Here is a 461373-nt window from a genome sequence, read left to right as displayed (position 1 = left end):
CTATCTGAAACTGCACCCGGAGGTGACGGACGTGCTGATCACGGGCGGCGACCCGATGATCATGAACACGCGGCAACTGGCCGCCTACCTGGAGCCGCTGCTGGCGCCGGGTCTGGAACACATCCAGAACATTCGCATCGGCACCAAGGCGGTGGCGTATTGGCCGCAGCGCTTCGTGTCCGACCGCGATGCGGACGACTTGATGCGCCTGTTCGAGCGCGTCGTCAAGGCGGGCAAGAACCTGGCCGTGATGGGCCATTACAGCCACGCCGTTGAGTTGCGCCAGGACATCGCCCAGCAAGCCGTGAAACGCATCGTCTCCACGGGCGCCACCTTGCGCATGCAGGGGCCGCTGATCCGCCACATCAATGAAGATCCGGCAAGCTGGGCCGAGTTGTGGCAGACGGGCACGCGCCTGGGGGCGATTCCGTATTACATGTTCGTCGAACGTGACACGGGGCCGCGCGGCTATTTCGAGTTGCCCTTGGCAAAGGCGCACGAGGTTTTCCAGGCCGCCTACCAGATGGTGTCGGGCCTGTCGCGCACGGTGCGCGGACCGTCCATGAGTGCATTCCCTGGCAAGATCGTCATCGACGGCATAGTCACCATCAATGGCGAAAAACTGTTTGCCCTGCAATTTTTGCAGGCGCGCAATCCGGACTGGGTGCGGCGGCCGTTTTATGCGAAATTCGATGCGGAAGCGACGTGGATGGATGATTTGAAGCCGGCCTTTGGCCACGACAAGTTTTTCTTTGAAACGGATGAGCCTGTGCCGCACGTGCCGCATAAAGTCATCCGTCTGGCAAAGGCCGCCTGAGCATGCACGGCGCCGGCGCTTTTTCCCGCTCCGGCGTGGCCGTGTTTTGCCTCGTGTTCCTGCCGTTCGCGCTCGGGCATTACCTGTCGTGCCTGCTGCGCGGCGTGAATGCCGTGCTGACGGCCGAGTTGCTGGGCGCCATCGCCCTGACGCCAGCCCAGCTGGGCCTGCTGACCAGCGCTTTTTTTCTCGCCTTTGCGCTGGTGCAATTGCCGGTTGGCATGGCGCTGGATCGCTACGGCCCCCGCACGGTGCAACTGTGGCTGCTGGCGCTGGCAGCGCTGGGAGTGTGGCTGTTCAGCCGGGGCCACAGCTTTGCCGAACTGATGTGGGCGCGCGCCTTGATGGGGGCGGGCCTGGGCGGCTGTTTCATGGCCGCCGTGAAAGCGATTTCGTGCGCCATCGCCCCAGCCCGCCTGCCGTCCGTGCATGGCTATCTGATCGCCGTGGGCGGACTGGGCGCGGCCACGGCTACCATGCCCGTCAAGCTGGCCCTGCACTATACGGACTGGCGCGGCGTCTTCCTGGGCCTGGCGCTGGCGGCGCTGGCCATCGGCTTGCTGATCCGCCTGCTGTCGCCGGCCATGTTCGCGCCTGCCGTAACCATGAGCAAGGTCAGCGTGTGGAGTGTCTATCGTGACCCGGCCTTTCGCCGCACCATCGCGCTGATCCTGCTGCCGCACACGGTGTTCTTTGGCGTGCAGGGTTTATGGATAGGCCGCTGGCTGGCCGATGTGGGCGGCTTGTCCGATGACAACGTGGCGTATCTGCTGTACCTGGGCATGGCGGCCGTCATCTTCGGCGCCATCGGCATGGGCATGCTGACGGAATGGGCCGGGAGGCGCGCGATTGAACCCATGCAAGTGGCGGGCGCCGGCATCGTCCTGTTTGTCGCCGTGCAAGTGGCGATGGCATGCAATGTGGTGCCCAGCCTGTCGTTGCTGTCCGTGCTGTTTACCTTGCTGGGCACGGTGACGGGCCTCGAATATGCGATCGTCGCGCAAAGCATGCCGGCCAGCTTGACGGGCAGGGCGGCCACCTGCCTCAATCTGCTCATTTTCACGGGCGCTTTCCTGGTGCAGGCGGGCTTTGGCCTGATCCTCGGCTGTTGGCCCCTGAACAGCCAGCAGCAGTATCCGCCGCAGGCCTACCAGGTCGCGTTTGGCGTGCTGGCGGCCTTGCAACTGCCGGGACTTGCGATGTTTTTCATTCACCGCTGCAGGCGTGCCGGACCATCCGGTAAAATGGCAGCCTGCACAGCGGCAATGATCAACTCCAAGGAAGACTATGAAACTCGTTCGTTATGGACGTCCAGGCAAGGAAAAACCGGGCCTGATCGATGAAGAAGGCAAACTGCGCGACCTGTCCGGCGTGATTGCCGATATTGACGGCGCACAACTGTCCGACAAAGCCCTGCGCAAGCTGGCCAAGCTCGACGAAAAGACCTTGCCTTTGGTGCGCGGCAATCCACGCTTCGGCGTGCCGCTGGCGAAAGTCGGCAAGTTCATCGGCATTGGCCTGAACTACGCGGACCACGCGGCCGAATCCGGCATGGCTATCCCGGCCGAACCCATCGTCTTCATGAAGGCCATTACTTGCCTGAATGGCCCGGACGACAATGTCGTGTTGCCAAAAGGCTCGAAAAAGACGGATTGGGAAGTGGAACTGGGCGTGATCATCGGCACGCGCGCGCAATACGTGAGCGAAGAAGACGCCCTGAAATACGTGGCTGGCTATTGCGTCGTCAACGATATCTCCGAGCGCTCGTTCCAGCTGGAACGGGGCGGCCAATGGGATAAAGGCAAGGGCTGCGACACCTTCGGCCCCATCGGCCCGTGGCTGGTGACGCGCGATGAAATCATCGACGAGCAAGACCTGGACCTGTACCTGGAAGTCAACGGCAAGCGCATGCAGACTGGCAATACGCAAACCATGATCTTCACGGTGGCGCAGATCGTCAGCTACCTGTCGCAATTCATGACACTGGAACCGGGCGACGTCATCGCCACGGGCACGCCGCCGGGTGTGGGCCAGGGCCGCAAGCCGCAGCGTTTTCTCAAAAAAGGCGACAGCATGCGCCTGGGCATCCCCGGCCTGGGCGAACAGCAGCAGGACGTGGTCGCCTGGACTGCCTGATGGCCGGTAGCGATATCGACCGCTTGCCGCCGTTGCCGCTGGACCAGCTTGACCAGCAGCAGCGCGCGGCCGCGCAAGCCATCATCGATGGCCCGCGCGGGGCGCTGTACGGCCCCTTCGTGCCGCTGATCCGCAGCCCCGAGCTGATGGAAACGGCGCAGCGCATGGGCGAGTATTTGCGCTACCGCAGCGCCATCGGCACGCGGCTGTCGGAACTGGCGATCCTCGTGACGGCGCGCCAGTGGGACCAGCAAGTCGAGTGGGCCATACACGCGCCCCTGGCCGTGCAGAACGGCATCGCGCAAGCGGCCGTGGACGCCATTGCTGAACGGCGCGTGCCGCTTGCCTTGAAAGAAGATGAGCAAGCCGTGCACGACTTTTGCATCGAGTTGCAGCAGAACAAGCGGGTCAGCGACGCCACGTATGCGCGGGCGCTGGCGCTGTTTGGCGAGCACGGCGTGGTCGACTTGATGGGCATCAATGGCTATTACACCTTCCTGGCCATGGTGATGAATGGCGCACAGACGGCCGTGCCGGCCTTGGGCGTGACGCCCTTGCCCGCATGACGAGAGGAGTTTAGAGGACTTCTTCGGCAAAGATGGACAAAGTGTAATGAAGTTGAAATTATTCAATATATAATTTTACTTCCCTTCCATTGCCAACAAGCTCAATGAAAACTCGTCCGTGCTTCACCCTGATGGGCCGTATCTTGCTGATACTGGCCCTTGGCCCCTTGATGACGGTGCGTGCGCTGGCCGCCGAGACGGCCGCCAGCGCCAGTGCTTCCGCCCTGGAAAACTCCGTCGTCAAGGTGTTTTCCACCCTGCGCGGGCCGGACCCCTATAAACCCTGGAGCAAGGCCGCGCCGCAAGAGGTGACGGGTTCCGGCGTCGTCATCGAAGGCCGCCGCATCCTCACCAATGCGCACGTGGTCGGCTATGCCAGCCAGGTGCAGATCCAGGCCAATGGCGCCGGCGACAAGATCCCTGCGACCGTGCTGGCCATCTCGCGTGGCATGGACCTGGCCTTGCTGAAAATCGACGACGACAGTTTTTTTTCCAGCCACAAAGCCGTGCCGCGCGCGAATGTCTTGCCGGACGTGCGCGATGCCGTGCTGGCATATGGCTATCCGACGGGCGGCACCTCATTGTCGATCACCAAGGGCATCGTCTCGCGCATCGAATTCGTGCGCTACAACTTTCCCGTCTCTGGCCTGCGCATCCAGATCGATGCGGCCATCAATCCGGGCAATAGCGGCGGCCCCGTGATTGCCGGCGACAAGATGATCGGCTTGGCCTTTGCCGGCATGCTCAATGCGCAAAATATCGGCTATATCATCCCCAACGAGGAAATCGAGCTGTTCCTGCGCGATCAGGAAAGTGGCGCGCCCAAGGGCAAGCCGGCCATGCGCGACGTGACGCAAACACTGGAAAACCCCGCGCTGCGCACCTATCTGAAGCTGGCCAAGGGCGTCGAGGGCGCCGTCGTGATGTCGCCGGCCAGCAAGGATGCGGCTTATCCGCTCAAGGAGTGGGATGTCATCACGCATATCGGCGACTTTCCCATCGATAACCAGGGCATGGTCAAGCTGAATGCCAACAGCCGCGTGCGCTTCCAGTACCGGGTGCAGCAGCTGGCGAAAGACGGCGAATTGCCGCTGACGGTGGTGCGCCAGGGTGCGCCCCTGAAAATCAAGGTGCCCGTCTCGGCCGCGCATCCGATGCTGATCGCCGGCCTGCAGGGCAATTACCCATCCTATTTCATCTTCGGCCCGATGGTGTTTTCACGCGCCACGACGGAATTCATGGCCGCGCCCAATGGCAACCCGGCAATCCTGGGCGGCATGGCGTTTGCCGGCAATCCGCTGGCCACGCGGCGCGGCGATGCGCCCGATAGCGAGCGCGACGAACTGGTGGTGATCGCCGCGCCCTTCTTCCCGCACAAGCTGATGAATGGCTACAGTACGCGTTTCTTCTCAGTCGTCGATTCCGTCAATGGCGTACGCGTGCGCAGCCTGGCGCACCTGGTGGCCTTGCTGCGCGACCAGACGGATGAGCTGCTGACGTTCCGCTTCCAGCAGCGCGATGCGGAAATGGTCGTCGTGCCGCGCAAGGACATGCTGGCGGCGACGGAATCGATACTGACGGACAATGGCATCCGTTCGGAAGCATCGCCCGACATGCTGAAAATCTGGAATGAAAAAACGCCGGCGAACTGATCGTTCCCGGCGTTTCGCAAGACAACAGGCGCGGCGCACACCGCCCCTGTTTTATTTTATGCCAGCACTTTTTTCAGCCACGCGCCGATGGCGTCGATCTCTTCCTGGCACAGCGAGTGCTGCATCATGTACTCGTGCCATTCCACCTTGTAACCCATGCCGGTGAGCAAGTCGCGCGACTGCTGTGCGCGGCCGACCGGTACCACGGGGTCGGCCGTGCCGTGTGCCATGAAGATCGGCGTTTCCAGGCTTGCCGGGGTGCGTTCGGCCGCCGTCTTGTCGGCCAGGGGCAGATAGCCGGACAGGCACATCAGGCCAGCCAGCGGTTCCGCGTGGCGCAAGCCCGTTTGCAAGGTCATGGCGCAGCCTTGCGAGAAACCGGCCAGGATGATGCGGCTGGCAGGAATGCCGCGCGCCTTTTCGCGCGCGATCAGCGCTTCAATTTGGGCTTGCGAGGCGCGCAGTCCACCCTCATCTTCGCGGCGCACCAGGTCGTTTTCGCGGATGTCGTACCAGGCGCGCATCACGTAGCCGTTGTTGATGGTGACGGGCATGGTGCCCGCGCTGGGGAAAATGAAGCGGATGGCGGGACAGCCGCGCAAATCGAGTTCTTTCACCAGGGGAACGAAGTCGTTGCCGTCGGCGCCCAGGCCGTGCATCCAGATGATGGAGACGGTGGGATTCGGTGCGCTGTCGAGTTCTATGGTTTCCAGCAAGGTGCTCATGTGTTTTCCTCAGGTAAAGGTTGCGCCGGACGCAGCGCCGATTTGGGACGGAAGGCCTTGCAGATGGCCGGGTCGGTTTCCATGTAGGGACCGCCGATGAGGTCGATGCAATACGGCACGGCGGCAAAGATGCCGTTGACCAGTTGCACGCCGTCGGCATCTTTCAAGCCTTCCAAGGTTTCCTTGATGGCTTTCGGCTGGCCCGGCAAGTTCATGATCAGGGCGGCGCGCTCGGGCGTCTCGCGGATCACGGCTACCTGGCGCGACAGGATTGCCGTTGGCACGAATTGCAGGCTGATCTGCCGCATCTGTTCGCCGAAACCGGGCATTTCCTTGGTCCCGACGGACAAGGTGGCGTCTGGCGTCACATCGCGCCGCGCCGGTCCCGTGCCGCCCGTCGTCAGTATCAAATGGCAGTGGCTCAGGTCGACCATGTCGATCAGGGTGTTTTCGATCTGCGAGCGCTCGTCCGGGATCAAACGCTTTTCCAGGCGGAATGGCGTGCGGATGGCGGCGGACAGCCAGCTTTCCAGGGCCGGGATGCCCAGGTCTTCATACACGCCGCCGCTGGCGCGGTCCGAGATCGACACGAGGCCGATAATCAATTCGTCTTCTATTGTGGTCATGGGGCACCTGTTTATGTCGTAAAAAAACCGGGCTGATCCCGGTTTTTAGCTACTTTCGGGGTCAGACCCGCCGGGTCTGACCCCAGTTTTTTTACTCGTCGTCTTCGCCTTCAACGTCATCTTCGTCGGCATCTTTCTTGCCGCCGTTGTTCTTCTTGGCGATCTCTTTCAAGATCTGGAAGATTTCGCGGTAGGCCTTGGGCGGCTTGTTTTCGGCCTGCTCCTTGCGGGCATTGCGGATCAGGGTGCGCAGGTGCTGCACGTCCAGTTCCGGGTTTTCCGACAGCAAGACGGTCAACGCCTTGTCATCCGTCAAGAGCTTGTCGCGGCGGCGTTCCATCGCGTGCATATTGGCCGTGTCGGCTTTCGACAAGCCTTTCCAGCTATCGATGGTACGTTGGATGGCGGCAACTTCTTCCTCATCCAGGGTGCGCATCTTCTTGCCCACGTATTGCAACTGGCGGCGGCGGCCTTCGTGATCCTTGATTTGCTGGCATTCGAGAATGGCGTCGCGCACGTCTTCCGGCATCGGGACGCGCTTGACGCGGTCACGTGCCTCATTGACGAGTTCTTCGCCCAGCTTTTGCAGGACGGTCATCTGGCGTTTGAGTTCCGACTTCGAAGGACGTTCATATTCCTGTTCGAATTCGGTCGATTGGAAGCCGCAAGCTCCCCGGTTTGGATTTGGCATGATAAGGCGGGATTGGCCGCGTAGGCCGCACCTGTAAACTGTAAACGACTGCTATGATAACCTTTTTAGCGGCTTTCCGAAGAAAACAGCGCATGAACGACTCCGTATTTACCCATAGTCAAGAGCAATTGCAGCAACTGGCCCGTGATGTGTTGTCTTTTGCGCGGGAAGCGGGCGGCACCGACGCTGCCGTCGAAGTCAGCGAAGGCGGTGGCCTGTCCGTTTCTGTACGAAAAGGCAAGATCGAGACGATCGAGCAAAACAAGGACAAGGGCATGGGCGTGACCGTCTTTGTCGGCAAGAAGCGCGGCAATGCCAGCACCTCCGATTTCTCTCCTGCCGCCCTGCGCGCCACGGTGGACGCCGCCTACAACATCGCCCGCTTCACGGCCGAGGATGATTGCGCCGGCCTGGCCGACGCCGACATGCTGGAAATGTCTCCCCGCGACTTGCAACTGTTTTATCCATGGCGCATTTCCACCGAGGAAGCCGTCGTGCTGGCCCAGCGGGCCGAAGCGGCCGCGTTTGCCGTCGACCCGCGCATCACGAATAGCGAGGGCGCCAGCGTGCACGTGCAGCAATCGCACTTTGTGTCCGCCAATTCGCGCGGCTTCATCGGCGGCTATCCATTCTCTCGCCACACCCTGTCCGTGGCGCCCATCGCCGGCAAGGGCGCCAAGATGCAGCGCGACGACTGGTATTCGTCCGTGCGCGACGCCGCCAAAATGGCTAGCCCGGAAGCCATCGGCCGCTACGCCGCCGAACGCGCCCTGTCGCGCCTGAACGCGCGCAAACTGGGCACGCGTACTTGCCCCGTGCTGTTCGAAGCGCCGCTGGCGGCCGGTTTGCTCGGTACTTATGTGCAAGCGACTTCGGGCGGCGCCCTGTACCGCAAGTCCACGTTCCTGAACGATTCCCTGGGCACGCAAGTGCTGCCCTCGCACGTGCAGATATTTGAGGACCCGCATGTGATCGGCGGCGTCGGTTCCGCGCCGTTCGACGAAGAGGGCGTCAAGACCGTCAGCCGCGACGTCGTCAAGGATGGCGTGGTGCAAGGCTATTTCCTGTCGACTTACACGGCCCGCAAGCTGGGCATGCAGACGACGGGCAACGCGGGCGGTTCGCACAATCTGTACCTGACCTCGAAGCTGACGGCCGCCAGCGACGATTTTAGCGCCATGCTGATAAAGCTGGGCACGGGCTTGCTGGTGACGGAATTGATGGGACAAGGAACGAACTACGTGACGGGCGACTATTCGCGCGGCGCCTCCGGTTTCTGGGTGGAAAATGGCGTCATCCAATACCCGGTGGAAGAAATCACCATCGCCGGCAACATGAAGGACATGCTGCGCAACATCGTGGCCGTGGGTGCCGACGCTTTGCGCCGCGGCACCAAAGAGACGGGTTCCATCCTCATCGAGAGCATGGTGGTGGCGGGCGGCTGAGGCGCAAGCTGTTCGATGCCTGGCGGCAGGTGCTGCCTCGGCACGCTTCCCAAACGCTGGCCGCGCGGGCAAAAAAATGCCCCGGTGAGCGGGGCATGGGATCAAGCGGGCCGGTTCGGCCCTGGCGCTCAGGCGCGCAAGGTGGACAGAATCGGTTGCAGCACGGCCGCACCCAGGGCGGCGCTGCGGGCGCCGCTCCAGCCCGTTTGCGGGTCGGGATCGTTGGCATTGTCCTTGAACGGCAATTCCAGGGTCAGCGACAGGCAGCCGAAGGCGTGCGTGATGTGGGGCGAACCCATGGTCAGCACTTCCGGCGTGAACGGGCCGTCTTCGTAGCCGTGCTCATCCTGGAAGTCGGGGCTGGCCACCTTGAAGTCGGCGATGAAGCGGTCTTGCTCGGCTTTTTGTGCTGGCGTGAAATTTTCCAGCGCATCGCTGCCAGCCACGAATACATATGGCAGACCTTCGTCGCCATGCACGTCGAGGAACAGGTCGCAGCCGATTTCATGCATCTTCTGTTTCACCAGGAATACTTCCGGGCTGCGCTCCATCGTTGGCGTCATCCATTCGCGGTTCAGGTTGGCGCCGGCCGCGTTGGTACGCAGGTTGCCGTGCACGGAACCGTCCGGGTTCATGTTCGGCACCACGTAGAAGACGGCGTCCTGCAGGCACTGGCGGGCAAACGGATTGGCCTGGTCCAGCAAGGCTTCGAGCATGCCTTCGACAAACCATTCGGCCATCGTCTCGCCTGGATGCTGGCGCGCGATGACCCAGACTTTTTTCTCGGCATCGGCGTCGCCGACCACCAGCAGATTCATGTCGCGGCCCTCAACCGTGCTGCCCAGGTCGATCAGGCGCACCAGCGGCGACGCTTGCGCGCTGTCGATCAGGGCCAGGTGGCGGTCCCATGGATACGGTTCGAAGTAGGCGTAGTACACGCTTTCTTCTTCCGGCGTATGTTCGATGGTCATCACGGTGCCGTCAAAGCTGGTCGGCACGCGGAACCAGGTTTCGCGGTCGTAGCTGGCGACGGCCTGGTAATCTTTCCAGCCGTCCGGGTAGGCCGACTTGCCGGCGTTCATGAAGCGGATCGTGCACGCTTCGCCTTGCGCGCCTTGCAGGCGGAAGTAAAACCACTGCGTGATGTCGGCGTGGGAATCCTTGCGGATGTTCAGCTCGATGGAGTGGGCATCGTCGGCGCGCAGCACCTCGATCGCGCCGGCGTCGAATTGCTGGCTGATTTTAATGGTCATGTGTGTTCCTGATAAAAACGTATGGGTTTTGCATCGTGTGCAATGGCGCGATGATACCCGTTTTAGCGGCGCCTTTGTGCTGGCGCAAACGACGGCGGACATGCTTTGCTAACGTGATAGCTCCAACATGAGGAGAGCATCATGGATGACAACGGCAAACACATACGCGAACTGGAAAAGAAAGTCAGCGCCCTCAGCGACGCCCTGGCGCACCTGGGCAAGGGCACGACCTTACAGGAATTGCTGCGCATCATACGTTTCCCCGGCTATACGACGCCGGCCGAATACACGTTCAACGTCGCCATACTCGACACCATGCTGGTGCAGGCCAATGCGCTGGAAAAGCTGGGGCAGGATTTGCTGGCGGGAGCGAAGCAAGTAGTGGTGAAACAGTGAGCAGACAGTAACTTATTCCTGAACGCCTGAAAAATGTTCAGGGCAAGGCGCAGGGTCGCAGGCAGTACGAACGTACGCCCAGGCCCTGCAACGCCGCCATGGACGTTTTGTCAGGTGTTCAGACCGCCAAATCGTTCGTAGAACCACGGCTCGACATTCGGCGCCTGCTCATCCTCGCGCCGCAGGGTAGCCAGGATATGTTCCTCGGCGGCCGCATACGTGATGCGGTACAGGTCGCGCGCCAATGCGTAGGCTTGCGTGCCGGGCCACGGTTCGGGCAGCAGCTCGACGGGCAGTTGCGGGTCGTGCAGTTGCACGCGGCGGTAGGCGTGCGTCAGCAGGGAGCGGATGACGAACGCCTGCTCCGCATCGAACACGGGTTCTTCCTGCAGCAGGGTCAGCAGGGGCTGGAAGCTGGCGATGAATTTTTCGTAGCCGGCCATCACTTCCGACAAGTCCCAGCAGTCGCCCACCATGTCGCGCAGCGGGCGCGTGCTGACGCCCGGCAATTCCGTGGTGTGGCAAACATACAGCTTGCCCTGCACCTCATTGCGCACGAGGATATCTTCCAGCGCCTCCGCATTGCTGGCCGGGTGGCCAAAGATGCCGGGAGAAATCAAACCATATCCGGCCCACAATAATTCCTTGCGCAGCGCCCCCCGCTCGGCGGCGCCGATGCTGCCGGCCGGCCCGATCACCAGGGTCCAGCTGCCATCCCAGTGCACGACCAGCGGCGCATAGATGCGGCGGTAGGCGCGTTCGAAGCGGGCCAGCGCCTCCGGGCGTATCGTATAGGCGCTGCGGCGGCCGTCGCGCTGCGAGCTGAGCCAGCCTTCCTGCGCCAGGCGGAATACGCTGGTGCGCAATAACCGGTCATTGACGCCGAATGGCGCCAGCAGTTCGATCAGGCTGCCCAGCCAGATGGCGCCGCCGCGCGGCACGATGGCGTCGCCAAAGATGGTCATCACCAGGGACTTCGAGCGCGGTGGGTCGCTTTCCAGGAAATCGGCTATCCATGCTGTGCAGCGGGTGTTCTTCATGTGGTTCCGGTCTGGCCGTGTTGCGGTCGAATCAATAAAAGCAGCAGTTTACTTGGCTGCGCGGGTAGCGCGGCAATAATTTGCCGGAAGCGCGGGTGGCGCTTCGTAGTGTTTTCTCATAAGCAATATCATACGCACAAAAAACCCGCACAAGATACGAAATTTTAAAATGATTCATATCAAGTGTATGCAAATCGTTTTTTGTATCGTATTATCTGTTCATCGCACCGCGTTGCTGCGCAAAATCAAAGACATGGGAGACAGATCATGTACGCACAAATGGTTGAAACCGGCCTCAAGAACGTCCGTTCCCTCGACGACATGGGCCAGGAAGAGCGCGCTTTCCAGGCGCGCATCGACGAAGGCATCAAGATCGAGGCCAAGGACTGGATGCCGGACGCCTACCGCAAAACCCTGATCCGCCAGATTTCGCAGCACGCGCACTCGGAAATCGTCGGCCAATTGCCCGAAGGTAACTGGGTCACACGCGCGCCGACCTTGAAGCGCAAGTCGATCCTTCTGGCGAAGATCCAGGACGAAGCGGGTCACGGCCTGTACCTGTACAGCGCCGCGGAAACGTTAGGCGTGTCGCGCGACGACTTGTTGGCAGCCTTGCACTCGGGCAAAGCCAAGTATTCCAGCATCTTTAATTATCCGACCCTGTCGTGGGCCGACATGGGCGCCATCGGCTGGCTGGTCGACGGTTCCGCCATCATCAACCAGATTCCCCTGTGCCGCTGCTCTTACGGTCCGTATGCGCGCGCCATGATCCGCGTGTGCAAGGAAGAATCGTTCCATGCGCGCCAGGGCTACGACATCATGATGTCGCTGTGCAAGGGCACGCCCGAGCAGAAAGCCATGGCGCAGGATGCCTTGAACCGCTGGTGGTGGCCTTCGTTGATGATGTTCGGCCCGTCCGACGCCGCCTCCGTCAACAGCGCCCAGTCGGCGCAATGGCGCATCAAGCTGTTCTCGAACGACGAATTGCGCCAGCGCATGGTCGACCAGACCGTGCCGCAAATCGAATACCTGGGCTTGACCGTGCCCGATCCCGACCTGAAATTCAATGCGGAAACGGGCCATTATGAATTCGGCGAGATCGACTGGTCCGAGTTCAACAACGTCCTGAAGGGCAATGGCCCGTGCAACCGCGAACGCCTGCAAACGCGCGTCAAAGCGTACGAAGACGGCGCATGGTTCCGCGATGCCTTGGTCGCGTATGCAGACAAGCAAGCTGCTAGCAAAGCGGCAGCGTAAATACATAAGACAGATAGGGGATAGCAACATGAGCAAAGAATGGCCATTGTGGGAAGTTTTCATCCGCAGCCAGCACGGCCTGGCGCACAAGCATGTGGGCAGCCTGCACGCTTCCGACGCCACCATGGCGGTCAACCATGCGCGCGATGTCTATACGCGCCGCAATGAAGGCGTGAGCATCTGGGTGGTGCGCGCGGCCGATATCGTTGCCAGCAGCCCCGGCGACAAGGGCGCCCTGTTCGAACCGTCGAACAGCAAGGTGTACCGCCATCCCACCTTCTTCCCGATGCCGGAAGAAGTCAAGAACCTGTGATGGGAGCGCCTGTAATGGATGACAAGGTCAATTACCTCTTGCGCCTGGGCGACAACGCCCTGATCCTCAGCCAGCAGTTGTCGCAGCTGTGCGGCAAGGGGCCGGCGCTGGAAGAAGACATGGCGCTGACCAACGTGGCGCTGGACTTGCTGGGTCAGACGCGTTTGTGGTTCAGCTATGCGGCCGAACTGGAAAACGCGGGCCGCGACGAGGACGACATCGCCTTTTTGCGCGACGCCCACGACTTCAAGAACTGCCTGCTGGTCGAGCAGCCGAACGGCAATTACGCCGACACGATGATGCGCCAGTTCTTCTTCGACAGCTGGCACTATTTCCAGCTGCTGGAACTGACGAAATCGGCGGATGCGCGCATCGTCGAGGTGGCGCAAAAGTCGATCAAGGAAGTGACCTATCACTTGCGCCGCAGCGGCGACCTGATCGTGCGCCTCGGCGACGGCACGGCGGACAGCCACGCGAAAACGCAGGCCGCCGCCGACCAGCTGTGGATGTACACGGGCGAGATGTTCACGTATGACGCCGTCGACCAGGCCATGGTTGCCGCCGGCATCGCGCCGCCATCGGACGTGCTGCGCCGCGCTTTCCTCGAACACGTGGCCGAGATATTCGCCGAAGCCACCTTGACCATGCCGGCGCCCGACGCCTGGATGCAAAAGGGCGGCAAGCAGGGCACGCACACGGAGCACCTGGGTTTTATTCTGGCCGAGATGCAGTTCCTGCAGCGCGCCTATCCCGGGGCGGAGTGGTAATGAACACGGTCGCTGGCGCCGCGGCGCTGGACGCCGCCCAGGTCTGGGCCTGGCTCGGTGACGTGCCGGACCCGGAAATCCCCGTCATTTCGGTGGTGGACCTGGGCATCGTGCGCGCCGTCGACGTGGTCAGCAGCGAAGAGTGCATCGTGACGATCACGCCCACGTATTCGGGCTGCCCGGCCATGCAGGTGATCGCCGATGCCGTCACGGAAGCCTTGCGCAGCCACGGTGTGGCCAAGGTGACCCTGGTGAATCAGCTGGCGCCCGCGTGGACCACGGACTGGATGAGCGAAGCGGGCAAGGCCAAGCTGAAAGGCTATGGCATCGCCCCGCCGCAGCAGCAGGTGATCGACATCAGCGGCCTTGGTAGAGGAACAGCGGGTGGCGTCAAGCGTCAGCCCATGCCGAAGCTGGACGTGATCTGCCCGAACTGCGGCTCGACGCATACGCAGCTGACCAGCCAGTTCGGCTCCACGCCGTGCAAGGCCCTGTACAAATGCATCGATTGCCGCGAACCGTTTGACTACTTCAAGTGCCACTAAAAAAATCAGGCACACGTTCCGAAGAAACTGGAGATGAAGCATGAGTAAATTTTATCCGCTGTGCGTGGCCAACGTGCGCAACGAAACGCGCGACACCATCGCCGTCACGTTCGACGTGCCAGCTGAATTGCAGCAGCAGTTCCGCTTCCAGCAGGGCCAGCACCTGACCCTGCGCGCCAATATCAATGCGGAAGACGTGCGCCGCTCGTATTCCATCTGTTCCGCGGTGCAGGACGGCACACTGCGCGTGGCCATCAAGCGCACGCCGGGCGGCGCATTTTCGACCTGGGCGAACGACACCCTGAAGGCCGGCGCCACCATCGACGTGATGCCACCCATGGGCCATTTCAACGTGCCGCTCGACTGCGTCAACCGCAAGCACTACCTGGCCTTCGCGGCCGGCAGCGGCATCACGCCCATCCTCTCCATCATCAAGACGACCTTGCTGACGGAACCCCTGAGCCGCTTCACCCTGTTCTACGGTAACCGCGCCTCGTCGTCCGTCATCTTCAAGGAAGAATTGACGGATCTGAAGGATGTGTACCTGGAGCGTTTGAACCTCGTGTACGTGATGAGCCGCGAGCAGCAGGACATCGAACTGTTCAACGGCCGCATCACGCAGGAAAAATGCGAGCAATTTCTGCAGCACTGGATCAAGGTCGAAGACTACGACAACGCCTTCATCTGCGGCCCGGAAGACATGATGCTCGGTGTCTCCGCCGCCCTGCAGGCAGCCGGCATGCCCAAGCAGAATATCAAGATCGAACTGTTCGCCGCCAGCATCCCGAAAAATGCCCACAAGCCGCGCGCCCAGCTGGCCGCCGACGCCGTGCAGGAAACGGAAGTGACCGTCATCATGGATGGCAACCACACCACCTTCACGATGGACAAGGACAAGGAATCGATCCTCGACGCGGGCCTGCGCGCCGGGCTGGACATGCGCTACTCGTGCAAGGGTGGCGTGTGCTCGACCTGCCGCTGCAAGATCCTCGACGGCAAAGTCGAAATGGACGTCAACTACGCGCTGGAAGACTATGAAGTGGCGCGCGGCTTCGTCCTCAGTTGCCAGAGTTTCCCTCTCACAGACAAGGTCGTGGTCGACTTCGACCAGGCTGAATAACATCAGACCCCAAGCGAAGACTGGGGTCGGACCCGCCGGGGTCATTCGTCCCAGTGGGGCGAATGACGATTCCGCAGGAACTGACCTTCCTTGCGCTTGGGTTGACAACTAAAAATACGAGACACGCCATGACCTACCAAAACATCCTCTTCACCATCGAGCAGGGTATCGCGACGCTCACCCTGAACCGTCCCGACAAGCTCAATAGCTTCACGCAAGCCATGCACGAGGAAGTGCGCGATGCGCTTGCGAAAGTCAACGCCGACAGCGCCGTGCGCGTCTTCGTATTGACGGGCGCGGGCCGCGGCTTTTGCGCGGGCCAGGACCTGTCCGACCGCGCCGTCGAACCGGGTTCGAAAAGCGTGGACCTGGGCGAGTCGGTGGAAAAGAACTACGCGCCGCTGGTGCTGGCCCTGAAAGCCTTGCCGATGCCCGTGATTTGCGCCGTCAATGGCGTGGCCGCCGGCGCGGGCGCCAATCTGGCGCTGGCCTGCGACATCGTCATCGCCGGCAAGTCGGCCAGCTTCGTCGAAGTGTTCTGCAAGCTGGGCCTGATCCCGGACACGGGCGGCACCTTCTTCTTGCCGCGCTTGATCGGATCGGCGCGCGCCATGGGCCTGGCCATGCTCGGCGAAAAACTGACGGCCGAAAAAGCCGAAGACTGGGGCTTGATCTGGAAATGCGTCGAGGATGCCCAATTGGCGGAAGAAACGCGCAAGCTGGCCGTGCATTTTGCCAGCGCGCCGACCAGGGGCCTGGCGTACACCAAGCAGGCGCTGGCCGCCAGTGGCGCCAATACCTTGCCGCAGCAGCTGGCGCTGGAAGCGCGCATGATGAGCGATCTCGGTCAGAGCGACGATTACCGCGAAGGCGTGGCCGCCTTCATGGAAAAGCGCGCACCGCAATTCAAGGGACACTGACATGACCGCATTGGCACACAACAGTATCGTCGCCGTCATCGGCAGCGGCGCCATGGGCGCCGGTATCGCACAGGTGGCCGCGGCCGCCGGCTACAGAGTCAAACTGTACGATACGCGCTTTGACGCCGTCAGCAAGGCGCTGGCCGACATCGGCAAGATGTATGCGAAGCTGGCCGAAAAGGGCCGCATGACGGTTGACGAAGCGGCTGCCGCCACGTCGCGCCTGCAGGCGGCCGGCAGCCTGGCCGACGTGAGCGATTGCGCCCTGGTGGTGGAAGCCATCGTGGAAAACCTCGACGTCAAGCGCAGCCTGTTCGCCGAACTCGAAGCGCTGGTCAGCGACGACTGCATCCTGGCGACGAACACGTCGTCGATTTCCGTGACGGCCATCGCCGCCAAGCTGCGCCGCCCTGAACGCCTGGTCGGCATGCACTTCTTTAATCCTGTGCCCCTGATGGCGCTGGTCGAAGTGATCAGTGGCCTGGCCACCAGCGAGCAAGTCGCCGCCGCCGTGTATGACACGTCGATCGCCTGGGGCAAGAACCCCGTGCATGCGAAATCGACGCCCGGCTTCATCGTCAACCGTGTCGCCCGTCCGTTTTACGCGGAAGGCTGGCGCTTGCTGAACGAACAGGCGGGCGACCCTGCCACCATCGACGCCGTCCTGCGCGAAGCGGGCGGTTTCCGCATGGGCCCATTCGAGTTGATGGACCTGATCGGCCACGACGTGAATTTCTCCGTCACCCAATCCGTGTTCGGCGCCTACTTCAACGACCCCCGTTTCACGCCGTCCGTGCTGCAGCAGGAAATGGTCAACGCCGGTTTCCTCGGCCGCAAATCGGGCCGTGGCTTTTATCTGTACGGCGAAGGCGCGCCGGCCCCCGTGGCGCAGGCGGAAAGCGCGCAAGCGACCCCGGAATTCGTCGCCCTGTCGGCCGCCATCGGTGGCGATGGCCGTGGCCACAGTGGCGTCATTCGCAGCCTGGTGCAGCGCCTGGAGCAGGCCGGCATCACCGTTAGCCGCCGCGTTACGCAGGAAGGCCAGGCTCACGACGAAGCGCCGGCCCTGCATTGCAACGGCGCCGCGATTTATCTCACGGACGGACGCAGCGCCACCCAGCGCGCGCACGACAACCAGCATCCGGACACGGTGCTGTTCGACCTGGCGCTCGATTACGCCGGTGCCAAGCGCATTGCCGTGGCGCGTGCCGACCAGTGCAGCGATGCCGCCTACGCAGCTACCGTCGGCCTGTTCCAGGCGGCCGGTTTCATCGTCACGCGCCTGGACGACGTGCCTGGCCTGGCCGTCATGCGCACGGTCGTCATGCTGGCCAACGAGGCGGCCGACGCCGTCAACCAGGGTGTGTGCACGGTGGCTGCCGTCGATATCGCCATGCAGAAGGGCGTCAACTATCCGCGCGGACCGCTGGCATGGGCCGATGCGGTGGGCGTCCGGCAGATCGTGACCGTGCTGCACCACCTGGCACAAGGCTATGGCGAAGACCGCTACCGTGTCTCGCCGCTGCTGCGCCGCAAACTTGCCACTGGAGCGACGTTTCATGCCGAATGATATGTCAAATAAGGACCACAACATGACCGCACAAGCCCTGGCCGAAGCGGCCGCCGCCTCGATGCTGTCGCGCGATAACGCCACCGCCGCCATGGGCATCGCCCTGGCTGACGTGGGCCCCGGCCATGCGCGCATGACGATGACGGTGCGCGCCGACATGCTCAACGGCCACCAGACCTGCCACGGCGGCTTTATCTTTGCCCTGGCCGACAGCGCCTTTGCGTTTGCCTGCAACAGCTACAACATGAATACCGTGGGCGCCGGCTGCAGCATCGATTATCTGGCGCCGGGACGCGAAGGCGACGTGCTCACAGCGCATGCCGTCGAACAGGCGCTGGCCGGCAAGAGCGGCGTCTACGACGTCAAGGTCAGCAACCAGGATGGCCGCGCCATCGCGCTCTTTCGCGGCAAGTCGATCCGCGTGGCGGGCGAAGTCATTAGTGATTGAAGGTACAAGAGCAGGCTTGAACTGCCGCTGCAGCTTTAAATAGTTAAAGAACCAATTAGGAGACAATGATGGTCCAACGAATTCCCGCCCCGAATGACCTCGAGCCGATCGAGCGCGCCAGCAAGGATGAACTGCAGGCGCTGCAGCTCGAACGCATGAAATGGACGCTCAAGCACGCGTATGACAACGTGCCACATTACCGCGCCGCTTTTGACGCAGCGGGCGTGCATCCGGACGACCTGAAGTCGCTGTCCGACTTGTCGAAATTTCCGTTCACGGACAAGAAGGTCTTGCGCGACAATTATCCGTTCGGCCTGTTCGCCGTGCCGCGCGAGCAAGTGGTGCGCATCCACGCGTCGAGCGGCACCACGGGCAAGGCCACGGTAGTTGGCTACACGCAGAACGACATCGATACCTGGGCCAACGTGGTGGCGCGCTCGATCCGCGCCGGCGGTGGCCGCGCGGGCGACATGGTGCATATCTCCTACGGCTACGGCCTGTTCACGGGCGGCCTGGGCGCGCATTACGGCGCTGAACGCCTGGGCTGCACCGTCATCCCGATGTCGGGCGGCCAGACGGAAAAGCAGGTGCAATTGATTCAGGATTTCAAGCCATCGATCATCATGGTCACGCCGTCGTACATGCTCAACATCATCGAGGAATTCACGCGTCAGGGTCTCGATCCGGCCGAATCGTCGCTGAAGGTGGGCATCTTCGGCGCCGAGCCGTGGACGGACGCCATGCGTGCGGAAATCGAAGCGCGCGCCGGCATCGACGCCGTCGACATCTATGGCCTGTCCGAAGTAATGGGGCCTGGCGTGGCGTCGGAATGCATCGAAAGCAAGGACGGTCCCGTCATCTGGGAAGATCATTTCTACCCCGAGATCATCGATCCGGAAACGGGCGAAGTGCTGCCGGATGGCGAGGAGGGTGAACTGGTCTTCACCTCGCTGTCGAAGGAGGCGCTGCCTGTCATCCGCTACCGCACGCGCGACCTGACCCGCTTGCTGCCGCCCACCTCGCGCTCGATGCGCCGCATCGGCAAGATCACGGGCCGCTCGGACGACATGCTGATCATCCGCGGCGTGAACGTCTTCCCCACCCAGATCGAAGAGCTGATTTTGAAGATGCCGAAGCTGGCGCCGCAATACCAGCTGGTGGTCACGCGCGACGGCCACCTCGACAAGCTCGAAGTGATCGCCGAGCTGCGTATCGATCTCACCGCCACCATCTCGGCCAGCGAGACCGATGGCCTGGCGCGCGAGCTGGAACACCGCATCAAGACGCATGTGGGCGTGAGCACGCGCGTGCGCCTGGTGGCCGCCGCCGGCATCGAACGCACCCTGACGGGCAAGGCCCGCCGCGTGGTCGACCAGCGCCCGAAGCTTTTCCCCTGATAGCCCGAACAAGGAAGCAAACATGAACGAAGCCTTTATCTGTGATGCCGTGCGCACTCCCTTTGGCCGCTATGGCGGTGCACTCTCCAGCGTGCGCGCCGACGACCTGGGCGCGCTGCCGATTGCCGCGCTGATCGCCCGCAATCCTTCCATCGACTGGGCCGCCATCGACGACGTGTTCTACGGCTGCGCCAACCAGGCGGGCGAAGACAACCGCAACGTGGGCCGCATGGCTGCGCTGCTGGCCGGTTTGCCGGCAGCCGTACCGGCCAATACCATCAACCGTCTGTGCGGCTCCAGCCTGGACGCCGTCGGCATGGCGGCCCGCTCCATCAAGGCGGGCGAGGCGGAGCTGATCATTGCCGGTGGCGTGGAAAGCATGACACGCGCGCCTTTCGTGATGGGCAAGGCTGACAGCGCATTCTCGCGCGCGGCGAAAATTGAAGACACGACCCTGGGCTGGCGCTTCGTCAATAGCAAGATGAAAACCCAGTACGGCATCGACACCATGCCGGAAACGGCGGAAAACGTGGCCGTGGAATTTGGCATCAGCCGCGCCGATCAGGATGCGCTGGCCTTGCGCAGCCAGCAGCGCTGGGCGGCCGCTAACGCGGCTGGCGTCTTCGATCGCGAAATCGTGCCTGTTGCCGTGCCGCAGAAAAAAGGCGAGCCGAAGATGGTGGCGATGGATGAACATCCGCGTCCCGATACTTCGCTGGACATGCTGGCAAAGCTCAAGGGCGTGGTCAAGCCGGATGGCACGGTCACGGCTGGCAATGCCTCTGGCTTGAACGATGGCGCCTGCGCGATTTTGCTGGCGTCCGCCGCCGCCGTGGATAAATACAAATTGACGCCGCGCGCAAAAGTGCTGGGCATGGCCACGGCTGGTCTGGCGCCGCGCATCATGGGTTTTGGCCCGTCGCCCGCCTCGCGCAAGGTGCTGGCGCAGACAGGACTCACCATCGGGCAGATGGATGTCATCGAGCTCAATGAAGCGTTTGCGGCGCAGGCGCTGGCCGTCACGCGCGACCTGGGCCTGGCGGACGATGCGGCCCACGTGAACCCGAATGGCGGCGCGATTGCCATCGGCCATCCGCTGGGCGCATCGGGTGCGCGCCTGGTGATGGCGGCCCTGAACCAGCTGGAACGCACTGGCGGGCGCTATGCGTTGTGCACCATGTGCATCGGCGTGGGGCAGGGTATTGCTGTGGTAATTGAACGCGTATAAAAAAGTAAAAAAGGCGCAGGCTGGTAAAAAAGCGCCAACCATACATTGACCGTAGTGCCAACCTGGTGGAGACCATAATGATTGCCAATATCTTCAAGAAAACCCTGATCGCCGGCGTACTGGCCATGTCCGCTGCGGGCGCGTATGCGGCCGAGAACATCAAGATCGGTTCCGTGCTGTCCGTCACGGGACCTGCCGCCTTCCTGGGCGACCCTGAATTGAAAACCCTGCAGCTGTATATCGAGAAAATCAATGCGGCCGGCGGCGTGCTGGGGCGCAAGCTGGAGCTGGTGCACTACGACGATGGCAGCGATGCGGCCAAGGCCAACGGTTTTACCAAGCGTTTGATCGAGTCGGACAAGGTCGATGTACTGATCGGCGGCACCACCACCGGTGCGACGATGGCGATGGCGCCGCTGGTGGAGCGCGCCAGCATGCCGTTCATTTCGCTGGCAGGCGCCGTGGTGATCATCGATCCGGTCAAGAAATGGGTGTTCAAGACGCCGCATACGGACCGCATGGCGGCCGAGAAGGTGTTCGAGGACATGAAGAAGCGCGGCATCAGCAAGGTGGGCCTGCTGTCGGAAACGAGCGGCTTCGGCGCCTCGGGCCGCAAGGAATCGCAGATCGTCGCCTCCAAATATGGCATCACCCTGGTGGCCGATGAAACCTACGGCCCGAAAGACACGGACATCACGGCGCAGCTGACGCGCATCAAGAATACCGCTGGCGTGCAAGCCGTATTCGTCTTCGGCCTGGGCCAGGGTCCGGCCGTGGTGACCAAAAACTACGGCCAGCTGGGCATGTCCGCGCTGCCGCTGTACCAGTCGCATGGCGTCGCGTCGGACGAGTATCTGAAGCTGTCGGGCAAGGCCGCCGAAGGCGTGCGCCTGCCAACGCCAGCGCTCTTGATCGGCGCCATGCTGCCGGACAGCGACGCGCAGAAGGCCATCGTGGTCGGCTATGACAAGACGTATAAAGAGCGCTACAAGATCGATCCGTCGACCTTTGGCGGCTATGCACTCGATGCCCTGAACCTGTCGGTCGACGCCATCAAGCGCGCCGGGGGGACGGACCGCGAAAAAGTGCGCACGGCGCTGGAAACGACCAAGGGTTTTGTCGGCACCACCGGTGTCTTCAACATGTCGGCCAAAGACCACATGGGCCTGGACCTGTCGGCGTTCCGCATGGTTGAAGTGAAGAACGGCGAATGGCAATTGTCGAAGTAATGTTCGAGAATGTAAGCCAGAAGTACCTGCGCGGGCTGCCCTCGAAGGCGGTCCGCGCGCAGCCGAACATAATGGAGACACCATGGAAGTCGCTCAATTTCTACAATTTCTGTATTCCGGGATGACGGTCGGTTCCGCCTACGCACTGGCGGCGCTGGGCTTTACCATCATCTACAACACCAGCGGCGTGATCAACTTCGCCCAGGGCGAATTCATCATGCTGGGCGGGATGCTGGCCGCCGTGATGTCGGCCGCCGGCGTGCCGCTGCCGCTGGCCATCATCCTGGCCGTTATCGCCACGGGCCTGGTGGGCTTGCTGATGGAAAAAACCGTGATCGAACCGGCGCAAAATGCGCAGGTCATTACCCTCTTGATCATCACCATCGGCGCCTCGCTGGTGCTGCGTGGCCTGGTGCAAATCTGGCTGGGCAAGGATACGCATACACTGCCAGCGTTTTCCGGCGACGCGCCGATCGAATTTCTGGGCGCCAGCCTGCTGCCGCAAAGCCTGTGGGTGCTGGGCGTGACGGTCGTCATCGTACTGGTGCTGGGCTGGTTCTTCGGCCGCACCCTGATGGGCAAGGCCATGCTGGCCACCTCGCACAACAAGCTGGCCGCGCAACTGGTGGGCATCAACACGCGCAAGGTACTGCTGTTTTCGTTCGGCCTGTCGGCCCTGCTGGGCGCGGCGGGCGGCATTCTCGTCGCGCCGATTACGTACACGTCGTATGACGCCGGCATCATGCTGGGCCTGAAAGGCTTCGTCGCCGCCGTACTCGGTGGCCTGGGCGGTGGCGCCGGTGCGATTGCCGGTGGCCTGATCCTCGGGATTGCCGAAGCCATGACGGCCGGCTATATCTCCTCGGCCTATAAAGACGCGGTCCCCTTCGTGCTGATCCTGTTGATCCTGTTCTTCCTGCCGCAAGGCTTGTTCGGCGCTAAAAATTCGGAGCGTGTATGAAGAATTTCTTTACCCGCTCGCGCCACGGTGGACTGCTGGTACTGGCCCTGGTGCTGGCCATCCTGCCGCTGTTCCTCAGCAATGCGTTCTACTATGATGTGGCGATCCGCATTGCCCTGAACGCCATCGTCGTCATCGGCCTGAACCTGCTGATGGGCTACACGGGCCAGATCAGCCTGGGCCACGCCGGTTTCTACGGCCTGGGCGCCTATGCGTCGGCCGTGCTGACCACGCACTACGGCTGGCCGCCGCTCGCTGCGCTGGCCGCCGGCGCCGTCGCCACGGGTCTGCTGGCGCTGCTGCTGGCCCGCCCCGTGTTGAAACTCAAGGGCCATACCCTGGCCATGGCCACCCTGGGCCTGGGCATCATCATTTCCATCGTCATCAACAACGAAACGCAGTGGACGGGCGGCCCCGATGGCATCGGCGTGTCCGCCTTCAGTGTCGCCGGACTGGAAATCACCGGTGAAAAATCGTGGTATCTGGTGTGCGCCGTGCTGCTGTTGCTCGTCACCTGGCTGGCGCTGAACTTGATCGATTCGCCCGTCGGCCGCGCGCTGCAGGCCATCCACGGTTCGGAAGTGGCGGCCCGCGTGGTCGGCGTCGATACGACCCGCTTCAAGGTGCGCGTGTTCGTGCTGTCGGCCGTCATTGCCAGTATCGCGGGCAGCATCAGCGCCCACTACATCGGTTTTATCACCCCCAACCTGGCCGGCTTCTTCCACTCGATCGAGCTGGTGACGATGGTGGTGGTGGGCGGCATGGCATCGATCTTCGGCTCCATCATCGGTGCGGCCCTGCTGACGATCCTGCCGCAGCTGCTGTCCAGTTTTGAAGGCTGGGAAACGGTGGTGTTTGGCGTGATCCTGATGGCCACCATGATCTTCATGCCGAAAGGCCTCGTGCCGAGCCTGGCCAGCCGTTCGCGCAAGCGTTCCGCTACGCCAAAGGCACCGCCTCAATCTGCGCAGGAGGTGTGAGATGCTGACGATTAACAATCTGAGCAAGAGCTTCGGCGGCGTGCATGCGGTGCAGGATGTCAGTTTTACCGTCAAGGAAGGCAATATCCATTCCGTGATCGGACCGAACGGCGCCGGCAAGACGACCCTGTTCAACCTGATCACCGGCGTGTACACGCCGAGCAAGGGCGAGATCCTGCTCAATGGCGAGAACGTGGCCGCCATGTCGCCCGATGCGTTGGCGCGGCGCGGCATGAGCCGCACCTTCCAGAATCTGCAAGTGTGCATGAACATGACGGCCATCGATAACGTGATGGTGGGCGCCCATCTGCGCCTGAACCAGAACCTGTTCGCCTCCATGCTGCGCTTGCCGTCCGTGCGCCGCGCGGATGCGGCCTGCCGCGACGAGGCGGCGGGCCTGATGGAGTTTGTCGGCGTGGGCCGGCATATCGATGACGAGGCGGGGCAGATGTCGTATGGCGCCTTGAAACGCCTGGAAATCGCCCGCGCGCTGGCGGCCAAGCCGAAAGTGCTGCTGCTCGATGAACCGGCGGCGGGCTTGAACCACACGGAGACAGGCGAGATCGAAACCTTGATCCGCAAGGTGGCGCAATCGGGCGTGACGGTGGTGCTGGTCGAGCATGACATGAAGCTGGTGATGAATCTGTCGGACCATATCCTGGTGCTCGACTATGGCAAGAAGCTGGCCGAAGGGACCGCCGCCGAAGTGCGCGCGAACCCTGACGTGGTGGCGGCGTATCTGGGAGTGGCGGCATGATGAAGATGGACAAACCTCAGACACCGCTGGTGCTCGACATCCAGGGATTGACCAGCCATTACGGCCGCATCCAGGCCCTGCACGGCATCGACTTGCAGGTGCGCCAGGGCCAGCTGGTGGCGCTGGTGGGCGCGAATGGCGCCGGCAAGACGACCCTGCTGCGCGCCATCTCCGGCGTGCAGCCGATCAGCGCCGGCAGCATTGCCTTCGCCGGCCAGGACGTCAGCCGCATGAGCGCCGACAAGCGCGTGCGCAGCGGCATTTGCCAGGTGCCGGAAGGGCGGCAAGTGTTCGGCCCCATGACGGTAGAAGACAATCTGCGCCTGGGCGCGTTTACACGTCCCGCACAGGACGTGGCGGGCGACATGGAGCGCATGTACGGCCTGTTCCCGATCCTGAAGGAAAAGCGCTTGCTGCTGGCCGGGACCTTATCTGGCGGACAGCAGCAGATGCTTGCCATGGCGCGCGCGCTGATGGGCCGTCCGCAACTGCTGCTGCTTGATGAACCGAGCATGGGCCTGGCGCCCTTGCTGATCGCGGAGATCTTCCGCATCGTGGCCGACCTGCGCGACCAGGGCATCACCATCTTCCTCGTCGAACAGAACGCGCATGCGGCCCTGTCGATTGCCGATGTCGGTTACGTGATCGAGACGGGTGCGATCACCTTGTCCGGTCCGGGTCCCGAATTGCTGCATAACGAGCAGGTACAGAGCGCGTATTTGGGGATGTAAAGGCGGCAGCGGAGGGCCGGGGTCAGACCCGCCGGGTCTGACCCCAGTTTTCCGCTGCGTCTAGTAATAGCGTGCATGGCGCGCAGATGAATAGGAGTTTTTATGGTCAAAGTCTACGAAATCAACGGCGTCACCCCCGTCGTCCACCCCAGCGCCTATGTGCACCCGTCGGCAGTGCTGATTGGCGACGTGATCGTCGGCCCGCGCTGCTATATCGGTCCGCTGGCCTCGATCCGCGGCGACTTCGGCCGATTGATCCTGGAAGAGGGCGCCAACCTGCAGGATACCTGCGTCATGCACGGCTTCCCCGGCTGCGACACGGTGGTCGAAGTCGACGGCCATATCGGCCATGGCGCCGTGCTGCACGGCTGCCGCATCGGCCGTAATGCGCTCGTCGGCATGAATGCCGTGGTGATGGATAACGCCGTCATCGGCGAGGAATCCATCGTCGCGGCCATGAGTTTCGTCAAGGCGGGCATGATCGTCGCGCCGCGCAGCATGGTGGTGGGCACGCCCGCCAAGATCATCCGCGCGCTGACCGACGATGAAATCAAATGGAAAAGCTCGGGCACGGGCCAGTACCACGAACTGGCCGTGCGCTCGATGCAGACGATGCGCGAAGTGGAAGCCCTGACGGAAGTCGAGGCGAACCGCCAGCGCCTGAATTTCGAATCGGCCTTGCCGCTGCATTTGCACAAGAACGCCGCCGCGCAATAAGCAATATGGGCGTAGGTCGGATTAGCGGGGCCAAGCCCCGCGTAATCCGACGCCACCGCCAACATCATTTATGGAGAAAAAAATGGCTCAAATATCCACCCTGCAAAGCCTGATCGCCGGCCGCTGGCTGGGCGAAAGCGCCGCCGTGCCCCTGCACAGCGCCTTGAACAACCGCGTCATCTATCACACGCATGCGGAAAAGATCGACTTCGACGAAGCCGTCACGTATGCGCGCAATACGGGCGTGCCGGGCCTGATGGAGCTCGATTTCCAGCAGCGCGCCGCGCGCCTGAAGGCGCTGGCCTTGTACCTGGTCGAGCGCAAGGAAGAGCTGTATGCGATTTCGCATTTGTCGGGCGCCACGCGCGCCGACAGCTGGGTCGACATCGAAGGCGGCACGGGCACCCTGTTCGCCTACGCCAGCATGGGCAGCAACGAGCTGCCATCGTCGAACGTGCTGCACGAAGGCCCGGCCATCGCGCTCGGTAAAAAAGGCGGCTTCGCCGGCACGCACATCCTGGTGCCGCGCGGCGGCCTGGCCGTGCACATCAATGCCTTTAACTTTCCCATCTGGGGCTTGCTGGAAAAATTCGCGCCCAGCTTCCTGGCAGCCATGCCCTGCATCGCCAAGCCGGCCACGGCGACGAGCTACCTGACGCAAGCCGTCGTGCGCATGATGCATGAATCGGGTTTGCTGCCGGCCGGCAGCTTGCAGCTGGTGATCGGTTCCACGGGCGACTTGCTGGACCGCCTGAATGGCCAGGATTTCGTCACCTTCACGGGATCGGCCGCCACGGCCGCCAAGCTGCGCACGAACCCGAACCTGATTGCCCAGTCCGTGCCCTTCAACGGCGAAGCCGATTCCCTCAACTGCGCCATCCTGGCGCCGGACGTCACGCCGGACGACGTGGAATTCGACCTCTTCGTCAAGGAAGTCGTGCGCGAGATGACGGGCAAGTCGGGCCAGAAGTGCACGGCGATTCGCCGCATCATCGTGCCCGAGCACCTGATGGACGCCGTCGGCACGCGCCTGCGCGAGCGCCTGGCCAAGGTGGTGGTGGGCGACCCGTCCATCGAAGGCGTGCGCATGGGCGCGCTGGCATCGAAAGAGCAGCAGAACGACGTGGCGGAACGTGTCGCCACCCTGTCGCAGGGTAACGAGGTAGTGTTCGGCGCGGCCGACGGTTTTAGTCCCCTCGGTGATGGCGCCCTGGATGGCAGCTTCTTCTCGCCGACCTTGCTGCTGTGCCGCGACGCCTTCGGCAATGACGCCGTGCATGACGTGGAAGCGTTTGGCCCCGTCAGCACCATGATGGGCTACCACGATATCGATGAAGCGCTGGCCCTGGCCGCGCGCGGCAAGGGTAGCTTGGTGAGCACCCTGGTGACGCGCGATCCGAAGATCGCCGCGCGCGTGGTGCCGCAAGTGGCGGCCACGCATGGCCGCGTGCACGTGCTCGAGCGCGTCGCGTCCGTCGATTCGACGGGCCATGGCTCGCCGTTGCCGCAGCTGAAGCACGGCGGCCCTGGCCGCGCGGGCGGCGGCGAAGAGCTGGGCGGCGTGCGCGCCGTGCGCCATTACCTGCAACGGGCGGCCGTGCAAGGCTCGCCGACCATGCTGGCGGCCATCACCGGCGAATACGTGCGCGGCGCGGACGTCAATGAAAGCCCGATCCACCCGTTCCGTAAGCACTTCGAGGATTTGAAGACGGGCGACTCGCTGCTGACGCACCGCCGCACCGTCAGCGAGGCGGACATCGTCGCCTTCGGCGGCATCTCGGGCGACTTCTTCTACATGCACTTCGACGAAATCGCGGCCAAGGAATCGCAGTTCGGCAAGCGTATCGCCCACGGCTACTTCGTGCTGTCGGCCGCCGCCGGCCTGTTCGTCTCGCCCGGCGTCGGTCCCGTGCTGGCCAACTATGGCCTGGACAACCTGCGCTTCGTCGCCCCCGTTGCCATCGGCGACACCATCCGTGCGCGCCTGACGTGCAAGCGCAAGGTCGACCGCAACCGCAAGGACGTGTTTGGCGTGGGCCAGGGCGTGGTCGCGTGGGACGTGCAGGTGACGAATCAGAACGAGGAACTGGTGGCCAGCTACGACATCCTGACCCTGGTGTCGAAGCGCGAATAAGCATTGCTGTAGCACCGCATCGGCCGGCGCCGCCCGCGATCTTCGCGCGGGCGGCGCTTTTTTTATTCGATTTCTTTTCGTCTTGAATTATCCATAAGTGTATGAAAAATATAGCGAAAGTGTGGTTTTGCACGGCGTGCTATTTAGATAAACCCCTCTAGAACGCGTGCTTTTTTCGTGAAAAGGGGCGAATTCACTCATTGCCTCAAGAAAACTTTCCAACGTAAAACCTTTTCTCTGTAGCATGGTTTTACTCACTGGTCACGCCGTCATGCACGCTCCTCGACGCGATGGCGGCGCGAAAAAAACGGACCCGGCCCTTTACGGCCGGTGAGCCATCGACCGCGAGTCCCATTCCACGTTCACCGCTACGGGTATTTAATTACTATGAATAAACACGTCCTGATTTTCCTGCTGGCCATGCCCCTGGCCATCAGCCATGCCTACGCCGAAGAGGCCATTGGCCCCGCCGTCAAGATCAGCGGTTACGGCACGGCCGCCCTGACCATGGCCGATACCGACAACGCCCAGTTCGCGCGCCCGAACCAGGCGGCTGGCGCCAGCAAGACAGCCCGCACGGGTGTCGATTCCAACCTGGGACTGCAAGCCAATGTCACCGTCAATCCGTGGCTGTCGGCCACCGTGCAGGGCCTGGCGCGCAAGGATGGCGAGGACGATTTCGGCGCCGAACTGGCGTGGGCCTTCGCCAAGGCCAAGGTATCGGACAGCTTCAGCGTGCGCGTTGGCCGCATGGGCCTGCCCGTCTTCATGATTTCCGATTACCGCAACGTCGGCTATGCCAACACCATGCTGCGCCCGCCCGGCGAAATGTATTCGCAGGTTCCCCTCAACAGCATCGACGGCATCGACGGCACTTACCAGTTCAGCGCGGGCGACACCAGCATCACCACGCAGCTGGCACTGGGACGCACCAAGGCCACCCTGGCCACGGGTCCCGCTTCGACCGTGCAGGTGGAAGGCAAGTCCATCGTCGCCCTCAACGTGGTGGCCGAGCATGGCCCCGTCACCGTGCGCTTCGGCCGTGCCGAGACCAGGCTGACGATCAACGATTCGCCCAGCCTGAATACCTTGATGGGCAGCTTGCGCGCGGCCGGCAGCGGCTACAGGATCGCCCAGCTGGGCGCTCTGGCCGATGCGCTGGAAGTCAAGGACAAGAAGGCGTCGTTCACGTCCGTGGGCCTGGGCCTGGACTGGAACAATGTGCTGCTGCAGTCGGAATATGCGAAGCGCAAGACGGACAGCTATGTCAGCGACAGCACATCGTGGTACATGATGGGCGGCTACCGCATCGGCGCCTTTTTGCCGTACTACAGCCACGCCAGCCTGAAGGCCGATGGCCGCGTGAACAACACGGTGCCTGCATCCTGCCCGGCCGGCTATCCGGCCGCCTGCACGCCGACCCTGCGCGCCCTGTCGGCGGGCGTCGACACGCTCGCTTATGCGCGCAACCAGCTCGAGCAATCGACGGACAGCATCGGCGTGCGCTGGGACTTCCACCGTTCGGCCGCGCTGAAAGTGCAGATCGACCGCATCAAGCCGAAGAACGGCCCTGGCCTGTTCGTGCAAGCCAAGCCGGGTTTCCATGGCCCCGTCACGGTGGCTGCCGCCGCCATCGATTTCGTTTTCTAAGGAGCGCCGCATGAAACCATTGATTTTGAATGTGGCTGCCTTGCTGGCCTTGTCGACCGCTGTTCCCACCATGGCCGAAGTGGTCGTGGTGGTCAATCCGAAGAGCGCCGCCGGCGCCATGACGAATGAACAGGTGGCGCAGTTTTTCCTCGGTAAATCGACGGCCATGACGCCGATCGACCAGCCGGAAAGCGCTCCCGTGCGCGCCGAGTTCTACAAGAAGGTGACGGACAAGGAGCCGTCGCAGGCGAAGGCCCTGTGGTCCAAACTGGTCTTCACGGGCAAGGCGACCTTGCCGAAGGAAGTGGCCAATAGCGCCGACGTGAAGAAGGCCGTGGCCGCCGATCCGAAAGCCATCGGCTATATCGAAAAAAGTGCCGTCGACGCCAGCGTCAAAGTGGTGCTGACGGCGCCATAAAGCCGGCCCGGGCCGCGCGCCATGCGACGGCCCGGTACACATACATCAGGAGACAGCAATGAGCATCAAACGCAAGATATGGGCGCTGCCTGTCGTCTCGGCCGTGATTTTCGGGCTGGGGCTTGCCGTCAGCGCCTATCTGTCCACGGCCACGCTCAATTCCATCCACGCGACGGAAAGCGCCGACTATCCCGTGCTCGACATGGCCAAGTCGCTGACCCTGGACGTGGCGGCCGTCGGCGACGCCCTGCGCGACGCCGTCAGCGAAGGCGACAAGGAGCGCATTGCGCAAGTTGGCGGCCAGGCAGTCAAGCTGCGCGAAAAACTGACCGCCTTCGCGGCGATCCCCGGCCAGCGCGAGCAGGGCCAGCGGCTGGCCAGGGAATTCGATGCCTACTATGCGCCGGCCCTGAGCGCGGCGCGCATCATGCTGGAAATGGAAGAGGGCGACCCGCAAGCGACCGTGGCGCGCATGCAGGGCGCGCTGGCGGTGCTCAACACGGACCTGGCCAAGACCAACGAACAGGCGCAATTGCAGTTCAAGCAGGGTATCGAACGCAGCGCGGCCAATGTGCGCAATGCGCTCAATACCAGCATCGCCGTGGCGCTGGCCGTCATCGTCTGCCTGGTGGCCGTGTCGCATTTCGTCGTGCGCGCCATCTGGCAGCAGCTCGGTGGCGAACCCGAATACGCGCGCCAGATCGCGCGCGCCGTGGCCGATGGCGACCTCTCGATGGAGATCGCCACCGAGGCGGGCGACCAGGCCAGCCTGCTGGCGGCATTGAAAGAGATGCGCGGCCGGCTGGCCGGCATGGTGTCCGGAATCAAGGCGTCGGCTGAAACCATCCAGGTGGCCAGCGCCGAAATCGCCCAGGGCAATGCGGACCTGGCCGCGCGCACGGAATCGCAGGCGGGCAGCCTGGATCAGACGGCGCGCAGCATGGACAGCCTGACCTCCACCGTGCGCGACAACGCCGCCAACGCGGGCCAGGCGCACGAACTGGTGGTGTCGGCATCGTCGGTTGCCGTGAAGGGCGGGCAAGTGGTCAGCCAGGTGGTTACCACCATGGGCGAGATCAACGATTCATCAAAACGCATCGTCGACATCATCGGCGTCATCGACGGCATCGCCTTCCAGACGAATATCCTGGCCTTGAATGCGGCCGTGGAAGCGGCTCGCGCCGGTGAACAGGGACGGGGCTTTGCCGTGGTGGCGTCCGAAGTGCGCAACCTGGCGCAGCGCAGCGCGGCTGCGGCGCGCGAAATCAAGCAATTGATCGGCGATTCGGTGGCCAAGGTCAACGTGGGTTCGAAGCTGGTCGACGAGGCGGGGCTGACCATGGGCCAGATCGTCGACTCCGTGAAAAAGGTGGCCGACATCATGGCCGAGATCAGCGCGGCGAGCCAGGCGCAAAGTGCCGGCATCGGCGATATCGGCGTGGCCATCGGCAGCATGGACCAGATGACGCAGCAAAATTCCGCGCTGGTGGAAGAAGCGTCGGCGGCCGCCGAATCGCTGCAGGAGCAAGCCGTGCAACTGGGCACGGCGCTGGCCGTGTTCAAGCTGGCGCAGGGCGCTCCTGCGGCTTACCTGGCGTTGCGGTGATGTCGGATTACGCGCAAGGCGCTAATCCGACCTACCTGACATTGGTGTGTGCGTAGGTTGGATTAGCGCAGCGTAATCCAACACAAGGGCGTCACGCTACGCCCGCAGCCCGAACGGATCGTCGATGCTGTGCGCCGGCTGCGTGAACCAGCGCGGACCGTCTGCCGTCATGTAAAAATGGTCTTCGTGGCGGATGCCGAATTCGCCGGGGATGCAGATCATCGGCTCGTTCGAGAAGCACATGCCCACGTCGAGCGGCGTCGTGTCATTGCCCACCAGGTAAGGCCACTCGTGGATATCGAGACCGATGCCGTGGCCCGTGCGGTGCGGCAGGCCTGGTAATTTGTAGCCGGGGCCAAAGCCGTCGGCTTCCAGCGAGACGCGCGCGGCACGGTCCACGTCGCCGCAGGGCACGCCCAGCTGCGCGGCCGCGAACGCGGCGGCCTGCGCAGCCTTTTCGCTGTTCCACACGCTGCGCTGGCGTTCGCTGATGGCGCCAAACACATAGGTGCGCGTGATGTCGGAGATGTAGTTCATCACCTGGCAACCCGTGTCGATCAGCACCGTGTCGCCCGCCTTCAGGGTTTGCACGTAATTGACGCCATGCGGATAGGCCGTCGCCTCGCCGAACAGCACGATGCAGAAATACGAGCGGGGCGCCCCTACCTTGCGGTGCGCGCGCTGAATGAATTCTTCCACTTCCACCGTCGTGATGCCTTCGACCAGCATGCTGGCCGTGGCCACGTGCACGGCCAGTGTCATGTCCATCACGCGCTGCATCAGGGCGATTTCCGCCTGCGACTTGCGGCTGCGGCAGTACGCGGTGACGGCGCGCGCGTTTTCCAGCGCATAACCGGGGGCCAGCGGTTTGATGCCGTCGTAGATGAAGTAGGCGGCGCTTTCGCAGATGCCCACGCGCGGCGGCGCAGCCGCATCCTGGGCGATCCCCATGCGCGCCAGCACGTCGACGAACAGCTGGTACGGGCTTTCATGCTCTTCCCAGCAATTGACCTTGCCTTCGATGAGCATGAAGCCTTGCAAGGTGCTTTCCTCGAACGCGGGGGCGATGTATTCGATCTCGCCATTGGCCGGCAGGATGGCGCCCACCATGCGTTCGCTGGCATACCATTTGGTGCCCGTGAAATAGGTGAGGTTGGCGCCCGCGTTCAGGTAGATGGCGGCGATGCCCTGCTGGCGCATGAACGCTTGCGCCCTGGCGATCCGTTGCGCATGTTCGTCCTTGCCGATGGCGACCATGCCGCCCGTCATGTCCGACAGCGATGCCAATGCCTGTTCGATGGAAGTGCCACCTATGCTCATGCCTGCTCCTTTGTTCGATGCTGAATATGGAATGCGGGCATGATATCAGTTCGCGCCTTTCGGCTTGAGCCCGGGCGCGCCGCCGGCCGCGTCGGGCGGGGCCAGCACCAGATCGTGCGGATAGGTGAAGTGCCAGTCCGCATAGCGCTGCTTGCGGCGCAGGCTGGCGTCTTCATCGAGAAAATTGTCCTGCTTGATGGGCAGCTGCGGCGACAGCGAATGGATGCCGACGATGCGTCCCTCCTGACGCAGCACCCCCCATTCCGCCTTGCCCGTGACGGGATCCGCATACAGGCGGCGCAAGTGCCGCCGGGCGTTGGCGAAACGCGGGTCGCGCAGCAATTCCTGCAGGGTCAATGGATAGCGGGGCCGCCCGTCGCCCGGCGTGCTGTCGTAGTAGCGGCCCAGCGCATTGCGAAATTCATGGCCGATGAACAGCAGCTCGCGCTCCTTGTCGCGCCGCGCGGCCGTGGCATGCAATTCGCTGGCCAGCACCAGGCCCACGCCCATGAAGGCGACCAGCATCAGGGTCCAGATATACGCGAAGCCCCGTGCGCGGCGTCGAAAATCAGAGCTGCTCAAAGGGGATGCCCTCGCGCGTCTTGCCCTTGGCGCCGCTGCGCACGTCGGCCACGCCGCCGATCTCGCCATTCGGCGAAGGGATCAGCTGCCAGGTGGCGGCGGACTCGGTGACGGGGTCCAGCGGCACGCTGCGGAAATAATGGTGGGTCACCAGGTCGGACAGCGCGGCCGGATACTCGCCCTTGTCGGCATAGTATTTATCGAGGCCGCTCCTGAGCACCTGCAGGTTTTCCTTCAGGGCGACTTCCTTCGATTTTTCCACCGAGCCGAAATAGCGGGGAATGGCGATCGTCAGCAGCAGCGAGATGATCGCCAGCACCACCAGCAGTTCGACCAGGGTAAAGCCGCGGCGAGGAGAAGAGGCTGGCATCGGGTTCACCATTGATTGAGCGGCACGCCGTTCAGGCCCACCTTGGTCGAGCGCGAGGCGACATCGAACACGTCCTCGCCTTCGCTGGGATTGTCGGGCGGCGAGGCATAGGCGCGCTTGCTCCAGCTGTCGGCGGCGCTGCCTTCTTCCCTGGGCTGGAACGGGTCGCGCGGCAGGCGGCGAAGGAAATAGATGTTTTGCTTGGACGGGCTGCGCTGGTCGGGCACGCCCTCGACCAGTTCCTCGAGTTTTTTCGGATAGCCGGATGCGCCCAGCGACAGCTTGATGCGGCCATTGTCCGAAGCGCGCTTGTAGGCGTCGATCGCTTCGCGCATTTCGATCAGGGCGCTGCGCAATTGCTGTTCCTTGGACCGTTGCAAGGCCACCTGCGCCATCGGCACGGCCACCGTGGCCAGGGTCGCCATGATGGCCAGGGTGATCATCAGCTCGATGAAGGTAAATCCCCTTGGTTTCACTGGCCACCTCACTGGCCACCCTTGCCTGATTTTTCGCCGGCGGCGGGTGCTTCGTCGCCGCCCGTCATGGGCGAGCCGCTGCGCGGCGCGGATTGCTCCGGCGCGGCGATGACCTCGGGGGAGCCGCCCACGCTGGCGCGGCCACCCACGGAGGCCTCGGTGCCCGAGTTGAATTCGGCTGTCGTCAGGTCCGGACGGCGGATGCTGCGCAGCAGGCGCGGTGTGATCGACAGCACGATCTCGCTGCGCATGGCGTCGTCCTTCTGGCTGCCGAACAAACGGTTCAGCACGGGCAGTTCGCCCACGCCCGGCACCTTGTTGGCCGTGCCCCGGTCTTCGTCGCTGATCAGGCCAGCCAGCACCTGCGTCTCGCCATCCTTCAGGCGCAGGACCGTCGAGGCGCTGCGCGTGCCGATCTGGTAAGCCTGCGTGCCCGTCTTGCTGATCACTTCCTTGACGACGTTTGACACTTCCAGGTTGATCTTGATGGCCACTTCGTCGTCCAGGTAGACGTTCGGTTCCACGTCGAGTTTCAGGCCCACGTCGATGTAGTTGACGCTGTCGGAACTGACGCCGTTATTCGTCGTGACGGTGATGACGGGCACGCGGTCGCCGATGAGGATCTTGGCTTTTTCCTTGTTGCGCACGCGGATGCGCGGATTGGCCAGGATATTGCTGTCGCTGTCCGTCTTGTTGGCGTTCAGGGTGACGCCGCCGATACCCAGGTTGATATTGTCGCCATTGATGCGGTGCAGGTCCGCCACCTTCAGGCCGCCAAGGCCGCCCGTAATACCTGCAGCACCGGCCAGTGTCAGGCTGGCCTGGTCCGGCCAGCGCACGCCCAGCTCCATCAGGCGCGTGCGCTTGACTTCCAGCACCTCGACTTCCAGCATCACTTCCGGATCGGCCAGGTCTTGCACGTTGATGATGCGCTCGGCCATGCGCACCATTTCCGGCGTATCGCGCAGCATGATGATGCCCAGGCGTTCATCCGTGACGACGTCCTTGGCCTTGAGCAGGGTCTTGATGGAAAACGCCACCGTCTTGACGTCGGCATTGGCCAGAAAAAAAGTGCGCACGACGAGCTGCTGGTAATCCTTCACCTTTTGCGGTGTGTTCGGATAGATCGTGATCGATTTGTCGCTGGTGACGCTTTGCTCCAGCTGGTTGGCGCCCAGCAGCATGGCGATCGCCTCTTCGATGCTGGTGTCGCGCACGGAGATCGTGGCGCGCAGCGCGGGATCGACTTCCTTGTCGAAGACGAAGTTCAGGCCCGAGACCTTGCTGATGAAGTCGAACACGGAACGCAGCGGCGCGTCGCGAAATTCGAGGGTCACGGGTTTGCGGTAGGCGGCCGCCAGCTTGCCGCCGGCCGGCAGGCTTTTCGATTGCGTTTCGCCGATGCGGCTTTTCAGGGCCAGCGCCTCGCGCTGTGCGGGGCGCTCCTGCAGCACCTGGCGCAAGGCTTCCTGCGCTTGCGCGATATTCGCCTCGCCGCCGCGCTGGTAGCTGGCCTGCGCTTCCTGCACCAGCTTGCGGTGCCGTTCATCCTGCGCCACGCCGGCCATGCCCCGCTGCGCCACGTCGTTGCTGGTGTCCAGCGCCAAGGCCTGCTGGTACAGCGCCTGCGCTTCGGGCAGCTTGCCCTGCTGGCGCAGCGCTTCCGCAGCGCCATTCAGCTTGTTCAGCGCGCGCATCCTGCCATTCGTGACGGCGATGCGGTACTTGGCGTTGGTCGGCTCGGCTTGCGCCGCCTGTTCCAGCAGGGCCAGGCCCTGTTCCGTGCGGCCCGCGCCCAGCATGGCCTGGCCATCGTTGTAGGCCTGGTTGCCGGCGCAGGCGGCCAGCAGGGACAGCACAGGCAGCAGGGTGATGAGATTACGAGACATACGTGCGGCGCATCGTTTCAATTGAGATCCCCTACGGCGAGTGTCTGTTTCAGGTTGAGCGGCAGATAGGTAAATTGCAGAGAACCCTGCACCACGCCGTCGAAGCGGTAGCGCTCTTCGAGCGTGTCGCCTGGGCGCGCCACCACGTTGCGTTCACCCGCCTGCAGGAAGTAGGCCGCCTTGCCTTCGTCGACGAAGCGGCCGAGGAATTGAAAGGGCAGCGGTGGCGGCGCGTTCGCATCCACGCGGGCTGCGGGCAGCGCGGCCTGCGCCGCCTGCTGGTCGAGCATGATTTTTTTCGGCGTCTCCGGTTGCCAGCTTTGCTTGGCGAACAGGGTGGCCGCTTCCTCGTCTTCCAGCGCCCGGCGCGGTTCGATGGCCAGCGCGCGATGGGTTGGCGGCGCGGCGACTGCAGCGAGCGGCGCGACCGCCACCCGCTCCACCTGGCGCGTGGTGGCCGTTGCCGGTCCCACGATGCTGCCTTCATCCTCGGGGGCGAACAGGGCGGCCAGCAAGGTCGCCACGGCGGCGCCTGCCAATACGGCTTTTTTCATCGGCGCACCTCCGCTTTTTTCACCAGCAGGATGAACTGGATGCGCGCGTCGATCTCGCCCGCCTCGATTTGCTCGCGCTTGAAGAGCACGGAGTCCAGGGTCAGGGTGGGCAGCGCCTGCAGGGCGTCGACGATAAAGGTTTGCAGCTGCGCGTATTCGGCTTTCACGGGCAGGGTGATCTGGTAGCGCAGGAAGGCCGTATTGCCGTCTTCCTGCGGCTTGTAGTCGGCCTTGGCCAGGGTGACGCCGCTCTTTTGCGCCACTTCCAGCAAAGCTTTCAACTGGTCGGGAATGCTGTCATGCGCGGGCAGGTAGGCGTGAAAGGCGGCCAGGCTGTCGGCATCCGCATCGAGCGTGATTGTTGCCTGCGGCAGTGCCGATTGTCTGGCCGCCGAGGCCAGTTGCGCCGCCAGTTGCCGCTGGCGTTCTGCCAGCGCATCGCCCTGCTGCATGGCGAAAGCGGCCAGCGCCAGGCAGGCCGCGCCGAGGGTACAAGGCCAGCCCAGGGTGCGCCCCAGCCGCTGCGCTTCCCACGCCAGGCGCGGCGGCATGCGCAGCTGCAGGCGTGGACGGGCCACGGGCGTGCCGGCTTTGAATACGGGTTTTATTGCCGCCATTGCGCCTCCAGCTGAAAACGGTAAGGGTGTTCGGGAGTGTTCGCGTTCATCTCGTGCTTGAGCAAGTACACGGAGCTGAACATCGGTTGCTGGTTCAGGAAGGCCAGGTAATTGAGCATGTCCTGCGGCGTTTCCGCTTCGGCGGCGATCTTCAGGACGCTGGCGCCATCCTGTCCCTGCTGCGCGTTCAGGTCCAGCCCCAGCAGGGCCACGCGCACGTCGCGCGGCGCCTGCACCGTCCTGACCAGGCGCGTGACGGGCAGGTTAAGCTGGCGCACGGCGGCAGCCACCTGTTTCAGTTCGAGGTCGCGTTCGCGCTGCTGGCTCGCCGAGAGGGGCGCGCGCTCGGGACGCGCGGGCTGCAGCTGTGCCAGTTGCGCTTCCAGGCGCCGCGTTTCCTGCGTCTGCACCAGCCAGTACACGGCGGCCGGCAGCAGCATCAAGCCGCCCGCCAGGCACAGGGCCAGGCGCCAGCCCTTGAAGGGTTGCGCCGCTCCAGGCGGCAGGAACTCCAGGCGGCTCAGGCCCATGCGGCCTCCCGCATCAGGTGGGCGCCGCTGGCCACGGCGACGGGCACGAAGCGTTCCGGCACGTTCGTTTGCGGCACGCCGCTCAAGTCGATCAGCGCCACCTGGTCGATGGCGTCCAGCTGTGGCGCACGCAAGTTCCAGCGCTGCCAAGCCCGGTCCAGTTCATCGCCCCAGTCCGTGGTGCAGGACTGGCTGTGCAGGGCCGTGATGCGCCCGCCGCTCGCCGTTGCCAGCAGCAGCCGTCCCGCTTCCAGCAGGGCGAAGGCGGCAGGTTTGCCGCCGGCGATGCTGCGCCAGGCCGGTCCGACAATGGGTTCGATGGACAGGCAGCGCCGGCCATGCGCGGCCGCCGCATCCTGCACGCCTTGCAGCATGGCCGCATCGATGCCGCAGGCCAGGCGCGGCTTGCCATAGGGCACGTCGTCGGCGGCCAGGCGCCAGGCGCGCGCGCCATCGCCGTAGACGGCGGCGAACTGGCTGTGCAGGAAGCGCTGGGCGCTGGCCGCATCGAGCAGGGCGCCGCTCCACGGCACCATCAGCATGGCGCACCAGCGGCTGGCCAGGCTGACGGCCAGCGGCAGTTTTTTGCCGCCATCCTGTTCGAGCCAGCCGCGCAGGGCGGCCAGCGCCACTTCCCAACTGGCGTCGGGGTTCGCAATGGGCAGGTGGAAGGCGCTGTCGGGCACGGGACGGCCGGCGCGGCGCAGCACGCCGTGCAATCCGTGCGGCGCCAGGTGCAGGCAGACGGTGGTGCGGGTAAGGCGTTCAATAAGTGACACGATTGAGCTCCGCTAAAGTGGTTTCGCCGCGCCGCACCAGGTCCAGGCCAGCTTCGCGCGCCAGGCGGAAACCGTTGCGCGCCGCTTCTTCCTTCATCTGGCTCAGGGGCGCGCGCGTGCAGATCATTTCGCGCATCGCGTCGCTGAGCATCAGCACTTCGGCGACGGCCTTGCGGCCCTTGTAGCCGGTGCCGCGGCAATGGCCGCAGCCCTTGCCGGCCATGAATTGCCAGTCCTGCACCTGGTGCAGGGCCAGGCCGCTGTCGCGCAATTGCTGCGCATCGGCCAGCACCTCGGCGCTGGCGTCGATGGCGCAGTGGGCGCAATTGAGGCGCAGCAGGCGCTGCGCCACGATGCCGTTCAGGGCCGCCGCAAAGCTGTAGGCGTCGACGCCCATGTGCAGGAAGCGCCCGACCACGTCGAAGACGTTATTCGCGTGCACGGTGGTAAACACCAGGTGGCCCGTGAGCGCGGCCTGCACGGCGATCTGCGCCGTTTCATCGTCGCGGATTTCGCCGATCATGATTTTGTCGGGATCGTGGCGCAGGATGGAGCGCAGGCCGCGCGCGAACGTCAGTCCCTTCTTTTCGTTGACGGGGATCTGCAGCACGCGCGGCAAGCGGTATTCGACAGGGTCTTCGATGGTGACGATCTTGTCGCGCCCCGTATTGATTTCCGTGATGGCCGCGTACAGGGTGGTGGTCTTGCCGGAACCCGTGGGCCCCGTCACCAGCAGCATGCCGTGTGGCTTGGCGGCCAGGCGTCGGATCTGCTCAATGGCGTCCTCGTTCAGGCCCAGGCTTTCCAGGCGCAGCGCCTGCGCCGCCTCCGTCAGCGCGCGCCGGTCCAGCAGGCGCAGCACGGCATCTTCGCCAAAGATATTGGGCATGATGGAGACACGGAAATCGATCTCCGCCCCTTTCACGCGCACCTTGAAACGGCCATCCTGCGGGATGCGGCGCTCGGCGATGTCGAGATCGGCCATCACCTTGATGCGCGAGATGATCTGTTCGGCCATTTGTAATCCCTGCACCTGGCCCGCCTGTACCAGCACGCCGTCGACGCGGTATTTGATGACCAGGCTGGCCACGTCGCATTCGAGGTGAATGTCGCTGGCCTGGAATTTCAGGGCGTCGTAGATGGTGGAGTTCACCAGTTTCACCACCGGGCTGCTGTCCTCGCTGATGCGGATCAGCGAGATATCCTCGATGCTTTGGTCCAGGCCCGGTACATCATCACCATGCTGCATTTCCTGCATCGCCTGCTGCACGCTTTCCTGCTGCAGCAGATAGGCGGCAAGGTCGTCCGGGTGCGCCAGCGCCACCGTGAAGGGCGTGGACAAGGCGAAGTCGGCCCACTGCAGCAAGTCTTCGGCAAACGGGTTGCCGATGACGAGCACGGGCGGCGCGCCGGGAACGCCAGGTTGCAGCAGCATGCAGTCGCGCTGGGCGCAATCCGTGTAGGGCAGCAGGCCGAAGGCGGGCAAGGCCGCCTGCAGTTCGGCCATCGTCCAGGCCGGGTAGCGGAACAGGGCGGCCAGCTGGCGCAAAAAGACTTCAGGCGGCAGGGCCGCCGTTTCCTGCAGCACGGTCATTTGCGGGCGGCCCTGTTCCAGTGCGCTGGCGTGGGCCCGGCGCAGCATGGCCGCATCGAGCACGGCCCGTTCTTCGTCGCGCGCGTTCATGTCATGCACCACATGGTAAAAACCGTCACGATAAGCTCCCCGCCAGTTCAAAGATCGGCATGTACATCAGCACCACCACGCCGCCGATGACGACGCCGATGATGGTCATCAACAGCGGTTCGAGCAGGCGCGATGCCCAGTCCACCCAGCGGGCGAATTCCTCGTCGTGGAACTTGGCCGAGCGTTCCAGCATGTCGCCCAGGCGGCCCGTGTTCTCGCCCACTTTCAGCAGCGATTGCGCCACCGGCGTGGCCATGCCGGCGTGTTCCAGCGCGGTGGAAAACGGCATGCCTTCCTGCACCGCGCGACGCGCCTGCGCCAGCTGCTCCTGCTGCGCCGGCAGCAGCATGGGCGCCACCATGGCCAGCGCCTTGTGCAGGGGGATGCCGGCGTGCAGCAGCAGGCTGAGGGCACGGTAGAAGCGCGCCAGGCGAAATTCCGCCGCCTTCGCGGCCAGCACGGGCAGGCGCAGGAGGCGCAGCACCAGCGCCATGCGCATGCTGCGGTTGGCGATGCCGAACACCACGGCGGCCACCACGGCGGCCAGCGCGCCGGCGCACAGCAGTGGATGCGCGGCCAGGGTCTGGCCAAAGCCGAGCAGCATTTGCGACATCCACGGAATCTCGCGGCCCGAACTTTCGTAGACGACGCTGAATTTTGGCACCACGTAGCCGAGCAGGAACAGGGTCACCAGGCCGCCGACGACGAGCAGCATGCACGGGTAGATGGCGGCGGAAATGAGTTTTTTGCGGATGGCGTCGAACTGCAGCTGGTAGGCGACGAAGCGGGCCAGCGCCTCGGGCAGGTTGCCCGAGCGTTCGGCCGCATGCACGGTGGCGATGTAAATGTCGGGGAAGATGTCGGGAAAATCGGCCAGGGTGTCGGAAAAGCTTTGCCCTTGCTGCAGGGTCAGCACGATGGCGGCCAGCGTGGCCCTGGCGCCCGCGCGCGTTTCCTTGTTGTGCAGGGTGGCCATGGCCTCACCCAGGTTCAGGCCCGCTTCGAGCAGGGCCAGCAGCTCCTGGCTGAATTGCAGCAGGGGCAGGCCCTGTTTGCCGGGACGCAGCGCGGCGCCCGCGTCCAGCGCGGTGCCGGCGTCGACGGCCAGCACGCGCCAGCCGCCGCGCACGGCCGCGCGGATCGCCTCGGCCTCGCTGGCGGCGTCGATGGCCAGCGCCTGGCTGCCCGCCGGGCCCTGCACCTGGAGGTGGAACTGCATCGTCGGCTCAGGCGAGCATGGCGAGGGCCTGGGGCGTGAAAATGGGGTGATGTGAAAAGGGGAAAGCGCGTGCGGACAAGGTCGAAGTAGGCATCGGTCAGGAACAATCCAAAAAAAGTTCAATTCGTCGCGGGTACCGGCAGCAGGCAAGAGGCAATCACTGCCTCAGGGTAGACTGGAATTGCCAGGAAATCAATCGTGCCGTGCGGGCAAGCCTTGTATCGATGGCTTGCCCGCATGTTCAGCCCTCAGCCGCTTACTGGGTAACCAGGCTGACCTTGTCGATCACGAACGAGGTTTGCAGCGATGCGTCCTCGGTGGCGGCAAACGAGATCTGCACGGTCTGGCCCTTGTAGGCGATCAGGTCGAAGGTGCGGATCTGGTAGCCGGCCGCCTTGTTCACGTTCGAGTACGAAGCCAGGGTGCCCAGCACCGTGCCGGCGCTGTTCTTCACGGTGACGACCAGCTTGTCGTACACGGTATTGCCTGTTTCAGCCGTGTCGATATGCAGCGCGAAGCTCAAGCTGGCCGAGGTGGCCGCGGCCGGAATGGCCACGCTTTGCGTCAGCGATTCGCTGGCCGTGGCGCCATTGCCGCCCAGCCAGGCGTACTTCGTGCCTTCGTACGCGGTTTGGCCCGTGAAGGTGCCGATGGCGCCCGTGGTGCCGCTCCAGCCCGTGGCGCCGGACTCGAATCCGCCGTTCGTCACGCGCTCGGTAGCGCTGCTCGTACCCACCGTCAGCGTGGCGTTGTTCGACGTGGCCGTCACGGCAGGCGAGGACGAATCCGTCACCGTTGCCTTGAACACGGCGCCGCTGTCGGCCGCCACGGCCGTGAAGCTGTAGGCTGGCGACGTGGCGCCGCTGATCACGGCGCCGTTGCGGAACCACTTGTAGGTGTACGGTGCCGTGCCGCCGCCCGCGCCCACGGCGAACGAGGCGGTGGCGCCCGGTGCGACGGTGATGCTGGCTGGCTGGCTGGTGATCGTCACCGCGCCGCCCGTCGTCGATTCATCGACGTCGGCGCCCACGTTGATGGCCGCATACGCGCGCTTGACGGCGATCGATTCGGCGCTGCCCACGCCATACAGTTCCTCGGCTGCCTGCAGCACTTTGTTGCGCGCGTCGGCGTAGTTGGTCGACGAGGTGAACTTGGTGGTGGCGGCCTTGAACCAGATGCGGTAAGCCTTGTCGCTGCCGATACCGGTCATGGCCAGCGGGCTTTTGTTCAGGTAGGAGCTGTAGTAGTCGCTGCTGGACGTGGAGTTCGAACCTTGCGACAGGAAGTAGAACATGCGGTTGTTCGGGCCGCTGCTGTAGTGGACGTCGAGGTTCTTGATGGTGCTGCTCCACGCATTCGGGCTGCTGCCATCCTTGCTTGGCTTGTACAGCCAGCGCAGCGGCTGGCCATTCTTGGCGATTTCCTTGCCCGTCATCCAATCGTTGCCCGTGTTGGGGATGGTCGTGCCCGTGCCGCCGGCGCGCGCATACGCTTCCACCATTTCACCGGCGATGTCCGAGCTCGATTCGTTCAAGCCGCCCGATTCTTGCGAGTAGATCAGGCCCGAGGTGGCGTCCGTGATGCCGTGGCCCATTTCGTGGCCGATCACGTCGATGGAGCCGAGGTTGTTGAACGAGCTGCCGCCGTCGCCGATGTACATGCACTTGCAGCTGCTGTCGTAATAGGCGTTGTCGTAGGCCGTGTTGACGTGGGCGGCGATGTGGGTGGCCGTGTTGTTGCCATCCAGGCTGGACCAGCCCAGCACGTTCTTGTGCGTGTCGTAGGTGTTCATCAGGCCCCACATCGCGTTCACGGCCGCCGTCTGGCCGTTGGCGTTGGTGGTGCTGCCGCCGTTGATGTATTGCTGGCCGTCGCCCCAGGTGTTGCTGGTGCTGCTGTACACGCTGCCCGAGGTGGTGCCGTGGTTGGCGTTCGTGATGGCCATGCCGCCGAAGCTGCCGCCCGTGCCGCGGCTCGGGTCCTTCATGGTGTAGGTGCTGCCCGTGAGCGTGGTGTTGAGCGGTACCTGGCCGTTGTACTGGCTGTTGCCGATGCCGGCCACGGTTTTCAGGGCTTTCCATTGACGCAGGATGCGGCCATCCCTGGCGCTGACGACGGTGTCGTAGTAGACCGGTTTGCTACCGCTGATCATGCGCGTTTGCACCAGGTAGGCCAGCTCGTAGTGGTCGACCACGTCCTGCACGTCGAGGGCGTTCAGCGCGGCTTCCGACTTGTTCTCGGCGCCGGCTACGCGCACGGTTTTCATGACGGGGTAGATCAGCAGCTGCGCATGCGGCGGCACGTGGTCGACGGCCTGCACGCCGATGCTTTTCACGGCGGCGGCGATGGCGGCGGCGGCGCTGACGGCCGGCGTGGTGTCGATATCGGTGGTGGCGCTGCGGGTGACGGAATTGACGCCGCCGCTACCGAGGCCGGAAGCGCGGTCCGACACGGATTCGCTGACGATGTCGCCGGCGTTGTTGCTGACGACGACCGTCTCGGAGCCGAAGACGGGCAAGCCCTTGTAGGTGTGCTGCACGCGGCTCACGCGCGTGCCGCTGACGCCCGGATGCTGGGCGCCGACGGCAAAGCCATGCTCGGTATTCAAGCCGCGGCTGCGTGCCTGCGCGGCCAGCTTGTTGACCAGGCCGGCGTTCTCTTGTGGAGAGGCCAGGGTCACCGGGGCAGCCATCAGGGTCTGTGGCAGCGGCGTGGCGGCGTCCGCCGTGGTGGCCATCAGCGGCAGGGCGGCGATGGATGCGGCAACTATCGTCAAACGTAAATTCATTTCTGCTCCATGGTATCGGTTAAGGAAATGGTGAATGAGCTGGCCGCGATGCCTGATGGCCACCCCGGCGTGCCTGGCAGGCGGATAGCCTGCCGTTTTGTGGTGGCGTGACGCCGGGTAGGGGGACACTAAACTTGTCGAGATCGCCATGTCAAAAAATTCAAGAAATGGGTCATCAGGCGAATTTTTGTTAAGAATTGAACATTTATCGACGCTGCATCATCGGAAAGTTTGATCTACCACAAGCTGTAACTTTTGTTTTGGACTACTTCCCCTAATGGCGCGCTCTGTTGGAAAAACACTGTTGCATTTTCTAAATGTTGCGATCTACACTAGCTCTTCGCATTGTCCCCAGTGGACCAGGCGACGACAAAAAAAGCGCACGCGGCAATGACCGCGTCCAGATACAGCGCATCGGGAAAAAAATCGGGAGTTTCACATGACGTCAGTTCTGTTTTCTGCTGTTGGTTTCAGCCATTTCCCCTCTGGAGCGGCATTCATGCTGCATCCGCCTTCCTAGCCGCCGCCAGCCGGCTCTTCCCCCGCGAGGGGGGCTTTTCAGTGAGTCCGACCGCGCCGCCCGGCGTGGCCGCTGGCGCAGTGCATCTTTTTTTCAGGAAGGGTTGCCGGCTCCTGGTGCGTGCACCGGAATCACCGGCCTGACGAACTATGCTTTCGATAGCGACCAAAGTGGAACAGATCGTGATGGAATCGGCCTTTCTCAGCGAGGGATTGGGCCGCGGCTTGCTGAACCTGTCGGAACTGGCGCGCCAGCTGCAGCCGCAATTGCAGAGCGACTTATGGAAACCGGTGGGGCAGGCCGCCGTGGTGATGGCGCTGCGCCGCCTGGCCGAACGGATGCCGCAGCAGAAAAGCGGCGAGATCGTACTGGCGCACCGCGCGGGAGAACTGTCCACGCGCAGTGAGTTGATGATTTTTACCTACCGCTATTCCGACCAGACCTATGATTGCCAGCGCCAGTTGCTGGCGCTGGCCGCACCCCAGCGCGGCACTTTCATTACCGTCACGCGCGGCGTCAACGAGGTGATGGTGATCTGCAGCCGCAGTTTGCATGCGCTGGTGGACGAGGTCTTTGGCGGCGAGCAGGAACTGGCGCGCCTGGAACGGGTGACGGCCGTGACCCTGCACCTGGCGCCCGAAACCTGCTATACGCCGGGCGTGTATCACGCCATCCTCAAGCGCCTGGCCTGGGAGCGCATCAACCTGATCAACATCATCTGCACCTATACGGAGCTGACCTTGCTGCTGGAGGCGTCGCAGACGGGGGCCGCCTTTTCCGTCCTGTCGAAAATCGTCGCGCAATGAGAAAGGCTCTGTCCCCGCTAAGTAGGGGAAGTCCCAGGAATCTTCCTGTGCCCCTGCTGTCTGACTGTACATCGCAGACAAACGGGAGCCTTCCATGCAGCCAAGCCAGTGGAAAACCTTTATCGCCCAGTTCGCCGCCCTGAACCGCCGCCAGCGACAGGCAGGCATTGCCCTGCTGCGGGGCAGCGCGCTACACGACGCGACCGTCGCGCTGCTGGAAAATGTGGCCCAGCCGCGATTGGCCTGCCCCGCCTGCAACAGCAATCATGCGCACCGGCACGGTCATGCACACGGACTGCAGCGTTATCGTTGTGTGCCATGTGGCCGCACCTTCAATGCGCTCACCGGTACGCCGCTGGCCCGATTGCGGCATAAATCGTTGTGGCTCGACTACGCCGATTGCCTTCTGGCATCCGATTCTGTGCGCAAGGCGGCGTTACAGCTGGGCGTACACCGCAACACCACGTTCCGCTGGCGTCACCGTTTTTTATCGCTGGCAAAGACAGACCGGCCCCATTGCCTGCATGGTATTGCCGAAGCGGACGAATTGTATGTGCTGGAATCGGAAAAGGGATCGCGGCATCTGACGCGTCCGGCCCGCTGCCGGGGCGGCCATGCCCACGAGCGCGGCATTTCCAATGAACAGGTTTGCATCCTGGTAGCGCGCGACCGCACAGGACAAACCCTCGATTTCGTTACGGGTAAAGGAGCGTTGACGAAAGCGCAGCTGCATCATTGCCTGTTGCCCGTCATCGACAAGGACATCTTGCTGGTCACCGACGGCCATGCCGCCTACCGGGCCTTCGCTCGAGAATCGGGCATCAGTCATCAGGCCGTTAACTTGCGCGCTGGCATCCGCGTGCAGGGTGCCGCCCATGTGCAGAACGTCAACGCCTATCACAGCCGACTGCGGCAATGGCTGGGTCCCTTTCACGGCGTCGCGACGCGCTACCTGCCGAACTACCTGGGCTGGCGCTGGATACTAGATGCCGGGCGCATCCGTTCGCCAGAAACATTATTGAAGGCAACGCTGGGAGCGTTTCCACACCTGACGGTGACATAGCCATGAAAAACGCCCCGCCACATTGCTGCGGCGGGGCGTCAGGCAGAGTAGTCGCTGCTTATTTTTCCAGCTGTGTACGCACGCGGGCGATCGCGGCGCGGACCTGGCGTGGCGCCGTGCCGCCCACGTGGTCGCGCGCGGCCACGGAGCCTTCCAGGGTCAGCACGGCAAACACGTCGTCGTCCGTCAACGGGGAAAACGCGCGCAACTGCTCCAGCGACAGGTCGGCCAGGTCGCAGCCGGCGTCGACGCAGGCGCGCACGGCCAGGGCCACGGCTTCATGGGCGTCGCGGAACGGCAAGCCCTTTTTGACCAGGTAGTCGGCCAGGTCGGTCGCCGTGGCGTAGCCCTGCAGGGCCGCCGCGCGCATCGCTTCCGGTTTCACCGTGATGCCGCCAGCCATGTCGGCGAAGATGCGCAGGGTGTCGATGACGGTGTCGACGGTGTCGAACAGCGGTTCCTTGTCTTCCTGGTTGTCCTTGTTGTAGGCCAGCGGCTGGCCTTTCATCAGGGTCAACAGGCCAGTCAGGTGGCCGTAGACGCGGCCCGTCTTGCCACGCGCCAGTTCCGGCACGTCCGGGTTTTTCTTTTGCGGCATGATCGACGAGCCGGTGCAGAAGCGGTCGGCGATGTCGATGAAGCCGATGCGTGGGCTCATCCAGATCACCAGTTCTTCGGCCATGCGCGACACGTGCATCATCAGCACGGCGGAGGCGGCGCAAAATTCGATGGCGAAATCGCGGTCCGAGACGGCGTCGAGCGAGTTGTGGCAGACGTCGTCAAAGCCCAGCGTTTTTGCCACGCGCAGGCGGTCGATGGGGAAGGTGGTGCCGGCCAGCGCGGCGGCGCCCAGCGGCAGGCGGTTGACGCGCTTGCGGCAGTCGGCCATGCGCTCGGCGTCGCGGCCGAACATTTCGACATACGCCAGCATGTGGTGGCCGAAGGTGATCGGCTGGGCCACCTGCATGTGGGTAAAGCCCGGCATGATGGTGTCGGCATGCTGCTCGGCCAGGTCCGTCAGCGCGCTGCGGAAGGTGGTCAGCAGGGCGGTGATGTCGTCGATGGCGGAGCGCACATACAGGCGGATGTCAGTCGCCACCTGGTCGTTGCGCGAACGGCCCGTGTGCAGGCGCTTGCCCGCATCGCCGACCAGTTCGGTCAGGCGTTTTTCAATATTCAGGTGGACATCTTCCAGGTCCAGCAGCCATTCGAACTGGCCTGCGGCGATTTCCTGCGAGATTTGCGCCATGCCGCGCTGGATTTCCGCGTAGTCGGCCGGGCTGATGATGGCTTGCGCATGCAGCATTTCCGCATGGGCCAGCGAACCTTCGATGTCGAACAGCGCCAGGCGCTTGTCAAAAAATACAGAAGCTGTGTAGCGCTTGACGAGGTCCGAGACCGGTTCGGAAAACCGGGCCGACCAGGCTTCGCCCTTTTTGGAGAATTGATCAGTCATGAAAGAAGTCCTTTAGTGTAGGGCGATTATAAACAAGGTTGGCCGGCGGTAGGGCTTTTAGGGGCTTGCAGGGCGCTGAAATGGCCAGGAATGGGGCTGGCAAGCGTCAAATGCCACGGCGCGGGCACGTTGTCCGTTCCATCCGCGCTGTTTGTATTCTGTCCCGCGAATCGTGCGTTTGGTCGCAATCCGATGGCGGTTCAGGGGGGATCGGCCTACAGTTCAATCATCGCAGCACACAACCCGCCACTCAAAGGACATCATCATGAACATCGCTAAAAACATGGAAGCCATCTTCGTCGCCATCATCGCCATCATCGCCATCGCCGCCGCCACCAGCCTGGCCACCGCCGCCGTGCCGAAGTTCCGCGCCGCGCCGGCAGCTTCCGCCACCTTCGCCGCCAGCGCCGGGCAAGTCACCATGCACACCGTGTACGTCAGCGCCAAGCGCCTGAGCGCGGAAGAAAAAGCCGCCCTGTAAGCGCGGCAATGCCATGCAGGCAGTATCAGTAACAGCAGTAGCCGCACCGCATCTTGCAGCACCTTGCAGTATCCCATCATGGGCAATCGGAACGGGCGGCGCCCCCGGTTCTCTCCAACCCAGATGACAGCAGCAATACCCAACACACAGTAGCCGCAGGCAGAACGCGCGCTTCCAGCCAGGCAGCCTATTTTCACCAGACAGCCCTCAGTGATCATCGGCATCGCGCCGGCGGCAGTGGACAGCCACGCCCTGGCGCATTTCGTTCAATGCCCAGCGCAGCGGCAGCCTCGGCGCGCACCGAGGCGTCGTGATCGGCCAGCAGCGCCGCCGCGGCGGGAGCCATTTCGGGAAAACGCATTTCACTGAAGGCCCAGACGGCAAGCTGGCGCACGACAGGCTGCGGGTCGAGCAAGGCCAGCAGCAGCGCGGCCAGCGCGGCTTCCTGCCTTTCATCGGGTCACTTGGTATTCTGTCCCTTCTTTTGGGCGGTTTGTCGCAATCCGGTGGAGATGGTGGGCCGATGCGCCTACAGTTCCATCATCGCAGCAGACAACCAGCCATCCAAAGGACACCATCATGAACATCGCTAAAAACATGGAAGCCATCTTCGTCGCCGTCATCGCCATCGCCGCTGCCACCAGCCTGGCTACCGCCGCCGTGCCGAAGTTCCGCGCCGCGCCAGCCGCTTCCGCCGCCCTCGTTGCCAGCGCCGATCAAGCCACCATGCATACCGTGTATGTCAGCGCCAAGCGTCTGAACGCCGAAGAAAAAGCCGCGCTGTAAGCATGGCGGCAGCGTGCCAGTTGCAGCTACGGCAGCAGCAGGCAGAGTACCCCCGTCATCAGCAGTCAGAAGGGGAGGCAGCCGGATTCTTTCCTGCCCAGGTGACAGCAGCGCGCAAATCGCCGATGATCAGTTTTTCCCACGACAGGCGGACAGCGTGATGCCACACTTGAAGATCAGTAGCGACAAGGCGGAACTTGACGTTCCGGCCATTCACCATTTTCTCAGTACGCAATCGACATGGGCCATCGGCATCGCGCAGGCCACCGTACAGCGTGCCATTGACCATTCGCTATGCTTCGGCGGCACGCTGGACGGCCGTCAAGTGGCGTTCGCCCGCGTGGTCAGCGACTACGCCACGTTTGCCTATCTGGTCGACGTGTATGTGCTGGAAGAGTGCCGCGGCCGCGGCTACAGCAAGCGCCTGATGGAGGCCGTGATGGCGCATCCCGACTTGCAGGGTTTGCGCCGTTTCATGCTGGCCACCAGCACGGCGCATGGCTTGTATGCGCGTCACGGCTTTACGGCGCCACTCAGGCCGGAGACGCTGATGGAGCGGTATTTTCCCGATATTTATCGGCGTTGAACAGCTGACGTGGTTTGTGCGCGCCCCCAGTCTTGGCCTGATATCGCCATTTTCCTGATCAACAACGCGACAGCTCCCTATCGGATCCTGACTCCATGACTTCTTATTTTCTCTGGCCTCTCCTTGTCGCATCGCTCACGGCGACTGCCGCGCCGATGCCGGAGGCATTCAGTCCGGCGCCTTGCGAGACGGGTATTTTTCGCCAGGACCAGACGGGCTTCGTCGCCCTCACCCAAGGGGGAAAAGGGTACGCCTATACTTTCAGCGACGGGACCGTCGGCAACACGCAGGATGCCGGCGCCTTGCTCGCGTGCGGAAAGGACGCCGTGCTTGTCAACGGCAAGGAACGCTGGCCGAAAGTGGCATTGGCCAAAGCGGATACGCGTTTTGAATCGCATGGCATCATGCTCGCGGGCCGTTTGCTGGAAGCGCCGGGCGCCGGCAAGGATACGCCGCTGGTCGTGTATGCCCATGGTTCCGAAAGCAGCGGCTGGATAGACCGCGCGCGCGACCCTTACCAGATGGTTGGACGGGGCGTGTCCGTTTTCGTGTATGACAAGCGCGGCACGGGGCTGTCCGAAGGCGAATATACGCAGAATTTCCCACGCCTCGCCGATGACCTGGTGGCTGCGTCGCGTGAAGCAAAACGGCTGGCGCAAGGGCGCTACGGCCGCTTCGGCTTGATGGGCGTGAGCCAGGGTGGCTGGATCGCCCCGCTGGCGCAGGCGCGCGCCAAGGCGCAATTTCTCGGCATTGGCTATGGCCTGGCAGTCGATATCACGGAACAGGATGCGGCGCAGGTCGCCAGGGAATTGCAGGATAAGGGCTATGGCGACGACGTCATCGCCAAGGCCAGGACGGTGACGGATATCACGGCCAGAATCGTCAAATCCAGCTACCAGGATGGACTGGACGACCTGTCGGCATTCCAGCAGCAGTTTGGCAAGGAAGCGTGGTTTGGCCTCATCAAGGGAGGCTACACGGGGGTGTTGCTGGGCATGCCGGCCGAGGAGTTGCGAAAGCATGGCATACCGCGGTTCGACAAGCTCGATATCGACTGGTCGCTCGATCCCGTGCAGGTTGTCAGTCAAGTCACGGCGCCGCAGTTATGGGCCCTGGCGGAGGACGACCGCCAGGCACCGCCGGCTGTCACCGTGGAGCGCCTGACGGCGTTACGTGGCCAGGGCCAGGCCATCTCTGTCTACGTTTTCCCGCAGGCCGATCACGGCATGCGCGGCTACGTTCAGGCGCCGGATGGAACGCGCAAGTCCACCGTCATCACGCCCGGGTTTTACGACCTGATGGCCGACTGGGCAAAGGGCTGCATCCATGGCGCCTACGGACAGGCGTACCGCAAATAAGAAAGCCACGGCGATGGTGCCGCCGTGCTTACTGCCACTGCATCAGGCACGGCGGAATCAATAGCAGAAGCGCCAGCACCAGGTAAATCAGCTGCAGCGGAATCATCCACTTGGCCCACGTAATCCAGGGCACGCGCGCCAGCGCCAGCACGCCGACGGTGATGCCGGACGTGGGGATCATCGGCGTGGTGAATTCGCCGAACTGGAAGGCCAGGATGGCGGTCTGGCGCGTCACGCCCACCAGGTCGGCCAGCGGCGCCATGATCGGCATGGTCAGCGCCGCCTGGCCGCTGCCGGAATGGATGAAGAAGTTGATCACCGACTGCATGAAGAACATCTTTTGCGCGGCGAAGACGGGGCTCGACGACGCCACCAGGGGCGTCAATGCATGCAGCATGGTGTCGATGATCTGCGCGTCGCGCGCCAGGATCATGGTGCCGCGCGCCAGCGCGATGACGAGCGCCACGCTGACCATGTCGCGCGCGCCCTGCACGAACGACGCCACCAGGCTGTCCATGTCGAGCCGGCCGACCAGGCCGACGACGATGGCCATCACCAGGAACAGGGCGGCGATTTCATCGATGAACCAGTCGTACTTGACGACGCCGACGACCATCGTCAGCAGGGTCGCCATGAAAATCCACAGCACCGCGCGATGCGTGCGCGTCATGCCGGCAAAGCTGCTCAGGTCCAGTGTGTGCTCGCTGCGCTTTTCGATGTCGAGCAGGTAGGTCGGGCTTTTTTCCGGATGGCGCTTGATGCGCGCCGCGTACCACATCAAGAACACGATGCTGACCGCCGTGGCGATGGCCCACACGATCAGGCGGTAGCCGATGCCGGAAAAGATCGGCACGCCGGCGATACCCTGAGCGATGCCGACGTTGAACGGGTTCAAAAAGGCGGCGGAAAAGCCCACTTGCGAGCCGATGAAGGGAATCGACACGCCCGTGATGGTGTCATAGCCCAGGGCCAGGGCCAGCGGCACGAAGATCAGGATGAAGGGAATCGCTTCCTCGTTCATGCCGAAGGTGGCGCCGCCCAGCGAAAACATGGTGAAGAAGACGGGGATGATGGCGGCGCGCACGAAGCGCGAACTGGTGTGCGCCTTGGCGATGGCCTTGATCAGCGAATCGAAGGCTTCCGTTTTTTGCAGCACGGCGAAGGCGCCGCCGACGATCAGCACGAAGCCGATGATCAGGCTGGCGTCGACGAAGCCCTTGATGGGCGCCATCATCAGTGCGGCGAGTCCCTGCGGCTTGTTGTCGACGTAATGAAACGTGCCGGGGATGATCAGCTGTTTGCCGTTGACCAGTTGGGTGTCGAATTTCCCGCCTGGCACCAGCCACGTCGCCAGGGCGATCATGGCCAGAATGCCGCACAGCAGGACGAAGGTATTGGGGAGCTTGAATTTTCTCATGGGTGTCACTTATTGGCTCAGCAGGCTGCCGCCGCGGAAGGCGACGGCGCCTGCGACCTTGCCGACGTTCATGCCGCGCAAAACGTGGCGGTGGGCGCTGCGCGCAAAAAAGACGCCGGCGACCGTGCAGCGCAAGGTCGTCGTCTCACCGCTGACGGGGTCGATCAGGTCGGCCACGGCGTCGCCGGCGGCCAGCACCTCGCCCATTTCGCGCAGGTAGACCAGCACGCCGTGATGCGGCGCGAGGATCGGTTCCACGCCGGCCAGCGGCGTGGGCTCGCATTGCGGTGCGGGCAGGTCGTCGCCGGCGCCGGCTATCTCCAGCACGCCCTCGATGGCGAGAAAACGCAGCAGGGCGGCAGCGTCGCGTTCGGCCAGGGCGTAGCTCACTTCCACTTCGCCGCGCAATTCGACGGTGGTCGACAGGCAGGCGGCGGGAATCGGATAGCGTCCGCCGAAGTGCGCGTCGAGATCCCACCACAAGCGGCTGCAGGCTTCGTCGAACGGCTCTTCGCCGGCCGCCAGTTCCAGCAGCACGGCGCGCGCGCCCAGCAGCGCGGAAAGGGGCGCGATCTGCGCCGCCAACGGCGTGCCCGTGTAGATGTGCAGGGCCGCCTCGTTATCGCAATGCAGATCGAGCACGATGTCGGCGTCGATGGCCATGCCCAGCAGGGTTTTCTTCAAGGTCTCCGCATCCGTGCCCGGCCGCCAGGCGGCGACGGCGGCGCGCGCATGCTCGCGTATCAGGGCCACGTTGGCTTGCGCATCCTGTCCCAGCAGGCCAGCCAGCGTGTTTTTCAGTTCATCGGCCACGTGGCGGTAGGCGCGGTTGAAGTTGATGCCGGTGGTCAGGTCGAAGCGGCCGAACGGCGCGCCATGGATGGCTTGCGCCAGGCCGATCGGGTTGGCGGCCGGCACCAGGATGATTTCGCCGTGGATCTTGCCGGCCGCTTCCAGCGCCAGCAGTTCACGGCGCAAAAATTGCGACACCAGCATGCCCGGCACCTCGTCCGCGTGCAGCGCCGCCTGGATGTACACCTTTTTGCCGCTGCGGCTGGTGGCTGCCACGGCGCCGAAGTGGAAACTGCTCAATTGGCACGCTACGCTGGCGTGCGCGGTGGAGATGGGATGCTGGTGTACTTGCATGGTGGGTGCCCCGAAAAGGTGCATGGTTGATGGATTCCGGTCGATTATGTAGCAATATTTTCACGAAGTAAATCAATGAAAATCCTTTTACAAATATTTGTTGAGTTTTCTTTTTGATATGAGTACAGTAAGTTCCAGCGACCCGATTTCGCCTTCCGCCAGTGATCCGCAGTCCCCAAGAATACAGGCCGCCAGTGATATGAGAGCATCCGCCAGTCCTGCCAGAAGCAGCGCCCCCAAGCCACTTGCCACCGCGCTGGCGTCGCCCGATGCCGCCTTCGCGCAATCGCCGCTCGGGCAGGCGCTGATGCACGTGCTGGCCGGCGGCTCGGCTTCGCAGCGGCAGATCGCCGACTACCTGCTGCGCAACCAGATGCGGGTGACGGCGCTGGGCATCGAGGAACTGGCCGACAGCTGCCAGGTATCGACAGCCACCATCAGCCGCTTCGCGCGCGACATCGGCCAGAAGAATTATTCGGCCATGCGCGGCGCCATGGCCGAAACCCTGCAATCGCTGTTGCAGCCGGTCGACAAACTGCGCCGCACGATAGAGCGGCGCGCGCGCGCCACCTCGCCTGTCACGCAAAGCCTGGAATATGCGGCCGCGAACATCGCCGCCACGTCCGATGCCCTGTCGCCGCAGGCCATGCAGGCCGTGGTGCGCCGCCTGACGCGCGCCAGGGTCGTGTATGTGATGGGTTTCGGCCTGTCGGCCAACCTGGCCGGCATGCTGGTGCAGCACCTGCAGCCGTTTTGCCCGCATGTGGTGGAAGTGGTGGGCATCGGCGGCTCGGAAGTGGCGGCCGGCCATCTGGTCAACCTGACGGCGCACGACGTGCTGGTGGTGATCTCGTTCCCCCGCTACACGCTCGACTGCATCGGCCTGGCCAGCTTCGCGCGCGACCGCGGCGCCTGCATCGTGGCGCTCACCGATTCTCCCGCCTCACCGCTGGCCGAACTGGCCGACCACGCGCTGTATGCGCAAAGCACGCATCCCGTCCTGCCCAGCAGCGCCAGCACGGCGCTGGCCATGATCGAGGCGCTGGCCGTGGCACTGATGGTATCGAACAAAAAGAACGTTGAAAAAGCGGCCCGCCTGAGCGACGTCATCGCCGCCTATCTGTACGGCGGCGAGCATGGTGTGCAGGGCTCCCGGAAAACAGCTTCAAAGCAACGCAAGGCAGTCGCAAAATCATTATAAAAATCAGGCATCATTATTGGGGAGAGTGGCAATGCAGATGAAAAGACAGGACGGTGGCTCCTTGCCGCGCGAGTCGGCGCTGGCGCAAGGCGTGCGCCTCGCGCTGGGCGCCCTGAGCGTGTCGGCGGCGCTGGGCATGCTGGCTGGCGGCGCGCAGGCGCAAGAGCAGAAACAGGAGCCGGTGCGGGATGAAGAGCCTGCGCCGAAAAAAATGCAGCGCGTGGAGATCACGGGGTCGGCCATCAAGCGGCTGGAGTCGGAGACGGCGCTGCCGGTGCAGGTCATCACGCGCGCCGAGATCGAGAAGGCGGGCGTGACGACGGCGGCCGAGCTGATGGCGCGCGTGTCGGCCAACGTGGGTGGCCTGACCGATGGCGCCAGCATCAATATCGGCGGCGACCAGCGCGGCTTCAACAGCGCCAACCTGCGCGGCGTGGGCACGTCGTCGACCCTGGTGCTGCTCAATGGCCGGCGCATGGCCAACTTTGCCTCGCCCGGCGACGATGCGGGCGTGGACCTGAATAACATTCCCGCCGCCGCGCTGCAGCGCGTGGAAGTGCTGCTCGACGGCGCCTCGGCCCTGTACGGCACGGACGCCATCGGCGGCGTCATCAATTTCATCACGCGCAAGGATTACCAGGGCGTGGAGCTGAACGTCTACGGCAGCCGGACCGATGAAGGCGGCGCGGGCAAGCGCACGGCCAGCATCACGGCCGGCACGGGCGACCTGGCGGCGGATGGCTACAATGTCTTCGCCGTGGTCGACCTGCAAAAAACCGACCGCCTCAGTTCCTCGCAGCGCAAGTTCATTCCAAACCTGCAGGTGCCGCAGCGCCTCGGGCATTTGCTGTCGAGTTTTACCAGCCCGGCGAATATCCGCCTGTCGGGGGAGCAGCGCGACTATTTGCAGGAGAATGGCTTCCTGCTCAATGGCCAGCCGATTACCAACCGCCAGATCAACCCGTCGATCCCGAACTGTTCGCCGCCGGCCAACCTGTACTTGCCGGCGGGAACGGGTGGTGTCGATGCCTGTACCTACGATTACATGGGCGACACGGAGCTGTATCCGAAGACGGACAAGCAGAACCTGCTCGCGCGCGGTGTACTGAAGCTCAATAACGACCACCAGCTGTACGCGGAAGTGGCGCTGAGCCGCTCGCGCAGTTATTACGTGGGCTCGTCGGCGCGCGTGATCGGCTATCTCGATTACAGCAAGGTGCCGCAGCTGGCCAATACCGGCCTCGATAGCATCGTCGACGAAGACGGCAATCCGACTGCGCGCGAACTGGAACTGCGCATGCGGCTGAACGAGGCGGGCATGCGCACCAGCCAGTTGACCAGCGAGAGCCAGCGCTTCGTGGTGGGCGCCAGCGGCACGCTCGCCGGCTGGGATTACGACGTGGGCTTCAATCACAGCGTCAATGTCGTGAAGGACCGCGATACGCATGGCTATGTCCTGTACGACAAGCTGTTGGAAGGCATCGCCTCCGGCGACATCAACCCGTTTGGCCCATCGAGCGCGAAGGGCAAGGCGCTGCTCGACAGCATCCAGGTCAATGACGAAGTACGGCATGCGCGCGGCACCATGGATGCGCTGGACTTCAAGGCATCGCGCGCGCTGATGGCCTTGGGGGGCGGCGACATGGCACTGGCCGTGGGTGGCGAAGTGCGCCGCGAGCGCACCGAATTCCGTCCTTCGGCGTTGCTGATGAGCGATAACATCAACAACGACGCGGCGCCTGAAGGCGGCGTGGCCACCAGCGACAGCCGCAAGGTGCAAGCCATCTACAGCGAATTGCTGCTGCCGTTTACCAAGCAGTGGCAGGCGCAGTTGTCTGGCCGTTACGACCATTACCAGCAGGTGGGCGGCGCCCTCAGTCCGAAGATCGGCCTGACCTACATGCCCAGCAAGCAGGTGCTGTTGCGCGCTTCGGCCGGCAAGGGCTTCCGCGCACCATCGATGTCCGACCTGCACCGGCCCACTGCCTACAGCAGTACGGCGACCCTGCCCGATCCCGTGTATTGCGCGAGCGAGAACAATGATTATTCCGTCTGCGCGGATAATTGGGATACGCGCCGCTACAGCAACGACAAGCTGAAACCGGAGCGCAGCCGCCAGTTCACGGCCGGCCTGGTGCTCGAACCGAGCCAGCACTGGACCTTCAGTGCCGACTATTGGAACATCAAGCGCACGGACCTGATCAGCGAAATCGGCGACGACATCATCCTGGGCAACCTGGCCAAGTACGGCGACCTGGTGCACCGCGATGAAGACGGCTTGATCGACTACATCGAGCTGCGCAAGGAAAACCGCGGTGCGCAAAAGGCGGCGGGTATCGATATCACGGCCGACCTGCATGGCGTGAAAACGGCGTGGGGACGCTTTGGCGCGCACCTGAGCGGCACATATGTGCTCGATTCAAAAATCCAGACCAGCCCTGGCGAGGTCTTTATCAGCAACCTCAATAAATTCGTCACGGAAGGCGTGGTGCAGCGCTGGCGCCATACGATCACGCTCGATTGGGACAACGGTCCGTACTCGGCCAGCCTGTCGAACACGTATTCGAGCGGCTACGATGACCAGAATTCGGCCATCAACACGGACGATGGCAGCGTCGTCAAGCCGAACCGGGTCAAGGCCTACACCTTTTGGGACATGTCGGGCGCGTACGCCGTCAGCAAGCAGTTCAAGCTGCGCGCGGGCATACAGAATCTGTTCAATACCAGCCCGCCGTATTCGAACCAGGCCTATTTTTTCCTGTCCGGCTATGACCCGAGCTACACGGATCCGCGCGGCCGGCGCTTTTATGCGAGCGCCAATTACAGCTTCAAGTAAGCAGTTTTACATAGAAACCCGGAGATACCGCAACAGCGCTGTCATATGCAGCAAGTAGTATTGCAGTTTGATGCATTTGGGTTGCAAGCAGCAGTATTGGCAGCAAGGGCGCGTGCCTGTATCAACCAGTGCGCGCCACTTTCCTTGTATTCGAAAGGCACCATGAAATCATCCGCAAGCCTGTATCACACCTTCCGCGCCGCGCTGCTGTTTGCGCTGGCATTGTGCAGCGTCCATGCCGTGGCGGCGCCGGGCGGCAGCGCCATCGGCAGCGCGCCGCAGGGCACGCTCGTCATCATCGGCGGCGGCCTGCGCGCCGACAATGCCGAAGTCTGGCAGCGCATCGTCAAGTTGTCGGGCGGGCCAGGCGCGCGCATCGCCGTGCTGGCCTCGGCCGCGATGAACCCGGAAAAATCGGGCGAAAGCATCATCAAAAAGCTGAACCAGTATGGCGCCGACGCCTTTTTCGTGCCGCTGGCCGTCAAGCTGCCGAACAGAGATTACCGCAAGGCCGCCGAAGACCCGGCCATCGTCACGCAGATCAAGTCGGCCAGCGGCATTTATTTTGCCGGCGGCGACCAGGGACGCATCACGCAAGCCTTGCTGCGCCCGGACGGTAGCCGCACGGCCGCGCTGGAAGCCATCTGGTCGGTCTACCGCAACGGCGGCGTGATCGCCGGTTCCAGCGCCGGCGCGGCCATCATGAGCACCACCATGTTTTACGACGCCAAGCCCGTGCTCGACATGCTCAAGATGGGCGTGACGGACGGCCGCGAGATCGCGCCTGGCCTGGGTTTCATCGGCAGCGATGTCTTCGTGGACCAGCATTTGCTGGTGCGCGGGCGCTTTGCGCGCATGATCCCCGTGATGCTGAAAAAAGGCTATCACCTGGGACTGGGCATCGATGAAAACAGCGCCATGGTGGTCGACGCCATGCGCGACGTGGAAGTCATTGGCTACAGCGGCGCCTTGCTGATCGACCTGTCGGGCGCCATCAGCGACCGTGGCGTGAAAAATTTCAATATCAGCAATGCCGCCATCAGCTACCTGGACCGGGGCGATAAATTCAACCTCGTCACGCGCGTGTTTACGCCGTCGCCGGACAAGGCCGACAACAAGCTCGATCCGAACCAGCCCGACATGCGCGAGCCCGTGTTTACCAACGATATCCTCGGCAACAACGCCGTGCTCGACTTGATGGGCAATTTGATCGACAACGCGCAGCAGGAAGCCATCGGCATCGCCTTCGGCAACCCGCGCGACCCGTATCCGGACCTGGGCTTCGAGTTCCGCTTCAGTAAAACGGTCAACAGCGTCGGCTACAGCTCGACCGAGGCGGAAGCGTATTCGGTGCTGAAGCTGCGCCTCGACATCCGCCCGATCCAGCTGCGCCAGCCGCTGTACCGCTACAAGTAAGTGGCGTGCTGGCGCCGCCAGCGCGGCCACGCGGCGACCGTCAGGGCCCGCAGCAGCCACTCGACGGGGCCATACGCATGGCCGCGCAGCCACCAGCGGCTCAATGGCAGCTGCGCGCAAAAGATGATGATGGCCAGCGCCAGCGCACCCAGCGGCGACACACTGCCCATCAGCCGGGCGCCATACGCGAGGAACAGCACGGCGCAGATGGCCGATTGCAGCAGGTAGTTCGACAGGGCCATGCGGCCCGTGTCGGCCAGCAGCGCAAACAGCGTGCCGTCGCGCAGGCGCTCGAACAGCGATAGCGCCAATGCCAGGTAGGCGCCCGCCAGCAACGGCGCGGTGGCCAGGCCCACGGCCAGTCCCGCCACCTGCCATGCCTGGCTGTCGCCATACACGGACGTCCACGCATAGAAGGCGGCGCCGGGCAGCCCCGCCAGCACGCCCGCCCACAGCAGGCGGCGGCGCAGCGGCAGATAATCGCTGGCGTGCAGCAGCATCTCGCGCTTGCCGGCGGCCAGGCCGCACAGGAACATGGCCAGCGCACACGGCGCCTGCACCAGCAGCAGGACGAGCCAGATGTCATTCAATTCGCGCAGGTGCTGATGGATGACGGCGGCCGGCGTGGCGCGATAGGCGGCCAGCGCGCTTGCCGCCTTTTGCGCCATCGCCACGGCGTTGTCGGCGGTGTCGCCCGCTGGCTGCAGGCTTTGCAGCCAGGCCATGCCCGCCCAGAATGCCACGCAGACGGCGACGAGCGTCAACGCCAGGGACAATGCCTGGCGTTCGCCGCAACGGTGCAGCGCCAGCAGCACGATGCCCAGCAGGGCGTAGGTCGTGAGTATGTCGCCATGGAACAGGAACACGGCATGCAGGGCGCCGATCAGCCACAGGCCCGCTTGGCGGCGCAGCATGCGTGGCACGAACGGCGCCTCGGCGCGCGCGGCCGCCTGCATCTGCAAGGTGAAGCTGTAGCCGAACAGGAAGGAAAACAGCAGGTAGAACTTGGTCTCGAACAGCAGCGCGACGAGGAAGTGGGTGGCGCGGTCCACGCCGCCGTGAAAGGCGGGATCGGTCAAGCCCAGGCCGAACCACGGCGTGGCGAAGGCGCCGATATTGACGACCAAAATGCCGAACAGGGCGCAGCCGCGCAGGGCGTCGACGTCGGCGATGCGCGCGGGCCGGGTTTGCATGACGGCGCTCATGCCAGGGCAGGGCGCAGGAAGCGCGCCAGCAGCAGGTGCAGGCTGGCGCGTTGCGCCAACGGTGCATAATCGGGATCGACGGCGACCCGGTTGAAGATGCCGTCGATTAGCGCGGCGATCCAGCTGGCCGTTTGCGCCGCGTCCAGCGCGGCGTCGACCTGGCCTCCTGCGGCTGCCTCTTCCAGCAAGGCTTGCAGGCCGCCGCGCAGGCTGGCGTCGTTGCGCGCCACCCTGGCCGCGATATCCGTGTCGCGCATCGCTTCGGCGGCAATGTCCAGCGCCAGTCCCGCAAAGTCCGCGTCGGCCGCCAGCGCCAGCACCAGGTCCATGAAGTCGAGCAGGGCGCCGTAGGCATCGGCGCTGCCTTGCACGCCGGCGAAATAGGCGGCCGTCTCGCTGCCTTCCTGGTCGACGATGGCGGCGATGATGGCTTGTTTGGTGGGGAAGTAATGAAACAGGTTGCCGGGACTCATGCCCGCTTGCGCGCAGATGGTGGCGGTGCTGGTCTGGTGAAAGCCCTTGCGCGCAAAGCAGTGGCGCGCGGCGGCGAGAATGGCGTCGCGGCGGGCCGCGTGTTTATCGGGATCGATGGTGCGCATGGACTTGCCTTTAATTAATCGACTGGTCAGTCTAATATAGGCCGATTGGCTCGCGTGGTCAAGCGAACCGTCTGAAAAGGGCGCTTTGCACGCTTGCTTCCTGTCGCTACAATGTGCCGCAGCGGTTTTTCCCGCGCCTGCCGGCAGGCCCGCCGATTGTTTGGAAAACCGTTCCCTTCACCTGTTTTTCTACCGTTTTAGGAATGACATGCAGCAGACTCCGATTCGATCCTTCCTCTGCGCGCTGGCGCTGGCCGCCGGCATCGTCCCTGCCGCGCACGCTGCCAGTGCCGCCCAGCCGGCCACCATGCGTCTCGATTACCAGCACAGCGGCAATGCGCTGGGCGAGCATTACGCGGTCGAGCGCGTGCTGGTCGAACCCCTGCCATGGCCGGGCAATTTGGCGCGTCCCCTCGACGACAGCAACCGCGGCAACAACCTGCTGGAAGTGGTCGACATCAAGTCGGGCAAGGTGCTGTACTCGCGCGGTTTTTCCACCATCTTTGGCGAATGGGCCAGCACCGATGAAGCGAAAACCACGACGCGCGCCTTCCAGGAATCCGTGCGCTTCCCGCAGCCAGAGCACCCGGTGCGCGTGCGCATTCTCAAGCGCGACGAGCGCGGCCTGTTTTCCGTGGTGTGGAGCACCGATGTTGATCCGGCCGCGCAGGACGTGATCCGCAAGCAGCCGCCGGCGCCCGTCAAGCCGATCCCGATCCGCATCAGTGGTCCATCGAGCGACAAGGTCGACCTCTTGATCATGGGCGATGGCTACACGGCGGCCGAAATGGGCAAGTTCGAAGCGACGGCGCGCAAGCTGGCCGACCATCTTTTCACCGTCTCGCCATTTCGCGAGCGGGCCAAGGACTTCAATGTGTGGGCCATGGCCGTGCCGACGCAGGAATCGGGCGTATCGCGTCCCTCGACGGGCGTGCATCACGCGTCACCCTTGGGCACGCGCTACGACATCTTCGGCAGCGAGCGTTATGTGCTGACGACGGACAACCGCGCCCTGCGCGACCTGGCGCAGTACGCGCCGTATGAGTTCATTGAAATCCTCGTCAATAACGATACCTATGGCGGCGGCGGCATCTTCGGGCAGTTCAGCACGGCGGCGGCGAACAACGACTGGGCCAACTACCTGTTCGTGCACGAATTCGGCCACCATTTCGCCGGCCTGGCCGACGAGTACTACACCTCGCCCGTGGCCTATCAGTCGAATGGCGAACGCCAGGAACCGTGGGAGCCGAACGCCACGGCGCTGCGCGATCCAGCCAGGCTGAAATGGAAGAACCACGTGAAGGCGGGCACGCCGCTGCCCACGCCGTGGCCGAAGGAAGCGTACGACAGCCATGCGCGCGAATACCAGAAGCAGCGCGCCGCCCTGCGCGCGGCCAACCGTCCCGAAAGCGAGATGAGCGACCTATTCAAGGCCGACCTGGCGTACACGCAGCAGCTGTTCTCGAAGGCGCCGCAGCGCCATGCGGTCGGCGCCTTTGAAGGCGCGAACTACGAGTCGTCCGGTTACTACCGTCCCGAGATGCAGTGCATCATGTTCGACCGCAGCGAGACGTTCTGCTCCGTGTGCCAGGATGGCATCAGCACCATCATCGACCTGTATTCGCGTCCCGCCCCGGTATCGGGCAAATAAGACCGCTTCTGTCATTCCCATAAGCAGTGAGGCAAGGCGGGCCATGTTGCAACGCAATAGCATGGCCCCCATTTTTTACCATTTTCCGCCTGGCGCCTCGCGCCATGGCGCAGCACAGCTTGTTTTCCAGGCAATCTCCCCTTCCTTTGCGCGGCCGCTTTTACGCACGCCAGCCCCATGTTGTTATCAAATAAGCACTGCGATTCGCTTGCTTGTCAATTAGTTCATTTAAATAATATTGATGTAGAATTTGATGTATATCAATGTTGCATTGCCGCAATCGCACTTATAGTTGACCTAGCTCAAAAGCGTTATGCATGCGGACCGGCCTCATCGCGAATCACGTATCTAAATGCTGTAGAGTAATTTTCGCCCCGCACCAGTTCCCCGAAAATGCACTGGTGCGTGCCTCGAATTTCAGTGACGGAAGCCGATTCATGAAGATGCAGACCCCCGCGCCTGACGCGTGCAGTACCTTACACCCCCACTCTCCGATTGCCTTGCCGTATGCGCGCGCCGGCGGCGTGACCCTGGCCACGTGCGCCGCCGCCATGCATGCCGGCGCCGTGCGCTGCGTGCAGGCGGCCACGCCGTGGCCCGCCCTGCGTCCACTTCAGGCATGACGGCCCCCTTGCGGCACCTGCCTTTGCAGGGCAAGCGGGGCCTGGTGGTGGGCATCGCCAACACGCAAAGCATCGCCTGGGGCTGCGCCAGCGCCCTGCGCGCGGCCGGCGCCGAACTGGCCGTGACCTGGCTCAATGACAAGGCCAGGCCGCACGTCGAGCCGCTGGCGCAGCAAGTGCAGGCGGCCATCATGGCGCCGCTCGACGTGGCCGTGCCGGGCCAATTGGAGGCGCTGTTCGCGCAGATCGAACGGCAGTGGGGACGGCTCGATTTCGTCGTCCACTCCATCGCCTATGCGCCGAAGCAGGATCTGCATGGCCGCGTGACGGACAGTTCCGCCGACGGCTTTGCGCAGGCGATGGATGTCTCCTGCCACTCCTTCATGCGCATGGCGAAACTGGCCGAACCGTTGATGCCGGACGGCGGCAGCTTGACCACCATGAGTTACCTGGGTGCCGAGGAAGTCATCGCCGACTATGGCCTGATGGGTCCTGTAAAAGCGGCGCTGGAAGCGTCGGTGCGCTACCTGGCGGCGGAACTGGGCCCGCAAGGCATCCGCGTGAACGCCATTTCGCCCGGTCCCCTGGAGACGCGGGCCGCTTCCGGCATCGCCCATTTCGACCGCCTGATGGCCGACGCCATCGAACGCTCGCCCATGCGGCGTCTGGCCACCATCGAGGACGTGGGCGCGCTGTGCGCCTTCCTCGCCGGCGACGGCGCGCGCGCCATCACGGGCGGCACTCTGTATGTCGATGGCGGCTACAACATTCTGAATTGACTGGAAGATGATGACCAAGGCTGTTTTTACTTTGCCACACCGCGCCAGGATGGCCGCGCTGGCCACCACGCTGGCCCTGGCCGGCTGCGCCTCGATGGCGCCGCCGTATGCGCCACCGCCGCTGCCCGTGGCGGCGCAGTACCCGGAAACCGATACGGCCGGCGCAAGCGCGCCCGACGTCGCCTGGCAAGCCTACTTTGCCGACCCGCGCCTGCAGGCGATGATTGCGCAGGCGCTGGCCAGCAACCGCGACATCCGCATCGCCGCCCTGCGCGTGGAGGAGGCGCGTGCCGCGTATGGCATCGTGCGCGCGGAACAATTCCCCACCATCGCGCTGGGCGCCTCCGGCAGCCGCGCGCGCGCGCCGGCCGACCTGAGTCCGACGGGCCGCGCCATGACGAGCGCGCAGTACCAAACGGGCTTGAACGTGGGCGCCTGGGAGCTCGATTTCTGGGGCCGGGTGCGCAGCCTGAAGGATAGCGCGCTGCAAACCCTGCTGGCCAGCGACGAGGCGCGCCGCGCCGTCGGCGTGGCCCTGGTGGCGCAGGTGGCCAATGGCTACCTGGGCTTGCGCGAACTCGATGAAAGGGTGGAACTGGCGCGCGCCACGGTCGACAGCCGCGCCGAATCGCTGCGCATCTTCACGCGCCGTTTTGAAGTCGGGTCGATTTCCAAGCTGGACCTGACGCAGGTGGAAACCCTGCTCAGCCAGGCCCTCTCGCTGTCGGCCCAGCTGGAGCAGGCGCGCGCCGTGCAGGCGCATGCGCTGGCGCAGTTGGTGGGCGGCCCCGTCGACCTGACGCCGGTGGCTGGTGAGGTGAGTCGCTTCGACGACGCCAGCGTGCTGCAGCCGCTGCATGCGGGCCTGCCCTCAGCTTTGCTCACGCAGCGCCCCGACCTGATCGCGGCCGAACACCAGCTGCGCGCCGCGCAAGCCAATATCGGCGCCGCGCGCGCCGCCTTCTTCCCGACCATTTCGCTGACGGCTGCCTACGGCACGGCCAGCGCGGAATTGAACGGCCTGTTCGATTCGGGCAGCGGCGCCTGGAATCTCGCGCCGCGCCTGGTGCTGCCGATCTTTGATGCGGGCCGCCTGCGCGCGAATATGGACCTGGCCGAAGTGCGCCGCGACGTGGCCGTGGCCAATTATGAAAAGAGCGTGCAGGGCGCCTTCCGCGAAGTGGCCGATGCGCTGTCGAACCGGCGCTGGCTGGCGCTGCAGGTCGACATCGGCAAGACGACCCTGGCCGCGCAGAGCGAACGGGCGCGCCTGGCCAAGCTACGCTACGACAATGGCGCCGCGCCCTACCTGGAAGTGCTCGATGCGCAGCGCGACCTGCTGACGGTCGAGCAGCAGCTGGTGCAGACGCGCCGCGCGCTGCTCTCGAGCCAGGTCAGCCTGTATGCCGCCCTGGGCGGCGGCGCACCCTCCGCCGCCGCTTCCACCCACTAATTTGATCGCCTCGATACCATGAATGCTCAATTGAAGAAAAAACTCATCCCCGCGGCGCTGGTCGTGGCCGTTCTCGTGCTGGGCTATGTGGCATGGCAAAAAATGCGTCTTACGGGCCCTGGCGAAGGTTTTGTCAGCGGCAATGGCCGCATCGAAGCGACGGAAGTCGACGTCGCCACCAAGCTGGCGGGCCGGGTCAAGGAGATCCTCGTGCGCGAGGGCGACTTCGTCAAGGCTGGCCAGCCGCTGGCCAGCATGCAGGTCGATTCGCTGACGGCCCAGCGCGACGAGGCGCGCGCGCGCCAGCAGCAGGCGCTGGACGCCGTGGTCGGCGTGCAGGCGCAGGTGGCCGTGCGCGAAAGCGACAAGGCGGCCGCGCTGGCCATGGTGGCGCAGCGCGAAAGCGAACTCGATGCGGCCAAACGCCGCCTGGCCCGCTCCGAAACCCTGTCGAAAGAGGGCGCTTCCTCGGTGCAGGAACTCGACGACGACCGCGCCCGCGTGCGCAGCGTGGCCGCCGCCCTGAATGCGGCCAAGGCGCAAGTGACGGCGGCGCAAGCGGCCATCGACGCGGCAAAAGCGCAGGTGGTCGGCTCGCGCTCCGCCGTCGTCGCAGCCGAGGCTACCACGGCGCGCATCGATGCCGACCTGGCCGACGGCCAGCTGGCGGCGCCGCGCGACGGCCGCGTGCAATACCTGGTGGCGCAGCAGGGCGAAGTGCTGGCCGGCGGCGGCAAGGTGCTCAACCTGGTCGACCTGTCGGACGTTTATATGACCTTCTTCCTGCCCGAGACGGCGGCCGGCAAGGTGGCGCTGGGTGGCGAAGTGCGCATCATCCTCGACGCGGCGCCGAACTATGTGATTCCCGCGACGATCTCGTTTGTCGCCGCCAGCGCGCAGTTCACGCCGAAGACGGTGGAAACGGCCAGCGAACGCCAGAAACTGATGTTCCGCGTGAAAGCGCAGATCAGCCGCGAGCTGCTGCAAAAGCATCTGGCGCTGGTGAAGGTGGGCTTGCCCGGCGTGGCCTGGGTGCGTCTCGATGCGAAGCAGCCATGGCCCGCTGAATTGACGGCCAAGGTTCCGCAGTGACTGTGGCTTCCACTTCCCCAGTCGTCAGCATCAAAGGCGTCAGCCAGCATTACGGCAAGACGGTGGCGCTGGACGGCATCGACCTCGACGTGCCGGCCGGCCGCATGGTGGGTTTGATCGGTCCCGATGGCGTGGGCAAATCGAGCCTGCTGTCGCTGGTGGCCGGCGCGCGCGCCGTGCAGCAGGGCACAGTGATGGCGCTGGGCGGAGACATGCGCGATGCGCGCCACCGCGACGACGTTTGCCCCCGCATCGCCTACATGCCGCAGGGCCTGGGCAAGAATCTGTATCCGACCCTGTCGGTCGAGGAAAACCTGCAGTTTTTCGCGCGCCTGTTCGGCCACGACGCGGCCGAACGCCGCCGCCGCATCGACCAGCTGACCCGCAGCACGGGCTTGCAGTCCTTCCTTGCGCGTCCGGCCGGCAAGCTGTCAGGCGGCATGAAGCAGAAGCTGGGCCTGTGCTGCGCGCTGATTCACGATCCCGACCTGCTGATTCTCGATGAACCGACCACCGGCGTCGATCCGCTGGCGCGCGCGCAGTTCTGGGACCTGATCGCTGGCATCCGCGTGCAGCGCCCGCAAATGAGCGTGATGGTGGCCACCGCCTACATGGACGAGGCGCAGCGCTTCGATTGGCTCGTGGCCATGGACGACGGCAAGGTGCTCGATACGGGCACGCCGGCCGAACTGCTGGCGCGCACGCAAAGCGATACCCTGGAAGCGGCCTTCATCAAGCTGCTGCCCGAAGCCAAGCGCGCGGGCCACCAGCCCGTCGTCATCACGCCGCTGGACGCCGCCAGCGCGCAGGACGTCGCCATCGAGGCGCAGAACCTGACCATGCGCTTCGGCGATTTCACGGCCGTCGACCATGTGAATTTCCGCATCGGCCGCGGCGAGATCTTCGGCTTTCTCGGTTCGAACGGCTGCGGCAAGTCGACCACCATGAAGATGCTCACGGGCCTGCTGCCGGCCACGGAAGGCAAGGCCTGGCTGTTCGGCAAGGAGGTCGACTCCAGCGATATCGACACGCGCCGCCGGGTCGGCTACATGTCGCAGGCCTTTTCTCTGTACAGCGAGCTGACGGTGCGCCAGAACCTGGTGCTGCACGCGCGCCTGTTCCACGTGCCAGAGGGCGAAATAGGGGCGCGCATCGACGAGATGGCGCAGCGCTTCGATTTGCGCGCGGTGATGGACGACTTGCCTGACAGCCTGCCGCTGGGCATCCGCCAGCGGCTGTCCTTGGCCGTGGCCATGGTGCACAAGCCGGAAATGCTGATCCTCGACGAGCCGACGTCCGGCGTCGACCCCATCGCGCGCGACAATTTCTGGCGCCTGATGATCGAGCTGGCGCGGCGCGACCACGTCACCATTTTCATTTCCACCCACTTCATGAACGAGGCCGAGCGCTGCGACCGCATCTCGCTGATGCATGCGGGGAAAGTGCTGGTCAGCGATGTGCCGGCCGAACTGGTGCGCAAGAAGGGTGCGCCCTCGCTGGAAGCGGCCTTCATCGCCTACCTGGAAGAGGCGGGCGGCGGCACGGCAGCGGCGACGCAGGAAAGCGAGGCGCCCGTGCAGAAGGCTGAAGCGGCCGCACCACAGCAGAAGCAGCAGCGCAGCCGCTTCAGCCTGGGCCGCATGCTCAGCTACATGTGGCGAGAGACGCTGGAGCTGCGCCGCGATCCCGTGCGCCTGACCCTGGCGCTGGGCGGCTCCGTGCTGCTGCTGTTCGTCATCGGCTTCGGCATCAGCCTCGACGTCGAGGACTTGAGCTACGCGGTGCTCGACCACGACCAGACGACGTTGAGCCAGAATTACACGAATAACCTGGCCGGCTCGCGCTACTTCGTCGAGCGTCCGCCCCTGCGCGACTATGCCGATATCGACAAGCGCATGCGCAGCGGCGAACTGTCGCTGGCCATCGAGATTCCGCCCGGCTTTGCGCGCGACGTGCAGCGCGGCGCGCCGGCGCAGGTGGGCGCGTGGATCGATGGCGCCATGCCGATGCGCGCGGAAACCGTGCAAGGCTACGTGCAGGGCATGCACCAGCTGTGGCTGGCCGACCAGGCCTTGCACCGTTACGGCATCAAGATGAACAACCCCGTCGCCATCCAGACCCGCTACCGCTACAACCCCGACGTGAAAAGCCTGCCGGCCATGGTGCCGGCCGTGATTCCCTTGCTGCTGCTGATGCTGCCGGCCATGCTGGCGGCGCTGTCCGTGGTGCGCGAAAAGGAACTCGGTTCCATCATCAACCTGTACGTGACGCCCGTCACGCGCCTGGAATTCTTGCTTGGCAAGCAGGTGCCATATGTGGCGCTGGCCATGTTCAACTTCCTCCTCATGGCGCTGCTGGCGGTCACCGCCTTCGGCGTGCCGATCAAGGGCAGCTTGCTGACCTTGATCGGCGCCACTTTCATCTTCAATATCTGCGCCACCGGCATTGGCCTGTTCGCCTCGACCTTTACGCGCAGCCAGATCGCGGCCCTGTTCGTGACGATGATCGGCACCATGATCCCGGCCATCCAGTTTTCCGGCCTGCTCAATCCCGTTTCCTCGATGGAAGGCGTGGGCAAGGCCATCGGCCTGATGTACCCGGCCACGCACATGCTCAATATCAGCCGGGGCGTGTTCAACAAGGCGCTGGGATTCGGCGACCTGCACGCCTCGTTCTGGCCATTGATCATCGCCATCCCCGTGATCCTCGGCGTGACCGTGGCGCTGCTGAAGAAACAGGAGAGCTGATATGCGGCACCTTGAAAACATCTACCGCCTGGGCGTGAAGGAAATCTGGAGCCTGATCCGCGATCCGATGATGCTGATCCTGATCCTCTACACGTTTACTTTGGCGATCTACGTGGCCGCCACTGCCAAGCCGGAAACCCTGCACATGGCCTCGATCGCCATCGTCGACGAGGATGGCTCGCCGCTGTCCGGGCGCATCGCCTCGGCCTTCTTCCCGCCGCAGTTCACGCCGCCGGCCATGATCAACCAGAGCCAGGTCGATGCGGGCCTGGACGCGGGCCAGTACACCTTCGTGCTGACGATACCGCCCAAGCTGCAGGCGGACGTACTGGGCGGACGCCACGCGGAGCTGCAGCTGAACGTGGACGCCACGCGCATGAGCCAGGCTTTCAGCGGCAGCGGCTACATCCAGCAGATCGTCGCCGGTGAAGTATCCGAATTCGCCAAACGTTATCGCGGTGCGACCGTCTCGCCCGTGGAACTGGTGATGCGCGCGCGCTTCAACCCGTCGCTGAGCCAGGCGTGGTTTGGCTCGCTGATGGAGCTCATCAACCAGGTGACGATGCTGTCGATCATCCTCACCGGGGCGGCGCTGATACGCGAGCGCGAACACGGCACCATCGAGCACTTGCTGGTGATGCCCGTGACGCCGGCCGAAATCATGCTGGGCAAGGTATGGTCGATGGGCCTGGTGGTGCTGCTGGCCGCCGCCCTGTCGCTGAACCTGGTGGTGCGCGGCATGCTGCACGTGCCCATCGAAGGCTCGATCGCGCTGTTCCTGTGCGGCGCGGCCCTGCACTTGTTTGCCACCACGTCGATGGGCATTTTCCTCGCCACCGTGGCGCGCAGCATGCCGCAATTCGGCATGCTGTTGATCCTCGTGCTGCTGCCGCTGCAGATGCTGTCGGGCGGCAGCACGCCGCGCGAAAGCATGCCCGAACTGGTGCAGAACATCATGCTGATCGCGCCGACCACGCATTTCGTCGAATTGAGCCAGGCGATTCTGTACCGGGGCGCCGGCATCGACGTGGTGTGGAAGCCGTTCCTGGCCCTGCTGGCCATCGGCACGGCCCTGTTCACGTTTGCCCTTGCCCGTTTTCGCAAGACCATCAGCCAGATGGCATAGCTCCCGCGCCGGAATGGTCCGGCGTTTTTTGCATGAAAAGGATAGCCATGAAGATCGAAGCTGCACCATTTTTCTCCACCGGCGGCTTGCCGTCGCTGGGCGTGCTGGGCGACTATGCGCGCGATTCGTGGCAGCGCATCGTGCTGTATGCGGACGTGATGCGCCGGCGCGGCAACCAGTACCAGGAGCACATGGCCGAGGAAGTGCCGAACGTGCTGGACTTCCCCGCCGAACTGGTGCTGTCGGGCCTGGAGCTGGCGCGTCCCGTCAACTACGGCCTGGCGCGCATCCTGACGCCCGATGCGCCCGAACCTGATCCATCGAAGCGGCCCTTCGTCGTCGTCGATCCGCGCGCGGGACACGGTCCCGGCATCGGCGGCTTCAAGGCGGAAAGCGAGATCGGCGTGGCCCTGCGCGCCGGCCACCCGTGCTACTTCATCGGCTTCCTGCCCGATCCCGTGCCGGGACAGACGGTGGAAGACGTGATGCACGCCGAGGCGGCCTTCCTGGAAAAAGTCATCGCCCTGCATCCGCTCAGCGAGGGTAAACCCGTCGTCATCGGCAATTGCCAGGCGGGCTGGCAAATCCTCATGACGGCGGCCATGCGCCCGGAATTGTTCGGCCCCATCATCGTGGCTGGCGCGCCCGTGTCGTACTGGGCCGGCTGGCATGGCCGCAATCCGATGCGCTACGCGGGTGGCCTGATGGGCGGCAGCTGGGCCACGGCGCTGGCGGGCGACCTGGGCAAGGGCCGCTTCGACGGCGCCAGCCTGGTGCAGAATTTCGAAAAGCTCAATCCGGCCAATACCCTGTGGAGCAAGCAGTACAACCTGTACGCGAACATCGACACGGAAGCGCCACGCTACCTGGAATTTGAAAAATACTGGGGCGGCCACGTCTTCCTGAACGACGTCGAGATGCAGTACATCGTCGACAATCTGTTCATCGGCAACCGCCTGGCCACGGCCGAATTGATCACCTCCGACGGCGTGCGCCTGGACTTGCGCAACATCCGCTCGCCCATCGTCGTGTTTTGCTCGAATGGCGACAACATCACGCCGCCGCCGCAGGCCCTGGGCTGGATCACGGACCTGTACCGCGACGACAAGGACGTGCTGCTGCACGACCAGACCATCGTCTACGCCGTGCATGACAGCATCGGCCACCTGGGCATTTTTGTGTCGGCCAAGGTGGGGCACAAGGAACACCAGAAATTCGCCAGCAATATCGACCTGATCAACCTGCTGCCGGCCGGCATCTACGAAGCGCGGATCGTCGACAAGACGCCCGATACGCCGAACGCGGACCTGGCCAGCGGCGACTATGTGCTGCAGGTCGAGCACCGCGGCATCGACGACGTGCGCGCCATCGTGCAGCCGAGCGTGGAAAACGACCGCAAGTTCGCCGCCGCCGCGCGCGTGTCCGAAGTGAACCTGGCCCTGTACCGCACGTTTGCGCAGCCGTGGGTGCGCGCCATGGTCACGCCGCAATCGGCGCGCTTTTTGCAGCTCGCGCATCCGCTGCGCGTGTCGTACGAGCGCTGGACGGACCACAATCCGCTCGCCAGGCTGGTGGCCAAAGAGGCCGACAAAGTGCGCGCCCAGCGCCAGCCGGTAGCGCCCGATAACCCGCTGCTGGCCATGCAGGAAGCCATTTCCGGCGCCATCACGGCTGGCTTGAACGGCTGGCGCGACTGGCGCGATACGGTGCAGGAAACCACCTTCGACCTGGTGTACGGTTCACCCCTGGTGCAGGCGCTGACGGGACAAGCCATCGGCGACACGACGCCGCCGCGCCCGCATCCCGGCATCTCGCCCGAGCATGGTGAATACGTGCGCTGCGAAACGCGCAAGATGGACGAGGACATGCAGCGCGGCGGCCTGGTGGAAGCGGCCGTGCGCGCGCTGTTCTACATCTACCGCTTCCGCATGATCGCCGACGAGCGCAGGGTCAACCTGGCCCTCAAACTGATCAAGCCGCAATACCGGCAGGATGTCAACATGGAGGAATTCCGCGGTATCGTGCGCCAGCAGGCGCGCTTGATGCTGCATGATTTCGATACCGCCATCGCCGCCTTGCCGGCCTTGCTGTCGCGCGCCGACCCGGACGACATCGGCGCGCTGGCCGAATGGCTGCAGCAAGTGCTGCAAGTGCCCGAGGCGCCGACGCCGGACGAGGAAGCGAGCCTGCAGCAGATGCTGGACGTCTTTGACCGGGCGGTCAAGGAGCAGCAATCGGTTGTGCGCACATCCAGGACTGAACCGAAAGCCAAACCGGCCAAACACATTACCCCTGCCTAGAAGACCACGATGACTACTACCCAAGACGATGATCTGAATATCGTACGCAACCGCACCTTCGACCAGATCGCCATCGGCGACACCGCCAGCATCACGCGCACCCTGAGCATGGACGATATCGCCCTGTTCGCGGTGATGTCGGGCGACGACAATCCGCAGCACCTCGATACGGAATTTGCCGCCGCCACCCGTTACGAGGGCGTGATCGCCCACGGCATGTGGGGCGCGGCCCTCATTTCCGCCGTGCTGGGCACGCGCCTGCCCGGCGCCGGCACCGTCTACACGGGCCAGACCCTGCGCTTTTTGCAGCCCGTGCGCGTGGGCGATACCCTGGCCATCAGCGTCACCGTCACGGCGCGCGAACCGCGCAACCGCCACGTGACCCTGGCCTGCCGCTGCGTCAACCAGCATGGCGCCGTGGTGCTCGACGGCGAAGCGCAGGTGATCGCGCCTGCCGAACAGATCGAACGCAAGCGCGCCACCTTGCCCGAAGTACGCCTGCATAACGGCGACGGCACGCGCCGCCTGCTGGAGCAGGCGCGCACCTTGGGACCGATCCGGGTGGCCGTGATCCACCCGTGCGATGAACTGAGCCTGGCGGGCGCGCTGGACGCCTATGCGGCTGGCCTGATCACGCCCGTGCTGGTGGCGCCGCGCGCGCGCCTGGAAGCCGTGGCGTTGGAGGCTGGCCTGAGCCTGGACGGCATCGCCATCGAGGACGTCGAGCATAGCCATGCCGCCGCCGCGCGCGGCGCCGAACTGGCGGGCAAGGGCGAAGTGGAAGCCTTGATGAAGGGCAGCCTGCACACGGATGAACTGATGTCGGCCGTACTGTCGGCCAGCGCCGGCCTGCGCACCAAGCGCCGCATCAGCCACTGCTTCCTGATGCAGACACCCGCGTATCCGCGCCCCTTCATCATCACGGACGCGGCCATCAATATCGCGCCCAACCTGGCCATGAAGGCCGACATCGTGCGCAACGCCATCGACCTGGCGCACGTGATCGGCGTAGCCTGCCCGCGCGTGGCCATTCTGGCCGCCGTGGAGACGGTGAATGCGGACATGCCGGCGACCCTGGACGCGGCCGCCCTGTGCAAGATGGCCGACCGTGGCCAGATCATGGGCGCCATCCTCGATGGCCCGCTGGCTTTTGACAACGCCGTGTCGATCGCCGCCGCCTCCGTCAAGGGCATCGTCTCGGAAGTGGCGGGCCGCGCCGACATCTTGCTGGTGCCCGACCTGGAAAGCGGCAACATGCTGGCCAAGCAGCTCGAATACATGGGTGACGCGGACAGCGCCGGCATCGTGCTGGGCGCGAAAATCCCCGTCATCCTCACCAGCCGCGCCGATTCGCGCGCCAGCCGCATTGCCTCGTGCGCCATCGCCGTGATGCTGGCCAACCATTACCGGAGCACGCCGCCATGAACGCAGCAGTCCAACATGCCGATGGCACCCTGATCCTGGTGCTCAATTGCGGCTCGTCGAGCATCAAGTTCGCCCTGTTCGAGCAGGCGGGCGGCGTGCTGCCGCAGCAGGCGCAATGGAGCGGCAAGGTCGAAGGCATCGGCCGTGAAAACGCCACCTACCGCGCCGGCGGTTTGCCGGCAGTCGCCTTGCAACTCGATCCGGCGCAGCCGCATCATGCGGCGCTCGAATACATCCGCGCGCAAGTGGTGGCGCAGCTGGACGGGCGCCCCTTGCGCGCCGTGGCGCACCGCGTGGTGCATGGCGGCAGCAAGTATTTCGCCCCCGTGCGCATCGATTTCAAGGTGCTGGCCGACCTGAAAAGTTATGTGCCGCTGGCGCCCCTGCACCAGCCGTTTGCGCTCGAAGCGATCGAGGTGCTGCTCGAATCGCGGCCCGACATCGCCCAGGTGGCGTGCTTCGACACGGCTTTCCACCACACGGTGCCGCAGGTCGAGCAAATGCTGGCCCTGCCGTACGATGCGTGGGAGCGGGGCTTGCGCCGCTACGGCTTCCACGGCCTGTCGTATGAATACCAGTCGCTGGTGCTGGAGCAGCGTTTTGGCGCCGTCGCGCGCGGCAAGGTCATCGTGGCCCACCTGGGCAGCGGCGCCAGCCTGTGCGCCATGGAGAACTTGCACAGCGTGGCCACCACCATGGGCTTTTCCGCGCTCGATGGCCTGATGATGGGCACGCGCTGCGGCTCGCTCGATCCGGGCGCCGTGATCTACCTGATGGAAATCGAAAAGCTGTCGCTGGAAAAAGTGGCGCATGTGCTGTACCACGAGTCGGGCTTGCTGGGCGTGTCGGGCGTGTCGGCCGACCCACCGGTCTTGCTGGCGCAGCAGGACCGGCAGGATGCCACGGGCGAGCGTATCCGCGCCGCGCTGGCTTTATATATCCGCCGCATCGTGCGCGAGATCGGCGCCCTGACGGCCGTGCTGGGTGGACTGGACATGCTGGTGTTTACGGCCGGTATCGGCGAGCACAGCGCCGAGCTGCGCCAGCGCATCTGCGACGAGCTGGGGTTTATCGGCCCCGTGCTTGACGGGGAGGCGAATGCGCGCAACGCCAGCCGTATTTCCACCGATGCCAGCCGCATCGTGGTGGGCGTGGAGCCGGCCAACGAGGAGTGGGTGGCTGCCCGCCATGCGGCGCTGGCCGTGAGCGCATGAGGTCCTGACGCTTACGGCAGCGCTCGATGGGAAGTTTGCCGAAATGCATATATTTCCCGTTGAGTGCGCTAACGCACTGTGTGGTTTGCCCGTTATCTTTACTATGAAGTCATGCCATTGCGCTACATCAAGAAACAGCGCGATGCCTGGCAAATTTTGAACATTTTGCCCGCCTTTAGTAAGAATAAAATTAAACCATATTGAAAGGTCTCATCATGAACAAATTACTCGCCACCCTGATCGCTACCCTGTTTGCCACCGCTGCCATCGCGCAAACGCCAGTTACCCCAGCCGTTGCCAGCGCCCAGGCGTCTGCGCAGCATGACATCAACAAGGCTGCCAACAAGGAAGCCAAAATCGATGCCAAGGCTGACGCCAACGTCGCCAAGGCTGAAATGAAGGCTGACGAAAAGAAAGCCGACGCCCAGCACAAGGCCAACAAAACCAAGGCCAAGGCCCACGACAAAGTAGTCGATGCCGATCCGGAAGACAAGATGAAGGCACAAGCCAAGGCTGACAAGGCCGCCGCCAAGGCCGATGCGAAAGCGGGCAAAACCGCCGTGAAAGCGGACGCCAAGGTCGCCAAGGAAAAAGTGGAAGCGAACGCCGATAAAGCCATCGCCGCCACCAAGACGGAAGAAGTCAAGGCCAAGGCAGACGCTGAAGTCAAGGCCGCCGCCGCCAAGTAATTCCCTGTTTGCGGGCCACGGCCTGCAAGCCCAAAAGACAGCTTCGGCTGTCTTTTTTTTTCGTCCAGCACTTTTCCTTGCTTGCGCTTGCCAGTCTTGATCTGGCGCAAATGCTCCGCTTTTCGCCGTGCCATAGTGAACTGGCAAACAGACGAAGGAGACATCATGAGCACCGCTAAAACGAAAAAATCACCGGCCACCGGGTCGGCGGAAGGCGCGCCAGCCATGTCCGCCACGCAGTCCATGCCGGTCGAGGGCGACATGCAGGCTGGCGCCGATGCGGCGGGCGGCGACGCCATGCCGGGGCTGCGCCTGGGCGTGTCATATGCCGACCAGGCGGCGCTCACCCAGGGGGCGTCCGCTGCGGATGCCTACGCCATGCCGGGCGGCGGCATGCAGCAGGCGCCGCAGGGCATGGCGGGCGCCAGTTGCATGCAGGTCGGCGGTGGCGGCATGGGCGGCGATGGTGGCGATAGCGGAGGCAATGGCGGTGATGGGGGGCAGGGCGGCGGCACGCCGCAGACGCGCACCTGCGCCACGATGGACGTGCATCGGCGCCTGCTGACCGAAGACCCATCGTATGCGAACGTGCGCGCCGATATCGAAAACCTGGCCGGATTGTACGAGGGCGACGCCAGCATTGCGGGGCGTGCCGGCGTGACGCACATCCCGGTGGTCGTGCACGTGGTGTGGAATACGGCCGCGCAGAATATTTCGGATGCGCAGATCGCCAGCCAGATCGATGTGCTGAACCGTGATTTCCGCCGCGTCAACCCGGACGTCAACAGCACGCCGGCGCCATTCCTGCCGCTGACGGCCGATGCGCGCGTGGAGTTCGCGCTGGCCACGACCGATCCGCATGGTGCGGCCACCAGCGGCATCGAGCGGCGCCAGACGACGGTGGCCTCGTTTGGCGCGGACGATGCCGTCAAGTCGCAGGCGACGGGCGGCATGGATGCCTGGCCGGCCGACAGCTACCTGAATATCTGGGTTTGCCAGCTCGGCGGCGGCTTGCTCGGCTATGCGCAGTTTCCCGGCGGTCCGGCCGCGACCGACGGCGTGGTGATCCTGCAATCGGCCTTTGGCACGACGGGCACGGCGGCGCCGCCGTTCCACCTGGGGCGCACGGCCACGCATGAAATCGGCCACTGGCTGAATCTGAACCATATCTGGGGCGACGACGGCACCGGTTGCTCGGGCACGGACAACGTGGCCGACACGCCGAACCAGGGCGGGCCGAACACGGGCCAGCCCTCGTTTCCCCAGGTGTCGTGCAATAACGGGCCGAATGGCGACATGTTCATGAACTACATGGATTACGTCGACGATCCCGCCATGTTCATGTTCACGGCCGGCCAGGTGGCGCGCATGCAGGCTTGCCTCGATGGCCCGCGCGCCAGCATCGGCACGGGAGGGACGGGCGCAGGCGCCACGCCGCGCCAGAGTTCTTCACCCGTCGTCGCCTGGGGCGCGAACCGCCTCGACGTCTTCGTGGTGGGCACGGATCGCGCGCTGTACCACAAGGCCTGGAACGGCACGGCCTGGGCGCCGTCCGTCACCGGCTATGAAGGACAGGGCGGCATTTGTACCAGTGCGCCGCAGGTGGTGTCGTGGGCGTCGAACCGGCTCGACGTATTCGTCACGGGCACCGACAGCGGTTTGTTCCACAAATGGTGGAACGGCACGGCCTGGGGACCGTCGCTGACTGGCTATGAAGCGATGGGCGGCTTGTGCGTGGGCGACCCGCGTGCCGTGGCCTGGGGACCGAACCGCCTCGACGTGTTTGTCGTCGGCACGGACCGCGGCCTGTATCACAAGTGGTGGAACGGGTCCGCCTGGGGACCATCCTTGACGGGGTACGAAGCCATGGGCGGCGTCTGCCTGGGCCAGCCGGAAGCCGTGGCGTGGGGGCCGAACCGCCTCGATGTCTTCGTCGTCGGCACGGACCGGGCCCTGTACCACAAGTGGTGGAACGGCACGGCCTGGGGACCGTCGCTGACGGGCTACGAGCGCCTGGGCGGCATCTGCACCTCGTCGCCGAAAGCCGTGGCGTGGGGACCGAACCGCCTCGACGTTTTCGTCACGGGTACCGACGGCGCCCTGTATCACAAATGGTGGGATGGCGCGCAATGGGGGCCTTCCAACGATGGTTTCGAGCGCCTGGGCGGCGTTTGCGTGGGCGAGGTGGAAGCCGTGTCGTGGGGACCGAACCGGCTCGACCTGTTCGTCATCGGCACGGACAGCGCCCTGTACCACAAGGCCTGGAATGGATCCGCCTGGTCTCCCTCCGTGACGGGTTTTGACAACCTGGGCGGCGTGTGCACCTCGCGGCCGCGCGCCACGGCCTGGGCGCCGAACCGCCTCGACGTGTTTGTCACGGGCACGAACGGCGCCCTGTTCCACAAGGCGTGGAACGGCGCGGCCTGGTCGCCGTCCGTGAGCGGTTATGAAAGCCTGGGCGGCGTGGTATCGTGTTTCTGAGGGAGGAATCGCCATGCACGGCATGACAACGCCACTGCCCAGCGGCAGCTGGACGCACTCGTTCGAGGAGGATGCGGACGGTATCGAGGTGTACCGGCCCACGGCCACGTTTGCCTTTCCGCCCAGCCGCAAGGGGCGCAAGGTGCTGGAGTTCGGCGCGCCAGCCGGCGCCATGGCGCAAGGGGCGGCAACCTTGACGTCCATGGCGCCCGGCCCCGACGACCGACCCCGCGCCGGCCCCGTGACCCGGCTGGTGCCCCTGGGCATGGGCCGCTATGCGCTCGGTGATGGCGCAGGCGCGCAGGACGTGATCGACATCGTCGAAGCGACACCCGACGTGCTGCGCCTGGCGCGGCGCTAAGGCTGGCCGCGCAGCTTGTGCGCGAGCGCCGTGCGGTTGCCCACGCCCAGTTTCTGGTAAATCGCATGCAGCTGGTTGCGCACGGTGGCTGGCGACTTGCCCAGTTCCCTGGCGATGCTTTTATACGGCAATCCTTCGGCCGCCATGGCCGCCACCAGCCGCTCGGCCGGGGTCAAACGCTGCATGGCAGCCTGCCTGAAACCTTGTTTCTCATCCTTGTTCTCCTGTCAGTTGGCGGCATGCCGGTGGCATGCCTGCAGGGATAACGGGGACGCGGCGCGTATCTGCAAAACTATCTGTAAAACGATGTTGTCCATTGCGCCAGGCGAAAAAAAAGACAGGCGAACCTGTCTTTTCGTGTGGCGCGATGCCGGTCAGCCGATGGCCGCCATCGACACCGGTTTCAGCTTGGCCGCCAGCGCCTTGCCCTTTTTCGCGCGCTTGCCGAAATGCTCGGCCAGGGCCGTGGCGCCCAGCGACGCATCCTGCGGTTTCGAGGCCCGGCCGATGCCCGAGACCACCACGCCGCGCTGCGTGATCGGCTGCACGGCCAGCAGCTTGTCTTTCGCATCGAGGTCGATCAGCTTGACGCCGGTGCCGCCCTTGGACAGGGTTTTCATTTCATCGAGGCCGAACACCAGCAGGCGCGCGCCTTCCGTCAGGCAGGCCAGGGCGCTGGCCGCCTCGGGGATGACTTTCGGTTCGAGCGGCAGGTCGCCGTCGTCCAGGGTGATGAAGGCCTTGCCGCCTTTCAAGCGGCTCGTCATGTCGCCCGCCTTGGCGATGAAGCCGTAGCCTGCGCTCGACGCCAGCAGCAAATTGGTGGCGCCATTGCCCGCGAAGTAGTGCAGGATGCGCACGGCGTTGCCGGGCGTGCCGCCGCTCAGGTCGCACAAGGTCGTGATCGGCACACCGTCGCCGCGTGCATTGGGCAGCGCGGAGACGGGAACCGAGTAAATCTTGCCGTTGTTGCCAAAGCCCAGCAGGGTGTCGACCGTGCGGCACTCGAAGGCGCCATGCAGGCTGTCGCCCGCCTTGAACGTGAACTGCGCCGCATCATGGCCGATGCCGGTGCGCGCGCGCACCCAGCCTTTTTCCGAAATGATGACGGTGACCGGTTCATCGACCACCTTTTGTTCCGCCACGGCTTTCTGCGCTTCCTCGATCAGGGTGCGGCGCGCGTCGCCGAACTGCTTGGCGTCCGTTTCGATTTCGCGGATGACGGCGCGCTTCATCGAGCCCGGGTTGTCGAGCAGGTCTTGCAAGGACTTTTCTTCCTTGCGCAGCTCGGCCAGCTCCTGCTGGATCTTGATCGTTTCCAGGCGCGCCAGCTGACGCAAGCGGATTTCCAGGATGTCGTCGGCCTGGCGTTCGGACAGTTTGAACGCTTCGATCAGGGCCGCCTTCGGCTCATCCGAATTGCGGATGATCTGGATCACCTTGTCGATATTGAGCAGGATCGCTTCGCGCCCTTCCAGGATATGGATGCGGTCCTTGACCTTGCCCAGTTTGTAGCCGGTGCGGCGCGTGACGGTTTCGAAGCGGAAATCGATCCACTCGCGCAGGATGTCGCCCAGCCCTTTTTGGCGCGGACGGCCATCGCCACCGATCATCACCAGGTTGATCGAGGTCGACGATTCCAGCGACGTATGCGCCAGCAGCATCAGCATGAATTCCGTCTGGTCCTGGTTCTTCGACTTCGGCTCGAACACGAGGCGCACGGGGGCGGCGCGGCCCGATTCGTCGCGGATGGTGTCGAGCGAATTGAGGATCAGCGCCTTCAGGGCCACCTGGTCCGGCGACAACGCCTTCTTGCCCAGCTTGATCTTCGGATTCGTCAGTTCCTCGATTTCTTCCAGTACCTTTTGCGACGAGGTGCCCGGCGGCAGTTCCGTCACGACGGCTTGCCACTGGCCGCGCGCCAGCTCTTCGATTTTCCAGCGCGCGCGCACCTTCATGCTGCCACGGCCGCTCGCGTACATGTCCTGGATTTGCGAGGGCGGCGTGATGATCTGGCCGCCGCCGGGGAAGTCGGGGCCGGGAATGATGGCCATCAGCTCGGCATGCGTCATCTTCGGATCGCGGATCATGGCGACGGCCGCCTTGGCCACTTCGGCCAGGTTGTGCGACGGGATTTCCGTCGCCAGGCCCACGGCGATGCCGGAGGCGCCGTTCAGCAGCACCATCGGCAGGCGCGCCGGCAGCAGCTTCGGTTCTTCGGTCGAACCGTCGTAGTTGGGCTGGAAGTCCACCGTGCCCATGCCGATTTCATCCATCAGCAGCTTGGCGATCGGCGTCAGACGCGCTTCCGTATAACGCATGGCCGCCGCGCCATCGCCGTCGCGCGAGCCGAAGTTGCCCTGGCCGTCGATCAGCGGGTAGCGCAAGGAAAAATCCTGCGCCATGCGCACCAGCGCGTCGTACACGGACTGGTCGCCGTGCGGATGCAATTTACCGAGCACGTCGCCGACCACGGCCGCCGATTTGCGGGGCTTCGCCGTGGAGTTCAGGCCCAGCTCATTCATCGCATACAGGATGCGGCGCTGCACCGGCTTCTGTCCATCGCACACGTCGGGCAGGGCGCGGCCCTTGACGACGGAGATGGCGTAATCGAGATAGGCGCGCTCGGCAAAGGTGGACAGGGTCAGCGCTTCGCCGTCGAATACCGGTTCATCCGGCTCGATCGGCTCAGGCTGGGCATCGTCAAATAAATTGGTTTGTGTGGACATGGCGCTTGTTTCGGTGTTAAGTGGTTGCGGTTGAATTCGTGGGGCTGATTATGACAGCCCGGGTTTTGTGACAGATGTGCGGTACGACAGATAGATATAGCGCAGGGTCAGATACAGCACGGCCAGGGCCAGCTCGACGCTGTGATGCATCATCGGCATGGCGCGGATGGCCGGGGCGTGGCCGGCCAGCACGACACTGGCGAGTGACGGCACCAGCACCACCGGCCAGATCGTCTTCCATTTGAAATCGGTGGGGGAAAACAGCAAGCCGGCGCACGACCAGGCATACAGCGCGGCGCCGACCAAGGCGGCCGGCAGCTGCTGCACATACAGTAGCGACAGCAAGCCCGCGCAGCCGATCAGCCATGCCGCGCGCAGGCGGGGCAAGAGCGCCTCGGGGAAGCCGCAATCGCCATACAGGCCGGTGGCGCAGCGCAGGGCCAGCGCCGCCAGGCAAAATATCAATGGCATGGCCTCGCCGATGGCCAGCGCCGACGGGCCTTTGCCGCTCATGAACATGGCCGCGAACAGCGACAGGCCCAGACACAGGAGCAGCAGCATGCCATGCAGCAGCTGGCGGTTCATCGCATACGCGAGCAGGGCCGACGCGCACAAGCCGGCCGCGGTGACGAGGCGCATGCTGTCGCTGCGCTCGGGCAGGAACAGCAGCAGTGCCAGCACGAGGTAGGGCGCGATCCAGCCCAGTTGCCGCAAGCCGGGCCGCTGCCACAGCACGGGCAGGCGGTCCTGTAGCGCTTCTTGCAGCGCTTCCAGGCGCGCGAACAGCGGCGTTGGCCAGCGCAAGGCATGCATGGCCAGCAGGGAAAAGGCCAGCGCCTGGAAGCCCAGCAGGCTGGCATAGGCGGCCGTGTCAGCGAGCTTGAAGCCGGCAGCATCGAGCACGCCCGCGAGCATAAAGTGCAGCACGAAACCGAGGCCGCCCGAGGCCAGCGCCGTTTGCTTGAAGTAGCGCTTGGCATGGACGGCCTGTTCCCATTGCTCGAACAAATCCGTATCGAGCTTCCAGGCCAGCATCTCGGCGTGCTGCCAGCGTATCGCGTGCAGCAGCTCGCGCAACTGCAGCGTGAATTTTTGGTCGAACAACTGGCGCGCGTAGGCGCTTGGCGATTGCTGCGACATAATGCAATCGAGTCCAGGGTAGCTGTCGCGGTTGTCGCTGAAATGGGCGAACGAGCGGTCGGCCCGGTAGCGCTGCACGGCAGCGCGCACCAGGTCCCCATGGCTGCGCGCCAGGTAGGAAAAATCGCGGTCCCAGCCCAGCTGCTCGAACAGGGCCTGGCGCAGCGACAGGTCATAGCCGGCGCTGGCGCAGTAGCGCAGCGCGCACAGGTCGAATTCCTCGCGCACGTCGAGGTTCAGCATGGCGTCGTCCTGCAGGATGCCGGCCAGTACCTCGCCGGCATCGGCGTGCCGCGAATGATCGAGGAATGCCTGCCACAGGCTGGCCGCTTCCTGCGCCGGATCGATGGCGACCACGCCCCACAATTCGGATGGCGGTGCGGGTTCCTGGGCAATGAAGCCCCACAGTTCCGCAGGCGGTTCCTGCGGTTCCTGCGCTTCCCGCGCGGGTTCGTCGATGACGCCCCACAGTTCGGCGGCTTCCATGACCGGCGTTTCTACCGCTGCCGCTTGCGGTTCCGGGAATTCCTCGGCAAACAGGTGCGCATGGCGCAGCGCGTACTCATACGCTTCGCGCAGCTCCTGGAAGGCGGCCGGATCGTCTTCGGGACGCGTCACCTTCAGGCGCTTCGCATACGCGCGCTTGAGGGCGCGCTCGTCGCCCGTCGGCTCCGTGCCCAGGATTGCCCACAGGCTGCGCTGTCCGTTGTCCATGCCGCCGTCCATCTACAGGAAGCTCTCGCTCTCGACCTGGCGCAGCACGTCATCCAATGCCTGGCGCGCCTTGCGGATGGTGTTCGGGTCCTGCGTTTCCAGCGCGGCCTGGAAATTGGCCGTGTGCGCCGCCAGGTACTGGCGCACGTCGCCCAGCGACTGTTCGTACAGGCGGTCGGCGCGCGTGACCAGGGTACGGTTTTCCATCTGCTCGCGCGGGTGGATCTTCAGGTCGGCCAGTTCCGCAAAACGCTGCTCGATCTGTTCCGGCGTCATCACGCCCGCGTTGTCGCTGATGATCATCTTGTGGCGTTCCTGCGTGGCCAGCACCGTCACTTCCGCTTCCAGCACGCCGCTGACGTCATAGGTGAAGCGCACGTCGATGCCGATCTCGCCCGCCTTTTTCGCGGGGATCGGGAAGCTGATCTTGCCAAGGAAAACATTGTCGGCCACCAGGCGCGACTCGCCCTGGAAGATCGCCACGTTGATTTCCTTCTGGTTGTCGTGGATGGTGGTGATGTTTTCCGTGCGCGAGACGGGCACCACGGAGTTGCGCTCGATGATGGGCAGGTAATGCCCGCCTTCATACTGGTTCACGCCGACCTGGCGCGAAATCGAAATGCCGAGTGAATACGGCGCCACGTCCGTCATGACCACTTCGTCGAGGGCCGCGTCGCGCATTTTCAGGCCTGCCTGCACGGCGGCGCCCAGCGCCACGGCTTCGTCCGGATCCAGGTGGATGGCAGGGAAGCGGCCGAACATGCGCGAGACGAGTTTGCGCACCAGCGGCATGCGCGTGGCGCCGCCGGCCAGCACCACTTCATTCAATTCCGCGGCGCGGATGGTGGCGTCGCGCAGCGCCCGTTCCACGGGCAGGCGCAAGCGGGCCAGCAGGGGCTCGCACAGCTGCGCCAGTTTGTCTTCGCCGATTTCCCAGCTGTATTCCTTGTCCTGGTAGCGCGTGGCCATGCGCGCGGACGGCTGGTCTGACAGCAGGCGCTTGACGCGCTCGGCTTCATCGCGCAGCAGTTGTTGCTGGCGCGGGTCGAGCAGGCGGCTGCCGACGGCGTCGCGCAAGCCGCTGCCTTCCATGAAAGCGTCGACCAGCACGGTGACGAAGTCTTCGCCGCCCAGAAAATTGTCGCCGGCCGAGGCGCGCACTTCCATCACGCCTTCGAACAGTTCCAGGATCGACACGTCGAAGGTGCCGCCGCCCAGGTCGAAGACGAGAAATTTGCTTTCCTGTTCCTTGTCGCGGATGCCGTAGGCCAGCGCGGCGGCCGTCGGCTCGTTCAGCAGGCGCTCGACGCGCAAGCCCGCCAGCTGGCCGGCGATGCGCGTGGCCTTGCGCTGCGCATCGCTGAAATACGCGGGCACGGTGATGATGGCTTCCTCGACCTTGTGGCCGAGGAAGGCTTCGGCATCTTCCTTCAGCGCGCGCAGCACCATCGACGACAGTTCTTCCGGACGGAATTGCTGCGTGCCGAGGGTGATCTTCTTTTCACTGCCCATGTAGCGCTTGAAGACGGCCGCCGTCAGCTGCGGGTGCGTCTGCAGGCGCTCGCGCGCGGCGCGGCCCACCAGCACGGTGCCGTCGTCATCGATGCTCACGCACGACGGCGTCAGGTGCTCGCCGAGCGCATTCGGGATGATGGAAGCCTTGCCGTCGCGCCAGATGGCGACCAGGCTGTTGGTGGTGCCCAGGTCGATGCCGATGATCATCAGATATCTGCCTCCGCCTCATTGCCGTGTTCTTCGATCCAGGCGCGGCGCCCGGCCGCTTCGCCCTTGCCCATCAACATATTGAAGCGCGAGGCCGAGGCCATGTGGTCGACTTCACCCAAGGTCACGGGCAGCAAACGGCGCGTGTCCGGGTTCATCGTCGTTTCCCACAGCTGCTCGGCGTTCATTTCGCCCAGGCCCTTGAAGCGCGAGATCGACCAGGCGCCCTGTTTCACGCCTTCCTTGCGCAGCTTGTCTTCGATGGCGACCAGTTCGCCGTCGTCGAGCGCATAGATCTTCTGCATCGGCTTCTTGCCGCGCGCTGGCGCGTCCACGCGGTACAAAGGCGGGCGGGCGATGCAGATGTGGCCCTTGTTGATCAGGACGGGGAAGTGCTTGAAGAATAGGGTCAGCAGCAGTACCTGGATGTGTGAGCCGTCCACGTCCGCGTCGGACAGGATGCAGATCTTGCCGTAGCGCAGGCCGGACAGGTCGGGCGAGTCGCCCACGCTGTGCGGATCGACGCCGATGGCGACCGCAATATCGTGGATTTCGTTATTGGCGAACAGGCGGTCGCGGTCCGTTTCCCACGAATTCAAGACCTTGCCGCGCAGGGGCAGGATCGCCTGGAATTCCTTGTCGCGGCCCATCTTGGCCGAACCGCCCGCCGAGTCGCCCTCGACGAGGAACAGTTCATTGCGCGCGATGTCCGACGATTCGCAGTCGGTCAGCTTGCCGGGAAGGACGGCGACGCCCGAGGATTTTTTCTTTTCCACTTTTTGCAGCGAGCGCTGGCGCGACTGCGCCTGCTTGATCACGAGATCGGCCAGCTTCTTGCCGTAATCGACGTGCTGGTTCAGCCACAGTTCCAGCGGCGGCTTGGTGAAGGTCGAGACGAGGCGCACGGCGTCGCGCGAATTCAGGCGCTCCTTGATCTGGCCCTGGAATTGCGGGTCCAGCACCTTGGCCGACAACACGAACGAGGCGCGCGCAAATACGTCTTCCGGCAGCAGCTTCACGCCTTTCGGCAGCAGCGAGTGCATTTCGACGAAGTTTTTCACGGCGCCGAACAGGCCGTCGCGCAAGCCCGATTCGTGCGTGCCGCCATTCGAGGTGGGGATCAGGTTGACGTACGATTCGCGCACGATGGCGCCTTCTTCCGTCCATGCCACCACCCAGGCCGCGCCTTCGCCTTCGGCAAAGCCTTCCGAATCCGGGCCCGCGTACTGCGCGCCTTCGAACAGGGGAATCAGGGTTTCGCCATTCGATACCTGCGCCAGCGTTTCAGTCAGGTAGCCGCGCAAGCCTTCCGCGTACTGCCATGTTTGCGTGTCGCCCGTTTTCGCGTTGGTGAGCGTGACGGTGACGCCTGGCAGCAGCACGGCTTTCGAGCGCAGCAGGCGTTGCAGCTCCGTTTGCGAGATGTTCGGCGAATCAAAGTATTTCGCATCGGGCCAGGCGGTGACGCGCGTACCGGATTTTTTGCCGTCGCGCGGGGCGGGGCGGGAAGTCAAGGGCTCGATCACGTCGCCATTCGCGAACACCATGTGGTGCAGGCCGTTGCCGTCGCTTTCCTTGCGCCAGACGGTGATTTCCAGGCGCGTCGACAGCGCATTGGTGACGGATACGCCGACGCCGTGCAAGCCGCCCGAGAACGCGTAGGCGCCGCCCGAACCCTTGTCGAACTTGCCGCCCGCGTGCAACCGCGTAAACACGATTTCCACCGTCGGCACGCCTTCTTCCGGGTGCAGGCCGACGGGAATGCCGCGGCCATTGTCTTCGACGGTGATGCTGCCGTCCGTGTTTTGCGTGACGGCGATATGCGTGCAATGACCGCCCAGCGCCTCGTCGGAGGCATTGTCGATCACTTCCTGAATGATGTGCAGCGGATTTTCAGTGCGGGTGTACATCCCCGGGCGCTGCTTGACGGGTTCCAGTCCTTTCAGGACACGGATGGATGATTCGCTGTAGTCGGATGCTGGTTTTTTAGTGGCCATACGTGTTCAAGCTAAGTAAAGACAGTGGTTGGAACGCCAGACCAGGGCACTGCGGGCGCAATGACAGCGGCGGCGATAACTGTATGAATATACAGTATATCCCGTCCAGCGTCACTGGGGGAGGGCAGTGCGGCAGGCTTGGCGTCCTTGTGCGGACGCTCGCGCATTCTATCTTGTCCCGCGAGCAATAGCGCTACTCCAAGGCAACAACAGTGCGCCGCGCGCGTGGTTTTACGCCAATTGTGATGGATTTTATGCGGTAAAGCTTCCGTTTTTACATCTTGTTTACATGCAGCTCCCCAGTCTTTACGAATTTTTTAGACCCTTTTGGCTAATCTGCTCACTATCAAAACAAACCTGTGTGAGGGTGGGAATGGATCTCGTGTATCTCGGCTTGATTGCCGTGTTTTTCGTCGTGGCGGCCGGCTTTGCCGTCGCCTGCGACAAATTAGGGAGCGTCAAATGAACGCGTTTTATGTGCTGGGCGCCGTCGTCTCGGCTGGCCTGCTCGTGTACCTGCTGGTAGCGCTGCTGAAGGCGGAGGAACTGTGATGACGACGCAATCGATACTGTTATTGGTAGCTTTCCTGGCCGTGCTGCTGGCCGCTGGCTATCCGCTGGGCCTGTACATGGCCAAGGTGGCGGGCGATGCCCCCGTGCGCGGCCTGGGCTGGCTGCAAAAGCTGGAAAACCTGCTGTACCGCTGGTCCGGCCTGCCCGCCGACAAGGCCATGGGCTGGAAAAGCTATGCCATCGCCCTGATCGTCTTCAATACCGTGGGCGCCGTCTTCGTCTACGGCCTGCAGCGCCTGCAGGGCTTCCTGCCACTCAATCCACAGGGCCTGGGCGCCGTCAGCCCCGATTCCTCGTTCAATACCACCGTCAGCTTCGTCGCCAATACCAACTGGCAGGGCTATGGCGGCGAACAGACCATGAGCTATCTGACCCAGATGCTGGGCATGGCGTGCCAGAACTTCTTCTCGGCGGCCACCGGCATCGCCGTGATCTTCGCGCTGGTGCGCGGCTTCGCTTCGCGTTCGGGCAAATCGATCGGCAATTTCTGGGTCGACCTGGTGCGTTCCACCCTGTACATCCTGTTGCCGCTGTCCCTGGCCCTGTCCGTCGTCTTCATGGGCGAAGGCATGATCCAGAATTTTTCCGCCTACAAGGAAGTGACCCTGCTCGACCAGGTTTCGTATGAAACGCCGAAAGTGACGGCCGACGGCCAGCCCGTGCTCGATACGGCCGGCAAACCCGTGATGGAAGCGCAAGTGGCGGCGACGCAGACGATCGCCATGGGCCCCGTCGCGTCGCAGGAATCGATCAAGCTGCTGGGCACGAATGGCGGCGGCTTCTTTAATGCCAATTCCTCGCACCCGTATGAAAACCCGACCGCGCTGTCGAACTTCCTGCAGATGCTGGCCATCTTCATCATTCCCGCCGGCCTGTGCTTCACCTTCGGCCGCATGGTGGGCGACCTGCGCCAGGGCTGGGCCGTGCTGGCCGCCATGAGCCTGATCTTTGTCGTCATGACGGCCGGCGTGATGAGCGCCGAGCAGCAAGCCAATCCCGCCTTGCAAGCGCTGGGCGTGGATCAGCAGGCCAGCAGCCTGCAATCGGGCGGCAATATGGAAGGCAAGGAAACGCGCTTCGGCATCAGCTCCTCGACCCTGTTCGCGGCGGTGACGACGGCGGCATCGTGCGGGGCCGTCAATTCCATGCACGACTCCTACATGCCTTTGGGCGGCATGGTGCCGCTGTTGCTGATGCAGTTCGGCGAAGTGATCTTCGGCGGCGTGGGCACGGGCTTGTACGGCATGCTGATGTTCGCCATCCTGGCCGTCTTCATCGCCGGCCTGATGATCGGCCGCACACCCGAATACTTGGGCAAGAAAATCCAGGCGTATGAAATGAAGATGGTCTCGCTGGCCATCCTGATCACGCCAGCCCTGGTCTTGACGGGCACGGCGATCGCCGTGATGGTCGAACCGGGCAAGATCGGCGTGGCCAATCCGGGCGCGCATGGCTTCTCGGAAATCCTGTACGCCTTCACGTCGGCAGCCAACAACAACGGCAGCGCGTTTGCCGGCCTGTCCGCCAACACGCCGTTCTACAACGTGATGCTGGCGATCGCCATGTGGTTCGGCCGCTTCGGCGTGATCGTACCCGTGCTGGCGGTGGCCGGTTCGCTGGCGGCCAAGCAGCGCCTGTCGGCCAATGCCGGCACCATGCCTACGCACGGCCCCATGTTCATCGGCCTGCTGATCGGCGTCGTCGTCCTCGTCGGTGTATTGAATTACGTTCCCGCGCTGGCCCTGGGCCCGATCGTCGAACACCTGCAACTTTTCATCAAATAAGAGGCTACCATGTCACGCACAAGCCTGACTTTGTTCGATTCCGCACTGATCGGCCCCGCCGTCGTCGATGCGTTCAAAAAACTCGACCCCCGCACGCAGTGGCGCAGCCCTGTGATGTTCGTCGTCTACGTGGGCAGCATCATCACGACCTTGCTGGCCATCCAGGCCCTGAATGGCGAGGGTGAAGCGCCATTCGGCTTCATCGCCGCCGTCGCCGTGTGGCTGTGGTTTACCGTGCTGTTCGCGAATTTCGCCGAAGCGCTGGCCGAAGGCCGTAGCAAGGCGCAGGCGGCCTCGCTGCGCGCCCTCAAGCAGACGGTGATGGCAAAGAAAATGCAGACGCCGAAATACGGCACTTCCTGGCTGCCCACGCCGGCCACCGACCTGCGCAAGGGCATGACGGTGCTGGTCGAGGCGGGCGACGTGATTCCCGCCGACGGCGAAGTGACGGCCGGCGTGGCCTCCGTCGATGAAAGCGCCATCACGGGCGAATCGGCGCCCGTCATCCGCGAATCGGGTGGCGACTTTTCCGCCGTCACGGGCGGCACCCGCGTGCTGTCGGACTGGCTGCTGGTGCGCGTCTCCGTCAACCCCGGTGAAGCGTTCATCGACCGCATGATCGCCATGGTCGAAGGCGCCAAGCGCCAGAAGACGCCAAATGAAATCGCCCTGACGATTTTACTGGTGGCCCTGTCGATCGTGTTCCTGATCGTCACCGTGACCCTGCTGCCGTATTCGCTGTTTTCCGTGGCGGCGGCCGGCAGTGGCACGCCGGTGACGATCACGGTGCTGATCGCGCTGCTCGTGTGCCTGATTCCGACCACCATCGGCGGTTTGTTGTCCGCCATCGGCGTGGCCGGCATGAGCCGCATGATGCAGGCCAATGTGATCGCCACGTCGGGCCGCGCCGTGGAAGCGGCAGGCGATGTGGACGTGCTGCTGCTCGATAAAACGGGCACCATCACCCTGGGCAACCGCCAGGCGTCAAGCTTCGTGCCCGCCCCCGGCGTGACGGAGCAGCAGCTGGCCGATGCGGCGCAACTGGCGTCCCTGGCCGATGAAACGCCGGAAGGGCGCAGCATCGTCGTGCTGGCCAAGCAAAAGTTCAATATCCGCGAACGCGAGATGGCCAGCCTGCACGCCACCTTCGTGCCCTTCACGGCGCAAACACGCATGAGCGGTGTGGATATCCCGGGCGAGCAGCAGGTGCGCCAGCTGCGCAAGGGCGCGGCCGATTCCATGAAAAAGTATGTGGAAGCGCTGGGCCAGCCGTATCCGGCAGAGGTGGCGCGCGCCGTCGACGACATCGCGCGCCGTGGCAGCACGCCGCTGGTGGTGGTCGACGATGGCCGTGTCATGGGCGCCGTGGAGCTGAAGGATATCGTCAAGGGCGGCATCAAGGAGCGCTTCGCGGAATTGCGCCGCATGGGCATCAAGACCGTCATGATCACGGGCGACAACAAGCTGACGGCGGCGGCCATTGCGGCCGAAGCGGGCGTGGACGATTTCCTCGCCGAGGCGACGCCGGAAGACAAACTGAAACTGATCCGCAGCTACCAAGCCGAAGGCCGGCTGGTGGCGATGACGGGCGACGGCACCAACGACGCTCCGGCGCTGGCGCAGGCCGATGTGGCCGTGGCCATGAACTCGGGCACGCAGGCGGCGAAAGAGGCGGGCAATATGGTCGACCTGGATTCGAACCCGACCAAGCTGCTGGAGATCGTTGAAATCGGCAAGCAGATGCTGATGACGCGCGGCTCGCTGACGACGTTCTCGATTTCGAACGACATCGCCAAGTACTTCGCCATCATCCCGGCCGCCTTCGTGGGCACCTATCCGCAACTGAAGGCGCTGGACATCATGCATTTGGCCAGCCCCGCCTCGGCCATCATGTCGGCCGTGATCTTCAATGCCCTGATCATCGTCGTGCTGATTCCGCTGGCGCTCAAAGGCGTGCAATACCGGGCCATCGGCGCGGCCAGCCTGTTGCGCCGCAATCTGCTGATCTACGGCCTGGGCGGCATCGTCCTGCCCTTCATCGGCATCAAGCTGATCGACATGCTGCTGTCCGCACTCAATTTAGTCTAAAGGAACCATCATGAGCACCATCGTACGTCCCGCCCTGGTCCTGTTTGCCGCGCTGACCGTGATCTGCGGCGTCGTCTATCCGTTTGCCACGGCCGGCATCGGCCAGCTGGTTTTCAGCGATGAAGTTAACGGCAGCATCGTCGAGCGTGGCGGAAAACCCGTCGGCTCGACCCTGATCGGCCAGTCCTTCACCTCGCCCAAGTATTTCTGGGGCCGTCCATCGGCCACCGCGCCGATGGCCAATAACGGCGCCGGTTCGGGCGGCTCGAACCAGGGACCGAGCAATCCGGCCCTGGTGGACGCCGTCAAGGCGCGCATCGCCGCCCTGAAGGAGGCTGACCCGGGCAATACGCGCGCCATCCCCGTCGACCTGGTGACGGCGTCGGGCAGCGGCCTGGATCCGGAAATCAGCCTGGCGGGCGCCCTGTACCAGGCGCCGCGCGTGGCCCGCGTGCGCGCCGTGCCGCTGGCGCAGGTGGAAAACGCCATCGCCAAGGTGCAGAAAACTGCGTATATCGGCTTTTTCGGCGAACCACGCGTGAATGTGCTGGAACTGAATCTGGCGCTCGATGCCATGGCAAAGTAAGCTGGCGACGGCGCGTAGGTCGGCGTAGGTCGGCTTAGCGCAGCGTAAGCCGACATCACCACTGGTGCGTCCAACGACGTTGTCGGATTACGCGCTAGCGCGCTAATCCGACCTACGAATGCAATAAGGCGGCAATGATGCGTAGGTCGGCTTAGCGTAGCGTAAGCCGACACCACCACCAGCCAGGCCAACAATGTCGTCGGATTACGCGCTTGCGCTCCTCGGCGGCCCCGCTAATCCGACCTACGTGCTTACGCCACCGATTGGCGCCACGGCAAAATAACAAGATAGCATTACGCAAGAAGATTAAAATACAACATGCTCCCCAACGACAGCCAACGCCCCGACCCTGACACCCTGCTGGCGCAAGTGCAGGCGCAGGAAAAGAAAGCCGCGCGCGGCCGGCTGCGTATTTACTTTGGCGCCTCGGCCGGCGTCGGCAAGACTTATGCGATGCTGGCCGCCGCGCGCAAGCTGCTGGCCGATGGCCAGGATTTGCTGGTGGGCGTGGTGGAGACGCATGGGCGCCAGGATACGGCGGCCCAGCTGGACGGCTTGCCCGTGCTTCCGCTAAAAGCGATCGAGTATCGGGGCAAGACCCTGTTCGAGTTCGACCTTGACGAAGCGCTGCGGCGCGCGCCGCCGCTGATATTGATGGATGAACTGGCCCACTCGAACGTGGCCGGTTCGCGCCATCCGAAGCGCTGGCAGGATGTCGAGGAATTGCTGGCGGCCGGCATCGACGTGCTCTCCACCGTCAACGTGCAGCACCTGGAAAGCCTCAACGACGTGGTGGGGGGGATTACAGGCGTGCGCGTGGCCGAAACTCTGCCCGATACGGTGTTCGACCGCGCCGATGAAGTGGTGCTGGTCGATATTCCCGCCGATGAACTGCTGCGCCGCCTGAAGCAGGGCAAGGTGTATCAGCCGCTGCAGGCCGAGCGGGCGTCCCAGCATTTTTTCCGCAAGGGTAATTTGATCGCCCTGCGCGAACTGGCCTTGCGCCGCACGGCGGACCGGGTGCAGGATGACGTGCAGGCTTACCGCGTCGAGAAGTCCATCAATCCTGTGTGGAAGACGGGCGCCGCGCTGCTGGCCTGCGTGGGGCCGCATGCGGGTGGCGAACACGTGATCCGCAGCACGGCGCGCCTGGCCAGCCAGCTGAATGCGGAATGGCATGCGCTGTACGTGGAAACGCCGCGTTTGCAGCGCCTGCCGGCGAGCCAGCGCGAGCGCATTTTGAAAACCCTGAAACTGGCGCAGGACCTGGGCGCGCGCACGGCTGTTATGCCGTCCGCCGACATCGCCGGCGCCGTGGTCGAGTATGCGCGCAGCGCGAATATCTCGAAAGTCATCGTCGGCCGTGGTCGCGCCAATGCGCTGGCGCGCCTGTGGCAGGCACCGCCGGCGGCGCGCCTGGCCAGCGTGGCGCCCGATATCGATTTGATCGAGGTGGGCTTGCCGCCAGCCGATGCGGCGCCGCGGCGCGCAGTCGGCGACGATGCGGAGGTGCCGCGCCGGACCTCGCGCCACTGGCGTTACATCCTGGCTGCCGGCGCCAGCCTGGCCACGGCCCTCGCCTCGGTACCGCTGCAGCCTTATCTTGACCTGGCCAATATCGCCATGCTGTCCTTGCTGACGGTGGTGCTGGTGGCCGTGCGCCTGGGACGCGGACCGGCGGCGCTGGCCAGCCTGGTGGGCGTGGCTTGTTTTGATTTCGTCTTCGTGCCACCGCGCTTTTCGTTTGCCGTGGGCGATTTCCAGTATGTGATTACCTTTGGCGTGATGCTGGCCGTGGGTCTGATCACGGGCCACCTGACGGCCGGCCTGCGTTTCCAGGCGCGCGTGGCCTCGCACCGCGAAGCGCGCGCCCGCGCCCTGTATGAATTCTCGCGCGAGCTGTCCGGCGTGCTGCAGACGGAGCAGATTTTCGACATCACGAAAAGCGCCATCGAACGGGCTTTCCGCGCGCGCGCCACCCTGCTGCTGCCCGATGACGAGGGCAGCTTGCAGGCCCCGAATGGCGGCGAGCCGCTCGATATCGGCATCGCACAGTGGGCCTTCGACCATGCGCAGGCGGCGGGAACGGGCACCGACACCTTGCCGGCGTCGCCCATTTTCTACCTGCCGCTGATCGCGCCGATGCGCACGCGCGGCGTGCTGGCGCTGCTGCCGCTCGAGGGCGCGCAGCGGGGGCGCTGGCTGCTGGTGCCGGAACAGCGCCAGCACCTCGATACCTTTGCCGCGCTGGCGGCCATCGCCCTCGAACGCGTGCATTACATCGACGTGGCCCAGGGCGCGCTGCTGCAGATGGAGTCCGAACGGCTGCGCAATTCGCTGCTGGCGGCCCTGTCGCACGACTTGCGCACGCCCTTGACGTCGCTGGTGGGCCTGGCCGAATCGCTGGCCTTGTCCCGGCCTGCGCTGTCGCCCGCGCAGCTGGATATGGCGCGCTCGCTGCAGTCCGAAACCGTGCGTATGAGCGCCCTGGTGGCGAACTTGCTGGACATGGCGCGCATTGAAAGCGGCCAGGTGCGGCTGAACCTGCAATGGCAGGCGCTGGAAGAGGTGGTGGGCAGCGCGCTGCGCGCCAGCGGCCCGCAATTGCAGCAGCATGCCGTGCAGACGCAGCTGGCGCCGGACTTGCCGCTGGTGCGCTACGACGCCGTGCTGATCGAGCGGGTGCTGTGCAACCTGCTGGAAAACGCGGCCAAGTACACGCCGGCCGGCAGCACCATCACGGTCGCGGCCGGGGTGCACGGCCAGTTCCTGCAGGTGACGGTGTTTGATGATGGCCCAGGCTTGCCGCCCGGCCGCGAAGAAGCCATCTTTGAAAAATTCACGCGCGGCGAGCGCGAATCGAACAAGCCGGGCGTCGGACTGGGGCTGGCCATTTGCCGCGCCATCGTCGAAGCCCACGGCGGCACCATCCACGCACAGCCGCACGCGCCGGGACAGGGCGCGGCCATCGTCTTCAGCCTGCCGCTGGGCACGCCCCCGGCGCCGCCGGAGCTCGAGCCCGACGACGCCAATGATCATGAAACAGGAAAACCAACATGAACGAACCTTCCGCCACCGCCTTGCTGGTCGAGGATGAACCGCAAATCCGCCGCTTCGTGCGCGCCGCGCTGGAAGACGAGGGCTGGCAGATTTTCGAGTCGGCCACCATGCAGCGGGGCCTGATCGATGCGGGCACGCGCCGGCCCGACCTGATCGTGCTGGATCTGGGCCTGCCCGACGGCGACGGCATCGACTTCATCGCCGACATCCGCAAATGGTCGGCCGTTCCCATCATTGTGCTGTCGGCGCGGGTCGACGAGCAGGACAAGATCCGCGCGCTCGACGCGGGCGCGGACGACTATCTGACCAAGCCGTTTGGCGTGGGCGAATTGCTGGCCCGCGTGCGCGCCACCCTGCGCCGCCAGCGCCAGCCCGCCGCCAGCGATGACGGCGTTGTACAGTTTGGCGACGTGCGGGTTGACCTGAAGGACCGGCTGGTCACGCGCAACAAGCAGCTGGTGCACATGACGCCGACGGAATTCCGTTTGTTGTCCGTGCTCGTGAAAAACGCGGGCAGGGTGGTCACCAATCCGCAGCTGCTGCGCGAAGTGTGGGGGCCGTCGAACAGCGAAAACGGCCATTACCTGCGCATCTACATGGGCCATCTGCGCCAGAAGCTGGAAGCCGATCCGGCCCAGCCGCAGTACCTGCTGACGGAAACGGCCGTCGGCTACCGCTTGCTGCTGCCGCTCTAAACCGATTCTTTTCCCCCGTTTGAAACAGGCGCTGCGCGCGCCAGGGGGACGCTTTACTTAAAATTTTTGCAGCGATTTTTTGCAGCGGCGGGCCAGCTGCGCCATGTTGGCAAAGGCCCATACCACCCATGAAGAAGAATAACCATGAATAAAATGCTACTTGCACTTGCCGTCGCGACCGCCTTTACGGGCAGCCTGGCCCACGCGGAAGAGGCCAAGCCCGACAATGAAGTGAGTTTCAACGTGGCCGGCGTGTCCGACTACCGCTACCGCGGCATCTCGCAGACGCGCTTGAAACCGGCGCTGCAGGGCGGCGCCGACTACGTCAACAACCCGACGGGCCTGTACGCGGGTGCCTGGGCGTCGACCATCAAGTGGACCAAGGATGCGGGCGGCAGCGGCGACGTGGAAGTGGACCTGTATGCGGGCAAGCGCGGTCAGTTGAACGACGCCATTGGCTATGACGTGGGCGTGCTCGCGTATGTGTATGCGGACAACGGCTTGAATCACGTCGCCGGCCTGGCCAACGCGGACACGCAGGAAGTCTACGGCCAGCTGTCGTACGGCCCCGCCTACATCAAGTATTCGCACGCCGTCTCGAACCTGTTCGGCATCGTCAACAGCAAGAACAGCGGCTACCTCGATATCGGCGCGTCGATCGACTTGACGAACGGCTGGACCGGCAACCTGCATGCGGGTCACCAGAAGGTCAACAACAATGATGCGGCCAGCTACACGGACTGGAAAGTGGGCGTTACGCGCGACTTCGGCATGGTGACGGGCGCGCTGGCCGTGATCGGCACGAACGCGGGCAAGTCGGCCTATGCCTCGCCCGTGAATGGCAAATTCATGGGCAAGACGGCGCTGCAGCTGACGGTCAGCAAGACGTTTTAATTAACGGAGATGAGAGAAGAGGCGGCGCATGCGCCGCCTTTTTAGCGTTTAAGAGCGCAGGTTGAAAACGGCGCAATACAGCTGTCCCAGGCTGACCACGCGGGCGGCCGGAATCTGCGCGGCCAGGGCATGGGCGGGCGCCGCCTGGGTATCCATTGCCAGCAGCACGCGCAGCTCGGGATTGACGCTGCGCGCGTGCGCGATGCGGCGCGCCAGGCCTGATTGCGCAGTGGCGTCGACGACACCGTCGAGCGGCACCACCAGTACGCGCGCGGCGATCAGGGCCGAACGGCTGCCCATGGAGTCGCGGCCTTCGCTGTCGATGACGATGTCGTGGTAGCAGTGCACCAGGTGCTCGAGCTCCGGTTGCAAGCCCTTGGCGCTGATGGCGCGCGCCATCAGGCGCGGCCGCGTCAGGCTGCCGTGCATGGCGCCGTCGTGCATGTTCCTGGCCTGCGCCATGGCGCCCTGGCGCGGATCGGCATCGAGCAGCAATACTTTGCGTCCGGCCAGCGCGCGCGAAGCGGCCAGCCGCCCGGCCAGGATGGATTTCTCCATTCCCCCGCGTTCATCCGTGATGGCGATGATCATCTTGGCGTACGGCTGGCATGATGTTGGCAGAGGAGACCAGCTGCAGCAGACAGCCTTCGCGCGGCACATCCCTGTCGCTGGCTGTCCATGCGGGCAGTGCCAGCAGGGGCTCGAGCGTCGCGGCCAGGGCGGCCTGGCCGGCGGCCGACATCGGTGTCATCGGCAGGCGCAAGGCGTTGCGCAGCTTGCCCTGCATGGCCAGCGCCGCCTTCACGGGGCCAGGATTGGGTTCGGCAAACAGCAGGCGGATGACGGGCAGCATGACCTTGAACAGGGCGCCGGCGGCGCCGTGGCGGCCCTGTTTGACCAGGTGGTACAGCTGCGCATACAGGTCCGGGCGTATCTGGGCGGCGGCCGACATGGCGCCGTGGCCGCCCATGGACAGGCTGGCCAGCAGCAGCGCATCGTCGCCGCACAAGACGTCCAGGTGCGTGTCGAGCAGCAGTTCGCCCAGCTGCTGCAGCTTGCCGCCCGCTTCCTTGATGGCGACGAAGTGCGAGTCGCGCGCCAGCAGCGCCGCCGTCTGCGGTTCGATATTGACGCCCGTGCGCGCCGGCACGTTGTACAGCACGATGGACTGGTCGGTGGCGGCGGCGATGGCCTGGAAGTGGCGCACGATGCCGTCCTGCGAAGGGCGCACATAGGCGGGAGCGGAGACCAGCAGGCCGGCCAGCGGGTGGTCGTTGTAGCGCTGCACCGTGGCGACGACCTGGCGCGTATCGCTGCCGCCGATTCCCATCACGACGGGGAAGCGGGGACCGATGGCTTCGAGCACGCTATCTAACAGCATGGTGTGTTCGGCGGCGCTCAGCATGGCCGCTTCGCCCGTGGTGCCGCACACCACCAGGCCATCGATGCCGCTGGCGGCCAGCTCGCACGCGAGCTGCTGGGCCGCGTCGAAGTCGATGTCGCCATCGCCATCATGGAAGGGCGTGACCATCGGCACCCAGATGCCCTGGAAGTGCGCGGTGATGCGCATCGACGACATCGCGTGGTCGCAGGCATACTGATTCATAGCGATTTCCCCTGGCTGATGCGGCCAAATTCCGCCGCTGGCAGCAGGCGCATGACGGCGTCCATGGTCAAGCGCAGGGCAGGTTCCGTCACGCACAGCCAGACTTTCATGCGTTCGGCATGGTCGACCGCCTCGACGCGCATGAACGACAGCATGCCGCCGCACGTCCTGACGACCAGCTGGCGCAGCTCGGCCAGGCAGGCTTTATCGACCGTGATGTGCATGAGGAAGGTGGGCAGGCGGGGATGGCGGTGGGGCAGTGCGTGATGTGCAGGAAGGCGTGAATGGGGTTCCATGGTGGCTTTGCAGCGGTGGTTGAGGTACGTTCAAGATTAGCAGCGGGGGCGTAAAGATTCTCTAAAAAGCGGGGCCGCCAGCGTAAACGGGGCGTATGCGTTTGCCGACGGCGTGTTGCGCGGATGCCCCGCGGGTATGCTTTTGTTACAAAATTGAATCGTGCTTTCGGAGGCAGGGGGTTATATTGAAACCGTTCTCCGCTTTCAGTCAGCCCCGCCATGTCAGACGAAAAAGATCCCCAGCTTCCCCCTTCCACCGATCCCGCAGCGCCAGAGCCAGCGCCATCACGGCCCGACCGCGTGGGTCGCCGGGCACCCGATGACGAGCACCGCGCGCGCGATGCGGCCCCCCGCTACCTGAAGGATAACGACACGCCGCTGGCGCTGGCCTGGCGGGTGATTTCGTCGCGCTACCGCTCCATGCGCGACAAGGCCAGCCGCGATTTCATGCGGCGTACCCTGCGCATCGGCATCTCGGCGCGTATTTTCCACCCCGAGCCGGGCGCCACTGGCTTGCGCAGCAAGAACCTGCAATACCTGGAAGAGTCGATCGCCCAGTGGGTCATGTCGCGCGACGTGCTGGTGTTCATGATCCCGACGGTCAATACCAGCGGCCAGCTACACCCGAGCAACATCACCCTGCGCCACTATGCGCGCCATCTGGACGGCCTGGTGCTGCAGGGCGGCGCCGACGTCTCGCCGCAGACGTATTCCGAGGCGGCCACGCGGCCGGAATGGAACGGCGACCGCGCGCGCGACCTGTACGAACTGGAACTGCTGCACGAATTCGTCGATGCGGGCAAGCCCGTGCTGGGCATATGCCGCGGCTGCCAACTCATCAACGTGGGCTTTGGCGGCACCCTGTACCAGGACATCGCCTCGGACGTGGAAGGGGCCACCTCGCACGTCAACGACCTGTATGACCGCCACCGCCACACCATCGTCTTCCCGAAAGGCTCGTCCTTGGCGGGCATGTTTCCTAAAACGGGCGAGGCGCTCGTCAATTCCATCCACCACCAGTCGGTCAAGGATTTGGGACGCGACGTCACCGTGGAAGCGTATTCGCAAGGGGACAATATCGTCGAAGCCATCCGCTATCAGCGGGCGCGTTTCGTCATGGGCTTGCAGTGGCATCCGGAATTCCATTCGGCGGGCGGCGTCGAACTGCTCGATTGCACGCCCATCCTCGATAATTTCTTGCGCGCGGCGCGGGAGACGCGGTTTTGAGTACGCATCTGATCCGCCGGCGCACGCTGCTGGCTGGCCTGCTGGCGCTGCCCCTGACGGGCTTGCGCGCGGCGCCGCGCCCGCACGACGGGGCGCTGGCGTTTGCGCTGACGTCTGCCGCACGCGCCCGCACGCTCAAGGCGCGCGTGGCGCCGGCCATTGCGGAACAGGTGCTCAAGGCGGCACGCAAGGATGCGACGCGGCCCGTGCACTTGATGGCCGAAGTGCGCACGGGCGGCTTGCTGAAGGGAGAGGGCGGGCGCGAGACCAGCCAGCAGGCGCAGGAAGACTGGCGCCAGGCGCGCTTGCAGGCGCTGGCCTGGCGGCTGTCGGGCGAGCTGGCGCATTTCGAGGCGGCGCGCCAGCTGCTGCTGGCCTGGAGCGGCAGCTATGCACCCTCGTTCAGTCCCGTCGACGAGACGGAGCTGGCCAGCCTGCTGATGGGTTTTGACCTGGTACAGGAGCGCTTGAACGGCGTCGAGCGCGAGCAGGTGCAGGCGTTTTGCCGCACCCTGGCACAAGGGTATCTGAGTGACCCCATCAAGGTCGGCGGCCCGTCCACGGCGCGCAACAACTGGCACAGCCACCGCATCAAGATCGGCACGGCCGCCGCGTATGTGACGGGCGACGCCTTGCTGATCGCGCGCGCGAAAGAGCGCTTCCTGGCGCACGTGCCGCGCAATATCGGTGCCGGCGGCGTGCCCTTCGACTTCGAACAGCGCGACGCCCTGCATTACACCACCTACAGCCTGGAGCCGCTGCTGACGACGGCCCTGATGGCGCAGGCGCATGGCGACGACTGGTACGGCGCGCCGGAAGCGCGGCGCCTGGCCGAGGCGCTGGCCTGGCTGGCGCCGTATGCGCAGGGCAAAAAGACGCACGAGGAATTCGCCAAAAGCGCCGTGCCCTTCGACCGCAAGCGCGTGGCGGCCGGCGAAAAGGGCTTTACGGGGAATTGGGAGCCGAAGGGCGCCGCCAATGTGTACCTGCTGGCGGCGCGCTTCGATCCCGCTTACCTGTCGCTGGTCCTGGACTTGCGCCCGCCAGCCTGGGCGCTGGCGCTGTATGGCGCTTAGTGAGAACTGCGCGTTAAAACTTCGTGCGCACGGTGAACATCACATTACGCGGTTCGCCATAAAAACCTGTTCCGAACAGGCCCAGACCCGTCAGGTATTTTTTGTTCATCAGGTTGTTGACGTTCAGGCTGGCCGTGACGTTCTTGCTGATGTCATAGCGGCCCAGCAGGTTGACCAGTGCATAGCTGCCCTGCTTCAGGCGCGCATTGTCGTTGACGGCAGGATTCCAGACCTCGCCGTGGAAACTGCTTTGCCAGGTCAGGCCGCCGCCCACCGTCACTTTGTCCAGGCTGGCTGGCAGGCGCCAGCTGCCTTGCACTCTTGCCAGGTGGGCCGGCTGCGTGGTTTTCATCGTTTCTGCGAACACTGTCTTGCCATCCTTGTCGCGCACATGTGCATACGTGTAGCCGGCGCTCAGTTTCACATCCTTCAGCACCTCGCCCGTCACTTCCATTTCCACGCCGCGGCTGGTGACGCCATCGATGGCTGTATACGCTACTTCGCCGTTGACTTCACCCACGGAACTGGCCACATTGCTTTGACGGATATGGAACAGGGACGCGCTGGCATTGACCTTGCCATCGAGATACTCCGCCTTCACACCCGCTTCCGCACCCTTGCCGCGCACGGGTGCGAGGAAGTTGCGCTTCACGTCGCGGCTGCTTTGCGGCGCAAAGATGGTCGTGTAGCTGCCGAACACGGAATAGGTCCTGTCGAGGTCATACACGACGCCCGCATACGGCGTGATGACGTCGCTTTCGTCCATGCGCGTATGGCTGGGCGTGGCATTGTCGAATAAGCTGCGCTTCTGGTCCATCTTGTAGTTGCTGATCCGCGTGCCGACGATTACCGATAGTGCATCGCTCGGGCGCAGGCGCACGGCGCCATACAGGCCGCTCTGGCGCGTGTTGTCGTTGTCGTGGCCCTGGTGTTCGAACGCCGGCTCCGCATACTGGCCACGCCAGTCGAAGTAGCTGCCGTCCAGGGGCGGATAGACCGATTTGTAGACGGGGCCGTCCTGCTTGGCCGTCGATGAAGAATAGCCCAGCATGGCTTCATGCTGGCGACCGAACAGGGTAAACGGGCCGCTGGCGTCCACGTTGAAGGTGGTCTGGCGGCGCTCGCCCGCGTATTTGCCCATGTAGAAACTGGCGCCTTCCCCTGTGACGGGGTCAGGATAGCCGCCGCTGACCGAGCTCAACACGCTGTCATGCTTGCTGCGCAGCTGGTTGGCGCTCAATGTCAGCTTCCACTCGTTGGCGAACGTATGTTCCAGCGACGTGAACAGGGTGGTGTTCTGCATGTCGCGGCGGCTCCAGTCGGTGGCCGGATTCCACGAAGTGGGGAAATCCGTGCGGGTGCCGTCGGACAGCAGCACGGGGAAACCCGTCCAGGTGGAGCCGCGCGGCTTGTAATCCTGGTGCGTGAAGCCGGCCGTCAGCAGGGTGACTTGGGTCAGGTCCGCCTCGATGATGCCGTAGGCGACGGACTTCTGCTGCGTGTAGCGGTCCAGGTAGGAGTGCTTGTCCTGATAGGCACCCACCAGGCGGCCGCGCACCGTGCGGCTGTCGTTCAGGGGGCCGGAGACATCGGCTTCGCCCCGGTAGTTGTCCCACGATCCCGCGCCCAGGGTGGCCGAGCCTTCGAAGTGGGCGGTGGGGCGCTTGCGCACCATGTTGACGGTGGCCGACGGATCGCCCGAGCCGCTCATCAAACCCGTCGCGCCCTTCAGCACCTCGATGCGGTCATAGATGGCCATATCGCTGTTGGTCGTGCCCCAGTCGTAGACACCGTCATAGATGGCCGACACACCGTCGTACTGGAAATTGGTGACGGCAAAGCCGCGCGCCTGGAAGCTCCAGCGGTCGCTGTCGTAGTTTTGCACGCTCACGCCATTGACGTTTTTCATGACGTCGGAGACGGCGTTGCTGTTCTGGTCATCCATCTGCTGGCGCGTGACGATGGTCAGCGACTGCGGCGTTTCGCGCTGCGTCAAGGCCAGGCCCGTGGCGCCGCTGGCGGGGCCGCCCGTGTAGCTGCCCGTGCCGCTGGTGGCGGCATTGCGCTCGGCCGCCGCCACCACGGTGACGCCACTCATGACGGCCACACTGCGGCTGTCCGCCGTAGGGGCGCCAGCGCTGGCGGGAACCTTTTGCAGCAGGTAGCCGCCATTCGCCTGCGGCACGGCCTGCAGGCCGCTGCCGGCCAGCAGCACGCGGAAGCCGTCCTGCACGCCATAGTTGCCTTGCAGGCCGGCGCTGCGCAAGCCTTGCGTGGCATCGCTGGAAAACGACAGCAGGATGGCGCTGTCGCTGCCGAAGCGCGTCAGCACGTCACCCAGCGCGCCGGCCGGAATGCTGTAGACGCGTACTTGCTGGCTTTGCGCCTGAGCGAATGCCGGCAGGGCCAGGGCCATGCCGATCTGCGACAGGGCGCAGGCCAGGACGGTGCGGGTAAGGAGGGAACGCGAAGCGTGGTGCATGGAATAAAACCTTTCGTGGATGCGCAAGATGGAGACTGTCTATCTTCCAAGTCACGCGAGCACGCCGAAACAGCTCACTTTGCAGAAAATATTTTTCAGCGGGCCGCCAGTTCGATGCGCACCACCTGATGGCCCCAGAAGCGCGTGACGGTATTGCGCCGCAGTTGCAGGCTGGCGCTGACGGCGTCGAGGATGGCGCCCACATCGGCCAGCGGGTAGGAGCCGGAGACGCGCAGGCCGGCGACGGCGGGCGCGCAGGCCAGCGGATGGTCGCTGTAGCGCGACAGATCGGCGAGGAAATCGGCCAGGCGCATGTCGCGCGCCACCAGCATGCCATTGAGCCACCCGCCGCCATATGGCGCCAGCGCCTGGCGGTGTGCACCCGTGCCGTCGAAATGCGCGCCTTCGCCGGGACGCAGCACCAGGCGCTGGGCGCCATCATCGGCCAGCACGGCGACGGCCCCTTCGAGCACGCCGGCGCTGGCATAGCCTTCGTGCAGGCGCACGGTGAAGCGCGTGCCCAGCGCCTGCAGACTGCCGTGCGGCGTGCCGACGAAGAAGGGGCGCTGCTCACCATCCTTGCCGGTGGCGATGAAGATTTCCCCGGCCAACAGTTCGATGCGGCGCTGCGCGCCGTCGTAAACGATATTCACGGCGCTGCTGGTGTTGAGCGTGAGTTGCGTGCCATCGGCCAGGGTGACCACGCGGCGCTGGTTGACAGCCGTGCGATAGTCGGCCATCCAGCCGCGCCATGGGCTGCGGCGCTCAAACGCATACAGCGAGGCGCCGCAGGCCAGCAGCAGGACCAGCGTCTTGACGGCGTGGCGGCGCGGCGCATTCGCTTGCACGCAGGCGCGCAGCAGGGTCGCGTGCAGGGCGGGCGGCAAATTATCGTGCTGCGTTTGCAGCTGCTGCCACGCCTGCGTGGCGCTGCCTGCCCGCTGCAGATGGCGTTTGACCGTCGCCAGCGAGATGCCGAGCTGGCGCGCGATGTCTTCCTGCGGCAGTTCGTCGAGCTGGCGTAGCAAAAAAGCCCGTTTCACGGCAGGCGGCAAGCCGTCGAGCATGCGATCCAGTTCAAACACGGTGGCCAGCAGCAGCGCCCGGTCTTCGGGCGACGGTGTGTGCAGGGGCGGCAGTTGCGCCAGCACGTCGAGGTAAGCCTGTTCCAGCTTCTGGCGGCGGTAGTGGTTGAACAGCACGCGCTGCGCGACGGTGGCGAGCAAGGCGCGCGGCTCGCGCGCGGCGACGGCGTCTTCGCGGTCAAGCAGGCGCACGAAGGTATCCTGCGCCACATCGGCGGCGCATGCCGTGCTGCCCAGCTTCTTGCGCAACCACCCCTGCAGCCAGCCGTGGTGGTCGGCATACAGTGTCGCGATGTCCTGGCGTTGTAGCGGCTCTGCCAGCGGCATCGCGTTCCCCTTGCATGGCCGGCCCGGGTGGGCTGGTGTTTTTAAACAATAATAAGAATCATTCTCACTTATTGTAACAAGCGGGGGTGGGGGCTGTAAATGACGGGCAGGCGCGGTGTGGTTTTTTGGGTTGAGGGGCGGGTAGGTCGGATTAGCGCGCAAGCGCGTAATCCGACGCCACCACCGGCGCTAATGATGTTGTCGGATTACGCGCCGCGGCGCGCCGCTAATCCGACCTACGTTACCAGGCAGAGCAACGTCAGTAGTTCATCGGCTCGCCGCGAAAACATCGAATCGCCGAATCGACCATGCCCTCCGCGCTGCCCTGCACATTGCGCTGCTTGCGCAGGTATTGCGCATCGCTCCACTGCTTGGCCACGTCCGACAGGTGTTTCAGGGCTGGCGTGCTGCCCAGCGCCTCGGCGTGCGGTTCCATCTTGCGCAGGGTGGTCATGATGTCTTCGCGCAGCGACATCGTTTCGTAGGTTTTCGGATGCGTGATGGCGCCATCGAGGCCGAAGCGGCAAGCCTGGAAGCGGTTGTAGTTATATACGAGGTAATCGTCTTCCACCGGCGGCACCTCCTTGCGTTCGAGCAGGTAGCGGCACAGCGCCTGCAGGTAAGCGGCCAGCGCGGCGGCCCGCTCCACCGTCAGCGGCGTGTCGCACACGCGCAGTTCGATGGTGCCGAATTCCGGCTTGGGACGGATATCCCAGTAAAAATCCTTCATGCTCTTGATGATGCCCGTGTTCTCCATCTTGGCGAAGTACTCGTTGGAGAACTGCTCCCAGCTCAAGGTGAACGGCGCGCGCCCGCTCATGGGAAACGCGAACACGGAGTTCAGGCGGGCCGAATCGAACAGGGTATCGCGCCCCTGCACGTAGGGCGAGGAAGCCGACAGGGCGATGAAATGGGGGATGTAGCGGTTCAGCGAATGCAGCAGGAACATGGCGTCGTCGCCCGAGGCGCAGCCGATGTGCACGTGCTGGCCGAAGATGGTGAACTGCTTGGCCAGGTAGCCGTACAGTTCCGAAATCTCCTGGAAGCGGGGCTTGGAAAAGATCTTTTGCGACGACCATTGCTGGAACGGGTGCGTGCCACCGCCCGCGATGCCGATATTGAGCTTGTCGCCGGCCGTGATCAGGGTGTCGCGGATCTCCTGCAACTGCTCAAGCAGGGGGCCGTGATGCGTGTGCACGCTCGAGTTAATCTCGATCATGCTCTCGGTGATTTCCGGCGTGACGTTGCCAGGGAACGGTTTTTTGTTCAGCAGATGCAGCAGGTCGGGGCTGGCGGCCGTCAAGTCGTAGTCCGACAGGTTCACCAGTTGCAGTTCGAGTTCGACGCCGAAGGTCAGCGCGGCCGATTGGCCAAAGGGTTCCAGCGGCATTTAGCGCTCCTTGATTTCGTGGGTTTCTTTGGCCAGCATCAGCACGCGCTGTACCAGCACGGGGCCGACCAGTTCCAGGCCCAGGGTGATGGCGGCCAGGGCGTTCAATTCGTCGCCGAAGTTCACGCCGTGCTGGCGCGCGTGCTCCAGCAGCAGGATGATGAAGACGGAAACGGGCGTCAGTGCCACGCCCGTCAGCACACCCTTGCGCCAGGAAATGCCGCTGACGTGCGAAAACGCGGCCACGCCAACGACCTTCGTCAGCAAGCGTCCGCCGACGACGGCCAGGGCCAGGCCCGCGCCGGCCGTCACGCTGGCCCATTCCAGGGTCGAGGCGGCATATACGAACAGCAGCACCGTCAGCAGCTCGCCCATGGCGCCGAAATTGCGCTGCGCCTGACTGAAGGCGACACGGCGGTGGCGCGCCACCAGGCCGAAGGTGAGCGTGGCCAGCAGCGGCGACAGGCTGGTGGTGTAGGTCAGGGCGACGAGCAGCATCACCGACAGCGCGAACGCCACGGTGGCGTCCTGCGCCATGTTGCCCAGGCGGCGCAGCATGGCCGGCACAACGATGCCGAAGACGGTGCCGGCGGCCACCGAGGCGGCCAGCACGGCGGCGCTGCTGCTGCTGGCCTCGATCAGGTCGGTGGAGCTCTGGAACATCCAGAAGCCGACGATGATGTTGAACGTGAAGACGGCCAGTACGCAATTCAAGGCCGTGAGGTGGACGATGCGTTCCGTGACCTGGCCCGAGCTGCGTTCCTCGTTGATGACGCGCATGATGGTGGCCGGCGAGGTGGACATGGCGAGCGATGCCAGCAGCAGCGCCGTCATCGAGGTGCTGCCGAATTCGATGCCGATGAAGTAGACGACGGCAAAGGTCAGCAAGGATTCGACCAGGCCCGTGACGGCGATCCACGGATTGTTCTTCAGCCAGCGCAGGTTGATGCGGTAGCCGACTTCGAACAGGATCAGGCCGAAGGCCACGTCGGCCAGCACCAGCATGGGGCCGGCGTCCGTCTGCGGCAGGATGCCCACCTGCGTCTGGGCGAGGACGAAACCGATCACGCCGTAAAAACTGATGCGCGGCAGGCCAGTCCAGCGGTGGCCGAATTCGCCCACCACCCAGGCCAGGGTGATGGCGAACGGCCAGGACAGGTCGGCGGCGATCGAGATCAGACTTTGCATGCTCATTCCTTTGAAAATGGCGCTGGCACCGGCCGGCAGCACGGGGGCTGGCGCGGCAATGTCGTGGTGCAGCGGTGGTGCATGGTTTGCGCAGAGCGATGCGCCGATTCTACCGGAGCAGAAGGCGCGCACGATGTGCGCAATCGAACAGTGTCGCGGCCATGGCGGCCGCGCACAGGATGCAGCAGGTTGGGCAGGGCTGGTATCAGCGTATGGTACCCGCCCGCAGCGGAGATGCTCCGCACGGTAGTGCCGTGTCGCAGTGTACGGCATGGCGGCCCCCTGCCGCCATGGACTTTTTGTTATGCTTTTTTATTTACTGAGCAGGCGCATGCCCCGCTCCAGCCCGTCGATCGACAGGGGGAACATGCGGTTGTTCATCAACTGCCGCATTACGCCGATCGACTGGCGGTACTGCCACAAGCCTTCCGATTCGGGATTGAGCCAGATGAATTTCGGGAACGCCTGGGTAAAGCGCGCCAGCCACGTCGATCCCGCTTCCTCGTTGTTGTATTCGACACTGCCGCCCGGCTGCAGGATTTCATAGGGGCTCATGGTGGCGTCGCCGACGAAAATCAGCTTGGTGTCGGGCGGGTATTTGCGCAGCACGTCCCAGGTGGGAAAACGCTCGGCGTTGCGGCGCCGGTTGTTCTTCCACAAATAGTCGTAGACACAGTTATGGAAGTAAAAGAACTCCATGTTCTTGAATTCCGTCTTCGCCGCCGAAAACAGTTCCTCGGTGCGCTCGATATGGTCGTCCATGCTGCCGCCCACATCCAACAGCATCAGCACCTTGATGCGGTTCTTGCGCTCGGGCCGCATCCTGATGTCGAGGTAGCCCGCGTTGTTCGCCGTGGCGGCGATGGTGGCGTCCAGCGCCAGTTCGTCTTCCGCGCCTTCGCGCGCGAACTTGCGCAGGCGGCGCAAGGCGACCTTGATGTTGCGCGTGCCCAGTTCGCGCTCGCCGTCGTAATCCTTGTAGCTGCGCGCTTCCCATACCTTGACGGCCGTGCGGTTGCCGCCCTTGCCGCCGATGCGGATGCCTTCAGGGTTCGTGCCGCCATTGCCGAACGGTGAAGTGCCGCCCGTGCCGATCCACTTGCTGCCGCCTTCGTGGCGCTCCTTCTGCTCCTTCAGCAGTTCATTGAGGCGGTCCATCAGCTTGTCGTAGCCGAATTTTTCCAGCTGCGCCTTCTGTTCTTCGGACAGCTCGCGCTGCATGCGTTTCAGCAGCCAGTCGAGGGGAATCGCCGCGTTCGTGTCGAAGGCCGCGTTGACGCCCTTGAAGTACTGCGCAAACGCGCGGTCGAACTTGTCGAAATGGGCTTCATCCTTGACCAGGGTCAGGCGCGCCAGATAGTAAAAATCGTCCATCGAGGCGCCGATGACGTTCTTTTGCAGCGCTTCAAGCAAGGTCAGAAATTCCTTGATCGAGACGGGAATCTTCGCATCCTTGAGCGTGAAGAAGAAGTCGATCAGCATGGCGCGGACTCCCCCGTGCGGGGCAGTGCGGCGATGGGGCGCTGCGCCAGCTTGTAGCGCAGGTGGGCGGCAATCTCGGGCCACTCGCCGCGCGTGATGCTGTACATGACCGTGTCTCGCACGGTGCCGTCGCGGCGCAGCGCATGGTGACGCAGCACGCCGTCCTTTTTCGCGCCCAGGCGTTCGATGGCCGCCTGCGAGGCGTGGTTGAAATTATCGGTGCGCAGGCCCACCAGCGCATAGCCCAGCGTGTCGAAGGCGTGCGTCAGCAGCAGCAATTTGCAGGTGGTGTTGACGTGGCTGCGCTGGCAGCGCTTCGCATACCAGGTGTAGCCGATTTCCAGGCGTTTTACCTCTGGCACCACGTCGTGGTAGCTGGTGGTGCCCAGCACCTCGCCACTGGCCACATCGATGACGGCAAAGGCGAAGCGCGAAGGGCGCATCTCGATGCCCTTGAAAATGTACTGGTCCACCTGGTCCGGCTCGGGCACGGAGGTGACGCGCAAGTTCCACAGTTCGCCATCCATGGCCGCCGCGCGCAAGCCGGCCGCATGGTGCGGCGCCAGCGCTTCGAGGCGGATGCCGTGCAGTTCCAGAGGGACGAAGACCTTGTCGGGGCTGATGTCGTTCACCGGCGCTCCTTAGCGATTGGTGCGCGACATGAACATCAGGCGCTCGAACAGGTGCACGTCCTGCTCGTTTTTCAGCAGCGCGCCGTGCAGCGGCGGCACGACGGCCTTGTTGTCCTTGCTGCGCAGCGCTTCGAGCGGGATGTCTTCGGCCAGCAGGAGCTTGAGCCAGTCGAGGAATTCCGACGTCGACGGTTTCTTCTTCAGGCCCGGCACGTCGCGTACTTCATAGAAGGTTTGCAGCGCCTGCGCCAGCAATTCCTGTTTCAGGTGCGGGTAGTGGACGGCGACGATCTGCTCCATCGTGTCCTTGTCCGGGAATTTGATGTAATGGAAGAAGCAGCGGCGCAAAAAGGCGTCCGGCAATTCCTTCTCGTTGTTCGAGGTGATGATGACGAGCGGACGATGGCGCGCCGTGACCATTTCGCGCGTCTCGTAGACATAGAACTCCATGCGGTCCAGTTCGCGCAGCAGGTCGTTCGGGAATTCGATGTCGGCCTTGTCGATTTCATCGATCAGCAGCACCACCGGTTCGGGCGCCGTGAAGGCCTGCCACAGCACGCCCTTGACGATGTAGTTCTGGATGTCGCGCACGCGCTCGTCGCCCAGCTGCGAATCGCGCAGGCGCGACACGGCATCATATTCGTACAGGCCCTGCTGCGCCTTGGTGGTCGATTTGATATGCCATTGCATCAGCGGCATGTTCAGCGCGGCGGCCACTTCCTCGGCCAGCATGGTCTTGCCCGTGCCCGGTTCGCCCTTGATCAGCAGCGGGCGTTGCAGGGTCAGCGCCGCATTCACGGCCAGTTTCAGGTCGGCGGTGGCGACATAGCTGTCGGAACCTTCGAAGCGTTGGCCTTGCTGGGTGTGCTGTGCTTGCATGAGCGGTCTGCCAAAGTGGGGAAATGGTGAGTATAAACAGAACTGTGGCGCACTGCCACGCGGGCGGCCTGTGCCTGCCTGCCTACAATGCGGGTTTTATAGGTGGACTTGCAAGAATATCTTGGCTAGAATCGGCAAGCAGCAGATTAATTGGCAACCTTAATTGTCAATACATAAAATCAATAAAAACCAGCTCTGGCGTTTCTCCGATTACCTTTGTTCACATTGCCACTATGAAAAAAATATTTGCACTTCTCGTGCTTGCCGGCATAGCAAATGCCGTCACAGCGGCTGACATTGTAGGAAACGCCAAGGCAGCCCCTGCCAAGGTGGAAATGTGTATCGGCTGCCACGGCATTCCCGGTTACAAGGCAACCTTCCCTGAAGTATTCCAGGTGCCGATGATCGGCGGCCAGCCGGCAAAATATATCGAGAATGCGCTGCAAGCCTACAAGAAGGGCGACCGCAAGCACCCCAGCATGAAGGGCATCGCCAGCAGCCTGTCGGACCAGGATATCGCCGATGTCGCCGCGTATTATGCGCAACAAGCCAAGACGAACTGAGGACCAGCCCGATGAAAAAATTACTCGCCGCCCTCGTTTGTGCCACCGTCTCGTTTGGCGCCAGCGCCGCAGGCAATATCAATACCGGTAAAGCCCTGGCCGAAAAATACAGCTGCGCCACCTGCCACGGCAAGGATTACGGCTCACCCATCGACCCGTCGTACCCGAAACTGGCGGGCCAGCACAAGGATTACCTGGAACACGCGCTGACCGCGTATAAACGGGGCGACAAGGCCAACGGCCGCAACAACGCCATCATGACGGGCCAGGTAAAACCGCTGAGCAACCAGGACATCAAGGACCTGGCCGCGTATCTGCACAGCTTGCCGAGCAGCCTGGTGACTCACCGCTGAGCGGTATCGCCGGCTCAGGCTTTCAGCCCCACCCGGCGCGCCAGCTTGTGCAGGTTGCTGGCGTCGAGTCCCAATTGCCGCGCGGCGGCGGCCCAGTTATCCTGATGCAGCACCAGCGCTTGCCGGATGGCCTGGCGCTGGCTCGCTTCCACGATCTGATGCATCGATAGCGGAGATGCCGCCGGCGTGCCGCACGCTGGCGCCAGCGGTAGCGCGTCCGTGCCGGCCGGCGCTTCCAGCGCATCGAGGTCGAGCATATCCGTTTCCAGCGTTACTATCTCTTTGCGGTCCGCGCCGCGGATCACGGCTTTCAGCGCGGCCCGGCTGATCACATGTTCCAATTCGCGCACGTTGCCCGGCCAGCGGTAATGGCACAAGGCGTTTTCCGCCGCGGCGGACAGGCGCAGGCTGCGCAAGCCCAGGCGCGCGCGGTTCAGTTCCAGGAATCCCCCGGCCAGCAGCAGCACGTCATTGCCCCGCTCGCGCAGCGGCGGAATCGGCACGGGATACACGGATAAACGGTGATACAGGTCGGCGCGGAACGAGCCGTCGCGCACATGTTCGCGCAGGCTGCGGTTGGTGGCGGCGATCACGCGCACGTTGACCCGGCGCGGCCGGTCCGCGCCCAGGCGCTGGATTTCGCCATTTTGCAAGGTGCGCAGCAGCTTGGCCTGTATCGACAATGGCAATTCCCCCACTTCATCGAGAAACAGGGTACCCCCTTCGGCCGCCTCGAAGCGCCCGGGCCGGTCGCTGACGGCGCCGGAAAACGCGCCGCGCACATGGCCGAACAATTCGCTTTCGGCCAGGGACTCGGGCAAGGCCGCGCAATTGACGTGGATCAGGGGCTTGCCCGCGCGGCGCGACAGGCGGTGCAGGCGGTGCGCGCACAGCTCCTTGCCCACGCCCGTTTCCCCCAGCAGCAGCACGGGCAGTTCGGAATCGGCCACCACCTGCAATTCGTGCAGCAAATGCGTGATGGCGCTGCTTTGTCCCACGAAATCGTGTTCCTCGCGCGGCGCCTGCGCATCGGCCAGCATGGCGCCGCCCGACAGGCGCAGGGCGCGGATTTCCGTCTCCAGGCGCGTCACGCGCACTGCCGCCTCGATGGCGCAGGCCAGTTCGCCCAGGTCGCGCTGCGCCTGCGTATCGAAAGTGCCGACCTGCAGCGCGTCGAGCGTGATCACGCCCCAGCGTTCGCCTTCCAGGTCCAGCGCCATGCCCATGCAGTCGTGCACGGGCAGCGGTTCGCCGGCACGCTCGGCGATCAGGCCATCGTAGGGATCGGGCAGCGAGCTGTCGTGATGGAAGCACAGCACGCCGCGCCGCTGCAGGATGGCGGCCAGGCGCGGATGGTCGGCGACGGCAAAGCGGCGTCCCAGCGCGTCGCTGGCCAGGCCGGCCATCGCCACGGGGCGTAAATGCTCGCCATCGAGTTTGAGCAAGGCCACGGCCTCGCAGCCGAAGTGCGCGCGCAGGCTGCCGACGAGGCGCTGCAGGCGCACGGCCACGGGCAGGTCGGCGACCAGGTCGGTCAGTAACAGCAGGTGGATGGCGGTGGTGGTCATAAGTACCATGCAGGGTACAACGGACCACGTCCAAAGAGGGTCATACCGACCCTGCATTTTTCAAATCGTTGATTTAAAACAAGTTTTTCCTGGCACACGGATTGCCTAGGTAAGGGTGCCGAACCGGCATACAAGACCAAGGAAAGCTTGATGAAAACGACTCCCTCCCTCCGCGCCATCGCCGCCGCCGTCTGCGTACTGGCCATGCCCCTGTCCGTGCAAGCCCAGGCGAGCCTCCCGGCCAGCGCTGCCGCCACCGCCGCCAAACCTGTAGCTGCAACGCTCAAGCGCTATGAACTGCAAACCAATATCGTCGATGGCAAGATGGTGTTCATCGACGCCAAGGGCCAGGTCAACCCCGTGCTGGCGGCCAAGGTGGGCGACACGGTGGAACTGGTGCTGAAAAGCGGTGAAGGCGCCGAGCACGATCTGCTGATCCCGGAACTGAACGTGGCATCCGCCAAGTTCAGCGCCAACAGCGGCAGCACCACCGTGCGCTTCAAGGTCACGCGCGCCGGCACGTTCACCTATTACTGCTCGATTCCCGGCCACCGCCAGATCGGCATGGAAGGCAAGCTGGAAGTAAGCGGCACCTCGCTGGCCGAGACGGCGGCACCGAAGGCTGCCAGCGAATCGAGCCAGGCCGCCGCGCTGGCCCTGTACACGCCCGCACCGTCGCCGATGCGCGGTCCCGATCCTTCGGCCGTCAACGTGGCGGCCAATCCGGCCTCCGTACCGTCCGCCATCGGCGCGCGCGCGCCGCAAACCCTGAAATACCGGATGGAGACGGTGGAGTTGCCGGGCAAGCTCGATGACGGTACCAGTTTTACGTACTGGACTTTCAATCGCCAGGTGCCCGGCCCCATGCTGCGCGCGAAGGTGGGTGACACGGTGGAACTGACCCTGTTCAACGCCAAGGACAGCAAGATGATCCACTCGATCGACCTGCATGCGGTGACGGGCGGCCATGGCGGCGGACAGCACACGCAGGTGGCGCCGGGGCAGGAAAAAACCGTCACCTTCAAGGCGCTCAATCCGGGCCTGTTCGTGTACCACTGCGCCACGCCGCTGGTGCCGCAGCATATCGCGGCCGGCATGTACGGCATGATCCTGGTCGAACCGGAAGGCGGCCTGTCGAAAGTCGACCGCGAGTACTACGTGATGCAGGGCGAGATGTACACGGGCCGTCCGCACGGCGCCCCCGTGCACCAGGAGCCGAACCTGGAAAAAATGGCGAATGAGCTGCCCGACTACTACGTCTTCAATGGCGAAGTGGGCGCCCTGAGCAAGACGCACAAACTGCAGGCGAAAGTCGGCGAGACGGTGCGCATCTATTTCGGCGTCGGCGGCCCGAACAAGATTTCATCGTTCCACATCATCGGCGAGATCTTCGACAAGGTGTACAGCGAAGGCTCGATCAGCAGCCCGAAACACGACGTGCAAACGACGCTCGTGGCGCCGGGCGGCGCGACCATCGTCGAACTCAAGGTACAGCACCCTGGCAGCTATCTGCTGGTCGACCATGCGCTGTCGCGCGCAGGCAAGGGCGCCGTGGGCGTGCTGGAAGTGACTGGCGAAGCCGTGCCCGGCGTCTACCACGCGGGCGCCGTTCAATAACACCACCACATTCATCATCAAGGAGTATCTATGGAACTGATCGAACAATCCCTGGGCCAGCTGGCCCGCCGCATCCCCGGCGCCACGCGCCTGTTCGATGCGCACCGCCTGGATTTCTGCTGCGGCGGCAACAAGACATTGCGCGCGGCGGCCGAAGCGGCCGGCGTGGACACGGCGCCCATCGTCGAGGAACTGAAACTGCTGGCAGGACGGACTGACGCCAGCGGCGAGCTTGACTGGCAGGAGGCCTCGGCCACCGAACTGGTGGAGCACATCCTGGCGCGCTACCACGCCGTGCACCGCGAGCAGCTGCCCGAGCTGATACGCCTGGCACGCAAGGTCGAGCAGGTGCATGGCGACCGCGCCGACTGTCCGCACGGGTTGGCGGAACACCTGTCGGCCATGGCGCAGGAGCTGGAAAGCCACATGCGCAAGGAAGAAGACGTGCTGTTTCCGATGATCGTGCGCGGCCAGGGGCCCCGGGCCGGCGCACCGATCAACGTGATGCGCATGGAGCATGACGACCATGGCGTGGCCTTGCGCGCCATGGAGGCAATGACGAACGATATCACCGCGCCGGCCGGCGCCTGCACCACCTGGCGCGCGCTGTACACGGGCTTGCGCACCTTCCGTGCAGACCTGATGGCGCACATCCATACCGAAAACAATATCCTGTTCGAGCGCTTTGCGCCGGCCGTGGTGCACTGACAAAGGAAAGACCCATGGGTCCCTACAAAAAACTCTGGTTCACCCTGATCGGTGTGCTGATCGTGACGTTTTCGCTGCTCGGCTACTACGGCACGGAAGTCTACCGGCAGGCGCCGCCCATTCCCGCGCAAGTGCTGGCGCAGGATGGCCGGCAGCTGTTCGACCGCGAGGGCATCCTCGATGGCCAGACGGCCTGGCAATCGGTGGGCGGCATGCAGCTCGGTTCCATCTGGGGCCACGGCGCCTACCAGGCGCCCGACTGGACGGCCGACTGGCTGCACCGCGAATTGACGGCCTGGCTGGAACTGGCCGCGCAAGAACAGCATGGCAAGGCGTACGCGGCGCTCGACGGCCCCGCGCAGGCGGCGCTACGCGAAGCGCTCAAGCTCGAATACCGCGGCAACCGCACCGATGATGCGCAAGTGCTGCGCCTGTCGCCGCGCCGCGTGCAAGCGATCGCCAACACGGCGCACTACTACGACCAGCTATTCTCCGACGCGCCGGCGCTGCACGCCAGCCGCGAGCATTTCGCCATGAAGGAAAACACCCTGCCCAGCGCCGAGCGGCGCGCGCAGATGACGCAGTTCTTCTTCTGGACGGCGTGGGCCGCCGCCACCGAGCGTCCTGGCCAGAAAGTAACCTACACGAACAACTGGCCGCATGAACCGCTGATCGGCAACCAGCCCAGCGGCGAAAACCTCGTCTGGTCCGTTGCCAGCGTGGTGGTGCTGCTGGCCGGCGTGGGCTTCCTCGTCTGGGGCTGGGCTTTCTTGCGCGACCACGATGAAGCGCTGCCGGCCGCCGGCCCGCGCGATCCGCTCACCACGTTCGCGCTGACGCCTTCGCAGCGTGGACTGGGAAAATATCTGTTCCTGGTGGTGGCGCTGTTTACCTTCCAGGTCTTCATCGGCGGCTTTACGGCGCACTACACGGTGGAAGGGCAGCAGTTCTACGGCGTCGACGTGTCGCGCTGGTTCCCGTATGCGCTCACGCGCACCTGGCATATCCAGGCCGCGCTGTTCTGGATCGCCACGGGCTTCCTGGCCGCCGGCCTGTTCCTCGCGCCCCTGATCAATGGCGGCAAGGATCCCAAGTGGCAGCGCCTGGGTGTCGACGTGCTGTTCTGGGCCCTCGTCGCGGTCGTCGTCGGTTCGTTCATCGGCAACTACCTGGCCATCGCGCAAGTGATGCCACCCGAGTGGAATTTCTGGCTGGGGCACCAGGGTTATGAATATGTGGACCTGGGACGCTTGTGGCAGATCGGTAAATATATCGGCATCCTGCTGTGGCTCGTGCTGATGCTGCGCGGCGTCGTGCCGGCCCTGCGCCAGCCGGGTGGCGACAAGAACCTGCTGGCGCTCCTGACCGCATCCGTCGGCGCCATCGGCCTGTTTTACGGCGCCGGCCTGTTCTACGGCGAACGCACGCACCTGTCGGTGATGGAATACTGGCGCTGGTGGGTCGTACACCTGTGGGTGGAAGGCTTCTTTGAAGTGTTCGCCACGACTGCGCTGGCCTTCATCTTCTCGACTCTGGGCCTGGTGTCGGTGCGCATGGCCACGACGGCCAGCCTGGCGTCGGCCTCGCTGTTCATGCTGGGCGGGATACCCGGCACTTTCCACCACCTGTACTTCGCCGGCACCACCACGCCCGTGATGGCCATCGGCGCGAGCTTCAGCGCGCTGGAAGTGGTGCCGCTGATCGTGCTGGGGCATGAAGCGTGGGAAAACTGGCGCTTGAAGGAGCGCGCGCCGTGGATGGAGCAGTTGCGCTGGCCCATGATGTGCTTTGTCGCCGTCGCCTTCTGGAACATGCTGGGCGCCGGCGTGCTGGGCTTCATGATCAACCCGCCCGTGGCCTTGTACTATATCCAGGGCCTGAACACGACCCCCGTGCATGCGCATGCGGCGCTGTTCGGCGTGTACGGCTTCCTGGCGCTGGGCTTTACCTTGCTGGTGCTGCGCTATCTGCGTCCCGACTACCGTTTCAGCCCTGCCTTGATGAAGACGGCGTTCTGGGGCTTGAATGCGGGACTGGTGCTGATGATCTTTACCAGCTTGCTGCCGATTGGCATCATCCAGTTCCACGCCAGCGTGACGGAAGGCCTGTGGTATGCGCGCAGCGAGGCATTCATGCAGCAGCCGCTGTTGCAGAACCTGCGCTGGATACGCACCTTCGGCGACGTGGTCTTCATCGTCGGCGCGGTGGCCATGGCGCTGCAGGTGGTGCTGGGGTTGATGGGCAAGGCGCCGAAAGCGCCTGTACTGCAGCCGCAGGCGGTGCAGCCCGGTTAACGCCTGCGGACGCAGTCGATGTAGGCTTCAGTATCCGGCGGCAATCCCGAGCGCTGCGAAGCCCAGATCATCTGGCCCAGGCATTCCATCACTTCGTGCTGGGCTGCATGGGCCGAATCGAGGCGCTGGGTCAGCTGCTGGACGGCCGGGCGGATACCGCGCGGCTGGTCCACCTGCACTTGTTCCGTGATCGACAGATGCATGGACAGGTGCAGGAAAGGATTGGCTTGTCCGCCTTCGACGGAGTAATCGCGCGCCAGCGCCGCTTCGACGTCGGATAGCTCGTTTTCATACTCGGGATGTTCGAGGATCCAGTCGAGTGCGATGGCTTCCATCGGCGTGAGGATGTCATGGGCGCGGTGCTTGCGCAAGGTGTCGCAAAAGAAGCGGCGCACATCGTCGGAAGAAGGGTTGAACATGGCTGAAGGACTGTGGCTAAAGGGCAGCCGGCATTGTACCGCGTACATAAATAAAGGGCATCGAGGATGCCCTTTTTGCCGTCTGGCGTCCGCTTTCGTGACCCGATAGTCACCTCAATTTAATACCCTGCAGTAAGTATTATCCACTACCGCCACGGCCCGGCGGCGCCAAATAACGGTGATAAAATCGCCGCTCTTGATATTTGCACTGGACATGACGGCGATTTTATTGCCATTCCCCTGTTTTCATTGCCCGCACCTTTGCCACCAGATATTGCTCCAGGTATATCCCGGAGCGCGGCAGCATGCCTATCACCATCGACCTTGACCTGTCCGGCCGCCCTGGCGTTCCGGCTGGCTGGCTGTTTGCATTCCATACAGCGATGGTGCCGCCACGGTGGCGCGCAAGAATCATCCTTCAGTATTCATAAACGGAGTTACGTATGCGTAAATCGCTATTACTTTTGATGTCGTGCCTGATCCTGGCGGCATGTAACAAGACCCCTCCGGCCTCGTCCGAAAAACCGGTCGACGTGCTGTTGATCGGCGCCGGCACCATGAGCGCCACCCTGGGCAGCATGCTCAAGGAACTCGACCCGTCGCTGACGATGGAAATGGTCGAGCGCCTCGATTCCGTGGCCGCCGAAAGTTCGGACGCGATGAACAATGCGGGCACGGGCCACTCGGCATTCGCCGAGCTGAACTACACGCCGGAAGCGGCCGATGGCAGCATCGAGACCAAGAAAGCCGTTGCCATCAACGAGCAATTCGAAATTTCCAAGCAATTCTGGGCTTATCAGGTCGCTAACAAGCACCTGGGCGCGCCGCAGACCTTCATCAACAACGTGCCGCACATGGCCTTTGTATGGGGCGACGACAATATTGCCTTTTTGAAGAAGCGCTATGCTGCGCTGCAAAAGGAAAACTTGTTCAAGGGCATGCTGTTCTCGGAAGACCAGGCGCAGATCGAACAATGGGCGCCGCTCGTCATGCAAGGCCGCGACAAGGGCCAGAAAGTGGCCGCGACGCGCATGGAAATCGGTACCGACGTCAATTTCGGCAACCTCACGCGCGGTCTCGTGAAATACCTGACGGACAGCCACGGCATGGTCCTGCACCTGCGCCACCAGGTGGAAGACATCCAGCGCGGCGCCGATGGCGTGTGGAACGTCACGGTGAAAGACCTGGCCGCAGGCAAGGAAAAGACCATGCGCGCCAAGTTCGTCTTCATCGGCGCCGGCGGCGGTTCGCTGCCGCTGCTGGAAAAATCGGGCATTCCTGAAGCCAAGGGCTACGGCGGCGTGCCGGTCGGCGGCCAATGGCTGGTGACCACGAATCCGGAACTGGTGGCGGCGCATGCGGCCAAGGTCTACGGCAAGGCGTCCGTCGGTTCGCCGCCGATGTCCGTACCGCATCTCGATACGCGCATCATCGACGGCAAGAAAGCCCTGCTGTTTGGCCCGTTTGCCACCTTCTCGACCAAGTTCCTGAAAAACGGTTCGTGGATCGACTTGCCTGCCTCGATCGGCACGGGCAATGTGAAACCGATGCTGCAAGCCGGTTACGACAATATTCCGCTGACGAAATACCTGGTGGAACAGGTCATGAACTCGCCGGAAGACCGTTTGAACACCCTGCGCGAGTACTTGCCGAACGCCAAGATGGAAGACTGGACCTTGCAAAACGCCGGCCAGCGCGTGCAGATCGTCAAGGATGACCCTGTCAAAGGCGGCTTGCTGCAGTTCGGCACAGAAGTCGTCGGCGCCGCCGATGGCAGCATCGTTGCCCTGCTGGGCGCATCGCCAGGCGCTTCGACCGCGCCGCCGATCATGATCAAGGTGCTGCAAACGGCATTCAAGAGCCGTCTGGCCACCCCGGAGTGGCAAGCCAAGATGGTGGAAATGGTGCCGTCGTATGGCCAAAAGCTGAACAACGATCCGGCCCTGGCCAACAAGATCCGCCATTACAGCAGCAATATCCTGGGCTTGAAAGCGATCACCCTGGATGTGGCACCAGCGCCAGCACCGGCGCCTGCGGCAAACTAAGTCAGCCTGAGCGGCAGGGGAGTTTCCTGCCGACATGAAAAAAGGGGCAGCCTGTTCAGGCTGCCCCTTTTGCGTGGGAGAGTGCGTTCATGGTGCGGCGGACTACTCCTTGCCTGGCAGAATCAGCTCCGGCGTACACCCTTCGGCGGCGATGCCGTCGCAAGGCTTGGCCAGTGCCGTGCCATCCTGCGCCCGTGGCGCATGGGGCTGGCGCAGGTAGCGCGACGTGTGGCGGTGCGCTTGCTGTGCGTTGCCATGCACGGGCCAGGTCAGGAAGCGGGACAGCTCCTGCAAGGCGCGCTGGTAAACATCGCGTTTAAATTCAATGACGACATCGAGCGGGACCCAGTATTCATGCCAGCGCCAGGCGTCGAACTCGGGATGGTCGGTCAGGCGCAGATTGACGTCGTTATCGCGCGCGCACATTCTCAGCAGAAACCAAATCTGCTTCTGGCCACGGTAATGGCCGCGAATCTCGCGCTTGATGAAGTGGTCTGGCACTTCATAGCGCAGCCAGTCGCGGGTGCGGCCGACAATTTTGACGTGTTCCTGTCTGAGTCCGATTTCCTCTTCAAGTTCGCGAAACATGGCTTGTTCCGGTGTTTCGCCATATTTGATACCGCCTTGCGGAAACTGCCATGAGTGCTCGCGCACCCGCTTGCCCCACCACACCTCGTTCTGGGCGTTTAGCAGGATGATGCCGACGTTGGGCCGAAACCCTTCACGGTCGAGCATAATGCACCTCAAACTTTCTGCGACAGTGCGTCTTTTTTTACATAATTACCCACAACTTCGCAAGCCGGTGACCTTTTCGGGGTGCGAAAAGCGCCGGAATCGCACCAATTGAGCGCATTTGTGTAAAGTATGGACGCATCAGCCAGCTAATCCTTTAAAATTAGGTTGATTATAACCCTCTCTTTTTAAAAAGAATTCACCGTTATGCGCGCCTCCCGTTTTTTTATTTCCACACTTAAAGATGCACCTTCTGACGCGGAAATCGTCAGCCACCAATTGATGATGCGTGCAGGCATGATCAAACGCCTCGGTTCCGGCATCTATACCTACATGCCGATGGGCTTGCGCGTGATCCGCAAGGTGGAAGCCATCATCCGTGACGAGATGAACAAAGCCGCCGGTATCGAACTGCTGATGCCGCTCGTGCAGCCAGCCGAACTGTGGCAAGAGACGGGCCGCTGGACCAAGATGGGCGACGAACTGATGCGCGTGAAAGACCGCCACGGCCGCGAATACGCGATCCAGCCGACGTCGGAAGAAGTCATCACCGACGTCGTGCGCACGGAAATCAAGTCCTACCGCCAGCTGCCGTTGAATTTTTATCACATCCAGACCAAGTTCCGCGACGAGCGCCGCCCACGCTTCGGCCTGATGCGCGGCCGCGAATTCACGATGAAGGACGCCTACTCGTTCGACCGCGACCTGGCCGGCATGCAAGCGTCGTACAAGGTCATGTTTGACGCCTACACGCGCATCTTCACGCGCTTTGGCCTGAAATTCCGCGCCGTGGCAGCCGACAACGGCGCCATCGGCGGTTCCGGTTCGCATGAATTTCACGTCATCGCCCACACGGGTGAAGACGCGCTCGTGTACTGCCCGACCTCCGATTACGCCGCCAACATGGAAGCGGCCGAAGCGCTGCCGCCAGCCGGTGAGCGCCCAGCCGCCGCCCAGGCACTGACGAAAACGGCCACGCCGGACACCGTCAAGTGCGAAACCGTGGCCGCCTTGCTAGGCCTGGAACTGTCGCGCACCGTGAAAACCATCGCCCTGACGGTGGAAACGACGGGCAAGGACGAGAAAGTCACGAAACAGCACTTCATGCTGCTGCTGCGCGGCGACCATGAATTGAACGAGATCAAGGTGGGCAAGGTTGCCGGCCTGGCCGGTCACCGTTTCTCGACGGAAGCGGAAATCCTGGAAGTCTACGGCACGATTCCTGGCTACCTGGGCCCGATCGGCACGCAAGCCCCCGTCACCGTGGTGGCGGACCGCACGGTCGCCCACATGAGCGACTTCGTCTGCGGCGCGAATGAGGCCGGTTTCCACTACACGGGCGCCAACTGGGGCCGTGACGTGGCCGAGCCTGCCATCGTGGCTGATTTGCGCAATGTCGTCGCCGGCGACGCTTCGCCGGACGGCCAGGGCGCACTCGCCATCGAGCGCGGCATCGAAGTGGGCCACGTGTTCCAGCTGGGTACGGCGTACTCGGAAAGCATGAAAGCCACCTTCCTCGACGAAAACGGCAAGCCTGCGCCGCTGCAGATGGGTTGCTACGGCATCGGCGTGACGCGCATCCTGGGCGCCGCCATCGAACAGAACTTCGACGACAAGGGCATCATCTGGCCAGCATCGATCGCGCCATTCGAGGTCGTGCTGTGCCCGATGGGCATGGACCGCAGCGAACTGGTCAAGGAAGAGACGGAGAAGCTGTACGCGGCCCTGCAAGGCGCTGGCGTGGACGTCATCGTCGACGACCGCGGCTTGCGCCCTGGCGCCATGTTCGCCGACTGGGAACTGATTGGCGTGCCGCACCGCATCGTCATCGGCGAGCGCGGCCTGAAAGAAGGCAAGCTGGAATACCAGGGCCGCCGCGATACGGAAGCTTCCGGCGTGGCACCGGACGAGATCGTCGCCTTCATCCAGGGCAAAATGGCGCAGTGAAGCGTTTATCTGTAAGCAAGACGGCTGGCGCGCTCGCGCTGGCCGCCGGCCTGGCCTGCGTCTCTCCGGCGCAGGCCGGCAACCAGAAGGAGGAGGCGCTGGCCGACTCCGTCCGTCTGGCCCTGTCGCACGCGATCCGCGACGAACGCCCGCCGCAGCCCAAATTTGCCACGCCCGCCGACTTGCAGCGCTACCAGCAATGGCTGGCGCAGATGTCGTCGCGCCTGCAGCGCAAGCTGCCGGACGCCCAGCTGCGCACGGAATTTCTGGAAACCGTCTGGTATGAAGCGCGCCGCGCGGGCCTGGAACCGGCCCTCGTGCTGGGCCTGATCCAGGTGGAATCGGCCTACCGCAAATATGCCGTCTCGCTGGCCGGCGCGCGCGGCTACATGCAGGTGATGCCGTTCTGGACGGGTGTCATCGGCGACCATGACCGCAGCAAGCTGTTTCACATGCAGACGAATCTGCGCTACGGCTGCGCGATCTTGCGCATGTACCTGGATATGGAACGAGGGGATTTGTATCTGGCGCTGGGGCGGTATAACGGCAGCCGGGGCAGGGCCGAGTATCCGAATGCGGTCAGGGCGGCGTGGCGGCAGTGGGAATTCAAGCCGGCCGGGTGATGGGTTGGGGTCGGACCCTGCGGGACTCGGCGTCCCCGTCCGACCCCAGTATTTGCCGGGTTTCATGTTTTTTAAACCCCGCAACGGCCGGGGTCAGACCCGACAGGGTCTGACCCCAAAAAAAATGCCCCGCTCGCGGATGCGGCGGGGCACTCACACGGCGTAGACGCCCTGTGCGTATCTGATTATTTCAAATGATCGGAGATCAGTTTGGTCATTTCAAACATGGAGACTTGGGCTTTGCCGCCGAAAACTGCTTTCAGCTTGTCGTCCGCATTGATCATGCGGCGGTTGGCCGGATCTTGCAGATCGAGTTTTTTGATGTAATCCCATACCTTTTTGGTCACTTCCGTGCGCGGCAGTGGTGCTGCGCCAACAACGGCGGCCAGCTCTTTCGATGGCGTCATTGCTTTCATGAATGCTGCGTTTGGCTTGCGTGGTGTTGCCGGTGCTGCCGCTTTCTTCGCCGCTGCTGGTTTAGCTGCTGCTTTGGCTGCGGGTGCTGCTTTCTTGGCGGCTGCAGGCTTGGCTGCTGCTGCTTTGGCTGGCGCTGCTACTGGGGTTTTTTTGGCTGTTGCCATCTTCGAGCCTCCTTAACAAACACATGGGAAATTGCGCAATTAATCGCACGGCTAATATTGGTGTGGATTTACCTTGTATGCAAGTGTTTTTCACGTTTTCACGAGGAAAAAGCAGGGAAATGGCAATGCTGTCGCCCGGGCGCACCGCTTGGGAGCGCAGAACGGCGTTTTTGCCCGTAAATGGCATGGTTGCTGGCTATGCGGGAAGGGGCGCTGCCGGGGGAGGGAAGAGTGATGCCGGACACATGAAAATGCAATCCGGCATTATTTAGAACGGTGTTTTTAGGGTTTCAAACGAAGATGCCGCGGCATCTCGAAGGCGATCAGAATCCCCGTGAGCGGGGATTCTGACTCCTTACCTCATTCCCGGCATCATGCCTTTCATACTGCGCATCATCTTCATCATGCCGCCGCCCGACAATTTCTTCATCATCGTCTGCATTTGCTCGAATTGCGTCAGCATGCGGTTCACTTCCTGCACCTGCACGCCGGCGCCGGCGGCGATGCGGCGCTTGCGCGTGGCCTTGATCAGTTCAGGCTTGGCGCGTTCCTGCGGCGTCATCGAATCGATGATGCCGCACATGCGGCGCACCTGCTTGTCGGCTTGATCCATGTTCTTGCCGCCTGCCGCCTGCTGGAACTGGGCCGGCAGCTTGTCCATCAGGTTGGCCATGCCGCCCATTTTCTTCATCTGGCCCAGTTGCGCCTTGAAGTCGTTCATGTCGAACTTGCCGCCGACCTTGATTTTTTGCGCCAGGTCGGCCGCCGCCTTGCTGTCGACGCCCTTGCGCGCTTCTTCCACCAGGGCGAGGATGTCGCCCATGCCCAGGATGCGGTTGGCCATGCGGGTCGGGTCGAACGCTTCCAGGCCGTCGAGTTTTTCCGAGACGCCGGCAAACTTGATCGGTTTGCCCGTGATGTGGCGCACGGACAGGGCCGCACCGCCGCGCGCGTCACCGTCAAGCTTGGTCAGCACGATACCGGTCAGCGGCAGCGCATCATTGAAGGCCTTGGCCGTGTTGATGGCGTCCTGGCCCAGCATGGCGTCGACGACAAACAGGGTTTCGATCGGTTTCACGGCGCCGTGGACGGCGGCGATTTCGCGCATCATCTCTTCGTCGATACCGAGACGGCCCGCCGTATCGATGATCAGCACGTCGTGGTAATGCTTTTTCGCCCAGTCCAGCGCGGCCAGGGCGATATCGACCGGCTTGTCCGTGCTGGTGGACGGGAAGAAGTCGGCGCCTACCTGGGCGGTGACCGATTGCAGCTGGGCGATCGCGGCTGGGCGATACACGTCGGCCGAGACGGTCAGCACTTTCTTCTTCTTTTCTTCCTTCAGATACTTCGCCAGCTTGCCGACGGTGGTGGTTTTACCCACACCCTGCAAACCGGCCATCAGGATGATGGCGGGCGGCTGCTGCGCAAAGCTGATCTGCGACGCTTCCGGTCCCAGGTCGGCGCCCATCAGGGCGGCCAGCTCGCGCTGCACCACGCCCACCAGGGCCTGGCCTGGCGTGAGCGAGGAAATGACATCCTCGCCCATGGCTTTTTCTTTGACTTTGGCGATGAATTCGCGCACGGCGGGCAGGGCGACGTCGGCTTCGAGCAGCGCCAGGCGCACTTCGCGCAGCATGTCGGCGGTGTTCGCTTCGGTCAGGCGCGCCTCGCCGCGCATGGTCTTGACGACTTTGGCAAGCCGTTGGGTGAGATTATCTAGCATGATGAACCTGCAATGAAAAGCTTGGGGGTGGGCGGCGCAAGCCGGACGATGGGCGCCATTTTACCCCATCGCGGGTGGCTGGCGGTCCCGCGCTGCGCCGCCTGGCGGTTGGCCTGCTTTTGAATTACTTGGTATTTCTGGCAATGCCGCGATTGCATGAATGGCAGGAACGCGGTTAGAATGAGAATAATTCTTATTTACATTCTCGGGCGCCGCACGCCCGGGCGGAAAGGGATGCCATGTCGGCCGCCGATTTTGCACAGCAACAAGACCTGCACGCGCTCTACAGCAGCCATCACGGCTGGCTGCAGGGCTGGCTGCGGCATAAGCTGGGCAATGCAGGCGACGCGGCGGACCTGGCGCAAGATACCTTCATCAGCGTGCTGACGGCCGATGCCGCGCCGCAGATCCGCGAAGCGCGGCCTTTCCTGGCCACCATCGCGCGCCGCCTGGTGGCGCACCGCCACCGCCGGCAAGTGCTGGAAGATGCGTATCTGGAGGCGTTGGCCTGTTTGCCGCCCGAGCTGGCGCCCGCGCCCGAGGAACGGTTGCTGGCGCTGGAAGCCTTGCAGGAAATCGACCAGGCCCTCGACGGCTTGCCGGCGCCCGTGCGCACGGCGTTCCTGCTGGCGCAACTGGAGGGCCTCAGCTATGCCGAGATCGCCGCGCGCCTGAACGTGTCGGCCAGCTCGGTCAAGCAATACCTGACGCGCGCCAATCGCCAGGTGTTTTTCTCGCTGCCGGCATGAGCACGGTGGGGAATGCTGCGGCCCCGGCGGCCATCCGCGAGGATGTGCAGCAGCAGGCGGCCGAGTGGCTGACCATGCTGATGTCGGGCGAGATGGACGCGGCGCAGCACGCCGCATGGCAGCGCTGGCGCGAGGCCGACCCTGAACATGAACGGGCCTGGCGGCATATCGAAGCCGTATCGCAGCGCTTCAACGGCTTGCACCGCGGTGCGGCCGCGCAGGCGCTGGCCGGCACGCAGCAGCAAGCCGTCAACGGCAAGCGGCGCCAGTTGCTGGCGTGGCTGGGCGTGGCGGCCGGCGGCGGCATGCTGGCCGCGCAGACGGATGCCTGGGATGGCGTGCGCGCCCTGCGCGCCGACTACCGCACGGCCACGGGCGAGCGGCGCGAGGTGGTGCTGGACGATGGCAGTGTGCTCAGTCTGAATACGGCTTCGGCCGTGAACGTGCGTTTCGACGCCAGCCGGCGCCTGATCGAGCTGCTGGCTGGCGAGATCCTCGTCACCAGCGGCCATGGCGCCGGCAGCGGCGCGCCTTTGGTGGTGGCCACGCGCGAAGGCATGGTGCGCGCGCTGGGCACGCGCTTTGCCGTTCGCCAGCAGGATGACTACAGCACCGTGGACGTGTTGGAAAGCGCCGTTGAAATCCTGCCCCGCGATGGCAGCGGCGCGCCCTTGCTGCTGGCGGCCGGCCACGGCGTGGCGTTTTCCCGCCAGGCGCCAGACGCGCCGCACGCCATCGATGCGTATGCGCACGCCTGGTCGCGTGGGCAACTGATCGTCGACGACGTGACCCTCGGCGATTTCCTGGCCGACCTGGCCCGCTACCGCCCCGGCGTGATCGATTGCGCGCCGGAGGTGGCCCAGCTGCGCCTGTCGGGCGTGTTCCCGCTGGCCGACACCCAGCGCATCCTGAACATGCTGCCCAATTCGCTGCCGGTGCAGGTGCGCAGCCGCACGCGGTATTGGGTCAGCGTCGAACCGGCGCCGTAGTACCCCACAAAAAATATTTGCAGCCGGACTGCCCGTTTTTCGTTTTCGCGGCACCTACAGAGTAGGGCGCCTGTTTTTCACCGTCTGATGACGCCACTACTATCAGGAACTTGCATGTTTCACGCTTTGAATTTTGTCAGTTTGCCATCTCATCACTGCGCATTGCGTCCGCTGGCGCAAGCGGCTGCCGCCCTGTGCCTGGCCGCCAGCCTGCCGGCGCTGGCGCAGCAGGCCACGCCTGCCATCCCTGCTGCCGAACAGACCATGCTCGGCGTGTCCGTCACGGCAGGGCGCGATGCGACAACAGAAGGCAGCGGCTCCTACACGACAGGCGTGAGCAATACGGCCACCAAGCTGAACCTGTCGCTGCGCGAGACGCCGCAGTCGGTCAGCGTGCTGACGCGCCAGCAGATCGATGACCTGGGCATCACGACCCTGGACGATGCGGTACAGTCGATCACGGGATTGGTCATGCAAAAGGGCAACTTTACGGGTGATTCGGGCAGTTTCAGCGCGCGCGGTTTCCCCGTCGAGAACATCCTGTTCGACGGCTTGCCTACCAGCCTGGGCGCGAACGGCACCTTCAATGGCGACAATGACGATCTGGCCATCTACGACCGCATCGAGGTGGTGCGCGGCGCCACGGGCTTGATGACGGGCAGCGGCACGCCCAGCGCGGCCATCAACATGGTGCGCAAGCGCCCGACGGCCATGCCGCGAGCGTCATTCTCGGCCAGCGTGGGCAGCTGGAGCAACTACCGCCTGGAAGCCGATGCGGCCAACGCGCTCAACGAAGCGAAGACCCTGCGCGGGCGCATCGTCGCGACGGTGCAGGACAAGAAGGATTTTGTCGACGTGCTGCATGGCCGCAATCACCAGCTGTACGGCATCATCGAGGCGGATCTGCGCCCCGACACCACCTTGACCGTGGGCGCGCATTACCGCAAGACGGATAACGACGGCGTCGCGACGGGCGTGGTGACGGCCGCCGACGGCAGCTTCTTGAATTTGCCCCGCTCGACTTACCTGGGCACCGACTTCGATGGCTGGCGCCAGACGGATAAAACCATCTTCGCGGAACTGGAACACCGCTTCGGCAATGGCTGGAAGGCCAAGCTGGCCGCCACGCACAAGACGCCCGAGATCGACACGACGTTTTCCGGCATCAACCGCCGCGGCGACACCCTGCGCTTCAATTCGCAAAGCTACCGCGCCGAACTGGCCAATACCAGCTATGACGCGTATGCCAGCGGCAGCTACAGCCTGTTCGGCCGCGAGCATGAGCTGACGGTCGGCGCCAGCCACCGCCGTTCGTCGAAAAACAGCTATGGCGGCTGGGCGGCGTACACCCGGCAAGCGAGCGCGCCGGTGATCGACCCCTACCACTGGGATGCGGGCGGCGTGGCGCGCCCCGTCATCAATTACGCGCAGTGGGGCACGGCCAGCATCACCGAGCAAAGCGGCGTGTATGCGGGCACGCGCATGCGCCTGGCCGAGCCGCTGTCGCTGGTGCTGGGCGGGCGCGTGAGCTGGTACAAGGACGATGCCGGCTACTCGGTGGCGCGCGAATTCACGCCGTACGCCGGCGTCGTGTATGACCTCGACAAGCAGCATTCCGTGTACGCCAGCTGGACCGAAATCTTCCAGCCGCAAGCGGCCACCGACGCCCATGCGCAGCCATTGAAGCCGATCAGCGGCACCAACTATGAAGCGGGCGTGAAGGGCGAATACTTCGGCGGCGCCCTCAATGCCAGCGCGGCCGTGTTCCAGATCCGCCAGCAAAACCGCGGCGTGGACGACCTGGCCGGCCCGGATCCCTGCCCCGGCAGCACCTGGGGCTATTGCCAGCGCGCGTCGGGCGAAGTGCGCAGCGAAGGCGTGGAGCTGGACGTGGCGGGCGCGCTGACGCCCGACTGGCAGCTGTCGGCCGGTTTTACGTATGTGAAGGCGCAATTTACGCGCGACAGCGATCCGGCCAATATCGGCAAGGACTTCAACAGCCGCTATCCGCGCCAGCAGCTCAAGCTGGCCACCAGCTACCGCCTGTCCGGCGCTGCGCAGGGCTGGCGCATCGGCGCTTCGGTGTACGGGCAGGGCGCGACCGAGTCGAAGGAAGGCGCCTACCATCTGCGCCAGGGCCGCTACGCGATCGTGGGTCTGAACGCCGCGTGGCAGATCGACAGCCGCGCCGAGCTGCGCCTGAACGTGAACAATGCGCTCGACAGGCGCTACTACCAGAGCATCTACTCCGATGTGGTAGGCAACCTGGTAGGCACGCCGCGCAACCTGATGCTGACCTTGAACTACACACTGTAAATAATCGCTTTTGAATGATCTATCTTGATGAAGGATGCATGGCTTATGGAAGTGCAGTTGAATCTGGCCCGCGATGGCGCGCGCCAGCGTATGCCGCAGGGAGCGCCGCGATGATGAAATCGGCCCACATGATGTTGTTCTCGCGCGTGCTGGCCGCCGTCTTTGGCGGCTATGCACTGACGTCCGGCGTGGCCGTGCTGCTGGCCGCCGTGCTGCCGCTGTCGCGCGCCGAAGCCGTGCTGACGGCCACCCTGAGCGCCTTCGTCGTCTACACCTGCGCCGTGATCTGGGTCTTTGCCGTGCAGGATCTGCGCCGCGCCTGGCTGGGCATGCTGCTGCCGGCGATTCTATGCGGCGGCCTTGGCCTGCTGCTGTCGCGAGGTGCAGCATGAACGCCGTCAAGGTAGATAAAGTGGTGAAAACGCCGCAGCAGGGCGGCTTGCGCCAGGCCATGGCCTGGCTGCATACGTGGAGCGGCCTGTGGATTTCCTGGCTGCTGTTCGCCATTTTCCTGACCGGCACCCTGGCCGTCTTCGACGACCCGATCGGCCACTGGATGACGCCCGAACACGCGCTCGAAGAGGCGGCGCATGCGAACGATCCGCCGCTGCCGAAGGTCACGGACCGTGGGCACCGCCTGGAACTGGCGCTCGACTTCATGGCCAAGGAACATCCGAAGGCGGACATGTGGGAAATCTGGCCCGTGCAGCGTCCCGGCCACGGCTTGTCCGCCTATTGGTTCCAGCCCGCCGGCGGCTACGGCTCGGCGGACCTCGATCCGCTGACGGGCGCCGTCATCGAACATGCGCGCGAGGAAAATGCGCGCGAGACCATCGGCGGCCACCATTTCGTCGATTTTCACTACGAGCTGCACGCGGGACGCATCGGCGTATGGATCGTCGCCATCACCACCATGATCATGCTGGTGGCGCTGGTGAGCGGCGTCATCACGCACAAGCGCATCTTCAAGGATTTCTTCACCTTCCGCCCGGCCAAGGGCCAGCGCTCGTGGCTCGACGCGCACAACGCGGTGGCCGTGCTGACCTTGCCGTTCCAGTTCATGATCGCCTACACGGGCCTGGCCTTCTTCAGCGATGACTATGTGCCGGCCCCCGTGGTGGCGCAATACGGCATGGACAATGCCAAGAAAGCCTTTTTGGCCGACTGGAACGATGTGGGTAAACCCGTGAAAACGGGCCAGCCGCTGGCCATTCCCGCGCTGGAATCGTTCGCGCTGCGCGCCGAACAGGCCATCGGCCAGGAAATCCGCGCCGTGGTGCTGGACAACCCGAACGACGCGTCCATGCGCGTGTGCATGTACGGCTGGAATGAAGAGACGGACACGATGGAACGCCTCAGCGCCAACACGGGCCGGGCCTGCTATGCGCTGGCCACGGGCGAACAGGTCGCCTTGCGCCTGCCCGGCGAGTCGGATACGGGTGGCGCGGGCCTGACGCGCTCCGTCATGTCGAACCTGCACATGGTGGGCTTCGGCGGCACGCCGATGCGCTGGCTGTACTTTTTCTGCGGCCTGGCCGGTACGGCCATGATGGGCACGGGGGCGATCCTGTTCATGGTCAAGCGTCGCCAGAAGTCGGGCGGCGAGTTCGGCGCCTACACACAGCGCGTGTACCGCGTCATCGCCTGCCTGAACGTGGCGGCGATCGCCGGCCTGTCCATCGCCTGCGTGGGCTTCCTGTGGGCCAACCGTTTGATCCCCGTCGGCATCGAGCACCGCGCCGGCTGGGAATTGCGGGCCTTCTTCGGCGTGTGGTTTGTGATGCTGGTGCACGCCTGCCTGCGCGCGGAAAAGCGCGCGTGGATCGAGCAACTGGGCTTGCTGGCCGCCCTGTGCCTGCTGCTGCCCGTCTTGAATGTATTGAGCACGGGCGACAATCTGGCGGCGCAAATCGCGCGCGGCGACTGGGAAAGCGCCGGCGTGGAGCTGGGCAGCATGGCCTTCGGTCTGCTGGCCGCCTGGGGCGCGTGGAAAGTCCACAAGCGCAAGGAAAAACCACTGAAAAAGGCCGCGGCCAGGGAAAACGCTGCGCCCACGGCCAGCCTGCACGTCACTACGGAAGGACAGTCATGATCAATACCATCCTGTGCGCGCTGGGCCTGTCGTATGCGGGCATGGCCAGCCTCTCGCTGGCGATGGACCGTCACCATGGCCAGGTCTGGGGCAGGGACGCGGCGCCAAACGTGCGGCGCGCGCTGCAGCTGGCCGGCACCGTCCTGCTGGCGCTGGCCATCTGGCCCTGCGTGGCCGGCTGGAGCGCCACCGTCGGCGTGGTCGCCTGGCTGGGGTTCATCGGGGCGGGCGCGCTGCTGGTGGCCCTGCTGCTGCCGTATGCGCCCCGCTTGCTGTTTCGTAGTTCCCTGCTGGCAGCCGTCGCCGCGCTGGCAGGTCTTGTGACGTTCCTGCGGTGATGTTTACCGCCATTTTCAAGGATAGACTGATGCACTTTTCACGCCTGGCGACACCGATTGATGTGTTGAATGTATTGAAAGTGGCTGCCTGATGGCGGCCCGCCTGCCTACCCGCCGCGCCCGCATCCTGGGCGGCGTGGTCTTGCTGGCGCTGTTCGGCGCCGGCGCACTGTGGGCCACGCGCGGCCCGAAAACCGTGTTCGACACGGCGCCCGTCAAGCGCGGCAACATTGAGGCCAGCGTCACGGCCATCGGCACCCTGCAGCCGCAAACCTATGTCGACGTGGGCGCGCAGGTGTCGGGCCAGATCACGCGTTTGCACGTACAGCCGGGCAGCGCCGTGGAAAAAGGCCAGTTGCTGGCCGAGATCGACCCCAGCGTGCAGCAAGCCACGGTCGACGCGGGCCGCGCCGCGCTGGCGGGCTTGCGCGCGCAGCTGGCCGACCAGCAGGCGCAGCACCGCCTGGCGGGCCAGCAGCATGGCCGCCAGAAGCAGATGGCCAAGTTCGACTCCACGCCCTTGGCCGACCTGGAAACGGCCGAAGCCACGCTGGCCTCGGCCGGCGCCAAGATCGATCACCTGAAGGCGCAGATAGCCCAGACCCAGGCCAGCCTGAAGGCGGACGAGGCGCGCCTCGGCTACACGCGCATCTACGCGCCCATGGCCGGCAAGGTGGTGGGCCTGGATGCAAAAGAGGGGCAAACCCTGAACGCCACGTACCAGACGCCGAACATCCTGCGCATCGCCGACCTGTCGGCCATGACGGTATGGACGGAAGTGTCGGAAGCGGACGTGCGCCGCGTGCGCCCGGACATGCCCGTGTATTTCACCACCCTGGGCGGCGACCAGCGGCGCTGGAGCGGCAAGGTGCGCCAGGTGCTGCCGGCCCCGCCGGTGCCCGGTGGTTCCGCCGCCGGCACGGCCCTGGCGCCGTCGACCAGCAAGGTGATCTTGTATACAGTGCTGTTCGACGTGGATAACGCCGACGGCGAACTGATGCCGCAGATGACGGCGCAGGTGGTATTCGTCACGGCCGCGGCGAACAATGTGCTGGCCGTGCCCTTGCCGGCCCTGAAACCATCGACGGAAGAAGGCGCCAAGCCGGGGCAGTTCACAGCCCGCGTGATGGATGTGGACGGCAAGGTCGATACGCGCGCCGTCACCGTCGGCGTGCGCAACCGCCTCAGCGCGGAAGTGCTGCAAGGCTTGCGCGAAGGTGAATTGCTGGTCACGGGCGAACAGCCGGCCGGCAGCGGCAGCAGCAGGTTCCAGCTGTGAGCGCGATGAGCGAGGCCGCGTCGCTGGGGCAAGCCGTAGAAGCTGGCCAGCCGGTTCCTTTGATTGAACTTGCCGGCATCCGCAAGCGCTACGGCGGCCATGACGGCGCGCCGGCCGTGGAAGTACTGCGCGGCCTGACCTTGTCGATTGGCGCCGGCGAATTCGTCGCCATCGTCGGCGCGTCCGGTTCCGGCAAGTCGACCCTGATGCATTTGCTCGGATGCCTGGACCGTCCCAGCGACGGCACGTACCGCTTCGCCGGCCAGGACGTGGCCAGCCTGAACCCCGATGAACTGGCGTGGCTGCGGCGCGAAGCGTTCGGCTTCGTCTTCCAGGGTTATCACCTGATCGCCACGGAATCGGCGCGCGAAAACGTGGAAGTGCCGGCCCTGTACGCGGGCATGCCGGCCGCCGCCCGCCATGCGCGTTCCGCAGCGCTGCTCAAGCGCCTGGGACTGGGAGAACGGCTCGATCACCGGCCGAACCAGTTGTCGGGCGGGCAGCAGCAGCGCGTGTCGATCGCGCGCGCGCTGATGAATGGCGGGCGCATCATCCTCGCCGATGAACCGACGGGGGCGTTAGATAGCAGCAGCGGCGCCGAAGTCATGGCCCTGCTGGGCGAACTGGCCGACGCGGGCCACACCATCATCCTCATCACGCATGACCGCAAGGTGGCGGCCCAAGCGCGCCGCGTGATCGAGATCAGTGATGGCGAAATCGTCGAAGACTCGGGCGCCATCGCCATTCCCGCCACGTCGACGGCCTTGCCGCCGCTGGACATGTCGCGCGCCGCGCATGACACGGGGGCCTCGCTGGGCACGGAATTGCTCGACGCGGCGCGCGCGGCATGGCGTGTGCTGTGGATCAACCGCTTCCGCACAGGCTTGACCTTGCTCGGCATCGTCATCGGCGTCGCCTCGGTCATCGTCATGCTGGCCATCGGCCTGGGCACACGCCAGCAGGTGATGGCCCAATTGGGCGCCTTCGGTTCAAACTTGCTGTACATGGCGTCGCGCGGCGAAAGCTCGCGCATTCCGGGACGCAGCATCACCCTGGCCGACCTCGATGCGCTCAAGGACGTGCCGGGCATCACCCACGTGCTGCCGAATGTCACGGGCAACAAGGTGATACGCCACGGTAACCTCGACGTGCAGACCTATGTGCGCGGCACGGGGCCGGCCCTGCCGCAGATCCAGACCTGGCCCGTGGCCAAGGGCGGCTTCTTTACCGAGGAAGACGAGCGCGAGATGGCCACCGTGGCCGTGCTGGGCGCGCACCTGGCGGAAAAACTGATGCCCGACGTGGCCAATCCCGTGGGGCAGAATATCCTGATCGGCAATGTGCCTTTCCAGGTGATCGGGGTGATGAGCGCGAAGGGTGCGCTGACGGGCGAGAAGGATGAAGACGACGTGCTGCTGCTGCCGTTTTCCACGGCCGGCATCCGCGTCTTCGGCCAGCGCGAGCCGACGTACACCGTCATGGCGGTGGCTGATGTGAAGCGCGTGACGGAGGTGGAGGCGGCGGTCGACGCCACCATGTTCGAGCGCCACCGCATCCGCGACTACGGCATCAGCAACGCGGCCGCCTCGATCGCCGCCGAAGCGAAGACGCAGGACAACATGACCATGATGCTCAGCCTGATCGCGGCCGTCTCGCTGGTGGTGGGCGGCATCGGCGTCATGAACGTGATGCTGATGACGGTGCGTGAGCGCACGCGCGAAATCGGCATCCGCATGGCGACGGGCGCGCGCCGGCGCGACATCCTGCGCCAGTTCCTCACGGAAGCCGTGCTGGTGTCGGTGGTGGGCGGCGTGGCCGGCATCGTGGTCGGCGTGACGGTGGCCGGTTTGCTGCTGGTATGGGACGTGCCGGTGATTTTTTCCCTGAGCGCCATCGCCGGCGCATTCGCCTGCGCCGTGGTGACGGGGCTGGTGTTTGGCTTCATGCCGGCGCGCAAGGCGTCGGGACTCGACCCGGTCGTGGCGCTGGCTGGCCAGTAAGGCCGGCTGTTGTAAAAACGCCGGTGCAATGCCTGCCATCGCGGCCAGGCATGGCGCCGGCGTTGTTGTTTCGGCTAAAATGAGAATAATTCTTATTTGCATTGGTGCCAGGCGCCTGACAGGAAAGGATGCCCATGTCGGCCGCCGACTTCGCCCTACAGCAAGACCACTCTTCTCCCACGCATGCCGCCGGGGCGCTGTACCAGCAGCACCACGGCTGGCTGCATGGCTGGTTGCGCTACAAGCTGGGCAATGCCGCCGACGCGGCCGACCTGGCGCACGACACCTTCATCCGCATCCTGGCGCGGCGCGATCTCGGCGCCATCAGCCAGCCGCGCGCCTACCTGACGACGGTGGCGCGCGGCATCCTGATCAACTGGTACCAGCGCCAGGCGCTCGAACGCGCCTATCTTGACGCCATCGCCCTGCTGCCCGAAGCGCAAGCGCCTTCATGCGAAGACCAATTGCTGATCCTGGAAACCCTGCACCAGGTCGACGCCATGCTCGATTCCCTGCCGGCCGCCGTGCGGCGCGCCTTTCTGCTGTCGCAGCTGGAAGGGTTGACGTATGACGCCATCGCCGCGCGGCTGGACGTGTCGCTGGCCAGCGTGAAGCGCTATATGAAGCAGGCGTTCCTGGCGTGCCTGCGGCTCGATGGCGACTAGCTTGGGCGCCCGCGTTCCCATCGATCCGCGCGTGCTCGAACAGGCGGCTGACTGGCTGATGCAACTGCACTCGGGCGCGGCCAGCGCGCAGCAGCGGCGCGAATGCGAACGCTGGCGCGCGAGCGACCCGGAACATGCGCGCGCCTGGCAGCGTGCCGAGGCGCTGCTGGGCAAGCTGGGTGGCCTGCCGCCGGAGCTGGCCATGCCGGCGCTGGACCGGTCCCGCGCATCGAGAACCTTGGCGCGCCGCGCCGCGCTGCTGAAACTGGCGGCCTTGCTGGCCGTGGTGCCCGGCGCCTGGCTGCTGATGGAGCAGCAGGGCTGGCGCCATGACTACCAGACGACGACGGGCGAGCGGCGCGACATCGTGCTGGCTGATGGCAGCCGCATCAGCCTCAACACGGCCACCACTCTGGACGTGCAATTCGATGGCGCGCAGCGCCTGCTGACCCTGCGGCGCGGTGAAATCGCCGTGCACACCGCGCCCGATGCGCAGCGCCGCCCCTTCTTCGTCGCCACTGCCGAAGGCCGCCTCGAAGCGCTGGGCACGGTGTTTTCCGTGCGCCAGGAAGACGGCCAGACGGCGCTGGCCGTGCGGGAAAGCCGCGTGCGCGTGCAGGCGCGCAGCGGTGCGCAGCACATCATTGCGGAGGGTTCGCAGGTGGACTTCACGGCGGCGGCCATCGGCGAACCGCGAGCGCTGGACGGCGGCGCGCTGGCGTGGCAGCGCGGCATGCTGCTGGCCGACGCCATGCGCCTGCACGACTTCGCGCTGGAACTGGGCCGCTACCGGCCCGGCATCGTGCGCTGCGATCCCCGCGTGGCCAATGTGCGCGTCTCGGGCGCCTTCCCCATCACGGATACGGATGCGGCGCTGGTGATGCTGGTGTCGACCTATCCCGTGGCGGCGCGCACGCGTCTTGGCGGCTACTGGGTCACCCTGGATGCGCCAGAATAAATAGTTGAAGAAACCTGACACTTTTTTCGCGCCGGGCTGGCAAGGGGAGGAAGATCCCATTGCCATGTAAAGGAAACGTCATGCCCGCCGCCCCCCTCCGTTCCATCGTTTTTCTCTCCGTCCACCTTGCCATGCTGGCCATGGCGGCACCGGCCCATGCGGTGTCGCTCGACGCGCCCGCCGCGCGCAGCATTGAACTGCCGGCCGGCCCCCTGGGCCGCAATCTCTCCACCGTGGCTGTCGAAGCGGGCATCGCCCTGTCCTTCGATCCAGCCCTGACGGCGGGGCTGAGCAGTCCCGCGCTGAGCGGCAGCTATACCCCGCGCGCAGCGCTTGCGCACCTGCTGGCCGGCAGCGGCCTGGAAATCACCGGCCGCAGCGACGGCAGCTACACCTTGCAAAAAGCGCTGCCCGCCACCTCTGCCACCTCTGCCACCGCTGCCAGCGCCGCCGGCGAACAAACCCTGGCCGCGATCCGCGTGCGCGCGCGCCGCGCCGCCGATGGCAGCACGGAAGGAACGGCTTCCTACACGAGCCGCGTCACCAGCATCGCGTCGAAGACGGACCAGTCATTTCGCGAGATTCCCCAGTCGGTGTCGGTGGTGACGCGCCAGCAGCTCGATGACCAGGACGTCAAGGATATCGGTGGCGCCATGGCGCTGACGCCGGGCATCACTTTGCAGCGCGTAAACGGCCACGCCTATAATTTCTACTCACGGGGCTTCCAGATCGACAGCATGCAGATCGATGGCGGCGCGCCCTTCAATATCGGCAGCTACACCGCGACGGCAATCCAGGACATGGCGATGTACGACCGGGTCGAGGTGATGCGCGGCGCGTCCGGCCTGCTGGCCGGTGCCGGCGATCCCGGCGGCATCATCAACCTGGCGCGCAAGAAACCGCTCGAGCACCGGCAGCTGACGGCCGGCTTGTCGGCGGGCAGCTGGAGCAATTATCGCGCCGACATCGACGCCACGGGCCCACTCACTGACGACGGGCGGCTGCGCGGGCGGGTGGTGGCCATGTATGAAAATGATGGCTCCTTCATGCGCCACTTTCGCACGGAAAAGGCACTCGTGTATGGTGTGCTGGAAGCGGACCTGCCCACGGGATCGCTATTGACCGTGGGCGGTTCGCATGGCAAGCGCGATACGACTGGCAGTGGTTCCGGCTTGCCCCGTTATGCGGACGGCGCAGATGTGCACTTGCCGCGCTCGACCAACCTGAGCCAGCCCTGGGGCTACGTCGACAACGAGGTCACGGAACTATTTGCCCAGCTTGAACACCGTTTTTCCACTGGCTGGAAGCTGAAATTGAATGTCAGCCATGTCGAGCAGAGCGCCAAGGGGCGCGGCACGTTTACCACGGGCGCCGTGCAGCCCGGCGGCAGTGACGGCGTCGTGTGGGCCGGTACGCGCAACAATGCCTGGAATCACCAGAATGTGCTGGATCTGAATCTGACGGGCAATTTCAAGCTGCTGGGACGCACGCATGAGTTGCTGCTGGGGGCCGACCGGCAGAAGGTCACGAGCTACTGGGATTCGGCCCGGCAGACGGGGGCGGGCATCACGCCGGCCAATCCCTTCGATCCCGATGCCACGCCCTGGGCGGGTGGCGATAATGGCCCTGTCTGGTACCGTTTCCATCCATGGGAGCAGGAACAGTATGGCGCTTACGGCACCGTGCGCCTGCATCCCAGCGACCAGCTGCACGTGGTGCTGGGTGCGCGCCTGGCTCGCTACAAGTTCAAGCAATACGTGGCATCCCTGGACGGCGACACGGGAAGCTGGTCGCCCGATTCGGACAGCCGCTTCAGCGAGCCGACCAAGCTGACGCCGTATGGCGGCATCATTTACGACCTCAATCCACAGTGGTCGGCGTATGCCAGCTATTCCGCCATCTTCAAGCCGCAGGCGCTGTACAAGGCGGGGCCAGTGCCGGGCACCTCGCTCAAGCCCATCACGGGCAAGAGCTATGAAGGCGGCCTCAAGGGCGAATTGCTTGAGGGCCGCCTGAATGCCACCTTCAGCCTGTTCCATGTCGAACGCAGTGGCGAGGCCGTGCTTGACCCTGGCTATCCGGAAGAAACCGACCTGTATGCTGGCAATTGCTGCTATTTGCCGCAGGGCAAGGTGACCAGCCGCGGCGTGGATATGGAAGTGGGCGGCGAACTCTTGCCCGGCTTGCAGGCCGCCGCCGGCTATACTTTTAACCACAGCAAGAATGACAGCACGGGCTTGCCTTTCAGCAGCATCACGCCCAAGCATCTGTTCAAGCTGTCGACGGCGTACACCTTGCCTGGCGCCTGGTCGGCCTGGAAGGTGGGCGGCAATGTCGCCATCCAGAGCGCCAACTACACGAGCGGCACGGTGGTCACGCGCGATGGCGGCGAGCAGGACTTCCAGTTTACGCAGGGCGGCTATGCCGTCTGGAGCGCGCTGGCGCAGTACCGCATCGATCCCCGCTGGTCGCTGGCCCTGAACGTCAATAACGTCTTCGACAAGCGCTACTATGAAAAGACGGGCTACACGGGGGGCGGCAACTGGTATGGCGCGCCACGCAATGCGAGCCTGACCCTGCGCGCCACGTTTTAAGCAGGATGGGCTGGCCAGGGCAAAAAAATGTTGCCCTGGCTCCAACACGCGGTACTATCTCCTGATAATAAAAGCAGTGATTCGCGTGCCCTTGCGGGCACACACCAACCACCACAGGAGAACCCGATGCAGAAAAAATCAACCTTGAACAAAGTGAGCTTGAAGAGCGGTATCGCCGCCGCCCTCGTGCTGGCCTTCGGCATGGGCGCCGTGCAGGCGCAGGCGCAGGAAGTCGTGCGCCTGGGTAATCTGAAATTCGCCCATTACGGCGCCGTGTCGTACATCAAGGAAATCGCGCCCAAGTGCGGCATCAAGGTTGAAGAGCATATCTTCGCCAAGGGCCTTGACGTGATGCAGGCGATTATCGCGGGCGAGCTGGACGTGGGCGCGACGGCGTCCGAAGCGGCCATTTCCGGCCGCGCCGGCGGTGCCCCGATCTACGTGGTAGCCGGTTTTGCCAAGGGCGGCGCGCGCCTGGTGGCGGGTGCGGGGCAAAAAATTACCAGCGTCAAGGAACTCAAGGGTAAGCGCGTGGGCGTGACGCGCGGCGGCATCCAGGAAGTGCTGCTGCTGGCCGAGCTGTCGCAGGCGGGCCTGACGTATTCCGAAACCAAGGGCAAGGATGTGCAACTGGTGTTCCTCGCCTACGCCGACTTGAACCAGGCGCTGATGGGCAAGAATATCGACGCCATGATGCAGTCGGAACCGCAGTCGTCGCAGGCCATCAACAAGGGCTTCGGCACCGAAGTCATCAAGCCGTACGACACGCCGATCGGCGAACCCGTGCGGACCATGGTGATGACGGAAAAGTTTTACAAGGAACGCCGTCCCGTGGCGGAAAAATTCATGCGCTGCTTCGTCGAAGCCACCAAGACCTTTATCGACAACAAGGCGACGGCGGAAAAGTATGTGCGTGAAGTGGTGTTCCGCGGCCAGATCACGAAGGATGACTTCGACGACGCGATCAGCAATTCGCCGTATTCATATGACATCTCGCCCGAGCATATCCAGATCACCACCGACGTGATGGTGAAAACGGGCGTGGGCCGCATGACGAAACCGCCCGTGGCCAAGGACTGGGTCAAGACGGACTTGCTGGAGCAGGCGAAAAAGAGCCTGAACGTGAAGTAAATCAGGCAGCCATGAAAAAAACCTCCGCACCAGCGATTGAACTGAACCCCGAAAGTTGGACACCAACTTTCGGGGTTTTTCTATGGCTAAGCATAGTACGCAGTTCAAGCTGGATGTGGTTCAGCAATGCATGCGGGGTGAGGCAGGAGTCCAAACAATCGCCCGGCAACATGGTCTGGATCATGCCATGGTTCGGCAATGGCTTCATTTATTTAACCTGCACGGACAGGCTGGCTTAAGCAAAAAGTTTAGCCACTGCCCGGCCGAGCGACGGTTGCAGGTGCTCGAGCACATGTGGGCCAACCAGCTCTCCTATCGTCAGACCGCGGCGGTATTCAATATCCGTAGTCCCTCTTGCATCCCTGCCTGGGAGCGCTGCTATCATAGCGGTGGTATTGTAGTGGTTTAATGTACCCGGACACCAATTTAGGCGAGAATGCTCGCCATGGAGAGGTGTTTGATGAGCAAGCAAAGACGTACATTTTCCCCTGAGTTCAAGCAGCAGGCAGCATGCTTGGTATTGGATCAGGGATACAGCCACGTGGAGGCCAGCCGGTCGATTGGCGTCGGAGAATCGCTAATGCGCCGCTGGGTTCAGGAGCTTCAATTGGAGCGACAAGGCGTCACGCCACAGGGCAAGGCGATCACGCCGGATCAGCAGCGAATACAGGAACTAGAGGCGCGCATTGAACGTCTTGAGCGGGAGAAATCCATTTTAAAAAAGGCTACCGCGCTCTTGATGTCGGAAGGGATAGAACGTACCAGGTAATCGATCAGATTTGTGGTGACGAATCAATCGAGTTGATTTGCGCGGTGTTCGATGTCGCGCGGTCATGCCTGTATGCACATCGGGAGCGCGTGCGACACATTGATGTTGAGCGCATGGCATTACGTAGCCGCGTGCACGAACTGTTCGTTGAGAGCCGAAGTTCAGCGGGGAGCCGTAGTATCATGGACATGATGCGCGAGGAAGGCACGGCCATTGGCCGCTTCAAAGTTAGTCGCCTGATGGAGGAGTTGGGGCTGGTCTGCAAGCAACCTGGCAAGCACGCCTACAAGCAGGCCACGGTGGAGCGTGTCGACATTCCGAATCATCTCAACCGAGAGTTCACGGTGGAGGCGCCAAATCAGGTCTGGTGCGGCGATATCACCTATGTTTGGGCGCAGGGGCGATGGTATTACTTGGCTGTGGTGTTGGATCTGTTCGCTCGCCGAGCCGTGGGCTGGGCATTCTCACTACGGCCCGACGCCGACCTTGTTGTGCAAGCGCTGGAAATGGCCTACGAGCAGCGTGGTCGACCGCAGGGACTGCTGTTCCATTCGGATCAGGGCAGTCAGTACGCCAGCCGAAAATTCCGTCAGCGCTTGTGGCGCTACCGGATACGGCAGAGTATGAGCCGTCGGGGAAATTGTTGGGATAACTCACCTATGGAACGACTGTTCCGTAGCTTCAAAACGGAATGGCTGCCGTCAACAGGTTACATGACGGCACAAGAAGCACAACGGGACATCAGCCATTACCTGATGCACCGGTATAACTGGATACGGCCGCATCAGTTCAACCAGGGACTGGCACCGGCCGTCGTCGAAGAAAAACTTAACATAGTGTCCGGGATGGGTTGACCACTACACCAGAAAATGCTGCGCGATAAGGGTGTGGAGCAAAGCATGTCCCGTAAGGGAAACTGCCTCGACAACGCAGCCATGGAAAGCTTCTTTGCCGTGCTCAAGACGGAGTTCTTCTACCTGAACAAGTTCAGCAGTGTCGATGAATTGCAGCGTGGCATCAAACAGTACATCCACTACTATAATCACGAGCGTATCAAGCTCAAATTAAAAGGGCTGAGTCCTGTGCAATACAGAACTCAGCCCTTGTCCACCTAGTAAATAAACTAAACCGTCCAACTATTTGGGGTCAGTTCAGATGGCGCGGAGGTTTTTTTATGGAAGGGTGGCCTTAGCGGGCGTTAAAACCCATCCAGCCCTTCTCCGTCTGGCGGAAGCTCAGCGTGTAGATGCGGGTCAGCTCATCGCCTTTCTTCAGCTGGCGGTTGATGATGGCGCCGTAATTGTCTTGCACGATCTGGTCAGACCACTGCAGCAGGTTCTCGAAACGCTCGGCCGTCATCGCCGCCTGGCGGGCCAGCAGGGGCGCGGGGATCGCTTTCTTTTCCTGCTGCTGTACCCAGAATTCGCGGAAAACCTTGTTTTCGCCGCCCATGCTGCGCGCCATCAGGCCCAGGCCCATGGTCATGCCCACGGAGCCATCCGTCTTCGCCTCCGCCTCGAGCTTGTTGGCCACGTCGGCCAGCAATTCCAGGTAGCCCACCTTGGCGCGCAGGACGGCCGAGCCCTTGATTTCGTACTGTTCGTTTTCTTTCCAGCCATTCAGCTTTTCCAGTTTCGCGATGTCGAAGTATTCCTTGTACAGGTCATAGCTCTGGATGGACGTACGGAAGTATTCCTCGTACGTGGATTGGGAAGGCGCGTCTTTCATGCAGCCGCTTAATAGAGTGCAGGCGGCCAGCAGGAGGCAGGTCCAGGACAATTTTCGAAAAGACATGGCGAGAGGACGTGGCGTAAGGGTGGATAAATATTGCTATGTGGACATAATTATAGGACTGGCTCATCGGGATGGCAACGTGGCTGCGGCGCGGCGACCGTGCGCCGCAGGAAAGATTGCCGAAATCTTGAGGGTGCGCCACCCCGTCATGCCTCAGGCGCGATATCATGGCAGGCTTGCGGCATTGGATGGCGGCGTCGTGCCTGTCACCCGGGCTGTCGCCTGAATCGCGCTTGCCGGCTATGGTGTAAACTTAAACTATGCAGATCTATTTCTTTTTCATCGCCGCCCTGTTGTACGCGGCGTGCGCGGTGCTTCCTTCGTCCCGTGCCCGGCTCATTGCCGGCCTGACCGGCGTCGCCTGGCTGGCGCACGCCGCCACCCTGTGGTTCGACCTGATGGCGCCGGGCACCTTGCGCTTCGGTTTTTCCGCCATGCTGTCGGCCGCGCTGTGGGTGTCGGTGGGCGCCTACTGGATAGAGAACCGCAATTTCAGTCTGGACGGACTGCGCCGCATGGTCATGCCCAGCGCCGTCCTCGCCATCGGCCTGGCCTGGGCCTTTCCTGGCAGCCAGGTCAACATGGAAGGCAAGTCGGCCGTCTTCGGCTGGCATATTGCCGTCGCCGTGCTCGCCTACAGCACCCTGACGATTGCCGCCTTTCACGCCGTGCTGATGGCGCTGCAGGAATCGCGCTTGCATACGCGCAGCGAAAGCCGCGGCTTCATCGGCACGGCGCTGGACCAGCTGCCGGCCCTGCTGACGATGGAAAAGCTGCTGTTCCGCATGATCGGCCTGGGTTTTATTTTGCTCAGCCTGACCGTGCTGTCGGGCATCGTATTTTCTGAACAACTGTTTGGCAAGGCCCTGAACTGGGATCACAAATCCGTGTTTACCATGCTGTCGTGGCTGCTGTTTGCCTCGCTGCTGGCAGGCCGGCGCTTTCGCGGCTGGCGCGGCAAGACGGCCCTGAGCTTTACCCTGGCCGGTTTCGCCACCTTGTTGCTGGCCTATGTCGGCAGCCGTTTTGTACTGGAAGTGGTTTTACACCGAGGATTCGCATGACACGTGTTTTATTCTGGCTGGCGCTGGTGTTCCTGGTGCTGTTTGCTATCCGCAGCAAGATCCGTGGCATGCAGCAGCGGGCCCGCGCGCAGCAGCAACAGCAGCCCAATCCGTATGCGTCGCCCGCGCGGCCGCAGGAATTGCCGGATGCCGAGCTGATGCTGTGCTGCGCCCATTGCGGCGTGTATTACCCGGCCTCGGAAAACGTGCAGGCCAAGGGCCACGACTACTGCAGCCACGCGCACGCCACGGTGTAAGGGCCGGTCGGCAGGGTCGCGCGCGTTGCTCAGCCGTATCGTAACGTCGTCCGGCATCCGTCCGGCGTAGCATCTGCATGAGGCGGTTCGTCGCCGCCATTGCGGAAAGGCGCGCTCCCCATGTCAAGTCCAAGCCCCCGTCCCAGTCCCAGCCAGCTTCCTGTCGCCGGCATGCCGCCGGCGCCTCAACTGAGCGGCAACTCGCTGCCCATGCAGGCGCTGCGCGCGCAGATCGGCCGCATCGCCCGCTGCGGCGCGCCGGTGGCCATCCGTGGCGAATCGGGCACGGGCAAGGAACTGGCGGCGCGCGCCATTCATGCGCAGGGCACGCGTGCCAGCTTCCCGTTTATCGCCGTCAACTGCGGCGCCATTCCCGAAGCGCTGATGGAAGCGGAATTCTTCGGCTGCCGCCCGGGCGCCTATACGGGCGCGCTGCACGAGCGCCAGGGTTTGTTCCAGGCGGCCCACGGCGGCAGCCTGCTGCTTGACGAAGTCGACGACCTGCCGCTGGCCATGCAGGTCAAGCTGCTGCGCGTGCTGCAGGAGCGCCGCGTGCGCAAGCTGGGCGGCAGCAGCGATGAGGCCATCGACGTGCGCATCCTGTGCGCCAGCCAGCATGGCCTGGCGCGCGGCGTGGCCGCCGGCACGTTTCGCCAGGATCTGTTTTACCGTCTGCATGTGATCGAGCTGGCGCTGCCGCCGCTGCGCGAGCGGCGCGGCGATCTGCAGGTATTATGTGAGGTGATCCTCGCGCGCCTGTCGCCACGCCGGACAGTGAGCCTGGCGCCGCCGGTGCTGGCGGCCTTGGCCGCGTATGCGTTTCCCGGCAATGTGCGCGAACTGGAAAACGTGCTGGAGCGGGCACTGGCCTTTGCCGACGGCGGCGTGATCGCGCTTGACGGACTGGCCTTGCCGTCCGTTGCTGGCAGCATGCCCTTGCAGGCGGCGCCGGCACTGCCGGCCTTGCCGGAACGGCAACTGTGCCTGCCCGGCATGGCGGCGCATGGCGTGGCCCCCGTCCTGCCGCTGGACGTGTATTTGCGCCAGGCCGAGCGCGACATGATCATGCTGGCGCTGGTGCAGGCGCGCTACCACCGCGCACGGGCGGCGCGCCAGCTGGGCCTGAGCGTGCGCCAGTTGCGTTACCGCATGCAGAAATTGACGATACAGGAAAGCCTACTTGATGCGCGCATGGACGATAGATGAAGACGGCTGGTGCGACGGCGCGCTGCGCTACGACTCGCCGCACCACGACGCGCGCCCGGACGGGGTGCAAGTCGACTTGCTGGTGATCCATAACATCAGCTTGCCGGGCGGCCACTTCGGCGGGCCGCATGTGTCGGACTTGTTTACGGGCCGGGTAGATTATAATGCCGATCCTTCTTTCGCCGACCTGCGTGGCTTGCAGGTGTCGGCGCACTTTTTTGTGCGGCGCGATGGTGCGCTGCTGCAATATGTTTCTGCTGATCAACGTGCCTGGCATGCGGGCGCGTCCACCTTCGAAGGACGCCCGCAGTGCAATGGCTATTCCATCGGTATCGAAATGGAAGGCGCGGACGATGTACCCTTCCAGCGGCGGCAATACCATGTGCTGGCGGCGTTGACGGCGGCGCTGGTGGCGCGCTACGGCTTGTCGCAGGTGCGCGGCCACGAGCATATCGCGCCGGGAAGGAAGACGGATCCGGGGCCATTTTTCGACTGGTCTTTTTACCAAGAGTGCTGGTTGGAAACCTTGCGCGGGCAGCCTGCGTTAGCGCTTACTTCGCGGGGATTGGGCTTTCCATCCATACCCTGAAAAGTCAACCGAAATCGTATATGAAAATACAAAAAATTACGCCGACGGATGCCGGAAAACTATTGCATCGCCCTTCGATGGGCACTACAATTAGTGCAGAAGTTGGACGTAAAGACTATATGTAGTGCCATCACAGACGTTTTCAGAATTATTGTCAAAGCTACCCGGATTGCTGATAAAGCACTGGAACTGGCGGTTCACCACCCTTGATCGTGTTTCGCGCCAGCCGGGCAGTGCGGTGTGGCGAGATGGATTCTGACACTGTTTTATGCATTATTAATTTACTATTTAGCAACAAATACCTGAAGAAACCCTGACCATCGGGCGTTCTATTCAACAACACACGCGGCAGCAAAACTGCAGGCTGACTTTAGCTGACAACGGGAGCTTCAATGCAATCACCACAAGATATTTCCATCCATCCAACGCCAGTATCGCCAGCGCCAGGCGCGGCCAACAGCGTGGCGAGCACGGGCGCGGCATTGGGCGACTATCGCATCATCCGCCGCAACGGCGCGGTGGTGGCATTTGAGCCTTCGAAGATCGCCATCGCCATGACCAAGGCGTTTTTGGCCGTTAACGGCGGCCAGGGCGCAGCCTCGGCACGCATCCGCGAACTGGTGGAACAGCTGACCGACGGCGTCGTCGCCGCGCTGGTGCGCCGCCATCCGGGCGGCGGCACCTTCCATATCGAAGACGTGCAAGACCAGGTGGAACTGTCGCTGATGCGTTCGGGCGAGCACGACGTGGCGCGTGCCTACGTGCTGTACCGCGCCAAGCACATGGAAGAGCGCCGCCTGCAGAAGGAAGCGCTGGGCGCTTCCGCGCAAGTGACCGCGCCCCAGCTGAACGTCACCGACAACGGCGTGCGCCGCCTGCTGGACATGCAGGAAGTACGCGACCTGATCAACGCCGCCTGCGCCGGCCTGGAAAAGCACGTCGATGCCGACGCCATCCTGGCTGAAACGGTGAAAAACCTGTACGACGGCGTGCCTGTCGAAGAGCTGCACAAGTCGGCCATCCTGGCGGCGCGCGCGCTGATGGAAAAAGACCCGGCCTACAGCCAGGTCACGGCCCGCATCCTGCTGCACACGGTGCGCAAGGAAGTGTTCGGCAAGGAAGTGCCGCAAGCGGCCGCTGCCGCCGAATACCTGACATATTTCCCGCAATACATCGCCAAGGGTATCGCCGCCGAGCTGCTGAACCCGGTACTTGCCAGTTTCGACCTGGAGCGCCTGGCCAAAGCCATCGTCGCCGACCGCGACTTGCAGTTCGGCTACATCGGCCTGCAAACCCTGTACGACCGCTACTTCCTGCACATCCAGGACGTGCGCATCGAAATGCCGCAAGCGTTCTACATGCGCGTGGCCATGGGCCTGGCGCTGAACGAAGCGGACCGCGAAGCGCGCGCCATCGAGTTCTACAGCCTGCTGTCCTCGTTCGACTTCATGAGCTCGACCCCGACCCTGTTCAACTCGGGCACCCTGCGCTCGCAGCTGTCGTCGTGCTACCTGAGCACCGTCTCGGATGACCTGGAAGGCATCTACGACGCCATCAAGGACAACGCATTGCTGGCCAAGTTCGCCGGCGGCCTGGGCAACGACTGGACGCCAGTGCGCGCCCTGGGCGCCCACATCAAGGGCACCAACGGCAAGTCGCAAGGCGTGGTGCCGTTCCTGAAAGTGGTCAATGACACGGCCGTGGCAGTCAACCAGGGCGGCAAGCGCAAGGGCGCCGTCTGCGCCTACCTGGAAACCTGGCACATGGACATCGAGGAATTCCTCGACCTGCGCAAGAACACGGGCGACGACCGCCGCCGCACGCACGACATGAACACGGCGAACTGGATTCCCGACATGTTCATGAAGCGCGTCATGGAAAAAGGCGACTGGACCCTGTTCTCGCCATCGGACACGCCAGACCTGCACGACAAGGTCGGCAAGGCCTTTGAGCAGGCTTACCTGGGCTACGAAGCCAAGGCCGCCGCCGGCGAAATCCGCGTCTTCAAGAAGATCGCCGCGCTGGACCTGTGGCGCAAGATGCTGTCGATGCTGTTTGAAACGGGCCACCCATGGATCACGTTCAAGGATCCTTGCAACATCCGCAGCCCGCAGTCGCACGTCGGCGTCGTCCACAGCTCGAACCTGTGCACGGAAATCACGCTGAACACGGGCCCTGACGAAATCGCCGTCTGCAACCTCGGTTCCGTCAACATGCCGGCGCACATGAAGGAAGGCAAGCTCGATCACGTCAAGCTGGCCAAGACCGTGCGCACCGCCATGCGCATGCTCGACAACGTCATCGACATCAATTACTACGCCGTCGAGAAGGCGCGCAATTCGAACATGCGCCACCGTCCGGTCGGCATGGGCGTGATGGGCTTCCAGGACTGCCTGCACATGATGCGCATCCCGTTCGCCTCGGACGCCGCCGTGTCGTTCGCCGACACCTCGATGGAAGCCGTCTGCTACTACGCCTACCTGGCGTCGACGGAACTGGCCGAAGAGCGTGGCCGCTATGAATCGTATGCCGGTTCGCTGTGGGACCGCGGCATCCTGCCGCAGGACTCGGTCAAACTGCTGGCCGAAGAGCGCGGCGGCTACCTGGAAGTCGATTCCTCGTCGGCCATGGACTGGACCCCGGTGCGCGAACGCATCGCCAAGTTCGGCATGCGCAACTCGAACTGCGTGGCGATCGCCCCGACGGCGACGATTTCGAACATCATCGGCGTGTCGGCCTGTATCGAGCCGACGTTCCAGAACCTGTACGTGAAATCGAACCTGTCGGGCGAATTCACCGAGATCAACGGCTACCTGGTGCGCGACCTGAAGGCGCGCGACCTGTGGGATGAAGTCATGATCTCCGACCTGAAGTACTTCGACGGCTCGCTGGTGAAGATCGACCGCATCCCGCAAGACCTGCGCGACATCTACGCTACCGCCTTCGAAGTGTCGCCAAGCTGGCTGGTGGAAGCGGCTTCGCGTCGCCAGAAGTGGATCGACCAGGCCCAGTCGCTGAACATCTACATGGCTGGCGCCTCGGGCAAGAAACTCGACGAGACCTACAAGCTGGCATGGCTGCGTGGCCTGAAAACCACCTACTACCTGCGTACCATCGCCGCTACCCACATGGAGAAATCGACCTCCAAGACGGGCGCCCTGAACGCCGTGGCAGTCGATGGCGGCATGTCGGCCAGCGCCCAAAGTGCACAAACCAGCGCCCAGGCAGCCGTCGTGGCGGCAGCAGCGGTGGCCGTGGCGCCAGTGGCGGCAGCGGCAGCGGACGACGCTGATGGCGAAGCCTGCTACCTGCGTCCGGGTGATGACGGCTTTGAAGAATGCGAAGCCTGCCAGTAAGATTTTAGTTGTCAGCCCAGTACTTCTGGGCTGATTCAATGTTGTCAATGTCCGTATTGTCCGATTCAACGGGCCTGTTGCGGATCGCCGGCTCGCCGGCATGGAAAGGAAGAAGAATATGTCGTTGTCATGGGATGATGAAACCACGTCTGCAGCTGTGCCGCGTCCGGCGCAGCAAGCGCCACTGGGTAATACCGAATTGAACCTGCCGGCAGGTGCCGAGCCGTCCGAAGCGAACGCCGAGCAAGTGGCGCGCCGCGTGAATGCCGACGACAAGCGCATCATCAACGGCAAGACGGACGTCAACCAGCTGGTGCCGTTCAAGTACAAATGGGCGTGGGACAAATACCTGGCCGGTTGCGCCAACCACTGGATGCCGCAGGAAGTGAACATGCAGCGCGATATCGAGCTGTGGAAAAACCCGAACGGCCTGACGGACGACGAGCGCCGCCTGGTCAAGCGCAACCTGGGCTTCTTCGTGACGGCCGACTCGCTGGCCGCCAACAACATCGTGCTGGGCACCTACCGCCACATCACGGCGCCGGAATGCCGCCAGTACCTGCTGCGCCAGGCGTTCGAGGAAGCGATCCACACGCACGCCTATCAGTACATCGTCGAATCGCTGGGCCTGGACGAAGGCGAGATATTCAACGCCTACAACGAAGTCAAGTCGATCCGCGACAAGGATGAATTCCTGATCCCGTTCATCAACACGCTGACCGACCCGGCGTTCGTCACCGGCACGGTGGAAAACGACCAGAAGCTGTTGAAATCCCTGATCGTGTTTGCCTGTCTGATGGAAGGCCTGTTCTTCTACGTCGGCTTCACGCAGATCCTGGCGCTGGGCCGCCAGAACAAGATGATGGGCGCGGCCGAGCAGTACCAGTACATCCTGCGCGACGAATCGATGCACTGCAACTTCGGCATCGACTTGATCAACACGATCAAGATGGAAAACCCGCAGCTGTGGACGGCCGAATTCCGCGAAGAGATTAAAGTGTTGTTCATGCAGGCCGTGGAACTGGAATACGCATACGCGGAAGACACCATGCCGCGCGGCGTGCTGGGTCTGAATGCGCCGATGTTCAAGGGCTATTTGCGCTTCATCGCCAACCGCCGCGCGCAGCAGATCGGCATCGAGCCGCTGTTCGCCCAGGAAGAAAATCCATTCCCGTGGATGAGCGAAATGATCGACATGAAGAAGGAACGTAACTTCTTCGAGACGCGCGTGACCGAGTACCAAACGGGTGGTGCGCTGAACTGGGAGTAATCCTTTTTCAGTCAACGACAAGAAGCGCCGTCATCGTGACGGCGCTTTTTTTTTGCGTGCATGGCGGCAGAAAAATGCGTCCATCATCGGGTCATGCGGCGACGCTTGCGCCACGATTTTCGGCTGCCGCGAATGGCCGTATCACGAACCCAAAAAATCATTTCCGGAGACGCTGGCGGCGGCATTTGCCGCGCGATTGTGCGATAGCACGCGTATCGTGCAAAAAAGCGGGCGAAAACGTGTCGTGCCGGTTGCGCATTGACAAGGTTTTCGTGTACTTTATGAGATTGCAAATGCGAGCGTTAGAATGCGGGGTTTTTTAACCAGCGCGGTAGCGAAAAAACCTCGCAAAACAGGGATACAGATTTACACGGATATGCACAAAACCACACCGTTTTCGTCTGCCGCCGTGCCCGAATTTTTTCAGGCATGGCGGTTTTTTATTTGACGCAACGGTGTTGTGGCGAGCGCGATGCGAGGAGCGAAAAAACGCACGGCATCGAAAACGAATGACCGAATTCAGACTTTGCCACCAGCTGCGAGATAAAGCAGGGTGGCACCGACGATGGCTGAAGTGCTGCAAACGTGAGGAGTTGCAGCAGTTCAGCTGGTGCCGAATTCATTAGCGCAAACGACCGTTTGTGCCGATGAATAATTCGCCTGGCCTATCCCTGTGGTGGGTCGGACGGGTTTAAATCTTGTAGCTTAAATTTCTCATCTCAGATGAAGGAGAGACAAATGGCAACAGCCGCTAAGAAATCAGAAGTAAAGAAACCAGCCGCCAAGGCTGCTCCTGCCGCGAAGAAGCCGGCAGCCGCAGCGAAGACGGTTGCCGCTAAACCAGTCGCTAAACCAGCTGCCAAGGCCGCAGCGAAACCAGCAGCAAAACCAGCCGCCAAAGCAGCAGCCAAGCCTGCGGCAAAAGTGGCTGCCAAGCCAGTAGCGAAAGCCGCAGCGAAACCAGCGGCCAAGGCAGCAGCGAAACCGGCAGCCAAGCCAGCAGCGAAAGCCGCAGCGAAACCTGCCGCCAAGGCAGCAGCCAAGCCTGTCGCGAAAAAAGCCGCAGCCAAACCGGCCGCCAAGCCAGCAGCAAAAGCCGCAGCAAAACCAGCCGCCAAAGCAGCAGCGAAGCCAGCAGCAAAAGCTGCAGCCAAGCCAGCAGTGAAAAAAGCCGCAGCGAAACCTGCAGCCAAGGCAGCAGCCAAACCGGCCGCCAAGGCAGCAGTCAAGCCAGCAGCGAAAAAAGCCGCAGCAAAGCCAGCAGCCAAGCCGGCCGCCAAAGCAGCAGCCAAGCCAGCAGCTAAGCCAGCAGCAAAAGCTGCAGCCAAGCCAGCAGTGAAAAAAGCCGCAGCGAAACCTGCCGCCAAAGCAGCTGCCAAGCCAGCAGCGAAAAAAGTCGTCGCCAAGCCAGCAGCAAAAGCTGCAGCGAAGCCAGCCGCCAAGGCAGCAGCGAAGCCAGCCGCAAAAGCGGCAGCCAAGCCAGCCGCCAAGGTAGCAGCGAAGCCAGCAGCAAAAGCGGCAGCCAAGCCAGCCACCAAGGTAGCAGCGAAGCCAGCCGCAAAAGCAGCAGCCAAGCCAGCCGCCAAGGTAGCAGCGAAGCCAGCCGCCAAGGTAGCAGCGAAGCCGGCAGCAAAGGCAGCAGCCAAGCCGGCAGCCAAGGCAGCAGCGAAGCCAGCAGCCAAGCCGGCAGCCAAAGCAGCAGCGAAACCTGCCGCCAAGGTTGCAGCAAAACCTGCAGCCAAGCCAGCGGCCAAGGTAGCAGCCAAGCCAGCAGCAAAAGCTGCAGCCAAGCCAGCAGCGAAAGCAGCAGCGAAACCTGCCGCCAAGCCAGCCGCAGCGCCAGTCGTGGCAGCCGCACCAGCAGCAGCGCCGGCAGCAGCTCCAGCGGCACCAGCCGCCGTGGCAGCCAAGCCAGCCGCCAAGAAGGCCGCGCCTAAAAAGGCCGCACCGAAGAAGGCAGCTCCTGTCGCCAAGCCATCGGCGCCTATCGCACCTGTAGCAAAAACCGTGTTGGCACCGGCTGCAGCCTGGCCATTCCCAACCAGCACCCGCCCATCGTAATTCCTGCGATACGGGTGCCTGGATGAGGCAACACGCCGCTGTGTGACTCAATCACACAGCGGTTTTTTTTTGGAGAATTAGTCGTGCTGATCGTTATCCTTACATTGATCGTTGATACCATCGCCACCTTGCTGGGCGGCGTGTTGCTGCTGCGCTTCTGGATGCAGGCGGTGCGCGTGCGGCCGCCCTCGTCGGTGGCACAATTCACGTTTCAATTGTCCGACTGGCTGGTGCGCCCCCTGCGCCGCGTAGTGCCGGGCGTGGGCGGGTATGACTGGGCCAGCCTGATCGGCGCCTTCCTGATCGTTCTGCTGGCCAGCTCGGTGCTGTTTATTACCGGCGCTCCCGTCGAAGTGGTGCTGCTCAAGTCGCTGCAACGCTTCCTGCAATGGATACTCTACGGTTTCATGGCCTTGCTGATCATCGAAGCCATCTTCAGCTGGGTCAACCCGCATGCGCCGCTGGCGCCGTTTGTACGCGCCCTGAACGAGCCGCTGCTGCGTCCGATACGCAAGGTGGTGCCGCTGGTCGGTAGCCTGGATTTGTCGCTGCTGGTGGCTTTGATCCTGCTGCAGATCGCGCAGGTGCTGGTGGGGATGATTATTGTACTGAGGTAAAGCGAGAAGGTCGGCTTGGCGCTTGGGCGCAAGCCGACCGGGTTACATATTAATAGCGGTAACCAAACGCCGCTTCGAACTGATCGGCGATGCTCTCTGGCGTAAACACATGGTTTTGCGCGCCCTGGGTGGCGATCTTGATGGCGCCCAGCAGGCTGGCCAGGCGGCCGCTGGTTTCCCAGCCCAGGTCGTTGGTGATGCCGAACAGCAAGCCGGCACGGTAGGCGTCGCCGCAACCGGTCGGGTCCAGCACTTCCTTGGCGGTCACGACAGGAATGTCGATGCGCTTGCCGTCCGTATAGATTTCCGATCCTTTTTCGCCACGCGTGACGATCAGCGCTTCCAGGCGGCTGGCGATGTCCGGCAGGGTCAATCCCGTGCGTTCCATCAACATTTCCATTTCATAATCGTTGGCCGATACGTAAGTCGCTTTGTTGATGAAGTCGATCAACTGTTCGCCATTGAAACGTGGCAACTGCTGGCCCGGATCGAACATGAAGGGGATGCCCAGTTCGGCCAGGTCGGCGGCGTGCTTGAGCATGCCCTGATCGCCGTCCGGCGAAATGATGGCGACCTTGGCCGGGCCCGCATTGGCGATCGGGTTTTCATGCGCAAACGACATGGCGCCCGGGTGGAAGGCATTGATCTGGTTATTGTCCGCGTCGGCCGTGACGAAGCACTGCGCGTTGTAGCTGTCGGCCTTGATCAGGATGTTGGCGGTGGAAATGCCCAGCTTCTGCAGGCGTTCCAGGTAGGCAGCGCTATCCTGGCCCATGACGCCGACGATGCGCGGGTCGCCGCCCAGCATTTTCAGGCTGTAGGCGATGTTGCCCGAGCAGCCGCCGAACTCCGTGCGCATGGTAGGCACGAGGAAGGAGACGTTCACCTTGTGCAACTGGTCGGCCAGCAGGGATTCGCCGAAGCGGCCAGGGAATTGCATGATGGTGTCGGTGGCAAGCGAGCCGCAGATCAGCGATGTTTTGGTCATGATAGTGTCGGTTAAGGGTAAAAGATGGCGATATGGTAGCCAGACGCCGTGAGCTGGTCTAATGCAAAGTACAGTTTGATGGTTTGTTCCGAGCGCGGCGCAAAGCCCTTGCTCACGTCGACCGTGGCCGGCAGATAGTCGCGCGGCGCGATCACGCGGCGCAAGACGGGCTTGTCGTTGGCGTCGTTGAGGATCAGTTCGATGCTGGGCCAGGCTTGCACGCTGCGGCTCTGGTTGCGCAGCAGCGAGACATAGGAAAAGGTGTGCTCCTTGATGGTCTGCAACTCGCCTTGCTCGATGGCCAGCGCCTCGATCTGCGCCGGCAAGTCGACCTGGCAGCCACTGAGCTTGCACAGCGTGACCAGGGTCGGCTTCCACTGCGGAAATTGCGCCGCCAGCGGATTGCGGAAGGTGGTCATTACTTGCAGGAACAACAAAAGCAGCAGCACCACGGAGCCGGCGGCCATGGCGACGCGCAAGGCCTTGCCGCTCTGTTCGCGGCGCCGGCCCAGGGTCACAAAGGCCGGCTCGTCGTCGGCTGGCGACTGGACGGGGACTTGCTGCTCTTCGGCTGCTTCCGGCGCGATGGGTGCGGCGGGTAGCGGCGTGAAGGAATGGTCGGCCAGCGTCGGCTCCCGGCGCGCGGGCGCGGGCTTGTCCAGGCTGACTTTTTCGGCCGCGGGCAGCACCGGTGCGGCGCCAGTTTCCAGATTCGGTTCGCGGCGGCTGTCGCGCAGATACGTGGCGAAGGCGGGCGCGTCATCGACCTGGCGGCGCTTGAAGGGCGCCATCGGCTGCGGCAACGGTGGTTCGGGCAGTGCTTCCGGTGCTTTTACCAGTGTTGCATCAGGTTCAGGTATGTCGAGCGGTATGTCGAGTGGTTCGGCGGCAGGCGCCTCTTCGGGCAGGACCACGTCGAGGTCCAGCTCGATGTGCTCGCCATCGTCTTCATCGTCCTTGAGCTGCGCCGTTTCCGGCAGGATGCCGAACGGGTCGAACGAGGTGTCGAAGTCGAGGGAATAAATGGGTTCGTCGTCCGTGGCGGACGGCAGGCTGGCGTCAAGCGGATAATCGGTCGGCAGCGGGGCGGCAGTGCCGGGGGCGGAGGTTAAAAACGGCGATGCCGCGGCTGGATCGACCAGCGCGGCATTGCCGTCAAACACTTCCCTGCACGTGCCACAGCGCACGATGCCCCCACGTAACTTCAACTGGTCAGCAGCGACCCGAAATATCGTGTTGCAATGGGGGCATTTGGTGGCGAGGGCCATTGCTGTGCTTATGCACCTTCCGCGCGGGGCGCAGGCGCTTGCGTGCTGCCCAGGCGGCCATGCAGGGCCACCCAGCCGTCTTGCTCGGCCCACACACCCAGTTGGATGAACGGGGCGTAGGCAGCGGCCACTTCTTCCGCCTGGCGTGCCAGCACGCCGGACAGGATCAGCGCGCCGCCGTCGGCGACACGGCCCGACAGCATCGGCGCCATCAGCTTCAATGGGCTCGACAGGATGTTGGCGACGACGATGTCAAACTTGGCCGTGGCGTGTGCCGAGGTGGCAAACGTGTCTGGCAAGAAATATTCGATGTCGCACTGGTTGCGTTCGGCATTGTCGCGCGCCGATTCGATCGCCTGCGGGTCGATGTCGACGCCGGCCACCGTTTGCGCGCCGAGCTTCTTGGCCACCATGGCCAGGATGCCGGAACCGCAACCGTAGTCGAGTACGGTCTTGCCTGGAGCGGGGTTCGCTTCCAGCCATTCCATGCACAAACGCGTGGTCGGATGGCTGCCCGTGCCGAAGGCCAGGCCAGGGTCCAGTTCCAGGATCAGGCCGTCAGGATCCGGCGCCTCGTGCCAGCTGGGCACGACCCAGATATTCTTGCCGATGTGAATCGGCGCGAATTGCGATTGTGTCAGGCGCACCCAGTCCTGCTCTTCCACGGGGCGCATGGTGAAGGCAGGTACTTCCGCCATGCCGACCGCCTGGGCGGCGGCGGCCACGATGGCGGCCTGGTCGGCGTCGACGTCCGTCAGCGCCACCACGCGGCTGCGTTCCCACGCCGCTTCCTTCGGTTCCATGCCGGGCTCGCCAAACAGGGGCTGCTCGGCATCCGTGCCTTCATCGGCGTCTTCCACTGACACCGACAGGGCGCCCGCTTCCATCAACGCGTCGGACATGGCCTCGGCGTTGTCACGGGCGATTTCGATGACGATTTCCGTCCAGCTCATGCGCCCGCCTTGATTTCGGATTTCTTGGCAATGCTTGGGCTGCCGCCATTCAGGTTCTTGCCCAGGTCCGGCATGTCGGCCAGTTTCTGTTCCAGATAGTGAATGTTGGTGCCGCCTTCGATGAAGCGCGCGTCGATCATCAGTTCGCGGTGCAGGGCGATATTCGTGTTGATGCCTTCGACCACCATTTCGGACAGGGCGATCTGCATGCGGCGGATCGCTTGCTCGCGCGTGGCGCCGTAAGCGATCACTTTGCCGATCATCGAGTCGTAGTGCGGCGGCACGTAGTAGCCGGCGTAAGCGTGCGAATCGACGCGGATGCCTGGGCCGCCCGGTGCATGCCACGACACGATCTTGCCTGGCGATGGCGTGAACTTGAACGGGTCTTCGGCGTTGATGCGGCACTCGATGGCGTGGCCCGACAGCAAGACGTCGCGCTGGCGGAAACGCAGTTTTTCGCCGGCGGCGATGCGGATCTGCTCTTGCACGATGTCGATGCCGGTGATCATCTCGGTGACGGGATGCTCCACTTGCACGCGGGTATTCATTTCAATGAAATAGAACTCGCCGTTTTCGTACAGGAATTCAAACGTGCCGGCGCCGCGGTAGCCGATCTTGCGGCAAGCTTCGGCGCAACGGTCGCCAATTTTCTCGATGAGCTTGCGCGGGATGCCCGGCGCTGGTGCTTCTTCGATCACTTTCTGGTGGCGGCGCTGCATGGAGCAGTCGCGCTCGCCCAGCCAGACGGCGTTCTTGTGTTCGTCGGCGAGGATCTGGATTTCCACGTGGCGCGGATTTTCCAGGTATTTCTCCATATACACTTCAGGGTTGCCGAAGGCCGTGCCGGCTTCCGTCTTGGTCATCGCCACGGCGTTGATCAGGGCTGCTTCCGTGTGCACCACGCGCATGCCGCGTCCGCCACCGCCACCGGCGGCCTTGATGATGACCGGGTAGCCGATCTTGCGGGCAATTTGCACGATCGCTTTCGGATCGTCCGGCAACGCACCTTCCGAGCCGGGTACGCACGGTACGCCAGCCTTGATCATGGTTTGCTTGGCCGACACTTTGTCGCCCATCAAACGGATCGATTCGGAGCGGGGGCCGATGAAGACGAAGCCCGATTTCTCGACGCGTTCGGCAAAGTCGGCATTTTCCGACAGGAAGCCATAGCCTGGGTGAATCGCTTGCGCATCCGTTACTTCAGCGGCGCTGATGATGGCGGGCATGTTCAGGTAGCTCAGGGACGACTGTGCCGGGCCGATACAAACGGATTCGTCGGCCAGCTTGACGTATTTCGCGTCCTTGTCGGCTTCGGAGTGGACTACAACCGTTTTAATGCCCATTTCGCGGCAGGCGCGCTGAATACGGAGGGCAATTTCACCACGGTTGGCAATCAGGATTTTTTCAAACATGGTAGGTTCGCGTATGTCTGTGAGAGCCGGCGAGCCGGCGAAACAACAAGTGTGAGGGGCTAAAACTGCAAACGGCCGTTGCCGGCCGTGTGGACTGGGTTTTAGCCGATCACAAACAAGGGTTGACCGAATTCGACCGGTTGGCCGTTTTCGACCAGAATCTGGGTCACGACACCGGCTTTATCGGAGTCGATTTCATTCAGGAGCTTCATCGCTTCGATGATGCACAGGGTATCACCTTCCTTGACAGTCGAGCCCACTTCAACATAGGCGGCGGTGCCAGGAGCGGAGGAGCGGTAGAAGGTACCGACCATCGGCGACTTGACCACATAGCCCGTTGGCTCGGCGGCGACCACGACGGCGGCTGCCGCAGCGGGGGCGGCGGCTGGCGCGGCTGGCTGGTACTGGGCTTGCATGCCTTGCGGCTGCATCATGACCATCTGGTTTTGCGGCATGGCCGACGATTTGACGATGCGAACCTTGCTTTCGCCTTCGGTAACTTCCAGCTCTGCGATATCCGATTCGGCGACCAGGTCGATCAAGGTCTTGAGTTTTCGTAGATCCATGTAAAACCCCTAGGAATGTAGTTTGTTTTATGAGTGATGCGGTGATGTCCAAGAACCTATCGCCGCGCTAAATGCGTGCAGATCGCGTAGATTAACGTTTTTTAAGCGCAAAGTCGATGGCAAACCGATATCCATCGATACCCAGGCCGCAGATCGTCCCCTGCGCGATCGCGCTGAGAAATGAGTGATGTCGAAACGTTTCGCGTTGATAAATATTCGAGATATGGACTTCCACGAACGGGATGGCGACCCCGGCCAGCGCATCGCGCAAGGCAACGCTGGTATGGGTCAGGCCGCCCGGATTGATGACGATGGCATCGATCCCTTCCGCTCGCGCGGCATGGATGCGGTCGATCAGCGCGCCTTCATGGTTGCTTTGAAAGCAGACCAGGTCGGCACCGGCCGCCATGGCTTGCGCCATTGCTGCCTGCTCGATATCGGCCAAGGTGCTGGCGCCGTAGACCTCAGGCTCGCGCGTTCCCAGCAAATTCAGGTTGGGACCGTTGAGCAGAAGGAGGTTTTTTGCCATGTATGGAAGACCGTTTTAGCGAAAGTTCCGCATTTTGCCGCCAAAGATACGCATTGGCAAGAGAAAAAAGCACGCTCCGAATTTACAATTTATCCAGATCGGCGCGCAACTGATCAAATTTCAAGCGGCCCAGATAGGTCTTTTTGACTTCGCCATCGGCGCCGATCAGCACCGTAAAGGGCAAACCGCCCGTGGCATTGCCAAAATGACGCGACAGGTCGGTGCCGCTCATGCCGGAGACATACACGGGATAGGCGATCTTGACCTTGCTGGCAAAAGTGGCAATATTGCTGGCTGAATCGATGCCGATACCGATCACCTGCAGGTTTTTCCCCGCATAGTGGCCTTGCACTTCGGATAACTCCGGCATTTCTTCAACGCACGGCGGGCACCACGGCGCCCAGAAATTCACCAGCACATTCTTGCCTTTCCATTGCGACAAGGCTTGCGTGGCGCCCGCCGCGTCCGGCAGGGACAGCGCATACAGTTCGTTGACGGGGCCCGTCGCGCCTGGTGCGATGGCGGTCGTCTGCGGTCCCGCTTCTTTCGCCGCTTCTTTCGCTTTTTCCTTGCTCAAACCGACGTAAGCGCCCATGCCGCCAAACATCAGCGCCACGATGGCGCAGGCGATCCAATTCTTTTTTGTCATAACTTTATCTATATCAATGTTAGTCGGCAGCCGGCACGCCATCGGCGAGGCTGGCGGCCAGCAGGCTGCGCAGCCCGGCGATGTCGGTGCGCAGCACCTTGCCGTCCGCCTTGGCTTTCAACGCGCCGCGCATATCGTCGAGCTCATACATGGCCGCGTGCACGCCTTCGTTTTTCCACAAGAAACTGGCTGTCTCGACCGCATCATAACGCGCTCCCTTGAAATGCGGGCTTTCCGACATATCGAGCACGACATTTTTATTCAGCAGGAAGATGTGGATATCCTTGGCGCTCTCGGCAAACAGCTGCAGATAGATCTCGTCGTGGGGGCCGGCCGTGCCATTGAGCACGGGGCCGCTGAGCAGAGGATGAAATTGTTGCAACGCTTCCATCACCTGCAGCGCGATCGTGCGCAGCTGGAACAGCCGGGCCGGTTGGCTGTCGGCCAGGAACAGGGCATTGTATTGCCGCACCTGCTCTTCGATCATGTCGTTGTCGGGAAGTATATTGGGCCGGTTCGGCGCGTCGCCGAGGACTTGCCGCGCCGCCTTGCGCTTGGCGCTGCCATAGTCGGCGCCATCCTGCGCCACGAGGCGCGCGGCAGCGGCGGCGATTTCCAGGCGCAACTGCGCGCTATCGTCAAATGCATCGTTCGTCATGAGCGAGATGATACTCCGAAGCGGAAAAAGTCATGGCGTCAGGTAAAATCCTGCACTTGCTGTTTTTTATCTCACCGTCTTACTTACTTAAGCGTGCGCCTTTCGCACTGATCACATGCATATTCATATTCTCGGCATTTGCGGTACCTTCATGGGCGGCCTGGCTGTCCTGGCCAAGGAAGCCGGCCATAAAGTCACCGGTTGCGATGCCAACGTATATCCGCCGATGAGCACCCAGCTGGAATCGCAGGGAATCGAACTGATCCAGGGTTTCGATCCGGAACAGACCAAGCTGAACCCGGATTTGTATGTGATTGGCAATGTGGTCTCGCGCGGCAACCCGCTGGTGGAAGAGATCCTCAACCGCAGCTTGCCATACGTGTCCGGCCCGCAATGGATCGGGGAACACATCTTGCGCAATCGGTGGGTACTGGCCGTGGCCGGCACGCATGGCAAGACGACAACATCAGCCATGCTGGCCTGGATACTCGAAGACGCGGGCTACGCGCCGGGCTTCCTGATCGGCGGCGTGCCGATGAACTTTGGCATTTCCGCCCGCCTGTCCGGCAAGATCGACGGCAAGAGTGCCGAGTCGGACTTCTTCGTCATCGAAGCCGATGAGTACGACACGGCCTTCTTCGACAAGCGCAGCAAGTTCGTGCATTACCACGCGAAGACGGCCATCATGAATAACCTGGAATATGATCACGCCGACATCTTCCCCGATCTGCACGCGATCGAGACGCAATTCCACCATCTGGTGCGCACGGTGCCCGGCATTGGCCGTCTCGTCTTCAACGGCGACGAAGCGTCGCTGCAGCGCGTGCTGGCGCGCGGTTGCTGGAGTGAAAAGGAAAGTTTTGGTCAAGATGCTAACTGGCAACTGCAAGAGCAGGCCGATGGCAGCTTCGACGTGTTCTTCAATAGCCAGCAGGAAGGCCACGTGGCGTGGGCGCTCACGGGCAAGCACAACCGCAGCAATGCGCTGGCGGCCATCGCCGCCGCGCGCCACGTGGGCGTGCCGATTGCCCAGGCGTGCGCTTCGCTGGCCAGCTTCGAGAGCGTCAAGCGCCGCATGGAAGTGCGCGGCGTGGTCAACGCCATCACCGTGTACGACGATTTCGCCCACCACCCGACGGCCATTGCCACCACCGTGGGCGGCCTGCGCCAGAAGATAGGCGGCAGCGGCCGCATCCTGGCCGTGCTGGAACCGCGTTCGAACACCATGAAACTGGGCGCCATGAAAGATGCGCTGCCAGGCAGCCTCAAGGATGCCGACCTGGTCTTCGGTTTCGGCAGCCATGCCGCGCTGGGCTGGAGCCTGGGCGACGCGCTGGCGCCGCTGGGCAAGATTGCCAGCGCCTACGAAGACATCGACACCCTGGTGGCGGCCGTGGCTGCCAGCGCCCGTCCCGGCGACCAGATCGTGGTCATGAGCAACGGCGGCTTTGGCGGCGTGCACCAGAAATTGCTGGAGGCCCTGGGCCGATGATTCTGTACCTGCATGGATTTCGCTCGTCGCCCCTGTCGATGAAGTCGCGCCTGCTGGCCGCGCAGATGCAGGCGCTGGGCCGTGAAGCACAGTGGCTGTGCCCGCAATTGCCGGCCTCGCCCAAGCTGGCCATAGCACTGGCCTTGTCGCTGGTCAAGGACGTGGCGCCGGCTGAGCTGACGATAATCGGCTCCTCGTTGGGTGGCTATTACGCCACCTGGCTGGCCGAGCAACTCGGTTGCCGCGCCGTCTTGCTCAACCCCGCCATCGTGCCCTTGATCGACCTGGAACAGCATGTGGGCGTGACGACTGAGTTCCATTCGGACAAGCCATTCGAGTTCAAGCGCGAGTACATTGATGAGCTGCGCGCGTTTGCCGTAGAGACAATTACTGAGCCGCAACGCTATTTCCTGATTGCCGCCACGGGCGATGAAGTGCTCGACTACCGCGACATGGTGGCGCATTATCAGGGGGCGCGGCAGTTGGTCATCGATGGCAGCGACCATGGCATCAGCGAATTTGCCGATTATCTGGCGCCCGTGCTGGCCTTTTGCGGCATCGATGCGGATGCCGCCAAGTGAGGCCGGGTTCGCTGCGGCAGGCGCAATGGCATGCGCACGTGAATGCCGTCAATGCGCCGGCGGCCTTGCGCCATTGGCTCACGGGTGGCGGGTCGCTGACGGCCAAGCTGAAAGCGCATAGCCAGGCATTTCGCGTGCAATGTTTGCATCAGGAAACGGCACGTTGCTTGAGCGACGAGGCTGCCATCATCGGTTTGCACCGCGCGGGCAGGGTGTGGGAACGCGAAGTGCTGTTGCGTTGTGATGACAAGCCGGCCGTGTTTGGCCATACCGTCGTGCCCATGCAGGCGACGGCCACGGACTGGCCATTGTTTTCCGCGCTGGGCGAACGTTCGCTGGGCACGACCCTGTTTGGCGACCGCATGGTACGCCGCGGTGCACTGGAATTTGCCCGCTTGCGCGCCGGGCACCCGCTGGTACAGCGGGCGCAGGCGGCGCTGGCATGGGAAGGGCGGCGCGCCGACGAGCAGGCGCTGTTTTTTGCCCGCCGCTGCCTGTATCAGCGTCACCAGGGCTTGCTGCTGGTAACCGAAGTATTTTTGCCGGCGGTGCTGGAGTTGACGTCCGTCACTCGCACCGTTGCAACCGACACATTAATAAACAAAGCATAACAATGAATCTATTTTTTGAAGAATCCGGCGATTTCAAGGTCGGCACGGTCCTGTCGCAAGCGGGTGAAGCCTACCAGGTCGAAATGGCCAGCGGCAAGCGCACCAAGGTCAAGGTCAAGGATGTGCTGCTGCAGTACGAAAAGCCGGCCCCGGCCGAGTTGCTCGAGCAAGCCAAGGCCGTTGCCGCCGAGATCGACCTCGATTTCCTGTGGGAAGTGGCGGGCGAAGACGAGTTCGGCTTTGCCGAGCTGGGCGCCGAGTATTTCGGCCATGCACCGTTGCCGTCGGAAGCGGCCGGCCTGATCCTGGCCCTGCATTCGGCGCCCGTGTATTTTTACAAGAAGGGCCGTGGCCGCTACAAGGCGGCGCCGGAAGCCTCGCTGAAGGCGGCCCTGGCCGGCATCGAAAAGAAAAAGCAGCAGGCGCTGGTGCAGGCAGGCTATGTGGAAGAGCTGAAGCAGAACCGCTTGCCCGCCTCGATGCAGCCCATGGTGCTGCAACTGCTGTTCAAGCCGGACAAGAACACGATCGAATACAAGGCGCTGGAAGCGGCGTGCACGGAATTGCACACGACGCCGCCGCGCCTGATGCTGGCCGTCGGCGGTATTGCTTCGCCGAAAGACTTGCACCTGTCGAAGTTCCTGTTTGAAAACTTCCCGAAAGGCGCCGGTTTCCCGAACGTGCCCGTGCCTTCCGTGACGGCCAAGCTGCCGCTGGCCGATGTGGCCGCCTTCTCGATCGACGACGTGACGACGACCGAGATCGACGATGCCTTCTCCGTGCAGCCCTTGCCCGATGGCACCGTGAAAGTGGGCATCCACATCGCCGCGCCGGGCCTGGGCATCCGTCCGGAAGACGTGATCGACAAGATGGCGCGCCAGCGCATGTCGACCGTCTACATGCCGGGCGACAAGATCACCATGCTGCCCGACGAAATCGTCAACGCGTTTACCCTGGCGGAAGGCACGACGTGCCCGGCCCTGTCGCTGTACGCGACCCTCGACCCGAAAGCCGACTGGGCCGTGGTCAGCACGCAGACGCGCGCCGAGCTGGTGCCGATTGCCAGCAATTTGCGCCATAACCAGTTAGACGATCTGGTCAACGAGGAAACCCTGGCCAGCGGTGAGGGCGAGTATCCGCACAAGGCCGATTTTGCCGTGCTGTGGCAATGGGCGCAGCAACTGGAACAAGGCCGCATGAAGAAACGCGAAGCGTTTGGCCTGAAGCCGGAACAGAATAACCGTGTCGATTTCAATTTCTATGTGGAAAACGACATCGTCACCGTGGCGCGCCGCAAGCGTGGCGCGCCGCTCGACAAGATCGTCGCCGAACTGATGATTTTTGCCAACAGCACCTGGGGCAAGATGCTGCACGACCATGGCGTGCCGGGCATCTACCGCAGCCAGGGCGGCGGCAGCGGCAATAGCTGGGCGGCAAAGATGCAGGTGCGCATGGTTACCCATGCGGCGCCGCACCAGGGCCTGGGCGTGGATCAATACGCGTGGAGCACTTCGCCTTTGCGCCGCTACACGGACTTGGTCAACCAGTGGCAAATCATCGCCTGCGCCGAACACGGCGTGACGGCGCCGCTGGTGGCCCCGTTCAAGCCGCGCGACGCGAATCTGTTCGCCATCGTCTCGGCGTTCGACGCCGCGTATGCCGCGTATGGCGATTTCCAGTCGAACATGGAACGCTATTGGTGCTTGCGCTGGCTGCACCAGGAAAACGCGCGCCAGGTCGACGCCGTCGTGTTGAAAGACGAGATCTTGCGCCTGGTCGACATTCCGCTGGTCATCAAGCTGCCGGGCATGCCATCGGTGGCGCGCGGTGCCCAGGTGAAACTGGACTTGCTGCGCTGGGATGAAGTCGACCTGAGCATCGAAGCGCGCCTGCTGGAAATCGCCGCCGTGCCCGATGCGGCGGCCGATGCCGAGCTGGACTACGAAGAAGAAGCGGGCGACGCAGGCGACGACGAGGGCGACGTGGCGCCGGAAGCGGCCAACCAGGTCGGCGACGCCGAGGCGGAAGTGGCGGAACTGGCCAGCGAAGACGTGGTCAGCGAGCCCGAGGTCAAGTAAGGCATTCCTCACGCCATCAAGGCGGTGCTGAAAACTGTTGCCGGCACCGCCCTTTGACGTAGAATTCAGCCATCTTGTATGGTGTGCTTGTTGCGAACTGGGTTGCGCGTGAAGTCTTTCCGAGAGAATCGTTTCCTGATGATAGCCGTGGCGGTATCGCTGCTGGCCCACGGCGCCTTGCTGGCGATGCATTTTGTCGCCCCGGCCCCGCAGCGGGCCGTCGCCACCGATCCTGGCCTGGAAGTGATCCTGGTCAACGCCAAGCATGCGAACAAGCCGTTGAAGGCCGATGCCCTGGCGCAAGCCAACCTCGATGGCGGTGGACAGGCCGACAAGGGTCGCGCCAAGTCGCCCTTGCCCGACATGCGCAAGGTGGAAGAGGGCGACAGCGTCAAGGCCAGCGCCCGGCGTATTGCCGAGCTGGAGCAGAAGCAGCAGGAACTGCTGACGCAGGCGGCCAGGCCGACGCCTTACAGCGCCGCGCCCGTCACGGAAAAGGACAAGCCCAATCCGCTGGCCACCGGCTCGGACTTGATGGAAAGCAGCAAGGCCATCGCCCGCATGGCGGCCGAAATCAGCCAGACCGTGGAAGATCAAAATAAACGTCCGCGCAAGACGTTCATTACGCCCAGCACGCAGGAGGTCGGCTATGCCATGTATTACAAGACCCTGCAAAAGCGCATCGAGGAAATCGGTACCCTGAATTTCCCGCAAAAGAATGGCCGCAAGATGTATGGCGAACTGGTCGTCTATATTCCCATCTTCCAGGACGGCACGATTTACCAGAAAGAGGGCGGCGCCCGCGTGGAAAAAAGCTCGGGCAATCCGGCACTCGATGCGGCGGCCCTGGCCATCGTGCGCCGCGCGGCGCCGTTTGGCCGTTTCCCACCGAATATGTTGTCGAGCGATAAGGATGACTTGTGGGTCGTCATCACCCGCTTCAAATTTACGCGCGAAGAAAAAATGGAAGCTAACCTGACTGGCGGCAGCAATTGAACAAGCAAGCAATGAATTACGATCAATATTGCGTCTTCGGCAACCCCATCGCCCACAGCAAGTCCCCATTGATCCACGCCGCGTTTGCCCTGCAGACAGGGCAAGCGTTGGTCTATGAGCGCCGGCTGGCGCCGCTCGATGGCTTTGCCCTGGCGGCCCGCACGTTTGCCGCCGAGGGTGGCAAGGGCGCGAACGTGACCGTGCCCTTCAAACTGGACGCGTGCGCGCTGGCCACCGAGCTGACGCCGCGGGCTAAGGCCGCCGGCGCCGTCAATACCCTGCGTTTCGATGGTGACACCATTCTTGGCGACAATACCGATGGCACGGGCCTGGTGGCGGACATCGTGCGCAACGCGGGCGTGAAGGTCGCCGGCAAGCGCGTCCTGCTGCTGGGAGCGGGCGGCGCCGCGCGTGGCGTCGTGCTGCCCTTGCTGGAACAGGGACCGCAGGAAATCTTCATTGCCAACCGCACCGTGACCACGGCCGAGGCGCTGGTAGCGCAGTTTGCCGACGCGCTGGCGCACCCCGGCCAGCTGCGCGCCGGCGGTTTCGCGCAGCCCGATGGCGTCTTCGATATCGTCATCAACGCCACCTCGGCCAGCCTGGCGGGCGACTTGCCGCCCGTGCCGCCTGGAATTTTCGGCAGCCATACGCTGGCGCTGGACATGATGTACGGCGCCCAGCCCACCGTCTTCATGGACTTTGCCGCGCAGCATGGCGCGCGGGTGCGCGACGGCTTGGGCATGCTGGTGGAGCAGGCGGCTGAAGCGTTTTACGTGTGGCGCGGCGTGCGTCCGCAGACGCAGGACTTGCTGGCGCAGCTGCGCAGTGCCCTGTGAGCGCCGGCAAGAAGGGCGCCCGCAAAAGCGGCAACCGCTACGGCTGGATCAAGTGGCTGTTCATCGTCCCCGTGCTGGCCTTTATCGTCGTGCAACTGTATTTCTTCCTGCAAATCTGGTGGTGGGTCGACCATAACCCGTCCAGCACGGCTTTCATGCGGGAACAGTTGTCGGTCTTGCAGGACAAGAATCCCAAGGCCACCATCAAGCAGACGTGGGTGCCGTACAACCGCATCTCGAACAATTTGAAACGCGCCATCATCGCTTCGGAAGACGCGAATTTCTCCGAGCACGAAGGCGTGGACTGGGAAGCCTTGCAAAAGGCATATGAAAAAAACAGCAAGAAGCAGAAGGTCGTGGCGGGCGGCTCCACCATCACGCAGCAGTTGGCGAAGAATCTGTTCCTGTCCGGTTCGCGCAGCTATGTGCGCAAGGGCCAGGAACTGATCATCACGTACATGCTGGAAAACCTGATGGAAAAGCAGCGCATTTTCGAGATTTATCTGAACGTGGTGGAGTTTGGCACGGGCACCTTTGGCGCCGAAGCGGCCGCGCGCCACTATTACCGGGTCAGCGCGGCGGGCCTGAGCGCGGGACAGGCGGCGAAACTGGCCGTGATGCTGCCGAATCCCCGTTTTTATGACCGTCACCGCGATACGGGTTACCTGAACCGGCGCACGGGCGTGATCCTGCGCCGCATGGGGGCGGCGGAATTGCCTTGAGGGCAGCTGGCTTTCTTTGCATAAAATTAAAGCTGCCTGATTGGCACTATTGCGACGCAGCATCTTAATCGGCCCCGCTTGGTGCAACGCCGCACTTTTTCCGTGAAAAAGCGGTGCCGGGGGTGGTCGTGAAAAGGCCTTTGCGGGTACACTTGCGCTGTTTTCATTTTTGGCGCCAGCGCCAGCACATCACGATAACCCCACATCCGGCTGAGAGCGCGCATGATCAATGTCTTTGTATTACAGAATGGCCGGCTCAACCAGGTGCCGATCGACAGCCGCGCAGACCTCGAAAATGCCGAACCGGTGTGGGTCGACCTGACCGACCCCACCGATGATGAACGGGCCTGGGTCAAGGCCATCTACAACGTCACCCTGCCGGGCGAAGACGAAGTCAAGGATATTGAAGCGTCGGCCCGCTATTACGAAGCGGAAAACGGCGACTTGCACCTGCGCACGGATTTCCTGCGTGAAGAGGACGACGGCCCGTCGCGCGTCATCACCGTGGCCTTCATCCTGGCCCGCAAGATTTTGTTTTCCATGCATACGGACGACTTGCCCGTGTTCCGCCTGGTGCGCATGCGCGCCCGCTCGCGGCCCGGCTCGATTGCCGACTACATGGACGTGCTGCTCGACCTGTACGCCACCGATGCCGAGTATTCGGCCGACGTGCTCGAAGGCATCTACCAGAACCTGGAAGAAGTCAGCACGCGCGTGCTGCAAAAGGAATTTACCGATGCGCACGCGGCCGAAGCGCTGAATGCCATTGCCCACGAGGAAGATTTGAATGGCCGTATCCGCCGCAACATGATGGATACGCGCCGCGCCGTGAGCTTCCTGATGCGCGGCAGGTTGCTCAATTCCGAGCAGTTCGAGGAAGCGCGGCAGATTTTGCGCGACATCGAATCGCTGGACGGTCACACCTCTTTCCTGTTCGACAAGATCAACTTCCTGATGGATGCCACCGTCGGTTTCATCAACATCAACCAGAACAAGATCATCAAGATCTTCTCGGTGGCCAGTGTGGCCTTCCTGCCGCCGACCCTGATCGCCAGTGTGTACGGCATGAACTTCAAGCTGATGCCGGAACTGGAATGGTCGTTCGGCTATCCATGGGCCTGGGGCTTGATGATCACCAGCGCCATCGCGCCCTTCCTGTATTTCCGCCACCGTGGCTGGCTGAAATAAGCCGCAGCGCAGCATCGCCGGGGCGCTTCCGCGTCCCGGTTTCAAGACGAACGCAGCAATTTCAAAAATCAGCGATAATCACTGGTATTGCGTGGTATTGAATTGGTATTTGTTCGTCGCCGCCTGCCTGGCGCCCGATTCTTTCCCCCGCTGGCTGCCTGTGGCAGAAAAGTATCGTCATTCAGACGTTTTCTGCGTGGTAGCGTCCGCCTGTTCCACCTATGATCGTTGCGATGCCAGCCTTGGCTGGCTGGCCGCCGCATTTCCCGTCACTGTTGCCTTCTGGAGAGTCCATGCCTGATACCGCCACTACCCCACCGCGCTTCACCCACCTGATCAGCGACTGCGATGGCGTGCTGATCGATAGCGAAGCCGTGGCCCTGCAAGCGCTGCTGGAATTGCTGGGGCCGCGCCTGCAGAACCTGCCCGAGGGCATCACCCTGCAAGGTTTGATCGAGCCGCGCCTGGGTCAGCGCCTGGTGCCGCTGATGCAGGATATCTACAAGGAGCTGGGCTTGCCGCAATTGCCGGCCGATGACATCATGGCCATCGGCAACGCGGTCGATGCGGCCTGCGACGCGCAGCTGCGCGCCGTGCCCGGCGTGGCGCAAGCGCTGGCCGCCATTCCCCTGCCGAAGGCCGTCGCCTCGAACAGCGTCAGCGCGCGCGTGCTGTCGGCGCTCGAGCGCACTGGCATGGCGCCGCTGTTCGACAAGCGCGTATTTACGCCCGACCTGGTGGGCCATGCCAAGCCGCATCCGGGCGTCTACCTGGCGGCGGCGGCCGCTTTCGGCGTGCCACCGGGCCAGTGCCTGGTGCTGGAAGACAGCGTCACGGGCGTGACGGCTGCCGTGGCGGCAGGCATGACGGTCTTGGGCTTTATCGGCGGCGGGCATATTGCCGCCGGCCAGGAAGCGCGCCTGAAGGCGGCCGGCGCGCTTCTTGTGTTCAATGACATGGCCAGGCTGCCGGCGCTGGTGGCCGCGGTGATGGACACCGCGGCCGTGTAAAACGCTTAGGCCAGTTTGGCAAACACCTTGCGCGCGGCGGCGATGGTGGCGTCGATGACGGCGTCATCGTGCTGCGCCGAGACGAAGCCCGCTTCGAAGGCGGCGGGCGCGAAGTATACGCCTTCGTCCAGCATGGCGTGGAAGAAGGCGTTGAACTTGCTGCGGTCGCCCGCCATCATTTCCGCGTAGCTGGTCGGCGGCGTGGCGCTGAAATAGATGCCGAACATGCCGCCGATGTAGTCGGCGCAGAAGACCACGCCGGCCTCTTTGGCGGCGGCGGTCAGGCCTTCGGCCAGGCGCTTGGCCGTGGCGCCCAGCTGCTCGTAGAAGCCCGGCTGCTGGATCAGTTTCAAGGTGGCCATGCCGGCCGCCACGGCGACCGGGTTGCCCGACAGGGTGCCGGCCTGGTAGACGGCGCCCAGCGGCGCCATGTTGTGCATCAGCGCCGCGCTGCCGCCGAAGGCCGCCACCGGCATGCCGCCGCCGATCACCTTGCCCAGGGCCGTCAGGTCCGGCTTGATGCCGTACAGCGCCTGCGCGCCGCCCAGAGCCACGCGCAAGCCGCACATGACTTCATCGAAAATGAGCAGGGCGCCGTGCTGCGTGCACAGCTCGCGCATCGCCTGCAGGAACTCCGGCGTGGCTTTCACCAGGTTCATGTTGCCGGCCACCGGTTCGACGATGACGCAGGCGATGTCCGCGCCGAAGCTGTCGAAGGCGTCTTTCAGCTGCTCCACGTTGTTATAGTCGAGCACCAGAGTGTGTTTCACAAAATCTTCCGGCACGCCGGCCGATGTCGGGTTGCCGAAGGTGAGCAAGCCGCTGCCCGCTTTCACCAGCAGCGAATCGGCGTGGCCGTGGTAGCAGCCTTCGAACTTGACGATCTTGTCGCGTCCCGTGGCGCCGCGCGCGAGGCGCAGGGCGCTCATGGTCGCTTCCGTGCCCGACGACACCAGGCGCACCTGCTCGATCGACGGCACCAGGCGCGTGATTTCCTCGGCCATCAGCACTTCGCCTTCCGTCGGCGCGCCGAACGACAGGCCAAGCGCGGCCGCATCCTGCACCGCTTTCACCACTTCCGGGTGGGCGTGGCCGACGATGGCCGGGCCCCAGGAACCGATGTAGTCGATATAGCGCTTGCCATCCGCGTCCCAGAAGTAGGGGCCTTCGGCGCGCGTGATGAAGCGCGGCGTGCCGCCGACGGAGCGGAAGGCGCGCACGGGCGAATTGACGCCGCCTGGCGTGGTTTTTTGTGCGCGGGCAAACAGGATGTCGTTCTGTGAAGTCGTCGTCATGATAATCGTGCCTTGAAAGTGGATCGTTGTCTGTGTCGTCTGTCTGGTCTGCTACAGAATTATTGGGCGCCGCGCTGGCGCTGCTGCCGGAACAGCCGGTTCGGCACCAGCTTGCCCATGCCGTGGCGCTGCGCGTGGGCCAGCGCGCCGGCCGTGAATTCCTGCGCCGCCACGACCACCTGCGGCACGTCGTCTTCGTTTTCCGCCAGGGCCAGCAGGGCGGTAGCCGCCGCCGACAGGGTGCTGCCGGCGCCGTTGAAGATGCCGGGCAGGTGCTGCCATTCGTCGTGGCGCACCACGCCGTCCTCGCCGAACAGGGTATTGGCGCGCAGCTTGCCTTCGCCCGTGCCGGACTTGCTGGCGTCGGCCGGCATGCCGGTGACGAGCACGTATTCGCAGCCCAGCGCCACCAGGTAGTCGACGTCGTTTTGCAGGGTGTCGTCCGGATCGGCGTCGCGCCAGGTCTCGGCCAGGCGCTCCAGTTCCACCGGCGAGAGCACCAGCAGGGTCGTTTGCGGGATCAGCAGCTGGCGCACGGCCGTGAGAATATCTTCATCGTCCATGCCCTGTTCCGGCAGCGCCGAAATGAAGGGATCGAGGATCAGCGGCACGTTCGGATAGTCGGAGACGATTTCGGCGATGGCCGTGACGTTTTCCACGCTGCCCAGCGCGCCGATCTTGATGGCGGCCACGGACATGTCTTCCAGCAGCACGCGCGCCTGGTCGGAAACCCAGTCCGGGTCGACCGCCTGCACGTCTTCCACGCGCGCCGTATCGCTGATCAAGAGGCCCGTGGTGACGGACAGGCCATGGCAGCCGAAGGCTGAAAAGGTGGCCAGATCGGCCTGGATGCCGATCGCGCCGACCGGATCGGACACGCCGAAGCTTAATATGAGGGGAGAAGTTTGGTTTTGCACGGCGGGTAGATTAAGATACCTAATTCAGCATTTTACTTGATTGAAGGGTGGCAGAACGTGAGTAGCAACGAAACAACGCAGCAATTCCAAACGTGGATGTGTCTTATTTGCGGCTGGGTTTATGATGAAGCGGCCGGTCTGCCCGACGAAGACATCGCTCCCGGCACGCGTTGGGCCGATGTTCCGATGAACTGGACCTGCCCTGAATGCGGTGCGCGCAAGGATGATTTCGAGATGGTGGCGCTGTAATCAATCAGTTCCACGGGATGCCGCTGCCGCACGCAGGTATCGCGGCTGCCTGTGCTATCGTATGAAAGATTGTCGAATAATCACATGACGCGTCCTTTTTTGCCCGCGGCGCCGTCCGATGCCGTGGGTGCCAGCGCCACGATCCTCGTCATCGACGACAGCGCGACGATACGCAGCGCGGCCGCGAAGATCCTCGGCGAGGCCGGTTATCGCGTGGTGGTGGCGGAAAACGGCTTTGCGGCCCTGGCCAAGATCGCCGACTGCCAGCCGGCCCTGATCGTGTGCGACATCGTGATGCCGCGCCTGGACGGCTACCGCACCTGTGCGCTGATCAAGGCCAGTGCGGCTTTCCACGCTACGCCGGTGCTGATGCTGTCGTCGAAGGAAGGCTTGTTCGACCGCGCGCGCGGCGCCATGGCGGGCGCCAGCGCCTGCCTGGCCAAGCCGCTGGCGCGCGAGGCGCTGCTGGAGGCCGTGCGGCAGCACCTGGCCGGGCATTTTGAGTAGTGATTTATTGATTGACAACGCAGCAAGGAAGCAGATGGCCATACACACAATTCTGATCGTCGATGACTCGCCGACAGAGCGCTACTACCTGAGCGAGATGCTGGTGCGTGCCGGTTATGCCGTGTTGACGGCGCAGGACGGCGCCGACGCGCTGGCGCAACTGAAGCAGGCCAGGCCCGACCTGATCCTGATGGACGTGGTGATGCCCGGTGCGAATGGCTTCCAGATCACGCGCGCCATCGCCCGTGATCCTGAACTGCAGGACGTGCCGGTGATTATCTGCTCCAGCAAGAGCCAGGAAACGGACCGCATCTGGGGCTTGCGCCAGGGCGCGCGCGATTACCTGGTCAAGCCGGTGGTCGAAGCCGATCTGCTGGCCAAGATCGCCGCGATTTCCTGAGCATGCACACGATGCCAGGTCACGGCGTGTCCACCGCGGCTTTTCCGCATGCCGCTGCCGCCATGCCCGTCTTCGAGGCGGGTGCGCGGCAGGGGCGCTTGCGCCAGTATCAGCTGCAATTGATCGAGCGGATACAGGCTGCGCGCAGCGGCGCGCTGGCGGCGCGCAAGGAACTGGGCGTGATGCTCGGTGGCCGGCCTTGCCTGCTCGACCTGACGCAGCTCGGTGAAATCGTCATCGCCACCGGTGTGCAGATCCAGGGCGTGCCGCTGGCGCAGGACTGGTACCTGGGCCTGGCGGCCATGCGCGGTCGCCTGACGGGTGTCGTCGACCTGGCCCGCTACATGGGCGAACCGGCTTGCGCGCCGGGCAATCACTGCCGCATCATCACCTTTTCTCCCCGCCTGGGCCTCAATTGCGCATTGCTGGTCGAACGCGTGCTGGGTTTGCGCCAGTTGCGCGCCATGCGATCGGTGCCCGTTCACGATGCGGCGCACGGTGTGCTGCCATCGTGGGCGGCGCAGGCGCTGCGCGACAGCGAAGGGCAAGAGTGGCTGCGCCTGGACCTGGCGCAGCTGGCGCAATCGGCACGCTTCCTCGATGCCGGCTTTGGCGGCTTCCCCGAACACAAGGATCTTTGCTGATGGGCGCCCATTCTCCCATTCTGGCGGCCGGCATGCCCGAAGCGCAGCATGCGCCGGACGCGCCGGCATCGGCGGCCGACTTGCCGCTGCGCCTGCGCGACGCGCTGGGACGGCGCAAGTCGCTGGCCAGCGCGCCGGCCGGGGACTGGAAGCTGCCGCTGATCGGCCATTTTCCGCTGCAAAAGCAGCTGAGCATCCTGTCGACGCTGATGGCCCTGAGCCTGGCCGCCAGCCTGCTGTTCGTCGGACTGAACACGCGCAGCAGCAATATCGCCTCGGCGCAGACGCAACTGGCCAGCGATGCGCTGATGCATTCGCAGCGCATCGGCAAGGCCGCGCCGAACGCCGTGCAAGGCAATCCGGAAGCCTTCCGCCAGCTCGAGGAAAGCCGCAATGAACTGAGCCAGGATTTCCGCCTGATGCTGCGCGGCGGGACGTATCACGGCCGCGATATCGGCGAGTCGCGTTCCGCCCTGCTGGCGGCGGTGGCCGACGCGCGCAAGAAGTGGGCCAGCAGCGACCGCGCGGCCAGCACCATCCTGCGCCTGAAGCCGGAGCTGGGCGAATTCGACAAGACCTTGCAGCAATTGAACGCGCTGTCGCCGGCGCTGCTGGCGCAGACCGAGGAAATTGCGGCCTTGAAGGTGCAGCGCGGCGGCAATGCGCGCGACCTGGCCGTCATCGGCCGGCTGATGATGCTGAGCCAGCGCATGAGCCGCAGCGCCAGCGAATTCCTGTCGTCGGGCAGCATCAGTTCGGAAACGGCGTTTTCGCTGGGGCGCGACACGACGTATTTCCGCGCCGCCGTCGAAGGCCTGCTCAATGGCAGCGTGACGCTGCAACTGGCGCCCACGCGCGACGCCGAATTGCGCGACCGGCTGGTGGCGCTGAAAGCCAGTTTTGACAATTACCAGAAGCTGGTGTCGTCGATACTCGACCGGCTCGATAAATTCAGTGCGGCGAAAAGCGCAGAGCAGCTGATCTTCAACGAGAACGAAGACCTGCGCCAGCGCTTGACCCTGCTGCAGCAGATGTACCACGTGAACCAGGAAACCCTGGGCATCGCCTTCTGGATGATGGTCGGCGGCGTGTTGCTGACCCTGATCGCGGCGGCCGGCATCGGCAGGGTGCTGCTGCAGGACTCCATCAACCGCACGCGCGACGCCGAGCGGCGGCGCCAGGAAGCGGAAATCCGGCGCCTGCAGTCGCAGGAAAAAGAGGAAGAGGCGAAGGCCAGGAATGAGCAGAACCAGGCGGCCATCCTGCGCCTGATGAACGAATTGCAGAAGGTGGCCGACGGCGACCTGACGGTGCAGGCCACCGTATCGGAAGACATCACGGGCGCCATCGCCGATTCCGTCAACTACACGGTCGAGGAATTGCGCGGCCTGGTGGGCAGGGTGACGGCGACGGCGGAACAGGTGAACCGCGCCTCGACGCAGGCGCAAAGCATTTCCAGCAAGCTGTTGATCGCATCGCAGCAGCAGTCGCGCGAAATCCAGGGCGTCAGCGCCACCGTGGTCAAGATGGCCAATGCGATTACCGATGTGTCGAAGTCGGCCAGCGTTTCTGCCGACGTGGCGCGCCAGTCGGTGGCAGCGGCGCAGCAGGGTTCGACGGCGGTGGAAAACGCCATCAAGGGCATGCATGAAATCCGCGAACAGATCCAGGATACCTCCAAGCGCATCAAGCGCCTGGGTGAATCGTCGCAGGAAATCGGCGAGATCACCGAGCTCATTTCCGACATCACCGAGCAGACGAATGTGCTGGCGCTGAACGCCGCCATCCAGGCCGCATCGGCCGGCGAGGCGGGACGCGGCTTTTCCGTCGTGGCCGAGGAAGTGCAGCGCCTGGCCGAACGCTCGGCCGCCGCCGCCAAGCAGATCGGCGCGCTGGTACGCACCATCCAGGCCGATACCCAGGACGCGACACGGGCGATGGAAACGTCCACGCAGGGCGTGGTCGAGGGCGCGCGTTTGTCCGATGCGGCCGGCGCGGCCTTGAACGACATCAGCCAAGTATCGAAACACCTGGCCGAACTGATCCAGGGCATCTCGTTCGCCACCGGCACGCAGGCCGGTTCGGCCAGCGGCGTGGCCTTGAATATCCAGCATATCCTGAGCGTGACGGAGCAGACCCAGGATGGCACGCAGCAAACGGCGCAATCGATCCATAAACTGTCGATGCTGGCGCAGGAACTGAAAAATTCGGTGTCGCGCTTCCGCGTCGCCGCCTGAACGCCGCGCCAGTCCAGGCGATTTCCTTACCGAGGCATGCATGAGCACACCAGATAGTCCACAGCAGTCCAAGCCGTTCGACAGCGAGCCTTTGTCGTGGGTGATGGTGGAAATCCGCGAAGCGCTGGGCCGCTCGAAAACGGCCCTGTTCGAGGCGGGTGGCCGCGAGCGCGAGGAACGCGCCACGGCCCTGCAGCATGCGCGCTCGCATCTGCACCAGGCGCATGGCGCGCTGGTGATGGTGGACGTGGCCGGCGCCAGCCTGCTGACGGATGGCGCGGAACAGGCGCTGGCGCGTTTTCGCGACGGCAGCCTCGAATACACGCTGGACCATGCGCAAGTCGTCGCCGAACTGTATCAGGCCTTGAGCGAATACCTGGAAGACCTGGTGGCCGGCACGCCGCCGCAGCCGGCGCGTTTGTTCCCCTATTACCGCGACCTGCAAAGCATGCTGGGCGCCGAGCGCATCCACCCGGCCGACCTGTTTTTCCCGCCAGCGTCGACGCTGGAAGGGCATGCCATCGCGCTGGCGGAGGCACCCCCTGCGGCCGATTATCCGGCCTGGCGCGGACGCTTTGAAAAGTCTTTGCTGCCCTTCCTGAAGGCACAGGATGACGCAACGCGGCGCCAGCATGCGGGCGATTTGCACGCCACCTTGACCCTGGTGGCCGATGCGCAGCAGGAAGCGCCTGCGCGCACCTTCTGGTTCGCCATGCAGGCGTTTGCCGGGCTGGCGGCCAGCGGCGAGGGCATGGGCACGCGCAACGTCAAGCAGCTGTTTGGGCTGATCAATCTGCAGTTGCGCCGCCTGGCCCAAGGCACGGCCAGCCTGCCCGAGGCCATGCTGCGCGACGCCCTGTTCTTCATTGCTGCCGCCGTCGAGCCGACGCCGGAGGCACGCCAGCTGCGCGCCGCTTTCGCGCTGGAAGGCATGCTGCCCGCCGACGTGGAAACGCGGCGCTACGGCCAGGTCGACCAGGCAGCCTTGCAAGGCGCCCGCACGGCCCTGGCGCAGGCGCGCGCCAGCTGGAGCCGCCTGGCGCAAGCCGACCTTGATCCCGCACTGGGCACGGAGTTTGAAGCGTCGCTGCAAGAAGTGGCGGCACATGCGGAGTCCCTGAAGCAGCCGGCCCTGGCCAGCCTGCTGCGCGAATGCGCGGCCGTGGCGCGGCAAGCCGTGGCCAGCGGACGCAGCGCGGCCCTGGAAAATGAAATCGGCATGGCGCTGCTGTTTGCCGACACGGGACTGGAGCAGCTGCGCCGTCTGCCCGACGATTTCGCCGGCAATGCGGAAACCATCGCCGCGCGCCTGCAGGCGCTGCTGGCTGGCGAAGCGCCGCCGCCCGTCACGGCGGGCGAGCTGTCGCGCCAGATTGAACAGGGTCAGACGGTGGCCGCGCTGGCCGAGGACATGAAGACGGGCTTGCGCCAGGTGGAAAAGGTGCTCAATGCGTATTACGCGGATGCGGATGCGGATGCGGCGGGGGCGGGGGCGGGGGCGGCAACCCTCGACGGCGTCGCGCCCGTGCTGGAGCAGTTGCAGCAGCAGCTGGCCGGGCTGGGACAGGAAGACGCGCGCGCCGCCGTGCTGCACGTCGATGCGGCCGTGCGGCAACTGGCCGGCGGCGACGCCAAGGCGGAAGCCCGTGCCGAGGCGCTCGACGAGATCGCGCAAAATGTCAGCGCGCTGGGCTTTTTTGTCGATATGCTGGGCCGCAACGCGCAGGCGGCCAGCGGGCGTTTCCATTTCGACGCGGCCGCCGGCACTTTCCGCGCCCTGCCATTTGAAAAAGTCGCCGCCGCCGGCGCCGTGCCCGTGCCCTTGCTCGACCAGGCCCTGGCGCCCGCCGCGCCAGCCGGCATGGATGCCGCGCCGGCCGTGATCGATGTTGATGCGGAGATGCTCGACATTTTCATTGCCGAAGCGCGCGAAGTGCTGGCCTTTATCGACACCACCCTGGCCCTGCCGCGCGAGCAGGCCGCCAGCGGCGACCACCTGGCCATGCTGCGCCGCTCGTTCCACACCCTGAAAGGCAGCAGCCGCATGATCGGCCTGGCGCAGTTTGCCGAAGCGGCCGGCGCCATCGAACGCGTCATGAATACCTGGCTGGCCGAATCGCGCCCCGTCAGCGACGACTTGTTTACCTTGCTCAATTACGGCTGGTACCAGCTCAGCGAATGGGTGGCCGAACTGGAAGGCGGCGCGGGGCGCCAGCGCGAGGCCGGCATGCTGCTGATGGCGGCCGAGCGCGTGCGCGAAGGCGGGCCGTTCGAACTGCGCAAGCCTCGCTCGGCATCGGCATCGGCATCGGCCACGCCCGTGGCCAGCAATGGCAATGTGATCGGACTGCCCCTGGCCACGGCGCCCACGCTGCACGAAGCGCCGGACGATCACCTCAAGCACGTGGGCGAACTGCGCATCAGCCTTCCCTTGTACAACATCTACCTGGCCGAGACGGATGAATTGCTGCGCGTGCTCACGCGCGACTTCGGCGAATGGCGCCATGAGGAGCGCGCCGTCAGCGCGGAGGCGCTGCAAGCCGTGCATACCCTGGCGGGGACGTCGGGCACGGTCGGTTTTCAGTCGCTGCGCGACCTGGCGCATGCGCTCGAAACGGTGATTGAAACGGTGGTGCCGCCGCTGGCCGGCCTGCGCGCCGAGCAGCACGACGTGCTGGAGCAAGCCACGCAGCGCATCGGGCAAATGCTGCAGGCGTTCGCGCTGGGCGACCTGGCGCCCACGCAGCCGGACATGATCGAAGCGCTCAATACTCTGTGGCGCGCCTTGACGGCGCCGCCCGGCGAGAGCCAGGAAGAGCGGCTCGACGCCCTGTTTGCGGAAGCTTACGCCAGCATCGTCGGCGCGCCGGCGCAGCCGGCCGAGCCAGTCGCCGAAGTCCCGCTGCCGCAGCTCGAGACCCTGTTCGAAGCGACGTACGCGAGCATCGTCGCCGACGCGCTGCAGCCGGAGGCCGCCGCGGCGCCGGCACCGGACACCGGCATTGGCGACGATCTGTTCGACGCCGGTTTTGAACACGCGCCGCCGTTGGAGCATGCGGCGCCGGAAGCGCCGGCGCCCGCCATCATGCCGGCCGATGCGGCCGCGCTGCTGGCGGCGAGTGCCGGCATCAGCGATGAACTCGATCTCGATTTATTGTCCGTCTTTCTGGAAGAGGGTGCCGACCTGCTGCCGCGGATCGGCGAGGCGCTGCGCAGCTGGCAGCAGCAGCCGCACGACAGCGGCCAGGCGCAGATGCTGTTGCGCACCCTGCATACGGTCAAGGGCAGCGCGCGCATGGCCGGCGCCATGCGCCTGGGCCAGCATGCGCATGAAATCGAGACGCATATCGAAAACATGCTGCACGCGGGCACCGCCACGCCGCAGGCCTTCGAGGAATTGCTGGCCCATTACGATCATGCGCTGCACCTGTTCGAGCAGCTGCAGCAACCGTTGCTGCCCTTGCCGGGCATGGAAGACACGCCGGCCGCCGAACCGAAGGCGGCCCTGGTGCGCGTGCGCGCCGATATCCTCGACCGCCTGGTGAACCAGGCCGGCGAAGTGTCGATCACGCGCTCCAAAATGGAAAATGAAGTCGGCGTGCTCGGTGCTTCGCTATCCGAATTTTCCGACAACCTGGCCCGCTTGCGGCGCCAGCTGCGCGAAGTGGAAATGCAGGCCGAATCGCAGATCGCCTCGCGTATGGCCGTCGGCAGCGAGCGCGATTTCGATCCGCTCGAATTCGACCGTTTTACGCGCCTGCAGGAACTCACGCGCATGATGGCCGAAAGCGTCAACGACGTGGCCTCGTTCCATGAAAACCTCAGTCACAGCGTTGATGCGGTAACGGACGACCTGGTGCTGCAGGCGCGGCTGACGCGCGAGCTGCAGCGCGACCTGATGCAGATCCGCATGGTGCCGTTTGCCAGCATCGCCGAACGCCTGTTCCGCGTGGCGCGGCAAAGCGCCAAGGAAGTCGACAAGCGCGTCAACCTCGACATCCGCGGCGGCGGCGTGGAAATCGACCGCAGCGTGCTCGAACGCATGGCCGCGCCGTTCGAGCACCTGCTGCGCAACGCCATCGTGCACGGCGTGGAGCCGCGCGACGCGCGCCTGTCCGCGGGCAAGAGCGAGACGGGCGAGCTGCTGGTGCAGGTCAGCCAGCAGGGCAATGAAGTGGCGATCGCCTTTTCCGACGATGGCGCAGGGCTGGACCTGGAACGCATCCGCGCCAAGGCGCACGGCGCCGGCCTGGTGGCGACGGATGCGCCATTGACGGACGCGCAGGCGGCCGAGCTGATTTTCACGCCGGGCTTTTCCACCGCCGACAGCCTGACGGAACTGGCCGGGCGCGGTTTCGGCATGGACATCGTGCGCTCCGAAGCGCTGGCCCTGGGCGGAAGAGTGGAAACGCAGACGCAGGCAGGCCTGGGCATGCGCTTCACCATCCACTTGCCGCTGACCCTGGCCGTCACGCAGGTGGTGCTGCTGGCGGCCAGCGGCAAGACGTATGCCTTGCCCTCGGTGCTGGTGGAGCAGGTGCTGCACCTGAAAGGCGAGCAGCTGGAGCAGGTGCGGGCGGCCGGGCGCATCGAGTCGCACGGACAGTCGCTGGCGCTGCACCACCTGTCGGCCATGCTGGGCGAGACACCGGCGGCGCAGGCCACGCAGCGCTATGCGCCCGTGCTCCTGCTACGCAATGGCAATGACAGGCTGGCCTTGCAGGTCGATGACGTGGTGGGCAACCGCGAAGTCGTGGTCAAGCACGTGGGCCCGCAACTGGCGCGCATGCCGGGCATCGCCGGCGCCACGGTGCTGGGCACGGGCGACATCGTGCTGATTCTGAATCCGGTGGCGCTGGCGCAGCACCTGGAGCATCATCCGGAACTGCTGTCGCAGTATGCGCTGGCCAGCAGCGCGCAGCATGCCGCTTCCAGCGCGCTGGAAGCGCCTGCCGTGCGCGTGATGGTGGTCGACGATTCGCTGACGGTGCGCCGCGTGATGCAGCGCCTGTTCGAGCGCGAAGGCTACCAGGTGCTGCTGGCCAAGGATGGCGTCGATGCGCTGGAGCAGTTGCATGCGCTGGAGCCGGCCGCCATGCCGGCCCTGCTGCTGGTCGACGTGGAAATGCCGCGCATGGATGGCTTTGATTTGACGCGCAATGTGCGCAGCGATGACAAGACGCGCGCCATCCCCGTCATCATGATCACCTCGCGCAGCGCCGACAAACACCGCGCGCATGCCTTCGAGCTGGGCGTGAATGCGTATTTCGGCAAGCCGTTCCAGGAGGACGAATTGCTGGCGGAGGTGCGGCGCTTGCAAACGCGTGACGGTTCCGAAACATCTCGGCTACCATAACAGGCCGACATCGCCAAACCAGGAAAATAATGAGCCTTCACGTCAAACTGAAAAAACTCGAAGACAAAGCCATCGTCAATGGTGAGCATGCGGTCGCCGCGGCCGCAGCCCATCTGTTGCAGGATGTCGACGCCATCGACAGGCAAATCAACCTTGTCGGGGCGCTGCACGAGGTGGGCTATCTCCAGAACTCGCTGAAGCCCTACTGGAATGCGTTCAGGGCCGATGAGCCGGCATGGATAGAACGCTGCCTGGCCAGGCTGCTCATTGCCGACCATGACTATTGGGCACTCGCCGCGCTGCTGGGATGCGATGGCCCGGCCACCATTGCCATCGCCACGGGCAAGGGTTTCAAATCCGCCGCGACAAGGCAGTACGAACGATTCGACAAGCCCGATGTCCATGTCGATACCTTGTATCTGACCGGTATGGGCAAGGTGCTGCACCCGATATTGGAAATCGGCTATGACACCAAGGACATGATCAATGTCGACGTGGGAAGGGCGCGGGCACTGAGTTTGGAAAACCAGCAATGGCAGCCCGGTGAGCCGCTGGGGACGGGTGCACTATCCCTTTCCATGCAGGCGAAACTGCCGCACGGCGCCTGGCGGTCGGTCTGGACGCTGTTCACCACACCGGAAGCCGGCGGCCCTACTTGAGCACTTTGACCACTGCATAACGTTCCAGGGTCTCCTTGCGCGCCTCGTCGTGCTGCACCAGCGGTTCCGGATAATCGCGTCCCAGCACGATGTTTTTTTGTTCGAGCAGCATGCGTGGCACCAGCCAGGGCGCGTGGATTTCCTTGTCGCCCAGCGCCTTCAGCTGCGGCAGATAGCGGCGGATGAAGCGCCCGCTGGCATCGAATTTTTCCGACTGCGTGATGGGATTGAAGATGCGGAAGTAGGGCTGCGCGTCGCAGCCGGAGGACGATGCCCATTGCCAGCCGCCGTTGTTCGACGCCAGGTCGAAGTCATTGAGGTGCAGCGCGAAATACGCTTCGCCGCGGCGCCAGTCGATACCCAGGTCCTTGATCAGAAAGCAGGCCGTGACCATGCGCAGGCGGTTGTGCATATAGCCCGTCTGGTTCAGCTGCGCCATGGCCGCGTCCACCAGCGGATAGCCGGTGCGCCCCTCGCACCAGGCGGCAAAGGCGGCATCGGCGTCAGGCCCCGTTTCCCAGGCGATGGCGTCGTAGGCCGGTTTGAAGGCGCCGCCTTCCACGTGCGGGTTCTGGTACAAAATCATGGCGTAGAAATCGCGCCAGATCAGTTCCGCCAGCCACACGGGCGCGCCATCGCCGCCACCGCCCCGGTCCATCAGGTCGACGATGGTGCGCACCAGGTAGCGCAGCGAGACGGTGCCGAAGCGCAGATGCATGGACAGGTACGATGGTCCCTTCAGGGCGGGGAAATCGCGCGCCACGTCATAGCGGGCCACGCGCGGCAAAAAATCCTCGAACAGCTTGCTGGCGCCCGACATGCCGGTGGGGATGGCCAGTTCGGCCAGGTTGCTGGCCTCGAAACCCAGCTCGCCCAAAGTGGGCAGGGGCGCCGGCGTGCCAGTGCGCGGCGGCGCCAGGCTGGCCGCATGCGGTTCGATGTCGAACGGCGCCAGGCAGCCGGGTTCGGCGCGCATTTTCTTCAGCCAGGCATTTTTATACGGCGTGTAGACGGTATACGGCTTGGCCGACAGCGTCAGCACCTCATCCTTTTCAAAGATCACCTGGTCCTTGAAGCTGAACCACAGGCGCGCGTCGCGCGTGAGCGCGGCGGCCACCGTGGCGTCGCGCGTGATCGCTTGCGGCTCGTAGTCGTGGTTGGCAAAGACGGCGTCGGCATTCAATTCGGTGGCCAGGCGCGGGATGGCCTCGGCCGCGTCCGCGTGCAGCACGATCAGGTCGCCGCCCAGCTGGCGCAGCTCACTGGCGAGCTCGGCCACGCTGGCATGGATGAAGTCGACGCGCCGGTCGCGGCGCGGCAGGGTTGCCAGGATGGCCGTGTCGTAGACGAAGACGCAATGCACGGCCTGGCTCTGGCGCAGGGCGTGATGCAGTGCAGCATGATCAAACGCGCGCAGATCGCGCCGGAACCACACCAGGGAAGTCTTGATTGTCATTATTTCGCGTGTTCAGGGTCAAAGATAGGCGATTTTTTGCCGCCAACAGGGATTTATGGCCGCTCGCGTCGCGCCTTTGGCGTCGCTGCGGCGGCAATTCAGTGTAAACTACCGGGTATGTTCATGGTGCTTTATGTGCGACAGCGATTTTGCAATCAATTTTACAATTGGCATTGAAATCCGTCTGCAAGAATGACAAATTGATCACTAATTTATAACATAACAAGAATAACGCCTGGCACCACGGTGCGCGCCGCCCAAGATTTGCGGCAGCTTGTGCCAGGCGTACGATAGCGGGGTAAGCGAGACTTGCCAGCAAGCCCACAGAGAGAGCATCGCGTATGAAAAAGAGTAAAATTGACCAGACTCTACCAGGACATCGTTTGATGCAGGGTGTGGGAGAACCGGCCGCGACCGGTTCCTCCACCCTGAATCTGGCCAACCATTTCCTCATTGCGATGCCGGCCATGCAAGACCCGATCTTCGGCGGCACGGTCGTCTACGTGTGCGAACACAATGAAAACGGCGTGCTCGGCGTCGTCATCAACAAGCCCACCGACATGACCATGGAAGTGCTGTTCGACCGCATCGACCTGAAACTGGCGGCCGGCAGCGACACGCCCATCATCAATGAACCGATCATGTTCGGCGGCCCCGTGCAGGACGACCGCGGCTTCGTGCTGCATACGCCGGGCGCCCGCTATTCCTCGTCGCTGACCGTGACCGATGAAATCGCGTTTACCACGTCGATCGACGTGCTCGAAGCCGTCGCCAAGGGCGATGGCCCCGAGCGCATGCTGGTTTCGATCGGCTATTCGGGCTGGAGCCCAGGCCAGCTGGAAGACGAGATCGGCCGCAACGGCTGGCTGACGGTGGGCGCCTCGGCCGACATCCTGTTCGATTTCCCCATCGAGCAGCGCTACGTGGCGGCCATCAAGCTGCTCGGTATCGACCCTCTCATGCTCGCCAGCGAGGCTGGCCACGCATGAGCGGTGACGCCATCGACACCATCCTCGCCTTCGATTTCGGCTTGAAACGCATTGGCGTGGCCATCGGCAATACCATGATTTGCCAGGCCAAGCCGCTCAGCGTGATCACGGCCACGGCGAACGAGCCGAAGTTTGCCGCCATCGATAGCCTGATCAAGGAGTGGGGCGCGAGCCGCATCGTGGTAGGCTTGCCCAGCCATCCCGATGGCACGGAACACGAGATGAGCGCGCGCTGCCGCCGTTTCGCCAACCAGGTGCATGGCCGCTTCAACCTGCCCGTGGAACTGGTCGACGAGCGCTATTCCTCGGCCGTCATCGCCGCCAGGCGCGGTGAAGTCATCGACGACCGCGCCGCCGCCATCATCCTGCAACAGTATTTTGACGCGAATTATTAATCTGACCTTTTGGCCCATTCCTGAATGATCAAGAACTCCATGCCGCATCCTACGAATCCATCCCAACTCGACGCCGAGGCCCTGTACGCGGTCTTGCTGCAGCAAGTGCAGAGCGGCCTGGCGGGCATCCCCAACGTGGCCATCGTCGGCATCCATTCGGGCGGCGCCTGGCTGGCCGAACGCCTGGCGCGCGACCTGAACCTGCCTGGCCGCCTGGGCGTGCTCGACGTCTCGTTCTACCGCGACGACTTCGCCCAGAAGGGCCTGCATGCGGACGTCAAGCCGACGCAAATCAGCTTTGACGTGGCCGGCGCCACCATCCTGCTGGTCGACGACGTGCTGTACACGGGCCGCACCACGCGCGCGGCCATCAACGAATTGTTCGACTATGGCCGTCCGGCCAAGATCATGCTGGCCGCCCTGGTCGACCGCGGCGAACGCCAACTGCCGGTGGCCGCCGATTTCGTGGCCGCCTTCACAGCCGTGCCGCCGGGCCAGGCCCTGGTCCTGAAGCAAGCCGACGATGGAAAATTCACGCTCACCATAGATACCCACCATGCTTAATCCGCAACTGAATAAACACGGCGAACTGCAACATCTGCTGACGATTGAAGGCTTGCCGAAGTCTATCGTCAACCACATTCTCGATACGGCTTCCTCGTTCGTCGGCATCTCCGACCGCGATGTGAAAAAGGTCCCGCTGATGCGCGGCAAAAGCGTTTTCAACCTGTTCTTTGAAAACTCCACGCGCACCCGCACCACCTTCGAGATCGCGTCAAAAAGGCTGTCGGCCGACGTCATCAACCTGAACATCCAGGCCTCGTCGGCCAGCAAGGGCGAGTCTCTGCTCGACACCATCGATAACCTGTCGGCCATGCATGCCGACATGTTCGTCGTGCGCCACGCGCAGTCGGGCGCGCCCTACCTGATCGCCAAGCACCTGATCGATACCAAGCAGCCGCACGTCCACGTCGTCAACGCGGGCGATGGACGCCACGCGCACCCGACCCAGGGCTTGCTCGACATGTACACGATCCGTCACTACAAGAAGGATTTCACCAATCTGACGGTGGCCATCGTGGGCGACATTCTGCACAGCCGCGTGGCCCGTTCCGACATCCACGCGCTGACCACCCTGGGCGTGCCGGAAGTGCGCGCCATCGGCCCGCACACCCTGTTGCCGGGCGGCCTGGAGCAGATGGGCGTGCGCACCTTCACCAACATGGATGAAGGCTTGAAAGGCGTGGACGTGATCATCATGCTGCGCCTGCAAAATGAACGCATGAGCGGCGCGCTGCTGCCGTCGGCGCAGGAATATTTCAAGAGCTACGGCTTGACGCCCGAGCGCCTGGCGCTGGCGAAACCGGACGCCATCGTCATGCATCCGGGCCCGATGAACCGCGGCGTGGAAATCGATTCGGCCGTGGCCGACGGTCCGCAGGCGGTGATCCTGCCGCAGGTGACCTTCGGTATCGCCGTGCGCATGGCGGTGATGAGTATTTTGGCTGGTAATCAGGGCTGATAGCCCAAGGACGAGTAAGCGAGCATGACGACACTACATATCAAGAACGGCCACCTGATCGACCCTGCCAACGGCATCGATGGCTTGCAAGACCTGTTTATCGCCGACGGCAAGGTGCTGGCCGTGGGCAGCGCCCCGGCCGGCTTCACCGCCGACACCACGTTTGACGCAGCCGGCCTGGTGGTTTCCCCCGGCCTGGTCGACCTGTCCGCGCGCCTGCGCGAGCCGGGTTACGAATACAAGGCGACCCTGGAATCGGAATTGCAGGCGGCACTGCAAGGCGGCGTGACAAGCCTGGTGTGCCCGCCCGACACCGCCCCCGTGCTGGACGAGCCGGGCCTGGTGGAAATGCTGAAATACCGCGCCAAGACGCAGAACAAGGCCCACGTGCATCCGCTGGGCGCACTGACCATGGGTTTGAAAGGCAAGTCGCTGACGGAAATGGCGGAACTGACGGAAGCGGGCTGCATCGGCTTCGCGCAGGCGGAAGAGCCGATTGAAGACACCACCGTGCTGCTGCGCGCCATGCAGTACGCGAACACCTTCGGCTACACCGTCTGGCTGCGCCCGCAAGACCCGCACATCGGCCGTGGCGGCATCGCCCACAGCGGCCCGCTGGCCTCGCGCCTGGGCTTGTCCGGCGTGCCCGTGATGTCCGAAACCATCGCCCTGCACACGATTTTCGAATTGATGCGCGCCAGCCGCGCGCGCGTGCACCTGTGCCGCATTTCGTCGGCGGCCGGCCTGGAACTGATCCGCGCGGCCAAGGCCGAAGGCTTGCCCGTCACCTGCGACGTGGGCGTGCACCATGTGCACCTGACGGATGCCGACATCGGCTTTTTCGACCCGAACGCACGCGTGACGCCGCCGTTCCGCAGCCAGCGTGACCGCGATGCGATCCGAGCCGGCCTGTTGGACGGCACGGTCGACGCCATGTGCTCGGACCATACGCCGGTCGACGATGATGAAAAACTGCTGCCGTTCGGCGAAGCGTCGCCCGGCGCCACTGGCCTGGAACTGCTGCTGTCCTTGGCCCTGAAATGGGCCGACGACTACGCGCTGGGCCAGCCGCAGGCGGGCGCACGTCCGCTGGCGCGCGCCGTGGCCAAGGTCACGTCCGACGCGGCCCGTGTCGCCGGTATCCCGGCCGGCAGCCTGGCCGTGGGCGAAGCGGCCGACATTTGCGTCTTCGATCCGGCCGCGCGCTGGACCGTGTCGTCGGCCTCGCTGGCCAGCCAGGGCAAGCACACGCCTTTCCTCGGCTATGAGCTGAGCGGCATCGTCAAGGCGACCATCGTTGCCGGACGGGTGGCGTTTCAGCGTTAAAAATCAGATCCATGGACCGGGGGCATGCTGCCCCGGCACCCCTTGTCTGCTCCCGGATTTCGGTTCTGGTTTATTTGTTGGTGTGATTTGAAACTTCTGCTTACCTACCGCCTCGCGCGCATCGCCATTCACCTGGGCTGCGGCATGGCCAAGAGCGCCGTGCTCTTTCCCTGGCTGGACCTGGAGGGGCGCAACCGGCGCATCCGCCGCTGGTCGACGCAGCTGCTCGACATCTGCGGCGTGCACGTGGCGCAGCCGGCAGACAGCGTGCCGGCGCTCGAGCATGCGATGGTGGTGGCGAACCACGTTTCGTGGCTCGACATCTTCGTCATCAATGCCGTCCACCCCTGCCGTTTCGTCGCCAAGGCGGAAATCCGCACCTGGCCCATCCTGGGCTGGCTGGCGGGGCGCGCCGGCACCATCTTCATCTCACGCGGCAGCAAGCGCGATCTGCGCCTGATTTTCCAGGGGCTGGTGGATAAATTGACGGCGGGCGAGCGCATCGCGTTTTTCCCCGAAGGCACGACCGCCGCGCAGGGGCAAATCCTGCCGTTTCACGCCAATCTGTTCGAGGCGGCCATCGACGCGCAAGTGCCGGTGCAGCCGTTCGCGCTCGTGTATGTGGATGACAAGGGGGCCTTGCACCACGCCGTCGACTTCATCGGCGACATGAGTTTTGCGCAAAGCATGGTGGCGATTCTGAGCGGTCCGCCGATTACGGCGCGGCTGACCTGTTTAGAGCCGGTGGCGACGCTGGACGCGCACCGGCGCGAGCTGGCAGCGGCAACGCAGGCGACTATCGCCGCTACGCTGCCGCTGGAGAAGGCAGCTTAATTCTTCACGTGCAGCCAGCGCGCATGCGCGGCGCGGGCCAGGTAGTCGAGGATAAAGCCTAAAATTCCGATCAGCACGATGGCGGCCATCAGCTCCGAATACGCGAGGCGGTCGCGCGTGTCCAGGATGAAGTAGCCGAGACCCGCCGACACGCCCAGCATTTCCGCCGGCACCAGCACGATCCAGATGATGCCGATGGCCAGGCGCACGCCCGTCAGAATGTCGGCCGTAATGCCTGGCAAAATCACCTTGAAGACGATCTCGCTGCGCGTGGCCGACAGGCTGCGGGCCAGCAGCAGCCAGTTCGGATCGAGCCGCGCCACGCCGGCCGCCGTATTGAGCAAAATCGGCCAGACGGCCGCAAACGCCAGCAGGAAGTACACGGGCGCGTCACCGACACCGAGCACCATCACGGCGATCGGCATCCACGACAGCGGCGAAATCATGCGCAGCAGCTGGAACAGCGGCATGGCGGCGCCGGAAAAGCTTTTCGACATGGCCACCAGCACACCGAGCGGCACGCCGATGACGATGGCCAGTCCCAAGCCCACGGCCACCCTTTGCAGGCTCAATACCACGTGCAGCCAGATATCCGCACCGCCCACCATCTCCTGGAACGCCAGCGCCGTTGGCAGCGGCGCAAAGGCGGTGGCAATCGGCGTGGATTTCTCCAGCGCCGTCACGCCCATGGACCACAGCAGCAAGGCACAGGCCAGCCCCACCAGGGGCAGGCCGAACTTCGTGAACAACTTGCTCGCCATCGTCAGACCGCCACGGTTTCGCTGCGCAGCAGGTTGGCCGGCAAGCCGAAGGCAGCCGGGCCGCCGACTGCCGTGATGGCCTTGCGCACGAAGCGGTCATCGACCAGGTCGCGCGCGGCGAACTTCGGATCGAGGTTGGCCAGGAAGCGCGTGTCGCCCTCGACCTTGGTGCGGCCGATGGCGCGCACCAGTTCTTCCGTGTACGAAGCAAATGGATACGGCTGGAAGTCGATGCGGCGCTGCTGCCAGTTCTTGTGCACGATCAGGCCCTGCTTTTCGTAGCCGGCGTAATCGGTGGTGGCCAGCACCTTGGTCAGCACTTGCAGCGGATGCGGCGTGTAGCGGTGCTCGCCCACGTTCGACAGCAGCTTGGCCGTGTCGACCTGGTTCGAGCGCGTCCACAGCTGCGCCTTGACGATGGCGTTGGTGACCTTTTGCGCCCATTCTGGACGCGTGTTGATGTCGCGCTCTGACAGGAAGGTGACGCAGCACGCATGGTTTTTCCACACGTCGCCCGAGAAGCGCAGGATCTTGCCGATGCCGGCGTTTTCCGCCGCCGCATTGAAGGGTTCGGCCACGATGTAGCCGGCAATCGATTTGCTGGCCAGGGCCGAGACCATTTCGGCCGGCGCCAGCACGATCAGGTTGACTTCATTCGGTTTGATGGCCGCGTTGCGCGCGCGCGTGACCGGGGTCAAGCCGTTCGAGGACAGGATTTGCTGCAGCAGGATGTTGTGGATCGAGTACCAGAAGGGAATCGCCACCGTGCGTCCGCCCAGGTCGGAAACCTTGTTGATCTCGTTGGCCACCGTCAGCGCGGAGCCGTTGACGTGGTTCCAGGCGACGACTTTCGCGGGGAACTTGGCGCCGTAGCGCACCCACAAGGTGGCCGGCGACAGCAAATGGATGACGTTGACCTGGCCGGCGACGAACGCTTCGATGATCTGCGCCCAGCTGCGGAACAGGCGCGGCGTTTCCGCCTGCAAGCCTTCCGCTTCGAACAGTTTGCGGGCGTGGGCGACGAGCAGCGGGGTGGCGTCGGTGATCGGCAGGTAGCCGATCTTGACGGGCTGGTCGTCGCCTTTCGGGCCTTGCTGGGCCATGGCGTCGCCGGCGAACAGCAGGGGCGAGGCGACGCTGGCCGTGGCCAGGGCCGACATGCGCAGGAAGTCGCGCCGCGTCAGGCCGCAGTCGCAATCGGACGAGGCGCAGATATGCAGGGGTTTGTTGTGGTCTTCGAATGTCATGGGAAAGTTCCGGTCGATTAATGGGGAGCGAAGGCAGGTGCTTGATCCTGCTTTTGCAGCGCCTGCAGGGCGTCGAGGATGTCCATCTTGAGGGCGATGACGTCGGCACTGTGGCCAATGCGTGGCTGGTCGATGGCGACGGGCCATTCGCGCACGATGTTGCCCGGCTTGCCGCCCATCAGCAAGATGCGGTCGGCCACGAGAATCGCTTCATCGATGTCGTGCGTGACCAGCAGCACGGCCGTATGCCAGCGGTGCACCACGTCGACCAGCAAGGATTGCATCTCGGCGCGCGTGATGGCGTCGAGGGCGGAAAACGGTTCGTCGGCGAACAGCAGTTCCGGTTCGCGCGCCAGCGCGCGGGCCAGGGCCACGCGCTGCGCCATGCCGCCCGACAGCGCGGACGGATACAGCTTTTCGCGGCCCTTCAAGCCCACCGCTTCGATGGCTTGCGCCACGCGTGCCTCGTGCGCTGCGCGCGTCAGCTGCGGCTGGTGCTTGAAGTCCAGGCCGAAGCCTGCGTTGCCCGTGACGTTCAGCCAGGGGAGCAAACTGGCTTGCTGGAAGACGAGGGCGCTGCGCGGATCCGGTTCGCGCATGGGCGCGTCGAGGAACTGGATCTCGCCCGTGGACGGCGGCTGCAAGCCGGCCAGCACGCGCAGCAGGCTCGATTTGCCGCAACCGCTGCCGCCCAGCAGACAGACGATTTCGCGCTTGCGCACGCCCAGCGAGACGTGCTGGAACACGGGCGCCGTGCCCGGATAGGCGTAGCTCAGGTCCTGTGCCTGCAGCGCCCAATCAGTCGCGCTCATGCCGACGCTCCCGCCTTGGCCGCCTGCTGGCTGTCGAACAGCTGCAAGGCCGCCTGCAATTGCGTCAGGCTGGGAGTGACGATGGGGATGAATGACGATTCGCGCCAGCGGCGGGCAAAGCCCTGCTGCTCGGCGTTCAAATAGGCGCGGCCACCCATGGCTTGCAGTTCCAGCATCAGCGCCTGCTGCAGCACGTCGGCCAGCTGTATGCGCAGGCGGAACATGGCCGGTGCCTGCGTCCTGAAGCGGCCATCGTGCACGCCGGCCAGCAGGGTCGCGACGGCGCCTTCCAGGGGCGCTTGCAGCGCTTCGATGCGGGGCGTGAGCTGGTTGCGCGAACCGGCGGAAATCTGCGCCGCTTTGGCCAGGCTGGCGCGCGCCAGGCCGATCGACAGGCCGCACTGCATGCCGAGGAACGACGGGCGCACTTGCGGCAGCCAGGCCGGCGCATTGTCGCTGATGATGTCCGCGGCGGGGATGTGCACCTGCGCCAGCTTGACGGAAGCCGTATTGCTGCCGCGCAGGGCGATCAGGTCCAGGTCGTCGCTGCGTTTGACGCCTGCCGTGCCGCTGTCGAAGGCGACGATGACGGGTGGCGCGCCGTCGTCCGGCGCCACGGCGGCCGCCGCGACGAAGCCCGCCTTGCGCAAGTTCGTCACCCAGGCCAGGCCGCCGTCGACGAGCAGGCCGTCATCGTGGCGCGCGCCCGTGATTTGCAGCTGCTCGATGCCGGACAAGAATTTCATGGCGTTCGACAAACCGCTGGCGCCTGCCTGCGTGCCTGCCAGCAGGCCGGGCAAGCGGCGCTCGGCCAGCGCGCGGTTCTCGCTTTGCAGCAGGAATTCGATGAAGCAGCGCTGGCCCCAGAAAACAAAGGCCGCAGTCACCGATTGCTCGGCTACTTTGGCGATGGCGTCGATGGCGTCGCGCACGTCGCCGCCCGCGCCGCCGTGTTCCCGCGGCACGCCGATGGCCAGCAACTGGTCGCCAGCGAGTGCCGGCAAAACGGCTTCAGCCAGTTCCGACGATTGGTCGAGCTGGTCGGCATGCGTGTGCAGCCAGTGATTGAGCTGGCCCATGTCAGACGGCGCCAGGCAGGTAGGGCGTCAATTGCGGATTGACGGGCGTGCCGGCCAGGCTGTTGGAGAAATTGCACAGGGTGGCCAGGCTGATGCCCAGCACCACTTCCAGTGCCTGCTGTTCGTTGTAGCCGGCGGCCAGGAAGGCTTGATATTCGGCATCGCTGACGGCGCCGCGCGTGGCGATGATGGCCGTGGCGAAGGCGGCGACGGCGTCGAGTTTGGCGTCGTTCGTCGGCTGGCCGTGCTGCAGGGCGCGCACCGTGTCCGGCGTCTGGCCCGCTTTTTTCAGCGAGATGGCGCTATGGCCGGCGATGCAGAAATCGCAGCCGTGGATGCGCGCGGCCGTGATCTGCACCACTTCGCGTTCCATCAGGCTCAAGCTGGCGCGCCCGTTGATGCCGGAGACGGTCAGATAGGTTTCCAGGGCCAGCGGGGCATTGGCCAGCACGCCGATCAGGTTGGGCAGGAAGCCATTGTTGGCGATGGCTTTTTCCACGAAGGGGCGGCTATCGGCCGGGGCGGTATCGAGAGTGTGCAGCGTCAGACGGGACATGGGGTACCTTGCTAAGTTGGTAAGTCACCCGGCCATTATATCGGCCATGCCGTGCACGCAACAGGCGTCAGCGTCGTCCTTTTGTGCTCGTTCGTCTTTGATTTCGCAAACCTTGATCTCAGTTTGCCAGCTGGCGCAATCGCTGGTCGCGCCGGTAGGCGCCCGGCTGCTCGCCCGTGACCCGCTTGAAGGCGCGCGTAAAGGCGGCGTGCGAGCGGTAGCCCACCAGTTCGGCCGCGCGTTCGACGGAAACGCCGTCGTGCAGGCGCCGCGCGGCGATCTTCATGCGCAGCAGGAGCAGGAACTGGGCTGGCGAATGGCCGCTGGCGCTGGCGAAATGCTTGCAGAAGCTGGCGCGCGACATGCAGGCCGCCTTGGCCATGTTCTCGATCGACCAGTCGTCGGCGGGTGCATCGAGCATGCGTTCGAGCAGCGGTGAGAATGCGGGCTGGTGCAGCAGCGACAGCAAGCCGGCCGCCACCTGCTCGCCCTGCGCCACATGGCGGATCAGGTAAAAGAACAGCAGTTCGACCAGGCGCGAGGTCAAAGGCGACGGCTGTTCCGGATCGCCGCCCGCTTCCGCCAGGATCAGGTCGAACAGCGCGGCGGCGGCGCTGAAGGCGGGCGCATCGCCGCGTATCAGCAGATACGGCGGAAACGAGTCGACGATCAGCGCGGAGAGGGCGCCGCGAAATTGAAAGAAGCCGCAGGCCAGCGCCGTCGCCGGCTGCTCCGTGGACGCTTGCAGCGGCAGCATCGCTTGCGCGCTCACCGCCTGCAGCGGGTCGCTGTGGGGGCTGAGGAAGTGCGGCAAGTCGCGCATCAGGAAGACGCCGTCGCGCGGGCCGAGCGCAATCGGCGCCGCGCCATCGAGGTGCAGATAGCAGTGGCCATCGAGCACCAGGTGAAAGCTGCCCAGTTCCCGGCCCGCCGTGGAAGCGCGCCAGCGGCCGCAGTACTGGCCCACATGCAGGACGGCGGTGTCGAGTTCCAGGCTGCCGAGCAGCCAGCGCGCCAGTCTGTCGGTATCAGGATGCATGGGATCGCACAGGCAAAAGCGCCATCATACGGGCTGCACGCGGCAAGGCCAACGACCGATTTCGACTAAGCATATGCGCGCCATGCTTGCCATTTAGCGCTTGCCGCTGTGCTGCTGGAAGGCGGGGCAATCGACTTGCAGCAAGGAGCGGTCTTCCAGGCACACGGCTGACAGTTTTCCACCCCACACGCAGCCGCTGTCAAGGCCGATCAGGTGCTCCCGCAACTGCAGTCCCAGCGCCGACCAGTGGCCGAAGACGATGGTGTCGCCGGCGCTGCGCCGTCCCGGCACGTCGAACCACGGCAGCAGGCCGGAGCCCGGTGGCGGGCTGCCGCTCTCCTTCATCTTGAAGTCCATCACGCCGTCCGGCGTGCAAAAACGCAGCCGCGTCATGGCGTTGACGATGCAGCGCAGCCGGTCGGCGCCCTGCAGGTCGTCGCGCCAGGCGGCCGGCTCGTTGCCGTACATGGTGCGCAGGAAGGCCACCCAGCCGTCGCTGCGCAGCATGGCGGACACTTCCCCGCTCAGGGACAGGGCCTGGGCCGCGCTCCATTGCGGCAGCAAGCCCGCATGCACGAGCACGTGGCCATCGTGTTCCAGCGCCAATGGCCGCTGGCGCAGCCAGGCGAGCAACTCCTCGCGGTCGGGCGCGTCGAGGATCTCGGTCAGCGTATCGGACGCATGCTCGGGGCGGATGCCGTTGGCCACGGCCAGCAGGTGCAAGTCATGGTTGCCCAGGACGCTGTCGGCCAGGCCCTGCCGCGCCAGCGCGTAAACGTGGCGCAGGGTGGCCAGCGAGGCTGGGCCGCGATTGATCAAGTCGCCCGCGAACAGCAGGCGGTAGGGGCCATCGGCTGCCGCCTGGATCCGTTCGATCAGTTCGACGGTTTGTGCATGGCAGCCTTGCAGATCGCCGATAAAGTAAGTTTTCATATGTGCCGGGTGAAGTGAACTACGCGCCTGCATTATAAGCATGCCGGCCCATTGGCGTCGGCTGTATTGCCGGCGGTTTCCCGATTGCGAGTCTGGCCGGCGGAAGAAAATACGGGCGCCGATTATGGCCGCAGGGGGATTTAATTGGGCGGAACTTTCCGCTGTCATATATCGGTCATTATCTTGCGGCACGCCGCTCAGGCATGCCGGAATGCCATTTCATCCATGTTTATTTACCTCCACGCACGCTTCCTGCATATTCTTCATTTAATCTTAATGTTGGGCCGCCAAATAAATCGGGAGTCGTGATTCAATTGGCGATGGATTATGCAATGGTGCGCAGGTATTTATGCAATGTAGTATATTCCACGTGATTTTATTATTTAAATTAATATAAAGGATGTACCAATGGATCTGTCGACGCTGACGATGCTGGAATTGCGCAAACTGGAAGATAATGTGAAGCAGGAATTGAATGGCCGCGAGCGCGAAGACTTGAACAAGGCGCGCGAACAGATCATGGCCATCGCGCAGCAGGCGGGCATTCCGTTGAAACAGCTGATACTCGACGGTTTGCACCCGCGCACGGGCAAAGTCGCCGTGCGTTACCGCCATCCTGACAATGCGGCCGAGCAATGGACTGGCCGTGGCCGCCAGCCGCTGTGGGTCAGGCAGTGGGTGGAATCGGGCAAGTCGATCGATCTGCTGCGCGTATAATTCGGTATACTCCTGGCGCAGTGGCACGGCTGTCAGCCGCGCGCCGCGCCTTGCCAGGCTTCCCTATTTGACCCTCTTATACCGCCCACACCATGCTTCCATTGTCCAGAACGATCTTCAAGGCCTACGATATTCGCGGCATCATCGCTAAAACCCTCGATGCCAGCGTGGCTTACAAGATCGGCCAGGCCTTTGGCCAGGCCGCCCTGGCCAAGGGCGAGCAGCGGGTCGTGATCGGCCGCGATGGCCGTTTGTCGGGACCGGAATTGACGGCGGCGCTGGCGCATGGCTTGCAAGCGGCCGGCGTCGACGTGATCGACCTGGGCGTGGTGGCCACGCCGATGGTGTACTTCGGCACGAACGTGCTCGATACGCGCTCCGGCATCATGGTCACGGGCAGCCACAATCCGCCCGATTACAACGGCTTCAAGATGGTGCTGGCCGGTGAAGCGATCCACGGCGAAGCGATCCAGGCCCTGTACCACAGCATCGTCGCGCACGACGGCAGCGCCAGCGCCAAGGACGTTGCCAAACCGGGAACCTATGCCACGCACGATATCCGCGCCGCCTACCTGCAGCGCATCCTGGGCGACGTCAAGCTGGCGCGCCCGATCAAGATCGCCGTCGACTGCGGCAATGGCGTGGCCGGCGCGTTCGCGGGCGACCTGTTCCGCGGCATGGGTTGCGACGTCATCGAACTGTTCTGCGAAGTCGATGGCAATTTCCCGAACCACCACCCGGACCCGGCGCATCCGGAAAACCTGCAAGACCTGATCCGCTGCCTGGCCGAGACGGATGCGGAAATCGGCATCGCCTTCGATGGCGACGGCGACCGCCTGGGTGTGGTCACCAAGGATGGCCAGATCATCTACCCCGACCGCCAGATGATGCTGTTTGCCGCCGACGTGCTGACCCGCCACCCTGGCGCGCAGATTTTGTACGACGTGAAATGCACGCGCCACCTGGCGCCGTGGATCAGCAAGCATGGCGGCGTGCCGCTGATGTACAAGACGGGCCACTCGCTGGTGAAAGCCAAGTTGCGCGAAACGGGTGCGCCGCTGGGCGGTGAAATGAGCGGCCATATCTTCTTCAAGGACCGCTGGTACGGTTTCGACGACGGCCTGTATTCGGCCGCGCGCCTGCTGGAAATCCTCACGCGCGAAGCCGACCCTTCGGCCCTGCTGAACTCCCTGCCGCAGTCCGACAGCACGCCGGAACTGCACCTGGAACTGAAGGAAGGCGAGAACGTCGCGCTGATGGACATGCTGCGCCGCGACGCCGTCTTCCCCGGCAATGAACAGATCATCACCATCGACGGCTTGCGCGTGGAATACGCGGACGGCTTCGGCCTGGCCCGTTCGTCGAACACCACGCCGGTGATCGTCATGCGCTTCGAAGCGGAAACGCCGGCAGCCCTGGCGCGCATCCAGGGACAGTTCAAGAGCGTGATCCTGGCCGCCAAGCCAGACGCCGAACTGCCGTTCTGACAGCATGGCGGCTCAACCTGGCGCACAGGCGCCCTTGAAAATCCTGCTGGTGCGGGTGTCCTCGCTGGGCGACGTGCTGCATAACCTGCCGATGGTGGCGGACCTCGCCCGCCATTTCCCGAACGCGACCATCGACTGGGTGGTCGAAGAGGGCTACACGAGTCTGGTGCGCCTGAACCCGCGCGTGAATACCATCTTCCCGTTCGCGCTGCGGCGCTGGCGCAAGAGCCTGGGCAAGAAGGAGACGCGCGCGGAAATCGCCGCCTTCTTCCGCAGCCTGCGCCAGACGCATTACGATTATGTGTTCGATACCCAGGGCTTGCTCAAGACGGGCATCATCATGGGTGCCGCGCGCCTGGCGCCGGGCGGACAGAAGGTCGGCCTGGCCAATGGCAGCGAAGGCTCCGGCTATGAAGGCATCTCGCGCCTGTTCCATACCAAAAGCATTCCGCTTGACCCGCGTACGCATGCGGTGGCGCGCGGCCGACTGGTGGCCGGCGCGGCACTCGGCTACGCGGTCGACACCCCGGCCGATTTCGGCTTGCCGGAAGTATCGAACAGCGAGCCGCGCCCGAACTGGATGGGCGACGCACCCTACTGCGTGTATTTCCACGGCACGGCGCGCGACGCCAAGAAATGGGCGCCGGAATACTGGATATCTCTAGGCCAGGCGCTGGCGCCCATGCCGATTTTGCTGCCCTGGGGTTCGCCCAAGGAAAAGGCGGAAGCGGAAGTGCTGGCGGCCGGCCTGCCCAACGCGCGCGTGCTGCCGAAACTGTCGATGGGCGACGCCACCCTGCTGGCGCGCCACGCGGCGCTGGTGGTCGGCGTTGACACGGGCCTGACGCATATCGCCGCCGCCTTCGTGCGTCCTACGGTGGAAATCTATGCCGATTCGCCGCTGTGGAAAACGGAAGGCAACTGGTCGCCGAAAATCATCAACCTGGGCGACAAAGGCGCGCCGCCCGGCGTGCCGGAAGTGCTGGCCGCGGCGCGGCGCCTGCTGGCCGACTATCCTCCCGCCTGACTTTAACATTCAATAAACATGCGACTTCTTTATACCCTCGCCTGGTGGCTGGCCTTGCCCCTGGTGCTGGCGCGGCTGTGGCTGCGCGGACGCCAGGAACCCGGCTACCGCCAGCACTGGGGCGAGCGCCTGGGCTGTTACGGCCGCCAGCCGGCACCTCTTCCTGACACCATCTGGCTGCACGCCGTCTCCGTCGGCGAGACGCGTGCGGCCGAGCCGCTGATCGATGCGCTGCTGGCCGCCTGGCCCGCGTGCCGCATCGTCCTCACGCACATGACGCCGACGGGGCGCGCCACGGGCAAATCCCTGTTCGCCAAACACGGCGCGCGCCTCGTGCAAAGCTATCTGCCGTATGACACGGGCGCCATGCCGGCCCGTTTCATCCGCCATTTCGCACCGCGCATCTGCATCCTGATGGAGACGGAAGTGTGGCCGAATCTGATCCACCAATGCAATCGCTACAAAGTGCCCGTGGTGCTGGCCAATGCGCGCCTGTCGCAGCGCTCGCTGGGCAAGGCGCAGCGACTGGGCAAACTCATTGCCGATGCGGCGCGCGGCATCACCCTGGTGGCGGCGCAGACGCAGGACGACGCCGATCGCGTGCGCCAGCTGGGCGTGCGGGAAGTCGTCGTCACGGGCAGCATCAAGTTCGACGTCGTCGTGCCCGAGGCGGCGCTGGCGACGGGGGCATGGCTGCGCGGCGCCATCGATGCATCGTCCCACCCGCGCCCCGTGCTGCTATGCGCCAGCACGCGCGAAGGGGAAGAGCAGCTGATTCTCGATGCCTATACCCGTGCCAGCTTGCCTGCGAATGCGTTGCTGCTGATCGTGCCGCGCCATCCGCAGCGTTTCGACGAGGTGGAAAAATTGATATCGGCGCAGGGCCTGGCCGTGCAGCGCAGGTCCGGCCTGGCGCAGGGCGATGCCGTCGCTGCGGGCACGCAGGTGCTGCTGGGCGATTCAATGGGCGAGATGTTTGCGTATTACGCGGCCTGCGATTGCGCTTTTGTGGGCGGCAGCCTGCTACCGCTGGGCGGACAAAACCTGATCGAGCCGGCGGCCCTGGGCAAGCCTGTGCTGATCGGCCCGCACACCTTCAATTTCGCGCTGGTCACCGAGCAGGCGATCGCCGCCGGCGGCGCCGCGCTGGTGGCGGATGCCGATGCGCTGATGGCGCAGGCGTCGGCTTTGCTGCAGGATCCGGCGCGCTTGGCGTCGATGGGCCAAAAGGCGCTGGCGTTTGCGGCGCAGCACCGGGGCGCCACGCCGCGCACTATCGCTGCCGTCCAACCTTTGCTGCGATAGTTTAGTGCTGCGGGGTCTTGGCAGGAGTCAACTGATGCAGTGCCAGTTCATGCGTGAGCAACGTGCTGTATTGCTCGTCGTGCACTGTCAACAGCGCGCGCAGCGCTGCTTGTGCGTACTCTTGTGACAGAAGGTCATGCTGTTGACCATTCGGCTCACCGGTAATGCGGTGAGCATCCCTGATCCAACGCAGCAGTTCATGGTCCAGGTACGTCTGGGGTGGCCCGTGTGGTGCGTGCGCCAGGGCCAGGTGCGCGATGGTCGCGAGCCATTGCCACTTGTTGCCGGAAGCGTAGCGTAGTAGCAGATAATGCTCACCCCTCGCTTCCAGCAAGGGGCGCAGTGTGGCGAAGGGAATGAACGCACCCTGACGCGATACCATTTGGCAGGCAAATTTCTGCATGCCTGGCGCTACGTCGCCTGCAGCTTGCAGGGCGATCTCGTCTTTATCGGATGGCGCCGCCTTGAACCAGGCGTTGTAGGCCGCCAGGCGCACGGATGGCGGCGTTGACTGCGTAAAGGCACGAATCAGCTCAAGATCTTCTGGCGCGCGCAGGCTGCCCAGCGACAGCAGGCTGACACGAATGGCCTGCGTGTTCGATGCCGGATTGGCCAGAATGGCGCGGTAGCTGATGCGTGCATCCTCTCCCATTGTTTGAAGGCAGGCGACGGCCAGGTAGCGTACCGACGCTTGGGCATCCAACAGGCTTGTCAACGCCAGCGCGCGCATATCCTGGCCGCCAGGCGCTTGCGTCAGCGACAATAACGCACTGGTACGTATCCGGCCGAAAGGCGACGACATCGCTTTGAGGTATAGCGCCGTTTGTACGTCGGGTGCGGTGCTGGCGCACAGCCGTAGCGCTTGCGTTGCCAGTACCGTATCTCCGCGCGTGGCGAGCGCCATACCGATGTATTGTGCTCGATCGCCCAGACCGTACTGGTGCAGCATGTAGAAGCAGCTCCTGGCGACATGGACGTTCTTGCCACAGACGCCATCGAGCAAGTCTTGCACGCTCAGCAGTTCAAGTACGGTGCGTTCAAAGTGCTGCAGCCAGTCCGCATGGTCGCTCCTGCTCATTTCACGCAGGCGCAGAACGTTCGGTAGTATCTGCAATAACTGGGGGACTGGCGCCAGTGGCAATAGGTGCTGCATGGTGACACGCGCTGCATCGCGCACGGCAGGCACCCAGTCATTGAGGCGCACGATGACCAAGGGCAGTAGGTCTGTCCTGTCCAGAGCGGCACAGCGTTCCAGCGCGGCCTGTCGTTCATAGCCGGAATAATGGTTCAGTTCATCTTCCAGCGAGGGCTGGTCACTGGGCGCTGCAGGCAGTGGTTGGCTTGCTGGCGCGGCGGCAGCCTTGGCGCCAAACAGCATCTTGAAAATATTCATGGACGAAATGGGCAGGATGGAACATCCAGTATCCCATGCCTACGGCGCAGGCGGTAGTGCCGTCTCATTGGAACAAAACGGGCAGCTCCTGCGAGCGTTTTCTAAGCGCCTGCTTGGCGCCATCGTAATCGGGATAAATCGACTCCACGGTGGCCCAGAAGCGGGGGCTGTGGTTCATTTCCAGCAGGTGCGACAGTTCATGCGCCACCACGTAGTCGATCAGCGGCAGGGCGAAGTGGATCAAACGCCAGTTCAGGCGGATCTTGCGCTCGATGGTGCAGCTGCCCCAGCGCGTGCCGGCCGACGATAGCGACAGTGAATCGTAGCGCACGCCCAGCTTGTCCGCATACACGTCCAGGCGCGCCTCGAACAGCTGGCGCGCTTCATGCTGGAACCAGCCCTTCACTTTTTCCTTCAATTGCTGCTCGCTGCCCGTGGGCGTGACCCATACGTGCAGCTCATTCGTCTCGCGCTGGAAGCTGGCGCGGTGGCGCGGTGCCTGGTGCAATCGCAAGGTGATCTCGCCACCGAGGTAAGGCAGGACGGCGCCGTCGACCCAGGCCACGGGCGGGCGCTGCTGGCGCTGCACTTTGCGCTCGCCCCGCTCCAGCAGTTTCGAGACGATCCAGCTCTGCTTGGCGCGGATGGCGTTGTCGATTTCGGCCAGGGTGACGCGCTTGGGCGCCGTCACGCGCAAGCCGTTATCGTCGATCATGAAGCCGATGGAACGGCGCGTGGAACGGCGCAGGGCGAATTCGACGAGGTGGCTGCCCAGCTGCAGCTGGCGCAATGGCGGGCCATCAGCGGTACGTGGCGGGGAGGGAAGGACAGGGCGCGCGGGAGGCGTGACAAGCGCCGGTGGCGGCGCCAGGTGAACTACAGGCTTGGCCTCCACGGGCGGCGCTGGCGGTGCCGTGGGGCGCACCGCCGGGGGAGTGCTGGTCGAGACGTCATGCGCGAACAAATCCAGTTGCTGGTCGCCGACCTTGATGGTCTTCATCTGCTGGCGCAGTGTCGGCTCCTGGATGACCGCGCTGATGCCGTCTAGCCAGCGTTGTAGGCGTGAGGCGAAATGACGCGCATTTCTGATTCTATCCAATTTTCCACCTGTTGCATCATGCTGTCCGGGGTTTGCCCTTCCGGCGAAATCGGTTTGCCTATCGAGACGGTGATCAGTCCCGGGCGTTTGAGGAATGACTGCTTGGGCCAGCACTCGCCTGAATTGTGCGCAATCGGCACCACCACGGCGCCCGTGGCAATCGCCAGACGCGTGCCGCCGCTTTTGTACTTGCCCGCCTGGCCGACGGGAATGCGGGTCCCTTCAGGGAACATGATAATCCATTGGCCATCGGCCAGGCGTCGTTTGCCATGCGCGACGACGCTCTTGAACGCATGTTTGCCCTGCTTGCGGTCGATGGGGATCATGCGCAGCAGCGCCATGGCCCAGCCGAAGAAGGGGATGTACAAAATCTCCTTCTTGAACACATACACGAGCGGGCGTGGCAGGCTGGGAAGCAAGAAGATGGTTTCCCAGGCCGACTGGTGTTTCGACAGCACGATGGCTGGCGCATCGGGGAAGTTCTCGGCGCCCTTGACTTCATAGCGGATGCCGCAAATGACCTTGGCACACCACAGGATAAACACGTTCCAGCGCGAGGTGACCCAATAGCGCTTGTTGTAGCTCAATGGCGCGGCAAAAAAGCACACGCAGGCCCAGACGATGGTGGCCACGATCATGATGATCATGAACAGCAGGGATCGCAGGAACAGGGAAATATTACGCAATGCGGTTCTCCGAAGATTAGATGCTCAATGCCACGGCGGGCGCCGATGCCGCGGGCGCCTTGAGCAGGTGGCTGACGACGGCGGCCAGGTCGGCGAAGACCTGGGTGCCAGGCGGCAGGCCACCCGTTTCGTTGGTTTTTTCGCCCTTGCCCGTCAATACCAGGTAGGGCACGCAGCCGCTGATGAAACCGGCCTGCAGGTCGCGCAGCGAATCGCCGACCGTGGGCACGCCTTTCAGGCTGGTGTTGTAGCGCTGCGAAATTTCATGGAACATGCCCGGTTTCGGCTTGCGGCAGTCGCAATTGTCCGCGCCCGCGTGCGGGCAAAAGAAGATGGCGTCGATATCGGCGCCCACCTGCTGCGCCAGGGTGTGCATCTTCTGGTGGATCGCGTTGAGCACCGTCATGTCGAAATATTCGCGCGCGATGCCCGACTGGTTCGAGGCGATGACCACGCGATAGCCAGCCTGGTTCAGGCGGGCGATCGCTTCGAGCGAACCGGGTATCGGCAGCCATTCGGCAGGCGACTTGATGAAGTCCGGCGAGTCATGATTAATGACACCATCGCGGTCGAGAATAATCAGTTTCAGCGCCGGCGTGCCCATTATGCCGCCAGCTTCGAAATGTCGGCCACGCGGTTCATCATGCCATGCAGCGACGACAGCAAGGCCAGGCGGTTGTTGCGCAGGGCGACATCCTCGGCCATCACCATCACGTCATTGAAGAAGCCATCGACATCGTCGCGCAGCTGCGCCAGGGTTTGCAGGGTGCTGGTGAAGTCGCCCTTGGCGAAGGCCGCGTCGACTTCCGGCTGCACGCGCGAGACGGCGGCGGCGAGTTTTTTCTCCGCTTCGTCCTGCAGCAGCGCCACGTTGACGCCGCCGGCGGCGACCTGGCTCACTGCTTCCTCGTTCTTTTTCAGGATGTTCGTGATGCGCTTGTTGGCCGCTGCCAGCGAGGCGCTTTCCGGCAGGGCGGCAAACGCCTGCACGGCCTCCAGGCGCTGCACGATGTCGTCCAGGCGGTCCGGGTTTTGCGCCACGACGGCTTCGATTTCATTCGGCGAGAAGCCGCGCTCGCGCAGGATGCCGCGCAGGCGGTCCAGCATGAAGGTGGTGACATCCGCGACGGGGTCCTTGAATCCGGGAACGGCTGCGAACTGCGCGGCCGCATCCGCCAGCAAGCCCTGGATCGACAAAGGCAAGCGTTTTTCCAGCAGCATGCGCAGCACTCCCAGCGCATGGCGGCGCAGCGCGAACGGGTCCTTGTCGCCTGTCGGAGCCAGGCCGATGGACCAGATGCCGACCAGGGTTTCGAGCTTGTCGGCCAGGGCCACGGCGGTGCCGGTGCCGGTGGTTGGCAGGCTGTCGCCGGCAAAGCGCGGCTGGTAATGTTCGGAGGCGGCCAGCGCCACTTCTTCCGGCTCGCCGTCATGGCGCGCGTAGTAGGTGCCCATGATGCCTTGCAGCTCGGGGAATTCGCCCACCATGTCGGTCAGCAGATCGGCCTTGGCCAGCAGGGCGCCGCGTTCGGCCAGGGCCACGTCGTAGTCCAACTTGGCGGCGATGGCGCCGGCCAGCGACTTGACGCGCTCTGTGCGGGCCGCTTGCGTGCCCAGCTTGTTGTGGTAGACGACGTTGGCCAGCAGCGGCAAACGCGATGCCAGGGTCTTCTTCTTGTCTTGCTCGAAGAAGAACTTGGCGTCGGACAGGCGCGGGCGCACGACGCGCTCGTTGCCGCCGATGATGTGCTCGGGCGTGTCCGTCTCGATGTTCGAGACGATCAAAAAGCGCGAGCGCAGCTTGCCTTCGCTGTCCGTCAGCGCGAAATACTTCTGGTTCGTCTGCATGGTGAGGATCAGGCATTCCTGCGGCACGGCCAGGAATTCTTCCTCGAAGTGGCACTCATACACGACCGGCCATTCGACCAGGGCCGTGACTTCGTCGAGCAGCGCTTCGGGCATCAGCACCTGGTCGGCGCCGGCCTTGTCCAGCAGCTGGGCGCGGATGCGTTCCTTGCGTTCCTCGTTGCTGGCGATGACGCTGGCGTTGAGGATCAGCGATGGCGCGTAGTTTTCCGCGTGCGCGATGGTGATCGGCTCGCCGTCGGTCAGGAAGCGGTGGCCCAGGGTGGTGCGGCCGGCCGTGAGGCCCAGCAGGGTCAGGGGCAGGATATTGATGCCGTGCAGGGCGATCAGGCTGTGGGCAGGGCGCACGAATTGCACGGTGGTGCCGTCCGGGCGCTGATAGCTCATCAGCTTTGGAATCGGCAGCTTGGCGCAAGATTCCGTCAATGCCGCCTGCGCGCCGGTGGCGAGCTGGCTGCCTGGCGCCGTGTACGTGTAGAAGAAGCTTTCAGCCTTGCCGTCGGCGGCGCGTTCCAGCTCGGCTACCGTCAGGTCGGGGAAGCCCAGCGCGGCCAGTTTCTTGGCCAGCGGCGGCGTGCCGTTGCCGTTCGCGTCCAGCGCCACGGAGACGGGCAGGACTTTTTCGCGGATCGATTTGTCGGGCGAGACTTCGCGCACGTTGGTGATGGAGACGGCCAGGCGGCGCGGCGAGGCGTAGCTGGTGGCGACGCTGTCGGCTTCGAGGAAGTCGCGCGCCTTCAGGCCGTTGACGATGCCGGCCGTGAAGGCGGCGCCCAGTTTGGCCAGCGCTTTCGGCGGCAGTTCTTCGGTCAGCAGTTCGATGAGCAGTGTTTGGTTCATGGTGTTCTTGTCTGGTACGGCGGTGTATGAGCTAGGCGATCAAGCGGCGGCGGGTTGGTCTGCGGCGGGCAGCATCGGGAAACCGAGGCGCTCGCGCGAGTCGTAATACGCTTGTGCCACCAGGCGCGACAGGGTGCGCACGCGGCCGATGTAGGCGGCGCGTTCCGTCACCGAGATGGCGCCACGCGCATCTAACATATTGAAGCTGTGCGAAGCCTTCATGATTTTCTCGTAGGCGGGCAGGGTCAGTTGCAGCTCGATCAAACGCTTCGCTTCCGCTTCGTAGTTGCCGAACTGTTCGAACAGCAGGTCCGTATTCGCGTGCTCGAAGTTGTAGGTCGATTGCTCCACCTCGTTCTGGTGGAAGACGTCGCCGTAGGTCAGCTTCTTGGTAACCCCGTTCTCTTCCCACTCGGTCCACACCAGGTCATACACGTTTTCCACGCCTTGCAAGTACATGGCCAGGCGTTCGATGCCATAGGTGATCTCGCCCAGCACGGGCTTGCAATCGAGGCCGCCCACTTGCTGGAAGTAGGTAAATTGCGTCACTTCCATGCCGTTCAGCCAGACTTCCCAGCCCAGGCCCCAGGCGCCCAGGGTTGGGCTTTCCCAGTCGTCTTCGACGAAGCGCACGTCATTCTGCTTCAAGTCCAGGCCCAGCGCGGCGAGTGAACCCAGATACAGGTCGAGGATGTTTTCCGGCGCGGGCTTGAGTACCACCTGGTACTGGTAGTAATGCTGCATGCGGTTCGGGTTTTCGCCATAGCGGCCATCTTTCGGGCGGCGCGACGGCTGCACATACGCGGCGCGCCACGGTTCCGGGCCGATCGCGCGCAGGAAGGTGCCGGTGTGGAAGGTGCCGGCGCCGACTTCCATGTCGTAAGGCTGGAGCAGGGCGCAACCTTGCTTGTCCCAATAGGTTTGCAAGGTCAGGATAATTTGTTGAAATGTGAGCATCGTATGAGTTCGCCGCGCGGGAGGCTGCGCTTTGTTAAGGTTTGCTTGAAGCCCGGACGCATGCTTGGCAGCGCGTCCGGGCCGGGGTTTTGCTAATTTTAGCGGTTTTTACGGGCCCACTGTGACTCTTCGGGCAATATCGGCCGCTTATTGCTGCGCGGCGCGGCCACGGCGGGCGGCGCGCGACAGCAGGAAGGCCGTCAGCAGGGCCAGCGCAGTCAGGGCCAGCACCAGTTTATTGCCGTACAGAATGTATGGCGTCATGCCGCCCATGCCTTGCACCTTGGCCGCCAGGGTGGCTTGCTGCTCCGGCGGCAGCAGGCTTTGCACCACGCCCTTGCCGTCGATGACGGCCGTGGCGCCCGTGTTCGTCGAGCGCAGCATCGGGCGGCCCGTTTCCAGGCTGCGCATCTGCGAAATCTGCAGATGCTGCGGGATGGCGATCGAATCGCCAAACCAGGCCAGGTTCGAGATATTGAGCAGCACGGACGCCGACTGCTTGCCATGGCGGTGGGCGCTGGCCAGCTGGCCCGCGATTTCCTCGCCAAACAAGTCTTCGTAGCAGATATTCGGCAGCACCAGCTGGTCGCGCACGGGCAAAGGCGCCTGGACTTCCGCGCCGCGGCCCATGTCGCCCAGCGGGATGGCCATCATGGCGACAAACCAGTGCAGGCCGGGCGGCACGAATTCGCCGAACGGCACCAGGTGGTGCTTGCGGTACTGGTAGTAGGGGCCTGGCGTGCCGTTGGGCGTGATCCCCACGGCCGCATTGTAGAAGCGCTGCTGCTCGTCGAGCACGGGCATGCCGAGCAAAATCGTGCTGCCCGTCTGCTGCGAATACGTCGCCAGGCTATCCAGATAGCCGGGCGGCAGCTGGTGCGGCAGCACGGTAACGGCCGTTTCCGGCGTGGCGATCAGGTCGGCCGGCGCGCTGGTGATGGCGCTCTGGTACATCTGCAGGGCGCCCAGCACGAAGCCGGGGTCGAATTTCTGCTGCTGCGGCACGTTGCCCTGCAACAGACGCACCGTGATCGGGCGTCCGACCGGGTGCGTCCAGGCCACGTACTGCAGGCCGATGCCGGCCGCGTACAGCGCGATGACGCCGCCCAGCGCAAACCAGCGCGTGCGGTGTGTGAGCAGCAGCAGAGCGCCGGCCGACAGCGCCGCCAGCCAGCCCAGGCCATACGCGCCGACGATGGGGGCAAAGCCGGCCAGCGGGCTGGCATTGTGGGCGTAACCGGTGGCCAGCCACGGGAAACCCGTAAACAGCCAGCCGCGCGTCCATTCGAACAGGGTCCAGGTGGCGGGCAATACCAGCAAGGTCATGGCGGGCAGGGACAGCACCCAGCGCTGGCGCAGCCAGGCGGCCGCGCCCATGGCCAGGGCCACGTAAATGGCCATCAGGAGGGCCAGCAGGGCCACGGCGATGGCGGCGATCGGCGCGGCCATGTCGCCATAGCGGTGCATGGAGATATACAGCCAGTGCGTGCCGGCCGCGCACCAGCCAAAGCCATAGGCCCAGCCGATCAGCGCGCCGGCCTTGACGTTCGATGCGCGCAGCACCTGGTAGAACAGCACGCTCAGGCTGAGGATTTGCAGCGGCCAGTAGCCGAAAGGGGCGAACGCCAGCACCGCGACGGCGCCAGCGATGGCGGCAGTCAGCATGCGCGCCCACGTGCTGCGGGGCGGTTTGGCGGGGGCGTTGGGATCGACGCGTCTGAAACGCATTTACAGCACGCGCATGTCAGAGTTCCAGTTCCGGCACGTTGGGCAGGCGCTCGACCAGCAGCACGTGCACCTGGCGCGCATCGGCGCGCAGCACCTCGAAGCGCAGATTGCCCAGGTCGAAAATATCGCCCTTGTGCGCCATGCGGCCCAGGTACTTCGAGACGAGGCCGCCGATGGTGTCGACGTCGTCGTCGACCAGGTGGCTGCCCACTTCCTCGTTGAACTGTTCGATCTCGGTCAGCGCCTTGACACGCCAGCGGGGACCGAACTGGCCTTCCTTGAGCGAGAGGATATTGTCCTCGGCTTCGTCGAAGTCGTATTCGTCCTCGATGTCGCCGACGATCTGTTCCAGCACGTCTTCGATGGTGATCAGGCCGGCGACGCCGCTGTATTCATCGACGACGATGGCCATGTGATTGTGGTTGGCGCGGAAATCGCGCAGCAGCACATTCAGGCGTTTCGATTCGGGGATGAAGATGGCGGGGCGCAGCATGTCGCGCACGTCGAAAGTTTCTTCTGCGTAATAACGCAGCAAGTCTTTCGCCAGCAGGATGCCGATGACCTTGTCGCGCTCGCCTTCGATCGCGGGGAAGCGCGAGTGGGCGGTCGACAGGACTTCCGGCATCCATTCCTCGATCGGCTTGCTGATGTCGATGACATCCATTTGCGAACGGGGAATCATGATGTCGCGCGCGCAGAGATCCGATACCTGGAACACGCCTTCGATCATCGACAGGGCGTCGGCGTCGATCAGCTTGCGTTCATGCGCATCGTGTAGAACTTCGAGCAATTCTGCACGGTTCTCTGGCTCGGGGGAAATGAGTGCGGTCAGGCGTTCAAACAGTGACCGGTGGGGCTTGACGTCAGTTCTGACGCCACTAGGGTGCTCGGGCATAGGAGGCGTGAGCCGTTGTTGCGAAGGGATATAGGATACACCAAAAGTGGGGCCATACCGGATTTCCCCGCTTTTGATGCAAATTTAATACGTTGAAGTGCGCCGTTGCGCGATCTTTCAGGCCGCTTCCTGGCCCAGCACGCGCGTGCGCAAGGCCGCCACGTCGGCCTGCCAGTCGGCGAAATGCTCGCTGTCCTGCCACAGCTGGCGCAGTTCCGACGATTCGGCCGTGATGCGCTCGAAGGCCAGGCGCGCTTTTTCCAGCAGCGGCGGCGTGACTTTCTTCTTGCAGGCGGCCACCCATTCGTCTACTTCCGCGGTGGCCGGATCGTCCTCGCCCTCGCCAGGCTGGCCCTGCAGGCGCGCGATCACTTCCAGCGCGGCCAGCGCCTCGGCGGCGAACGGCGCCTCGAGTTCCGCTTCCTGGCTGTCGATGACGTTGTCGAGCGTCGTCTCGACCAGTTCCAGGGTTTTATATTCGTGCAAATCCTGCGCCCAATCCATGGCGTAGTCGTTGCCGAAGGCGTCGGTGGCCCAGGTTCCCATTGTGTGTCCTTGTTGCGTGTGTGGTTGATGGCGCTATTGTGGCATGTGCACCGGATGGGCGTAGCTCAGACGTAGGTCAGATTAGCGCAGCGTAATCTGACGCTGTGCCGCTGGCATCACGGTGACGCAAGCATGTGTCGGGTTACGGCGTACCGCCTAACCCGACCTACGCGGGTTATTTTTGCTCGGCGTAGGGATCGGCAATCCCCAACCTGGCGAGGATTTCCGTTTCCAGGCCCTCCATCTCGGTCGCTTCCTCGTCATCCATGTGGTCGTAGCCCTGCGCATGCAGCACGCCGTGCACGATCAAATGGGCCGTGTGCTCTTCCACGCTTTTCTTTTGTTCTTGCGCTTCCTTTTCCAGCACGTCCGTGCACAGGATGATGTCGGCGCGCGTCGGCTCATCCTCTGCCAGTTCTTCGCCTTCGTTGTAGGCGAAGGTCAGCACATTGGTGGCGTAGTCCTTTTCGCGGTAGTCGCGGTTCAGGGTGCGGCCTTCTTCCGCGTCGACGAAGCGGATCGTGAATTCGGCGGGCGCGAACAGGGCCGCCTTGACCCAGCGGCGCACTTTCGGGCGCGTGATGACGGTTTCCAGGCGGGTGTCCGGGTATTGCACGGACAAGGACAGTTTATTTTTTTCGGACATTTTTGGCGGCAGCTGGTTTCAATAAGGAGGGCAAGTGGGCGGCGTCGGCGTTGGCCGCCTGCGCCGTTTCATACGCGTCGACGATGCGCGCGACGAGCGGGTGGCGCACCACGTCGGTGCTGTTAAATTGCGTGAAGCCGATGCCGCGCACATCTTTCAGCACATGCACGGCGTCGATCAGGCCGCTCGTCTGGCTCTTGTGCAGGTCGACTTGCGTCACGTCGCCCGTCACCACGGCCTTGCTGCCAAAGCCGATGCGCGTCAAGAACATCTTCATCTGTTCGACGGTGGTGTTTTGCGCCTCATCGAGGATGACGAAGGCGTGGTTCAGGGTGCGCCCGCGCATGTAGGCCAGCGGGGCGATCTCGATCACCTGTTTTTCAAACAGCTTTTGCGTGCGGTCAAAGCCCAGCAGATCGTACAGCGCGTCGTACAGGGGACGCAGATACGGGTCGACCTTTTGCGCCAGGTCGCCCGGCAGGAAGCCCAGGCGCTCGCCCGCTTCGACGGCGGGGCGCGTCAGGATGATGCGCTTGACGGCGTCGCGCTCGAGCGCATCGACGGCGCAGGCGACGGCCAGATAGGTTTTACCCGTGCCGGCCGGACCGACGCCGAAGCTGATGTCGTGTTCGAGGATGTCGCGCAAATACGCGATCTGGTGCGGCGTGCGCCCGCGCAGGTCGGAGCGCCGCGTTTTCAGCACGGGGCTGGCGATGTCCGGCTCGACGAAGGTGCTGGCGGGTGCGTTGGCGTGGTGTTCCGAGGCGGCGGACAGGCCCGCGCGCTGCTCCACCAGGGCCAGTTGCACTTCTTCCAGCGGCACGACCTTGTTGGCGATGGCGTAGAACTGTTCCAGGATTTCCACGGCGCGTTCGGCATTGCTGCCGCCGACGATGAATTTCTCGCCGCGGCGGAAAATCGTCACGTCGAGGGCGGCGGAAATCTGGCGCAGGTTTTCATCGAGGGGGCCGCACAGGTGCGCCAGGCGCGTGTTGTCGAGCGGCTCGGGGATGAAGTAATGCGGCTGTATCGGGGCTTTGGTTTTCAACTGGCTCTTTTCAATGCGGGTGCGCTGGCGACGAGTTCGCCGCGCAGGGTGTAGGAATGGCTTTCGGTGATGCGCACGTCGACCAGCTGGCCGATCAATTGCAAACCGTCGGGGCCGGCGTCGAAGTTGACCACGCGGTTGTTTTCCGTGCGGCCTTGCAGTTCACTGTCATTGGTGTCCTTCTTCGAGCGGCCTTCGACGAGGATGGTTTGCACGGTGCCCACCATGGCCAGGCTGTACTTGCGCGTGTTGGCGTCGATGGCGGCTTGCAGCTGCTGCAAGCGCGCCAGCTTGACTTCATGCGGCGTATCGTCTTCCAGGCTGGCGGCCGGCGTGCCGGGGCGTTTGCTGAAGATGAAGCTGTAGCTGTTGTCAAAGCCCACGTCCGCGATCAGCTTCATCATGGCATCGAAGTCGGCCTGCGTCTCGCCGGGGAAACCCACGATGAAGTCCGACGAAATGGCCATGTTCGGGCGCACGGCGCGGATGCGGCGGATGATGGACTTGTATTCGAGGCCCGTGTAGCCGCGCTTCATGGCGCCGAGGATCTTGTCGGAACCGTGCTGCGCCGGCAGATATAAATGGTCGACCAGTTGCGGGATCTTCGCGTAGGCGTCGATCAGGCGCTGCGTGAATTCCTTCGGGTGGCTGGTGACGAAGCGCATGCGCTCGATGCCGGGAATGTCGGCCACGTATTCGAGCAGCAGGGCGAAGTCGGCGATGTCTCCGCCTTCCATCGCGCCCCGGTAGGCGTTCACGTTTTGCCCCAGCAGCGTGATTTCCTTGACGCCCTGGGCGGCCAGGCCAGCCACTTCCGTCAGCACGTCCTCGAAGCGGCGCGACACTTCCTCGCCGCGCGTGTAGGGCACGACGCAGTAGCTGCAATATTTGCTGCAGCCTTCCATGATGGAGACGAACGCCGAAGCGCCTTCCACCTTGGCCGGCGGCATGTGGTCGAACTTTTCGATTTCCGGGAAGCTGATGTCCACTTGCGAGGCGCCGCTGGCGCGGCGCAACTCGATCATCTGCGGCAGGCGGTGCAGGGTTTGCGGGCCGAAGACCATGTCGACATACGGCGCGCGCTTGACGATGGCGTCGCCTTCCTGCGACGCCACGCAGCCGCCTACCCCGATCAAGAGATGCGGCTTGGCCAGTTTCAGCTCGCGCAGACGGCCCAGGTCGGAAAACACTTTTTCCTGCGCCTTTTCGCGCACGGAGCAGGTATTGAGCAGGATCACATCGGCATCTTCCGGCGTGTCGGTGCGCACCAGGCCATCGGAGGCGCCCAGCACGTCGGCCATCTTGTCCGAGTCGTACTCGTTCATCTGGCAGCCGAAGGTTTTAATGAATACTTTTTTCTGCATGGCGTCGGGCGCTTATCGGTAAGTGTGGCGGCAAACAAGAGGGTTGGGCAGGATGCTGCAGCGCAGGGGGCCGCTCAGGGTCGGGCGCGGTGGATGACCGGCCGGGCGCCTCTGGCTGCCCGGTGGCAGGCTCGCTGCAAGTTCAGGCCATAGTTTAGCGTAAATCGCCGGGGCGGGCCATGTTGTACTTACCTTGCCGACAAGGTTGCCGCCTGCATATGCGCCCATTTTCAGTAATGCCTAAAAGCATTTATTGCCGTGCGACACCATTGATTTGTAACAAGTTGCTGCAAAGCCTTGTGTGCGCCCGCTGGCATCCTAATGTGTTGAAATAGCATCGTTGCCAAGCCAACCAGCAGCTTGATTGATATTTAACAATCAGGAAGTTTGCGCGAGGCGCAGATGCTGCGTGATTGGGCTAGTATATTGTCTTATATGCAATTCATTTCAGAGAATTGCACGTGCTTTTAGTGTCTTTACTCACGCGGCAAGCTGCGTACCATGGCTGGGCGTGGCTGTGCAGGTCCTGTGCAGGCAGTGCGATAAGGAGGGGAGGCTGAATCCGATGGAAAGACGTTTATTTAATTAAACACTCTAAGCCAGCCTTAAGTTCGAATCGGCATTATTTTCTACATTCACCAGACGAGGAAAAATCATGGCACATCATGCATTAGCATCGCAAGAGAGTTACAACCCGAACCACCTGCTGGATATTCTGCTGAGCAAGATGCAGCTGAAAAACGATGCAGCCCTGTCGCGTCTGCTGGAAGTGGCGCCACCCGTCATCAGCAAGATCCGCCACCACCGCTTGCCGGTCGGCGCCTCGCTGCTGATCCGCATGCACGAAGTGACGGGCATGAGCATCCGTGACCTGCGCGACCTGATGGGCGACCGCCGCACCAAGTATCGTTTGTCCGACGCCCAGGGCCGTCCAAAAGCGGAAGACCGCGGCGATGCGCAAGAATCGAATTACGCGCACTGATGTGGCGGTTGTACGCTGACTGTGCCGCTTGCATAGCTGCTGGCGGCAACAGGCTGGCGTGGACCGGGCAGCATGGACGTACCGTAATACCCCTAACGGCTTTCGCCTCGCAGCGAGAGCCGTTTGCGTTTGCGCCAGTGTTTAGCTCAGCAGCGCCGAGGTGATTTCATCGTAGCGCAGCTCCGTTTCGCGGAACAGCTGCAGATACGTGTCTTCGCCCAGGCCCAGCGCATCCCAGGCCACCGGCGAGACGCGCGGCACCATGTCGTCGCCCGCCTGCGCCAGGTCGAGCGCGCACACAATCGCATTGGCCACGTGGATCAGCGATGCGAGGAAGCCTGCTCCCGGCGTTTCCGGCTGCAGGTAGTTGCCCAGCGCCAGACGCATGGTGTCGGAAAAATTCCAGTGCTCGGCCAGCGCCACGCCCGCCTGCACGTGGTCCACGCCCAGCACGGTCTGCTCCGCTTCGAGCAGGCTGCAATCGTGCGCCGCCTGGTGCGCGATGACTTGCGCGTAGTGCGCGGGAAAGCTGCTGACCAGCACCAGGCGGCCGATGTTGTGCAGCAGGCCGGCCGTGAAGGCGTAGTCCTGGTTGAAGCGGATCTGCCGCGCCAGCACCTTGGCGCAAGCGGCCGTGGCCACCGAATGGCGCCAGAAAGCCTTGTCGTCGAAACCGGGGCAGCGTCCTTCCGGGAAGCAACCCGTGATGGCGGCCGACGTGATCAGGCTGCGCGTCGTCTGGAAGCCCAGGTAAGTAATCGCCTGCTGGATGGTGGTGGCTTTGACTTGCAAGCCATATTGCGAGGAGTTGGCCAGGCGCAGGGTTTTTGCCGTCAGCGCCTGGTCGTACGACACTTTTTTGGCCAGCACGGAAATATCGACGTCTTCCTGGTCGATGCTGTTGAGCAGTTCCATCACGACGGCGGGCAGCGAGGGCAGATCATCGAGGTGGGCGACGATGTCGTCGAGCGTCAGCTGGGTGCTCATGCGGCCTCTCCCGTGCCCAGGCGGTAAGCCGTGACATAGCCGCGCAGCAAGGTGGTGGCCGCGTCCAAGGGATCCTCGGGGTCATGCTTGCGGAACAGGTAAGCCAGCCGTTCGCTGTCGGCCGCCTGTTGCGCGGCGATTTCTTCCGGTGACGGTGGCGGCGCCTGGATCGGCAGCATGTCGATGTTGTGGCGCGGCATCAGGGCCAGCATGTTTTCCGTGAGTACCGCACCTTGCGGCAACAGCACTTGTCCATGCGCATCGAGCAAGACATCCGACAAGACCATGCCAGGACGAACTTGTTCCAGGGGTAGATGTTGATGCATGACCGCCATGACGACTCCTTAGATGATTGCGGGATATTACCATTGCCATGACGCAATGTCTCAACCTGTATCAAGGCCCTGAGGAAAACGGCATTGCTGTAAATCTTGCCAATAAGTATGTCATACCGTACATTTGATTCAGGCTGTTGTCCGCTGACGTCTGTGCGCCCGCGCCGCGGGCTGGCGGCCTGGCACGGGGAGTATTGATCGATGGTGAGTATCCAAGTCCGGCTGACCCTGCTTTTTGTCGTGATCGTCACCCTGGTGCTGGGCATTTCGGGTACCTATACCCAATATACACTGAGCCAGGAACTCGAATCGGGCAGCGCGCGCTTGCGCAGCGGCGTGCTGACGCGCTTGCAGACGAGCTTGCCTTCGGCCCTGTGGGACCTCGACAAATCCAAGGTTGACAGCATCGTCGCAGCCGAAATGCTGCCGCCGGAACTGGTTGGCATCCGCGTCTACGACGCTTCCGTCGGCCTGTTCGCGGGCGAAGTGCGCGACGCGGCCGGCACCCTGGTGCCCTTGAGCGCCGACGTGGCCATGGGCGGCACGCCCGTCGAGGCACCGCTGGTGTTCCGCGACGCCGTGGCCGCGGCCACGGGCGGCAAGCCCGTGATCGTCGGCAAGGTCATCGTCAATTTCAGCCGCGCCCAGATCGATGCGGCCCTGCGCGGCGAAGTGCGGCGCAAGGTGCTGGAAGTGTTGCTGCTTGACATCATTTTGGTGGGCGCCCTGGCGCTGAGCCTGCGCATCGTCTTCGGTCCCTTGAAACAGTTGCGCGACGGCTTGTTCGACCTGGCCACGCGCGGCAGCGACGAGGTTGAAGAGCTGCCGGAAAACCGGCGCGACGAACTGGGCGACGTGATCCGCGGCTTCAATGCCGTGCAGCGCAAGCTCAAGTCCATCATCGAGGGCAGCCGCGAGGCGGAAGACATGGCGCGCCGCTCGCAGCAGGCAACGGCGCAGGCCATGGACGAGCTGCGCCGCGCGCAGGAATCGTTGCTGCAGTCGGAACGCCTGGCCTCGCTGGGCAGCCTGGTGGCCGGCGTGGCGCATGAAATCAATACCCCGGTCGGCATCGCGCTGACCAGCGCCTCGGTGCTGAAGGAAGCGACCGATGAGATCAGCGCGGCGGTGGCCGGCGGCAGCGTGAAGAAGACCGATATCGTGCGCTACCTGGAAACGGCCGGCGAAAGCGCGCGCCTGATCATGAACAATGCCTACCGCGCCGCGCACCTGATCCACAGTTTCAAGCAGATCGCCGTCGACCAGGTCAGCGAGGCGCGCCGTTTGTTTGAATTGCGCGACTATATTGGCGAGGTGATCTCGAGCCTGCAGCCGACCCTGAAAAAGACGCGCATCCGCATCGATATCGATTGCCCGCCCGGCATCATGCTCGACAGTTATCCGGGCGCGCTGGCGCAGGTGCTGACCAACCTGGTCCTGAACTGCGTCGAGCACGCCTTTGATGCGGACACGGACGGCCATATCCATATCGGCGTGCATGGCGACAAGGACTGGATCGCCATGCAGGTGCGCGACAACGGCCGCGGCATCGCGCCCGACATGCTCGACCGCGTGTTCGATCCGTTTGTCACCACGCGGCGGGGACAGGGCGGCACGGGCCTGGGCTTGAATATCGTATTCAACTTGATTGCCAAGCAGTTTGGCGGCACCATCACGGTCAGCAGCACCTTGGGGCAGGGCGCGACGTTCCTGCTGCGCCTGCCCAAGGTGACGCCATTGCCGGAAGGCGCCGCCAGCGTTCCGGCCGGCCAGGCATAGGCAAGGAGACAAGACATGGCACAGATGGAAAACAGTCAGCAAGTGGCGCTTTTGCGCGGCATCAATGTGGGCCGCGCCAAGCGCGTGGCCATGGCCGACTTGCGCAAGCTGCTGGGCGACCTGGGTTTTGCGCAGGTGCGCACCGTGCTCAACAGCGGTAACGTCGTGTATGACGGCGGCAAGGTCGCGCCGGCCGACGCCGCTGCCCGCATCGAGGAAGCGCTGGTGCTGAAACTGGGCGTGGCGGCCAGGGTGACGGTGCTGTCTGCCAGCCAGTTTGCCGAACTGATCGAACAAAACACGTTGGCGCCTGCGGCCGATGCGGCCCGTCTGCTGACCCTGGTGCTGAACAATCCGGCCGACATGCAGCGCCTGGCGCCCTTGCTGCAGCGGCCGTGGCAGCCGGAAGCGCTGGCGCTGGGCCAATGGGCCGCGTATGCCTGGTGTCCCGATGGCGTGCTGGCCAGCAAGGTGGTGGCGGCGCTCGGTGTGCTGCTGGGCGATGGCGTCACCTCGCGCAACTGGGCCACCATGCAAAAATTACAGGCGCTGCTGAACGGGCCCGAGGCGGCAGCCACATCTGCCAAGGAGCACTGATGTCTACCATCGAGACGCCATGAACTGGGATATCGTCAAAGGTGTGCTGATCCTGCTGCTTGCCGTCAGCGCCCTGGGCACGGCCTTCGTGCTCATTTCCGCCTCGGGCACGGACAAGGCGGCCTGCATCGCGCGCGCTCTGAAATCAGGCATTCCTGTGGGGAATATCGAAAGAGTCTGCCGCTTGCTGGACAAGTGAGGCCGGACGATTGACGTGGCCAAAAAAATTCCGCGCAAGGCGGAATTTTTTTAAGGCAGCGGCATCGGCCGCCGAAATAAGCTCAGCTATCGAATTTTTCCTGTTTTTCACCGTGCATGCTAAAGGCCAGCAAGCCCAGTCCCACCAGCAACATCGAGACCATGCTCGCTTCGGGCACGGGCGGCGGCACGTTCGCGTGCTGTACCGCCGGGATGGTGGCCGCGGGCGGCGGCAGTGCGCCCTGGCGCGCACCGGCGCTGCGCCAGCGCGGGGTGGCATTGAGCGTAGAGTCCTGCGCCAGCAGGCGCGCATACGGCAAGTCCGGTGTTTCCCAGCCGGGATTGTCCGCCGTGCTGGTGAAACCGAGACTGTCGTCGCTCACGACAGGCGCGCGTGCCGTGGGCGGGGAACTATCGCTGGCCGCCACATTGCCGGCACACGCCGACAGCGCCAGCATGGCCATGCATAGCGGCTCAAGTATCTTCATCTTTGACTCCCTGGTTCACCGTGCGGTGCGGCCGAAACCGGCCTGCGCCTGGACGGACAATTCGCCTGTACGGGGGCGTATCACGATTTTTCTGATGAGGCCTTATTACAGCACAAATCGTGTCAATTTTGCTACGTATATTTGCATTAAATTACGAATATTTATCATTTTGATAGCGCGCAGGCTATCGCTGCCGCACACTTGGCATGAGCACGCTATCGCTGAAAAACACTGTTGTTTTTTTGTGCGAATCGCCAGCACGAAAACAATATATTGATTAGTATATTGTTTATCGCACGATGTTCAATATGACCGCCTGTGGGAGGGCAAGATGGAGACAGTTGCAACACAACATGCCGAATACAACCTCGACGCCATGCGTGGCTCGGCCTACAAGGCCAGCTCGCTGCTCAAGGCCATGGGCAATGCCGACCGTTTGATGCTGCTGTGCCAGCTGTCGCAGGGCGAGCATTGCGTCAGCGACCTCGAACAGAAAGTGGGCATCGGCCAGCCGACCCTGTCGCAGCAGCTGGGCGTGCTGCGCGAAGAGATGCTGGTGGCCACGCGGCGCGACGGCAAGCAGATTTATTACCGCGTCGCCAGCGCGCCCGTGCTGGCCGTGCTGCAAGTGCTGTACGCGCAATTTTGCGCGCCGCGCCCCACCTTCAACGACGAAGCGGACTGATACTGCCATGAACATAGCCTGGCAGCACTTCACGCCGTGGGCCTCGCTGGCCGGCGGCATGCTGATCGGTCTGGCGGCGGCCCTGCTGATTCTGTTCAATGGCCGCATCGCCGGCATCAGCGGCATTGTCGGCGGCTTGCTGCGCCCGCGCAGCGGCGACCTGGGCTGGCGCATCGCCTTTCTTGCCGGCCTGATCGGCACGCCCCTGCTGTACCAGCTGTGGCAAGCCTTGCCGCCCGTACAGATCGACGCGGGCACGCCGGCCCTGATCGTGGCGGGCCTGCTGGTGGGCGTGGGTGTGCGCTATGGCGCCGGCTGCACCAGCGGCCACGGCGTGTGCGGCCTGTCGCGCCTGTCTGCGCGTTCGCTGGCGGCCACTTGCGCCTTCATGGCGGCAGGTTTTCTCACCGTCTATCTGTTGCGACACTTATGAGCAAGCTGATTCTTTCCCTGTTGAGCGGCCTCGTCTTTGGTCTGGGCCTGATCGTCTCCGGCATGAGCAACCCGGCCAAGGTGCTCGCTTTCCTCGATCTGGCCGGCGCCTGGGACCCGTCGCTGGCGCTGGTGATGGGCGGCGCCATCGGCGTGGCCTTGCCCGCCTTCTGGCTGGCGCGGCGGCGCACCAGGTCGCTGTTGGGTGTACCCATGCAATTGCCGGCATCGCGGCGCATCGACCGGCGCTTGCTGCTGGGCAGCCTGGCCTTTGGCGCGGGCTGGGGCATCGCCGGTTTTTGTCCCGGTCCCGCTCTTGTCTCCCTGCTGGCGGGCCAGCCGAAGGCGTGGCTGTTTGTGGGCGCGATGCTGGCCGGTATGGCCGTGTTTGAAGTGCTGGAGCGCCGCAAGCTGCCCGCGCCGGCCTGAGACGGTACAATCTGGCGCATCGCCACTTTGGATACCGCTTACATGACAACCGTGATTTTCCGCGCCGGCGCACGCGCCGCCCTGCTGTGCAGCGTGCTGGCCCTGGCCGCCTGCGGCAGCTTGCTGAAGAAGTCAGCGCCGCCCGCTCCCGCGCCCGTGGCCGACACCTTGCCCAATCCGCAAGTGCTGCTGCTCGGTGAAGTCCATGACAATGCGCAAGGCCAGCGCCTGCGGGTGGAGGAATTGCGCCGCCGCCTGGTGGCCGGCTGGCGTCCCGTGATTGTCATGGAACAGTTCGACCGCGACAACCAGGACTTGCTGACGCGTGCCGCGCGCGATTGCGCCGACCCCGATTGCATCATCCGCGTGATGGAACAGCCGCGCTGGGACTGGAGCTTGTACCGCCCGGTGCTGGACCTCGTCATCAGCTACCAGCTGACCCTGGTCGCCGGCAACCTGTCGCCGGCCGATGCCTCGCGCATCGTGCGCGACGGCATCCAGTGGTCCATGCCGCCCGCCATGGTGGCCACCTACCTGGCTACGCCCGTGCCGGCAGACATTTTGGATGGGCAACAGAAGGAAGTCCAGGCGGCCCGCTGCAATATGCTGCCCGACATGATGGTGGGTGGCGTCGTCAACGCGCAAGTGGCGCGTGATATCTGGATGGCCAAGCTGATCCGCGACCAGGCGCCGCGCGACGTGGTGCTGATCGCCGGCAACGCGCATGTGCGCAAGGATATCGGCGTGCCGCGCTGGCTGAAGCTGGCCGACCCGCAACTGAACCTGCGCAGCATCGGCTACCTGGAACAGGGTAGCAGCGGTTTCAAGGGCACGTTTGACCTGACGCAAACGATGCCGGCGCAGCCGCGCCCCGACCCGTGCGCCAAGTTCAACAAATAATCACTGCTGCACCCGCACCAGGGCGCTGACCCGGCTTGCCGTATCGAGCAGTTTCGGCAAGCTGTGTTCCAGCAGATGCGCCACGGATGGCCCCGCCGTCTGGCCGCTGACGTTGATCGCCGCCACCACCTTGCCGGCCCGGTCGAACACGGGCGCGGCCAGGGCGATCAAGCCTTGCTCCAGCTCTTCCTGCACCAGGCACCAGCCCTGGCGCCGCACTTGCGCAATCTCTTCCATCAAGACGTCGATATCGACCTTGGTTGCCGGCGTGATTTTCAGCAGCGCCATCTTCGACAGCCGTTCACGCAGCACCTCGGGCGCCAGGCCCGACAGCAAAACCCGTCCCATCGAGGTGCAGTAGGCGGGCAGGCGACTGCCGATGCCCAGGTTGATCGACATGGTGCGGTGCGCGGACAGGCGCACGACATACACGATGTCGTCGCCGTCGAGCACGGTGGCCGAGCACGACTGGCGCAAGGTCTGCATCAATTCTTCCAGCAGCGGCTGCGCCTGCGTCCACACGGGCAAGGATGACAGATACGCGTAACCGAGGTCCAGCACCTTCGGCGTCAAACGGAACAGCCGCCCGTCCGCTTCCACATAACCGAGATGCAACAAGGTGAGCAGGATGCGCCGCGCGCCCGCACGCGTCAGCTGCGCCCGTTCCGCCACTTCGCTCAGGGTCTGTTGCGGCGCGTCCGCGCCAAAGCTGCGCAGCACGGCCAGGCCCCGCGCGAACGATTGCACATAGCTGTCGCCAGGGCGGGGCGCGCCGTCCGCATCGACGGTGTCTTCGGCGGAAAGGGAGGTGCTGCTGCGTGCGGTCATGGCAATTCCAATGGATCAAGGTGGCAATTATAGCCATGGCGCTGGCGAAAACGGCAAATTGACAAGCGCCCCGATCAGGCATATTCTCACGAATAAGTTCTAAATACGAATATTTGTTCGTTATACGAACAAATGGCCGATGAGTTTGATGTGAAGGAGACCGCAATGATCGACAAACTGCGTTCCAGCGTGCTTGATGCGCTGGCCGATATCCACGATGGCGCCACCGTCATGATTGGCGGCTTTGGCGGCGCGGGCCAGCCGGCCGAGCTGATCGACGGCTTGATCGCCCAGGGTGCGCGCGACCTCGTCATCGTCAACAACAATGCGGGCAATGGCGACACGGGCCTGGCCGCCCTGCTGAAAAACGGGCAGGTGCGCAAGATCATCTGCTCGTTCCCACGCCAGGCCGATTCCCACGTCTTCGACGCGCTGTACCGCGCGGGCAAGCTGGAGCTGGAACTGGTGCCGCAGGGCAATCTGGCCGAGCGCATCCGCGCCGCCGGCGCCGGCATCGGCGGCTTTTTCACGCCCACCGGCTATGGCACGGACTTGGCCAAGGGCAAGGAAACGCGCGAGATCGACGGCCGCATGTATGTGTTCGAGTCGCCGATCCACGCCGATTTCGCGCTGATCAAGGCGGAGCAGGGCGACCGCTGGGGCAACCTGACTTACCGCAAGACGGCGCGCAACTTCGGCCCCATCATGGCCATGGCCGCGAAAGTCAGCATTGCTTCCGTGCATGAAGTTGCTGAGCTGGGCAGCATCGACCCCGAGCACGTCGTCACGCCGGGCCTGTTCGTGCAGCGCCTCGTGCAAGTGCCGCGCACGGCCACCGGCCCCGCCGGCTTCAAAGCTGCCTGAGGAGTATCAAGTGAATAAATGGAATCGAGATCAAATGGCGGCCCGTGTGGCGGCCGACATCCATGAAGGCAGTGTCGTCAACCTCGGTATCGGCTTGCCGACCCTGGTGGCGAACCACTTGCCGGCTGGCGCGGAGATCATCCTGCACAGCGAAAACGGCGTGATCGGCATGGGCCCCGCGCCCGCGCCGGGCGAGGAAGACTACGACCTGATCAACGCAGGCAAGCAGCCCGTCACCCTGCTGCCCGGCGGCAGCTATTTCCACCATGCCGACAGCTTCGCCATGATGCGCGGCGGCCACCTGGACATTTGCGTGCTGGGCGCGTTTCAAGTGTCCGCCACGGGCGACCTGGCCAACTGGCACACGGGCGCGCCGGACGCCATTCCTGCCGTGGGCGGGGCCATGGACCTGGCCATCGGTGCGAAAAAAACCTGGGTCATGATGGAATTGCTGACCAAGACGGGTGAAAGCAAGCTGGTGCAGGCATGCACTTATCCGCTGACGGGCATCGGCTGCGTCAGCCGCATCTACAGCGACCTGGCCGTGCTTGACCTGGGGCCAAATGGCGCCACGGTCGTCGAACTGGCCGATGGTTTGAGTTTTGAACAGCTGCAAGCGTTGACGGCCGTGCCGCTGACGGACGGACGTTAATTCAACACTTTCTTGGAGGAGAGAACATGACCCACGCATACATTTGCGACGCGCAGCGTACGCCGTTCGGCCGCTACGGCGGTGGACTCGCTGGCGTGCGCGCCGACGACCTGGGCGCCGTGCCCATCCGTGCCTTGATGGCGCGCAATCCCGAAGTGGACTGGACTTTTGTTACCGACGTGCTGTACGGCTGCGCCAACCAGGCGGGCGAGGACAACCGCAACGTGGCGCGCATGGCGGCCTTGCTGGCCGGTCTGCCCGACAGCGTGCCGGGCGCCACCCTGAACCGCCTGTGCGGCTCGGGCCTGGACGCCATCGGCAGCGCCGCGCGTTTCATCAAGAGCGGCGAGGCGGGATTGATGATCGCCGGCGGCGTGGAAAGCATGAGCCGTGCGCCGTTTGTCATGGGCAAGGCCGACAGCGCTTTCTCGCGCGGCATGAAAATGGAAGACACGACCATCGGCTGGCGTTTCATCAACCCGCTGATGAAGGCGCAGTACGGCGTCGATTCGATGCCGGAAACGGCGGAAAACGTGGCGTCCGATTTTGGCATCAGCCGCTTTGATCAGGATGCGTTCGCGCTGGCCAGCCAGGTCAAGGCCCTGGCGGCGCAGCAGGCGGGCGTGTTCGACGGTGAAATCTGCCCCGTCAGCATTGCACAAAAGAAGGGTGATCCTGTCGTTGTCAGCCGCGACGAGCATCCGCGCGCCACCACCCTGGAAACCCTGGCCAAATTGAAACCCGTCGTGCGCGCGGACGGCACGATTACCGCCGGCAACGCGTCCGGCGTCAACGATGGCGCGGCTGCCCTGCTGCTGGCTGATGAAGCGAACGCGGCCCGCTTCGGCCTGACGCCGCGCGCCAGGGTCGTGGCCATGGCCACGGCTGGCGTGGCGCCGCGCATCATGGGCATCGGTCCCGCGCCCGCCACCCTGAAAGTGCTGGCCATGACGGGTTTGACCCTGGCCGACTTCGACGTCATCGAACTGAACGAAGCGTTTGCCGCGCAAGGCCTGGCCGTGCTGCGCCAGCTGGGCTTGCCTGACGACGATGCGCGCGTCAACCCGAATGGGGGCGCCATCGCCCTGGGCCACCCGCTGGGCGCCTCGGGCGCACGCCTGGCCATGACGGCCGTCAACCAGCTGCACCGCACGGGCGGCCGCTATGCGCTCTGCACCATGTGCATCGGCGTGGGGCAAGGTATTGCGCTGGTGCTGGAACGGGTCTGATTCCACGCGCCCGCAGGGAAAAAAAGTTGCCCGTCATACGTATTAACGCGTATGCCGGGCGGCTTTTTGACCCGGATCAAGGGCGTATGATGCAAAACCAGCCTGGGCAATCCGGCTGGCGTTGGCTTTTTCACACGAACAAGAAGACTGATATGACATCCCACGATACTCCGCATGACGTTGCGCAGCTGACTTCCCAGCAGCGCATCAAGGCCATCATTGGCGCTTCCTCCGGTAACCTGGTCGAATGGTTCGACTTCTACATTTACTCGTTCTGCGCGCTGTATTTCTCGCACGCTTTCTTCCCTTCCGGCAACCCGACGACGCAGTTGCTGCAGACGGCCGGCATCTTCGCCGCCGGCTTCCTCATGCGTCCCGTGGGCGGCTGGCTGTTCGGCCGCATCGCCGACAAATACGGCCGCCGCCAGTCGATGATGATTTCCGTGCTGATGATGTGCGGCGGTTCCCTGATGATCGCCGTCCTGCCGACCTATGAAACCATCGGCGCCTTCGCCCCGTTCCTGCTGCTCGTGGCGCGTCTGTTCCAGGGCTTGTCCGTGGGCGGCGAATACGGTACCAGCGCCACCTACATGAGCGAAGTATCGGAATCGGGCAAGCGCGGTTTCTTTGCCTCGTTCCAGTACGTGACCCTGATCGGCGGCCAGTTGCTGGCCTTGCTGGTGCTGGTGGTCTTGCAACAATTGCTGACGCTGGAAGAATTGCGCGCCTGGGGCTGGCGTATCCCGTTCGTGTTCGGCGCCCTGGCGGCCCTCGTGTCGCTGAACCTGCGTAAATCCCTGACGGAAACGACCACCGCCAGCGAGCGCAAGGACAAGGATGCGGGCAGCCTGCGCGGCTTGCTCAAGCACAAGCGCGCCTTCATCACGGTGCTGGGCTTTACGGCCGGCGGCTCGCTCGTGTTCTACACGTTTACCACCTACATGCAGAAATACCTGGTCAATACGGCCGGCATGGATACCAAGACGGCCAGCGCCGTCATGACCTGCGCCTTGCTGGTGTACATGATTTTGCAACCGGTGTTCGGCGCCTTGTCCGACCGCATCGGCCGCCGCACGTCGATGCTGTTCTTTGGCGGCCTGGCCACCCTGTGCGTGTTGCCGATCATGCATGCCTTGAAGGACGTCACCAGCCCGTACGCGGCGTTTGGCCTGATCATCATCGCCCTGGCCGTCATCAGTTTCTACACGTCGATCAGCGGCTTGATCAAGGCCGAAATGTTTCCCGTCGAAGTGCGCGCGCTGGGCGTGGGCCTGTCGTATGCGGTCGCCAACGCCATGTTCGGCGGTTCGGCCGAATACGTGGCGCTGCAGTTCAAGGCCTGGCACGTGGAAGAGTATTTCTATTGGTACGTGACCGTCATGTGCCTGATTTCCTTCATCGTCGCCATCCGCATGCCGGACCCGAGCCGCTCGGGGCTGTTGAAGTAACGTTGTCGTAAAATGAGGGACACTGCGGTGTCCCTTTTTCATCACCGTCTTTTTATCGTGCCGATCAGGAGTTTCCATGTCGTATGTCATTGCCGCACCGATCCAGCCCAGCGTTCCCGTCACCGGCAGCGCCGACAGCTTTCCCGTTCATCGCATCTATTGCGTGGGGCGCAACTATGTCGACCATGCCAAGGAAATGGGCCACACGGGCCGCGAGGCGCCGTTTTTCTTCATGAAACCAAACGACGCCGTGCTGCCCGTGCCTGCCGGCACGACGGGCGAACTGCCGTATCCGGCGCAGACGCAGGATTTCCAGCACGAGATGGAGCTGGTGGTGGCCATCGGCAAGGGCGGCAGCGACATCGGCGTGGCCGATGCGTTGAGCCACGTCTGGGGTTATGCGATCGGCCTGGACATGACGCGTCGCGACGTGCAGGGCGCGGCGAAAAAACTGGGCCGTCCATGGGACACGGGCAAGGCCTTCGAGCACTCGGCGCCCATCGGTCCCATCACCCCGGCCGCGCAGGCGGGCGACGTCAGCCATGCTGCCATCACCCTGCACGTGAACGGCGAGCTGCGCCAGGGCAGCACCATCGACATGCTGATCTGGAGCGTGGCTGAAACCATCGCCGACCTGTCGACCTATTTCACTTTGCAGCCGGGCGACCTGATCTACACGGGCACGCCGGCCGGCGTGGCGGCCGTGCAGCGCGGCGACGAGCTGGTGGGTGCCATCGATGGCCTGGGCACCTTGCGCGTGAAAGTGGTCTAAGCTGTTTAGGAGACTGACATGATGAGCGACACATATTCCGTAGCACAGCCCACGCGCGCCGAGATCGACGCCTTGACGGGCCCTGCCCTGCTGGAATTTGGCACGGGCTGGTGCGGCCATTGCCGCGCCACCCAGGCGCCGCTGGCCGCCGCCTTTGCGCAGCATCCCGGCGTGCCGCACCTGCGCGTCGAAGACGGCCCCGGCCGCGCCCTGGGGCGTTCGTTCAAGGTGAAACTGTGGCCGACCCTGGTTTTTTTGAAAGATGGTCAGGAAGTGGCGCGCCTCGTGCGCCCGCTCGACAGTGCGGAGATCGGCAAGGCGTTTGCCCTGATCGAGGCGTAATTGGCTTGCATCATTTCTTGCCGCACCGCACCACTGCGCGTATCATAAGCCGCTTACAGCAAGATCAACCGCATCCTGAGTGATGCAGGCGCGATCATCGCCGGCCCGCTCCACCCGGAGGGGCCGCAGGCAAGGATTCACCACAAATGACCGATGCCGCGATGCCGACGCGCGGGTCTGGTACGGAATGCCTGGCGATACGCCGGGCCTGATACACGTCGCCCATCCCCTGACGCCTTTCCTGCCGTGCCCCGGGTAACCGGATGGCGCACGACCGTTGTTTCTCTAAATCAGCACTGATCACGGCGCGATAGCGCGTGTTGGTACACCGTTGCCTGCCGTTAACAACGGCGTGTTGCGGCGTGGAATTTGTTTGCGAATTTAATAGCAAATTTGCAGCAATTACGCCCGCGCACAGCTATGATATGTGAACCGCGCGCCTAGACACCGTGCTGTGCTGCTGCCTGAAAAAACATCCAGAGAATGGCCTTTAGACACCCTCCCCAAGGAGCGCAGTAAATGAGTAAGCCCCGGAGCACCCCCCCCAAGAAAAATTCCCCCGGCACGGTGCTGTTCGCCAGCCTGATCGGCACCACCATCGAGTTCTTTGACTTTTATATCTACGCCACCGCCGCCGTGCTGGTGTTCCCGAAACTGTTCTTCCCCGCCGGCGACCCGTCGGCCGCCGTGTTGCAGTCGCTGGCCACGTTCGCCATCGCCTTCTTCGCCCGCCCTATCGGCTCGGCCGTATTCGGCCACTTCGGCGACCGCATCGGCCGCAAGGCGACTCTCGTGGCAGCCTTGCTGACCATGGGTATCTCGACCGTCATCATCGGCTTGCTGCCGACATATGCCGCCATCGGCACCCTGGCGCCGCTGCTGCTGGCGCTGTGCCGTTTCGGCCAGGGCCTGGGCCTGGGTGGCGAGTGGGGCGGCGCGGTGCTGCTGGCAACGGAAAACGCGCCACCGGGCAAACGCGCCTGGTACGGAATGTTCCCGCAGCTGGGCGCGCCGATCGGCTTCTTCCTGTCGGGCGGCATCTTCCTCCTGCTGAGCGAAACCATGACCGATGAACAGTTCTTCAGCTATGGCTGGCGCATCCCGTTCCTGGCCAGCGCGCTGCTGGTCATCGTCGGCCTGTACGTGCGTCTGAAGATCACGGAAACGCCGGACTTCCAGAAAGTCATCGACAAGAACGAAGTCGTCAAACTGCCCGTCGCCACCGTGTTCCGCCAGCATGGCCGCATGCTGTTCCTGGGCACCATCATCGCCCTGGCCACCTTCGTGCTGTTCTACCTGATGACGGTGTTTGCCTTGAGCTGGGGCACGACCAAGCTGGGCTTCACGCGCAAGGAATTCCTCATCGTGCAGCTGTTCGCCGTGCTGTTCTTCGCGCTGACGATTCCATTCTCGGCCGTGCTGGCCGACCGCCGCGGCCGCCGCGCCACCCTGATCTGGGTTTCCGTTGCCATCGCCATCTTCGGCCTGGTGCTCGCGCCCATGTTCGGCTCCGGCGTGACGTGGGAAGTGACGGTCTTCATGGCCGTTGGCCTGGGCCTGATGGGCATGACCTACGGACCGCTGGGCACGATGTTGTCCGAGCTGTTCCCGCCGGAAGTGCGCTACACGGGCGCTTCGCTGACGTTCAACCTGGCCGGCATTCTCGGCGCCTCGCTGGCGCCGTACATCGCCACCTGGCTGGCGACGAATTACGGCTTGCAATACGTGGGCTACTATTTGTCGTTGGCCGCCGTGCTGACCCTGGGCGCCTTGCTGATGGTGGGCAAGCCACGCGAGGGCAAGGAAGCCTGGCAGTAACTGCTTTCTGCTCGATGGTCGAAAGCCGCCAGCTGCCCAGCTGGCGGCTTTTTTATTTCGCCGCCACGTGGCCGTAGCAGGCTTTCAGTCCCGCGTAATCATAGAAGACGCTGCCCGGCGCGATGCGGGCACTGTCGCACGATGGCTGGAACGGCGTTTCCTTTTCGTTGTACAGCAGGCGCACGATCAGCTGACCGTCGCCATTGCGGTACACGTCCCACTGCATGTTGGCCGCCAGCGGCGCGACGGTCTGGCCGCGCCAGGGATTCGCGTCATAACTGTAACTGTCCGAAGCCGGCAGCGGCTGCTGCAAGCCCATGGCCGATGCCAGCGGGATGATCATCTCGGCGTGCGTGAAGCGCAGCTTGGCCGCGTGGCGCAAATCTCCTTTGGCCAGCGCATCGACTTCCTTGAAAAAATCGTCGCGCAAGGCCAGCGCGAAGCGCCAGGTCACGCCGGCGCTTTCCGTGGTGGCCGGTCCCTTTTCGTAGAAATCCTCGTGGTCGGCGACAGCGGCGTAGTAGCGCGCATCCTCGGCGGGCATGTAGCGGCTGAAATCGGCCGGCGCTTCATGGCGCATGCCGGCGGCGATCGCGTATAGCGCATACAGCTGCGTGGCGGCCGCATTCAGGCTGCGGATGACGGTCTTGCCGCTGCCCGTCATGGTGCGCGTGAGTTTGCCGTCGTCGCTGGTGAAGGTGTAGTTGCCCGTGTCGGCATAGCTGGCGCCGCCGCGCTCAAGCTGGTCGAGGAAGGCGGGCGCAAACAGCCGTTCGAGCACGTGGCGCGCGTGCGCGGCGGCCGCCGGCAGCCGGGCGGGCGAGTCCATCAGTGCGTGCAGACCCTTGGTGCGGATATAGCGCTGGTACGCCTGGCTGGCATGGTAGGTGGCGTAATAAGGATGGCCCGGATCGGTGACCCGGTCCGTCTGCGGCGCCAGCTTGTGCGCGTACAGCAGGAAGCGGTTGACGCCATCCGCTTGTAATATCGGCTGTACCGCGGGCGCGTGTTCGAGCAGCGACTGCGTGAAGAAGCGGGCGCTGTCGCGCGCGCGGTCCACGCCGGAATGGATGGTGACGAGCTGGCGCGGCGCCGTGGCGGCGTCTTGCCCCACTTGCGCGAACAGGGCGGGCAGGCGCGCCAGCAGGCGCGCGGCCAGCTGCCGGTGTTCCTCGATGCCCGTCTGCGACAGATTGCCGTAGCCGGGTGATTCGATGCCGACCACGCCATAACCGAGCAAGGCGTTCGCCCGCATCAGGGCCAGGATGTCTGGACCCAGTTCACGGCCCAGCGGCGTCAGGGCATCCTGCGCGGCCGCCTGCTGCCACATCGCATACAGGGCCGCGTCGCCCTTCATGCGCGTCAGTCCGCGCGCACCGTGGCGCGCCACCAGTTGCGTGTAGATCGGCTGGAAGCTGGCCGGCGGCGCGGCATACGTGGCCGGGTCCTGCTGCGGTGAATATGGGGTCTTGGTCTGGTAATGGCCGTCGACGGCCAGGGCGGGGCTGGCGTACAGGGCAAGGGTCAGCGCAATGCTGGACAGGGGAAGCGGTTGGGACATGGTTTTTTCGTTGTGATTCATTCTCGGACGCCAGCCTAGCACTGAACGAAAAAAAGCGGAAAAAAAAGCGGACACGGCTGAATACCGTGTCCGCCTGCGCCGTCACAGCAAGGTGTCAGCCTACCACTTCGGCGTGTACTTCACGGTGAACTGCACGTTGCGCGGGTCGCCGTAGTAGTTGTTCGACCCGGTGGTGTTATAGGACGGGATGATGTAGCGCTTGTCGAACACATTGTTGACGTTGAGCGACAGGGCCACTTGCGGCGTGGCTTGCCAGCCCAGGCGCGCATTCCAGATCGAGAAACCGGCCACCTTGAAGGTGCGCTCGGTATCGACCGTATGGCTTTGCAGGCTGGTGCCGGCGCCCACGCTGAATTTGTCCCAATCACCGGGCAGGGTATAGCTGGACCAAAGGCGCAGCATGTGCTTCGGCGTCCACGTGGAGAAGACCTCGCCCTTGTTGTCCGGATCGTCGAGGTAGGTCGTCGTCGTGTAGGCGTAACCCGCCGACAGCTGCAGGCCGCGCGCCACTTCGCCCGACACTTCCGCTTCCAGGCCCTGGCTGCGCACCTTGCCCGAGGCGCGCGAGCAGTACCAGCCGTCGCAGGCGAAACCGGCGGCGTAGTCGGTGACGGCCCGGTCCTTGTGGTCGTAGCGGAATACGGCCAGCGAGGTGTTGACCTTGCCGTCCAGCAGTTCACCCTTGATGCCGCCCTCGTAGCTGCTGCCCGTGATCGGCTTGAGGGTGCGGCCTGCCACATCGTGGTTGGTCTGCGGCTGGAACACGTCCGCATAGCTGGCGTAGGCCGACCATTGCGGCGTCAGTGCATAGATCAGGCCCACCGAAGGTGTGAACTTGGCCGTGGTACGGGTGGCATCGCGGTAGCCGTCCGGCGTCGCATACAGGAAGTCGTACCAGCTGAAACGTCCGCCCAACAGGGCTTTCAGGTTGCTCGTCAGCTGGCCGTTCCAGTTGGCGTACAGGCCTTTCTGGCGCATGTCGTAGGTGCTGTAGCTGGTCACGCCCGCCGGGCGTGCTGCGATGGTGTCGAAATCCTGCCACGGGCGATGGTGGTTGATGTTGAAGATATCCGCGCCCGTTTCCCACGCGCGCGCATAGCGGTCGTTCGACGTGAGGCTGACATAGCTGGCGCCGACGACGACTTCCTGCGCGATGCCCAGGCCGTCGAATTTGCCGCGCACGAAGGCGTCGATGCCGCGCTTGCGGTTATCGAAATCCGTGGAAAAGTCGCCATAGCGCGCGCCGCTGCCGTCGGGATTGATTTCAAAGGCGACGCGCTGGTGCGTGGAGCTGGTGCTTTCATTCATGCCCAGCGCCGAGGCCTTCAGGCTCCATTGCGTATTGAAGTGATGTTCCAGGTCCAGATAGACGGTGCTCTGTTCCACCTGGCTGCGGTTCCAGTCGGCACCCGTGAAGGTGGAGCGTGGCAGTGGCAGCGGGCTGCCATCCGCATAGCGGGGCAGGCCGATGAAGGTGGGACGGCCATGGGCCTTGACATGGCTGACGGCCAGGCCCACGGTGGTGGCGGGCGCCAGGTCGTAGTCGAGCGCCGCGTACAGGGTGCGGTTCTTGCTCCACACCTGGTCGATGAAGGAATGGGTGTCGTCTTCATCGACGATGGCGCGCCCGCGCAGGGTGCCTTCCGCATTCAGGGGCGAGCTGACGTCGACCTGGGCAGCGTAGTGGTCCCAGGAACCGGCGCGTCCCGTCACGGTGATCGCGCGCATGGCCAGCGGGCGCTTGCGCACCAGGTTGACGGAGCCGCCGGGGCTACCCGTGCCGACCAGCATGCCCGAGGCGCCGCGCAGCACTTCCAGTCGGTCGTAGATGACCATGTTTTCCTGGCCCCAGTTACCCAGTGCATAGGTGTTGCGGTCGATCGGCACGCCATCGTACTGCCATTGATCGATCTGGAAGCCGCGCGCCGTGATGACCACGCCCGGCCCCACGCCATGCACGCCCACCACGCCGGTGACGTTGTTGACGGCTACACTCAAATCCGTGATCCCTTGGTCGTCCAGGCGCTGGCGCGTCAGCACGCTGACCGATTGGGGGATATCCTTCATCGCTTGCTCGCCCTTGCCGATGGTGAGCTTGCGCGCCGTGTAGGAGCCGCTGCCTTCCGTGGTGGCGCCTTGCTCGGCCTGGCCGACGATGGTAATCGAGGGCATGGTGCGTTCGGCCGCCGAAGCGCTACTGGCCGCCGCCGTGGGAGCGGCGACCGCAGGCGCGGCCACCAGCACATAGCCGGTGGACGTCTTGCCGATCGCATAGCCGCTGCCGCGCAGCAGCATGGCGAAACCGTCATCGATGGCGTAGCTGCCTTGCAGGCCGGCGCTGGTCAAGCCTTGGACCTTGGATGCATCGATGACGATGGACACGCCCGCCTGCTGCGCATAGCGGTTCAGGGCGCCGGCCAGCGGTCCGGCGGGAATGCTGTAGCTGGCGGTGGCAGGTGCCGTTTGCGCAACTGCCTGGGCGTGCAGGCCGGCGCCAGCGAGCAGCATGGCCGCCAGGGCCAGCGGACGCAAACGCGTGCGCAAGGGATTCGGGGACGAAACGGGAACGACTTGAGCGTACATGGTGACAGCCTTTTTTGATTGATCTCAGCTGCCTTGACGCACGAGATGCGCAAAGTGGAACCGCGAACGCAAAAAAACATTTATTTTTTTGCGGTGCCAGTGTCTGGCGCGTCCACCATCACCAGGTAGCGCGTCAGCATGCGGATGCGCAGCTGGGGGAAATTGTCGATGAGCAGTTGCAGCGCCTTGTCCGTATCGTCCAGCGGCAGCACGGCGGCCACGCGGATACCGGCGATCTGCGCACGGTCGTAATGCAGCTGGCCGGGGCGGTGGCGCGCCAGCTCGTCGAGCACCTGGGCCAGCGGCAAGTCGTCGACCACCAGCCGGCGCGCGCGCCAGGCATCCTGCACGCTGGCCGCATCGATGCTTGTCAGTGGCCCGACGCCATCGTCCGTGATGCGCGTGCGCTGGCCCGCCTGCACCACGACGGCCGGATGTTGCGGCACCTGCGCCGAGACCTTCGACTCCAGCATGCTGAGGATGGTGGCGCCGCCTTCCCTGCGCACCGTGAACCGCGTGCCCAGCGCGCGGATCGCCGCCTGCTTGCTGTCGACGATGAAGGGGCGATGTGCATCCTTGGCCACGTCGACAAGGATGTCGCCGCGCACCAGTTCCACATGCCGCTCGCTCCCATTGAAACGCACGTTGACGGCGCTGTTGCCGGCCAGCGTGATCTGGCTGCCGTCGGCCAGGGTGTGCGTCTGCCATTGTCCCGTGGGGCTGCGCAGGTCGGCCAGCAGGTAGGCGGGGCGCTCGCTGAGGGCCAGCGTACCGGTCAGCGCGAGTACGGCCACGGCGCTGGCCGCGGCCAGCTGGCGCAGACGCCGGCGCTTGGGTGCGATGGCGGCCAGGGCGGCGCGCGCGGGGCGATGGTCGCCGCCGGCCGGCTCGCGCACGGCGCTCAGTTGAAGCAGCAGGTTTTCCATGCCGGCGGCGACCGTCGCGTGCAGCGGGTCGGCTGCCTTCCACGCGGCAAAGCCGGCCCGCGCCGTGTCGCGTTCGGCCGGATCGTCAGCGCTGAGCTGCACGATCCAGCGCGCGGCCTGCTCGGCCGCGATATCCGTGCGCGTGCCGCTCATGCCGCCATGGCCGGGCAGGCGTGGCGGCAGGCCAGCAAGGCTTGCACCAGGTATTTTTGCACCATGCGTGTGGAGACGTTCAGCTGCGCGGCGACGGCGGCCTGCGATTGCTCTTCCAGGTAGTGCAACAGAAAGGCGTCGCGTGCCTTGGCCGGCAAACCGTCCAGTGCCGTGGCGATCTGCCCGAGCGCCTGCACGGCCATCAGGATCTCGTCGGGTGAGGGCGCGCCTGGCAGGCTGTCGGCCAGCAGGGCCAGTTCCGCCAGATAGCTGCGCTCGAGTACTTGCCGGCGCGCGCGGTCGAGCAGCAAGCGCTTCGCCGTCGTCGACAGGTAGGCACGCGGCTCGCGCATGCCGAACAGCGCGTCGCGCGAGGCGATGATGCGTAAAAAAGTATCTTGTGCCACGTCGGCCGCGCCATGCGGACAGCTGAGTTTTTTGCGCAGCCAGCCGACCAGCCAGCCGTGATGCTCGCTGTAGAGCGACTGCACTTGCTGTTGCAGGCTGGACTGGATGGCGGACATGGGCGATGAATAATATAAATGAGAATTATTCTCATTGTAAGCGGCAGAGGCGGGTTGCCACAATCCCCAATGCGTGGGGATGGGGCAGGTGTTGCGCGCAGGCCGCATGTACGGCGGCGCTGAAAATGAAAAAACCCGCCGCTGCGCAGGGCAGGGGCGGGTTTTTCATGCTGCTAATTCTTGGTGGTGATAGGTGGACTTGAACCACCGACCCCAGCATTATGAATGCTGTGCTCTAACCAACTGAGCTATATCACCAAACAGACCGGATGCTGGTTTTGACCAGTAAAAAAACCTGATCGATGTTCTTTGGTGGTGATAGGTGGACTTGAACCACCGACCCCAGCATTATGAATGCTGTGCTCTAACCAACTGAGCTATATCACCCAACAGCCGAGCATTATCCAGTCTTCCCATTTCCTTGTCAATGCCGGCCATGAAAAATCTGTGGATTTTTTGTGTGCTGTAGCGTTCATGATTATTTCATCAACGGCTGGATCTGCGCCAGCATGGACGAGGCCGGATCAGGGCCCAGGCAATCGATGACGATGCGTTCCGGCATGGAGCGTAACCATGTCAACTGACGTTTGGCCAACTGGCGCGTGGCGATGATGCCCGTCTCGCGCAGGGCGGCGCGGTCGATGCGGCCATCGAGGTATTCCCAGGCCTGGCGGTAACCGACGCAGCGCATCGAGGGCAAACCCGGGTGCAGGTCGCCGCGCCGGCGCAACCCATCCACTTCATCGAGCAGGGCGTCGTTTTTCAGCATGATGTCGAAGCGCGTGGCGATGCGCGCGTGCAGCACGGCGCGGTTTGACGGCTCCAGCGCGAACGATTGGAGCTGGAACGGCAGCACGGTCTTTTCGCGCCGCGCCAGCAGGGCCGACATGGGCTGGCCGGACAGGGCGATGATTTCCAGCGCGCGGCCGATACGCTGCGCATCCTGTGGCGCCAGGCGCGCGGCCGTGACGGGATCCTGCTCGGCCAGGCGCGCATGCATGGCGGGCCAGCCGATGGCGGCCGCGTCTTCTTCCAGCTGGGCGCGCAGCACGGGATCGGCGCCGGGCAAGTCGTCGAGGCCATCGGCCAGGCCTTTGAAGTACAGCATGGTGCCGCCGACCAGCAGCGGCAGCTTGCCGCGCGCCGAGATTTCGCTCACCAGGCGCAGGGTGTCGTTGCGGAACTGCGCCACGGAATACGCGTCCAGCGGGTCGATGATGTCGATCAGATGATGCGGTACCTGGGCCAGCTCTTCCTTCGACGGCTTGGCCGTGCCGATATCCATGCCCCGGTAGACGAGGGCGGAATCGACGGAAATGATCTCGGACGGGATGGCTTGCGCGATGGCCAGCGCACTGGCCGTCTTGCCGCTGGCCGTGGGGCCCATGATGGCGACGGCCAGGGGGAGGTGTGGGGTGTTTGTCATGGTGCTTTTTTGATGTGCTTGCGATGGGGACCCCAAGGCAAAGGCTGGGGTCAGACCCGGCGGGTCTGACCCCGGAATTTTATTGGCCGCGCAGGAATAATTTATCGAGCGCGTTGATCTCGACCTGCACCCACGTGGGCCGGCCATGGTTGCACTGGTCGGCGCGTTCCGTGCTCTCCATCTGGCGCAGCAGGGCGTTCATTTCCTGCACCGATAAAATCCGGTTCGCGCGCACGGCCGTGTGGCAGGCGAGGGTGCCCAGCAATTCGTTCTGGCGCTCGATCAGGACGCGCGAGCCGCCGTATTCGCGCACGTCGCGCAGCACGTCGCGCGCCAGGGTTTGCGCGTCCGCGTTTTTCAGCAGGGTCGGCACGGAGCGCACGGCCAGCGTCGTGGGCGACAGGGCGGCGATATCAAAACCCAGCGCTTTCAAGGTGTCCTGGTTTTCATTCGCCGTCGACACTTCAATGGCGTCCGCGTAGAACGTCACGGGGATCAAGAGCGACTGCACCTGCATGTCCTGGCCCGAGACCTGCGCCTGCAGCGCGTTTTTCAGCTGTTCGTACAGGATGCGCTCGTGCGCCGCGTGCATGTCGACCAGCACCAGGCCCTTGGTATTTTGCGCCAGGATGTAGATGCCGTGCAGCTGGGCCAGGGCAAAGCCCAGCGGATATTCTTCGCGCGCCATCGCTTCGGGCGAGGCGATGTACGGTTCCACCTGCGTGATCGGCGAGGATGCAGCGGCGCCGCCAAACAGGGCGCCATACGCCGCCGTGTCCTGGGCCACGCCTGGCGCGTCGGCAAAGAAGGGATGGTTCGCGCCGGGCGAGGCGGGCGCGAAGGTGTTCGTGAATTGCGTGCCGAACGACGTTTGCGTCTGCTCGCGGCGCCAGATGCCGGGGCCTCCCAAACCGGCGCCCGCGGTATCGCCGCCCAGGGTGGACGCGGCCGGCAAAGGTGCCGGCACGCTGCCAAAGGCCGTGGCCGACGTCTGCGCCAGCGCGCGCTGCACCGCGTGGAAGACGAATTGGTGCACGGAGCGGCTGTCGCGGAAGCGTACTTCGATCTTCGACGGATGCACGTTGACGTCGACCAGGGCCGGGTCGAGGTCGAGCGCCAGCACGTACGACGGGAAACGGTCGCCATGCAGCACGTCCTGGTAGGCCATGCGCACGGCGTGTACCAGCAGCTTGTCGCGCACGAAGCGCCCGTTGACATAAAAGAACTGGCCGTCGGCGCGCGCCTTCGATGCCGTCGGCAAGCCGGCAAAGCCGTGGATGCGCAAGGTGCCGGCCGATTCGTCCAGCGCCAGGCGCGCTTCGGCAAAGTCGTTGCCGAGGATGTGGGCGCTGCGCTTGGCCAGTTCGCTGATATTCCACTGGTCGATGGTGCGGCCGTTGTGCGACAGCGAGAACGATACGTCCGGCCGCGCCAGCGCGATGCGGCGCACGACTTCGGCGCAATGGCCGTATTCCGTCTGTTCCGATTTGAGGAATTTGCGCCGCGCGGGCGTGTTGAAATACAGGTCTTGCACGTCGACCGTGGTGCCGTGCGCGCCCGACGATGGCGAGACGCTGCCATTGTGCGAGCCGACGATTTCCCACGCATGCGCCGCGTCCGCCGTGCGCGAGGTCACGGTGACGGCGGACACCGAAGCGATCGAGGCCAGCGCCTCGCCGCGAAAGCCCAGGGTGCCCACGTTTTCCAGGTCGTGCAGGGACGCTATTTTCGAGGTGGCGTGGCGCGCCAGGGCCAGCGGCAGCTGGTCCTTGTCGATGCCGCGGCCGTTATCGGTAATCGCGATGCGTTTCACGCCCCCTTCTTCCAGCCGCACGGTGATCTGCGTGGCGCCCGAGTCGAGCGCGTTTTCCAGCAATTCCTTGACGACGGCCGATGGCCGCTCGACCACCTCGCCGGCGGCGATTTGCGAAATCAACTGGTCAGGCAGGGCCTGGATCGGGCGGTGGGGCGTGATGGGAGCGTTCATGCGCCAATTATACCGGGGTCAGACCCGTCGGGTCTGACCCCAGCCCTTGCTCTTGGGCTAAAAGTTGGCCTATTTCCCCACCTCCCGCACCGGTATCGGCGCATTGCACAGGTCAATATGGCCGGCCGTGACCTTGCTCCACGGGCCGCCGCGGTGGCGCTGGGCTTCCAGCACGGCCTGGTAGGCGGCGCTGTCGGTGCGCATCACTTCCAGGTTCGCGCGCTGCTCCGCCGGCACGCTGGCGGCCAGGCGGATGGACTTGATCGGCACGTTTTTCTCGGGGCTGTCATAAAAACCCATGGGGCCCGTGCCGCGTGGCAGCGTGGACAGCAATGGTATGCCGGAGACGACTCTGCCGACGACCGTGATGTCGCGGTCCAGGTGGCGCGGCGACTGGCCGATGACGGCGTACAGTTCCGTGCCGCCGCCGCTGTCGCTGGCGCTGTCGCGGCCCACGCCCACGGTGGCGTAGCAATGCGTGAGCCAGGCCGTGCCGGTTTTCGGATCGCGCGCGGACGGGAAACCGTTCGAATGGCCCACTTGCGGTGCGTAGCCGTCCACGTCCGGCAGGCGCGTGAAGCTCTTGATATTTTTCAGCGGCACCGTGAATTCGCCGGGCAGGGTGCGCTGCGCATGCTGGATCGGCTTGGGATTTTTCTCGTTCGGATCGCCCCACTGCGCCACCCAGTTGTCCTGCGCGCGCGTGATGGCCAGGCCGTCGTAATACTGTTCGGCTACCAGGGCCTTGATGTTGGCCACGTGTTTCGGCGCGAAGTCCGGCGCCAGCTCGATCACCACGCGGCCAGCGGGAATGTCCAGGTACAGGGTGTTGTTCGGGTCCAGCGCACGCCAGTCGGACGGTTTCGAAGCCTTGATCACGTCGGCCAAGGTCGCCTTGGCGGGCAGTTCGGCGGGCGCCTTGATCTGCACAGGTGCCGCGTGGGCAGTCAGCTGTGCAAGGCCCAGTACGGTGGCCATGGTCAGGCCGCTCAGTGGGTGTCGATACATGTTTTCTCCTGGTCGGCGCGGGTTGCGCCGTGCAGAAAGTGTATACCGGAATGCCAATATTTCGTTGGAAAAACATTGCAGACAGCAATGCTGACAGTTGTCTGCCGATAAGGCGATTCCTTAACCTTTACTTAAATTGCCACGCCGCCAAGGGCGCCGCATAATTAATCCAGAAATATCGGCCCGGGGACTGCCGTTGCGCCGGTCGGGTGGTGTATGATTCCGCCGCTACCTTTAGGGAAAAATATATGGATTTTGTGCAATTCCTCGACATGATCGTGCATGTCGACAAGACGCTGGGTCTCTTGATCGAGCAGTACGGCACCCTCGTGTATGCGGTGCTGTTCGCCATTATTTTTTGCGAGACAGGCCTCGTGGTGCTGTTTTTCTTCCCTGGGGATACCTTGCTGTTTATCGCCGGCGCGTTTTGCGCGACGGGACAGATGCACCTGGGCTTGCTGATCTTCCTGCTCGTCACGGCGGCCGTCACGGGCAACACGCTCAATTACTGGATAGGCGAGGCCATCGGGCAAAGGGTGTTTACCCACGATTACCGCTGGATCAACAAGGATGCCATGCGCCGCACGCATGAGTTCTTTGAAAAGCACGGCGGCAAGACCATCATCCTGGCCCGTTTCGTGCCGGTGGTGCGCACCTTCGCCCCGTTCGTGGCCGGCATTTCCGACATGACGCATACGCGCTTCCAGATGTACAACATCACGGGCGCCCTGTTGTGGGTGGTCGGTCTGGTGACGGCGGGCTACTTCTTCGGCAATATCCCGTGGATCCGCGACCACCTGACCCTGATCGTGCTGATCGGCGTCGGCGCCGCCGTCGTGCCGGTGGTGCTGGGCGGCATGTGGAAGCTCTACAAGCGCATGGTCGGCAAGTCGGCGTAAGGCCGCATGGATGCGGGGCAAGCGCGTTGCGGCACAGTCCGCAGCCGGCCCCGGATCCCGTTTTTCCCTGTCTTGTTTCTGTTTTACTCCCGCCTTGATTCAAGTTTTGTTGCTTTCCAGCCGTAAACCAGAGGGTATTCTCACTTTCTGGATTTCCATGCGACATTTGAGCGCCCTGTTAGCTTGCAGCCTTGCCGCGATGGCGGCCATGGCAAGCGCCAAAGATGCCCCCGTCCCGGCGAGCGCCACCGCATCCGCGCCCATGTCGGCGTCGGCGCGCGCGGCCGCCATGAAAACCCTGACCGAATCGGTGAAGGGCAAGGAGGCCAAGGCGCCTGTCGTCGTCGCGCCCACGGCGCGCGAAAAGGAAGAAGCGGCCGAAGTCGACCTGTCCGAACGCATTGCCGCGCGCCTGGCGGAAATGCGCGCCACCCAGGCGGCCCGCGCCGCCGCCCGCGCCAAGCGCGCGGCCGTGGTGAAGGCCGCGCCGCCGCCACCGCCGCCCGTGCCGCGTGGCACGCACTGGTCGTACGAGGGCGACAGCGGCCCGGCCCACTGGAGCAAGATCAACGTCGACTGGGGCAAGTGCGGCAATGGCAGCCGCCAGTCGCCGATCGATATCCGCGACGGCATGAAGGTGGAACTCGAGCAGATCAGCTTTGACTACCACCCGTCGTCATTCAATGTGGTCGACAATGGCCATACGGTGCAGGTGGGCGTGAGCGGCGGCAATTACATCACGGTGCAGAACCGCATGTTCGAGCTGCAGCAATTCCATTTCCACCGTCCGTCCGAAGAGCGCATCAATGGCAAGGCGTTCGAGATGGTGGTGCACCTGGTGCACCGCGACGCGGAAGGCCGGCAAGCCGTACTGGCGCTGCTGCTGGAACGCGGTGCGCCGCAAGCGACCATCCAGACCGTGTGGAACAACCTGCCGCTGGAAAAATTCGAGACCATGCAGCCGACCATCCTGCTCGACCCGGCCGAGATGCTGCCCACGCGGCGCGATTACTACACGTACATGGGATCGATGACGGAGCCGCCTTGCAGCGAAGGCGTGCTGTGGATGGTGATGAAGCAGCCGGTGCAGGCGTCGCCGGCGCAGATGGCGCTGTTCAGCCGTTTGTATCCCTTGAATGCGCGCCCGATTCAGCCGACGAATGGCCGCATCATCAAAGAGTCCAATTAAACGAATGCGAGGCGCTGGCGGCCGATCCATTCGGCGCCGGCGGCCAGCAGGTCGGGCTGGATCAGGGCCGGCTCGATGCAAATGAAGCGCGGCTGCTCGTCGTCGGCCAGGTCGGGCAGGGCGGCCGCGTCTTGCGCGCCCGGGTTCCACACGACGGCGTCCGTAAAGCCCTGCTGCTCCAGGCGCAGCGTATGGCTGCCAGACTGCAGGCTCAAGGCGCCCGGCAGCTGGTAGTAGATGCGGTCCAGCTTGTCGGCGAACTGCAGCACTTCTTCCGCCTGCAAGGCGTCTTGCGGCGTCTCGTCCGAGTAGCGCACGCGCTGCAAGCCGCCAATGCGCGCTTCGCTCAAATCATCAATCGCAAAATACGTATGCAGGGCGGCCGAGAATGGAAACGCCTGTTCGCCCGTGTTGTGCACGGACAGGTGCAGCTCCAGCGATTGGGCCGTGACGGCCACGCGCAGGCGCAAGGTGAACGCGTAAGCCCAGCTGGCGGAGATCGCTGCCGGCAAGTCGGCCTGGGTCAGGATAAATTGCGCCCATGCGGCGCCATTGGCCTCGCCGCTCGATTCCTGCTGCCACGTCGCCACGCGCGCAAAGCCGTGGCGCATGCCGGTGCCGCGCGCGCCGAACTGGGGAAAGATCACGGGTACGCCGCCGCGGATGGCGCGGCTGCCGTCGAGGCTTGATGCGCGGCTGCAGAACAGGCGCTCCTGGCCATCGCTGGTCTGCCACGAGACCAGGTGGCCGCCGTACAAGGTGACGGTCGCTTGCGCGCCGTCGGCCGCACGGATGGTCACGGCCGGCAGCTGGCCAAAGATACTCTCGCTCATGCTAGGCTTTCATGTCAGGTCAGGCGGCTTTTCGCCAGCGGCGGATTCTTGGCAAAATAATTCTTGATGCCCGTGACGATGGCGTCGGCCATCTGGTCCTGGTAGCCGTTGTCGGTCAGCTTGGCTTCTTCTTCCGGATTCGAGATGAACGCCGTCTCGATCAGGATGGAAGGGATGTCCGGCGCTTTGAGCACGGCGAAGCCGGCCTGCTCGACGGAACCCTTGTGCAGGCGGTTGATGCCGCCGATTTCGCGCAGCACGGCCTTGCCCAGCTTCATGCTGTCATTGATCTGCGCCGTCGTCGATAAATCGAGCAGCACGCTGGCCAGCTGCTTGTCGTGGTTTTTGACGTTCACGCCGCCGATCAGGTCGGCCTGGTTTTCCTTGTTGGCCAGCCAGCGCGCGGCCGTCGAGGTGGCGCCCTTTTCGGACAGCACGAACACGGACGAACCGCGCGCCGTCGGCTGGATGAAGGCGTCGGCGTGGATCGAGACGAACAGGTCGGCCTGCACCTTGCGCGCCTTTTCCACGCGCATGCCCAGGGGGACGAAGAAATCGGCGTCGCGCGTGAGCATGACGCGCATGTTCGGCTGCATTTCCAGCTTGGTCTTGAGGCGCTTGGCGATGGCCAGCACCACGTCTTTTTCGCGGCTGCCCCGGCTGCCCATGGCGCCCGGATCTTCGCCGCCGTGGCCGGGATCGAGCGCGATGGTAATCATGCGCACCACTTTCTGGCCCGGCAGCGGACGCGCTTCGGGGCGCTGTTCCGGACGTACGTCGGGCACGGGCGGTACGATGGGCGTTACCGGCGCGACGGCGGCCACGGGCGGCTTGCCGCTCTCGGGCAGGGGCAGCGCGGGCGGCGGCGTATGCGTGTCGGCCATGGGCGGCTTGGCCGGGTCGCTCGACCAGTCGCCTTTTTCGATCATCTGTGCGATCAGGTCCGGTTCGCGCACGGGATACAGGTCGAAGATCAAACGGTGGTTGTAGGAGCCGGCCGGCGGCAGGGTAAACAGCTGCGGCGTGACTTCTTCTTTCAGGTCGAACACCAGGCGCACGACGTTGGGCCGGTTCTGGCCCACGCGCACCTGCTTGATGTACGGGTCGTTCGACTGGATCTTCGCCACCAGGCCCTTCAGGGTGGGATTGAGTTCCAGGCCTTCGATGTCGACCACCAGGCGTTCCGGGTCCTTGACGATGAAGTGGGTCGCCTTGAGGATGCTGTCGTTTTCCAGTGTGACGCGGGTGTAGTCCTCGGCCGGCCAGACGCGCACGGCGAGAATTTGCGCCGCCATCGCCGACATGGGCGCGAACACGGACAACAGCAGGGTGCCGCCGGCCTTGAGTACCGTGCGCCGGGTGATGGGCGAGGAGATCAAAGGTTCGGGGCGAATTTGAGACGGTGAAGGCATGACAGACCCAATTCAGAAGACGCTTGCAATTCTACATCACGTCCTGTACCCGCAACGTTCAAATAAATATTCAGGTCGGCCGGCGGCAGCACCGGTTCGGCTTTCTCCGGCCATTCGACGATGCAGATATTGCGGCCGTCGAAGTCTTCGCGAAAGCCCGCGTCGAGGAATTCCTCGGCGCTGCCCATGCGGTACAGGTCGAAGTGGATGACGTTGACGCGCTGGCCATCGAGTTGCACAGTGTACGGTTCGGACAGCGTATAAGTGGGGCTTTTCACGTGGCCAGCATGGCCGGCCGCGTGCAACAAGGCGCGCGTGAGGGCCGTCTTGCCGGCACCGAGGTCGCCGTGCAGGTAGATCGCCAGGCCCGGCGCCAGCGCGCGCGCCAGCGCGGCGCCCAGCGCGGCGGTGCCGGCTTCGTCGTGGAGGTGGGCTTTGAAGTGTTCGGTCATGATCTTCGGTATCGCATAAAATGGAGGCTGCTGTCATTGTAACCGCCCGCGCGCCTGCCGTTTTCCGTAAAGTCCCCTATGTCCGCCACCATCACCGATCTCGCCGTCCTGGCGCGCACCATCAAAGAATGGGGGCGCGAGCTGGGTTTTGCCGAGGTGCGCATCGCCGACGTGGACCTGTCGCATATGGAAGCGCCCCTGCAAGCCTGGCTCGATGCAGGGTATCACGGCGAAATGGATTACATGGCCAGCCACGGCATGAAGCGTGCGCGCCCGGCCGAACTGGTGCCGGGCACGGTGCGCGCCATCAGCGCGCGCATGAATTATCTGCCGCCGGCGCTGGGTCCCGACTGGCGTAAGCACGAGGCGGCGCGCGACGCCGACCCGTCGGCGGCCGTGATCTCCGTGTATGCGCGGGGCCGCGACTACCACAAGGTGATGCGTTCGCGCCTGCAGCAGCTGGCCGAGCGCATCAAGGGCGAGATCGGCGACTTCGGCTACCGCGTCTTCAGCGATTCGGCGCCCGTGATGGAAGTCGAGCTGGCGCAAAAGGGGGGCCTGGGCTGGCGCGGCAAGCACACCTTGCTGATCAACCGCCAGGGCGGCTCCTTCTTTTTCCTTGGCGAGATCCTCATCGACGTGCCGCTGCCCGTCGACCCGCCGGAGACCCCGCGCTGCGGCCAGTGCTCGGCGTGCATCACGGTGTGTCCGACGCAAGCCATCCTGGGGCCGTACAAGCTTGACGCGCGCCGCTGCATCTCTTACTTGACGATCGAATTGAAGGGCGCCATTCCCGTCGAGATGCGCCCCCTGATCGGCAACAAGGTGTATGGCTGCGACGATTGCCAGACTGTCTGCCCGTGGAACAAGTTCGCCCAGCGCGCCGTCGTGCCCGACTTCGACGAGCGCCACAGCCTGGGCAGCGCCGGCATGGTGGAGCTGTTCGCCTGGACGGAAGAGGAATTCAATCGCCGCATGGAAGGCAGCGCCATTCGCCGCATCGGCCACGAACGCTGGCTGCGCAACCTGGCCGTCGGCATGGGTAATGCCGCCACCAAGGCCAAGGGCCAGGCCGACATCGTCGCGGCCCTGCTGTCGCGACGCGAGCACCCGTCGGCCATCGTGCGCGAACACGTCGAGTGGGCGCTGGCCTTGCACGGCGTCGCTTGACCTGCGTTTAAGCTTGCTTCAGCCGCAGCGCCGACCATTCGTTATCGATGGCGACCATCGCCACGCTGTCGAGTCCTGATTCCTGCGCATACAGGCGGATATCGTCGCGGTGGATGTCGCTGCCCGCTTTGATTCCACCCTTGCGGTACGCCACCCAGACGGCGCCGCCGGGTGCCAGCCGCGCCTGCGCCACCGGCAGGAATTGCGCCAGCTCCGCGCGGCTGCGCGCGAACAGCAAGATCCAGTCGGCATTGTCACCTTCCCGCACCAGCCGCTCCGCCGGCAACTGCGCCAGCAATTCCCCATGCTCGCCGCCGTCATTGAGCACGGCCAGGGAGCTGGCATTTTTCACATACATTTTCTCAAGGGCGGATTTGTCAGGCATGGCATCGGCGTGTGGATGGTGAAAAGACGAGCATAACAAATTTCTCCTTGACTTATCGATATATCGTTATAAAATGACGATACCTACTAACGATATATCTTTAAAGAGAAAACATGAGAAACTCACACCACGCAGAACACGGCCACGGCGGCCATCATCATCACGGCCATTGCGGCCAGCATCACCACCACCATGGCGAGCATCGCCACGAATACTCCATGCATGGCCGCGGCCCGCGCGGCTTCGACGAGCGCGGTGATGGCATGGGCCATGGCGGCCCCGGTGGCCCAGGTGGACGAGGGCGTGGCGAGCGGGCCGAGCGCGTCTTCGGCCGCGGCGACCTGCCGCTGATCGTGCTGGCGCTGATCGAAATCAGCCCCCGCCACGGCTATGAAATCATCAAGGCCATCGAAGAGCGTTGCGGCGGCGCGTACGCCCCCAGCCCGGGCGCCGTGTATCCGACCCTGACCTTGCTGGAAGAGCAGGACCATGTGACGTCCTCCGAAAGCGCCAGCGGCAAGAAGCTCTACACGATCACGGACCTGGGGCGCGCGTATCTGGACGAGAACCGCGCCCAGGTCGATGGCATCCTGGCCCGGCTCGACATGTTTGCCCGCGTCCAGGCGCGCAACGCCTTGCCCGAGCGCGTGCGCCAGGCCATGCACACGCTCAAGCATGCACTGTTGCTGAACAAGACCAGCTGGAGCGAGGCGGAAGCCGAGCGCGTCTCCGCCGTGCTGGAACAGGCGGCGAACGCCATCGTCGACGGCCACTGAGCCCACTTTACAAGGACAAGCAATGACTAACGCCTCACCTGCAACGCCACGCCCGCACGCCATCGAGCGTGTGCGGCATGACTTGACACTGCGCGTGCTCACCGTCGTGCGCACCGAGCAGATCACGCCGCACATGCGCCGCATCACCCTGGCTGGCGACGACCTGGACGGCTTTGTCTCGCCGGCGCACGACGACCATGTGAAACTGTTCTTCCCCGCCCCGGGGCAGACCACCCCCGTGTTTCCCGTGCTGGGCAATGGACCGAATCCCATCCAGTACGCGGAAGGCGCGCGCCCCATCGCCCGCAACTACACGCCGCGCCGTTACGACGCCGCGCGGCGCGAGCTGGAAATCGACTTCGTGCTGCATGGCGACGGCCCCGCGGCCAGCTGGGCGGCGCAAGCGCAGCCTGGCCAGACCCTGGGCGTGGGCGGCCCGCGCGGCTCGATGCTGGTGCCGCTCGATTTCGACTGGTATGTGCTGGTGGGAGACCAGACGGCCTTGCCGGCCATCACCCGCCGCCTGGAGCAACTGCCGGCCACGGCGCGGGCGATTGCCGTGATCGAGGTCGTCGAAGACGGCGAACGGATCGCGCTCGAGTGCGCGGCGCAGCTGGACGTGCGCTGGGTGGCGCGCAATGGCCGCAGCGGCCCCTTGTTACTGGAAGAATTGGCGAAGGTCGCGCTGCCATCTGAGGGCGACGGCTATGTGTGGGTGGCGTGCGAGCATGCGCAGGTGCAGGGCTTGCGCGGGCACTTTATTGACGCCGGTGTGCCGAAGCAGCATCTGCATGTGGCCAGTTACTGGAAGCATGGGGCGGCCGAGCATCATGAGCATCACGATGAGTGATGGTGGTGGTGTCGGCTTACGCGCTGCGCGCTAAGCCGACCTACAGTGGAATGTAGGTTGGATTAGTGGCGCGCCAGCGCCGCGTAATCCAACATGACGGTCATTATTTTAACAACCCCGCCAGCTCCACCGCCGTCTTGACCTGCATCTTGTCGAAGATATGCGCTCGGTGGACTTCCACGGTGCGCATGCTGATGCCCAGCTTGTCGGCCACCACCTTGTTCATCTTGCCCGCCAAAATCAGGTCCAGCACTTCGCGTTCGCGCGTCGACAGGGTGGCCAGGCGCGCGTGCACGGCGGCCAGTTCGCCCGCCTGGCGCGAGTTGGCCAGGCCCTGCTGCACGCGGTCCATCAGGTCGTTGTCGTTGAACGGCTTTTCAAAGAAATCAAAGGCGCCCCGTTTCAGGCTGTCGACGGCCATCGGCACGTCGCCGTGGCCGGTGAGGAAAATCACGGGCAGGCGCGCCGTCAGGTCGCGCTTGACCAGCTGGTCGAACATGGCGATGCCGTTCATGTCGGGCATGCGCACGTCGAGCAGCACGCAGTCGCCGGCGGCATCGAAGCTGCCATCGAGGCTATCGAGAAATTGCTGGGCGCTGGCGTAGTTGCGCGATTCGATGCTGCGCGAGGCGGCCAGCCAGGACAGGGAGTCGCGTACGACTTCTTCGTCGTCGATAATGTGTAGCATGGAGTCTCCGGCTTGTCGTTATGCGTTATGCGTTATTGCTTGGTGTGGCGCGCGGCGCGGCCGGCACACTGAATGTAAAGATGGTACCGCCAGCGGGGTTGGCGCCGAAGGTCAGCGCGCCGCCGTGAAATTCGATGGCGGTGCGGCAGATGTTCAGGCCCATGCCCATGCCTTCGGACTTGGTCGAGAAAAACGGCGAAAACAGCCGCTCGGCCACGTCCTGGGGAATGCCATGGCCATGGTCGATCACGTCGACCGTCACCATGTCCTGCTGCGCGTCGTGGCTGGCCCGCAGGCGCATGATACGCCGTCCCTGCGCCGCGTCCTGCATGGCCTCGATGGCGTTGCGCGTCAGGTTCAGCAGCACTTGCTCGATCATCACGGGATCGGCGCGCAGCAGCGGCAGGTCCGGCGGCAGCTCTTCCTGGATGGTGACATAGTATTTGCGCGCCTGCAGGTCGATCAACGCACGGATGCCGTCGATCAGGGTGCGGATGGCGATATCCTGGCGCTGCGGCTCGCTCTTGCGCACGAAATCGTGCACGCTGCGGATGATCTGGCCGGCCCGCTGCGCCTGCGCGCTGGCCTGTTCCAGCGCCGGCTTCAATGTATTCGGCTCGACGGGTGCACCGCTGTCGATGGCGCGGCGGATCAAATTCAAGGCGCCCGTCGTATAGCTGGAAATGGCCGCCAGCGGCTGGTTCAATTCGTGCGCCAGCATCGACGCCAGCTCGCCCATGGTGGCCAGGCGCGAGCTCGTTTGCAGCTTTTCCTGCTGCTGGCGATTCAGTTCCTCGACCCGCTTGCGGTCCGAAATATCGAGCACGGAACCCATCCAGCCCGTCTGCTGGCCGTTCTTGTCCACCAAGGGCGCCTCGAAGATCAGCACGGCCACGCGCGTGCCATCGGGACGCTGGAAATAGGTTTCGAACTGCGGCGTGGGATTGCCCGCCAGCGCCTTGACGAAGCGCTGCTGGTATTCTTCCAGCGCCTCGGGCACCCAGTAAGGCATGGGCGGCAGGCGTCCCAGGATTTCCTCGGGCGGATAGCCGACGATCTGGCAAAACGCGGGATTGACGTAGGTGACTCTTCCTTCCAGGTCGCGCGCGCGCATGCCCGTCACCAGCGAATTTTCCATCGCCGTGCGAAACAGCATCTGCTGGCGCAGCGCGCCTTCGGCCACCAGGCGGCGCGAAATGTGGCGCCACAAGGCCAGCAAGCTCCACAGCAAGCCCAGCGACAGGGCGATGACGGAGCCGACCAGCAAATTGGGCAGCAATTTCGGCTGGCTTTTCACGCTGTCGGTAAACAGGGTGATGCTGGCGCCGGGCACGTCGAGCGCGCGCTTGTGCGTGTACACGCCGTGGCCGGGACCGGCGGCGGCGCGCCGCGCCAGCACCTTGTCGTCGCGGTCGATCAGCGAAATCTGGTTATCCTGGGCGAACCACCACGGCACCATTTCATCGAGCAGGCTGCTGATCTGGTAGGTGGCCACCAGGCTGCCCACGTAGCGCTGGCCGTCGAACAGGGGCTGATGGTAATCCATCAGCATGGCGCCGGGCGGCGCGTCGGGAAAGCCCGTCTGCTGCGAAGGCTGGGCGTACTGGCCCCGGTGCAAACGGCGCGCATTGTCGGCCGCCGTCAGCGAGGCCGGCGAAAACGACAGGGCGTGCGGCAGGCTGTTGTCGCTGGTGACCAGCACCTTGCCGCTGGTGTCGAGCCACAGCACGCGCTGCAATTCGCGGCCATTGCGCAACATCTGCTGCAGCCGTTCGTGCACTTTTTCCGCGCCCAGCGAGGCGCTGGCGATGTCCACGCCCAGGTTGAACAGGCTTTCCTCGTTGCGCGCCAGCTGGAAGCGGATGGTCTGCTCCACCCACAGGGTGTCGGCGATCAGCTGCTCCTGGCGTTCGTTGCTCTCCATCTGGCGCGCCTGCCAGGGCAGCCAGAACAGGATGGACAGGAACAGCAGCAGCAGGATGACGGGCAGCAGCCAGCGCATCGGGCTCGATAGCTTGAAGCGGCGTGCAAGGGTGGGGGGAGTCGGCATGGCTGGCAGGGTAGCGGCTTATCGGGAGCCGGCTATTGTGGTTAACCACAATAGCCGAAGCAGTTTCTTTGGCACAATATCCAAGTAGACAAATAATAAAGTTTTTTCAAAAACCACTCAGGAGACAAAAATGCAGATGAAAACCATGTTCGTCGCGCTGTGCGCGGCCATTGGTGCCACCGCCGGCGTGCACGCTTACGCGCAAGCCCCCATCGTCATCAAGTTCAGCCACGTCGTGGCCACCGACACGCCGAAAGGCCAGGCCGCCGAACGCTTCAAGCAGCTGGCCGAGAAAGCCACGAATGGCAAGGTCAAGGTCGAACTGTACCCGAACAGCCAGCTGTACAAGGACAAGGAAGAACTCGAAGCCCTGCAGCTGGGCGCCGTGCAGATGCTGGCGCCGTCGCTGGCCAAGTTCGGCCCGCTGGGCGTGAAGGAATTCGAAGCCTTCGACCTGCCCTACATTTTCCCCACCAAGACGGCGCTGTACAACGTCACCGAAGGCGAAATCGGCAAGAGCCTGCTGAAAAAACTGGAACCCAAGGGTATCACGGGCCTGGCCTACTGGGACAACGGCTTCAAGGTGATGTCGGCCAACAAGCCGCTGCACATGCCGGCCGACTTCAAGGGCCTGAAAATGCGCATCCAGTCGTCGAAGGTACTCGACGCGCAAATGCGCGCGCTGGGCGCCAATCCGCAAGTGCTGGCCTTCTCGGAAGTGTATCAGGCGCTGCAGACGGGCGTGGTCGACGGCACGGAAAATCCGCCATCGAATATGTACACGCAAAAGATGCATGAAGTGCAAAAACACGTGACCGTGTCGAACCACGGCTACCTGGGCTATGCCGTCATCGTCAACAAGAAGTTCTGGGATGGCTTGCCGCCCGATATACGCGGCCAGCTGGAAAAAGCCATGCGCGAGGCGACGACGTTTGAAAAAGCCATCGCCCAGCGCGACAACGACCAGGCCCTCGACGCCATCAAGAAAGCGGGCAAGACGCAGATCTATACCCTGACGGTGCAGGAACAGGCCGAATGGCGCAAGGCGCTGGCGCCCGTGCAGAAGGCCATGGAAGGGCGCATCGGCAAGGACCTGATCTCGGCCATCAACAAGGAAAGCGCGAAGTAATCGCGCTGGCCGCGCCACCCGGCGCGGCTGTCAGGGACCTCCCTGTCTTTCTGCAGCAACGGCACCTGCGCGTCCTGCGCGGGTGCCAGCGTACCCGCATTCTTTGAAAGTCCACCATGAAATTTCTGGATCACCTGGAAGAGTGGCTGATCGCGACCCTGATGGGCGCGGCCACCTTCATCATCTTCGTCGCGGTCGTGCACCGCTACCTGGCAGGCTTGCCTATTCCCGGCCTGCAAGACTTCCTGATTCAAATCAATACCAGCTGGGCCCAGGAACTGTGCATCTACATGTTCGTCTGGATGGCCAAGTTCGGCGCCGCGTACGGCGTGCGCACGGGCATCCACGTGGGTGTCGATGTCTTGATCAACCGCATGAACCCGCGCTGGCGCGACCGTTTCATCGTCTTCGGCCTCGGTGCCGGCGCCCTGTTTACGGGCATCGTCGGTACTTTGGGCGCCAGCTTCGTGTGGTCGATTGGCCACACGGACCAGACCTCGGCCGACATGGAAGTGCCGATGTGGCTGGTCTACCTGGCCGTGCCGCTCGGTTCCTACCTGATGTGCTTCCGCTTCCTGCAAGTGATGGTGCATTTCATCAAGACGGGTGCCTTGCCGAAACACGACCATTCGCACGTCGAGGGCCTGGAAGACGAACTGACGGCTGAAGAAAAAGGAGCCAAGGCATGAACGCGCTGATCATTTTTGTGTTGCTGCTGGCGCTGATGCTGACCGGCATGCCGATTTCCATTTCGCTGGGCCTGACGGTACTGACGTTCCTGTTTACCATGACCAGCGTGCCCATCGAATCGGTGGCCCTGAAGATTTTCACGGGCATCGAGAAATTCGAGATCATGGCCATCCCGTTCTTCATTTTGGCGGGCAACTTCCTCACGCATGGCGGGGTGGCGCGGCGCATGATCAACTTCGCCAGCTCCATGGTGGGCCACTGGCATGGCGGCCTGGCGCTGGCCGGCGTGATGGCGTGCGCGCTGTTTGCCGCCGTCTCCGGTTCCAGCCCTGCCACCGTGGTGGCGATCGGCTCCATCATCCTGCCGGCCATGGTCAAGCAGGGCTACCCGCGTGGTTTCGGCGCCGGCGTCATCACCACTTCGGGCGCGCTGGGCATTCTGATACCGCCATCGATCGTGATGGTGATGTATTCCGTCAGCACGAACACGTCCGTTGGTAAACTGTTCATGGCGGGCGTGATTCCCGGCATGATGCTGGCCATGCTGCTGGGCCTGACCACGTGGTTTTTGGCGCGCAAGCACAACTATCCGCGCATGAAAAAGGCCAGCTGGGGCGAGCGCTTCGTCACGTTCAAGAAGAGCGCCTGGGGCCTGCTCCTGATCGTCATCGTCATGGGCGGCATTTATTCCGGCGCCTTCACGCCGACGGAAGCGGCCGCCATGGCTGCCGTGTACGCCTTCATCATCGCCGTCTTCGTCTACAAGGACTTGAAGATCAAGCAAGTGGGCAAGGTCTTGCTCGACTCGGCCGCCATGTCGGCGATGCTGTTGTACATCATCACGAATGCCGTGCTGTTCTCGTTCCTGATGACCAGCGAAAACATCCCGCAAGCGATGGCTGAATGGATCACGGGCAAGGGCCTGGGCGTGATCAGTTTCTTGCTGGTGGTCAACGTGCTGCTGTTGTTGGCTGGTAACGTCATGGAGCCATCGTCCATCGTGCTGATCATGGCGCCGATTTTGTTCCCCGTCGCCATGAAGCTGGGCATCGATCCTGTGCACTTCGGCATCCTGATCGTGGTCAACATGGAAGTGGGCATGTGCCATCCACCTGTGGGCTTGAACTTGTACGTGGCGTCCGGCATCACCAAGATGGGCATCTCGGAGCTGACCGTGGCCGTGATGCCATGGCTGCTGACGATGCTGGCCTTCCTGGGCTTGATTACCTACGTACCACAAATCTCGCTGTGGCTGCCAAATTTAATTTACAACTAAAACAGTTGTCCCCGTCATGGTGCAAAAAAAGTCGATACGGCCGAATAAATGCGCTATGATGGGCAGCCTTAAGGGGAAACACGTATATGCATATACGCTCCGGTAGCAAGGCTGAAATACAGAATTGGTAACAAGGTTAGTGGGGGAGTGGTCTATAAAAACGGTATTGATACCGGGGATATATTGAGGAGACACACGTTTCACAGAAGTTGTTGAGTCATAGCTGTCTGCGGCCACAAGCCGGCACCGGCGGACCCAAACGACCGGGAACGTGAAGCAATATTTGAAGCGCACCGACTGGTGCGCTTTTTTTTCGTGCGCAGGAAACGTCCGCCGGCACGCCCAAAGACGGTGCATAATTCCCGTGGCGCCGGTTCCCGCGCCGGCAGGTTGCATATATGCCACACTTGAATAATGATCAGCAGATGAAAAAACAACAGGGCAGTGAACTGTTCAGCGCCATCGTGGCCGCGCCGTTCGGCGCCATGGGCGTGCGCGCGCACGATGGCCAGGTATGTGAGCTGGTGTATCTGCCGCCGCACTTTGCCGAAAAAGACGCGCAGGATGCCGTCTCCGAGCTGGCATGCCAGCAACTGGCGCGCTATTTCCGCGATCCCGATTATGTCTTCGACCTGCCGCTGGCCGCTTCGGGCAGCGCCTATCAGCAACGGGTGTGGGCGGCGATCCGCGGCATTGCGCGCGGCCAGGTGCGCACCTATGGCGACGTGGCGCGCCTGATCGGCTCGGCGCCGCGCGCCGTGGGCCAGGCTTGCGGCGCCAACTGGTTTCCCGTGGTGATCCCCTGCCACCGGGTCACGGCCGCTGGCGGCCTGGGCGGCTTTGCCCATCACGACGACGCGACGGGATTTCATTTGGGCGTCAAGCGCTGGCTGCTGGCGCATGAAGGCGTGGCGGGCATGGGGTGGTCAACACGATGATGAACAGCCTGCTGGCGCCCGACAACGCCACCCTGATCGATGAATTCTGCGACAGCCTGTGGCTGGAAGACGGCCTGTCGAAAAATTCGCTCGATGCCTACCGGCGCGACATGCGGCTGTTTGCGCGCTGGCTGGAAGTGGCGCGGCCCGGGCGCGAGGGCCTGTACGAAGTCTCCACGGCCGACATCGAAGCGTATTTCGCCGCCCGCCACGACGAGAGCAAGGCCACGTCGTCGAACCGGCGCTTGTCCGTGCTCAAGCGGTTTTACCAGCTGGCCTTGCGGCACAAGCATATCGCCGCCGACCCGTGCCTGAAGATGGTCTCGGCCAAGCAGCCGGCGCGCTTCGTGCATACCCTGAGCGAAGCGCAGGTGGAAGCCTTGCTGGCGGCGCCCGACGTGAGCACGCCGCTGGGCCTGCGCGAGCGCACGATGCTCGAACTCATGTATGCGAGCGGCTTGCGCGTGTCGGAACTGGTGGACTTGAAATCCGTGGAGCTGAGCCTGAACGATGGCGTGCTGCGCATCACGGGCAAGGGCAGCAAGACGCGGCTGGTGCCGTTCGGTGAGCAGGCGCGGCTGTGGATAGAGCGCTACCTGAAGGAAGCGCGCGGCGTCATCCTCGACGGGCAAATGGACGACGCGCTGTTCGTCACGCGGCGCGGCGGCGCCATGACGCGGCAAATGTTCTGGGTCATCATCAAGAAACACGCGCTGAGCGCCGGCATCACGGCGCCGCTGTCGCCGCACACCTTGCGCCATGCGTTCGCCACGCATTTGCTCAACCATGGCGCGGACTTGCGTGTTGTGCAATTGTTACTGGGGCACTCCGATATTTCCACCACGCAGATTTACACGCACGTGGCCCGCGAACGGCTGAAACTGCTGCATGCGCAGCATCATCCGCGCGGCTAAAAATTTTGTATTTGCTCCAACTGCGTCATAATGTGTCCTATGTGCTTATCTGTAACAATAAAAAACTAAAGAGGTAGTAAATGGCCAAGACAAATTTCCAATACGAAAAACGGCAAAAAGAGCTGGAAAAGAAGAAGAAAGCCGAGGAAAAAGCCAGACGCAAGCTGGAAGCGAAGAACAATCCGAAGCCGGCCGATGGCAGCGAAAGCGATGAGCCGGAAGCGGACGACGCCGATGACGCCGATCCGGCCGCCGAAGGCGACGCACCCGTCCAGCCGCAGTAATTCCCCGTTCCTGACGACCGGCGCGGCACCATCGCCGCGCCGGTATCCCCTCGTTCTACTTTCTCCCCGCTACAAGCGCGGCCGCTGGCCGATCGCCAGTTGCAGCTGCGTGCTGGCGATGGCCGCATCGGCGCGCGCCTGCGCATAGCCCTGGTAGGCCTCATCGGCCGAACGCTGCGCCGCCAGCCATTCCAGCAGTGAGGCATTGCCTTTGACGTAAGACAGGCGCATGCCGTCGACCACCTTTTGCGCATCGAGCAGCACGCCGTCACGGTAGCGCGCCAGCCTGTCCTGCGCCGCACGCAGCTGCCGCTGCGCCGTGCGCACCTGCGTCTCCGCCGTCAGTTCCGCCTGGCGCAGGGCCAGCATCGCCTGCGTCACACTTGATTCCGCCTGCACGATATCGCCCGTGTCGCGCCGCGACAGGGGGATTGGAATGGCCAGCGAGATGGACAGCGCGCGCGAGCGGGCCGCGCCTTCGACGGGATTGCCGCTGCCATCGATGCCGTCATGGTAGCCGCGCGCGGCGGCCAGGCCCACGGTGACGGTCGGATCGACGGCGCGGTTGGCGCGCACGAGCGCCGCGCCATCGCGCAGATTGTCCAGAGTGGCGCGGGCGATGCGCACGTCGCTGCGGGAGCCGAGCGCTTGCGGCAGCAGCACGCTGGCATCTCTGTCCTCAAACGCGGCGAAGTCGCAGGCCAGCCGCGCGTCCGGAAACAGCGCGTCGAACTGGCGCCCCAAGGGCGGCGACAAATTCAACATGGCGCTGTCCGCCTCGCTGCGCGCCTGTGCCAGCTCGGCCTGGAACTGGTCGCGCTCCACGCGCGACTGCAGCAGCTCAATGCCGCCCACGTCGCCCGCCTTGCGCCGCACGGCGTTCGCTTCCACCACTGTCGACAGGGCCGCCATGGTCTGCTCCTTGCGCGCGACGACTTCGCGCGTGCGGCACGCTTCCGTGAACGCGGCGGCGGCCGTGCCATACAGTTCGCTCTTGAAGCCGGCCACCGTTTCCTCGGCCAGCGCGACGTTGCTGTGCGCCGCCTTGATGCGCGCGGCGCGCTTGCCGCCCGTCTCGATGGCCATGCTGATGGCCGGGTTCCACGTGACGGGACGGTGTTCGACGCTGCGCACGGTTTCGCGCGTGGCGCCCAAGGTGAACTCAGGGTCGGGACGCAAGCCAGCGATGCTGACGCCGGCCTTGGCCGCAACGATGCCTTCCTGCTGCGATTGCAGTTCCAGGCTGTGGCTTTCCACGGCGGACAGGTAAGTGTCAAAGCTCAAGGGCGTAGCAAGGGCGCATGGCGCGATCAGCCAGGCCGCCAGCAATACATTAAAACGTGTCATGGGGTTCTCCTTCGGTATGCGTCTGGCGTTTTTGCAGGTGCGCCTCGATCAGGTAATACAGGGCCGGCAACAGCAGCAAGGTCAATGCCGTGGCCGTCACCAGGCCGCCCACCACGACGGTGGCCAGCGGGCGCTGCACGTCGCTGCCAAGGCTTGTTGCCAGCATGGCCGGCGTCAGGCCCAGGGCGGCGACGGTGGCCGTCATCAGCACGGGGCGCATGCGGTCGCGCGCGCCTTCGAGCACGGCCTCGCGCAGGCTCTTGCCCTCTTCGCTGCGCAAGCGGTTGATCTGCGCCAGCATCAGCACGGCATTCAGGACGGCCACGCCGAACAGGGCGATGAAGCCGACGGCACTCGATACGTTCAAGGTCATGCCGCGCAGGTGCAGCGCGGCCAGGCCGCCGAGCATGGCCAGCGGCACGGCCAGCAAGACCAGTGCGGGCTGGCGCAGGTTGCGGAACTGGCCAAACAGCAGCAGGAACATGGCGCCCAGGGTCATCGGCAGGATCAGGGCCAAACGGCTTTGCGCGCGCTGCAGGTTCTCGAACTGGCCGCCCCATTCGACGCTGATGCGCTGATGCTCGCTGGCCACGGCTTGCGCCACCAGCGGGCGTGCTTCGGCCAGGAAACCGGCCAGATCGCGTCCGCGGGCATTCAGGCGCACGATGATGTGGCGCCGTCCCATTTCGCGCACGATCACGCTTTCGCCCGAGGTGGTGCTGATGGTGGCCACCTGCGCCAGCGGAATCCTCGCGCCATTGGCGGCCGTCAGTTTCAGGCTGGCGATGGCGTCCGGGCTGGAACGCGTGGCGGGCGGGAAGCGCACGGCGATGTCGTAGCTTTTTTCGCCCACGTAGACCTGGCCGATGGGGGCGCCGCCGATGCCGGTGGCAATCAGGTCAGCCACGTCGGCCGCATTGATGCCGTAGCGGGCCGCCTTGGCGCGGTCCAGTTCCACCTTCAGGTTGGGCAGGGGCGGCTCGACGTCCACGGCCACGTCGGAGGCGCCGTGGACAGTTTTCAAGACATTGGCCACCTTGCCGGCGATGGCGCGCACTTCATCGAGGTCGTTGCCGAAGATTTTCACCGTCAGGTCGCTGTGCGCGCCCGACAATTTATCCTGCACGCCGTCGATCATCGGCTGCATGAAGGCCACCGTAAAGCCGGGCATGCGGGAGAAGCGTTCATTCATCTTGGCGATCAGCTGCTGCTTGCTCATGCCGGACTTCCAGCTTTTGTACGGATGCAGTCCCACGCTCGCCTCGATGTGCGACGGCGTCCAGTAATCGGTGCCGTCATCGTTGCGTCCCGTCTGCGTGACGATGGTCGACACTTCCGGGAATTCCAGCGCGGCGCGGCGCAATTCGCTGGCCATCCCGGAGGCCTTGTCCAGGGTGATCCCGGGCGGCATCTGCACCTGCAGCCACAAGGAACCTTCATCGAGGTAAGGCAGGAAATCGCGCCCGATGCCGCCGCCCAGGATGGCAAGCGCCGCGAGCGATCCTGCGCACACCATCGCCACCCAGCGCTTCTGGCCCACCATGCGCTCGAGGAAGCGGCCGTACGCGCCCGCCAGCTTGTCCAGCGCGCGGTTGTGGAAGGTGCGGCGCGGCTTGCGCAAGGCCAGCCAGGCCAGGCCGGGGATCAGCACCAAGGCCACCACCAGCGCGCCCACGAGCGCCGCGCCCACCGCATACGCCATCGGCGAAAACAGCTTGTATTCGATGCGCTGGAAGGCGAACAGGGGCAGGTAGGCGGCGATGATGACGGCCATGCCGAACATGATGGGGCGCGCCACCTGCAAAGTGGCGTCGATGGCGTCCTGCAGGGTCAGAGGCCGTTCCTGATCCCGTTCGCGGCGGCGCAGCATGTTTTCCAGTACCACCACGGAACCGTCGACGAGGATGCCGAAGTCGATCGCCCCCAAGGACAGCAAATTGGCGGGAATTTTAAAATGGTGCATGAAGATGAAGGCGATCAGCAGGGCCAGCGGAATCGTCAGCGCGACGATGGCGGCCGCGCGCGGGCTGCCCAGATACAGCAGCAGCACCAGGGCGACGAGCAGCATGCCTTCGCCGAGGGTGAATCCGACCGTGTGCAGGGTGGCGTCGATCAGCGAGCTGCGGTCCAGGTAGGGCACGACTTTCACATCCTTCGGCAGCAGCTTGGTATTTAAATCGTCCACGGCCGCATGGATGCCGGCCAGCGCTTCGGACGGATTGAAATCCTTGAGCAGCAGGGTGATGCCTTCGATGGTGTCGGGGTTGTCATCCTTGCCGAGGATGCCGCGCCGCTCCACGTTGCCGTAAGCGAGCTTGCCCAGGTCTTTTACCAGCACGGGCACGCCATCCTTGCTGCTGACGACGACGTTGCCCATGTCGTCGAGGGTATGCAGCAAGCCTACGCCGCGCACCACGTACGATTGCTGGCCGCGGTCGATCACGCTGCCGCCGCCGCTGATGTTGTTGGCGTTGATGGCGTCCTTGACCTGCGCCAGCGAGAAGCCGTAGCTGTCCAGCTTTGCGGGGTCGAGTTCCAGCATGAACTGCGTCGTCAGGCCGCCGAAATTGCTGACGTCCGCCACGCCGCGCACTTGCTGCAGGCGCGGAATCACGGTCCAGAACTGCAGTTCGGACAGTTCGCGCAAGCTGCGCGTTTTCGATTCCAGCGTGTAGCGGTAGATCTCGCCCGTGGGCGAGGTATAGGGATCGAGCCCCGGCTTGGCGTCGTATGGCAAGTTCACGCTGGCCAGGCGTTCCTGCAGCCGTTCGCGCGTGAAGTAGCCGTCGCTTCCATCTTCGAACACCACGGTGATCAAGGACAGCGCGAACAGGCTGCGCGTGCGTAGCACGTGCATGCCCGGAGTACCGAGCAGGGCGCGCTCGAGGGGAATGGTGATCTGCTGCTCGATTTCCTCGGCGCCCAGGCCCGGCACCTGCGTGACGATCTGCGAGGTGACGTCGGCGATGTCGGGATACGCTTCGATGGGCAGCTGCTTCCAGCAATAGACGCCGTAGGCGGCGACAAACAGCAGCACGAGCCAGACGATGCCGCGCCGCTGGCAGCAGGTGGCGATGACACGGTCAATCATTGAGCAGCACTCCTTCCTTGACGACGATGCGTTCGCCGGCCTTCAGACCGGAGACGATTTCCACCTGTTCTCCATGGCTGGCGCCCACTTCCACCGTGCGCGGCGTAAATACCAGCGGGCTGCGCTCGACCATCACGCGCGTCGATGGCCCGCTTTGCAGCACGGCGGCTGCCGGCACGAGGAGGGCGCGGCGGGAAGCGCCGGCGAATCCCGCGTGGGCGAACATGCCGGGCTTGAACGCGCCGGCGCGGTTGTCGATGGCCACGCGCACCTTCACCGTGCGCGTCTCGGGATCGAGCACGGCGCCCACATACGCGACCTTGCCTTCGAAAGCCTTGCCGGGCCAGGCGTCAACGCTGATGCGGGTCGCCTGGCCCACGGCCACCTGCGCCAGATCCCGCTCGGCCACATTCGCCGACAGCCACACGGTGGAGAGATCTGCCACCGTCATGACGGGTGCGTTGATATCGTTCCAGTAGCCGCCCTGGGCGCCTTCCATGGCGATCACGGTGCCGGCGATGGGCGAACGCAGCACGTAATCGCGTCGGGCGCGGCGGGTGCCGCGCACGTCGGCGCCGTACTGGGCCAGCTTGTCGGCGCTGGCTTGCGCGTCGCTGCCGGCCTGGTCGTAGGCCGCCTGGGCCGCTTCGTACTCCTTGCGCGCGGCGATCTCCGCCTCGAACAGCGTTTTCTGGCGCTCGAGTTCCTGGCGCGCCTGCAGCAGGGCGGATTTCGTTTTGCTGTCGTCCGCGTAGGCGGCGCTCAGTTCCGCCGAGTCGAGCGTGAACAGCGGGTCGCCCGCCTTCACGCTGTCGCCCAGTGAACGCTGCAAGCGCGTGATGCGCCCGGCCAGCGGCGGCGTGATTTTCACCAGTTTTTCCGGCATCGCTTCGATGCTGCCCGGCGCCTCCGTCTGCGTGGCGATGTCCTGTTCCTGCACCGCGGCGATCTGCAGGCGCTGGCGCAGCGGCGACATCTTGTCGACGGCGATGCTGCCATCGTCCAGGTGCGTCGATTGGGCGGGCGGCGTGGCCGCCGCCGTCGGCTTGGCGCAGCCGGCCAGGGCCGAGCAGGCGAGAGCGAGGGCGCAGCTGGCGCCCAGGGCGTTGCGGGTGGTCGTGTTCATCCCGTGTTTCCTTGTTATTGATGGTGAGGGGGCATGCGTGGATGCCGTGCCCAGGCGGGCGGTCAGAGGGGAGTGCAAGCAGCGTCACAGCGTCACTACAGCGCCGGGAAAGCATAGCAATGTGCTCCTGAAGAAGCGCCCAAGAACGCCTGAATCATTCTTCAGGTTCGGTGCGCGCACGGTGGAGCGCGGTAAAATGACAGCATGAAAAACACGGCGCGACGCGAAAGGCAGGCATGAGAATCCTCCTGGTGGAAGACGACCGCAAGGCGGCGCGCCTGCTGGCCCGCGGCTTGCAGGAAGAAGGCTTTGTTGTCGATGTGGCGCACAGCGCGGAAGAGGGCGAGGATGAAAGCTACGCCGTCGACTATGACGCGATCGTGCTGGACTGGATGTTGCCGGGCAAGCAGGGCATCGACTTTTGCCGCGACCTGCGCGCGCGCGGCATCCAGACGCCCGTGCTGATGCTGACGGCGCGCGACGCCACGGCCGACCGGGTGGCGGGCCTGAACACGGGCGCCGACGATTACCTCACAAAGCCGTTTGAGTTCGAGGAACTGCTGGCGCGCATCCGCGCCTTGCTGCGCCGCTCCGACATCAGCCGCCCGCTGGTGCTGGCGCTGGCCGACTTGACGCTCGATCCCGTCAGCCACCAGGCCACGCGGGCCGGCGCGCCGCTGGTGCTGACACCCAAGGAATATGCGATTCTGTTGATCCTGCTGCGCCAGGCGGGCGAAGTGGTCAGCCGCGCGCGTCTGGCCGAGCAGATCTGGCAGGCGGACCTGATCGGCATCGATAACCTGATCGACGTCCACGTACGCAATTTGCGAGGCAAGGTCGATGCTCCGGGTTTGCCTCCGTTGATCCACACGGTGCGCGGACGCGGTTTCCGCCTGGCGGAAAACAACGGTGGCTAGCTTTCGAAAACGCTTGCTGCTGGTGCATCTGGCCGTCATCCTCGCCATCGTCGCCTGCACGGCGCTGGCCGGCTACTGGGGCCTGTCGCGCGCCGTGCATGGCCAGCTCGATGCGGCCCTGATGGCGCTGGCCGAGACGGAAATGGCCATGCTGCCTGCCGCGCCGCGCCAGCCGGTGCAGGTGCACGAGGTGGCGCCGGGCCTGGCGCAGCCCTCATTGACGCGCCTGGACCGCCTGGTGCAGATCATCGATGGCGAAGGCCGCGTGCTGGCGCGCAGCCGCAATCTGGAGGCGGCGCAGCTGCCGGCGCCGCCGGCCTTGCTGGCGCGCCTGGCGGCCGGCGAGACCGTCTTCGAGACCCTGCCCAAGTTCGGCGAAGAGCCGTTGCGCATGATTTCCATTCCCGTGCCCTCGTCCGGCGCGCGCCTGGCGGTGCAGGTGGCCGGTTCGCTCGACGACACCAATCACGTGCTGGCCGCGGCCACGGTGCTGTTTGGCGCCATGGCGCTGGCCTTGCTGGCGGCCGTGGGGCTGGCTGGCGAAATGCTCACGCGCCGCGTGCTGGGCGCCATCGACGACGTGGTCGATCAGGCCCATTCGATCGGCGAGGCCAGCCTGCACCAGCGCCTGCCCCATCCCGGCACGCGGGACGAAATCGGCCGCCTGGTCGATACCCTGAACGCCATGCTGGACCGCCTGGAACACGGCTACGATGCGCAGCGCCGCTTCACGGCCGACGCCTCGCACGAATTGCGCTCGCCCCTGTCGCGCCTGCGCACGGAAATCGAAATCACCCTGCGCCGCCCGCGCGAGTCTGCCGAATATGTCGACGCGCTGGCGTCCTGCCTTGATGAAGTGCAGCGCCTGACGACCCTGGTGGAAGAGTTGCTGATGCTCACGCGCCTGGACGTGGGCCAGGAGCGCAATGCCGTGGAAACCATTGAACTTAATCCTCTCGTGCGGGCGGCCGCGCAGCGCCTGGAAAAGGCGGCGGCGCAGCGCGGCATCCGCATCGTTGTTGATGACAGTGTGGCCGTGCAGGCGCGGGTGGCGGCCGGCCCGGTGGATCTGGTGCTGGCCAATCTGCTCGATAACGCCGTGAAGTTTTCGCCGCCCGACAGCATCATCACGGTGCAGGTGGCGCGCGAGGGCGACCATGCGTTTGTCGGCGTGGCGGACGCGGGACCGGGCATCGGCGTGGAAGACTTGCCGCATCTGTTCGAGCGTTTTTACCGGGGCGCCAAGGCGCGCGCCGGCGAGGCGCCCGGCTTCGGCCTGGGACTGGCCCTGTCGCAAGCCATCGTCCATGCGTATGGCGGCAGCATCGAGGCGCAGAACCGTCCGCAAGGCGGCGCCCTGTTCCTCATGCGCCTGCCGGCCTCAGATTGAGGGCGCGACGCCTTCCCAGCGCACTTGCCGCACTTGCGGCCAGGCGCCCGCGCGGTTGACGAAGCGTACCAGCACGGCGCGCTGCACGGCCTGGCACAGCACCGTGGCGATCAGCTGCACCACTTGCCGGGCTTCGTCCCAGCTGCGCAGCATCTGCGACGGCGCCAGGCCCGCGCCTTTGAGTTCGGCCAGCAGCAGGCGCACCACGTGGTCGGCCTGCGCGGCGGGACAGGTGACGGTCAGGCGGTAGGTGGCCACTACGGGACCGCGCCGGGCAAACCAATGGAAGAATTTTTTCATCATCACACTCCTCGTTCGGCGACAAATTCCGCGTTGTTCACCAGCGCCCAGCGCACGGCCGAGACGCTGCCTTCCAGGCTCACCTGGCTGACGATCTGCTCCAGCAATCCCAGGCTGGACAAGGGCGTGAGCAGGTCGGCGCGCACTTCGATGCGCCCCGCGTGCGCCGCGTCTTCGCTGTGCAAGGATTGCAGCATCAGGGCCGGCATGCCGCTGATCATGCGCAGCATGAGGTTGCGCACCTGGACTTCCTGCTCCGCCTCGCACACGGCCGTGACGCGGTAGATGCTTTCCGTCTCGATGCCCGCTTCGCTGCCGTGCGCGTTGATGCGTTGCGCCAGGTGCCGCAGCACCAGGTTGGCGATCAGCACGAAGCCCGTGCCGATGGCCGCTTCCAGCGCAAACCCCAGGCCGCACAGGATGCCGATGGCGGCCGAGCACCACAGGGTGGCGGCCGTGTTCAGGCCGCGCACCGTCATGCCTTCGCGCATGATGACGCCGGCGCCAAGGAATCCAATGCCCGACACCACCTGCGCGGCGATGCGCATGTGGCCAGCGCTATCGCCTTCGAGCACGGATACCATCACGAACAGCGAGGCGCCGACGGACACGAGCGCGTTGGTGCGCAGGCCCGCCATGCGCTGGCGCAGCTGGCGTTCGGCGCCGATCATGGCGCCCAGGGTCAAGGCTGCGGCAACGCGCAGCGCAAAGTCAAATACCACCATTATTTCTCCCGGCTGGGGAGGAACAGGCGAGTGCACAAGGCGAAGACAATTCGCCCCGAAAGGGGGCAGCAGACGACAACGGTGGAACGATGAGGGGGAAGTGGCGGCGAATGGACATCGCCGCTGGTAAAACCGCACCTTGCCGAGGGCAGGGCGGGCGGAATGCGCGCGTCTTGCCTAAGGCCGATCGCCGATGGTCAATCGACTACTGTCACTGGAACAAGCACCCACGAGTCACTCCATATCATTGATAACGGGGACAGTCTAGCCAGTGGGGCCGCTTTGGTCAACTGAAGCTCTCTTCAGGAAGCCGCCGCGTCGTCCCCGCCAATGCGGGGACGGTGAAGGCGACCGGTGGATCAATGGGCGTGTGCCTTGCCGTCGCCGGCGGATTCGGCATGCTCGCCGCCGCCAAAGAAGCGCGCGGCGCGCTTGCCCAGGCTATCTAAATAGGTGTAGGCGACGGGCACCACTACCAGGGTCAATAGCGTCGAGGTAATCACGCCGCCGATGACGGCGCGGCCCATCGGCGCCTGCGATTCGCCGCCGTCGCCCATGCCGATGGCCATCGGCAGCATGCCGAAGACCATCGCCAGGGTCGTCATCAGGATGGGGCGCAGCCGCACTTGCCCCGCTTCCATCAGCGCCTCGAACTGCCCCAGGCCTTCGCGCTGGCGCTGGTTGGTGAAGTCGACCAGCAAGATCGCGTTCTTGGTCACTAAGCCCATGAGCATGATGAAGCCGATCACGGAGAAGATGTTCAGGGTGCTGCCCGTAATCAGCAGCGCGGCCAGCACGCCGATCAGGGAGAGCGGCAGGGACACCATGATGGCGATCGGCTGCAGGAAGCTGCCGAACTGCGAGGCCAGCACCAGGTAGATGAAGATCACGGCGATGCCCAGCGCCATCATCGCGCCGCCCATGGTTTCGGCCATCTGCTGCGCATTGCCGGCCACGTCGAAGCGCACGCCCGGTGGCAGGTCGATGGACTTGATGGCTTTCTGCACGTCGGCGTCGACGTCGCCGGCGGGGCGGCCCTGCGTGCCCGCATAGATGGCGACCCGGCGCTGCAAGGCCTGGCGTTTCAGCACTTGCGGGCTCGATGACGGCACGAAGTCGACCACCTGGCGCAGCGGAATCATGACGGGCTTGCCGTTCGCATCGAGTTTGCTGGACGCCAGCGACAGGTCGGCCAGGTCGGCCACTTTCTGGCGGCCCGATTTGGGCAGCTGCACGTTGACGTCATAGTTTTGCCCGTCGCTGGCCAGCCAGTGGCTGACCGTGTCGCCCGCCACGAACGGACGCAGGGCATTGCCAATCTGCTGCACCGACAAGCCCAGGTCGCTGGCCAGTTCGTTATTGATCTTCACGGTGGTCGACGGATTGGCGCCTTCCTGGCTGTACTCCATGTCGGCCAGGCCCTTGATGCTGCGCATCTTGTCCATCAGGCGGTGCGCCACTGCATCGAGCTTGCCTTCATCCGTACCGAGGATGGCGATGAAGATGGGGCGGTTACCGACGGACAGGGTGATGCCGGCGATCGGCGCCAGGCGTTCGCGGATCAGTTTTTCCAGTTCCTGTTGCGAGCGGCGCTTGTGCGTCTTGATGTCCGTCAGCTTCAGGTTCACTTCGGCCGCGTTGCGTCCATCGGGCGTGCCGATATTGGCCACCAGGCTGTCGATTTCGGGGAATTCCTTCAGGGCCGTTTCGATCTGGCGCACTTTGCTATCCGTGTATTCGAGGCTGGAGCCGACGGGCGTCTTGAAGCGCAGGTTGACCCAGCCCTGGTCTGTCTCGGGGAACATCTCGCCGCCGATCATGGGCACGAGCATCAGGCTGCCCGCGAACAGCGCCACGGCCGTGGCCAGGGTGGTCTTGCGCCAGCGCAGGGCCACTTTCAGCACCTTGCCATACCAGACGTGCAGGCGGTCGATGCCCGTCTCGATCCAGGCCATGAAGCGGCCCAGCCACGGCACGTACTTGAAGCGATCCTTGACGGGGTCGCGCCAGACGGACGACAGCATGGGGTCAAGGGTAAAACTGACGAACAGCGAGACAAGAACGGCGACGGCCACGGTGATGCCGAACTGCAGGAAGAAGCGGCCGATGATGCCGTCCATGAAGGCGACGGGGACGAACACGGCGACGATGGCGAACGTGGTGGCCATCACGGCGAGACCAATTTCATTGGTGCCGTCGTTGGCCGCCTTGTAGTGATTCTTGCCCATGCCCAGGTGGCGCACGATGTTTTCGCGCACGACGATGGCGTCATCGATCAACAGGCCGATGCACAGGGACAGCGCCATCAGGGTCAAAAAGTTCAGCGTAAAACCGAAGGCCTTCATGGCGATGAAGCTGGCCAGCACGGAGATCGGCAGTGTCAGTCCCGTGATGATGGTCGAGCGCCACGAGTGCAGGAACAGGAAGACGATCACCATGGTCAGCACGGCGCCTTCGATGATGGTGCGCTTGACGTTATTGAGCTGGCTTTGCACGCGCTCCGATTCGTCGTCGAGCACGCGCAGCTTGATATCGGGCGGCAGGGTCTTTTGCAGGTCCGCCGCCACTTTCAGGATGCCGGTGCCCACTTCGACCACGTTGGCATCCTGCACCTTGGTGATTTCCATCGTCACGGCTTGCTGGCCGTTCATGCGCGAGATCGACAGTTCCTCCTGCTCGCCGTCGACGACGGTGGCCACCTGGTCCAGGTACACGGGGCCGATGGCGCGGCGCGCGACGATGATCTTGCCGAACTCGCGCGCATCCTTGATCTTGCCTTCCACGCGCACCAGTTGTTCGGCCGCGCCATGGCTGATCGAGCCGGCCGGCAGATTGGTATTCGTGGCCTGGATGGCGCGGATCACTTCATCGACGCCGATGCCCTGGGCATTGAGTTCGATCGGCTTCATGCTGATGAGGATCTGGCGCGCGCGCAGGCCGCGCAGCTTGACTTGTCCCACGCCGGCCACGCTCTGGAAGCGCTTGCTGATGATTTGCTCCGTCATGGTCGACAGCGAGCGCAGGTCATGTCCGGTCGACGTCAATACGATGGTGGCGATGGGGCGTTCGTTGTCGCCTTCGGCGCGGGCGATGAACGGGTCCTTGGCTTCTTTCGGGAAGCGCGGACGCACCAGGGCCACCTTGTCGCGCAAGTCCTGCATGGCCTTGTCCATATTCGTCGACAGCTCGAATTCCAGGTAGACGCCGGCGCGTCCTTCCCACGAGTTGGCGCGGATGGTCTTGATGCCGCTGACGGTGTTGACGGCGTCCTCGATGGGGCGCGTGATGTCGTTTTCCACGGCTTCGGGCGAGGCGCCCGGATAGTTCACTTCAATGGCGGCGAACGGGAACTGCACGCTGGGCATGCTTTCCACGCCCAGGCCACGGTAGGAGAAAATGCCCAGCACCACCAGCGCCACCATGACCATGGTGGCGAAGACGGGGTTTTGAATACTGACTTTGGTCATCCACATGGCTTAATCCTTCCGTGCCAGCACGGCTGCCGGCGCGGCGGGCACGCCCGGCTGTGCGGCGAAGGTCACGCTGTGGCCCGGCTTGACGCCATCGAGTTTGGCGACGATGACTTTCGCGCCCGGCACCAGGCCGGAGGTGACTTCCGCATAGCCTTCATCCTCGTTGCGCAGTCCCAGGGTGACGGGCTGGGCGACGACCTTGTTGTTCACCAGCGCATATACGACGGGGCCCTGCTTTTCATTGCGCACGGCCGTCAGGGGCACCAGCGGCGCCACGATTGAGCGCTCGGTGACGATGCTGCCCTTGGCGAACATGCCGCCGCGCAGCGCGCCATCGCCATTGTCGACGGCGATGTAGACGAGCATGGCGCGCGAGCCGCTCTCGGTGGTGGGGTTGATGCGCGTGACCTTGCCGGCGAAGTCGCGCGCGCCGAAGCCGTCGACCTTGAAGTGTACATCCTGGCCCAGCTTGATGCGGGGGATTTCCGCGCTGGGCACGGGCGCTTCCAGGGTCAGCTGCGCCAGGTTGACGATGGTGTAGACGGGCATGTCGGGCGAGACTTTTTCACCGGCCTGCAGGTGGCGCTTGCTGACGATGCCAGCCATCGGCGCGCGGATTACCGTGTCGGCCAGCGCGATGCGGGCGATGTCGACCATCGCGGCGGCGGACTTCACATTGGCGCGCGCCAGGTCGACCGAGTTTTGCGTCGTGTCGTAGGCCGTTTGCGAAATGTATTTTTGCTTGAGCAGGGCCTGGCTGTTCGCCTCGTTTTTACTTGCCATGGACAGGCGCGCCTGCGCTTCGTCGAGCATGGCTTGCTGCTGCGTCAAGCGGGCGCGCAGGTCGGCCGCGTCCAGACGCACGAGGATTTGCCCATTCGCCACTTGCTGGCCTTCCTGCAAGGTGGTTGCCTCGATCACGCCGGAAACCTTGGCCTTGATGGTGGCCTGGGTCACGGGCGCCAGCGAACCGGACAGGGGCAGGCTGATGGACAGCGCGCGCGCATCGATGGCGGCCACGTCGCCCTGCGCCAGTTCATGCACGGGCGTCTTTTCCTGCTCCTTCTTCTTGCTCGCCTGCAGTTCGGCCGCCTTGGCGGCTTGCTGCTTCGATTGCATCACCGTCCAGCCGCCGCCGGCTAGGCCCAGCACGACGAGGATCAGCACGGGCGTGCGCCAGCGCCGGCGGCGCGTGGCGGCAAGGGGGGAGGCGGGGGGCAGGGTCTCGTTTTTCATAGGTTTTTTTCAGGAGCGGCGCAGGGCTTCGGCGCCAGGTCTCGGTACGGCCGGCCTGTCGCTGGCCGGGAGAATTCGGGTAGCGCATCACCGTGGTGGTCGCAGACAGCACGCCTGCCGCTGCGGCCGTTCACGGCGATGCGCATGTTGCCACTTTAGGAAGATTCAAGTCCGACCGCCATCGCCGTGCGACAGATTGCACAAAATCGGGGCTGGAATGCAAAAAACGGCGACCGGAACCAACTTGCCCGCGTCGACGCCGTGCGCGTCACGATGCTTGCGCATCCTCAAGAAGCCGATTCTCCGGCGCGCAAGAATGGTCAGGATGGTTGCGCCACCGGACAGGCCATACGCCCGCCGGTCGCCGCGCGGCCGCGCCACGGGGGGCTGATGTCTGATCGGATTGCCGGAGCCGCCCCGTCGCCGGGCCGTTTGCTGGCCGCTGCCGAACCGCAGGCGGGCGCGGCCGGCAAGGCGCTCGATTTGCTGTCCATCATCGTTGCCGCCGTCGAACAGGCACCGGGTCTGGCCGTGCGCGGCATCGACCGCGATGGCATCGTGCGCTACTGGAGTGTTGGCGCGGCGCGTCTGTACGGTGTGACGGCCGAGCTGGCGCTGGGCCAGCCGTGGGCCAGGGTGGCCGCCGCGTTGCCGGATGCCGCCACGGTGGCCGAGGAGCTTGCCGGCGAACTGGCGGCCGTGTGGGAGAGCGGCAAGGCGCGCAGCACGCGCCTGTGGAAGCTGGGCGCCGACGGGGCCGCGCCGCGCTGCATCTGTTCCACCGTATTCCCCGTCATGCAGTCCGGACACGTGCGGCAAGTGGTCTGCATCGATGTCGACATCACGGCCAGCGGCCAGGATGGCGCCGCGCAGGGCGCCTTGCTGCTGATGGGCGACAATTTCCGCCAGCTGTACCAGAAATCCGCCGACGCCATCCTGCTGCTGCGCGACGAGCATATCGCCGAGGCGAATCCGGCCGCCATCGCCCTGTTTCAATGTGAAGACCGGCAGCGGCTGCTGGGGCGCCGTCTCAGCGATTTTTCCCCCTTGCGCCAGCCTGATGGCGCATTGTCCTCGTTGCACGGCACGCAGCTGGCGGCGCAGGCCCACGCGGACGGCAATTGCCGCTACGACTGGCGCTATCAGACGTGCACGGGCGAGCTGTTCTGGGGCGAAGTGCTGCTCACGTCCGTCACGCTCGACCACACCTATCTGTTTTATGCCGTGATCCGCGATATTTCCTCGCGCAAACTGGCCGAGCGGGCTCTGTACCTGTCGGCACAGGTGGTCGAGCATGCGCGCGAGGCCATCGTCGTGCTGGACCCGCAGCAGCGCGTCGTCAGCATGAATCCCGCGTACAGCGAGATCAGCGGCTACAGCCTGGACGACATGCTGGGCAAACCCTTCGTCCTGCAGGGCGTGGAGCCGGATGCGCCCGCGTTTTTCGACCATGTGTGGGACGAAGTCGAGGCGAACGGTTATTGGCAAGGCGACATCATGGGCCAGCGCAAGGCGGGCGGGCGCTACCCGGCCTGGCTGTCGCTAACGGCCATCCGCGACCCGCAAGGACAATTGAGCAATTACCTGGCCATCCTCAGCGACATCAGCGAGCGCAAGAAAAACGAGGAACACACGCGCCACCTGGCCGAGCACGATTTCCTGACCGACCTGCCGAACCGCGTGCTGCTGCTGGACCGGCTGTCGCTGGCGCTGGCGGCCGCGCGGCGCAAGCTGAGCATGCTGGCCATCCTGTACCTGGACCTCGACCACTTCAAGCACATCAACGATAGCATGGGCCACCACGTGGGCGACTTGCTGCTCAAGGAAGTGGCGCGGCGCCTGGTGCGCTGCGTGCGCGGCGTCGACACGGTCAGCCGGCATGGCGGCGACGAGTTCGTCATCATCCTGGCCGAGGTGGGCGGCATCGACCAGGTGGCCCACGTGGCGGCCAGCCTGCTGCATGCCGTGACGCAGGTGTACCAGCTGGGCGACTACGAACTGCATGTGTCGACCTCGATCGGCGTGGCCATCTTTCCCAGCGATGGCGACGGCATCGACAGCCTCGTGCATAACGCCGACATCGCCATGTACCACGCCAAGGAAAGCGGGCGCAACAATTTCCAGTTTTTCAATGCCGAGATGAATGCGCAAATCGTCGAGCGGGCCAGCCTGGAGCAGGGCTTGCGCGAAGCGCTGGGACGCGATGAATTCGTGCTGGAGTTCCAGCCCGCGCTCGATGTCGCCAGCGGGCAGATCCTCGGCGCCGAAGCGCTGTTGCGCTGGCGCCACCCGCAACTGGGCGTGTTGCCGCCCGAGCGCTTCATCGCCGTGGCCGAGGAATGCGGCTTGATGGTGTCGATCGGCAACTGGGTGCTGCGCCACGCCTGCCTGCGCGCGCGCGCGTGGCACGATGCGGGCCATGACTGGCGCGTAGCCGTGAATCTGTCGCCCGCGCAATGCCTGCACAATAATTTATTGCTCAGCGTACAAGAGGCGCTGGCCGTGTCGGGTTTGCCTGCCGCCTGCCTGGAACTGGAAGTGACGGAGTCCTTGCTGATGAAGGGCGGCGCGCGCCTGGCCGGTGTGCTGGCGCAGCTGCGCGCGCTGGGCGCCAGGCTGGCCATCGACGACTTCGGCACCGGCTATTCGCGCCTGGCCAATCTGCGCCATTACCCGGTGGATAAACTCAAGATCGACCCCTCGTTTCTGCCCACCGCCGATGGCGCGGCAGGCGAGTCCGACACGGCCGTCGCCGCCACCATCATCGCCATGGCGCGCGAGCTACAATTGACGGTGATCGCCGAAGGCGTGGAAACGGCGCAGCAGCTGGCATATCTGCGGGGGCAGGGCTGCCAGCAATACCAGGGGCGTTATGCCAGCGCGCAAGTGGAGGGCAGCGTGCTGGCGAAGTTGCTGCATTAGTTATTGCATTAGTGACTGAGTTAATCAATGTTTCCCAGCAGCTTGATGCGCGCCAGCACCTGGCCATGGTCGGACGCATATGGCAAGCCCAGCAGCAAGTGATCGTTGAGATAAGTCACCTCCTGCAGCACGCCGATGGCGCGCGGCGAGGCGTGATGAAAATGCTCGGACACGAGGATGTGGTCGATCGTCATGTAGGCACTGTCGTGGATATTCGTGTAGCCCACGTGGCGCAGGGCGTCCTGGCGTTGCTGGATGGCGTTGGCGTCGTACAGGCGCGCGCGCATTTCCATGCCTGGTTCGCACGGCGCGCCCGCGCCCATGACGATGGCCGTGGTGACGGCATTGGCGATGTCGTTGAAGTCGCCCAGCACGATGCGGGGCCGGCCGCTGTGGCCCAGTTCGCTTGCCAGCACGCGCAGCGCCACGGCTTCCGCGCCGCGCCGCTGCAGCGAGCGCAGGTTGGCCAGCGCGTAGCTGGCCGCATCGTAGCCGTCGCCATGGCGGTAATCGGGCCGGCGCGATTTCAAATGCACGACGACCACGTCCGTGAGCTGTCCGCCAGGCAAGATGACCTGGACGTGCAGGGGGGCGCGGGCAAAGCGGCAGGCGTTGTCCTCGGCGGAGACGCTCACGCCGGTAGGAAAATCCGCCCAGGCAACACCAGCGCCGGCCAGCGGCAGGCGCGATACGAGCGCCACCGTGGGCAGCATGCGCCCGCTAGCATCCATCGCGTCGTAGCCGGCCACGGTGGCTTCGCGGTAGTGGCGCGTGCGCGACAGCACGTCGCGCAGGGCCGCTTGCGAGAAAATTTCCTGGAAAGCGATCACGTCGGCGTCGAGCAGGTCGATCTGCCGCGCCGTCCACTCCGCCTTGGCTGCGTATTGCGCCGGGCTCAACGGTTCCAGGTTGTCATACAATTTCGCCCCGGCGGGGGCAAGGTTGCAGACATTGAATGTGGCAAAGCGGATTTCTTCCTGCATAATTAGCACTCCTCACTGAACGATCAGCGTATCACGCATGGCTAAAAAAGAGCATATTTCCGAAACCCAGGCGACGCAGCTGCTGCGCAAGCATCAAGTTTCCTTTGAAGAACATCCGTATCCGTACGAAGAGCACGGCGGCACCAGCGTGTCGGCGCGCGAACTTGGCGTGCCCGAGCACTCTGTGATCAAGACCCTGGTGATGCAGGACGAGGCGGCCAAGCCGATGATCGTGCTCATGCATGGCGATTGCAAGGTGTCGACCAAGAACCTGGCGCGTGGCATCGGCTGCAAGTCCGTCGAGCCGTGCAAGCCGGAAGTGGCGCAGCGCCATTCCGGCTACATGATCGGCGGCACCTCGCCGTTCGGCACGAAGAAGGCCATGCCCGTGTACGTGGAAGAGTCGATCCTGGCGCTCGAACGCATCTACATCAATGGCGGGCGGCGCGGTTTCCTCGTCTCGCTGGCGCCGCAGGTGCTGCTCGATTTGCTCAAGGCCAAGCCGGTGCAGTGCGCCTTGCAGGATTAAGAAAACTGGATACCGCCCTGTCCGCGGACCGGGCGCTGGTGTATATTCTGCTGCGCCAGCCTCGATGCTGGTGTAATAAACACAATAAAGGGAAGAAATGAATCCAGTAATCACAACCGTGGCAATGACAGTGGCCGCTTACTTGCTCGGCTCGATATCGTTTGCCGTGGTGATGAGCAAGGTCTACGGCATTGCCGATCCGCGCACCTATGGCTCGAAAAATCCGGGCGCCACGAATGTGCTGCGCAGCGGCAACAAGGGCGCCGCCATCATGACCCTGCTGGGCGATGGCGCCAAGGGCTGGCTTGCCGTGTTCCTGGCCGACCATTTTTCTACTGCGCTGGGTGTGGGCGACATGGCCGTGGCCCTGGTGGCCATCGCCGTTTTTCTTGGCCATTTGTGGCCCGTGTTCTTCCGCTTTGTCGGCGGCAAGGGCGTGGCCACGGCCCTCGGCGTGCTGCTGGGCATCAATCCATGGCTGGGCCTGGCTACCCTGGCCACCTGGCTGATCATTGCCTACGCGTTTCGCTATTCCTCGCTGGCAGCGCTGGTGGCGGCCCTGTTCGCGCCGTTTTACTATGGCTTGCTGTTCGGCGTCGATCCCATCTTGCTGTCCGTCATCGTCATGAGCGTGCTGCTGGCTTACCGCCACAGCCAGAACATCGCGAACTTGCTCTCTGGTAAGGAAAGCAAGATCGGTGGCAAGAAAGATGCGGCCAAGGCGCCCGTCAAGAAAAAGTAAGCGCTTGATTTCCCGCGGCCCGCACGCATATGCTGTGCTTGCGGCGCCGCGCGGTGCGGCCGCCACCGATTCGCGCAAAGGCTGCCCACCATGACTGTTTCCACTTCCCCCGTTACACCCGTCCCCGTCCGTATCGATTTCGTCTCCGACGTTTCCTGCCCCTGGTGCGTGGTCGGCCTGAAATCGCTGGAGCAGGCGCTGGACAAGCTGCAGGACACCGTCCAGGCCGACATCCACTTCCAGCCTTTCGAGCTGAACGCCAACATGCCGCCCGAAGGCGAGGATATCGGCGAACACATCGCCCGCAAATACGGTTCCACCCCGGAACAGATGGCGCAGTCGCGCGAAGCCATCCGCGCGCGCGGCGAGCAGCTGGGCTTTACCTTCGCCATGGACAAGCGCGGCCGCATCTACAACACGTTTGACGCGCACCGTCTGCTGCACTGGGCCGCTCTGGAAGGGCGCCAGAAAGAACTCAAGATGGCGCTGTTCGATGCCTACTTTACGCAGGGACAGGATCCATCCTCGCACGACGTGTTGCTGGCCGTGGCAGGCAAGGTGGGGCTAGACCCTGTGAAAGCGGCCGACGTGCTGGCCTCCGGCGCCTATGCGGACGAGGTGCGCGCGCAGGAACAGTTCTATCAGCAGAACGGCATCAACTCGGTACCGGCCGTCATCATCAACGAGCGCCACCTGATTTCCGGCGGCCAGCCGCCCGAAGTGTTCGAGCAAGCCTTGCGCCAGATCATCGCCGGCGCCTGAACCGGGCGCCAATGGCGCGCGCCATGGCGGACTTTTTGCGCTACACTCGGCGCAGAAGGAGGATAGTCAAATGCCAACAGCCCGCTGGAATGGCGCCGTCATCGCGCAAGCCACCGATGCGCAGGTGCAAGTCGTTGAAAACAATGTATATTTTCCTTTATCCGCAGTGACGCAGGACTACCTGCGTCCCAGCAGCCACACGAGCGTCTGCCCGTGGAAGGGCACGGCCAGCTATTACGACCTCGTCGTCGATGGCCAGACGAATGCCAACGCGGCATGGTTTTATCCCGAGCCCAAGGATGCCGCCAAGCAAATTGCCGGCCACGTCGCCTTCTGGCGTGGCGTGAGCGTCGAGCGCTGACCTGGCTCCCCCAATTTCCCGATAAAGAAAGCAGACGATGGATTTACGCCTCGCCGTGTACCAACTCGCCTCGGCCCATGCGCTCGATGCCCAACAAACCCGGCAGTTGCAGGAAGTGGCCGGCTTCCAGCGCGAGCCGGCGCGCCTGGCCTACTGGCTGCCGCGCGGCGTGGCCGTGCTGGGCGCCGTGCTGCTGGGCATGGGGCTGATCTGCTGGGTCGCCGCCAACTGGGAAGACTTCGGCCGCATGGGCCGCTTCGCCCTGCTGCAAGCGGTGTTGGCCGCCGCTTGCGTGGGCGCGTTTGCCGTGCCCAGGGCGAGAGTCCCCTTGCTGCTGCTGGCCTTGCTGGCCATCGGCGGCCTGTTCGCTTACTTCGGCCAGACGTACCAGACGGGCGCCGATCCGTGGCAGCTGTTCGCCCTGTGGGCCGTGCTGGCCTTGCCCCTGTGTTTTGTCGCGCGCAGCGACGTGCTGTGGACGCCGTGGATGCTGATACTGGCGACGGCCGCCACCCTGTGGATGCAGGCGCAGGCGCGCCATAGCTGGCGCATCGATTCGGCCGACCTGGGCATTTTCGTCAGCGGCTGGCTGGCCGTGCTGCTTGCCTGTGCGTTTGTCTCGCCTCTGCTGGCGCGCTGGACGGGCGCGGGCAGCTGGGCCTTGCGCCTGGGCCTGGTGCTGGCCACCATCCTCATCACGGGCACGGCCGTCAGCGCCCTGTTCGGCCACGATATCGAATCACCGTACTGGGCCGGACTGGGCTTGCTGCTCGTGGCCGGCGTCCTGCTGGCCACCGGCCGGTTCTTTGACGTGTTCGGCCTGAGCGCCGTCGCGCTCGGTATCAATACCTTGCTGGTGGGCGGCCTGACGCACGTGCTGTTCAACGGCCAGGGCGATGGCGTGGGCGCGCTGGCCATGCTGGGCTTGCTGGCCGCCGTGCTGCTGGCCTTGACCGTGCAGGGCATTTTGTGGCGCACGCGCCGGGAGGCGGCATGAACAATGTGAATAGTCAGCGAGCCGACGCGCTCGCCACCCTGATCGACGACGCCACGCGCGCCGGCCTGTTGCCGCCCAACGCTACCCGTCCCGTGCAGGATGTTCGGCCGTGGCCGCTGGTGCTGATGACGGCGTTCGGCGCCTGGCTGGCTGCCATTCCCCTGATGATCGCGCTGGGCGTGGGCCTGGAAAGCGTCGTGCGCCACGGTCCCGGCGCGTACGTCGTGGCCGCCATCGTGCTGGTGGTGGCCGTGCTGCTGATCCGCGCGCGCGGCGTGGCGCTGTTCGTCGAGCAGCTGGCCGTGCCCTGCCTGCTGGTGGGCGGCGGCTTGCTCGGCTATGCCCTGTACCGCGACTATTCCACGCAGACGGCGTCGCTGCTGTTGTGTCTGGCATGTCTGATGGTGGCCGCCGCCTTGCCGCGCGACTGGCTGCGCGTGTTGCTGGGCCTGGTCGCCTGCGGCTTGCTGGGACTGGGCATCGTCGATAGCACGCGCGACTGGATTTTTGAGAACGATCCCACGGAGCTGTATTTTGCCTGGATGCTGGCGCTGGCCTTCTGGCTGGCCGCCCACTGGCTGCAGAAGCAAGCGTTCAACGATGGCCGCGGCGCGCCCGTCGCCGCCTACCTGGAATCGCTGTCGACGGGGTGGGTCCTGGCAATCTTGCTGGGGCTGGTCTTCTGGTCCGGCATGACCTTCATGCTGGGTGGCGCCTTGGGCGGTGGCTTTGCCGGCGAAGTGGCGCGCGAAGTGACGCGGCACCAGGGTATTGCCTGGTATGCGCAAGCCTTGAATGGCGTGTCGCTCGTGCTGGCTGCGGCCGCGGCCGCCTGGACGGGATGGCGCTGGCCCGCATTGCGCCAGTTGCCGGCCATCGGCGTGGCGTTGGTGCTGATCGTGCTGTCCTGGTTCATGCCGGCGCTGGGACCCGTGCTGCTGATTCTCGCGTATTGCGTGACGAGCGGGCGCTCGCGCGTGGCCGTGGCGGCCGCGCTGGCGGCCGCGTGGATCATCGGCAGTTTTTATTATCAGCTGGCCTGGCCGTTGGCCAGCAAGGCGGCGCTGCTGGCCGTGGCTGGCGCCGTGCTGTGCGCGCTGTCGTGGCTGGCCACGCGCGGTGCCGTGCTGCACCTGGTGGAAAGCAAACCGGCGGACGTGGTTCTGGAGCGCCGCGCCGCGCGCCTGGGCGTGCTGGGCGGCTTGCTGCTTGTGCTGCTGGTGGCCAATGGCGGCATCTGGCAAAAAGAGCAGCTGATTGCCAAAGGACAAGCGATCTTCGTGGAACTGGCGCCCGTCGATCCCCGCTCGCTGATGCAGGGAGACTATATGCGCCTCAATTTCCAGGGCCTCGGCGTGCTGTCCACCCTGGCCAGCGTGGAGCGGGCACCTGGCCGGCCCCTCGTGGTGGCCACGCGCGACGCACGCGGCGTGGCGGAACTGCTGCGTCCGTACACCAGCGAGGCGCTGGCGCCCGGCGAATTCCTGCTCGAACTGACGCCGAAGGATGGGAACTGGGTGCTGGTCAGCGATGCCTGGTTCTTCAAGGAAGGCGAGGCGGCGCGCTGGGAAAAGGCCCGCTATGGCGAGTTCCGCGTGCTGCCCGACGGCCGCGCCTTGCTGGTGGGCATGCGTGGCCCGGAGCTGGAGAAGCTGTAGCGCGGGACCACTATGGGGCGGGCATCCTGTAAAATTGCCCGATGGATAATATTACGCATTCGGTCATCGGCCTCGGGGTCGGCGAACTGGTACACCGCAGCCTGCCGCCCGAGCCGCAGGCACCCGCACAGCGCACCCGGCGTGCGCTGTTTCTGTTTTCGGCCTGGTTTGCCAGCAACGCGCCCGACCTGGACCTGGTGCTGACAAAACTGTTGCCGCGCCCCTTCGGTTACATGTTGCACCACCGTGGCCACACGCACACCTTGCTGCTGGCCTTGCCGCAGGCGCTGCTGTTGCTGGCCTTGCTGTGGCTGCTATGGCCCGGCGCGCGCCGCTTGCTGAAAAGCAGCGTGCCCGCCCGCGTCGGCCTGGCCGCCTGTCTGCTGCTGGGATTCTGCTTGCACATGGGCATGGATTTCCTCAATTCCTATGGCTTGCACCCGTTTTATCCTTTCGACAGCCGCTGGCTGTATGGCGACATGGTCTTCATTGTCGAGCCCATGTTCTGGGTGCTGCTGGGCGTGCCCGTGATCATGTCCTTGCGCTACGGCATCGTCAAAAGCGTGCTGCTGGCGGGGCTGGCGGCGGCCCTGTGTTTCTTCACCTATAAAACCTATCTGGCGCCGGCCTCGCTGGCCGTGCTGCTGGGGCTGGGCGTGATCCTGGCCGTGCTGCAGGGACGGGCCGGCGAACGGGGGCGTGGACCGCTGCTGCTGGCTTTCGCGCTGGCCGCCACCTTCATCGGTACGCAGGGCGTGGCGTCGGCCCTCGGCCGTACGCGCATCGAGGCGGCCGTGCAGCGGCTCGATCCCGGCACGCGCGTGTGGGACGTGTCGATGACGGCGTTTCCCAGCAACCCGCTGTGCTGGATCTATGTCTCGCTCGACAGCAAGACGGACGTGTACACCTTGCGGCGCGGCACCCTGAGCCTGCTGCCCGCATCGCTGGCGCCCGCCGCCTGCCCGGCGGGCCTGGCCGAAACCAGCAAGCAGGGCCGGCAACTGGCGCCCGGCATTGCCGTCTCCGCCCAGGCGGCGGGCAGCCTGGCCGCCTTGCGCGCCTTGCAGGAAGACAATTGCTATGTCGACGCCTGGTTCCGCTTTGCCCGCATGCCCAGGTTGAATGCGGACAAGCTGACGGACGTGCGTTTCAACCCCGGCATGCTGCCCAATTTCACGACCGTGGAACTGCAGCAGTTCCGCAACCGGCCGTGTCCCGCCTACGTGCCGGGCTGGGACCGCCCCCGCGCCGACATGCTGGCGCCGCCGAAATAGAGAGCGGAGATGTTGCTCTTGGGAAAAAATATCGCGTGTGCGCCTGTTTTGCCACGGTTCAGCATGCAATAATTGCCAATTCGGCATGGATATCATTGAGTTAGGATTATTTTGGAAGAGCAACACGCCTTACCGTATTTGCGGGAAACCCTGCTGTTTCTCGCCCTGGCCGGGATTTTTATTCCGCTATTGCAACGCCTGAGAGTCAATCAGGTGCTCGGCTTCCTGGCCGTGGGCGCCCTGTTCGGCCCGTTCGGTTTCGGCCTGTGGGCCGGCGACTTCACGTGGCTGACGTATTTCTCGTTCGTGCGTGCCGAGCAGGTCAGCGGCCTGGCCGAGCTGGGCGTGATGTTTTTGATGTTCATGATCGGCCTGGAACTGTCGACGGAACGGCTGTGGGCGCTGCGGCGCTGGGTATTTGGCGCGGGCGTGGGGCAGGTGGCCGTCAGCGCCTGCCTGATCGGCGGCGTCGCGTATTACTTCGGTCTGTCGCTGGAAGCGTCCATCGTGCTGGGCCTGGTGCTGTCGCTGTCGTCCACGGCCGTGGTGATGCAGTTGCTGACCGACCAGCGCTCGCTGCAAACGCCGGCCGGCCAGGCGGGTTTTTCCATTTTGATGTTCCAGGATCTGATGGTGGTGCCGCTGTTCATCCTGATCGACGTGTTCGCCAGCGGGCGCAGCGACGACCTGGCGTATCTGCTCAGTTTTGCGGCCGTGAAATCGGCCGGCGCCATCCTGCTGATCTATCTGCTGGGGCGCCGCGTGATACGCCCCCTGTTCCAGTTTTTCGTCAAGAAACGCCAGCCCGACGTCTTCATGGCATTGACCCTGCTCAGCACCCTGGGCATCGCGGGCCTGACGTATCTGGCGGGCTTGTCAATGGCGCTGGGCGCCTTGCTGGCCGGCTTGCTGCTGGCGGAGACGGAATTTCGCCACGAAGTGGAAGTGACGATCGAACCGTTCAAGGGCTTGCTGATGGGCTTGTTCTTCATGTCCGTGGGCATGCAGATCGACGTGCGCGAAATCCTCAAGTCGCCCGTGTTGATTCCGCTGGCAGTGCTGAGCCTGTTTGCGGTGAAAGCCCTGGTCATCAGCGTGATTTTCCGCATTGGCGGCTTTCACTGGGGACGCGCCGTGGAAACGGGCGTGCTGCTGGGGCAGGGCGGCGAGTTTGCCTTCATCGTTGTCGCGTATGCGCTCGGTACCAAGCTGATCGGCCCGCAGGTGGCGCAGTTCGTCATGCTGGTGGTGGGCCTGAGCCTGTTCGCCACGCCGGCGCTGGCCAAGGCGGCGCGCGCGTTCGGCAACTGGTGGGAAAAGCGCCACCACCATCAGCTGGCCGACCTGGCGCACGGCGCGCCGCCGCCGCAGGGTAGCACCGTCATCATCGCCGGATTCGGCCGGGTGGGGCAATTGCTGGCCAAGGTGCTGACGGAGCAGGATATCGCCTACGTGGCGATTGAAAATGATGCGCGCCTGGTGACGACCCTGCATCCGCGCGGTTTCCCCGTGTATTTCGGCGATGCGTCGCGCGCGGAACTGTTGCAAAAAGTCAATGCGGACCGGGCCGCCGCCGTCGTGCTGACCATGGATCATGCGGCCTCCGTGCTGCATGCCGTCAAATCGATCCGCCGCGAATATCCGCAGCTGCCCGTGTATGCGCGGGCCCGTGACGAGGCGCATGCCGTGGCCCTGATACAGGCGGGCGCCACCCTGGTCGTGCCCGAGGCGCTGGAGTCCGCGCTGCAGCTGACGGCCACCGTGCTGCACACGGTGGGCCTGTCGGAAGCGCGCACGACGGACATCGTGCAAGCCGAGCGCGAGCGGCGCAATGCCGTGCTGCTGGCGAAGAAGCTGTCGTAGTGTTGTTGTCAGGCAATCGTGCGTGTCGCCGTGCTTTGTAAATTATCTATACAATAATAGTATATGAGCACACTATCCACATGAAAGCCGCGACGAAGAGCGGAGCGGCGCCCCTGACGCCGCAGCAGCTGGCGGCGCAGGAAACGCAGCAAAAATATGGCAAGCCCGAGCGGGGCTGGCGCGAGCAGGTGTACACCGTCATTTTCGAGGCGGAAACGCGCACGGGCCGCGCCTTCGATTTGCTGCTGATCGCCGCCATCCTGATCAGCGTGACGGTGGTCGTGCTCAGCAGTGTCGCCTCCGTGGCCGAGCGCTATGGCACCTGGCTGACGGCGCTGGAATGGTTTTTCACCATTTTATTTACCATCGAATACTTCGCCCGCCTGGCGTGTCTGCAACATCCGGTACGCTATGCCAAGAGTTTTTTCGGCATCATCGACTTGCTGGCCATCGTGCCGACCTACATCGGCTTGCTGCTGCCGGGCGCGCACGTGCTGATCGACGTGCGTATTTTGCGCCTGCTGCGCATGTTCCGTATCCTCAAGCTCACGTCGTATGTGCATGAATACACGGTGCTGGGGCGTGCCTTGCTGGCCAGCCGGCGCAAGATCCTCATTTTCTTGTCTTTTGTCATGATGGTGGTCTTTCTGTTGGGTACTGTGATGTACGTCGTGGAAGGGCCGGAGAACGGTTACAGCAGTATCCCCACGTCGATTTACTGGGCCATCAGCACCATGACCACGGTGGGTTTCGGCGATATCACGCCGAAGACCGACATCGGGCGCACCATCGCTTCGCTGATGATGTTGCTCGGCTGGGGCATCCTGGCAGTGCCTACCGGCATTATCAGCGCGGAAATGACGGTACAGCGCAGTTCCAAGCTGGTCACCACGCGTACCTGTCCCACGTGCCTGAAAGAAGGGCTCGATGACGATGCCAACTTTTGCAAGAACTGCGGTGTCGATTTGCCGCCGCTGGCACGTGATTAATTCATAACCATATTTACTTTGTTAAGGCCAACATGATTCCAGTTCGCCTGATCGCGACGGGCAAAGCCGTGCCGTCGCACAGCGTTACCTCCGCCAGCCTGGACCTGACATTGGGCCATCCGGCTGGCTATACCTTGCGCAAGAGCGGGGTGCTGTCGCGCTTTGTCGCCGCGCCCGATGAATCGCAAAGCCAGCTGGGCGCCACCGCCCTGCTCGACGCGCTGAAGAATGCCAGCCTGCGTCCGGCCGACATCGACTTGCTGATTTGCGCCAACGGCGTGCCCGAGCAGGCGTTGCCGAACACGGCCTGCTTCGTTGCCGAACATGCGGGCTTGCCGCCAGGCACGCAAAGCTTTGACGTCAACGCCAGTTGTCTCAGCTTCATGGCTGCCTTCCGCGTGGCCGCGTCCATGCTGGCCGGCGGCGCCTACCGGCGCATCGCCATCGTCTCGTCCGACCTCGCCTCGCGCGGGGTTGACTGGAGCGAGCCGGAAGCGTCGATGATCTTCGGCGACGGCGCCGCCGCCGTCATCGTTGAGCGGGGCGACGGCAGCGCCGGCATCCGCGCCTACAAGATGGGCACGTATCCGGAAGGGCGGCGCTACTGCGAAATTCGCGGCGGCGGCACCGAGCGCAACCCGCGCAACGGCTGCGAACCGGGCGACTACCTGTTCCGCATGGATGGCAAGGCCGTGTTCCGCCTGGCCGTCAAGGTGATGCCGGATTTCCTGGCGGAACTGATGGCTGAGTCGGGCGCGGGACTGGAAAAAATCGACGTGGTCGTGCCGCACCAGGCCAGCCCGCTGGGCCTCGCGCATGCGGCGCGCATCCTCGACGTTCCCGATGCTAAAATCATCAAGATCTTTGAAACGCATGGCAACCAGGTGGCCGCGTCCTTGCCCACCGCCCTGCACGAGGCGGTGATGACGGGGCGGGCCGTGGCAGGCCAGCGTTTGCTGATGATGGGCACGGCCGCGGGCCTGACCATCGGCGGCATGATACTTGACCTGTGAAGGTGGTGTGATGAGGCGGATACTGGTCACGGGAGCGACGGGCGGGCTGGGGCGCAATGCCGTGCGCACCCTGCTGGCGCAGGGCGTGGAAGTGCGCGCCACGGGCCGCAACGCCGCCGTGGGCCGCGAACTCGAACGCATGGGCGCGCAATTCGTCGCGCTCGACCTGGCGCAGGCATCGCCGCGCCAGGTCGATGAGCTGGTGCGCGGCATGGACACCGTCTGGCACTGCGCCGCGCTGTCGTCGCCCTGGGGCGCGGAGCGCGACTTCATCGCCGCCAATGTCACGGCCACGGCCCAGCTGCTGCGCGCGGCCGCCAGCCTGCACGTGGCGCGCTTCGTGCACATCTCCACGCCGGCCATCTATTTCGATTACCGCAACCGTTACGAGGTGCCGGAAACCTTCCGTCCCGACGCCTTCGTCAACGCGTATGCGCGCAGCAAGGCGATGGCGGAAAAGCTGGTGCAGGATTGCGTCGACCGCCAGCGCGGCATGACGTGCGTGATCCTGCGCCCGCGCGCCATCTTCGGCCCGCACGACCAGGTGCTGATCCCGCGCCTGGCGCGGGTGCTGGAACAGCGCGGCGGCAAGCTGCCCCTGCCCAACGGCGGCGCGGCCAGCATCGACATCACTTATGTCGACAACGTCGTGCATGCGATGTGGCTGGCCACCGTGCACAAGACCATCGCGTCCGGCGCCGCCTTCAACATCACGAATGGCGAACCGGCGCGCCTGTGCGACATTTTGCGCACCCTGTTCTGCGACCATCTGCAGCAGCCGTTCGAAATCGTCAGCGTGCCGTACCGCGTGCTGGCGGTAGTCGCCCGCCTGATGCAGTTCGCCTCGCGCTTTACCCGCCGCGAACCATCGCTCACGCCCTACAGCATCGGCGCGCTCAGTTTCGACATGACGCTCGATAACGCCAAGGCGCGCAAGGTGCTCGGCTACCGCCCCATCGTCAGCCTGCAGGACGGCATCGCCCGCACGGCGCAGTGGATGCGCCAGGAAGCGGCGGCGCACAAGGTGGGCAAGGAGCGCAATGGCTAGGATCACCGCGTTTCGCGTCGGCCACTGCACCCATCCTTCGTGCATGGTCTTGAAAGGCAGCGGGCTGGCCAGCCGCTGCTTCCCCTCGCGCGCCTACCTGATCGAGACGCGCGCGGGCCTGTACCTGTGGGACACCGGTTACGCCGAACACTTCCGCGCCGCCACGTCGAAAGGCGTATATCGCATGTACGCGTGGGTGACGCCGATTTTCTTCGACGAAAACGAGTCGCTGCAGGGCCAGCTGCGCGCGCATGGCGTGTCGCCCGGCGACATCCACACCTTGCTGCTGTCGCACTTCCACGCCGACCATATCGCAGGCCTGCGCGACTTTCCCGGCGCGCGGCTGATGGCGTCCAAAACGGGCTGGGACGCCGTGCGCGGCCTGTCCGGCGTGGCCGCCGTGCGCCAGGCCTTCGTGCCCGAGCTGCTGCCGAACGATATCGCCGACCGCCTCGATTTCGTGGAAAGCGTGCCCGAAACGGCCCTGCCGTCGGCCCTGCTGCCATTCACGCACGGGCGCGACGTCAGCGGCACGGGCGAGATCTACATCGTCGACTTGCCCGGCCACGCCATCGGCCATCTGGGCGCCTTCGTGCTGCAGGATGGCGGCTGGACCTTGCTGGCGTCGGACGCGGCCTGGGTACCGGAAAGCTTCCAGCAGTTGCGCGGGCCGTCGGAACTGTCTTTCATCATCCAGCACAAGCGCGCGCCGTACTATGAAACCCTGAATCGCCTGCACCAGTTGCACCAGTCGGGCAATGCGCAGATTCGCATCACGCATGAAGACACGGTCGACTATATCGCCGTGGCGGGCCGCCCGTGAAGCGTATCGTCTGGCTCTTGCTGTCGTACTGGCGCACGCGCCGCCTGCGTTTTACGGATCGCGCGCAGCTCGACGCCTACCAGCGCAAGCAACTGGCCCGTTTCATCGATACCTTGTGCCAGCGCAGCGCTTACTTTGGCCCATACCGCAACTTGCCGCTGGCGCAGTGGCCGACGATGAACAAGGCGCTGATGCTCGAGCATTTCGACGCCATGAACACCGAAGGGGTGACTTTGGCGCAGGCGATGGACGCGGCCATGGCGGCCGAGCATAGCCGCGACTTCACGCCCGCCGTGGGCGAGATCACCGTGGGGCTATCGTCGGGTACCTCGTCGAAGCGCGCCGTGTTTACCGTCAGCCCCCGCGAAAAGGCGCAATGGGCGGGCGTGATGCTGGCCAAGGCGCTGCCCGACGGCCTGTTTTCCGGCGAGCGGGTCGCGCTGTTCCTGCGCGCAAACAGCAATCTGTACACGGCCGTGCGCTCGCCGTGGCTGACCTTTGCGTTTTACGATCTGTTCGAACCGTTCGATGCGCTGTGCGCGCGGCTGGCGCAATACCGGCCATCCGTCATCGTCGCGCCAGCCCAGGTGCTGCGTCAGCTGGCCTTGCGCGTCATCGACGGCAGCCTGGCGCTGGCGCCGAAAAAAGTCATCTCGGTGGCCGAAGTGCTGGAAGCGCAGGACCGCGCGCTGATCGTGCAGGCGTTTGGCGCCGTGCATGAAATCTACCAAGCCACCGAGGGTTTCCTAGCCAGCAGCTGCGAACACGGCGTGCTGCATTTGAACGAAGAATACGTGCACATCGAGCCGCAGTGGCTCGACGCTGAAGAACGTCGCTTCGTGCCCGTGATTACCGACTTTACGCGCATCACGCAGCCCATCGTGCGCTACCGCCTGGACGACATCCTGCTCGCGCGCGCCACGCCATGCCCGTGCGGCCGCGCCACGCGCGCCATCGACGGCATCGAAGGGCGCTGCGACGACATGCTGCTGCTTCCCTCTGCACGCGGCGGCGCCCCCGTCGCCGTATTTGCCGACGTGCTGACGCGTGCCTTCGCGCAAGCCTTGCCGCCGGACGCCGATTACCGCCTGGCGCAAACGGGCGAAGCGGCCTTGCAGCTGCATGCGGCGCTCGACGATGCCGGCCTGGCCGCCCTGCGCGCGCACCTGGCAACGGTGCTGCAGGGCCTGGGCGTGGCCACCGACGGCCTGGCCTGGACGGTCAGCCGCGAACTGCCTCCCTTTGATCCCACCATGAAACGGCGCCGCATCCGGCGTCTTGCCACCGCATGAACCCTTCTTCCATGACCGTACGCAGCCGCCTGCTGCATTTGCTGGCCGGCTGGGGTAGCGTCGGCCTCGTGTATTTTTCCAGCGACTTGCTGCAAGGGCAGGGGGTGCTGCTGCCCGAGACGGCCATCGACCGCGCCATCCCCTACAGCGACTCTGCCATCTGGCTGTACCTGTCCTTCTTTATCCTGATCCCCTACGCCTACCTGGCGGCCGATGCGGCGCGCGTGCGCTGGCTGGCGCGGGCCATGGCGCTTTCGGCGCTGGCCTGCGGCGTGGTCTTCCTGCTGTATCCGACCACGCTCGCCTACCCGCCCGTGGGCGACGGCAGCGCCTGGAGCACGCAGGCGCTGCGCATGCTGCAGGCGGCGGACTCCACGCAAAACTGCCTGCCGTCGCTGCATGGCGCCCTGACCTTGCTGTGCGTGTGGGCCTTGTGCGACAAACGCCAGTTGCTGCGTTCCGCGCTGTCCGTGGTGCTGGGCGTGGCCATCTGCTACGCCATCATCGCGCTGCGCCGGCACGTGAGCATCGACCTGGCCGCCGGCCTAGCTGTCGGCATCGCTGGCGGCATGCTGGCGAAAATGCAGGTATCCTTGGCTGCCCGCCGCGCCGTTTCCATCAAAACCGCACCATGATGAATCCATTTGCCCTGTCGTTCCTGATCATGCTGGCCTTCGTGCTGGCCGAACTGCTGATACTCAAATGGGTACGCAAGACGCCCGTGCCGTGGAAGGACGTGATCTTCAACCTCAATTCCGGCCATATCCTGATGTGGGTATTTCGCGGCGTGGAAGTGGCGGCCTTCGCCCTGCTGCTGCGCCATGTGAACCTGCACATCGTCGACCAGTGGCCCGTGGCGGCGCAATGGGTGTTTGCTTTTTTTGCCTGGGACCTGTGCTTTTACTGGATGCACCGGCTGCACCATAAAATCCCTTTGCTGTGGGCCGTGCACGTGGTGCACCACCAGGGCGAGCATTTCAACCTGTCGCTGGGCGTGCGCAATTCCTGGTATTCGTCGCTGACGAATTTCCCCTTCATCGCCATCCTGGCCGTGCTGGGCGTGCCGCTGGAAATCTTCCTCGTCGTCTCGTCGCTGCATTACACGGTGCAGCTCTATAACCACAATGCGCTGGTGAACAAGTCCGGCATCCTCGATCGTTTCATGATCACGCCGTCGCACCACCGCGTGCACCACGGCACCGATAAACGCTACATCAACCGCAATTTCGGCGGCACCCTGCTGTTGTGGGACCGGCTGTTCGGCAGCTTCCAGCCCGAACTCGAGGGCGTGGAAATGCGCTATGGCGTGAAGGGCATGACGCCCACGCACAACCCGCTCTTGGCCAGCAATGGCAAATTATTTACCTGGCTGCGCGCGCGCTTTCCCCACTGGCAGTCGCGCGGTACTTTCCACGTGCCCGAGCTGTTCATCGGCATCGGCGGCGTGATCCTGTTTGGTCTGGTGATCTATTACGTCAACCACGAAGCGGTGCTGGCCGGCGCGCAGCAGGCGATCCTGTTCGCCTTGATTTTCAGCGGTACGCTGGCGCTGGGCGGCTTGTCCGATGCGCGGCGCTGGGGCGCCATCGCCTGGGTGGCCATCGCCCTGGCCATGCCGGCCCTGTACCTGGGCTGGTATGGCGCGCGCGATGCGTGGGGCATGGTGTTTTTGGCTGCGCTGCTGGCGCATGGCCTCGACGGCGCGCGCCGCCTGTGGTGGCCGGCTGCGGCGGGGACGCGCGCGTGACGCCTGTGCCTTCCTTGCCGCCGCTGCGCTTCCAGCCCGCGCGCGATTCCGCCTTCCGCCGCGAACTGCGCGCGCGTGCCGACGCCTATCTCGCCAGCGAAGGACGGCACCGCTTCGGCGACGCGCGCCTGCATGCGAAAGCCGTATTCCTGGCCGCGCTGACGGCGGGGCTGTATGCGCTGGCCTTGAGCGCCGACGGCACCTGGCCGTTTGTCGCCAGCTATGTGGCCTGCCTGGTCGCGGCCATGGCGCTGGCCATGAATACCCTGCACGACGCGGCCCACAGCGCCGTCTTTCGCCAGGGACGCCTGAATCGCATCCTGATCCGCCTGGTGGGCTTGCCCGTGGGCGTGGATACGGATTTCTGGACCATCCGCCACGTGCATTTTCACCATACGTATGCGAACGTGGAAGGCTATGACCTCGACACGGAACCCAATCCCTTCCTGCGCCAGACGCCTTTTCAACGCTGGTCGCCGCAATACCGCTACCAGTACCTGTATTGGCCCGTGGTGGCGGCCCTGTCGCTGCCGTACCTGAACTGGTATGGCGACTGGCTGGACCGCTTCGGCAAGACGCCCGTGGCCGCGCACAGCCGGCTGCAGGGCTGGCGCGGCTGGCTGTCGTTCCTCGGCTGGAAGCTGGGTCACGTGGCGCTGGTGCTGGCGCTGCCGATGTGGGTGCTGCAGCAGCACGGCATCGCCTGGAACGTGGTGCTGGGCGCGTATTTCGTGGGCCAGATGATCGCCTCGTGCGCGCTGGTGGCGCTGATCCTCGGCACCCACTGGGCCGAAGTGGAGTTTTTCCAGCCGGGGCCAGACGGCACCTTGCCGCACGACTGGTACCAGCACACGTTTTATACGGCCTGCGACTGGACGCCGCGACCGCGCGCGCTGCGCTGGCTCGGTTACTGGCTGGGCGGCTTGAATCTGCACCTGACGCATCATCTGTTCCCCACCTGGAACCACCGCCACTACCCGGCGCTGGCGCGCATCCTGGCCGAACTGGCCCCGCGCCACGGCCTGGTCTACCGCGAACTCGGTTATGGCCAGCTGCACGCCTCGCAGCAGCAATTCCTGCGCGCCATGGGCCAGCCGCCCGCACAGTCCTGACGAATCGCGCTTGACTCGGTTTCTGTTCTGTCTTACATTTCTGTAACGACAGAAATAAGAGAAAATCATGGAACTGAGTCCCACCACGCAAAAGTACATTCTCCATTGGGGGGAAATGGGTACCCGCTGGGGCGTCAACCGCACGGTGGCGCAAATCCATGCGCTGCTGTTCCTGGCCAACGAACCGCTGACGGCGGAAGACATCGCGGCCAGCCTGAACGTGGCCCGCTCCAACGTCAGCAACAGCCTGAAGGAATTGCAAAGCTGGGGCTTGGCGCGCATCACGCACGTGATGGGGGACCGGCGCGACCATTTCGTCGCCCTGCAGGATGTGTGGGAAATCTTCCGTGTCATCATGGAAGAGCGCAAGCGGCGCGAGATCGACCCCACCCTGACGGTGCTGCGCGAATGCGCGATCGAGGGCGAACACGATGCGGCCATTCCACCGGCGACGCTCGAGCGCATGGGCGAAGTGCTGGCCTTCCTGGAAATGCTCAGCAGCGCCTATAGCGACTACAAGAATTTGCCGCCGGCGACCTTGCAGCGCATGCTGTCGATGGGCGGCAAGGTGGCCAAGTTCCTCAGCCCGGAAGACAAGCCTGGCAAGCGCGCAAAATCATGAGCGGCCCCTCGGAAGGAGAACTGTTCAAAAAGGTCATGGGCGAGCAATGGCTGACCCTGCACCCGGACATCCGCCGCCGCTTCGAGAAAAATCCCGCGCCGGGCCAGCCTTTGTACTACCGGGGGGAGCTCAGTGAACTCACCAGCTCGCGCCTGGGGAAGTTCCTCGGCTGGCTGACGCGCCCCTTCATCGATGGCGCCCTGATTCCGTATGACGACGCGGATTTCCCCGTCGATATCGAAGTCTATTCGCGCCCCGGCTGCCCCTTCATCTTCAAGCAGCGCACCTACCGCCTGCATGGCCGCGCGCCGATCCGCTTCACCTCCTACATGGCCGAAAGCGCGAAGGGCGAGGTGCTCGAATACGTGGGCATGGGCCTGGGCATGAAGCTGCTGCTGCACGTGGAAGACGGCAACCTGCACTTCACCAGCGACGGCTATTTCCTCGACCTTTTCGGCTGGCGCCTGCCGCTGCCCGGCGTGCTCACGCCCGGCAAGACCTACCTGTGCCACCGCAACGAGACGCCGCAGCAATTCAACATCCGCATCGAGATTCGCCACGCCCTGTTCGGCACCACGTTTACCCAGGCTGGCGTGTTCCGCGAATCGGCCGCACCGGAAAAGGAGACACCATGAATACGCATTTGCTGGCCCTGCAACTGATGGCGGCGCAAGGCTGCCTGGGCGCCTTCGACACCATCTACCACCATGAAATCACGGAAGCGCTGCCGCAAAAGGCGTCGGCGCGGCTTGAATTGACGATCCATGCGACGCGCGCCCTGATCTACAGCCTGCTCTTCGTCGGACTGGCGGCGTGGGAGTGGCATGGCGCCTGGGCCTGGGTGCTGGTCATCGTCTTTGGCGTGGAAATCGTATTGACCCTGTGGGACTTCGTCGTGGAAGACCAGACCCGCCTCCTGCCCGCCACGGAGCGGGTCACGCACACGGTGCTGGCGATTAACGCGGGCGCCTTCATCGCCCTGCTGGCCCTGAACAGCAGCGAGTGGGCCAGCTTGCCGACGGCTCTCGTGTGGCAGCCGTATGGCTGGCTCAGCGTCTTCCTTGCCCTGTGTGGCGTGGGCGTGGGCTTGTCCGGCCTGCGCGACGCGTATGCCGTGTGGCAGCTGGGGCGGCGCCAAGTGCAAGAGACGGCAGAGCAAGAGGAACACCTGCGCTTTGCCAGTACGCCGCAGTCCGTGCTGGTGACGGGTGCCACGGGCTTCATCGGCCAGCAGTTGGTCAGCGCCTTGCTGGCCGACGGCCATGCGGTGACGGTGCTGACGCGCCAGCCGAAACAGGCCGCGTGGACGTTCGACGGCCAGGTGCGCTGCATCCAGTCGTTCGACGAATTGGCGGATGCGCAGCGTATCGACATGGTGGTCAATCTGGCAGGCGCGCGCATCGTCGGGCGGCGCTGGACGGATGCACGCAAGGCGGCCTTGCGCCGCAGCCGTGTCGCGCTGACGCAGGCACTGGTGGCGTGGATCGCCCGCGCGCAGCACAAGCCAAGAGTGCTGCTGTCGGCATCGGCCATCGGTTACTACGGCGTGCAGCCGCAGGGCGATCCGACGGAATTGACGGAGGAGAGCGCGCCGCAAGCCATCTTCATGTCGCAGCTGTGCCAGGAATGGGAAGCGGCCGCGCGCCAGGCGGAGCAATTTGGTGTGCAGGTGGGCTGCATGCGCTTTGGCCTCGTTTTCGGCCATCAGGGTTCGCTGCCGCAAATGCTGCTGCCGATCCGCTTCGGCGTGGGCGGCCCGCTGGGCAGCGGCAAGCAGTGGGTCACGTGGGTGCATGTGCGCGACGTCATCCGCGGCATCGCCCATCTGGCGCGCCGCAGCGAAGAGCAGGCAGTGGGCGGCGCGTATAACTTCTGCGCGCCGGAAGCCATCGCGCAGCGTCGCTTCGCCCAGGTGGCGGGCGCCGTGCTGCACCGCCCCAGCGTCATGCCCACGCCGGCCTTCCTCATGCGCGCCTTGCTGGGCGAGCAGGCCGATTTGCTGGTGGAAGGCCAAAGGGTCGCACCGCGCCGTTTGCTGGCCGACGGCTTTGCCTTCCGCTATCCGCAGCTGGAAGGGGCGCTGCGCAGCCTGTAGCCTGGCGTAGAATGGGCCATTGGGATGCCTTGGAGCACAATCTATGACCCGCTTCAGCCATACGATAGACAGCCATGTTTACCAGTTCGCCAGCCTGAAAGAGCTGCTGGCGAAGGCCACGCCGCTGCGTTCGGGCGACGTGCTGGCCGGCGTGTCGGCATCGAACGCGCGCGAGCGGGTGGCGGCGCAGCTGGCGCTGGCCGACGTACCGCTGTCATTGTTCCTCAGCGAGGCGCTGGTACCGTACGAAGAGGATGAAGTCACGCGCCTGATCATCGACAGCCACGAGCGTGCCGCCTTTGCTCCCATCGCGCACTTGTGCGTGGGCGACTTTCGCGACTGGCTGCTCGATGACGCGACGGATACGCCAACGCTGGCGCGCGTCGCCGCCGGCATTACGCCGGAAATGGCGGCCGCCGTCTCGAAAATCATGCGCCTGCAGGACCTGGTGCTGGTGGCCCGCAAGTGCCGGGTCGTCACGGCCTTTCGCAATACCCTGGGCCTGGAAAACCGTCTGTCCACGCGGCTGCAGCCGAACCACCCGACGGACGACGCCACGGGGATTGCCGCCTCCATCCTCGATGGCCTGCTGCTGGGTAGCGGCGACGCCGTGATCGGCATCAATCCTGCCACCGACAACGTGGCGCAGGTGGTGTCGCTGCTGCACCTGCTCGACGCCGTCATCGATCAATACCAAATTCCCACCCAGTCGTGCGTGCTCACGCACATCAGCAATACCATCGAGGCGATCCGCCGCGGCGCGCCCGTCGACCTCGTGTTCCAGTCGGTGGCGGGCACGCAGGCGGCCAACCGCAGCTTCGGCATCGATTTGTCTCTGCTTGCCGAGGGCCAGGCGGCGGCCCTGTCGCTGGGGCGCGGCACGGTGGGCAACAACGTCATGTATTTCGAGACGGGGCAGGGCAGCGCGCTGTCGGCCGGCGCCCACCACGGCATGGACCAGCAGACGTGCGAGGCGCGCGCGTATGCGGTGGCGCGCGCGTATCAGCCGCTGCTGGTCAATTCCGTCGTCGGTTTCATCGGCCCCGAGTATCTGTACGACGGCAAGCAGATCATGCGCGCGGGGCTGGAAGACCATTTCTGCGCCAAGCTGCTCGGGCTGCCCATGGGCTGCGACGTGTGCTACACCAACCATGCGGAAGCGGACCAGGACGACATGGACGCCTTGCTGATCATGCTGGGCGTGGCCGGCTGCAATTTCATCATGGGCGTGCCAGGCGCGGACGACATCATGCTCGGCTACCAGAGCACTTCGTTCCACGACGCCCTGTATGCGCGCCGGGTGCTGGGCTTGCGCCCTGCGCCGGAATTCGCAGCCTGGCTGGAGCGCATGCGGATCACGGATGCGCAGGGCCGCTTGAGCGAAGCGCTGGCGCCGGCTTTCCAGGCTGCCCTGCTGCGCCTGGGCGACTAGGAGGACGCATGGACGAAACCAACCCTTGGCAGGCGCTGCGCGCGCATACGGCGGCGCGCATCGCGTTGGGACGGCGCGGCGTGAGCGTGCCGACCAAGGCGCAGCTGGCGTTCCAGCTGGCCCACGCGCAGGCGCGCGACGCCGTGCACCTGGCGCTCGATGGCGAGGCCCTGGCACGTGTCCTGGCCGCGCGGGGGCAAGACTGCGTGCAGCTGCACAGCGCGGCCGCCACGCGCGCCGAGTATCTGCAACGCCCCGACCTGGGGCGCCGACTCGACGACGCTTCGCGGGCGCGGCTGGCCGGAGGTAGAAAGGGAGTCGACCTGGCGCTGGTGGCGGCCGACGGCCTGTCGGCGCTGGCCGTGCAGCGCCACGCGGCGCCGTTCCTGGCCGCCCTGCGCGAGCGGCTGGCGCGGGAAGCGTGGACGCTGTCGCCGCTGCACATCGTGGCGCAGGGGCGAGTGGCCGTCGGTGACGAGGTGGGTGAGTTATTGCAGGCGCGCGCCGTGCTGGTGCTGATCGGCGAGCGGCCGGGCTTGAGTTCTCCGGACAGCCTGGGCCTGTACCTGACGTGGGCGCCCAAGGTGGGCTTGCTGGACGAGCGCCGCAACTGCATTTCGAACGTGCGTCCCGAGGGGCTGGCGTATGCGCAGGCTGCGTACCGGCTGCATTATCTGCTGTCGCAGGCCTTTGCAAGGCAGCTGTCGGGCGTGGCATTGAAGGATGAAACGGTGGAAGAGGGCGCGGCCCTGGCGGGCGCGCGCAACTTCCTGCTGGAGTGATCGGTGGTGATCAGACTTCGCGGATCTCGTCCAGCGGCCAGCGCGGGCGCACGTTGAACGAGTAATCGTGCTTGGCGGCGTCGGGATTGATTTGCAGGCGCATGGCGCCGGCAAAGGCGATCATGGCGCCGTTATCGGTACAGAATTCCAGCTCCGGGTAATACACTTTAAAACGCTTCTTGGCGGCCGCCGCGTTGAGCGAGGCGCGCAATTGCGCGTTGGCGCCCACGCCTCCGGCGATCACCAGGCGTTTCAAGCCCGTGTGCTTGAGGGCAGCCACGCATTTGGCCGTCAGCACGTCGACGATGGCGTCGACGAAGCCGCGCGCGATGTTCGCCTTGTCCTGTTCGCAGATGTTCGCGATGACTTTTTCTTCATGATTTTTCACCACGGTCAGCACGGCCGTCTTCAAGCCGGAAAAGCTGAAGTTGAAATCCTTCGAGTGCAGCATCGGGCGTGGCAGTTTATACGCCAGCGGGTCGCCGAATTCGGCCAGGCGCGAAATGGCGGGGCCGCCCGGATAACCGAGTCCCAGCAGCTTGGCCGATTTGTCGAACGCTTCGCCGGCCGCATCATCGAGCGTTTCGCCCAGCATCGTGTACTGGCCCACGCCATCGACGCGCATCAGCTGCGTGTGGCCACCCGACACCAGCAGGGCGATGAAGGGGAATTCCGGCGGCTCGGATGCCAGCAATGGCGACAACAGATGGCCTTCCAGATGGTGGATGCCCAGCACCGGCTTGTTGATCGCCAGGCCCAGGCTACAGGCAACGGAGGAACCGACCAGCAGCGCGCCGGCCAGTCCCGGACCCTGCGTGTAGGCGATGGCGTCGATTTCGGGCAGGGTGATGCCGGCCTTGGTCAGGGTTTCTTCCAGCAGCGGGATGGCGCGGCGGATATGGTCGCGCGACGCCAGTTCCGGCACCACGCCGCCATATTGCTCGTGCATGGCGACTTGCGAATAGAGGGCGTGCGACAGCAGGCCGCGTTGCGTGTCGTACAAGGCCAGGCCGGTTTCGTCACAGGAGGATTCGACGCCAAGAACAATCATGAAGGTGCTAAATAGGGAGGAGTAATCCGCCATTGTAAAGGAAAGCCGGCTAGTCCACCGTGCTGCCGGCGCACCATTTCGGCGGCAGTGTGCACTTGCGCAGTGCGGCGCGGGCCGGTTTTGCCCGGGATTCTGGCTGCTTTGCGCCTGTGCGGCACTGGCATCGCTCTTGCTTAGGCAAGCGTGTGCCTTTTTCAAGGAGCTAGCGATGTCGGAACAATGGAAAATGATTTGCCGCCTGAAGGACATGCCGCTGGCGGGCGCGCGTATGGTGCAGCGGGGACTGGCGTGGCAGGATTTACCCGGCGTGGCGCTGTTTCGCGCGATGGACGATACGGTGTACGCGCTGCTCGACACGGTGCCTTGCCTGGGCGGCCCGCTGGCGCATGGGGTGCTGATGGAGAAAAACCTGATGGGGCCGAAGAACAGCTGGATCATCGAACTCGATTCGGGCCGCCTGGTGGCGCCCGTGCAGGGCATGGCGCGCCTGTACGCCGTGCGCATCCTGGATGGGCGCATCTACCTGGACGTCAATGAACTCAATATCCCGGCCAGCAAGGCGGAACAGGCGCTGGCGGGATCGTTCGCCGTGCTGCCGCATGTGCAGATGGCGTGATATGCCTCGTGGTGGTGTCGGCTTACGCGCTGCGCGCTAAGCCGACCTACGCCCGGCCGGGTAGGTCGGATTAGGCCCACAGGGCCGTAATCCGACAACATTGTTGGCCGTGTATTTACGCCGGGCGATTGACCAAATGCGCATGCGCGTCGCGCAGCATGGTGGCCGTCGTGTCCCAGTCGATGCAGCCGTCGGTGACGGAGCAGCCGTAGGTCAGTTGCGACAGGTCTTGCGGGATCTTCTGGTTGCCGCTGACGATGTTCGATTCGATCATCACGCCCACCAGCGAGCGGTTGCCCTGGCGGATCTGGTTGACCACGTCGGCCATCACCAGCGGCTGCAGTTCCGGCTTCTTGTAGCTGTTCGCGTGCGAGCAGTCGACCACAAGGTTGGCGGGCAGCTTGGCCTTGGCCAGCGCCTGTTCGGCGATGGCGATCGAGACCGAATCGTAGTTCGGGCGGCCGTCGCCGCCGCGCAGCACGACGTGGCCATACGCGTTGCCGCGCGTGCGCACGATGGCGACGTTGCCTTCGCCGTTGATGCCCAGGAAAGAGTGCGGGTGCGCCGACGACAGGATGGCGTTGACGGCGATGCTGATGTCGCCATCGGTGCCGTTCTTGAAGCCGACTGGCGTCGACAGGCCCGACGACATTTCGCGGTGCGTCTGCGATTCCGTCGTGCGTGCGCCGATGGCGGTCCAGGCGATCAGGTCGCCCAGGTACTGCGGCGAGATCGGGTCCAGCGCTTCGGTGGCGGTGGGCAGGCCCAGTTCGCACACGTCGAGCAGGAACTGGCGCGCCTTTTCCATGCCTTCGTTGACCTTGAACGAGTCGTCCATGTACGGGTCGTTGATATAGCCCTTCCAGCCCGTGGTGGTACGCGGTTTTTCGAAATACACGCGCATCACCAGCAGCATCGTGTCCTTGACTTCCTCTTGCAGCGCTTTCAGGCGGCGCGCGTAATCGAGGCCGGCGACGGGGTCGTGGATCGAGCACGGACCGACGACGACGAACAGGCGCTGGTCCTTGCGGTCGATGATGTTGCGCAGCGCTTCGCGGCCGCGGCTGACGGTGTCGAAGGCGCTTTCCGACAGGGGCAGCTTGGCGTGCAGTTCGGCCGGTGTCGGCATGGGCGCGAAGGAGGTGACGTTGATATTTTCGATGTCTGGCGTATTCATGATTCTGGCTCGGCTTTCGCTATTGCGTTCTTTAAGAGGCAATAGTGTAGCGGAAATGCGGCCTGGCGGCGGGGATGGGGCGAAAACGGGAACGCATCAGTTGTTTTTATGGCAGGGCCGGTACGCGGCCGGCCCCCTGTGCGCTCATTGGCCGCCGGCCAGACTGGCGCCAACGCTGTAGCGGGCGATGCGCTGGTAGTTGCCGGCCAGCTCGGGCGGCCGGGGCAGGCCTGGATGGCGCCGCACATGTTCGAGGATGGCGCTTTCGTGCTGGCGTATCTGCGCGTCCAGGCAGGCGATTTGCTGGCGCAGCAGGGCGTGCAGCGCATGCTGGCCGGCCTGCAGATGCGCATCGAGGCGCGCCGATTCCTGCTGGCGCACGCCCTCGATGGCGTGCAGGCGGCGCAGCCATAGCCGCAGTTCCACATAGGCGGGCGAGGGCGGCGTCCAGCGCGCGGGGCGCCGGTGCGCACAGTAGTTGGCCAGCACCACGGCGCTGTGCGCCGCGTCATCGGGCAAGCCCTGGCAGCGCAGATAGTCGTCCAGTTGCGCGGGCTGGGCGTCGCACACCAGCATGCCCATGTCGGCCAGCATGCGGGCGGGCGCCTCGCTGTGCGGCATATCGAGGCGCATGCAGACGCGCAAGCCCATGACGGACACGTCGTTCCTTTGCAGCCAGCTGCGCAGCCAGCGGTAGCCAGCCACGTCGTTTTCCAGCACCTTGCACAGCACTTCGTTGCCCGTGAGCAGCACGGCTTTCAGCAGCAGCTTGCTCGTTTCGATGCCGACGAAGGCAGTTTCCTGTTTGACCGCGTGTTCCATGATGAGTTCCCCCTGTGCAGTCTTATACGCAGCGGCGGCGCGTCTGGATGCAGGCGCGCAGAAAATTCGTGAAAAATAGCTGGAAAGACTGTTGCATCGGCGCCTATGGCACCCTCCAGCCCCTCTGCAAGGGAAAAAATCCGTGTAAGCTGGCGCCATGACGACTGTTTCCATACCCCATACCGATGTGGCCGGAGAGCCATTCCCCGCAGCACGTTTCATTAAAGAAATAGGACGCGGCAAGAACGGCGCGCGCAGCATGACGCGCGACGACGCCCATGCTCTGTACCGCGCCATGCTCGAGGGCCGCGTGTCGGACCTGGAACTGGGCGGCATTTTGTTATCGATGCGCATCAAGGGCGAATCGGTCGACGAGATCGCCGGTTTCCTCGACGCTGCTGAAGCCTCATTTGCACCGCTGGCCGCGCCGGCCGGCGAATTCGCACCGATCATTATTCCCAGCTACAACGGCGCACGCAAGATGGCGAATTTGACAGCCTTGCTGGCGCTGCTGCTGGCGCGCGCGGGTGCACCCGTGCTCGTGCATGGCGTCACCAGCGATCCGGGCCGCATCACGACGGCCGAAGTGCTGGCCGCGCTGGGCGTGCCCGCTTCCACGGACCATGCGCAAGCCGAGGCCGCCATGGCGCGCGGGGAGGCCGCCTTCCTGTCCATCGAGGCCCTGGCGCCGCGCTTATCCTGGATGCTGTCGCTGCGGCGCGTGCTGGGCGTGCGCAATTCCACGCACACCCTGGTGAAAATCATGCAGCCGTTCGCCGGTCCCGCCCTGCGCCTGGTGTCGTACACGCACCCGGAATACCTGGAAATGCTCGGTGAATATTTCCTGACCGCCTCAGATCTCGCGCGCGGCGACGCTTTCCTGATGCGCGGCACGGAGGGCGAGACGGTGGCCAACGCCAACAAGGCGCAGCAGATCGACTGGTTCCATGGCGTGGAACGCACGGTGTTGGTGGAAAAGCAGTTGCTGGTGGAAGAGTTGCCGCATTTGCCCGCCGAGCGCGATGCGGCCACCACGGCGGACTGGATCGCGGCCGTGCTGCGCGGCGAGGTGCCAGTGCCGCCATCGATCGCCGAGCAGGTGGAGCAATGCTTGACGACATCACGACAGATTGCAGCACGGCCGCGCTAGCCGCGTCGCCGCAGTTTACAATGGCGTCTTTGTAATCAGCGGTGACCGGAATTCTTATGGCAAAACAATTTGATGTGGCAGTGATCGGCGCGGGCGCGGCCGGCATGATGTGTGCGGCTGTTGCCGCCCAGCAAGGCAAGCGCGTGGTGTTGATCGATCACGCGGCCAAGCTGGCCGAAAAGATCCGCATCTCCGGTGGTGGACGGTGCAATTTCACCAATATTAACGCTACCCCGCAAAATTTCCTCTCGGAAAACCCGCATTTCTGCAAGAGCGCGCTGTCGCGCTACACGCCGCAGGATTTCCTCGCGCTGGTGAAAAAATACCGCATCGGCTACCACGAGAAGCACAAGGGCCAGCTGTTTTGCAATGAATCGGCCGAGCAGATCATCGACATGCTCAAGGATGAGTGCGCCTCTGGCGGCGTGCATTGGCGCATGCCGTGCAAGATCGACAATGTTGTCCAGCAAGATGACGGCGGCTTCGTGCTGCAGACCGATAGCGGCGACATCGAGACGGCCAGCATCGTCATCGCCACGGGCGGCCTGTCGATCCCGAAGATCGGCGCCTCGGATTTTGCCTACCGCATCGCCAAACAATTCGACTTGACGATGGTCGAGCCGCGTCCGGCCCTGGTGCCGCTGACGTTCGATGCGGCCAGCTGGGCGCCGTTCGCGGAACTGTCCGGCATCGCCCTGGAAGTGGATGTGGAAACGGGTAGCCTGAAAGGCCGCAAGGCAACGGGCGCGCGTTTCCGCGAAGATTTGCTGTTCACGCATCGCGGCCTGTCGGGCCCGGCGATTTTGCAGATTTCCAGTTATTGGCTGCCAGGCGAACCCATCGTCATCAACCTGCTGCCGGAAGTGGACGTGGCGCAAACCTTGATCGAAGGCAAGGGCACCCTGAAGAAGCAACTGGGCAATATCGTCGCGCAATGGCTGCCGCAGCGCCTGGCGGATTGCCTGCTGGCCGTCAACGGCCTGGCGCCGGACGCGCGCATCGCCGACATGCCCGACGCGCAGCTGCGCAAGCTGGGCCAGGCCATCAATGCCTGGTCCATCGTGCCCAACGGTTCCGAAGGCTACCGCAAGGCGGAAGTGACGCGCGGCGGCATCGATACGCGCGAACTGTCGCAGCAGACCATGATGGCCAATAAGGTGCCGGGCCTGTACTTCATCGGCGAATCGGTCGACGTGACAGGCTGGCTGGGCGGCTACAACTTCCAGTGGGCCTGGGCCTCGGGTGTGGCGGCAGGTATTGCCTTGCAGTAAGCTACTCTGTAAGATGGGGTTCTGGCGCCCGGTGCGCCGGCCCCGGTGCGTGGTTTACGCCACATTCCGGCAGCGACCGCAGGCTGCATGCCGCACGCAAGTGGGGGAGGGGCTTCCCTTTCCGAATAAAAGCTGCTACTATCTATCTCTTCCTATACACCACCTCAACGGTTTGAATTTTACATGACCACTATTCGCCTTAAAGAAAACGAGCCGTTCGAAGTCGCAATGCGTCGCTTCAAACGCACCATCGAAAAAACGGGTCTGCTGACCGAATTGCGCGCACGCGAATTCTACGAAAAGCCAACAGCTGAGCGCAAGCGCAAGCTGGCAGCTGCTGTCAAGCGTCATTACAAACGCATCCGCAGCCAACAACTGCCGAAAAAATTATTCTAAGACTGTTCAGTCAGAACCAACCCGGGTAGTTCGGCGCATTGTTCGCCACGGGTTTTGTTTTGATTCGCCTGGAGTGATACTTCAGATGAGTCGCATACCCGCTCCGGTTCGCCGCAGCGGGTTTTCGCTTTTGTGGCCGCCTGCTTGGCTCGCACACATGAGCATCGAGCCCCACTTACCAACACGAGGATTGCCATGAGCTTGAAAGAACAAATTACCGAAGACATGAAAAACGCCATGCGCGCCAAGGAAGCGGGCAAGCTGGGCACGATTCGCCTGTTGCTGGCGGAAATCAAGCGCAAGGAAGTCGACGAGCGCATCGAATTGACGGATGCCCACGTGACGGCCATCGTGGAAAAGATGATCAAGCAGCGCAAGGATTCGATCACCCAGTTCGAAGCCGGCGGCCGCGCCGACCTGGCCGACATCGAAAAAGCCGAGCTGGTGCACCTGACGGGCTACATGCCTGCCGGCCTGTCGGACGAAGAAGTGGCGGCCGAAGTGGCTGCCGCCGTGGCCGCCTCGGGCGCCGCCGGTCCGCAAGACATGGGCAAGGTCATGGCCATCGTCAAGCCGAAGCTGGCTGGCCGCGCCGACATGACGGTAGTGTCCGCCCTGGTCAAGAAAGCCTTGACGCCGGCAGCGTAAGCATAAATAGTAGCAAGGGCTGCCAGCCGTCGCGCTGGCAGCCTGTTAACAGCCCACACGTTGACCTGGCTCAACCTCAGGCCACGTGCGGTAGTATAGTCTGACCTATAACAAGACCCGCCCTAGCCAGTGATACCTCAATCCTTCATTTCCGATTTGCTCAACCGCGTCGATATCGTCGATGTCGTGGGGCGCTATGTGCAACTGAAAAAAGGTGGCGCCAATTTCATGGGCTTGTGCCCGTTCCACAGTGAAAAATCGCCCAGCTTTACCGTCAGCCCCACCAAGCAGTTCTATCACTGCTTCGGCTGTGGCGCGCATGGCACCTCGATCGGCTTCCTGATCGAGTACTCGGGCATGGGCTTTGTCGACGCCGTCAAGGACCTGGCGCAGAACGTGGGCATGGTCGTACCGGAAGCGGACGATAAAATCCCGCCGGCCCAGCGCGCACAGATCCAGGCGCAAAGCATGGCCTTGTCCGACGCCATGACGCAGGCGTGCGATTACTACCGCGGCCAATTGCGCCACGCGCCGGAAGCCATCGCCTACCTCAAAAACCGGGGCTTGACGGGCGAAGTGGCCGCTCGCTTCGGCATGGGTTTTGCGCCCGGTGGATGGGATAATTTACGCTCCGTCTTCCCCGATTACGACGTGGTGGCCCTGGCCGAGGCAGGTCTCGTGATCGACAAGGTCGATGAAGAGGGCAACAACCGCAAGCGCTATGACCGTTTCCGCGAACGCATCATGTTCCCGATCCGCAATACCAAGGGGCAAGTGATCGCCTTTGGCGGCCGCGTGCTCGACCATGGTGAACCGAAATACCTGAACTCGCCGGAAACCCCCTTGTTTTCCAAGGGTTTCGAACTATATGGCTTGTTCGAGGCGCGCCAGGCCATCCGCGATGCCGGCTACGTGCTGGTGACAGAGGGTTATATGGATGTGGTTGCCTTGGCGCAAATGGGTTTCCCGCAAGCAGTAGCCACCTTGGGTACGGCGTGCACGCCCACCCACGTGCAAAAACTGCTGCGCCAGACCGATAACGTGATTTTCAGTTTTGACGGCGACAAGGCCGGCCGCCGCGCCGCGCGCCGCGCGCTGGAAGCGAGCCTGGCCCACGTGTCGGACAATAAAACCATCAAGTTCCTGTTCTTGCCGTCGGAACACGATCCGGACAGCTATATCCGCGAATTCGGCGCCGAAGGGTTTGAACAGCAAGTGCATGAAGCCATGCCGCTGTCGCAATTCTTGCTGAAAGAAGTGTCGGGCGAGCATGATCTGTCGGAACCGGAAGGGCGCGCCCGCGTGCAGTTCGACGCCAAGCCGCTGCTGCAACTGATGGCGCCATCGTCTTTGCGCCTGCAGATCGTGCGCGGGCTGGCCCAGCTGACGCAGTCCACGCCGGCCGAGATCGAAGCCCTGTTCGAGCTGGCGAAACCCGTTGCCGTGGCGCGCCGCGCGCCGCCGAAATCGGGCCGCCCCGTGCCTGTCGGTCTGGAATTGAAGATCATGCGCATGCTGGTAGCGCATCCGCCGCTGACGATGCGCATCGACGAGGCCGCCCTTGCTGCATTCCAGCACCTGGGCCCCGATGCGGCGCACAGCCTGGGGCAGCTGGTGGCCGTGGGCCAGGCCTTGGGCGAGCACGGCAGTTTTGCCGCGCTGGCGCAGCAGTTGAAGGAGCTGGGCAGCGAATACGACGAGATCATCGGCGAGATCGCGGCCGGTACGGAATCCGATTACGACAGCGAATTGTCGTGGCTGGTGAGCACCATCCGCGAGATCAAATTGAATGCCTTGAAGGCGGAATTGCAGCAATTGTTTGCCTCGGGTTTGCCATCCGAGAAAATTGGTGTACGCTACCGCGAAATCATGCAGGAGCAGGGGACGCTGGAACGCGAGCGCGATGCCGAGTTGGTGAATCGGTAACCTTGTCCTGAGGGTATGGCGCGCACTGGAAAAACATTTTTCGCGTGCTATAATTAAATGCTAAGTATTGTGTGCTTTGGCAAGCTAGTTCTGTTTCGTAAATAGTATTTGTTTTCAGTAAGTTAGGCTCTTGATCGGCGCGGTGGATCGTGTCGGCAGCCAGGGCCAACAGGCGCTTTCGGCGTTGCGGGCAAGGTTCGCAGACGCTGGCAAGCCGCGCCAGGCTCTCGCTCCCAACGCGGTCGATGCAGGAATTTTTGCCGAGGCGGCTGGCAACAGCCGGTGGACAGGAATTGCTGCGCTTCCCGCGGATCGTGGCCGATGAGGTGTAAGTAACGTAACAGTGTCGAATTTGCGTAGTCGGCAGGTTCGAAGATGGTGGTTCCCGCAGGTAGACAGGGAACTGGCAGCAAACTTTATCCTAATCCACCGTAAAGCAAGTCGTTGTGTAATCGAAAGCGCCTGTGCCAATCAAGAAACCCGAATCCAAAGCGGCTGTAAAGCCCACTAAAGTTACCACGAAAGCCGAAAAGGCGCTCGACCGGCCAGAAGCGCGCGTCACCAGCGCGCCCGTGGTCAGCCAGACCACCGACGCCGCCACCCTGGCCGCGATCGATACGTCCGGTTATGTCTTGCCGTCGGTAAAAGTGCCAGGCCGCCGCGGCCGCAAGCCAAAAGAATTCCAGCCAGAAAATGATGAAGTCGCCGCCCTGAACGCCGTCGAGCGGGCCGAACTGAAGGCCGTCGACAAGGCCAAGGCCAAGGACCGCAAGGCGAAGGAGCGCGCGCTGCTGAAGGATGCGTTCTCGTCCGATACGGAAGCGAGCGAGGAAGAACTCGAGCGCCGGCGCCAGAAACTCAAGACCCTGATCAAGTTCGGCAAGGAGCGCGGTTTCCTGACCTACGCGGAAATCAACGATCACTTGCCTGAAAACATCGTCGATCCGGAAGCCATCGAAGGCATCATCGGTACCTTCAATGACATGGGCATCGCCGTCTACGAGCACGCGCCCGATGCGGAAACGTTGTTGCTGTCTGATAACGTTGCCGTCGTCACCAGCGACGACGAGGCGGAAGCGGCGGCCGAGGCCGCATTGTCAACCGTCGACTCCGACTTTGGCCGCACCACCGATCCCGTGCGCATGTACATGCGCGAGATGGGCTCGGTCGAGCTGCTGACGCGCGAAGGCGAGATCGAGATTGCCAAGCGCATCGAAGATGGCTTGAAAGACATGATTCAGGCCATTTCCGCCTGTCCCGTGACGATCGCCGAGATCATCGCCGCCGCCGACCGCATCGCCAACGAAGAGATCAAGATCGACGAAATCGTCGACGGCCTCGTCGATGAAAACGAACCGGTCGCCGCCGCCCCTGTCGTGGCCGCGCCCGTCGAAGAAGACGAGGAAGAAGGCGAAGCGGAAGAAGAGGAAGTCGAAGAAGAGGAAGAGGCGAGCGCTTCGGGCGCGGCCGGCTTCTCCGCCGAGCAGCTGGAAACCCTGAAACGCACGGCGCTGGAAAAATTCGCCATCATTTCGCAGCAATTCGACAAGATGCGCCGCGCCTTCGAGAAAGAAGGCTACAACTCGAAACCTTACGCCAAGGCGCAGGAAGCCATTTCGCAAGAGTTGCTGGGCATCCGCTTCACGGCCAAGGTCGTGGAAAAGTTGTGCGACACCCTGCGTGGCCAGGTCGACGAAGTGCGCCATATCGAGAAGCAAATCCTCGACGTGGCCGTGAACCGCTGCGGCATGCCGCGCGCCCACTTCATCAAGGTTTTCCCGGGCAATGAAACCAATCTCGACTGGGTCGATGGCGAAGTCAACGCAGGACACGCCTACAGCGCCATCTTGGGCCGCAACATTCCGACCGTCAAGGAACTGCAGCAACGCCTGATCGACCTGCAGGCGAGGGTTGTCTTGCCGCTGCCGGACTTGCGCAACATCAACCGCCAGATGGCGGCCGGTGAAATGAAGGCGCGCAAGGCCAAGCGCGAAATGACGGAGGCCAACTTGCGTCTGGTGATTTCGATCGCCAAGAAATACACGAACCGCGGCCTGCAATTCCTCGACCTGATCCAGGAAGGCAATATCGGCCTGATGAAGGCCGTCGACAAGTTCGAGTACCGCCGCGGCTACAAGTTCTCCACGTATGCGACCTGGTGGATCCGCCAGGCCATCACGCGCTCGATCGCCGACCAGGCGCGCACGATCCGTATTCCCGTGCACATGATCGAGACGATCAACAAGATGAACCGGATTTCCCGCCAGATCCTGCAGGAAACGGGCGCGGAACCCGATCCGGCCACCTTGGCGATCAAGATGGAAATGCCCGAGGACAAGATCCGCAAGATCATGAAAATCGCCAAGGAACCGATCTCGATGGAAACGCCGATCGGCGACGACGACGATTCCCACCTGGGCGACTTCATCGAGGACAACAACACCCTGGCGCCGGCCGACGCGGCCCTGCACGCCTCCATGCGGGGCGTCGTCAAGGACGTGCTCGATTCCCTGACGCCACGCGAAGCGAAAGTGCTGCGCATGCGTTTCGGCATCGAGATGTCCACCGACCATACCTTGGAAGAAGTGGGCAAGCAATTTGACGTGACGCGCGAGCGCATCCGCCAGATCGAAGCCAAGGCGCTGCGCAAGCTGCGCCACCCATCGCGCTCCGACAAGCTGAAAAGCTTCTTGGAAGGCAACTAGAAGCCAATAGGGCTTGACGTACGCCCCTGATACCCCTATCCTCGCGTGTCCGTTTCCAAAACGGCCGCGCGAGGCGGGCATCAACAGCGCCGCCACGCCGCAGTCCCCTTGGGCCTCTAGCTCATGCTTGGTTAGAGCAGCGGACTCATAATCCGTTGGTGCCGTGTTCGACTCACGGGAGGCCCACCAATAAAATAAAGGACTTAGGCTGATAGCCTGAGTCCTTTTTCTTTATACGCAATCTTCATTTAGCTACCATGTAGGTTTTGTGAAGATTCCCTCCCTCCTTATGTTGGGGCTGGCTGATGTTTCCAATCGTGATTGTTCCTCCTGATGCTGCTGAATTATCCGAGCAGATGGGCACAAAATTCAAATTTTGGTACCTGGATGACCAGCGGCGGCGTACGCTTTTTAAGGAGGGGCGACCAGGTACCGGGGAGAATTGGGCCGAAAAACTTGCTGCCGAACTTGCTGGGTTACTTGGTATCCCTCATGCACATTATGACTTGGCTGAGTGGAAGGGGATGCAAGGAGTTATCTCGCCCTCTTTGGTCGCTAAAGGAGACCGTTTGATTCACGGTAATGAATTGATCGAAAGCAAAGTTACGGTTGCCAGCGATGATGAAAAGGTAAGGTACTATGAACAGCGAAGCCATATTGCTACTCGAGCATTTCAGTTCTTTGAGGTGAACGCTGGCCATATTTTTCCTCCGTCCACTTATGAACCAATAGAGGGCGTACACTCAGCTCTAGGGGTATTCATCGGCTATTTGCTGTTTGATGCATGGATAGCAAATCAAGACCGTCATTCTCAAAATTGGGGAGTGGTGAGTAGCGCGGGGAGACTGTACCTGTCTTCGTCCTATGATCATGGTTCAAGCCTCGGTAGGAACGAAACGGACGATCGTCGAAAGATTATTTTGACAACCAAGGATAAGGGTGCCTCGATGGCCGCCTACGTTGCAAAAGCCAGATCTGCGTTTTATCCCCATGCAGCGGGAAATGCCAAAGTGAAAGCTCACCTAACGTATGATCTGTTCCAGCTGGCGTATAAGGCTGACCCCATAGCGGGTAGGGCATGGATATCAAGACTGGCCGACATAAGTGACGTTGCGATAGTGGATGTGATAAATGAAGTTCCCGGCCATCTTATGTCTGATGTTGCACGAGAGTTCACAGCAAAGTTGTTGAGAGTAAATATGGATAGGTTAATTGGGTAGGTTTAATTATGAGCACACTTTTTGTCGCCTGGCAACAGCCAGATTCTAGAGAATGGATTCCTGTCGCAAAACTGGAGTTTAGCGATAGCACGTACTCTTTCTCATATACTCAAGGTATTTTTAGAGCAAAAGAATTTCGTCGGTTTAGCGGTATGCAAAAGGTGGATGTGGTTTATGAATCGCCTCGTCTTTTCCCTTTGTTCGCGAATAGGTTGATTAGTAAGTCACGCCCAGAATTTAAAGATTATTTGCGATGGCTAGGATTGTCGGACATGGGCGATGATCCGATGGCGATTCTTGCATTGACCGGAGGAATCAGAGGAACAGACTCGATTGAGCTCTTTCAGCCCCCAGCAGTAAGTGAACGGGGTGAGTACAAATTGGAGTTTTTTGCTAGGAGTTTATCCCATCTGCCTCCGACTGCAATTAACCGCATCGGAGAGCTGCAAAAGGGCGAGCGCCTTTTTCTTATGCTCGATCCGCAGAACGACTTTGATCCTCGGGCGGTTGCGATGCGAACGGCTACACCCTCCTCATTCTTGGGATATTGTCCTAAATACTATGCTCAAGACCTAGGCACGTTGCTCGCTAATCCCGAGTGTGATCTAACTGTAAGGGTAAAATGTGTAAATCTCGATGCGCCTTCTAACATGCGCTTACTCTGTTCTGTGACAGCGAATGTTCCTAGCGTATTTACTCCATTGAGTAAGGAAAGGGATTTTCTTCCCGTACAGGGCATTCCGGCGGAATGGGTGCCGCCAACAACATCGCTCGATGGAATTCTACTGAGTTAGCATATATGATTAGGGTTTGAGAATGCTCAAAATGTTAACGAGTGACACAGCATAGGTCAGGGCAAGCGCGCTGACACTCTCTCGCTCCTCATACTGGCGATAATCTCGGCGCGCTGCTCGATGCTGGTACTAGATAACCGCCCTAGCATCTTGCCTTCGTTCTTGGCGCGTGCAAGTGCCGACTGTGCGTGCTCCACAAGCAGGTCACGCTCCATTTCGACAACTGCGGCAGGCATGGTCAATATCATCTTGCCAGCAGGGGATGGTAGGTCCAGCTTACTTAGTTGCAGCACAATGACAACAAATTCTTGCGGCCTACAACTTGGCCGTGGCGCCGACGTCCTGCGCATCGCGGCCCAGGCGGTCCAACTTCGATACCGCTAGCGTTTCCCCGTTGCGAATCTGAGCCAGTAGCGCGGCGAACTGCGGGCGCTGGCTTGCACAGGTCTTGCCGCTAATGGTGTCCGCAAACCAGTAGTCGACCTTGGCCGGTCGTTTCGATTTCCAAGCGTTGATTGTCGGCTGTCTGTTCCTTGGTGCGTACTCGGCCATATGCGAAATTTGTCATGCTGGGCTCCTGTAAAGAGTGTTGCCAAACCTTATTGGAATATACTCGCATGTTAGAAATTGAAACCCGTATATTTCCAACATGGATAAACGTTGACTTTAATCGGTGTTGGAGATCGCTTGTTTGTTCAGTATCTCCTAGATATATTTATACAAAATAATAAATGTTGTTTAAATTATAATTTTTTAGCAATTCAGATATTGGTAGGATACACGCATGAAGGGTCCGACATTGTCGTGGGATGAACGCTTGCATTATCGAGATAGATTTAGGGCGGCTCGTTATGCCGCACTTGCTGACTCAGAGGGGTTTAGCGAAATGTGTTTCGCAATGGAAGCATTAGGGCTACGACTCAGCGAGAGGGAAGGCACTTTGAATTCCTATTGTGAAAAAATTAAGCCATTGGCGCAAGACTCTACAGTTTTGTCCCAGTTAACCACAATTTTCCCAACACTTTTTACTACATTTGACGCTCTTTATAACACCGTTAAAAGAGCAAGAAATGATGTAATGCATACAGGTGTGTACGCTCGCCATGCTACAAAAGCAGCGATTGAATTATGTATAGGTTTGGAGGAAGGATTGATGAAGGAGCAGCAAACCCGCAGGAAGTCTGTCGCCGATTTCATGGTTAAGGAGCCCGTTATTCTTCAGTCATGGCAACCGGTTGCATATGCACGCCAACTAATGCTAACTCACTCCTTCACGTACTTACCAGTCTACATAGGAGGATGGTACTTGGTGTCTGAAATTGCCATGGTGCAATATTTGCATCATGGAGAAAACAGACAATTCTTACTTGCGAAGTCAATCGAGGAAGCGCACCGAGAAGGCTTGCGACTGATACCAACTGACCCTGTCAATTCAGAAGACAACGTGGCGGAACTGTTGGCCGCTGCCCAGAACAGTGATATCCCTATGCTGTGGCTGGTTGCCGATAAACATAACGGAATATGTGGGGTTATAACACCGTATGAGTTAATGTAAAGCGGTTGTGTTATGACTTGCAGTAAACCCTGACTTACGGCGCAAGAGCCATGAATTACTTTCTTGACAGACTTGTAAGCGCTGTCGAGCAAGAGCCTCATAATCCGTTGGTGCCGTGTTCGACTCACGGGAGGCCCGCCATAATTTAGCAAAATTAGAACAAGCCCCGGAGGGACTGCCGGGGCTTTTTGCATGCTGCCGTACAATCACGGCATCGAGATTGACGAAGGATGAAACAAGATGACGGCTGAAGTGAAGATTGACGATATCGTGGTCGGTGATGGCAAGGCGGCGGTGCGTGGTGCGCTGATCACGGCCCACTACCGGGGCTGGCTGGAAGATGGGACGGAGTTTGACTCGTCGCACAAGCGTGGTGAGCCTTTCCGCAGTGTGTTGAGCAATAACAAGGTCATCCAAGGCTGGATTTTGGGTTTGAACGGCATGCAGGTCGGTGGCACGCGCAAGCTGTGGGTACCGGCGGCGCTGGCGTATGCCGAGCGGCAAATGGGCTTGATTCCACCGCATTCCAATTTGATCTTCGAGATTGAGTTGCTGGAAGTGCTGACGCGCGATTGATGTCTGGATGGTGTCATCAGGCAGATACGACGCCGGCTTTTTTCAGCAGCAGTTGCTCGACATCGGCGCGCAGCGCCTGCTGGGTGGGGAAGTTGGCATAGCGCAAGGTCACGTAGCCGGCCAGCTTGAGCATGGCGTCGCGCTCCCTGTCCTGGCGTTCGCGGCCGGCGTGGCTGCTGTCGTCGAGCTCGATGATGGCGAGGACATTCAGTTGCTGGCTGCACAGAACAAAATCGGCCACCTTGCGGTCGAAACGGTTTCTGTTGGCCCATCCTTTCGCCGTCACCAGCGCGGAAAACGCCACTTGCGCCAGCACCGTGCACTCCGGCAAGGCCGTCTGCAGCAGGTGGTACATCTGCTGTTCGCGCGCCGTCATCACGGGTTTTCTGTGCAGGCGCAGCGGCCTGCGTGACTTGGCCGTCTGGCGCGTGGCCAGCATGGCAAAGAACAGGATCAAGGCCGCGATGGCAAGCAGGATGGAGTAAGACGGCATGGATTGGCACCAGGATGGACGAGTCCTGATGGTACGCGAACAGCGGCATGTTTCGTGCCGCTGCCAGCGTATTTCAGGTGGTGCGCTTGTGGAAGATCAAGCCTGTTTCAGCTTGACTTGCATCAGGTCCAGTGCAGGCACGATATCGTGCAGGCTGTTCACTTCACAGGTGGGGATGGCGGCCGAGGTATTGGCCATGCTGTCCGGGTTGAACCAGCAGCTGGCTATGCCGTAGCGGTTGGCGCCGAGGATGTCGGCGTCCAGGCGGTCGCCGATGATGATGGTTGTATCCTTGCTGAATGCGCGCGCCATGTTGGCGGCGTATTCGAAGAAGCGCACGTCCGGCTTGGCGTGGCCGCACGCTTCGGAGGTGGCGACGAAGGAGATGTAGTCGCTCAAGCCGGAGGCGGCGATGCGGCGGTTCTGGATGGACTCGACGCCGTTGGTGATGATGCCCACTTCGCCGATGCGCGACAGCGTTTCGCACACTTCTCTGGCGCCATCGATGAGCACGACCGTGTCCGGCAGGGAGTCCAGATACAGACGGCTGGCCAGTTCCGGATCGATGGCGATGCCGTTCAGCGCAAACGTCTTGCGGAAGCGTTCCACTTTCAGGAAATCCTTGGTGACGTCACCCGTTTCGAAACGTCTCCACAGGTCGACGTTGATCGCCTGATATTGGGAAAACAGTCCGTCGATGCCGTCGCGCAAGCCCAGTTCGTGCATGGTGTGCAGGAAGGAGCGTTTTTCGGACGCCCGGAAGTCGAGCAGGGTATCGTCCAGGTCAAACAGGAATAGCTGGTAGGTCATGGTATGTATTGAAAGGAACTTGTCTTGCATCGTAGCACGTAGCGTTGAGTTCGGTTGGCCGTGCCTTGCGTGGGCGATCCGCTACAATCGCTGCCAGACCTGTCACCCTTACTTCACTCCTGCTCATGACCCAGCTCTCCGTCAACGTCAATAAAATCGCCCTGCTGCGCAATTCGCGCGGCCGCAACTTCCCCGACCTGCTGGCGTTTTCCGCGCGCTTTCTCGACCTGGGCGCCGCCGGCATCACCTTGCACCCGCGTCCGGATCAGCGCCATGCGCGCTACGATGATGTTGCCCCATTGCAGCGCCTGTGCGCGGAGCGGGGACGCGAGCTGAATGTGGAGGGCTATCCGGCGGCGGAATTTCTGCAAGTCGTAAAAAGCGCGCGCCCCGCGCAATGCACCCTGGTGCCCGACATGCCGGGGCAATTGACGTCCGATCACGGCTGGGACATCGAACGACATGCTGCGCTGTTGCGCCCCGCCATTGCGGAATTGAACGACTTGGGCATTCGTGTCAGCCTGTTTGTCGACGCCGATTACCCGGCGCTGGAATGGGCGCGCGAGGTGGGGGCGGCGCGGGTCGAGCTGTACACGGAACGGTTTGCTGAGAGTTATGGCGGCGCGCAGGCCGATGCCGTGTTTGATACGTATCTGCAGGCGGCGAGGCGGGCGCAGGCGCTGGGCTTGGGCGTGAATGCGGGGCACGACCTCGATTTGCACAACCTGGCGCGCTTCCTGGACATTCCCGGCATCCTGGAAGTGTCGATCGGCCATGCGCTGGTGGTTGAATGTCTTGAGCTGGGCATGGACAAGGTGCTGGGCCGCTACCTTGAGATATGTCAATCGTAGGGAGCTTGGGCGGCGCTGCTGGCCGGCCGCTGCAGCCTGAGCCGGACTGGCCCTTCTTCGATGCCGACTTCGCCGTCGTGGCACAGACGCTGGCGCAGGTGCAAGCGCTGACGCCCGATGCGGCGGCGCAACTGTGGACGCGCCATGTGTCGGCCCATCCCGACGAGACGCATCCCATGCAACTGCGCGCGGGGCATCGCTTGCAGACTACAGTGTCGGGGCCGGATTGGCTGGCCGAGTTCGATGCCGTTTCCAGCGAACACCCGGCGCAGGATGGCCGCGTGGCAAGGTTTCTCTCTTCCCACTTTCACCTTGCCGTGGCGGCACCCGTCTTTTTCATGGCCAGCCGGACCCGCGCCTATGCGCTGACACCGGCCGCGCTTGCAGCATGCTGGCCTTGCTTGCTGGCCATTTCTGACGAGGGCCCCTTGCTGTACCAGCATGCCACGGGCAAGTTCGCTTATTTCTCGCCACAGGGGGCGCTGGCGGGTGGTGAGGAAGGTTTGCAGCCCGTTTAACGGGATGCGTCCATCCGGTGGCGATAAGCGCTAGGGCTGAATGCCAGCCGCGTTACCTATTTGCACTTAAACCTGACTATTTTCGTTCGCTGTTTAACGGTTGCGACGCACTGTTTGACGCCCGGCAAATCCATGCGCAGGTAGCGCTCGGTAGTGGCATACAGGCAATCCACCTGAAACAGATAGCGTGGGGCATCGAAATTGATATCCCAGCGTTGATACAAGGTTCCGGCACTTGTCCACTCCCTGATCGGGGCCAGGATGGGCAAGGCCTCGCCGTCCACCGGCGGCCGATCCGCCGGATAGGACAGCACGCGTACGCTGTCGAGCCTGGCGGCTGGCAGGTTCCAGGTGGAGGGGGCCGCTTGTGGGCAAGAAACGGAGACAACGGGGGCTGCGGCAGCGTACTGCATCGCCATGCCCGCGATGGAAAATGCCAGCAGTGCGAGCGGCTTCATTCGACCACCGAATAGAGCTCGGGGCGATTCGATGTTCCCGCCGCCGAACGGCCAAAATGGATCACGCGGGCGCTGGGTTTGTGGTTGCGCCACTGGTCGAAAATTTCAATGGCGCCAGGCACCTGACGAATGAAGAGCGCGGCATGGTTGCCCTGCCGCAAATTCTGATAACGGCCATTGACGAAGGTGGCAATCAGCGTGCCTTTCGCGATGCCGCCTTTTTCCAGCAGATCCGGTACTTTGTCGCCTTCGCGCCAAAGCGAAGAAGCACGGGCGCCAGTGAGGTGCCTGACCAGGGTCACGCACTCGCCATTTCCTACGATTTCTTTTTGCTTTGCATAGTCGGCACTCGCGATGTAGGGCATGGCGTTTCTCTCTGTGGCTGACGGTAGAGAGAGCGTACGCAAGATGCGGGCAGGTATCTTGATGTGCGCCAGGGCAATACGACGCATTGACGCGTGTCATGGTCCTGCCTGGCGCACGAGGAACTTTACATATCCACCCACCAGTTGAGCAAGGTTTCGTCATCGTCGTCATCAAGGTTGACGTAGATGTTGGCGAAGTACCATTCCACGCCCGTCGCTTCGCGGAAGGCGTCGAAAGGGCCATTCACGCTGTAGATGCCGTGGTGACCCGGCACGCTGAAGGTGAGGTTGCCCTTGTACTGGCCGTCCATGGTGCCGCCCAGCTGTTCTTGCACGTCGCGTTCGAGCTGGTCCACTGCTGCTTGCGGCACATCGTCGGCATAGATCTGGATGCAGAAGTTGCCGCCGCGCTTTAATACTTCGGCGGGAGCGAGCGGGTCGGCGATGCTGACGATGTCGCCGCGCGCCAGGTTCAGCGTCAGGCCGGGCGAAGCCAGCAGTTCGTAGACGTGCTCGTCAATCTGGCGCGCCGGCAGGGTTTCATACACGGGGCCGCTGGTGTTTTCGCCTGCCAGTACGCGGATGTGCGGCAAGCCTTCGCAATTGATGTCTTCCATTCATTCTTTCATAGTGCCGGCGCGACGCGCTGCGGGGCGTGCCGGCTTGTGGTTTATTGCAATATTGTACCGGGTGCGTGCCTGTTGGCAGGATACGCAACGGTGCAAACGAGGAAAGGCAATGAAGAATGGGGCGCGGACATTGGCTGTTCATGTGGCCTCGTGCGCGTCGAAGTGACGGGCGGTCAAGTGTGCTCGACGGGGACTCAATACCCTGGAATGAAAAAAGCACGCCGAAGCGTGCTTGCGCGGATGACTTGGCGCTGAGTATTAGTTGTGTGCGCTGATGCCGCTGCGGAACTGTTCGAAACCGGCGCGGGCTGCCTTGTAGCAATTGCCGGCGGCCGCTTCCAGGCCTTCGCGGTCGAGCACTTCGACGGTGCCGCGGCGGTACTGGATCAAGCCTTCGTCCTGCAGCTTGCGGGCCGTGACGGTGACGCTTTCGCGGCGCACGCCCAGCATGTTGGCCATGGTGTCTTGCGTCACCTTCAGCTCGTTCGACAGCGAACGGTCGAGGCGGTCCAGCAGCCAGCGGCACAGTTTTTGTTCGATGCTGCAATGACGGCCGCCCACCACGTTCTGTGCCATTTGCGCAAACATGGCGCTGGTGTAGCGCATCAGCAATTGTGCCAGTGCGCCGCCTTCATTGAACACTTCGCGCAGGAAGGCTGTTTTCAGGCGATAGCCGTAGCCGGCCGTTTGCACGATGGCCGTGCAGGTGGCGCGTTCGGCTTCGTACAGCACCACGCCGGCCACACCTTCGCGGCCGATGACGGCGATCTCGGTGGTGGCGCCGTCTTCCATCACATACAGCAGGGAAACGATGGCGTTGGTGGGGAAGTACGTGTATTCAATCTTGCCGCCACAATCGAACAGGTGCTTGCCGGCAGGCAAGGCGACCAGTTCCAGTTGGCAGAACAGGCGCTCCAGATCGGCGCGCGACAAGGCGCGCAGCAATTCGTTCTGTTGTGCGCCCGTGATGCTGATCATCGGTGTGGCGGGAGCGGCTTGCCAGTTGTGCTGGGCGGCGGCGTGGGTATTCGTGGCTGGTGTCAGGTTGCTATAAGCTTTGTACATGGTAGGGCCTCGTCTTCTGATTTTGTTGGATGGCGCTGCTTTTATGGCTTGCTAGCGTTGTGCTGAATCTTGTATCCACTATAGAACCAGGGGCAGCGGACGTGCATCGGATGAGCCGACGCGCTTATGTAGGCTAGGAACATTGCCTCGTGTCATCCAACTCCTACGCCTGATCTGCATTTTTTTCTCTCTGGAAACAAACGGCAAAAAACAGGCTCCCCTGCCAGCTCCCCGTGAACTTTGGCTGCATGCCTTGATCAAACCACTCTGCGCTGCCGTACGACGGTGATAAAATGTTGCATTGCGGAAATTTGATTTGTGTGTCGGGATGAGCCGCTACTCTTGCTCTCCATCACTGCTCACTTCCGCTGCAACCTGCGATGCCTTCCTTGGTCGCTTCACTGCCCGCGCCGTGCATTTGCCGGCGCGCGGCCGTCTTGTCCCGTTTACCCGTTTAATGAAGGAACGCAACGCATGAAATGGTTTTTTGATTTGAAAATTGCCACCAAGCTGATCTTGTCGTTTGGCGCCGTGCTGCTGTTGACGGCCGCGCTGGGCGTGTCGGCGATCTTTTCCATGGCGCGCATCAATACCGCATCGACCGACCTGTCCGAGAACTGGATGCCCAGCGTGCTGGCGGCCATGAATATGCGCAGTGATGTCAGCGATTTCCGCCGCTGGGAACTGGCGCACATGCTGGCCGCACAGGATGCCGACATGGCGCAGAACGAAACGCGCATGACGGAAACCCAGGCCAAGCTGAAGGTGGACGGCGACAAGTACCGCAGCCTGATTTCCGAGCCGGGCGAGCAGGAAGCGTTCGAACGCTTCCTGGCGCTCAACGATGAATTCATGCGCTTGCATGCAACCATGCTGAGCCTGTCGCGCGAGATGAAAAAGGAAGAGGCGCGCGCGCTGGCTGTGGGGCCGTCGGCCAAGGTCATGGCGGACATGATGGTGCTCCTCGATAAACTGGTGTCGATTAACACGGATGGCGGCGTGCGTTCGAGCGCCAGCGCCGACGCAACGTATGCGGCCTCGCGCGCCAGCCTGATCGGCCTGGTGGTGGGCATCGTCGTCATCGGCATGCTGCTGGCGCTGTGGGTGGCGCGCCGCGTGGCGCGTCCGCTGATCGCGGCCGTCGGCGTGGCGCGCCAGGTGGCGGCTGGCGATTTGACGGCGCATATCGTTGTGCAATCGCAAGACGAAACGGGGCAATTGATGCAGGCCCTGAAAGACATGAACGCCAGCCTGCAGACGCTGGTGGGGCAGGTGCGCAGCGGCACCGATACCATTGCCACGGCGTCGAGCCAGATTGCCGCCGGCAACCAGGATTTGTCGTCGCGCACGGAAGAGCAGGCCAGTTCGCTGGAAGAAACGGCCTCGTCAATGGAGGAGCTGACGTCGACCGTGAAGCAGAATGCGGACAATGCGCGCCAGGCCAACACCATGGCGCTGACCTCGTCGAGCATCGCCATCGAGGGCGGCAAGGTGGTCGGCGAAGTGGTGGGCACGATGGCGTCGATCAATGCGTCGTCGCGCAAGATCGTCGACATCATCGCCGTCATCGACGGCATTGCCTTCCAGACCAATATCCTGGCCCTGAATGCGGCCGTCGAGGCGGCGCGTGCAGGCGAACAGGGACGCGGCTTTGCCGTCGTGGCCACGGAAGTGCGCAACCTGGCGCAACGCTCGGCCGCGGCGGCCAAGGATATCAAGGTCCTGATCGGCGATTCGGTCGAGAAAGTCGAGGCGGGATCGAAACTGGTGGATCAGGCGGGCCGCACGATGGATGACATCGTTGCCAGCATCACCCGCGTGACGGACATCATGAGCGAGATCACGGCCGCCAGCAGCGAGCAGAGCGCCGGTATCGAGCAAGTTAACCAGGCCATCGCCCAGATGGACCAGGTGACGCAGCAAAATGCGGCCCTGGTGGAAGAGGCGGCCGCGGCGGCCGAATCGATGCAGGAGCAGGCAGCCAGCCTGAGCGAAGTGGTCAGCATCTTCAAGCTCGATGTGGCGAGCGCCGCCACATCGCGTGCGCCTGTCAAGGCCGTCAAGGCGCCGGCAGCCGTGACGCCGGCAGCTGCGCCACGTCAACTGGCCGGCACGGCGCGTCGCGCGGCGCCAGTGGATGAGTGGGAAAGCTTCTGATCAGGCGCGCTTGCGCGGTTTCTTGACACCCTGGGTGGCGGGTGCGGCAGCGGCTTGCTGGCGCTGCTGCCACGCTCTCAGGGCCTCTTCGTAGGCGGCCAAGTCTTCCTGGTACATTTCCAGCACGCAAAAGGTGCAACCGCTGTGGCAGCATTCGTCATTGCCCGGTTTGCTGGGCGCTTGCGGTTGCGGATCGTGCGGTAAAGGCGGGGTGGGCATGGTGATGGCTGGGGACGGTGGAGCTGGCATCGAAGCAGGCATAGGAGCAGGCATCATACGGCATCCCGGCGTGCCGTTGCTGGAACGCTTTTTGCTCAAAAATCACGGTTTCCGTGTACAGTTGCGGTGAATTAGGGTATCGTTTACAGCACTGATATTGTATCTTCTGCGCGCGATGTTCCGCCGGCGCGATCTCCGCCGCCATCGCAGCACATCTCTTCGACGCTCCCGCATACGCCCTACAGCATGTCCCGGAGCACGGAGGTGCCGCAAGAACAATGATCCATGGCTTGCAAGACGGAGCTGCCTGTGCCCCGAAATGTTGTTTATTGAGAAAGCATGGCTTCCGCAGTGCGGAGGCACACCAGAAAATTTATGTCTGAAACCGAATCGACTCCTACGCCCAGCCCGGCGATTGCCCCTGAAGCGGCGCCCGTCGCCGCTGCGCCTGCACCAGCACCTGCCGCATCCGCTGCTCCCAGCCTGACTTTTGCCGACTTTGGCCTCGCGCCTGAAATCCAGCGCGCACTGACCGACCAGGGTTACACCCATCCGACACCGATCCAGGAACAAGCGATCCCCGTGGTGCTGCAAGGCCGCGATGTGATGGGTGCCGCGCAAACGGGCACCGGCAAGACGGCCGGTTTTTCCTTGCCGATCATCCAGTTGCTGATGGCGCATGCCAGCAGCAGCATGTCGCCGGCACGCCACCCGGTGCGCGCGCTGATCCTGACGCCGACGCGTGAACTGGCGGTGCAGGTAGCCGAAAACGTCAAGGCCTACGCCAAGCACACGCCGTTGCGCTCGACCGTCGTCTTCGGCGGCATGGACATGAAGCCGCAAACCGTCATCCTGCGCGGCGGCGTGGAAATCGTCATCGCCACCCCAGGCCGCTTGCTCGACCATATCGAGCAAAAGAACATCAGCCTGAGCCAGGTGCAGATGCTGGTCATGGACGAAGCCGACCGCATGCTGGACATGGGCTTCCTGCCTGACTTGCAACGCATCATCAACTTGCTGCCGAAGCAACGCCAGAACCTGATGTTCTCGGCCACGTTCTCGCCAGAAATCAAGAAGCTGGCCGCCACCTTCCTCAACGATCCGCTGACGATCGAAGTGGCGCGCAGCAACCAGACGGCCGACAAGGTCACGCAAGTGGTCTACAAGGTGACGGAAGACCAGAAGCATGCCCTGGTCGCCCATCTGCTGCGCCAGCGCGACCTGAAGCAGGTCATCGTTTTCTCGAACACCAAGATCGGCGCCTCGCGCCTGGCCCGCGTGCTGGAACAGGAAGGCATGAGCGCCACGGCGATTCACGGCGACAAGAGCCAGCAGGAACGCATGGCGGCGCTGGAATCGTTCAAGAAGGGCGAGATCGACGTGCTGGTGGCCACCGACGTGGCGGCGCGCGGCCTGGATATTTCCGACCTGCCTTGCGTCATCAACTTCGACTTGCCGTACAACGCGGAAGACTATGTGCACCGCATCGGCCGCACGGGCCGCGCCGGCGCCTCGGGCGACGCCATCTCGATCTACTCGGATAAAGACGAACGCTTGCTGGCCGATATCGAAAAACTCATCAAGCAAAGCATCAAGCGCGGTGAATTGACGGGCTTCAACCCCGTGCCTGCCCGCAGCAGCGACAGCGAGCGCCGTCCGCCGCGCCGCAGCGAAGGCGGCGAGGCGCGTCCTGCGCGCGCGCCGGAGAGCCGCCACGCCGGCGAGAGCCGTGACAGCCGCTCCGCCGAGCGCGGTGCGCGTCCCGCCTTTGGTCCCGGCGCCCGCCGCGAAAAGGCCGATCCCTGGTTCCTGAAGCCATATGAGCCCGCCAAGGCAGCGGCCCCGGCTGCCGCCAGCATGGCGCCTGCCGCAGCTAAGCCGAAACAGAAGGTGGCCGCGTTGCTGGGTGGGTTGTTGAAGCAATAGGGATCACTGTTGGTGCCTGTACGTCGGGCATTAACAATATCCTTACGAAGATGCAGGATATTGTTGAACGGAAATAACCCGATGCAGGGTAACGATGAACGGCCTGATCGCCTTGTGCGATCAGGCCGTTTTTCATTCAGCGGCGCATGCAGCATGCCGGCGCTGCCGTGTGCGAGGAGCGTAATGCCAGCGTGGTGCGGGCTATCCGGGATGAGGGCGTTGTAATGGCAGATATGTCGCCGTGTGCGCCAGGAAATGGTGCTGGAGAAGGGGTATGGCAGGAACACTGCGAGCATTAGCGAGTGAAGTCGTGGCGTAGCGTGGCTGCTGGCAAAAAAAATGCCGCTTAGTTATTACTAAGCGGCATCTCGGAAGGCTGGTCGGGCAGATTGATGCCAGACTCAGGTCTTGCTAAACATTTTGCGTCCAAAGATGACGGCCAGGGACAGAATCAAACCGGCAAACAGGCTGAACAAAATGGTGATCGACAGACGCAAGGACAGATTTTCTGGCAAGCTGGGACCTGCAATGAAGCGGCTTTTTTCCAAGTACTGGCTGATCGCTGTTTGATTGTCGATAGTGATCTGATTAAAGACCTCCTTGACTGTGTCGTCTTCCATGTTCTTGTTTTTGAAGACTTCAACCTTTACCGGTTCCAGGCCGCGCAAGATATCTTCGCCGGATTTCGTATTGTCGACCAAGATTTTTGCCTTGTCGTAATACTCGCGCAACAGCATGTTCTGTTGCTGTTCGCGGCGTGCCTTATGGATTTTTTCGGTCGCTTCCGATGCCAGTACTTCTGTGGTCATCAATTGCGTGACTGGCGGCAGATAGCGCGCTGTTTCATCATTGACTGAAACGATCTGTCGCGAAGCCTGGCCAGCTATTTCTGGATAGCGCGATACAATTTTCTTTAAATCATCACCGCTGCGACGGAAGTAGGCAAGGCGCTCATTATTGACAATAATTTCATTTTCCAGCGCCGTGATCTTGGCTGTCATTTCGACATGCTTGAAGCGCAGGATATCCGTGTAAATGATATACACAATGGTATCCATCGTGTAGCGGCCCAACAGTCCAACGATGTTTTGTGCTACTTTCGGATCCTTATCGTCATAGCTGATGCGTAAGCCAATGACATTGTTGTTGCCATCCTTGGGATCTTCCAGTAATTCCTTGGCATCAAGTTTGGTAAATGGAAATACCGGATCGATCCACTTTGAAATGCCTTCGCGCGAGGAAAATGAACGGCGCAATGACTCGGTGCTGGCGCCTTGTTCCAGTTTGTGCTGAGCCAAGAAGTCCGTAAAGCGCTCGTTCGATTTGAACGCTGCAGCATAGCGCTTGTAGTCAGCCAGTTTGATGCCAGGACTTGGTTCCTTTTCCTTTTCTTTTTCCTTGTCAGTGGTTTTCTTGACCATGGGAATAGCCCCGCCAAACTGGAAGAAGCCTTCACTCTTGTACTCGGAAAATAACATCCGGCCTGCCAGGCCCACGGCCACAGCAAGCAAGGTAATCGCCAGTAAAGTACGGCGTCCTTGCCATACGGTCGTCAGCAAATCGGTGACGGGAAGAATGTTTTCATCGATCTCATCCCCTTCAATCATTTTTACTTCTTTATGCATAATTTCTCATTTTAATAAATGCTTGCGGCAGGAGTTTCAAGTATGTGGTTTATATCCGGGGCGAGGCGCATGGTGCTGATTACGCTTGCCTTTGTTATGTCGATGCCTGACAGGCAGAGAGTGACGTTGTCATGATGGCTAAACAACGCGCAATTCAGTACATTATAGCGTTTCAATTCTGTCGTGCCGTGCCAAATTGTGACAGTTTGTATAGCCTCACTGGCTGGCGCGATCCGGAGTTTGCGCCAGCCAGGCTCGCCAGTGCTACAACATGACGGACGCGCCAGGGGTTTTCTGTTGTGCAGGAGATTGTTGCGTATGCTGCTCCAGCCAGATAAAGTCTTCAATGCCACATTGCGGGGTGTATTCCTTGATGATGGTGCGTAATGAGGCACGTACCCCTTCGTAATCGAACTGGCTGCAGGCACGGTCCATTTCTTCCAGCATGTCGTGCAATTCGGCCCAGGCAATTTCGGACTCCTGGGCACGCATGATCAGCGGGTGGCTGGTTCCTTCGACATTGTCGCCGATCAGCAATTCCTCATATAGTTTTTCACCTGGGCGCAAACCTACATGTTCAATGGCAATGCCATCCGGCGCCGTCTTGCTGCGCACTTCCAGGCCGCTGAGATGGATCATCCGTTCCGCAAGGTCGATGATCTTGACCGGTTCGCCCATGTCCAGCACGAAGACATCGCCGCCTTCTCCCATGGCGCCCGCCTGCAATACCAGCTGCGCCGCTTCAGGGATGGTCATGAAGTAGCGCGTGATTTCAGGATGCGTCAGGGTAATGGGGCCTCCCGCTTCGATCTGTTTGCGGAAGAGGGGCACGACGGAGCCGGACGATCCCAGGACATTGCCGAAGCGAACCATGCAGAAGCGGGTGTGCTTCTGGTTGCGGGCGAATGCCTGCAAAATCAGCTCGGCCAGACGCTTGGTCGAGCCCATGACATTGGTCGGGCGCACGGCCTTGTCTGTGGAAATGAGCACGAAGCATTTGACGCCGCTGGCAATGGCGGCGTTGGCGATGCTCAAGGTTCCGAACACATTGTTGCGCACGCCTTCGATCGGGTTATGCTCGACCAGCGGCACGTGCTTGTAGGCGGCCGCGTGGTATACCGTATCGACGACGTAGGTCGTCATGATTCTCTTGCATTTCTCGGTATCGAGCACGCTGCCGAGAAACGGCAGCAAATCAAAATGCAATCCATGGGCCGACTTTATGCCCAGCAGTTCCTGTTTGATGGAATACAGGGCAAATTCCGACATCTCCAAAAGGATCAGGCGTGTCGGACGCAAGGTAACGATCTGACGGCACAGCTCGGAACCGATTGAGCCTCCCGCACCGCTGACCATGACGCATTTGCCGGTAATGCAGGCGGCAATCAGCCCGGCGTCTGGCGTGACCTGGTCGCGTCCCAGCAAGTCTTCAATTTCGATGTTGCGGATATCCTGGAGGCGCAGCTCGCCGCTGAGCAGGCTTTCCACCGGAGGCGTGACTTTGATATGCACTTTTAAAGGCTCGAGCTTGTCGAGGATGCGCTTTTGCCGGCTTTTTGAAATGGATGGCATGGCCAGCAGGATTTCGCTAATGCTGGTACGGGCGATCACATCGGACAAGTCGGCGGTGCCGTACACTTTCATGCCGGAAATGGTAATGCCATTCAGTTCGCTGTTGTCGTCAATGAAGGCCACGGGCAGGTAGTCATGGCCGGCACGCAAGGCGCTGGCCAGTTGCGTGCCAGCCCTGCCGGCGCCATAGATGGCCACCCGCACCATGCCTTGGCGTTTGCTTGGATGCAACAGGAAGCCGCGTGCCAGGAAGCGGCTGGCCACCACGTAGGCGATGGCACTGATCCAGTAAATGCCGAATACGCCGCGCGACATGCCGACCATGTGGGTCATGAAGGCCGCCAGCGCGACCAGCAGGGCCACTGAAATCGTGACGCCGAGAATGACCGAGAATATGATCTTCTGATCGATGAAGCGTATCACCGCCCGGTACAGCCCCAGTCGTATGAAGATGGGCAGGGAAATGAGGGGCACGGCGACGATCAGGTACAGATAACTCATGAACAGAGCCGTATTGACCGAATCGTAGCGCAGCAGGATGGCGATGCAGAACGTAATCGGCAGAAGAATTAAATCTGCCGTTGCCGCGATCATCTGCTTATGGAACCGAGATAAATCAAGAATGGATTTCATTGTTTGGCTAAAAATTATTGTGATTCGACTCGATAAGCCTGTTTTTTTCTGCGCAATATCCACGCATGGCATATGTCAGAAGTATTATCGATGTAAACATCAAGGTAAGAAAGAGTGGATTGGATACTCTTGATGTTAAAAAAACTTTCGATGAATATTCTTCATCGAATAAATTCAAAAAGCATGGTAATTGTCAAACCGGACAAGAAAAATTGCCACGTTATTTGCCATCACACTGGTGCGCATTTTAATGGAACAGCTGAGGACATGGCGCGCCTGCCTGCTAGGCCGGCACCTGGCTGCGCACCTTGGCCAGCAGCTTGGAGGTCGAGCGGTCGTGCTCGAAGTCGATCGCCACCGCCTGTCCGCCATAGGCGAGCACTGCCTGTCCTTCGGGAATGGCATCCATCTGGTAATCCCCGCCCTTGACGTAAATATCCGGATGGGCCTCGCAGACGACTTGCAGCGCGGTATCGTCATCGAATGCCACCACCAGGCTGACCGATTCGAGCGCCGCCAGCACCGCCATGCGGTCCGGGCAGGCATTCAGCGGGCGGTCATCTCCCTTGTTCAGGCGCTTGACGGAGGCGTCGGTATTCGCTGCCACGACCAGCGAGCCGCCCAAGGCCCGTGCCTGTGCCAGATAGGTTACATGCCCGCGGTGCAGGATGTCGAACACACCGTTGGTCATGACGACTGGCTTGGGAAGGGCCGCAACGCGTTGTTTCAGCTGTTCCAAGGAGGCGATTTTGTTTTCGAATTCAGGCATGGTAGACAGAGAGAGCTAGGTTAAATACACCTGCCGCGCAGAGGCGCGGCAGATCGTGTCAGTGTGTGACGCCGTCGCGTTTGATCACTTTCAGGAACGTCAAAAAGATGATTTTGATATCCAGTGCCAGGGACTGCTGTTTCAGGTATGCCACATCGAGTTGCACTTTTTGCGGGATGGGCAAGTCGTCGCGGCCATTGATCTGGGCCCAGCCCGTCAAGCCTGGCAGCAACCGGTCGACGCCGTGTTCCGTGCGCAAGGCGATCAGGTCATCCTGATTGAACAGGGCAGGCCGCGGTCCGACAAAACTCATGTCGTTGACCAGGATGCTCCACAGTTGCGGCAGTTCATCGAGGCTCGACTTGCGCAGGAAGGAGCCGACGGGCGTGAGAAATTGCGCAGGATTCTGCAGCAGGTGGGTGGCGACTGCCGGTGTGCCGATACGCATCGTGCGAAATTTCGGCATCTTGAAAATGCGGTTGCGTTGGCCCACGCGATCCGACCAGTACAGGACGGGACCGGGGGAGGTCAGGCGTACCGTCAGGGCGACGATGAGCAGCGGCAATGCAAGGATGACGGTTGCAATCAGAGCCAGCAGGAGGTCGAATAGTCGTTTCATGATGTGTGTGTGTATTCCTTACCAGTTTTAATCAGGGCCTCGGCCGTTGTATAGGGTGCTTGCCATACCAGTTGCCGTTGTGCCTTGGCGATATCGACAGTCAATCCGGCATCGAGCTTGTCAAGCATCTGGCGCTTGCCAACCAAGGTGCAGGCCAGCGCAAGTAGTGACCTGGGAATGGCCAGCAGGCGCGCGGTCTTGCCCATGCCGATGGCCAGATGGCGGAAAATCTCGGGCAGGCTCACCGTTTGCGCATCCGCCGCCAGAAAAATGTCGTGCAGCGCTTGCGGGCAAGTTGCACAGGTGCGCAGGAAATCGGCCAGGTTCCACACGCTGATCAGGCTGCGTTTCGACTGCAGGCGCCCGAACGGCAGCGGCCAGCCTTTTGCGGCAAGCTTGAGCAGGGTGCCGAAGTTGCCGGGGGCTTCCGGTCCAAAGACCAGTACTGGCCGTACGATGGCATACTCCATGCCACATTGCTGCGCCATGTCCTGCACCAGCTGTTCGGCTTCCAGCTTGCTGATGGCATACAGGTCATGCGGCGCCGGCGTGTCTTGTTCCGAAAAGGGCGTGATATTGCTGTTGCCATTGACGCCGATCGAACTGACAAAGACAAAGCGCTTGACGCGCGCATCCGCGGCGCGTTCCAGCAAGCTCCTGGTCAGCCCGACATTCACACGGCGAAACTCGCCAAGCGGATCGGCCGCGGTGTCGCGCATCACGTGGGCGCGGCCGGCCAGGTGGATCACGGTATCGCACTGTGGCAAGACCGTATCGAGCGCGTCGAGGTTGGCGAAATCGGCGATGCACACTTCCTGCGCCACGCCAGGGATGGCGCGGCCGCCGTCACGCACCAGGGCGATCACGCGGTGGCCATGCCCGGCCAGGTGGCTGCAGAGCCGGCGTCCCACAAAACCCGTGGCGCCGGTCACCAGGATGGTCTGGCTGGTGCTCATGGCGCCACCGAAAACACGTCGCGCAGCCAGCCGTCGATCGAGTATTTGTCATACAGCGCGGCAGGCAGGTCGACATACGGCGTGGTCAGGAATGCAGGATCGATCTGGGGTGTTTCCCTGTCGATCACGGCGATGTTTTCCGGCCGATAAAAATCGTATTTCCTGACATTTTGATTCGTCGTGATCAATTTCTTCCGGGCGCCCACCATTTCGATGGTGCGCATCGTCAGGCCGATCTGATTCGGATGCTGGAAGTCCAGAATGACATTCGACTTGGCGATGGCCGCCATCACCTGCGCCTTGTTCATCGGCGTGAAGGAAAATTCGGAGATTTTCGATTTGAAGAAAGCTGGCACGAACAGTTTTTTCAGGCGATAGATCACGACGCTGGGAATGAACAGGAAAAAGAAATTCGGCTTGCCATTGGGTGGCAGCGCGGCGCTGATCTTTTTCACCAGCGCATAGCGGTCGCTGTGCGCCGTGCCGATAAAGGTGACGTTATAGCCGATCTCCGTGCGCGGCAGGTCGCGGTATTCGTTCAGGAAGAACAGCGGCCGCAGGCGGATGCCGGGAATCGTCTGGGCATCCTGGTCATCAAAGGTAAATGCGCTGTCGAACTGACCGACGGATTGCCGGAAGTTGCCATTGTTTTTCACCGAGTCATACGAATAGTAAATGAACTTGGCCTTTGCATTTTTTTCGCGCAAAGCTTGCAGGATATCGGCCGGCATGCATTCCATCTTGATGATGAACACAAAGTCGTAGTTGCCGTGGTTGCTATCGAGCAGAACGGAAAAATAGCGGTGAATCGCCTGCTGTTGCGTACGCGGCATGACACGGATGGCGAACTTCGACCAGGCGCTGGTGGACGGACGATCGTCGTGATAGTCGACGTGCGCTCCCAGCTCTTCGAGCCGTTTCTTTATTTCGCGTTCATACCCAAAGAAAGCCGGGGCGATAAACAGGATTTTTTTCCCGTTAAAAAAATTTTCCACTGTACTTAATCAATCAATTATTTAGATGGGTGCGGCGGGAATGCCGACCACGGTCAAGCCAGATGCCACATCCTTGAGGACCACCGCGTTGGCGCCGACGCGGACGTTGTCACCGAGGACGACGGCGCCAAGCACCTTGGCGCCGGAACCGACGATCACATTGTCGCCGACCACCGGGCGCGAAGCGTCGTGGTAGCCGATATCGATTTCGCGGGCGCCAAACGTGACGTTATGGTAAATCGTTGCATTCATGCCGATGCGCAGGGCGCCGATGACCGTGCCCTGCGTATGCGGGAAATACAGGCCTGGACCGATTTCGCAGCGGACGGCGATTTCCAGGCCGAAGACGACGAAATTAATCAGGGACACCAGCTTTGCCAGCGGCGACAAACGCTTCTGGAAAAACCAGTGAGACAGGCGAAACAGCACCACCGGCATGAAACGCGGCGAAAAAGACGTCAGCAGCAGGCGTCCGAAAGTCGGTTGCCGGTCCGGCTGGCCGGCATAGAAATATTGCCTGGCCAGATCGGCATACAAGGTGGTGCGCAGACTCATGACATCATCTTACGTTTTTTCAGCTCTTCATTTGCTTTGTCCAGGCCGTCTTCCGGCAAGGGCTGGGAGCTGACCCAGGCAGCGAATTCCTCGATACCGCGCGCCAGCGACACCTGCGGTGTGAAGTTCAAGGTTGCCTTGATCTGGCTCAGATCGGCGTAGCAATGACGGATGTCGCCCAGGCGATACTGGCCTGTCACTTCCGGACGGACGGTGCCGCCCAGGGCATCGACGAGCAGATTGGCGATGTCGAGCACCGAGGTCGGCTCGCCGGCGCCAACGTTGAGCGTGGCGCCGCTGGCGGCGTCGCTTTCCATGGCCAGCTGAATCGCTTGCACGATGTCGTTGACGTGCACGAAATCGCGGCTTTCCAGGCCGTCTTCGAAGATTGGCAAGCTCATGCCGCGGCGGATACGGGTCGAGAAAATGGACAGGATGCCGGTGTACGGATTGTTCAGCGACTGGCCTGCGCCGTAGACGTTCTGGAAGCGCAGGATGGCGGTGCTGATGCCGAGCGAGTCGCCGGCGATGCGGATCAGGTCTTCCTGCGCGTACTTGGTTGCGGCATAGATGGACGCCGGGCTGGGGCGCGCTGTTTCCGGTGTTGGAATGGCGCGCAATGGGCCATTGCAGGTGGGGCAGAGCGGATCCCACTGGTGGTTTTTCAGCTGCGCCGCACTGCGGGCGCCCGGATAGACCGTGCCATGGGTGAGGCAGGCATACGCGCCTTCGCCATAGATCGAGCGCGACGAAGCGAGGACGATCTTTTTCACCGTATTGGGTTTGTTCGCCAGGATGTCGAGCAATTGCGCGGTTGCCTGCGTATTGACTTCATTGTAGTGGGCGATCTGGTACATCGATTGCGCGGTGCCGGTTTCGGCCGCCAGATGGACGACCGTGTCGACCGTTTGCAAGGCTTGCTCGAGCACGCCGGACTGGCGCACATCGGCGCGAATGAAATGGATGCGGCCGTCGCGCAGCATGGCTTCATCGAGTTGCGGGTAGGGGCCGTGAATTTGCGGCGACAGATTGTCCAGCACGGAGATGCGATAGCCGTCGGCCAGCAATTTGCGGCTCAGATTGGTGCCAATGAAGCCGGCGCCACCGGTGATCAAGATATGTTTGTTCATGCGGACTCCCATTTGCCGTAACCCAGGTTTTTTTCGATCATGGCACAGATGGTGTGCCCGATGAAGATATGTGCTTCTTGAATGCGTGCCGTGACATTGCTTGGCACGATCATCGGAATATCGACCATGCCGGCCAGTTTGCCGCCATCCTTGCCAAGCCAGCCGGCGGTTTCAATGCCCATCGTCTTTGCCATGTCGACTGCATGCATGATGTTTTGCGAATTACCCGACGTGGAAATAGCGATCAGCACATCACCGGGCTGACCTACGCCGGCCAGTTGCCGTGAAAATACGTGATCATAGCCATAGTCATTGGCGATACAAGTGAGGGCAGAGGTATCCGTCGTCAGCGAAATTGCCGCCAGCGCACGGCGGTCGTCCACCAGACGACCGACCAGCTCGGCGGAAATGTGCTGCGCGTCGGCAGCGGAACCACCGTTGCCACAGAAAATGACTTTGCGCTTGTTGCTGATGGCTGTGCTGCATGCATCAGCAATCCTGACTATTTCATTTTCGATTTGCGGCAGGCGCTGGAATAGTTCGATATGTTCTGTTATGAATTTTTGTAACATTTTATTTGAAAAATTTCTTTTGAATTGAATAGAGAATAAAAGGAATTAGGAAAGAATTTTCGAAAATATTCTTCACGATTGATACGGAAAATGGATCGCGGTTGAACGTGAATGTCATGCAGGCACAGATCAGGCTATAGATTACTATTTTCTGAGTGCTGACGGTTTTTCGGTAATTTCCCAACAAATAGCCAACCGCCGCAAAAAATACGGCAGCGCCAGTGATGCCAAAATTGATCAGTAGTGATACGAAAACATGCAGGCCGCCGAGCGGCATGGCGAAGTCATAGCCAAAATTTAGCGGATTGAGCAGATAGTTAATCTTCCCCGGGAAGATGACCGAAGGAATCAGGTTAATGAAATCACTGATCAGAAACGATGGGAAATTGATTAATGGAAGCTTTCCGCTGGTTAAGAACGAAAAAGATGAAATAGAGGTGAGTAACGGTTCCTGCGCAAGATTCAACGCCATGTTGAATAGCGAAAAATCGCTGCCTGCCCTCAATACACCCCACATTGCCGCGCTGCCGATACCTGCCAGCCCCAACACGAAAAATTCGCTGAGCTTTACTCGCCAGGAAAAGTAGGTCGAGAAGAAGATAATTACAGTGAGCATATTGGTTGCAAAATACAGGCGTCCACCCAAAGAGAGCGCCAGAATCGCAAAGAAATAGTACGCAAGCATGAATGGATCGGTCAATACAGGCAATATCTTTTGCATATGTCCATGCTTCATGACCGCGCGCATGAATGCCATGGAAAACAGAATCGAGGTGGACGCGATGAACGTTCCACGTGGCAAAGCATCCTGCACCACGCCATCTTGGTAGTTTTCAAATAATGCAGCGTCATAGCCTGTAAAGAAATAATGCTTGATCGGGATGGCCATCAACGCTGCCAAGCCAATGCCAAGGCAGCTCATGATTGACCAGAAACGTATGGCCCGTTCTGATTTTTGAGTGATCGGCTTACGCGGCGACTTGCCATTGAAGCTGACGTAATAAAAAAACGTGAAAATGGCATAAAACAGGAAGGACAATACCAAGTATGTCAGGCTGGTTTCATCGGTAATCGAAACAAAGCGCTCAATGACTATCTGCAATTCTTCCGGCGCCGTCGAACCTAACAAAGACGATAGGAAATAAGGCGTCAGCCAATAGTAGGCATAGCCGACGGAAAAGAAGAAAAATCCGTTCAGGCTGATGGTCCCATTTTTAACGCAAAAAATGTAAACTGAAAACAGGATCAACAGATAATTTATCAGGCACAGGAATATGATCATTTGTATATCGCCTTCATGATCGCCAGTGGTAATAAATCATCCATGCATTTTGGTGAAGCATAAATGCAGGTATTGCAACGATCTATTATGTGGCCACGCCCGCAGGGGCCGCACTCCAGTTCCAGGGAGACTGACTGGCAGCGTTGTCCCCAAGCACTGAAACGATGATGGCAGCTTGAGCCAAATATGCCCGTGACATTGATGTTTGACGCTGCCGCGATGTGCATGGCGCCAGAATCATTGCCAATGAAGCGATCACAGTGCCTGAGCAAGGCTGCCATCTGCGCGATGCTGGTCTTTGCGATCATATTGACGACCTTGCCGGGAAAGTTCGCTTCGAATTGCGCGCCCAATGCCGTGTCATCCTTGCCGCCGACGAGCAAAATGGTGAGTTCCCGCTCCTTGTGTTTTTCTTGTAACAGGCTAGCCAGTTCCACATAATACTGCAGTGGCCAGCGCTTCAGAATGGAATAGCCGCCGGACAGGCCCAGCCCGATGAGCATGCTGCCAGCGGGGACGTGCTCCTTGAGGAGCTGTTGTGCATAGGCATCGTCCTGTGCGGCACCCCAGAATTCCAGTGCCGTATCGGCCGGCTGAAAGCCCAGGTGGCGCACGATATCAAGATTGCGTTCGACTTCATGCTTCAGGCCAAGCGCAGGCAGGATGTCAGTGTACAGCATGTCAAAGCCGGCATTGAGCACCTGCTTGCGTTGCGTCGCTTTTTCCGTATAGGCGATGCGCCGCTTTGCCCCGCTGAAGAGGGCGATGAAGCCCGCATGATGATCTTCGTCAAAGCGCGGGACGATGGCAATATCCGGCTGTTGCAAACGGAAGTGGGTCCAGCAGAACTTGAGGCTCAAGCAGTGCCGTACCAGCAAGCTTTTCGGCAGCGAACTGCCCCAGTCGTACGTCGCGATATGGTTGACGTACGGGCAATGCTGGACCATCGCCTGGATGCGCGGATGCACGACCAGCGTGATGTCGGCATCGGGATAGGCATGCCTCAGTTCGCGCAGCAAGGGCGAATTCATGGCACTGTCGCCCAAGGTCTGGTCCAGGCGCACGACGAGCAGGCGCAAGCCGGCGTGCGGCTGCTGGCGCGCCAGCAGCGCCAGGATGCGCGCGCAGAGCAGGCCCAGGAGGACACTTAAGACCATGAAAGTACGAATTGCGGTATTTTTAATCATCTTTGTTGTTGCTTTTTTGTAATTTTCTTAAAAGAATATTTTGAATAAGAAAATTAAGCGATTCCATTGCCAGTATCGAAAACAAGGCGCCATAGGCACCGAAGCGGGGTACCAGCAGCAGCATCGCAACGGACAGGAAGGTAAAGTTCCAGACCGCGACCGAGGTGATGAATTTATACTTTCCATGCGCCTGGATGGCAGCGGTACTGATCAAGTTGCCGCATTTGAATATCAGGATGCATCCGGTCAGATTCAGCATCGCTTGCGCGGCAGCATATTGTTTAAACGTATACACCAACAGGACATTCGCCAGTACCAGCACCGTCAACAGGGCCAGGCCGGCGTACAGGGCCATGACTTTGCGGTAGCGGGCATTTACTGCCGATGCCGTCGCCACCGACGTTTTCAACGAGGTGGCGATATGGCCATAGGCATTGACGGCCAATGCGCCCGCAATAAATTGAAACGGTTCCACCAGACGCACGGCAAACGCATAGAGCCCCAGCTCTTCGGCGCTACGGAATTTCTCCAGGAAAAACACATCCATGCGTCCATAGGTGATGCCCAGAATGGTCGCGGCGGCAATTGGCAAGGTCATTTTCAACAGCTTGAGCATGCCCGGGAAATTCAGGCAGGCCAGGCTGCCCCGCATGACCGGCACCTTGGCAATCAGGAACAGGCCAACCAGGGCTTCGGCCGCAGGAATGGAAAAGAATGCCAGCGCCGGATTGCTGGCAAACGTGAACAAACCATAAAAAACACCGAGCGACAACAAGCCCGCCATGGCCACGAACGGCGCGATATGGCGCCCGCGCATCTTGGCGATAAAAAAATTGATCGGCAAGTTCATCAGCAGCGGCGACATGACCATGAGCGCAAAGGGCAAGGTCGAACTAAGTTCCCCCGGACGCAAATGCAGCATGACGGCCGTGCTGGCGACGGCCACCAGCAAGCCCAGCATCAGCTTGGCGCTCATCGCCGCACCTATCGTCTGACGCAGCACCGCCTTGTTGCGATGCGATGCGTACTCGCGCATGGTGTACGTGTCGATGCCGAAATCGGCCAGCAGGCGTCCGATTTCGGCAACCGTGAAGAACAGGGCAATCGTGGCAAAATATGCCGGTTCCGAATAGCGCGCCGCAATCAGCAGGGCGAATATCCGCACGCCGAATGAGGCACCCCGTATTAATGCTGTGAGTATCGAGTTTTTTAGTATGTTCTTTAGCAAAATAATCTCATCGGGCGTGCAGCCAGTTCCGGATGTACCGGCTCACTCCCTCCGAGACGGAGTAGAACGGCGCGTCATAGCCGGCTGCCCGCAGGCGCGAGATATCTGCCTGGGTAAAGGACTGATACTTGCCGATCAAGGCATCGGGAAACTTGATGTATTCCAGCATGCCTTGCGCCACCATTTCTTCACGGGTCAGTGGCGCCAGCGCATCGAGTTCGCGGCAAGTATTGACGGCCGCGACGGCGATGTCATTGAACGGCTGCGATTGTCCGGTGCCCAGATTGAAAATGCCCGACTGTTGCGGGTGGTCCAGGAACCACAGGTTCACCTTGACGACATCCTCGACGGAAACGAAGTCACGCAACTGCCCGCCATCGGCATAACCATCGCGGCCTTCAAACAGCTTGACCTTGCCATGTTCGCGGTATTGGTGGTAATGGTGGAATGCCACCGATGCCATGCGTTGCTTGTGCTCTTCGCGGGGGCCGTAGACGTTAAAGTAGCGGAATCCGACCACTTGGGAGGTCAGGTCGGCCATGCGTTCGCGGACGATCTGGTCGAACAGGAATTTCGAATAGCCATAGATATTCAATGGTTTTTCAAACTCGCGCTCTTCCTTGAAGATGCTACCCGTGCCATACACCGAGGCGCTGGAGGCATACAGGAAAGGAATTTTATTGTCCTGGCAATAATCGAGCAAGGCCAGCGAATAACGGAAATTGTTTTCCATCATGTATTTGCCGTCGGTCTCCATGGTGTCGGAACAGGCACCCTGGTGAAACACGGCGCTGATCTTTCCTGCGTACGCAGGGCTGGCCAGCTTGCTCAAGAACTCGGTCTTGTCGATGTAGTCGCTGATATCGCAATCGACCAGATTGCGGAATTTATCGCCGCGCGTCAAGTTATCAACAGCGATGATCTGGCGATGGCCACGCGCATTGAGCGCTTTGACGATATTGGAACCAATGAGTCCTGCGGCACCTGTTACAACGATATACATAATTTCTCCTAGCAGAACAGTTCTTCTTGGCTTACCACTGCCGTGCCCAGCTTGCCGACGACGATGCCGGCCGCGCGGTTGGCGATGCTGATAGCTTCTTCATAGTCATATCCGGCCGCCAGCATCAGGCCGAGCGTGCCGATCACGGTATCTCCGGCGCCGGAGACGTCAAAAACCTGGCGCGCAACCGTGGGCTGATGCAAGACTTCATCCTTCTGGTAAAGGGACATGCCTTCTTCACTGCGCGTTACCAGCAGCGCGTCAAGCTCGAGTTCCTGGCGCAGCGCCTGGGCTTTTTGTGTCAGCGCGGCTTCGTCGGACCAGCTGCCCGCCACGGCCTGGAATTCCATGCGGTTCGGCGTAAGCAGCGTCGCTCCCTTGTAATGGCTGTAGTCGCTACCCTTGGGATCAACGAGGACGGGCTTGCCCAGCGCCCGCGCGGCAACAATCATTTTTTCCGCATAGCGCAGGCATCCCTTGCCATAGTCGGACAGAATCACCAGATCATGTTCGCTGACCAGCTTGGAATAAATTTCAAGCTTGTTCGTCAAAATCTCGTCCGTCGGAATTTCCTCGAAATCAATGCGTAGCAATTGCTGTTGACGAGACAGGACGCGTAATTTCACGGTCGTGGAAATATTGCTATCTCGATATAGCTGCGTATGCACACCATTTTCTTTGAGTAAGCTTTCCAAGGCGTCGCCTGCCTCGTCCTGGCCGATGACCGAAAGCAGGGTCGCCTGGCCGCCCAGACTGGAGATATTGCGCGCCACGTTGGCCGCGCCGCCCGCGCGGTCTTCTCGATGGGAAATCTTTGCAATGGGAACCGGTGCTTCCGGAGAAATACGATTGACTTGTCCAAACCAGTAGCGGTCGAGCATGACATCGCCGACTACCAGAATCTTTGCTTTGGATAAATTGTCTTTATAGCTATGGTTAACCATGATATGAGTAATTGGAGTACGCGATGCCGGAGGCCGCTGAGCCGACGAGCGGCAGGCAGGGACAGAATCAGGATTGACACAACCTTAAAGCGGCATCCCATTGTGGTAAGGGGCCAAAGCGGTCGATCAGCTTGGCGCATGAGAGCAAGGAATACATGGGGCGCTTGGCGGGTAAGGGATAGTCGGCCGTGGCGATGGCCTGGACATGGACGGGCTTGGCCGGGGGCGTATTGCGCAGGATTTCTTCCGTGAAGCCGGCCCAGGAGGTGCTGCCCTGCGAAGTCAGGTGATACAGTCCGCCATTGTCGCGCCACCAGCCATGGTCGCCGGTACGCGACTGGCTGACGATGTGCGCAGTCACATCGGCAATCGTGCGGCACCAGGTGGGCGAACCGGTCTGGTCGCCAACAATGCGCAGTTCGCTGCGGTCCTGCGCCAGACGTTGCACGGTCAACAGGAAGTTCTTGCCGCGCGTGCCATATACCCAGCTGGTACGCAAGATCAGGTGTGCTGCGCCCGAGGCGGCGATGGCCTGTTCGCCTGCCAGCTTGCTCTTGCCGTAAACGTTCAGCGGATTGGTGGCAGCCGTTTCCACATAGGGTGTCGTGGCCGTGCCGTCAAACACATAATCGGTGCTGTAATGGATGAGGGCTGCGCCCAGCCGCGCGGCTTCTTCCGCCATGACGCCCGGCGCCTGCGCGTTCACACGCATGGCCAGTTCCTCGTCGGTCTCGGCCTTGTCGACCGCCGTGTAGGCGGCGGGATTGATGATCAGATCCGGCCCGATTTTGCGGATCACGTCGCGGACCTGATCGAGGTCGCTCAAGTCCATCTCGCTGCGGTCGACGGCGATAATATGACCGATGCCCTGCAGGCTGCGTTCCAGCTCATAGCCGACCTGGCCATTTTTTCCAGTGATGAGGATTTTCACGCGAATACCTCGGCGTCTGCCAGCAGTTTGCCCAGCTGGTCTTTGCCCGACAGCATGGGCTCGCCATCGCCTGGCCAGGTGATGCCCAGGGCCGGATCGTTCCAGAGTATGCTGCGTTCGAATTCAGGCGCCCAGTAATCGGTGGTTTTATACAGGAATTCGGCCGATTCGCTCAGGACGATGAAGCCATGGGCAAAGCCTTCCGGAATCCAGAGCTGGCGCTTGTTCTCGGCCGACAGCGTGACGCCGACCCATTGCCCGAACGTGGCCGAGCTGGCGCGCAAGTCCACCGCGACGTCAAAGACTTCGCCGGCTGTAACGCGCACCAGCTTGCCTTGCGGTTGCTGGATCTGATAGTGCAGGCCGCGCAGGACATTCTTGCTGGACTTGGAGTGGTTATCCTGGACGAAATTGGCCTGAATACCCGTCAAGTCGGCAAAGCGCTGCTGATTGAAGCTTTCGTAAAAAAAGCCCCGGTCATCGCCAAATACTTTGGGCTCGAGGATCAATACGTCGGGAATGGCGGTGGTTTGAATTTGCATGGCTTAAAAAATCTTATCATTCAACAGGCGTAACAAATATTGTCCGTAACCGTTCTTTTTCAGCGGTTGGGCCAGTTGTTCCAGCTGGGTGGCGGTAATGTAGCCTTTGCGGTAAGCAATTTCCTCAGGGCAGGCAACTTTCAAACCCTGGCGGTGTTCGATGGTGGCAATAAATTGGCCTGCTTCGAGCAGCGACTCGTGCGTCCCTGTATCGAGCCAGGCCATGCCGCGGCCCATGCGTTCCACCTTCAGCGTGCCGCGGTTCAGATAGACGCGGTTGACATCGGTAATTTCAAGTTCGCCCCGTGCGGACGGCTTGATCGATGCGGCGATATCGGCGATGTCCTTGTCGTAAAAATACAGGCCGGTGACGGCATAATTCGATTTTGGCTGCAAGGGCTTTTCTTCAATGCTGATGGCTTGCTGATTGGCGTCGAATTCCACCACGCCATAGCGCTCCGGATCTTGCACATGATAGGCAAACACGGTCGCGCCGTCCGTGCGCTCGGAAGCGGCAGACAGGCTTGATTCGAAATCATGGCCATAATAAATATTATCGCCCAAGATTAATGCCGAGGGCGCATCGCCCAGGAATTCGCGGCCGATGATGAACGCCTGCGCCAGACCATCGGGTGATGGCTGTACCGCATAGCTCAGGTTAATCCCCCATTGGCTGCCGTCACCGAGCAACTCTTTGAAACGGGGCGTATCGGCGGGCGTGGAAATGATCAGGATGTCGCGCATTCCCGCCAGCATCAACGTTGTCAGCGGATAGTAAATCATCGGCTTGTCGTACACGGGCAACAGTTGCTTCGAGACCGACATGGTCACGGGATACAGGCGTGTGCCTGAGCCCCCGGCCAGGATAATGCCCTTGCGGGCCAGTTTGGCTTCCATCAAGCCTCCGTATTCTGTTCGGCGCGGGCCGTATAGTTTTTTTCCAGCCACGTCAGGTAGGCGCCGGATTGGACGTCGCGCACCCATGCATCGTTGTCCAGATACCATTGCACCGTCTTGCGGATGCCCGTATCGAAGGTTTCTGCCGGCTTCCAGCCCAGTTCGCGCTCAATTTTGCGTGCATCGATGGCATAGCGGCGATCATGGCCTGGCCTGTCGGCAACATAGCTGATTTGTTCGCGATAGCTGCCACCAGTTGCCTTCGGTTGCAGTTCATCGAGGATGTCGCACAGGGTGTGCACGACGTCGAGATTGGCTTTTTCGTTCCAGCCGCCGATATTGTAGGTTTCTCCCGTGCGTCCGCTTTCCAGTACCCGGCGAATGGCCGTGCAGTGATCGCTGACATACAACCAGTCGCGCACCTGCTGGCCATCGCCATAGATGGGCAAGGACTTGCCTGCGCGCGCGTTGGCAATAATCAGGGGAATCAGCTTTTCCGGGAAGTGGTAAGAACCATAATTATTCGAGCAATTGGTGGTCAGCGTCGGCAAGCCATACGTGTGATGATAGGAGCGCACCAAATGGTCCGACGCTGCCTTTGTTGCCGAGTAAGGGCTGTTGGGCGCATAGGGCGTGGTTTCAGTAAATGGCGCATCATCCGGCCCCAGTGTCCCGTACACCTCATCGGTCGAGACATGCAGGAAGCGGAAGGCCGCACGTTCTGCTTCAGGCAGTGCTTGCCAATGGGCGCGCACGGCTTCCAGCAGGCTGAAGGTGCCATTGATGTTGGTGCTGATGAATTCTGCTGGTCCATGAATCGAGCGATCGACATGGCTCTCGGCTGCGAAATGCACGATGGCACGTGGCTTATGCTGTGCCAATAACTGTGCCAGCAAGGCACCGTCATTGATGTCGCCCTTGACAAACAGGTGGCGTGGATCGTTCTGTACCGCCAGCAAGTTATTCAGATTTCCCGCATACGTCAGCTTATCCAGATTAATTACCGGTTCATTATTTTGCGCGAGCCAATCCAGAACGAAATTCGATCCGATAAAGCCTGCGCCACCTGTCACTAAAATCATCTGAGCTTCCTGTGCAAAAAAATACAAATAAGAGATGCTGCTTAATTCATTTCTTTAATAATAATAGTAGGCAACGGGAATCTGCCTATCCCAGATGCGTATATTCCATGATGTTAATAACTGAAAACATCAATCAATCCTTAACTCTTGATTATAATTCAGAACCCCTTAAATTGCCATGTTTGCAGCAGTTTACGCGCGTCCTGGTCAACGCTTTCCGCAGGCTGTGTTGTTCTTTTCCCATAGACAAGCCCATGTGGGCGGGGCGGCGCGAAGCAGCCGTCGATTGAATTTTTGCATGGCTCACTGAGCCAGGGAAAGCTAGTGTTTATGAGAATGGCAAACAAATCCAATATTGTTACATTTGTTTGCTTTTTGACGCGTGCGGATAGCGCCAGGCCTGGCAGAGAAAATGCTGATCAATTGTTATTGTGCAATTGATTTTTTTGAAAGATGTCGCCGGGGAAATGGCGACATCGGAAACGCATCAAACCATCGTTTTATCGTGGCAGTTTGGGCATGACACTTCATACACATATTCCGGCGCCAGCTGCTGGCGCGGCGTGACGACGGCGCGGCAGACGAAGCATTGCACCGTTTCCGTCGGTTCCAGTTTCGGGTTCAGCGCCGTGCGGTAGTCGAACACGAAGCAGTCGCCCGTATAGTGCTCGCCGCCGACTTCCTCGAAATACTTCAGGATGCCGCCGTCGAGCTGGTACACGCTGTCGTAGCCGATTTCCTTCATGTGGATGGCCGCCTTTTCGCAGCGGATGCCGCCCGTGCAGAAGGTGACGACGGTCTTGCCTTCCAGTTCATCCTTGTGCGCGGCGGCCACGGCCGGGAATTCCGTAAACTTGTCGATGCGGTAATCAAGCGTGTTGTTGAACGTGCCCACATCCACTTCAAAGGCGTTGCGCGTTTCCATCATGACCACGGGCTTGCCTGCATCGTCGACGCCGGCATCGAGCCAGCGCTTGAGCGTATGTGCATCGACGGACGGGGCGCGGCCCAGTTCCGGCTTGATCAGCGGCATGCGCATGGTGATGATTTCTTTTTTCAGCTTGACCAGCATGCGCTTGTGCGATTGCTCGTTCGACAAGCTTTCCTTCCATTCCAGATCGGCCAGACGTTCGTCGCTGCGCACCCAGGCGAGGAAGGCATCGATATGCTCGCGCGTGCCCGACAGGAACATATTGATGCCTTCCGGCGTCAGCAGGATCGTGCCCTTCAGTTCAAGCGCCAGGCATTGCTCCTGATACAAGGGGCGCATGGCTTCCGTATCGGCTAGCGTGATGAATTTATACGCGGCGATATTGACAAACGAGGCGGCCAGCGGGCTGGCGGCGGCGGAAACGGCGGGTGTTGCTGGGGTGATGGCTTGCATGATGGCGATCGGCTTAGACTGAACAGCCGATATTATAAGCCCGACAGGCCAGGCAGGATACCCGGTCCGCACCCGCGACGCGGTAGAATAGACCCCATTGAATTTTGCACGAAACGGTACACAGGATGGAAATGGTAATGCAAGAGGCCGGCGCTCCGGCAGGTTCACAGCAAGCGATGCAGCCCGGTCCTGCCTTCGTCCACTTGCGCGTGCACTCGGAGTACTCGATCGTCGATGGCCTGGTGCGCATCGACGACGTGGTCAAGGCGGCGGCGAAGGACAAGCAGGTGGCGCTGGCCGTCACCGACCTGTCGAACCTGTTTGGCATGGTCAAGTTCTACAAGGAAGCACGCGGCAAGGGCATCAAGCCCATCGTTGGCGTCGACGTGTGGATCACGAATGACGACAACCGCGAAAAACCGTCGCGCTTGCTGCTGCTGGCGAAGAACCGCATGGGCTATCTGCAACTGTGCGAACTGCTGTCGACGGCCTGGCTGACGAACCAGTACAAGGGCCGTGCCGAGCTGCGCATCGAGTGGCTGCAGGCGCTGGCGACGAATACCTATGACTTGTACCCGGGCGAAAGTGCGGCGAATGGCTTGATTGCGCTGTCGGGCGCGCACTTTGGCGATGTCGGCATTGCCATCGAGAATGGCAACCTGGCCCTGGCCGAACGCAACGCGCAGCGCTGGGCCGAGATTTTCCCTGGCCATTTTTATGTCGAAATCCAGCGCGGCGGCCAGGCCAACCAGGAAGCGCAGGTGCGCCATGCGGTGGCCCTGGCGGCCAAGCTGGGCTTGCCTGTTGTTGCCACGCATCCCGTGCAATTTATTTCCCCAGAAGAATTTATTGCCCACGAAGCCCGTACCTGTATCGCCGAAGGCGAAATGCTGGCCAACGCCAAGCGGGTCAAGCGCTTCAACGACAGCCAGCGTTTCCTGTCGCAGGCTGACATGGCCGAATTGTTCGCCGACTTGCCGGCCGCGCTGGCCAATTCCGTGGAAATCGCTAAGCGCTGCAATTTGACCTTGACCCTGGGCAAACCGCAGCTGCCGAACTTCCCCACGCCCGAAGGCATGACGATCGACCAGTTCCTCGTTGCCGAGTCGCAGGCCGGCCTGGAAAAGCGTTTGTTGCAGCTATATCCCGATGCCGAGCGCCGTGAAAAGGAGCGCCCGCGCTACGAGTCGCGGTTGAAGTTCGAGACGGACACGATTTGCAACATGAAGTTCCCCGGCTACTTCCTGATCGTGGCCGAGTTTATCCAGTGGGCCAAGGAAAACGGCGTGCCCGTCGGTCCGGGCCGCGGTTCGGGCGCCGGTTCGCTGGTGGCGTATTCGCTGCTCATTACCGACCTCGATCCACTGCAGTACAACCTGCTGTTCGAGCGCTTTTTGAATCCAGAACGCGTCTCGATGCCCGACTTCGATATCGACTTTTGCCAGGAAGGGCGCGACCGGGTCATTCAGCACGTCAAGGATTTGTATGGCAAGGAGGCCGTCTCGCAGATCGCCACTTTCGGTACCATGGCGGCCAAGGGCGCGATCCGCGACGTGGGCCGCGTGATGGATTTCGGTTACAACTTCTGCGACGGCATCTCGAAACTGATCCCGTTCAAGCCGGGCAAACCCGTGTCGATCGCCGACGCCATCGAGGAAGAACCGCTGCTCAAGGAGCGCCTGGAAAACGAGGAAGAGGTCAAGCAGTTGCTGGACCTGGCGCAGCAGGTCGAAGGCATCACGCGCAATATCGGCATGCACGCGGGTGGCGTGCTGATCGCTCCGGGCAAGCTGACGGATTTCTGCCCGCTGTACACGCAGGGCGGCGACTCGGGCGTCGTGTCGCAGTACGACAAGGATGACGTGGAGGCCGTCGGCCTCGTGAAGTTCGACTTCTTGGGTCTGACCACGCTCACCATCCTCGACCGCGCCGTGCGCTACATCAAGCAGCTCGATCCGGCGCAGGCCAATTTTGATCTGGCCACCTTGCCGCTGAATGACAAGCCGTCGTATGACTTGCTGACCAAGGCCAAGACCGTGGCCGTGTTCCAGCTTGAGTCGCGCGGCATGCAGGGCATGCTGAAAGATGCGCGTCCCGACCGTTTCGAAGACATTATCGCGCTGGTGGCCTTGTACCGTCCGGGCCCGATGGACCTGATTCCCGACTTCTGCAAGCGCAAGCACGGTGAGCGTTTCGATTATCCCGATCCGCGCACGGAATCGATTCTGTCCGAAACCTACGGCATCATGGTGTATCAGGAGCAGGTGATGCAGATGGCGCAGATCGTCGGCGGCTACTCGCTGGGCGGCGCCGACATGCTGCGCCGCGCCATGGGTAAGAAGAAGGCCGAAGAGATGGCCGAGCACCGCGAAATCTTCCGCGCCGGTGCGGCAAAAGACGGCTTGACGGCGGAAAAGGCCGACGAGATCTTCGACTTGATGGAAAAGTTCGCCGGCTACGGTTTCAATAAATCGCACGCCGCCGCCTATGCTCTGCTGTCGTATCACACGGCCTATTTGAAAGCGCACCACACGGCCGCCTTCATGGCCGCCAACTTGTCGCTGGCCATGGACGACACGGACAAGATCAAGATACTGGTGGAAGATTCGCTGGAAATCTGCAAGCTGACCTTGTTGCCGCCGGATATCAACGCATCGGACTACCGCTTCACGCCTAGCGGCGCCGCGCCGTCCGTGAGCGGCAAGAAAGTCACGCAGATCCGCTACGGCCTGGGCGCTGTAAAAGGCTCGGGCCAGAACGCCATCGAAGCCATCATCGCCGCGCGCGAGGCCGGCGGGCCATTTACGAGCCTGTTCGATTTCTGCAAGCGCGTGGACAAGAAGCAGATCAACCGCCGCACCATCGAGTCGCTGATCCGTAGCGGCGCCTTCGATTGCCTGAAGGTCGACCGCGCCATTCTGCTCGCGTCCGTGGCCTTCGCCATGGAATGCGCCGACCAGGCCGCCAAGGCGGCCAACCAGGTGAGCCTGTTCGGCGGCGACGACAGCGACATGGTGGCGCCGCCCGAGTACGTCAAGGTGCCCGTCTGGAGCGACAAACAGCGATTGACGGAAGAAAAGATCGCGCTGGGCTTTTACCTGTCCGGCCACCTGTTCGATTCGTATGCGCCCGAGGCGCGCCGTTTTGCGCGCACGAAATTGTCGGAACTGTCGCCATCGCGCGAACCGCGCATGATGGCCGGCGTCATCACGGGTTTGCGCACGCAGATGACGCAGCGCGGCAAGATCCTCATCGTCACGCTGGACGACAAGAGCGGCACGGTGGAAGTGACGGTGTACGGCGAACTGTTCGACTCGAACCGGAAAATCTTCAAGGAAGATGAATTCCTGGCCGTCGTGGGCAAGGTGTCGGAAGACCGTTTTTCGGGCGGCTTGCGTATCACGGCCGAGAGCGCCTTCGACATCATTTCCGCGCGCGTACAGTATGGCCGCCAGCTGGGCTTGACCTTGCCCACGACGCTGGACATGAAACGCATCAGCGACGTGATCACGCCGCACCGGGCCGCGGACGGACTGCCGATCGCCGCCAAGGTCAGCCCGCAAGGCGTCAGTTGTGTGCTGCAGTTTGGCGACGAGTGGAAAGTGGCGCCATCGGATGAATTGCAGATGGCGCTGGAGCAGATGCTGGGCGCGCAAGAGGTGGCGGTCGAATACTGACCGGCACCACCGGGCGCATATGACAACGCCAAAAACAAAGCCAAACCGCGGACATGCTGGTTTGGCTTTTTTCGTTTACATGTCTTTCAGGCCCGTGATCGCATAGCCTTTGGCGGCGATCTGCTGGTGCGGCTGTTCGATATGGTAGTTGGGCAAGATCTCGGCATCGTCTGCCACTTCGCTGGCGCGCGCTTCGATTTGCCAGTCGGTATTGGTCACTTCTTCCGGAATGAGCTTTCCTTCCGGCACGGCGAGGTAGGAAAAAATGCCGTCGTGCTCGGCCCGGCGGTAGATGTCTACGCGCATGAATGCCTCCTAGTAAGCGTTGGGGGAACCGGCGCACCGCGGTGCATGCCGATAGCGCTAGCGTAACAGGATTGGGCCGCGCATGGGTTGAAGCGTGTGCCGCCAGCGGACGCTCAGGCGGTGGCGGAGGCGTAGTCTTCGTCGTCCAGATCGGCCGCTTGCCGTACTTCCTTGGCCGCCGCCGCAGTGGCCGCAGCGACTTGAGCCAGACTGCGATGAGCGTCGAGACCGCTACGCAGGCTGCTGATCATGGCCAGCGTCAGTTCGTGGCGTTTGCGTGCTTCCGAGCGTTTTTTTGATGGAATCTCTTCCAGGGCAGGCAGGGGCAAGTTTTCGCATGGCAGCTCAAAATCGCCATCCTTGCGTTCCTGGGCGCCAAGTTCTTGCCAAAGGGAATTGTAGTCGGCGAACAGACGGCCCTTTTTGGCGGAATGGTGGACGGCGCGGTTGGCGTTGCCTACAAGCACCATATTGCGGCAGCCATGATCATGTCCCAGCTGGCGCACCAGGCGCACCATCAGGGCCTTGGGGCGCATGCCGTGCAGGTCGCGGGTAGCCTCGCGCACGCGGCGCAAGCCTTCCGCGCCGCGCGGACCCTGGATGCAGCCGATGCCCACGCCCATGCTGGCGGGTGCGCGGGAACCGAAAAAGCTAAACGCGACCGAGTAGATCACGTCATCGCCATGCGCCAGTTGCAAGACCATTTCGCCTTCACGGTCCATCGGTTGTAGCGAACACAGCTGCAGATGGTAGGGCGCGCCCGATTTTCCCGGCACGGAGCCCAGCCGCACGGGGGCGCGCGCCGCCTGCGTCATCAACTTGCCCCAGCCCTGTTGCAGGATGAAATGATAGTGCTCGACCAGCAAGGCGACGCGCTGGCGGCACGACAGGTTTGTGCTCAGGTAAGGGCGGTACACCTTGTGCATCAGGCGCGGATAGGCTTGCAGCAAGTCCCGGAACACGGGGTGCGAATTGAGCAGTTGCAGCCAGATGCGCGTCTGCCGGCGCTGCAGCTGTGCCCGCAATTGCAGCTTGAGCAGCTCGCGCACGCGTGACATGCCTGGCGGCATATTGCTCAGGCCCGCGTGCAGGGTAATGGCTTGTGTCATCAAAGGGTGTCCATGTGAATGTGGATGGGGGAGCGCCGGTGGCGCTTCAGGCCGGCGGCGGCCCGCTCATGCCGTCGCTATCGGCCAGCAAGACCGTGGCGCTGCGCGTGGCGCGCGCCAGCTTGCGTGCCAGCGCTCCGGCAAAGCGGCGCTGCCAGGGGCTGTGCCGCAGGGCCGGCAGGACGATTTCGTGGCAGCCGAGCAGTTCAGCCGTATCGAGAATCGTAAACAGCAGCTCACCGGCGAAAAGATGCGTGCTGAAGGCGAGCTGCGAACGGCTCAGGTACAGTCCCGCCTCGTGCAGCATTTGCTGCGTGGCCGGGTCCAGCGCATGGCATGCGCCGGCAATGTGCCGGGGCAAGTCATCGGCCTGGCGCGCTGGCGCCGGTGTCACGTGCAGCAGGCGGATGCTGACCTGGATGCCCCATTCCTGCAGGCGCCTGGCGTAGCTCGCGCCGTAGATGATGTCGCTGGCGCGCTTGACGGGCAAGAGCAGCAGCAAGGTATCCTGGTCCGGCTTGCCGCCTGCGCCCGCAGCGTTGCCCGGGGCGCGGTGGCGTTGCGGGGCAAGGCGCGATGCATGCATGGAAGGGATGGCCTTAGTCGGAAAACCAGGTCATGGTATCCATGCCATTCCCCTCTGTAAATTGGCGAAACAGCGTACGGGTTCCCCTTATGCCGCGCTTGTTTTAATAGCGGTAGGTGACGTACACGGCGCCGATCGGCGAAGTCTTGCGCTGCACGATGGGGCTTTTTGCCGCGTCGCCCAGGCGGCTCTCGACGCCGATCAGCGTGTTGACGCCCCAGCGCGCATCGATGCGGTGCTCCCAGTTGACGGTGGCCTGCGCTTCATAGAAACCGCCTTTGGGCGTGTATTGCTTGAACGAGGTATTCGCCGCCTGGGTGGCCGTCACGCCATACATGGTCTGCACGTACTTGCGCTCGCCCCAGCCCAGCTGGCCGCCGATGGTCACGCTGTCCTTTTGCATGCCCTTGGCATCGGACCTGCCGTAGACCTGGCCACTGGCGCCGAAATGCACATTCGCGCCGTTTTCCCGGTTCGACAGGGGAATGTCGCTCGACACGCTCAGCGACAGACCCGGCAGGGGGGAATAGCCGGCGCTGAGCAGGGCGCTGGCATTGCCCTTGACTTCGCCCATGCCCTTCAGGTAATCGCTGCCGCCGAAGCCGTTAACGCCCGTGCGCTTGTGGTCTTCGCGCTTGCCGCGGTAGCCCAGTGCGGCGCTGTAGCTGAAGGGCCCGGCCTGGCCACCATAACCGAGGCCGCGCGATGTGCTGATGAACAAGCCATTGGCCATGGCGTAGTCGAGGATGATCAGGGGCGAGGCCGACAGCTTGTCGGCGCCGGAATAGCTGGACACGGCAGCGACGCCGCCGCCGATGGTGAAAACATTTTCCGCGGCGGGTTCGGCCGCCGCGGCGGCCAGCGGGTTGAGGATCATGCCGCTGGCGAGTGCCAGCGCGGTCAGCAGGGTTGTGGGTGCGTGCATGGTGTTTTCCGTCAGGTGGAGAACCGAGTCCGGAGTGGCTCGATTGACTGCTGACAGTATTCATCCTTGCCATGAAGGAAAACTGAGCCTTTTATTAAGATTGCATGAAGAGCGCTTCTTTACCCATTCTTCAGCTTGCGGTGGTTTAATACTCACCATGAAGATACTGCTGATTGAAGACGATATGGACCTGGGCAATGGCGTGCGGATCGCCCTGCGCGACCAGGGCATGCAAGTGGTCTGGGTGCGCAGCCTGGAGGATGCGGCGCGCAGCATCGAGCACGACAGTTGTGAACTGGTGTTGCTGGACCTGGGTTTGCCCGACGGCGATGGCCTCGATTTGCTGGCCCGCCTGCGCGCGGCCCGCCTGCCGGTGCTGATCCTCAGCGCCCGCGATACGCTGGAACAGCGCTTGCGGGGCCTCGATGGCGGCGCCGACGATTATCTGGTGAAACCGTTCGTGCTGGCCGAGCTGCTGTCGCGCGTGCGCGCCCTGGCGCGCCGCAGCTATGGCTTTGACGGCGACACCATCGAATTGCGCGGCCTGCTGCTGCAGGTGCCCACGCGCCGTGTCAGCGTGCATGGGCGGCCCGTGGAGTTGACGGCCAGTGAATATGCGCTGCTGAAGACCTTGCTGATGCGCGCCAACCGGGTCATCACGCGCCGCGTGCTGGAAGAACACATCTTGCCCGGCGGGCTGGCCAATGCCAGCAATACCCTGGACGTGCATATGGGCAACCTGCGCCGCAAGATCGGCGAAGGGTATATCCGTACCGTGCGCGGCGTCGGCTATGTCATCGACCAGCAGGGCGAACCGTCCACCCCGCCCGGTGCCGGCGCATGATGGGGCGTTTCTGGGTCATGCTGCGCCGGCCCACACTGGTGCGCCGCCTGATGGTCGCGCAAATGCTGATGCTCACCGTGCTGTGGAGCCTGGCCGTGGCGTATGTGCTGGTCGAGGGCGCGGGTGAAGCGAGCAATGTGACCCGTGGCGTGCTGCACGCCATTGTCAGCGTGGCCGATAACCTGGCCGAACAGCCGCAGCGCCAGGAACAAAGCTTGCGCGCCATCGACGAGGCCTTGCGCGAGGAGTTTGAGATGGGGCAGGTGCCGGAGCTGGCGCCGCGCATCCTCGTCTGGCGCGAAGGCAAGCTGGTCTACAAGTCCCCCGATGCACCCAGCGGCATCCGCAGCGCCGGCCCGGAGCAGATGGAGGTGGTGTATATCAAGGGCCAGGCCTGGCGCAGCCGCAGCCTGGCCGAAGGGACCACCCGCGTGACGGTGCTGGAGGTGGGCGGCGCCTGGCAATTTTTCATCACGATCAATTCACGCGGCTACTACCTGTTGCCGCTGCTGATCAGCCTGCCGTTCCTGCTGGTGCCGGCCTGGCTGTCGATTCGCCTGGCCATGCGCCCATGGCGCAAGGTGGCGCAGGAGGTGGCGGCGCGCGGACCGCAGGATTTGCGGCCGCTGGCCTTCAAGCCGCCGCATGGCGAACTGGCGGCGCTGGTCGACAATATCAATGCCCTGCTGCAGCGGGTCGATGCCAGTGCCGCGCGCGAACGCAGCTTCATCGCCGATGCCACGCATGAGCTGCGCACGCCGCTGGCGGCCATGCGCGTGAATGTCGAGGCTCTGCAGGGGCAGGCGCATGATGTACGCCAGCAAGAGCTGCTGGACGGTATTGTGAACAGCGGCAACCGCGCCGCGCGCCTGGTGGGCCAGCTGCTGCAGCTGACGCGCAGCGAAGTGCAGGCGGGCGGGGGCGAGTTGCCGCGGCAGCAGGCGCTCGACACCTTGCTGCAAGACCGCCTGGCGGCCCTGTCCGGGCTGGCCCAGGCGGGCGATATCGAGCTTGAATTGCAAGCCAGCATCTCGCTCAGCGTAGCCGGACAGCGCGAAAGCCTGGTCTCGCTGATCGACAACCTGGTGGAGAACGCCATCAAGTACAGTCCGCGCGGCAGCAGCGTGACGGTGTCGCTGCATGCGGAACGGGGCCAGGCCGTGTTGCATGTGGCCGATCAGGGGCCGGGCATCGCGCCGGCCCTGTATGAGCGCGTGTTCGACCGCTTTTTCCGCGCGCCGCAGCAGGCGCAGCCGGGCAGCGGCCTGGGCTTGTCCATCGTCGCGTCCGTCGTGCGCCAGCATGGCGGCACGATTCAGTTGCATAGAGGTAATGGCGGCCTGGGCTTGCTGGTGGAGGTGCGCTTGCCGCTGGCCGAGGCCTGACTGCGCCGGCGCCCCTTGCGGCATTGCATGAAGATTATTGCATGTGCATATAACGCAAGATGGCATGGCGTGGCGCACGCTTGCGATGCATAATGCGGGACAGTTAAAAAAACACCGTTATGCGCCCCTTCCTGTCCCGCTACCTGCCGTATCCCGCCTTTGTCGGCCTGTATCTGCTGTTTGACTGGGCCACGTATATCGATCCGATGTACGGCTTGAACATCACCCCCTGGAATCCCGATCCCGCGCTGGGCTTGGTATTTTGGCTGATTCATGGCCGCAAGGCGGCGCTGCCGTGGTTTATCGCCCTGGTGGCTGGCGAGGTGCTGGTGCGCGGCATGCCGGCAGGCCTGCCCCTGACCCTGCTCTGTTCGGCGTGGCTGGTGCTCGGCTATGGCGGTATCGGCGCAGTCCTGCGCCGCAGTTTCAGCAGCAGCGACATCTTCGACAACCGGCGCCGTCTGAGCGCCTGGGTTGCCATCGTGCTGTGTGGCACCGTGCTCAATGCGCTTGGCTACATTTCCCTGCTGTCGCTGACGGGACGCATCCCGGCTGGCGAATGGGCAACGGCCGCGTGGCGTTTCGGCATCGGCGACATGGTCGGCATGCTGGTGTCGATGCCGCTGATCTGGGTGCTGTTCAGCGAACGGGGACGCGAGCGCCTGCATGCCGCCGTCTGGCGCTGGGAAACCCTGGCGTACTTGGCCCTGGCCAGCTTCGTGCTGTGGAGCCTCTTCGGTTCCATCGTACGTTGCGAATACAAGCATTTCTACTTCCTGTTTCTCCCCGTGATCTGGGCCGCCTCGCGCCAGGGCTTGCATGGCGCCGTGCTGGCGGTGTTTGTATTGCAACTGTGCATCATCACTCTCGTGAAATGGACGCATGCGGTCGATATCCAGTTTTATGAATTGCAATTGCTCGATGCCGTGCTGGCGCTGGTGGGATTTTTTATCGGCATCGTCGTCGATGAAATGCGGCAAGTGGCCGACGAACTGAAACACACGATGCGCCTGGCGGCCGCCGGCGAGATGGCGGCTGCCCTGGCGCATGAGCTGAACCAGCCGCTGACGGCCTTGTCGACCTATGGCAAGGCGTGCGAATACTTGCTGGAGCGGGGCGAGACGGGCGCCTTGCTGCAGGGCGCCGTGGGGCACATGATCGTCGAATCGGGGCGCGCCGCGGACGTGGTGCGCCGCCTGCGCGACTTTTTCCGCACGGGCGCGATGCAGCTCGAAGCGGTGGAGGCGGGCGCCTTGATCGAGGGCATGGCGCGCCAGTTCACGCCGCTCTTCCATGAGCATGGCATCGAGCTGGTGCTGGCGCCGCCGTCGCCGCTGGCCGTCAATGCCGACCGGCTGCAAATCGAGCTGGTGCTGCGTAATTTACTGGCCAATGCGCAGGATGCGGTGATGGGCCAGCCGCGCGGCCGGCGCCGCATCACGGTCTCGGCCGAGCGGCTCGACGGCGGGCGGCTGTGCTTGTCCGTGGAAGATAGCGGCCCCGGCATTTCCAATAGCCTGGCGGCACGCCTGTTCGAACCGTTCGTCTCGACCAAGGCCAGCGGCCTGGGTCTGGGACTGGTGCTCAGCCGCAGCATCGTCGAAGCGCATGGCGGCCAGCTATGGGCCGAAGTGGGCAAGCATGGCATTTTTCGTTTTGTCCTGCCCCTGGCGCGCGCCAGTGGCGGCGCGACAGGAGAGTATGGTGACAAGTAATTTGACGGTATTTATCGTCGACGACGATCCCGCCGTGCGCGATGCGCTGGGTTTGCTGCTGGGCATACGCGGCTACCGCACGGCCCTGTTTTCCTGCGGCGAGGATTTCCTGCGCAGCTGGCGGCCCGAGTGGGCCGGCTGTCTGCTGGTCGATATCCGCATGTCGGGCATGGATGGCCTGAGCCTGCAGCGCCGCTTGCTGGAGCTCAAATGCATGCTGCCCGTCATTATTATCACGGGACATGGCGACGTGGCCCTGGCACGCCAGGCCTTCAAGGCGCAGGCCAGCGATTTCCTGGAAAAACCGTTTGATCACGACAAGCTGCTGGCAGCCATCGAGGAAGCGTTTTCGCGCGAGGCGCATGCGCGCGGTCAGTTGCTGCGTCAGGTGGAGGGGTTAGCCTTGCTGCGCGCCCTGACGCCACGCGAGCGGGAAGTGATGCAACTGGTGGTGACGGGCCAGCACAACCGCGATATCGCCCCTGTGCTGGGTATTTCCGTGCGCACGGTGGAAGTGCACAAGGCGCGCCTGATGGACAAGCTCGGTGTCGATAATGTGGCCGACCTGGTACGCATCAGCATGCTGGGCAGCGGCTAGTCGCCGCAGCGTGGTCTAGGCGATGGTCTGCAATACCTGATCGACCGGGATCGCCTTGACCCAGTCGCTGCGCCGCGCCACCGTGATGACGGTGCTGTTGGCGCTGTCGAACGGCGCCCATTCCGGATTTTTCTTGCGCATCAACGCCACCACGGGCACATGCACGGCGTTCGCCAGGTGCATGATCGACGTTTCCACTGAAATAATCAGGTCGCATTGCGCCAGCATGGCCGGCAGCTGGAAAAAGTTGTCGACGGCGCTGAAGGCTTGCGTGCGCGGCAGCTTGTGCGCCTGCACGACGGCATCCACCTTGGCCAGTTCCTGCGGCATGGCATTGATCAGGAAGCAGGCATCTTTCCATTTCGGCATCGCCTGCATGCGCGCGATCAGCTCGGCGATGCGTTCCAGCGGCCAGCCGCGCTTGTGCGACTTGGCAAACGGGTTCAGCAGTACGAGCGGACCCTGGCGCGGGGCAAAGTTCCAGGCGGCCAGCTGCTCCTGCGCCTGCTGCAGCGCGTGTTCGGGAATGTGCACGAAGGGATAGCGTTCGGCCACGGGAATGTCGAGTCCCGTCAGCTGGTGGAACCAGTCCGCATACACGCTGCTGATATGGTGTTCGCCGGCATCCTGTCCCGCATACGACGCCAGCACGGCGTCGATCTTGCGGTAAGCCAGGTAATGCCAGGGGCGCAGCGGGCTGAACGGTTTGCGCGTGCCGATCACCAGCCCGTGCGGGCTGATCGCGCGGGCCAGGTCAGCGTACTGCTGTGGCCGCACGTGGGCCAGTGATACGACGACGGGATAGTGTTCCGCCTTGGCTTCGCGCAGCGATTCTTCGTACAGCGCCGGGCTGTAGGTCTTGCGGTACACCTTGGCGAACAGGCCCGACTGCTCTACCCAGTCGTACAGCGAATAGGTGCGCAAGCCTTCCCATTGTTTGGCGTCGGACGTGCGGCGCACTTCGTCGACCCACAGGTGGATCTGGATATGCGGATAGGCCGCGGCAAAGGCGCGGAAACCGTTTTGCAGGTAGGTAAAGTCTCCCAGCGCCAGATGGGCGATGAATAGAATTTTGTCCGACTTTTGTAGAAGTTCGGCGGGAATCAAAGGCGTCATGTATCAGTACGATTTCAGGTATTCGGTCGATGGTGTCAAACCACTTGCTGGGAAAATTGCAGGCGATGCAGATTGGCATACGCGCCGTTGGCATCCAATAATTGCTGGTGACTGCCGGTTTCCATTATTTTCCCGTGTGACAATACCACGATACGGTCCGCACGTTCAATTGTTGATAGTCGATGAGCAATAACCAAGGTGGTTTTACCTTGCATCAGGTGCTCGAGTGCCGCTTGCACGGCCCGTTCCGCCTCCGTATCCAGTGCCGAGGTGGCTTCATCGAGGATCAGGATGGGCGCATCCTTGTAGATCGCGCGGGCAATGGCCACGCGCTGGCGCTGGCCGCCGGACAGGCGCGAGCCGTTGTCGCCCAGGCGCGTTTCCAGGCCATCGGGCAAGCCGTCGATGACGTCCGACAGGAAGGCGGCCGCGGCGGCCGCTTCGATGCGCTGCCGGTCCGGCGCCGCGTCGCCATACGCGATATTGGCGGCAAGGGTATCGTCGAACAGCACCACCTGCTGGCTGACCATGGCGATCTGGCTGCGCAGGCTGGTCAGGGCGATGGCATCGATATTCTGCCCATCGAGCAAGATTTCACCGCTGCTGGCCGAGTAAAAACCGGGCAGCAGGCTGACCAGCGTTGATTTGCCGCCGCCGGACATGCCGACAAAGGCGACCGTTTGTCCAGGTGCGATGCTCAGATCGATGTGTTGCAGGGCCGGTTCCTGATGTCCTGGGTAGGCAAAGCTCACGTCCTTGAACTCGATGCGGCCGCCGCTGCGGCCAGCGAGCGGCTTGCCGCCCGTGCGTTCCGGCGTCTTGTCGATCAGTTGGAAGACTTCCTCGGCGGCGGCCATGCCGCGCTGCAGGGGGCCATTGACTTCGGCCAGTTGCTTCAAGGGTGTCAGCAGCATCAGCATGGCCGTGATGAAGGAAACAAAGCCGCCGACCGTGATTTGCCCCTGCTCCGACTGGAACAGGGCCATCACGATGACCAGGGAGACAGCGGCGGCCGTGATCACCTGGGTGATGGGCACGGTGGCGGAAAAGGTGGTGGTCATGCGCATGCTGTAGCGGCGCAATTGCTCGGCACGCTCTTCGAAGCGCGATTTTTCATAGTCCTGGCCGCCGAAGATCTTGATCACTTGCTGCGCGCGCGTGGTTTCCTCGATGACCTGGGTCAGCTCGGCATTGACGGCCAGCGAGTCGCGGTTGAGTTTTTTCAGGCGCTTGCCCGTGGTGCGCACGACGATGGTCAGCACGGGCAGCAGCACCAGGGTCACCAGGGTCAGCGCCCAGTTCAGGTACAGCAGCCAGGCCAGCAGGCCCAGCACGGTCAGCGAGGAGCGCACGATCGAGGTAAACACCTTGGTCACCATTTCGATGATCTGCTGCACCTCGAACATGATGGAGTTGATGACTTTGCCCACCGTGTGCGTGTTGTAGAAGTCGATGGGCAGGTTCAGCATGCTGGCGAACATCCTGCGCCGCAACTCGTTGAGGATGCGCGTGGAGACATAGCTCATCAGGTAGCTGCTGGCAAACGTCGACGCGCCGCGCATGGCAAAGATGCCGATGACGATCAGCGGCACCAGCCAGAAGGAGAAATTCACCTTGCCGCCAAAACCATTGTCGAGCAGTAGCTTGAGTGCATACGGCAGCAGCGGTTCCGTGGCCGCCGTGACGACCATCGCCAGCAAGGCCAGGGCCAGGTGTTTCTTATAGGGCGCGTGCAGTGCGGTGAGGCGCTTCAGGTCGGGCGTGAGCATCGGTATGGTTCCTTGCAGGGACAGCAAAAACGGTCAGGCGAAAAACGAGTTCAGGCAATGCGTTCCTGCCGACGCAGCATGGCCCACAGTATCACCATCGGGAAGACCAGCATGATGATGCCGATATTCAGGGTGAGCGAGCTCGTCGTCAGGCCAAAAATCATGTAGCACGTGCATAGCACCACGCCGGCCAGCGCATAGGGCTGGGCCGCAGTGCCACCGCGCCGCAGGGCCCGCGCGAAGAGCGCCAGCGGTACCAGGAACAGGGCCAGCAGGGCGAGTACGCCGGTGATGCCGCGCTTGACCAGCACGTCCAGGTAGTCGTTATGGGCATTTGTATAGTTACGGATCACTGCAGTCATTTTCCCCTCATCTGCCAGCGCATATTTTCGCGCCAGGTAACCCGTGCGTCCCATGCCTGTCCATATAGTATGTGCGTCGACCATTTGCAGGGTCAGACGCCACATTTCCATGCGCTCGCCGATGGACGTGTTGATATTGTCATTGTTGTCGAACTTTTCCAAGTCGCTCATGGCGGTGGTCGTGCGTTCGCGTAATGTCGAGTTCGGCATGAGATACGCTGCCGCCCCCAAGGCGAGCAGGAGCGCCAAGGCGCCGCCAAGGTAACGTTTTCCATGGGCCTTGGCGTGCTGGACGGTGATGAAGCCGATACAGAGGGGCAGGGCGAGCCAGCCGCTACGGCTGCCGCTGACAAGGGAACCAAGGATGCCGGCCAGGCCGCCAGCGAGCAATAGGAGCGTCCAGACCGTGCGCTGACTCTGCGCGCGCGCCCAGCCAAGGCCGCATAGTGCAAGCATACCGAACAGCATGCTGACATTTCCGTAATGGATGGCATTGCTGGTGGCGGCGAGAGGACGCTCCATATGCAGCGCGAACAGCTGCCAGGCCGCCAGCATGACGCCAGCGATGGCACCGATGGACAGGCCGCCCCACCATGCAGCGGGCGCGGGTGGATACACCAGCAGCAGCAGCAGTACCGGCACTGCCAGCAGTGCCCGCAATGGGATGTCGAATTCGCGTGCCGGATCGCCGTGGTACAACATATTGGCGGTGAAAATAATGAAATAGGCCAGCAGGACACCCATCAGCAAGTAGTCCTTGCGCTGCAATGCCGAGTTCGTGCGTTTCCACAACAAGGAGATGCTGGCCAGCAGCAGCACCAGCGCGCCAAGGGAATACCCGCTGTTGACAGCCAGCGCCAATGCCGAAAAGAGAAAAACACAAACAGAAGTCAAGCCGAGCATGAATATCCTTGGTAACGCACGTCGTCGCCATTATGGCAACTGTAGCAACATAAAGTAGGCGCCATTGTAATCGAAGGTGGCAACAAAAACGTCCGTGGGGATTTTCTATTAGGCAACTATTTTGGCGATCTCAAGGGGGAAATAGAAAAAACCATGGTTTTTAGCCATGGTTTTTTTGTAAGCAATGGTAACTTGCTGTTATTTTGCCAAGGCCGCAAAGCCTGTCATGCGTCTCAGGCGCTGGCCGGCACGCGGGTGGCGACGCCAGTGGCGATGGCCGCTTGCGACACGGCTGGCGCGACCCAGTTGCGCAGACGTTCGTCGAACGGCGACGGTATCAGTTGCAGCGGGCTCAAGGCGCTGCTTTCGTGCCCCGGCAACGGCTCCTTGGCCAGCGCGGCGATGGCGCGCACGCAGGCCAGTTTCATCTCTTCATTGATGGTGGTGGCGCCCACGTCGAGCGCGCCACGGAAGATGTACGGGAAGCACAGCACGTTGTTGATCTGGTTCGGATAGTCCGAGCGGCCCGTGGCCACGATGGCGTCGTCGCGCACGGCGTGCACTTTTTCCGGGGCGATTTCCGGATGCGGATTGGCCAGGGCGAAGATCAATGGCTTGGCGGCCATCGATTCGACCATCTGCGCGCTGACCACGCCGCCCTTCGAGACGCCGATGAAGATGTCGGCGCCGACCATGGCATCGGCCAGGTCGCGGTCGCTCGTGTCGTTCGCGTAGCGCGCCTTGTTCTCTTCCATGCTGGCATCGCGGCCCGGGTAGATCACGCCCTGGCTGTCGCATACCTTCAGCAAGGATTTGTTCAGGCCCAGCGAGACGAGCAGGTCCAGGCAGGCGATGGAGGCGGCGCCCGCGCCCGAAACGGCCACCTTGACGTTGCCGATATCCTTGCCCACCAGTTCCAGGCCGTTCAGGATGCCGGCCGCGACGATGATGGCCGTGCCATGCTGGTCGTCGTGGAAGACGGGAATGTTCATGCGCTTGCGCAATTGCTGCTCGATGTAGAAGCAGTCGGGCGCCTTGATGTCTTCCAGGTTGATGCCGCCGAAGGTCGGCTCCATGCGCACCACGGTGTCGATGAACAGGTCGGGATCGTTCTCGGCCAGTTCGATGTCGAATACATCGACGTCGGCGAACTGCTTGAACAGGCAAGCCTTGCCTTCCATTACCGGTTTGCTGGCCAGCGGACCGATATCGCCCAGGCCCAGCACGGCCGTGCCATTGGTGATCACGGCCACCAGGTTGCTGCGCGAGGTGTAGATGCCGGCCGTGCGCGGATCTTCCACGATCGCTTCGCAGGCGAAGGCCACGCCCGGCGAATACGCCAGGGTCAGCGCGCGGGCGTCGCCCAGCGGTTTGGTTGGCGTGACGGAAATCTTGCCGGCGCGAGGTTCGGCGTGATAGGCGAGGGCGGCTTCTTTCAGGTTGAAGGTTTCGCCGTTCTGTTCGGCGTGCTTGCTGTGGGAAGTAGACATAGGAATTCTGGGAAGGGCATGCATGGCCCGAGTGGTAAGTCCGAGCCATGGTATGCAAGCGTTTGCACGCTGTCAAGGCTGGATTGTGCTTAAGAGTACCAAAACCGCTTTGGGTAGCCCCTTTATTCTAATGCAAGCGTTTGCTCGGTTTTTGACGGGAAGCGGAATTTTTACGATAAAATCACGGTATTGCGATCCGGGAAGCCCATGACAAACAAGAACCCCACCTTAAGCGACGTCGCGCGGGCCAGCGGCGTGCACTTTTCCACCGTCTCGCGCGTGATGAACCCGGAAACGCGGCAAATGGTCAGCGTCGAGGTGGCCGCGCGCGTGCTGGCCGAAGCGGGCCGCCTCGGCTACCGGCCCAACCGTGCCGCCTCCACCCTCGTCACGCGCAAGTCGCGCATCATCGGCGTGGTTCTGCCCGACATTACCAACGCGGTGTTCCCGCCTATCCTGCTGGGCATCGAGGAAGGCTTGCGCAAGCATGGCTATCTGGCCATCGTCGCCAATGTGGGCGCCGACGAGCAAGAGCAGCTGTTCGTCATCAACCGTCTGCTGGGGCAGCAGGTTGACGGCCTGATCCTGGCCACGGCGCGCCGCGACGATCCCGTCATCAAGATGTGCATCGACCAGAACGTGCCCGTGGTTACCGTCAACCGCAGCGACGAGACGGGAGTCGCTTCCTGCGTCGTCAGCGACGACGTGGTGGGCATGCGCCTGGCCGTGGAGCACTTGCTGGCGCTGGGCCACCGCCATATCGCGCACATCGCCGGCCCGGAAAACCTGTCCACCGGCCACGTGCGCCGCCTCGGTTTCCTGGCCGCCATCCAGGCCAGCGAACTTGATCCCTCGCAAGCGTTCGTGTTTGAAAGCAGCGGCTATTCGCGCGAATGCGGCAAGGCGGCCCTGCTGGAACTGCTGCGCCAGTCCCCGCAGACGACGGCCGTGGTGACGGGCAGCGACCTGGTGGCCCTCGGCTGCTACGACGCCATCCGCGAACTGGGCTTGAGTTGCCCCGAAGATATTTCCGTCGTGGGCCACAACGACATGCCCTACATGGACATGATCCGTCCGCCCCTGACCACCATCCGCATCCGCCACCACGGCATCGGCACGGAAGCGGCCCGGCTGATCCTGCAAACCATCGACTCGCCCGATTCCCCCGTGCTGGACGTGCGCCTGAAACCTGAACTGGTGGTGCGCGAATCGACGGCCGCTCCCCGGGGCTGAGGCCGCGCCTGGGGCCGCGTCGCTGCAAGGTGGTACACTGGCGCCCCTCAACGTATTTTGCCCCTCTATCGCCATGACCAAAACCAACACGCCTTCCCCAAAACGCCGCGAAGAGGGCGTCGCCAAGCTGACCGTCAATCCCTTCCTCGACGCCGAGTTTTACGCGCGCATGCGCGACTATACGGAGCGCGATGCGGCCATCATCAAGGAACTGAAGGCGATCGCCGAGATCCGCGCCGGCAACAAGCAGCCCGATCCGCGCCTGGCGCCGTCGCTGCAGGCACTGCGCGATACCGTCAAAAAAGGTTTGACGTTTGGCGAGATGCTCGACCGCATCGCGGCCGGCAAGGAAAAGGGCTTGTGGGAACCGTGGATGACGACCTTCGGCATCGAGATCCGCGCCGTCAACTACGGCGCCGGCCCGCGTAACGCCTGCCTGGTGCTGGACCTGGCCGCGAATGCCCCCGCGCACGCCATGTTCGCCAAGGCGGGCATCCAGAACTGGCGCAGCCTGGCCGCCGACGACTGCTCCGTCGTGCGCTCGGAAAAAGCGACGGAAACGACGCCCCTGAAAGTGTATGCCGTGTTTTACCTGGATCCATTGCCAGCTTGAATCAGTAACACGACCGCCAGCACGATCAGCATCACGCCCGACAGCCGTTCCAGCGACGGCAGCGCGCGGGCAAAGCGCTGCCGCAAGGCGGCGCTGCCTATCGCCAGCGCCACGGCCATATCCCACCCCAGCACGGCAAAGACCATCCACGCGCCATACGCCGCCATCGCGGCGTGACTCGTCTGCCTGCCAGCCAGCACGGTGGCCAGGCTGACGTAGAACAGCGCATTCTTGGGGTTCAGGATGGCCGAGACAAACCCCATCGCGACACCGCCGCGCCAGCGCGCCTTGCCGCTGGCGGGCGCCGCTTCCAGGCTGGTCTTGCCCGCATGGCGCAGGAACAGCCAGCCCAGGTACAGCAGATAGGCGCATCCCGCCAGCCGCACCACCATGAATGCCGTGCTGCCCGCCCGCAGCACCGACAGTCCGCCAAACGCCGCCACGATAAACACGGCATTGGCCACGGTAATGCCCACGCACGTGCCGGCGGCGGCGCGCCAGCCGTGGGCCAGCGAGGTGCGCGCGATCAGGAAAAAATCGGGGCCGGGCGACAGCAGGGACAGAAAGTGGGCGGCGGCGATGAAAAGAAAATCCTGCATGGGGTTCGGCTCCGGCAATGGCGAAGCGCGAGTATGCAGGGACAGGCGGCGGCCTGTATTGAAGAAAATTGCAGCTTAGCGGTAGCGTCCCGGCGTGATGCCCGCATGCGCCTTGAAGACGCGCTGCAAATGGCTCTGGTCGGCAAAGCCCAGCTCATGCGCCAGCTGCGCCAGCGCCGTCCCCGCCTGCAAGCGGCTGCGCGCGCGGTTCACGTGCGCGTTCAACTGGTAGGCATGCGGCGTCATACCGGTGGCAGCGCGAAAGGCGCGGATCAATTGAAAAGGACTCAGGCCTGCCGCTTGCGCCAGTTGTCGCAGGCTGGCCGAGGGCTGCGCCTGCAGCGTTGCGAGCACGGGCGCCAGCCGTTGCGGCACGGGCTTGCGTTCCGAAGGCAGCAGGTCTGCGCAGGCGCTGGCGCAGGCGCCCAGGAAGGCCAGCAGCGCCGCATCTTTCTCCGCCGCGCTGGCCGATGAAAACAGCAGCGCATTCATGGCGCAAAACTGCGCGTACAGCACAGGGCAATGCAGCACGCGCGCCGTGTCGCCATCGAGCGCCGGCGCGTGTGCTTGCATCCATGCCGCATCGAGATGCAGCATCTGGTAGCTCCACAGGGCGCCAGGCAGGGGATTGCAGGCGTGCACGCAGCCGGCCGGCACCAGCACCAGGCTGCCATTGCCGAGCGCGACTTTGCCGTCTTTGCTGCCCGTAAAGATGCTGCCACCCGCATCGACGGCGCCGATGGAAAAGGTGGGATGGCTGTGCGGCTTGTAGCATGCGCGGCTGTTACAGGCGCGCCGGCTTTCCACGTGGGGCATGGCTGGATCGCGCCAGAAGGCGGTGGTGCCCGGCATGGCTACATCAAAATCACGTCGTACTGCTCCTGATGGTAGGCATTCTCCACCTGCAGCGAGATTTTCTTGCCGATGAAGTCACCGAGCATGGCCAGGTGCTGCGATTCTTCTTCCAGGAACAGATCCACGACTTCCTGCGAGGCGAGGATGCGGAATTCGCGCGGGTTGAACTGTTTTGCCTCGCGCAGCAGTTCGCGCAGGATTTCATAGCAGATCGTGCGCGAAGTCTTGACTTGTCCCTTGCCGGCGCAGGCGGGGCACGGTTCGCACAGGATGTGGGCCAACGATTCGCGCGTGCGCTTGCGCGTCATTTCCACCAGGCCCAGCGGCGAGAAATTGCTCACCGAAACCTTGGTGCGGTCGCGCGACAAGGTGCGTTTCAGTTCGGCCAGCACGGCGTTGCGGTGCTCGGCATTGTCCATGTCGATGAAGTCGAGGATGATGATGCCGCCCAAGTTGCGCAGGCGCAGCTGGCGGGCGATGGCGTGCGCCGCTTCCAGGTTGGTCTTGAAAATCGTGTCGGCGAAATTGCGCCCGCCCACAAAACCGCCCGTGTTGACGTCGATGGTGGTCATCGCTTCCGTCTGGTCGACGATCAGGTAGCCGCCCGATTTCAGGTCGACCCGGCGGCCCAGCGCGCGCAAGATTTCCTCTTCCACGCCATACAGGTCGAACAATGGGCGCTCGCCCGTGTAGTGCTGCAGGCGCGTCAGTTCGCTGGGCGTGTAGATTTCCGCGAATTCGCGCAATTTCACGTAATTTTCGCGCGAGTCGACCTGGATGGTGGCCGTTTCATCGCCGACGAAGTCGCGCAGCACGCGCTGCGCCAGGCTCAAATCCTGGTGCAGCAGGCTGGTGGCGGGACGCGTGCGCGCGCCGTGCGTGATGGTGCTCCAGGTTTTGCGCAGGTAGTCGACGTCCGCCTTCAGGTCCGCATCGGAAGCGTCCTCGGCCATGGTGCGCACGATGTAGCCGCCCTTTTCATCGGGTGGCAGCAGGCTTTGCAGGCGCACGCGCAATTGCTCGCGCTCCGCTTCCTTTTCGATCTTCTGCGAGATGCCGATGTGCTTGTCTTGCGGCAGGTACACCAGCATGCGCCCGGCGATGGAAATCTGCGTCGACAGGCGCGCGCCCTTGGTGCCGATCGGGTCCTTGATCACCTGCACCGTCAGCACCTGGCCGTCGAAGAGGATTTTTTCGATCGGCGCCGGTGTGGCGTTCTGGCCGTCGTGGCCGCGCGCTTCCCAGATGTCGGCCACATGCAAAAAGGCGGCGCGTTCCAGGCCGATGTCGATGAAGGCCGACTGCATGCCCGGCAATACGCGCACCACTTTGCCGGAATACACATTGCCGGCCAGGCCGCGCGTGAGCGTGCGCTCGATGTGCAATTCCTGCACGGCGCCCTGCAGGATGAGGGCGACGCGCGTTTCTTGCGGCGTGATATTGATCAGGATGTCTTCGTTCATGGGGGCGCGGGAGTGGAGGCAACGAATGACATCATACCCGGGATCAGGGCAGGGGCAAACCTGCTTCACGCAGCAATTGCGCCGTCTCGTACAGGGGCAGGCCCATGATGCCGGAGTGGCTGCCTTCGATGTGCTCGACGAACAGCGCGGCGCTGCCCTGGATGCCGTAGGCGCCGGCCTTGTCGTACGGCTCGGGCGTGGCGCAATACGCGGCGATCGAGGCGGGCGAGAGCACGCCGAAGCGCACTTGCGACACCTGCGTGCGCTGTTCGGCGAAATCCTTGTAGTGCACGGCGATCGAGGTGAGCACCTCGTGCGTGCGGCCAGACAGCTGCTGCAGCATGGCCACCGCTTCCGCGCGGTCGGCCGGCTTGCCGAGGATGACGCCATCGATGGTGACGGTGGTGTCGGCAGCCAGTACGGGACGCGGGGTCAGGTGGCGGCGGCGCACGAGGTCCCAGGCGAAGGCGGCCTTTTCATTCGATACGCGGGCGACATAGTCGAGCGCCGATTCGCCGGGCAGGACTTCCTCGGTGACGTCGGCGCCGCGCGGGCCGTCGCTGCGCAGCAGCAGCAATTCGAAATCGATGCCGATCTGGCGCAGCAGTTCGCGCCGGCGCGGGCTTTTGGAGGCGAGGTAGATCTTGTGATCAGCCGTTTTCATGAGGGAGTTCAGACGCGGTGATAGGGGTGGTTTTGCGTGATCGACCAGGCCCGATAGAGCTGCTCGGCGAGGATCACGCGCACCACGCCGTGCGGCAGGGTCATGCTGGAAATGCGCAGCATGCCTTCGGCACGTGCCTTGAGTTGCGGATCGAGGCCGTCGGCGCCGCCGATCAAAAAGGCGGTGTCGCGGCCATCCTGCTGCCACGTCATCAACTGCTGCGACAGGCCGACGCTGGTCAGGTCCTTGCCGCGTTCGTCGAGGGCGATGATGCGCACGCCCTTGGGCAGGACGGCTTCGATGCGTTCGCGTTCCAGCGCCATCGCCGTGGCGGCGGTCTTGCTGCCGGAACGCTCCACCGGCTTGATTTCTTTCAGCACGATGCGCAATTCCGGCGGCATGCGCTTCGCGTATTCCGCGAAGCCCGTCTCTATCCAGGCCGGCATTTTATGGCCGACCGCAGCGATGATGAGCTGCATCGAGGCTTACGCTTCGACTTTTTTGATACGCTTGATCACGGTTTTTGCCGGTGCAGCATCGGCTGCCGGCTTGGCCGCGCGTGGGGCGCGCACTTTTTTCTCTGGCAGCGCTTTCAGTGCTTTGACGGCAGCCGCTTCGGTCTTGGTTGGCGCGACTTTCACGGTCTTGCCGACGGCTTTGGAAGCGGTGGCTTTCTTCGCCGGGGCTTTCTTGGCGGCGGTGGCGGCCGTGGCTTTCTTCGCTGGCGTTTTCTTTTCGATCACGGGCGAAGCTTCCACATTGGCCTTGCTTGCCGCCAGATGGCCGCTGACCTTTTTCGGCTCGTCGCCGGCCGCTTTTTTCGGCGCGCGCTTGGCGGCGCCCAGCTTGACCGGCGTGTCGCCCCAGATTTCTTCCAGGCGGTAGTAGGCGCGGATCGGTGCTTGCATGATGTGGACGATCATGTCGCCCAGATCGACCAGCACCCATTCACCGGTGTCCTCGCCTTCCATGCCGATGATGTCGCCGCCGGCGTCCTTGACCTTGTTGCGTACCGAGGCGGCCAGCGCCTTGGTTTGACGGTTCGAGGTACCGGAGACGATCGCGATGCGGTCGAACAGGCTGGTCAGGTGACTCGTTTCGAAGACGGCGATGTCTTGGCCTTTGACGTCTTCAAGGGCGTCAACGACGAGGGTTTGCAGTTTTTTGATGTCCATTTAGCTTTTGTATAAATTATGTTGTTCAATATAGTCTAGCACTAGCGGGGAAACAAGCGAGTTTGCCCGATTCCCCCGTTGTAATGCCGCACGTATTTCGGTGGCGGAGATATCCACCGCGAAGTCCTGTGCCAGATAAGTCAGACCGTGCGGCGTGTTGCGGATGCTGTCCAGTGACCCCAGGCGGCGCGAAAATTCTTCGGCGACCACTTGCGGCACTGCGGTGTCATTCAGCGCGAAGCCGGGGCGGGCCGCGACGCAGATATGCGCGTATTCAAATAATTGCTGCCATTCGCGCCATGTCGCGAGCCGCTGCAGCTGGTCGGCGCCCATCAAAAAAACGATGGAAGCGCGCGCACCCAGCTCGGCGCGTACCTGGCGCAAGGTATCGATGGTGTAGCTGGCCTGGCCATGTTCGCTGCGCTCGATTTCCTGGCGGTCGATCATGACCGGCAAGGGCAGGCCGGCAAACGCCAGGCCGGCCATCTCGGCGCGCTGCTGGCCGCTGGCGCCCAGCTTGCTCTTTTGCCAGGGCGCGCCGGCCGGAATCACGCGCAGTTCATCGGCGTGCAGCAGGCTGGAAAAATGCGTGCCCAGCGCGACATGGCCCATATGCACCGGATCGTAGCTGCCGCCCAGCAGCGCCACGCACGCCATACTACTTTCGTTCACGCCTGCAGCCAGTCGCGATGCACGAGGAAGTCAGTATACAACGCCGCTTCGGGACTGCCCGCTTCCGGGTGCCAGTCGTAGCGCCACTTGACCACGGGCGGCATCGACATCAGGATCGCCTCGGTGCGGCCGCCCGACTGCAGGCCGAACAGGGTGCCGCGGTCGAACACCAGGTTGAACTCGACATAGCGTCCACGCCGGTAGCACTGGAAATCGCGTTCGCGTTCGCCGTACGGCGTATCCTTGCGGCGCGCCAGGATCGGTACATACGCGTCGATGAAGGCGTCGCCGGCGCTGCGCATCATGGCAAAGCTGTCGTCAAAGCCCAGGGCGTTGAAGTCGTCGAAGAATATGCCACCGGCGCCGCGCGCTTCGCGCCGGTGCTTCAGGTAGAAATAATCGTCGCACCACTGCTTGAACTTCGGATGCAGCTCGTCGCCAAACGGCGCCAGCGCATCATGGCACACCTGGTGAAAGTGCTTCACGTCGTCCGCGTCGCCATAATACGGCGTCAGGTCCATGCCGCCGCCGAACCACCATACGGGTGCGCCATCGGCATTCACGGTGGTGAAGAACCGTACATTCATGTGCACCGTGGGCGCATACGGATTACGCGGATGCAGCACCAGCGACACGCCCATCGCTTCCCACGCCTTGCCACCGAGTTCAGGGCGCGCGGCCGCGGCCGATGGCGGCAATGCGGCGCCGGTGACGTGTGAAAAATTCACGCCGCCACGCTCGAACACATTGCCTTCCTCGATCAGCCGCGAAATGCCGCCGCCGCCCTCGGGGCGCTGCCAGGCATCGGTCAGGAAGGGCTTGCCGTCCTGCGCTTCGAGAGCCTGCACGATACGGTTTTGCAAATCGAGCAAATAGGCCTTGACGGCCGAAGGAGAGGGAGTTGACGACATCGCGTGGGCCGACGAGGCCGAAATAAAAAAGTAAGGACGGATTGTACCCTGTAACGGATTTTTGTGATAGCAAAACCGGCGATGCTGTCGCCGGCCCTGCTTTACCGAGGTGGCTTGTCCTGCACCACCTGGACATCATATTGCACGCTGTCGTGGCCCGGTTGGCGGGCTGCGTCGAGTGCTTGCGCCGCGCGCTGCCGCAGGTCGTCGCGCTCCACCGTGTCGACCGGCTGCGCCAGCGGTGCCACAGGCGCTGGCTGCTCGCGCTTGAACCACAACGGTCCTGCAATCGCCACCATCATCAGCAGCACCAGCATCAGCACGATCATCAGGACGTTGAACGGGCGCGCGGCGCGCCGGCCATACCGGGCCGGCGGTTTGCCGGCGGCATCGACGATCACGCGCGCCAGTGGCGAGCCGTTCGCGCGCGTGCGCGCTTGCAGCTCCTTGTATTGCAGCGGCGATAGCGTGCCCTGTTTCAGCATATGGCGCAGGGCCGCGACGGGCGTGGCGGCCAGATGCTCGGCTGGCAGGCTGTCGTGGGCGGCGTCGCGCTGCCACGTGTTGATCAGGTTTTGCTGGTACAGCGCGTCGACCGCCTGCCGGTTCACCTGCTGCAGCGCGGCGCTGGCCAGTTGCCGGCGTGGTTCATCGGTGGGCAGCTTGCGCAGCATCCTGAAAAAACGCTCCTCGGGCACCAGTTCGGCGCGCAGCAGCCAGGCCAGCGTCGCGATCTGGTCGGCATTCATCTTCAGCTCCGGCACATCAATGTCTTCGGCAGCATTGTGGGCGCGCTGCAGCTCGATGATCTCCAGCTCGGCCAGCGTATCGTCGTATTCGTCGCTGGTGATCAGGCCGAGGCGCAGCAGTTCTGCCAGCGGCAGCAAGCGCGGATCGGTGCTCATGGCTGCAGGCCTCCGCTAAACCAGCCGTACACGACGGACATTGCCAGGATCAGCCCCAGCACGATCAGCGCGCCTTTCCAGGCCGGTGGGCGCTTGTACGGGATGCGGTCGTGACCATGGCGCAGCCTGGATGCTTCCATGATGTCGCGCGTCAGTTCGCTGCCATGCTCACGCACGCGCACTTCGAGCGCCTCGAACTGCGCCGTCGGCAGGATGTCGTTGACCACCAGCCAGCGCATGGCGATCCAGGGCGCATAGAACATGCGGTCGGCCGGCACCGCAGCGTGGGCCGCATCGCGCTGGAACTGGTTCAGCAAATCGAGCTCGTACAAGGCGTCGACCTCGCGGCGGTTGTAGTACCGCACCCCCTCGGCTGCCAGCGCCTGTTGCCGGGGCGGCAGTTTGGCCATCCGCTTGTCGAAGTCATTCTTGGACAGCAGATCGGTCAGCAGCAGCCAGCCCAGGGTGCTGACCAGGTCCGCGTCCTGCATCAGCTCCGGCATGTCGACCGGATCCTCGGGCGGGTGCAGGCGCTCATGGGCGGCGACATCGCGTTCCGAGTTGGCCTCGTCCAGTTCCTGCGCGGTGATCAGGCCAAGCTGGTGCAGCTGGTTCAGCGATGCGTGGGGCGGTTCGATATACATGGACTTACTCTTTTACTTTGGCCTGGCGCAGCTCCAGGGCAAATTGTGGCGTTACCGACCAGCCATTGCCGGCAGCGTCGCGTTGGAAGGTAAACTCGCCTTCCTGCATCACTGCCGTGCCGCCGTTGAGCATGCCCAGCAAGGCGTCATTGCGTTCGATCAGCAGGCGGCAGGAATAGACGCCCGGCGAGATTTCCTTGCATGGCGCCAGCGGTTCGATTTCGGCGATTTCGCGCGTGCGCTCCATCGATTGCGTCAACGAAAACGCTTGCCGTGGCTGGGGCGTGATGCGCGCACCAGCCATGCCGTCGCGGAAAGCCTTTTCCAGCGCCTCGCGTCCCAGGGGCTTGGCTTGCTGGGCAAAGTCGCCATCCTCGATGGTGCCAAAGCGCGCCTGGACCAGCATTGGCTGCGCGCCAACATAGCTGATGCGGCTCTTGCTGCCGCTGTCGTCGCGCGCGACGGTATAGGCATATTCCATCTTCTCGCCATCGAGCTCGATCGTGGCCAGGCAGCCCCGGATATTGTGTGACGAGGCGTAACCGGCTTCTTTCACGTCGTGCAGGCTTGCCTTGCCCACGCCTTCCGGCGCTGCCTTGTTGAGCATGCGTGTCACGGTGGCGATCGTGTTGCTGGAGTCACACTCGGGCACGGAATTGCCACCAACCAGGTACCAGACCATGCCGGCCAGCGCCAGCGGCGCGACGATTACCCAGGTCAGGCGCGAACCGGGAAACAGGCTGCCGAGGATCACGCCGCGTACCGCCTTCTTATGTTCCTCCTGGCGTCCTTGCGCATGCTGGATCGCGCGCTTTGCGTCATCGCTGCCGCCGGACGCGATGCGCTGGGCCATGGACTTGAATTCTGCGCGCTGCAGCAGTTCCACATGCAGCATCCAGTTCAGCGCCTCGCCCGGCGTGGGCAGCAAGACGTCGTCGGGCAGGTGTGCCAGCGCCCGCTGGTACTGCTCCTGCGTGAGCAGCGTTTCGTCACGCAGGTGATCGAGCGATTCGCGATTGAGCACCTCCACCAGCTGCTGCAATATCGACAAACGCAGTGCCAGCTCGTCGCCGGTGAAGTGGCGCTCCAAGCTCAACAACAGGCTGTTCACATCCTCGGACGTAACGATCTGGCGCCGGTACAACCACATCAAGGTGTCGGGTAGCGGCGTTCCGACGGCGAGCTGCGGCAAGTCGGGATGCGCAAGCGCCTGCTCGCGCTGGCGGCGCGTGAGCAGCTTCAGCACATGCAGCGCCTCGACGGAAGTATGCGTGGACACAGGTGGATTGCTTGTCATTGGGAGTGGGTTTATCAAGAATAAAGATGATAAATTTTACAATGCAATCTCGTTTCCCCAGCGCACTATTGAAGTTGCGCCTGATCCAGTTCCATTCTGAACCGCGGTGTTACCGACCAGTTCTTGCCATCCTTGCTGCGCTGGAAGGTAAAGTCGCCTTGCTGCAGCACGGAGAGGCTCCACACGGTGGTTGGCGCCATGCGCGCGATATCGTTACGCTCGACCAGCAGCCGGCAGGACTGGATGCCGGGTCTTAGCTCGCGGCATGGCGCGACCGCTTCGACATCGGCAATTTCGCGGTAATGCTGCGGCGACAGCAGCATGCCCAGGTCCGGGAACAGCAGCGGTTTGCCGCGCAAGCCATCCATGCCTGCCAGCATCGCCTGCAACAGTGCTTCGCGTCCGATCGGCTCCGCCTGCTGCACGAAGTCGCCGTTCCACGCGATCTTGCCGAAGCGCGCCTGTATCAGCTCCGGCCGCGCATCGTCATAGACGATACGGCTCTTGCGGCGACCTTCGACGCGAGACACGGTATACGCGTATTGCATCGATTTGCCATGCGAGTTGACGGTGGCCAGGCAGCCACGGGTTTTTTGCGACCAGGCATAGCCGGCCTGTTTGATATCGTGCAGGCCGATCCTGGCCGCCGTCACGGCGGCCAGCGTTTCGCGGTCGTCGCATTGCGGTACCGCGTAGCTGCTGAACCAGTGCCAGGCCAGGCCGGCAACGAGCAGCGAGGCAAGCGTCAGCCAGGCCAGGGGGCTCACCGGGGCATCGTTGTCTGGTGCGGCAAGGCCGCTTGGCATGGTCATGGCGAGGAATGGGGGGCAGTCAGAATGAAAACGGGGCCGGGGCGGATGCTGTCCGCGCCGGCCCCGCCATGGGATCGTTATGGGGCGATCAATGCTTCAGGCCGCGCCAGCCGATGTCGCGGCGGTACTGCGCGCCGTCGAAATGGATTTTTTCCACGGTTTCATATGCCTGCTTCTGCGCCATCTTGATGCTGTCGCCCAGGCCCACCACGCACAGCACGCGGCCACCGTTGGTGACCAGGCGCTCGCCTTCGATGCGGGTGCCCGCATGGAAGGTGACGGAGTCAGGTGTTTCGGCCGGGATGTCGCCGATGGACGTGCCCTTGACGGGATCGTCCGGGTAGCCGGCGGCGGCCATGACGACGCCAACGGCCGTGCGGCGGTCCCATTCCAGTTCCACGGCGTCGAGCGTGCCGTTGACGGCGTGTTCCATGACGGTCACCAGGTCGGTCTTCAGGCGCGCCATGATCGGCTGCGTTTCCGGGTCACCCATGCGGCAGTTGAATTCCAAGGTCTTCGGCGTGCCCTTGTCGTCGATCATCAGGCCCGCGTACAGGAAGCCCGTGAACGTGATGCCGTCCTTGGCCATGCCCTGGATGGTCGGCACGATGATTTCGCGCATGACGCGCGCATGCATGGCCGGCGTGACGATCGGCGCCGGCGAATACGCGCCCATGCCGCCCGTGTTCGGGCCCTGGTCGTGGTCCTTCAGGCGTTTATGATCCTGGCTGGTGGCCAGCGGCAGGATGTTCTTGCCGTCGCACATGACGATGAAGCTCGCTTCTTCGCCGGCGAGGAATTCCTCGATGACGATGCGCGCGCCGGCGTCGCCGAACTGGTTATCGGCCAGCATATTGTCGACTGCCTGGTGCGCTTCTTCCAGGGTCATGGCAACGACCACGCCCTTGCCGGCGGCCAGGCCGTCAGCCTTGATGACGATGGGCGCGCCCATGGCGTCGACGTAGGCATGCGCGGGAGCGACGTCGGAGAAGGTCTGGTAGGCGGCCGTCGGGATGCCGTGGCGCTGCATGAAGGCCTTGGCGAAGTCTTTCGACGATTCCAGCTGCGCCGCTTCTTTCGTCGGACCGAAGATTTTCAGGCCGCGCGAGCGGAACAGGTTGACGATGCCGGCGGCCAGCGGCACTTCCGGACCGACCACGGTCAGGCTGATGTGTTCCTGTTGAACGAAATCGGCCAGCAATTGCGGGTCGCTGATGTCGAGGTTGACCAGGCGCGCATCGCGCGCGGTGCCGCCGTTGCCCGGCGCGACATACACCATCTGTATGCGTTCGGACTGGGCCAGTTTCCAGGCCAGGGCGTGTTCGCGGCCGCCAGAGCCGACTACCAGAATTTTCATAGGTACCGTTCGTTCAATGTGGGTTGCAGGGCGGCGGTGCCGCCCTTGAGTGCGGAGTGATTAATTCTCTATCAGGGCGTTGGTAAACACTTCCTGGACATCGTCCAGCAGCTCCAGCGCATCGATCAGCTTTTGCATCTTGATGGCGTCGTCGCCCGAGTACACCGTTTCCGTCGCCGGCTTCATGATGACTTCGGCCACTTCAGCCTTGAATCCTGCCGCTTCCAGCGCTTCCTTGACGGTGGCGAAATCGTGCACGGGAGTGACGACTTCGAAGCCGCCTTCTTCATCGGCGATGACGTCGTCGGCGCCCGCTTCCAGGGCCGCTTCCATCAGCTTGTCTTCGTCGGTGCCCGGCGCGAACAGCAACTGGCCGCAGTGCTGGAACATGAAGGCGACGGAGCCTTCGTTGCCCATGTTGCCACCGTTCTTGTTGAAGGCGTTGCGCACCTCGGCCACCGTGCGCACCTTGTTGTCGGTCATGCATTCAACGATGACGGCCGCGCCGCCCACGCCGTAGCCTTCGTAGCGCACTTCTTCGTAGTTGGCGCCATCGACGCCGCCGCTGCCGCGGTTGATCGCGCGCTGGACGTTGTCTTTTGGCATATTGGCGTCAGCCGCCTTGTCGACCGCCAGGCGCAGGCGCGGATTGGTGATGGCGTCGGCGCCGCCCATGCGGGCCGCAACCGTGATTTCCTTGATCAGGCGCGTCCAGATTTTGCCGCGCTTGGCATCGGTGGCAGCCTTTTTATGCTTGATATTGGCCCATTTGCTATGTCCTGCCATGTCGAATCTTCCTTAGACGGGTGTTCAATTGTGGCCGACATTTTAGCATATCGGCCCCTTGCGAAGCGGCATGGCCCCGTCATCAGGATGACACAATCTGTTGCTAAAGTGACGCGCTTTCACCATATCGAGGGCGCGACATCATGGCAAGTCAAATGGACAGGCGGCAATTTCTGAAATTGGGCGGCTTTATTACCGTCTCCGTGGCCACCGTCGGCCTGGCCGCCTGCGGCAGCACCGATTACAGCGATCCTGGCGTGCCGCTGGCCTCGGGCAGCGACTGGAAATTCCCGCAAAGCGTGGCTTCGGGCGATCCGCGCGCCGACAGCGCCATGCTGTGGACGCGCGTCGTGCCCGCCAGTTTCGACGCCGTCGCGCCCGCCGTGGCCGGCAAGTCCGACGTTGCCGTGCGCCTGATCGTCAGCGCCAGCGACAATACGGGCGCTCTGGGCGGCAATACGGCCCTGACGGGAACGCCCATCGTCGACGCCAAGCTACCCCTGAAAGCCGATTTCGACAATACCCTGCGCCACAAGGTGACGGGCTTGCAGCCGGGCCAAGTGTATTTTTACCAGTTCATCGCCGGCGACGTGCGCTCGAACGTGGGCCGCTTCAAGACGGCGCCCGCCGCCACCGCCGACGTGTCGCAGCTGCAGTTCGCCTACCTGACGTGCCAGGACTGGAGCATCAACCACTGGGGCGCGCTGTCGCACATCGCCGCCAATGAAAGCCTGGACTTCATCGTCCACCTGGGCGATTACATCTATGAAACGGTGGGCGAGGCCTTCCAGAGCGGTGCCGTGGAAAGCCGCCACGACCAGTTGAAATTGCCCGATGGCACGTTCAAGAGCGGCAGCGCGGGCGCCAAGTACGCCACCACCGTGGCCGATTACCGCTACCTGTACAAGAAATACCGTACCGATACGCGCCTGCAAGCCGTGCACGAGCGCTTCGCCTTCATCGCCGTCTGGGATGACCACGAGTTCACGGACGATGCCTGGCAGGACGCCTCCACCTATGAAGGCATCGTGGCGACGGACGGCAGCGATTTGCACCAGCCGGCCCGCCGCCGCAGCGCCAACCAGGCGTGGTTCGAATACATGCCGGCCGACGTCACGTTCGATGCCGCCGCGACAACATTCCAGAACATTCAGATTTACCGCGATTTCCAGTTCGGCAAACTGATGCAGCTGGTGATGACGGACGAGCGCCTGTACCGCGCCGACCATGCGATCGCCGAGTCGACCGTCAATCCGGCCACGGGCAAGCCGCTGGGCAGCGTCGGCAGCCGCTACCTGGTGCCGCAAGCGCTGTTCGACAGCGTGGAAGGACAGAAAATGGCGGCAGCCACCAAGGCCGGCGCCGATCCGCTGGCCGCCGTCGGCATGCTGGGCACGACCCAGCGCGACTGGTGGAAAAGCAAGATGAAGGCAGCGACCTCGACCTGGAAGCTGTGGGGCAATGAAGTGTCGCTGCTGCGCATGGGTCTCAATGGCACGGATGCGATTGCCACCTTGCTGGCCCTGAGCGCCATGGCCAACGTGGGGCAGGCCATCGCCAGCACCTTGCCGCTGGTGGGGGGCAGCGTGCCACTGGCGTCGGCCATCGTGGCAGCTTCCACAGCGGGAGCGGCGCAAAACGTGGCGCAAGCGGCGGCCATGGCCATTGCAGGCGCGGCAGCCAATGCCGGCGCGCAGGGTGCCGCTGCCGTGGGCGCCGGCTTGAGCGCGGCCCAGGCCGGCATCACTGTAGCGGCCTACAACAGCGGCTCGCCGACCGCCGCCGCGCAAGTGATCGCCTTCGGCTGGATCAAGCCCGACGTGCAGGCCAAGGGCGCGGCATCGAGCTTTGTCGCCGCTTCCGGCCAGCAAGCGGCGCTGGCGCCATTCTTCACGCGTTTCCTGCTCAATTGCGACCAGTGGGATGGCTACAACAGCGAGCGCAAGAACCTGATGGCGCACCTGAAAACCAATGCCATCGGCAACGTGGTGGCGCTGACCGGTGATATCCACTCGTTCTTTGCCGGTACCGTCAGCGACGACTTCGACGCGGCCGGTGGTGGCACGCCCGTCATGGTGGACCTGGTGTCGGCCGGCGTCAGCTCCGATTCCTTCTTCAGCTACCTGAAGTCGGCGGCCGGCAGCATGGGCAATATCGGCACCCTCGTCAGCTATCCGCTGGCCATCCCCGTCACGGGCCTGGGCACGGTCAATCTCGACATCAACCTGCTCGACTACACCATGGGCAAGGCGGCGCCCACCGTCGACAGCCTGCTGGAGCAATTGCGCGTGCAACTGCGCGGCGCCCTGGCCGCCAAGGGCGTGCCGGAAGCGCAACTCGATGCGACGGTCGCTGCCGTGCAGGCGGGCTTGAAAGCGAGCACTGACTTCAGTGGGACCTTGCTGGGCCTGGCGCAGCAATTGTCCGGCTTGGGCAACAACCCGTGGATCAAGCATTTGAACACGGATGCGCAGGGCTACACGGTGGTCACCTTGACGCCGGGCAAGCTGGTGGCGCAGTTCAAGCAGGTGAATAAACTGATCGGCACGGCGGCGCCGGCAAACGTGATTGCGCGCGTGACGACGGCGACGGTGACGGCGGGTGCGGCGGCGGTGCTTATTTCCTAACCCAAAATGCAAGGGCTGGGGTCGGACCCTCAGGGTCCGACCCCGGTATTTGCCGTTGGGGTTATCAGCCGCCTTTGGCTTTTGCCTTACAATCTGGGCATGAGCTCCAGTTCCCCGCAAGCAACCCCATCTTCGCTCCCCCGTTCCGTCTACCTCGGTGGCCTGGCCATCGCCGTGGGCGGTGCGGTGCTGTTTTCCACCAAGGCCATCGTCGCCAAGCTGCTGTACCGCTACCAGATCGACGCCGTCACCCTGATCGCTTTCAGGATGATTTTCTCGCTGCCCGTATTCGCCGTCATCGCCTGGTGGAAGATGCGCACGGAGCCGCCGCTGTCAAACCGCGACCGCTGGCGCCTGGTCGGGCTGGGGCTCGTCGGCTACTACCTGTCCAGCTATCTGGATTTCCTGGGACTGCAATACATTTCCGTGGGCCTCGAACGGCTGATCCTGTTCCTCACACCCACCTTCGTGCTCCTGATTACCACCGTGTACTTCAAGCAGAGCATCAGCCGCCTGCAATGGCTGGCCTTGCTGACCTCGTATTGCGGCATCGTGCTGGTGTTCGTGCACGACTTGCAGGGCGGCGCCAGCAATGTGGCGCTGGGGTCGACCCTGGTGCTGGGCTCGGCCTGTTCGTATGCCGTGTATCTGCTCGGTTCGGGCGAATTGGTGAAACGCATCGGTTCGATGCGGCTCGTTTCCTACGCGATGTGCGTGGCCAGCTTTGCCTGCATCGCCCAATTTTTCATCCTGCGCCCCGTCGAGCTGCTGATACAGCCCATGCCCGTGTATGGCTTGTCATTGCTCAATGGCATCTTTTGCACGGTGATGCCCGTCTTCATGACGATGATCGCCGTCGAACGCATCGGCGCGCCCGTCGCTTCGCAGGCGGGAATGATCGGCCCCGTGTCGACCCTGTTCCTGGGCGCCATGATTCTCGATGAACCGATCACCAACTGGCAACTGGCTGGCACCAGCCTTGTGCTCGCCGGGATTTACTTGCTGTCGAAAAAGAAATAATTCCTCCACCCACTGAAAAGTTCTCACCATGAAAACACGCATCGCCCTGATTGCCCACGACAAGAAAAAAGATGACATGATTACCCTGGCGGGCGAATACCTGGACTTTTTGAAGGGTTGCGAACTGTCGGCCACGGGCACCACGGGTGGCCGCCTGATCAATGAACTGGGCTTGCAAGTGGAACGCAAGCATTCCGGTCCGTTCGGCGGCGACTTGCAGATCGGCTCGCTGCTGGTGGAAGGCTTGATCGATTGCGTGATCTTCCTGCGCGACCCGATGACGCCGCAGCCGCATGAGCCGGACATCAATGCCCTGGTGCGCGCCTGCGACGTGCACAACGTGGCGTGCGCAACGAATCTGTCGTCGGCGCACCTGGTGCTGTCGCAATTGCAGGCGCAGGCCGTTGCTGCCGCCTGATCCACCTACACGAGGAGATGAGCATGAGCGCAACGATTACCACCAAGGCCATCCGCGTACAGCGCACGGGCGGCCCGGAAGTGATGGAGTATGTGGACGTGGAACTGCCGCCGCCCGGCCCTGGCGAAGCGCGCGTGAAACATGAGGCCATCGGCCTCAATTTCATCGACGTGTATTTCCGCACGGGCTTGTACCCGCAGCCGCTGCCCAATGGCCTCGGCGTCGAGGGCGCTGGCATCGTCGAAGCGGTGGGCGAGGGCGTCACGGAAGTGAAGGTGGGTGACCGGGTGGCGTATGCGGCACGCATCAATGGCGCGTATGCGCAGCAGCGCAACCTGCCGGCGGCCCTGCTGCTGGTGTTGCCCGAGCGCATAGCTTTCGACACGGCCGCCGCCATGATGCTGCAAGGCTTGACGGTGCAATACCTGTTCCACCGCACGGTGGCCCTGAAGGCGGGCGATACCATCCTGTTCCATGCGGCCGCGGGCGGCGTGGGCCTGATCGCCTGCCAGTGGGCGAAAGTGCTGGGCGTGAACCTGATCGGCACGGCCGGCTCCGATGAAAAGGCGGCGCTGGCCAAGGCGCACGGCGCGGCCCACGTCATTAACTACAACACGGAAAACTTCGTCGAGCGCGTGCGCGAAATCACGGGCGGCAAGGGCGTCTCCGTCGTCTACGATTCCATCGGCAAGGATACGTTTACGGGTTCGCTCGACTGCCTGGCGCCGCTGGGCATGATGGTCAGCTTCGGCAACGCCTCCGGTCCCGTGCCGGCGTTTACGCTCAGCGAACTGGCTTCGCGCGGCTCGCTGTTCATTACGCGTCCAGCCCTGTTCAGCTATGCCTCGAACCGCGCCAACCTGGAAGAGATGGCCACCTCGCTGTTCGGCGTCGTCAGCAGCGGCGAAGTGCAGATCGAGATCAACCAGCGCTACAGCCTGGCCAATATCGCCCAGGCGCACACGGATCTGGAAGGGCGCAAGACGACCGGCTCGACCATCATCGTGCCATGAGCGGCGGCAGTGACGGCACGCCGAAGTTCGGCCGCCTGCTGATCGTGCTGCTATTGGCCGTGGCCCTGATCGGCGCACTCACTTTTGCCGCCGAGGCGTATTACTCATAGGCATAAAACGCAGACATAAAAAAACCGGCTTGCACATTGCTGCACCAGCCGGTTTTTTAAAGTACTCCAGACTTCTCGCGCCTGACAAAACCGTAGCGAGCGGCAGTGATTTGTGGCCGAGAAGCGCAACCGTACTTTAGTACGGTGAGCATCGCCGGCCGCAAAGCGCGACGCGCAGTAGGTTTTGGCTGGCGCTCTCAGTCTACTTTGACTTCTACTTTACGGGGCACGCCGCTCTGGCCGGGGAAATCGGCAAAGGCGCTGGCCACCATGGCCGGCATCACTTGCGACGTGGCGCGCTTGTTGCTGGTCGATTGTACGGTCACGTCGTACAGTTTCTTGCCGTTGCGGTCATTGATCGTCACGCGCAATTCGCGTTCGTATTTATGGCGCACGGTTTCTTCCATGTCCAGCGGACCAAACCAGTAGGGGTTATAGCCAAAGCGGCCATAGCCTGGCCATGCGCCATAGCGGTAGCCGTAGCGGCCAGGCCAGTAGCCGGGGCCATTCCAGAATGGATCGGACGCCTGCAGCACACGCTCGGGATAGTCGACGGTGGAAAACTGCATCGCCACGCGCAAATTGGCTGCGGCAGGGCCGGAAGCTTCACCGAAGCCGTGCTTGGCCAGTTCCGCGCGCACCAGGTTCTGGTAGCTGCGATATTCCAGCGTGTCGTGTTCGGCCGCTGGCGCTTCAAATGCATAGGATTTGTCCTGCAATTGCGCAGGCCATTCATGGAAAACGGTGACATCGCTGCGTATGGTGGTGGCGCATCCGGTCAGCAACACGGTCAATGCGGCCATCATGATGGTGAGATAACGTTTCATTGCATGACCTCCTGATAGTAGACACAATTCATCGCTTAGTATTATAAGAATAGTTCTATTTGTTTCTATTCATTATTACAGAATGTTACCGAGCATGTCGGCGTGTAAGGGAATCCAACATTCCTGGCCTGAATCGCGACGATCGGGGGCTGGTGTTGGTAAAATAGGCTTTTGCCTCCGCTCCCACCCATTCCCTATGCGCACAGACAGCCCTCAGACGATTTACCGCAAAGATTACACGCCGCCCAGCTTCCTGGTCGACAGCGTCGAACTTGGTTTCGATCTCGATCCCGCCCGCACAGTGGTGGCGAGCCGGATTCACATGCGCCATAACCCGGCCAGCACCAGCCGCAGCATCGAATTGCACGGCGAACACATCGAACTGGTGATGGTGCGCCTGAATGGCAAAGTGTTGAAGCCGTCGCAGTACAAGCTGACGGCCAGCATGCTGACCATCCCCAAGGCGCCGGACGATGTTACGCTCGATATCGAAACCGTGCTGGCGCCGCAGGACAATACCTCGCTGTCCGGCCTGTACGTGTCGAACCATAATTTCTTCACGCAGTGCGAAGCGGAAGGCTTCCGCCGCATCACCTTCTTCCCGGACCGCCCGGACGTGATGGCCAAATACACGGTCATGCTGCGCGCCGACAAGGAACATTATCCGGTGCTGCTGTCGAACGGTAACCTGATCGAAGAGGGCGACCTTGGCGACGGCCGCCATTACGCCAAGTGGGAAGACCCGTTCAAGAAGCCGTCCTACCTGTTCGCGCTGGTCGCCGCGCGCCTGGTCTGCCAGGAAGAACGCTACACCCTGAAGTCGGGCCGCGAAGTGCTGTTGCAAGTGTGGGTGGAAGACGGCAACCTCGACAAAACCGACTATGCCATGCAGTCGCTGAAAAATTCCATTCGCTGGGACGAGGAACGCTTCGGCCTGGAGCTGGACCTGGACCGCTTCATGATCGTTGCCGTGGGCGACTTCAACATGGGCGCCATGGAAAACAAGGGTTTGAACATTTTCAATACCAAGTATGTGCTGGCCAATTCGCGCGTGGCGACCGACGTCGATTACGCGGGCATCGAAGCGGTGGTCGGCCATGAGTACTTCCACAACTGGACCGGCAACCGCGTGACGTGCCGCGACTGGTTCCAGCTGTCGCTGAAGGAAGGCTTGACGGTGTTCCGCGACCAGGAATTCTCGGCCGACATGATCGGCACGGACACGGGCCGCGCCGTTACGCGCATCGACCAGGTGCGCACTTTGCGCCAGGCGCAATTCCCGGAAGACGCGGGTCCGATGGCGCATCCCGTGCGTCCCGACTCCTTCGTCGAGATCAATAACTTTTACACGGTCACGATCTACGAAAAGGGCGCCGAAGTGGTGCGCATGTATCAGACCCTGGTGGGGCGCGACGGTTTCCGCAAGGGCATGGACCTGTATTTTGAACGCCACGACGGCCAAGCCGTCCAGTGCGACGACTTCCGCGCCGCCATGGCGGATGCGAATGGCCGCGATTTTAGCCAGTTCGAGCGCTGGTACAGCCAGGCCGGCACGCCCATCGTCAAGGCCTCCACGCGCTATGACGCGGACAGCCGGACGTTCGAGCTGACCCTGGCGCAAAGCTGCCCCGCCACGCCGGGCCAGGCGCAAAAACTGCCGTTCCACATTCCCGTCACCGTCGGCTTGCTGGCTGCCGATGGCGGCGATTTGCCGCTGTACGTCGATGGCGTGGCCTCGAACGGCGCCACCAGCGTCGTGCTGGAATTGACGCAAGCGTCACAAACTTTCCGTTTTACGAATGTGATGGAAGCGCCCGTGCCGTCGCTGCTGCGCGACTTTTCCGCGCCCGTGGTGCTGGAATACGACTACACGGATGCCGAACTGCTGCACCTGTTCCGCCACGACAGCGACCCCGTGAACCGCTGGGAAGCTGGCCAGCGCCTGGCCATGGAACGTCTGCTGAAACTGACCGGTGCCGTCGCCGCCGGCGAGACCCTTGCGCTGGACGACACCTTCATCGCAGCGCAGCGCGCCTTGCTGGCCGACGACACGCTCGATCCCGCCTTCCGCGAGCTGGCGCTGATCCTGCCGTCGGAAACCATCATCGCCGAGCGCATGGCGCAAGTCGATCCGCAAGCGATCCACGCGGCGCGCCAGTTCATGCGCCGCACGATTGCCGCAGCCCTGAAGCCCGAACTGCTGGCGCAATACCACGCCAACCAGACGCCGGGCGACTACAGTCCGGACGCCCTGTCGGCCGGCAAGCGCGCGCTGAAAAACCTGGCGCTGTCGTATCTGCTGATCGCACCCGAAGCGGCGGAACTGGACCTGGCGCGGCTGCAGTTCGACAATGCCGGCAATATGACGGACCGCGCCGCGGCCCTGGGCGCCTTGATCCATTCGGGTTCGCAGCCGCACGCGCAGGCGGCGCTGACCAGCTTCTATAGCGATTTCGAGAACGAGGCGCTGGTGGTCGACAAGTGGTTCGCCATGCAGGCTGCCGCGCCAACGACCGACGTGCAAGCCGTGCGCCAGCTGATGACGCATCCGGCCTTCACCTTGAAAAATCCGAACCGCGCGCGCAGCCTGATCTTCAATTTCACCAACGGCAATCCGTCGCAATTCCATGCGGCAGATGGCAGCGGCTACGCCTTCTGGGCCGAGCAAGTGATCGCGCTCGACGCCCTGAACCCGCAAGTGGCGGCCCGCCTGGCGCGCTCCATGGACCGCTGGCGCCGTTACGTGCCGGCGCTGCAAAGCCACATGCGCGACGCGCTGGAAAAAGTCGCCGGCCAGGCCAGTTTGTCGAATGACGTGATGGAAGTCGTTTCCAAGGCATTGGCGAATTGATGGCATGTCGGATTACGCCCTGCGGGCTAATCCGACCTACACGGCGTCATGATTTCGTAGGTCGGCTTAGCGCCAACGGCGCGTAAGCCGACAATCACCGCACGAGACGTATTTAAAACACTAACTAAGGGGTTTCATGAAACGCATCAGTCTTACGCAATACCTGGTTGAAGAGCAGCGCTCGAACAACAGCATTCCGGCCGAACTGCGCCTGCTGATCGAAGTCGTCGCGCGCGCCTGCAAAACCATCAGCCACGCCGTCGGCAAGGGCGCGCTGGGCGAAGTGCTGGGCACGGCCGACACGGAAAACGTGCAGGGCGAAGTACAGAAAAAACTCGACATCATCTCCAACGAGATCCTGCTGGAAGCGAACGAATGGGGCGGCCACCTGGCGGCCATGGCGTCGGAAGAGATGGAATCGATCCACCCGATCCCGAACCGCTATCCAAAGGGCGAATACATGCTGCTGTTCGATCCACTCGATGGCTCGTCGAACATCGACGTCAACGTCTCGATCGGCACCATCTTCTCCGTGCTGAAGGCGCCGGATGGCATGGGTCAGCCGACGGAGCAGGACTTCATGCAGGCAGGCAGCAAGCAAGTGGCGGCAGGCTACGCCGTGTACGGCCCGCAAACCATGCTGGTGCTGACCTTCGGCAATGGCGTGAACTGCTTCACCCTGGACCGCGAAATGGGTTCGTGGGTCCTCACGCAAAGCAATATGCAGATTCCGCCGACGACGAAGGAATTCGCCATCAACATGTCGAACGCGCGCCACTGGCATCCGCCCGTGAAACGCTATGTCGATGAACTGCTGGCCGGCGATACGGGCCCGCGCGGCACCAATTTCAATATGCGCTGGATCGCATCGATGGTAGCCGACGTGCACCGCATCCTGAACCGCGGCGGCATCTTCATGTACCCGGCCGACCTGCGCGACACCTCGATGCCGGGCAAGCTGCGCCTGATGTACGAAGCGAACCCGATGGCCTTCATCGTCGAGCAAGCGGGCGGCGCGGCCACCGACGGCCAGCAGCGCATCATGGACATCGCCCCGCACAAGCTGCACCAGCGCGTGCCCGTCTTCCTCGGTTCGAAAGACGAAGTGGCCCGCGTCACGGCCTATCACGCGGAATAAAAGCCGCACTTTTCCACGATTTTTAGCGGCCCGCAGCCGGGCCGCTAAAAAAATGCAAAAAAGTTCGCGTTGACACTAGCAAATTTTGTGCATTGTTTGTAGAATGTGGGTCTTCGCCGTTGTAGCTCAGTTGGTAGAGCAGCACATTCGTAATGTGAAGGTCGCCAGTTCGATTCCGGCCAACGGCACCAAGTTTCATCAGAAAACCCGCTTGACTTGCAAAAGTCGGCGGGTTTTTTGTTTTGCCCCATATCGTTTTCTGGCTTGTCCTCAAGACCCGAATTCGGATTGCCAATTATTGTTGTTGGTACTTGACCCTTGGGCTATGATGTTCGCGGTCCAATTATTGGTCAGTACCAGTGGCATATACAGACGTGTTTTCATGGCGCCGTGCGCCGGTAGACAAATCAAGGATCAAATTCTATGAGCTCAAACTTCACCCAAACCGCCGCCTTTATCTGGTCTGTCGCGGATCTGTTGCGTGGTGACTTCAAACAGAGCCAATATGGCCGCATCATCTTGCCTTTTACCTTGTTGCGTCGCCTGGAATGTGTATTGCAAGCCAACAAATCGGCGGTTATCGCCGAAGCCGCGCGCATTGCACCAATGAAGTTGCCGGAGGATGCTCAGGAAAAGTTTCTGCATCGCGCTTCTGGACTCACATTTTCCAATATCTCGCCGATGGACCTGTCCAGACTGGGCGAAAAGGATATCAAAGACAACCTGCTCAATTACGTGAGCTGCTTTTCGCGTGACGCGCGCGAGATTTTCGACTATTTCAATTTCAGTGAATTCGTTGGCCAGCTTAGTGATGCCAATCTACTCTATAAGGTCACGCGCAAGTTCGCCACCACTGACCTTAGTCCCGTCGCCGTCAGCAACCATGGCATGGGCCTGGTCTTCGAGGAGCTGATCCGGCGCTTTGCGGAAAGCTCGAATGAAACTGCCGGTGAACATTTTACCCCGCGCGATATCGTGCACCTGACGACTTCGCTCGTATTCATGGAGGATGACGCCGCCCTCACGCGTCCTGGCATCATCCGCACCATTTATGACCCGACGGCAGGCACAGGCGGTTTCCTGTCGAGTGGCATGGAATACGTGCATGACCTCAATAAGCACGCCACCATGGGAGCCTTTGGCCAGGAGCTCAATCCTGAAAGTTATGCCATTTGCAAGGCGGACATGCTGATCAAGGGCCAGGATATCTCCCGCATCAAGCTTGGCAATACACTTTCGAATGATCATCTGCCGAACGAAAAATTTGACTACATGCTGTCGAATCCTCCATTTGGCGTCGATTGGAAGAAAGTCGAATCGGACATCACTACCGAGCATATGGTCAAAGGCCACGCCGGACGTTTTGGTCCAGGCTTGCCACGCGTCTCAGACGGCTCCTTGCTGTTCCTGATGCATCTGATCAGCAAGCTGCCGACGGAAGCAGACCGCACCGGCCGCATCGGTATTATTCTCAATGGTTCACCTTTGTTCACTGGTAGTGCAGGCAGTGGCGAGAGCGAAATTCGCCGCTATATTTTAGAAACGGACTTGCTTGAAACTATCGTCGCGCTGCCTAACGATATGTTTTATAACACCGGCATTGCCACCTACGTGTGGATTCTGACTAACAATAAGAGCGCCGAGCGCAAAGGCAAGGTGCAGCTGATTAATGGCGTGAACCTGTGCGAGAAGATGCGCAAATCGCTTGGCAGCAAGCGCAATGTCATGTCCGAGAACGATATTGCCATCATTACGCGCAGCTTCGCCAATTTTGAAGAGATCAGTCCGACAGTGCTCGACAAGCGATCACAGGTCAAGAGCAGCCGTGGCCGCAAGTCCGAGAAAAACAGTGCGCCAGCGCATAAAACCTTCGCCAGCAAGATATTCCCTACCCATGCATTCGGCTACCGGCGCATCACTGTCGAGCGTGCGCTGCGCACGTCGGCTCAGTTGAGCAACGAGCGCCTGGCTGATTTGCGCTTCGCACCCAAGCCATTCAATGCGCCGATGCGGTGGGTTTATGAACAATTCGGTGCTGCCTGGGCAGAGGACGATTACGGTGTGTTCGATGCGGACCAGGCGCTGCTCATCCGCGCCAAGGTCAAGGCTGACTTCAGCGAACTCAAGGAAGCCCAGATCAAAGACTTGACTGGGTCCACAATGTGGCGCGATCAGGCGCACTTGCTGCAAAAAGCGCTGCTGTTGCAAAGCGCCCTCGGCAGCGCACAATGGGATAATTACAATCTGTTCGACCTCGCCTGCAAGAACGCACAGGCCGCCGGCGATGTCAAACTCGACAGCAAAGAGAAAAAACAGTTCGAGGCCGCCGTGACTTGGACCAATCCGGCTGCCGACCGCGTGATTGCCAAGAACTATAGATCGGCCACGCTAGCCGATCCTCTGTATGGCCTGTTCGCCTGCGACGCGGCCGAAGTGGCATGCAACACGCCCAAGACTGGCAAGGCGCTGCTCAAACTCGGTGATGTGGTCGAATTCGCTACTGACAGTGCCCTGCGAGAACATGAAAACGTCCCGCTCGATCCAAGCTGTGTCGTCAAAAAAGGTATCGAGGCATATTTCCTGCGCGAGGTCGCCCCACATGTTCCCGATGCCTGGATCGATGACGACAAGCGGGACAAGAAGGATGGCGCGCTTGGTATCGTCGGCTACGAAATCAATTTCAATCGTTATTTCTACCAGTACCAGGCACCACGCCAGTTGGCCGACATCGACGCGGACTTGCAGGCTGTGGAGGCCGAGATCGCAGCATTGCTGAGTGAGGTGACAACATGAGGCAGCCTAAAACAGAGAGCTGCGTTGCCACGCCCGCTGAGCTTGCTTTTGCCGAAGTGGTGAAGCTGATAGCCACGGTTCGCCAACGCGCCTACCAAGCCGTTAACACGACTCTTATCGAGCTGTACTGGCAGGTGGACGCCTACATCAGCGCCAAACTGGAAGCTGCCGAATGGGGCGATGGCGTGGTCGATCAACTGGCGCGCCACCTCGCCGTGAGCCAGCCCGGCCTGCAAGGATTTATGCGCAGGAATTTTTTCTGCATGCGTCAGCTTTACGACACATATCGGAACGCTGCAAAAGTGTCGGCACTGCTGACACAATTGCCTTGGACGCATAACAAGAAGTTGCACGCATCCTACGCCCTCAATGTTGGCAAGGAGGCGCAACAATGAGCCACTACAAGCCATATCCTGTTTACAAGGAATCGGGTATTGAGTGGATGGGCCCGGTGCCTGCACACTGGGAGGTTTTCCGAATAAAGTCGCTTATTTTTTCATCACAGAATGGTTTTTGGGGTGAGGAGCCGAATGGCGATGAGAACGACATACCTTGTGCTCGTGTTGCCGATTTTGATAGGTCGAATTTGACTGTTGGCGATAATCTCCCAACAATTCGAAATGTTCCAGCATTTCAACGTGAATCACGCCAAGTGTGTCGCGGCGACCTCTTATTTGAAAAATCTGGTGGCGGTGAGCAGACATTGGTTGGCGCCGTAGTTCAGTACACCGGTGAGACGCCCGTTATCTGCTCCAATTTCGTCGCTGTGATCAAATGCAAATCGTCTATCAACGCACGTTGGCTCTGTTATGCAAACGCCTATTTATATTCTGTTGGTATAAATATTCGATCAATAAAGCAGGCGACAGGGATTCAGAATATCGATTCTGAAGATTATTTTTCCGAACGTATTAGTGTGCCGTCTGAAACTGAACAAGGTTTAATAGCCGGTCATCTCGACCGCGAAACAGCCCGTATCGACGAACTGATTAGTAGGAAAAATCGCTTTATCGAGTTGCTGCGTGAAAAGCGCCAAGCATTGATCACTCACGTTGTAACGAAGGGGTTCGATCCCAACGCGCCGATGAAGGATACCGGCGTTGCATGGCTTGGTGATGTGCCTGCGCATTGGGACGTGACTCGCGTAAAGTATGTAATCAGCTCAATAGGACAGGGCTGGAGTCCAGAATGTGAATCCCGTCCCGTTGACGACGGCGAATGGGGTGTATTGAAAGTCGGTTGCGTGAACGGTGGTGTATTCAGGCCGACAGAAAATAAGGCACTACCATTGACGCTCACCCCAAGACCAGAGCTTGCATTAAAAAAAGGGGATATCTTGGTTTCAAGGGCCAATACACGAGAGCTAGTCGGAGGCTGCACGGTGGTCGAACAAGATTTTCCTTTGCTAATGATTTGCGATAAGTTATATCGATTAAGCGTTGATAATGCACGCGCAAATCCGGCATTCTTAGCTGCATTAATTACTGTGCATGGCAGACGTGAGGTTGAGCTTGAGGCGACAGGTGCCAGTGCTTCTATGGTTAACATTGCCCAGTCAGTTATCTTAAATTTACAGGTTGGTTTGCCGCCTATCCAGGAACAGGTAGCGATCATTGCATCGATGGCATCAGGAACGCAAAGATACGATATGCTGATTAGCACAACCGAGAGCAGCATTGAACTGCTCAAGGAGCGACGTAGCGCGCTCATCACAGCCGCCGTCACCGGGAAAATCGACTTACGCGAAACCGGCTGAAAGGCTGGATGGTTCAGGTCGCACTAGCCGCTCAACCCTGTTTGTAGCGGCGAGTGTGTTCTTCCAAAACAGCATTTCCAGTGACGAAAAACTAGCCTTGCGTTAAATTTTCTGTATTTCATTTTTCATAAATTGATTAATTCAATATGGATGAAGTCGAACGTTGCCTGCATGCCCGTCGTCTCCGCCTCAAGCATCGTGAAATTTTCCAGCCCCTGTCCACGCAGGGGAGGCATCACACATATATCGAAAAGACCGTTACATGAGCAGCCAGGCCAATGAAAAACACTTCCAGAACAACATCATTACAGAGATGCAGGCCAATGGCTGGCTAATCGGCAAAAGCGAAGACTACAACCGTGAACGCGCACTGTACGAAGCCGACTTGCTCGCATTTGTCCAGACGTCACAGCCTGAAGAGTGGCGCAAGTACCAGGGGATTTATCCGCTCGATACGGAGCGCCATTTTCTTGAACGGGTCACCGCGCAACTGAGCAAGACGGACCCACAGGCGTCCATCACGCACACCAATACCGAGCTGCGTACCTTCGGCACACTGGGTGTTTTGCGGCATGAGCTGCGCGATCGCGGCTGCCGTTTCAAGCTCGTGCAATTCAAGCCTGATCATGACCTCAATCCTGATATCCTGGCGCGCTACCGGGCCAATCGCCTGCGCATGGTTCCGGAACTGGTTTACAGCCCTTACGCGACACCAACCCATATGGCCGAGACTGGCAAGCGGTCCAAGACCTGGCGCATCGATTTGGTCTTGTTTGTGAATGGCATCCCCGTGGTCACCATGGAACTCAAGTCGGAGTTCATGCAGGCCATTGATAATGCCAAACGGCAGTATTGCCAGACCCGTTTACCGCGTGATCCCGCCACTAACAAGCCTGAACCTTTGCTCAGCTTCAAGCGCGGTGCATTGGTGCATTTTGCCGTCAGTCAGTTCGAGGTGTATATGGCGACCAAGCTGGCCGGTTCCGACACTTATTTTCTCCCCTTTAATAAGGGCAGTGCGGGCGGCGGCGCCGGCAATGATGCACCAGCCGACGCCAACTGTTACGCGACCGATTATCTGTGGAATGAGGTGCTGTTGCCGGATAACCTGCTGCAAGTGCTGGGGCGCTTCGTGCATTTGCAGATCGAGGAAAAAGAGGATTGGGAAGGACGCAAGTCAAAGAAGGAATCGCTTATTTTCCCACGCTATCATCAATGGGATGCGGTGAAAAGGATACTCGCCGCGGTCGCGCGCGAAGGTACGGGTCACAAGTATCTGATTCAGCACAGCGCCGGATCGGGTAAATCCAATTCGATTGCGTGGGTGGCGCATCAGCTCGCCTCTTTGTATGACGCAAAGGGGAACAAGCAATTCAATTCGGTGATCGTGGTAACCGACCGGACGGTGCTTGACGATCAGTTGCAGGACACGATCCATCAATTCGAGCATGCCGACGGGGTAGTAGGACGCATCAATAACAAGGAGGGCGATGGCTCCAAATCTGAGAAGCTTGCCTTCGCGCTACAGCAGTCGCAACCGATTATTATCGTGACAATGCAGACGTTTCCGTTTGTGCTGAAGGCAATTGAAGACAGCGTGATTCTGAAAGCGCGACGCTATGCAGTCATTGCCGACGAAGCGCATTCGTCGCAAAGCGGCAGCACGGCCAGTCAATTAAAGGGCGTGCTGATGCTTGACGAGCGCGCCAATGATGAAGAGCTCAGCAGCGAAGACATGATGACGGCGGCGGTGCAGGCAAGCATGTTGTCGCGCAAGGGATCGTCCAACCTGAGTTTTCTGGCCTTCACCGCAACGCCGAAGGCAAAGACACTCGAGCTGTTTGGCCGTTTGCCGCATCCGGAACTGCCACCCTCGCGTATTAACCTGCCGGTCGCTTTTCATGAGTACACGATGCGCCAGGCGATTGAGGAGGGATTCATTCTTGATGTGCTGAAGAACTATACGACTTACAAGGTGGCATATCACTTGGCCCAGCAAGCCGAGGCGCAAGATGCTGAGGTCGATAGCCAGCGCGCCAATACGCGCCTCAATCAATGGGTCAAATTGCACCCGACGAATATCGCGCAAAAGGTCAAGATCATCATCGAGCATTTTCGCAGCAACGTGGCCGGCGTGCTGGGCGGACAGGCGAAAGCGATGGTGGTGACGGGGTCGCGCAAGGAGGCCGTACGCTACAAGCTTGCCTTCGATGCCTATATCGCAGACAAGGCCAAGGTTGAGCGCGGCTATGAACGTATCCGTGCGATGGTTGCATTTTCTGGCGAGGTGACAGACACGGATCACTCGTCCGAGCCGTTTAATGAGCGCAACATGAATCCTATGCTCAAGGGCCGGGACATGCGCAAGGCTTTCGATACCGATGATTTCCAGGTCATGCTGGTGGCGAATAAATTCCAGACAGGATTCGATCAGCCCAAGCTGTGCGCAATGTATGTCGACAAGAAGCTCGCCGGCGTCGACTGCGTGCAAACGCTCTCGCGCCTGAACCGTATCTATCCTGGCAAGAAAGAGTCAGGTACCTTCGTGCTCGATTTTTTCAATGATCCGCAGGATATATTGGACGCGTTTCAGCCCTATTATCAAACGGCTGAGCTGGCTGATGTGTCGAATCCGAATCTGGTGTACGACCTGCAGCAAAAACTCGATAGCCTGGGCATTTATCAATGGCAAGAAGTGGAACAGTTTTGCGCGGCTTTCCATAACAAGAGCGTCAGCAAGGCAGCTCTGGGCAACTATTGCAAACCCGCGATGGAGCGCTGGCAGAAGCGCTATGGATCGGCTGTCGATGCCTTTAAATTGGCACGCCAGATGTTCGAGCGTACACAGAAAACGGGTGATCCTGTGTTGATGGCGAACGCGGAAACGAGTTTGAAAGCCTGTGTGATCGAGAAAGATCGTTTGGAGATTTTCAAAAAAGATCTGCAGAGTTTCAGTCGGTTCTATGAATTCATGGCACAGATTGTAGAGTACAACGAAACCGATTTGGAAAAGCTCAATTTGTTCGCCAAACATCTGCGTCCCTTATTGCGTGAAAAAGTCGGCGATGAGGATGACGAGATTGATCTGTCTACCGTTGTGATGACCCACTATCGGCTATCAGAAATCCGCAAGCAGGATCTTTTACTGCAACAAGACAGCGAAGAGTACAAACTGCAACCGGGTAAAGACCTCGGTAGCGGCAAAGCAAAAGACAAGCTCGAAGAGTTGCTGTCGCAGATCTTGCAGCGTCTCAATAGTCTCTTCGTCACCGATGCCCTAAGTGACGGCGACATGGTCAGCTATGCGTATACGATCGTGAGCAAAGTGCGTGAAAATGCCAAGGTGATGGACCAGATCAACAATAATACTGCTGAGCAGGCCTTGTTGGGTGATTTCACGAAGGCGGTAGACGAAGCTGTCATGGATAGTGGAGCCGCGCATCAAAATCAAATGATGCAATATCTCTCCAGTCCTCAGTTGGCAAGCGGGTTTGCCAGAGTCATATTTGATTTGATGTTGGCTGGGAAAGATGTAAATAATCAAGCGGATCGCGTGTGATTGATCGCAATGAGCATTTGATGCATTCCGCTCCTACGATGGAGTCACACCTCTCTCGCGTATAAATGACAGTGGCGTGGGTGGCACCCGCACCACTGTCGAAAAAATTCAGCGCTTCGATCTTACCGTTTAGAAGCTCTTGCAGTTGTATGACCTTTTCACCAGCACCTCAGAACGCAAAGCAGCTGCATCCCAGCGCGCCCCAGAAGCCGGAGTGGCTGGAGACGGGCACGGAGCTCTTGCGCGCCACGTCGTGCGCGTGGGCGTGTACGCCGCAGGCGCCCTGGCACTGGTGCTGCTGCATGACGCTGGTCTTTTGCGGCGGCGCAGAGCGGTAGTGGCCGGCCACGTTTTTCACGGGTGACCAATCGGGCAGCACGGGAATCGGTGGCGGCGCCAGCTTGGTAAATTCCGCCTGGCCGTAGACGATCTTGCCGCCGACGATGGTAAGCACGGACTCGATCGACTTGATCGCTTCTTCATCGATACTGAAGAAATCCGCGCTCAGCACGGCCAGGTCGGCCAGCATGCCTTCCTGGATGCGCCCCTTCTTGCCTTGCTCGCTGGAGAACCAGGCGCTGCCCGCCGTCCACAGTTCCAGCGCCGTGTCGCGCGACAAACGGCTGCCCGCGTCGTACAGGCGCAAGCCGCCCACGGTGCGGCCCGACACCAGCCAGTACAGCGCCGTCCACGGGTTGTAGCTGGCGACCCTGGTGGCATCGGTGCCGCCGCCCACTGGCACGCCAGAGGCAAGCATGCGCGCGATCGGCGGCGTGGCCTTGGCCGCTTCCGCGCCGTAGCGGTCGACGAAGTATTCGCCCTGGAAGGCCATGCGGTGCTGGATGGCGATGCCGCCGCCCAGCGCCTTGACCCGGTCGATGTTTTTCGGCGTGATGGTTTCGCAGTGGTCGAACATCCAGTGCAGGCCGTCGAACGGGATATCGCGGTTGACCTTTTCAAATACCGTCAGCATGCGCTCTATCGATTCGTCGTAGGTGGCGTGCAGGCGGAAGGGCCAGCGTTTCGACACCAGGTGGCGCACGACCTTTTCCAGTTCGTCGTCCATGCCGGGCGCCAGGTCCGGGCGCGGCTCGAGGAAATCTTCGAAGTCGGCGGCGGAAAACACCAGCATTTCGCCAGCGCCGTTATGGCGGTAGTAATCGTCGCCCTGGCCGGGCGTGACCATCTCCGTCCATTTTTCAAAATCCTCCAGCTCGCGGCCCTTGTTTTGCGTGAACAGGTTGTAGGCGATGCGTATCGTCAGCTGCCCTTCGCTTGCCAGCTGATCGACCACCGCGTAGTCTTCCGGATAATTCTGGAAGCCGCCGCCCGCGTCGATGGCGCTGGTCAGGCCCAGGCGGTTCAGCTCGCGCATGAACTGGCGCGTGGAATTGACTTGCAATTCGCGCGGCAGGGTTGGACCCTTGGCCAGGGTCGCATATAAAATCATGGCGTTCGGACGGGCGATCAGCATGCCCGTGGGGTTGCCGGCAGCGTCGCGCACGATTTCGCCGCCGGGCGGGTTCGGCGTATTCTTGTCGTAGCCGACCACGCGCAGGGCGGCGCGGTTCAGCAGGGCGCGGTCGTACAGGTGCAGGATGAAGACGGGCGTGTCGGGCGCGGCCGCATTGATTTCATCGAGGGTCGGCATGCGTTTTTCCGCGAACTGGAATTCGTTCCAGCCGCCGACGACGCGCACCCATTGTGGATTCGGCGTGCGCAGCGCCTGTTCTTTCAGCATGCGCAGGGCGTCGGCCAGCGACGGCACGCCTTCCCAGCGCAATTCCAGGTTGTAGTTCAAGCCGCCGCGGATCAGGTGCAGGTGCGAGTCGTTCAGGCCGGGAATCACCGTGCGGCCACCGAGGTCGATCACGCGGCTGTCGGGCGCGCGGTGGCGCATGACGTCATCGGCATCGCCGACGGCGAGGAATTTGCCGTCGGCGATGGCCACCGCGCTCGCTTGCGGGCAGCTTTTATCGACGGTATGGAAACAGCCGTTGAGCAGTATCAAGGGGGCGGCGGCGGGGAGGGTGTGTTCTGGCATGGTGCAGCTCCATGGTTGCGGTGCGGGGAGGGCCGGCGTGCGCGGCGCGAAAGTCACGTCTGCCAGTGTAGCTAGCGTCCCGCGTTTGAACACGGGCCAAAAGATCAGGTGGAACGTGGCGCACTGGCCGAAGGACGGGGGCGCAGGCCTGCCGCATGGCTTACCATGCAGGCAGCGGCGCCGGGGAGCTGGCGCGTTTTTTGTTTTTTTAGTGCATTGCACGGTATCAGGAGTCATTCGATGGATCAGCCACCACACAGCCGCTTGTTCGGCACCAGCCTGGGATTTTTAGCCGGGTATGTCGATACCCTGGGTTTTATTGCCCTGTTTGGCCTGTTTACAGCCCATGTCACGGGCAACTTCGTGCTGATCGGCGCCGCCCTGGCGGATGCCTCGCGCGTGTCCATCCTGCTGAAGTTTCTCGCTTTTCCCGCCTTTATCGCCGGCGTCGCCATCACGCGCCTGATGGTGCTGGCTGTCGAGCGCCGCGCCGGCCCGTCGCTGACCCTGGCCATGCTGCTGCAGTGGGCCTTGCTGGCCGGCTTCATGGTGTTTGGCATCCTGGCCGAACCGATTGGCAAGGATGTCAGTTCCATGGCCATGGCGGCCGGTTTGCTGGGCACGGCCGCCATGGGCGTGCACAGCGCCACCAGCCGGCTGCTGCTGGCGCACCTGGCGCCCACCTCCATGATGACGGGTAACGTGACGCAGATCGTCATCGACACCGTCGACGTGCTGCGCGGCGCGGCCGATGCCGCCACCCATGCACGCTGCGGCAAGTTCTTCTGGCCGCTGGCAGCCTTCGCGCTGGGCGCCATCGCCGCCGCCTTTGCCTACCTGGCCTTCGGCTTCGTGGCGCTGGCCGTGCCCTTGCTGCTGCTTGCCGGCCTGATCATCGTGCAGCATCGCAGCGGCCGCGCGGCGGTGCCTGCCGCCTGAGCCGCCATGCGCCTGCCCGTCCTGGCCGCGCTGTGCTGGCTGCTGCTGTTGTTCAGCCCTCCGGCGCTGGCCATCGACGCGGCGCGCGGCATCCACCAGCTGCAGCACACCAGCTGGACGTCCAGAGATGGCGCGCCGGACGACATCAGCGTCATCGCCCAGGGCGGTGACGGCTTCCTGTGGCTGGGCACCCATGCGGGCCTGGTGCGCTTTGACGGCCTGCGTTTCGAGCCCTTGCGTGCGCGCCAGGGTGTGTTTCCCGATACGGTGATTTTGGCCCTCAAGCGCGCTGCCGACGGCGGCATGTGGGTGGGCTGGCAAGTGGGCGGCATCAGCCATGTCAAGGATGGCGTGGTGCGCAATTACGGCGAGGCGCAGGGCGTGCGGCCCGGTTCCGTCTGGGGTTTCGCCATCGACGCCACGGGCGCCGTGTGGGCCGCCGGCGTGGCCGGGGTGTCGCGCTTCGACGGCCGGCGCTGGCAGGCGATGGGGCCGGCGCAAGGCTACACGGCGCAAAAGGCCTCGGCCGTGTTCGCGGACCGCGACGGCAGGCTGGGCGTGTTCAGCGAACAGGGTTTATTTATCTGGCAGCCGGGCCAGGCGCGCTTCGCGCCGCCCGTCGGCGGCCTCGACTTGCGCGCGCCGCCGCAGCAGGGACCGGATGGCCGCCTGTATCTGCTGGAGCTGCGCGGCATTCGCATCATCGACTCGCTCGAGCGCTACGACCAGCTCGACCACCGCTGGATCTACCGCGATACGAGCGGCACCAGCGGCAGCATGCTGGTCGACCGCCAGGGCACCCTGTGGTTCGACAGCCAGTTCGGCCTGCACCGCACGCGCAGCGCCGGCGCGCTGGGGCCGCAGCAGCTGGGCATCAGCGGCGACACGGAATCGTTCCTGCCCAAGGATGGCTTGAGCAATGTGCTGATCGCTTCCCTGTGCGACGACAATGAAGGCAATGTCTGGGTCGCCACGTATGCGGGCCTGGACCGCTTTCGCCAGGCCGCGCCCGTGATCCTCAGCGCGCGCGCGGGGCCCGAGGCGCCCGAAGCCTTCCGCGCGCAGCAGCTGTCGCCCGGCACCGGCGGGCGCATGTGGCTGTCGAAGGAGGGCGATACGCCGCTGATGCTGGCGGCGCCCGACGGCAAGGTGCTGCGCGCGCCTGCGCTGGGTCCCGTCACGGCCATCATGGCGGCGCCGGGCGGCATCCGCGTCGGCACCCGTGCCGGCTTGCTGCGGCTCGATGGCGACGATGGCAGGGTGCTCGAGACGATTGCCTATCCGCCGGAAGCGGCCGCGTTGAAGCGGGTGCGCATGGCCGTGAACGCGCCCGACGGCAGCCTGTGGGCGATTTTCAGCGGCGCCGGCGTATTTCAGTACGCGGACGGCGCATGGCGGCGCGAACCGGCCTTGCCCGAGGGCGGGCGCAAGGTGCCGCTGGCGCTGCTGGCCGATGCGGCCGGGCGCCTGTGGCTGTCCTATCCGGACGGCAGCGTGGCGGTGCTGGACGGCGGGCGCCTGGCCAGCTACGGTCCCGCACATGGGCTGGACTTGGGCAAGGTGCCGGCGCTGCTGGAAACGGGCGGCCAGCTGCTGGCGGGCGGCCAGCAGGGCCTGGCCCTGTGGCGCGGCGGGCGCTTCGTGCCGCTGCGCGCCGCGGAGCCCGGCGTTTTCGACGGCGTGGTCGGCATGCTGCGCGCGCGCGACGGCAGCCTGTGGCTCAATACGGGCAATGGCGCCGTGCGCGTGGCTGCGGCCGAAGTGGCGCAGGCCCTGCGCGATCCGTCCTACGCCATGCAGGCGCGCTGGTACGATGGCGCCGATGGCTTGAATGGCAAAATGAGCTTGCTGCACAACGGCTCGATAGCCGAAGCGGACGATGGCAAAATCTGGTTTTCACGCGAGAGCGCGACCTTCTGGATCGACCCGCGCGAACCTGCGCCGCCGCTGCCGGCGCCGCAGGCCGAGATCGGGGCATTGATGGTCGATGGCCAGCGCGTCGCCGTCGCCGATTATGAGCTGCCGGCCGGCACGCGCGGCGTGCAGTTCGCCTACAACGCCAGCAGCCTGGGCGCGCCGGCCCGCCTGCGTTTTCGCTACCGTCTGGAAGGCTATGACAGGGACTGGCAGAACGCGGACGAGCAGCGCCAGGCGCAATATACGGGTCTGGGACCTGGCGCCTACCGCTTCCAGGTGATGGCCATCAATGGCGACGGCGTGGCCAGCGCGGTGGCGCAACTGCCGTTCCGCGTGTTACCCGCCTTTTACCAGACCTGGTGGTTCCGCAGCCTGTGCGCGGCGGCGCTGCTGGCGGCCGCGTATGGCGTCTGCCGCTGGCGGCTGGGCCAGCACGCCGCGCGCCTGCAGGCGCGGATGGAGGCGCAGCAGGCCGAGCGCGAACGCATCGCGCGCGAGCTGCACGATACCCTGCTGCAGGGTACGCAGGCGATGATCCTGCACTTTCACAATGCCAGCATGGCCATCGCCGAGGATGATCCCGCACGCGCCGCCATGCTGCGCGCGCTCGACGACGCGGATCGCATGCTGGGCGAGGGGCGCGACCACGTGCACGACCTGCGCGCCGGCGACGATGCCGGCGCGCGCTGGAGCGTCATCCTGCAGCGCGAAGGCGAGCGGCTGGCGGTGCAGCACGGCATCGTGTTCCGCTATGCGCAGGAAGGCGAGGCGCGCCTGCTGCATGCGCGCGCCGCGCACGAGATATACCGCATCGCCAGCGAAGCGCTGCGCAATGCCTTCCGGCATGCGCGCGCGCAGGTGGTCGAGGTGACGGTGCGCTATGCGTGCGGCGGCATCGAACTGCTCGTGCGCGACGATGGCCAGGGCTTGCCGCCGGTGGTCGCGGCCAATGGTCAGATTCCCGGACACTGGGGCATGCCCGGCATGCGCGAGCGCGCCGCGAAACTCGGTGCGCGCCTGTCCGTGGGCGGGCGCGACGGAGGCGGTACGCAGTGGCACCTGCGGGTGCCGGCGCGCCGCGCCTGGCCGCTGGCGCACGGCCCGCTGCGCCGCTGGTGGCAGCGCTGGCGCCGCTCAGGCGTCGAGGATGCCGCGCCGTAGCGCGATGGTGACGGCGTGGGTGCGGTCCCGGGCGCCCAGCTTGGCCAGGATGGTGCTCATGTGCGCCTTGACGGTTTCTTCCTTGATCTGCAGCAGGGCGCCCGTTTCGCGGTTGGAATTGCCCTGCGCGACCTGCTTGAGCACGTCCAGTTCGCGGTTCGACAGCACGTCGCTGCACGCATACAGGGCCAGTTCCGCCTCGATCTCGGGCGTGATGTGGCGCCGCCCCGCGTGCACGTTCTGTATCGCCGCCAGCAATTCGTGGCGCAGCGCGCTTTTCAGCACATAGCCGCAGGCGCCCGCGCGGATGGCGCGCAGCACTTGCGTGTCGCCCTTGTAGGTGGTCAGCACGATGATGCGCGCCTGCGGATGGCGCGCGCGGATGGCGCCGATGGCGTCAAGGCCGCTCATGACCGGCATCTGCAAATCCATCAGCGTGACATCGGGCTGCAGCGCGTCGAACTGCTGCACCGCCTGCTGGCCATCGGTAGCCTGGCCCGCCAGTTGCACGCCCGGAAATGACTGCAGCAGGGTGGCGATGCCGTCGAGCAGCAACTGGTGGTCGTCGGCAATCAATACACGTATTGCCTGGCTGTCGCTGTGCAGCATGCTCGCCGTCATGGGGAATAAATCGATCAAGAGTCGTCGGAAAATAGTGAGTGAAAGGCATTTTACATCAGCGTTTGCAGCTCTGCGGGGCGTCAAGGACAAAATGCATACGGCATGAGGTGCCATGGGCTGCGCAGTGCGCATACCTCAATTGAGCGATGCCGGACCCTGCATGCTTGCCGTAGCATGAACTCAGGTCTGCATGGGATGTTTGGTGCGGGTGGCAACTCAACAATAATTATTTTTATCGGAAAAATAAAGCCATGAAAACACTATTTTTTTTATTTCTGTTGCTCGTCTTGCCTATGCAGGCAAAAGCAGGTAACCCAGGCAATGATGCGTCAAGATGCGTCAGCACTTCCGCTGAAGGTGAGGCGATATGGTTCGAGAATACATGTCAGACGGATGTGTTCGTCATGTACTGCGGCGAACTGCTCTACGATAAAAAGACCTGCGGTAGCTTGCCAGGTGGTGGCTACTTTACCCACACGAAAAATCTGAAACCCGGCGCCAGGGACTCCATGAAAGTGAAAAAAGGCGGTTCTTACCGATATGGGGCTTGCGTGGGGGGCGTGGGATTCGGGCGAGATGGATGGATCGACAAATCCGACGGCAGCTATGAATGCACGCCTACTGGAAACAAACGCAGATAACTGAAACTAAGGATAATCATGAACGCCAAAATTTTTCTGTCAGCTGTGCTTGCAATCATGTCCGTACCTGTACTGGCTCAAACGATCACCTTGGTTTGCGTCGAAGAGGAAAGTGCCACGCCGCCACTGGGCGAGCATACGGTGGAAGTCAATCTGCAGGAAAAGACAATAAAATGGAACGATGGAGTGATCCCTGAATTGCAGGTCACTCCCAATGAATTGTATTTAAAAAATGAACGTAATCGTAGGATGTTTGAGGTACGTATCAGTCGCCTTACACTGAAATACCACACGGTACATCAGGGGCGGAATAGTCGGGGGCAGTGGTACGACATATCGTCGTCGGGGCAATGCCGAAAAGCAGAAAAGCAGATTTGAATTTTCTTGGGGGTAATCATGAAATTATATTATTTTAAGATCGCGCTTATTTTGATGATTTTGGTGAAACTTTGCGGATGCTCAGCACTTCCTGTGAATGCAGGCAAGTTGGAAGGAGACGTTTGGGGTAACCAGCGCTATCTTCCAGAGGTTGCTGAATACAAAAAACCAAGCGCAGAAGGCTGGGAAAATACGCAGCGAAAGCTTGACTTGTCAAAAAGAGCGTATATGTACTCGGTGGCTGCTGTACTTGCACTTCAAAAAAATAATACTGACACACGCTTTCACTTTGCTCAACCAGGCCGCCTTGAGGAAGTTAAGGAGTTGGAGTGCGATCTTGAAAGCGGATTCCAGGCATCAACTTATATTCTGAGAAAGGGAATCGGTAATGATGAAGACCAGGTAGTTGTCGCCTTTGCCGGCTCGAACGAGTGGAAGGATTATTTTCTGCATAATTTTTCTTTGAATCCGATTCAATATGCAGATGCCAGACAATACCTCCACGACGTGTCAAAGAATCCACAATTGAAAGGAATGAAGATTGTCGTTACAGGTTTCTCGCTTGGCGGTGGGCTTGCGGTGCATGTAACAAAGAATTCCGAAACAAGTACTTTGGTGCACCAGGCATGGATTTTTAATCCAACGCCACGGGCTGGGGTAGATGATGGGATTGATGGAAGAATTTATTTATTGTCTACGAGTTATGAGGTGTTGAAGAAATTCAATCGGGAAGGTCTGGGTGCGCCGAAAGAGCAAACACTGGAAAATTATAATCTCATAAGATCCAGTTCAATTTATTCCCACTATCGCTGGGTGCTGGCCAGGCAGATACTCTGGTATGCCGATATGGCACTGTATTTTGATTCTGAAAAAACTGCGTCTACTACGGAACCACTTGATATTATTCGAACGCAAAAAATAGACATCGGTAAATGAAGGTGCGGTAATTATTCTAACGGTGAAAATATGCTATGCATGATTATGATATAAGAGCGGCATATCTCGGCTTTCTTGTACGGTGACCATCGTGGCAGGCATCGTCCAGGAAGCCCTGTCAAGCTTCATGTCTTGCCTTGTCATCCCGATTTCGCCAGAGTCAACATATGCGCCAGCCTATATTTAGATAGTGGTGCGGGCGCGCCGCCAGGCATACGATGCACGGCAGTACCCACTCAACCCTGTCTTCATGGATGACATCATGACCAATCCGAAACTGGAAGTCCTTACCCCCGACAATTGCCAGATCATTTTCATCGACCAGCAGCCGCAAATGGCGTTCGGCGTGCAGTCGATGGACCGGCAAGCGCTGAAAAACAATACCGTGGGCCTGGCCAAGGCCGCCAAGGTGTTCAACATCCCCACCATCATCACGACCGTCGAAACGGAAAGCTTCTCCGGCCATACCTATCCGGAATTGCTCGACGTCTTCCCCGGCAAGGATATCCTCGAGCGCAGCTCGATGAATTCCTGGGATGACCAGAAGGTGCGCGATGCGCTGGCTGCCAACGGCAAGAAGAAAGTCGTCGTGTCGGGCCTGTGGACGGAAGTGTGCAACAACAGCTTCGCCCTGTGCGCGATGCTCGAAGGCGACTACGAAATCTATATGGTGGCCGACGCTTCCGGCGGCACGTCGAAGGAAGCGCACGACTACGCCATGCAGCGCATGATCCAGGCCGGCGTGGTGCCGGTCACCTGGCAGCAAGTGCTGCTGGAATGGCAGCGCGACTGGGCGCACAAGGCAACTTACGATGCCGTGATGGCCATCGTGCGCGAACACTCGGGCGCCTACGGCATGGGCGTCGACTACGCCTACACGATGGTGCACAAGGCGCCGCAGCGCATTCACGGCGAACACGCCACCCTGGCGCCGGTGCCGGCCAAGTAATCGCCGCGCGGCTATGCCATGCGCCGCGCGCCTGACCGCGCGCGGCGTTTTTTTTATCGAAAGGAATGCGCCATGAAGTTATATGTGATTTCGCTGGCCGTGGGCTTGCTCGTTGGCATCATCTACGCCGTCCTGCAGGTGCGCTCGCCGGCGCCGCCCGCCATTGCCCTGATCGGTCTGCTGGGCATGCTGATCGGCGAACAGATCGTCCCCGGCGTCAAGCGCCTGATGGCGGGCGAAGCCATCACGGTGTCGTGGCTGCGCAGCGAATGCGTGCCGAAGATCAGCGGCGTGGAAGCCAAGCCGACATTGGCCAAGGCCGCGGCAAAGTTGGATGATGATGCAGCGTAAATGCTGGGGTAAGACCCGGCGGGTCTGACCCCGGTTCCCTGCAGCTAGAACGCGCCCAGCAAGCCGCGCCGGGCGGCCACAGTGGCCGCTTCAGTGCGGCTTGATACGTTGAGCTTGGTCAAAATATTATTCACGTGAAATTTGACGGTGCCCACCTCGATGCCGGCGCTGCGCGCGATCATCTTGTTGCTCTTGCCCGCGGACAGGTGCAGCAGGATGTCGTGCTCGCGTTTCGACAGGCGGTTCGCCTCGATGCGGCCGGCCTGCTGCGCCGCCAGTTCCGGCGGCAGGTAATGCCTGCCGGCGGCCACCTGGCGGATGCACTGCGTCAGTTGCAGGAAACCGGAATCCTTCAGCAGGTAGCCGCGCGCGCCGGCGCGCAAGGCCCGGTGCACGCTGTCCTCGCCCTGGTAGGTGGTAAGGATGACGATCTTCGCTTGCGCGTCGTCCGCGCAGATGCGCTCGATCGCCTCGACGCCATGCATTTCCGGCATGTTCAAATCCATCAGTACCACGTCGGGCCGCAGCTCCCGGTACAGCTCCACGGCGGCGCGGCCCGTGCCGGCCTGGCCCAGCAGGAGGAAACCTGGCAGGGATGCGATCAGCGAGGCCAGGCCGGCCAGGATCAGCGGGTGGTCGTCGGCGATCAAGAGGGTAATCGGCGGATCGGCCGGGGGCGTGGTCATGTCCATGTCCATGGTTGTCCTCATAACGCTGGCAGGGTGAAGTGGAAGACGCTGCCGTGGGGCGCGCCGGGCGCATGCCACAGGCGGCCGCCATGCGCGTCGACGATGCGGCGGCAGATGGCCAGGCCCATGCCCATGCCGTCCGGCTTGCTGGAATACAGGGCCTGGTACAGGCGGCCGGCCGCCTGCGGCGCGATGCCGGCGCCATTGTCGGCGATGCTGAAATGCTGCACGCCCCCATCCAGTTGCGAAGACAGCAGCACCGTGCGCGGCCGGCCGCTGGTGCCCGGCAGGGCTTCGATGGCGTTCATCAGCAGGTTCAGGATGACTTGCCGGAATTGCACCGGGTCGGCGTGCAGCAGCGGGCGGCCAGGTGCCAGTTGCGTTTCCAGGTGGATGGCGTGGCGTTGCAGTGGCGCGCGCAGCAACGGCAGCAGGTCTTGCACGGCGTCGTCAGCGACAAAATGATCGTGGCTGCCCGGCGCCTTGCAGGCCAGGCCGTGCACGCTGCGCAACACGGCGCTGGCATGGCTGCCGGCGCTGGCGACCAGGGCCAGCGCCGCGCGCGCCTCGTCGAGGCGTGGGGGATCGTGGTCGAGCCAGCGCAAGGCGGCATCGGCATTGAGCGCGATGGCCGCCAGCGGCTGGCGCACTTCGTGCGCAACCGATGCGGCAAATTCACCCATGCCGTCCATGCTGCCCATGCGCTGCGCGTGCGCCAGGCTGGCGTCCTGCGTCTGAGGGAAATAATGCATGCTGGCCATCGCCGTACTCCTGTCGCTGTCGCGGCGGATGCCGCACTGCAACAAGTATGCACGCGCCGTCAGGCAAGGCAGTTATACGAATGGGGGAGGCGGGCGGTTTTTTTATGCGGCGGGGGCGATAAACACCGCCGGGCGGGCCGGCGGTGCGGGAAGCGCAGAACGGATCAGGATTTGATAAAGGCCAGCAAGTCTTCGTTCAGGCGGTCCTTGTGGGTGGCCGGCAAGCCGTGCGGCGCGCCTTCATAGATGACCAGTTTGGCATTCTTGATGAGCTTGGCCGCGGCCTTGCCGGAAGCGTCGATCGGCACGATCTGGTCGTCGCCGCCGTGCACCACCAGGGTCGGCACGGAGATTTTCTTCAGGTCGGCCGTGAAGTCCGTCTCGGAAAACTGCTTGATGCAATCGTAGGCGTTCTTGATGCCGCACTGCATGCCCTGCAGCCAGAAGGTGTCGCGCATGCCTTGCGATACCTTGTTGCCGGGACGGTTGGCGCCGAAGAAGGGCACCGTCAGGTCCTTGAAAAATTGCGAGCGGTCGGCCAGCACGCCGGCGCGGATGCCGTCAAACACCGACATCGGCAAGCCGCCCGGATTCGTCTCCGACTTGACCATCTGCGGCGGCACGGCGCCCACCAGCACGGCCTTGGCCACGCGTTTTTCGCCATGGCGGCCGATATAGCGCGCCACTTCGCCGCCGCCTGTCGAATGGCCGACCAGGGTCGCGCCCTTGATGTCGAGCGCGTCGAGCAGGGTGGCCAGGTCGTCGGCGTAGGTATCCATGTCATTGCCCTGCCATGGCTGGCTGGACAGGCCGTGGCCGCGGCGGTCGTGCGCGATCACGCGGTAGCCGTGGCTGGCCAGGAACATCATCTGGTCTTCCCAGGCGTCGCCCTGCAATGGCCAGCCGTGGCTGAAGACGACGGGCGTGCCGGTGCCCCAGTCCTTGAAGTGGATGACGGTGCCGTCCTTGACGGTAACGCTATTGACGCTGAGTTTGCCCGGTGCGGCTGCTGCAACGGCCGGCTTGGCGGCGGCGCTGGCGCCACCGGCGGCCAGCAGGCCCGCACCGGCGGCGACACCGGCGACGCTGACGAGCAGCTTGCGGCGGGAAGTGACTTCTTCGGCTTCGATTTTCTTCGACATGATGCATTTCCTTCGGGGATGGGGGAGGGCGGCCGGTTACGGCCTGGACCAGTGATGGCATCGGCCAGTCTAGGCCTTCGCGCGCGCCGGCGCCTCTGCCAAAAGACCAGTCGCGCCCACGTGTCCGCCTGCCTATGATGGCTGGCAGCGGCGCGCCGCGCCGACTGGCTTTCCCACTGGAGTAATCATGAAGAAAAACTCGATGGCGGCGCTGGCCGGCCCCTTTTTACCCGATGCCGGCTTGCTGTTTGCGCGCGTGGCGGGCGCGCTGCTGGTGCTGCACGTGCACGGCTTGCCCAAGCTGCTGCATTTTTCCGAGGAACTGGCGCACATCGACGACCCGCTACACCTGGGCCGCGCCGTCACCCTGTATTGCGCCCTGTTCGCGGAAATCGTCTGCCCGCTGCTGGTCGCCGCCGGCTTGCTGACGCGCCTGGCCTGCCTGCCTTTGCTGTTCCTGCTGGGCGTATCGATGCTGCTCGTGCACCCTGACTGGAGCATCGCCGACGGCCAGTTCGGCTGGCTGCTGATCATCGTCTTCGGCACGATTGCCATCAGCGGCGCGGGCAGGTATTCGGTCGATGCGCGTTTGCGCCGTTAAATGACGAATTCCCCGTGTACGGCCGGCTTGTGCGCCAGCAGCAGCGATAATTTCTTCAATGCGCTGGCCAGGCGCGCGCGATCGCGGAGGCTGCCCAGCGAGATGCGGATGGCGTTCGGCGGGCGGCTGTCGTAGAAGGCGTCCGAGGCCGTGACGGCCACGCCCTGGGCGCGGGCCGTGGCGGCCAGTTCGCGCGAGGTCCAGTAGCTGGGCAGTGAAAACCAGACATGGATACCGTCGCTGCGCGGGTGGCTGCTGCCGGTGAGGATGGTGCGGATGATGTCCTGGCGCGCATCCGCTTCGCTGCGGATGCCGGCCAGCAGCGCATGCGCGGAGCCGTCGTGTATCCATTGCGTCGCCAGCGCCGTCGTCAGCGGCGTGGCCATCAGGGAGAAGGACCGCAGCGCCTGCAGCAAGCGCTCGCGCAGCTGCGCGTCGGGCACCAGTGCATAGGCCATGCGCAAGCCGGGCGCCAGGCATTTCGACAGGGTGGCGATATACGACACGTGGCCAGGGGCGTAATGGGCCAGCGGGGGCGGCGCGTCGGACGCCAGCAGCCAGTACGGATCGTCCTCGATGATGTGCATGCCGCAGCGGATGGCCACTTCCGTGATGGCCAGGCGGCGCGCGGCCGGCATGGTGTGCGCCGTCGGGTTTTGCAGGGTGGGATTCAGGTAGACGAGGCGCGCATGGTGCTTGCGGCTGGCTTTTTCCAGCGCCTCGGGCAGCATGCCGTCCGCATCCTTTTCCACGACGATGACCTTGCGGTTCAACTGTCCCGCCGCCGAGCGCAAGCCCGGGTACACGGCGCCTTCCGTGAGAATGGCGTCGCCGGGCCGGCTCAGGGTCAGGATCAGCGCCGCCAGCGCCGCCTGCGCGCCAGGGCAGGCCACCACGTGTTCCGCATCGACGTCGCCGAACATGGGCGCCAGCCAGACGGCGCCTGCCGCGCGATCGGCCTTGCCGCCGCCGCCCAGGTGATAGCTCATCAACAGATCGCTGTCCGTGCGCATCAGCACCTGCGCCACGCCCTGTTTCAGCAAGTCGTCAAAATCCACGCCCACCGGCGGCGGCGGGATATTCATGCTCAGGTCCAGCATCTGCGTCAATTCCACTTTCGGCGCCGCCACATAGGTGCCGCGCGCGCCATGCCCTTCCAGCAGATTGCGGCGCTTGGCTTCGTCGTAGGCGCGCGTCACCGTCGTCAGGTCGATCTGGAACAGCGCGGCCAGACTGCGCTGCGGCGGCAAGCGGTCGCCCGGGCGCAGGCTGCCGTCGGACAACGCGCGCTCGAGCATGTCGGCGATCTGCAGGTAGCGCGGACCGCCGTGCTGCACGAACGGCGTGATCCAGGCATGGGCCCGGCTATCTTCTTGTATGGCTTTTGATTTGGACATTTGTTTATATGTATGGATATTGCCTTTCGCAATTATGCGGAAAATCCGCTTAAAAATCCATACATATTTGGCTTCCCCGCCCGCCCTACCAAGCCGGCGGGGATTGTTATTTCCAACAGGAATTTAAGTCTGCGCCTCAAGGTGTGGCAGCGCACGGTGGCGCGTGGCGTGGGCAGTTAAGGTAGTGCCAACAGCTTGCTGCTGATCCACTGTTTGATATGGCTCAGCCCGGCAGCGTTTAGCCGCTTCTTTTTCCCCGAAGCGAGGAGAATCATGATTCGGTCACGGCATCGAGCATGGTTGAAATTATTCACTGTTAAAGGAAACCATCATGAACGCGATTGAAAAAACCAGTTCCGATATGAACGGCACCGCCCAGGATACCCGCCAGGATTTGCACCGCACCATCGACAAGGTGGCAAGCCAGGCCCAGCCTCTGGCCGACAAGGTGGCCACGCGCGCCCATGACGGCGTGGACCAGGTGGGCGACCGCATCGGCCAGGTCAGCGACAGCGTCAACAAGGCTTCCGAACGCCTGATGGCGCGCGGAAAGCAATTGGGCGCCGCCTGCCAGCGCGCCGGCGAAACGGGCCGCGATTATGTGCGCGAGCGCCCGGCCGTCTCCTTGCTGATCGCGGCTGCCGCCGGTTATGGCCTGTCGAAACTGCTGGGTTCGCGCAAATAAGCGTAAATAAGCTTTGCGCCTGCCTGGAAGGTTTTGTCGTGGGCGCCGTTCCCTTCGCCGTCATGGCGGGGCGGGCCGGCGCCCACGCGCACAAGGTACAAGGTAGTAGCAGGCAGTAAAGGAGAGTGATGATGCGCTCCATTTTGTTGTGGTTGATCGGCATACCTATTCCCATCATTATTTTGATTGCCCTGTTCGTGCGCTGAATGAGGGAGTTGTAGCGTTCTCCCGGGGCAAACTACTCACAGGAGACGTAATGGCTACCAACAAGAAAACGCCGTCCACGGACGGTGCTGGCTCCGTCATGAGCAGCATGTCCGGCCCATCCGACAGCAATGCGCCGCACAGCCTGGGCGCGGACAACGACGTGACCCGCGCCCTGCTGCGAAAGACGGCCGCCGGCCAGCAGCTGGCCGCCGCCATGGCCGTCAATCCCAAGGAAGATGGCCAGTATGGCGAGGCGGCGCGCACGCCGCCCGAAGGCGTGCATGTGGCGACGGGCGAGCCGCTGGCCACGGCCAGCACCACGGGCGAAACGCTACCTTCTCCGAAGACGGGCGCTGGCCAGCCGGCGCCGGGCGAGAATGCGCGTAATGCCTCGCTCGATGGCGCCCGTAGCGATGACAGCGGCTGCGTGCTGACGACCAATCAGGGCGTGCCCGTGGGTGACAACCAGAACTCGCTGAAGGCGGGCTTGCGCGGCCCCACCCTGATGGAAGATTTTATTTTGCGTGAAAAGCTCACGCATTTCGACCATGAGCGCATCCCCGAGCGCGTCGTGCATGCGCGCGGTTCGGCCGCCCACGGTTACTTCGAATGCTACAAGGAGCAAAGCAAGCTGACACGCGCCGCGCCGTTCGCCAGGGCGGGCAAGCGCACGCCCGTCTTCGTGCGCTTTTCCACGGTGGCGGGCGAGCGCGGTTCGACCGATACGGCGCGCGACGTGCGCGGCTTTGCCGTGAAATTTTATACGGACGAGGGCAACTGGGATTTGGTCGGCAATAACATCCCCGTCTTCTTCATCCAGGATGCGATGAAGTTCCCGGACGTGGTCCATGCCGTCAAGCCCGAGCCGCACCATGGCATGCCGCAGGCGGCCAGCGCGCACGACACCTTCTGGGATTTCGCCTCGCTGTCGCCGGAAATCACGCACATGCTGATGTGGGTCATGTCGGACCGCGCCATCCCGCGCAGTTATCGGATGATGCAGGGCTTCGGCGTGCACACCTTCCGTCTGGTGAATGCCAAGGGCCAGTCCGTGTTCTGCAAATTCCACTGGTCGCCCATGGCCGGCACGCATTCGCTCGTGTGGGACGAAGCCGTCAAGATCAGCGGTGCCGATTCCGACTTCCACCGGCGCGACCTGTGGGAATCCATCGAATGCGGAGAATACCCGGAATACGAGCTGTCGTTCCAGGTCTTCACGGAAGCGCAGGCGGAAGCGTTTCCCTTCGACGTGCTCGACCCGACCAAGCTGATTCCCGAAGAAGTCGTCCCGCTCATCCCCGTCGGGAAAATGGTCTTGAACCGCAATCCCGACAATTTTTTCGCCGAGACGGAGCAGGTGGCCTTTTGCACGGCGCACATCGTGCCCGGCATCGATTTCAGTAACGATCCGCTGCTGCAGGGACGCATCCATTCCTATGTCGATACCCAGCTGACGCGCCTGGGCGGCCCCAATTTCCACGAAATTCCCATCAATGCGCCGCTGGCGCCCGTGCACAACAACCAGCGCGACGGCATGCACCGCCAGGCCATCAACCGGGGCCGGGTCGCGTACGAGCCGAACTCGCTGGCGGGCGGCTGTCCGTTCCAGGCGGGGGCGAAGGGCTTCAACAGTTTTCCCGCTTCCGCCGAAGGCGACAAGGTGCGCGGCAAGCCCGAGAAATTCGCCGAACACTACGCCCAGGCGCGTCTGTTCTGGATCAGCCAGACGCCCGTCGAACAAGACCATATCGTGCATGCCTTCCGCTTTGAGCTGAGCAAGGTGCAAACGGTGGCCATCCGCCAGCGCATCGTCGCCATGCTGCGCAACGTCGATGAGACCCTGGCGCAGCGCCTGGCCGATGGCCTGGGCCTGGCGCTGCCGCCCGCCATGCCGCGCGCCTCGCTGCAGCCGCTGCCCGCGTATCCGCCATCGCCAGCGCTGTCGCTGTTTTTCCGCCCTGGCAAGACGGGTATTCACACCCTGCGCGTGGCCATCCTGGTGGGACCGGGCAGCGATGGCGCGCAGGTGCGCAATATCTATGCCGCGCTGCTGGCCGACGGCGCCGTGCCGCGCCTGGTGGGCAGCCACCTGGGGAAAGTTGACACCAGCGGCGGCGCGCCGCTTGACGTGGAAATCGCGCTTGAAGCGGGACCGTCCGTGTTGTTCGACGCCGTCGTGGTGCCGGACGGCCAGGGCGCCGTGCAGCAGCTGGGTAGCGACGCCAACGCGCTCGACTTCCTGCGCCTGCAATACCGCCACTGCAAGCCGATGCTGGCCATCGGCGCGGGCAAGGACTTGCTGGACAAGGCGGGCGTGCCGGTGACCCTGCCCGATGGCAAGCCCGATCCCGCCATCATCGTCGCGCCTTCCGGCGACGTAACGAAAGCCGTGGCAGCGTTCAAGAAAGCGCTGGCCGCGCACCGGGCGTTTGCGCGCGAGACGGATCCGCCCCGGGTGTAATGGGCGGCATCAGCACAGGGCCGGCGCCGCCGGCCCCGTTGCCTACCCCGTTTGCGCCGCAGGCGCAACGCCATGCAACAATGTAAACAATAAAAACGTCCTGCGGTGATATGCTGCTGACTAGAACTGTTCATTTGCAACTATTTGCTTGAAGGAAGCAGAACGGCAGCAAGGAACGGCTTCAGCAAACCGGATCGCGATTACTGCATGGACAAGTACACACCTCGCACCTGGGGGCCGGGCGAACGCCCGACCTTGCCCGGGTCGCCATCGATGCCCGAACATTCGACGCCCAAGCGTGTCGCGTATTTCATCGTCGGCCTGATCGTCGCGCTGACGGGGGGACTGGGCAACGGCCTGGTGACGGCCAATTTGCTGAACCTGCAAGGTTCGCTGGCCGCCTATGCCTACCAGATGCAGTGGCTGCCGGCCGCCTATGTGATGACCATCGTCTCCATGAATCTGCTGCTGGTGAAGTTCCGCCAGCAGTTCGGCCTGCGCCTGTTTACGGAAGCGTTCCTGGTGCTGTATGCGCTCGTCACCTTCGCCCACCTGTATGCGAATACCTTGCCCTCGGCGATCGCCGTGCGCGCCGCGCATGGCATGGTGGGTGGCGCGCTCGGCGTGCTGGGGCTGTACTACACCCTGCAGGCGTTTCCCGCGCGCCACCGCCTCAAAGGCGTGGTGCTGGGCCTGGGTTTTGCCCAGCTGGCCTTGCCGCTGGCGCGCATCTTCACGTCCGAACTGCTGCAGATCGGCGAATGGCATGGCCTGTACCTGTTCGAACTGGGACTGGCCCTGCTGGCGCTGGGCTGCGTGCTGGCCCTGAAACTGCCGCCCGGTGACCGCGTGCAGACGTTCGAGCCGCTCGATTTCCTCACTTTCATCCTGTTCGCGCCCGGCGTGGCCCTGCTGTGCGCCGTGCTGGCGCAGGGGCGCACGGCGTGGTGGATGGAATCGGAGTGGGTGGGCGTGTGCCTGGCATGTTCCATCGTGCTGATCGCCGCTTCGCTGGCCATCGAGCATAACCGCGCGCGTCCGCTGCTCAACACGCGCTGGCTCACCACGGGCAAGATCGCCAAGCTGTTTTTATCGGTGCTGCTGTTTCGCATCGTGCTGTCCGAATCGACGGGCGCCGTGGGCTTTTTGCAGGCGCTGGGCCTGAACACGGACCAGATGCAGAACCTGTTCATCGTGGTGCTGCTGGGCAGCGTGGCGGGCCTGGTGGTCAGCGCGCTGACGATCAATCCGGCCACCCTGAACCGTTCGCTGATGTTCGCGCTGCTGCTGATCGCAGCCGGCGCCCTGATCGACGCGCACGCCACCAGCCAGACGCGCCCCGTGAACATGTATGTCAGCCAGTTCCTGCTGGCCTTCGGTGGCACGTATTTCCTCGGTCCCACCATGGTGGCCGGCATGGGTGCCGTGATCGCTGAACCGCGCAACCTGGTGAGTTTTTCCGTGATGTTTACCATGACGCAGAACCTGGGCGGCTTGCTCGGTGCGGCCATCGTCGGCACCATCCAGACGGCGCGCGAAAAATACCATTCCAGCTACCTGGTCGAGCATCTCACCATGCTCGATCCGCAGGTGGCCGCGCGCGTGCAGTCCGGCGCCGCAAGCTATGGCGGCGTGCTGACGGATCCCGCCTTGCGCAGCGCCCAGGGCGTGGCGCGCCTGGGCGCCATCGCCACGCGCGAAGCCAACGTGCTGGCTTACAACGACGTTTTTTTGATGATCGCAGGCGTCGCCATCGCCACCCTGATCTGGATGCTGGTCAGCCAGTCCTGGACCCGCATCACCACCGGCGCACGCCGCCTGGTCGGCCCCGTGCGCGATGCGCAGACGGCCATGGCCATCGTCCCCATTACCAATTCGGAACCGAGCAATGACAGAAAATAACACCACGCCGCCAGTACAGCCCACCGCACCCGCACCCGCCGCCCCTTCCACGGCGCAGCCGGACCGGCGCCACCAGTGGCTGTCCGCGCTGGCCTTTGCCGCCGTGGCCCTGGTGGGCGTGCTGATCGTGCTGTACGCGTGGCGGCTGCCGCCGTTCACGAGTCCCATCGTGACGACGGAAAACGCCACCGTGCGCGGGCAGGTGACCATCATCGGCACGCAGCTGTCGGGCTATGTAGTGGAAGTGACGGTGCAGGATTTCATGGACGTCAAGGAAGGCCAGCTGCTGGTGCGCATCGACGACCGCATCTACCAGCAGCGCTACGAGCAGGCGCAGGCCCAGCTGGCCGCGCAGCAGGCGGCGCTGTCGAACTGGGCGCAGCAAAAGGCCAGCGCGCAGGCGGGCATTTCCGTCAGCGAGGCCGTGATGGCCAACGCGGAAGCGCAGGCGCGCAAGGCCAGCGCCGACCTCAATCGGGTGGAGCAGCTGGTGGCCGATGGTTCATTGTCGCAGCGCGAACACGACCAGTCGCGCGCCGCGCAGGCGCAGATGGCGGCGGCGCTGGCGCAGGCGCGCGCCAACCTCGACATCGCCCAGCAAAGCGTGCATAGCGTGGTGGTCAACAAGCAGGCGCTGGAAGCGGCCGTGGCCAACGCGCAGGCGGCCGTCAAGGCGGCCAAGATCGACCTCGATAACACGCGCATCGTGGCGCCGTCCGATGGCCAGCTGGGTCAGGTGACGGTGCGCCAGGGCGCCTACGTGAATTCGGGCGCGCAACTGATGGCGCTGGTGCCGCGCCAGATGTGGGTGATCGCCAATTTCAAGGAAACGCAAATGAATGGCGTGCAGGAAGGGCAGAGCGCCACCTTCCACGTCGATGCGCTCGACGGCGCCGTGCTGACGGGGCAGGTGGAACGCATCTCGCCAGCCACCGGCTCCGAGTTTTCCGTGCTGCCGGCCGATAACGCGACGGGCAATTACCTCAAAATCGCCCAGCGCATTCCCGTGCGCATCCGTATCGATGCGGGCCAGGCGAATGCGCGCCGCCTCGTGCCGGGCATGTCGGTGGTGGTCAGCGTCGACACGTCGGCCGTGCTGAACGACTCGGCGGAGAATCCCGCGCCGCCGCCTGCACCAAAGAAGGCCAAGCCATGAAGCGCCGTTTCCTGCTGATGGCCGGTGCGCTGGCGCTGGCAGGCTGCGCCGCCAACGCGCCGCCGCAGCCTGCGTCGGCACTGCAGCTGCCATCCGGCTGGCGTGCGCAAGCCATCGGCGCACCGGCGGCGACCGAGGCCCATGTCGAGCAACTGTGGTGGCAGGCTTTTGGCGACCCGGTCTTGAGCGACCTGGTGGGCGAGGCGCTGGCGCGCAATGGCGACTTGCGCGTGGCGCGCGCCCGCGTGCAGGAGTACCGCGCGCGCCTGGCGCAGGCCGACGCGAACCGCGCGCCCAACCTGGCCTTCGACGGCTCGCCCACGCGCACGCGCACCCTGGCGTCCAGCGGCAAGCCGTATGTGACGAATGTCTTCCAGGCGGAACTGCAGGCCAGTTATGAAATCGACGTGTGGGGCCGGCTGGCCAGCCTGAGCGATGCGGCCGGCGAGAGCTATCGCGCCGAGCAGGCCAGCGTCGATGCGGCGGCCCTGTCGATCGCCGCCAGCGTGGCGACGAGTTATCTGAATTTGCGGGGACTCGACGCGCAGCTGGCGCTGACGCAATCGACCTTGCAGCTGCGCGAACAGTCGCGCGAGCTGGCGCGCAAGCAGTTCGAGGTGGGCTACAGCTCGCGCCTGGAATGGCTGCAGGCGCAATCGGAATACCATGCGGCGGCCGAGCAGGTGCCGCAGCTGCAGCGGCAGATATTCGAACAGGAAAACGCGCTGGCCGTGCTTGTCGGCGGCAATCCCGGCCCCATCGCGCGCGGCTTGCCGCTGGCCGAGCTGGCGGCGCCCGGCGTGCCGGCCGGCCTGCCATCGGAATTGCTGCGCCGGCGGCCCGACATCGCGCGCGCGGAACACAACCTGGCGGCCGCCAACGCCAGCCTGGCCGCCACGCGCGACCAGTTGCTGCCCTCGTTCAAGCTGACGGCCGTCGGCGGTGGGCAGGCCACGACCTTGACCGATTTTTTGCATGCGCCGACGGCCTTGTGGCGCCTGACGGCCTTGGCGGCCGGCCCCCTGTTCGATGGCGGCCGGGTGCAGGCGCAGACGGATGCGGCTGGCGCGCAGCGCGATCAGCTCGTGTACGCATATGAAAACGTGGTGCGCAATGCTTTCGCCGAAACGGAAAACAGCCTGGGCGCCATCTACCGGCTGCGGCAGCAAGCCGTGGAAAACGATGCGCGCCGCGCCACGGCGGCGGACACCCTGCGCATCGCGCATAACCGCTACCGCAACGGCTACGCCTCGTACCTGGAAGAACTCGATGCCCAGCGCACCCTGTACAGCGCGGACGTGGGGCTGCTGCAGCTGAAGACGCGCATCCTCGTCGCTTCCGTCGACCTGTACCGCGCCATGGGCGGCGGCTGGTCGGCCAAGACGCAATAGGCGCGTGTGCACGGCGCGGCCAGTGTAATATTCTGAGCAGGGAAAGCGGCGGCATGGTGTCGGCTGCTCCCATCACGAACGAGGTCGCAGCATGACGATTTTTGGCATAGGCATCCACATCCTGATCGCGGTATTTTTTGCGATCCACGTGGTGCGCAACGGGCAGCAGCTGTACTGGCTGCTCATTTTATTCATGTTCCCGCTGCTGGGCAGCGTGGTGTATTTCTTCGCCATCTATCTGCCCAATTCGCGCCTGCCGCAAGGCGCGCGCAAGGTCGCTTCGGTGGCCGTGCAGGTGCTCGATCCGAACCGCGAATTGCGCGAGGCGAAAGCGGCTTTCGAGTACACGCCGACGGCGCAAAACCAGATGCGCCTGGCCAGCGCGCAGCTGGAAGCGGGCGATGCGCAGGAAGCGGCATCGACGTACGAAGCCTGCCTGCAGGGAGCGTTTGCATCGGATCTGGAAATTCGCCTCGGCGCGGCGCGCGCCTACCTGGAATGCGAACGGGGCGCCGAAGCGCTGACGCACCTGGAATTCATCCGCCGCACGGATATCCAATTTCGTCCCGAGATGGTGTCGCTGCTGACGGCGCGCGCGCTGGCGCAAAGCGGGCGCCAGGTGGAAGCGAAGGCGGAATTCGACGACGCGCTGACGCGCTACAACAGCTTCGAGTGCCGAGCCGAGTGCGCGATCTGGGCGCTGCAGCAGGGCGACAAGGTATTGTCGGACCGCCTGCTGCTCGATATCGACAGCGCCATGGCCCGCTGGAGCAGCCATACGCGTGCCATGTATGCGCCGCTGCTGGTGCGCCTGGAGAAGGCGCGCAGGTAGCTGGCTTGCGTGGGGTCAGACCCGGCGGGCCTGACCCCTGGCCTGGTCCTGCTAGACGCCAGGCACCGGGTTCTTGCCTTCAACCAATTTATATCCCTTGCCATCGAAGCCATAGCGCGCGTGACCGTTCAGGGGCGTGGCGATGCGCGGCGGGTCTTCGTCCGGCTTGACCGTGACGCCGGGCTTGATCTTCTCGGAGGCGCCCTTGAAATCGATCAGCAAGTCGTCGTAGGCGCCGCCATTGCGCGCCGGCGCGAAGCGCCAGTTCCCCTTGACCATCCAGCACTCGTCCATCTCAGGCCCGCAGGCGCCCATATTGTCCGAGTACAGGTCGATGCCGCCATCGAGTGCGGTGACCTTGCCGTCGCCGATTTCAAACAGGGCCAGTTGCGTGATGGTGTAACCCTGGCCCGTATAGCCATGGCGGATCGCCAGTCCCGGCTTGTCCGCGCCCAGCATGACCCAGTGGACTTCGCCGAGCTGCCCCGACGATCCGAGGCCGGCGATGTTTTCCAGGCGTTTCACGACTTGCCACTGGCCGTCTTCCGGCTGGCCCTTGGGCGCCAGGAAAAACACGTTCAACAGTCCCGGCGAGGCATGCGCCGATTCGGCCGTTCCTTCCGTGTTGGCCGTTTCCGCATTCGCCACCAGGATGGCGCGGCCATCGGGCAGCAGCTTGTGGCTGACGGCGCTGACCACGTAACTGAGTTTGTCGACGTGGTTATCGGGATCGGACAGGTCGGCCAGCGCATCGTCGCTGTCGCTGCGGTAGTCCTTGCCGAAGACGGCGCGCATCATGCCCACCTCGCGCTCGCGCGCCTGCGGCGTGTTCATCGCTTCCGTCCTGGGGGCGGTGGCGGCCGGTGGCGGCACGTGTTCGGCCGATGCGGAGTCTGCTGCGGCAGCGGCAGCGGGGACTTCTGTGACCACGTCAGCTGCCAGGTCGGCGCTGGCGGGGGCGGTCTTGTCCGAGCAGGCGCCGAGCAGCGCGGATACCATCAGCAGGACGAGCGGGGTACGGTAATTCATAGGCAGGGCAGATTGCGTTCATGGAGAATGGGCGCAGTATGCCAGATAGATGGCAGCGAGGGAGCGCGGCCTGGCGGCCGGTCCCTCGCTTCCTTGCCCGCGGGGGGCAATTTTGCAATTAAACGCAGCGCTTATTTTTCCAGCGCCACCTTGTCATCGCGCCGCGGCGGCGCCTTCTGGCGGCGCAGTTTCGCCATGCCGCGCTTGAGCAGGTGCTCCAGGTCGTCGATGTAGGTGAACACGGCCGGCACCACCAGCAGGCTCAATAAGGTCGAGGTGATCAGGCCGCCGATGACGGTGATCGCCATCGGCGAACGGAAGCTGGGGTCGGCGCCCCAGCCCAGCGCCAGCGGCATCATGCCGGCGCCCATGGCAATCGTCGTCATCAGGATGGGACGGCTGCGCTTGTGGCAGGCGTCGACCAGCGCATCGAAGCGGTTCATGCCCGCCTGGCGCGCCAGGATCGCATAGTCGACCAGCAGGATCGAGTTCTTGGTGACGATCCCCATCAGCATGATCAGGCCGATCATCGACGGCATCGACAGGGCGCTGCCCGTGATCAAGAGCGCCACGAAGGCGCCGCCGATCGACAGCGGCAGCGCCGCCAGGATGGTCACCGGCTGCATGAAGTCCTTGAACAGCAGTACCAGCACGCAGTAGATGCACAGCACGCCGATCAGCATGGCCAGGCCGAAGCTGGCGAACAGCGAGGCCATCTCCTGCGCGTCGCCCAGTTCGGCGATCTTCACGGACGGCGGCAGATTCTTCATCGACGGCAGCGCGCGCGCTTCCACGTTCAATTCACCGAGGGTGCGCGAACCGAGTTCCACGTCCAAGGTGACGTTGCGGCTGCGGTTCAATCGGTCGATCTGCGCCGGGCCGCTTTCCATCGTCACCGTGGCCACGTTCGCCAGGCGCACGGGACCATTCTTGCCGGGCACGGTCAGGCGCTCGATGGCGGCCAGGTCGGCGCGCACGCTGTTGGGCAGCTTGACGCGGATCGGCACTTGCCGCTCGGGCAGGTTCATTTTCGTCAGGTCCGTGTCGTAGTCGCCGGCCGTGGCCACGCGCACGGTTTCGCCGATGGCTGCCGCCGTCACGCCCAGGTCGGCCGCCTTGGCGAAATCAGGACGCACGATGATTTCCGGGCGCACCAGCGAGGCGCTGGAATTGACGTTGCCGATGCCTTTCAGGCCGCGCAGCTCGCGCTCGACCTTTTGCGCCGCCGCCATCAAAGCCACCGGGTCTTCCGAACGCAGCACCAGCTGCATCTTGACCCCCGTGTCGGGCGGGCCCACCGTGAAGCGGGCGCCGGGGATGGTATCGAGCTTGTTGCGCAGCTGGGTTTCCAGGTCCGCCATCGATTCCTTGCGCTCCGTGCGGTGCACTGTGGTCAGGGTCAGCACGGCGCGGCGCGCCTCGGCTGCCGCACCGGGGGCGAAGGCGTCGCCGCTGGAACCGCCGCCTATCGAACTGAAGACGCCCTGGACACCCGGCGTGCGCATGGCCGCATCGCGCGCCAGGGCTGCCACGGCCTGCGTTTCGCCCAGGGTGGAGCCGGGCGGCAGTTCCAGGTTGATTTGCGTCTGCGCGCGGTCGGCGGCCGGCACGAAACCGGTCGGCAGCAGGGGCACGAGCGCGATGGCGCCGACAAAGAACAGGGCAGCGGCGATGGCCGTGATGCCGCGGTGGTTCAGGCACCAGCGCATGACCGTCAGGTAGCGCGTCATCAGCCAGCCATCCTGTTCTTCCTTGTGCGGCAGCGGTTTCAATATGTAGGCGGCCATCATTGGCGTCAGCAGCCGCGCCACCACCAGGGACGCCAGCACGGCCAGCACGGCAGTCCAGCCGAACTGCTTGAAGAACAGGCCGGGAATGCCGCTCATGAAGGCCGTCGGCAGGAACACGGCCACCAGCGCGAACGTGGTGGCGATGACCGCCATGCCGATTTCGTCGGCCGCTTCCATGGCCGCTTCCATCGGCGACTTGCCCATGCGCAGATGGCGCTCGATGTTTTCGATTTCCACGATGGCGTCGTCGACCAGCACGCCGACGACGAGGGCCAGCGACAGCAAGGTGACGGTATTGAGCGTGTAGCCGAACCAGTAGATGCCTAGGAAAGCGGGCATCACTGACAGGGGCAGGGCGGCGGCGGCCACCAGGGTGGCGCGCCAGTCGCGCAGGAACCACCACACCACCAGCACGGCCAGCAATGCGCCTTCATATAGCAGCTCCATGGAGCCGTCGAAGTTTTCCTCGACGGGGAAGGCATTGTCGATCGACTGCTGCAGCACCACGTTCGGGTTTTCTTTCTGCAGGTCGGCGATGGCGTCGCGCGCGCCCTTGGCGACGGCCACTTCGCTGGCGCCCTTGGTGCGGAATACTTCAAAGGCGACGACGGTCTTGCCATCCTGCTCGGCCAGCGCGCGCGGTTCGGCGATGGTGTCGCGCACGGTGGCGACCTGGTCCAGGCGCACATGGCGGCCGTCCGGCAGCGGCACTTCGACGCGCGACAGTTCATCGGCCGTTTTCACGGTGGCGATGGTGCGCACGGACTGCTCGGCGCCGCTGATGTCGCCCCGGCCGCCAGGCGCTTCGCGCTGCACCAGGCGCAGCTGGCGCGACACGTCGAGGGCCGACACCTTCAATGCGGCCATGCGCGCCTCGTCGAGTTCCACCTGGATCTCGCGGTAGACGCCACCGACTCTGGTGACGGCGCCCACGCCAGGCACGGTCAAGAGGCGCTTGGCCACCGTGTTGTCGACGAACCAGGACAGGTCTGGAGCGTCGAGCGGGTTGTCCACGCCCGGCTTCGCCGTGGCGATGAAAGTCAGCACCACGCGCCCGGCCGTGGAAGCCTTGGTGACGGTGGGGTCGCGCAGCTCGGCCGGCATGTCCGCTTTCACGCGGGCGACGGCGTCGCGCACATCGTTGACGGCTTCGGCGATCTGCTTTTCCAGGATGAATTCCACGGTGACCGTGACGACGCCATCGAGCACCTTGGTGTAGATGTTTTTCACGCCTTGCAGGGTGGCGACGGAGTCTTCGATCTTGCGCGCCACTTCCGTTTCCAGCTGGGCCGGCGCGGCGCCGGGCAGCACCGCGCTGACGGTAACGATGGGCAGTTCGATGTCGGGGAAATCCTGCACCGGATTGGCCTTGTAGGCCAGCAGACCGGCCAGGGTCAGCAGCACGAACAGCATGATGGCCGGGATCGGATTCTTGATCGAGAGGGAGGAAAAATTCATGGCCTCTCCTTATTTTTTCACTGCGGCCGGCTTGGCTGCTGCTGGTGCCTGTACATTCCGTACCAGATCGCCGTCATTGAGGAAGCCGGCGCCGCTGACGACAATCGTCGTGTCGGCCGTGATGCCGCCCAGGATTTCAATGCGGTCGCTCAGGCGCCGTCCGGCCTGCACCTTGATCTGGCTGACCCGCTGGTCGGCATTCAGGCGGAAGACATAACTGAAGCCGTCGCGCACGGCAATCGCCTGCTGCGGCACCGTCAGCGCGCCCGAGGTGCCGAGTTCGAATTCGCCGCTGGCGTACATGCCGGCCTTGAACGGCGCATTCGTGCCCGTGCTGGCCGGCAGGTCGACGTACACGAGCGCGGAGCGCGTCTGCGGATCGACGGTGGGGGCGATCATGCGCACCTTGCCCGTCAAGACGCTGCCATTGGCCGCCTTCACTTGCGCCAGGGTGCCCGGTTTCAGATTCAGCAGCTCGGTGGCCGTCACTTCGGCGCGCCATTCGAGGCGGCCCTGGCGGATCATGTGGAACAGCTCCGTGCCGGCGCCCACCACCGAACCGACCGTGGCCGAGCGCGAAGAGATGATGCCGCTGTCGGGCGCCACCACCTGCGTGTATTTCAGACGCAGCAGCTGCGACGCCAGTTGCGCCTTGGCGGACGCGATGCGCGCATTGGCCGTCTGTTCGGCCGTCAGGTACTGGCTGATCTGCTGCGCACTGATGGCGCCCGTGCTTTGCAGCGAGCGGGCGCGCTGCGCGTTGGCGGCGGCCTCAAGCGCATTCGCTTCCGCTTCCAGCACGGCGGCTTTTGCCTGGGCCACGTCGGCGTTCACCGTGTCGTTCGAGAACACGGCCAGCACCTGGCCGGCGCGCACGACGTCGCCGACATTGACGCGCACGTCGGTCAGGCGCAAGCCGTTCGATTCGCTGCCGATGACGGCTTCCTGCCAGGCGGCCACGTTGCCGTTGGCCTGCAGTTTGATGGGCAGGCTGGCCGTTTGCGGCTTGGCCGTGGTGACGGTGAGGGCCGGTTTTTGCGCTGCGTTTTTATCCTTGGCGTCGTCCGCCGCGGTGGAGGAAGGGGAGTACAGGGCCACGCCGGCGCCCAGCATTACGCAAAGGGCAGCAAGGGCGAGCGCCATCGGTTTCAAGGTCAGTTTTTTCATGTTGTGTATCCGTCAGGGGGCGTTGTTGGCGATGGCGCTGCTGCTCCAGCCGCCGCCGGCGGCGCGGTACAGCGCCACCCAGGCGGCGCTGCGTTCGCGCTCGAGAATGACCACCGTGTTTTCGGCGGCCAGGCGCGTGCGGCGTGCGTCTTCCAGTTCGATCAGGCTGGCCAGGCCATTCTTGTAGCGGTCCTCGGTGGCGACGAACGACACGCGGTAGCCTTCCAGGGCCGTTTTCGCATGCTCGCTGCGCTCGTCCGTGCTGGCCAGGTTGACCAATGCCTCTTCCACTTCGCGCACGGCCTGGCGCACGCCGGCGCGGTATTTCACCACGGCTTCGTCGTAGCGCGCCGTGGCCGCGTCGATCTGCGCGCGGCGGGTGCCGCCGTCGAAGATGGGCAGGCTGACGGCCAGCGGGCCGATGCTCCAGGTGCTGGCCGTGATGCTGGTGCCGCCGGCGCGGATATTGCCCTTGCCGATGGAGCCGGCCAGGCTCAGGCGCGGGTAGCGCTGCGCCTGCGCGCCGCGCACTTCGAAGCTGGCGGCCGCCACTTCGCGTTCGGCGCTGTAGATGTCGGGCCGCTGGCCCAGGGTTTGCGCCGGCAGTTCCGCAATCGCCACGGGCGAAGGCAGGATGGCGGGGCTGGCCGCCAGCTTCTGGCGCAGCGACGCTTCCGGCATGGCCGACAGGGCCACCAGCGCCTTGACATTCACGTCGCAGGCGGCCCGTTGTTCGATGGCGCGGCTGGCGCCTTCGGCCGCGCTGGCGCGGGCCAGGGCGGCGTTGGCGGGCGGCTGGAAGCCGGCGCCGGCGCTCAGTTGCGTCAGGCGCGCCGAGTCGCGGCGCGAGACGGCGTCCTGTTCGGACACGGCCTGCAATTGCTGGCAGGTGCGCAAGGCGTAGTACTGGTTCGCCACTTCGGCGGCTACCGAGACGCGCGCTTCATGCCAGAGCGCGCGGGCGCTGTCGTAGCGCTCCTGCGCCGCGTCGCGCGTGGCGCGGTTGGCGCCGAAGACGTCGATTTCCCACGATGCCTGCAAGGCTGCCTGCGAGGTGGTGCCGCCCGGTTGCGCCGATTGCTGGCTGGTGCGCACCACGCTGCCCGTCGCGTCCAAGGTGGGCGCCAGCGCGGCGCCGCTGGCGATGCGATCCGCGCGCGCCTGCACGATGCGCGTGCCGGCGGCGGCGATGGTCGGGCTGACCTGTTGCGCATCGCTGATCAATTCCACCAGCAGGCTGTCGCCCTGGCCCTGCCACCAGCTGGCCAGGTCCGTCAGCTTGCCGTTGTGCGGCAGCGGCGCCTGCCACTGCGCGGGCGCGCTGGCGGCCACCGCTGCGGGCGGCCCCTGCAGGGCGCAACCGCCCAGCGCCAGCACGACGCTGGCGGCCAAGACGCGTTGAACGGTGCATCGAATAGTCGTCATGCTGGTCCTTCTGCTTGTCGTTGAGGTATAGAGAGTGAGGGAGGCATGGCCAGGTGCCGGCGCTCCACGTCGGCCATGGCCAGCGCGTAGTCGGTCAGGCGCGCCAGCCAGGTGTCGATGGCCTGCGACGATTCCAGCAATTGCGGGCGCAAGGTTTGCAGCACCTCGGTGCCGACCATGTGCTGCAGGGCCAGCGAGGCGATGGAAAACGCCAGCCGGTGCATGTCGTCGCTGTTGTCGGGGGCGCCCAGGTGGCGCGCCAGCACGCGCGTGAGCGCTTCATGTTCGGGACGGATGTTCTGGTCGATCTCGCGCGCCCACAGGCCCGTCGGTTCGAGCATTTCGCGGCACCACAGACGCATGCAGTCGCGCGCGATGTCGCCCTGCTGCATGGGGGCGAGCAGTTGCGCATAGAAGCCTTCCAGGCTTTGGCGCAGGGTGAAATGCGGCTGGTCGAACAGGGCGATATTGTCTTGCGGGTCGGCTGACTGCTGCGCAAAGGCGGCGCGGTACAGGCCCGCCTTGTCGCCAAAATAATAGCTGATGGCCGCTGCGTTGGTGCCGGCCGCCTGCGCCAGTTCACGCGTGGAGGTCTTGGCGTAGCCCTGTTCGGCGAACAGGCGGATGGCGCTATGCAGCAGCCGCTCGCGCGACTGTTCGCCGTCGGAACGGGGCTTGCGCCCATCGTCGGCGTGGGAAGTGGGGATGGCGGTTTTTTCAATCATGCCGGAGATTTAATCATATATCTCAAACGATTGATATAACTAAGCCGCTTGATTTAGTTAAGAAAGGATGAAGATAATGAAAAACGCAGGCAAAAAAAAAGCCCGCGGTTGTATTCGCGGGCTGAATCCAATGTTCGGAGAACGAATTGGAGGAGACAGTTCTACTATAGCGCTGAAAATGGTGCAGTGCAATACCGTAGAACTACTGTATCGGTCTCTTTTCGATGGCAAAAAGCCGGTATTCCATGTTGCGGCGCACAGAAGCTCAGGCCTTGCTGCGCAGGGCCAGCGTAAACGTGCTGCCGGAGCCGTAGTCGCTGTTGAAGAACAGGGCGCCGCCGATGGCGTTGGCCAGGTTCTGGCACAGGTACAGGCCCAGTCCTGCGCCTTCCACGTGGCGCGTGGAGGTGGAATCGAGCTGAGAGAAAGCCTGGAACAGCTTGGCCTGGTCTTCTTCCTTGATGCCGGCGCCGCTGTCGGCGATGCTCATTTCCGTCACCTGCACGCCGTCCTCGTCGCGCTGGGACAGGCTGATGCGCACCGTGCCCTGTTCCGTGAACTTGATGGCGTTGTTGAGCAGGTTGATGAGGATTTGCGTCAGCGCGCGGCGGTCCGTGTCGATGATGGCGGGAGATTGGCCCGGCTCGCCCAGTTCGAGTTCCAGCGCCAGGCCCTTTTGCTGGGCCAGAGGGCGCAGGGTGTCGGCCACGTCGGCCATCAGCTCCTGGCAGTGCACGGGTTCGATCGACAGGGTCAGCTTGCCCGCTTCGATCTTGGCCACGTCGAGGATGTCGTTGATCAGCGAGAGCAGATGGCGCGCGCTGGCGCGGATGGTATTGAGCTGCTTGTCCTGGTCGGACGTCAGGGGGCCGGGCAGTTTCATCAGCAGCGCGCCCGTAAACCCGATGATGGCGTTGAGCGGCGTGCGCAGTTCATGCGACATGTTGGCGATGAAGGCGGACTTCATGCGGCTCGCCTCGGCCAGCTCCAGGTTTTTCAGGGCGATTTCACGGTTGATGGTCTCCAGTTCGGCCGCATGGTGCGCCAGGCGCATGTTCAGCTCGATCACCTGGCGTTCGCGCGCCTGCAGTTCGCCGTTGACCTGCACCGCCTGCTCATAGGTCGAGATCAGCAGGTCGAGGATTTGCTGGCGTTCCGCATTGATGAAATGCTTCTGGTCGCCCAGGTACAGGGCGATGCCGATTTCCACATTCTGGTTCTTGCGCAGCTTCTGGTTCATCAGCATGTGGCTGATGCGGTTGAGCAGGTAGTCTTCCGCGTAGGGCTTGCGGATGAAATTGTCGGCGCCGCACTCGATGCCGCGGATGATGTCCTTCGGATCGTTGAGCGAGGTGACGAGGATCACGGGAATGTCGCGCAGGGTCGGATCGGACTTGATGGCGCGGCACAGGTCGTAGCCATTCATTTCAGGCATGACGATATCGGACAGCACCAGGTGCGGCTTGCGCTCGCGGATGGCGGCCAGGGCCAGCTGGCCATTCGCCGCCACGCGCGCGTTGTAGTGCAGTGACTGGATCAGGCGGCGCAAGCGCTCCGCCTGGGTCGGGCTATCCTCGACGATCAGGATCTCGATTTCGTCAGGCTTGATTTGGTTGTTGGAGTCCACAGACCTCTCCTAGGATTTCAGTGTGGTGATGCTGGGCGCCGTGAGCGCGCAATATCGACATCGTATGACTATATCGGATTTAGGTCTGCAAAAGTAACTTCCAAGTAACTATTTTGGCCACAGGGAATGCTGTGGCCGCTTGTCAGTTTTCGCCCTGGAACTGGCCTGCGCGATAGGTCAGCACGAGCGTATCGCGGTGTCCGTGGTCGCCGACGGGCTGGATCGGCGTCGATTCATGGATCACGGCAGCGTCGTCGAGCAGCAGCAGCGACCACGGTTCGGTCAGGGTAAAGCGCTTGCCGTTGGGGCCGTCCGCTTCGAAGATGCGCGTCTCGCCGCCCTTGACCTGTTCGCGCCCGATCAGCAGCACGGCGACGAAATCGACGCCATCGCGGTGCGCGCCTTCCGGCGTGGGCCGGCCGATGCCATCGGTCGTATCGATGCGGAACTGGTGCGCCTCGATGAACCAGGGCTGGCTGCCCTTCACTTGCGAGCAGGCGTCGCCCAGCGCGCGGATCAGCTGCTGCCAGGCCGCTTGCGCGACGATAGCCGCTTCGACCGGTTCGAACAGGCGGTGCATGCCGCCGTGCAGGGCGTTGTATTCCACCGGCTGCCAGTGCGGACGGTGCGCCGTCTGCGTCAGACGCTCGCCGTCCTGCACGAAGCACGAGTGGCGCCGGCGGCGATAGCGGCCGCCATCCTTCAGGTAATTGTCCAGCGCCAGGGTATCCCAGCTTGGTTCCAGCGCGCGCAGCGCGGCCAGCGGACAGCCGGCCAGTGCGGCCACGTCCTGCGGGCGCAGGACGGCATAGCCGTCATCGCGCAAGGCTTCCTTGACGTGGGACGGGTCGGTAAAGATCGGTGCGGAAGTGCTCATGGCGGTGCGGCCGCAACGCGGCCTGTCTCAGTTTATCCAGCCTGGCATTCTACGACTTCGCGGCGTTTCCTGTGCAGTGCGACAGGAATTATTCTTGTTGAGTTAAAAATTCTTTACCAGGGTCAGGCGCAGCGAGCGCGATTCCACCGGATGGAAGTGGATATCGTCGACGGGCTGCGCCTCGCCGGGCAGGCGCGAGGCGTAGTAATAGTCGATGGCCGAGTCGCGCCGGTTGGCCAGGTTGTAGCCTTCGACCTCCACGCGCAAGGTCTTGTCGATCCGGTAGGCGATGCGCCCGTTCAAGCCCACGCTGGCCGACGAGCGCACGCTGTTGTCTTCCACCAGCGGGCGCGGGCCGAAGTAGCGCAGGCGCAAGGAACCCGACCACGGCCCCGATGGCGTCACCGTCATGGCCAGCTGGGCCACGCCTTCGATGGCGCCGGGGATGAAGTCGCCCGCCGGGTCGCTGCCGCGCGAACGCGCGCGCGCATACGCCAGGTCCAGGTCCAGCGACAGCCAGCTGGCCGCCTTGTAGTAGCTGGAAAACTCGATGCCGTAGCGGCGGCTGGGGCGGCCCGCCTCGGTGGCGCCGGCGTCGCCGATGAACAGCAGTTCGGAATCGAAGTCCAGGCGGTACAGCGACAGCGACGTTTGCAGGCCGGCGATGGCGGCGCTGCGCAAGCCCAGTTCCAGTCCCCGCGAGCGCGCCAGGGGCGTGACCTTGTCGGCCGCTTCGCCCGTCTTCGGATCGACCGTGATCGTCGTGCCGCGCGCGTCGTTGCTGTGAAAGCCATTGCCGATGTTGAAATACGCTTCCGTATCGCGCCACGGTCCGGCGATCACGCTCAGGCTGGGGCTGAACAAATGGTCGCTGGCCTTGCCTGAATTGGCGGCGCGGTCGCTGCGCACGTCGAAGCGGTAGGCGTCCGCGCGCAGGCCGGCCACGGTGCGCAGCCAGCGCGACCAGCGCGTGCTGTTTTCGGCATACACGCCGAGGCTCGATTCGACGATATGGTCTTGCCGCGTGGTCGACAGGATCTGCCGCTGCCGCGTGTTGTACAGGCCATTGTGGATATTGTCGTTCTGTAGCTGCAGGCCGATGGTGGTGTCGCTGCTGCCCCTGTCCGTGTGGCGGTGCCAGGTGTGGCTGGCGTTGACGCCGGACGTCACGCGCCGGTCGGGCTGGGCGAACTGGTCGCCGTTATCGGGATCGTCCATCGCATACGTAAAATTCGAGAACAGGGCCAGGCGGTTGGCGATCACATACGCGCTGACCCTGGACGACATGTCGTCCGTAGTCTGGCGCCAGGCGCCCGACAGGCTGTAGCGCTGCGCCTTGCCGCCGTCGCTGGCATCGATGGCGTCGAAGCGGCCCAGGCTACCGTCCTGCACGGCGCGTAGCGCAATCTGGTCGGTGGCATTCCAGCTGGCGTCATACGCCATCGCCGTGACGTTGAAACCGTTGTTGGCATAGCCTTCGCTGTAGCGCAGCACGCCATTGAGCTTGCGGTAGCGGTCCGGCTGCGTGAAGGGGCCATCGTTGTGCTGCGCTTCGAGCGCGTACAGCAGGCTGCCGTCGCCCGCATCGTTGGAATTGGCCAGCAAGGCGCGGCGAAAACCGTTTTGCCCGATGCCCACGCTGGCGACGCCCTGCGTCAGGCGGTTCGCATAGACGACGGACGCCGCGCCGGCCGAGGAAAAATCGCCTTGCGCCGCCGAATACGGCCCCTTCCTGTAATCGAGGCGCATGGCCAGTTCGGGGATCAAAAAGTTCAGGTCCGTCCAGCCCTGGCCGTGGCCATGGCTGCGCTGGTTGACGGGCATCTCGTCGACGGTGGTGCGCAAGTCCGTGCCGTGATCGAGGTTGAAGCCGCGCAGGTAGAACTGGTTGGCCTTGCCCTCGCCGCTATGCTGGCTGGCGATCAGCCCCGGCACGGCTTCGAGCAATTCGCCGGGCCGGTAGCTGGTGCGCGCGTCGAGCTGCTGTTGCGTGACGCTGCCCGCGTTGGCCGAATCGGCCACGCCCAGCTGGTTCAGGCGCGAACCGTCGACCAGCACGCGCTGGAAGATATCGTCGGCATGGGCGGCGGTGGCGGAAAACAGGGCGGCGAGAAGGAGGGGAAAAGAGCGTGGCGTCATGGATGTAGTGGGGCTTAACGGATCGGCAGTTCCGTGTTCTGGCGGTCGAAAATCAGCGTCTGGATCGTGCCGCTGTCCTGCACGTTGAGGGTATTGCGCTGGCTGGGCAGGAAGTCGATCAGCAACTGATTGTGGATGCGCGTGGCGGGGGCCAGGCGCGTGCGTTCGATCTCCTGGAAGATCGCCACATTGTCGGCATTGACCTTCATGCCGACCCAGTTCAGGCGCAATCGCTTGCCATCCGGTCCCACCAGGTAAAACTGTTTTTCGACGTAGCGGCGCAGCGCCGCTTCGCTGTCTTCCTGGCCCAGGTCGAACTGGCGCTGGTACAGGTTCGTCAGCAGCGCCTCGACGTCGTGGCCCGTGTAGGTGTGCACCACTTCCGTGCTGCCGCTGGCCGCGTTATAACTGATGTCGGCGATGCCCATGTGGAAATTGTGGGCGCCAGCGGCCATGCTGGCGCAGGCCAGCAAGGCGCAAGCCAGCGCGCGCCAGCGCTTCATGCCTCGTCGCCCTTGGCCGAGCCGCCATTCTTGCCTTTCAGCGGCGTATGAAAATCGCGCATCAGGTTATCCCTGGGCGACTTCTCGCTCTTGAACAGCTCCAGGCGCGATGGCGTGATCTTGCGCGGCCAGCTATTGTTGCTCGTGTCAATGTCGGCCGTTTCCCAGTACGGGTCCTGCACCAGTCCCACCATCGGTTCATCCGTGATGACGACCTTGGTGATTTTCTTCGGCGAGTAGCGCCATACTTCGGCCGGCACGCGCTCGACGTACTTCTTGCCGCTTTTCAGTTCGATCTCGAGGATCAGGGGCATGACCATGCCGCCCACGTTCGACAGGTCGACCAGGTACAAATGCTTGCCCTGTTTCAGCAAGTCCTTTTCCCACGGCTCCAGGTTGGCCAGCGCTTCGGCATAGGCATTGCGGTCCTTGTTTGTCACCGTGAAATCGTCGTGCTGGTTGTAGAAATCCTTCAGTTCCGGATGTGCATCGACCCGGCGCGGCATGCCCTTGTTGGCGCGGCTCGTGACGGATTCCGGCTGGGCCTCCTTTTGCGCTTTTTTCCACGCTTTTTCCGTGGCCGGATCTTTCGAGCTCACGCCGTATTCGCTGATGCCGTCGATGCTGATGTCGACCGGGTCGGTGGTATAAAACCAGCCGCGCCAGAACCAGTCGAGGTCCGTGCCGGAGGCGTCTTCCATGGTGCGGAAAAAGTCGGCCGGCGTGGGACGCTTGAACTTCCAGCGCTGCGCATATTCCTTGAAGGCGTAGTCGAACAGTTCGCGCCCGAGGATGGTCTCGCGCAGGATGTTCAGTCCCGCCGCCGGCTTGGCGTAGGCGTTGTTACCGAACTGCAGCAAGGACTCGGAATTGGTCATGATGGGCACCTGGTCCCGGCTACGCATGTAGTCGACGATTTCGCGTGGCTCGCCGCGCGAAGCCGGATAGTTTTCTTCCCACGCCTGCTGTGCCAGGTATTGCACGAAGGTGTTGAGGCCTTCGTCCATCCACGTCCACTGGCGCTCGTCCGAGTTGATGATCATCGGGTAGTAGTTGTGGCCCACCTCGTGGATGATCACGCCGATCAGGCCATACTTGGTGCGCTTCGAGTAGGTCAGCTCGCCCGTCTTTTTATCTTTGACGGGACGGGGGCCGTTGAACGAGATCATCGGATACTCCATGCCGCCCACGGGGCCGTTGACGGAAATGGCCGTCGGATACGGGTAGGCTATGCTGTACTTGTTGTACTGTTCAATCGTGTGCACGATGGCTTGCGTGCTGTACTTTTCCCACAGCGGATTGCCTTCTTTCGGGTAGTAGGACATGGCCATCACATCGCTGCCGCCCTGCTTGTAGCCCTGCGCATCCCAGATGAACTTGCGGCTCGAGGCCCAGGCGAAGTCGCGCACGTTGGCCGCCTTGAAGTGCCACGTCTTTTGCGCGCGGCTCACTGTTTTCTCGGCCGCTTCCGCTTCCTTTTGCGTGACGATGACGACGGGCTTGTCGCTGCTGCGCGCTTTTTCCAGGCGCTCGCGCTGTGCGGACGACAGCACGTCCTGCGGGTTTTGCAGCTGGCCCGTGGAGGCGACGATATGGTCGGCGGGCACCGTCAGCTGCACGTCGTAGTCGCCAAACTCCAGCGTGAATTCGCCCGAGCCGAGGAACTGCTTGTGCTGCCAGCCGGCCGCGTCGTAATAGGCCGCCATGCGCGGGAACCACTGCGCCACTTCGAACAGGGCGTTCTTGTCGTCGAAGACTTCATAGCCGGCCCGCCCGCCCAGCACCTTCTGTTCGTTGATGTGGTAATCCCAGTCGATCTGGAAGACGAAATCCTGGCCCGGTTTCAATGGCTGCGGCAAGTCGATGCGCATCATGGTGCGGTTCACAACATATTTCAACGGCTGGCCATCGGCACCTTTCAAGGCGCGGATATGGAAGCCGCCCTGGAAGTCGCCGCGCGCCAGGATGCCGCGCAAGCCTTCGAATTTCATGGTGTCTTCGCCCGCCGTCCTGGCCCACGCCTGGCGCGACGGTGCCGTGGCCATGCGGCGCGCATCGGAATCTGGCTTGTAGATATTCTGGTCCAGCTGCACCCACAGGTAGCCGAGGGTGTCGGGCGACTGGTTATGGTAGGTGATGGTGCCGCTGCCGGCGATTTCGCGCTTGGCTTCATCGAGGGTGGCGCGGATCGTGTAGTCGGCGCGCTGCTGCCAGTAGGCGTGGCCAGGCGCGCCGGAGGCGGTGCGGTAGATATTCGGGGTGGGCAACACCTCTTCGAGCTGGCGGAACTTGTCGTCGAAGGGCTCGGCAGCGAAGGCCGACACGGTAAAGCAGAGAGCCAGCGAGGCTACGGAGCCGAAAGGTATGCGCATATTCACCCTGATGTTGTTGTAAGGAAATAGTGGCAACTATTCTATACGCAGGGTGAGGCCATCCATGTATCGATTTGTAATAAAGAAAGGTGGATTTTGCGCCAGCTTTTGCCTGGCGCCGTCGAGGCAATGCTTTACCTGATTTTGCTCGGGAAAGCGGGGCTTTTACTCACTTTTCATCAGGCTGTCGCGCAACTGGTTCAGCTGTTGTTTCATGTCCACAACCTGCTCCACGCTGCAGTGGCTGGCCGTCAGGATCGCTTCGGGCAGCAGGGCCGCTTCGTGGCGCAACTGGTCGCCCTGCTGCGTGAGGGAAATGATGACCTGGCGCTCGTCGCTGGCGGCGCGCGTGCGCGTCAGCAAACCCGATTGCTCCATGCGCTTGAGCAAGGGCGTCAGGGTGGCCGAGTCGAGGAACAGGCGCTCGCCCACTTCCGACACCGTCAAGCCGTCGCGTTCCCACAGCACCATCATCACCAGGTACTGCGAATAGGTGAGGCCGAGCTTGCGCAGCAGCTTGCGGTACAGCTTGTTCATGGCAAGCGAGGTCGAGTACAGCGCAAAGCACAGCTGGCCATCCAGGCGCGGCACCTGGTGCAAGGGGTTGGGAGCGGTAGTGGTATCCATGGGCACAGTATATATAGTGCGCTACTTAGTTGCAAGCGACCTCAATGCTTCCAGCGCCTGTGCATCGAGAGTGAGCGCGCCGGCCGCGACGTTTTCGCGCAGATGCGCCACCGACGAGGTGCCGGGAATGACCAGCATGTTCGGCGCGCGCTGCAGCAGCCAGGCCAGCGCCACCTGCAACGGCGTCGCTTGCATGGTGGCCGCCACCTGGTTCAGGGTGTCGGACTGCAGCGGCGAGAAGCCACCGAGGGGAAAGAAGGGCACATAGGCGATGCCTTGCGCGGCCAGGGTATCGATCAGCGCATCGTCCGCGCGGTGCGCCAGGTTGTAGTGGTTCTGCACGCAGACGATGGGGCTGATGCGCTGTGCCTCGGCCACCTGGCCCGCATCGACATTGGACAGGCCGATATGGCGCACCAGGCCTTCGCGCTGCAGCTGTACCAATGCGGCCAGCGGTTCGGCAAGCGACGAGCCGTCCGGGCCGGCCATGCCCGGTGCGCGCAGGTTGACCACGTCGAGCACGTCCAAGCCCAGGTTGCGCAGGTTGTCGTGCACGGCGTCGCGCAATTGCTGTGGCGATGCGGCCGGCAGCCATGACTGGTCGGCGCCGCGCACGAAGCCGATCTTGGTGACGATGGTCAAACCGTCACGATAAGGATGCAGCGCTTCGCGGATGATCTGGTTGGTGACGTGCGGGCCGTAAAAGTCCGAGGTGTCGATATGGTTGACGCCCAGTTCGATGGCTTCGCGCAGCACGGCGACGGCGGCGGCGCGGTCTTTCGGCGGCCCCCAGACGTGTGGGCCGGCCAGTTGCATGGCGCCGTAGCCGAGGCGGGTGAAGGCGATGTCGCAACGGGCGGGCGTGAATTGGTCGCGGGCGGGGGAATAGGTGTGCATGGCAGCTCCTGTGTGGTGGTCGAGTAAGGGAGCCACCATCGTAAGGCCGATTGCGCTGTATGATAATCGGGTCAATCCGGCACAGGCTGTACTCATTTCCGCACAATGAAAGCTATCTCCCATGCATGCAGACAACCCTTCCATGGCCGACCTGGCCGCCTTTGCCCTGGTGGCCCGGCACCAGGGTTTTCGCCAGGCCGCGCGCGCCAGCGGCCAGTCCGCGTCCGCCATGAGCGAGGCGCTGCGCCGGCTGGAGCAGCAACTGGGCATCCGCCTGCTGGAACGCACGACGCGCAGCGTCACGCCGACGGCGGCCGGTGCGCTGCTGCTGACGCGCTTGCGCCCGGCGCTTGAGGAAGTGAGCAGCGCGCTCGATGTGCTGAACGACTTGCGCGACAGCCCGCGCGGCACCTTGCGCCTGAACGTGCCGGTCAACGCGGCGCGCTTCTTCCTGCAGCCCATGGTCGACCAGTTCCTGCGCGCCTATCCGCAGATCAGGGTCGAGCTGGTGGTCGATAATAATTTTGTCGATGTCGTCGCCAGCGGTTGCGACGCGGGCATCCGTTATGGCGAAAGGCTGGAGCAGGACATGATCGCCATCCCGATCGGCCCGCGCACGCAGCGCTTCGCGGTGGCGGGCGCGCCGTCCTACCTGGCGCAGCGCGGCGTGCCCGTGCATCCGCGCGACCTGCTCCAGCACGCCTGCCTGCTGGGGAAATTCCTCAGTGGCGCGGTGCCACCGTGGGAGTTCGAACGGGACGGGCAAAAAGTGAGCGTGGAGCCGGACGGCCCCGTGATCGTCACGCCGACGGCGGCTGATTTTGCGGTCAGCATGGCCGTCGCCGGCCATGGCCTCGTGTATCTGTTTGAAGAGTGGCTGCAGCCATATATCGATGCGGGCCAGCTGCAGCCCGTGCTGGAAGACTGGGCGATGCCCTTTCCCGGCCCGTTTTTATACTATGCGGGCCGGCGCCACCTGCCCGCGCCGCTGCGCACCTTCATCGATTTTGTGCAGGCCAATTTTGCGCAGCTTCCGTAGTTTCCTTACTCCGCCGGATAGCGCTGGCGTAAAAGCTGCAGCATCGCCACGTTCTGTTCCCACGCGTCGCTCACGGGCTGCTGCGTGTATGGCAAGGTTTGCGTGTACGGCGCGGGACCGAATTCCGGCGTGAACGTCATGCGCTCGGCGCCAGCCGCGCGGCGCAGGGCGACGATGGCATCCCACCAGGCCAGGTGGGCGTCGAGCGCCGGTTTTGCTTCCGGCGCGCGGAAGTCGGCTACTTGCGGACCTTGTGCATGGCCCACGCGCGCATGCACGTGGCGCACCAGCGGCAGCACTTGCGCCAGCGTGTGCGGCTGGTCTTCCAGCAAGGACTCGCAGGCGCAGCACCAGTGCGACAGGTCGGCCGTCAATGGCAGCTCGGGATAGTGCTGCAGATACGGCAGCAGCAGCATCGGGTGGCCGGAAAAACGGCTGCGGTGGATTTCATGCACGATGGGCACGCCGTGTTTTGCCGAGATGGCGGCGGCCAGGTCGATCAATTCCGCGTTTTGCGCCTGGCTGTAGTAATCCTTGCCCGTGTGCGTGTTGACCAGCACGGGACGCGCCAGGCAGGCGTTGTCCAGCAGTTCTGCCAGGGCGGCGCGGTGCAGCTCGAAGTCGCTGTGGAAGACGGTTTCCCACTGCGCGGCGATCAGCTGCAGTCCCGCCTTGGCGATGCGGTCCGTCCATTCCTCGCGCAGGGCGGCGTCCAGCGGCAGCGACATCTCGATGCCGTCGAAACCGGCCGCCAGCACTTTGTCGATGAAGACGTCGGGCGGCAGCGCGTTATTGCCCCAGTGGGCGGCGAAAACCTCGATGCGCATCAGACGAAGCCCCGCACGGGGAAGGAGTCGTCGCGCTGTATCCAGTTGTGGGCAGCATATTCGGTCTGGCCGTCGGTGGCGTGCAAGGTGTAGGCGTGGCGCGAGACGGGCGAGCGGTTTGGCGCGCTGTAGTGGGGCAGCAAGCCGTGGAAGCAGACGAGGGCGCCCGCCTTGACTTCCAAGGGCACGGCCGTGCTGTCGTCGGGCCATGGCGTGGCGTCGAGTTTTTCCACGCGCACGGCGTCGCCGTTGCGGATGAAGCGTTCGCGCAGGGGGCCGCGGTGGCCGCCCGGTTCGGCCCACAGGCAGCCGTTGTCCAGGGTCGCGTCTTCCAGCGCGAACCAGAAGGTGGTCACGCTGATGGGCGTGGTCTCGAAATACGTGGCGTCCTGGTGCCAGCGCACTTCGCCGCCGATGCCGGGCTGCTTGAAGATGTACATCGATTGCCACACCTGCGCATCCGCCAGACCCAGGTCACGCGCCACTGCTGCCAGTTTCGGATCTGCCGAAAAGCTGCGGAAGACGGGATCCAGGTCATGCATGGCGTGGCCGATCTTGTTGATCGACAGGGATTTCGCCTGCTTCAATTGACCGTCCGGACCGAACGCTTCTTCTTCGAAGAAGCAGCGGATGGTGTTGTCGGAAGCGAGAAAATAATCGTTGGTGTTTTTTGCCTGGTCGCGCGTGGTGAAGATCGACTGGCTGACGCTGGGATCGAATTCGTTGACAATCTGCTCGGCGCGCGCGCGCAGGGCGGCGATGTCGTCCGCACCCTTGAAATCGGGCAGGATGATGTAGCCGTCACGTTGATACTGTTCTTGTTGTTCGATCGTTAGCATGGCGGCGGCTCCGGAAGGTCTATGGAAAGCGCCATTGTAGGATGGGCGAGGGCGGCAAACAATCGCCCAGCGGTTGACAGATTGTCGCCAAAGAGAAGACAATCTTTGACATGGATCAACTAAAAGCGATGGAAATCTTTGTCGAAGTGGCGCGCCAGCGCAGCTTTACGGTGGCCGGCCAGCGCCTGGGCCTGACGCGCGCCATGGTCAGCAAGACCATCATGCAGCTGGAAGAACGCCTGCATGCACGCCTGCTGCACCGCTCCACGCGCGAAGTAAGCTTGACGGACGCGGGCCGCGCCTACCTGGCGCCGTGCATGGCCACCGTCAGCCAGGCGCAGGAAGCGGCGCGCATGGTGGCGCACGTGGCGCAGGCGGGAGCGGGGGCGGAGCTGGCCGGGCCGCTGCGCATCCAGGCGCCGTCGAGTTTCGGCAGCGCGTGGCTGGCCGACGCCGTTGCCCGTTTCAGCCTGCTGCACCCGCAGGTGCAAGCCGAGTTGTTTGTCGACGACGCCCTGCTCGACCCGATACGCCACGGTTTTGATTTGACCATCCGCGTGGGCGGCATCCCGGACAGCAGCGCGCTGGCCATGCGGCCTTTGGCGCCGTGCCGCGCCGTGCTGTGCGCCAGCCCCGCCTACCTGGCGCAATGGGGCGTGCCGCGCACGCCGCAAGAGCTGTTGCAGCACCAGTGCCTGCATTTCAGTCACCTGACCGATGGCACGAACTGGCATTTCCAGCGTGGAGAAGGTGAGTCGCGCGAGGAAGTGAGCGTGCGCGTGCAGGCGGGGTTTACGGCGAATAACGGCCTGGTGCTGCACCAGGCGGCGCAGCGGGGGCTCGGCATCGTCTACAGCACCACCTTCCTCGCCTGGCGCAACCTGCTCGATGGCAGCCTGGTGCCCGTGCTGACGGACTGGGAACTGCCCTTGAATCACTTGAGCGCCCTGTATCCGGCCAGCCGCCAGCCATCGCCCAAGGTGCGCGCGCTGATCGATTTCCTCGTGGCCGAATACCAGCCCGTGCCGCCATGGGACCGCGAGCTGGAAGCGGCAGGTTTTTTCAGCTGAGGTTCAATTGAAAGCGACCGGCTCCACCGTCCACGCGCCATCTGCGTACACGCGCTCATCGTCCAGGTAGACGGCCTCGGTGACGGCGAAGATGTCGACGTGGTAGCGCGCATCCTTGCGCTTGAATTGCGGTTTCGTGTAGACGCCGTGCTTGGCGCCCAGCGACAGATGGATGCCGCACATGCGCTCATACGTGCCGATGTCGTTGACCAGCTGTTCGCGCGAAAAGGCGCGGTTCATGCCGAAGCCCAGCTCGCGCACCCACACTTCGCCTTCGTGCGCGCGGATGATCTCCAGCATGGCGGTAAATTCCGGCGTGGCGTTTTCCGTGCCCGTGACTCTGCCCTTGTCGATGATCAGGGTGATCGGCGTGTCGGGGCGGTTGACCATGAAGTGCGTGTCGCCAAAAACGAAAATGCGCACGCGCCCGTTCACCGCTTCCAGGTCCTGCGCTTCCGTAAACACTTCGCCCAGGGGGAACTGGCCGCCGATATTGTTCATGCCGCTGTAGTCGCCGATATTGAGCTTGGCCGATTCGAACGGCGAAGCAAAGACCAGCTGCTCGCCGCCGCTGTCGACCATGCCGTGGCGGGCGACGTCGATGCGCGCCTTCAGCGCATGGCCGACGCCGCGATAGTAGGCGGGGTCGTAGGCCAGCGAGGCGATGTAGTGCAACCCCTGCACGCCGGGCATGCGCGACAGGTGCACGTGCTCGATGACTTTCAGGCCCCGCTTGAACAGTTCGATGCGGATGCGGAACGCTTCCAGGCGGAAGCTGGTCGACTGGATCAGCACGACGAGGCTGCCGGCCGGCAGGTCGGCAAACGCGGCCAGCACGGCCTCGGGCGTGACCTCGTCGAAATCGATGAAGGTCGCGTCCGGCAAGGCCTGGCGATACGCTTCCGTCAGGACGACGTTGAGCCAGCTGCGCTTGTCGCAGACGATCAGGGCCGGTTCGTCCGGGCGGTGGCAGATGGCCATGGCCAGCAAGTCGGCCACGTTTTGTGCGGCCACTTCGGTGGCGGCGGCGCTGATGGCGTCGAGCCGGCTGGTGTCATTCTCGGGAAGCGTCATGGTGCGAAGGTGGGGGACGGGAAGTAATCGCAGCATTATAAGGCGATTGCCCGGGACGCCACCATTCCCCATCCGGCGCAGGACGGGCGGCCGCCATGCCGCTGATTATCTTGTGTAGTGCTTTACGGCAATGTATTATTTGATAAACACAGCCTGGCAGCGGCCCGGCGCAGCGTCAAACGCACGCATGCGCAGGGAGTCCGCTTTCAGTGATGCAGGGACAACAAGCCAGCAGGCAATGATTAAGAGTGTGATGTGATGAGCATAATCGGACAAGATATTCCCATGGAGCGGCCGGATACGGATGGGCGCGCCGCCGTCTTCGTTCCCGTCACGGGCGTCAAGGAAGATGTCCTGTTGACCATACGCAAGGGTGCTGCCATCGTCGGCTTTGCCAACCACGACCGCACCATCACCGTGTATTTTGAAAGCAACCGCTTTGACGACCCCGTGCTGGCCAAGTGGGAGCACAAGGCGCGCAAGGCCTACGACCGCCTGGTCGACAATGCGCCCACCGTATCGAAACTGACCACCAGTCCCGCCAATTTCGAGCAGATCGGCTATATCAATGGCAAGGGCATCACGATACGCCGCATGGAAAGCCTGCAGCGCTGGCTTGCGTATTCGGAGGCGATGGATACTTGCCCGGCGACGGATATCATTCCGCGCACGCTTATTGCCAAGCCTGAAAGCGTCAAGGTGTAGGAGCGGTTGATAAAACGCCCATGGCGTTGTTGCCTGCCCCTCGCCGTACTGAAGTACTGTCTTCGGGGCGGCGCCTAGCCCTGAGCATTTTCTCAGTCGCTCGTGGTGTGCGTACGGGAGCCAACAATGTTGTCGGATTACGCGGGGCTTTGCCCCGCTAATCCGACCTACGCCTGACCTCGCTTCTTACTACACCACGACGATATTTGCCTGCGCCTTGAGCGGGCAGGGTAATGTATCGTCGAAGGTGATTTCGATGGCGCTGGCGACGAACATGCCGCCGATGTGCTGGGCGGCGATTTCCGGCGGCGTGCCGGGCTTGGTCAGGTTGACGTCCTGGGCGAAAACGAAGACTCGCCAGGTGCCGTAGACCTTTTGATCATATTGCAGCAGGGTGCGGTAAGCCCGTTTCAAGTCCAGGCTGCCTGCGTACACGCCATCGTTGGCGCCCGGGTCGAAGCCCAGGCCGTCGTCGGTCAGCGATTCCACGAAATACAGTCCTTGCGGCGCCTGGAACAGCACGAAAGCATACAGCTCCGTGCCGCGGAAGACATTGCCATTGTCGCGCTGGAAGCTGGCGCGTATCCACAGCGGTTCGTAGGCTTGCACGACGGCGGGTGTATCCGTTTCCACGGGCCCCGCCACGTGGATGTTGACTTGCGTTTCGGTGACGGCATGCTGGTAGGTGGCGCCCGTGGTGAAGCGTTGATATTCCCAGCTGATGTCGGCCGTGTAGGGCAGGCCCGCGTTCGGCGCTTCCGGCAGCACCCATTTCGCCACCACGCGCTCGGCCAGGGTCAGTTCGCCGGCGGCCGGTGGTGTTGCTTCCTGGCCACGCCAGAACGGGTCCGCGATGTCGGAGCAGGCGACGGCGATGGCGCCCGAGGCGATGGCCGAGGCCACGCCTGCCACCGTGAATTCGGGCTGGCCCGAGCCGGCCCCTTCGAGCGAGCAGCAATCGACGCTGGGATCGGTTTCCTCGAAACTGCCGCCTACGCTGAAGCTGGCCTTGCCTGAACCGAGCGCGGCAGCAATGATGGCCACCAGCGCGGCGATAATGGCGATGATGATGGCGAGAACCTTCCACCACGGGTCGGAAAACGGCAGCTCGCCATGCGTGCCCGCGTAGGCGGGATTCGGCGTCCAGACGAGGGTCATGCCGGTCGGCACGATCGGTCCCAGGCCGGGCGGGCAGCGGCACTCTTTTCCATCATTACCCGTACTGCCCCAGCGCTTGCCCGGCAGGTGGCCTTGCGGCTTGGACAGTTCCAGGGTGCCTTCCTCAACCGTGCACGTGTAGGTATTGGTGGCGCTGTCGAAGCGCGTTTGCGACACAAAAATCTGCTGGATCGAGCGGTGCGGCGTGTAGCCGTCCGCCTTGGCGACAAAGCTGACCAGGCGCTTGCCGGGCGCCGCATGCTGGAAGTCGGCATCCCACATGACCAGCATGGCCGCGCCGGCGGGAATGCTGGCAAAGAAAAAGGTGCGCGCCACGGGCACGATGCCGGGGTCGCCCACGCTTTCCAGGTACACGGTGACATTCGTCAGGGCGCTGCCGGACATATTGGTGACGTGGGCGGCGATGCGCAAGCCATAGATGGCATTGTCGAAGATGCCATCGGGCAGCATGATATTGGTGACGGGCTCGATTGCGAACGGCCGCGTCAGCACCTGCAGGGGGGTATCGCTCATGATGCTTGCTCCTCGGGGCTGTGCCGCTCTTGCGCTTGCTCTTTCTCCAGGTCGGTAACGACATACGTGACGCCGCCCATGAGCTTGCCATCCTGGCTCTCCAGCACGCGCAGCAGCGCATACTGGCGTGGCGGCAAGGCTTCGGCGCGCAGGCTCAGGTACACGGCTTGCGCCTGGCCGCGCGGCACTTCCAGCGCCAGCGTTTGCTCGCCGGGCGCATCGCCATTGCAATGGGGCGTGCGCGCCAGGCCCGCTACCAGGCGCGCTTCCTTGGCGGGCTGCCATCGCTCCAGCCCCAGGGTGGCCAGCAGGCGCTCGGGCAGCTCGCCGCCCTGCTCAATGTGCAGTTCCACTTTTTTCGTTGCGCGGGGCAGGGCCGCCACCGCGATGGTCAGCAATTGCGCGCGCCGCGCTGCCAGCACCACGGTGACGTTGCGCTGGGCGATCTGCTCGTGCTGTTTGGGCTGAAAGGGAAAACCGTTGGGCAGGGGATCGGGCAGCGGATTGATGTCGCCCGGGCCGTGGGCAACGGCCAGCAGGCATTCGTGGCCGCCATTGACGATGACGGGGATCCAGGGCACCAGGCACAGCACTTCCTGCGTGGCGCCCGGTGGCAAGTCGGCAAACGCGGAGCCGACCTGCGTGGCGGCGCCGACGGCGATCTGGCCGGAAGGGTCGGCCCAGTAAAAATCCACGCGCACGCCGTTCGAGGCGCTGTCGCCCGTGTTGTGCACGCGGCCCCACAGGTAGTTGCTGGTGCCGGCGATGGGCGCGCCGGGCGGACCATTCGGATCATTGCCCGGCACGACCCAGATATCGGCGCTGTCCCACCAGGGCTGGCCGTCTTCGATGATCAGATGGGCTGACATGGCGTTCTCCTTGTCCTTGACCGGTGCTTCCAGCTTAGGCCGCGGCGGCGGATGCTTTTTGATCGGTATCAAGGCGATGGAACACCGCGCCGGTGCGCCGTTGCCGTGCTTGCGTAAGGTAATATTGCGGCAGAACGCAGTGGAATGACTCCAGGAAAAGGTTGGAATGTGCTTGAAACAGTGAATGACGTTTGCATCAATGCCGCTTGCGGCCGGACCTTGCCGCTGCGCGTGGCGCATTGCCCGTTTTGCGGGACGCGCCAGGTGGCGCAAGCGCCTGTTCTGGAGAAAACCGTGGCGCCGCCCCCCGTGCCGCGCATGCCGCCGCCGGTGCCCGTGGCTCAGCCCGCTCCTGCGCCGCAGCCAGTGCCGACAGTCGCCGCTCCCCAGCCTGCCCCGCCACCGCCAGCGCCGGCCGCGCCAGCCAAGGCGCCGCCCGCCAAGCCTGTCGCCAGGGGTTCGGTGCCGCCGCCGCGCCCGCCCGTACGCTTGCGCACGTGGATCGCGGCGGCAGTGGTGCTGACGGGTATCTGGTTCTTCAACAAGCCGGCCAGCGTGGCGGAACAGGTCGAGGCCGCCACTGCGCTGGCGGCGCAGTGCGACCTGGACGGGGCGCGCAGCGCGCTGGCCGTGCTGAAAAGCGCCAAGGCACCCGCCGCGCAGATCAAGCGCTTGCAGGCGAGCATCACCAAGTCCGCGGCGACCTGCGACAAGCAACAGCAGCGCTCGCAGGCGTGGCTGGCGCTGCAGGGCAGCGTCAACCAGGCGCTGGACGCGGGCAAGCCGGAGCTGGCCGCCACGCGCCTGGCCATCTACGTGAAACGCTGGGGCGACGATCCCGACACTCTGGAACTCGACGCCAGGGTGAAGGTGGCGCAAGCCAGCGCCCAGCTCGACCTGGCCGACGCCTGCCTGGCCAGGAGCGACCGGGTCTGCCTGGAAAACAGCCTGATCGCCGCCGAGCGCTACAAGCGGCCGGAACTGGCGGCGCGCACGCAGACGCTGCGTACGGCGCTGTCGCAATTGCTCGAACGTTCGTTGCTGGATGCGGCCCCGGTCCAGGGCCAGTAGCGCAAAGCAGTGTCCCTGTCATGCCCGCTTGGCGGGAAAGACGCCGTGAAAAATATCAAGATACCATTGCTTACAACTACGCCACAAAAGCGTGTTTTTATGTGCGTTAGCGAACGCTAGAAAATTTTAGGCCGGTGTATATTGCAAACTGATCTGTGTCTTTTGATAACAATGAAAGGGAATATCATGAAAGTAAGCAAAAATTGGATGACCGTGTGCGCCGCCGGGATGATGGTTGTGGCACTGGCTGCCTGCCAGAAGAAGGATGATGTCGCTGCCGGTCCTGCTGAACAAGCTGGCCAGAAAATCGATGCGGCCGCCGCCAAGGCTGAAGCCGACATCAAGGCCGCTGCTACCAAAGCCGACGCTGCCGTGAGCCAGGCCGCTGCCGATACGGGCGCCAAGATGGATCAGGTCGCCGCTGACGCCGACAAGAAAATGAGCGAAGCGGCCGATGCCGTCGGCAAGAAAGTGGAAAAAGCCGGCGAAAAGATGCAGGACGCCGCGCACAAGTAATCTCGCCAGGGCCGGCCAGCGCCGGCCCGGTTCCCGCAGTTGCCGTCAGGTGATGGCAGCTGCGGCGACGCCATCGCTGGCCTGGTTTGCTTGCGTCACCGTCTTTTCCATCCCGTCCGTTCCCCCCAGCACCACGCTCAAATCGACAAAGCCGTCGCGCCACGCGCGTTCCAGGTCTTGCTCCACCGCTTCCAGGGTCGTTCTTTCCACCTGCTGAAAACCGCGCAAGCCATACGCCCGGTTGCGCCCGTGCGCCTTGGCCAGGTAGAGCGCCATGTCGATCAGGTTGACGCTGCGCTCCCACGTGAGCGGCCGTCCCAGCGGCGCCAGCGGATAGGGCGCAAAGCCCACGGACACGTGCACCTGGATGGTTTGTCCCTGGTAGTGGATGTTTTGCGCTGCCATGCCGTTGAGGATGCGCCGCGCAATATCGTCGAGCCCGTCGCGTGCGACGGCCGGCAGGAAGGCGAGGAATTCCTCGCCGCCCCAGCGCACGATCATGTCCGTTTCGCGCAACACCTCGTGCAAGGTTTCGGCGATCGTCGTCAGCACAAGGTCGCCCGCCGCATGGCCGTAACGGTCGTTGATGTGCTTGAAATGGTCGACGTCGAGCAGGAACAGCGCACCGACGACATCGGCGCCGCCATAGGATGGCTGCGGCTTGCCCGCATGGCTGCGCATGAATTCCTGGAAATGGCGGCGGTTGTACAGGGACGTCAGCGGGTCGCGCGAACTCTGGCGCTTGAGTTCCTGGTTTTTCACCTTCAGCTGCACGTTCGCGTGGCGCACCTTGCGGTACAGCAAGCCGACGATGACGGACGCCATGGCCAGTACCAGCGCCAGCAGCCACCACACGCGCTGCTGCAGGCGGCGGTTGTCGATTTCCGTGCTCTTGAGCTGATTCTCGCGGCTCAGCAGCTCGATCTGGCGCTGCTTCTTTTCCGCCTCATACTTTTCTTGCAGCTCATACACGGCCTTTTGCCGCTGCTTTTCGAACAGCTGGTTCGAGATGCCCCGTTCGCGGTGGTAGGCCGTCACGGCGCCGCGCATGTCGCCCGCCTTTTCCAGCGCCATGCCGTATTCCAGCAGCACGGCCTGCATGTCCGGCTGGTTGGCCGTGCGTTCGTAGTAGGCCAGGCCCGTGGCCACGCTTTGCTTGCCTTCCTGCAAGCGTCCCTGGCCGATCAGCGCCTGGCCGATGTTCAGGCGCGCCGTCGCCTCCACCTGTTCATTGTTGACCAGGCGCGCCGCCGTGATGGCTTCATTCGCATAGCGCAGGGCGCGCGCGTAATCGCCTTCTTTCAGGTAGCTGTCCGACAGATTGACGAGGGTCACGGCCACCATGCCGCGCGCGCCCAGCTGGCGTTCCAGCGCCAGGGCCGCCAGCAGGGCGCGCTGGCCCCGCTGCGGCTGCTGCGCGTCGAGCGCCAGCCCGTATTCCGTATTCTTCGCCTGCGCCATGCGGCCTGGCGATGCCAGCGTGCCTGACACGGCCAGCAATTCGTCGAGTACCTCGAAGCCCTTGTCGTATTCGCGCATCTGCGTGTACAGCAGGGTGAGGGCATTCAGGGCGGCGGCCAGGCTGGAAGGGGAATTGCTCTGGCGCGCCAGGTCGACGGCCGCCTGCAGCTTGGCCAGCGCAAACGGGAAATTGCCTTCCTCGGCCCACGACTGGCCCGCGCTGATGGTGGCCTGCACGCGCACGGGCAAGTCGTCCGTGCGGTTGGCGATGCGTTCCGCCTCGAAAGCCAGCAGGTGCGAGGCGCGGCGCTCGTTCATGGCGAACGTGACATAGGCCTTGCAGAGCATGCCTTTCGCCAGCGCCACGTCGCTCTTGTTCAGGCGGGCGTAGGCGATCAGCTCTTCGGCCAGCTGCATGGCGAGGTCGTTCTGCCCCAGGCGCATGCGGACGGTACTTAACTGTGTCAGGAATTCCGCGCGCACGGGCAGGGGCGCGCTGCGCGCCTGCGTTTCCACCTCCTGCAGGCGCTGCAGGGCGCGCGCGGGCACGAAGCGGCCATCTTCGCGCACGGCGGCAATATGCTGCTCCAGCTTGCTGACCTGGGCATGGGCGGCGGGCGGCAGCATGCAGGCCAGTACCAGCAGCCAATGCGCCTTTCGCCATGATGCCCGTCTCTGTCTGCCTGCCAACGTCCCGCTCCCGCAATGACCACCTGTCTGTAACAGATTATATTCTGTTGCAATCAAGAAATATCATGCGGTGCGCAGAAATTTGCGAAAGTGCACACGGCAGGCATTGACAAGGCAGCCTTACTGCGCCAGCTGCTGCAGCAGGTACAGGCGCTGGTACAGGCCGCCTTCGATCTGCATCAGGGCGTCGTGCGGCCCCGCTTCCGTGATGCGGCCATGGTTCAGCACGATGATACGGTCGGCTTCGCGGATGGTCGACAGGCGGTGGGCGATGGCGATGATGGTCACCTTGCCGCGCAGCTCGTTGAGGGCCAGCTGCACGATCTGCTCCGTCTGGCTATCGATGCGCGACGTCGCTTCGTCGAGCAGCAAGATGCGCGGCTGGCCGGCCAGCGCGCGGGCAATCGCGATCAGCTGCTTCTGCCCCGACGACAGGCGCGAGCCGCCTTCGCCCAGGGGCGTGTCGTAGCCGTGTTCCAGCGCGGCGATGAAGTCGTGCGCATGCGCGGCGCGCGCGGCCGTCTCGATCTGCTGCTGCGTATAGCCGCGGCCCATGTCGATGTTTTCGCGCGCCGAGGCGGCCAGCAGGAAGGGGTCTTGCGGCACCAGGCCCACGTCGGCGCGGAAGTGCTCGTTGTCGATGCTGTCGAGGGCGACGCCATTGATGGCGATGCTGCCCTGCGTGACGGGGTAAAAGCGCAGCAGCAAGGAGAGCAAGGTCGACTTGCCGCTGCCCGTGTGGCCGACGATGCCGAAGAACGCTCCTTGCGGGATCGACAGCGACAGGTCGTGCAGCACGGGCTGGTTTTCCACGTAGGCGAACGTCAGGTTCTGGATGTCCACGGCGGGCAGGCCGCTGTCCGCTTTCGCCTGCCGCAGGGCAGGTGTTTCCCTGCCCTGCGCATGTTCGAGCGCCTGCGCTTCGTCCAGCAGGGCCGAGACGCGCGCCGTCGCCACCACCGACTGCTGCAGCTGGCTGAATTGCATGGTGATCTGGATCAGCGGCTCAATTACGCGCGCGATGTAGCTGATGAACGCGTACAGCACGCCCACTTCCACGGCGCCCATCTCGCGCCGGCCGAAGCTGAAGATGACGACGGCCAGCAGCACGATATTGAGCATGTCGAGCGCGGGGCGCAGCAGCCAGGCGTTGGCGCGCAATTCCTGCATGCGCGCCGTGTAGTGGTCCTGGTTGATGCCCGTGAAGCGCGCGCCGAAGCGCTTTTCCGCGTTATTCGCCTGCAGCACGCTCATGCCGCCGATCGATTCGGCGATTTGCCCGTTGATCTCGCTGCGCAGGGCGCGCGCGCGCGTCACGGCCGGCGCGCTCCAGCGCTGGTACAGGAAGACGATGACCAGCACGGCCGGCAGCAGGGCCAGCACGATCAGCATCAAGCGCCAGTCGAGGAAGGCCATGGCGGCCATGGTGCCGACCAGGACGATGGAGCTGTCGAGGATGACGAATAGCACCTGCACGTACAGCGATTTCACCGCCTCCGTGTCGTTGGTGACCCGGCTGACCAGCTGGCCCGTGATGGCGCGGTCGAAAAAACTCATCGGCAGGCGCAGCACGTGCTGGTAGACGGTTTCGCGCAGGCGCTGCACCGAGCGCATGGCCAGGCCGGACAGGCGCACCAGCTGCAAATAGCGCAGGCCGGAAGCGACCCAGCCCGTCAGCAGGCAGCCGCCCAGCAGCAATGACATGCGCGTCCAGTCCAGGTTGCGCGGCAGCAGGTGCTGGTCGATCAGGGCCTTGCCCAGGATCGGGCCCGTCACTTCCAGCGCGGCGGCTAGGATCAGCCAGAACGTGGCCCAGTATAAATGGCGCAGGTCGGGCGCGGCGGCGCGGCGCAGCAGGCCGATGGCTTGCGCGGCCTGGCGGCGCACGGATTGCGTGGCGTTGGCTTGGTCGGTCTTAGATGGCATCGAGGCTGGCTTCCAGTTGTTGATAGCGCCACTGGCTGGCATACCAGCCGTCGCGCTGCATCAGCGCGTCGTGGTTGCCCGTTTCCGTGACATGGCCGTCGCGCAGGACCAAAATCAGGTCGGCGTTGACGACGGCGCTCAGGCGGTGGCTGGCGATGATGGCGCTGCGCTCGGGACGGCGCGCGCGCAGTTCTTCCAGGTGCTGCAGGATGCGCGTTTCCGTACCCGTGTCGACGGCGGACAGCGCGTCATCGAGCAGCAGCAAGCCGTTGTCGGCCAGCAGGGCGCGGGCAATCGCCACGCGCTGGCGCTGCCCGCCGGACAGGGTGATGCCCTTTTCGCCCACGTGGGTGGCATAGCCTTCGGGGAACTGCAAAATATCGGCATGGATGTCGGCCAGCTGCGCCGCCCGCTCCACTTCCTCGCGCGTGGCGCCGGGGCGGGCCAGGGCGATATTGTCGGCGATGGTGGCGGAGAACAAAAACGATTCCTGCGGCACCCAGCTGATGGCAGCGCGCAGCGCGTGCAGGGTGTAGGCGTCGAGCGCCTGGCCGTTCCACGTGGCTTGACCTGATTGCGGCGTCACCTGGCGCAGCAGCACGCGCAGCAGGGTCGACTTGCCGCTGCCCGTCGGGCCGACCAAACCCAGGGTCTGGCCCGGTTGCAAACGCAGCGAGATGCCCGACAGCGCGGGCGCCGTCTGGCCCGCGTAGGCAAAGCCAATGTCCTGCAATTGCAGGGGGCCGGGCGTCAGCGTATCGATCGTTCCGTGGTCGTCGATGGCCAGCGGCGCGTCTAACATGGGTTGCAAGCGCTGCCAGGCGGCGCGGCCCCGTTCGATCAACGAGAGTACCCAGCCGGCGGCGAACATGGGCCAGATCAGCTGGCCCAGGTACATGGAAAAGCTCGTCAGCGCGCCGATGGTCAGCTGGTCTTGCCACACGAGGTAGCCGCCCAGGCCCAGGGTCAGCGCCGTGGCGGCCGTCAGGGTCAGGCCGACGGCCGGTTCATACGCCGCTTCCCAGCGCTGCGCCGTCAGGCTGGCGTTGGCCGCGTGGCCGGCCAGGGTGGAGAACTGCTTGCTGCTGCGCTCTTCCAGGCCCAGCGCGCGCAAGGTGCGCACGCCCGACAAGGACTCTTGCACATGGTCGTTCAGCGCCGAAAAGCGTTTTAAGGAATCCGTCGACGCCGTGTGGATATGGCTGGAGATGCGCCAGAAGGCCAGTCCCATCAACGGGAAGGGCAGGAGGGCGATGCAGGCCAGACGCCAGTCCACGCCCAGCAGCATGATGCCGAGCACCATCAGCAAGGTCAAAGTGCCGTCGAAGCCGGCCAGCATGGCTTCGCCGGCGGCCATTTCGATGGCGTCGATGTCGTTCGTCGCCAGCGCCATCAGGTCGCCCGTGCGCTGGTTCTGGTAGAACGACGCGCCCTGCTGCGACATGCGTGTGTAGAAGCGCGTGCGCAGCATCACGCCCAGCTGGTAGGCGGCCTTGAACAGGGTGATGCGCCAGCCCACGCGCAGGAAGTAGATGACGACGCCGACGGCGAGCAGGGTCAGCAGCTCAAGCCACAGTTCGGCCGCCGTCATGCGGTGCGCGGCCAGTGCGTCGATGATGGCGCCCACGCGGCGCGGGATCCAGACGGTCAGTGTTGCCACGCCTGTCAGCATGACGGCAGCGGCGGCATACGCCGGCCAATGCTGACGCACGAAGCCGGCGATGAGCCTCGATAAACTCATGGTTACCTTTTGTTTTTAGTAATGGGGTGTCGCGGGGCGGAAGGACGGGCACGCGGACGGAAAGTACGCGTAGGATACAACAAGGCGGAAAAGCGCGCTGTGGACGGGCACGCAAAAAACGGGCCGTAGCCCGTTGTTTTGCTGCGTCAGTGGCGTGCGCGAGGCTTACTTGCGGCCGCTGCCGCTGCCTTTGCCACCGCCCAGCATGTCGAGCTGTTTCGATGGCGTGCCCTTGGGCGCAACCTTGGCTGCCGGCTTGGCGGCTGGCGCTGGCGCGTGCTTGACGGCGGCCTTGGCCACGGTCTTGCCGGCGGCACTGGCCGGCTTGGCGGCCGGTTTGCTCGACGGAACTGGTTTGGCGGCCGGTTTGGCCGGTGCTGGCGCGGCGGCTTTCGCTGGCGCAGGTGCAGGCTTGGCCGCCGGCTTGACTTCCACGGCTTTCACTGCTGGCTTGTCGGCAACCTTCTCGGCAACCTTGGCAGGCGCTGCCGCTGGCTTGGCTGCCGGTGCGGCGACAGGGGCAGGCGCGGGCGCCGCCTTGGCGACGGGCTTGGCCACTTCGGCAGGCTTGGCGGCAACGGGCGCTGGCGCCGCTGCTGGCGCTGGCGCAGCAAGGGGAGCGGCAGGTGCCGGTGCGGCAGCGACAGGAGCTGGGGCGGGTGCGGCAACAGGGGCGGCCGCATCGAGGCGGTCCTTGGCTGAAGCCAGCAATTCAGCCTGGGTGCTCGAGGCGATGCCAAACAGCTGGCGGCTGTAGGCCAGCACGCTCTCGATGTTCGGCTGCGCCTGGCTGCTGCTGTAGCTGAAGAAGTCGCGCGGGTCCTGCGTTTCCAGCAGGTGCTGCGCCGTTTCCGCCGTCTGCGAGATGGCGGCCTTGCCGGCGTTCAGGTTCAGCGCGATGATTTTCTCGGCGCTTTCAAAGACTTTGCTGGTCAGGGTGCTGAAGATTTGCAACTGGCTTTCCAGTTGCGACTTGGCGGCGCTGGAAAATTGTTCAGGAAGCGGAAACATATTTACTCCTTTGTACGGATTAAAATGCTGGCAAAACGCTCTGCAAAATCCCGAAAACCAGAGTTGGCCGCGTTTTGTAAAGTGGGTAGCGCGCGAATAGACTGTTTATGATGCAACGCAATATGGATATTCTAGCGGTGATTCGAGTTAGTTGAAAGCTATTTTCTCAAGGGCGTGCGCCGCAGGCTTGCCGCATTTAGGCGCCCGGCAGCATTTGCCGGAAGTTTGCGCGCGCGCAAAGCGTTGTCAGGGAATCTATGGCTACGCTTTTGCCAGTGACTATATTCTTGCACTGCAGCATCCTTGAAGCGATAAGCTGACAATGCACTGGAAGCGCCAGATACCGTAGTCAACCGAAGGAGTGTCCGCATGGACCTAGTCATCCGCAATGCCAGCCTGCCCGACGGGCGCCGCGCCATCGATATCGCCATCGAGGGCGGCCGCATCGCCGCCGTCGGCCCCGCCTTGCCCGTGACGGGCGCGCAAGAGATCGACGCCGCCGGCGACCTCGTCACGCCGCCGTTCGTCGACGCCCACTTCCACATGGACGCCACGCTCAGCTACGGCTTGCCGCGCGTGAACGCTTCCGGCACCCTGCTCGAAGGCATCGCCCTGTGGGGAGAATTGAAACCGCAACTGACGCAGGACGCGCTGGTGGCGCGCGCCTTGCAGTATTGCGACTGGGCCGTGGCGCGCGGCTTGCTGGCCATCCGCTCGCACGTCGATATCTGCGACCCGCGCCTGCTGGCCGTCGAAGCGCTGCTCGACGTCAAGCGGCAAGTGGCGCCGTATCTCGATTTGCAACTGGTGGCCTTCCCGCAGGATGGCATCCTGCGCAGTGCCGGCGCCTTCGATAATTTAAAACGCGCGATTGCCATGGGCGTCGACGTGGTGGGCGGCATCCCGCATTTCGAGCGCACCATGGCCGACGGCGCGGAATCCGTGCGCCTGCTGTGCGAATTTGCCTGCGAACGGGGCCTGATGGTCGACATGCATTGCGACGAGTCGGACGACCCGCTGTCGCGCCACATCGAAACCCTGGCCTTCCACAGCCAGCGCCTCGGCATGCAGGGCAGGGTGACGGGTTCGCACCTGACGTCCATGCATTCGATGGACAATTACTATGTCAGCAAACTGCTGCCGCTGATCCGTGAGGCGGGCGTGGCGGCCATTGCCAACCCCCTCATCAACATCACGCTGCAGGCGCGCCACGATACGTATCCGAAGCGGCGCGGCATGACGCGCGTGCCCGAGATGCTGGCCGCCGGCATCCCCGTCGCCTTTGGCCACGACTGCGTGATGGACCCGTGGTACAGCCTCGGTTCGGGCGACATGCTGGAAGTGGCGCACATGGGCTTGCACGTGGCGCAGATGACGGGCCAGCAAGCGATGCACGACTGCTTCCTGGCCGTGACGGAAACGCCGGCGCGCATCCTGGGCCTCGATGGCTACGGCATCGCGCCCGGCTGCCATGCGGACTTGCTGATCCTCGATTGCGGCAGTACCGTGGAAGCGCTGCGCCTGCGCGCGGCGCGGCGCCTGGTGCTGCGCCGCGGGAAAGTCGTCAGCGAGGCGCCCCGCGCGCAATCGCGCCTGCACCTGCCCGGGCGTCCGGACAGCGTGAACTTCCGCCTGGGCCGCTGATACAATCAGCCATCACTTGTTATCGGAGCACCGCCTTGAAAGAAATTGATATCCGCCCGGCCAGCGAAGCCGACTTCGACGCCATGTGGGACATCTTCCACACCCTGGTGGCCGCCGGCGACACCTATTCCTTCCCCGCCGACACGACGCGCGAAGCATGCCACGCCTACTGGTTCGGCCCCGGCGTGCAAAGCTTTGTCGCCATGATGGGCACGGAGCGCCTGCTGGGCATGTACAAGCTGGTGGCGAACCAGCCGGGCCATGGATCGCACGTGGCCAATGCCTCGTTCATGGTCGACCCGGCCGCGCAGGGCGTCGGCGTGGGGCGCCTGCTGGGCGTGCACTGCATGGAAGAAGCGCGCCGCGCGGGCTACCTGGCGATGCAGTTCAACTTCGTCGTCAGCACCAACCTGGCCGCCGTCACCCTGTGGAAAAAGCTGGGCTTCACGGTCGTCGCCACCCTGCCGCTGGCCTACCGCCACGCGCAGCTCGGCTATGTCGACGCCTACGTGATGTACCAGCTGCTGACCGACCCGATGCAGTGGCCGGCATGAGCGGCGCCGCGACAGAGCCGATGACCGTGATCGAGACGCCCCGTCTGCGCCTGCGCACCGCCAGCGTCGATGACGCGGCGTTTTTCCTCGGGCTGGTAAACGAGCCGACCTGGCTGGCCACCATCGGCGACCGTCAGATCCATACCGTGGACGCGGCGCGCGCAGCGCTGGAAACGGGCCCGATCGCGCAGCAGCAGGAACTCGGCTACTCTTTCTATATCGTCGAGCACCGCGCTGACAACGTGGCGATCGGCATGTGCGGCCTGATCAAGCGCGCCACCATGCCGGGTCCCGACATCGGCTACGCGCTGCTGCCCGCGTATTGCGGCCAGGGCCTGGCCTGGGAGGCTGCAGCTAGCGTGCTGCGCCATGCGCGCGACGTGCTGTGCCTGCCGGCCGTATATGGCCTCGTGTCGCCGCAGAACCAGCCTTCGATCAACTTGATCAACAAGCTCGGTTTGCGCTTCGAACGCTTTTCGCGCCAGCCCATCGTCGGCAAGGACATCAATATCTATCGCAAGAGTTTTTCTTAATCAATTCTCAGGCACCGCGTCCAGGTCGAACCATCGAACTGCATGACATCCTTGGCTCCGATGGACCACATGATGCCGTCGGCCGCGCTCAGGTGATAACAGGTCAGCGGCACGTCGTCGCCGAAGTCGACGGGCTTGAGCTTGCCGTCCTCGAGCCGGTAGACGCAATGGGTGGAAGACACATAGAGCTGTCCATCGAACACCTCCATGCCCCAGAGGTCTTCCTGCGTGCTTTCATGTTCGATCATTTCCCATTGGTCATGGCGTCCGCGTAGCAAGGTGCCCAGCTGTCCGCAGGCGTAGACAAAGCCATCGGGTGCGCAGCGAACCTTGTGGAGAGCGAGCTGGGTCGGGCTGTTCTGCCGGGTGAAGAGGGCGCCGTCGTATTGCCAGATTTCGCCTTCCCAGCCGACGGTATAGATTTCCTGTTCGCTGTAGCCATCGATGGACTCGAAGCTGGTGTCGGTGATCGGGGTGTCGCCGACCTGGGCGCTCTGGTCGATGCATCGCCACTGGTCTTCGTCTTCGCGAAGATAGGCCTGCCGGCAGGTGCCCACGGCATAGGCTCGACCGTTGGCGATGCCACGGATTTCACGCAGCGGGCCGCGTTTTTTGGGGTCTGCGCCGCAGCTGGCAATGGATTCTTCCAGTACAGTGCCGCCACCACTGGCTTCTACTGACCCATCGGTCCCCAGCGCCAGGTAACGTTCGGCCGGCACATGGCAGACTGTTCCGGAACAGGCGAGCCATGGCACTGTGCTGGCGCCCCAGGTTCCACAATCCAGAGAAATCAGTAACGAACCAGTGTAACCCTCGCTGATAGAGAGGTCGTCCGTAGTAATCAAATAGCCGAGGTCTGAGTAGCGAACGACTCCGGTACCAATGCTGAGTCCGCTGAATCGCGGGTCTCGAGAGTCCATGTTGGTCTCCTGATATGAGTAATTAAGTTCTTGCTTTCACGAAACCTTGACGGACTCGGTGGCGTGACAGCACCGCGTCCGTCTTGATCGGTACAAAACGCATGCCGGGCCGGGTCACCGCTTCGCAGATCGCTTGCGCATCGGCAGCATTGTTCGTCTTGACGTGCGGCTTGACGAATTGCGGCGCCATCAGCTTCCATCTTCATGGTAGCCGCTTCTTTCGTTTGGAGCCGGATACGCCCCCTGTTTGGGCACCTCAATACCGTTTGAAGGAGGGCGTCCGGTCCATTAGAACATTTACTTGAGGAACAGATCGCGGTCCGGCGCGAAATGCGCGTACAGGGGCAGGAAGGCGCCGCCGACGGCGCGCGCGTCGGAGCCGACGGTGCCGGCGAGCACCTGCGGCCGGGTGATGCCTTCCCAGCTGTAGCATTCCAGCGCGCGCTCGACCTGGGCCAGCAGCTGCTCGAGCAGGCCGCGGTCGAAGGAGCCGTCGATGATCACCCCCTCCAGGTCGAGCAGGCAGGTGGCGCTGTTGATGCTGAGCGCAATGGCCCGCGCCGCGTCGTCGAGCCAGGCGGCGGTGTGCGTGACGAAGGGTTCCTGCAGCGCGCGCCCGTCGTGCGCGGCGGTCGGGTCCAGCCCGGCCAGGATGAACAGTTGCTCGAGGTTGAACAGGGAGGCGTCGCCCAGCAACTGGCCCGGCGGGTTCCTGGCGCCGGCGGTGGCCATGCCGAGCGGCAGGGAGCCGACCGCGCCGGCGTTGCCGTGCAGGCCGCCGTGCAAATGACTGTTGATGACCAGGCCGCCGCCGATGAAGATGTCGACGAAGACGTACAGGAAGTTCTTGATGCTGCGCCCGCGCCCGAGCACCAGCTCGGCGACGCAGGCGGCGGCCGTGTCCTTGGCGAACTCGACCGGCAACACCGTCATCGCCTGCACGCGCTGGCCGATGTCGATGCTGTCCCACGCGTTGGCCTGCTCCGGCGCCATCTCGAGCAGATTCTGCCAGCCGCCCAAGCCCAGCGGCGCGGCGATGCCGACGCCGCACAGGCGCGGCAGCAACTTCGGTCCCAGCAGCACGGCCATGCTTTTGAGCGCCGACTCGATCTGGCCGAACACGGTGTCGGGGACGGGAAAGGAATAGGGAAACGACAGGCGCTCGCGTGTCTTGCCGACGAAATCGACCAGCAACACGTCGAGGCTGCGCCGGCCGATCTTGATGCCGATCGAGAAGGCGCCGTCCGGATTGAGCATGATGGGCACCGACGGCTGGCCGACCTTGCCGCGCACGGGCGCGCGCTTGCTGACCAGGCCGTCGTCCAGCAGGCGGTTGATGATCAGGGAAACCGTTTGCGTGCTCAGGTTGGTTAGCCGGGCCAGGTCGGCCTTCGGCATGCTGCCGTGCAAGCGCACGGCCTGCAGCACCACCCGCTCGTTGAACTGGCTCATGCCCATCTGGTTCGAGCCGCGCGGCTGCAGCCATGGAACATCGTCGATGGCTGCTTGCGGCGCGCACGCCTCTTCGGTAAAGCTGTCTGACATGGCGGGGCGGGTCCGATTTCTACAGGCGTAAAAGAAGGACATTTTATTACATATCCGACGCCCCGCCAGTGAAGCAGCTTTAGCGCTTGGCCCAGATCGACTTCAAAGGCCAGATGGTCAGCTCTTTCAGTGTTGCCGCGCCGCCCACGGCGAACAGCGCGACACCGTTGCTGGACGGTTGCGGGAATATCTGGTCGGTCAACACCACCTCGTTGCCCGCAAATACCATCACCGACGAGGTGTCGACCACGATGCGCAGGTCCACCGTGCCGGTGCGTAGCGGCAGCGGGGCGGTATGGCGGGCGGCAAAGCTGGCGTTGAAACTGGCGTCGCCCGATTTGCTGCGGTCGATGTAGACTTCGCCCGCTACCGCGTCATAGCCGATGACGGTTTCTTCGCCATTCGCGCCGGTGCGCACCTTCAGGCCAAAACCGGTGGCACTGCCCGGCTGGAATTTGGCCACGATGTCCAGGGCCTGGCCCGGGGCGGGGGCGATGGCGAGTGCTTGTACGCCGGCGGCCACCGAACGGTCCTGGGCGCTGTACAGCGCTTTGCTGCGCAGTGTGCTGAAGTTGTCCACCGGCTGCTGCACCAGCCGTACCTGGCCGGCTATGGTGCGCAGCGTGAATTCCCGGGCGAAGGTCTGCGCGCTGCGCCATGGGGTGGTGGGCGTGTTGCCGGCGTAGTCCCAGTTGCTCATCCAGCCCAGGCCGATGCGCTTGCCATCGGGTATGCCGTTCCAGGTCACGGCGGCATAGAAGTCGGCGCCGTAGTCGAGCCAGTTGGCTTCCTCTTTGGCGCTGTCCGAAAAGACGATATGGTCGACCAGGATATGGCCCCAGCCGCCCGTGTTGTTGTCCACCACCTGGATCTGCGCGCTCTTGCCCCGGTAGGCGTCCACGTTCCAGCTGCGCCAGTTCAGGGTTTCGGCATTGGCGCCGGTTGCGCTTTTGACCACCTGGCCGTTGACCAGCAGGTTGACCGTCGTTTCATCGCTGACGGGCTTGGCCGGCTGGTCCGATGCCTCGAACACGTCGGCAAGAATGTGTCCCCAGGCGCCGTCGTTGTCGTCGATGATGACGATCTGGGCCTGCTGTCCGGCGAACTCGCGCACGTCCCAGTTTGTCCAGTTCAGTTCGGAGTCCGCTCCGGTGGCGCTGCGCACCACCTTGCCGTTGACCTTGAGCACTACCGCCACAGGATTCGGGCTGTTATAGGGATGGTTGCCGCCCCCGACGAGGAAGTTGATATAGGCCCTGGAAATGGTGAAGGTGGGCGACGTCAGGCTGCCCTTGGGCGTGTCGCCGGCACCGAAGAAGGAATTGAACACACCCGCGCCCAGCTTGCCGGCTGCCGCTTGCCTATCGGCGTCGCTTCCTGCGGCAACCTTTTGCCCCACCAGGTCGCCGGCGGGCGTCCAGCCCAGGTCGGCGTAGGTGGCATTGGCCGGGCCTTCAAAACCGGCGCCCGGGAACAGCAAGGTTCCCGCAGGCACCGTGCCGTCGCCCGCACCGGCCAGGCGCGGATGGCGCCCGCCGCCGACCATCAGATTGATGTACTTGCTCGTGACGGTAAAGGCGGGCGAAGTGAGCGTGCCCGTGGCGCCGTCATCCTTGCCCAGCCGGTAGGTGTCGAGCAACTGGCTGCCCTGGTTGTCGGCCACGCCATGCGAGGGGACCACGGGCGTCTTGCCTGCAAAGTCGCCCGTCGATGTCCAGCCGGTGGCATCGAAGCTGGCCGCTTCAAAGTCCTGGTAGACGGTGCCCGTGGGCGGCTTCTTGTCGATCACGCTGTTGGCGTCGGCCACAAAGCGCGTGCCGTCGAATTTCCCCACAAAATAATGCGCTCCGGAACCGCCAGCCACCGAGCCGGGGTTGATGTTGATGTTCATCACCCATTTGCGTTTGCTGGCGTCGCCATCGACGGGCAGCTCGAACAGGTCGGGACATTCCCAGATGCCGCCGACCGCGTTGACGGGGCCAAAGGCGCTCATGTAGGTCCAGTCGCGCAGGTTTTTGGACGAGAACAGCAGCGCCTGGTGCTTCTCCGAGGCCACGGCAACCATGACCCATTTTTGCTCCGGTGCATACCAGAAGACTTTTGGATCGCGGAAATTTTGCCCTTCGGTTTCAAACGGCGCCGGTGGCGCGGCAATCACCGGGTTGGCGGCGTACTGCGTCCACGTGCGTCCCCGGTCCAGGCTGTAGGCGATGGACTGGGACTGGGTGTTGGGGGCGAGCACCTGTCCGTTGGCCAGCGTTTTTCCTTGCGGATACACGCTGGTATAAATGGCCACCATGGCAGGATTGCCGGCGCTGCCAAGGCCGCTGGTATTGTTGGTGTCCACCACCACGCTGCCGGAGAAGAACATTTGCGTGAGCTTGCCGCCAGCGTCTTTTTCGGCCGTCAGGGCGACGGGCAGCTCGTTCCAGTGCAGCAGGTCGGTGCTGACGGCGTGGCCCCAGGACATGTCGCCCCAGGTATTGCCGTTCGGGTTGTACTGGTAGAACAGGTGGTATTCGCCGTCGTGGTAGACCAGTCCGTTGGGATCGTTCAGCCAGTTTTTGGCGGCGGTGTACGAGAGCTGGGGGCGGTAGGTTTCAAGGTAGCTGGACTGCGGCGGTCCGCTGCTGCTGTCGCTATCGCTGCCGCAGCCCACGAGCAGGGTGGCAAGGCAAGAGGCGAGAACAGGGAAGTGCTTTGACATGGTTGTCTCCTTTATTTTATTTTTTACTCCAGCTGCACGTTTCTCAGCCCGCCAGCGGCTCGCTGATCACACCTTTCTTGAACAGGAAATTGGCGTATGGTTGCATTTCGCCGATCTGCACGATGGCGTAGGCGCCCTTGACGCGTTCGTAGAAGGCGAAGCGCTCGACCGCCTCGCATTGCTCGGGCGTGGCGGCGCCGGTGGCGGCGATCTGCTCGAGCATGGTGCGCTGCAGCGCCGACAGGTAGCCGTCGGCGGTGTTGCATACCTTCATGAAGGCGACCGGCTGGTCCACCATGGCGTCGAGCGGAAACACCGACAGCAACGCCGCGCTGGCGCGCTGCAGGTCGATGCCGGGCAGGCGCACGAGCGGCTTGCCCTGGCCCAGGGTCTGGCTGGTGAAGTTGGCGTCGACCAGCACGACTTCCTCGCCATGTCCCATTTCGCACAGGATCTTCAGCAATTCCGGGCTGAGCAGCGGATCGATTCCCTTAAGCATGGGCTACTTCCGGAAATTCCTCGGCGCTCTTCGCGCCCGTCATCACCGCCACCGTGTCGGACATGCTGATGTGCTTCGGGTTCAGCACGGCGACGCGCTTGCCCAGGCGCTGCACGTGGATGCGGTCGGCGATCTCGAACACGTGCGGCATATTGTGGCTGATCAAAATCACCGGCAGGCCGCGGTCGCGTACATTGCGTATCAGTTCCAGTACCATATTGCCCTCCTTTACGCCGAGTGCGGCGGTTGGTTCATCGAGTATCACGACATGTTTGGCAAACGCCGTGCTGCGCGCCACGGCCACGCCTTGGCGCTGGCCGCCAGACAGGGTGCCGACGGCTTGCTTCATCGAACGGATGCCGATTTTCAGATCGCGCATATGGGCTTCCGCCTCGGCCAGCATCCGCTTCTTGTCGATGCAGCGCAGGAAGCGCGACAACATGCCCTTGCGCAGCAGTTCGCGGCCGAGGAACAGGTTCTCGGCGATCGTCATGGCTGGCGCCACGGCCAGGTCCTGGTACACCGTCTCGATGCCGTAGCGGCGGGCGTCGATCGGCGACTTCAGATGGATCGGCTTGCCGTCGAGCAGCATCTCGCCCTCGTCGGGGACGAGGGCGCCCGACAGGGCCTTGATCAGCGAGGACTTGCCGGCGCCGTTGTCGCCGATCACGGCGAGTATTTCTCCCGGCAACAAGTCAAAATCGGTGCCGTCGAGCGCGGTCACGCTGCCATAGCGCTTGACCAGGCCGCGGGCCTGGAATACCGGTTGCACATGTGTCGTCATGCTCATCAACCTTTCTTGTGTGTCAGTTGATCGGTGGCCACGGCCAGGATGACCAGGATGCCCGTCACCAGGATCTGGTACACCGAGGACACGCCCATCAGGGTCAGGCCGTTGCGGAACACGCCAACGATCAGCACGCCAACGAGTGTGCCCATGATCGAGCCACGCCCGCCGAACAGGCTGGTGCCGCCGAGCACGACGGCAGTGATGCTGTCGAGGTTGTCGGTCTGGCCGCCCTGCGGGTCGCCCACGCCCATGCGCGCCACGGACATCAGCGCGGCGATGCCGTAGCACATCCCGGCGATCATGTAGACGCCCAGCAGCACTTTATTCGTGGCGATGCCGGTCAGGCGGGCTGCCTCCGGATTGTTGCCGACGGCGTAGAGGTGGCGGCCGGGCGCGGTTTCGCGCAGGTACAGCCAGGTCAGCACGTACATGCCCAGCATCAGCACGGTGCCGTAGGTGAAGGTGGCCTGGCCGAGCTGGAAGGTGTTGCCGAAATATCCCATTGCTTCCGGCAGGCCGGTGACGGTCTGGGCCTGCGAGTACAGCTGCGTGACGGCGAAGGCAATGTTCATCGTGCCCAGCGTGACGATAAACGCCGGCAGCTTGATCGAAGTGACCAGCGCGCCGTTGATGAAGCCGATCAGCACGGTGACGGCGATGCCGCACCCGATCGCGAGATAGGGGTTCATGCCGAGGTCGACGGCGAATTTGGTCATGATGACCGAGCCCAGCGCCATGGCCATGCCGCAGGACAGGTCGATGCCGGCGGTCAGGATGATCAGGGTCTGGCCGATGGCGATGATGCCGACGACCATGACTTGCTGCAAGATCAGGGAAAAATTCTGGCTGCTGAGGAAGCGGTCGCTCTGCGACGCAAAGAACACGCAGGCGGCGAGCAGGGCAATGACCGGGCCCAGTTTGGAGAGCGGCGGCAGAAATGTCGGGACGGTGGAACGCATCTGTTATCCATATTCAAGAGGGAAAAAAGGAGGCGCGCAGGCGGCCGCGCGCCGGCAAGGCACGCAGCCTTGCCGAACGTGGCCGCCTGCGTGGATTTACTTGCCCCAGCAGGAGTTCAGGCCGAACGCCGTGTCGCGGCTCTCGATGCCTGCTTGCTGCTTGTCGCTGATCAGGGTGACGCCGGTGTCGACGTAGCCGCTGGCCTTCTTCCCGTTCTTGGCGTACTCGACGCCGGCTTCGACGCCCAGGCCCGCCATGTTCAGGGGATACTGCTGCGCGGTCGCCGCGATGACGCCGGCCTTGACGTCGCGCACGCCCGCGCAGCCGCCGTCGACCGAAACGATCATCACGTTCTTTTCCTTGCCCAGGGCCTTGAGCGCCTTGTAGGCACCGGCAGCGGCCGGTTCGTTGATGGTGTACACGAGATTGATGTCGGGATTTTTCTGCAGGCAGTTTTCCATCGCCGTCTGGCCCTTGCCCTGGTCGCCGAAGCTGTCGGCCATGCACACCACGTCGGCGGTTTTCGCCGGCCCGACGGTCTTGGCGCTGATGCCCGGCGCGCCAAAGCCGGCCAGGAAACCGTTGTGGCGGGCTATCCCCACCGGATGGCCGGGGAACAAGTCCAGCATGGCGATCTTGACGGGCTTGCCGGCGAAGGCGGCTTTCGCGTATTGGCCGATCAGCAAGCCGGCCTTGTAGTTGTCGGTGGCGAACAGCGCATCGGTGGCGTCCTGCGGCTCGGTCGGGCTGTCGAGGGCGATCACCAGCACGCCGGCCGCGCGCGCCTTCTTGATGGCAGGCACGATGGCTTTCGAATCGCTCGGGGTGATCATGATCGCCTTGGCGCCGGCGGCCACCATGTTCTCGATCGCCGTCACCTGGCCGGCGTTGTCGCCGTCGGCGCGCCCGGCCGCCGTCAACAGCTTAGCCCCCTTCAGTTTCGCGCGTTGCTGCGCGCCTTCTTTCATCTTCACGAAGAAGGGGTTGGTATCGGTCTTGGTGATCAGGCCGACGATTGCTTCCTCGGCCATGGCGGCGCCGCCGGCTGCCGTCAGGACAGCCAGTGCGATGCATTGTTTGACGTTCATTGTGTTGTCTCCAGAATCTATTTATTTTTTACCGGGAGGCAATTGCCTCGGCCTGGGGGCGGCCGTCAATGCGGTGCCCGAGCCAAATATACGCTCGGCTAATTAATAAATCAAGCGGCTTTATATATTGTGTGTGGTAAAAAAGATCAGCCCATCGCGGCCGGCATGGAGGCCTTTTTGCTGAAAAATAGTATTTGAAAACTGGCCGCTTTTGCAGTGGTGGCAGATGGACTTTGTTTTTATAGTTGGCATACCGGTGGAAAACCGCCGGACTATAAAAATGGAGACGTGTTATGAAAATCATGACTGCTGTTGCATGGGGCGCCCTCATGTCCGCCGGGTTTGCAGACGCCTCGGCGCAAAGCTGCTCGGTGCCCGTGCTCAAGGTGCTGGCGCAAAAAAGCCTGGGCCTGACGGTGATGGAAAAGACCCTCGCCGAGTATGAAAAGAAAAGCGGCACCAAGGTACAAATCAGCTATTTCGGCGAAAACGACCGCCGCTCGAAAGCCCGCCTCGACGCTTCCACCAAGGCCGGCTCCTACCAGATCTATTACATCGACGAAGCCAACGTGGCCGAATTCGCCACGGCCGGCTGGGTCGTCCCGCTGCTCAAATACCTGCCCAAGGACGCCGATTACGACGACTTCCTGCCGGGCCGCCGCGCCGTCGCCTCGTACAAGGGCGTGGCGTATTTCGCGCCCCTGATCGGCGGCAGCGACTTCCTGTTCTACCGCCGCGACCTGCTGGAAAAGGCCGGCATCGCCGTGCCGAAGACGCTCGATGAACTGGTCGCCGCCGTCAAGAAAATGAACAGCCCGCCGAATGTGTATGGCTGGGCGGCGCGGGGCCAGCGCGGCTCGGGCATGAATGTCTGGCGCTGGGCGCCGTTCATGCTGGCCGCCGGCGGCAAGTGGGAAAACAACGGCGTGCCCGCCTTCAATTCGCCGCAGGCCGTCAAGGCCACCACCCTGTACCGCGACCTGTTCAAGTATTCGCCGCCGGGCGGCGCCACCTACGACTGGAGCAATGCGCTCGAAGCGTTCAGGTCGGGCAAGGTAGCCTTCATGATCGAATCGACGCCGTTCGCCGACTGGATGGAAGACCCGAAAAAATCCTCGGTGGTCGACAAGGTCGGCTATGTACGCCCGCCCGCGCCGCTGGCGTCTGCCGCCTACGGCCATGGCCTGGCCATCTCCGCCACGGGTGCCAGGGATGAATGTACGCGCCAGGCGGCCGGCAAGTTCATCGCCTTCGCCACGAGCAAGGAGCAGGAACAGGCGCGCCTGAAGGACAACGTCTTCAGCGACTACAACCGCACGAGCACCATCAACAGCGACTACTTCCGCAAGCACGTCAAGCCGCAGATCCAGGCGGGCCTGACGGACACCACGCCCGTCTCGCGCGTCACCATCTGGCCTAGTCCCGAGTGGCCGGATATCGGCGACAACCTGGGCGTCGTGCTCGAAGAAGTCTTTACGGGCACACGCGGCGACGTGCAAAGCGCGCTCGATGAGGCGAATGAGTATGCGACCGAGGTGATGGCGCGGGCGAAGAAACGTAAATAACTTCTTTCACCCCAATACCTGAACAGCTGGGGTCGGACGGGGACGCCTAGTCCCTCAGGGTCCGACCCCGGTATTTCGCCTTTGGGGTTAAAGCCAGCGCTTGCCTATCCTCGCCCGAAAGCTTATTTCTATGCCACGCTCCATCCATAAAAAACGCCACACCTGGCTGCCGGCCGTCTTCCTGACCCTGCCGCTGCTGGTCCTGCTGGTACTGGGCCTGGTGCCCAGTATCGCCGCCATCAACCTGGCCCTGCAAAACCGCGTGCTGCGCTACAGCGACAGCGATTACGTCGGCTTTGCCAATTTTCTCCGCCTGTTCGGCGACCGCCGCTTCGTCAATGCCGTGCAAGTGTCGGCCATCTGGGAAGTGGTCACCGTGGCCGGCTCGCTGATCGTCGGCGTGCTGCTGGCCGTGTTCCTGTTTGAAAAAGTGAAGGGCCGCACACGGGACGTCATCGCGCTGCTCTTGATCGTGCCCGTGCTGCTGCCGCGCGTGTCGGCCGCCTTCATCTGGAAGTTCATGTATTCGCCGTTGATGGGCATCCTCAACTGGATGCTCGAATGCGTGGGCCTGGGCGGCACGGCCCTGCTGTCCGACCCCGCCACGGCCCTGTACGCGGTGGCGCTGGTCGACATCTGGCAGTGGGGCCTGTTCTTCGGCGCCGTCATCCTGAAACTGCTGGAAACCCTGCCCGGCGAACCGCTGGAAGCGGCGCGCCTCGATTACGCCAGCACCTTGCAGGTGTATGCGTACATCGCGCTGCCGATGCTCAAGGTGCCCATCATGAGCCTCGTCTTCATCAAGATGGTCGAGTCGCTGCGCTCGTTCGACCTGATCTACGTGATGACCAAGGGCGGCCCCGGCATCTCCACCGAAACGCTGGACATGTACGCGTATGCGCAAGGCATCGGCCTGATGGGCAAGGTGTCGTACGCGTCCAGCATGGCCGTGCTGATGATGCTGGCCACGACAGTCATCTTCACTTTACTCTGGAAGCGAGTCGCCAAATGGGAAAACTGACTTTGACGCGCGGCGTTGGCGCCGTCACCACCACCGCCATCACCACGCTGATTGTGCTGGTGGCGCTGTTCCCCATCCTGTGGGCCGTACTCAATTCCTTCAAGGAGCTGATGGATATCGTCACGCCCGTGCCGCGCTTTTTCTTCAGCCCGACCTTGGCCAACTACAAGCAGGTACTGGCCAGCCCGGAAGTGCTGACGGGGCTGGGCAACAGCGTGGCCATCGTCGGCGTGGCCGTGTTGCTGGGCGCCGTGCTGGGCGTGCCGGCCGCGTATGCGATCGCCCGCTATCCGATCCCGGCCAAGAAGGATATCCAGTTCTTCCTGCTGTCCCTGCGCTTTTTGCCGCCTGTCGCCGTCGCCATTCCCTTGATCTCGATCTGGATCGACCTGGGCTTGTACGACTCGCGCCTGTCGATGGTGGTGACGTATCTGCTGGTGACCCTGTCGACCATCATCTGGCTGTCGATTCCCGCCTTTGCCCGCATTCCGAAAGAGATCGAGGAAGCGGCGGCGCTGGACGGCTACGGTCCTTACCAGGTGTTCTGGCACGTGGCCCTGCCGGTGGCCTCCAAAACCCTGATGGGCGGCATCGTCTTCAGCTTCGTGCTGGTCTGGAATGAACTGATGATCGCGCTGGCGCTCACCTCGTCGAAAAGCATGACATTACCCGTGGTGGCGTCGGCCTTCACGTCGATGGGCCAGGAAGTGCCGTGGGGCGTGGTGAACGCTTCCACCGTGCTGCTGGCGCTGCCGCCGCTGCTGTTCGTCGGCATCCTGGGACGGCTGCTCAACTCCATGCTCAAACACAAATAAAAGGAATTCATCATGCAAGCACTCGTACTGGAACACGCGCATTCCATCACCTTGCGCGACATCGACCTGCCACTGGCCGTCGGCCCGCGCGACGTGAAAATCAAGATACATACCGTGGGCATCTGCGGCAGCGACGTGCATTACTTCAAGCACGGCAAGATCGGCCCCTTCGCCGTCGAAGCGCCGATGGTGCTCGGTCATGAGGCGTCCGGCGTGGTGGCGGAAGTGGGCAATGAAGTGACGCACCTGAAGGTGGGCGACCGCGTCTGCATGGAGCCGGGCGTGCCGCAGTTCGATTCGCCGGCCACCATGCGCGGCCTGTACAACCTCGATCCTGCCGTGCGCTTTTGGGCCACGCCGCCCATCCACGGTTGCCTCACGCCGTACGTCGTGCATCCGGCCGCCTTTACCTTCAAGCTGCCCGACAACGTCAGCTTCGGTGAAGGCGCCATCGTCGAACCGCTGGCCATCGGCCTGCAGGCGGCGAAAAAGGCGGCCATCAAGCCCGGTGACGTGGCCGTGGTGATCGGTGCCGGCACCATCGGCGCCATGAATGCACTGGCGGCGCTGGCGGGCGGCTGCTCGCGCGTGATCCTGGCCGACCTGGTGCCGGAAAAGCTGGCCCTGTTCACCGATAACCCGGCCGTGACCACGGTCGACGTGCGCCAGGCCAGCCTGGCGGAAACGGTGCGCGACTTGACGGACGGCTGGGGAGCCGACATCGTTTTCGAGGCCAGCGGCAGCATGCGCGCCTACGACAACATCGTCGACTTGCTGTGTCCGAACGGCTGCCTGGTACTGGTCGGCATGCCACCCGAGAACGTGCCTTTCGATATCGTCGCCATCCAGGCCAAAGAAGTGCGCATCGAATCGGTGTTCCGCTACGCGAACATCTTCCCGCGCGCCATCGCCTTGCTCGCTTCCGGCAAGATCGACGTCAAGCCCTTCATTTCGCGCACCTTCGGTTTTGCCGATGGCGTGCAGGCGTTCGAGGAAGCGGCCCAGGGCCACCCGCGCGACGTCAAGATTCAAATTGAACTGGCAGGAGACTGATCATGGCAAATATCACCTGCAGGCAGCTGCACAAGACGTATGACGAGAAGACGGCCGTGCTGCAGCCGTTCGACCTGGAAATCGATGACGGCGAGTTCATCGTCCTGCTGGGGCCATCGGGCTGCGGCAAGTCGACCCTGCTGCGCATGATCGCGGGCCTGGAAGACATCAGCGGCGGCGAGCTGTTGATCGGCGGCGCCGTCGTCAACGATTTGCCGCCCCGCGCGCGCAACGTGGCGATGGTGTTCCAGAACTACGCGCTGTATCCGCACATGACGGTGTACGACAACATCGCCTTCGGCCTGCGCCGCCTGAAAGTGCCGAACCACGAGATCGAGCGCCGCGTGCGCGAGGTGGCGGCCATCCTCAGCCTGGACAGCCTGCTCGAGCGCAAGCCGCGCGCCATGTCGGGCGGCCAGCAGCAGCGCACGGCCATTGCGCGCGCCATGATCAAGACGCCGCAGGTGTTCCTGTTCGATGAACCGCTGTCGAACCTCGACGCCAAGCTGCGCGCGCAGCTGCGCGCCGACATCAAGCGCTTGCACCGGCGCCTGCGCACCACCACCCTGTACGTCACGCACGACCAGCTCGAAGCGATGACCCTGGCCGACCGGGTGGTGCTGAT

412 protein-coding genes, 4 tRNA genes and 4 pseudogenes (2 of these 420 only partly in view) are annotated in these 461373 nt (G+C 63.1%); 227 read left to right on the top strand and 193 right to left on the bottom strand.

Translation table 11 applies throughout. The features are described 5' to 3' along the window. From FG13_RS15740 to FG13_RS15720, 5 genes are all read left to right on the top strand, one after another. Positions 1–817: the 3' portion of a KamA family radical SAM protein gene (locus FG13_RS15740; protein ID WP_035822350.1), read on the top strand. It extends 548 nt beyond the left edge of the window; the window shows 817 of its 1365 coding nt (coding positions 549–1365); the start codon falls outside the window, past its left edge; the stop codon is at positions 815–817. Between the two features lie 2 nt (positions 818–819). Continuing rightward, on the top strand, positions 820–2160 hold the full coding sequence (locus FG13_RS15735) for an MFS transporter (RefSeq protein ID WP_051959131.1): 1341 nt from the start codon (positions 820–822) through the stop codon (positions 2158–2160). Beyond that, positions 2105–2953 (top strand): fumarylacetoacetate hydrolase family protein, encoded by an 849-nt coding sequence (locus FG13_RS15730; protein ID WP_035822348.1) that lies wholly within the window; start codon positions 2105–2107, stop codon positions 2951–2953. Before FG13_RS15735 ends, FG13_RS15730 begins: the two co-directional genes overlap by 56 nt. Then, the gene (locus tag FG13_RS15725; protein WP_035822346.1) at positions 2953–3519 is read left to right on the top strand and encodes a carboxymuconolactone decarboxylase family protein; all 567 of its coding nucleotides are present in this window, start codon (positions 2953–2955) and stop codon (positions 3517–3519) included. The genes FG13_RS15730 and FG13_RS15725 overlap by 1 nt, the downstream gene beginning before the upstream one ends. A gap of 104 nt (positions 3520–3623) precedes the next feature. Then, positions 3624–5171 carry a S1C family serine protease gene (locus FG13_RS15720; protein ID WP_235211744.1) on the top strand — a complete coding sequence of 516 codons (1548 nt, stop codon included), beginning with the start codon at positions 3624–3626 and terminating at the stop codon, positions 5169–5171. A 56-nt stretch (positions 5172–5227) separates the two neighbouring features. Here FG13_RS15720 and FG13_RS15715 read toward each other — a convergent pair whose 3' ends face one another. The 3 genes from FG13_RS15715 to yjgA all read right to left on the bottom strand — a co-directional run bounded on the left by FG13_RS15715 (position 5228) and on the right by yjgA (position 7213). After that, positions 5228–5896 carry an alpha/beta hydrolase gene (locus FG13_RS15715; RefSeq protein WP_035822342.1) on the bottom strand — a complete coding sequence of 223 codons (669 nt, stop codon included), beginning with the start codon at positions 5894–5896 and terminating at the stop codon, positions 5228–5230. Beyond that, the gene (gene mog, locus FG13_RS15710; RefSeq protein WP_035822340.1) at positions 5893–6522 is read right to left on the bottom strand and encodes a molybdopterin adenylyltransferase; all 630 of its coding nucleotides are present in this window, start codon (positions 6520–6522) and stop codon (positions 5893–5895) included. The genes FG13_RS15715 and mog overlap by 4 nt, the downstream gene beginning before the upstream one ends. Before the next feature lie 91 nt (positions 6523–6613). After that, positions 6614–7213 carry a ribosome biogenesis factor YjgA gene (gene yjgA, locus FG13_RS15705; protein WP_035822337.1) on the bottom strand — a complete coding sequence of 200 codons (600 nt, stop codon included), beginning with the start codon at positions 7211–7213 and terminating at the stop codon, positions 6614–6616. A gap of 92 nt (positions 7214–7305) precedes the next feature. Here yjgA and pmbA point away from each other — a divergent pair, with 92 nt between their 5' ends. Beyond that, the gene (gene pmbA / locus FG13_RS15700; protein ID WP_035822334.1) at positions 7306–8658 is read left to right on the top strand and encodes a metalloprotease PmbA; all 1353 of its coding nucleotides are present in this window, start codon (positions 7306–7308) and stop codon (positions 8656–8658) included. 128 nt (positions 8659–8786) lie between these two features. Here pmbA and FG13_RS15695 read toward each other — a convergent pair whose 3' ends face one another. Beyond that, entirely contained in the window at positions 8787–9911 is a 1125-nt protein-coding gene (locus tag FG13_RS15695) for a M14 family metallopeptidase (RefSeq protein ID WP_035822333.1), read from the bottom strand. 141 nt (positions 9912–10052) lie between these two features. Between FG13_RS15695 and FG13_RS15690 the strand changes: the two genes are divergently transcribed. Next, on the top strand, positions 10053–10307 hold the full coding sequence (locus FG13_RS15690; protein ID WP_035822331.1) for a hypothetical protein: 255 nt from the start codon (positions 10053–10055) through the stop codon (positions 10305–10307). Between the two features lie 110 nt (positions 10308–10417). Here the strand turns inward: FG13_RS15690 and paaX are convergent, their stop codons facing one another. After that, positions 10418–11347: a phenylacetic acid degradation operon negative regulatory protein PaaX gene (gene paaX / locus FG13_RS15685; protein ID WP_035822329.1), complete on the bottom strand. Its 930-nt coding sequence runs from the start codon at positions 11345–11347 to the stop codon at positions 10418–10420. 267 nt (positions 11348–11614) lie between these two features. Here paaX and paaA point away from each other — a divergent pair, with 267 nt between their 5' ends. The 20 genes from paaA (at position 11615) to FG13_RS15585 (ending at position 32095) form a co-directional block, all read left to right on the top strand. Continuing rightward, positions 11615–12604: a 1,2-phenylacetyl-CoA epoxidase subunit PaaA gene (paaA, locus tag FG13_RS15680; protein WP_035822327.1), complete on the top strand. Its 990-nt coding sequence runs from the start codon at positions 11615–11617 to the stop codon at positions 12602–12604. Between the two features lie 28 nt (positions 12605–12632). Then, positions 12633–12917: a 1,2-phenylacetyl-CoA epoxidase subunit PaaB gene (paaB, locus tag FG13_RS15675; RefSeq protein ID WP_034746356.1), complete on the top strand. Its 285-nt coding sequence runs from the start codon at positions 12633–12635 to the stop codon at positions 12915–12917. Between the two features lie 14 nt (positions 12918–12931). After that, the gene (gene paaC / locus FG13_RS15670; RefSeq protein ID WP_035822324.1) at positions 12932–13684 is read left to right on the top strand and encodes a 1,2-phenylacetyl-CoA epoxidase subunit PaaC; all 753 of its coding nucleotides are present in this window, start codon (positions 12932–12934) and stop codon (positions 13682–13684) included. Continuing rightward, complete coding sequence (paaD, locus tag FG13_RS15665; protein ID WP_035822320.1) at positions 13684–14229, top strand: 1,2-phenylacetyl-CoA epoxidase subunit PaaD; 546 nt, start codon at positions 13684–13686, stop codon at positions 14227–14229. The genes paaC and paaD overlap by 1 nt, the downstream gene beginning before the upstream one ends. Before the next feature lie 40 nt (positions 14230–14269). Beyond that, positions 14270–15349 (top strand): 1,2-phenylacetyl-CoA epoxidase subunit PaaE, encoded by a 1080-nt coding sequence (paaE, locus tag FG13_RS15660; protein ID WP_035822317.1) that lies wholly within the window; start codon positions 14270–14272, stop codon positions 15347–15349. A 128-nt stretch (positions 15350–15477) separates the two neighbouring features. Beyond that, positions 15478–16269 (top strand): 2-(1,2-epoxy-1,2-dihydrophenyl)acetyl-CoA isomerase PaaG, encoded by a 792-nt coding sequence (gene paaG, locus FG13_RS15655; RefSeq protein ID WP_035822315.1) that lies wholly within the window; start codon positions 15478–15480, stop codon positions 16267–16269. Between the two features lies 1 nt (position 16270). After that, positions 16271–17839: a 3-hydroxyacyl-CoA dehydrogenase PaaH gene (paaH, locus tag FG13_RS15650; RefSeq protein WP_035822313.1), complete on the top strand. Its 1569-nt coding sequence runs from the start codon at positions 16271–16273 to the stop codon at positions 17837–17839. Positions 17840–17861: 22 nt separating this feature from the next. Continuing rightward, the gene (paaI, locus tag FG13_RS15645) at positions 17862–18287 is read left to right on the top strand and encodes a hydroxyphenylacetyl-CoA thioesterase PaaI (RefSeq protein ID WP_442905204.1); all 426 of its coding nucleotides are present in this window, start codon (positions 17862–17864) and stop codon (positions 18285–18287) included. Positions 18288–18355: 68 nt separating this feature from the next. Further along, positions 18356–19684 carry a phenylacetate--CoA ligase PaaK gene (gene paaK, locus FG13_RS15640; protein WP_035822308.1) on the top strand — a complete coding sequence of 443 codons (1329 nt, stop codon included), beginning with the start codon at positions 18356–18358 and terminating at the stop codon, positions 19682–19684. 22 nt (positions 19685–19706) lie between these two features. After that, the gene (pcaF, locus tag FG13_RS15635; RefSeq protein ID WP_035822306.1) at positions 19707–20912 is read left to right on the top strand and encodes a 3-oxoadipyl-CoA thiolase; all 1206 of its coding nucleotides are present in this window, start codon (positions 19707–19709) and stop codon (positions 20910–20912) included. A 77-nt stretch (positions 20913–20989) separates the two neighbouring features. Next, entirely contained in the window at positions 20990–22141 is a 1152-nt protein-coding gene (locus FG13_RS15630; RefSeq protein WP_035822304.1) for an ABC transporter substrate-binding protein, read from the top strand. A gap of 82 nt (positions 22142–22223) precedes the next feature. Continuing rightward, positions 22224–23102, top strand: coding sequence for a branched-chain amino acid ABC transporter permease (locus FG13_RS15625; RefSeq protein ID WP_010401459.1), 879 nt, complete (start codon positions 22224–22226; stop codon positions 23100–23102). Further along, positions 23099–24082, top strand: a complete 984-nt coding sequence (locus FG13_RS15620) for a branched-chain amino acid ABC transporter permease (RefSeq protein ID WP_035822302.1) — start codon at positions 23099–23101, stop codon at positions 24080–24082. Before FG13_RS15625 ends, FG13_RS15620 begins: the two co-directional genes overlap by 4 nt. A gap of 1 nt (position 24083) precedes the next feature. After that, complete coding sequence (locus FG13_RS15615; protein WP_035822299.1) at positions 24084–24839, top strand: ABC transporter ATP-binding protein; 756 nt, start codon at positions 24084–24086, stop codon at positions 24837–24839. Continuing rightward, on the top strand, positions 24839–25570 hold the full coding sequence (locus tag FG13_RS15610) for an ABC transporter ATP-binding protein (RefSeq protein WP_081922599.1): 732 nt from the start codon (positions 24839–24841) through the stop codon (positions 25568–25570). The genes FG13_RS15615 and FG13_RS15610 overlap by 1 nt, the downstream gene beginning before the upstream one ends. A 102-nt stretch (positions 25571–25672) precedes the next feature. Beyond that, positions 25673–26287, top strand: a complete 615-nt coding sequence (gene paaY, locus FG13_RS15605) for a phenylacetic acid degradation protein PaaY (RefSeq protein ID WP_035822296.1) — start codon at positions 25673–25675, stop codon at positions 26285–26287. 82 nt (positions 26288–26369) lie between these two features. Then, positions 26370–28421: a phenylacetic acid degradation bifunctional protein PaaZ gene (gene paaZ / locus FG13_RS15600; protein ID WP_035822294.1), complete on the top strand. Its 2052-nt coding sequence runs from the start codon at positions 26370–26372 to the stop codon at positions 28419–28421. A 387-nt stretch (positions 28422–28808) separates the two neighbouring features. After that, positions 28809–30071 carry a hypothetical protein gene (locus FG13_RS15595; protein ID WP_035822291.1) on the top strand — a complete coding sequence of 421 codons (1263 nt, stop codon included), beginning with the start codon at positions 28809–28811 and terminating at the stop codon, positions 30069–30071. Between the two features lie 10 nt (positions 30072–30081). Continuing rightward, complete coding sequence (locus tag FG13_RS15590) at positions 30082–30489, top strand: hypothetical protein (protein ID WP_035822289.1); 408 nt, start codon at positions 30082–30084, stop codon at positions 30487–30489. A gap of 58 nt (positions 30490–30547) precedes the next feature. Beyond that, positions 30548–32095, top strand: a complete 1548-nt coding sequence (locus FG13_RS15585; RefSeq protein ID WP_035822287.1) for a methyl-accepting chemotaxis protein — start codon at positions 30548–30550, stop codon at positions 32093–32095. Between the two features lie 96 nt (positions 32096–32191). On the opposite strand, the gene FG13_RS15580 is transcribed toward FG13_RS15585, so the two are convergent. The 12 genes from FG13_RS15580 to FG13_RS15525 form a co-directional block, all read right to left on the bottom strand. Continuing rightward, positions 32192–33415, bottom strand: coding sequence for a M24 family metallopeptidase (locus tag FG13_RS15580; RefSeq protein WP_035822285.1), 1224 nt, complete (start codon positions 33413–33415; stop codon positions 32192–32194). Between the two features lie 45 nt (positions 33416–33460). Then, entirely contained in the window at positions 33461–33997 is a 537-nt protein-coding gene (locus FG13_RS15575; RefSeq protein WP_235211743.1) for a type II secretion system protein, read from the bottom strand. Then, positions 33984–34367 carry a type II secretion system protein gene (locus FG13_RS15570; protein WP_152598781.1) on the bottom strand — a complete coding sequence of 128 codons (384 nt, stop codon included), beginning with the start codon at positions 34365–34367 and terminating at the stop codon, positions 33984–33986. The genes FG13_RS15575 and FG13_RS15570 overlap by 14 nt, the downstream gene beginning before the upstream one ends. A gap of 5 nt (positions 34368–34372) precedes the next feature. Further along, complete coding sequence (locus FG13_RS15565; protein ID WP_268747017.1) at positions 34373–34843, bottom strand: type II secretion system protein; 471 nt, start codon at positions 34841–34843, stop codon at positions 34373–34375. An 8-nt stretch (positions 34844–34851) separates the two neighbouring features. Then, positions 34852–36732, bottom strand: coding sequence for a secretin and TonB N-terminal domain-containing protein (locus tag FG13_RS15560; RefSeq protein ID WP_051959124.1), 1881 nt, complete (start codon positions 36730–36732; stop codon positions 34852–34854). Between the two features lie 17 nt (positions 36733–36749). After that, the gene (locus FG13_RS15555) at positions 36750–37286 is read right to left on the bottom strand and encodes a hypothetical protein (RefSeq protein ID WP_035822277.1); all 537 of its coding nucleotides are present in this window, start codon (positions 37284–37286) and stop codon (positions 36750–36752) included. Continuing rightward, a complete protein-coding gene (pilO, locus tag FG13_RS15550; protein WP_035822275.1) occupies positions 37283–37903 on the bottom strand; it encodes a type 4a pilus biogenesis protein PilO in 621 nt (206 codons plus the stop codon). The genes FG13_RS15555 and pilO overlap by 4 nt, the downstream gene beginning before the upstream one ends. Next, complete coding sequence (locus FG13_RS15545) at positions 37891–38433, bottom strand: hypothetical protein (protein ID WP_035822273.1); 543 nt, start codon at positions 38431–38433, stop codon at positions 37891–37893. The genes pilO and FG13_RS15545 overlap by 13 nt, the downstream gene beginning before the upstream one ends. Beyond that, positions 38424–39212: a hypothetical protein gene (locus tag FG13_RS15540; RefSeq protein WP_152598780.1), complete on the bottom strand. Its 789-nt coding sequence runs from the start codon at positions 39210–39212 to the stop codon at positions 38424–38426. Before FG13_RS15540 ends, FG13_RS15545 begins: the two co-directional genes overlap by 10 nt. Further along, positions 39199–40896, bottom strand: a complete 1698-nt coding sequence (locus FG13_RS15535; RefSeq protein WP_035828253.1) for a GspE/PulE family protein — start codon at positions 40894–40896, stop codon at positions 39199–39201. Before FG13_RS15535 ends, FG13_RS15540 begins: the two co-directional genes overlap by 14 nt. Before the next feature lie 25 nt (positions 40897–40921). Next, on the bottom strand, positions 40922–42115 hold the full coding sequence (locus FG13_RS15530; protein ID WP_035822271.1) for a type II secretion system F family protein: 1194 nt from the start codon (positions 42113–42115) through the stop codon (positions 40922–40924). A 256-nt stretch (positions 42116–42371) separates the two neighbouring features. Continuing rightward, positions 42372–44903, bottom strand: coding sequence for a M4 family metallopeptidase (locus FG13_RS15525; RefSeq protein WP_035822268.1), 2532 nt, complete (start codon positions 44901–44903; stop codon positions 42372–42374). A gap of 669 nt (positions 44904–45572) precedes the next feature. Here FG13_RS15525 and FG13_RS15520 point away from each other — a divergent pair. Both FG13_RS15520 and FG13_RS15515 read left to right on the top strand, forming a co-directional pair. Further along, the gene (locus FG13_RS15520) at positions 45573–46229 is read left to right on the top strand and encodes a hypothetical protein (RefSeq protein ID WP_035822266.1); all 657 of its coding nucleotides are present in this window, start codon (positions 45573–45575) and stop codon (positions 46227–46229) included. Between the two features lie 94 nt (positions 46230–46323). Next, entirely contained in the window at positions 46324–47292 is a 969-nt protein-coding gene (locus FG13_RS15515; RefSeq protein ID WP_035822264.1) for an IS1595 family transposase, read from the top strand. 58 nt (positions 47293–47350) lie between these two features. Here FG13_RS15515 and argH read toward each other — a convergent pair whose 3' ends face one another. Next, positions 47351–48748 (bottom strand): argininosuccinate lyase, encoded by a 1398-nt coding sequence (gene argH, locus FG13_RS15510; protein WP_035822262.1) that lies wholly within the window; start codon positions 48746–48748, stop codon positions 47351–47353. Between the two features lie 265 nt (positions 48749–49013). Here argH and FG13_RS15505 point away from each other — a divergent pair, with 265 nt between their 5' ends. Further along, the gene (locus FG13_RS15505; protein WP_035822260.1) at positions 49014–49229 is read left to right on the top strand and encodes a hypothetical protein; all 216 of its coding nucleotides are present in this window, start codon (positions 49014–49016) and stop codon (positions 49227–49229) included. Between the two features lie 214 nt (positions 49230–49443). Here FG13_RS15505 and FG13_RS31265 read toward each other — a convergent pair whose 3' ends face one another. Continuing rightward, positions 49444–49623, bottom strand: a complete 180-nt coding sequence (locus FG13_RS31265; protein WP_442905221.1) for a hypothetical protein — start codon at positions 49621–49623, stop codon at positions 49444–49446. Here FG13_RS31265 and FG13_RS30955 point away from each other — a divergent pair. The 4 genes from FG13_RS30955 to FG13_RS15490 all read left to right on the top strand — a co-directional run bounded on the left by FG13_RS30955 (position 49540) and on the right by FG13_RS15490 (position 51962). Beyond that, the gene (locus tag FG13_RS30955) at positions 49540–49812 is read left to right on the top strand and encodes a hypothetical protein (protein WP_235211742.1); all 273 of its coding nucleotides are present in this window, start codon (positions 49540–49542) and stop codon (positions 49810–49812) included. The two genes, FG13_RS31265 and FG13_RS30955, sit on opposite strands and share 84 nt — an antisense overlap. Next, entirely contained in the window at positions 49809–50015 is a 207-nt protein-coding gene (locus FG13_RS15500; protein ID WP_035822258.1) for a hypothetical protein, read from the top strand. The genes FG13_RS30955 and FG13_RS15500 overlap by 4 nt, the downstream gene beginning before the upstream one ends. 160 nt (positions 50016–50175) lie before the next feature. Next, entirely contained in the window at positions 50176–50601 is a 426-nt protein-coding gene (locus FG13_RS15495) for a GNAT family N-acetyltransferase (protein ID WP_035822256.1), read from the top strand. Positions 50602–50756: 155 nt separating this feature from the next. Continuing rightward, positions 50757–51962, top strand: a complete 1206-nt coding sequence (locus FG13_RS15490) for an alpha/beta hydrolase family protein (protein WP_051959118.1) — start codon at positions 50757–50759, stop codon at positions 51960–51962. A 28-nt stretch (positions 51963–51990) separates the two neighbouring features. On the opposite strand, the gene FG13_RS15485 is transcribed toward FG13_RS15490, so the two are convergent. Continuing rightward, positions 51991–53379, bottom strand: coding sequence for a YfcC family protein (locus FG13_RS15485; RefSeq protein WP_035822251.1), 1389 nt, complete (start codon positions 53377–53379; stop codon positions 51991–51993). 9 nt (positions 53380–53388) lie between these two features. Then, positions 53389–54525: a succinylglutamate desuccinylase/aspartoacylase family protein gene (locus tag FG13_RS15480; protein ID WP_035822249.1), complete on the bottom strand. Its 1137-nt coding sequence runs from the start codon at positions 54523–54525 to the stop codon at positions 53389–53391. Between the two features lie 199 nt (positions 54526–54724). Between FG13_RS15480 and FG13_RS15475 the strand changes: the two genes are divergently transcribed. The 3 genes from FG13_RS15475 (at position 54725) to FG13_RS15465 (ending at position 59978) form a co-directional block, all read left to right on the top strand. Then, positions 54725–55726 carry a MurR/RpiR family transcriptional regulator gene (locus FG13_RS15475; protein ID WP_051959116.1) on the top strand — a complete coding sequence of 334 codons (1002 nt, stop codon included), beginning with the start codon at positions 54725–54727 and terminating at the stop codon, positions 55724–55726. Between the two features lie 31 nt (positions 55727–55757). Then, complete coding sequence (locus FG13_RS15470) at positions 55758–58562, top strand: TonB-dependent receptor (protein WP_051959114.1); 2805 nt, start codon at positions 55758–55760, stop codon at positions 58560–58562. A gap of 162 nt (positions 58563–58724) precedes the next feature. Next, on the top strand, positions 58725–59978 hold the full coding sequence (locus tag FG13_RS15465; RefSeq protein WP_034780338.1) for a cyanophycinase: 1254 nt from the start codon (positions 58725–58727) through the stop codon (positions 59976–59978). Here the strand turns inward: FG13_RS15465 and FG13_RS15460 are convergent. Together FG13_RS15460 and FG13_RS15455 are read right to left on the bottom strand one after the other, a co-directional pair. Continuing rightward, positions 59969–61171 (bottom strand): DUF418 domain-containing protein, encoded by a 1203-nt coding sequence (locus tag FG13_RS15460; protein ID WP_035828240.1) that lies wholly within the window; start codon positions 61169–61171, stop codon positions 59969–59971. The genes FG13_RS15465 and FG13_RS15460 overlap by 10 nt on opposite strands. An 8-nt stretch (positions 61172–61179) precedes the next feature. Beyond that, positions 61180–61782: a TetR/AcrR family transcriptional regulator gene (locus FG13_RS15455; protein ID WP_035822247.1), complete on the bottom strand. Its 603-nt coding sequence runs from the start codon at positions 61780–61782 to the stop codon at positions 61180–61182. Positions 61783–61990: 208 nt separating this feature from the next. On the opposite strand from FG13_RS15455, the gene FG13_RS15450 reads away from it, so the two are divergent. The 13 genes from FG13_RS15450 (at position 61991) to FG13_RS15395 (ending at position 79723) form a co-directional block, all read left to right on the top strand. Further along, the gene (locus tag FG13_RS15450; RefSeq protein WP_035822245.1) at positions 61991–63433 is read left to right on the top strand and encodes an IgA Peptidase M64; all 1443 of its coding nucleotides are present in this window, start codon (positions 61991–61993) and stop codon (positions 63431–63433) included. Between the two features lie 437 nt (positions 63434–63870). Further along, positions 63871–64056 carry a hypothetical protein gene (locus FG13_RS30100; protein ID WP_152598778.1) on the top strand — a complete coding sequence of 62 codons (186 nt, stop codon included), beginning with the start codon at positions 63871–63873 and terminating at the stop codon, positions 64054–64056. Continuing rightward, positions 64053–64835, top strand: coding sequence for an enoyl-ACP reductase FabI (gene fabI / locus FG13_RS15445; protein ID WP_035822243.1), 783 nt, complete (start codon positions 64053–64055; stop codon positions 64833–64835). The genes FG13_RS30100 and fabI overlap by 4 nt, the downstream gene beginning before the upstream one ends. A 10-nt stretch (positions 64836–64845) precedes the next feature. Continuing rightward, complete coding sequence (locus FG13_RS15440) at positions 64846–66288, top strand: efflux transporter outer membrane subunit (protein ID WP_035822240.1); 1443 nt, start codon at positions 64846–64848, stop codon at positions 66286–66288. An 18-nt stretch (positions 66289–66306) separates the two neighbouring features. After that, complete coding sequence (locus FG13_RS15435) at positions 66307–67380, top strand: HlyD family secretion protein (protein WP_035822237.1); 1074 nt, start codon at positions 66307–66309, stop codon at positions 67378–67380. 2 nt (positions 67381–67382) lie between these two features. After that, positions 67383–70127 (top strand): ribosome-associated ATPase/putative transporter RbbA, encoded by a 2745-nt coding sequence (gene rbbA, locus FG13_RS15430; protein WP_327062343.1) that lies wholly within the window; start codon positions 67383–67385, stop codon positions 70125–70127. Position 70128: 1 nt separating this feature from the next. Beyond that, entirely contained in the window at positions 70129–71253 is a 1125-nt protein-coding gene (locus tag FG13_RS15425; protein WP_035822234.1) for an ABC transporter permease, read from the top strand. A 47-nt stretch (positions 71254–71300) separates the two neighbouring features. Further along, entirely contained in the window at positions 71301–73553 is a 2253-nt protein-coding gene (locus tag FG13_RS15420; protein WP_035822232.1) for a DUF3141 domain-containing protein, read from the top strand. A gap of 9 nt (positions 73554–73562) precedes the next feature. Continuing rightward, positions 73563–74978: a bifunctional enoyl-CoA hydratase/phosphate acetyltransferase gene (locus tag FG13_RS15415; protein ID WP_035822231.1), complete on the top strand. Its 1416-nt coding sequence runs from the start codon at positions 73563–73565 to the stop codon at positions 74976–74978. Continuing rightward, entirely contained in the window at positions 74975–76192 is a 1218-nt protein-coding gene (locus FG13_RS15410) for an acetate/propionate family kinase (protein WP_035822230.1), read from the top strand. Before FG13_RS15415 ends, FG13_RS15410 begins: the two co-directional genes overlap by 4 nt. Positions 76193–76407: 215 nt before the next feature. Next, a complete protein-coding gene (locus tag FG13_RS15405; RefSeq protein ID WP_035822228.1) occupies positions 76408–76881 on the top strand; it encodes a hypothetical protein in 474 nt (157 codons plus the stop codon). A 165-nt stretch (positions 76882–77046) separates the two neighbouring features. Next, on the top strand, positions 77047–79362 hold the full coding sequence (locus FG13_RS29520; RefSeq protein ID WP_200880285.1) for a M43 family zinc metalloprotease: 2316 nt from the start codon (positions 77047–77049) through the stop codon (positions 79360–79362). A 13-nt stretch (positions 79363–79375) separates the two neighbouring features. Further along, positions 79376–79723 (top strand): hypothetical protein, encoded by a 348-nt coding sequence (locus FG13_RS15395; protein WP_035822226.1) that lies wholly within the window; start codon positions 79376–79378, stop codon positions 79721–79723. Here FG13_RS15395 and FG13_RS15390 read toward each other — a convergent pair. From FG13_RS15390 to FG13_RS15370, 5 genes are all read right to left on the bottom strand, one after another. Next, the gene (locus FG13_RS15390) at positions 79720–79908 is read right to left on the bottom strand and encodes a helix-turn-helix domain-containing protein (RefSeq protein ID WP_035822224.1); all 189 of its coding nucleotides are present in this window, start codon (positions 79906–79908) and stop codon (positions 79720–79722) included. The genes FG13_RS15395 and FG13_RS15390 overlap by 4 nt on opposite strands. 189 nt (positions 79909–80097) lie before the next feature. Beyond that, the gene (parC, locus tag FG13_RS15385) at positions 80098–82452 is read right to left on the bottom strand and encodes a DNA topoisomerase IV subunit A (RefSeq protein ID WP_035822222.1); all 2355 of its coding nucleotides are present in this window, start codon (positions 82450–82452) and stop codon (positions 80098–80100) included. A 48-nt stretch (positions 82453–82500) separates the two neighbouring features. Beyond that, on the bottom strand, positions 82501–84306 hold the full coding sequence (locus FG13_RS15380; RefSeq protein WP_152598777.1) for a J domain-containing protein: 1806 nt from the start codon (positions 84304–84306) through the stop codon (positions 82501–82503). 12 nt (positions 84307–84318) lie between these two features. Beyond that, complete coding sequence (locus FG13_RS15375) at positions 84319–86028, bottom strand: molecular chaperone HscC (RefSeq protein ID WP_035822217.1); 1710 nt, start codon at positions 86026–86028, stop codon at positions 84319–84321. Next, complete coding sequence (locus FG13_RS15370; RefSeq protein ID WP_035822215.1) at positions 86028–88025, bottom strand: DNA topoisomerase IV subunit B; 1998 nt, start codon at positions 88023–88025, stop codon at positions 86028–86030. The genes FG13_RS15375 and FG13_RS15370 overlap by 1 nt, the downstream gene beginning before the upstream one ends. A 462-nt stretch (positions 88026–88487) precedes the next feature. Here FG13_RS15370 and kdpF point away from each other — a divergent pair, with 462 nt between their 5' ends. The 7 genes from kdpF (at position 88488) to FG13_RS15335 (ending at position 97705) form a co-directional block, all read left to right on the top strand. Further along, the gene (gene kdpF / locus FG13_RS15365; RefSeq protein ID WP_034746483.1) at positions 88488–88577 is read left to right on the top strand and encodes a K(+)-transporting ATPase subunit F; all 90 of its coding nucleotides are present in this window, start codon (positions 88488–88490) and stop codon (positions 88575–88577) included. Then, a complete protein-coding gene (gene kdpA, locus FG13_RS15360; protein ID WP_035822212.1) occupies positions 88577–90382 on the top strand; it encodes a potassium-transporting ATPase subunit KdpA in 1806 nt (601 codons plus the stop codon). The genes kdpF and kdpA overlap by 1 nt, the downstream gene beginning before the upstream one ends. A 9-nt stretch (positions 90383–90391) precedes the next feature. Beyond that, positions 90392–92470 (top strand): potassium-transporting ATPase subunit KdpB, encoded by a 2079-nt coding sequence (gene kdpB / locus FG13_RS15355; RefSeq protein ID WP_035822210.1) that lies wholly within the window; start codon positions 90392–90394, stop codon positions 92468–92470. Positions 92471–92480: 10 nt separating this feature from the next. After that, entirely contained in the window at positions 92481–93056 is a 576-nt protein-coding gene (kdpC, locus tag FG13_RS15350; RefSeq protein ID WP_035822205.1) for a potassium-transporting ATPase subunit KdpC, read from the top strand. Positions 93057–93374: 318 nt separating this feature from the next. Continuing rightward, entirely contained in the window at positions 93375–96116 is a 2742-nt protein-coding gene (locus FG13_RS15345; protein ID WP_035822203.1) for a DUF4118 domain-containing protein, read from the top strand. Then, positions 96113–96811 (top strand): two-component system response regulator KdpE, encoded by a 699-nt coding sequence (kdpE, locus tag FG13_RS15340; protein WP_034746496.1) that lies wholly within the window; start codon positions 96113–96115, stop codon positions 96809–96811. Before FG13_RS15345 ends, kdpE begins: the two co-directional genes overlap by 4 nt. A gap of 144 nt (positions 96812–96955) precedes the next feature. After that, positions 96956–97705, top strand: coding sequence for a TorF family putative porin (locus FG13_RS15335; protein ID WP_035822199.1), 750 nt, complete (start codon positions 96956–96958; stop codon positions 97703–97705). Positions 97706–97753: 48 nt separating this feature from the next. On the opposite strand, the gene FG13_RS15330 is transcribed toward FG13_RS15335, so the two are convergent. From FG13_RS15330 to FG13_RS15320, 3 genes are read right to left on the bottom strand one after another with little or no spacing between them, the layout of a single operon-like run. Next, entirely contained in the window at positions 97754–98263 is a 510-nt protein-coding gene (locus tag FG13_RS15330; protein WP_235211741.1) for a cobyrinic acid ac-diamide synthase, read from the bottom strand. Positions 98264–98273: 10 nt separating this feature from the next. Further along, on the bottom strand, positions 98274–99311 hold the full coding sequence (gene dapA, locus FG13_RS15325) for a 4-hydroxy-tetrahydrodipicolinate synthase (protein ID WP_035822195.1): 1038 nt from the start codon (positions 99309–99311) through the stop codon (positions 98274–98276). Next, a complete protein-coding gene (locus tag FG13_RS15320; RefSeq protein ID WP_235211740.1) occupies positions 99308–99607 on the bottom strand; it encodes a hypothetical protein in 300 nt (99 codons plus the stop codon). Before FG13_RS15320 ends, dapA begins: the two co-directional genes overlap by 4 nt. 219 nt (positions 99608–99826) lie before the next feature. On the opposite strand from FG13_RS15320, the gene FG13_RS15315 reads away from it, so the two are divergent. Together FG13_RS15315 and FG13_RS15310 are read left to right on the top strand one after the other, a co-directional pair. Beyond that, positions 99827–100834 (top strand): gamma-glutamyl-gamma-aminobutyrate hydrolase family protein, encoded by a 1008-nt coding sequence (locus tag FG13_RS15315; RefSeq protein WP_035822193.1) that lies wholly within the window; start codon positions 99827–99829, stop codon positions 100832–100834. Further along, positions 100831–101910, top strand: a complete 1080-nt coding sequence (locus FG13_RS15310) for an alginate lyase family protein (protein WP_051959110.1) — start codon at positions 100831–100833, stop codon at positions 101908–101910. Before FG13_RS15315 ends, FG13_RS15310 begins: the two co-directional genes overlap by 4 nt. Positions 101911–101923: 13 nt before the next feature. On the opposite strand, the gene FG13_RS15305 is transcribed toward FG13_RS15310, so the two are convergent. The 8 genes and pseudogenes from FG13_RS15305 to FG13_RS15270 all read right to left on the bottom strand — a co-directional run bounded on the left by FG13_RS15305 (position 101924) and on the right by FG13_RS15270 (position 111375). Further along, positions 101924–104392, bottom strand: a complete 2469-nt coding sequence (locus FG13_RS15305) for a TonB-dependent siderophore receptor (protein WP_035828233.1) — start codon at positions 104390–104392, stop codon at positions 101924–101926. Between the two features lie 95 nt (positions 104393–104487). Further along, positions 104488–105132 carry a FecR domain-containing protein gene (locus FG13_RS30950; protein WP_235211840.1) on the bottom strand — a complete coding sequence of 215 codons (645 nt, stop codon included), beginning with the start codon at positions 105130–105132 and terminating at the stop codon, positions 104488–104490. 189 nt (positions 105133–105321) lie between these two features. Then, positions 105322–105804 (bottom strand): annotated as a pseudogene (locus FG13_RS30945) (sigma-70 family RNA polymerase sigma factor); the annotation flags it as partial. A 259-nt stretch (positions 105805–106063) separates the two neighbouring features. Further along, entirely contained in the window at positions 106064–107194 is a 1131-nt protein-coding gene (locus tag FG13_RS15290; protein ID WP_035822191.1) for a YbdK family carboxylate-amine ligase, read from the bottom strand. Next, on the bottom strand, positions 107195–108382 hold the full coding sequence (locus FG13_RS15285) for a cation:proton antiporter (RefSeq protein ID WP_035828222.1): 1188 nt from the start codon (positions 108380–108382) through the stop codon (positions 107195–107197). Between the two features lie 312 nt (positions 108383–108694). Further along, a complete protein-coding gene (locus FG13_RS15280; protein ID WP_035822189.1) occupies positions 108695–109864 on the bottom strand; it encodes a vWA domain-containing protein in 1170 nt (389 codons plus the stop codon). Next, the gene (locus tag FG13_RS15275; protein ID WP_035822187.1) at positions 109858–110496 is read right to left on the bottom strand and encodes a GNAT family N-acetyltransferase; all 639 of its coding nucleotides are present in this window, start codon (positions 110494–110496) and stop codon (positions 109858–109860) included. The genes FG13_RS15280 and FG13_RS15275 overlap by 7 nt, the downstream gene beginning before the upstream one ends. 9 nt (positions 110497–110505) lie before the next feature. Continuing rightward, a complete protein-coding gene (locus FG13_RS15270) occupies positions 110506–111375 on the bottom strand; it encodes an AAA family ATPase (protein ID WP_035822185.1) in 870 nt (289 codons plus the stop codon). A gap of 233 nt (positions 111376–111608) precedes the next feature. Between FG13_RS15270 and FG13_RS15265 the strand changes: the two genes are divergently transcribed. Further along, positions 111609–111938 carry a c-type cytochrome gene (locus FG13_RS15265; RefSeq protein WP_034746524.1) on the top strand — a complete coding sequence of 110 codons (330 nt, stop codon included), beginning with the start codon at positions 111609–111611 and terminating at the stop codon, positions 111936–111938. Positions 111939–111949: 11 nt separating this feature from the next. Further along, complete coding sequence (locus FG13_RS15260) at positions 111950–112291, top strand: c-type cytochrome (RefSeq protein ID WP_035822183.1); 342 nt, start codon at positions 111950–111952, stop codon at positions 112289–112291. Positions 112292–112305: 14 nt separating this feature from the next. On the opposite strand, the gene norR is transcribed toward FG13_RS15260, so the two are convergent. Beyond that, complete coding sequence (gene norR / locus FG13_RS15255; RefSeq protein ID WP_035822181.1) at positions 112306–113859, bottom strand: nitric oxide reductase transcriptional regulator NorR; 1554 nt, start codon at positions 113857–113859, stop codon at positions 112306–112308. 150 nt (positions 113860–114009) lie between these two features. Between norR and nirK the strand changes: the two genes are divergently transcribed. Genes nirK through FG13_RS15240 form a run of 3 tightly spaced genes read left to right on the top strand, consistent with a single transcriptional unit; the run spans position 114010 to position 118478 of the window. Next, positions 114010–115476 (top strand): copper-containing nitrite reductase, encoded by a 1467-nt coding sequence (gene nirK, locus FG13_RS15250; RefSeq protein WP_035822179.1) that lies wholly within the window; start codon positions 114010–114012, stop codon positions 115474–115476. A 30-nt stretch (positions 115477–115506) separates the two neighbouring features. After that, entirely contained in the window at positions 115507–116184 is a 678-nt protein-coding gene (gene ytfE, locus FG13_RS15245; protein ID WP_035822177.1) for an iron-sulfur cluster repair protein YtfE, read from the top strand. 14 nt (positions 116185–116198) lie between these two features. Beyond that, a complete protein-coding gene (locus tag FG13_RS15240) occupies positions 116199–118478 on the top strand; it encodes a nitric-oxide reductase large subunit (RefSeq protein WP_035822175.1) in 2280 nt (759 codons plus the stop codon). Here the strand turns inward: FG13_RS15240 and FG13_RS15235 are convergent. Further along, on the bottom strand, positions 118475–118897 hold the full coding sequence (locus tag FG13_RS15235) for a DUF1841 family protein (protein ID WP_035822173.1): 423 nt from the start codon (positions 118895–118897) through the stop codon (positions 118475–118477). The two genes, FG13_RS15240 and FG13_RS15235, sit on opposite strands and share 4 nt — an antisense overlap. A gap of 443 nt (positions 118898–119340) precedes the next feature. On the opposite strand from FG13_RS15235, the gene mqo reads away from it, so the two are divergent. Next, entirely contained in the window at positions 119341–120942 is a 1602-nt protein-coding gene (mqo, locus tag FG13_RS15230) for a malate dehydrogenase (quinone) (protein WP_035822170.1), read from the top strand. A 102-nt stretch (positions 120943–121044) separates the two neighbouring features. Here the strand turns inward: mqo and FG13_RS15225 are convergent, their stop codons facing one another. Continuing rightward, positions 121045–121677 carry an RNA pyrophosphohydrolase gene (locus FG13_RS15225; protein ID WP_034780273.1) on the bottom strand — a complete coding sequence of 211 codons (633 nt, stop codon included), beginning with the start codon at positions 121675–121677 and terminating at the stop codon, positions 121045–121047. Positions 121678–121881: 204 nt separating this feature from the next. Here FG13_RS15225 and FG13_RS15220 point away from each other — a divergent pair, with 204 nt between their 5' ends. Beyond that, positions 121882–123621 carry a proline--tRNA ligase gene (locus FG13_RS15220; RefSeq protein WP_035822167.1) on the top strand — a complete coding sequence of 580 codons (1740 nt, stop codon included), beginning with the start codon at positions 121882–121884 and terminating at the stop codon, positions 123619–123621. Further along, entirely contained in the window at positions 123618–124244 is a 627-nt protein-coding gene (locus tag FG13_RS15215) for a lytic transglycosylase domain-containing protein (RefSeq protein ID WP_035822165.1), read from the top strand. The genes FG13_RS15220 and FG13_RS15215 overlap by 4 nt, the downstream gene beginning before the upstream one ends. A gap of 185 nt (positions 124245–124429) precedes the next feature. On the opposite strand, the gene FG13_RS29510 is transcribed toward FG13_RS15215, so the two are convergent. Both FG13_RS29510 and ffh read right to left on the bottom strand, forming a co-directional pair. Beyond that, positions 124430–124825, bottom strand: coding sequence for an SWIB/MDM2 domain-containing protein (locus FG13_RS29510; protein WP_071653383.1), 396 nt, complete (start codon positions 124823–124825; stop codon positions 124430–124432). A gap of 355 nt (positions 124826–125180) precedes the next feature. Next, on the bottom strand, positions 125181–126548 hold the full coding sequence (gene ffh, locus FG13_RS15205; RefSeq protein ID WP_034746567.1) for a signal recognition particle protein: 1368 nt from the start codon (positions 126546–126548) through the stop codon (positions 125181–125183). Between the two features lie 239 nt (positions 126549–126787). On the opposite strand from ffh, the gene FG13_RS15200 reads away from it, so the two are divergent. The 16 genes and pseudogenes from FG13_RS15200 to FG13_RS15125 all read left to right on the top strand — a co-directional run. After that, on the top strand, positions 126788–127297 hold the full coding sequence (locus tag FG13_RS15200) for a sigma-70 family RNA polymerase sigma factor (RefSeq protein WP_035822162.1): 510 nt from the start codon (positions 126788–126790) through the stop codon (positions 127295–127297). Further along, positions 127294–128286 (top strand): FecR domain-containing protein, encoded by a 993-nt coding sequence (locus tag FG13_RS15195; protein WP_051959109.1) that lies wholly within the window; start codon positions 127294–127296, stop codon positions 128284–128286. The genes FG13_RS15200 and FG13_RS15195 overlap by 4 nt, the downstream gene beginning before the upstream one ends. 114 nt (positions 128287–128400) lie before the next feature. Next, positions 128401–130602, top strand: coding sequence for a TonB-dependent siderophore receptor (locus FG13_RS15190; RefSeq protein ID WP_161784181.1), 2202 nt, complete (start codon positions 128401–128403; stop codon positions 130600–130602). 110 nt (positions 130603–130712) lie between these two features. Beyond that, positions 130713–130994 carry a hypothetical protein gene (locus FG13_RS15185; RefSeq protein WP_152598776.1) on the top strand — a complete coding sequence of 94 codons (282 nt, stop codon included), beginning with the start codon at positions 130713–130715 and terminating at the stop codon, positions 130992–130994. Further along, positions 130991–132694 (top strand): PepSY-associated TM helix domain-containing protein, encoded by a 1704-nt coding sequence (locus FG13_RS15180; RefSeq protein WP_035822160.1) that lies wholly within the window; start codon positions 130991–130993, stop codon positions 132692–132694. Before FG13_RS15185 ends, FG13_RS15180 begins: the two co-directional genes overlap by 4 nt. Further along, on the top strand, positions 132691–133032 hold the full coding sequence (locus FG13_RS15175) for a DUF3325 domain-containing protein (protein WP_035822157.1): 342 nt from the start codon (positions 132691–132693) through the stop codon (positions 133030–133032). The genes FG13_RS15180 and FG13_RS15175 overlap by 4 nt, the downstream gene beginning before the upstream one ends. Positions 133033–133123: 91 nt before the next feature. Next, positions 133124–134311 carry an efflux RND transporter periplasmic adaptor subunit gene (locus FG13_RS15170; RefSeq protein ID WP_051959104.1) on the top strand — a complete coding sequence of 396 codons (1188 nt, stop codon included), beginning with the start codon at positions 133124–133126 and terminating at the stop codon, positions 134309–134311. A gap of 5 nt (positions 134312–134316) precedes the next feature. Next, positions 134317–136311, top strand: coding sequence for a MacB family efflux pump subunit (locus tag FG13_RS15165; protein WP_051959102.1), 1995 nt, complete (start codon positions 134317–134319; stop codon positions 136309–136311). A 134-nt stretch (positions 136312–136445) separates the two neighbouring features. Continuing rightward, on the top strand, positions 136446–136976 hold the full coding sequence (locus FG13_RS15160) for a sigma-70 family RNA polymerase sigma factor (protein ID WP_081922819.1): 531 nt from the start codon (positions 136446–136448) through the stop codon (positions 136974–136976). Beyond that, complete coding sequence (locus FG13_RS15155; protein ID WP_035822151.1) at positions 136966–137934, top strand: FecR domain-containing protein; 969 nt, start codon at positions 136966–136968, stop codon at positions 137932–137934. The genes FG13_RS15160 and FG13_RS15155 overlap by 11 nt, the downstream gene beginning before the upstream one ends. A gap of 80 nt (positions 137935–138014) precedes the next feature. Further along, positions 138015–140528, top strand: coding sequence for a TonB-dependent siderophore receptor (locus FG13_RS15150; RefSeq protein ID WP_035822149.1), 2514 nt, complete (start codon positions 138015–138017; stop codon positions 140526–140528). A 126-nt stretch (positions 140529–140654) separates the two neighbouring features. After that, the gene (locus FG13_RS15145) at positions 140655–141659 is read left to right on the top strand and encodes an ABC transporter substrate-binding protein (RefSeq protein WP_152598775.1); all 1005 of its coding nucleotides are present in this window, start codon (positions 140655–140657) and stop codon (positions 141657–141659) included. Positions 141660–141670: 11 nt separating this feature from the next. Beyond that, complete coding sequence (locus FG13_RS30940; protein WP_235211739.1) at positions 141671–141898, top strand: hypothetical protein; 228 nt, start codon at positions 141671–141673, stop codon at positions 141896–141898. Next, entirely contained in the window at positions 141790–142068 is a 279-nt protein-coding gene (locus tag FG13_RS31260; protein ID WP_442905220.1) for a helix-turn-helix domain-containing protein, read from the top strand. The genes FG13_RS30940 and FG13_RS31260 overlap by 109 nt, the downstream gene beginning before the upstream one ends. 51 nt (positions 142069–142119) lie before the next feature. Next, positions 142120–143282 (top strand): IS3 family transposase gene (locus tag FG13_RS15130; RefSeq protein WP_152598925.1). Its coding sequence is split into 2 segments (ribosomal slippage): positions 142120–142375 and positions 142375–143282, totalling 1164 coding nucleotides; the frame shifts between segments, so codons are not numbered across the junction. An 18-nt stretch (positions 143283–143300) separates the two neighbouring features. Further along, a pseudogene (locus FG13_RS15125) lies at positions 143301–143543 on the top strand (transposase); the annotation flags it as partial. A 73-nt stretch (positions 143544–143616) separates the two neighbouring features. Here the strand turns inward: FG13_RS15125 and FG13_RS15120 are convergent. Further along, a complete protein-coding gene (locus FG13_RS15120; RefSeq protein WP_035822144.1) occupies positions 143617–144156 on the bottom strand; it encodes a hypothetical protein in 540 nt (179 codons plus the stop codon). Positions 144157–144482: 326 nt separating this feature from the next. On the opposite strand from FG13_RS15120, the gene FG13_RS15110 reads away from it, so the two are divergent. The 6 genes from FG13_RS15110 to FG13_RS15085 all read left to right on the top strand — a co-directional run bounded on the left by FG13_RS15110 (position 144483) and on the right by FG13_RS15085 (position 151964). Then, the gene (locus FG13_RS15110) at positions 144483–145286 is read left to right on the top strand and encodes a cytochrome C assembly family protein (protein WP_035822139.1); all 804 of its coding nucleotides are present in this window, start codon (positions 144483–144485) and stop codon (positions 145284–145286) included. Then, on the top strand, positions 145283–145543 hold the full coding sequence (locus FG13_RS15105; protein WP_035822137.1) for a PP0621 family protein: 261 nt from the start codon (positions 145283–145285) through the stop codon (positions 145541–145543). Before FG13_RS15110 ends, FG13_RS15105 begins: the two co-directional genes overlap by 4 nt. Before the next feature lie 120 nt (positions 145544–145663). Then, on the top strand, positions 145664–146749 hold the full coding sequence (locus tag FG13_RS15100; protein WP_081922592.1) for a sigma 54-interacting transcriptional regulator: 1086 nt from the start codon (positions 145664–145666) through the stop codon (positions 146747–146749). Further along, the gene (ampD, locus tag FG13_RS15095) at positions 146727–147338 is read left to right on the top strand and encodes a 1,6-anhydro-N-acetylmuramyl-L-alanine amidase AmpD (protein WP_035822135.1); all 612 of its coding nucleotides are present in this window, start codon (positions 146727–146729) and stop codon (positions 147336–147338) included. Before FG13_RS15100 ends, ampD begins: the two co-directional genes overlap by 23 nt. Before the next feature lie 392 nt (positions 147339–147730). Further along, positions 147731–150694, top strand: a complete 2964-nt coding sequence (locus FG13_RS15090; protein WP_035822133.1) for a ribonucleoside-diphosphate reductase subunit alpha — start codon at positions 147731–147733, stop codon at positions 150692–150694. Between the two features lie 118 nt (positions 150695–150812). Further along, the gene (locus FG13_RS15085) at positions 150813–151964 is read left to right on the top strand and encodes a ribonucleotide-diphosphate reductase subunit beta (RefSeq protein ID WP_034746600.1); all 1152 of its coding nucleotides are present in this window, start codon (positions 150813–150815) and stop codon (positions 151962–151964) included. A gap of 719 nt (positions 151965–152683) precedes the next feature. Here the strand turns inward: FG13_RS15085 and FG13_RS30700 are convergent. Together FG13_RS30700 and FG13_RS30695 are read right to left on the bottom strand one after the other, a co-directional pair. Then, entirely contained in the window at positions 152684–153256 is a 573-nt protein-coding gene (locus FG13_RS30700; RefSeq protein ID WP_200880284.1) for a hypothetical protein, read from the bottom strand. An 8-nt stretch (positions 153257–153264) separates the two neighbouring features. Then, positions 153265–153855 (bottom strand): hypothetical protein, encoded by a 591-nt coding sequence (locus FG13_RS30695; RefSeq protein WP_051959095.1) that lies wholly within the window; start codon positions 153853–153855, stop codon positions 153265–153267. A gap of 253 nt (positions 153856–154108) precedes the next feature. On the opposite strand from FG13_RS30695, the gene FG13_RS15070 reads away from it, so the two are divergent. Then, positions 154109–154642, top strand: a complete 534-nt coding sequence (locus FG13_RS15070; protein ID WP_035822131.1) for a YggT family protein — start codon at positions 154109–154111, stop codon at positions 154640–154642. 49 nt (positions 154643–154691) lie between these two features. Here the strand turns inward: FG13_RS15070 and FG13_RS15065 are convergent, their stop codons facing one another. From FG13_RS15065 to FG13_RS15030, 8 genes are all read right to left on the bottom strand, one after another. Next, complete coding sequence (locus FG13_RS15065) at positions 154692–155630, bottom strand: carbohydrate kinase family protein (protein WP_034746615.1); 939 nt, start codon at positions 155628–155630, stop codon at positions 154692–154694. Positions 155631–155641: 11 nt separating this feature from the next. Further along, positions 155642–156898, bottom strand: coding sequence for a DUF3426 domain-containing protein (locus FG13_RS15060; protein WP_035822125.1), 1257 nt, complete (start codon positions 156896–156898; stop codon positions 155642–155644). 8 nt (positions 156899–156906) lie between these two features. Continuing rightward, positions 156907–157851, bottom strand: a complete 945-nt coding sequence (gene prmA, locus FG13_RS15055; RefSeq protein WP_035822121.1) for a 50S ribosomal protein L11 methyltransferase — start codon at positions 157849–157851, stop codon at positions 156907–156909. Further along, on the bottom strand, positions 157848–159263 hold the full coding sequence (gene accC, locus FG13_RS15050) for an acetyl-CoA carboxylase biotin carboxylase subunit (RefSeq protein WP_034746622.1): 1416 nt from the start codon (positions 159261–159263) through the stop codon (positions 157848–157850). The genes prmA and accC overlap by 4 nt, the downstream gene beginning before the upstream one ends. 101 nt (positions 159264–159364) lie before the next feature. Further along, the gene (gene accB, locus FG13_RS15045; protein WP_035822119.1) at positions 159365–159829 is read right to left on the bottom strand and encodes an acetyl-CoA carboxylase biotin carboxyl carrier protein; all 465 of its coding nucleotides are present in this window, start codon (positions 159827–159829) and stop codon (positions 159365–159367) included. 91 nt (positions 159830–159920) lie between these two features. Continuing rightward, positions 159921–160358 (bottom strand): type II 3-dehydroquinate dehydratase, encoded by a 438-nt coding sequence (aroQ, locus tag FG13_RS15040; protein WP_034746628.1) that lies wholly within the window; start codon positions 160356–160358, stop codon positions 159921–159923. Positions 160359–160440: 82 nt separating this feature from the next. Beyond that, positions 160441–161007, bottom strand: a complete 567-nt coding sequence (locus tag FG13_RS15035) for a TlpA family protein disulfide reductase (RefSeq protein ID WP_035822117.1) — start codon at positions 161005–161007, stop codon at positions 160441–160443. A gap of 19 nt (positions 161008–161026) precedes the next feature. Then, complete coding sequence (locus FG13_RS15030; protein WP_035822115.1) at positions 161027–161665, bottom strand: hypothetical protein; 639 nt, start codon at positions 161663–161665, stop codon at positions 161027–161029. Between the two features lie 115 nt (positions 161666–161780). On the opposite strand from FG13_RS15030, the gene mpl reads away from it, so the two are divergent. The 9 genes from mpl (at position 161781) to FG13_RS14985 (ending at position 171182) form a co-directional block, all read left to right on the top strand. Beyond that, positions 161781–163157 (top strand): UDP-N-acetylmuramate:L-alanyl-gamma-D-glutamyl-meso-diaminopimelate ligase, encoded by a 1377-nt coding sequence (mpl, locus tag FG13_RS15025; protein ID WP_081922590.1) that lies wholly within the window; start codon positions 161781–161783, stop codon positions 163155–163157. After that, a complete protein-coding gene (locus tag FG13_RS15020) occupies positions 163154–163738 on the top strand; it encodes a YqiA/YcfP family alpha/beta fold hydrolase (protein ID WP_035822112.1) in 585 nt (194 codons plus the stop codon). The genes mpl and FG13_RS15020 overlap by 4 nt, the downstream gene beginning before the upstream one ends. Then, the gene (locus tag FG13_RS15015; protein ID WP_035822111.1) at positions 163735–164349 is read left to right on the top strand and encodes a chorismate--pyruvate lyase family protein; all 615 of its coding nucleotides are present in this window, start codon (positions 163735–163737) and stop codon (positions 164347–164349) included. Before FG13_RS15020 ends, FG13_RS15015 begins: the two co-directional genes overlap by 4 nt. Before the next feature lie 2 nt (positions 164350–164351). Continuing rightward, positions 164352–166427 carry a ribonuclease catalytic domain-containing protein gene (locus FG13_RS15010; RefSeq protein WP_035822110.1) on the top strand — a complete coding sequence of 692 codons (2076 nt, stop codon included), beginning with the start codon at positions 164352–164354 and terminating at the stop codon, positions 166425–166427. A gap of 138 nt (positions 166428–166565) precedes the next feature. Then, positions 166566–167423, top strand: a complete 858-nt coding sequence (locus FG13_RS15005; protein ID WP_034746649.1) for an energy transducer TonB family protein — start codon at positions 166566–166568, stop codon at positions 167421–167423. An 11-nt stretch (positions 167424–167434) separates the two neighbouring features. Further along, positions 167435–168262: a shikimate dehydrogenase gene (gene aroE / locus FG13_RS15000; protein ID WP_035822109.1), complete on the top strand. Its 828-nt coding sequence runs from the start codon at positions 167435–167437 to the stop codon at positions 168260–168262. After that, positions 168259–168984 (top strand): monofunctional biosynthetic peptidoglycan transglycosylase, encoded by a 726-nt coding sequence (gene mtgA / locus FG13_RS14995; protein ID WP_035822107.1) that lies wholly within the window; start codon positions 168259–168261, stop codon positions 168982–168984. The genes aroE and mtgA overlap by 4 nt, the downstream gene beginning before the upstream one ends. A gap of 222 nt (positions 168985–169206) precedes the next feature. Continuing rightward, positions 169207–170172, top strand: coding sequence for a magnesium/cobalt transporter CorA (corA, locus tag FG13_RS14990; RefSeq protein ID WP_034746658.1), 966 nt, complete (start codon positions 169207–169209; stop codon positions 170170–170172). Positions 170173–170465: 293 nt separating this feature from the next. Further along, the gene (locus FG13_RS14985; protein WP_035822105.1) at positions 170466–171182 is read left to right on the top strand and encodes an HAD family hydrolase; all 717 of its coding nucleotides are present in this window, start codon (positions 170466–170468) and stop codon (positions 171180–171182) included. 5 nt (positions 171183–171187) lie between these two features. Here FG13_RS14985 and hemL read toward each other — a convergent pair whose 3' ends face one another. Then, entirely contained in the window at positions 171188–172477 is a 1290-nt protein-coding gene (hemL, locus tag FG13_RS14980) for a glutamate-1-semialdehyde 2,1-aminomutase (protein WP_035822102.1), read from the bottom strand. A 59-nt stretch (positions 172478–172536) separates the two neighbouring features. Then, a complete protein-coding gene (thiD, locus tag FG13_RS14975; RefSeq protein ID WP_035822099.1) occupies positions 172537–173394 on the bottom strand; it encodes a bifunctional hydroxymethylpyrimidine kinase/phosphomethylpyrimidine kinase in 858 nt (285 codons plus the stop codon). Positions 173395–173490: 96 nt separating this feature from the next. Here thiD and FG13_RS14970 point away from each other — a divergent pair, with 96 nt between their 5' ends. The 7 genes from FG13_RS14970 (at position 173491) to FG13_RS14940 (ending at position 183446) form a co-directional block, all read left to right on the top strand. Continuing rightward, on the top strand, positions 173491–173643 hold the full coding sequence (locus tag FG13_RS14970; RefSeq protein ID WP_010401308.1) for a rubredoxin: 153 nt from the start codon (positions 173491–173493) through the stop codon (positions 173641–173643). 84 nt (positions 173644–173727) lie between these two features. Continuing rightward, positions 173728–174150, top strand: a complete 423-nt coding sequence (locus FG13_RS14965) for a response regulator (protein WP_051959089.1) — start codon at positions 173728–173730, stop codon at positions 174148–174150. Positions 174151–174184: 34 nt separating this feature from the next. Further along, positions 174185–174550 (top strand): response regulator, encoded by a 366-nt coding sequence (locus tag FG13_RS14960; RefSeq protein WP_035822096.1) that lies wholly within the window; start codon positions 174185–174187, stop codon positions 174548–174550. Positions 174551–174552: 2 nt separating this feature from the next. Beyond that, positions 174553–175194 carry a chemotaxis protein CheW gene (locus FG13_RS14955; RefSeq protein WP_081922589.1) on the top strand — a complete coding sequence of 214 codons (642 nt, stop codon included), beginning with the start codon at positions 174553–174555 and terminating at the stop codon, positions 175192–175194. Further along, a complete protein-coding gene (locus tag FG13_RS14950) occupies positions 175194–177431 on the top strand; it encodes a methyl-accepting chemotaxis protein (RefSeq protein WP_035822093.1) in 2238 nt (745 codons plus the stop codon). The genes FG13_RS14955 and FG13_RS14950 overlap by 1 nt, the downstream gene beginning before the upstream one ends. 40 nt (positions 177432–177471) lie before the next feature. After that, positions 177472–182787 (top strand): Hpt domain-containing protein, encoded by a 5316-nt coding sequence (locus FG13_RS14945; RefSeq protein ID WP_035822091.1) that lies wholly within the window; start codon positions 177472–177474, stop codon positions 182785–182787. A gap of 29 nt (positions 182788–182816) precedes the next feature. Further along, positions 182817–183446: a hypothetical protein gene (locus FG13_RS14940; protein WP_035822090.1), complete on the top strand. Its 630-nt coding sequence runs from the start codon at positions 182817–182819 to the stop codon at positions 183444–183446. Here the strand turns inward: FG13_RS14940 and FG13_RS14935 are convergent. Then, positions 183439–184902 (bottom strand): cryptochrome/photolyase family protein, encoded by a 1464-nt coding sequence (locus FG13_RS14935; protein WP_035822088.1) that lies wholly within the window; start codon positions 184900–184902, stop codon positions 183439–183441. The two genes, FG13_RS14940 and FG13_RS14935, sit on opposite strands and share 8 nt — an antisense overlap. Before the next feature lie 386 nt (positions 184903–185288). Between FG13_RS14935 and FG13_RS14930 the strand changes: the two genes are divergently transcribed. From FG13_RS14930 to FG13_RS14905, 6 genes are all read left to right on the top strand, one after another. Then, complete coding sequence (locus FG13_RS14930; RefSeq protein WP_035822086.1) at positions 185289–185891, top strand: YqgE/AlgH family protein; 603 nt, start codon at positions 185289–185291, stop codon at positions 185889–185891. Then, a complete protein-coding gene (gene ruvX / locus FG13_RS14925; RefSeq protein ID WP_217916667.1) occupies positions 185888–186286 on the top strand; it encodes a Holliday junction resolvase RuvX in 399 nt (132 codons plus the stop codon). Before FG13_RS14930 ends, ruvX begins: the two co-directional genes overlap by 4 nt. 39 nt (positions 186287–186325) lie before the next feature. After that, positions 186326–186850, top strand: coding sequence for a bifunctional pyr operon transcriptional regulator/uracil phosphoribosyltransferase PyrR (pyrR, locus tag FG13_RS14920; RefSeq protein WP_035828187.1), 525 nt, complete (start codon positions 186326–186328; stop codon positions 186848–186850). Next, positions 186843–187808, top strand: coding sequence for an aspartate carbamoyltransferase catalytic subunit (locus tag FG13_RS14915; protein WP_034746695.1), 966 nt, complete (start codon positions 186843–186845; stop codon positions 187806–187808). Before pyrR ends, FG13_RS14915 begins: the two co-directional genes overlap by 8 nt. A gap of 24 nt (positions 187809–187832) precedes the next feature. Beyond that, a complete protein-coding gene (locus FG13_RS14910) occupies positions 187833–189134 on the top strand; it encodes a dihydroorotase (protein WP_035822084.1) in 1302 nt (433 codons plus the stop codon). An 87-nt stretch (positions 189135–189221) separates the two neighbouring features. Further along, positions 189222–189968: a lysophospholipid acyltransferase family protein gene (locus FG13_RS14905; protein WP_035822082.1), complete on the top strand. Its 747-nt coding sequence runs from the start codon at positions 189222–189224 to the stop codon at positions 189966–189968. Here the strand turns inward: FG13_RS14905 and FG13_RS14900 are convergent. The 7 genes from FG13_RS14900 to FG13_RS14870 all read right to left on the bottom strand — a co-directional run bounded on the left by FG13_RS14900 (position 189965) and on the right by FG13_RS14870 (position 196395). Then, entirely contained in the window at positions 189965–190729 is a 765-nt protein-coding gene (locus FG13_RS14900) for an ABC transporter permease (RefSeq protein ID WP_035822080.1), read from the bottom strand. The two genes, FG13_RS14905 and FG13_RS14900, sit on opposite strands and share 4 nt — an antisense overlap. Positions 190730–190731: 2 nt before the next feature. Further along, the gene (locus FG13_RS14895; protein WP_035822077.1) at positions 190732–191976 is read right to left on the bottom strand and encodes an ABC transporter substrate-binding protein; all 1245 of its coding nucleotides are present in this window, start codon (positions 191974–191976) and stop codon (positions 190732–190734) included. A gap of 17 nt (positions 191977–191993) precedes the next feature. Beyond that, complete coding sequence (locus FG13_RS14890) at positions 191994–192788, bottom strand: ABC transporter ATP-binding protein (protein ID WP_035822074.1); 795 nt, start codon at positions 192786–192788, stop codon at positions 191994–191996. Further along, on the bottom strand, positions 192785–193867 hold the full coding sequence (locus FG13_RS14885) for an acyl-CoA dehydrogenase family protein (RefSeq protein ID WP_035822071.1): 1083 nt from the start codon (positions 193865–193867) through the stop codon (positions 192785–192787). The genes FG13_RS14890 and FG13_RS14885 overlap by 4 nt, the downstream gene beginning before the upstream one ends. A gap of 1 nt (position 193868) precedes the next feature. Continuing rightward, positions 193869–194423, bottom strand: a complete 555-nt coding sequence (locus tag FG13_RS14880) for a carboxymuconolactone decarboxylase family protein (protein ID WP_035822069.1) — start codon at positions 194421–194423, stop codon at positions 193869–193871. A 118-nt stretch (positions 194424–194541) separates the two neighbouring features. Beyond that, positions 194542–195462 (bottom strand): AraC family transcriptional regulator, encoded by a 921-nt coding sequence (locus tag FG13_RS14875; RefSeq protein WP_035822067.1) that lies wholly within the window; start codon positions 195460–195462, stop codon positions 194542–194544. 93 nt (positions 195463–195555) lie between these two features. Then, positions 195556–196395 (bottom strand): symmetrical bis(5'-nucleosyl)-tetraphosphatase, encoded by an 840-nt coding sequence (locus FG13_RS14870; RefSeq protein ID WP_035822065.1) that lies wholly within the window; start codon positions 196393–196395, stop codon positions 195556–195558. A 408-nt stretch (positions 196396–196803) separates the two neighbouring features. Between FG13_RS14870 and FG13_RS14865 the strand changes: the two genes are divergently transcribed. The 4 genes from FG13_RS14865 to waaA all read left to right on the top strand — a co-directional run bounded on the left by FG13_RS14865 (position 196804) and on the right by waaA (position 200931). Then, positions 196804–197112, top strand: a complete 309-nt coding sequence (locus FG13_RS14865; RefSeq protein ID WP_035822063.1) for an H-NS histone family protein — start codon at positions 196804–196806, stop codon at positions 197110–197112. Positions 197113–197204: 92 nt separating this feature from the next. Beyond that, positions 197205–198599, top strand: coding sequence for a phosphomannomutase/phosphoglucomutase (locus FG13_RS14860; RefSeq protein WP_035822061.1), 1395 nt, complete (start codon positions 197205–197207; stop codon positions 198597–198599). A 4-nt stretch (positions 198600–198603) separates the two neighbouring features. Continuing rightward, a complete protein-coding gene (gene waaC, locus FG13_RS14855) occupies positions 198604–199626 on the top strand; it encodes a lipopolysaccharide heptosyltransferase I (protein ID WP_035822059.1) in 1023 nt (340 codons plus the stop codon). 18 nt (positions 199627–199644) lie between these two features. Next, the gene (waaA, locus tag FG13_RS14850) at positions 199645–200931 is read left to right on the top strand and encodes a lipid IV(A) 3-deoxy-D-manno-octulosonic acid transferase (protein ID WP_035822056.1); all 1287 of its coding nucleotides are present in this window, start codon (positions 199645–199647) and stop codon (positions 200929–200931) included. A 1-nt stretch (position 200932) separates the two neighbouring features. On the opposite strand, the gene FG13_RS14845 is transcribed toward waaA, so the two are convergent. The 12 genes from FG13_RS14845 to miaB form a co-directional block, all read right to left on the bottom strand. Continuing rightward, positions 200933–202324, bottom strand: a complete 1392-nt coding sequence (locus FG13_RS14845; protein WP_035822054.1) for a hypothetical protein — start codon at positions 202322–202324, stop codon at positions 200933–200935. A 64-nt stretch (positions 202325–202388) separates the two neighbouring features. Further along, the gene (locus FG13_RS14840; RefSeq protein WP_035822051.1) at positions 202389–203324 is read right to left on the bottom strand and encodes a M48 family metallopeptidase; all 936 of its coding nucleotides are present in this window, start codon (positions 203322–203324) and stop codon (positions 202389–202391) included. Between the two features lie 44 nt (positions 203325–203368). Then, positions 203369–204109: a lysophospholipid acyltransferase family protein gene (locus tag FG13_RS14835; RefSeq protein ID WP_034746739.1), complete on the bottom strand. Its 741-nt coding sequence runs from the start codon at positions 204107–204109 to the stop codon at positions 203369–203371. 16 nt (positions 204110–204125) lie between these two features. Continuing rightward, complete coding sequence (gmhB, locus tag FG13_RS14830; RefSeq protein WP_051959086.1) at positions 204126–204713, bottom strand: D-glycero-beta-D-manno-heptose 1,7-bisphosphate 7-phosphatase; 588 nt, start codon at positions 204711–204713, stop codon at positions 204126–204128. Further along, entirely contained in the window at positions 204713–206815 is a 2103-nt protein-coding gene (gene glyS / locus FG13_RS14825; RefSeq protein WP_035822048.1) for a glycine--tRNA ligase subunit beta, read from the bottom strand. Before glyS ends, gmhB begins: the two co-directional genes overlap by 1 nt. 39 nt (positions 206816–206854) lie before the next feature. Then, entirely contained in the window at positions 206855–207772 is a 918-nt protein-coding gene (gene glyQ / locus FG13_RS14820; protein WP_034780177.1) for a glycine--tRNA ligase subunit alpha, read from the bottom strand. A gap of 147 nt (positions 207773–207919) precedes the next feature. Continuing rightward, positions 207920–209500 (bottom strand): apolipoprotein N-acyltransferase, encoded by a 1581-nt coding sequence (gene lnt / locus FG13_RS14815; RefSeq protein WP_035822045.1) that lies wholly within the window; start codon positions 209498–209500, stop codon positions 207920–207922. Positions 209501–209516: 16 nt separating this feature from the next. Further along, positions 209517–210395 (bottom strand): HlyC/CorC family transporter, encoded by an 879-nt coding sequence (locus FG13_RS14810; RefSeq protein WP_034746750.1) that lies wholly within the window; start codon positions 210393–210395, stop codon positions 209517–209519. Between the two features lie 117 nt (positions 210396–210512). Beyond that, a complete protein-coding gene (locus tag FG13_RS14805; RefSeq protein ID WP_035822043.1) occupies positions 210513–210941 on the bottom strand; it encodes a DUF4259 domain-containing protein in 429 nt (142 codons plus the stop codon). A gap of 175 nt (positions 210942–211116) precedes the next feature. Further along, complete coding sequence (gene ybeY / locus FG13_RS14800) at positions 211117–211587, bottom strand: rRNA maturation RNase YbeY (protein ID WP_035822040.1); 471 nt, start codon at positions 211585–211587, stop codon at positions 211117–211119. Continuing rightward, entirely contained in the window at positions 211571–212635 is a 1065-nt protein-coding gene (locus FG13_RS14795) for a PhoH family protein (RefSeq protein WP_034746759.1), read from the bottom strand. The genes ybeY and FG13_RS14795 overlap by 17 nt, the downstream gene beginning before the upstream one ends. After that, complete coding sequence (miaB, locus tag FG13_RS14790) at positions 212632–213999, bottom strand: tRNA (N6-isopentenyl adenosine(37)-C2)-methylthiotransferase MiaB (protein WP_035822037.1); 1368 nt, start codon at positions 213997–213999, stop codon at positions 212632–212634. The genes FG13_RS14795 and miaB overlap by 4 nt, the downstream gene beginning before the upstream one ends. Positions 214000–214654: 655 nt before the next feature. On the opposite strand from miaB, the gene FG13_RS14785 reads away from it, so the two are divergent. Then, on the top strand, positions 214655–214981 hold the full coding sequence (locus tag FG13_RS14785) for a hypothetical protein (RefSeq protein WP_034746769.1): 327 nt from the start codon (positions 214655–214657) through the stop codon (positions 214979–214981). A gap of 141 nt (positions 214982–215122) precedes the next feature. Here the strand turns inward: FG13_RS14785 and FG13_RS14780 are convergent, their stop codons facing one another. Together FG13_RS14780 and FG13_RS14775 are read right to left on the bottom strand one after the other, a co-directional pair. Next, the gene (locus tag FG13_RS14780; RefSeq protein WP_035822035.1) at positions 215123–215968 is read right to left on the bottom strand and encodes an HDOD domain-containing protein; all 846 of its coding nucleotides are present in this window, start codon (positions 215966–215968) and stop codon (positions 215123–215125) included. Next, positions 215965–216303 (bottom strand): hypothetical protein, encoded by a 339-nt coding sequence (locus FG13_RS14775; RefSeq protein WP_035822033.1) that lies wholly within the window; start codon positions 216301–216303, stop codon positions 215965–215967. The genes FG13_RS14780 and FG13_RS14775 overlap by 4 nt, the downstream gene beginning before the upstream one ends. Before the next feature lie 201 nt (positions 216304–216504). Between FG13_RS14775 and FG13_RS14770 the strand changes: the two genes are divergently transcribed. From FG13_RS14770 to FG13_RS14760, 3 genes are read left to right on the top strand one after another with little or no spacing between them, the layout of a single operon-like run. Beyond that, positions 216505–218082: a sensor histidine kinase gene (locus tag FG13_RS14770; RefSeq protein ID WP_035822031.1), complete on the top strand. Its 1578-nt coding sequence runs from the start codon at positions 216505–216507 to the stop codon at positions 218080–218082. Positions 218083–218097: 15 nt separating this feature from the next. Next, positions 218098–218679, top strand: coding sequence for a DUF1697 domain-containing protein (locus tag FG13_RS14765; RefSeq protein WP_081922587.1), 582 nt, complete (start codon positions 218098–218100; stop codon positions 218677–218679). 19 nt (positions 218680–218698) lie between these two features. Next, the gene (locus FG13_RS14760; protein ID WP_035822028.1) at positions 218699–218878 is read left to right on the top strand and encodes a hypothetical protein; all 180 of its coding nucleotides are present in this window, start codon (positions 218699–218701) and stop codon (positions 218876–218878) included. Positions 218879–218960: 82 nt separating this feature from the next. Here FG13_RS14760 and FG13_RS14755 read toward each other — a convergent pair whose 3' ends face one another. Continuing rightward, positions 218961–219365 carry a hypothetical protein gene (locus tag FG13_RS14755; protein ID WP_152598774.1) on the bottom strand — a complete coding sequence of 135 codons (405 nt, stop codon included), beginning with the start codon at positions 219363–219365 and terminating at the stop codon, positions 218961–218963. Between the two features lie 331 nt (positions 219366–219696). Here FG13_RS14755 and FG13_RS14750 point away from each other — a divergent pair, with 331 nt between their 5' ends. Genes FG13_RS14750 through FG13_RS14735 form a run of 4 tightly spaced genes read left to right on the top strand, consistent with a single transcriptional unit; the run spans position 219697 to position 221811 of the window. Further along, positions 219697–220050, top strand: a complete 354-nt coding sequence (locus FG13_RS14750; protein WP_035822023.1) for an ArsR/SmtB family transcription factor — start codon at positions 219697–219699, stop codon at positions 220048–220050. Between the two features lie 7 nt (positions 220051–220057). Then, on the top strand, positions 220058–220483 hold the full coding sequence (locus FG13_RS14745; RefSeq protein ID WP_035822021.1) for a YeeE/YedE family protein: 426 nt from the start codon (positions 220058–220060) through the stop codon (positions 220481–220483). Then, entirely contained in the window at positions 220480–220911 is a 432-nt protein-coding gene (locus FG13_RS14740; RefSeq protein WP_035822019.1) for a YeeE/YedE family protein, read from the top strand. The genes FG13_RS14745 and FG13_RS14740 overlap by 4 nt, the downstream gene beginning before the upstream one ends. A 42-nt stretch (positions 220912–220953) precedes the next feature. Beyond that, positions 220954–221811: a ChaN family lipoprotein gene (locus tag FG13_RS14735; protein WP_051959083.1), complete on the top strand. Its 858-nt coding sequence runs from the start codon at positions 220954–220956 to the stop codon at positions 221809–221811. Here FG13_RS14735 and FG13_RS14730 read toward each other — a convergent pair whose 3' ends face one another. Further along, positions 221812–222639: an IclR family transcriptional regulator domain-containing protein gene (locus tag FG13_RS14730; RefSeq protein WP_081922586.1), complete on the bottom strand. Its 828-nt coding sequence runs from the start codon at positions 222637–222639 to the stop codon at positions 221812–221814. It abuts the gene before it with no gap. A 165-nt stretch (positions 222640–222804) separates the two neighbouring features. Between FG13_RS14730 and FG13_RS14725 the strand changes: the two genes are divergently transcribed. From FG13_RS14725 to FG13_RS14695, 7 genes are all read left to right on the top strand, one after another. Beyond that, positions 222805–223503: a 3-oxoacid CoA-transferase subunit A gene (locus FG13_RS14725; RefSeq protein ID WP_035822017.1), complete on the top strand. Its 699-nt coding sequence runs from the start codon at positions 222805–222807 to the stop codon at positions 223501–223503. A gap of 10 nt (positions 223504–223513) precedes the next feature. Beyond that, the gene (locus FG13_RS14720) at positions 223514–224155 is read left to right on the top strand and encodes a 3-oxoacid CoA-transferase subunit B (protein ID WP_035822015.1); all 642 of its coding nucleotides are present in this window, start codon (positions 223514–223516) and stop codon (positions 224153–224155) included. A 26-nt stretch (positions 224156–224181) separates the two neighbouring features. Continuing rightward, the gene (gene pcaF / locus FG13_RS14715) at positions 224182–225384 is read left to right on the top strand and encodes a 3-oxoadipyl-CoA thiolase (RefSeq protein WP_035822014.1); all 1203 of its coding nucleotides are present in this window, start codon (positions 224182–224184) and stop codon (positions 225382–225384) included. Between the two features lie 152 nt (positions 225385–225536). Then, positions 225537–226832 carry an MFS family transporter gene (locus FG13_RS14710; RefSeq protein WP_035828173.1) on the top strand — a complete coding sequence of 432 codons (1296 nt, stop codon included), beginning with the start codon at positions 225537–225539 and terminating at the stop codon, positions 226830–226832. Positions 226833–226908: 76 nt separating this feature from the next. After that, entirely contained in the window at positions 226909–227604 is a 696-nt protein-coding gene (locus FG13_RS14705; protein ID WP_035822012.1) for a fumarylacetoacetate hydrolase family protein, read from the top strand. A gap of 18 nt (positions 227605–227622) precedes the next feature. Continuing rightward, on the top strand, positions 227623–227946 hold the full coding sequence (locus tag FG13_RS14700) for a thioredoxin family protein (protein ID WP_152598773.1): 324 nt from the start codon (positions 227623–227625) through the stop codon (positions 227944–227946). Between the two features lie 519 nt (positions 227947–228465). Beyond that, complete coding sequence (locus tag FG13_RS14695; protein ID WP_035822011.1) at positions 228466–229764, top strand: MFS transporter; 1299 nt, start codon at positions 228466–228468, stop codon at positions 229762–229764. 52 nt (positions 229765–229816) lie between these two features. Here FG13_RS14695 and FG13_RS14690 read toward each other — a convergent pair whose 3' ends face one another. The 9 genes from FG13_RS14690 to FG13_RS14650 all read right to left on the bottom strand — a co-directional run bounded on the left by FG13_RS14690 (position 229817) and on the right by FG13_RS14650 (position 239953). After that, the gene (locus FG13_RS14690) at positions 229817–231325 is read right to left on the bottom strand and encodes a histidine-type phosphatase (RefSeq protein WP_035828170.1); all 1509 of its coding nucleotides are present in this window, start codon (positions 231323–231325) and stop codon (positions 229817–229819) included. Positions 231326–231445: 120 nt separating this feature from the next. Then, positions 231446–233929, bottom strand: a complete 2484-nt coding sequence (locus FG13_RS14685; RefSeq protein WP_051959078.1) for a TonB-dependent siderophore receptor — start codon at positions 233927–233929, stop codon at positions 231446–231448. An 80-nt stretch (positions 233930–234009) separates the two neighbouring features. Then, a complete protein-coding gene (locus FG13_RS14680) occupies positions 234010–235008 on the bottom strand; it encodes a FecR family protein (protein WP_035822009.1) in 999 nt (332 codons plus the stop codon). Further along, a complete protein-coding gene (locus tag FG13_RS14675) occupies positions 235005–235532 on the bottom strand; it encodes a sigma-70 family RNA polymerase sigma factor (protein WP_035822007.1) in 528 nt (175 codons plus the stop codon). Before FG13_RS14675 ends, FG13_RS14680 begins: the two co-directional genes overlap by 4 nt. A gap of 181 nt (positions 235533–235713) precedes the next feature. Then, a tRNA-Met gene (locus FG13_RS14670) sits at positions 235714–235790 on the bottom strand. A 52-nt stretch (positions 235791–235842) separates the two neighbouring features. Beyond that, a tRNA-Met gene (locus FG13_RS14665) sits at positions 235843–235919 on the bottom strand. Positions 235920–236010: 91 nt separating this feature from the next. Beyond that, on the bottom strand, positions 236011–236958 hold the full coding sequence (gene miaA, locus FG13_RS14660) for a tRNA (adenosine(37)-N6)-dimethylallyltransferase MiaA (RefSeq protein WP_035822005.1): 948 nt from the start codon (positions 236956–236958) through the stop codon (positions 236011–236013). A 79-nt stretch (positions 236959–237037) separates the two neighbouring features. Beyond that, on the bottom strand, positions 237038–238945 hold the full coding sequence (mutL, locus tag FG13_RS14655) for a DNA mismatch repair endonuclease MutL (protein WP_035822003.1): 1908 nt from the start codon (positions 238943–238945) through the stop codon (positions 237038–237040). Positions 238946–239014: 69 nt separating this feature from the next. Continuing rightward, positions 239015–239953 carry a peptidylprolyl isomerase gene (locus FG13_RS14650; RefSeq protein WP_035822002.1) on the bottom strand — a complete coding sequence of 313 codons (939 nt, stop codon included), beginning with the start codon at positions 239951–239953 and terminating at the stop codon, positions 239015–239017. A 248-nt stretch (positions 239954–240201) separates the two neighbouring features. On the opposite strand from FG13_RS14650, the gene FG13_RS14645 reads away from it, so the two are divergent. Together FG13_RS14645 and FG13_RS14640 are read left to right on the top strand one after the other, a co-directional pair. Then, positions 240202–240852 (top strand): VTT domain-containing protein, encoded by a 651-nt coding sequence (locus FG13_RS14645; protein ID WP_035822000.1) that lies wholly within the window; start codon positions 240202–240204, stop codon positions 240850–240852. A 208-nt stretch (positions 240853–241060) separates the two neighbouring features. Then, the gene (locus FG13_RS14640) at positions 241061–242041 is read left to right on the top strand and encodes a carbonic anhydrase (protein WP_235211737.1); all 981 of its coding nucleotides are present in this window, start codon (positions 241061–241063) and stop codon (positions 242039–242041) included. On the opposite strand, the gene FG13_RS14635 is transcribed toward FG13_RS14640, so the two are convergent. From FG13_RS14635 to tsaE, 3 genes are read right to left on the bottom strand one after another with little or no spacing between them, the layout of a single operon-like run. Beyond that, positions 242038–242874 (bottom strand): D-hexose-6-phosphate mutarotase, encoded by an 837-nt coding sequence (locus FG13_RS14635; protein WP_035821994.1) that lies wholly within the window; start codon positions 242872–242874, stop codon positions 242038–242040. The genes FG13_RS14640 and FG13_RS14635 overlap by 4 nt on opposite strands. A gap of 14 nt (positions 242875–242888) precedes the next feature. Further along, the gene (locus FG13_RS14630; protein ID WP_035821991.1) at positions 242889–244286 is read right to left on the bottom strand and encodes an N-acetylmuramoyl-L-alanine amidase; all 1398 of its coding nucleotides are present in this window, start codon (positions 244284–244286) and stop codon (positions 242889–242891) included. Then, on the bottom strand, positions 244250–244738 hold the full coding sequence (gene tsaE / locus FG13_RS14625; RefSeq protein ID WP_034746843.1) for a tRNA (adenosine(37)-N6)-threonylcarbamoyltransferase complex ATPase subunit type 1 TsaE: 489 nt from the start codon (positions 244736–244738) through the stop codon (positions 244250–244252). The genes FG13_RS14630 and tsaE overlap by 37 nt, the downstream gene beginning before the upstream one ends. A gap of 78 nt (positions 244739–244816) precedes the next feature. Here tsaE and queG point away from each other — a divergent pair, with 78 nt between their 5' ends. After that, on the top strand, positions 244817–245908 hold the full coding sequence (gene queG / locus FG13_RS14620; protein WP_035821988.1) for a tRNA epoxyqueuosine(34) reductase QueG: 1092 nt from the start codon (positions 244817–244819) through the stop codon (positions 245906–245908). 7 nt (positions 245909–245915) lie between these two features. Here queG and FG13_RS14615 read toward each other — a convergent pair whose 3' ends face one another. Then, complete coding sequence (locus FG13_RS14615; protein WP_035821987.1) at positions 245916–246293, bottom strand: DUF3052 family protein; 378 nt, start codon at positions 246291–246293, stop codon at positions 245916–245918. Between the two features lie 218 nt (positions 246294–246511). Between FG13_RS14615 and FG13_RS14610 the strand changes: the two genes are divergently transcribed. Both FG13_RS14610 and FG13_RS14605 read left to right on the top strand, forming a co-directional pair. Further along, positions 246512–247069, top strand: coding sequence for a PadR family transcriptional regulator (locus FG13_RS14610; protein ID WP_235211736.1), 558 nt, complete (start codon positions 246512–246514; stop codon positions 247067–247069). A 22-nt stretch (positions 247070–247091) separates the two neighbouring features. After that, the gene (locus FG13_RS14605) at positions 247092–247919 is read left to right on the top strand and encodes a siderophore-interacting protein (protein WP_051959072.1); all 828 of its coding nucleotides are present in this window, start codon (positions 247092–247094) and stop codon (positions 247917–247919) included. 103 nt (positions 247920–248022) lie between these two features. Here the strand turns inward: FG13_RS14605 and FG13_RS14600 are convergent, their stop codons facing one another. Together FG13_RS14600 and FG13_RS14595 are read right to left on the bottom strand one after the other, a co-directional pair. Beyond that, positions 248023–248607 carry a response regulator transcription factor gene (locus tag FG13_RS14600; protein ID WP_035821983.1) on the bottom strand — a complete coding sequence of 195 codons (585 nt, stop codon included), beginning with the start codon at positions 248605–248607 and terminating at the stop codon, positions 248023–248025. A 25-nt stretch (positions 248608–248632) separates the two neighbouring features. Further along, positions 248633–250657, bottom strand: a complete 2025-nt coding sequence (locus tag FG13_RS14595) for a sensor histidine kinase (RefSeq protein WP_035821981.1) — start codon at positions 250655–250657, stop codon at positions 248633–248635. A gap of 136 nt (positions 250658–250793) precedes the next feature. Here FG13_RS14595 and FG13_RS14590 point away from each other — a divergent pair, with 136 nt between their 5' ends. The 6 genes from FG13_RS14590 (at position 250794) to FG13_RS14565 (ending at position 255888) form a co-directional block, all read left to right on the top strand. Next, positions 250794–251786, top strand: coding sequence for a TRAP transporter substrate-binding protein (locus FG13_RS14590; RefSeq protein WP_402721258.1), 993 nt, complete (start codon positions 250794–250796; stop codon positions 251784–251786). Positions 251787–251902: 116 nt separating this feature from the next. Beyond that, positions 251903–252475: a TRAP transporter small permease gene (locus FG13_RS14585; RefSeq protein WP_035821976.1), complete on the top strand. Its 573-nt coding sequence runs from the start codon at positions 251903–251905 to the stop codon at positions 252473–252475. Next, a complete protein-coding gene (locus tag FG13_RS14580) occupies positions 252472–253752 on the top strand; it encodes a TRAP transporter large permease (protein ID WP_034746868.1) in 1281 nt (426 codons plus the stop codon). Before FG13_RS14585 ends, FG13_RS14580 begins: the two co-directional genes overlap by 4 nt. Before the next feature lie 425 nt (positions 253753–254177). Further along, a complete protein-coding gene (locus FG13_RS14575) occupies positions 254178–254690 on the top strand; it encodes a methylated-DNA--[protein]-cysteine S-methyltransferase (protein ID WP_035821973.1) in 513 nt (170 codons plus the stop codon). Then, entirely contained in the window at positions 254687–255604 is a 918-nt protein-coding gene (gene xerD / locus FG13_RS14570; protein ID WP_235211735.1) for a site-specific tyrosine recombinase XerD, read from the top strand. The genes FG13_RS14575 and xerD overlap by 4 nt, the downstream gene beginning before the upstream one ends. 80 nt (positions 255605–255684) lie before the next feature. After that, positions 255685–255888 carry a hypothetical protein gene (locus FG13_RS14565; RefSeq protein WP_035821971.1) on the top strand — a complete coding sequence of 68 codons (204 nt, stop codon included), beginning with the start codon at positions 255685–255687 and terminating at the stop codon, positions 255886–255888. Between the two features lie 69 nt (positions 255889–255957). Here FG13_RS14565 and FG13_RS14560 read toward each other — a convergent pair whose 3' ends face one another. The 3 genes from FG13_RS14560 to FG13_RS14550 are packed head-to-tail and all read right to left on the bottom strand — an operon-like array spanning position 255958 to position 261452. After that, positions 255958–257235, bottom strand: coding sequence for a TolC family protein (locus tag FG13_RS14560; protein ID WP_035821967.1), 1278 nt, complete (start codon positions 257233–257235; stop codon positions 255958–255960). Continuing rightward, a complete protein-coding gene (locus FG13_RS14555) occupies positions 257222–260326 on the bottom strand; it encodes an efflux RND transporter permease subunit (RefSeq protein ID WP_051959071.1) in 3105 nt (1034 codons plus the stop codon). The genes FG13_RS14560 and FG13_RS14555 overlap by 14 nt, the downstream gene beginning before the upstream one ends. After that, entirely contained in the window at positions 260319–261452 is a 1134-nt protein-coding gene (locus tag FG13_RS14550; RefSeq protein WP_035821964.1) for an efflux RND transporter periplasmic adaptor subunit, read from the bottom strand. The genes FG13_RS14555 and FG13_RS14550 overlap by 8 nt, the downstream gene beginning before the upstream one ends. A 236-nt stretch (positions 261453–261688) precedes the next feature. Between FG13_RS14550 and FG13_RS14545 the strand changes: the two genes are divergently transcribed. Then, entirely contained in the window at positions 261689–262369 is a 681-nt protein-coding gene (locus tag FG13_RS14545) for a response regulator transcription factor (RefSeq protein ID WP_035821962.1), read from the top strand. Then, positions 262362–263759 carry a sensor histidine kinase gene (locus tag FG13_RS14540; protein ID WP_035821959.1) on the top strand — a complete coding sequence of 466 codons (1398 nt, stop codon included), beginning with the start codon at positions 262362–262364 and terminating at the stop codon, positions 263757–263759. The genes FG13_RS14545 and FG13_RS14540 overlap by 8 nt, the downstream gene beginning before the upstream one ends. On the opposite strand, the gene FG13_RS14535 is transcribed toward FG13_RS14540, so the two are convergent. From FG13_RS14535 to FG13_RS14520, 4 genes are all read right to left on the bottom strand, one after another. Further along, positions 263751–264062, bottom strand: coding sequence for a hypothetical protein (locus FG13_RS14535; RefSeq protein WP_046686166.1), 312 nt, complete (start codon positions 264060–264062; stop codon positions 263751–263753). The two genes, FG13_RS14540 and FG13_RS14535, sit on opposite strands and share 9 nt — an antisense overlap. Continuing rightward, positions 264062–264781 carry an MgtC/SapB family protein gene (locus tag FG13_RS14530; protein ID WP_198521463.1) on the bottom strand — a complete coding sequence of 240 codons (720 nt, stop codon included), beginning with the start codon at positions 264779–264781 and terminating at the stop codon, positions 264062–264064. The genes FG13_RS14535 and FG13_RS14530 overlap by 1 nt, the downstream gene beginning before the upstream one ends. A 362-nt stretch (positions 264782–265143) precedes the next feature. Next, a complete protein-coding gene (locus FG13_RS14525) occupies positions 265144–268257 on the bottom strand; it encodes an efflux RND transporter permease subunit (RefSeq protein ID WP_035821953.1) in 3114 nt (1037 codons plus the stop codon). Positions 268258–268260: 3 nt separating this feature from the next. Continuing rightward, complete coding sequence (locus FG13_RS14520) at positions 268261–269493, bottom strand: efflux RND transporter periplasmic adaptor subunit (RefSeq protein WP_035821952.1); 1233 nt, start codon at positions 269491–269493, stop codon at positions 268261–268263. Between the two features lie 390 nt (positions 269494–269883). Here FG13_RS14520 and FG13_RS14515 point away from each other — a divergent pair, with 390 nt between their 5' ends. After that, complete coding sequence (locus FG13_RS14515; RefSeq protein ID WP_081922816.1) at positions 269884–272415, top strand: sensor domain-containing protein; 2532 nt, start codon at positions 269884–269886, stop codon at positions 272413–272415. A 20-nt stretch (positions 272416–272435) separates the two neighbouring features. Here FG13_RS14515 and FG13_RS14510 read toward each other — a convergent pair whose 3' ends face one another. After that, entirely contained in the window at positions 272436–273398 is a 963-nt protein-coding gene (locus FG13_RS14510) for an endonuclease/exonuclease/phosphatase family protein (RefSeq protein ID WP_035821950.1), read from the bottom strand. A gap of 37 nt (positions 273399–273435) precedes the next feature. Here FG13_RS14510 and ybaK point away from each other — a divergent pair, with 37 nt between their 5' ends. The 21 genes from ybaK to eutC all read left to right on the top strand — a co-directional run bounded on the left by ybaK (position 273436) and on the right by eutC (position 294539). Beyond that, positions 273436–273927, top strand: a complete 492-nt coding sequence (ybaK, locus tag FG13_RS14505; RefSeq protein WP_035821947.1) for a Cys-tRNA(Pro) deacylase — start codon at positions 273436–273438, stop codon at positions 273925–273927. Positions 273928–274024: 97 nt separating this feature from the next. Beyond that, entirely contained in the window at positions 274025–274669 is a 645-nt protein-coding gene (plsY, locus tag FG13_RS14500; RefSeq protein WP_235211734.1) for a glycerol-3-phosphate 1-O-acyltransferase PlsY, read from the top strand. A 90-nt stretch (positions 274670–274759) separates the two neighbouring features. Beyond that, entirely contained in the window at positions 274760–275431 is a 672-nt protein-coding gene (locus FG13_RS14495) for a DsbA family oxidoreductase (RefSeq protein WP_051959069.1), read from the top strand. Between the two features lie 70 nt (positions 275432–275501). After that, entirely contained in the window at positions 275502–275792 is a 291-nt protein-coding gene (locus FG13_RS14490; protein ID WP_035821941.1) for a DUF427 domain-containing protein, read from the top strand. 37 nt (positions 275793–275829) lie between these two features. Beyond that, positions 275830–276789 (top strand): DUF2157 domain-containing protein, encoded by a 960-nt coding sequence (locus FG13_RS14485; protein WP_035821939.1) that lies wholly within the window; start codon positions 275830–275832, stop codon positions 276787–276789. Further along, on the top strand, positions 276786–278447 hold the full coding sequence (locus FG13_RS14480) for a GDYXXLXY domain-containing protein (RefSeq protein ID WP_051959067.1): 1662 nt from the start codon (positions 276786–276788) through the stop codon (positions 278445–278447). The genes FG13_RS14485 and FG13_RS14480 overlap by 4 nt, the downstream gene beginning before the upstream one ends. A gap of 41 nt (positions 278448–278488) precedes the next feature. After that, a complete protein-coding gene (locus FG13_RS14475; RefSeq protein WP_035821937.1) occupies positions 278489–279721 on the top strand; it encodes a metal-dependent hydrolase in 1233 nt (410 codons plus the stop codon). 111 nt (positions 279722–279832) lie between these two features. Beyond that, positions 279833–281584, top strand: coding sequence for a cation:proton antiporter domain-containing protein (locus FG13_RS14470; protein WP_035821935.1), 1752 nt, complete (start codon positions 279833–279835; stop codon positions 281582–281584). 80 nt (positions 281585–281664) lie between these two features. Further along, positions 281665–282573: an ion transporter gene (locus FG13_RS14465; RefSeq protein ID WP_035821933.1), complete on the top strand. Its 909-nt coding sequence runs from the start codon at positions 281665–281667 to the stop codon at positions 282571–282573. A 32-nt stretch (positions 282574–282605) separates the two neighbouring features. After that, a complete protein-coding gene (locus FG13_RS14460; RefSeq protein ID WP_035821931.1) occupies positions 282606–283586 on the top strand; it encodes a 3-oxoacyl-[acyl-carrier-protein] synthase III C-terminal domain-containing protein in 981 nt (326 codons plus the stop codon). Positions 283587–283596: 10 nt separating this feature from the next. Further along, positions 283597–284634, top strand: a complete 1038-nt coding sequence (locus FG13_RS14455; RefSeq protein ID WP_035821929.1) for an NAD-dependent epimerase/dehydratase family protein — start codon at positions 283597–283599, stop codon at positions 284632–284634. Next, positions 284627–285457, top strand: coding sequence for an MBL fold metallo-hydrolase (locus FG13_RS14450; protein WP_035821927.1), 831 nt, complete (start codon positions 284627–284629; stop codon positions 285455–285457). Before FG13_RS14455 ends, FG13_RS14450 begins: the two co-directional genes overlap by 8 nt. Beyond that, entirely contained in the window at positions 285454–286749 is a 1296-nt protein-coding gene (locus FG13_RS14445) for a F390 synthetase-related protein (RefSeq protein ID WP_035821924.1), read from the top strand. Before FG13_RS14450 ends, FG13_RS14445 begins: the two co-directional genes overlap by 4 nt. Positions 286750–286760: 11 nt before the next feature. Next, positions 286761–287384 (top strand): phosphatase PAP2 family protein, encoded by a 624-nt coding sequence (locus tag FG13_RS14440; RefSeq protein ID WP_035828148.1) that lies wholly within the window; start codon positions 286761–286763, stop codon positions 287382–287384. Then, complete coding sequence (locus FG13_RS14435) at positions 287381–288496, top strand: sterol desaturase family protein (protein ID WP_081922582.1); 1116 nt, start codon at positions 287381–287383, stop codon at positions 288494–288496. Before FG13_RS14440 ends, FG13_RS14435 begins: the two co-directional genes overlap by 4 nt. Next, the gene (locus FG13_RS14430; protein WP_235211733.1) at positions 288493–289608 is read left to right on the top strand and encodes a fatty acid desaturase family protein; all 1116 of its coding nucleotides are present in this window, start codon (positions 288493–288495) and stop codon (positions 289606–289608) included. The genes FG13_RS14435 and FG13_RS14430 overlap by 4 nt, the downstream gene beginning before the upstream one ends. Positions 289609–289675: 67 nt before the next feature. Beyond that, positions 289676–290230, top strand: a complete 555-nt coding sequence (locus FG13_RS14425) for a GbsR/MarR family transcriptional regulator (protein WP_035821922.1) — start codon at positions 289676–289678, stop codon at positions 290228–290230. Continuing rightward, entirely contained in the window at positions 290227–290865 is a 639-nt protein-coding gene (locus FG13_RS14420; RefSeq protein ID WP_035821920.1) for a DUF4166 domain-containing protein, read from the top strand. Before FG13_RS14425 ends, FG13_RS14420 begins: the two co-directional genes overlap by 4 nt. Further along, positions 290862–292325: a TIGR01777 family oxidoreductase gene (locus FG13_RS14415; protein ID WP_035821918.1), complete on the top strand. Its 1464-nt coding sequence runs from the start codon at positions 290862–290864 to the stop codon at positions 292323–292325. Before FG13_RS14420 ends, FG13_RS14415 begins: the two co-directional genes overlap by 4 nt. A gap of 43 nt (positions 292326–292368) precedes the next feature. Continuing rightward, complete coding sequence (locus tag FG13_RS14410; protein ID WP_035821916.1) at positions 292369–293757, top strand: ethanolamine ammonia-lyase subunit EutB; 1389 nt, start codon at positions 292369–292371, stop codon at positions 293755–293757. A gap of 8 nt (positions 293758–293765) precedes the next feature. Next, on the top strand, positions 293766–294539 hold the full coding sequence (eutC, locus tag FG13_RS14405) for an ethanolamine ammonia-lyase subunit EutC (RefSeq protein WP_035821913.1): 774 nt from the start codon (positions 293766–293768) through the stop codon (positions 294537–294539). A 10-nt stretch (positions 294540–294549) separates the two neighbouring features. Here eutC and tsaD read toward each other — a convergent pair whose 3' ends face one another. Continuing rightward, positions 294550–295590 (bottom strand): tRNA (adenosine(37)-N6)-threonylcarbamoyltransferase complex transferase subunit TsaD, encoded by a 1041-nt coding sequence (gene tsaD / locus FG13_RS14400; protein ID WP_035821911.1) that lies wholly within the window; start codon positions 295588–295590, stop codon positions 294550–294552. Between the two features lie 208 nt (positions 295591–295798). Between tsaD and FG13_RS14395 the strand changes: the two genes are divergently transcribed. After that, a complete protein-coding gene (locus FG13_RS14395; RefSeq protein WP_035821909.1) occupies positions 295799–296206 on the top strand; it encodes a nitrite reductase (NAD(P)H) small subunit in 408 nt (135 codons plus the stop codon). 115 nt (positions 296207–296321) lie between these two features. Here FG13_RS14395 and FG13_RS14390 read toward each other — a convergent pair whose 3' ends face one another. Then, the gene (locus FG13_RS14390) at positions 296322–297383 is read right to left on the bottom strand and encodes a 3-deoxy-7-phosphoheptulonate synthase (protein WP_035821908.1); all 1062 of its coding nucleotides are present in this window, start codon (positions 297381–297383) and stop codon (positions 296322–296324) included. 144 nt (positions 297384–297527) lie between these two features. Beyond that, a complete protein-coding gene (locus FG13_RS14385) occupies positions 297528–298205 on the bottom strand; it encodes a hypothetical protein (protein WP_035821906.1) in 678 nt (225 codons plus the stop codon). 157 nt (positions 298206–298362) lie between these two features. Between FG13_RS14385 and ybiB the strand changes: the two genes are divergently transcribed. The 9 genes from ybiB (at position 298363) to FG13_RS29495 (ending at position 308315) form a co-directional block, all read left to right on the top strand. Then, a complete protein-coding gene (ybiB, locus tag FG13_RS14380; RefSeq protein ID WP_035821904.1) occupies positions 298363–299355 on the top strand; it encodes a DNA-binding protein YbiB in 993 nt (330 codons plus the stop codon). A gap of 56 nt (positions 299356–299411) precedes the next feature. Beyond that, the gene (locus FG13_RS14375) at positions 299412–300626 is read left to right on the top strand and encodes an NAD(P)/FAD-dependent oxidoreductase (protein ID WP_035821901.1); all 1215 of its coding nucleotides are present in this window, start codon (positions 299412–299414) and stop codon (positions 300624–300626) included. A 183-nt stretch (positions 300627–300809) separates the two neighbouring features. Beyond that, positions 300810–301022 (top strand): 30S ribosomal protein S21, encoded by a 213-nt coding sequence (rpsU, locus tag FG13_RS14370; RefSeq protein ID WP_008451879.1) that lies wholly within the window; start codon positions 300810–300812, stop codon positions 301020–301022. A 195-nt stretch (positions 301023–301217) separates the two neighbouring features. Beyond that, positions 301218–301670 carry a GatB/YqeY domain-containing protein gene (locus FG13_RS14365; RefSeq protein WP_034746974.1) on the top strand — a complete coding sequence of 151 codons (453 nt, stop codon included), beginning with the start codon at positions 301218–301220 and terminating at the stop codon, positions 301668–301670. 129 nt (positions 301671–301799) lie between these two features. Next, positions 301800–303596 (top strand): DNA primase, encoded by a 1797-nt coding sequence (gene dnaG / locus FG13_RS14360; RefSeq protein WP_035821898.1) that lies wholly within the window; start codon positions 301800–301802, stop codon positions 303594–303596. Positions 303597–304060: 464 nt separating this feature from the next. Then, positions 304061–306301 (top strand): RNA polymerase sigma factor RpoD, encoded by a 2241-nt coding sequence (rpoD, locus tag FG13_RS14355; RefSeq protein ID WP_034779848.1) that lies wholly within the window; start codon positions 304061–304063, stop codon positions 306299–306301. Between the two features lie 110 nt (positions 306302–306411). Then, positions 306412–306490: transfer RNA gene (locus FG13_RS14350), tRNA-Ile, on the top strand. A 116-nt stretch (positions 306491–306606) separates the two neighbouring features. Continuing rightward, a complete protein-coding gene (locus FG13_RS30095; RefSeq protein WP_035821896.1) occupies positions 306607–307521 on the top strand; it encodes a hypothetical protein in 915 nt (304 codons plus the stop codon). A gap of 8 nt (positions 307522–307529) precedes the next feature. Then, the gene (locus tag FG13_RS29495) at positions 307530–308315 is read left to right on the top strand and encodes an HIRAN domain-containing protein (protein ID WP_081922580.1); all 786 of its coding nucleotides are present in this window, start codon (positions 307530–307532) and stop codon (positions 308313–308315) included. Between the two features lie 56 nt (positions 308316–308371). On the opposite strand, the gene FG13_RS31110 is transcribed toward FG13_RS29495, so the two are convergent. Beyond that, on the bottom strand, positions 308372–308563 hold the full coding sequence (locus FG13_RS31110; RefSeq protein ID WP_268747016.1) for a hypothetical protein: 192 nt from the start codon (positions 308561–308563) through the stop codon (positions 308372–308374). A 67-nt stretch (positions 308564–308630) separates the two neighbouring features. Beyond that, positions 308631–308867, bottom strand: coding sequence for a recombinase family protein (locus FG13_RS31105; protein ID WP_268747015.1), 237 nt, complete (start codon positions 308865–308867; stop codon positions 308631–308633). A gap of 232 nt (positions 308868–309099) precedes the next feature. On the opposite strand from FG13_RS31105, the gene FG13_RS30090 reads away from it, so the two are divergent. Both FG13_RS30090 and FG13_RS14330 read left to right on the top strand, forming a co-directional pair. Beyond that, a complete protein-coding gene (locus tag FG13_RS30090; RefSeq protein WP_152598772.1) occupies positions 309100–309870 on the top strand; it encodes a hypothetical protein in 771 nt (256 codons plus the stop codon). A gap of 240 nt (positions 309871–310110) precedes the next feature. Further along, on the top strand, positions 310111–310446 hold the full coding sequence (locus tag FG13_RS14330; protein ID WP_035821892.1) for an FKBP-type peptidyl-prolyl cis-trans isomerase: 336 nt from the start codon (positions 310111–310113) through the stop codon (positions 310444–310446). Between the two features lie 16 nt (positions 310447–310462). Here the strand turns inward: FG13_RS14330 and FG13_RS14325 are convergent, their stop codons facing one another. Both FG13_RS14325 and FG13_RS14320 read right to left on the bottom strand, forming a co-directional pair. Further along, a complete protein-coding gene (locus FG13_RS14325; protein ID WP_051959061.1) occupies positions 310463–310939 on the bottom strand; it encodes a DUF2726 domain-containing protein in 477 nt (158 codons plus the stop codon). Between the two features lie 96 nt (positions 310940–311035). Further along, positions 311036–311749, bottom strand: a complete 714-nt coding sequence (locus FG13_RS14320) for a YjjG family noncanonical pyrimidine nucleotidase (RefSeq protein WP_035821890.1) — start codon at positions 311747–311749, stop codon at positions 311036–311038. Between the two features lie 125 nt (positions 311750–311874). On the opposite strand from FG13_RS14320, the gene FG13_RS14315 reads away from it, so the two are divergent. Continuing rightward, positions 311875–312600 carry a pyridoxine 5'-phosphate synthase gene (locus FG13_RS14315; RefSeq protein WP_035821887.1) on the top strand — a complete coding sequence of 242 codons (726 nt, stop codon included), beginning with the start codon at positions 311875–311877 and terminating at the stop codon, positions 312598–312600. Further along, entirely contained in the window at positions 312588–313118 is a 531-nt protein-coding gene (locus tag FG13_RS14310) for a DUF2947 family protein (RefSeq protein ID WP_081922579.1), read from the top strand. Before FG13_RS14315 ends, FG13_RS14310 begins: the two co-directional genes overlap by 13 nt. A gap of 56 nt (positions 313119–313174) precedes the next feature. On the opposite strand, the gene FG13_RS14305 is transcribed toward FG13_RS14310, so the two are convergent. From FG13_RS14305 to FG13_RS14290, 4 genes are all read right to left on the bottom strand, one after another. Continuing rightward, on the bottom strand, positions 313175–313576 hold the full coding sequence (locus FG13_RS14305; protein WP_035821881.1) for a hypothetical protein: 402 nt from the start codon (positions 313574–313576) through the stop codon (positions 313175–313177). Further along, positions 313573–313941, bottom strand: a complete 369-nt coding sequence (locus tag FG13_RS14300) for a BPSL0067 family protein (RefSeq protein ID WP_035821878.1) — start codon at positions 313939–313941, stop codon at positions 313573–313575. The genes FG13_RS14305 and FG13_RS14300 overlap by 4 nt, the downstream gene beginning before the upstream one ends. A 125-nt stretch (positions 313942–314066) precedes the next feature. Next, positions 314067–314558: a DUF4265 domain-containing protein gene (locus FG13_RS14295; protein ID WP_035821876.1), complete on the bottom strand. Its 492-nt coding sequence runs from the start codon at positions 314556–314558 to the stop codon at positions 314067–314069. Positions 314559–314828: 270 nt separating this feature from the next. Beyond that, positions 314829–315548, bottom strand: a complete 720-nt coding sequence (locus FG13_RS14290) for a Crp/Fnr family transcriptional regulator (RefSeq protein WP_035828139.1) — start codon at positions 315546–315548, stop codon at positions 314829–314831. A gap of 561 nt (positions 315549–316109) precedes the next feature. Between FG13_RS14290 and FG13_RS14285 the strand changes: the two genes are divergently transcribed. Continuing rightward, positions 316110–317792 carry a methyl-accepting chemotaxis protein gene (locus FG13_RS14285; RefSeq protein ID WP_035821871.1) on the top strand — a complete coding sequence of 561 codons (1683 nt, stop codon included), beginning with the start codon at positions 316110–316112 and terminating at the stop codon, positions 317790–317792. Here the strand turns inward: FG13_RS14285 and FG13_RS14280 are convergent, their stop codons facing one another. Beyond that, the gene (locus FG13_RS14280; RefSeq protein ID WP_035821869.1) at positions 317793–318011 is read right to left on the bottom strand and encodes an oxidoreductase-like domain-containing protein; all 219 of its coding nucleotides are present in this window, start codon (positions 318009–318011) and stop codon (positions 317793–317795) included. Between the two features lie 375 nt (positions 318012–318386). Between FG13_RS14280 and FG13_RS14275 the strand changes: the two genes are divergently transcribed. Next, on the top strand, positions 318387–319937 hold the full coding sequence (locus FG13_RS14275) for a DEAD/DEAH box helicase (RefSeq protein WP_035821868.1): 1551 nt from the start codon (positions 318387–318389) through the stop codon (positions 319935–319937). 401 nt (positions 319938–320338) lie between these two features. On the opposite strand, the gene FG13_RS14270 is transcribed toward FG13_RS14275, so the two are convergent. From FG13_RS14270 to FG13_RS14180, 19 genes are all read right to left on the bottom strand, one after another. Continuing rightward, entirely contained in the window at positions 320339–321562 is a 1224-nt protein-coding gene (locus FG13_RS14270) for a hypothetical protein (protein ID WP_035821865.1), read from the bottom strand. Between the two features lie 264 nt (positions 321563–321826). Beyond that, entirely contained in the window at positions 321827–323767 is a 1941-nt protein-coding gene (locus FG13_RS14265; protein WP_051959060.1) for a nucleoside-diphosphate sugar epimerase/dehydratase, read from the bottom strand. Positions 323768–324050: 283 nt separating this feature from the next. Continuing rightward, the gene (rfaE2, locus tag FG13_RS14260; RefSeq protein WP_035821864.1) at positions 324051–324536 is read right to left on the bottom strand and encodes a D-glycero-beta-D-manno-heptose 1-phosphate adenylyltransferase; all 486 of its coding nucleotides are present in this window, start codon (positions 324534–324536) and stop codon (positions 324051–324053) included. 58 nt (positions 324537–324594) lie between these two features. Then, the gene (locus FG13_RS14255; RefSeq protein WP_035821863.1) at positions 324595–325155 is read right to left on the bottom strand and encodes a sugar transferase; all 561 of its coding nucleotides are present in this window, start codon (positions 325153–325155) and stop codon (positions 324595–324597) included. After that, complete coding sequence (locus tag FG13_RS14250) at positions 325152–326111, bottom strand: NAD-dependent epimerase/dehydratase family protein (protein WP_035821861.1); 960 nt, start codon at positions 326109–326111, stop codon at positions 325152–325154. The genes FG13_RS14255 and FG13_RS14250 overlap by 4 nt, the downstream gene beginning before the upstream one ends. After that, positions 326108–327106: a hypothetical protein gene (locus tag FG13_RS14245; protein WP_035821858.1), complete on the bottom strand. Its 999-nt coding sequence runs from the start codon at positions 327104–327106 to the stop codon at positions 326108–326110. The genes FG13_RS14250 and FG13_RS14245 overlap by 4 nt, the downstream gene beginning before the upstream one ends. Positions 327107–327127: 21 nt before the next feature. Continuing rightward, positions 327128–327661, bottom strand: coding sequence for a serine O-acetyltransferase (locus FG13_RS14240; protein WP_035821856.1), 534 nt, complete (start codon positions 327659–327661; stop codon positions 327128–327130). Beyond that, a complete protein-coding gene (locus FG13_RS14235) occupies positions 327658–328791 on the bottom strand; it encodes an NAD-dependent epimerase/dehydratase family protein (protein ID WP_035821854.1) in 1134 nt (377 codons plus the stop codon). Before FG13_RS14235 ends, FG13_RS14240 begins: the two co-directional genes overlap by 4 nt. After that, positions 328788–329363, bottom strand: a complete 576-nt coding sequence (locus tag FG13_RS14230; RefSeq protein ID WP_035821852.1) for a D-sedoheptulose-7-phosphate isomerase — start codon at positions 329361–329363, stop codon at positions 328788–328790. The genes FG13_RS14235 and FG13_RS14230 overlap by 4 nt, the downstream gene beginning before the upstream one ends. A gap of 1 nt (position 329364) precedes the next feature. Then, entirely contained in the window at positions 329365–330645 is a 1281-nt protein-coding gene (locus FG13_RS14225; protein WP_035821850.1) for an O-antigen polymerase, read from the bottom strand. Further along, entirely contained in the window at positions 330642–331832 is a 1191-nt protein-coding gene (locus FG13_RS14220; protein WP_081922578.1) for a glycosyltransferase family 9 protein, read from the bottom strand. The genes FG13_RS14225 and FG13_RS14220 overlap by 4 nt, the downstream gene beginning before the upstream one ends. Further along, the gene (locus FG13_RS14215) at positions 331825–333060 is read right to left on the bottom strand and encodes an oligosaccharide flippase family protein (RefSeq protein WP_161784180.1); all 1236 of its coding nucleotides are present in this window, start codon (positions 333058–333060) and stop codon (positions 331825–331827) included. The genes FG13_RS14220 and FG13_RS14215 overlap by 8 nt, the downstream gene beginning before the upstream one ends. A 7-nt stretch (positions 333061–333067) precedes the next feature. Next, positions 333068–334063, bottom strand: a complete 996-nt coding sequence (gene rfaD, locus FG13_RS14210) for an ADP-glyceromanno-heptose 6-epimerase (protein WP_035821841.1) — start codon at positions 334061–334063, stop codon at positions 333068–333070. An 8-nt stretch (positions 334064–334071) separates the two neighbouring features. After that, positions 334072–335007, bottom strand: a complete 936-nt coding sequence (rfaE1, locus tag FG13_RS14205; protein WP_081922576.1) for a D-glycero-beta-D-manno-heptose-7-phosphate kinase — start codon at positions 335005–335007, stop codon at positions 334072–334074. A 67-nt stretch (positions 335008–335074) separates the two neighbouring features. Next, entirely contained in the window at positions 335075–335938 is an 864-nt protein-coding gene (rfbD, locus tag FG13_RS14200) for a dTDP-4-dehydrorhamnose reductase (protein WP_035821839.1), read from the bottom strand. Further along, entirely contained in the window at positions 335935–336480 is a 546-nt protein-coding gene (rfbC, locus tag FG13_RS14195) for a dTDP-4-dehydrorhamnose 3,5-epimerase (protein ID WP_035821836.1), read from the bottom strand. The genes rfbD and rfbC overlap by 4 nt, the downstream gene beginning before the upstream one ends. Before the next feature lie 3 nt (positions 336481–336483). After that, complete coding sequence (gene rfbA / locus FG13_RS14190) at positions 336484–337377, bottom strand: glucose-1-phosphate thymidylyltransferase RfbA (RefSeq protein ID WP_035821834.1); 894 nt, start codon at positions 337375–337377, stop codon at positions 336484–336486. After that, positions 337377–338459 (bottom strand): dTDP-glucose 4,6-dehydratase, encoded by a 1083-nt coding sequence (rfbB, locus tag FG13_RS14185; RefSeq protein ID WP_035821832.1) that lies wholly within the window; start codon positions 338457–338459, stop codon positions 337377–337379. Before rfbB ends, rfbA begins: the two co-directional genes overlap by 1 nt. 487 nt (positions 338460–338946) lie before the next feature. Further along, a complete protein-coding gene (locus tag FG13_RS14180; RefSeq protein ID WP_051959056.1) occupies positions 338947–339843 on the bottom strand; it encodes a sulfurtransferase in 897 nt (298 codons plus the stop codon). Between the two features lie 137 nt (positions 339844–339980). On the opposite strand from FG13_RS14180, the gene dnaE reads away from it, so the two are divergent. Beyond that, positions 339981–343520, top strand: a complete 3540-nt coding sequence (dnaE, locus tag FG13_RS14175) for a DNA polymerase III subunit alpha (protein WP_051959053.1) — start codon at positions 339981–339983, stop codon at positions 343518–343520. Between the two features lie 75 nt (positions 343521–343595). Here dnaE and FG13_RS14170 read toward each other — a convergent pair whose 3' ends face one another. From FG13_RS14170 to FG13_RS14155, 4 genes are all read right to left on the bottom strand, one after another. After that, positions 343596–343826, bottom strand: coding sequence for a DUF6139 family protein (locus FG13_RS14170; protein ID WP_035821830.1), 231 nt, complete (start codon positions 343824–343826; stop codon positions 343596–343598). Between the two features lie 113 nt (positions 343827–343939). Further along, the gene (locus tag FG13_RS14165; protein ID WP_051959051.1) at positions 343940–344935 is read right to left on the bottom strand and encodes a VirK/YbjX family protein; all 996 of its coding nucleotides are present in this window, start codon (positions 344933–344935) and stop codon (positions 343940–343942) included. Positions 344936–344981: 46 nt separating this feature from the next. Continuing rightward, on the bottom strand, positions 344982–345521 hold the full coding sequence (locus FG13_RS14160; RefSeq protein WP_035821827.1) for a universal stress protein: 540 nt from the start codon (positions 345519–345521) through the stop codon (positions 344982–344984). A 103-nt stretch (positions 345522–345624) separates the two neighbouring features. Then, positions 345625–346446: a MipA/OmpV family protein gene (locus tag FG13_RS14155; RefSeq protein WP_035821824.1), complete on the bottom strand. Its 822-nt coding sequence runs from the start codon at positions 346444–346446 to the stop codon at positions 345625–345627. A 157-nt stretch (positions 346447–346603) separates the two neighbouring features. Here FG13_RS14155 and FG13_RS14150 point away from each other — a divergent pair, with 157 nt between their 5' ends. From FG13_RS14150 to FG13_RS14135, 4 genes are all read left to right on the top strand, one after another. Further along, the gene (locus FG13_RS14150) at positions 346604–347290 is read left to right on the top strand and encodes a response regulator (protein WP_035821821.1); all 687 of its coding nucleotides are present in this window, start codon (positions 346604–346606) and stop codon (positions 347288–347290) included. Beyond that, complete coding sequence (locus tag FG13_RS14145; protein WP_051959048.1) at positions 347287–348675, top strand: ATP-binding protein; 1389 nt, start codon at positions 347287–347289, stop codon at positions 348673–348675. Before FG13_RS14150 ends, FG13_RS14145 begins: the two co-directional genes overlap by 4 nt. Before the next feature lie 119 nt (positions 348676–348794). Then, the gene (locus FG13_RS14140) at positions 348795–350390 is read left to right on the top strand and encodes an ATP-binding protein (RefSeq protein WP_051959045.1); all 1596 of its coding nucleotides are present in this window, start codon (positions 348795–348797) and stop codon (positions 350388–350390) included. Beyond that, positions 350377–350988, top strand: a complete 612-nt coding sequence (locus FG13_RS14135) for a response regulator transcription factor (RefSeq protein ID WP_035821817.1) — start codon at positions 350377–350379, stop codon at positions 350986–350988. The genes FG13_RS14140 and FG13_RS14135 overlap by 14 nt, the downstream gene beginning before the upstream one ends. A gap of 15 nt (positions 350989–351003) precedes the next feature. On the opposite strand, the gene FG13_RS14130 is transcribed toward FG13_RS14135, so the two are convergent. The 4 genes and pseudogenes from FG13_RS14130 to FG13_RS14115 form a co-directional block, all read right to left on the bottom strand. Then, on the bottom strand, positions 351004–352104 hold the full coding sequence (locus FG13_RS14130; protein ID WP_035821815.1) for a glycosyltransferase family 9 protein: 1101 nt from the start codon (positions 352102–352104) through the stop codon (positions 351004–351006). Between the two features lie 35 nt (positions 352105–352139). Then, a complete protein-coding gene (gene msbA / locus FG13_RS14125; protein ID WP_035821813.1) occupies positions 352140–353873 on the bottom strand; it encodes a lipid A export permease/ATP-binding protein MsbA in 1734 nt (577 codons plus the stop codon). Positions 353874–353923: 50 nt separating this feature from the next. Then, the gene (locus tag FG13_RS14120) at positions 353924–355138 is read right to left on the bottom strand and encodes an O-antigen ligase family protein (protein WP_035821811.1); all 1215 of its coding nucleotides are present in this window, start codon (positions 355136–355138) and stop codon (positions 353924–353926) included. A 251-nt stretch (positions 355139–355389) separates the two neighbouring features. After that, positions 355390–356628: pseudogene (locus FG13_RS14115) on the bottom strand (malic enzyme-like NAD(P)-binding protein); the annotation flags it as partial. Positions 356629–356835: 207 nt separating this feature from the next. On the opposite strand from FG13_RS14115, the gene FG13_RS14110 reads away from it, so the two are divergent. Both FG13_RS14110 and FG13_RS14105 read left to right on the top strand, forming a co-directional pair. After that, positions 356836–357861, top strand: coding sequence for a LacI family DNA-binding transcriptional regulator (locus FG13_RS14110; protein ID WP_035821809.1), 1026 nt, complete (start codon positions 356836–356838; stop codon positions 357859–357861). Between the two features lie 73 nt (positions 357862–357934). Further along, positions 357935–358474 (top strand): hypothetical protein, encoded by a 540-nt coding sequence (locus tag FG13_RS14105; protein ID WP_035821807.1) that lies wholly within the window; start codon positions 357935–357937, stop codon positions 358472–358474. On the opposite strand, the gene FG13_RS14100 is transcribed toward FG13_RS14105, so the two are convergent. The 14 genes from FG13_RS14100 to FG13_RS14035 form a co-directional block, all read right to left on the bottom strand. Beyond that, entirely contained in the window at positions 358450–359073 is a 624-nt protein-coding gene (locus FG13_RS14100; protein ID WP_035821805.1) for a LysE family translocator, read from the bottom strand. The genes FG13_RS14105 and FG13_RS14100 overlap by 25 nt on opposite strands. A 75-nt stretch (positions 359074–359148) precedes the next feature. Continuing rightward, positions 359149–359925 carry an AraC family transcriptional regulator gene (locus tag FG13_RS14095; RefSeq protein ID WP_035821801.1) on the bottom strand — a complete coding sequence of 259 codons (777 nt, stop codon included), beginning with the start codon at positions 359923–359925 and terminating at the stop codon, positions 359149–359151. A gap of 2 nt (positions 359926–359927) precedes the next feature. Then, the gene (gene rng / locus FG13_RS14090) at positions 359928–361391 is read right to left on the bottom strand and encodes a ribonuclease G (RefSeq protein ID WP_034747098.1); all 1464 of its coding nucleotides are present in this window, start codon (positions 361389–361391) and stop codon (positions 359928–359930) included. Between the two features lie 43 nt (positions 361392–361434). After that, the gene (locus tag FG13_RS14085; RefSeq protein WP_035821798.1) at positions 361435–362055 is read right to left on the bottom strand and encodes a Maf family protein; all 621 of its coding nucleotides are present in this window, start codon (positions 362053–362055) and stop codon (positions 361435–361437) included. An 8-nt stretch (positions 362056–362063) separates the two neighbouring features. After that, positions 362064–362534: a 23S rRNA (pseudouridine(1915)-N(3))-methyltransferase RlmH gene (gene rlmH, locus FG13_RS14080; protein WP_035821794.1), complete on the bottom strand. Its 471-nt coding sequence runs from the start codon at positions 362532–362534 to the stop codon at positions 362064–362066. Positions 362535–362540: 6 nt separating this feature from the next. Further along, positions 362541–363230, bottom strand: a complete 690-nt coding sequence (rsfS, locus tag FG13_RS14075; protein WP_035821791.1) for a ribosome silencing factor — start codon at positions 363228–363230, stop codon at positions 362541–362543. Next, positions 363231–363887: a nicotinate-nucleotide adenylyltransferase gene (gene nadD / locus FG13_RS14070; protein WP_035821789.1), complete on the bottom strand. Its 657-nt coding sequence runs from the start codon at positions 363885–363887 to the stop codon at positions 363231–363233. Between the two features lie 11 nt (positions 363888–363898). Beyond that, the gene (gene hemF, locus FG13_RS14065) at positions 363899–364813 is read right to left on the bottom strand and encodes an oxygen-dependent coproporphyrinogen oxidase (RefSeq protein ID WP_035821786.1); all 915 of its coding nucleotides are present in this window, start codon (positions 364811–364813) and stop codon (positions 363899–363901) included. A gap of 101 nt (positions 364814–364914) precedes the next feature. Further along, the gene (locus FG13_RS14060) at positions 364915–365718 is read right to left on the bottom strand and encodes a hypothetical protein (protein WP_035821783.1); all 804 of its coding nucleotides are present in this window, start codon (positions 365716–365718) and stop codon (positions 364915–364917) included. Next, positions 365715–366362 carry a hypothetical protein gene (locus FG13_RS14055; RefSeq protein ID WP_035821781.1) on the bottom strand — a complete coding sequence of 216 codons (648 nt, stop codon included), beginning with the start codon at positions 366360–366362 and terminating at the stop codon, positions 365715–365717. Before FG13_RS14055 ends, FG13_RS14060 begins: the two co-directional genes overlap by 4 nt. A gap of 4 nt (positions 366363–366366) precedes the next feature. Further along, entirely contained in the window at positions 366367–367641 is a 1275-nt protein-coding gene (locus FG13_RS14050; protein WP_152598770.1) for a hypothetical protein, read from the bottom strand. A gap of 83 nt (positions 367642–367724) precedes the next feature. Continuing rightward, the gene (locus tag FG13_RS14045) at positions 367725–368471 is read right to left on the bottom strand and encodes a hypothetical protein (RefSeq protein WP_035821775.1); all 747 of its coding nucleotides are present in this window, start codon (positions 368469–368471) and stop codon (positions 367725–367727) included. 88 nt (positions 368472–368559) lie between these two features. After that, positions 368560–369828 carry a phosphoribosylamine--glycine ligase gene (gene purD / locus FG13_RS14040; protein ID WP_035821773.1) on the bottom strand — a complete coding sequence of 423 codons (1269 nt, stop codon included), beginning with the start codon at positions 369826–369828 and terminating at the stop codon, positions 368560–368562. Between the two features lie 60 nt (positions 369829–369888). Beyond that, the gene (locus FG13_RS14035) at positions 369889–370614 is read right to left on the bottom strand and encodes a YebC/PmpR family DNA-binding transcriptional regulator (RefSeq protein ID WP_034747129.1); all 726 of its coding nucleotides are present in this window, start codon (positions 370612–370614) and stop codon (positions 369889–369891) included. 143 nt (positions 370615–370757) lie between these two features. Here FG13_RS14035 and FG13_RS14030 point away from each other — a divergent pair, with 143 nt between their 5' ends. From FG13_RS14030 to FG13_RS14015, 4 genes are all read left to right on the top strand, one after another. Continuing rightward, on the top strand, positions 370758–373241 hold the full coding sequence (locus FG13_RS14030; RefSeq protein WP_235211732.1) for an alkaline phosphatase D family protein: 2484 nt from the start codon (positions 370758–370760) through the stop codon (positions 373239–373241). A 99-nt stretch (positions 373242–373340) separates the two neighbouring features. After that, positions 373341–374261 (top strand): DMT family transporter, encoded by a 921-nt coding sequence (locus tag FG13_RS14025; protein ID WP_035821768.1) that lies wholly within the window; start codon positions 373341–373343, stop codon positions 374259–374261. A 28-nt stretch (positions 374262–374289) separates the two neighbouring features. After that, positions 374290–374679: a methylglyoxal synthase gene (locus tag FG13_RS14020; RefSeq protein ID WP_035821766.1), complete on the top strand. Its 390-nt coding sequence runs from the start codon at positions 374290–374292 to the stop codon at positions 374677–374679. Between the two features lie 23 nt (positions 374680–374702). Beyond that, positions 374703–375692 carry a quinone oxidoreductase family protein gene (locus FG13_RS14015; protein ID WP_035821764.1) on the top strand — a complete coding sequence of 330 codons (990 nt, stop codon included), beginning with the start codon at positions 374703–374705 and terminating at the stop codon, positions 375690–375692. Between the two features lie 307 nt (positions 375693–375999). Here FG13_RS14015 and FG13_RS14010 read toward each other — a convergent pair whose 3' ends face one another. After that, the gene (locus FG13_RS14010) at positions 376000–376629 is read right to left on the bottom strand and encodes a DUF4136 domain-containing protein (protein ID WP_035821761.1); all 630 of its coding nucleotides are present in this window, start codon (positions 376627–376629) and stop codon (positions 376000–376002) included. Between the two features lie 196 nt (positions 376630–376825). Between FG13_RS14010 and pepN the strand changes: the two genes are divergently transcribed. The 7 genes from pepN to FG13_RS13975 all read left to right on the top strand — a co-directional run bounded on the left by pepN (position 376826) and on the right by FG13_RS13975 (position 388726). Next, positions 376826–379480: an aminopeptidase N gene (pepN, locus tag FG13_RS14005; RefSeq protein ID WP_035821759.1), complete on the top strand. Its 2655-nt coding sequence runs from the start codon at positions 376826–376828 to the stop codon at positions 379478–379480. Positions 379481–379616: 136 nt separating this feature from the next. Continuing rightward, on the top strand, positions 379617–380618 hold the full coding sequence (locus FG13_RS14000; protein ID WP_034747152.1) for a class 1 fructose-bisphosphatase: 1002 nt from the start codon (positions 379617–379619) through the stop codon (positions 380616–380618). Positions 380619–380733: 115 nt separating this feature from the next. Next, positions 380734–380809, top strand: a tRNA-Thr gene (locus FG13_RS13995). Between the two features lie 232 nt (positions 380810–381041). After that, positions 381042–383411 carry a type I restriction-modification system subunit M gene (locus FG13_RS13990; RefSeq protein WP_035821757.1) on the top strand — a complete coding sequence of 790 codons (2370 nt, stop codon included), beginning with the start codon at positions 381042–381044 and terminating at the stop codon, positions 383409–383411. After that, positions 383408–383806 (top strand): DUF1016 N-terminal domain-containing protein, encoded by a 399-nt coding sequence (locus FG13_RS13985; protein WP_035821753.1) that lies wholly within the window; start codon positions 383408–383410, stop codon positions 383804–383806. The genes FG13_RS13990 and FG13_RS13985 overlap by 4 nt, the downstream gene beginning before the upstream one ends. Continuing rightward, positions 383803–385167, top strand: a complete 1365-nt coding sequence (locus FG13_RS29490; RefSeq protein ID WP_035821750.1) for a restriction endonuclease subunit S — start codon at positions 383803–383805, stop codon at positions 385165–385167. Before FG13_RS13985 ends, FG13_RS29490 begins: the two co-directional genes overlap by 4 nt. A 262-nt stretch (positions 385168–385429) precedes the next feature. Continuing rightward, complete coding sequence (locus tag FG13_RS13975) at positions 385430–388726, top strand: type I restriction endonuclease subunit R (protein WP_035821747.1); 3297 nt, start codon at positions 385430–385432, stop codon at positions 388724–388726. Positions 388727–388895: 169 nt separating this feature from the next. Here FG13_RS13975 and FG13_RS13970 read toward each other — a convergent pair whose 3' ends face one another. After that, on the bottom strand, positions 388896–390770 hold the full coding sequence (locus tag FG13_RS13970; RefSeq protein WP_035821745.1) for an amidohydrolase: 1875 nt from the start codon (positions 390768–390770) through the stop codon (positions 388896–388898). Positions 390771–391010: 240 nt separating this feature from the next. On the opposite strand from FG13_RS13970, the gene FG13_RS13965 reads away from it, so the two are divergent. Next, entirely contained in the window at positions 391011–391709 is a 699-nt protein-coding gene (locus FG13_RS13965; protein WP_035821743.1) for a YoaK family protein, read from the top strand. A 6-nt stretch (positions 391710–391715) separates the two neighbouring features. Next, positions 391716–394787, top strand: coding sequence for a sensor histidine kinase (locus tag FG13_RS13960; protein ID WP_035821741.1), 3072 nt, complete (start codon positions 391716–391718; stop codon positions 394785–394787). Here FG13_RS13960 and FG13_RS13955 read toward each other — a convergent pair. Then, on the bottom strand, positions 394761–395408 hold the full coding sequence (locus tag FG13_RS13955) for a response regulator transcription factor (RefSeq protein WP_051959614.1): 648 nt from the start codon (positions 395406–395408) through the stop codon (positions 394761–394763). The two genes, FG13_RS13960 and FG13_RS13955, sit on opposite strands and share 27 nt — an antisense overlap. Before the next feature lie 251 nt (positions 395409–395659). Between FG13_RS13955 and FG13_RS30085 the strand changes: the two genes are divergently transcribed. From FG13_RS30085 to FG13_RS13935, 5 genes are all read left to right on the top strand, one after another. Next, positions 395660–396049: a hypothetical protein gene (locus FG13_RS30085; RefSeq protein WP_152598769.1), complete on the top strand. Its 390-nt coding sequence runs from the start codon at positions 395660–395662 to the stop codon at positions 396047–396049. 18 nt (positions 396050–396067) lie between these two features. Beyond that, positions 396068–396427: a hypothetical protein gene (locus FG13_RS13950; protein WP_035821739.1), complete on the top strand. Its 360-nt coding sequence runs from the start codon at positions 396068–396070 to the stop codon at positions 396425–396427. An 18-nt stretch (positions 396428–396445) separates the two neighbouring features. Then, positions 396446–397363, top strand: a complete 918-nt coding sequence (locus tag FG13_RS29485) for an Mbeg1-like protein (protein ID WP_152598768.1) — start codon at positions 396446–396448, stop codon at positions 397361–397363. Between the two features lie 262 nt (positions 397364–397625). Next, positions 397626–398312, top strand: coding sequence for a hydrolase (locus FG13_RS13940; RefSeq protein WP_035828118.1), 687 nt, complete (start codon positions 397626–397628; stop codon positions 398310–398312). A gap of 72 nt (positions 398313–398384) precedes the next feature. Beyond that, positions 398385–398663 (top strand): XapX domain-containing protein, encoded by a 279-nt coding sequence (locus FG13_RS13935; RefSeq protein WP_035821735.1) that lies wholly within the window; start codon positions 398385–398387, stop codon positions 398661–398663. Positions 398664–398707: 44 nt separating this feature from the next. On the opposite strand, the gene FG13_RS13930 is transcribed toward FG13_RS13935, so the two are convergent. From FG13_RS13930 to FG13_RS13920, 3 genes are all read right to left on the bottom strand, one after another. Further along, positions 398708–399349 carry a response regulator gene (locus tag FG13_RS13930; protein ID WP_035828117.1) on the bottom strand — a complete coding sequence of 214 codons (642 nt, stop codon included), beginning with the start codon at positions 399347–399349 and terminating at the stop codon, positions 398708–398710. Between the two features lie 20 nt (positions 399350–399369). Further along, a complete protein-coding gene (locus tag FG13_RS13925) occupies positions 399370–400113 on the bottom strand; it encodes a sensor histidine kinase (RefSeq protein ID WP_051959036.1) in 744 nt (247 codons plus the stop codon). Positions 400114–400277: 164 nt separating this feature from the next. Continuing rightward, complete coding sequence (locus tag FG13_RS13920) at positions 400278–401255, bottom strand: alpha/beta fold hydrolase (protein WP_035821733.1); 978 nt, start codon at positions 401253–401255, stop codon at positions 400278–400280. A gap of 187 nt (positions 401256–401442) precedes the next feature. On the opposite strand from FG13_RS13920, the gene FG13_RS13915 reads away from it, so the two are divergent. Beyond that, positions 401443–401856 carry a DoxX family protein gene (locus tag FG13_RS13915; protein WP_200880283.1) on the top strand — a complete coding sequence of 138 codons (414 nt, stop codon included), beginning with the start codon at positions 401443–401445 and terminating at the stop codon, positions 401854–401856. Here the strand turns inward: FG13_RS13915 and FG13_RS13910 are convergent. After that, positions 401853–403253 carry an aminotransferase-like domain-containing protein gene (locus FG13_RS13910; protein WP_035821731.1) on the bottom strand — a complete coding sequence of 467 codons (1401 nt, stop codon included), beginning with the start codon at positions 403251–403253 and terminating at the stop codon, positions 401853–401855. The genes FG13_RS13915 and FG13_RS13910 overlap by 4 nt on opposite strands. A gap of 331 nt (positions 403254–403584) precedes the next feature. On the opposite strand from FG13_RS13910, the gene FG13_RS13905 reads away from it, so the two are divergent. The 6 genes from FG13_RS13905 (at position 403585) to FG13_RS13880 (ending at position 411887) form a co-directional block, all read left to right on the top strand. Then, a complete protein-coding gene (locus FG13_RS13905; protein ID WP_035821729.1) occupies positions 403585–403938 on the top strand; it encodes a DUF883 family protein in 354 nt (117 codons plus the stop codon). A gap of 256 nt (positions 403939–404194) precedes the next feature. Next, positions 404195–406606, top strand: a complete 2412-nt coding sequence (locus FG13_RS13900) for a catalase (protein ID WP_035821727.1) — start codon at positions 404195–404197, stop codon at positions 406604–406606. A 207-nt stretch (positions 406607–406813) separates the two neighbouring features. Further along, positions 406814–408508, top strand: coding sequence for an MFS transporter (locus FG13_RS13895; protein ID WP_035821724.1), 1695 nt, complete (start codon positions 406814–406816; stop codon positions 408506–408508). Then, complete coding sequence (locus FG13_RS13890) at positions 408495–409664, top strand: HlyD family secretion protein (RefSeq protein ID WP_051959034.1); 1170 nt, start codon at positions 408495–408497, stop codon at positions 409662–409664. The genes FG13_RS13895 and FG13_RS13890 overlap by 14 nt, the downstream gene beginning before the upstream one ends. Then, positions 409661–411055 carry an efflux transporter outer membrane subunit gene (locus FG13_RS13885; RefSeq protein ID WP_035821721.1) on the top strand — a complete coding sequence of 465 codons (1395 nt, stop codon included), beginning with the start codon at positions 409661–409663 and terminating at the stop codon, positions 411053–411055. The genes FG13_RS13890 and FG13_RS13885 overlap by 4 nt, the downstream gene beginning before the upstream one ends. 91 nt (positions 411056–411146) lie before the next feature. Further along, positions 411147–411887, top strand: a complete 741-nt coding sequence (locus FG13_RS13880) for a tetratricopeptide repeat protein (RefSeq protein WP_035821719.1) — start codon at positions 411147–411149, stop codon at positions 411885–411887. A gap of 51 nt (positions 411888–411938) precedes the next feature. On the opposite strand, the gene FG13_RS13875 is transcribed toward FG13_RS13880, so the two are convergent. From FG13_RS13875 to FG13_RS13820, 12 genes are all read right to left on the bottom strand, one after another. Then, on the bottom strand, positions 411939–412916 hold the full coding sequence (locus tag FG13_RS13875) for a hypothetical protein (RefSeq protein ID WP_035821717.1): 978 nt from the start codon (positions 412914–412916) through the stop codon (positions 411939–411941). A 131-nt stretch (positions 412917–413047) separates the two neighbouring features. Then, positions 413048–416164 (bottom strand): efflux RND transporter permease subunit, encoded by a 3117-nt coding sequence (locus FG13_RS13870; RefSeq protein WP_035821715.1) that lies wholly within the window; start codon positions 416162–416164, stop codon positions 413048–413050. 9 nt (positions 416165–416173) lie between these two features. Next, a complete protein-coding gene (locus tag FG13_RS13865; RefSeq protein WP_035821713.1) occupies positions 416174–417331 on the bottom strand; it encodes an efflux RND transporter periplasmic adaptor subunit in 1158 nt (385 codons plus the stop codon). Between the two features lie 12 nt (positions 417332–417343). Continuing rightward, a complete protein-coding gene (locus FG13_RS13860) occupies positions 417344–418756 on the bottom strand; it encodes an efflux transporter outer membrane subunit (RefSeq protein ID WP_035821711.1) in 1413 nt (470 codons plus the stop codon). Beyond that, entirely contained in the window at positions 418753–419481 is a 729-nt protein-coding gene (locus tag FG13_RS13855; RefSeq protein ID WP_051959032.1) for a CerR family C-terminal domain-containing protein, read from the bottom strand. The genes FG13_RS13860 and FG13_RS13855 overlap by 4 nt, the downstream gene beginning before the upstream one ends. Positions 419482–419746: 265 nt before the next feature. Then, entirely contained in the window at positions 419747–421108 is a 1362-nt protein-coding gene (locus FG13_RS13850; protein WP_035821709.1) for a hybrid sensor histidine kinase/response regulator, read from the bottom strand. A gap of 142 nt (positions 421109–421250) precedes the next feature. Then, entirely contained in the window at positions 421251–421985 is a 735-nt protein-coding gene (locus tag FG13_RS13845; RefSeq protein WP_035821707.1) for a 2OG-Fe dioxygenase family protein, read from the bottom strand. A gap of 102 nt (positions 421986–422087) precedes the next feature. After that, the gene (locus tag FG13_RS13840; RefSeq protein WP_035821705.1) at positions 422088–424124 is read right to left on the bottom strand and encodes a TonB-dependent receptor; all 2037 of its coding nucleotides are present in this window, start codon (positions 424122–424124) and stop codon (positions 422088–422090) included. 14 nt (positions 424125–424138) lie between these two features. Further along, positions 424139–424627 carry a DUF6702 family protein gene (locus FG13_RS13835; RefSeq protein WP_035821703.1) on the bottom strand — a complete coding sequence of 163 codons (489 nt, stop codon included), beginning with the start codon at positions 424625–424627 and terminating at the stop codon, positions 424139–424141. Continuing rightward, positions 424624–426999, bottom strand: coding sequence for a M1 family metallopeptidase (locus FG13_RS13830; RefSeq protein ID WP_035821701.1), 2376 nt, complete (start codon positions 426997–426999; stop codon positions 424624–424626). The genes FG13_RS13835 and FG13_RS13830 overlap by 4 nt, the downstream gene beginning before the upstream one ends. 165 nt (positions 427000–427164) lie before the next feature. Then, entirely contained in the window at positions 427165–427626 is a 462-nt protein-coding gene (locus FG13_RS13825) for a MarR family winged helix-turn-helix transcriptional regulator (RefSeq protein ID WP_035821698.1), read from the bottom strand. A gap of 21 nt (positions 427627–427647) precedes the next feature. Next, a complete protein-coding gene (locus tag FG13_RS13820) occupies positions 427648–428523 on the bottom strand; it encodes an aldo/keto reductase family oxidoreductase (RefSeq protein ID WP_152598767.1) in 876 nt (291 codons plus the stop codon). 121 nt (positions 428524–428644) lie between these two features. Here FG13_RS13820 and FG13_RS13815 point away from each other — a divergent pair, with 121 nt between their 5' ends. Then, a complete protein-coding gene (locus FG13_RS13815) occupies positions 428645–429562 on the top strand; it encodes a LysR family transcriptional regulator (protein WP_035821695.1) in 918 nt (305 codons plus the stop codon). Between the two features lie 5 nt (positions 429563–429567). On the opposite strand, the gene FG13_RS13810 is transcribed toward FG13_RS13815, so the two are convergent. Both FG13_RS13810 and FG13_RS13805 read right to left on the bottom strand, forming a co-directional pair. Then, positions 429568–430389 (bottom strand): sugar phosphate isomerase/epimerase family protein, encoded by an 822-nt coding sequence (locus FG13_RS13810; RefSeq protein WP_035821693.1) that lies wholly within the window; start codon positions 430387–430389, stop codon positions 429568–429570. Next, positions 430389–431228: a phytanoyl-CoA dioxygenase family protein gene (locus tag FG13_RS13805; protein ID WP_035821690.1), complete on the bottom strand. Its 840-nt coding sequence runs from the start codon at positions 431226–431228 to the stop codon at positions 430389–430391. Before FG13_RS13805 ends, FG13_RS13810 begins: the two co-directional genes overlap by 1 nt. Before the next feature lie 110 nt (positions 431229–431338). On the opposite strand from FG13_RS13805, the gene FG13_RS13800 reads away from it, so the two are divergent. Then, complete coding sequence (locus FG13_RS13800) at positions 431339–432298, top strand: LysR family transcriptional regulator (RefSeq protein ID WP_035821688.1); 960 nt, start codon at positions 431339–431341, stop codon at positions 432296–432298. A gap of 3 nt (positions 432299–432301) precedes the next feature. On the opposite strand, the gene FG13_RS13795 is transcribed toward FG13_RS13800, so the two are convergent. Continuing rightward, positions 432302–433372: a hypothetical protein gene (locus FG13_RS13795; RefSeq protein ID WP_035821685.1), complete on the bottom strand. Its 1071-nt coding sequence runs from the start codon at positions 433370–433372 to the stop codon at positions 432302–432304. A 285-nt stretch (positions 433373–433657) separates the two neighbouring features. Here FG13_RS13795 and FG13_RS13790 point away from each other — a divergent pair, with 285 nt between their 5' ends. After that, positions 433658–434077 carry a hypothetical protein gene (locus FG13_RS13790; protein ID WP_081922572.1) on the top strand — a complete coding sequence of 140 codons (420 nt, stop codon included), beginning with the start codon at positions 433658–433660 and terminating at the stop codon, positions 434075–434077. Positions 434078–434266: 189 nt separating this feature from the next. Here the strand turns inward: FG13_RS13790 and FG13_RS13785 are convergent, their stop codons facing one another. Both FG13_RS13785 and FG13_RS13780 read right to left on the bottom strand, forming a co-directional pair. Then, positions 434267–435769 carry a hypothetical protein gene (locus FG13_RS13785; RefSeq protein ID WP_035821681.1) on the bottom strand — a complete coding sequence of 501 codons (1503 nt, stop codon included), beginning with the start codon at positions 435767–435769 and terminating at the stop codon, positions 434267–434269. Next, on the bottom strand, positions 435766–436638 hold the full coding sequence (locus tag FG13_RS13780; protein ID WP_152598766.1) for a hypothetical protein: 873 nt from the start codon (positions 436636–436638) through the stop codon (positions 435766–435768). Before FG13_RS13780 ends, FG13_RS13785 begins: the two co-directional genes overlap by 4 nt. Positions 436639–436806: 168 nt before the next feature. Between FG13_RS13780 and FG13_RS29040 the strand changes: the two genes are divergently transcribed. Beyond that, positions 436807–437709 carry a hypothetical protein gene (locus FG13_RS29040; RefSeq protein WP_152598765.1) on the top strand — a complete coding sequence of 301 codons (903 nt, stop codon included), beginning with the start codon at positions 436807–436809 and terminating at the stop codon, positions 437707–437709. A 186-nt stretch (positions 437710–437895) separates the two neighbouring features. After that, positions 437896–438225, top strand: coding sequence for a hypothetical protein (locus FG13_RS13770; RefSeq protein ID WP_035821678.1), 330 nt, complete (start codon positions 437896–437898; stop codon positions 438223–438225). 45 nt (positions 438226–438270) lie between these two features. On the opposite strand, the gene FG13_RS13765 is transcribed toward FG13_RS13770, so the two are convergent. The 4 genes from FG13_RS13765 to FG13_RS13750 form a co-directional block, all read right to left on the bottom strand. Continuing rightward, positions 438271–440313 (bottom strand): sensor domain-containing diguanylate cyclase, encoded by a 2043-nt coding sequence (locus FG13_RS13765; protein ID WP_235211731.1) that lies wholly within the window; start codon positions 440311–440313, stop codon positions 438271–438273. A 183-nt stretch (positions 440314–440496) separates the two neighbouring features. After that, positions 440497–442302, bottom strand: a complete 1806-nt coding sequence (locus FG13_RS13760; RefSeq protein WP_035821676.1) for an ABC transporter ATP-binding protein — start codon at positions 442300–442302, stop codon at positions 440497–440499. Next, positions 442292–444043 (bottom strand): ABC transporter ATP-binding protein, encoded by a 1752-nt coding sequence (locus FG13_RS13755; RefSeq protein ID WP_035821673.1) that lies wholly within the window; start codon positions 444041–444043, stop codon positions 442292–442294. The genes FG13_RS13760 and FG13_RS13755 overlap by 11 nt, the downstream gene beginning before the upstream one ends. Before the next feature lie 165 nt (positions 444044–444208). After that, on the bottom strand, positions 444209–445054 hold the full coding sequence (locus FG13_RS13750) for a phasin family protein (RefSeq protein ID WP_035821671.1): 846 nt from the start codon (positions 445052–445054) through the stop codon (positions 444209–444211). Between the two features lie 369 nt (positions 445055–445423). On the opposite strand from FG13_RS13750, the gene FG13_RS13745 reads away from it, so the two are divergent. From FG13_RS13745 to FG13_RS13735, 3 genes are read left to right on the top strand one after another with little or no spacing between them, the layout of a single operon-like run. Further along, complete coding sequence (locus FG13_RS13745) at positions 445424–446698, top strand: amidohydrolase family protein (RefSeq protein ID WP_035821669.1); 1275 nt, start codon at positions 445424–445426, stop codon at positions 446696–446698. A 35-nt stretch (positions 446699–446733) separates the two neighbouring features. Further along, the gene (locus FG13_RS13740) at positions 446734–447252 is read left to right on the top strand and encodes a GNAT family N-acetyltransferase (RefSeq protein WP_035821667.1); all 519 of its coding nucleotides are present in this window, start codon (positions 446734–446736) and stop codon (positions 447250–447252) included. Beyond that, the gene (locus tag FG13_RS13735) at positions 447249–447785 is read left to right on the top strand and encodes a GNAT family N-acetyltransferase (protein ID WP_235211730.1); all 537 of its coding nucleotides are present in this window, start codon (positions 447249–447251) and stop codon (positions 447783–447785) included. Before FG13_RS13740 ends, FG13_RS13735 begins: the two co-directional genes overlap by 4 nt. On the opposite strand, the gene FG13_RS13730 is transcribed toward FG13_RS13735, so the two are convergent. From FG13_RS13730 to FG13_RS13700, 8 genes and pseudogenes are all read right to left on the bottom strand, one after another. Beyond that, positions 447782–448705 carry a hypothetical protein gene (locus FG13_RS13730; protein ID WP_035821665.1) on the bottom strand — a complete coding sequence of 308 codons (924 nt, stop codon included), beginning with the start codon at positions 448703–448705 and terminating at the stop codon, positions 447782–447784. The genes FG13_RS13735 and FG13_RS13730 overlap by 4 nt on opposite strands. 25 nt (positions 448706–448730) lie before the next feature. After that, a pseudogene (locus FG13_RS30080) lies at positions 448731–448901 on the bottom strand (IS110 family transposase); the annotation flags it as partial. A 101-nt stretch (positions 448902–449002) separates the two neighbouring features. Next, the gene (locus tag FG13_RS13725; protein WP_035821662.1) at positions 449003–450250 is read right to left on the bottom strand and encodes an ROK family transcriptional regulator; all 1248 of its coding nucleotides are present in this window, start codon (positions 450248–450250) and stop codon (positions 449003–449005) included. Positions 450251–450329: 79 nt separating this feature from the next. Beyond that, positions 450330–452957, bottom strand: coding sequence for a glycoside hydrolase family 32 protein (locus tag FG13_RS13720; protein ID WP_051959024.1), 2628 nt, complete (start codon positions 452955–452957; stop codon positions 450330–450332). A gap of 43 nt (positions 452958–453000) precedes the next feature. Next, the gene (locus FG13_RS13715) at positions 453001–453456 is read right to left on the bottom strand and encodes an RbsD/FucU family protein (protein WP_035821660.1); all 456 of its coding nucleotides are present in this window, start codon (positions 453454–453456) and stop codon (positions 453001–453003) included. Then, on the bottom strand, positions 453449–454246 hold the full coding sequence (locus FG13_RS13710) for an ATP-binding cassette domain-containing protein (protein WP_035821658.1): 798 nt from the start codon (positions 454244–454246) through the stop codon (positions 453449–453451). The genes FG13_RS13715 and FG13_RS13710 overlap by 8 nt, the downstream gene beginning before the upstream one ends. Continuing rightward, complete coding sequence (locus FG13_RS13705; RefSeq protein WP_035821655.1) at positions 454246–455205, bottom strand: ABC transporter permease; 960 nt, start codon at positions 455203–455205, stop codon at positions 454246–454248. Before FG13_RS13705 ends, FG13_RS13710 begins: the two co-directional genes overlap by 1 nt. Before the next feature lie 96 nt (positions 455206–455301). Next, positions 455302–456294 (bottom strand): sugar ABC transporter substrate-binding protein, encoded by a 993-nt coding sequence (locus FG13_RS13700; protein ID WP_035821653.1) that lies wholly within the window; start codon positions 456292–456294, stop codon positions 455302–455304. Between the two features lie 293 nt (positions 456295–456587). Between FG13_RS13700 and FG13_RS13695 the strand changes: the two genes are divergently transcribed. From FG13_RS13695 to FG13_RS13675, 5 genes are all read left to right on the top strand, one after another. Continuing rightward, a complete protein-coding gene (locus FG13_RS13695; protein WP_035821651.1) occupies positions 456588–457859 on the top strand; it encodes an ABC transporter substrate-binding protein in 1272 nt (423 codons plus the stop codon). Between the two features lie 130 nt (positions 457860–457989). Continuing rightward, positions 457990–458880: a carbohydrate ABC transporter permease gene (locus tag FG13_RS13690; protein ID WP_035821649.1), complete on the top strand. Its 891-nt coding sequence runs from the start codon at positions 457990–457992 to the stop codon at positions 458878–458880. Beyond that, positions 458868–459695 (top strand): carbohydrate ABC transporter permease, encoded by an 828-nt coding sequence (locus FG13_RS13685; RefSeq protein WP_035821647.1) that lies wholly within the window; start codon positions 458868–458870, stop codon positions 459693–459695. The genes FG13_RS13690 and FG13_RS13685 overlap by 13 nt, the downstream gene beginning before the upstream one ends. Positions 459696–459707: 12 nt before the next feature. Then, the gene (locus tag FG13_RS13680; RefSeq protein ID WP_035821645.1) at positions 459708–460748 is read left to right on the top strand and encodes an NAD(P)-dependent alcohol dehydrogenase; all 1041 of its coding nucleotides are present in this window, start codon (positions 459708–459710) and stop codon (positions 460746–460748) included. A 2-nt stretch (positions 460749–460750) separates the two neighbouring features. After that, on the top strand, positions 460751–461373 hold the 5' portion of the coding sequence (locus FG13_RS13675; protein ID WP_081922571.1) for an ABC transporter ATP-binding protein. It continues 502 nt past the right edge of the window; only the first 623 of its 1125 coding nucleotides appear in the window; the start codon lies at positions 460751–460753; its stop codon lies off the right edge, out of view.

Source organism: Janthinobacterium sp. RA13 (assembly GCF_000745325.1).
Taxonomy (GTDB): Bacteria; Pseudomonadota; Gammaproteobacteria; order Burkholderiales; family Burkholderiaceae_D; genus Janthinobacterium; species Janthinobacterium rivuli.
Note: the sequence above shows the minus strand (reverse complement) of the source record. Positions and strands in the feature narration are given on the sequence as shown.

Coding starts and splice junctions, on each gene's coding strand:
- FG13_RS15735 (WP_051959131.1), top strand. CDS start 820: ATGCACGGCGCCGGCGCTTTTTCCCGCTCCGGCGTGGCCGTGTTTTGC.
- FG13_RS15730 (WP_035822348.1), top strand. CDS start 2,105: ATGAAACTCGTTCGTTATGGACGTCCAGGCAAGGAAAAACCGGGCCTG.
- FG13_RS15725 (WP_035822346.1), top strand. CDS start 2,953: ATGGCCGGTAGCGATATCGACCGCTTGCCGCCGTTGCCGCTGGACCAG.
- FG13_RS15720 (WP_235211744.1), top strand. CDS start 3,624: ATGAAAACTCGTCCGTGCTTCACCCTGATGGGCCGTATCTTGCTGATA.
- FG13_RS15715 (WP_035822342.1), bottom strand. CDS start 5,896: ATGAGCACCTTGCTGGAAACCATAGAACTCGACAGCGCACCGAATCCC.
- mog (WP_035822340.1), bottom strand. CDS start 6,522: ATGACCACAATAGAAGACGAATTGATTATCGGCCTCGTGTCGATCTCG.
- yjgA (WP_035822337.1), bottom strand. CDS start 7,213: ATGCCAAATCCAAACCGGGGAGCTTGCGGCTTCCAATCGACCGAATTC.
- pmbA (WP_035822334.1), top strand. CDS start 7,306: ATGAACGACTCCGTATTTACCCATAGTCAAGAGCAATTGCAGCAACTG.
- FG13_RS15695 (WP_035822333.1), bottom strand. CDS start 9,911: ATGACCATTAAAATCAGCCAGCAATTCGACGCCGGCGCGATCGAGGTG.
- FG13_RS15690 (WP_035822331.1), top strand. CDS start 10,053: ATGGATGACAACGGCAAACACATACGCGAACTGGAAAAGAAAGTCAGC.
- paaX (WP_035822329.1), bottom strand. CDS start 11,347: ATGAAGAACACCCGCTGCACAGCATGGATAGCCGATTTCCTGGAAAGC.
- paaA (WP_035822327.1), top strand. CDS start 11,615: ATGTACGCACAAATGGTTGAAACCGGCCTCAAGAACGTCCGTTCCCTC.
- paaB (WP_034746356.1), top strand. CDS start 12,633: ATGAGCAAAGAATGGCCATTGTGGGAAGTTTTCATCCGCAGCCAGCAC.
- paaC (WP_035822324.1), top strand. CDS start 12,932: ATGGATGACAAGGTCAATTACCTCTTGCGCCTGGGCGACAACGCCCTG.
- paaD (WP_035822320.1), top strand. CDS start 13,684: ATGAACACGGTCGCTGGCGCCGCGGCGCTGGACGCCGCCCAGGTCTGG.
- paaE (WP_035822317.1), top strand. CDS start 14,270: ATGAGTAAATTTTATCCGCTGTGCGTGGCCAACGTGCGCAACGAAACG.
- paaG (WP_035822315.1), top strand. CDS start 15,478: ATGACCTACCAAAACATCCTCTTCACCATCGAGCAGGGTATCGCGACG.
- paaH (WP_035822313.1), top strand. CDS start 16,271: ATGACCGCATTGGCACACAACAGTATCGTCGCCGTCATCGGCAGCGGC.
- paaI (WP_442905204.1), top strand. CDS start 17,862: ATGACCGCACAAGCCCTGGCCGAAGCGGCCGCCGCCTCGATGCTGTCG.
- paaK (WP_035822308.1), top strand. CDS start 18,356: ATGGTCCAACGAATTCCCGCCCCGAATGACCTCGAGCCGATCGAGCGC.
- pcaF (WP_035822306.1), top strand. CDS start 19,707: ATGAACGAAGCCTTTATCTGTGATGCCGTGCGCACTCCCTTTGGCCGC.
- FG13_RS15630 (WP_035822304.1), top strand. CDS start 20,990: ATGATTGCCAATATCTTCAAGAAAACCCTGATCGCCGGCGTACTGGCC.
- FG13_RS15625 (WP_010401459.1), top strand. CDS start 22,224: ATGGAAGTCGCTCAATTTCTACAATTTCTGTATTCCGGGATGACGGTC.
- FG13_RS15620 (WP_035822302.1), top strand. CDS start 23,099: ATGAAGAATTTCTTTACCCGCTCGCGCCACGGTGGACTGCTGGTACTG.
- FG13_RS15615 (WP_035822299.1), top strand. CDS start 24,084: ATGCTGACGATTAACAATCTGAGCAAGAGCTTCGGCGGCGTGCATGCG.
- FG13_RS15610 (WP_081922599.1), top strand. CDS start 24,839: ATGAAGATGGACAAACCTCAGACACCGCTGGTGCTCGACATCCAGGGA.
- paaY (WP_035822296.1), top strand. CDS start 25,673: ATGGTCAAAGTCTACGAAATCAACGGCGTCACCCCCGTCGTCCACCCC.
- paaZ (WP_035822294.1), top strand. CDS start 26,370: ATGGCTCAAATATCCACCCTGCAAAGCCTGATCGCCGGCCGCTGGCTG.
- FG13_RS15595 (WP_035822291.1), top strand. CDS start 28,809: ATGAATAAACACGTCCTGATTTTCCTGCTGGCCATGCCCCTGGCCATC.
- FG13_RS15590 (WP_035822289.1), top strand. CDS start 30,082: ATGAAACCATTGATTTTGAATGTGGCTGCCTTGCTGGCCTTGTCGACC.
- FG13_RS15585 (WP_035822287.1), top strand. CDS start 30,548: ATGAGCATCAAACGCAAGATATGGGCGCTGCCTGTCGTCTCGGCCGTG.
- FG13_RS15580 (WP_035822285.1), bottom strand. CDS start 33,415: ATGAGCATAGGTGGCACTTCCATCGAACAGGCATTGGCATCGCTGTCG.
- FG13_RS15570 (WP_152598781.1), bottom strand. CDS start 34,367: ATGCCAGCCTCTTCTCCTCGCCGCGGCTTTACCCTGGTCGAACTGCTG.
- FG13_RS15560 (WP_051959124.1), bottom strand. CDS start 36,732: ATGTCTCGTAATCTCATCACCCTGCTGCCTGTGCTGTCCCTGCTGGCC.
- FG13_RS15555 (WP_035822277.1), bottom strand. CDS start 37,286: ATGAAAAAAGCCGTATTGGCAGGCGCCGCCGTGGCGACCTTGCTGGCC.
- pilO (WP_035822275.1), bottom strand. CDS start 37,903: ATGGCGGCAATAAAACCCGTATTCAAAGCCGGCACGCCCGTGGCCCGT.
- FG13_RS15545 (WP_035822273.1), bottom strand. CDS start 38,433: ATGGGCCTGAGCCGCCTGGAGTTCCTGCCGCCTGGAGCGGCGCAACCC.
- FG13_RS15535 (WP_035828253.1), bottom strand. CDS start 40,896: ATGAACGCGCGCGACGAAGAACGGGCCGTGCTCGATGCGGCCATGCTG.
- FG13_RS15530 (WP_035822271.1), bottom strand. CDS start 42,115: ATGCAGTTCCACCTCCAGGTGCAGGGCCCGGCGGGCAGCCAGGCGCTG.
- FG13_RS15525 (WP_035822268.1), bottom strand. CDS start 44,903: ATGAATTTACGTTTGACGATAGTTGCCGCATCCATCGCCGCCCTGCCG.
- FG13_RS15520 (WP_035822266.1), top strand. CDS start 45,573: ATGCTTTCGATAGCGACCAAAGTGGAACAGATCGTGATGGAATCGGCC.
- FG13_RS15515 (WP_035822264.1), top strand. CDS start 46,324: ATGCAGCCAAGCCAGTGGAAAACCTTTATCGCCCAGTTCGCCGCCCTG.
- argH (WP_035822262.1), bottom strand. CDS start 48,748: ATGACTGATCAATTCTCCAAAAAGGGCGAAGCCTGGTCGGCCCGGTTT.
- FG13_RS15505 (WP_035822260.1), top strand. CDS start 49,014: ATGAACATCGCTAAAAACATGGAAGCCATCTTCGTCGCCATCATCGCC.
- FG13_RS15500 (WP_035822258.1), top strand. CDS start 49,809: ATGAACATCGCTAAAAACATGGAAGCCATCTTCGTCGCCGTCATCGCC.
- FG13_RS15495 (WP_035822256.1), top strand. CDS start 50,176: ATGCCACACTTGAAGATCAGTAGCGACAAGGCGGAACTTGACGTTCCG.
- FG13_RS15490 (WP_051959118.1), top strand. CDS start 50,757: ATGCCGGAGGCATTCAGTCCGGCGCCTTGCGAGACGGGTATTTTTCGC.
- FG13_RS15485 (WP_035822251.1), bottom strand. CDS start 53,379: ATGAGAAAATTCAAGCTCCCCAATACCTTCGTCCTGCTGTGCGGCATT.
- FG13_RS15480 (WP_035822249.1), bottom strand. CDS start 54,525: ATGCAAGTACACCAGCATCCCATCTCCACCGCGCACGCCAGCGTAGCG.
- FG13_RS15475 (WP_051959116.1), top strand. CDS start 54,725: ATGAGAGCATCCGCCAGTCCTGCCAGAAGCAGCGCCCCCAAGCCACTT.
- FG13_RS15470 (WP_051959114.1), top strand. CDS start 55,758: ATGCAGATGAAAAGACAGGACGGTGGCTCCTTGCCGCGCGAGTCGGCG.
- FG13_RS15465 (WP_034780338.1), top strand. CDS start 58,725: ATGAAATCATCCGCAAGCCTGTATCACACCTTCCGCGCCGCGCTGCTG.
- FG13_RS15460 (WP_035828240.1), bottom strand. CDS start 61,171: ATGCAAACCCGGCCCGCGCGCATCGCCGACGTCGACGCCCTGCGCGGC.
- FG13_RS15455 (WP_035822247.1), bottom strand. CDS start 61,782: ATGCGCACCATCGATCCCGATAAACACGCGGCCCGCCGCGACGCCATT.
- FG13_RS15450 (WP_035822245.1), top strand. CDS start 61,991: ATGCAGCAGACTCCGATTCGATCCTTCCTCTGCGCGCTGGCGCTGGCC.
- FG13_RS30100 (WP_152598778.1), top strand. CDS start 63,871: ATGAAGATGCAGACCCCCGCGCCTGACGCGTGCAGTACCTTACACCCC.
- fabI (WP_035822243.1), top strand. CDS start 64,053: ATGACGGCCCCCTTGCGGCACCTGCCTTTGCAGGGCAAGCGGGGCCTG.
- FG13_RS15440 (WP_035822240.1), top strand. CDS start 64,846: ATGACCAAGGCTGTTTTTACTTTGCCACACCGCGCCAGGATGGCCGCG.
- FG13_RS15435 (WP_035822237.1), top strand. CDS start 66,307: ATGAATGCTCAATTGAAGAAAAAACTCATCCCCGCGGCGCTGGTCGTG.
- FG13_RS15425 (WP_035822234.1), top strand. CDS start 70,129: ATGCGGCACCTTGAAAACATCTACCGCCTGGGCGTGAAGGAAATCTGG.
- FG13_RS15420 (WP_035822232.1), top strand. CDS start 71,301: ATGAAGATCGAAGCTGCACCATTTTTCTCCACCGGCGGCTTGCCGTCG.
- FG13_RS15415 (WP_035822231.1), top strand. CDS start 73,563: ATGACTACTACCCAAGACGATGATCTGAATATCGTACGCAACCGCACC.
- FG13_RS15410 (WP_035822230.1), top strand. CDS start 74,975: ATGAACGCAGCAGTCCAACATGCCGATGGCACCCTGATCCTGGTGCTC.
- FG13_RS15405 (WP_035822228.1), top strand. CDS start 76,408: ATGAACAAATTACTCGCCACCCTGATCGCTACCCTGTTTGCCACCGCT.
- FG13_RS29520 (WP_200880285.1), top strand. CDS start 77,047: ATGAGCACCGCTAAAACGAAAAAATCACCGGCCACCGGGTCGGCGGAA.
- FG13_RS15395 (WP_035822226.1), top strand. CDS start 79,376: ATGCACGGCATGACAACGCCACTGCCCAGCGGCAGCTGGACGCACTCG.
- FG13_RS15390 (WP_035822224.1), bottom strand. CDS start 79,908: ATGCAGCGTTTGACCCCGGCCGAGCGGCTGGTGGCGGCCATGGCGGCC.
- parC (WP_035822222.1), bottom strand. CDS start 82,452: ATGTCCACACAAACCAATTTATTTGACGATGCCCAGCCTGAGCCGATC.
- FG13_RS15380 (WP_152598777.1), bottom strand. CDS start 84,306: ATGGACAACGGACAGCGCAGCCTGTGGGCAATCCTGGGCACGGAGCCG.
- FG13_RS15375 (WP_035822217.1), bottom strand. CDS start 86,028: ATGATCATCGGCATCGACCTGGGCACCACCAACAGCCTGGTCGCCATC.
- FG13_RS15370 (WP_035822215.1), bottom strand. CDS start 88,025: ATGGCCACTAAAAAACCAGCATCCGACTACAGCGAATCATCCATCCGT.
- kdpF (WP_034746483.1), top strand. CDS start 88,488: ATGAACGCGTTTTATGTGCTGGGCGCCGTCGTCTCGGCTGGCCTGCTC.
- kdpA (WP_035822212.1), top strand. CDS start 88,577: ATGACGACGCAATCGATACTGTTATTGGTAGCTTTCCTGGCCGTGCTG.
- kdpB (WP_035822210.1), top strand. CDS start 90,392: ATGTCACGCACAAGCCTGACTTTGTTCGATTCCGCACTGATCGGCCCC.
- kdpC (WP_035822205.1), top strand. CDS start 92,481: ATGAGCACCATCGTACGTCCCGCCCTGGTCCTGTTTGCCGCGCTGACC.
- FG13_RS15345 (WP_035822203.1), top strand. CDS start 93,375: ATGCTCCCCAACGACAGCCAACGCCCCGACCCTGACACCCTGCTGGCG.
- kdpE (WP_034746496.1), top strand. CDS start 96,113: ATGAACGAACCTTCCGCCACCGCCTTGCTGGTCGAGGATGAACCGCAA.
- FG13_RS15335 (WP_035822199.1), top strand. CDS start 96,956: ATGAATAAAATGCTACTTGCACTTGCCGTCGCGACCGCCTTTACGGGC.
- FG13_RS15330 (WP_235211741.1), bottom strand. CDS start 98,263: ATGGAGAAATCCATCCTGGCCGGGCGGCTGGCCGCTTCGCGCGCGCTG.
- dapA (WP_035822195.1), bottom strand. CDS start 99,311: ATGAATCAGTATGCCTGCGACCACGCGATGTCGTCGATGCGCATCACC.
- FG13_RS15320 (WP_235211740.1), bottom strand. CDS start 99,607: ATGGAACCCCATTCACGCCTTCCTGCACATCACGCACTGCCCCACCGC.
- FG13_RS15315 (WP_035822193.1), top strand. CDS start 99,827: ATGTCAGACGAAAAAGATCCCCAGCTTCCCCCTTCCACCGATCCCGCA.
- FG13_RS15305 (WP_035828233.1), bottom strand. CDS start 104,392: ATGCACCACGCTTCGCGTTCCCTCCTTACCCGCACCGTCCTGGCCTGC.
- FG13_RS30950 (WP_235211840.1), bottom strand. CDS start 105,132: ATGGCCGACTATCGCACGGCTGTCAACCAGCGCCGCGTGGTCACCCTG.
- FG13_RS15290 (WP_035822191.1), bottom strand. CDS start 107,194: ATGCCGCTGGAACCCTTTGGCCAATCGGCCGCGCTGACCTTCGGCGTC.
- FG13_RS15285 (WP_035828222.1), bottom strand. CDS start 108,382: ATGCAAAGTCTGATCTCGATCGCCGCCGACCTGTCCTGGCCGTTCGCC.
- FG13_RS15280 (WP_035822189.1), bottom strand. CDS start 109,864: ATGCTGATCGACTTCTTCTTCACGCTCAAGGATGCGAAGATTCCCGTC.
- FG13_RS15270 (WP_035822185.1), bottom strand. CDS start 111,375: ATGCAAGCACAGCACACCCAGCAAGGCCAACGCTTCGAAGGTTCCGAC.
- FG13_RS15265 (WP_034746524.1), top strand. CDS start 111,609: ATGAAAAAAATATTTGCACTTCTCGTGCTTGCCGGCATAGCAAATGCC.
- FG13_RS15260 (WP_035822183.1), top strand. CDS start 111,950: ATGAAAAAATTACTCGCCGCCCTCGTTTGTGCCACCGTCTCGTTTGGC.
- norR (WP_035822181.1), bottom strand. CDS start 113,859: ATGACCACCACCGCCATCCACCTGCTGTTACTGACCGACCTGGTCGCC.
- nirK (WP_035822179.1), top strand. CDS start 114,010: ATGAAAACGACTCCCTCCCTCCGCGCCATCGCCGCCGCCGTCTGCGTA.
- ytfE (WP_035822177.1), top strand. CDS start 115,507: ATGGAACTGATCGAACAATCCCTGGGCCAGCTGGCCCGCCGCATCCCC.
- FG13_RS15240 (WP_035822175.1), top strand. CDS start 116,199: ATGGGTCCCTACAAAAAACTCTGGTTCACCCTGATCGGTGTGCTGATC.
- FG13_RS15235 (WP_035822173.1), bottom strand. CDS start 118,897: ATGTTCAACCCTTCTTCCGACGATGTGCGCCGCTTCTTTTGCGACACC.
- mqo (WP_035822170.1), top strand. CDS start 119,341: ATGCGTAAATCGCTATTACTTTTGATGTCGTGCCTGATCCTGGCGGCA.
- FG13_RS15225 (WP_034780273.1), bottom strand. CDS start 121,677: ATGCTCGACCGTGAAGGGTTTCGGCCCAACGTCGGCATCATCCTGCTA.
- FG13_RS15220 (WP_035822167.1), top strand. CDS start 121,882: ATGCGCGCCTCCCGTTTTTTTATTTCCACACTTAAAGATGCACCTTCT.
- FG13_RS29510 (WP_071653383.1), bottom strand. CDS start 124,825: ATGGCAACAGCCAAAAAAACCCCAGTAGCAGCGCCAGCCAAAGCAGCA.
- ffh (WP_034746567.1), bottom strand. CDS start 126,548: ATGCTAGATAATCTCACCCAACGGCTTGCCAAAGTCGTCAAGACCATG.
- FG13_RS15200 (WP_035822162.1), top strand. CDS start 126,788: ATGTCGGCCGCCGATTTTGCACAGCAACAAGACCTGCACGCGCTCTAC.
- FG13_RS15195 (WP_051959109.1), top strand. CDS start 127,294: ATGAGCACGGTGGGGAATGCTGCGGCCCCGGCGGCCATCCGCGAGGAT.
- FG13_RS15190 (WP_161784181.1), top strand. CDS start 128,401: ATGTTTCACGCTTTGAATTTTGTCAGTTTGCCATCTCATCACTGCGCA.
- FG13_RS15185 (WP_152598776.1), top strand. CDS start 130,713: ATGATGAAATCGGCCCACATGATGTTGTTCTCGCGCGTGCTGGCCGCC.
- FG13_RS15180 (WP_035822160.1), top strand. CDS start 130,991: ATGAACGCCGTCAAGGTAGATAAAGTGGTGAAAACGCCGCAGCAGGGC.
- FG13_RS15175 (WP_035822157.1), top strand. CDS start 132,691: ATGATCAATACCATCCTGTGCGCGCTGGGCCTGTCGTATGCGGGCATG.
- FG13_RS15170 (WP_051959104.1), top strand. CDS start 133,124: ATGGCGGCCCGCCTGCCTACCCGCCGCGCCCGCATCCTGGGCGGCGTG.
- FG13_RS15165 (WP_051959102.1), top strand. CDS start 134,317: ATGAGCGAGGCCGCGTCGCTGGGGCAAGCCGTAGAAGCTGGCCAGCCG.
- FG13_RS15160 (WP_081922819.1), top strand. CDS start 136,446: ATGTCGGCCGCCGACTTCGCCCTACAGCAAGACCACTCTTCTCCCACG.
- FG13_RS15155 (WP_035822151.1), top strand. CDS start 136,966: ATGGCGACTAGCTTGGGCGCCCGCGTTCCCATCGATCCGCGCGTGCTC.
- FG13_RS15150 (WP_035822149.1), top strand. CDS start 138,015: ATGCCCGCCGCCCCCCTCCGTTCCATCGTTTTTCTCTCCGTCCACCTT.
- FG13_RS15145 (WP_152598775.1), top strand. CDS start 140,655: ATGCAGAAAAAATCAACCTTGAACAAAGTGAGCTTGAAGAGCGGTATC.
- FG13_RS30940 (WP_235211739.1), top strand. CDS start 141,671: ATGAAAAAAACCTCCGCACCAGCGATTGAACTGAACCCCGAAAGTTGG.
- FG13_RS31260 (WP_442905220.1), top strand. CDS start 141,790: ATGCGGGGTGAGGCAGGAGTCCAAACAATCGCCCGGCAACATGGTCTG.
- FG13_RS15120 (WP_035822144.1), bottom strand. CDS start 144,156: ATGAAAGACGCGCCTTCCCAATCCACGTACGAGGAATACTTCCGTACG.
- FG13_RS15110 (WP_035822139.1), top strand. CDS start 144,483: ATGCAGATCTATTTCTTTTTCATCGCCGCCCTGTTGTACGCGGCGTGC.
- FG13_RS15105 (WP_035822137.1), top strand. CDS start 145,283: ATGACACGTGTTTTATTCTGGCTGGCGCTGGTGTTCCTGGTGCTGTTT.
- FG13_RS15100 (WP_081922592.1), top strand. CDS start 145,664: ATGTCAAGTCCAAGCCCCCGTCCCAGTCCCAGCCAGCTTCCTGTCGCC.
- ampD (WP_035822135.1), top strand. CDS start 146,727: ATGCGCGCATGGACGATAGATGAAGACGGCTGGTGCGACGGCGCGCTG.
- FG13_RS15090 (WP_035822133.1), top strand. CDS start 147,731: ATGCAATCACCACAAGATATTTCCATCCATCCAACGCCAGTATCGCCA.
- FG13_RS15085 (WP_034746600.1), top strand. CDS start 150,813: ATGTCGTTGTCATGGGATGATGAAACCACGTCTGCAGCTGTGCCGCGT.
- FG13_RS15065 (WP_034746615.1), bottom strand. CDS start 155,630: ATGACCAAAACATCGCTGATCTGCGGCTCGCTTGCCACCGACACCATC.
- FG13_RS15060 (WP_035822125.1), bottom strand. CDS start 156,898: ATGGCCCTCGCCACCAAATGCCCCCATTGCAACACGATATTTCGGGTC.
- prmA (WP_035822121.1), bottom strand. CDS start 157,851: ATGAGCTGGACGGAAATCGTCATCGAAATCGCCCGTGACAACGCCGAG.
- accC (WP_034746622.1), bottom strand. CDS start 159,263: ATGTTTGAAAAAATCCTGATTGCCAACCGTGGTGAAATTGCCCTCCGT.
- accB (WP_035822119.1), bottom strand. CDS start 159,829: ATGGATCTACGAAAACTCAAGACCTTGATCGACCTGGTCGCCGAATCG.
- aroQ (WP_034746628.1), bottom strand. CDS start 160,358: ATGGCAAAAAACCTCCTTCTGCTCAACGGTCCCAACCTGAATTTGCTG.
- FG13_RS15035 (WP_035822117.1), bottom strand. CDS start 161,007: ATGACAAAAAAGAATTGGATCGCCTGCGCCATCGTGGCGCTGATGTTT.
- FG13_RS15030 (WP_035822115.1), bottom strand. CDS start 161,665: ATGACGAACGATGCATTTGACGATAGCGCGCAGTTGCGCCTGGAAATC.
- mpl (WP_081922590.1), top strand. CDS start 161,781: ATGCATATTCATATTCTCGGCATTTGCGGTACCTTCATGGGCGGCCTG.
- FG13_RS15020 (WP_035822112.1), top strand. CDS start 163,154: ATGATTCTGTACCTGCATGGATTTCGCTCGTCGCCCCTGTCGATGAAG.
- FG13_RS15010 (WP_035822110.1), top strand. CDS start 164,352: ATGAATCTATTTTTTGAAGAATCCGGCGATTTCAAGGTCGGCACGGTC.
- FG13_RS15005 (WP_034746649.1), top strand. CDS start 166,566: ATGATAGCCGTGGCGGTATCGCTGCTGGCCCACGGCGCCTTGCTGGCG.
- aroE (WP_035822109.1), top strand. CDS start 167,435: ATGAATTACGATCAATATTGCGTCTTCGGCAACCCCATCGCCCACAGC.
- corA (WP_034746658.1), top strand. CDS start 169,207: ATGATCAATGTCTTTGTATTACAGAATGGCCGGCTCAACCAGGTGCCG.
- FG13_RS14985 (WP_035822105.1), top strand. CDS start 170,466: ATGCCTGATACCGCCACTACCCCACCGCGCTTCACCCACCTGATCAGC.
- hemL (WP_035822102.1), bottom strand. CDS start 172,477: ATGACGACGACTTCACAGAACGACATCCTGTTTGCCCGCGCACAAAAA.
- FG13_RS14970 (WP_010401308.1), top strand. CDS start 173,491: ATGTGTCTTATTTGCGGCTGGGTTTATGATGAAGCGGCCGGTCTGCCC.
- FG13_RS14965 (WP_051959089.1), top strand. CDS start 173,728: ATGACGCGTCCTTTTTTGCCCGCGGCGCCGTCCGATGCCGTGGGTGCC.
- FG13_RS14960 (WP_035822096.1), top strand. CDS start 174,185: ATGGCCATACACACAATTCTGATCGTCGATGACTCGCCGACAGAGCGC.
- FG13_RS14955 (WP_081922589.1), top strand. CDS start 174,553: ATGCACACGATGCCAGGTCACGGCGTGTCCACCGCGGCTTTTCCGCAT.
- FG13_RS14950 (WP_035822093.1), top strand. CDS start 175,194: ATGGGCGCCCATTCTCCCATTCTGGCGGCCGGCATGCCCGAAGCGCAG.
- FG13_RS14945 (WP_035822091.1), top strand. CDS start 177,472: ATGAGCACACCAGATAGTCCACAGCAGTCCAAGCCGTTCGACAGCGAG.
- FG13_RS14940 (WP_035822090.1), top strand. CDS start 182,817: ATGAGCCTTCACGTCAAACTGAAAAAACTCGAAGACAAAGCCATCGTC.
- FG13_RS14935 (WP_035822088.1), bottom strand. CDS start 184,902: ATGACAATCAAGACTTCCCTGGTGTGGTTCCGGCGCGATCTGCGCGCG.
- FG13_RS14930 (WP_035822086.1), top strand. CDS start 185,289: ATGCAGGGTGTGGGAGAACCGGCCGCGACCGGTTCCTCCACCCTGAAT.
- ruvX (WP_217916667.1), top strand. CDS start 185,888: ATGAGCGGTGACGCCATCGACACCATCCTCGCCTTCGATTTCGGCTTG.
- pyrR (WP_035828187.1), top strand. CDS start 186,326: ATGCCGCATCCTACGAATCCATCCCAACTCGACGCCGAGGCCCTGTAC.
- FG13_RS14915 (WP_034746695.1), top strand. CDS start 186,843: ATGCTTAATCCGCAACTGAATAAACACGGCGAACTGCAACATCTGCTG.
- FG13_RS14910 (WP_035822084.1), top strand. CDS start 187,833: ATGACGACACTACATATCAAGAACGGCCACCTGATCGACCCTGCCAAC.
- FG13_RS14900 (WP_035822080.1), bottom strand. CDS start 190,729: ATGGCGAGCAAGTTGTTCACGAAGTTCGGCCTGCCCCTGGTGGGGCTG.
- FG13_RS14895 (WP_035822077.1), bottom strand. CDS start 191,976: ATGACATTCGAAGACCACAACAAACCCCTGCATATCTGCGCCTCGTCC.
- FG13_RS14890 (WP_035822074.1), bottom strand. CDS start 192,788: ATGAGCGCGACTGATTGGGCGCTGCAGGCACAGGACCTGAGCTACGCC.
- FG13_RS14885 (WP_035822071.1), bottom strand. CDS start 193,867: ATGGGCCAGCTCAATCACTGGCTGCACACGCATGCCGACCAGCTCGAC.
- FG13_RS14880 (WP_035822069.1), bottom strand. CDS start 194,423: ATGTCCCGTCTGACGCTGCACACTCTCGATACCGCCCCGGCCGATAGC.
- FG13_RS14875 (WP_035822067.1), bottom strand. CDS start 195,462: ATGCATCCTGATACCGACAGACTGGCGCGCTGGCTGCTCGGCAGCCTG.
- FG13_RS14870 (WP_035822065.1), bottom strand. CDS start 196,395: ATGAAAACTTACTTTATCGGCGATCTGCAAGGCTGCCATGCACAAACC.
- FG13_RS14865 (WP_035822063.1), top strand. CDS start 196,804: ATGGATCTGTCGACGCTGACGATGCTGGAATTGCGCAAACTGGAAGAT.
- FG13_RS14860 (WP_035822061.1), top strand. CDS start 197,205: ATGCTTCCATTGTCCAGAACGATCTTCAAGGCCTACGATATTCGCGGC.
- waaC (WP_035822059.1), top strand. CDS start 198,604: ATGGCGGCTCAACCTGGCGCACAGGCGCCCTTGAAAATCCTGCTGGTG.
- waaA (WP_035822056.1), top strand. CDS start 199,645: ATGCGACTTCTTTATACCCTCGCCTGGTGGCTGGCCTTGCCCCTGGTG.
- FG13_RS14845 (WP_035822054.1), bottom strand. CDS start 202,324: ATGAATATTTTCAAGATGCTGTTTGGCGCCAAGGCTGCCGCCGCGCCA.
- FG13_RS14840 (WP_035822051.1), bottom strand. CDS start 203,324: ATGAAGACCATCAAGGTCGGCGACCAGCAACTGGATTTGTTCGCGCAT.
- gmhB (WP_051959086.1), bottom strand. CDS start 204,713: ATGGGCACGCCGGCGCTGAAACTGATTATTCTCGACCGCGATGGTGTC.
- glyS (WP_035822048.1), bottom strand. CDS start 206,815: ATGAACCAAACACTGCTCATCGAACTGCTGACCGAAGAACTGCCGCCG.
- glyQ (WP_034780177.1), bottom strand. CDS start 207,772: ATGCTCACATTTCAACAAATTATCCTGACCTTGCAAACCTATTGGGAC.
- lnt (WP_035822045.1), bottom strand. CDS start 209,500: ATGCGTTTCAGACGCGTCGATCCCAACGCCCCCGCCAAACCGCCCCGC.
- FG13_RS14810 (WP_034746750.1), bottom strand. CDS start 210,395: ATGCCCGAGCACCCTAGTGGCGTCAGAACTGACGTCAAGCCCCACCGG.
- FG13_RS14805 (WP_035822043.1), bottom strand. CDS start 210,941: ATGGGAACCTGGGCCACCGACGCCTTCGGCAACGACTACGCCATGGAT.
- ybeY (WP_035822040.1), bottom strand. CDS start 211,587: ATGTCCGAAAAAAATAAACTGTCCTTGTCCGTGCAATACCCGGACACC.
- miaB (WP_035822037.1), bottom strand. CDS start 213,999: ATGCAGAAAAAAGTATTCATTAAAACCTTCGGCTGCCAGATGAACGAG.
- FG13_RS14785 (WP_034746769.1), top strand. CDS start 214,655: ATGGCACATCATGCATTAGCATCGCAAGAGAGTTACAACCCGAACCAC.
- FG13_RS14780 (WP_035822035.1), bottom strand. CDS start 215,968: ATGAGCACCCAGCTGACGCTCGACGACATCGTCGCCCACCTCGATGAT.
- FG13_RS14775 (WP_035822033.1), bottom strand. CDS start 216,303: ATGGCGGTCATGCATCAACATCTACCCCTGGAACAAGTTCGTCCTGGC.
- FG13_RS14770 (WP_035822031.1), top strand. CDS start 216,505: ATGGTGAGTATCCAAGTCCGGCTGACCCTGCTTTTTGTCGTGATCGTC.
- FG13_RS14765 (WP_081922587.1), top strand. CDS start 218,098: ATGGCACAGATGGAAAACAGTCAGCAAGTGGCGCTTTTGCGCGGCATC.
- FG13_RS14760 (WP_035822028.1), top strand. CDS start 218,699: ATGAACTGGGATATCGTCAAAGGTGTGCTGATCCTGCTGCTTGCCGTC.
- FG13_RS14755 (WP_152598774.1), bottom strand. CDS start 219,365: ATGAAGATACTTGAGCCGCTATGCATGGCCATGCTGGCGCTGTCGGCG.
- FG13_RS14750 (WP_035822023.1), top strand. CDS start 219,697: ATGGAGACAGTTGCAACACAACATGCCGAATACAACCTCGACGCCATG.
- FG13_RS14745 (WP_035822021.1), top strand. CDS start 220,058: ATGAACATAGCCTGGCAGCACTTCACGCCGTGGGCCTCGCTGGCCGGC.
- FG13_RS14740 (WP_035822019.1), top strand. CDS start 220,480: ATGAGCAAGCTGATTCTTTCCCTGTTGAGCGGCCTCGTCTTTGGTCTG.
- FG13_RS14735 (WP_051959083.1), top strand. CDS start 220,954: ATGACAACCGTGATTTTCCGCGCCGGCGCACGCGCCGCCCTGCTGTGC.
- FG13_RS14730 (WP_081922586.1), bottom strand. CDS start 222,639: ATGACCGCACGCAGCAGCACCTCCCTTTCCGCCGAAGACACCGTCGAT.
- FG13_RS14725 (WP_035822017.1), top strand. CDS start 222,805: ATGATCGACAAACTGCGTTCCAGCGTGCTTGATGCGCTGGCCGATATC.
- pcaF (WP_035822014.1), top strand. CDS start 224,182: ATGACCCACGCATACATTTGCGACGCGCAGCGTACGCCGTTCGGCCGC.
- FG13_RS14710 (WP_035828173.1), top strand. CDS start 225,537: ATGACATCCCACGATACTCCGCATGACGTTGCGCAGCTGACTTCCCAG.
- FG13_RS14705 (WP_035822012.1), top strand. CDS start 226,909: ATGTCGTATGTCATTGCCGCACCGATCCAGCCCAGCGTTCCCGTCACC.
- FG13_RS14700 (WP_152598773.1), top strand. CDS start 227,623: ATGATGAGCGACACATATTCCGTAGCACAGCCCACGCGCGCCGAGATC.
- FG13_RS14695 (WP_035822011.1), top strand. CDS start 228,466: ATGAGTAAGCCCCGGAGCACCCCCCCCAAGAAAAATTCCCCCGGCACG.
- FG13_RS14690 (WP_035828170.1), bottom strand. CDS start 231,325: ATGTCCCAACCGCTTCCCCTGTCCAGCATTGCGCTGACCCTTGCCCTG.
- FG13_RS14685 (WP_051959078.1), bottom strand. CDS start 233,929: ATGTACGCTCAAGTCGTTCCCGTTTCGTCCCCGAATCCCTTGCGCACG.
- FG13_RS14680 (WP_035822009.1), bottom strand. CDS start 235,008: ATGAGCGGCACGCGCACGGATATCGCGGCCGAGCAGGCCGCGCGCTGG.
- FG13_RS14675 (WP_035822007.1), bottom strand. CDS start 235,532: ATGTCCGCCATCCAGTCCAGCCTGCAACAGCAAGTGCAGTCGCTCTAC.
- miaA (WP_035822005.1), bottom strand. CDS start 236,958: ATGACAAACACCCCACACCTCCCCCTGGCCGTCGCCATCATGGGCCCC.
- mutL (WP_035822003.1), bottom strand. CDS start 238,945: ATGAACGCTCCCATCACGCCCCACCGCCCGATCCAGGCCCTGCCTGAC.
- FG13_RS14650 (WP_035822002.1), bottom strand. CDS start 239,953: ATGTATCGACACCCACTGAGCGGCCTGACCATGGCCACCGTACTGGGC.
- FG13_RS14645 (WP_035822000.1), top strand. CDS start 240,202: ATGGATTTTGTGCAATTCCTCGACATGATCGTGCATGTCGACAAGACG.
- FG13_RS14640 (WP_235211737.1), top strand. CDS start 241,061: ATGGCAAGCGCCAAAGATGCCCCCGTCCCGGCGAGCGCCACCGCATCC.
- FG13_RS14635 (WP_035821994.1), bottom strand. CDS start 242,874: ATGAGCGAGAGTATCTTTGGCCAGCTGCCGGCCGTGACCATCCGTGCG.
- FG13_RS14630 (WP_035821991.1), bottom strand. CDS start 244,286: ATGCCTTCACCGTCTCAAATTCGCCCCGAACCTTTGATCTCCTCGCCC.
- tsaE (WP_034746843.1), bottom strand. CDS start 244,738: ATGACCGAACACTTCAAAGCCCACCTCCACGACGAAGCCGGCACCGCC.
- queG (WP_035821988.1), top strand. CDS start 244,817: ATGTCCGCCACCATCACCGATCTCGCCGTCCTGGCGCGCACCATCAAA.
- FG13_RS14615 (WP_035821987.1), bottom strand. CDS start 246,293: ATGCCTGACAAATCCGCCCTTGAGAAAATGTATGTGAAAAATGCCAGC.
- FG13_RS14610 (WP_235211736.1), top strand. CDS start 246,512: ATGCATGGCCGCGGCCCGCGCGGCTTCGACGAGCGCGGTGATGGCATG.
- FG13_RS14605 (WP_051959072.1), top strand. CDS start 247,092: ATGACTAACGCCTCACCTGCAACGCCACGCCCGCACGCCATCGAGCGT.
- FG13_RS14600 (WP_035821983.1), bottom strand. CDS start 248,607: ATGCTACACATTATCGACGACGAAGAAGTCGTACGCGACTCCCTGTCC.
- FG13_RS14595 (WP_035821981.1), bottom strand. CDS start 250,657: ATGCCGACTCCCCCCACCCTTGCACGCCGCTTCAAGCTATCGAGCCCG.
- FG13_RS14590 (WP_402721258.1), top strand. CDS start 250,794: ATGAAAACCATGTTCGTCGCGCTGTGCGCGGCCATTGGTGCCACCGCC.
- FG13_RS14585 (WP_035821976.1), top strand. CDS start 251,903: ATGAAATTTCTGGATCACCTGGAAGAGTGGCTGATCGCGACCCTGATG.
- FG13_RS14580 (WP_034746868.1), top strand. CDS start 252,472: ATGAACGCGCTGATCATTTTTGTGTTGCTGCTGGCGCTGATGCTGACC.
- FG13_RS14575 (WP_035821973.1), top strand. CDS start 254,178: ATGAAAAAACAACAGGGCAGTGAACTGTTCAGCGCCATCGTGGCCGCG.
- xerD (WP_235211735.1), top strand. CDS start 254,687: ATGATGAACAGCCTGCTGGCGCCCGACAACGCCACCCTGATCGATGAA.
- FG13_RS14565 (WP_035821971.1), top strand. CDS start 255,685: ATGGCCAAGACAAATTTCCAATACGAAAAACGGCAAAAAGAGCTGGAA.
- FG13_RS14560 (WP_035821967.1), bottom strand. CDS start 257,235: ATGACACGTTTTAATGTATTGCTGGCGGCCTGGCTGATCGCGCCATGC.
- FG13_RS14555 (WP_051959071.1), bottom strand. CDS start 260,326: ATGATTGACCGTGTCATCGCCACCTGCTGCCAGCGGCGCGGCATCGTC.
- FG13_RS14550 (WP_035821964.1), bottom strand. CDS start 261,452: ATGAACACGACCACCCGCAACGCCCTGGGCGCCAGCTGCGCCCTCGCT.
- FG13_RS14545 (WP_035821962.1), top strand. CDS start 261,689: ATGAGAATCCTCCTGGTGGAAGACGACCGCAAGGCGGCGCGCCTGCTG.
- FG13_RS14535 (WP_046686166.1), bottom strand. CDS start 264,062: ATGATGAAAAAATTCTTCCATTGGTTTGCCCGGCGCGGTCCCGTAGTG.
- FG13_RS14525 (WP_035821953.1), bottom strand. CDS start 268,257: ATGTGGATGACCAAAGTCAGTATTCAAAACCCCGTCTTCGCCACCATG.
- FG13_RS14520 (WP_035821952.1), bottom strand. CDS start 269,493: ATGAAAAACGAGACCCTGCCCCCCGCCTCCCCCCTTGCCGCCACGCGC.
- FG13_RS14515 (WP_081922816.1), top strand. CDS start 269,884: ATGTCTGATCGGATTGCCGGAGCCGCCCCGTCGCCGGGCCGTTTGCTG.
- FG13_RS14510 (WP_035821950.1), bottom strand. CDS start 273,398: ATGCAGGAAGAAATCCGCTTTGCCACATTCAATGTCTGCAACCTTGCC.
- ybaK (WP_035821947.1), top strand. CDS start 273,436: ATGGCTAAAAAAGAGCATATTTCCGAAACCCAGGCGACGCAGCTGCTG.
- plsY (WP_235211734.1), top strand. CDS start 274,025: ATGAATCCAGTAATCACAACCGTGGCAATGACAGTGGCCGCTTACTTG.
- FG13_RS14495 (WP_051959069.1), top strand. CDS start 274,760: ATGACTGTTTCCACTTCCCCCGTTACACCCGTCCCCGTCCGTATCGAT.
- FG13_RS14490 (WP_035821941.1), top strand. CDS start 275,502: ATGCCAACAGCCCGCTGGAATGGCGCCGTCATCGCGCAAGCCACCGAT.
- FG13_RS14485 (WP_035821939.1), top strand. CDS start 275,830: ATGGATTTACGCCTCGCCGTGTACCAACTCGCCTCGGCCCATGCGCTC.
- FG13_RS14480 (WP_051959067.1), top strand. CDS start 276,786: ATGAACAATGTGAATAGTCAGCGAGCCGACGCGCTCGCCACCCTGATC.
- FG13_RS14475 (WP_035821937.1), top strand. CDS start 278,489: ATGGATAATATTACGCATTCGGTCATCGGCCTCGGGGTCGGCGAACTG.
- FG13_RS14465 (WP_035821933.1), top strand. CDS start 281,665: ATGAAAGCCGCGACGAAGAGCGGAGCGGCGCCCCTGACGCCGCAGCAG.
- FG13_RS14460 (WP_035821931.1), top strand. CDS start 282,606: ATGATTCCAGTTCGCCTGATCGCGACGGGCAAAGCCGTGCCGTCGCAC.
- FG13_RS14455 (WP_035821929.1), top strand. CDS start 283,597: ATGAGGCGGATACTGGTCACGGGAGCGACGGGCGGGCTGGGGCGCAAT.
- FG13_RS14450 (WP_035821927.1), top strand. CDS start 284,627: ATGGCTAGGATCACCGCGTTTCGCGTCGGCCACTGCACCCATCCTTCG.
- FG13_RS14440 (WP_035828148.1), top strand. CDS start 286,761: ATGACCGTACGCAGCCGCCTGCTGCATTTGCTGGCCGGCTGGGGTAGC.
- FG13_RS14435 (WP_081922582.1), top strand. CDS start 287,381: ATGATGAATCCATTTGCCCTGTCGTTCCTGATCATGCTGGCCTTCGTG.
- FG13_RS14425 (WP_035821922.1), top strand. CDS start 289,676: ATGGAACTGAGTCCCACCACGCAAAAGTACATTCTCCATTGGGGGGAA.
- FG13_RS14420 (WP_035821920.1), top strand. CDS start 290,227: ATGAGCGGCCCCTCGGAAGGAGAACTGTTCAAAAAGGTCATGGGCGAG.
- FG13_RS14415 (WP_035821918.1), top strand. CDS start 290,862: ATGAATACGCATTTGCTGGCCCTGCAACTGATGGCGGCGCAAGGCTGC.
- FG13_RS14410 (WP_035821916.1), top strand. CDS start 292,369: ATGACCCGCTTCAGCCATACGATAGACAGCCATGTTTACCAGTTCGCC.
- eutC (WP_035821913.1), top strand. CDS start 293,766: ATGGACGAAACCAACCCTTGGCAGGCGCTGCGCGCGCATACGGCGGCG.
- tsaD (WP_035821911.1), bottom strand. CDS start 295,590: ATGATTGTTCTTGGCGTCGAATCCTCCTGTGACGAAACCGGCCTGGCC.
- FG13_RS14395 (WP_035821909.1), top strand. CDS start 295,799: ATGTCGGAACAATGGAAAATGATTTGCCGCCTGAAGGACATGCCGCTG.
- FG13_RS14390 (WP_035821908.1), bottom strand. CDS start 297,383: ATGAATACGCCAGACATCGAAAATATCAACGTCACCTCCTTCGCGCCC.
- FG13_RS14385 (WP_035821906.1), bottom strand. CDS start 298,205: ATGGAACACGCGGTCAAACAGGAAACTGCCTTCGTCGGCATCGAAACG.
- ybiB (WP_035821904.1), top strand. CDS start 298,363: ATGACGACTGTTTCCATACCCCATACCGATGTGGCCGGAGAGCCATTC.
- FG13_RS14375 (WP_035821901.1), top strand. CDS start 299,412: ATGGCAAAACAATTTGATGTGGCAGTGATCGGCGCGGGCGCGGCCGGC.
- rpsU (WP_008451879.1), top strand. CDS start 300,810: ATGACCACTATTCGCCTTAAAGAAAACGAGCCGTTCGAAGTCGCAATG.
- FG13_RS14365 (WP_034746974.1), top strand. CDS start 301,218: ATGAGCTTGAAAGAACAAATTACCGAAGACATGAAAAACGCCATGCGC.
- FG13_RS30095 (WP_035821896.1), top strand. CDS start 306,607: ATGTTTCCAATCGTGATTGTTCCTCCTGATGCTGCTGAATTATCCGAG.
- FG13_RS29495 (WP_081922580.1), top strand. CDS start 307,530: ATGAGCACACTTTTTGTCGCCTGGCAACAGCCAGATTCTAGAGAATGG.
- FG13_RS31110 (WP_268747016.1), bottom strand. CDS start 308,563: ATGATATTGACCATGCCTGCCGCAGTTGTCGAAATGGAGCGTGACCTG.
- FG13_RS31105 (WP_268747015.1), bottom strand. CDS start 308,867: ATGGCCGAGTACGCACCAAGGAACAGACAGCCGACAATCAACGCTTGG.
- FG13_RS30090 (WP_152598772.1), top strand. CDS start 309,100: ATGAAGGGTCCGACATTGTCGTGGGATGAACGCTTGCATTATCGAGAT.
- FG13_RS14330 (WP_035821892.1), top strand. CDS start 310,111: ATGACGGCTGAAGTGAAGATTGACGATATCGTGGTCGGTGATGGCAAG.
- FG13_RS14325 (WP_051959061.1), bottom strand. CDS start 310,939: ATGCCGTCTTACTCCATCCTGCTTGCCATCGCGGCCTTGATCCTGTTC.
- FG13_RS14320 (WP_035821890.1), bottom strand. CDS start 311,749: ATGACCTACCAGCTATTCCTGTTTGACCTGGACGATACCCTGCTCGAC.
- FG13_RS14315 (WP_035821887.1), top strand. CDS start 311,875: ATGACCCAGCTCTCCGTCAACGTCAATAAAATCGCCCTGCTGCGCAAT.
- FG13_RS14310 (WP_081922579.1), top strand. CDS start 312,588: ATGTCAATCGTAGGGAGCTTGGGCGGCGCTGCTGGCCGGCCGCTGCAG.
- FG13_RS14305 (WP_035821881.1), bottom strand. CDS start 313,576: ATGAAGCCGCTCGCACTGCTGGCATTTTCCATCGCGGGCATGGCGATG.
- FG13_RS14300 (WP_035821878.1), bottom strand. CDS start 313,941: ATGCCCTACATCGCGAGTGCCGACTATGCAAAGCAAAAAGAAATCGTA.
- FG13_RS14295 (WP_035821876.1), bottom strand. CDS start 314,558: ATGGAAGACATCAATTGCGAAGGCTTGCCGCACATCCGCGTACTGGCA.
- FG13_RS14290 (WP_035828139.1), bottom strand. CDS start 315,548: ATGATCAGCATCACGGGCGCACAACAGAACGAATTGCTGCGCGCCTTG.
- FG13_RS14285 (WP_035821871.1), top strand. CDS start 316,110: ATGAAATGGTTTTTTGATTTGAAAATTGCCACCAAGCTGATCTTGTCG.
- FG13_RS14280 (WP_035821869.1), bottom strand. CDS start 318,011: ATGCCCACCCCGCCTTTACCGCACGATCCGCAACCGCAAGCGCCCAGC.
- FG13_RS14275 (WP_035821868.1), top strand. CDS start 318,387: ATGTCTGAAACCGAATCGACTCCTACGCCCAGCCCGGCGATTGCCCCT.
- FG13_RS14270 (WP_035821865.1), bottom strand. CDS start 321,562: ATGCATAAAGAAGTAAAAATGATTGAAGGGGATGAGATCGATGAAAAC.
- FG13_RS14265 (WP_051959060.1), bottom strand. CDS start 323,767: ATGAAATCCATTCTTGATTTATCTCGGTTCCATAAGCAGATGATCGCG.
- rfaE2 (WP_035821864.1), bottom strand. CDS start 324,536: ATGCCTGAATTCGAAAACAAAATCGCCTCCTTGGAACAGCTGAAACAA.
- FG13_RS14255 (WP_035821863.1), bottom strand. CDS start 325,155: ATGAAACGACTATTCGACCTCCTGCTGGCTCTGATTGCAACCGTCATC.
- FG13_RS14250 (WP_035821861.1), bottom strand. CDS start 326,111: ATGAGCACCAGCCAGACCATCCTGGTGACCGGCGCCACGGGTTTTGTG.
- FG13_RS14240 (WP_035821856.1), bottom strand. CDS start 327,661: ATGAGTCTGCGCACCACCTTGTATGCCGATCTGGCCAGGCAATATTTC.
- FG13_RS14235 (WP_035821854.1), bottom strand. CDS start 328,791: ATGAACAAACATATCTTGATCACCGGTGGCGCCGGCTTCATTGGCACC.
- FG13_RS14230 (WP_035821852.1), bottom strand. CDS start 329,363: ATGTTACAAAAATTCATAACAGAACATATCGAACTATTCCAGCGCCTG.
- FG13_RS14225 (WP_035821850.1), bottom strand. CDS start 330,645: ATGATCATATTCCTGTGCCTGATAAATTATCTGTTGATCCTGTTTTCA.
- FG13_RS14220 (WP_081922578.1), bottom strand. CDS start 331,832: ATGATTAAAAATACCGCAATTCGTACTTTCATGGTCTTAAGTGTCCTC.
- rfaD (WP_035821841.1), bottom strand. CDS start 334,063: ATGTATATCGTTGTAACAGGTGCCGCAGGACTCATTGGTTCCAATATC.
- rfaE1 (WP_081922576.1), bottom strand. CDS start 335,007: ATGGTTAACCATAGCTATAAAGACAATTTATCCAAAGCAAAGATTCTG.
- rfbC (WP_035821836.1), bottom strand. CDS start 336,480: ATGCAAATTCAAACCACCGCCATTCCCGACGTATTGATCCTCGAGCCC.
- rfbA (WP_035821834.1), bottom strand. CDS start 337,377: ATGGAAGCCAAACTGGCCCGCAAGGGCATTATCCTGGCCGGGGGCTCA.
- rfbB (WP_035821832.1), bottom strand. CDS start 338,459: ATGATTTTAGTGACAGGTGGCGCAGGCTTTATCGGATCGAATTTCGTT.
- FG13_RS14180 (WP_051959056.1), bottom strand. CDS start 339,843: ATGCAAGCCATCACCCCAGCAACACCCGCCGTTTCCGCCGCCGCCAGC.
- dnaE (WP_051959053.1), top strand. CDS start 339,981: ATGCAAGAGGCCGGCGCTCCGGCAGGTTCACAGCAAGCGATGCAGCCC.
- FG13_RS14170 (WP_035821830.1), bottom strand. CDS start 343,826: ATGCGCGTAGACATCTACCGCCGGGCCGAGCACGACGGCATTTTTTCC.
- FG13_RS14165 (WP_051959051.1), bottom strand. CDS start 344,935: ATGACACAAGCCATTACCCTGCACGCGGGCCTGAGCAATATGCCGCCA.
- FG13_RS14160 (WP_035821827.1), bottom strand. CDS start 345,521: ATGCATGCATCGCGCCTTGCCCCGCAACGCCACCGCGCCCCGGGCAAC.
- FG13_RS14155 (WP_035821824.1), bottom strand. CDS start 346,446: ATGCACGCACCCACAACCCTGCTGACCGCGCTGGCACTCGCCAGCGGC.
- FG13_RS14150 (WP_035821821.1), top strand. CDS start 346,604: ATGAAGATACTGCTGATTGAAGACGATATGGACCTGGGCAATGGCGTG.
- FG13_RS14145 (WP_051959048.1), top strand. CDS start 347,287: ATGATGGGGCGTTTCTGGGTCATGCTGCGCCGGCCCACACTGGTGCGC.
- FG13_RS14140 (WP_051959045.1), top strand. CDS start 348,795: ATGCGCCCCTTCCTGTCCCGCTACCTGCCGTATCCCGCCTTTGTCGGC.
- FG13_RS14135 (WP_035821817.1), top strand. CDS start 350,377: ATGGTGACAAGTAATTTGACGGTATTTATCGTCGACGACGATCCCGCC.
- FG13_RS14130 (WP_035821815.1), bottom strand. CDS start 352,104: ATGACGCCTTTGATTCCCGCCGAACTTCTACAAAAGTCGGACAAAATT.
- msbA (WP_035821813.1), bottom strand. CDS start 353,873: ATGCTCACGCCCGACCTGAAGCGCCTCACCGCACTGCACGCGCCCTAT.
- FG13_RS14120 (WP_035821811.1), bottom strand. CDS start 355,138: ATGCTCGGCTTGACTTCTGTTTGTGTTTTTCTCTTTTCGGCATTGGCG.
- FG13_RS14110 (WP_035821809.1), top strand. CDS start 356,836: ATGACAAACAAGAACCCCACCTTAAGCGACGTCGCGCGGGCCAGCGGC.
- FG13_RS14105 (WP_035821807.1), top strand. CDS start 357,935: ATGACCAAAACCAACACGCCTTCCCCAAAACGCCGCGAAGAGGGCGTC.
- FG13_RS14100 (WP_035821805.1), bottom strand. CDS start 359,073: ATGCAGGATTTTCTTTTCATCGCCGCCGCCCACTTTCTGTCCCTGCTG.
- FG13_RS14095 (WP_035821801.1), bottom strand. CDS start 359,925: ATGCCGGGCACCACCGCCTTCTGGCGCGATCCAGCCATGCCCCACGTG.
- rng (WP_034747098.1), bottom strand. CDS start 361,391: ATGAACGAAGACATCCTGATCAATATCACGCCGCAAGAAACGCGCGTC.
- FG13_RS14085 (WP_035821798.1), bottom strand. CDS start 362,055: ATGAAAACGGCTGATCACAAGATCTACCTCGCCTCCAAAAGCCCGCGC.
- rlmH (WP_035821794.1), bottom strand. CDS start 362,534: ATGCAGCTCATCATCGCTGCGGTCGGCCATAAAATGCCGGCCTGGATA.
- rsfS (WP_035821791.1), bottom strand. CDS start 363,230: ATGGACATCAAAAAACTGCAAACCCTCGTCGTTGACGCCCTTGAAGAC.
- nadD (WP_035821789.1), bottom strand. CDS start 363,887: ATGGCGTGCGTGGCGCTGCTGGGCGGCAGCTACGATCCGGTGCATATG.
- hemF (WP_035821786.1), bottom strand. CDS start 364,813: ATGTCGTCAACTCCCTCTCCTTCGGCCGTCAAGGCCTATTTGCTCGAT.
- FG13_RS14060 (WP_035821783.1), bottom strand. CDS start 365,718: ATGAGCACCGATCCGCGCTTGCTGCCGCTGGCAGAACTGCTGCGCCTC.
- FG13_RS14055 (WP_035821781.1), bottom strand. CDS start 366,362: ATGTATATCGAACCGCCCCACGCATCGCTGAACCAGCTGCACCAGCTT.
- FG13_RS14045 (WP_035821775.1), bottom strand. CDS start 368,471: ATGACCATGCCAAGCGGCCTTGCCGCACCAGACAACGATGCCCCGGTG.
- purD (WP_035821773.1), bottom strand. CDS start 369,828: ATGAAAATTCTGGTAGTCGGCTCTGGCGGCCGCGAACACGCCCTGGCC.
- FG13_RS14035 (WP_034747129.1), bottom strand. CDS start 370,614: ATGGCAGGACATAGCAAATGGGCCAATATCAAGCATAAAAAGGCTGCC.
- FG13_RS14030 (WP_235211732.1), top strand. CDS start 370,758: ATGGCAAGTCAAATGGACAGGCGGCAATTTCTGAAATTGGGCGGCTTT.
- FG13_RS14025 (WP_035821768.1), top strand. CDS start 373,341: ATGAGCTCCAGTTCCCCGCAAGCAACCCCATCTTCGCTCCCCCGTTCC.
- FG13_RS14020 (WP_035821766.1), top strand. CDS start 374,290: ATGAAAACACGCATCGCCCTGATTGCCCACGACAAGAAAAAAGATGAC.
- FG13_RS14015 (WP_035821764.1), top strand. CDS start 374,703: ATGAGCGCAACGATTACCACCAAGGCCATCCGCGTACAGCGCACGGGC.
- FG13_RS14010 (WP_035821761.1), bottom strand. CDS start 376,629: ATGAAACGTTATCTCACCATCATGATGGCCGCATTGACCGTGTTGCTG.
- pepN (WP_035821759.1), top strand. CDS start 376,826: ATGCGCACAGACAGCCCTCAGACGATTTACCGCAAAGATTACACGCCG.
- FG13_RS14000 (WP_034747152.1), top strand. CDS start 379,617: ATGAAACGCATCAGTCTTACGCAATACCTGGTTGAAGAGCAGCGCTCG.
- FG13_RS13990 (WP_035821757.1), top strand. CDS start 381,042: ATGAGCTCAAACTTCACCCAAACCGCCGCCTTTATCTGGTCTGTCGCG.
- FG13_RS13985 (WP_035821753.1), top strand. CDS start 383,408: ATGAGGCAGCCTAAAACAGAGAGCTGCGTTGCCACGCCCGCTGAGCTT.
- FG13_RS29490 (WP_035821750.1), top strand. CDS start 383,803: ATGAGCCACTACAAGCCATATCCTGTTTACAAGGAATCGGGTATTGAG.
- FG13_RS13975 (WP_035821747.1), top strand. CDS start 385,430: ATGAGCAGCCAGGCCAATGAAAAACACTTCCAGAACAACATCATTACA.
- FG13_RS13970 (WP_035821745.1), bottom strand. CDS start 390,770: ATGCCAGAACACACCCTCCCCGCCGCCGCCCCCTTGATACTGCTCAAC.
- FG13_RS13965 (WP_035821743.1), top strand. CDS start 391,011: ATGGATCAGCCACCACACAGCCGCTTGTTCGGCACCAGCCTGGGATTT.
- FG13_RS13960 (WP_035821741.1), top strand. CDS start 391,716: ATGCGCCTGCCCGTCCTGGCCGCGCTGTGCTGGCTGCTGCTGTTGTTC.
- FG13_RS13955 (WP_051959614.1), bottom strand. CDS start 395,408: ATGACGGCGAGCATGCTGCACAGCGACAGCCAGGCAATACGTGTATTG.
- FG13_RS30085 (WP_152598769.1), top strand. CDS start 395,660: ATGAAAACACTATTTTTTTTATTTCTGTTGCTCGTCTTGCCTATGCAG.
- FG13_RS13950 (WP_035821739.1), top strand. CDS start 396,068: ATGAACGCCAAAATTTTTCTGTCAGCTGTGCTTGCAATCATGTCCGTA.
- FG13_RS29485 (WP_152598768.1), top strand. CDS start 396,446: ATGAAATTATATTATTTTAAGATCGCGCTTATTTTGATGATTTTGGTG.
- FG13_RS13940 (WP_035828118.1), top strand. CDS start 397,626: ATGACCAATCCGAAACTGGAAGTCCTTACCCCCGACAATTGCCAGATC.
- FG13_RS13935 (WP_035821735.1), top strand. CDS start 398,385: ATGAAGTTATATGTGATTTCGCTGGCCGTGGGCTTGCTCGTTGGCATC.
- FG13_RS13930 (WP_035828117.1), bottom strand. CDS start 399,349: ATGACCACGCCCCCGGCCGATCCGCCGATTACCCTCTTGATCGCCGAC.
- FG13_RS13925 (WP_051959036.1), bottom strand. CDS start 400,113: ATGGCCAGCATGCATTATTTCCCTCAGACGCAGGACGCCAGCCTGGCG.
- FG13_RS13920 (WP_035821733.1), bottom strand. CDS start 401,255: ATGTCGAAGAAAATCGAAGCCGAAGAAGTCACTTCCCGCCGCAAGCTG.
- FG13_RS13915 (WP_200880283.1), top strand. CDS start 401,443: ATGAAGAAAAACTCGATGGCGGCGCTGGCCGGCCCCTTTTTACCCGAT.
- FG13_RS13910 (WP_035821731.1), bottom strand. CDS start 403,253: ATGTCCAAATCAAAAGCCATACAAGAAGATAGCCGGGCCCATGCCTGG.
- FG13_RS13905 (WP_035821729.1), top strand. CDS start 403,585: ATGAACGCGATTGAAAAAACCAGTTCCGATATGAACGGCACCGCCCAG.
- FG13_RS13900 (WP_035821727.1), top strand. CDS start 404,195: ATGGCTACCAACAAGAAAACGCCGTCCACGGACGGTGCTGGCTCCGTC.
- FG13_RS13895 (WP_035821724.1), top strand. CDS start 406,814: ATGGACAAGTACACACCTCGCACCTGGGGGCCGGGCGAACGCCCGACC.
- FG13_RS13890 (WP_051959034.1), top strand. CDS start 408,495: ATGACAGAAAATAACACCACGCCGCCAGTACAGCCCACCGCACCCGCA.
- FG13_RS13885 (WP_035821721.1), top strand. CDS start 409,661: ATGAAGCGCCGTTTCCTGCTGATGGCCGGTGCGCTGGCGCTGGCAGGC.
- FG13_RS13880 (WP_035821719.1), top strand. CDS start 411,147: ATGACGATTTTTGGCATAGGCATCCACATCCTGATCGCGGTATTTTTT.
- FG13_RS13875 (WP_035821717.1), bottom strand. CDS start 412,916: ATGAATTACCGTACCCCGCTCGTCCTGCTGATGGTATCCGCGCTGCTC.
- FG13_RS13870 (WP_035821715.1), bottom strand. CDS start 416,164: ATGAATTTTTCCTCCCTCTCGATCAAGAATCCGATCCCGGCCATCATG.
- FG13_RS13865 (WP_035821713.1), bottom strand. CDS start 417,331: ATGAAAAAACTGACCTTGAAACCGATGGCGCTCGCCCTTGCTGCCCTT.
- FG13_RS13860 (WP_035821711.1), bottom strand. CDS start 418,756: ATGACGACTATTCGATGCACCGTTCAACGCGTCTTGGCCGCCAGCGTC.
- FG13_RS13855 (WP_051959032.1), bottom strand. CDS start 419,481: ATGATTGAAAAAACCGCCATCCCCACTTCCCACGCCGACGATGGGCGC.
- FG13_RS13845 (WP_035821707.1), bottom strand. CDS start 421,985: ATGAGCACTTCCGCACCGATCTTTACCGACCCGTCCCACGTCAAGGAA.
- FG13_RS13840 (WP_035821705.1), bottom strand. CDS start 424,124: ATGACGCCACGCTCTTTTCCCCTCCTTCTCGCCGCCCTGTTTTCCGCC.
- FG13_RS13835 (WP_035821703.1), bottom strand. CDS start 424,627: ATGAAGCGCTGGCGCGCGCTGGCTTGCGCCTTGCTGGCCTGCGCCAGC.
- FG13_RS13830 (WP_035821701.1), bottom strand. CDS start 426,999: ATGCGCATACCTTTCGGCTCCGTAGCCTCGCTGGCTCTCTGCTTTACC.
- FG13_RS13825 (WP_035821698.1), bottom strand. CDS start 427,626: ATGGATACCACTACCGCTCCCAACCCCTTGCACCAGGTGCCGCGCCTG.
- FG13_RS13820 (WP_152598767.1), bottom strand. CDS start 428,523: ATGCACACCTATTCCCCCGCCCGCGACCAATTCACGCCCGCCCGTTGC.
- FG13_RS13815 (WP_035821695.1), top strand. CDS start 428,645: ATGCATGCAGACAACCCTTCCATGGCCGACCTGGCCGCCTTTGCCCTG.
- FG13_RS13810 (WP_035821693.1), bottom strand. CDS start 430,389: ATGCGCATCGAGGTTTTCGCCGCCCACTGGGGCAATAACGCGCTGCCG.
- FG13_RS13805 (WP_035821690.1), bottom strand. CDS start 431,228: ATGCTAACGATCGAACAACAAGAACAGTATCAACGTGACGGCTACATC.
- FG13_RS13800 (WP_035821688.1), top strand. CDS start 431,339: ATGGATCAACTAAAAGCGATGGAAATCTTTGTCGAAGTGGCGCGCCAG.
- FG13_RS13795 (WP_035821685.1), bottom strand. CDS start 433,372: ATGACGCTTCCCGAGAATGACACCAGCCGGCTCGACGCCATCAGCGCC.
- FG13_RS13790 (WP_081922572.1), top strand. CDS start 433,658: ATGGAGCGGCCGGATACGGATGGGCGCGCCGCCGTCTTCGTTCCCGTC.
- FG13_RS13785 (WP_035821681.1), bottom strand. CDS start 435,769: ATGAGCGATACCCCCCTGCAGGTGCTGACGCGGCCGTTCGCAATCGAG.
- FG13_RS13780 (WP_152598766.1), bottom strand. CDS start 436,638: ATGTCAGCCCATCTGATCATCGAAGACGGCCAGCCCTGGTGGGACAGC.
- FG13_RS13770 (WP_035821678.1), top strand. CDS start 437,896: ATGAAAGTAAGCAAAAATTGGATGACCGTGTGCGCCGCCGGGATGATG.
- FG13_RS13765 (WP_235211731.1), bottom strand. CDS start 440,313: ATGCTGCCGCCCGCCGCCCATGCCCAGGTCAGCAAGCTGGAGCAGCAT.
- FG13_RS13760 (WP_035821676.1), bottom strand. CDS start 442,302: ATGCCATCTAAGACCGACCAAGCCAACGCCACGCAATCCGTGCGCCGC.
- FG13_RS13755 (WP_035821673.1), bottom strand. CDS start 444,043: ATGAGTTTATCGAGGCTCATCGCCGGCTTCGTGCGTCAGCATTGGCCG.
- FG13_RS13750 (WP_035821671.1), bottom strand. CDS start 445,054: ATGTTTCCGCTTCCTGAACAATTTTCCAGCGCCGCCAAGTCGCAACTG.
- FG13_RS13745 (WP_035821669.1), top strand. CDS start 445,424: ATGGACCTAGTCATCCGCAATGCCAGCCTGCCCGACGGGCGCCGCGCC.
- FG13_RS13735 (WP_235211730.1), top strand. CDS start 447,249: ATGAGCGGCGCCGCGACAGAGCCGATGACCGTGATCGAGACGCCCCGT.
- FG13_RS13730 (WP_035821665.1), bottom strand. CDS start 448,705: ATGGACTCTCGAGACCCGCGATTCAGCGGACTCAGCATTGGTACCGGA.
- FG13_RS13725 (WP_035821662.1), bottom strand. CDS start 450,250: ATGTCAGACAGCTTTACCGAAGAGGCGTGCGCGCCGCAAGCAGCCATC.
- FG13_RS13720 (WP_051959024.1), bottom strand. CDS start 452,957: ATGTCAAAGCACTTCCCTGTTCTCGCCTCTTGCCTTGCCACCCTGCTC.
- FG13_RS13715 (WP_035821660.1), bottom strand. CDS start 453,456: ATGCTTAAGGGAATCGATCCGCTGCTCAGCCCGGAATTGCTGAAGATC.
- FG13_RS13710 (WP_035821658.1), bottom strand. CDS start 454,246: ATGAGCATGACGACACATGTGCAACCGGTATTCCAGGCCCGCGGCCTG.
- FG13_RS13705 (WP_035821655.1), bottom strand. CDS start 455,205: ATGCGTTCCACCGTCCCGACATTTCTGCCGCCGCTCTCCAAACTGGGC.
- FG13_RS13700 (WP_035821653.1), bottom strand. CDS start 456,294: ATGAACGTCAAACAATGCATCGCACTGGCTGTCCTGACGGCAGCCGGC.
- FG13_RS13695 (WP_035821651.1), top strand. CDS start 456,588: ATGAAAATCATGACTGCTGTTGCATGGGGCGCCCTCATGTCCGCCGGG.
- FG13_RS13690 (WP_035821649.1), top strand. CDS start 457,990: ATGCCACGCTCCATCCATAAAAAACGCCACACCTGGCTGCCGGCCGTC.
- FG13_RS13685 (WP_035821647.1), top strand. CDS start 458,868: ATGGGAAAACTGACTTTGACGCGCGGCGTTGGCGCCGTCACCACCACC.
- FG13_RS13680 (WP_035821645.1), top strand. CDS start 459,708: ATGCAAGCACTCGTACTGGAACACGCGCATTCCATCACCTTGCGCGAC.